The organism is Sinorhizobium medicae (assembly GCF_007827695.1).
GTDB classification, from domain to species: domain Bacteria; phylum Pseudomonadota; class Alphaproteobacteria; order Rhizobiales; family Rhizobiaceae; genus Sinorhizobium; species Sinorhizobium medicae.
In genome coordinates this window covers 57672-462017 of sequence record NZ_VITA01000002.1, presented here as the reverse complement: position 1 = coordinate 462017, position 404346 = coordinate 57672, and the positions used below count along the sequence as shown (strand labels likewise).

At 61.7% G+C, this 404346-nt stretch carries 376 protein-coding genes, 3 tRNA genes, 1 pseudogene and 1 riboswitch (1 of these 381 cut by a window edge); of the genes and pseudogenes, 173 read left to right on the top strand and 207 right to left on the bottom strand.

The window, feature by feature from the left end; all coding sequences use genetic code 11:
• Positions 1 to 256 precede the first annotated feature (256 nt).
• Positions 257 to 2044, bottom strand: coding sequence for an aspartate--tRNA ligase (gene aspS, locus FB009_RS05510; protein WP_011975000.1), 1788 nt, complete (start codon positions 2042 to 2044; stop codon positions 257 to 259).
• 306 nt (positions 2045 to 2350) lie between these two features.
• Here aspS and FB009_RS05505 point away from each other — a divergent pair, with 306 nt between their 5' ends.
• The 5 genes from FB009_RS05505 (at position 2351) to FB009_RS05485 (ending at position 8936) form a co-directional block, all read left to right on the top strand.
• On the top strand, positions 2351 to 3586 hold the full coding sequence (locus FB009_RS05505) for an MFS transporter (protein WP_011974999.1): 1236 nt from the start codon (positions 2351 to 2353) through the stop codon (positions 3584 to 3586).
• A 133-nt stretch (positions 3587 to 3719) separates the two neighbouring features.
• Positions 3720 to 5120, top strand: coding sequence for a multicopper oxidase family protein (locus FB009_RS05500; protein ID WP_011974998.1), 1401 nt, complete (start codon positions 3720 to 3722; stop codon positions 5118 to 5120).
• Between the two features lie 103 nt (positions 5121 to 5223).
• Complete coding sequence (gene rnd / locus FB009_RS05495; protein WP_145161486.1) at positions 5224 to 6375, top strand: ribonuclease D; 1152 nt, start codon at positions 5224 to 5226, stop codon at positions 6373 to 6375.
• Positions 6376 to 6425: 50 nt separating this feature from the next.
• Positions 6426 to 7508: an adenylate cyclase Cya2 gene (gene cya2, locus FB009_RS05490; RefSeq protein WP_011974996.1), complete on the top strand. Its 1083-nt coding sequence runs from the start codon at positions 6426 to 6428 to the stop codon at positions 7506 to 7508.
• A gap of 69 nt (positions 7509 to 7577) precedes the next feature.
• On the top strand, positions 7578 to 8936 hold the full coding sequence (locus FB009_RS05485) for an esterase-like activity of phytase family protein (RefSeq protein WP_011974995.1): 1359 nt from the start codon (positions 7578 to 7580) through the stop codon (positions 8934 to 8936).
• A 130-nt stretch (positions 8937 to 9066) separates the two neighbouring features.
• Here the strand turns inward: FB009_RS05485 and ppx are convergent, their stop codons facing one another.
• The 4 genes from ppx to FB009_RS05465 all read right to left on the bottom strand — a co-directional run bounded on the left by ppx (position 9067) and on the right by FB009_RS05465 (position 14939).
• Complete coding sequence (ppx, locus tag FB009_RS05480; RefSeq protein ID WP_011974994.1) at positions 9067 to 10590, bottom strand: exopolyphosphatase; 1524 nt, start codon at positions 10588 to 10590, stop codon at positions 9067 to 9069.
• 10 nt (positions 10591 to 10600) lie between these two features.
• Positions 10601 to 12811, bottom strand: coding sequence for an RNA degradosome polyphosphate kinase (locus tag FB009_RS05475; protein ID WP_011974993.1), 2211 nt, complete (start codon positions 12809 to 12811; stop codon positions 10601 to 10603).
• Positions 12812 to 12875: 64 nt separating this feature from the next.
• Positions 12876 to 13565: a DnaA regulatory inactivator HdaA gene (gene hdaA / locus FB009_RS05470; protein WP_011974992.1), complete on the bottom strand. Its 690-nt coding sequence runs from the start codon at positions 13563 to 13565 to the stop codon at positions 12876 to 12878.
• Between the two features lie 234 nt (positions 13566 to 13799).
• Complete coding sequence (locus FB009_RS05465) at positions 13800 to 14939, bottom strand: AI-2E family transporter (protein WP_011974991.1); 1140 nt, start codon at positions 14937 to 14939, stop codon at positions 13800 to 13802.
• Positions 14940 to 15159: 220 nt separating this feature from the next.
• On the opposite strand from FB009_RS05465, the gene purM reads away from it, so the two are divergent.
• Positions 15160 to 16230, top strand: coding sequence for a phosphoribosylformylglycinamidine cyclo-ligase (gene purM / locus FB009_RS05460; protein WP_145161483.1), 1071 nt, complete (start codon positions 15160 to 15162; stop codon positions 16228 to 16230).
• A 30-nt stretch (positions 16231 to 16260) separates the two neighbouring features.
• On the top strand, positions 16261 to 16923 hold the full coding sequence (purN, locus tag FB009_RS05455) for a phosphoribosylglycinamide formyltransferase (protein ID WP_011974989.1): 663 nt from the start codon (positions 16261 to 16263) through the stop codon (positions 16921 to 16923).
• Between the two features lie 60 nt (positions 16924 to 16983).
• Here purN and FB009_RS05450 read toward each other — a convergent pair whose 3' ends face one another.
• Complete coding sequence (locus tag FB009_RS05450) at positions 16984 to 17580, bottom strand: NUDIX domain-containing protein (RefSeq protein WP_011974988.1); 597 nt, start codon at positions 17578 to 17580, stop codon at positions 16984 to 16986.
• Between the two features lie 27 nt (positions 17581 to 17607).
• Positions 17608 to 19740 (bottom strand): molybdopterin-containing oxidoreductase family protein, encoded by a 2133-nt coding sequence (locus FB009_RS05445; protein WP_102045081.1) that lies wholly within the window; start codon positions 19738 to 19740, stop codon positions 17608 to 17610.
• Between the two features lie 68 nt (positions 19741 to 19808).
• On the opposite strand from FB009_RS05445, the gene FB009_RS05440 reads away from it, so the two are divergent.
• From FB009_RS05440 to FB009_RS05425, 4 genes are read left to right on the top strand one after another with little or no spacing between them, the layout of a single operon-like run.
• Positions 19809 to 20678 (top strand): 23S rRNA (adenine(2030)-N(6))-methyltransferase RlmJ, encoded by an 870-nt coding sequence (locus tag FB009_RS05440; RefSeq protein WP_011974986.1) that lies wholly within the window; start codon positions 19809 to 19811, stop codon positions 20676 to 20678.
• Between the two features lie 51 nt (positions 20679 to 20729).
• Complete coding sequence (locus tag FB009_RS05435; protein WP_011974985.1) at positions 20730 to 21173, top strand: hypothetical protein; 444 nt, start codon at positions 20730 to 20732, stop codon at positions 21171 to 21173.
• Positions 21174 to 21226: 53 nt separating this feature from the next.
• On the top strand, positions 21227 to 21985 hold the full coding sequence (locus tag FB009_RS05430) for a ribonuclease T2 family protein (RefSeq protein WP_011974984.1): 759 nt from the start codon (positions 21227 to 21229) through the stop codon (positions 21983 to 21985).
• Positions 21986 to 21999: 14 nt separating this feature from the next.
• On the top strand, positions 22000 to 22590 hold the full coding sequence (locus tag FB009_RS05425) for a glutathione S-transferase (protein WP_024311224.1): 591 nt from the start codon (positions 22000 to 22002) through the stop codon (positions 22588 to 22590).
• Between the two features lie 88 nt (positions 22591 to 22678).
• Here the strand turns inward: FB009_RS05425 and FB009_RS05420 are convergent, their stop codons facing one another.
• Complete coding sequence (locus tag FB009_RS05420) at positions 22679 to 23317, bottom strand: outer membrane protein (RefSeq protein ID WP_011974982.1); 639 nt, start codon at positions 23315 to 23317, stop codon at positions 22679 to 22681.
• Between the two features lie 362 nt (positions 23318 to 23679).
• On the opposite strand from FB009_RS05420, the gene FB009_RS05415 reads away from it, so the two are divergent.
• From FB009_RS05415 to FB009_RS05395, 5 genes are all read left to right on the top strand, one after another.
• Complete coding sequence (locus FB009_RS05415) at positions 23680 to 24444, top strand: SDR family oxidoreductase (RefSeq protein ID WP_011974981.1); 765 nt, start codon at positions 23680 to 23682, stop codon at positions 24442 to 24444.
• Positions 24441 to 26465: an excinuclease ABC subunit UvrC gene (gene uvrC / locus FB009_RS05410; protein WP_011974980.1), complete on the top strand. Its 2025-nt coding sequence runs from the start codon at positions 24441 to 24443 to the stop codon at positions 26463 to 26465. The genes FB009_RS05415 and uvrC overlap by 4 nt, the downstream gene beginning before the upstream one ends.
• A gap of 252 nt (positions 26466 to 26717) precedes the next feature.
• Positions 26718 to 27305, top strand: a complete 588-nt coding sequence (gene pgsA / locus FB009_RS05405) for a CDP-diacylglycerol--glycerol-3-phosphate 3-phosphatidyltransferase (RefSeq protein WP_011974979.1) — start codon at positions 26718 to 26720, stop codon at positions 27303 to 27305.
• Positions 27302 to 27562 carry a molybdopterin converting factor subunit 1 gene (moaD, locus tag FB009_RS05400; RefSeq protein WP_011974978.1) on the top strand — a complete coding sequence of 87 codons (261 nt, stop codon included), beginning with the start codon at positions 27302 to 27304 and terminating at the stop codon, positions 27560 to 27562. Before pgsA ends, moaD begins: the two co-directional genes overlap by 4 nt.
• Positions 27563 to 27566: 4 nt before the next feature.
• Positions 27567 to 28037: a molybdenum cofactor biosynthesis protein MoaE gene (locus FB009_RS05395; protein WP_011974977.1), complete on the top strand. Its 471-nt coding sequence runs from the start codon at positions 27567 to 27569 to the stop codon at positions 28035 to 28037.
• A gap of 37 nt (positions 28038 to 28074) precedes the next feature.
• On the opposite strand, the gene FB009_RS05390 is transcribed toward FB009_RS05395, so the two are convergent.
• Positions 28075 to 28971 (bottom strand): branched-chain amino acid ABC transporter permease, encoded by an 897-nt coding sequence (locus FB009_RS05390; protein WP_011974976.1) that lies wholly within the window; start codon positions 28969 to 28971, stop codon positions 28075 to 28077.
• A 189-nt stretch (positions 28972 to 29160) separates the two neighbouring features.
• Here FB009_RS05390 and FB009_RS05385 point away from each other — a divergent pair, with 189 nt between their 5' ends.
• The gene (locus FB009_RS05385; RefSeq protein WP_011974975.1) at positions 29161 to 29721 is read left to right on the top strand and encodes a CGNR zinc finger domain-containing protein; all 561 of its coding nucleotides are present in this window, start codon (positions 29161 to 29163) and stop codon (positions 29719 to 29721) included.
• Positions 29718 to 30221: a hypothetical protein gene (locus FB009_RS05380; protein WP_011974974.1), complete on the top strand. Its 504-nt coding sequence runs from the start codon at positions 29718 to 29720 to the stop codon at positions 30219 to 30221. Before FB009_RS05385 ends, FB009_RS05380 begins: the two co-directional genes overlap by 4 nt.
• A gap of 48 nt (positions 30222 to 30269) precedes the next feature.
• Here FB009_RS05380 and ndk read toward each other — a convergent pair whose 3' ends face one another.
• Positions 30270 to 30692, bottom strand: coding sequence for a nucleoside-diphosphate kinase (ndk, locus tag FB009_RS05375; RefSeq protein WP_011974973.1), 423 nt, complete (start codon positions 30690 to 30692; stop codon positions 30270 to 30272).
• Between the two features lie 100 nt (positions 30693 to 30792).
• Positions 30793 to 31482 (bottom strand): glutathione S-transferase family protein, encoded by a 690-nt coding sequence (locus FB009_RS05370; protein ID WP_011974972.1) that lies wholly within the window; start codon positions 31480 to 31482, stop codon positions 30793 to 30795.
• Between the two features lie 321 nt (positions 31483 to 31803).
• On the opposite strand from FB009_RS05370, the gene FB009_RS05365 reads away from it, so the two are divergent.
• Positions 31804 to 32316 carry a DinB family protein gene (locus tag FB009_RS05365; RefSeq protein WP_011974971.1) on the top strand — a complete coding sequence of 171 codons (513 nt, stop codon included), beginning with the start codon at positions 31804 to 31806 and terminating at the stop codon, positions 32314 to 32316.
• Here FB009_RS05365 and FB009_RS05360 read toward each other — a convergent pair.
• Positions 32257 to 34920 carry an AMP-binding protein gene (locus tag FB009_RS05360; RefSeq protein ID WP_102032895.1) on the bottom strand — a complete coding sequence of 888 codons (2664 nt, stop codon included), beginning with the start codon at positions 34918 to 34920 and terminating at the stop codon, positions 32257 to 32259. The two genes, FB009_RS05365 and FB009_RS05360, sit on opposite strands and share 60 nt — an antisense overlap.
• 268 nt (positions 34921 to 35188) lie before the next feature.
• On the bottom strand, positions 35189 to 35470 hold the full coding sequence (locus tag FB009_RS05355; RefSeq protein ID WP_162142234.1) for a hypothetical protein: 282 nt from the start codon (positions 35468 to 35470) through the stop codon (positions 35189 to 35191).
• A gap of 305 nt (positions 35471 to 35775) precedes the next feature.
• Between FB009_RS05355 and FB009_RS05350 the strand changes: the two genes are divergently transcribed.
• Complete coding sequence (locus tag FB009_RS05350; protein ID WP_024311227.1) at positions 35776 to 37665, top strand: ABC-F family ATP-binding cassette domain-containing protein; 1890 nt, start codon at positions 35776 to 35778, stop codon at positions 37663 to 37665.
• A gap of 54 nt (positions 37666 to 37719) precedes the next feature.
• On the opposite strand, the gene FB009_RS05345 is transcribed toward FB009_RS05350, so the two are convergent.
• Positions 37720 to 38559: a GNAT family N-acetyltransferase gene (locus FB009_RS05345; RefSeq protein ID WP_024311228.1), complete on the bottom strand. Its 840-nt coding sequence runs from the start codon at positions 38557 to 38559 to the stop codon at positions 37720 to 37722.
• A gap of 199 nt (positions 38560 to 38758) precedes the next feature.
• Here FB009_RS05345 and FB009_RS05340 point away from each other — a divergent pair, with 199 nt between their 5' ends.
• On the top strand, positions 38759 to 39685 hold the full coding sequence (locus tag FB009_RS05340; protein WP_011974966.1) for a Gfo/Idh/MocA family protein: 927 nt from the start codon (positions 38759 to 38761) through the stop codon (positions 39683 to 39685).
• Between the two features lie 99 nt (positions 39686 to 39784).
• Here the strand turns inward: FB009_RS05340 and FB009_RS05335 are convergent, their stop codons facing one another.
• Entirely contained in the window at positions 39785 to 40234 is a 450-nt protein-coding gene (locus tag FB009_RS05335) for a DNA polymerase III subunit chi (protein WP_011974965.1), read from the bottom strand.
• A gap of 19 nt (positions 40235 to 40253) precedes the next feature.
• Positions 40254 to 41747 carry a leucyl aminopeptidase gene (locus FB009_RS05330; protein WP_011974964.1) on the bottom strand — a complete coding sequence of 498 codons (1494 nt, stop codon included), beginning with the start codon at positions 41745 to 41747 and terminating at the stop codon, positions 40254 to 40256.
• A 314-nt stretch (positions 41748 to 42061) separates the two neighbouring features.
• Here FB009_RS05330 and lptF point away from each other — a divergent pair, with 314 nt between their 5' ends.
• The 6 genes from lptF (at position 42062) to rsmA (ending at position 49651) form a co-directional block, all read left to right on the top strand.
• Positions 42062 to 43234 carry an LPS export ABC transporter permease LptF gene (lptF, locus tag FB009_RS05325; RefSeq protein WP_127580675.1) on the top strand — a complete coding sequence of 391 codons (1173 nt, stop codon included), beginning with the start codon at positions 42062 to 42064 and terminating at the stop codon, positions 43232 to 43234.
• Positions 43231 to 44313 carry an LPS export ABC transporter permease LptG gene (lptG, locus tag FB009_RS05320; protein ID WP_011974962.1) on the top strand — a complete coding sequence of 361 codons (1083 nt, stop codon included), beginning with the start codon at positions 43231 to 43233 and terminating at the stop codon, positions 44311 to 44313. Before lptF ends, lptG begins: the two co-directional genes overlap by 4 nt.
• Positions 44313 to 46658 (top strand): LPS-assembly protein LptD, encoded by a 2346-nt coding sequence (locus tag FB009_RS05315; RefSeq protein WP_011974961.1) that lies wholly within the window; start codon positions 44313 to 44315, stop codon positions 46656 to 46658. Before lptG ends, FB009_RS05315 begins: the two co-directional genes overlap by 1 nt.
• 177 nt (positions 46659 to 46835) lie before the next feature.
• On the top strand, positions 46836 to 47789 hold the full coding sequence (locus FB009_RS05310; protein ID WP_018012793.1) for a SurA N-terminal domain-containing protein: 954 nt from the start codon (positions 46836 to 46838) through the stop codon (positions 47787 to 47789).
• A 9-nt stretch (positions 47790 to 47798) separates the two neighbouring features.
• Positions 47799 to 48827, top strand: coding sequence for a 4-hydroxythreonine-4-phosphate dehydrogenase PdxA (gene pdxA, locus FB009_RS05305; RefSeq protein WP_011974959.1), 1029 nt, complete (start codon positions 47799 to 47801; stop codon positions 48825 to 48827).
• Positions 48827 to 49651, top strand: a complete 825-nt coding sequence (rsmA, locus tag FB009_RS05300; RefSeq protein WP_145161480.1) for a 16S rRNA (adenine(1518)-N(6)/adenine(1519)-N(6))-dimethyltransferase RsmA — start codon at positions 48827 to 48829, stop codon at positions 49649 to 49651. The genes pdxA and rsmA overlap by 1 nt, the downstream gene beginning before the upstream one ends.
• A 19-nt stretch (positions 49652 to 49670) precedes the next feature.
• Here rsmA and gmk read toward each other — a convergent pair whose 3' ends face one another.
• From gmk to FB009_RS05265, 7 genes are all read right to left on the bottom strand, one after another.
• A complete protein-coding gene (gmk, locus tag FB009_RS05295) occupies positions 49671 to 50330 on the bottom strand; it encodes a guanylate kinase (RefSeq protein ID WP_011974957.1) in 660 nt (219 codons plus the stop codon).
• 3 nt (positions 50331 to 50333) lie between these two features.
• The gene (locus FB009_RS05290) at positions 50334 to 51221 is read right to left on the bottom strand and encodes a YicC/YloC family endoribonuclease (protein WP_011974956.1); all 888 of its coding nucleotides are present in this window, start codon (positions 51219 to 51221) and stop codon (positions 50334 to 50336) included.
• A 166-nt stretch (positions 51222 to 51387) separates the two neighbouring features.
• The gene (locus tag FB009_RS05285) at positions 51388 to 52185 is read right to left on the bottom strand and encodes an ABC transporter permease (protein WP_011974955.1); all 798 of its coding nucleotides are present in this window, start codon (positions 52183 to 52185) and stop codon (positions 51388 to 51390) included.
• A 2-nt stretch (positions 52186 to 52187) separates the two neighbouring features.
• Positions 52188 to 53021, bottom strand: a complete 834-nt coding sequence (locus FB009_RS05280) for an ABC transporter permease (protein WP_011974954.1) — start codon at positions 53019 to 53021, stop codon at positions 52188 to 52190.
• Between the two features lie 7 nt (positions 53022 to 53028).
• A complete protein-coding gene (locus tag FB009_RS05275; protein WP_145161477.1) occupies positions 53029 to 54114 on the bottom strand; it encodes an ABC transporter substrate-binding protein in 1086 nt (361 codons plus the stop codon).
• A gap of 54 nt (positions 54115 to 54168) precedes the next feature.
• Positions 54169 to 55260 carry an ABC transporter ATP-binding protein gene (locus tag FB009_RS05270; RefSeq protein ID WP_018208727.1) on the bottom strand — a complete coding sequence of 364 codons (1092 nt, stop codon included), beginning with the start codon at positions 55258 to 55260 and terminating at the stop codon, positions 54169 to 54171.
• Between the two features lie 101 nt (positions 55261 to 55361).
• Positions 55362 to 56270, bottom strand: a complete 909-nt coding sequence (locus FB009_RS05265; protein ID WP_011974951.1) for a LysR substrate-binding domain-containing protein — start codon at positions 56268 to 56270, stop codon at positions 55362 to 55364.
• A gap of 119 nt (positions 56271 to 56389) precedes the next feature.
• Between FB009_RS05265 and FB009_RS05260 the strand changes: the two genes are divergently transcribed.
• From FB009_RS05260 to FB009_RS05245, 4 genes are read left to right on the top strand one after another with little or no spacing between them, the layout of a single operon-like run.
• Positions 56390 to 57973 (top strand): zinc-binding metallopeptidase family protein, encoded by a 1584-nt coding sequence (locus FB009_RS05260; RefSeq protein WP_011974950.1) that lies wholly within the window; start codon positions 56390 to 56392, stop codon positions 57971 to 57973.
• Between the two features lie 34 nt (positions 57974 to 58007).
• On the top strand, positions 58008 to 59735 hold the full coding sequence (locus FB009_RS05255) for an amidohydrolase (RefSeq protein ID WP_011974949.1): 1728 nt from the start codon (positions 58008 to 58010) through the stop codon (positions 59733 to 59735).
• Entirely contained in the window at positions 59729 to 60691 is a 963-nt protein-coding gene (locus tag FB009_RS05250; RefSeq protein WP_011974948.1) for a CobW family GTP-binding protein, read from the top strand. The genes FB009_RS05255 and FB009_RS05250 overlap by 7 nt, the downstream gene beginning before the upstream one ends.
• A 1-nt stretch (position 60692) precedes the next feature.
• Positions 60693 to 62333, top strand: coding sequence for a 5-guanidino-2-oxopentanoate decarboxylase (locus FB009_RS05245; RefSeq protein WP_011974947.1), 1641 nt, complete (start codon positions 60693 to 60695; stop codon positions 62331 to 62333).
• Positions 62334 to 62374: 41 nt separating this feature from the next.
• Here the strand turns inward: FB009_RS05245 and mltG are convergent, their stop codons facing one another.
• The 5 genes from mltG to fabD all read right to left on the bottom strand — a co-directional run bounded on the left by mltG (position 62375) and on the right by fabD (position 67698).
• The gene (gene mltG, locus FB009_RS05240) at positions 62375 to 63574 is read right to left on the bottom strand and encodes an endolytic transglycosylase MltG (RefSeq protein WP_011974946.1); all 1200 of its coding nucleotides are present in this window, start codon (positions 63572 to 63574) and stop codon (positions 62375 to 62377) included.
• Between the two features lie 287 nt (positions 63575 to 63861).
• Positions 63862 to 65127 (bottom strand): beta-ketoacyl-ACP synthase II, encoded by a 1266-nt coding sequence (gene fabF, locus FB009_RS05235; protein WP_018208731.1) that lies wholly within the window; start codon positions 65125 to 65127, stop codon positions 63862 to 63864.
• Between the two features lie 308 nt (positions 65128 to 65435).
• Positions 65436 to 65672, bottom strand: coding sequence for an acyl carrier protein (locus FB009_RS05230; RefSeq protein WP_003531676.1), 237 nt, complete (start codon positions 65670 to 65672; stop codon positions 65436 to 65438).
• A 319-nt stretch (positions 65673 to 65991) separates the two neighbouring features.
• Positions 65992 to 66729: a 3-oxoacyl-[acyl-carrier-protein] reductase gene (gene fabG / locus FB009_RS05225; protein WP_011974944.1), complete on the bottom strand. Its 738-nt coding sequence runs from the start codon at positions 66727 to 66729 to the stop codon at positions 65992 to 65994.
• 24 nt (positions 66730 to 66753) lie between these two features.
• Positions 66754 to 67698, bottom strand: coding sequence for an ACP S-malonyltransferase (gene fabD, locus FB009_RS05220; protein WP_011974943.1), 945 nt, complete (start codon positions 67696 to 67698; stop codon positions 66754 to 66756).
• Between the two features lie 351 nt (positions 67699 to 68049).
• On the opposite strand from fabD, the gene FB009_RS05215 reads away from it, so the two are divergent.
• Positions 68050 to 69093, top strand: coding sequence for an aldo/keto reductase (locus FB009_RS05215; RefSeq protein ID WP_011974942.1), 1044 nt, complete (start codon positions 68050 to 68052; stop codon positions 69091 to 69093).
• A 26-nt stretch (positions 69094 to 69119) separates the two neighbouring features.
• Here the strand turns inward: FB009_RS05215 and FB009_RS05210 are convergent, their stop codons facing one another.
• Positions 69120 to 69452, bottom strand: a complete 333-nt coding sequence (locus tag FB009_RS05210; protein WP_011974941.1) for a four-helix bundle copper-binding protein — start codon at positions 69450 to 69452, stop codon at positions 69120 to 69122.
• A 345-nt stretch (positions 69453 to 69797) separates the two neighbouring features.
• Here FB009_RS05210 and rpsF point away from each other — a divergent pair, with 345 nt between their 5' ends.
• The 4 genes from rpsF to rplI all read left to right on the top strand — a co-directional run bounded on the left by rpsF (position 69798) and on the right by rplI (position 72262).
• Positions 69798 to 70235, top strand: a complete 438-nt coding sequence (gene rpsF, locus FB009_RS05200; protein ID WP_011974940.1) for a 30S ribosomal protein S6 — start codon at positions 69798 to 69800, stop codon at positions 70233 to 70235.
• Positions 70236 to 70260: 25 nt separating this feature from the next.
• The gene (gene rpsR / locus FB009_RS05195; protein ID WP_003531693.1) at positions 70261 to 70509 is read left to right on the top strand and encodes a 30S ribosomal protein S18; all 249 of its coding nucleotides are present in this window, start codon (positions 70261 to 70263) and stop codon (positions 70507 to 70509) included.
• Positions 70510 to 70698: 189 nt separating this feature from the next.
• A complete protein-coding gene (locus tag FB009_RS05190; RefSeq protein WP_127580683.1) occupies positions 70699 to 71652 on the top strand; it encodes a YybS family protein in 954 nt (317 codons plus the stop codon).
• Between the two features lie 34 nt (positions 71653 to 71686).
• Positions 71687 to 72262, top strand: a complete 576-nt coding sequence (gene rplI / locus FB009_RS05185; RefSeq protein WP_011974938.1) for a 50S ribosomal protein L9 — start codon at positions 71687 to 71689, stop codon at positions 72260 to 72262.
• A 123-nt stretch (positions 72263 to 72385) separates the two neighbouring features.
• Here rplI and FB009_RS05180 read toward each other — a convergent pair whose 3' ends face one another.
• The 3 genes from FB009_RS05180 to FB009_RS05170 are packed head-to-tail and all read right to left on the bottom strand — an operon-like array spanning position 72386 to position 75529.
• Positions 72386 to 73453, bottom strand: a complete 1068-nt coding sequence (locus FB009_RS05180; RefSeq protein ID WP_011974937.1) for an HlyD family secretion protein — start codon at positions 73451 to 73453, stop codon at positions 72386 to 72388.
• 16 nt (positions 73454 to 73469) lie between these two features.
• Complete coding sequence (locus tag FB009_RS05175) at positions 73470 to 75080, bottom strand: MFS transporter (RefSeq protein WP_011974936.1); 1611 nt, start codon at positions 75078 to 75080, stop codon at positions 73470 to 73472.
• Positions 75077 to 75529, bottom strand: coding sequence for a MarR family winged helix-turn-helix transcriptional regulator (locus tag FB009_RS05170; protein ID WP_011974935.1), 453 nt, complete (start codon positions 75527 to 75529; stop codon positions 75077 to 75079). The genes FB009_RS05175 and FB009_RS05170 overlap by 4 nt, the downstream gene beginning before the upstream one ends.
• 321 nt (positions 75530 to 75850) lie before the next feature.
• Here FB009_RS05170 and FB009_RS05165 point away from each other — a divergent pair, with 321 nt between their 5' ends.
• Complete coding sequence (locus tag FB009_RS05165) at positions 75851 to 77350, top strand: replicative DNA helicase (protein WP_011974934.1); 1500 nt, start codon at positions 75851 to 75853, stop codon at positions 77348 to 77350.
• 24 nt (positions 77351 to 77374) lie between these two features.
• On the opposite strand, the gene FB009_RS05160 is transcribed toward FB009_RS05165, so the two are convergent.
• From FB009_RS05160 to FB009_RS05150, 3 genes are all read right to left on the bottom strand, one after another.
• On the bottom strand, positions 77375 to 77677 hold the full coding sequence (locus FB009_RS05160) for an AzlD family protein (RefSeq protein WP_011974933.1): 303 nt from the start codon (positions 77675 to 77677) through the stop codon (positions 77375 to 77377).
• On the bottom strand, positions 77674 to 78327 hold the full coding sequence (locus tag FB009_RS05155; protein WP_011974932.1) for an AzlC family ABC transporter permease: 654 nt from the start codon (positions 78325 to 78327) through the stop codon (positions 77674 to 77676). Before FB009_RS05155 ends, FB009_RS05160 begins: the two co-directional genes overlap by 4 nt.
• A gap of 119 nt (positions 78328 to 78446) precedes the next feature.
• On the bottom strand, positions 78447 to 79304 hold the full coding sequence (locus tag FB009_RS05150; protein ID WP_011974931.1) for an AraC family transcriptional regulator: 858 nt from the start codon (positions 79302 to 79304) through the stop codon (positions 78447 to 78449).
• A gap of 130 nt (positions 79305 to 79434) precedes the next feature.
• On the opposite strand from FB009_RS05150, the gene alr reads away from it, so the two are divergent.
• The 5 genes from alr to FB009_RS05125 all read left to right on the top strand — a co-directional run bounded on the left by alr (position 79435) and on the right by FB009_RS05125 (position 85163).
• On the top strand, positions 79435 to 80574 hold the full coding sequence (gene alr, locus FB009_RS05145; protein WP_024311241.1) for an alanine racemase: 1140 nt from the start codon (positions 79435 to 79437) through the stop codon (positions 80572 to 80574).
• Positions 80575 to 80694: 120 nt separating this feature from the next.
• Positions 80695 to 82098: a DNA repair protein RadA gene (radA, locus tag FB009_RS05140; RefSeq protein ID WP_011974929.1), complete on the top strand. Its 1404-nt coding sequence runs from the start codon at positions 80695 to 80697 to the stop codon at positions 82096 to 82098.
• A 77-nt stretch (positions 82099 to 82175) separates the two neighbouring features.
• A complete protein-coding gene (locus FB009_RS05135) occupies positions 82176 to 82775 on the top strand; it encodes a CvpA family protein (protein ID WP_024311242.1) in 600 nt (199 codons plus the stop codon).
• A 145-nt stretch (positions 82776 to 82920) separates the two neighbouring features.
• Entirely contained in the window at positions 82921 to 84411 is a 1491-nt protein-coding gene (gene purF, locus FB009_RS05130) for an amidophosphoribosyltransferase (protein ID WP_011974927.1), read from the top strand.
• Between the two features lie 11 nt (positions 84412 to 84422).
• Complete coding sequence (locus FB009_RS05125; RefSeq protein ID WP_024311243.1) at positions 84423 to 85163, top strand: SDR family NAD(P)-dependent oxidoreductase; 741 nt, start codon at positions 84423 to 84425, stop codon at positions 85161 to 85163.
• A gap of 118 nt (positions 85164 to 85281) precedes the next feature.
• On the opposite strand, the gene pssA is transcribed toward FB009_RS05125, so the two are convergent.
• From pssA to FB009_RS05105, 4 genes are all read right to left on the bottom strand, one after another.
• Complete coding sequence (gene pssA, locus FB009_RS05120; RefSeq protein ID WP_011974925.1) at positions 85282 to 86169, bottom strand: CDP-diacylglycerol--serine O-phosphatidyltransferase; 888 nt, start codon at positions 86167 to 86169, stop codon at positions 85282 to 85284.
• Between the two features lie 9 nt (positions 86170 to 86178).
• Positions 86179 to 86877 (bottom strand): phosphatidylserine decarboxylase, encoded by a 699-nt coding sequence (locus FB009_RS05115; RefSeq protein ID WP_011974924.1) that lies wholly within the window; start codon positions 86875 to 86877, stop codon positions 86179 to 86181.
• Between the two features lie 106 nt (positions 86878 to 86983).
• Complete coding sequence (locus FB009_RS05110) at positions 86984 to 88867, bottom strand: ABCB family ABC transporter ATP-binding protein/permease (protein WP_024311244.1); 1884 nt, start codon at positions 88865 to 88867, stop codon at positions 86984 to 86986.
• Between the two features lie 293 nt (positions 88868 to 89160).
• On the bottom strand, positions 89161 to 90879 hold the full coding sequence (locus tag FB009_RS05105; protein ID WP_011974922.1) for a LysM peptidoglycan-binding domain-containing protein: 1719 nt from the start codon (positions 90877 to 90879) through the stop codon (positions 89161 to 89163).
• Positions 90880 to 91121: 242 nt separating this feature from the next.
• Between FB009_RS05105 and FB009_RS05100 the strand changes: the two genes are divergently transcribed.
• Positions 91122 to 91739 (top strand): LOG family protein, encoded by a 618-nt coding sequence (locus FB009_RS05100; RefSeq protein ID WP_011974921.1) that lies wholly within the window; start codon positions 91122 to 91124, stop codon positions 91737 to 91739.
• Positions 91740 to 91770: 31 nt separating this feature from the next.
• On the opposite strand, the gene rarD is transcribed toward FB009_RS05100, so the two are convergent.
• From rarD to cysS, 7 genes are all read right to left on the bottom strand, one after another.
• Positions 91771 to 92712: an EamA family transporter RarD gene (rarD, locus tag FB009_RS05095; protein WP_011974920.1), complete on the bottom strand. Its 942-nt coding sequence runs from the start codon at positions 92710 to 92712 to the stop codon at positions 91771 to 91773.
• A 258-nt stretch (positions 92713 to 92970) separates the two neighbouring features.
• Positions 92971 to 94587 (bottom strand): citramalate synthase, encoded by a 1617-nt coding sequence (gene cimA, locus FB009_RS05090; RefSeq protein ID WP_011974919.1) that lies wholly within the window; start codon positions 94585 to 94587, stop codon positions 92971 to 92973.
• A gap of 56 nt (positions 94588 to 94643) precedes the next feature.
• Positions 94644 to 95606 carry a prolyl aminopeptidase gene (gene pip / locus FB009_RS05085; protein ID WP_011974918.1) on the bottom strand — a complete coding sequence of 321 codons (963 nt, stop codon included), beginning with the start codon at positions 95604 to 95606 and terminating at the stop codon, positions 94644 to 94646.
• A complete protein-coding gene (locus FB009_RS05080; protein WP_011974917.1) occupies positions 95603 to 96103 on the bottom strand; it encodes a GFA family protein in 501 nt (166 codons plus the stop codon). Before FB009_RS05080 ends, pip begins: the two co-directional genes overlap by 4 nt.
• On the bottom strand, positions 96100 to 96579 hold the full coding sequence (locus FB009_RS05075) for a GFA family protein (protein WP_018012821.1): 480 nt from the start codon (positions 96577 to 96579) through the stop codon (positions 96100 to 96102). The genes FB009_RS05080 and FB009_RS05075 overlap by 4 nt, the downstream gene beginning before the upstream one ends.
• Positions 96576 to 97058, bottom strand: a complete 483-nt coding sequence (locus FB009_RS05070; RefSeq protein WP_011974915.1) for a GFA family protein — start codon at positions 97056 to 97058, stop codon at positions 96576 to 96578. Before FB009_RS05070 ends, FB009_RS05075 begins: the two co-directional genes overlap by 4 nt.
• 36 nt (positions 97059 to 97094) lie before the next feature.
• Entirely contained in the window at positions 97095 to 98495 is a 1401-nt protein-coding gene (cysS, locus tag FB009_RS05065; RefSeq protein WP_011974914.1) for a cysteine--tRNA ligase, read from the bottom strand.
• Positions 98496 to 98899: 404 nt separating this feature from the next.
• Between cysS and FB009_RS05055 the strand changes: the two genes are divergently transcribed.
• Positions 98900 to 99049 (top strand): hypothetical protein, encoded by a 150-nt coding sequence (locus FB009_RS05055; RefSeq protein ID WP_011974913.1) that lies wholly within the window; start codon positions 98900 to 98902, stop codon positions 99047 to 99049.
• Positions 99050 to 99087: 38 nt separating this feature from the next.
• Here the strand turns inward: FB009_RS05055 and FB009_RS05050 are convergent, their stop codons facing one another.
• Positions 99088 to 99918 (bottom strand): SOS response-associated peptidase, encoded by an 831-nt coding sequence (locus FB009_RS05050; protein ID WP_018012823.1) that lies wholly within the window; start codon positions 99916 to 99918, stop codon positions 99088 to 99090.
• Here FB009_RS05050 and FB009_RS05045 point away from each other — a divergent pair.
• The 8 genes from FB009_RS05045 (at position 99917) to FB009_RS05010 (ending at position 105070) form a co-directional block, all read left to right on the top strand.
• Positions 99917 to 100381, top strand: a complete 465-nt coding sequence (locus FB009_RS05045; RefSeq protein WP_011974911.1) for an NUDIX hydrolase — start codon at positions 99917 to 99919, stop codon at positions 100379 to 100381. The two genes, FB009_RS05050 and FB009_RS05045, sit on opposite strands and share 2 nt — an antisense overlap.
• Entirely contained in the window at positions 100378 to 100821 is a 444-nt protein-coding gene (locus tag FB009_RS05040) for a TIGR02301 family protein (RefSeq protein ID WP_011974910.1), read from the top strand. Before FB009_RS05045 ends, FB009_RS05040 begins: the two co-directional genes overlap by 4 nt.
• A 157-nt stretch (positions 100822 to 100978) precedes the next feature.
• Positions 100979 to 101248, top strand: coding sequence for a hypothetical protein (locus FB009_RS05035; RefSeq protein ID WP_010969047.1), 270 nt, complete (start codon positions 100979 to 100981; stop codon positions 101246 to 101248).
• A gap of 15 nt (positions 101249 to 101263) precedes the next feature.
• Complete coding sequence (locus tag FB009_RS05030) at positions 101264 to 102010, top strand: hypothetical protein (RefSeq protein ID WP_011974909.1); 747 nt, start codon at positions 101264 to 101266, stop codon at positions 102008 to 102010.
• Positions 102011 to 102119: 109 nt separating this feature from the next.
• Positions 102120 to 102968: a CAF17-like 4Fe-4S cluster assembly/insertion protein YgfZ gene (ygfZ, locus tag FB009_RS05025; RefSeq protein ID WP_011974908.1), complete on the top strand. Its 849-nt coding sequence runs from the start codon at positions 102120 to 102122 to the stop codon at positions 102966 to 102968.
• On the top strand, positions 102965 to 103573 hold the full coding sequence (locus tag FB009_RS05020) for an HD domain-containing protein (RefSeq protein ID WP_024311247.1): 609 nt from the start codon (positions 102965 to 102967) through the stop codon (positions 103571 to 103573). The genes ygfZ and FB009_RS05020 overlap by 4 nt, the downstream gene beginning before the upstream one ends.
• Positions 103574 to 103575: 2 nt before the next feature.
• Positions 103576 to 104112, top strand: a complete 537-nt coding sequence (locus FB009_RS05015; RefSeq protein WP_145161474.1) for a tyrosine phosphatase family protein — start codon at positions 103576 to 103578, stop codon at positions 104110 to 104112.
• Positions 104063 to 105070 (top strand): NUDIX hydrolase, encoded by a 1008-nt coding sequence (locus FB009_RS05010; protein ID WP_026161104.1) that lies wholly within the window; start codon positions 104063 to 104065, stop codon positions 105068 to 105070. The genes FB009_RS05015 and FB009_RS05010 overlap by 50 nt, the downstream gene beginning before the upstream one ends.
• Before the next feature lie 73 nt (positions 105071 to 105143).
• Here the strand turns inward: FB009_RS05010 and FB009_RS05005 are convergent, their stop codons facing one another.
• The 8 genes from FB009_RS05005 to FB009_RS04970 all read right to left on the bottom strand — a co-directional run bounded on the left by FB009_RS05005 (position 105144) and on the right by FB009_RS04970 (position 115421).
• On the bottom strand, positions 105144 to 105662 hold the full coding sequence (locus tag FB009_RS05005) for a superoxide dismutase family protein (protein ID WP_011974904.1): 519 nt from the start codon (positions 105660 to 105662) through the stop codon (positions 105144 to 105146).
• A 103-nt stretch (positions 105663 to 105765) separates the two neighbouring features.
• Positions 105766 to 106665 (bottom strand): carboxylating nicotinate-nucleotide diphosphorylase, encoded by a 900-nt coding sequence (nadC, locus tag FB009_RS05000; protein ID WP_011974903.1) that lies wholly within the window; start codon positions 106663 to 106665, stop codon positions 105766 to 105768.
• A 49-nt stretch (positions 106666 to 106714) separates the two neighbouring features.
• On the bottom strand, positions 106715 to 108313 hold the full coding sequence (locus tag FB009_RS04995) for an L-aspartate oxidase (protein ID WP_011974902.1): 1599 nt from the start codon (positions 108311 to 108313) through the stop codon (positions 106715 to 106717).
• Positions 108314 to 108430: 117 nt separating this feature from the next.
• Positions 108431 to 109510: a quinolinate synthase NadA gene (gene nadA / locus FB009_RS04990; RefSeq protein ID WP_011974901.1), complete on the bottom strand. Its 1080-nt coding sequence runs from the start codon at positions 109508 to 109510 to the stop codon at positions 108431 to 108433.
• Positions 109511 to 109691: 181 nt separating this feature from the next.
• Positions 109692 to 110930 (bottom strand): MFS transporter, encoded by a 1239-nt coding sequence (locus FB009_RS04985; protein ID WP_011974900.1) that lies wholly within the window; start codon positions 110928 to 110930, stop codon positions 109692 to 109694.
• A gap of 127 nt (positions 110931 to 111057) precedes the next feature.
• A complete protein-coding gene (locus tag FB009_RS04980; RefSeq protein WP_011974899.1) occupies positions 111058 to 111909 on the bottom strand; it encodes an MOSC domain-containing protein in 852 nt (283 codons plus the stop codon).
• 78 nt (positions 111910 to 111987) lie between these two features.
• Positions 111988 to 112644: an HD domain-containing protein gene (locus FB009_RS04975; RefSeq protein ID WP_011974898.1), complete on the bottom strand. Its 657-nt coding sequence runs from the start codon at positions 112642 to 112644 to the stop codon at positions 111988 to 111990.
• Positions 112641 to 115421, bottom strand: coding sequence for a DUF2339 domain-containing protein (locus FB009_RS04970; protein ID WP_011974897.1), 2781 nt, complete (start codon positions 115419 to 115421; stop codon positions 112641 to 112643). Before FB009_RS04970 ends, FB009_RS04975 begins: the two co-directional genes overlap by 4 nt.
• 238 nt (positions 115422 to 115659) lie before the next feature.
• Here FB009_RS04970 and FB009_RS04965 point away from each other — a divergent pair, with 238 nt between their 5' ends.
• Entirely contained in the window at positions 115660 to 117663 is a 2004-nt protein-coding gene (locus FB009_RS04965) for a PhoX family protein (RefSeq protein WP_011974896.1), read from the top strand.
• Positions 117664 to 117693: 30 nt separating this feature from the next.
• Here the strand turns inward: FB009_RS04965 and recO are convergent, their stop codons facing one another.
• The 3 genes from recO to FB009_RS04950 form a co-directional block, all read right to left on the bottom strand.
• A complete protein-coding gene (gene recO / locus FB009_RS04960; protein ID WP_011974895.1) occupies positions 117694 to 118443 on the bottom strand; it encodes a DNA repair protein RecO in 750 nt (249 codons plus the stop codon).
• 226 nt (positions 118444 to 118669) lie between these two features.
• Complete coding sequence (locus FB009_RS04955; protein WP_011974894.1) at positions 118670 to 119032, bottom strand: glyoxalase/bleomycin resistance/dioxygenase family protein; 363 nt, start codon at positions 119030 to 119032, stop codon at positions 118670 to 118672.
• An 11-nt stretch (positions 119033 to 119043) separates the two neighbouring features.
• Positions 119044 to 119526, bottom strand: coding sequence for an SRPBCC domain-containing protein (locus FB009_RS04950; RefSeq protein WP_011974893.1), 483 nt, complete (start codon positions 119524 to 119526; stop codon positions 119044 to 119046).
• Positions 119527 to 119577: 51 nt separating this feature from the next.
• On the opposite strand from FB009_RS04950, the gene FB009_RS04945 reads away from it, so the two are divergent.
• The 3 genes from FB009_RS04945 (at position 119578) to rkpK (ending at position 122450) form a co-directional block, all read left to right on the top strand.
• A complete protein-coding gene (locus FB009_RS04945; protein ID WP_011974892.1) occupies positions 119578 to 119910 on the top strand; it encodes an ArsR/SmtB family transcription factor in 333 nt (110 codons plus the stop codon).
• A gap of 70 nt (positions 119911 to 119980) precedes the next feature.
• A complete protein-coding gene (locus FB009_RS04940; protein WP_011974891.1) occupies positions 119981 to 121006 on the top strand; it encodes an NAD-dependent epimerase in 1026 nt (341 codons plus the stop codon).
• A gap of 130 nt (positions 121007 to 121136) precedes the next feature.
• Complete coding sequence (gene rkpK / locus FB009_RS04935) at positions 121137 to 122450, top strand: UDP-glucose 6-dehydrogenase (protein WP_011974890.1); 1314 nt, start codon at positions 121137 to 121139, stop codon at positions 122448 to 122450.
• 177 nt (positions 122451 to 122627) lie between these two features.
• Here the strand turns inward: rkpK and FB009_RS04930 are convergent, their stop codons facing one another.
• The 3 genes from FB009_RS04930 to cfa2 all read right to left on the bottom strand — a co-directional run bounded on the left by FB009_RS04930 (position 122628) and on the right by cfa2 (position 127030).
• On the bottom strand, positions 122628 to 122942 hold the full coding sequence (locus FB009_RS04930; protein ID WP_028054075.1) for a hypothetical protein: 315 nt from the start codon (positions 122940 to 122942) through the stop codon (positions 122628 to 122630).
• A gap of 239 nt (positions 122943 to 123181) precedes the next feature.
• A complete protein-coding gene (locus FB009_RS04925; RefSeq protein WP_011974888.1) occupies positions 123182 to 125488 on the bottom strand; it encodes a Tex family protein in 2307 nt (768 codons plus the stop codon).
• Between the two features lie 285 nt (positions 125489 to 125773).
• On the bottom strand, positions 125774 to 127030 hold the full coding sequence (cfa2, locus tag FB009_RS04920; RefSeq protein ID WP_011974887.1) for a cyclopropane-fatty-acyl-phospholipid synthase: 1257 nt from the start codon (positions 127028 to 127030) through the stop codon (positions 125774 to 125776).
• A 495-nt stretch (positions 127031 to 127525) separates the two neighbouring features.
• On the opposite strand from cfa2, the gene FB009_RS04915 reads away from it, so the two are divergent.
• Complete coding sequence (locus FB009_RS04915) at positions 127526 to 128524, top strand: glycerophosphodiester phosphodiesterase family protein (RefSeq protein WP_011974886.1); 999 nt, start codon at positions 127526 to 127528, stop codon at positions 128522 to 128524.
• 206 nt (positions 128525 to 128730) lie between these two features.
• Here FB009_RS04915 and era read toward each other — a convergent pair whose 3' ends face one another.
• The 8 genes from era to rpoZ form a co-directional block, all read right to left on the bottom strand.
• Positions 128731 to 129663: a GTPase Era gene (gene era, locus FB009_RS04910; RefSeq protein ID WP_011974885.1), complete on the bottom strand. Its 933-nt coding sequence runs from the start codon at positions 129661 to 129663 to the stop codon at positions 128731 to 128733.
• Between the two features lie 8 nt (positions 129664 to 129671).
• On the bottom strand, positions 129672 to 130388 hold the full coding sequence (gene rnc, locus FB009_RS04905; protein WP_011974884.1) for a ribonuclease III: 717 nt from the start codon (positions 130386 to 130388) through the stop codon (positions 129672 to 129674).
• Positions 130388 to 131131, bottom strand: a complete 744-nt coding sequence (gene lepB, locus FB009_RS04900) for a signal peptidase I (RefSeq protein ID WP_011974883.1) — start codon at positions 131129 to 131131, stop codon at positions 130388 to 130390. Before lepB ends, rnc begins: the two co-directional genes overlap by 1 nt.
• 160 nt (positions 131132 to 131291) lie before the next feature.
• On the bottom strand, positions 131292 to 131711 hold the full coding sequence (gene acpS, locus FB009_RS04895) for a holo-ACP synthase (protein ID WP_011974882.1): 420 nt from the start codon (positions 131709 to 131711) through the stop codon (positions 131292 to 131294).
• Complete coding sequence (locus tag FB009_RS04890; protein ID WP_024311251.1) at positions 131708 to 132265, bottom strand: DUF2062 domain-containing protein; 558 nt, start codon at positions 132263 to 132265, stop codon at positions 131708 to 131710. The genes acpS and FB009_RS04890 overlap by 4 nt, the downstream gene beginning before the upstream one ends.
• Before the next feature lie 200 nt (positions 132266 to 132465).
• Positions 132466 to 132618 (bottom strand): DUF3563 family protein, encoded by a 153-nt coding sequence (locus FB009_RS04885; protein ID WP_011974880.1) that lies wholly within the window; start codon positions 132616 to 132618, stop codon positions 132466 to 132468.
• 214 nt (positions 132619 to 132832) lie between these two features.
• A complete protein-coding gene (locus tag FB009_RS04880) occupies positions 132833 to 135058 on the bottom strand; it encodes a RelA/SpoT family protein (RefSeq protein ID WP_011974879.1) in 2226 nt (741 codons plus the stop codon).
• A 101-nt stretch (positions 135059 to 135159) separates the two neighbouring features.
• Positions 135160 to 135567: a DNA-directed RNA polymerase subunit omega gene (gene rpoZ, locus FB009_RS04875; protein WP_011974878.1), complete on the bottom strand. Its 408-nt coding sequence runs from the start codon at positions 135565 to 135567 to the stop codon at positions 135160 to 135162.
• A gap of 471 nt (positions 135568 to 136038) precedes the next feature.
• Between rpoZ and FB009_RS04870 the strand changes: the two genes are divergently transcribed.
• Positions 136039 to 136617, top strand: a complete 579-nt coding sequence (locus FB009_RS04870) for a LabA-like NYN domain-containing protein (protein WP_024311253.1) — start codon at positions 136039 to 136041, stop codon at positions 136615 to 136617.
• A gap of 196 nt (positions 136618 to 136813) precedes the next feature.
• Here FB009_RS04870 and smpB read toward each other — a convergent pair whose 3' ends face one another.
• Both smpB and dapA read right to left on the bottom strand, forming a co-directional pair.
• Positions 136814 to 137293, bottom strand: a complete 480-nt coding sequence (gene smpB / locus FB009_RS04865; protein ID WP_011974876.1) for an SsrA-binding protein SmpB — start codon at positions 137291 to 137293, stop codon at positions 136814 to 136816.
• Positions 137293 to 138177, bottom strand: a complete 885-nt coding sequence (gene dapA / locus FB009_RS04860; protein ID WP_011974875.1) for a 4-hydroxy-tetrahydrodipicolinate synthase — start codon at positions 138175 to 138177, stop codon at positions 137293 to 137295. Before dapA ends, smpB begins: the two co-directional genes overlap by 1 nt.
• A gap of 294 nt (positions 138178 to 138471) precedes the next feature.
• On the opposite strand from dapA, the gene FB009_RS04855 reads away from it, so the two are divergent.
• The 4 genes from FB009_RS04855 (at position 138472) to FB009_RS04840 (ending at position 143546) form a co-directional block, all read left to right on the top strand.
• Positions 138472 to 140526, top strand: a complete 2055-nt coding sequence (locus tag FB009_RS04855) for a lytic transglycosylase domain-containing protein (RefSeq protein WP_024311254.1) — start codon at positions 138472 to 138474, stop codon at positions 140524 to 140526.
• 158 nt (positions 140527 to 140684) lie between these two features.
• Complete coding sequence (locus FB009_RS04850) at positions 140685 to 141170, top strand: BA14K family protein (protein ID WP_029721979.1); 486 nt, start codon at positions 140685 to 140687, stop codon at positions 141168 to 141170.
• 210 nt (positions 141171 to 141380) lie between these two features.
• Positions 141381 to 142439: a porin gene (locus FB009_RS04845; protein WP_011974872.1), complete on the top strand. Its 1059-nt coding sequence runs from the start codon at positions 141381 to 141383 to the stop codon at positions 142437 to 142439.
• Positions 142440 to 142616: 177 nt separating this feature from the next.
• Positions 142617 to 143546 carry a tyrosine-type recombinase/integrase gene (locus FB009_RS04840; RefSeq protein ID WP_375714200.1) on the top strand — a complete coding sequence of 310 codons (930 nt, stop codon included), beginning with the start codon at positions 142617 to 142619 and terminating at the stop codon, positions 143544 to 143546.
• A gap of 282 nt (positions 143547 to 143828) precedes the next feature.
• Here FB009_RS04840 and FB009_RS04835 read toward each other — a convergent pair whose 3' ends face one another.
• Together FB009_RS04835 and FB009_RS04830 are read right to left on the bottom strand one after the other, a co-directional pair.
• Positions 143829 to 144866, bottom strand: coding sequence for a porin (locus FB009_RS04835; RefSeq protein ID WP_011974870.1), 1038 nt, complete (start codon positions 144864 to 144866; stop codon positions 143829 to 143831).
• Between the two features lie 525 nt (positions 144867 to 145391).
• The gene (locus FB009_RS04830) at positions 145392 to 146060 is read right to left on the bottom strand and encodes a hypothetical protein (protein ID WP_011974869.1); all 669 of its coding nucleotides are present in this window, start codon (positions 146058 to 146060) and stop codon (positions 145392 to 145394) included.
• A 537-nt stretch (positions 146061 to 146597) separates the two neighbouring features.
• On the opposite strand from FB009_RS04830, the gene FB009_RS04820 reads away from it, so the two are divergent.
• Positions 146598 to 146687 (top strand) — tRNA-Ser (locus FB009_RS04820).
• Positions 146688 to 146949: 262 nt separating this feature from the next.
• Positions 146950 to 148071 carry a pyridoxal phosphate-dependent aminotransferase gene (locus FB009_RS04815; RefSeq protein ID WP_011974867.1) on the top strand — a complete coding sequence of 374 codons (1122 nt, stop codon included), beginning with the start codon at positions 146950 to 146952 and terminating at the stop codon, positions 148069 to 148071.
• 81 nt (positions 148072 to 148152) lie between these two features.
• On the opposite strand, the gene FB009_RS04810 is transcribed toward FB009_RS04815, so the two are convergent.
• Positions 148153 to 148419: an SEL1-like repeat protein gene (locus FB009_RS04810; RefSeq protein ID WP_011974866.1), complete on the bottom strand. Its 267-nt coding sequence runs from the start codon at positions 148417 to 148419 to the stop codon at positions 148153 to 148155.
• Positions 148420 to 149015: 596 nt separating this feature from the next.
• Here FB009_RS04810 and FB009_RS04805 point away from each other — a divergent pair.
• Positions 149016 to 149357, top strand: coding sequence for a DUF2147 domain-containing protein (locus FB009_RS04805; RefSeq protein WP_011974865.1), 342 nt, complete (start codon positions 149016 to 149018; stop codon positions 149355 to 149357).
• A gap of 90 nt (positions 149358 to 149447) precedes the next feature.
• Here FB009_RS04805 and FB009_RS04800 read toward each other — a convergent pair whose 3' ends face one another.
• Positions 149448 to 150149 carry a glutathione S-transferase family protein gene (locus tag FB009_RS04800; protein ID WP_145161471.1) on the bottom strand — a complete coding sequence of 234 codons (702 nt, stop codon included), beginning with the start codon at positions 150147 to 150149 and terminating at the stop codon, positions 149448 to 149450.
• A 240-nt stretch (positions 150150 to 150389) separates the two neighbouring features.
• On the opposite strand from FB009_RS04800, the gene FB009_RS04795 reads away from it, so the two are divergent.
• The 4 genes from FB009_RS04795 (at position 150390) to FB009_RS04780 (ending at position 152775) form a co-directional block, all read left to right on the top strand.
• Entirely contained in the window at positions 150390 to 150563 is a 174-nt protein-coding gene (locus FB009_RS04795) for a hypothetical protein (protein ID WP_011974863.1), read from the top strand.
• Positions 150564 to 150576: 13 nt separating this feature from the next.
• Positions 150577 to 150750, top strand: a complete 174-nt coding sequence (locus FB009_RS04790; protein ID WP_011974862.1) for a hypothetical protein — start codon at positions 150577 to 150579, stop codon at positions 150748 to 150750.
• A 74-nt stretch (positions 150751 to 150824) separates the two neighbouring features.
• The gene (locus FB009_RS04785; protein WP_102045713.1) at positions 150825 to 151145 is read left to right on the top strand and encodes a YnfA family protein; all 321 of its coding nucleotides are present in this window, start codon (positions 150825 to 150827) and stop codon (positions 151143 to 151145) included.
• A 127-nt stretch (positions 151146 to 151272) separates the two neighbouring features.
• Positions 151273 to 152775 carry an AMP nucleosidase gene (locus tag FB009_RS04780; protein WP_011974860.1) on the top strand — a complete coding sequence of 501 codons (1503 nt, stop codon included), beginning with the start codon at positions 151273 to 151275 and terminating at the stop codon, positions 152773 to 152775.
• Positions 152776 to 152880: 105 nt separating this feature from the next.
• Here the strand turns inward: FB009_RS04780 and FB009_RS04775 are convergent, their stop codons facing one another.
• A complete protein-coding gene (locus FB009_RS04775) occupies positions 152881 to 153831 on the bottom strand; it encodes a lysylphosphatidylglycerol synthase domain-containing protein (RefSeq protein ID WP_011974859.1) in 951 nt (316 codons plus the stop codon).
• Positions 153832 to 153925: 94 nt separating this feature from the next.
• On the opposite strand from FB009_RS04775, the gene FB009_RS04770 reads away from it, so the two are divergent.
• The gene (locus tag FB009_RS04770) at positions 153926 to 154945 is read left to right on the top strand and encodes a glycosyltransferase family 2 protein (protein WP_018010190.1); all 1020 of its coding nucleotides are present in this window, start codon (positions 153926 to 153928) and stop codon (positions 154943 to 154945) included.
• Positions 154938 to 156419: an ArnT family glycosyltransferase gene (locus tag FB009_RS04765; protein WP_011974857.1), complete on the top strand. Its 1482-nt coding sequence runs from the start codon at positions 154938 to 154940 to the stop codon at positions 156417 to 156419. The genes FB009_RS04770 and FB009_RS04765 overlap by 8 nt, the downstream gene beginning before the upstream one ends.
• A 15-nt stretch (positions 156420 to 156434) precedes the next feature.
• Here FB009_RS04765 and FB009_RS04760 read toward each other — a convergent pair whose 3' ends face one another.
• Both FB009_RS04760 and FB009_RS04755 read right to left on the bottom strand, forming a co-directional pair.
• Positions 156435 to 157361 carry a diacylglycerol/lipid kinase family protein gene (locus tag FB009_RS04760; RefSeq protein ID WP_011974856.1) on the bottom strand — a complete coding sequence of 309 codons (927 nt, stop codon included), beginning with the start codon at positions 157359 to 157361 and terminating at the stop codon, positions 156435 to 156437.
• 115 nt (positions 157362 to 157476) lie between these two features.
• The gene (locus FB009_RS04755; protein WP_011974855.1) at positions 157477 to 157878 is read right to left on the bottom strand and encodes a winged helix-turn-helix transcriptional regulator; all 402 of its coding nucleotides are present in this window, start codon (positions 157876 to 157878) and stop codon (positions 157477 to 157479) included.
• Positions 157879 to 157978: 100 nt separating this feature from the next.
• Between FB009_RS04755 and FB009_RS04750 the strand changes: the two genes are divergently transcribed.
• Positions 157979 to 158992: a zinc-binding alcohol dehydrogenase family protein gene (locus tag FB009_RS04750; RefSeq protein WP_018010192.1), complete on the top strand. Its 1014-nt coding sequence runs from the start codon at positions 157979 to 157981 to the stop codon at positions 158990 to 158992.
• Between the two features lie 93 nt (positions 158993 to 159085).
• Here the strand turns inward: FB009_RS04750 and FB009_RS04745 are convergent, their stop codons facing one another.
• The 3 genes from FB009_RS04745 to FB009_RS04735 all read right to left on the bottom strand — a co-directional run bounded on the left by FB009_RS04745 (position 159086) and on the right by FB009_RS04735 (position 163223).
• On the bottom strand, positions 159086 to 159973 hold the full coding sequence (locus FB009_RS04745; RefSeq protein WP_011974853.1) for an ABC transporter permease: 888 nt from the start codon (positions 159971 to 159973) through the stop codon (positions 159086 to 159088).
• Between the two features lie 199 nt (positions 159974 to 160172).
• Positions 160173 to 161171, bottom strand: coding sequence for an ABC transporter substrate-binding protein (locus FB009_RS04740; RefSeq protein ID WP_011974852.1), 999 nt, complete (start codon positions 161169 to 161171; stop codon positions 160173 to 160175).
• Between the two features lie 387 nt (positions 161172 to 161558).
• Positions 161559 to 163223 (bottom strand): electron transfer flavoprotein-ubiquinone oxidoreductase, encoded by a 1665-nt coding sequence (locus tag FB009_RS04735; RefSeq protein WP_011974851.1) that lies wholly within the window; start codon positions 163221 to 163223, stop codon positions 161559 to 161561.
• A 267-nt stretch (positions 163224 to 163490) separates the two neighbouring features.
• Between FB009_RS04735 and FB009_RS04725 the strand changes: the two genes are divergently transcribed.
• From FB009_RS04725 to FB009_RS04705, 5 genes are all read left to right on the top strand, one after another.
• Positions 163491 to 164780: an Hsp70 family protein gene (locus FB009_RS04725; protein ID WP_011974850.1), complete on the top strand. Its 1290-nt coding sequence runs from the start codon at positions 163491 to 163493 to the stop codon at positions 164778 to 164780.
• A gap of 88 nt (positions 164781 to 164868) precedes the next feature.
• On the top strand, positions 164869 to 165738 hold the full coding sequence (locus tag FB009_RS04720; protein WP_011974849.1) for a uracil-DNA glycosylase: 870 nt from the start codon (positions 164869 to 164871) through the stop codon (positions 165736 to 165738).
• A 118-nt stretch (positions 165739 to 165856) separates the two neighbouring features.
• On the top strand, positions 165857 to 166024 hold the full coding sequence (locus tag FB009_RS04715) for a hypothetical protein (protein WP_011974848.1): 168 nt from the start codon (positions 165857 to 165859) through the stop codon (positions 166022 to 166024).
• A 37-nt stretch (positions 166025 to 166061) separates the two neighbouring features.
• Positions 166062 to 166217, top strand: coding sequence for a hypothetical protein (locus FB009_RS04710; RefSeq protein ID WP_011974847.1), 156 nt, complete (start codon positions 166062 to 166064; stop codon positions 166215 to 166217).
• A gap of 266 nt (positions 166218 to 166483) precedes the next feature.
• The gene (locus tag FB009_RS04705) at positions 166484 to 167773 is read left to right on the top strand and encodes an MFS transporter (protein ID WP_018208764.1); all 1290 of its coding nucleotides are present in this window, start codon (positions 166484 to 166486) and stop codon (positions 167771 to 167773) included.
• 20 nt (positions 167774 to 167793) lie between these two features.
• On the opposite strand, the gene FB009_RS04700 is transcribed toward FB009_RS04705, so the two are convergent.
• Positions 167794 to 168732, bottom strand: a complete 939-nt coding sequence (locus tag FB009_RS04700) for a DMT family transporter (RefSeq protein WP_011974845.1) — start codon at positions 168730 to 168732, stop codon at positions 167794 to 167796.
• 465 nt (positions 168733 to 169197) lie between these two features.
• Between FB009_RS04700 and pepN the strand changes: the two genes are divergently transcribed.
• Together pepN and FB009_RS04690 are read left to right on the top strand one after the other, a co-directional pair.
• The gene (gene pepN / locus FB009_RS04695; protein WP_028054071.1) at positions 169198 to 171852 is read left to right on the top strand and encodes an aminopeptidase N; all 2655 of its coding nucleotides are present in this window, start codon (positions 169198 to 169200) and stop codon (positions 171850 to 171852) included.
• A 287-nt stretch (positions 171853 to 172139) separates the two neighbouring features.
• Complete coding sequence (locus tag FB009_RS04690; protein ID WP_024311257.1) at positions 172140 to 174467, top strand: PAS domain-containing sensor histidine kinase; 2328 nt, start codon at positions 172140 to 172142, stop codon at positions 174465 to 174467.
• A 9-nt stretch (positions 174468 to 174476) separates the two neighbouring features.
• On the opposite strand, the gene FB009_RS04685 is transcribed toward FB009_RS04690, so the two are convergent.
• From FB009_RS04685 to feuN, 12 genes are all read right to left on the bottom strand, one after another.
• Entirely contained in the window at positions 174477 to 177434 is a 2958-nt protein-coding gene (locus FB009_RS04685) for a bifunctional [glutamine synthetase] adenylyltransferase/[glutamine synthetase]-adenylyl-L-tyrosine phosphorylase (RefSeq protein WP_011974842.1), read from the bottom strand.
• Between the two features lie 99 nt (positions 177435 to 177533).
• Positions 177534 to 178931 carry a sensor histidine kinase gene (locus FB009_RS04680; protein WP_011974841.1) on the bottom strand — a complete coding sequence of 466 codons (1398 nt, stop codon included), beginning with the start codon at positions 178929 to 178931 and terminating at the stop codon, positions 177534 to 177536.
• A complete protein-coding gene (locus tag FB009_RS04675) occupies positions 178928 to 179629 on the bottom strand; it encodes a response regulator transcription factor (RefSeq protein ID WP_011974840.1) in 702 nt (233 codons plus the stop codon). The genes FB009_RS04680 and FB009_RS04675 overlap by 4 nt, the downstream gene beginning before the upstream one ends.
• Before the next feature lie 143 nt (positions 179630 to 179772).
• Positions 179773 to 181326, bottom strand: a complete 1554-nt coding sequence (locus FB009_RS04670; protein ID WP_011974839.1) for a Do family serine endopeptidase — start codon at positions 181324 to 181326, stop codon at positions 179773 to 179775.
• A 220-nt stretch (positions 181327 to 181546) separates the two neighbouring features.
• A complete protein-coding gene (locus FB009_RS04665) occupies positions 181547 to 182002 on the bottom strand; it encodes a cytochrome c-type biogenesis protein (protein WP_011974838.1) in 456 nt (151 codons plus the stop codon).
• A complete protein-coding gene (locus tag FB009_RS04660; protein WP_011974837.1) occupies positions 181999 to 183981 on the bottom strand; it encodes a heme lyase CcmF/NrfE family subunit in 1983 nt (660 codons plus the stop codon). The genes FB009_RS04665 and FB009_RS04660 overlap by 4 nt, the downstream gene beginning before the upstream one ends.
• Positions 183978 to 184430 (bottom strand): cytochrome c maturation protein CcmE, encoded by a 453-nt coding sequence (gene ccmE, locus FB009_RS04655; RefSeq protein WP_011974836.1) that lies wholly within the window; start codon positions 184428 to 184430, stop codon positions 183978 to 183980. The genes FB009_RS04660 and ccmE overlap by 4 nt, the downstream gene beginning before the upstream one ends.
• On the bottom strand, positions 184427 to 185596 hold the full coding sequence (ccmI, locus tag FB009_RS04650; protein WP_011974835.1) for a c-type cytochrome biogenesis protein CcmI: 1170 nt from the start codon (positions 185594 to 185596) through the stop codon (positions 184427 to 184429). The genes ccmE and ccmI overlap by 4 nt, the downstream gene beginning before the upstream one ends.
• 107 nt (positions 185597 to 185703) lie before the next feature.
• The gene (locus FB009_RS04645) at positions 185704 to 186150 is read right to left on the bottom strand and encodes a hypothetical protein (RefSeq protein ID WP_011974834.1); all 447 of its coding nucleotides are present in this window, start codon (positions 186148 to 186150) and stop codon (positions 185704 to 185706) included.
• A 256-nt stretch (positions 186151 to 186406) separates the two neighbouring features.
• Positions 186407 to 187792, bottom strand: a complete 1386-nt coding sequence (gene feuQ, locus FB009_RS04640; protein WP_011974833.1) for a two-component system sensor histidine kinase FeuQ — start codon at positions 187790 to 187792, stop codon at positions 186407 to 186409.
• Complete coding sequence (gene feuP, locus FB009_RS04635) at positions 187782 to 188453, bottom strand: two-component system response regulator FeuP (protein WP_011974832.1); 672 nt, start codon at positions 188451 to 188453, stop codon at positions 187782 to 187784. The genes feuQ and feuP overlap by 11 nt, the downstream gene beginning before the upstream one ends.
• Positions 188454 to 188495: 42 nt before the next feature.
• Positions 188496 to 188747, bottom strand: a complete 252-nt coding sequence (gene feuN / locus FB009_RS04630) for a two-component system FeuPQ modulator FeuN (RefSeq protein ID WP_011974831.1) — start codon at positions 188745 to 188747, stop codon at positions 188496 to 188498.
• A gap of 378 nt (positions 188748 to 189125) precedes the next feature.
• Between feuN and FB009_RS32630 the strand changes: the two genes are divergently transcribed.
• Together FB009_RS32630 and FB009_RS04625 are read left to right on the top strand one after the other, a co-directional pair.
• Positions 189126 to 189266: a hypothetical protein gene (locus tag FB009_RS32630; protein WP_018011867.1), complete on the top strand. Its 141-nt coding sequence runs from the start codon at positions 189126 to 189128 to the stop codon at positions 189264 to 189266.
• Positions 189267 to 189330: 64 nt separating this feature from the next.
• Positions 189331 to 189666, top strand: coding sequence for an MmcQ/YjbR family DNA-binding protein (locus tag FB009_RS04625; protein ID WP_011974830.1), 336 nt, complete (start codon positions 189331 to 189333; stop codon positions 189664 to 189666).
• A gap of 32 nt (positions 189667 to 189698) precedes the next feature.
• On the opposite strand, the gene FB009_RS04620 is transcribed toward FB009_RS04625, so the two are convergent.
• Positions 189699 to 190166, bottom strand: a complete 468-nt coding sequence (locus FB009_RS04620) for a YcgN family cysteine cluster protein (RefSeq protein WP_011974829.1) — start codon at positions 190164 to 190166, stop codon at positions 189699 to 189701.
• Between the two features lie 121 nt (positions 190167 to 190287).
• On the opposite strand from FB009_RS04620, the gene FB009_RS04615 reads away from it, so the two are divergent.
• From FB009_RS04615 to FB009_RS04605, 3 genes are all read left to right on the top strand, one after another.
• On the top strand, positions 190288 to 192519 hold the full coding sequence (locus tag FB009_RS04615) for a transglycosylase domain-containing protein (protein WP_145161468.1): 2232 nt from the start codon (positions 190288 to 190290) through the stop codon (positions 192517 to 192519).
• 96 nt (positions 192520 to 192615) lie between these two features.
• A complete protein-coding gene (locus FB009_RS04610) occupies positions 192616 to 193203 on the top strand; it encodes a DUF1214 domain-containing protein (protein WP_011974827.1) in 588 nt (195 codons plus the stop codon).
• A complete protein-coding gene (locus FB009_RS04605) occupies positions 193196 to 193741 on the top strand; it encodes a DUF1254 domain-containing protein (protein WP_011974826.1) in 546 nt (181 codons plus the stop codon). The genes FB009_RS04610 and FB009_RS04605 overlap by 8 nt, the downstream gene beginning before the upstream one ends.
• Positions 193742 to 193827: 86 nt before the next feature.
• On the opposite strand, the gene FB009_RS04600 is transcribed toward FB009_RS04605, so the two are convergent.
• From FB009_RS04600 to FB009_RS04590, 3 genes are all read right to left on the bottom strand, one after another.
• Positions 193828 to 194073, bottom strand: coding sequence for a hypothetical protein (locus FB009_RS04600; RefSeq protein ID WP_024311259.1), 246 nt, complete (start codon positions 194071 to 194073; stop codon positions 193828 to 193830).
• Between the two features lie 212 nt (positions 194074 to 194285).
• Positions 194286 to 194570 (bottom strand): hypothetical protein, encoded by a 285-nt coding sequence (locus FB009_RS04595; RefSeq protein WP_024311260.1) that lies wholly within the window; start codon positions 194568 to 194570, stop codon positions 194286 to 194288.
• A 151-nt stretch (positions 194571 to 194721) separates the two neighbouring features.
• Positions 194722 to 195384, bottom strand: a complete 663-nt coding sequence (locus FB009_RS04590) for an SH3 domain-containing protein (RefSeq protein WP_011974823.1) — start codon at positions 195382 to 195384, stop codon at positions 194722 to 194724.
• A gap of 246 nt (positions 195385 to 195630) precedes the next feature.
• Between FB009_RS04590 and FB009_RS04585 the strand changes: the two genes are divergently transcribed.
• Entirely contained in the window at positions 195631 to 196689 is a 1059-nt protein-coding gene (locus tag FB009_RS04585; RefSeq protein ID WP_011974822.1) for a DUF2336 domain-containing protein, read from the top strand.
• 153 nt (positions 196690 to 196842) lie between these two features.
• Here the strand turns inward: FB009_RS04585 and FB009_RS04580 are convergent, their stop codons facing one another.
• From FB009_RS04580 to FB009_RS04570, 3 genes are all read right to left on the bottom strand, one after another.
• Positions 196843 to 197190, bottom strand: a complete 348-nt coding sequence (locus FB009_RS04580; protein WP_011974821.1) for a DUF1491 family protein — start codon at positions 197188 to 197190, stop codon at positions 196843 to 196845.
• Between the two features lie 70 nt (positions 197191 to 197260).
• Positions 197261 to 198199, bottom strand: a complete 939-nt coding sequence (locus FB009_RS04575) for a peptidoglycan-binding domain-containing protein (protein ID WP_011974820.1) — start codon at positions 198197 to 198199, stop codon at positions 197261 to 197263.
• Entirely contained in the window at positions 198171 to 199748 is a 1578-nt protein-coding gene (locus FB009_RS04570) for a sensor histidine kinase (RefSeq protein ID WP_011974819.1), read from the bottom strand. Before FB009_RS04570 ends, FB009_RS04575 begins: the two co-directional genes overlap by 29 nt.
• Before the next feature lie 513 nt (positions 199749 to 200261).
• Between FB009_RS04570 and FB009_RS04565 the strand changes: the two genes are divergently transcribed.
• Together FB009_RS04565 and FB009_RS04560 are read left to right on the top strand one after the other, a co-directional pair.
• Positions 200262 to 200681: a DUF5330 domain-containing protein gene (locus FB009_RS04565; protein WP_011974818.1), complete on the top strand. Its 420-nt coding sequence runs from the start codon at positions 200262 to 200264 to the stop codon at positions 200679 to 200681.
• A gap of 142 nt (positions 200682 to 200823) precedes the next feature.
• The gene (locus FB009_RS04560) at positions 200824 to 201246 is read left to right on the top strand and encodes a SufE family protein (RefSeq protein ID WP_011974817.1); all 423 of its coding nucleotides are present in this window, start codon (positions 200824 to 200826) and stop codon (positions 201244 to 201246) included.
• A gap of 97 nt (positions 201247 to 201343) precedes the next feature.
• Here FB009_RS04560 and mucR read toward each other — a convergent pair whose 3' ends face one another.
• The 8 genes from mucR to FB009_RS04520 all read right to left on the bottom strand — a co-directional run bounded on the left by mucR (position 201344) and on the right by FB009_RS04520 (position 208124).
• Positions 201344 to 201775, bottom strand: coding sequence for an exopolysaccharide biosynthesis transcriptional regulator MucR (mucR, locus tag FB009_RS04555; RefSeq protein ID WP_011974816.1), 432 nt, complete (start codon positions 201773 to 201775; stop codon positions 201344 to 201346).
• 405 nt (positions 201776 to 202180) lie between these two features.
• Positions 202181 to 202531, bottom strand: coding sequence for a monovalent cation/H(+) antiporter subunit G (gene mnhG, locus FB009_RS04550; RefSeq protein ID WP_011974815.1), 351 nt, complete (start codon positions 202529 to 202531; stop codon positions 202181 to 202183).
• Complete coding sequence (locus FB009_RS04545) at positions 202531 to 202917, bottom strand: cation:proton antiporter (protein ID WP_011974814.1); 387 nt, start codon at positions 202915 to 202917, stop codon at positions 202531 to 202533. Before FB009_RS04545 ends, mnhG begins: the two co-directional genes overlap by 1 nt.
• Positions 202914 to 203390 (bottom strand): Na+/H+ antiporter subunit E, encoded by a 477-nt coding sequence (locus tag FB009_RS04540; RefSeq protein WP_011974813.1) that lies wholly within the window; start codon positions 203388 to 203390, stop codon positions 202914 to 202916. Before FB009_RS04540 ends, FB009_RS04545 begins: the two co-directional genes overlap by 4 nt.
• Positions 203387 to 204949, bottom strand: coding sequence for a Na+/H+ antiporter subunit D (locus FB009_RS04535; RefSeq protein WP_011974812.1), 1563 nt, complete (start codon positions 204947 to 204949; stop codon positions 203387 to 203389). Before FB009_RS04535 ends, FB009_RS04540 begins: the two co-directional genes overlap by 4 nt.
• A 6-nt stretch (positions 204950 to 204955) precedes the next feature.
• Positions 204956 to 205333, bottom strand: coding sequence for a Na+/H+ antiporter subunit C (locus FB009_RS04530; RefSeq protein ID WP_011974811.1), 378 nt, complete (start codon positions 205331 to 205333; stop codon positions 204956 to 204958).
• Positions 205333 to 205752, bottom strand: coding sequence for a Na(+)/H(+) antiporter subunit B (locus tag FB009_RS04525; protein WP_011974810.1), 420 nt, complete (start codon positions 205750 to 205752; stop codon positions 205333 to 205335). The genes FB009_RS04530 and FB009_RS04525 overlap by 1 nt, the downstream gene beginning before the upstream one ends.
• Positions 205749 to 208124, bottom strand: coding sequence for a putative monovalent cation/H+ antiporter subunit A (locus FB009_RS04520; RefSeq protein ID WP_011974809.1), 2376 nt, complete (start codon positions 208122 to 208124; stop codon positions 205749 to 205751). The genes FB009_RS04525 and FB009_RS04520 overlap by 4 nt, the downstream gene beginning before the upstream one ends.
• A gap of 325 nt (positions 208125 to 208449) precedes the next feature.
• Here FB009_RS04520 and FB009_RS04515 point away from each other — a divergent pair, with 325 nt between their 5' ends.
• Positions 208450 to 208947, top strand: coding sequence for a hypothetical protein (locus FB009_RS04515; RefSeq protein WP_011974808.1), 498 nt, complete (start codon positions 208450 to 208452; stop codon positions 208945 to 208947).
• Between the two features lie 76 nt (positions 208948 to 209023).
• Here the strand turns inward: FB009_RS04515 and trhA are convergent, their stop codons facing one another.
• The 3 genes from trhA to FB009_RS04500 form a co-directional block, all read right to left on the bottom strand.
• Positions 209024 to 209686: a PAQR family membrane homeostasis protein TrhA gene (gene trhA, locus FB009_RS04510; protein WP_011974807.1), complete on the bottom strand. Its 663-nt coding sequence runs from the start codon at positions 209684 to 209686 to the stop codon at positions 209024 to 209026.
• Positions 209687 to 209985: 299 nt separating this feature from the next.
• Positions 209986 to 210330: a TraR/DksA family transcriptional regulator gene (locus tag FB009_RS04505; RefSeq protein ID WP_011974806.1), complete on the bottom strand. Its 345-nt coding sequence runs from the start codon at positions 210328 to 210330 to the stop codon at positions 209986 to 209988.
• Positions 210331 to 210385: 55 nt separating this feature from the next.
• A complete protein-coding gene (locus FB009_RS04500) occupies positions 210386 to 210808 on the bottom strand; it encodes a universal stress protein (protein WP_024311262.1) in 423 nt (140 codons plus the stop codon).
• Positions 210809 to 211172: 364 nt separating this feature from the next.
• On the opposite strand from FB009_RS04500, the gene FB009_RS04495 reads away from it, so the two are divergent.
• The gene (locus FB009_RS04495; RefSeq protein WP_024311263.1) at positions 211173 to 212060 is read left to right on the top strand and encodes a VOC family protein; all 888 of its coding nucleotides are present in this window, start codon (positions 211173 to 211175) and stop codon (positions 212058 to 212060) included.
• A gap of 38 nt (positions 212061 to 212098) precedes the next feature.
• Here FB009_RS04495 and FB009_RS04490 read toward each other — a convergent pair whose 3' ends face one another.
• Positions 212099 to 212374, bottom strand: a complete 276-nt coding sequence (locus tag FB009_RS04490) for a DUF2798 domain-containing protein (protein WP_011974803.1) — start codon at positions 212372 to 212374, stop codon at positions 212099 to 212101.
• Positions 212375 to 212515: 141 nt separating this feature from the next.
• Here FB009_RS04490 and FB009_RS04485 point away from each other — a divergent pair, with 141 nt between their 5' ends.
• From FB009_RS04485 to FB009_RS04460, 6 genes are all read left to right on the top strand, one after another.
• Entirely contained in the window at positions 212516 to 213436 is a 921-nt protein-coding gene (locus FB009_RS04485) for a LysR family transcriptional regulator (RefSeq protein ID WP_018208788.1), read from the top strand.
• Between the two features lie 171 nt (positions 213437 to 213607).
• Entirely contained in the window at positions 213608 to 215716 is a 2109-nt protein-coding gene (locus tag FB009_RS04480) for a S9 family peptidase (RefSeq protein ID WP_011974801.1), read from the top strand.
• A 12-nt stretch (positions 215717 to 215728) separates the two neighbouring features.
• A complete protein-coding gene (locus FB009_RS04475) occupies positions 215729 to 216259 on the top strand; it encodes a DUF1697 domain-containing protein (protein ID WP_145161465.1) in 531 nt (176 codons plus the stop codon).
• A 158-nt stretch (positions 216260 to 216417) separates the two neighbouring features.
• Positions 216418 to 217374, top strand: a complete 957-nt coding sequence (locus tag FB009_RS04470) for a homocysteine S-methyltransferase family protein (protein WP_026183508.1) — start codon at positions 216418 to 216420, stop codon at positions 217372 to 217374.
• A gap of 126 nt (positions 217375 to 217500) precedes the next feature.
• The gene (locus FB009_RS04465; RefSeq protein ID WP_050564314.1) at positions 217501 to 219006 is read left to right on the top strand and encodes a protein adenylyltransferase SelO; all 1506 of its coding nucleotides are present in this window, start codon (positions 217501 to 217503) and stop codon (positions 219004 to 219006) included.
• Between the two features lie 279 nt (positions 219007 to 219285).
• Entirely contained in the window at positions 219286 to 221616 is a 2331-nt protein-coding gene (locus FB009_RS04460) for a glucose/quinate/shikimate family membrane-bound PQQ-dependent dehydrogenase (RefSeq protein WP_011974797.1), read from the top strand.
• A gap of 60 nt (positions 221617 to 221676) precedes the next feature.
• On the opposite strand, the gene bla is transcribed toward FB009_RS04460, so the two are convergent.
• Complete coding sequence (gene bla / locus FB009_RS04455) at positions 221677 to 222567, bottom strand: class A beta-lactamase (protein WP_011974796.1); 891 nt, start codon at positions 222565 to 222567, stop codon at positions 221677 to 221679.
• A gap of 284 nt (positions 222568 to 222851) precedes the next feature.
• Here bla and FB009_RS04450 point away from each other — a divergent pair, with 284 nt between their 5' ends.
• Positions 222852 to 223265, top strand: coding sequence for a MerR family transcriptional regulator (locus FB009_RS04450; protein WP_011974795.1), 414 nt, complete (start codon positions 222852 to 222854; stop codon positions 223263 to 223265).
• A gap of 191 nt (positions 223266 to 223456) precedes the next feature.
• Positions 223457 to 223960 (top strand): GNAT family N-acetyltransferase, encoded by a 504-nt coding sequence (locus FB009_RS04445; RefSeq protein WP_011974794.1) that lies wholly within the window; start codon positions 223457 to 223459, stop codon positions 223958 to 223960.
• A gap of 19 nt (positions 223961 to 223979) precedes the next feature.
• Here FB009_RS04445 and FB009_RS04440 read toward each other — a convergent pair whose 3' ends face one another.
• The 3 genes from FB009_RS04440 to FB009_RS04430 form a co-directional block, all read right to left on the bottom strand.
• Positions 223980 to 224924 (bottom strand): c-type cytochrome, encoded by a 945-nt coding sequence (locus FB009_RS04440; RefSeq protein WP_011974793.1) that lies wholly within the window; start codon positions 224922 to 224924, stop codon positions 223980 to 223982.
• Between the two features lie 127 nt (positions 224925 to 225051).
• Complete coding sequence (locus tag FB009_RS04435) at positions 225052 to 225498, bottom strand: c-type cytochrome (protein WP_011974792.1); 447 nt, start codon at positions 225496 to 225498, stop codon at positions 225052 to 225054.
• Between the two features lie 197 nt (positions 225499 to 225695).
• Positions 225696 to 226334, bottom strand: coding sequence for a LysE family translocator (locus FB009_RS04430; RefSeq protein ID WP_011974791.1), 639 nt, complete (start codon positions 226332 to 226334; stop codon positions 225696 to 225698).
• A gap of 128 nt (positions 226335 to 226462) precedes the next feature.
• On the opposite strand from FB009_RS04430, the gene FB009_RS04425 reads away from it, so the two are divergent.
• A complete protein-coding gene (locus tag FB009_RS04425) occupies positions 226463 to 227176 on the top strand; it encodes a helix-turn-helix transcriptional regulator (protein ID WP_011974790.1) in 714 nt (237 codons plus the stop codon).
• 225 nt (positions 227177 to 227401) lie between these two features.
• Here FB009_RS04425 and FB009_RS04420 read toward each other — a convergent pair whose 3' ends face one another.
• Entirely contained in the window at positions 227402 to 228004 is a 603-nt protein-coding gene (locus FB009_RS04420) for a superoxide dismutase (protein ID WP_011974789.1), read from the bottom strand.
• A 236-nt stretch (positions 228005 to 228240) separates the two neighbouring features.
• Here FB009_RS04420 and FB009_RS04415 point away from each other — a divergent pair, with 236 nt between their 5' ends.
• The gene (locus FB009_RS04415; protein ID WP_011974788.1) at positions 228241 to 228651 is read left to right on the top strand and encodes a VOC family protein; all 411 of its coding nucleotides are present in this window, start codon (positions 228241 to 228243) and stop codon (positions 228649 to 228651) included.
• 19 nt (positions 228652 to 228670) lie between these two features.
• Here FB009_RS04415 and FB009_RS04410 read toward each other — a convergent pair whose 3' ends face one another.
• Positions 228671 to 229552: a branched-chain amino acid aminotransferase gene (locus FB009_RS04410; RefSeq protein ID WP_011974787.1), complete on the bottom strand. Its 882-nt coding sequence runs from the start codon at positions 229550 to 229552 to the stop codon at positions 228671 to 228673.
• A 152-nt stretch (positions 229553 to 229704) separates the two neighbouring features.
• On the opposite strand from FB009_RS04410, the gene FB009_RS04405 reads away from it, so the two are divergent.
• The 5 genes from FB009_RS04405 to FB009_RS04385 all read left to right on the top strand — a co-directional run bounded on the left by FB009_RS04405 (position 229705) and on the right by FB009_RS04385 (position 234056).
• On the top strand, positions 229705 to 230745 hold the full coding sequence (locus tag FB009_RS04405) for a zinc-dependent alcohol dehydrogenase family protein (protein ID WP_011974786.1): 1041 nt from the start codon (positions 229705 to 229707) through the stop codon (positions 230743 to 230745).
• Positions 230746 to 230839: 94 nt separating this feature from the next.
• On the top strand, positions 230840 to 231391 hold the full coding sequence (locus FB009_RS04400; RefSeq protein WP_011974785.1) for a tyrosine phosphatase family protein: 552 nt from the start codon (positions 230840 to 230842) through the stop codon (positions 231389 to 231391).
• 284 nt (positions 231392 to 231675) lie between these two features.
• The gene (locus tag FB009_RS04395) at positions 231676 to 232338 is read left to right on the top strand and encodes a haloacid dehalogenase type II (protein WP_011974784.1); all 663 of its coding nucleotides are present in this window, start codon (positions 231676 to 231678) and stop codon (positions 232336 to 232338) included.
• A 13-nt stretch (positions 232339 to 232351) separates the two neighbouring features.
• The gene (gene tam / locus FB009_RS04390) at positions 232352 to 233125 is read left to right on the top strand and encodes a trans-aconitate 2-methyltransferase (RefSeq protein ID WP_011974783.1); all 774 of its coding nucleotides are present in this window, start codon (positions 232352 to 232354) and stop codon (positions 233123 to 233125) included.
• Between the two features lie 103 nt (positions 233126 to 233228).
• On the top strand, positions 233229 to 234056 hold the full coding sequence (locus FB009_RS04385; protein WP_011974782.1) for an aldo/keto reductase: 828 nt from the start codon (positions 233229 to 233231) through the stop codon (positions 234054 to 234056).
• 91 nt (positions 234057 to 234147) lie between these two features.
• On the opposite strand, the gene FB009_RS04380 is transcribed toward FB009_RS04385, so the two are convergent.
• Complete coding sequence (locus FB009_RS04380) at positions 234148 to 234540, bottom strand: hypothetical protein (protein WP_011974781.1); 393 nt, start codon at positions 234538 to 234540, stop codon at positions 234148 to 234150.
• A gap of 290 nt (positions 234541 to 234830) precedes the next feature.
• Between FB009_RS04380 and FB009_RS04375 the strand changes: the two genes are divergently transcribed.
• Complete coding sequence (locus FB009_RS04375) at positions 234831 to 236393, top strand: helicase HerA-like C-terminal domain-containing protein (protein WP_018011893.1); 1563 nt, start codon at positions 234831 to 234833, stop codon at positions 236391 to 236393.
• 159 nt (positions 236394 to 236552) lie between these two features.
• On the opposite strand, the gene FB009_RS04370 is transcribed toward FB009_RS04375, so the two are convergent.
• On the bottom strand, positions 236553 to 236975 hold the full coding sequence (locus FB009_RS04370; RefSeq protein WP_011974779.1) for an organic hydroperoxide resistance protein: 423 nt from the start codon (positions 236973 to 236975) through the stop codon (positions 236553 to 236555).
• Positions 236976 to 237082: 107 nt separating this feature from the next.
• On the opposite strand from FB009_RS04370, the gene FB009_RS04365 reads away from it, so the two are divergent.
• Positions 237083 to 237559 (top strand): MarR family winged helix-turn-helix transcriptional regulator, encoded by a 477-nt coding sequence (locus tag FB009_RS04365; protein ID WP_011974778.1) that lies wholly within the window; start codon positions 237083 to 237085, stop codon positions 237557 to 237559.
• 27 nt (positions 237560 to 237586) lie between these two features.
• On the opposite strand, the gene FB009_RS04360 is transcribed toward FB009_RS04365, so the two are convergent.
• Together FB009_RS04360 and FB009_RS04355 are read right to left on the bottom strand one after the other, a co-directional pair.
• Positions 237587 to 238363, bottom strand: coding sequence for a L,D-transpeptidase family protein (locus FB009_RS04360; protein ID WP_033043067.1), 777 nt, complete (start codon positions 238361 to 238363; stop codon positions 237587 to 237589).
• Positions 238364 to 238632: 269 nt separating this feature from the next.
• A complete protein-coding gene (locus FB009_RS04355; RefSeq protein ID WP_011974776.1) occupies positions 238633 to 240951 on the bottom strand; it encodes an EAL domain-containing protein in 2319 nt (772 codons plus the stop codon).
• Between the two features lie 226 nt (positions 240952 to 241177).
• Between FB009_RS04355 and FB009_RS04350 the strand changes: the two genes are divergently transcribed.
• Complete coding sequence (locus tag FB009_RS04350) at positions 241178 to 241837, top strand: glutathione S-transferase family protein (RefSeq protein WP_011974775.1); 660 nt, start codon at positions 241178 to 241180, stop codon at positions 241835 to 241837.
• Here FB009_RS04350 and FB009_RS04345 read toward each other — a convergent pair.
• The 3 genes from FB009_RS04345 to FB009_RS04330 all read right to left on the bottom strand — a co-directional run bounded on the left by FB009_RS04345 (position 241797) and on the right by FB009_RS04330 (position 244832).
• Complete coding sequence (locus FB009_RS04345) at positions 241797 to 242732, bottom strand: LysR substrate-binding domain-containing protein (protein ID WP_011974774.1); 936 nt, start codon at positions 242730 to 242732, stop codon at positions 241797 to 241799. The genes FB009_RS04350 and FB009_RS04345 overlap by 41 nt on opposite strands.
• A 383-nt stretch (positions 242733 to 243115) precedes the next feature.
• Complete coding sequence (locus FB009_RS04335) at positions 243116 to 243736, bottom strand: glutathione S-transferase family protein (RefSeq protein ID WP_018208798.1); 621 nt, start codon at positions 243734 to 243736, stop codon at positions 243116 to 243118.
• A gap of 85 nt (positions 243737 to 243821) precedes the next feature.
• Positions 243822 to 244832 carry an asparaginase gene (locus FB009_RS04330; RefSeq protein ID WP_011974772.1) on the bottom strand — a complete coding sequence of 337 codons (1011 nt, stop codon included), beginning with the start codon at positions 244830 to 244832 and terminating at the stop codon, positions 243822 to 243824.
• A 71-nt stretch (positions 244833 to 244903) separates the two neighbouring features.
• On the opposite strand from FB009_RS04330, the gene FB009_RS04325 reads away from it, so the two are divergent.
• Positions 244904 to 245641 carry a DUF3750 domain-containing protein gene (locus FB009_RS04325; RefSeq protein ID WP_024311931.1) on the top strand — a complete coding sequence of 246 codons (738 nt, stop codon included), beginning with the start codon at positions 244904 to 244906 and terminating at the stop codon, positions 245639 to 245641.
• 269 nt (positions 245642 to 245910) lie between these two features.
• On the opposite strand, the gene FB009_RS04320 is transcribed toward FB009_RS04325, so the two are convergent.
• The 3 genes from FB009_RS04320 to FB009_RS04310 all read right to left on the bottom strand — a co-directional run bounded on the left by FB009_RS04320 (position 245911) and on the right by FB009_RS04310 (position 249449).
• The gene (locus FB009_RS04320; protein ID WP_011974770.1) at positions 245911 to 246912 is read right to left on the bottom strand and encodes an NAD(P)H-quinone oxidoreductase; all 1002 of its coding nucleotides are present in this window, start codon (positions 246910 to 246912) and stop codon (positions 245911 to 245913) included.
• 80 nt (positions 246913 to 246992) lie between these two features.
• The gene (locus tag FB009_RS04315) at positions 246993 to 248792 is read right to left on the bottom strand and encodes a GGDEF domain-containing protein (RefSeq protein WP_011974769.1); all 1800 of its coding nucleotides are present in this window, start codon (positions 248790 to 248792) and stop codon (positions 246993 to 246995) included.
• 108 nt (positions 248793 to 248900) lie between these two features.
• Positions 248901 to 249449 (bottom strand): HdeD family acid-resistance protein, encoded by a 549-nt coding sequence (locus FB009_RS04310; protein ID WP_011974768.1) that lies wholly within the window; start codon positions 249447 to 249449, stop codon positions 248901 to 248903.
• 143 nt (positions 249450 to 249592) lie between these two features.
• On the opposite strand from FB009_RS04310, the gene betI reads away from it, so the two are divergent.
• The 4 genes from betI (at position 249593) to betA (ending at position 255125) form a co-directional block, all read left to right on the top strand.
• Positions 249593 to 250201, top strand: a complete 609-nt coding sequence (gene betI, locus FB009_RS04305) for a transcriptional regulator BetI (protein ID WP_011974767.1) — start codon at positions 249593 to 249595, stop codon at positions 250199 to 250201.
• A 73-nt stretch (positions 250202 to 250274) separates the two neighbouring features.
• On the top strand, positions 250275 to 251813 hold the full coding sequence (gene betC / locus FB009_RS04300; protein ID WP_011974766.1) for a choline-sulfatase: 1539 nt from the start codon (positions 250275 to 250277) through the stop codon (positions 251811 to 251813).
• Between the two features lies 1 nt (position 251814).
• Positions 251815 to 253278 carry a betaine-aldehyde dehydrogenase gene (betB, locus tag FB009_RS04295; RefSeq protein ID WP_011974765.1) on the top strand — a complete coding sequence of 488 codons (1464 nt, stop codon included), beginning with the start codon at positions 251815 to 251817 and terminating at the stop codon, positions 253276 to 253278.
• A gap of 197 nt (positions 253279 to 253475) precedes the next feature.
• Entirely contained in the window at positions 253476 to 255125 is a 1650-nt protein-coding gene (gene betA / locus FB009_RS04290) for a choline dehydrogenase (RefSeq protein ID WP_011974764.1), read from the top strand.
• Positions 255126 to 255127: 2 nt separating this feature from the next.
• Here betA and FB009_RS04285 read toward each other — a convergent pair whose 3' ends face one another.
• Together FB009_RS04285 and FB009_RS04280 are read right to left on the bottom strand one after the other, a co-directional pair.
• Complete coding sequence (locus FB009_RS04285; protein ID WP_011974763.1) at positions 255128 to 255607, bottom strand: DUF6644 family protein; 480 nt, start codon at positions 255605 to 255607, stop codon at positions 255128 to 255130.
• Positions 255607 to 255993 (bottom strand): DUF6152 family protein, encoded by a 387-nt coding sequence (locus tag FB009_RS04280; protein ID WP_011974762.1) that lies wholly within the window; start codon positions 255991 to 255993, stop codon positions 255607 to 255609. Before FB009_RS04280 ends, FB009_RS04285 begins: the two co-directional genes overlap by 1 nt.
• A 277-nt stretch (positions 255994 to 256270) precedes the next feature.
• Between FB009_RS04280 and FB009_RS04275 the strand changes: the two genes are divergently transcribed.
• From FB009_RS04275 to FB009_RS33740, 4 genes are all read left to right on the top strand, one after another.
• Positions 256271 to 257047: a phosphoadenylyl-sulfate reductase gene (locus FB009_RS04275; protein WP_011974761.1), complete on the top strand. Its 777-nt coding sequence runs from the start codon at positions 256271 to 256273 to the stop codon at positions 257045 to 257047.
• Positions 257048 to 257094: 47 nt separating this feature from the next.
• Positions 257095 to 258048 (top strand): sulfate adenylyltransferase subunit CysD, encoded by a 954-nt coding sequence (gene cysD / locus FB009_RS04270; protein WP_011974760.1) that lies wholly within the window; start codon positions 257095 to 257097, stop codon positions 258046 to 258048.
• Complete coding sequence (gene cysN / locus FB009_RS04265) at positions 258048 to 259544, top strand: sulfate adenylyltransferase subunit CysN (RefSeq protein ID WP_018208802.1); 1497 nt, start codon at positions 258048 to 258050, stop codon at positions 259542 to 259544. The genes cysD and cysN overlap by 1 nt, the downstream gene beginning before the upstream one ends.
• A gap of 243 nt (positions 259545 to 259787) precedes the next feature.
• Positions 259788 to 259976 (top strand): helix-turn-helix domain-containing protein, encoded by a 189-nt coding sequence (locus FB009_RS33740; protein ID WP_011974758.1) that lies wholly within the window; start codon positions 259788 to 259790, stop codon positions 259974 to 259976.
• Positions 259977 to 259983: 7 nt separating this feature from the next.
• Here FB009_RS33740 and FB009_RS04255 read toward each other — a convergent pair whose 3' ends face one another.
• Together FB009_RS04255 and FB009_RS04250 are read right to left on the bottom strand one after the other, a co-directional pair.
• A complete protein-coding gene (locus FB009_RS04255; RefSeq protein WP_011974757.1) occupies positions 259984 to 260127 on the bottom strand; it encodes a hypothetical protein in 144 nt (47 codons plus the stop codon).
• A gap of 233 nt (positions 260128 to 260360) precedes the next feature.
• Positions 260361 to 260437 (bottom strand) — tRNA-Pro (locus FB009_RS04250).
• 276 nt (positions 260438 to 260713) lie between these two features.
• On the opposite strand from FB009_RS04250, the gene FB009_RS04245 reads away from it, so the two are divergent.
• A complete protein-coding gene (locus FB009_RS04245) occupies positions 260714 to 261127 on the top strand; it encodes a hypothetical protein (RefSeq protein WP_011974756.1) in 414 nt (137 codons plus the stop codon).
• A 198-nt stretch (positions 261128 to 261325) separates the two neighbouring features.
• Here the strand turns inward: FB009_RS04245 and FB009_RS04240 are convergent, their stop codons facing one another.
• Entirely contained in the window at positions 261326 to 263950 is a 2625-nt protein-coding gene (locus FB009_RS04240; RefSeq protein ID WP_127580382.1) for a mechanosensitive ion channel family protein, read from the bottom strand.
• A 236-nt stretch (positions 263951 to 264186) separates the two neighbouring features.
• Positions 264187 to 264261: transfer RNA gene (locus FB009_RS04235), tRNA-Gln, on the bottom strand.
• 238 nt (positions 264262 to 264499) lie between these two features.
• Between FB009_RS04235 and FB009_RS04230 the strand changes: the two genes are divergently transcribed.
• Complete coding sequence (locus FB009_RS04230) at positions 264500 to 265408, top strand: MBL fold metallo-hydrolase (RefSeq protein WP_011974754.1); 909 nt, start codon at positions 264500 to 264502, stop codon at positions 265406 to 265408.
• Between the two features lie 76 nt (positions 265409 to 265484).
• Here FB009_RS04230 and FB009_RS04225 read toward each other — a convergent pair whose 3' ends face one another.
• On the bottom strand, positions 265485 to 266393 hold the full coding sequence (locus FB009_RS04225; protein WP_011974753.1) for a DUF1499 domain-containing protein: 909 nt from the start codon (positions 266391 to 266393) through the stop codon (positions 265485 to 265487).
• Between the two features lie 313 nt (positions 266394 to 266706).
• Here FB009_RS04225 and FB009_RS04220 point away from each other — a divergent pair, with 313 nt between their 5' ends.
• Together FB009_RS04220 and FB009_RS04215 are read left to right on the top strand one after the other, a co-directional pair.
• Complete coding sequence (locus tag FB009_RS04220) at positions 266707 to 267096, top strand: hypothetical protein (RefSeq protein ID WP_011974752.1); 390 nt, start codon at positions 266707 to 266709, stop codon at positions 267094 to 267096.
• A gap of 172 nt (positions 267097 to 267268) precedes the next feature.
• A complete protein-coding gene (locus tag FB009_RS04215; RefSeq protein WP_011974751.1) occupies positions 267269 to 267517 on the top strand; it encodes a hypothetical protein in 249 nt (82 codons plus the stop codon).
• A gap of 68 nt (positions 267518 to 267585) precedes the next feature.
• On the opposite strand, the gene ppdK is transcribed toward FB009_RS04215, so the two are convergent.
• The 5 genes from ppdK to FB009_RS04185 form a co-directional block, all read right to left on the bottom strand.
• A complete protein-coding gene (gene ppdK, locus FB009_RS04210) occupies positions 267586 to 270282 on the bottom strand; it encodes a pyruvate, phosphate dikinase (RefSeq protein ID WP_011974750.1) in 2697 nt (898 codons plus the stop codon).
• Positions 270283 to 270626: 344 nt separating this feature from the next.
• The gene (locus tag FB009_RS04205; protein ID WP_145161463.1) at positions 270627 to 274088 is read right to left on the bottom strand and encodes a chromosome segregation SMC family protein; all 3462 of its coding nucleotides are present in this window, start codon (positions 274086 to 274088) and stop codon (positions 270627 to 270629) included.
• Between the two features lie 268 nt (positions 274089 to 274356).
• Positions 274357 to 274728: an endonuclease domain-containing protein gene (locus FB009_RS04195; protein ID WP_011974748.1), complete on the bottom strand. Its 372-nt coding sequence runs from the start codon at positions 274726 to 274728 to the stop codon at positions 274357 to 274359.
• Positions 274729 to 274807: 79 nt separating this feature from the next.
• The gene (locus FB009_RS04190) at positions 274808 to 275617 is read right to left on the bottom strand and encodes a DsbA family protein (RefSeq protein WP_011974747.1); all 810 of its coding nucleotides are present in this window, start codon (positions 275615 to 275617) and stop codon (positions 274808 to 274810) included.
• A gap of 110 nt (positions 275618 to 275727) precedes the next feature.
• A complete protein-coding gene (locus tag FB009_RS04185; RefSeq protein WP_011974746.1) occupies positions 275728 to 276234 on the bottom strand; it encodes a DUF721 domain-containing protein in 507 nt (168 codons plus the stop codon).
• 118 nt (positions 276235 to 276352) lie between these two features.
• Between FB009_RS04185 and mutY the strand changes: the two genes are divergently transcribed.
• The gene (gene mutY / locus FB009_RS04180) at positions 276353 to 277465 is read left to right on the top strand and encodes an A/G-specific adenine glycosylase (protein WP_011974745.1); all 1113 of its coding nucleotides are present in this window, start codon (positions 276353 to 276355) and stop codon (positions 277463 to 277465) included.
• A 61-nt stretch (positions 277466 to 277526) separates the two neighbouring features.
• Positions 277527 to 278186 carry an HAD family hydrolase gene (locus FB009_RS04175; protein WP_011974744.1) on the top strand — a complete coding sequence of 220 codons (660 nt, stop codon included), beginning with the start codon at positions 277527 to 277529 and terminating at the stop codon, positions 278184 to 278186.
• Positions 278187 to 278321: 135 nt separating this feature from the next.
• On the opposite strand, the gene FB009_RS04170 is transcribed toward FB009_RS04175, so the two are convergent.
• On the bottom strand, positions 278322 to 279452 hold the full coding sequence (locus FB009_RS04170) for a site-specific DNA-methyltransferase (protein WP_024311935.1): 1131 nt from the start codon (positions 279450 to 279452) through the stop codon (positions 278322 to 278324).
• Positions 279453 to 279613: 161 nt separating this feature from the next.
• Here FB009_RS04170 and FB009_RS04165 point away from each other — a divergent pair, with 161 nt between their 5' ends.
• The 3 genes from FB009_RS04165 to FB009_RS04155 all read left to right on the top strand — a co-directional run bounded on the left by FB009_RS04165 (position 279614) and on the right by FB009_RS04155 (position 282434).
• Positions 279614 to 280297: an ArsR/SmtB family transcription factor gene (locus tag FB009_RS04165; RefSeq protein WP_011974742.1), complete on the top strand. Its 684-nt coding sequence runs from the start codon at positions 279614 to 279616 to the stop codon at positions 280295 to 280297.
• Between the two features lie 192 nt (positions 280298 to 280489).
• On the top strand, positions 280490 to 281185 hold the full coding sequence (locus FB009_RS04160) for an HAD family hydrolase (RefSeq protein ID WP_011974741.1): 696 nt from the start codon (positions 280490 to 280492) through the stop codon (positions 281183 to 281185).
• A 142-nt stretch (positions 281186 to 281327) separates the two neighbouring features.
• Positions 281328 to 282434, top strand: coding sequence for a branched-chain amino acid ABC transporter substrate-binding protein (locus FB009_RS04155; protein WP_011974740.1), 1107 nt, complete (start codon positions 281328 to 281330; stop codon positions 282432 to 282434).
• Between the two features lie 166 nt (positions 282435 to 282600).
• Here the strand turns inward: FB009_RS04155 and FB009_RS04150 are convergent, their stop codons facing one another.
• The gene (locus tag FB009_RS04150) at positions 282601 to 283140 is read right to left on the bottom strand and encodes a hypothetical protein (RefSeq protein ID WP_011974739.1); all 540 of its coding nucleotides are present in this window, start codon (positions 283138 to 283140) and stop codon (positions 282601 to 282603) included.
• 349 nt (positions 283141 to 283489) lie between these two features.
• Between FB009_RS04150 and thrC the strand changes: the two genes are divergently transcribed.
• The 4 genes from thrC to FB009_RS04130 all read left to right on the top strand — a co-directional run bounded on the left by thrC (position 283490) and on the right by FB009_RS04130 (position 290004).
• On the top strand, positions 283490 to 284887 hold the full coding sequence (thrC, locus tag FB009_RS04145) for a threonine synthase (RefSeq protein WP_011974738.1): 1398 nt from the start codon (positions 283490 to 283492) through the stop codon (positions 284885 to 284887).
• Positions 284888 to 284901: 14 nt separating this feature from the next.
• Complete coding sequence (locus FB009_RS04140; RefSeq protein ID WP_145161460.1) at positions 284902 to 286206, top strand: M16 family metallopeptidase; 1305 nt, start codon at positions 284902 to 284904, stop codon at positions 286204 to 286206.
• A 274-nt stretch (positions 286207 to 286480) separates the two neighbouring features.
• Complete coding sequence (locus tag FB009_RS04135) at positions 286481 to 287092, top strand: GNAT family N-acetyltransferase (RefSeq protein WP_011974736.1); 612 nt, start codon at positions 286481 to 286483, stop codon at positions 287090 to 287092.
• Positions 287092 to 290004: a sensor domain-containing phosphodiesterase gene (locus tag FB009_RS04130; protein ID WP_011974735.1), complete on the top strand. Its 2913-nt coding sequence runs from the start codon at positions 287092 to 287094 to the stop codon at positions 290002 to 290004. Before FB009_RS04135 ends, FB009_RS04130 begins: the two co-directional genes overlap by 1 nt.
• 99 nt (positions 290005 to 290103) lie before the next feature.
• Here the strand turns inward: FB009_RS04130 and FB009_RS04125 are convergent, their stop codons facing one another.
• On the bottom strand, positions 290104 to 290709 hold the full coding sequence (locus FB009_RS04125) for a YqgE/AlgH family protein (RefSeq protein ID WP_011974734.1): 606 nt from the start codon (positions 290707 to 290709) through the stop codon (positions 290104 to 290106).
• Positions 290710 to 290936: 227 nt separating this feature from the next.
• On the opposite strand from FB009_RS04125, the gene FB009_RS04115 reads away from it, so the two are divergent.
• Positions 290937 to 291785, top strand: coding sequence for a protein-disulfide reductase DsbD domain-containing protein (locus FB009_RS04115; protein ID WP_011974733.1), 849 nt, complete (start codon positions 290937 to 290939; stop codon positions 291783 to 291785).
• 51 nt (positions 291786 to 291836) lie between these two features.
• Positions 291837 to 292322, top strand: coding sequence for a peroxiredoxin (locus FB009_RS04110; RefSeq protein WP_011974732.1), 486 nt, complete (start codon positions 291837 to 291839; stop codon positions 292320 to 292322).
• A 121-nt stretch (positions 292323 to 292443) separates the two neighbouring features.
• Here FB009_RS04110 and rnhA read toward each other — a convergent pair whose 3' ends face one another.
• The 12 genes from rnhA to coxB form a co-directional block, all read right to left on the bottom strand.
• Positions 292444 to 292905 (bottom strand): ribonuclease HI, encoded by a 462-nt coding sequence (gene rnhA / locus FB009_RS04105; protein ID WP_011974731.1) that lies wholly within the window; start codon positions 292903 to 292905, stop codon positions 292444 to 292446.
• The gene (locus FB009_RS04100; RefSeq protein ID WP_011974730.1) at positions 292902 to 293882 is read right to left on the bottom strand and encodes a homoserine kinase; all 981 of its coding nucleotides are present in this window, start codon (positions 293880 to 293882) and stop codon (positions 292902 to 292904) included. Before FB009_RS04100 ends, rnhA begins: the two co-directional genes overlap by 4 nt.
• 103 nt (positions 293883 to 293985) lie before the next feature.
• Positions 293986 to 294996 (bottom strand): 4-hydroxy-3-methylbut-2-enyl diphosphate reductase, encoded by a 1011-nt coding sequence (gene ispH / locus FB009_RS04095; protein ID WP_011974729.1) that lies wholly within the window; start codon positions 294994 to 294996, stop codon positions 293986 to 293988.
• 90 nt (positions 294997 to 295086) lie between these two features.
• A complete protein-coding gene (locus tag FB009_RS04090) occupies positions 295087 to 295854 on the bottom strand; it encodes an SURF1 family protein (protein ID WP_018012188.1) in 768 nt (255 codons plus the stop codon).
• On the bottom strand, positions 295823 to 296206 hold the full coding sequence (locus tag FB009_RS04085; protein ID WP_011974727.1) for a DUF983 domain-containing protein: 384 nt from the start codon (positions 296204 to 296206) through the stop codon (positions 295823 to 295825). The genes FB009_RS04090 and FB009_RS04085 overlap by 32 nt, the downstream gene beginning before the upstream one ends.
• A gap of 16 nt (positions 296207 to 296222) precedes the next feature.
• Positions 296223 to 296765, bottom strand: a complete 543-nt coding sequence (locus FB009_RS04080) for a L,D-transpeptidase family protein (RefSeq protein ID WP_011974726.1) — start codon at positions 296763 to 296765, stop codon at positions 296223 to 296225.
• Positions 296766 to 296803: 38 nt separating this feature from the next.
• The gene (locus tag FB009_RS04075; RefSeq protein ID WP_011974725.1) at positions 296804 to 297682 is read right to left on the bottom strand and encodes a cytochrome c oxidase subunit 3; all 879 of its coding nucleotides are present in this window, start codon (positions 297680 to 297682) and stop codon (positions 296804 to 296806) included.
• Between the two features lie 61 nt (positions 297683 to 297743).
• Positions 297744 to 298340 (bottom strand): cytochrome c oxidase assembly protein, encoded by a 597-nt coding sequence (locus FB009_RS04070; protein ID WP_011974724.1) that lies wholly within the window; start codon positions 298338 to 298340, stop codon positions 297744 to 297746.
• 11 nt (positions 298341 to 298351) lie between these two features.
• Positions 298352 to 298492, bottom strand: a complete 141-nt coding sequence (locus tag FB009_RS04065; protein WP_011974723.1) for a hypothetical protein — start codon at positions 298490 to 298492, stop codon at positions 298352 to 298354.
• Positions 298492 to 299442 carry a heme o synthase gene (locus FB009_RS04060; RefSeq protein WP_011974722.1) on the bottom strand — a complete coding sequence of 317 codons (951 nt, stop codon included), beginning with the start codon at positions 299440 to 299442 and terminating at the stop codon, positions 298492 to 298494. The genes FB009_RS04065 and FB009_RS04060 overlap by 1 nt, the downstream gene beginning before the upstream one ends.
• Positions 299443 to 299540: 98 nt before the next feature.
• Complete coding sequence (gene ctaD, locus FB009_RS04055) at positions 299541 to 301229, bottom strand: cytochrome c oxidase subunit I (protein WP_011974721.1); 1689 nt, start codon at positions 301227 to 301229, stop codon at positions 299541 to 299543.
• A gap of 19 nt (positions 301230 to 301248) precedes the next feature.
• Complete coding sequence (gene coxB, locus FB009_RS04050; protein WP_011974720.1) at positions 301249 to 302133, bottom strand: cytochrome c oxidase subunit II; 885 nt, start codon at positions 302131 to 302133, stop codon at positions 301249 to 301251.
• Between the two features lie 431 nt (positions 302134 to 302564).
• On the opposite strand from coxB, the gene FB009_RS04040 reads away from it, so the two are divergent.
• Positions 302565 to 303095: an invasion associated locus B family protein gene (locus FB009_RS04040; protein WP_011974719.1), complete on the top strand. Its 531-nt coding sequence runs from the start codon at positions 302565 to 302567 to the stop codon at positions 303093 to 303095.
• Between the two features lie 65 nt (positions 303096 to 303160).
• On the opposite strand, the gene ribB is transcribed toward FB009_RS04040, so the two are convergent.
• Both ribB and aroC read right to left on the bottom strand, forming a co-directional pair.
• Complete coding sequence (gene ribB, locus FB009_RS04035) at positions 303161 to 304261, bottom strand: 3,4-dihydroxy-2-butanone-4-phosphate synthase (RefSeq protein ID WP_011974718.1); 1101 nt, start codon at positions 304259 to 304261, stop codon at positions 303161 to 303163.
• A gap of 45 nt (positions 304262 to 304306) precedes the next feature.
• Positions 304307 to 305404: a chorismate synthase gene (aroC, locus tag FB009_RS04030; protein WP_011974717.1), complete on the bottom strand. Its 1098-nt coding sequence runs from the start codon at positions 305402 to 305404 to the stop codon at positions 304307 to 304309.
• A gap of 423 nt (positions 305405 to 305827) precedes the next feature.
• Here aroC and FB009_RS04025 point away from each other — a divergent pair, with 423 nt between their 5' ends.
• Positions 305828 to 306088: a DUF1344 domain-containing protein gene (locus FB009_RS04025; protein ID WP_024311941.1), complete on the top strand. Its 261-nt coding sequence runs from the start codon at positions 305828 to 305830 to the stop codon at positions 306086 to 306088.
• 61 nt (positions 306089 to 306149) lie between these two features.
• On the opposite strand, the gene FB009_RS04020 is transcribed toward FB009_RS04025, so the two are convergent.
• The 4 genes from FB009_RS04020 to FB009_RS04005 all read right to left on the bottom strand — a co-directional run bounded on the left by FB009_RS04020 (position 306150) and on the right by FB009_RS04005 (position 309684).
• A complete protein-coding gene (locus FB009_RS04020; RefSeq protein WP_011974715.1) occupies positions 306150 to 306734 on the bottom strand; it encodes a histidine phosphatase family protein in 585 nt (194 codons plus the stop codon).
• 216 nt (positions 306735 to 306950) lie between these two features.
• Positions 306951 to 307769, bottom strand: a complete 819-nt coding sequence (fabI, locus tag FB009_RS04015; RefSeq protein WP_011974714.1) for an enoyl-ACP reductase FabI — start codon at positions 307767 to 307769, stop codon at positions 306951 to 306953.
• Positions 307770 to 307968: 199 nt separating this feature from the next.
• The gene (locus FB009_RS04010; protein ID WP_011974713.1) at positions 307969 to 309027 is read right to left on the bottom strand and encodes a DnaJ C-terminal domain-containing protein; all 1059 of its coding nucleotides are present in this window, start codon (positions 309025 to 309027) and stop codon (positions 307969 to 307971) included.
• Between the two features lie 201 nt (positions 309028 to 309228).
• Positions 309229 to 309684 carry an RT0821/Lpp0805 family surface protein gene (locus tag FB009_RS04005; protein WP_024311942.1) on the bottom strand — a complete coding sequence of 152 codons (456 nt, stop codon included), beginning with the start codon at positions 309682 to 309684 and terminating at the stop codon, positions 309229 to 309231.
• 140 nt (positions 309685 to 309824) lie between these two features.
• On the opposite strand from FB009_RS04005, the gene pdxH reads away from it, so the two are divergent.
• A complete protein-coding gene (pdxH, locus tag FB009_RS04000; RefSeq protein ID WP_011974711.1) occupies positions 309825 to 310445 on the top strand; it encodes a pyridoxamine 5'-phosphate oxidase in 621 nt (206 codons plus the stop codon).
• Positions 310446 to 310483: 38 nt separating this feature from the next.
• Here the strand turns inward: pdxH and FB009_RS03995 are convergent, their stop codons facing one another.
• Both FB009_RS03995 and FB009_RS03990 read right to left on the bottom strand, forming a co-directional pair.
• Entirely contained in the window at positions 310484 to 311770 is a 1287-nt protein-coding gene (locus FB009_RS03995; protein ID WP_018208816.1) for a DUF2254 domain-containing protein, read from the bottom strand.
• Between the two features lie 202 nt (positions 311771 to 311972).
• Positions 311973 to 313031: a polysaccharide deacetylase family protein gene (locus tag FB009_RS03990; RefSeq protein WP_018012198.1), complete on the bottom strand. Its 1059-nt coding sequence runs from the start codon at positions 313029 to 313031 to the stop codon at positions 311973 to 311975.
• A 197-nt stretch (positions 313032 to 313228) separates the two neighbouring features.
• Between FB009_RS03990 and FB009_RS03985 the strand changes: the two genes are divergently transcribed.
• Positions 313229 to 314446 carry a D-alanyl-D-alanine carboxypeptidase family protein gene (locus FB009_RS03985; protein ID WP_011974708.1) on the top strand — a complete coding sequence of 406 codons (1218 nt, stop codon included), beginning with the start codon at positions 313229 to 313231 and terminating at the stop codon, positions 314444 to 314446.
• A gap of 37 nt (positions 314447 to 314483) precedes the next feature.
• Here FB009_RS03985 and tldD read toward each other — a convergent pair whose 3' ends face one another.
• On the bottom strand, positions 314484 to 315899 hold the full coding sequence (gene tldD / locus FB009_RS03980) for a metalloprotease TldD (RefSeq protein WP_011974707.1): 1416 nt from the start codon (positions 315897 to 315899) through the stop codon (positions 314484 to 314486).
• 102 nt (positions 315900 to 316001) lie between these two features.
• Positions 316002 to 317201: a winged helix-turn-helix domain-containing protein gene (locus FB009_RS03975; RefSeq protein WP_011974706.1), complete on the bottom strand. Its 1200-nt coding sequence runs from the start codon at positions 317199 to 317201 to the stop codon at positions 316002 to 316004.
• A gap of 122 nt (positions 317202 to 317323) precedes the next feature.
• Between FB009_RS03975 and FB009_RS03970 the strand changes: the two genes are divergently transcribed.
• Genes FB009_RS03970 through FB009_RS03950 form a run of 5 tightly spaced genes read left to right on the top strand, consistent with a single transcriptional unit; the run spans position 317324 to position 321876 of the window.
• A complete protein-coding gene (locus tag FB009_RS03970) occupies positions 317324 to 318004 on the top strand; it encodes an energy-coupling factor ABC transporter ATP-binding protein (protein WP_011974705.1) in 681 nt (226 codons plus the stop codon).
• A complete protein-coding gene (locus FB009_RS03965) occupies positions 317998 to 318603 on the top strand; it encodes an energy-coupling factor transporter transmembrane component T family protein (protein ID WP_011974704.1) in 606 nt (201 codons plus the stop codon). The genes FB009_RS03970 and FB009_RS03965 overlap by 7 nt, the downstream gene beginning before the upstream one ends.
• Positions 318604 to 318634: 31 nt before the next feature.
• Positions 318635 to 319198 carry a biotin transporter BioY gene (locus tag FB009_RS03960; RefSeq protein ID WP_011974703.1) on the top strand — a complete coding sequence of 188 codons (564 nt, stop codon included), beginning with the start codon at positions 318635 to 318637 and terminating at the stop codon, positions 319196 to 319198.
• A 4-nt stretch (positions 319199 to 319202) separates the two neighbouring features.
• Entirely contained in the window at positions 319203 to 320699 is a 1497-nt protein-coding gene (locus FB009_RS03955) for a class I adenylate-forming enzyme family protein (protein ID WP_011974702.1), read from the top strand.
• Positions 320683 to 321876: a thiolase family protein gene (locus FB009_RS03950; protein ID WP_011974701.1), complete on the top strand. Its 1194-nt coding sequence runs from the start codon at positions 320683 to 320685 to the stop codon at positions 321874 to 321876. Before FB009_RS03955 ends, FB009_RS03950 begins: the two co-directional genes overlap by 17 nt.
• Here the strand turns inward: FB009_RS03950 and FB009_RS03945 are convergent.
• Positions 321864 to 322265 (bottom strand): acyl-CoA thioesterase, encoded by a 402-nt coding sequence (locus FB009_RS03945; RefSeq protein ID WP_011974700.1) that lies wholly within the window; start codon positions 322263 to 322265, stop codon positions 321864 to 321866. The two genes, FB009_RS03950 and FB009_RS03945, sit on opposite strands and share 13 nt — an antisense overlap.
• A 13-nt stretch (positions 322266 to 322278) precedes the next feature.
• On the opposite strand from FB009_RS03945, the gene FB009_RS03940 reads away from it, so the two are divergent.
• The 3 genes from FB009_RS03940 (at position 322279) to FB009_RS03930 (ending at position 324495) form a co-directional block, all read left to right on the top strand.
• Complete coding sequence (locus tag FB009_RS03940; protein WP_011974699.1) at positions 322279 to 323247, top strand: zinc-dependent alcohol dehydrogenase family protein; 969 nt, start codon at positions 322279 to 322281, stop codon at positions 323245 to 323247.
• A gap of 63 nt (positions 323248 to 323310) precedes the next feature.
• On the top strand, positions 323311 to 324240 hold the full coding sequence (locus FB009_RS03935; protein ID WP_127580374.1) for a histone deacetylase family protein: 930 nt from the start codon (positions 323311 to 323313) through the stop codon (positions 324238 to 324240).
• 3 nt (positions 324241 to 324243) lie between these two features.
• Entirely contained in the window at positions 324244 to 324495 is a 252-nt protein-coding gene (locus FB009_RS03930) for an exodeoxyribonuclease VII small subunit (RefSeq protein ID WP_011974697.1), read from the top strand.
• Positions 324496 to 324536: 41 nt separating this feature from the next.
• On the opposite strand, the gene FB009_RS34065 is transcribed toward FB009_RS03930, so the two are convergent.
• Complete coding sequence (locus tag FB009_RS34065; RefSeq protein WP_425275544.1) at positions 324537 to 324668, bottom strand: hypothetical protein; 132 nt, start codon at positions 324666 to 324668, stop codon at positions 324537 to 324539.
• 215 nt (positions 324669 to 324883) lie between these two features.
• On the opposite strand from FB009_RS34065, the gene FB009_RS03920 reads away from it, so the two are divergent.
• The 4 genes from FB009_RS03920 (at position 324884) to FB009_RS03905 (ending at position 330062) form a co-directional block, all read left to right on the top strand.
• A complete protein-coding gene (locus FB009_RS03920) occupies positions 324884 to 325807 on the top strand; it encodes a pirin family protein (protein WP_011974696.1) in 924 nt (307 codons plus the stop codon).
• A 150-nt stretch (positions 325808 to 325957) separates the two neighbouring features.
• Entirely contained in the window at positions 325958 to 327934 is a 1977-nt protein-coding gene (dxs, locus tag FB009_RS03915) for a 1-deoxy-D-xylulose-5-phosphate synthase (protein WP_186447660.1), read from the top strand.
• Positions 327935 to 328047: 113 nt separating this feature from the next.
• Positions 328048 to 328803 carry a TlyA family RNA methyltransferase gene (locus FB009_RS03910; protein WP_011974694.1) on the top strand — a complete coding sequence of 252 codons (756 nt, stop codon included), beginning with the start codon at positions 328048 to 328050 and terminating at the stop codon, positions 328801 to 328803.
• On the top strand, positions 328800 to 330062 hold the full coding sequence (locus FB009_RS03905; protein WP_011974693.1) for a class I SAM-dependent RNA methyltransferase: 1263 nt from the start codon (positions 328800 to 328802) through the stop codon (positions 330060 to 330062). Before FB009_RS03910 ends, FB009_RS03905 begins: the two co-directional genes overlap by 4 nt.
• Positions 330063 to 330141: 79 nt before the next feature.
• Here the strand turns inward: FB009_RS03905 and mcpU are convergent, their stop codons facing one another.
• From mcpU to FB009_RS03880, 4 genes are all read right to left on the bottom strand, one after another.
• Positions 330142 to 332238: a methyl-accepting chemotaxis protein McpU gene (mcpU, locus tag FB009_RS03900; RefSeq protein ID WP_011974692.1), complete on the bottom strand. Its 2097-nt coding sequence runs from the start codon at positions 332236 to 332238 to the stop codon at positions 330142 to 330144.
• A 508-nt stretch (positions 332239 to 332746) separates the two neighbouring features.
• Positions 332747 to 333499, bottom strand: coding sequence for a crotonase/enoyl-CoA hydratase family protein (locus FB009_RS03890; protein WP_011974691.1), 753 nt, complete (start codon positions 333497 to 333499; stop codon positions 332747 to 332749).
• Between the two features lie 10 nt (positions 333500 to 333509).
• Entirely contained in the window at positions 333510 to 335291 is a 1782-nt protein-coding gene (locus tag FB009_RS03885) for an acyl-CoA dehydrogenase (RefSeq protein ID WP_102045721.1), read from the bottom strand.
• A 349-nt stretch (positions 335292 to 335640) separates the two neighbouring features.
• Positions 335641 to 336054: a BA14K family protein gene (locus FB009_RS03880; protein ID WP_011974689.1), complete on the bottom strand. Its 414-nt coding sequence runs from the start codon at positions 336052 to 336054 to the stop codon at positions 335641 to 335643.
• 257 nt (positions 336055 to 336311) lie between these two features.
• Between FB009_RS03880 and FB009_RS03875 the strand changes: the two genes are divergently transcribed.
• Positions 336312 to 337373, top strand: coding sequence for a glycoside hydrolase family 25 protein (locus FB009_RS03875; RefSeq protein ID WP_028054066.1), 1062 nt, complete (start codon positions 336312 to 336314; stop codon positions 337371 to 337373).
• A gap of 1 nt (position 337374) precedes the next feature.
• On the opposite strand, the gene FB009_RS03870 is transcribed toward FB009_RS03875, so the two are convergent.
• Together FB009_RS03870 and FB009_RS03865 are read right to left on the bottom strand one after the other, a co-directional pair.
• Positions 337375 to 338475 (bottom strand): hybrid-cluster NAD(P)-dependent oxidoreductase, encoded by a 1101-nt coding sequence (locus tag FB009_RS03870; protein ID WP_024311949.1) that lies wholly within the window; start codon positions 338473 to 338475, stop codon positions 337375 to 337377.
• Complete coding sequence (locus FB009_RS03865; RefSeq protein WP_011974686.1) at positions 338472 to 339716, bottom strand: aromatic ring-hydroxylating oxygenase subunit alpha; 1245 nt, start codon at positions 339714 to 339716, stop codon at positions 338472 to 338474. Before FB009_RS03865 ends, FB009_RS03870 begins: the two co-directional genes overlap by 4 nt.
• 113 nt (positions 339717 to 339829) lie before the next feature.
• Positions 339830 to 340033, bottom strand: a riboswitch (cobalamin riboswitch).
• A 317-nt stretch (positions 340034 to 340350) separates the two neighbouring features.
• Here FB009_RS03865 and FB009_RS03860 point away from each other — a divergent pair.
• The 3 genes from FB009_RS03860 to FB009_RS03850 all read left to right on the top strand — a co-directional run bounded on the left by FB009_RS03860 (position 340351) and on the right by FB009_RS03850 (position 343500).
• On the top strand, positions 340351 to 340947 hold the full coding sequence (locus FB009_RS03860; RefSeq protein ID WP_011974685.1) for a DUF6656 family protein: 597 nt from the start codon (positions 340351 to 340353) through the stop codon (positions 340945 to 340947).
• Between the two features lie 97 nt (positions 340948 to 341044).
• Positions 341045 to 342019: an L-threonylcarbamoyladenylate synthase gene (locus tag FB009_RS03855; protein WP_011974684.1), complete on the top strand. Its 975-nt coding sequence runs from the start codon at positions 341045 to 341047 to the stop codon at positions 342017 to 342019.
• A gap of 47 nt (positions 342020 to 342066) precedes the next feature.
• Positions 342067 to 343500 carry an FAD-binding oxidoreductase gene (locus tag FB009_RS03850; RefSeq protein WP_011974683.1) on the top strand — a complete coding sequence of 478 codons (1434 nt, stop codon included), beginning with the start codon at positions 342067 to 342069 and terminating at the stop codon, positions 343498 to 343500.
• A gap of 37 nt (positions 343501 to 343537) precedes the next feature.
• Here FB009_RS03850 and FB009_RS03845 read toward each other — a convergent pair whose 3' ends face one another.
• Entirely contained in the window at positions 343538 to 345847 is a 2310-nt protein-coding gene (locus tag FB009_RS03845) for a DUF1217 domain-containing protein (RefSeq protein WP_024311952.1), read from the bottom strand.
• Positions 345848 to 346215: 368 nt separating this feature from the next.
• On the opposite strand from FB009_RS03845, the gene FB009_RS03840 reads away from it, so the two are divergent.
• Positions 346216 to 346782, top strand: a complete 567-nt coding sequence (locus FB009_RS03840; RefSeq protein ID WP_011974681.1) for a DUF6101 family protein — start codon at positions 346216 to 346218, stop codon at positions 346780 to 346782.
• Between the two features lie 364 nt (positions 346783 to 347146).
• Here the strand turns inward: FB009_RS03840 and ubiA are convergent, their stop codons facing one another.
• The 3 genes from ubiA to FB009_RS03825 all read right to left on the bottom strand — a co-directional run bounded on the left by ubiA (position 347147) and on the right by FB009_RS03825 (position 350181).
• Positions 347147 to 348106: a 4-hydroxybenzoate octaprenyltransferase gene (gene ubiA / locus FB009_RS03835; RefSeq protein WP_024311953.1), complete on the bottom strand. Its 960-nt coding sequence runs from the start codon at positions 348104 to 348106 to the stop codon at positions 347147 to 347149.
• 74 nt (positions 348107 to 348180) lie between these two features.
• Complete coding sequence (locus FB009_RS03830; RefSeq protein ID WP_011974679.1) at positions 348181 to 348987, bottom strand: MipA/OmpV family protein; 807 nt, start codon at positions 348985 to 348987, stop codon at positions 348181 to 348183.
• Positions 348988 to 349365: 378 nt separating this feature from the next.
• Complete coding sequence (locus FB009_RS03825; RefSeq protein WP_011974678.1) at positions 349366 to 350181, bottom strand: AraC family transcriptional regulator; 816 nt, start codon at positions 350179 to 350181, stop codon at positions 349366 to 349368.
• Positions 350182 to 350292: 111 nt separating this feature from the next.
• Here FB009_RS03825 and FB009_RS03820 point away from each other — a divergent pair, with 111 nt between their 5' ends.
• The 5 genes from FB009_RS03820 to FB009_RS03800 all read left to right on the top strand — a co-directional run bounded on the left by FB009_RS03820 (position 350293) and on the right by FB009_RS03800 (position 356986).
• Entirely contained in the window at positions 350293 to 351489 is a 1197-nt protein-coding gene (locus tag FB009_RS03820) for an MFS transporter (RefSeq protein WP_011974677.1), read from the top strand.
• Between the two features lie 100 nt (positions 351490 to 351589).
• Positions 351590 to 352627 (top strand): polyamine ABC transporter substrate-binding protein, encoded by a 1038-nt coding sequence (locus FB009_RS03815; RefSeq protein ID WP_011974676.1) that lies wholly within the window; start codon positions 351590 to 351592, stop codon positions 352625 to 352627.
• Positions 352624 to 355017 carry a putative bifunctional diguanylate cyclase/phosphodiesterase gene (locus tag FB009_RS03810; protein ID WP_050578913.1) on the top strand — a complete coding sequence of 798 codons (2394 nt, stop codon included), beginning with the start codon at positions 352624 to 352626 and terminating at the stop codon, positions 355015 to 355017. The genes FB009_RS03815 and FB009_RS03810 overlap by 4 nt, the downstream gene beginning before the upstream one ends.
• A gap of 74 nt (positions 355018 to 355091) precedes the next feature.
• Complete coding sequence (gene purD / locus FB009_RS03805) at positions 355092 to 356363, top strand: phosphoribosylamine--glycine ligase (protein WP_011974674.1); 1272 nt, start codon at positions 355092 to 355094, stop codon at positions 356361 to 356363.
• A 116-nt stretch (positions 356364 to 356479) separates the two neighbouring features.
• A complete protein-coding gene (locus FB009_RS03800) occupies positions 356480 to 356986 on the top strand; it encodes a plant virulence effector HPE1-like domain-containing protein (protein WP_011974673.1) in 507 nt (168 codons plus the stop codon).
• Positions 356987 to 357146: 160 nt separating this feature from the next.
• Here the strand turns inward: FB009_RS03800 and FB009_RS03795 are convergent, their stop codons facing one another.
• The 11 genes from FB009_RS03795 to FB009_RS03740 all read right to left on the bottom strand — a co-directional run bounded on the left by FB009_RS03795 (position 357147) and on the right by FB009_RS03740 (position 367279).
• Entirely contained in the window at positions 357147 to 357572 is a 426-nt protein-coding gene (locus FB009_RS03795) for a type II toxin-antitoxin system VapC family toxin (protein WP_011974672.1), read from the bottom strand.
• Positions 357569 to 357826 carry a FitA-like ribbon-helix-helix domain-containing protein gene (locus FB009_RS03790; RefSeq protein WP_102045724.1) on the bottom strand — a complete coding sequence of 86 codons (258 nt, stop codon included), beginning with the start codon at positions 357824 to 357826 and terminating at the stop codon, positions 357569 to 357571. Before FB009_RS03790 ends, FB009_RS03795 begins: the two co-directional genes overlap by 4 nt.
• A gap of 131 nt (positions 357827 to 357957) precedes the next feature.
• A complete protein-coding gene (locus tag FB009_RS03785) occupies positions 357958 to 358443 on the bottom strand; it encodes a DUF523 domain-containing protein (RefSeq protein WP_011974670.1) in 486 nt (161 codons plus the stop codon).
• A gap of 63 nt (positions 358444 to 358506) precedes the next feature.
• The gene (glyS, locus tag FB009_RS03780; protein WP_011974669.1) at positions 358507 to 360672 is read right to left on the bottom strand and encodes a glycine--tRNA ligase subunit beta; all 2166 of its coding nucleotides are present in this window, start codon (positions 360670 to 360672) and stop codon (positions 358507 to 358509) included.
• 190 nt (positions 360673 to 360862) lie between these two features.
• Positions 360863 to 362797, bottom strand: coding sequence for a DUF2207 domain-containing protein (locus tag FB009_RS03775; RefSeq protein ID WP_018208838.1), 1935 nt, complete (start codon positions 362795 to 362797; stop codon positions 360863 to 360865).
• Positions 362798 to 362907: 110 nt separating this feature from the next.
• A complete protein-coding gene (locus FB009_RS03770) occupies positions 362908 to 363456 on the bottom strand; it encodes a LemA family protein (protein WP_011974667.1) in 549 nt (182 codons plus the stop codon).
• Between the two features lie 463 nt (positions 363457 to 363919).
• On the bottom strand, positions 363920 to 364882 hold the full coding sequence (locus FB009_RS03760; RefSeq protein ID WP_011974666.1) for a glycine--tRNA ligase subunit alpha: 963 nt from the start codon (positions 364880 to 364882) through the stop codon (positions 363920 to 363922).
• Between the two features lie 86 nt (positions 364883 to 364968).
• On the bottom strand, positions 364969 to 365160 hold the full coding sequence (locus FB009_RS03755; RefSeq protein WP_011974665.1) for a hypothetical protein: 192 nt from the start codon (positions 365158 to 365160) through the stop codon (positions 364969 to 364971).
• Between the two features lie 146 nt (positions 365161 to 365306).
• Entirely contained in the window at positions 365307 to 366173 is an 867-nt protein-coding gene (locus FB009_RS03750) for a S49 family peptidase (protein WP_145161454.1), read from the bottom strand.
• Positions 366174 to 366252: 79 nt separating this feature from the next.
• Positions 366253 to 367023 carry a tRNA1(Val) (adenine(37)-N6)-methyltransferase gene (locus FB009_RS03745; protein ID WP_011974663.1) on the bottom strand — a complete coding sequence of 257 codons (771 nt, stop codon included), beginning with the start codon at positions 367021 to 367023 and terminating at the stop codon, positions 366253 to 366255.
• A 34-nt stretch (positions 367024 to 367057) separates the two neighbouring features.
• The gene (locus FB009_RS03740) at positions 367058 to 367279 is read right to left on the bottom strand and encodes a putative signal transducing protein (protein WP_011974662.1); all 222 of its coding nucleotides are present in this window, start codon (positions 367277 to 367279) and stop codon (positions 367058 to 367060) included.
• A gap of 108 nt (positions 367280 to 367387) precedes the next feature.
• On the opposite strand from FB009_RS03740, the gene FB009_RS03735 reads away from it, so the two are divergent.
• The 5 genes and pseudogenes from FB009_RS03735 to FB009_RS03715 all read left to right on the top strand — a co-directional run bounded on the left by FB009_RS03735 (position 367388) and on the right by FB009_RS03715 (position 373422).
• Complete coding sequence (locus FB009_RS03735; protein ID WP_011974661.1) at positions 367388 to 368404, top strand: polyprenyl synthetase family protein; 1017 nt, start codon at positions 367388 to 367390, stop codon at positions 368402 to 368404.
• A 197-nt stretch (positions 368405 to 368601) separates the two neighbouring features.
• On the top strand, positions 368602 to 370425 hold the full coding sequence (locus FB009_RS03730) for a tetratricopeptide repeat protein (RefSeq protein ID WP_011974660.1): 1824 nt from the start codon (positions 368602 to 368604) through the stop codon (positions 370423 to 370425).
• Between the two features lie 6 nt (positions 370426 to 370431).
• Positions 370432 to 371343: a 4-(cytidine 5'-diphospho)-2-C-methyl-D-erythritol kinase gene (locus tag FB009_RS03725; RefSeq protein WP_011974659.1), complete on the top strand. Its 912-nt coding sequence runs from the start codon at positions 370432 to 370434 to the stop codon at positions 371341 to 371343.
• Between the two features lie 8 nt (positions 371344 to 371351).
• Positions 371352 to 371894 carry a molybdenum cofactor biosynthesis protein B gene (gene moaB, locus FB009_RS03720; RefSeq protein WP_011974658.1) on the top strand — a complete coding sequence of 181 codons (543 nt, stop codon included), beginning with the start codon at positions 371352 to 371354 and terminating at the stop codon, positions 371892 to 371894.
• Positions 371895 to 372343: 449 nt separating this feature from the next.
• Positions 372344 to 373422: pseudogene (locus FB009_RS03715) on the top strand (hypothetical protein).
• Positions 373423 to 373469: 47 nt separating this feature from the next.
• Here the strand turns inward: FB009_RS03715 and FB009_RS03710 are convergent.
• A complete protein-coding gene (locus FB009_RS03710) occupies positions 373470 to 374018 on the bottom strand; it encodes a glycosyltransferase family protein (protein WP_011974656.1) in 549 nt (182 codons plus the stop codon).
• A gap of 280 nt (positions 374019 to 374298) precedes the next feature.
• On the opposite strand from FB009_RS03710, the gene FB009_RS03700 reads away from it, so the two are divergent.
• Positions 374299 to 375456 carry a PA0069 family radical SAM protein gene (locus FB009_RS03700; RefSeq protein WP_011974655.1) on the top strand — a complete coding sequence of 386 codons (1158 nt, stop codon included), beginning with the start codon at positions 374299 to 374301 and terminating at the stop codon, positions 375454 to 375456.
• 139 nt (positions 375457 to 375595) lie between these two features.
• Positions 375596 to 376246 carry a ribonuclease HII gene (locus FB009_RS03695; RefSeq protein ID WP_011974654.1) on the top strand — a complete coding sequence of 217 codons (651 nt, stop codon included), beginning with the start codon at positions 375596 to 375598 and terminating at the stop codon, positions 376244 to 376246.
• Between the two features lie 257 nt (positions 376247 to 376503).
• On the opposite strand, the gene FB009_RS03690 is transcribed toward FB009_RS03695, so the two are convergent.
• From FB009_RS03690 to FB009_RS03635, 12 genes are all read right to left on the bottom strand, one after another.
• Complete coding sequence (locus FB009_RS03690; protein WP_011974653.1) at positions 376504 to 376989, bottom strand: F0F1 ATP synthase subunit B; 486 nt, start codon at positions 376987 to 376989, stop codon at positions 376504 to 376506.
• Positions 376990 to 377002: 13 nt separating this feature from the next.
• On the bottom strand, positions 377003 to 377617 hold the full coding sequence (locus FB009_RS03685; RefSeq protein WP_011974652.1) for a F0F1 ATP synthase subunit B: 615 nt from the start codon (positions 377615 to 377617) through the stop codon (positions 377003 to 377005).
• A 74-nt stretch (positions 377618 to 377691) separates the two neighbouring features.
• Positions 377692 to 377919, bottom strand: coding sequence for a F0F1 ATP synthase subunit C (locus FB009_RS03680; protein WP_003533642.1), 228 nt, complete (start codon positions 377917 to 377919; stop codon positions 377692 to 377694).
• Between the two features lie 81 nt (positions 377920 to 378000).
• A complete protein-coding gene (locus FB009_RS03675; RefSeq protein WP_011974651.1) occupies positions 378001 to 378753 on the bottom strand; it encodes a F0F1 ATP synthase subunit A in 753 nt (250 codons plus the stop codon).
• A gap of 60 nt (positions 378754 to 378813) precedes the next feature.
• Positions 378814 to 379173: an AtpZ/AtpI family protein gene (locus FB009_RS03670; RefSeq protein ID WP_011974650.1), complete on the bottom strand. Its 360-nt coding sequence runs from the start codon at positions 379171 to 379173 to the stop codon at positions 378814 to 378816.
• A gap of 286 nt (positions 379174 to 379459) precedes the next feature.
• Complete coding sequence (locus FB009_RS03665; RefSeq protein WP_011974649.1) at positions 379460 to 380635, bottom strand: cell wall hydrolase; 1176 nt, start codon at positions 380633 to 380635, stop codon at positions 379460 to 379462.
• Between the two features lie 218 nt (positions 380636 to 380853).
• Complete coding sequence (locus tag FB009_RS03660) at positions 380854 to 382746, bottom strand: potassium transporter Kup (RefSeq protein WP_011974648.1); 1893 nt, start codon at positions 382744 to 382746, stop codon at positions 380854 to 380856.
• Positions 382747 to 382761: 15 nt separating this feature from the next.
• Positions 382762 to 383739, bottom strand: coding sequence for a magnesium transporter CorA family protein (locus FB009_RS03655; RefSeq protein WP_011974647.1), 978 nt, complete (start codon positions 383737 to 383739; stop codon positions 382762 to 382764).
• Between the two features lie 268 nt (positions 383740 to 384007).
• A complete protein-coding gene (locus tag FB009_RS03650) occupies positions 384008 to 385162 on the bottom strand; it encodes an Mrp/NBP35 family ATP-binding protein (RefSeq protein ID WP_011974646.1) in 1155 nt (384 codons plus the stop codon).
• 404 nt (positions 385163 to 385566) lie between these two features.
• Entirely contained in the window at positions 385567 to 386400 is an 834-nt protein-coding gene (locus FB009_RS03645) for a LuxR family transcriptional regulator (protein ID WP_024312317.1), read from the bottom strand.
• A gap of 167 nt (positions 386401 to 386567) precedes the next feature.
• On the bottom strand, positions 386568 to 387308 hold the full coding sequence (locus FB009_RS03640) for a helix-turn-helix transcriptional regulator (protein WP_011974644.1): 741 nt from the start codon (positions 387306 to 387308) through the stop codon (positions 386568 to 386570).
• Between the two features lie 259 nt (positions 387309 to 387567).
• Positions 387568 to 388428 (bottom strand): IclR family transcriptional regulator, encoded by an 861-nt coding sequence (locus FB009_RS03635; RefSeq protein WP_011974643.1) that lies wholly within the window; start codon positions 388426 to 388428, stop codon positions 387568 to 387570.
• Between the two features lie 120 nt (positions 388429 to 388548).
• Here FB009_RS03635 and FB009_RS03630 point away from each other — a divergent pair, with 120 nt between their 5' ends.
• The 6 genes from FB009_RS03630 to FB009_RS03600 all read left to right on the top strand — a co-directional run bounded on the left by FB009_RS03630 (position 388549) and on the right by FB009_RS03600 (position 394643).
• Positions 388549 to 389319, top strand: a complete 771-nt coding sequence (locus FB009_RS03630; protein ID WP_011974642.1) for an SDR family NAD(P)-dependent oxidoreductase — start codon at positions 388549 to 388551, stop codon at positions 389317 to 389319.
• The gene (locus FB009_RS03625; protein WP_011974641.1) at positions 389316 to 390236 is read left to right on the top strand and encodes a 2-dehydro-3-deoxygalactonokinase; all 921 of its coding nucleotides are present in this window, start codon (positions 389316 to 389318) and stop codon (positions 390234 to 390236) included. The genes FB009_RS03630 and FB009_RS03625 overlap by 4 nt, the downstream gene beginning before the upstream one ends.
• Positions 390237 to 390250: 14 nt before the next feature.
• Entirely contained in the window at positions 390251 to 390889 is a 639-nt protein-coding gene (locus FB009_RS03620) for a 2-dehydro-3-deoxy-6-phosphogalactonate aldolase (RefSeq protein ID WP_145161451.1), read from the top strand.
• A complete protein-coding gene (locus FB009_RS03615; RefSeq protein ID WP_011974639.1) occupies positions 390886 to 391770 on the top strand; it encodes an SMP-30/gluconolactonase/LRE family protein in 885 nt (294 codons plus the stop codon). The genes FB009_RS03620 and FB009_RS03615 overlap by 4 nt, the downstream gene beginning before the upstream one ends.
• A gap of 156 nt (positions 391771 to 391926) precedes the next feature.
• Positions 391927 to 393651, top strand: coding sequence for an IlvD/Edd family dehydratase (locus FB009_RS03610; protein ID WP_018011426.1), 1725 nt, complete (start codon positions 391927 to 391929; stop codon positions 393649 to 393651).
• Between the two features lie 353 nt (positions 393652 to 394004).
• Positions 394005 to 394643, top strand: coding sequence for a PRC-barrel domain-containing protein (locus FB009_RS03600; RefSeq protein WP_011974637.1), 639 nt, complete (start codon positions 394005 to 394007; stop codon positions 394641 to 394643).
• 109 nt (positions 394644 to 394752) lie between these two features.
• Here FB009_RS03600 and FB009_RS03595 read toward each other — a convergent pair whose 3' ends face one another.
• Complete coding sequence (locus FB009_RS03595; protein WP_018208850.1) at positions 394753 to 396297, bottom strand: trimethylamine methyltransferase family protein; 1545 nt, start codon at positions 396295 to 396297, stop codon at positions 394753 to 394755.
• 91 nt (positions 396298 to 396388) lie between these two features.
• On the opposite strand from FB009_RS03595, the gene FB009_RS03590 reads away from it, so the two are divergent.
• Complete coding sequence (locus tag FB009_RS03590) at positions 396389 to 397363, top strand: LysR substrate-binding domain-containing protein (RefSeq protein ID WP_024312314.1); 975 nt, start codon at positions 396389 to 396391, stop codon at positions 397361 to 397363.
• Here FB009_RS03590 and FB009_RS03585 read toward each other — a convergent pair.
• Positions 397336 to 398685: a putative bifunctional diguanylate cyclase/phosphodiesterase gene (locus FB009_RS03585; protein ID WP_011974634.1), complete on the bottom strand. Its 1350-nt coding sequence runs from the start codon at positions 398683 to 398685 to the stop codon at positions 397336 to 397338. The genes FB009_RS03590 and FB009_RS03585 overlap by 28 nt on opposite strands.
• On the bottom strand, positions 398682 to 400421 hold the full coding sequence (locus FB009_RS03580) for a response regulator (RefSeq protein WP_011974633.1): 1740 nt from the start codon (positions 400419 to 400421) through the stop codon (positions 398682 to 398684). Before FB009_RS03580 ends, FB009_RS03585 begins: the two co-directional genes overlap by 4 nt.
• Before the next feature lie 437 nt (positions 400422 to 400858).
• On the opposite strand from FB009_RS03580, the gene mutL reads away from it, so the two are divergent.
• Together mutL and FB009_RS03570 are read left to right on the top strand one after the other, a co-directional pair.
• Positions 400859 to 402676: a DNA mismatch repair endonuclease MutL gene (mutL, locus tag FB009_RS03575; RefSeq protein ID WP_011974632.1), complete on the top strand. Its 1818-nt coding sequence runs from the start codon at positions 400859 to 400861 to the stop codon at positions 402674 to 402676.
• A gap of 90 nt (positions 402677 to 402766) precedes the next feature.
• Entirely contained in the window at positions 402767 to 403000 is a 234-nt protein-coding gene (locus FB009_RS03570; RefSeq protein WP_011974631.1) for a DUF2093 domain-containing protein, read from the top strand.
• A gap of 103 nt (positions 403001 to 403103) precedes the next feature.
• Here the strand turns inward: FB009_RS03570 and lpxK are convergent, their stop codons facing one another.
• Together lpxK and FB009_RS03560 are read right to left on the bottom strand one after the other, a co-directional pair.
• A complete protein-coding gene (lpxK, locus tag FB009_RS03565; RefSeq protein ID WP_011974630.1) occupies positions 403104 to 404144 on the bottom strand; it encodes a tetraacyldisaccharide 4'-kinase in 1041 nt (346 codons plus the stop codon).
• A gap of 140 nt (positions 404145 to 404284) precedes the next feature.
• Positions 404285 to 404346, bottom strand: partial view of an HAD family hydrolase gene (locus FB009_RS03560; protein WP_018208854.1) — the end only. It continues 649 nt past the right edge of the window; the window shows 62 of its 711 coding nt (coding positions 650–711); its start codon lies beyond the right edge, outside the window; its stop codon occupies positions 404285 to 404287.

Here is a 404346-nt window from a genome sequence, read left to right as displayed (position 1 = left end):
ATCATGGGACTGCCTTATCCTGTGATGCGAGGTCCGCTGTGACGGCCTCCGTCAACTGTTCAGGTTAGGGATTCGAAGCGGGCGGAGGACCAGAGCCAGCACACGGTCTTTAAAGACCAGGATTCCGACGGCCTTCCGCCCGCACCCATATAAGCACAGTTTCGACACACAGGATTCCTGTGACAAGCATAGAGGTGAGGCTAGAAGCGAGCGAAAATCCGGCGCGTTCATCGCCGGGTTTTCCCTGCAAGGATGATCAATCCTTCTTCTGCGGTACCGGTCGGATCGCCAGTTCCCTGAGCTGCGCCGGCTCCGCCGGCGAAGGGGCCCCCATCAGCAGGTCCTGAGCCTGCTGGTTCATCGGAAACAGAGAGATTTCGCGCAAATTCTTGGCGCCGACCAGCAGCATGACGATGCGATCGATGCCGAAAGCCATGCCGCCATGCGGCGGGGCACCATATTGGAACGCGCGGTAGAGACCACCGAACCGCTCTTCCACGTCAGCCTGGCTGAGCCCGACATTCTCGAAAGCCTTCACCATGAGTTCCGGCGACTGGTTACGGATCGAACCCGAGGCGATCTCGAAGCCGTTGCACACCATGTCGTACTGGAAAGCCTTGATCGACAGGAGATCGTCGCTCGAAAGAGCAGTGAGGCCACCCTGCGGCATCGAGAACGGGTTGTGGGCGAAATCGACGCGCTTTTCCTCCTCGTTCCATTCATAGAACGGGAAGTCCACGATCCAGCACAGCTCGTAACGCTCACGGTCGACGAGGTTCAATTCCTCGCCTGCCCTTGTGCGGGCTTCGCCGGCGAACTTGTAGAATTTCGCCGGTTCCCCGGCAACGAAGAAGCAGGCGTCGCCGTCCCCGAGACCGAGTTGCGTGCGGATGGCGTCGGTCCGCTCCTCGCCGATATTCTTGGCGAGCGGACCGGCACCTTCGAGCTTCTCGCCTTCCTTGCGCCAGAATATATATCCGAGGCCCGGCTGACCCTGGCTTTGAGCCCAGGCGTTCATACGGTCGCAGAAAGCGCGAGAGCCGCCGGTCTTGGCGGGAATGGCCCAGATCTCCACCTTCGGGTTGGAGGCTATCATATTGGCGAAGACCTTGAAGCCGGAACCGGCGAAATGCTCCGTAACCTCCTGCATCTCGATCGGGTTGCGCAGATCCGGCTTATCGGAACCATATTTGCGGATCGCCGCGTCATAGGGAATGCGCGGGAACTTGTCCGTCACCGGCTTGCCTCCGGCGAAATCCGCGAAGATCGCCCGGATCATCGGCTCCATGGCGTCCCAAACGTCCTCCTGTTCGACGAAGCTCATTTCGAGATCGAGCTGATAGAACTCGCCGGGCAGACGGTCGGCGCGCGGATCCTCGTCGCGGAAACACGGAGCAATCTGGAAGTACCGGTCAAAGCCCGCAACCATCAGGAGCTGCTTGTACTGCTGAGGGGCCTGCGGCAGCGCATAGAAATTTCCGGGGTGGATGCGGCTGGGCACCAGGAAGTCGCGCGCGCCTTCCGGCGACGAGGCCGTCAGGATCGGGGTCGTATATTCGGTGAAGCCTATGTCGCTCATCCGGCGCCGCATGGCGGCGATGATTTCGGTGCGCCTGACGATGTTCTTGTGCAGCGTCTCGCGGCGCAGATCGAGGAAGCGGTATTTCAGGCGCACGTCTTCGGGATAGTCCGGCTCGCCGAAAACCGGCAGCGGCAGTTCCTTGGCGGCCGAGAGCACCTCGATCTCGCGGGCATAAAGCTCGACCTCACCCGTAGGCATGTTCCGGTTGACCGTCTCGTCGGTGCGCGCCTTGACGGCACCGTCGACGCGAATGACCCATTCGCCGCGCACCGTCTCGGCCGCTTTGAAGGCCGGCGAATCCGGATCGGCGACGACCTGGGTCATGCCATAATGGTCGCGCAAATCGATGAAGAGCACGCCGCCGTGATCGCGGACGCGGTGAACCCAGCCGGAAAGGCGAACGGTGGAGCCGACATCCGACTTGCGGAGGGCGGCACAGGTGTGGCTGCGGTAACGGTGCATCGTATATATAGTCCCGGAATTGCTTAAGACCGCGCGTGTCGCAAACGGCGCAGGGCGGCATGATCAAAGTCGGGCGGAAAAGCGCATGATGCGCCGGTTTTGTCAAGGCCGCGGCGCGCCGCCGGAAGGAGCGCCGGTCCGGTCGGCACAGCTGACCGCCTTCGAAGATGACTGCAGGCGTGGCAACGCAAATTTGAACACGTGAGGTCACAAATTGCTACTGTTCCCGTTTGCCGCCCACGGATAAACAGGAGACAGGGTCGCGTATAGCGCGAGTCGCGACCGCAATCGGATGCCTCCTTCCTCATGTCCCAGATCCGCCCGCTCATCCCGCTGCTCGTCACCGCAGGCATACTGATCGGCGGCAACGGGCTGCAGGGCACCTTCATTTCATTGAGAGCGCTGGACGAGGGGTTCTCGACCTCGCTCATCGGCGTGGTCGGCGCCGGCTACAATATCGGGTTCGCGATCGGCTGCATCTACGTCACCCGCATCCTCCGCGCGATCGGTCACATCCGCACCTTTTCGGCAATGGCGGCCATAGCGTCGGCTGCCGCGATCTCCATGGTTCTCATTATCGATCCCTGGTTCTGGTTCCTGATGCGACTCGTCGCCGGGATCTGCTTCGCAAGCCTCTTCGCCACGGTGGAGAGCTGGTTGAATGCCAGCGTCACCAACGCCAACAGGGGACGCACATTGTCGGTCTACCGTCTGGTCGATCTCGGTTCGGTCACAGCGGCGCAATACGCCATACCCGGCATCGGCATCGGCGGGTTTGAGCTCTTTGCGATCATTTCCATGGCGCTGACGCTCTCGCTCGTGCCGATTTCCTTCGCCGACAGATCGAGCCCGGTCACTCCGGAAGCGATCCGATTCGACGTCAAGACGCTCTGGAACATCTCGCCGCTGGCCACCATTGGCTGCATCGTCGTGGGCCTGACCAATGCCGCATTCCGCTCGCTCGGCCCGATCTATGCGCAGGAGATCGGGCTTTCGGTAACGGCAATCGCGACCTTCATGAGCGCGGGCATCATCGGCGGCGTCGTGTTGCAATATCCCCTAGGCTACTACTCCGACCGGATCGACCGCAGGCTGATCATCCTGCTCGCAACCTTCGGCTCCCTGCTTGCGGGCCTCTTCCTCGCCTTCGGCGCCGGCAGCGACGAGTGGCTGAACTTCGCCGGTATCTTTGCCTTCGGCGCCTTCGCTATGCCGCTATTTTCGCTATGCTCGGCACAAGCCAACGACCATGCGGCTGAAGGCCAGCATGCGCTGGTTTCGGCAGGCATGCTCTTCTTCTGGTCGCTCGGAGCTATTATCGGGCCGCTCTTCGCATCCTTCCTGCTCGAGATATTCGCCCCGCAGGTGCTTTTCATCTACACGGCCGCGATCCTGGGGGCTTTCATGCTCTACACACTCTTGCGCATGACTGCGCGTAAGCCGGTTCCAACCGAGGAACGGTCGATGCGCTTTCGCAATCTCCTTCGCACATCGTCCTTCTTCAACAAGCTTGCCGGCGGCCACGCGCGAAAAGAGCCGTGATCCTTCTGCTCAAGGCATGGCGCAACCTCGAATTGCTGAAACTGAAAATCAGGTTTAATAACGGGCCGATGCTTTTTGAAAGGCGAAGTGCTTAGCCGCGCGCCCTCCCCTTCTACGGGACAAACCAGCAAAGATGCCGATGCTCGACCGCAGAATGTTTCTCCAGGCTTCAGCCGCATTTGGCGGCGCTTTCGCGCTCGGCGCGGGTCTTGCCGCGAAGGCCGGTGGGGCGCCCGATCCGCAGATCCTGACGGCGCGCTTTACCGAGGCGCGGATCGCAACCGGCGGCACCACGCCCCGTCTCATGACTTATGATCTTAGCGGAACGGCAGGCTCCGGCGTGCCGCCGGTCCTCAGGATGCGCAAGGGCGAGCCTTATGCGGCGCGACTGATCAATCGTCTCGATGAGCCGACGACGGTCCACTGGCATGGTTTGAGGATCGTCAATGCGATGGACGGCGTACCGGAAATGACGCAGCCCTATGTCTATCCCGGCGAGGGCTTCGACTACCTCTTCACGCCGCCCGATGCCGGCACCTTCTGGTATCACCCGCATTGCAACACGCTGATGCAGATGGGGAGCGGCCTGACCGGCGTGATCGTCGTCGAGAACCCGAAGGATCCGGCCTTCGATGCCGAGATCGTCCTCAATCTCAGGGACTGGCGGCTAAACGCAAGCGGCGCATTCATCGCCCCTTTCAAACCGCGCGATGCGGCGCGCGGCGGCACCTATGGCACGGTAAGAACCGCGAACTGGCAGCGGGAACCGGTTTACGACGCTCCGGCCGGCGGGCTCGTCCGGGTGAGAATCGCCGCCACCGACGTCACGCGCATCTATAGCATCGGCCTCGAAGGCGCGGCGGCCAAGGTGATCGCGCTCGACGGCAATCCGGTCGAAATGCCCTTCGCGCTGGACCGGCTGGATATCGGCCCCGGGCAGCGTGTCGACCTTGCGCTTCGCATGCCGGAAAATGAGGAGAGCCGGGCGACTCTCGACAATTTCCGCGGCTCCAGCCCCTGGACCATTGCGACTTTCCGAGCAGTCGGCGCCTCGCTGAAGCGTGATCTCAGGGACATCAACCCCCTGCCCCCTAACCCAGTCGCCGAGGCCGACCTTTCCACGGCCAGGCGTATCCCGATCGATCTGACCGCAACGGCGGAGCAGGGTGTGTCGACTTCAATCTGCGGCACGCTCGGCTATACGTTCTGGGCGATCAACAAGGTCCCGTGGCCGGGCGACACGCCCGATCCGGTCGCGCCGATCGAGGAACTCAAACTTGGGAAAAGCTATGTGCTCGAGATCGCGAACCGCACTCCGCACGCCCATCCCATCCATCTGCACGGCCTGAGCTTCCGCGTCCTCGCCGCGAACAAGCGCACCGTGCTGCCGCCGCCGACCGACACCATCCTGCTCCTGCCGGACGAACAGGCGCAGCTGGCACTGGTCGCGGACAATCCCGGCGACTGGCTTTTCCATTGCCATATCATCGAACATCAAAAGACCGGCATGGCGGCTTATTTCCGGGTCGCCTGACGATTTCGCCCGGATCGTCAAACAATTTCGATTGTGACGGATGCCGTGAAACGGTACACGGAAAGTTCTAAGCAGCATTTTTGCCACAGTGATTTAAAGCCCGATGATTCAAACGACAGCAGATCTTGAGGCCGCCTGCAGAGAGCTGGCCAGTTCAAGCTATATTACGATCGATACGGAGTTCCTGCGCGAAACGACGTTCTGGCCGGAGCTGTGCCTCATTCAGATGGCGAGCCCGGACATGGCCGTCATCGTTGACCCGATGGCGCCGGGAATCGACCTTGCCTCTTTCTTCGCGCTCATGGGCAATGCCGATGTCGTGAAGGTGTTTCATGCCGCCAGACAGGACATCGAGATCATTCACCATCTCGGAAATCTCATTCCGCATCCGCTCTTCGACACGCAGGTAGCCGCCATGGTGTGCGGCTTCGGCGACAGCGTCTCCTATGACCAGCTCGTCAGCCGAATCAAGAACGAGCAGATCGACAAGTCGTCGCGCTTCACGGATTGGAGCCGCAGACCACTCACCGACAAGCAGCTCGACTACGCGCTGGCCGACGTGACCCATCTGCGGGACATCCACCACTACCTCGTTCAGGAGTTGGAACGCGAAGGCCGCTCCTCCTGGCTCGCAGAGGAAATGGCGATCCTCGAAAACCGCGAAACCTACGACCTCCATCCGGACAATGCCTGGCAGCGGCTGAAGATGCGGGTGAAAAAGCCGATCGAACTCGCGGTCCTACAGAAAGTAGCGGCCTGGCGCGAACGCGAGGCGCGCGCCCGCAACGTGCCGCGCGGGCGAATTATCAAGGACGACGCGATCTACGAGATCGCGCAGCAGCAGCCGAAGGATTCGGAGGCGCTCGGCCGCCTCAGGACCATTCCCAGGGGATGGGAACGGTCAAGCGCGGGCACGGCCCTCGTCGAGGCGGTCGGGGAGGCTCTGGCGATCCCAAAAACCGAACTGCCGCGCCTGCCGCGCCAAAACCACGCGCCGGAGGGCGTGGCGGCAGCGAGCGAGCTGCTGAAAGTGCTTCTGAAACTCACCTCCGAGAAGGAGGGAGTCGCGGCCAAGATTATCGCCAACAGCGACGATCTCGAAAAGATCGCAGCAGAGGGGGACAGCGCCGACGTCGCCGCACTCAAGGGCTGGCGGCGCGAACTCTTCGGCGAGACGGCGCTGAAGCTCATCAATGGCGAGGTGGCATTGCGCTTCGTCGACAAAAAAGTCGAGGCGATGGAAATCGGCGGTTGAAGCCGGCGCCTCGACGCCTGATGTCATCCTGACGTTTCGAGGCTATCGGCATGCGCTGGAGATTTTCCACGCTCGAGATCATTCTTTTGCTGCTCGTCGTTGCCGGCAGTGGCATGGCCTATGCGTGGGTGGTCTACGGCGGCGGCGGATTGATTGGCGCCACCTATGCGCTCTTCATGTGTATGCCTATCGTCGCCTTCGAAAGGCACATCATCTTCCGGCGCCTTTACCGGCGGATTCACGGCTCGCCGACACCGGCGTTTCTCCTCTCGTCGCTGGCCGTTTACTTCGTATTCTGCAACGTCGGATACGCAGCGGCCGGTTTGCTTCTGCATGTCGCCGGCGCCATGCGCGAAAGCGCGAGCGACGCGATGCTGCCATCACTGAACGTGCTGGTGTACGCGCTGGCGACATCCGGTCCGATCATTTTCGTGCTCCGGGTGCGCGAATTGCTCGGCCGCGACGTTTTCATGAGCCTGCTGACCGGCCGATACCGCAAGCCGGTGCAGGAGGAGCGCGTATTTCTTTTCATCGACCTCGCCGGATCGACATCGCTCGCCGAGCGCTTCGGCGACCTGCGCATGCAGGAATATCTGGGCAAGCTGTTCGCTGCCATGGCTGATCCCGTCCTTCGCCATGGCGGGTCGATCGACGACTATGTCGGCGACGCTGCCGTGATCACCTGGCCTTACGATCGCGCCATTGCCCACGCGGCCTGCATCCGCTGCGTGTTCGACATCCTGGAACAGATCGAAGCCGACGCACACCGCTGGCAAAAAACCTATGGCGAGGTGCCGCGCCTGCGTGCCGCCCTGCATGGCGGCACGATCGTTGCCGCGGAGATCGGCGTCGACCGGCACAAGATCACCTATTTCGGCGATACGGTGAATACGACGGCGCGCCTCGAGGGCCTGTGCCGAACCCTCGACCGCCAGGTTCTGATCTCGGCCGATCTGCTTCGCCGCTTGCGCACGCCCGTTTTCGTGCGCTGCGAGGATCTCGGCGAACACGAGGTCAAGGGCCGCGGCCAGAGGCTCGCGGTCCTCTCGCTTGCGACCGATAGGCCGGCCAGCAACGGACGCGAAGACCAGCCCGTTGTCAGTGCAGGCACCGAGGCTTTCACCTCGCTGTAAAACAAACATCAAACAGCTGTCATCGAAGCCGCCTATCGGGTGATCTGAACTCCAACCCGAGGTGAACCAATGACGAAATCCATCCTTGCCGCTATGGCGCTGATACTGCTGGCGTCGAGCGCCGCGCTTGCCGAGGAAAAGGTCTTTCCTGCAACGCTCAAGGCGCATGCGATCCTTCCCGCCAATACGATCATCGCCGCGCCGGCCAACGCTGCGGACTACCTCAAGACCTCGGGCAAGTTCGCGACCGCCGACCGCAAGCGCGCCGTGGAGCTCGGCAGCGTCGGGGGCAAGGATGGCGTTCGCCCAACCGGTCTGTCGCTCCCCTTAAACGGGCAGCCGATGCAGGGCTTCTCTGGAATCAAGGCAATGGAGGACGGCACGTTCTGGAGCCTGTCGGACAACGGCTTCGGGAACAAGCTCAACTCGACCGACGCAATGCTGATGTTGCACCATCTCAGGATCGACTGGGAAGCCGGCAAGGTGCAGGCGCTGAAGACCCTGTTCATGTCCGATCCGGACCACAAAGCCCCCTTCCCCATCGTCATGGAAGGATCGGCCACCCGCTATCTGACCGGCGGCGACTTCGACGTCGAATCCATCCAACCGGTCGCAGACGGTTTCTGGGTCGGAGAAGAATTCGGCCCCTATATTCTGAAGTTCGACACGGCCGGCAAGCTCACCGATGTCATCGCAACGATGGTCGATGGCGAGCCCGTGGTTTCGCCCGACAATCCGGCGCTGACACTGCAGGGGGATCCCTCCAAAAAGGCGCCCGCGTTCAATCTGAAGCGTTCCGGTGGTTACGAAGGGCTTGCACTTTCGAAGGACGGTACGAGACTCTATGGTTTGCTGGAGGGCCCGATCTGGGCGGACAGCGAATCCGTAGAACAGGCGGACGGCCGGCCTGCACTGCGGATCATCGAACTCGATGCCGCAAGCAAGGCCTGGACCGGACGCAGCTGGCTTTATCCCCTCGCCGAGGGCGGTGAAGCGATCGGCGATTTCAACATGCTCGACGAGAAAACCGCGCTGGTCATCGAGCGCGACAACGGCGCCGGCACGGTCGACAAGGCCTGCGCAGATCCGAAGAACCCGCAGCCGGATTGCTTCGCAGTCGGATCGAAGGTGAAGCGGATCTACAAAATCGCAATGGATGACGAGAATGTCGGCGGGGCCGTGCGCAAGATCGGTTACATCGATCTCCTGAAAATCGCCGATCCGGACAATCGCAAGCGCCAGGGTGGAGGCGAAGGCTTTTACGACATGCCCTTCGTCACGATCGAGAATGTCGACCGGGTGGACGCGACGCATATCATCGTCGGCAACGACAACAACCTGCCATTCTCCGCCGGCCGTTCGCTCGACAGGGCGGATGACAACGAGTTCGTGCTGCTCGAAGCCGGCGATTTCCTGAAGGCGGAGTGAGCGGTCGGTTGCCGCGCGTGTTGCCTGGCGCGCCACCCTCTCCCCGCATGCAACCGCGTGCGGGGAGAACGTGTCGGCAGGCGGATGAGGCAGATTCCCGCGCGAAAGATGCTAGCGTTTTTCGCGATTTCTAGCGCTCGAAGCAGAAAGCGAGTTTCTTGCCCGTCAGCTTACCGAGCTGCTGGAGCCGGCCGTCGAGGCGTTCGCCTTCGAAATCGGCATAGGCTGCCGGGACGACGAATTCGAGATCGATATCGGGCTTCGTGGACCGTCTAAGCGTGAGATGGCGCGCTACCCCCGGCATGGAAGCCGAAAAGAGATAGGCGACGCGCAACAACCCACCCAGGAGCTTTGCGAGTTCGAGGAGGCGCGGCGTCGTGATGGCCGTGAGCGGGCTGGTGGCGCCATCGTCGTTTGGCCCTTCGAAGCGGTAATAGTTCGCAAGCGCGATATAGGCGCGCCCCGCATGCGTGATTCCCGTGAAGGCCGAGTGGGAAATGATATTCAACGCCTGCAGGCCGCGATAGTCCGGATGCGCCCGCCAGCTGATATCGGCCAACAGGCAGGCGGCCTGACGGTAGCGCCTTTCCTCCTCCGTTTCCTCCACACCGAAGAACGGTACGAGACGGCCCGTCCACTCGGCGAGCTCGCGCGCATGCTCGGGCGAGCGGGCGCGAAGAATGGCGATTTCATTGGCAGCCGTCAGCAGCGGGTCCTGCTGGCGCGCCTTTTCGGGAAGCAGCGAAAAAAGATATCCCTCGCGGACACCGAGCGCGGAGAAAGAGATGCGCTCGGGTTTCATGATGGAGATCGCCTCCTGCATCGTCACCGCGCCGAAGGGCAAGAGTGCCCTGCGGCTCTTGGAGATCGTTGCATAGGCGGATGGCTTGACGTTCTTCGGCTCGATCACTTCGGCAAGAACCGCCATTGCCTCGTCATAGGGGATCTCGTAGCCCTGCATCATATGCAGCGGATAGTTGCGCATCTCCATATGCAGCTTGGCGATCGCTCGCCACGTTCCGCCCACGGCATAGAACGTGCGTGCGGTCCCCTTCTTCAGGACCTCGGCATCCTTCATGAACTTGCGAACCCAGGTTCGCGCCCTGCTGAGCGAGCCGCTCGAGTGTTCGAACAGACGAATGCCGCCCAGCGGCAGGGTTATGCCTTTGCCGATACGTTTGCCGCTTACATCGACAAGCTCGAGCGAACCGCCGCCGAGGTCCCCGACCACACCGTCCGGCTCGTGATAACCGCTGACGATCCCCATGGCCGAATAATAGGCCTCTTCCTCACCGCTCAGGATCTTCACCTTTTCGCCGAGGATGGCTTCCGCTCTTTCTATGAAGGCCGCGCCGTTGGTGGCCTCCCGTGCCGCCGCGGTTGCCAGCACATACATTTTGGTCGCTCGCGCCTGGTTCGAGAGCGCACGAAAGCGATGCAGCGCCCTTAGCGCCCTTGCCACGCTTTCCTCCTCCATGCGGCCGGTGGCATCGATCCCCTTGCCGAGGCCGCACATTACTTTCTCGTTGAACAGCATCGCCGGCGAACGGCTCAACCCTTCATAGACGACAAGACGAATGGAGTTGGAACCGATATCCACAACGGAGACCGGGCGGATACCGGGCAGACGCCCCTGCGCTTCAGATTCGACCATGCAATTCCGTTTACTCGCGCCAGCCGCCCTTCCAGCCGGCGATCAGCTTCGGTGCACTGGATTTCAAAGCCTCACCCCGACCCGAAAGGCTCGGATTGGTCATGAAATAATGCTGCGCGTTGAACGGCTCGGCGTCCTTGCCGACTTCCATCCGACGAGAGGTGCCGTCCGGAAGAATTTCGTAGCTCTGCTGGTTGTCGATGAGATTGCCCAGCATGATCTGCGAAAGAACCTGTTCGTGCACAGTGCGGTTGATAAGGGGAACGAGCGTCTCCACCCGCCTATCCAGATTGCGCGGCATCATATCCGCCGAGCCGATATAGACAAGCGCATTCTCCGATGGAAGCCCATGTCCGTTGCCGAAACAGAAAATTCTCGAATGTTCGAGGAAGCGGCCGACGATGGATTTGACGCGGATGTTGTCGGAGAGCCCCGGCACCTGCGGTCTGAGGCAGCAGATGCCGCGCACGACGAGATCGATCTCGACGCCTGCACCGCTTGCCTTGTAGAGCGCATCGATAATCTCCGGATCCACGAGGGAGTTCATCTTCATCCAGATCGACGCCGGACGACCGGATTGAGCATGGCCGATCTCCTCTTCGATGTGCTTGAGGATGCGCGGACGCAGCGTATGCGGGGAGACGGCAAGCTTCATGCCTCCCTCCGGCTCGCCATAGCCGGTGATGAAGTTGAAGATGTTCGCCATGTCGTGGGCAATCACCGGGTTGCAGGTGAAGAACGACAGATCGGTGTAGATTTTCGCCGTGACGGGATGGTAATTGCCGGTACCGAGATGGCAGTAGGTCCTGAGCTTGCCTTCCTCGCGGCGCACGACCATCGACATCTTGGCGTGGGTCTTCAATTCGATGAAGCCGAAAACGACCTGGACGCCGGCGCGTTCGAGGTCTCGCGCCCAGCGGATATTTGCCTCCTCGTCGAACCGCGCCTTGAGCTCGACAAGCGCGGTCACCGACTTGCCGGCATCGGCGGCGTCGATCAGCGCGCGCACGATCGGGCTGTCGTTCGAGGTTCGGTAAAGCGTCTGCTTGATCGCAAGCACGTCCGGATCGCGCGCCGCCTGCAACAGAAACTGAACGACGACATCGAAGGATTCGTAGGGGTGGTGAACCACCATGTCCTTTTCGCGGATGGCGGCAAGACAGTCGCCCGCATGTTCGCGCACCCGTTCGGGGAAGCGCGGGTTGTAAGCCTCGAAGCGCAGATCCTCGCGCGGCGCCTTGGTGATCTCCGAAAGCGTGTTGAGCGCAAGCAGGCCGGGCAGCACCGCGACGCGGTTATCCGGAACACCGAGTTCCTGCACGACGAACTGGCGCAAGGAAGCCGGCATTTCGGAATCGGTCTCGATGCGGATAACCGAACCGCGACGGCGACGCTTGAGCGCCGTCTCGAAAAGACGCACGAGGTCTTCGGCTTCTTCCTCGACTTCGATATCGCTGTCCCTGATGATGCGGAACGTGCCCGAACCCTTCACCTCGTATCCTGGGAAGAGCCGGTCGATGAACTGGCTGACGACATCTTCGAGGGTGATGTAGCGGATGACGTTCTTGACGTCCGGCAGGCGAACGAAACGATCGAGCGCCACCGGCAGACGCAGGAGCGCAGTCATCGGGTCGCGCCCCGTCTTGCTGACGAGTTGAAGGCCGATAGAGAAGCCGAGATTGGGAATGAACGGGAACGGGTGTGCCGGATCGATTGAAAGCGGCGTCAGAACCGGAAAGATCGCCTGGTCGAATTCGTTCGCGAGCCAGTTGCGATCCTGTGAGGAAAGCGAAGCCGGACGGACGATGAGGATGTCTTCCTTGGCGAGATATTGCTGCAGGACGGCAAGCGAGGCCTGCTGCTCCATCTGCAGATTGTCGACTTCCGTCAGAATGCTTTCCAGCGTTTCCGCCGGCGTCCTTCCGTCCGGGCTTCGCAGCGAAAGCCCAGATCGCACCTGGCCTTCAAGGCCCGCGACACGGACCATGAAAAACTCATCGAGATTGGCGGCGGAGATCGACAGGAAGCGGACGCGTTCCAGGAGCGGATGCGCGGTGTTCAACGTCTCTTCGAGGACCCGGCGATTGAACTGAAGCCAGGAGAATTCCCGGTTGACGAAGCGCTCGGGGCTCGTGAGAAGGTCCGGTTGCTCGACAGGCGCCTCACGCTTCGGCTCGGCCGGCGGCTCGCTTTCCGTGATTGCAGACGTCGCGTTGTCCATGCCTATAAGACCCTGTTACTCCAAACGAACCAGCTATCCCACTTTGACGACGGAACTGTGACAGTCAATCGGGGAGGCTCGTATCCGCAAGCGCCTCCAGCACTTCCGCGGCCAGAGCACGGGTCGGCCGCGTTGCGCGCGCAAGCGCCAGATGATCGATCCGTTCGACAATGGTCTGCGCCGCCTCCAGCGAGCGCTCCATGCGCGCCACGATGTAGCCGATCAGGCGCTCGTCGACGAAAAGCTGGCGGTCGGCAAAGAGTTTGGTGAGCACCTGCATCAGCAGCTCGTCGTCCGGCTCGCCGATTTCGACGACGGTGGCAGCCTTCAGGCGCGACTTCAGGTCAGGCAACTCCACCGGCCATGACATCGGCCACAGCCGCGACGTCATCAACAGCGCCGTGCCGTTCTGGCGCACGCTGTTGATGACATGGAAGAGAGCGGCCTCATCGAAACCTTGCCGGTCGGCATCCTCGAAAAGTACCGGTTTCTCTGCGGCGATATCCGCGGCGTCCGAACCGGCAACGGGATGTATCGGCTCCGCCCCGGCCTTTTCGCGCCAGATGCCGGCCAGGTGCGATTTGCCGGAACCCACCGGACCGCAGATGATCACCACGGGCGACGGCCATGCGGGCCAGTGATCGACGATGGAAATGGCCGCGCTCAGCCGATCGGACACGAGCAGGTCGTCGCGACCGGTAGCGGGCGCATGGCCAAAGGCTAAAGGCAATTGTTCCGACAGAGGTCTCTTCATGCTTTACCCGTGCGCAACCACATGACCTCAGGCGCGGCCCAAGATCATCAAACGTGATTCATTCCAAAGATCAGAGCGGGATGCGGGCGGAAAACCGCACACACTTTTCCTCATCCCGCTCTCGCTCACGCCCATCATTTTAGGCCGGTCCGACCTAAGATGATGGCGTGCTCGATTCATTGAGTTGGAGCGGGATGCGGGCGGAAAACCGCACACACTTTTCCTCATCCCGCTCTAGCCGTGGCTCTCCGGCTCCTTGCGAACGGCTGCTCTATGCCCGTGATAGAGGTCGCTAGCAAGGTACCGCTGGATGCCGAAGCGGACAAGCACGCCGATGGCCGCCGCCGCAGGAACCGCCACGAGAAGACCGACAAAGCCGAAAAGCGCACCGAATGCAAGAAGGGCGAACATCAGCCAGACCGGGTGAAGGCCGACGCTTCTGCCGACCAGCTTCGGCTGAAGAATATTGCCTTCGAGAAACTGGCCGCTGAAGAAGACGGCGAGAACCAGGAGAATCCAGATGTAATCGGGCCAGAACTGAACGAGCGCGACGCCGAGTGCGAGCACGAGGCCGACCAGCGATCCCACATAGGGAATGAAACTGATCATACCGGCGAAAAGGCCGATCAGGAGACCGAAATTGAGGCCGACCAATGTCAGCCCAATTGCATAATAAAGGCCGAGGATCACGCAGAGCGAGCCCTGCCCACGAACGAATCCGGCAATGCTCGCATTCATGTCGCGGGCGATCTGCCGCACCACCTCGACGTAATCGCGTGGTATCCAGCTATCGACCCTATCGACCATACGATCCCAGTCGAGCAACAGGTAGAAAGCGACGACGGGAGTGATGACGAAAAGGGAAAGGATATTGAGCAGCGCCATCCCGGAGTTCCATATCTGCTGGAACAGCGAGCCGAGGAAACTTGCGCCCTGCTCCAGAAGCTTGGCCGAGTTTTGCTTGATGGTCGCCATCTGGCCAGCGAGCCAATCCGGCAAAAGCGTGGTCTGGCTGTCGGTCAGGAACGCCTGAAGCTTGGTGATATATCCCGGCATCTTCTCGATGAATTCGGCGGCCTGCGTGAAGACCAACGGAACGATGATCATCAGCGATAGCGCCAGCACGACGACGAAGGCGACGAGGATCGCGATCGTTGCCATCAGCCGGTTCAGGCCCAGCCGTTCAAGGCGATCGGCGACCGGGTCGAGGAAATAAGCGAGCGCCATACCGGCCAGGAACGGCAGGAGAATGGAACTGAAAACCAGCAAAAACGCAATGAAGCCGACAAGCACCAGCAGCCAGAAAAAGAGCTGGCGCTGAAGTCCCCTGCTGCTGACCCGATCGCCCATGACCGCCCCCGTTGCGCGCGGCATACCGCACCCTTTCGCCTCGTTCGTTCCGACGAGATAGGGCTTGCGACGCGCCGAGGTCAAGTCCGGCAGCGCTCGCAAGTTGAACGGTCTGTGGCCGGAGGTAAGCGCTGACCCAGGCAAAATCGCGAAAAATCGGGATTGGGCGCGCCTCCGCGCTTGCACTCCTTGCTTCCCCGTGCCAATCGCATCCGCAATAAGCGACGAGCCCTGGAGAACGAGCATGAGCCAGTCGGGAAAGAACGGCCTCACCTACAGCGATGCGGGGGTGGATATCGATGCCGGCAATCTGATGGTCGAAAAGATCAAGCCGCATGTTCGTTCGACACGGCGCCCCGGCGCAGACGGCGAGATCGGTGGTTTCGGTGGTCTCTTCGACCTGAAAGCCGCCGGCTTCAGCGATCCGGTCCTTGTCGCCGCAAATGACGGCGTCGGCACAAAGCTCAAAATCGCCATCGACGCCGGCAAGCACGTTACGGTTGGTATCGACCTCGTCGCCATGTGCGTGAACGATCTCGTCGTGCAGGGAGCCGAACCGCTGTTCTTCCTGGATTATTTTGCGACCGGCAAGCTGGATCCCGACCAGGGAGCAGCAATTGTCGCAGGGATTGCCGCCGGCTGCCGCGAGGCCGGCTGCGCGCTGATCGGCGGCGAGACGGCCGAGATGCCGGGCATGTATTCCGGTGGCGACTACGATCTTGCCGGGTTCGCGGTCGGCGCTGCGGAGCGAGGTCAGCTTCTGCCGGCCGGCAACATCGCTGAGGGCGACGTCATTCTTGGGCTCTCCTCCTCCGGCGTCCACTCGAACGGTTACTCGCTGGTGCGCAAGATCGTCTCCCTTTCCGGACTTGCCTGGGATGCGCCGGCGCCTTTCGGCGACGGCACGGTCGCCGACCTCCTAATGACGCCTACGCGCATCTATGTGAAACCGCTTCTGAAAGCGATTCGCGAGACGGGCGCAATCAAGGCGCTGGCCCACATCACCGGCGGCGGCTTCCCCGAGAACATTCCGCGCGTGCTGCCGAAGCCTCTCGCCGCCGAAATCGACCTCGATGCCATCAAGCCGCCGGCCGTTTTCTCCTGGCTCGCAAAGACCGGCGGCGTTGCAGCCAACGAGATGCTGCGTACCTTCAACTGCGGCGTCGGCATGATCGCGGTCGTTTCAGCGGGTGAGGCTGAAAAGGTCGCCGCGGTGCTTGCCCGCGAAGGCGAAACGGTCTTCACCCTCGGCCGCATGGTGTCACGCTCCGAGGATGCGCCAGGTACGATTTACAAAGGCAATCTCGCCATATGAGCATGGTAACCCGATGAGCATGGTGACCCTATGAACATGGCGACCGGCAGGAAGAAGGTCGTGGTCTTCATTTCGGGCGGCGGCTCCAACATGATCGCGCTGGCAAAGGCTGCCGCGGCAGCGGATTTTCCGGCGGACATCATTGCAGTCGTCGCCGACAAGGTGGATGCGGGTGGTCTCGACAAGGCGGCCGGACTGGGCATTCCGACCTTCTCCTTTGCTCGCAGGGATTTTGCGAGCAAGGAAGCGCACGAGGCGGCGATCGTCGACGAACTCGACCGGCTTCAACCTGATATCATCTGCCTCGCTGGCTACATGCGCCTTCTTTCTGCGGCCTTCATCCAGCGCTACGAGGGCAGGATCCTCAATATCCACCCGTCTCTGCTACCGCTCTTCCCTGGGCTTCACACACACCAGCGAGCGATCGATGCCGGAATGAGGATCGCAGGCTGTACCGTGCATTTTGTGACTGAGGGCATGGACGATGGGCCAATCGTCGCACAGGCGGCCGTGCCGGTCATGTCCGGCGACACGGCAGATTCGCTTGCCGCACGCGTCCTGACCGTCGAGCACGCGACCTACCCGATGGCGCTTCGCCTCGTGGCCGAAGGCAAGGTGCGGATGGAAGCCGGCCGGGCGGTAAGCCATGCCATTCGAGAGGCAACGGGTATGCTGATTTCACCCGTGATGTAGGAAAGCTCGTCGCTTCCCCACGCTCGCCACCGTGGACCTCAACGCGAATTGCCCGGAGCGCTACTTCGAAAGAGAGTCCCTGTTGAGCATGGCCCATTGCAGCAGCATGATGGTCTTGGCGTCGCAGATCTCGCCGGTGCCGATCTTCGCGACTGCTTCCTCGAAGGCTATTTCCAGCACTTCGATGTCCTCGCCCTCTTGCGCAAGTCCGCCGCCGGCCGCGACCTTCCTGGAAATATCGACGAGACCGACGAAGAAGCTCGTGCGCTCCGTAATCGAACCGGGGCTCATATAGGCATCGAAGAGGTGCATCGCGCTCTCGATTCGGTAGCCGGTTTCCTCCATCGCCTCGCGGCAGATCGCAACTTCCGGGGCTTCGCCGTCAAGGAGACCGGCCGGTGCCTCGAGAAGGTATCCCGTCTCCCCCTGCAGGAAGACGGGAAGGCGAAGCTGGCGAACGAGAACCACCACCTGCCGCTCCGGGTCAAAGAGCAGGATCGTTGCGGCACGGCCGTGGTCGTGCACTTCACGCACCAGGCGGGCGGTGCTGCCGTCGGACATTTCCTGTTCGAGCGTGATCTGCTCGAGATTGATGAAACCATCCCAGAGCGTTTTGCGGTCGATGATCCGGAAGCGCGGGTCTGTATTCTTGACCATGGAGAATCCTTCAGAAGAGTGGACCGGTCAGGCCCGGCGCATCCAGACCCGGTTGTCATGGAATGCAGCGCCGCCATAGGGTGCGACGGCATCGGCACCGGTCAAAACGTTGATCCCCTCCCCGTCCAAGTGGGCGCTGTTCGGCCAAAGGCCTTCGGCGACGACCACGCCGCGACGGGCGCCGCCACCGATCTTCGCGTGCAGGCGAATTTCACCACGCCCGTTGCCCAGCCTGACCACGTCGCCTTCGGCGACACCGAGTTCGGCCGCATCCTCCGCATGAATCATGACTTCCGGCCGGCCTTCCTTCTGGATCGAGGACGGAGTTTCGGCGAAGGTCGAATTGAGGAAGGATCGCGCCGGCGACGTTGCAAGCCGGAATGGATGCCGCTCGTCGGCCACTTCGATGAGGTCGACGTGATCGGGAAACTCCGGAAGCTTACCATGCGGCCCCTGTGGACCCATTGCCTTCGGTGGCCGGTTCGGCGCGGGCGTGCCTGTCCAATCCGCCTTGAACCGGAATCTGCCGTCCGGATGCCCGAAACCATCGAGGAAGTGCGCCTCGTCGAAATTCGGCTGGCAATCGAGCCATTTCCGCTCCTTCATCCCGTCATAGCCGATGCCGTAATTGGCGAGCAACCGGTCGATATGCTGCCGTTCCGTCAGGCCGAAGCCGGGACAGTCTGCGACGCCGAGACGCTTTGCCAGCTCTTCGATGACGAAAAGATTGGTGCGCACGGTCGGCGGCGGCTCGACGACCTTCGGCCCCAGCAGGATATGCTGGTGGCCGCCACCCCGATAGAGATCGTCATGCTCGAGAAACATGGTAGCCGGCAGGACGATGTCCGCGAGTTGCGCCGTGTCGGTCATGAAATGCTCGTGCACGGCAATGAAGAGGTCGTCGCGCAGGAAGCCGCGCTTCACCAGCCGCTGCTCGGGCGCGACATTGACCGGATTGGTGTTCTGGATGAGCAGCGCCGTCACGGGACCGCGATGGCGAAGCGCCTCGGCGTCTCCGGTCAGCACGCGGCCGATCTGCGACTGGTCGAGCATGCGCACTTCCGGATCGTGCAGCGCAGTGCCGACGAGTTCGCGCTTGTCGAGCCTGAAGATGTCGTTGTTGGAATGGAAGGCGCCGCCGCCCTCGTGTTTCCAGGAGCCGAGCACCGTGGCGATCGAAGCTGCGGCATGGATCGCAACCGCCCCGTTTCTCTGGCGCGTGAAGCCGTAACCCAGACGGAAATAGGTCCGGGGCGTGGTCCCGACGAGCCTGGCGAAAGCCTCGATCTCCTCTATTGGAAGCCCGGTAATCGCCGAGGCCCATTCCGGCCCCCGTGTTTTGAGATGCGCCTCGAGCCCCGCGGGATCGTCAGCGAATTTTGCCATGTAAGCACGGTCGGCATAGCCGTCGCGAAAGGCGATGTGCATGACGGCGCAAGCGAGCGCCGCGTCGGTGCCGGGTTTCAGCACCAGCCCCATATCGGCCTGCTTGATCGTCGGATTGTCGTAGACGTCGATAACGACGATCTTGGCGCCCCGATCCTTGCGCGCTTTGACTGCGTGGGTCATCACGTTGACCTGTGTCGCCACCGCATTGGTACCCCATATCACCACGCAATCGGACTTCGCCATTTCCCTCGGGTCAGGGCCGCGCAAGGCTCCGGTCGCCATCGAGACGCCGGTCCACGCCATATTGGTGCAGATCGACCCGAAGAAACCGGAATAGCGTTTGGCGTGGCGCAATCTTTCTATGGAGTCGCGCTGTACCTGCCCCATGGTTCCGGCATAGAAATAGGGCCAGACCGACTCCGAGCCGTATTTCTGCTCGGCCTTCACGAAATGGGCGGCGATCTCGTCGAGTGCCGCTTCCCAGGTGATCTCCTGCCAGCGGCCCTCCCCCTTCGCACTCGTCCGGCGTTGTGGCACCATGAGTCGGTCGGGATGGTAGATGCGCTCGGAATAGCGCGCGACCTTGGCGCAGATGACCCCGGCCGTATAGGTGTTTTCCGCCGCGCCGCGCACACGCCCGATCCGACCCTCGGCCGTGAGGTCGATGTCGAGCGCGCACGCGGAGGGACAGTCATGTGGACAGACCGAATGGCCGATGGTCTTTTCTTGTCTGACGGGGCTCGCAACGATCATGGCTTTTCTATATGGCATGGCCAGGGACGCTCAAAGCCCCATTCGCCATCCATCGCAACAATTGGTCGCGGCCATCGGCAACGCTTATGAATTACCGGCACATCTATCACGCGGGCAACTTTGCCGATGTCCTGAAGCACGCCGTTGTGGCGCGACTCGTCACCTATCTGGAGCAGAAGGACAAAGCCTTCCGCGTGCTCGACACCCATGCCGGGATCGGACTCTATGATCTTTCGAGTGAAGAGGCGCAGAAGACCGGAGAATGGCGGGAGGGTATCGGCCGGCTGATCGAAGCCGAGCTTCCAGCGCCAGTCGCCGCAATGCTCAAGCCATATCTTTCCGCCGTTCGCGAGCTCAACCCCAAGGGCGGGCTTGCGTTTTATCCCGGTTCGCCGAAGCTTGTCCGCATGCTGTTTCGCCCACAGGATCGTCTGTCGGCCATGGAATTGCATCCGGAGGACTACGAGGCGCTGCACCGACTCTTCGAGGGTGACTTCCAGAGCCGAATCACCCTGCTCGACGGCTGGCTGGCGCTGGGCGCCCATCTGCCGCCCAAGGAGAAGCGCGGGCTCGTTCTCGTCGATCCTCCTTTTGAGGCCGAAGGTGAGTATGACCGGCTGGTGGACGGGCTCGCCAAGGCATATCGCCGCTTTTCCGGCGGCATCTTCTGCCTCTGGTATCCCCTCAAAAAGGCTGCGCCGGTCAAGGCGTTTCACGAATCTCTGAAGGCACTTGAAATCCCGAAGATGCTCTGCGCGGAATTATCGGTGCGCAGCGATCGCGAGACGACGGGGCTTTCCGGATCCGGTCTCGTGATCGTCAATCCGCCCTTTACGTTGAAAGGCGAACTGGACATCCTCCTGCCCTACCTGAAGTCGCAACTCGCCCAGGACCGTTTCGCATCCGGACGCTGCTTCTGGTTGCGCGGCGAGGAGCCGCTCAAACGGGGGCCTTGACGGAGAAGGCCCTGTGGCTTCAATCTCCTGAGACGATTCAGGGAGATAGCCATGACTTGCAAGCTTGCCGCAATGCTTCTCACCTCCTTTTCCCTTGTTGCCGGCGTGGTCAGCAGCACCGCCGCCGCGGACTTTGCAGAAGTCCCCGTCGTCCGACAGACCTATGATGTCGGCGTTTGCGGCAACCCCGGGGTCCTGGGCTTCATCACCCGGCGCTTCGACTACAAAGCAGCAAACTACCTACGCGCCAATATCGCCATCGCCGAGATTCGCGAAATGGGTCAAAGCCGTTTCGAACCGCGGGACTACACCCATCTGGTAGAGCGCGAATATTGCTACGCGACGGCCGTGACGACAGACGGCGTACGGCGCCCGCTATGGTACCTGATCGAACGCCCGTGGGGCTTTGCCGGCGTCGGGTCCAATATCGAGTTCTGCGTCGGCGGCCTGGATCCGTGGTATGTCTACGGCGCCAACTGCGCTTCGCTTCGCTGATTGCGGCAGCCAATGCATGTCCGTCCAAAGTACTCAGTGGTGTTGATGACGGAATGCGCGAGTACAGAGACCTGACGCGCGGCGTACGATCCCGATCGAACGCGATGCGCTTCGGCCTGTTGCCGGCGATCGTTGCCCTTGCCACCATTTGCGGCTGTAGCAATGAAGAAGGCAGCCAGGCACCGCCGAAGGCGCCAAACGATGCCGGCAGCATTGCGGCAACCGCGAATATGCCCGTCGGCAAGGGTTTCGACTTCTATGTCCTTTCCCTTTCCTGGTCGCCGACTTGGTGCGGCGCCAACGACCCAAAAGGCAAGTCCGGCCAATGCGAAGACGGCAGCGGACATGGTCTGATCGTGCATGGTCTCTGGCCTCAGGAGGAAAGCGGATATCCGGAATATTGCCGGACCCGGCAGTCCGACCGCGTGCCGGAATCGCTCGGCCGGCAATATTTCGATCTCATTCCCTCGATGGGCCTGATCGGCCACCAGTGGCGCAAACACGGTACCTGCTCCGGCCTCAGCCAGAGCGATTATTTCGCTGTCACCCGGGCCGCCCGTGAGAGACTCGTCATTCCTCCGGAGTTGATGGGTGCGGCCGGCTCGACGACCCTCTCCGTTCCGGCGATCGAAGCCGCCTTCAGGGAAAGCAATTCCGGGATGACGAGCGACGCGATCGCTGTTACCTGCGAAGGCAGGCTGCTCGAAGAAATTAGGGTCTGCTTCGATAAGGAGCTGAAATTCAGGCCCTGCCCTCAAGTAGACCGACAGGCCTGCAGACGAGACTCGGTCTTGCTGCCTCCAGCACCATGATGGAAAGACATCGAATGAAGATTCTCTACTCGCCCGCCTCGCCCTATTCGAACAAGGTCCGTATGGCCGCTCATCATGCGGGGTTTTCTGTCGACAGCGTTCTGACGGAAACCAACGCCAATCCACCGGAACTGATCGACAGCAATCCGCTGGGGAAAATCCCGACGCTGGTCACCGAAGACGGTCGCGCGATCTATGACAGCCGGGCGATCATGCATTTCATCGATCGTGAGACGAAGGGTAAACTTTATCCGAAAAATTCCGAGAAGCGCACGGCAATCGAGATCTTGGAGGCGCTCTGCGACGGGATTTGCGACTGCCTCCTGGCAGTCGTCTACGAAAAACGCTTCCACCCGCCTGAGAAGGTGCATCAGCCCTGGATCGACCGGCAATGGGAAAAGGTCGAACGGGGTCTCGACTATCTCGAGACCAACCTGCCCAAGACTGGAAGCAAGCTCAATGCCGGACATTTCGCGCTCGCAGCCACACTGCGCTACCTTGACCTGCGCTTCGCGGGCGAATGGCAGAAGGGACGGCCCAAGCTCAAGAACTGGCCTGCCAAATTCGAGAAGCACTTCCCGGATCATGCCAAGTTCAAGGCCTGAAAGCCTAAAAACTTCATCGCTTATCAGCCCCACCGCAAAAAGAAAGGCCGGGTCGCCCCGGCCTTTTTTTAGGATCCTTTGATACGGATCAGAACTTGACGCCCATACCGAGCTTGACGGCGTGCTCGTCATAGCCGGACGAGATCGTCGTGCCGCCGGTGCGGAAGTCCTTCGAACCGTAATCCGTGTAACGGTATTCGGCGCGCGCCGTGATGTTGTCGGTGACGAAGGTCTCGGCGCCGACGCCGGCCGTCCAGCCGACCAGCGTCTTGTCGTCGGAGCCCGCAGGCGTCTTGAGCTCGGCGTTGCCGAGGGCGACGCCGGCCGTGCCGTAGACGAGGACCGGATTCACATCGACACCGACGCGGGCGCGAACCGAGCCGTTGAGCCCCTGCTGGACTCGACGGCCGCTCGAATGCGAGTCGTTGCCGGTGTAGTTGATGTCGGCCTCACCGCCATAAACCATTTGGCCATCCTGAACGTTGTAGCCGCCATAGAGGCCGCCGCCAGTTCCGACCGATTTGTTGTTGCCGGTCGCATCGGCCTCGCCATGGTGCCAGTCGATGGTGCCCCCGACATAGGCGCCCGACCAGTTCCGAACTGCCGGTTCGGTATATTCGGCAGCCGGAGCAGCCGGAATTTCGTCGACCACGTCAGCGGCGTGGGCGGCCTGGAAGGCAACGAGGGCCATGGCCGAGGCCATGAGAGTGGTGGTGAGCATACGCATACTATTCTCCTTTCGAACCGGCGTTCCGTTATAGTTGTTCTCAGCGGAACACCGGACATCTGCAATTTAACCCGCCCGGTTGACCCGAAATTGATCAGGAAATGAGGAATCTCAAGAGCCAAAATGTGAAATTTTAGTGGCAGCAGCGCGTCCGAATTGGGATGTTGCATCGCAGACACAGGAGATTTATTAACCACATTTCAAGATTAACCAAAGATATACTATAGAGTCAAAAACTAATGCAAATTACGCGCTTCTCATTAATTTTTCAGAAATGAATCGTCCGACGAGAGTTTCAGCCAACGTTTCGAGCCTATATCTTCTCCGGCACGGAAGCAGGATTCGAAGAACGGGACGGAACGTTGAAAAGGACACTCAAGGCGGCGCTCGTTACCGGCGGTGCGCGACGCATCGGCAGGGCAATAGTCGAGGATCTGGCGACGCATGGTTTCGCGGTCGCCATTCACGCCAACGGGTCTTTCGCCGAGGCGGAGGCGCTTGCGGCGAGTCTTAGAGGGAGCGGCGCCAAGGCCATCGCTCTCAGGGCTGATCTTACCGAAATCGGTGCCGTCTCCAGGCTCGTTGCCGAGGCAACCGGCTCGATCGGTCCGCTGGATCTTCTGGTCAATAATGCCTCGGTGTTCAACAAGGACAGCATCGCCGAGTTCGACGAAGCGGTGTGGGAACGGCACTTCGCCCTTCATGTCAAAGCCCCCTCCCTGCTTGCGCGCGATTTTGCCCAGCAACGGCAGGCCGACGTCTCCGGTCTCATCGTCAATGTCATCGATCAGCGCGTATGGTCTCCAAATCCGCGCTTTTATTCCTATATGCTGTCCAAGTCGGCGCTGTGGACGGCAACCCAGACCATGGCCCAGGCGCTCGCACCCGAAATTCGCGTCAATGGCATCGGGCCTGGCCCGACGCTGCCGAACGATCGGCAGGACCCTCGCGATTTCCAGGCGCAGGTCGAGGCGCTGATCCTCAGGCGCGGTCCGGCGCTCGATGAGTTCGGACGTGCGATCCGCTTCCTTTTCGACACGCCGTCGATCACCGGACAGATGATCGCGCTGGACGGGGGCCAGCACCTCGCATGGGAGACGCCTGATATCAGGGAGATAGTGGAATGAACGGGCAGACGCCCACGGATGGCGGCATCCTCTACGACGGCAACGAAACCGAGGACGAAGACGATCTCATCGAAGTGAATGAGGCCGAAGCGCCGGCACCAGCAATCGGGTGGGCCGAAGGCCGGCCGGAAGTGGCGGGCCTCAAGGGCGCCGAACTCATACAGGCCTTCGTCAAGGTTCTGCCAAACGGCCCCGGCGTTTACCGCATGCTCAACGAGGCCGGCGACGTGCTCTATGTCGGCAAGGCCCGCAGCCTGAAGAAGCGGGTGAGCAGCTACGCCCAGGGGCGCGGCCACTCCAACCGCATCGCCCGCATGGTTCGCGAGACCGCGAACATGGAATTCGTGACGACGCGGACCGAGATCGAGGCGCTGCTTCTGGAAGCAAACCTCATCAAGCGCCTGCGCCCGCGCTTCAACGTGCTTTTGCGGGACGACAAATCGTTTCCCTACATTGTCTTGACAGGCGATACGCGTGCGCCGGCCCTCTACAAGCATCGCGGTGCGCGCAGCCGCAAGGGCGATTATTTCGGCCCCTTCGCATCCGCCGGAGCAGTCGGGCGAACGATCAACTCGCTGCAACGTGCTTTTTTGCTCAGAACCTGCACAGACAGCGTATTCGAGACACGCACGCGCCCCTGTCTGCTCCACCAGATCAAACGCTGTTCGGCGCCTTGCACCAACGAGATCAGCGATGACGACTATGCGGAGCTGGTCAGCGAGGCCAAGGACTTTCTCTCCGGCAAGAGCCAGGCAGTGAAGGCGACCATCGCCACCGCCATGTCCGAAGCGTCTGAGAACCTCGATTTCGAGCGTGCGGCACTTTACCGCGACCGACTGGCAGCGCTCAGCCACGTCCAGAGCCACCAGGGCATCAACCCGGCCGGCGTCGAGGAAGCGGATGTGTTCGCCATCCACCACGAAGGCGGCATCTCCTGCATTCAGGTGTTTTTCTTCCGGACGGGGCAGAACTGGGGCAACCGCGCCTATTTTCCAAAGGCGGACCCATCGCTTACGCCCGCCGAGGTGCTCAGCGCCTTTCTCGCCCAGTTTTACGACGACAAGCCCTGTCCGCGGCAGATCCTGCTCTGCGCAACTGTCGACGAACAGGATCTGCTTGCCCAGGCGCTGAGCGAGAAATCCGGCTACAAGGTCTCAATCCTGGTGCCGCAGCGCGGAGAGAAGAAGGACCTCGTCGAGCATGCACTCGGCAATGCCCGCGAGGCGCATGGTCGCAAGCTCGCGGAGACTGCTTCGCAGGAGCGCCTGCTCGAAGGCTTCGCCGCCACGTTCCAGCTCCCTTACGTGCCGCGCCGCATCGAAATCTACGACAACTCGCATATCATGGGCACCAACGCGGTGGGCGGCATGGTCGTTGCCGGCCCGGAGGGTTTCGTCAAAGGCCAGTACCGCAAGTTCAACATTCGATCGACCGACATTACGCCGGGTGACGATTTCGGAATGATGCGTGAGGTCATGACGCGGCGCTTCTCTCGCCTCCTGAAAGAAGAGGGCAAGCCGGATCGGGCCGCGGAGCCGGGTGAGGATGCCGGCTTCCCGGCGTGGCCCGACGTCATCCTGATCGACGGCGGCCAGGGCCAGATGACCGCCGTTCGCACCATTCTCGGGGAACTCGGAATCGAGGATTGCGTGACGGCGATCGGCGTCGCCAAAGGGGTCGACCGAGACGCCGGCCGGGAGCGCTTCTTCGCTTCGGGCCGGGAAGGCTTCACGCTGCCGCCGCGCGACCCCGTCCTCTACTTCATCCAGAGGCTGCGCGACGAGGCGCACCGTTTCGCCATCGGTTCGCACCGGGCGCGCCGAAAGAAGGAAATGGTCCGGAACCCGCTCGACGAGATCGCCGGAATCGGGCCGACGCGCAAACGCGCGCTCCTCACCCATTTTGGAACTGCGAAGGCTGTTTCCCGCGCCGGTATCAACGACCTGATGTCGGTAAGCGGCATCTCAGAAACGGTAGCGCGTATCGTCTATGAACATTTCCACGAGGACGCCGCCAAATGACGACCGTACCGCAAAAGAAAGCGGTGCGGTTCAGACTGCGTTCAGGCGAAATCCGCCAAATATGACAGGCGTGACGCAATGATCTGTTGACCTTATGGTCGCAAAGTCATTCTGTACTGCTGAACCCGGAGGGGATGAGGAAACGCGTTCGGCATTTCCGCCCGCATCCCGCTTCGACCACTAAATTCGATCGCGCCGATGACCCCAGATCGCGGGAAATGAGGGACTGTCGTGTCCAGAGAAACCGAATCCATGCCAACGCCAATCGCCTATAGCATCCCGAATCTGCTGACTTATTTCCGTATCCTGATCGTGCCGCTGATCGTCTTCTGCTTCTTCGTCGAGGGTCGGCTTCACAGTTCCGACTTTGCGCGCTGGGTCGCCCTCGTCCTGTTCGTCACGGCCTCGATCACGGACTTCTTCGACGGCTATCTTGCCCGTATATGGAAGCAGACCTCCAATATCGGCCGTATGCTCGACCCGATCGCCGACAAGCTGCTGGTCGCGTCGATCCTGCTGCTCGTGGCCGCCGACGGGACAATCGCCGGTTGGTCGATCTGGGCCGCCATCATCATTCTGTGCCGCGAGATCCTGGTTTCGGGGCTTCGCGAATATCTCGCGGCCCTCAAGGTCAGCGTCCCGGTGACGCGGATCGCCAAATGGAAGACGACGATTCAGATGGTCGCAATTGCTTTCCTCCTCGCGGGACCCGCGGGCGATAAGATCGTGCCCTACGTAACGGAAGCGGGTATTCTGCTCCTGTGGCTTGCAGCGGCCATCACGCTCTACACCGGCTATGATTATTTCCGCGCCGGCCTCAAACATGTGGTCAACGAATGAGCACAGTAAACCTCGTCTACTTCTCCTGGGTTCGCGAGCGCATCGGCCGGCCCGAAGAAACACTGGAACTGCCGGCGGATGTCGTCACCGTCGCCGACCTGCTCGACCATCTGAAAAGCCGCGGCGGCGAGTATGCCGCGGCATTCGAGCACCAGAACGTCATCCGAGCGGCGATCAACCAGGAACATGTGGAGCACGGCGAGCCGATCGCCGGCGCCCGCGAAATCGCCCTTTTCCCGCCGATGACGGGCGGCTGATGTCATGGCCCCCGCGCCCGTAAACATCCGCGTACAGCGCGACGATTTCGACATTGCCGTCGAGATCGCTGCGCTTTGCCGTGACCGGACGGACATCGGTGCGGTGGTCACGTTTTCGGGACTTTGCCGTGACGAGGCCGGAGCGCTCAGCGCGCTCGAACTCGAGCATTATCCCGGCATGGCGGAGGCTGAGATCGAGCGGATATGCCAGGACGCGGTAGAGCGTTTCGGCCTGCAGGCGGCAACCGCCATCCATCGCTTCGGCGGAATGGAGCCAGGCGCGAATATCGTGCTGGTGATCGCGGCCGCGCCCCACCGGCAGGCGGCATTCGACGGCGCAAACTTCATCATGGACTTCCTGAAGACATCGGCTCCCTTCTGGAAGAAGGAACATCGGACCGACGGTTCCGCAGGCGATTGGATCAGCGCGAAGGATGCGGACGACGACGCCCGCGATCGCTGGGCGCGTGGGTGATCTTTCCGTCCGCAAGCACGCTCGAAGTTTGCAGCCTTCAGGGAATGAACTTTTCACGGCGCGTTATCACAAGCACGACGACGAGGAAGCCGAATATGGCGAAATCCCGCCAGAGAATCGGTCCATAGGCACTCCACAGCGTTTCGATGAGGCCGATGCCGGCCGCGCCAAGGGCCGCGAATAGCGGCGCGGTCTGCCCGCCGATGGCGGCAATGAACAGGACCTTGACGCCGAAGGTCAGGCCGGTGCCGAAATCCATGTTGCCGTAATAGGATGCCGCGAGAATCCCGCAGAAAGCGGCGATCAGCGATGCCACGCCATAGGCGGCGATGTAAACCGATCCCGGATCGACACCGCAAAGTGCGGCAGCCTCGCGGTCTTCCGAGACAGCGCGCCAATAGCGGCCGGCATAGGAATGGGTCAGCAGCCAGTGCCCCCCGGCAACAAGGGTGACCATGAGTGCAGTGTTGACGAGCTGGACGACCGTCAGCGCGACCGGAAAGGCGGGGTTCGGCCAGAACACGACCACGCCGTTCAGAAAAGGCGGCAGCCACAAACTCCTGGTTTCGGAGGCAAGCCGGGCCGTTTCCATCAGCACCAGCAGGCATCCTAGAGAGGCGACGACCACCGCATTGGCTGAGGAGAATGCCAACGGCCGCATTATGTAGCGTCCGGCAATGAGACCGGCACCGATGCCGAATGTCAGCGCCGCCGCCGCCCCGAGCCCCAGTGCCGCCGGCAACACCAGCCAAAGCCGGTTCCAGCCGACATCTGCAAACAGCACGAACATCTGCCCGGCGAAGGCAAATAGTGCGCCATAGGTCAGGTCTGCCCGCCGGGTAACCGCAAAGGCTATCGCGTAGCCGAAGGCGAGCGCCGCATAGAGCGCGGCCACGGGCACGGCATTGGCGATCTGCTGAAGAAAGTAAGCCATGGCTCATCCGCGTAGTGACAAGCTCACTATAACTGGTAAACTGGGTTTTACCAGTTAGTAATTCGGCCTGGAGCGATGTGGAAAAATGCGTGCGGCTTTCCACCCGCAACCCGCTCCAACAGTATCGATCACGTTCACGCTTTCAGGGCGATCCAACCTGAAAGCGTGAACGTGATCTGGGGTTTATGCATGGGTTTTGCCTGGACTGCACATCGATTTTCAGGAGGCGCTCTGGCGCTCGACGTCGCCAATTCGGTGGTTCTGCGCTTCGATGCGGAGCGCCGGATCGATCGCTTCGACGATCCGGCGGCGATCGACGCCTTTGCCGGAGCGGCCAATCTCTACGGCGCGGAACGGAAACGATTCGGTCCGCTCATTCCCGCGCGGCTGGAGCGGCGAAACGCGTTCATCGGATTGCGTGAAGCGACGGACCGCCATTTCCGTGCGCTGGTGCGTACGGAAGACCGGCCCGATCTCCTCGCCGACCTGCTCGAGGCGATCGCCGCCGTCCTGCGCCAGCCGGCCCCCGCCGGCAAAGGCACGCCACTCGATGTGGCTACCGCCCATTCCGCGCTCGGCCTCATTTCCGGGCCGGAGCCAGGACGCCTGAAGATATGCCCCAATTGCGCCTGGCTGTTTCTAGACCGCAGCCGCAACCGGAGCAGGACGTGGTGCGACATGGCGGTTTGCGGCAACCGGAGCAAGGCGAGGCGCCACTACCGCCGCAGCAGGGAGGAACCGAAGCCATGAGGAAAACCATGATATTCGCCCTGCTCGCCGCGGCAGCCATCGCCGGCTGCCAGCGTGACAGCGGGCCGGACCCGCTGAAGCTCACGGGCAAGATGTTCGTTTTCAATTACCGCCTCGCCTATGCGACCTATATGATCACGCTGAACAGGACGGAACCGGTTCCCGACGGCAGCACCGTCGTCGCGACTTTCGAAAATCCTGCCGGCGGCAATCCCCTGAGACTGGAGCGCAAGCTCTTCCCGAAGCTCGACAAGGTGGTTCTGGAAAGTCCCGACATCACGTGTGTAAAGAAACAGAGGCCCTATGCCGTGACCATCGAAGTCAAAGGACCTGACGGCGCCTCGCTTCAGAAACTAGAGACGACGGTGACTTCGGACATCGATCAGGACGTGATGCCGGCAAAGGCCCTCGTCGAGGGACCGGCTTACGACAAGAATCCGGAAGTCTTCAAGAATGGCAAGGCACCGGTGCGCTTCGAAACCGCCGCCTGCCCGACGTAAAAAGCCGGGGTGTCACCACCCCAGCCTGAAAATCACTCGCTTATTTGATCAGCCGACGATCTCGGTGCCCGAGAACCAATAGGCGATTTCTTCGGCAGCGGTTTCCGGCGCATCGGAACCGTGAACGGAGTTTTCGCCGATCGAAAGCGCATGGACCTTGCGGATCGTGCCTTCGGCGGCGTTTGCCGGATTGGTGGCACCCATCACTTCACGGTTCTTGGCAATGGCATTCTCGCCTTCGAGGACCTGAACGACGGTCGGGCCGGAGGACATGAATTCGACCAGTTCGCCGAAGAACGGGCGATCCTTGTGGACAGCGTAAAAGCCTTCGGCTTCGCGGCGGCTCATCCAGACGCGCTTCGAAGCGACGACGCGCAGGCCGGCGTCTTCCAGCATCTTGGTGATGGCGCCGGTCAGGTTACGCTTCGTCGCATCCGGCTTGATCATCGAAAAGGTACGTTCAATCGCCATGGGCTCAATTCCTTGCTCTTGAGAAGTGGCGGTTCATTAGCCGCCAATTCCGTGCAAAACAAGGGGGCGTGGCCACGATTCGGCCGCTTGCGCCTCAGTTTCACGCCGCCGTCACGCTGCGGCCAAGACCGCCGTGAAGCTCGAGGCACCGCTCGAACCAGTCGGTAACGACATCGCCTTCGGAAAGCAGGCGCTGCGGCGAAACGATGCGTGCCCATTGGAGCGCGCCGAAAACGATATAATCTGCAAAGAGCGGGCTGTTCCCACCAAGGAAGGGCTGGGACTTCAACATGTGGCGAAGCGGTTCGAGCTTCGCCGAGAAGATTTCGAGATCTTCCCGCCCGGCTCCGGCAACCGTCTCCAGTGATTTGCCGAACCGTTGCTCGCGGCTTGCCCGGAAATAGGCTTGGTCGACGGGATCGAGGCTGTCATGGATGTCCATGATAGCGATGCGCCCGATCGCCGTATGCAGGGCAGTTTGCGACCAGCTCTCGACGAAGCGTGCCATGGCCTTACCGCCTTCACCGGCAAACAGGGACGGACGATCGGGATAGGTCTCTTCAAGATAGAGCGCGATATCGAAGCTGTCGTTGACCAGCTTTTCTCCATCGCGCAGCAGGGGAACGATCTTTGTAGCCCCCTCCTCTAGACTCGGAATCGCGGTAAAGCCGACGGGTGCAACGTCGAAGGTCAACCCCTTATGCGCTAGCGAAAGCTTCGCCTTCCACACATGCGGCGAAAACGGGCGGCTCTTGTCGGTTCCACAGAGTGCGTAGAGTTTGCGGGTCATGCAGGCTCCTGAATTTCGCTTCCGAGCAGCACAAGGGAAAACGCCGCTCGCGGGTTACATCTACAGCGCCTTGCGCCTTATCAGGCGCACAAAGGTCGCTGTATCACTTTGATCTTCTGCATGTTTTTATCCTTCAATCGGATCCGATTGAAGGAAACATGCAGTAGGGCGGAAGGAGGAAAGTGTGTGCGGTTCTTCCGCCCGCACGATGCTCTACCTCTTTTGAGACCGATTCTAATAGGTTAGAGCGGGACGCGGACGGAAAACCGCGCACGTTTTTCCGCATCCCGCTCCAAAATCATCGTGATCAGGGGATTGCCGATGCTCGACCATTACCGGATGTTTGCCGACTACAATCGCTGGGCGAACCAGCGGGTCTACGCTGCCGCCGCGGAGCTCTCGGATGCGCAATATCGGCAGGACAAAGGTGCCTTCTTCGGGTCCCTGCATGGAACGCTGAACCATCTTCTCGCCGCCGACAGGATCTGGATGAAGCGTTTCACTGGGCAGGGCGAGGCGCCGTCGCAGCTCGACGACATCCTTTACAAGGACCTTGCCGGGCTGACGGCGGCACGGGCTGCAGAGGACGAGCGGATCATTGCCTGGGTCAAGAGCCTCGACGCGACGCGGCTTGCAGGCCACTTCACCTATTCCCCGCTAACAAACCCGGTCGAGGTAACCGAAAGACTCGGGCGAACGCTCGCGCATTTCTTCAACCATCAGACCCATCACCGGGGCCAGTCCCACGCGATCTTGACGGCGCTCGAGCGGCCGTCATTGACGCTGGATCTGGTATTCTTCCTGCGGACCGACGGCAAAAAGTGGGCTGCCTGACGCGAGACCGCTGCCGGGCCCGTCTCGCGGGGCGAGCAAGATACGGCTCTCCCGTGCAGCCAGCCAGGCCACCAGCTGTCGCTGCACCAGCCAGGCCGCTGCCCCGAGGGCTATGCCGCCAAGAATAGAGGCAACGGCGAAGACGACGGGCGACGTCAAGGATTGCATCGGTTGCAGCAGCAGTTCCGGCACGAAACGGTGCAGTATGTAGATATGGAAACTTGCGGCAGAAAGCGGCAGGATCAGGCGCGCTGACCATTGCGGCAGGCGGACGCGCGGCAGGAAGAGCAGTGCTGCCAGAACAATGATCTGCAGCAGATATTTGATCTTCGTACCAATCCACACGCCCTCGTAAAGTCCTAGAAACAGGAAAACACCCGTTCCCGCGAGCATCACAGCCGATTTCTCTTTCCACGTTGCGGCTATGGCCGCACACCAGCCCAGGACTGCCATGTAGAAGATCCATGGAAGGGTGAATACCTGGCGATTGCCGATCTCGACGAGGAGTGGAAAGGCCATTCGCGCCGCGAATGCCGCCACGAACAGGATCATGCCCGCGGCGAAAGGCCTCTTTGCCGCCGCCCGTCGAATGGAGGGGACGGCGAACAGAGCGCCGAACACCAGCAGCATCTGGCTATAGGCTTCGATGAACCAATAGAGATAGGGCACCATGCTGTGCCGCTCAGGATCGGCAAAAGCGAAATTGCCGACGAGAAAGATCGAGGCCCAGGGCACTTCGCCCCAGGCGAGCGCGTAAGCCGCTACGATGAGGTAATATGGAATGAGGACCTGTGCCAGGGGCCACAGGAGCTTGTCTATCGCGCCGGAGAACAATGCCCCGCTTTGAAACCGCGCAAGACTGAATCCGGCAAGAATGACCATTGCAGCCGAACCACCCGGAATCGGCCAAAGCGTCTCATGATGGAGCACGACAAGGATGATCGCCAGGGCCCGGATCAGGAGGTCGGTTGCGATCTGCCCGATCTTGCCCTTTCGGCTGCTGCGCGCCGCCAGCTCTCCGATCGGCAATTTCTCCCATGATTCAGGGAGTTCTCCGAGGATTTTTTCAAGTCCGATTGAAAGCTGGACGAAACGGAGCGAGTCGCCGCCGAGCGACAGAAAACTATCCTCCGACCGTATCTTCTTCGGATAGAATATCCGGGCGAAAACAGTCTCCACGCTCTGCCGCTCGAAACGGCGACACTGCGTTGCGGCCGGAGGAACGGCAAGGCTCTGATAGTCGATTTTTCCCGATACCAGCCTCGGAAGGCAATTCAAGCGTGAAGCCCCGACCTGCATGGCCGTCAAGCCGCTCGCCTGCAAGAGCAGCCGGCAAACTTCTTCCGGATCGCGATCCCCAGCATAATAAGCATGGACCTCGGTATCGTTGCCGACGACGGCAGCAGAGATGCCATGCCGTTCGAGGGCGGCTTCCAGGCTGTCATGACCTATGCGTAGACCGGCAATTTTCGAAAGCCGCTTCGTTCGTCCGACGATCCGGAAATAGCCTTCGGCATCCCTGGAGGCGAGATCGCCGGTCCGCAGTTCCGACAACTCGGCACCCCTTGCGAGATCGGCGCGCGACGAGGCATAGCCCATCATCACGTTCGGCCCGCGATAGACGAGTTCGCCCGCCTGATCGGCGGCCTGGATGGTCCTGCCTTCTTCGTCGACGATCGTCAGGCTGCCGCCCGGTATGGCGATGCCGATGCGATCCTCTCTGCCTCGCAGACTTTCCGGCGGCATGTAGGCCATCCGGGCGGTTGCCTCGGTTTGACCATACATCACGAAAAAAGACGCGCCGCGCGCCGAAAGATGTTCATCGTAACGGCGGACGAGTTCCGGCGACATTCGTCCTCCGGCGACCGTCATGAAGCGAAGCTTAGGGAAATCGCGTTCGCGGAAACCCACCTTTTCCAAGAGGTCATAGGAATAGGGTACGCCGGCGAAACTGGAACTGCCGCTCTCCGCAAGATCGTCGAGGAAGCCGTCGTCTGAAATTGAACTGCCGGGCAGATAGACGCTCGCGCCCACAGACAGGTGAGTGTTCAGAATCGAAAGTCCGTAGGAATAATGAAGCGGCAGGGTCAAACAGCCTCGGTCCGATGCGCTCAAGCCGAGATATCCGGCGATAGACAGTGCGTTGGACTGAATGTTCGCATAAGACAGCCGCACGCATTTGCCATAGCCGGTACTCCCGGAAGTCGAGAGCAGGACGGCGAGTTGCGGGTGTGGATCGACCGGATCTGTGTCCAGGCGTTCCATACGCCAGCGGCCGTCGCAACGGCGATAGCAGTATTCCGGATTGAAAACTTCACGAGCCGTGACCATCGATGCGCCGGCGCACAGGGCAACCGCGTGCCCCGCTTCGAGCGCGGCGAGATAGCCGACGATAGAGTGATCGGAAAGCTCGGCCTCGAGCATAACGAGACCGCGGCCGCCGCGCCATTGCGATGCAAGGCGGCCGACGCGCTGCGCCAGTTCGCGATAGGTGATGATGCTCCCGCCGCGCAGCAGCAGCGCCGGCCTCTCGCCCCGCGCGGCCAGACTTGCGACACTCATCGGCGACATCGAAGAATCTACGTCCACAGCCACCACCTCCATTTTAGCGAGGCGGAATATTATTGCTGAGTTTGGGCGTCAAGTATCAAAACGCAGCCCGAAACGGCAACTGCGACAGCGAGCGCGGCCTGACGGTGGTCAGCCGATCGGGCTTTGCGCTGTCGGATGACGGGACCGTCCATCCCGACATTCCTTCAGGGGACATGAAAAACCCCGGCGCCGACGAGCGGAACCGGGGTATTCGGTCGAACCCGTACCCTGGCCGGAGCGCGTGGGAGGCGCGCGCCCCGGTCAGGATGACCGGTCAGCTTTAGCGGCTGAGGCCCTGATAATATTCGCCTTCACCGCCGGAGACCACTTTCGGCTGGGAGGCATAGCCGACGGAGCCGGTGGAGGTCCGGTCGAGGGAACCGTCGGCGCGGCGAACAACCGCCTCACGGTCTGCCAGGGAAGCGCGTTCGGTGTAGAGCGGCTTATCGCTGACACCCTGATAGTAGCTGCCGCCGGCAAAGGCTGCGGATGCGCCGCCGAGAACCGCCGCGGCCACAAGGGTAGCGGCGAGAGCAGTATGGATTGCGTTCCTCATGATCATCACTCCTGATCGGTCGTTCGCTTGAACGAAGGTTTCATTGTGACCATCTGTGATCGGCTCCGTTCGGACGCGGTGGCCTGGCCGATAGCGTCCGATCCGATCCAGCGGGTCAGAAAGCATCTTGTGCTCTCCCCCAAAATATGGTGCCTCATCATGAGGTTGAGAAGTATTTATTATCGGAACACCTTGTCCAGGAATCCATAACAATCCACCCTTGAAAACTCGTCCGGCATCCTTATTCCGCGATGGTGCCGACATCGTGCGGACCTCTTGCCTTCCCGAACAAGTCCGGGCAAAAGGCCGGTATGATCCAGATATCCGGTCTTTCCGCCCGCATCGCGGGCCGCCTGCTCATCGATAATGCTTCCGTGACGCTTCCGGCGGGCACGAAAGCCGGTCTCGTCGGCCGCAACGGCGCCGGCAAGTCGACGCTCTTCCGGATCATCACCGGCGAGCTCGCGGCCGAAGCAGGAAGCGTTTCCTTGCCGAAGAACGCACGGATCGGACAGGTTGCGCAGGAAGCGCCGGGGACGGAAGAGCCTCTGATCGAGATCGTACTCAAGGCCGATAAGGAACGCACGGCGCTCATCTCCGAATCGGAGACGGCGACCGATCCGCACCGGATCGCCGAAATCCAGACGCGGCTCGCCGACATTGGCGCGCATTCGGCGGAAGCGCGTGCGGCGAGCATCCTCGCCGGCCTGGGCTTCGACCACGAGGCGCAGAAGCGCCCTGCTTCCTCCTTTTCCGGTGGCTGGCGAATGCGCGTCGCGCTCGCCGCGGTCCTCTTCTCCGAGCCCGACCTGCTACTCCTCGACGAGCCGACCAACTATCTCGACCTCGAAGGTACGCTGTGGCTGGAGGACTATATCCGCCGCTATCCGCACACCGTCATCATCATCAGCCATGATCGGGACCTGCTGAACACAGCGGTGAACGCGATCGTTCACCTCGACCAGAAGAAGCTCACCTTCTACCGTGGCTCCTACGACCAGTTCGAGCGGCAGAAGGGGGAAGCGGACGAACTTCAGATGAAGGCGAAGGCCAAGAACGAAGCGGCTCGCAAGCATCTGCAGAGCTTCATAGATCGCTTTAAGGCGAAGGCGTCCAAGGCGCGGCAGGCGCAGAGCCGCATCAAGGCGCTCGAGCGGATGGGCACCGTTGCCGCCGTCATCGAGGATCATGTGCAGGGCTTCACCTTTCCGGATCCAGAAAAACAGGTGGCCTCGCCGATTATCGCCATTCAGGGCGGCGCAGTCGGGTACGAACCCGGCAATCCCATCCTGAAGAGGCTCAATCTGCGCATCGATGCGGACGACCGGATCGCTTTGCTCGGTTCGAACGGCAACGGCAAATCGACCTTTGCGAAGTTCATCGCCGGACGCCTCAATGCGGAAGCCGGCGAGGTGCGGATCGCTCCGGGGCTGAAGGTGGGATTCTTCGCCCAGCATCAGCTCGACGATCTCGTGCCGACGCAGAGCGCCGTTGAGCACGTTCGCCGCCGCATGCCTGAAGCGCCGGAAGCGAAGGTGCGCTCCCGGGTGGCGCAGATGGGACTTGCGACCGAGAAGATGGACACCGCGGCAAAGGACCTCTCCGGGGGAGAAAAGGCGCGACTGCTCATGGGCCTTGCCGCCTTCGAGGCGCCAAACCTCCTCATCCTGGATGAGCCCACCAACCATCTGGACATCGACAGCCGTAACGCATTGATCGCGGCACTCAACGATTTTTCGGGTGCGGTCATTCTCATATCGCATGACCGTCACCTCATCGAGGCGACAGCCGACCGGCTATGGCTGGTGCGGGACGGAACCGTCGCGAATTATGACGGCGATCTGGAGGACTATCGCGGCCTGATCGTGGGCGGTCCGAAGCTCAAGGATGAGAAGCCGAGAATGAACGGATCGGACGAGGCACTCTCCAAGGCGGACCAGCGCAAGGTCAATGCCGACAAGCGAGCTTCGCTGGCACCGCTCAGGAAAAAGATCAACGACATCGAGTCCTTGACGGCTAAGCTGGAGAAACTGATTCAGGTACTTGATGCCGAGCTTGCAGATCCAGTCCTCTACGAGAAGGCTCCCTCAAAGGCCGCGCAACGCGCCAAGGAACGGGCAGACGCCGCCGAACGGCTTGCGGCCGCGGAAGAACAGTGGCTGGAGCTGTCGGCGGAATACGAGCAGGCGATGGCGGGATAGACGTCCGGCAGGGCTTCCCGGCCGGAACCGTCACGGATTTTTCCAGGAAGGGCTCTAACCCAGCTCGAAGGTCGTGATCCCGTAAATACGAGCAAGCGGCAGATCGGGTGCCGGCCCGCGATACATGCGGGCGGTCTCGAAAACGGGCTTCATGTTGTAGCGCGTGCACAGTGCCCGTGCCGACGCGTTCGGTTCCGGGACGTCCAGATAGACACGTTCTTCCCCAATGCCGGCCGCGAGCTTGCGGAATAAGAGATCCGCACCGGTCTCGTTATCGGCCAGCAGGGGACCGACCTTGTAGCCTTCGCGGCACTTTCGGATCGTTCCGTAACCGGCGATTGCCCCGTCCCGCAAAAGGACGACGCTTCTGCGGGTCTGCAGTTGCTTGGTCCATTCGCGCAGGAAAGCCTCGCGCCGGGTGGGATTGAACCTCATGTCATAATCGATCAGGGCCGCCGCATGCACGGGCGCCACATCGACAAGCTCGGTTCCGGGCGGCTCGGTGACGTTCACCACGCCGCCGTAGCGAATATTCGCATGCGACCAGTCGAAACCCGACCTGCGATAATTCTCCTGCTGGGACGCGACCCCGTCGAGTCCTACGGTCCGTCCTTCGGCCCTCGCGATTGCCCACTTCCAGAGTTCGAGGCCGATGCCCCGGCCCCGATATTCCTCATCGGCGATAAAAAAGCCGAGAAAGGCGTATCCGCTCCCATAGCGGACGAGAGAAATGGCGGCGGCAAGCCGGTCTTCTTCAACGGCCACCCAATAGCCTTCGGGATCGGCGGCCCAGAACGCGTTGCCGTCCTCCAGGCCGGGATTCCATCCCTCCTTGGCGGCCCAGTCGATAACCGTCTCGAGCTCAGCCCGCGTCGCAAGACGAATATGTGGCATCTGAAATCCTGACTTCGCTGGGCCGAAAAAACCGCTGCAAGGCAGAACGCCTCGACAGGAGACGGACAAAATAGATTTGTGTTCCATCTTGTCCACCCAGGGCGCTAGGCTAATTCTTGTAACCGGATGCCGACTTGTCCGCCGTTTCCAATCTGCTACAAGGGTCCGGAATAAATCATACTAATCAGGGCGAAACACCATGTCCCCCATCCAAATTGCCATTGTCGGCGTCGGCAAGATTGTGCGCGACCAACATCTGCCGGCCCTCGCGAAGAACGCGGACTACCGGCTGATCGCAGCCGCGAGCCGCCACGGAACTGTGGACGGAATCGAGAATTTCAAATCGATCGAGGCGATGCTCGATGCGGTGCCGGCGATCGAGGCGGTTTCGCTCTGCATGCCGCCCCAATACCGCTATGAGGCGGCCCGTTCCGCGCTTTCGGCCCGCAAGCACGTCTTCCTGGAAAAGCCACCGGGCGCGACCTTGAGCGAGGTGGCGGACCTCGAGGCACTGGCGCAGGAAAAGGGCGTCTCGCTCTTTGCAAGCTGGCACTCGCGCTATGCGCCGGCAGTCGAAGCGGCAAAGACGTTTCTGGCGTCGACGGCGGTTGATAAAGTCCGCATCATCTGGAAGGAAGATGTTCGCCATTGGCATCCCAACCAGGAATGGATCTGGGCAGCCGGCGGGCTCGGCGTCTTCGATCCTGGCATAAATGCACTCTCGATCATGACCCATATCCTGCCCCGCCCGGTCTTCATCACTTCGGCGACGCTTGAATTCCCCGAAAACCGCGACGCTCCGATCGCTGCCATGATCGCCTTCAGCGATGCCGAAAAGCTTGACGTGGCTGCCGAGTTCGATTGGCGCCAGACCGGCAAGCAGAGCTGGGACATCGTCGCATCAACCGGCGCGGGCGAGATGGTGCTTTCCGAGGGCGGCGCCAAACTCGCCATTGACGGCAAGATCGTCCATGAGGAGCCCGAGCAGGAGTATCCGATGCTGTATCGGCGTTTTGCCGAGATCATCAAGGCCGGTAGGTCCGATGTCGATCTGGCTCCCCTCCGGCATGTGGCCGACGCCTTCATGCTCGGTCGCCGCAAATTCGTGGAAGCATTCCACGATTGATGAGAGGCGCTGCATCGGGCGCTCCTGGAACATTTGTCCGGACTGCGGGAGAAATTGCCGGCGGGGATGGGGGCATGAGGCGCCCTCAAACCCTCGAAATCATGCCTTCTTCTCCCATCTTCCGTCACGGTTCTGCTGCCAATAGGTGAGGTTGTGGCCCTCGCCTTTGAGCCGCTTCCACTGATCGCGAGCGGCATCGAGCTGCTGCTGGTCGTAGCCGTCGAACATGAAGACCACCCGCTCGTAGTCGGAAACCGGAGGCGGCTCCGCTCCGTCGACGAGAAAGCGCACGGTCGCGGCATTCTGATTGCCGTGATCGGCAACGACAAGAATAGGCTGCTCGGTGGCGAAATCGCCCGCATCCGTGCCGTGCGGCAGGAAGCTATCGTCTCGATAGACCCATAGATGCGTATCCAGAGCGTCGCGCCGTTCCGCATCGACAGTCTGCACGACCACCCGCCAGCCGCGCTCAATGCTCTTGTCGAGCAGCGGCGGCAAAGCGTCCTCGAGCTTGGATTCCGTCAGGTGGTAGAAAAGAACTTCGGTCATTCCGATCTCGGGCGAACTCTCACGATTCGTAGTTCGCACGCACCAGCTGGTCGAGAAGGCGAACGCCGAAACCAGAGCCCCAGGACTGGTTGAGCTCGTCGGTGGGAGATCCCATTGCGGTGCCGGCGATATCGAGATGCGCCCAGGGCGTATCCTTGACGAACCGCTTCAGGAACTGCGCCGCGGTGACCGAGCCGCCGTGCCTGCCGCCGGTGTTCTTCATATCGGCGAACTTGCTATCGATCATCTTGTCATATTCCTTGCCGAGCGGCATCCGCCACAGCCGCTCCTGCGTGACGAGACCGGCCGCAAGCAACTGCTCGGCCAGGCGGTCGTCGTTCGAAAACAATCCGGCGTAATGATTGCTGAGCGCCACCATGATTGCGCCCGTCAGCGTTGCAAGATCGATCATCAGCTGCGGCTTGAACCGGTCATTGCAGTACCAGAGAGCATCGCCCAGAACGAGTCTGCCTTCGGCATCGGTGTTGATCACCTCGATCGTCTGCCCGGACATCGACGTCACGATGTCTCCCGGTCTCTGTGCGCTTCCGTCGGGCATATTCTCGACCAGGCCGATGATGCCGATCGCGTTGACGGCCGCCTTGCGTGCGGCAAGGACATGCATGAGGCCGGTCACTGCCGCCGCTCCGCCCATGTCGCCCTTCATGTCCTCCATGCCGGAAGCGGGCTTGATGGAGATGCCGCCCGTGTCGAAGACAACGCCCTTGCCGATGAAGGCGACGGACTTGTCCTTGGCCTTACCGCCTTTCCATTGCATGACGACAAGCCGCGGCGGGCGGGACGAACCCTGTGCCACGCCGAGAAGTGCGCCCATGCCGAGCTTCTTCATCTCCCGCTCGGTCAGGATCTCGACCTCGACGCCAAGTTTTTCCAGTTCCTTGGCACGCGCGGCGAACTCCACGGGGCCGAGGACGTTGGCGGGCTCGTTGACGAGGTCGCGCGCCAGAAACACACCCTCACCAACCGCCTGGGCGGTCCCGAATGCCTTTTTCGCGGCGATCACAGTGGCGGTGACGATGGTGACCTTGACCGGTTTCTGTGTCGTCTTCGGCTCATCATCCGATTTCCGGGTCTTGTAGCTCTCGAAGCTGTAGGCGTTCATCTCCATCCCAAGGGCGAAGTCCGCGGCTGCCTTGCCGGTGACCTCAATGCCGGGAGCGTCGAGAAAGACCGTGATCTTTTCGGCGGACCGCAATTTCGCGGCCGCGGCGCCACCGGCCTTCAACCAGTCGTGATCGCCCATTCCGGCCGCGTGGCCAACGCCGAGAAGCACGATGCGATCTGCCGGCGAACCGTGCGGGGCAATGACGTCGAGGGTCGAGAGTGCTTTGCCTGTGAACTTGCCGATCTTCGCTGCCTTGGCAAGAACGCTCTCCGGATCGGCAACGGCGGCACCGGCTGCTTCTTTGGCACCTGCAGCCTGCAGGAGAACCGCGACGCCGCCCGCCGGGCGGTGGGATTTACTGAAAGAGAACTCAAATTTCGTCGGCATGCAGGACTCCAGGCACTTTCTTACGGCGGCGTCCGGCCTGTTACCGGACGGCTACAGTGACCGACATTCGTGACGTCGGCGGCGATCGAAGCTGTGGGCCGCACCCTTCTCGCTTTTCAGGCGCTTGGCAAGATGCTCGCACATGTTTACATGCGGTTAACCGAAGTTCTTCGGCTTATATTTTCTCTGTTGCCGCAAATTCCGATTCGCGGTGCGGGGATGACGACGGGCCAGACCGGCTGGCAAAATATTGCAGGCTCGTCCGCAAAACGAACGGCATAAGAATTGAGCAGGACCTTGGACCGGATACGGCTATGAAGCTGATCGAACGCTACATATTCCGGCGCGCCACGATCATGTTCCTGGCGACGCTCCTGCCGCTGATGGGCATCGTGTGGACCACGCAGGCCCTCGCCAATGTCAATCTCGTCACCGACAGCGGACAGTCGATCATCGCCTTCCTGAAGCTCGCGACGCTGATCCTGCCGTCGGTCGTGCCCATTATTCTGCCGTTTGCACTGGTGATCGGTGTGACGCAGACACTGAGCTCGATGAACACCGATTCGGAACTTACGGTGCTCAGCGCGGCCGGCAGTTCGCGCATGTCCATCATTCGGCCCGTGATGTTTCTCGCAGCCGGACTGAGCGTCCTCTCCTTCACCATCGACAATTTCGTCGAGCCCTATTCGCGTGTATCGGTACGCAAGATGATTGCGACCGCCCACGCGGATCTGCTCGCCTCGGTGGTCCAGGAAAACGCCTTTCGCAAGATCACGGACGGGCTTTACGTGCAGGTGGGTGCCCGCCGAAGCGGCGGCGTGCTGCACGGCATCTTCGTCGCCGATGCGCGTGATCCGAATTTCGAACTCGTCTATTATGCACGCGAAGGAGCCGTGGACGAGGGACGCTCGGCGCTCGTGATGAAGGACGGGGAGGTCCACCGCAAACTGCCGGATGGCGACGTTTCCATCATCAAGTTCGACTCCTATGCCTTCGACCTCACGGACCTCACGAGGATGACGGGAGAGGCAAATATCCGCGCCAAGGACCGCGATCTCTTCTATCTGCTCGATCCCGATCCGGACGACGAAGCCTATAAGAGAGCTCCGCGCGCCTTTGCTGCGGAGCTGCATCGACGCTTCACCGAATGGACCTTTCCGTTGCTCTTCGGTCTTATCGCGCTTGTGGCCAGCAGTGATGCCCGCTCACATCGAGAGGCACGGGTGCATCCGATGGTCAGCGCCCTGGGAGCGGCTCTGGTCATACGCTGGATGACTTTCTACGCCGCCAACAGTGCCGAAGATTCGGTGTGGTTCGTACCGCTCATGTATCTGATCCCGCTGGCTACGGGAGCGCTCGCCATCCAGCAGCTTGCCAGCAACCGCCGCCTCGACATACCCATGACCTGGCAGGAAAAGCTCTCGGACCTCATGGTCCGGCTCCGTCTCGTACGGCCGGCGGGCGCCGACGGGGAGCAGCCCTCATGATTTTCAACACGCTCGGCCGTTACTTCTTCAAGCGGTACGCACGCACGACCTTCTGGTTCCTCATCGGAATTTTTGCGCTGATCTTCATCATCGATTTCAGTGAATTGACCAGCCGCATGTCGAACCTGCCGCATTACACGGTATCGGGTGCGTTGCTGATGACCACGTTTCGGATTCCGACGATTCTGCAGCAAACGGTTCCCTTCGTGGCACTTTTCGCAGCCATGGCGGCATTGATCTCTCTCAACCGGCGATACGAGCTGGTGGTAACCCGCGCGGCCGGCATTTCCGTCTGGCAATTCCTGCGCCCGTTCGTGGTCGGAGCCCTCATCTTCGGCGCGCTTGCGGTCGTCGTGATCAACCCGCTTGCCGCCTGGGGAACCAAGAAAGCGGAAGCGCTGGAGGCGGAGTGGGGTTCCACCCGGTCGGCTGCCGCAAATTCGATTCCCTGGCTCCGGCAGATCTATGACGGCACCGACACGATCATCGGTGCACGCTCTGTTCAGAATGGCGGCACGGAGCTTATCAACGTGACCGTTATCCACTTCGATCCACAGGGCGCGATCACGCTCCGGCAGGATGCGAAGTCGGCGAAACTGGAAGATGGTTACTGGCTTCTTAACGGTGTCGTCGAGACGGAAGTCGGCCGCCTGCCCCGTCGTATGGAAACGGCACAGCTTCGCACCAATCTGAGGCCGGATTTCGTTCAGGAGCGCCTTGCAAAGGCTGATTCTATTCAGTTTTTTGACCTTCCGCGGAAGATCGAGGTGGCGCGCTCCTTCGGTTTTTCCACCAACGGCCTGGAAACGCAATTTCACTCTCTGATGTCACTGCCGCTGCTCCTCGTGGCGATGACGCTGATCGCCGCCTGCGTCTCGTTGAAATTTAGCCGGTTCAATCAATCGCGGTCGGTGATTCTCGGTGGAATCCTGTCAGGCTTCGTGCTTTATGTCGTCACCGTGCTTATCAAAGCATTCGGGAGCAGCGGCATCGTGCCTCCTTTTGTTGCAGCCTGGCTGCCGGTTGTTGTAGCGATGGCGCTGGGTTCTACGATTCTACTGCACCAGGAGGATGGCTAGTGGCGGCAGGCAACCGCAAACGCATGAAGCTTACCAACGCTGCCCTGCTCGCGGGCGTGGCGCTGCACACGCTTGCCACCGGAATGTATGCGCCAGCCAGGGCGCAGGATGCAGGAACGCGAATCGACGACCTGCAGCCGAATATTCCGGCCGATGCGAAGCTGCTGCTGACCGCCAATGAGCTTGTCTACAATCGCGACACGGAAAAGGTGACCGTTCGCGGCAACGTCCAGATCGAATATGGCGGCTACAAGATGGTTGCCCGGCAGGTCGACTACGATCAGAAGTCGGGCCGTATCCTCGCGACCGGCGACATCCAGCTGATCGAGCCGGGTGGTAACATCGTCTACGCCGACAGGATGGACGTCACCGACGATTTCGGCAACGGCTTCGTCCAGGCCCTCAGGATCGAGACGACGGATCTGACGCGCCTGGCCGCAGAAACTGGCGAACGCCGCAACGGCGAGGAGTTCATCCTCAACAAGGCCGTCTACACCGCCTGCACCCCCTGCAACACCAAGCCGGAACATCGCTCTCTGTGGCACATCAAGGCCCAGCGCATCATTCAGAACGGCCGCACTCGTACCATTCGGCTCGAGCATGCCTATTTCGAACTCTTCGGCAAGCCGATCGCCTACATTCCGGTGATGGAAATCCCGGACCATACGGTCAAGCGCAAGAGCGGATTCCTGTTTCCGCTGTTCCGCTACACGCAAAAGCTCGGCGCGGGCGTGGGCGTGCCCTATTACTGGGCGATCTCGCCCCATATGGACGCAACGATCACGGGCACCGGGCTGACCCGCCAGGGTTTCCTCCTCGAGGGTGAGTTCCGACAGCAGTTCCACAACGGACTGCACACGCTCAACGTCGCCGGTATCAGCCAGTTGGACAGGGAGCAGTTCACGCCGGGAACAGTCGATGCGATGGAAACCAATCGCGGCATGATCGCATCCAGGGGTAAGTTCGAGATAAACCCCCGGTGGAGCTTCGGCTGGAACGTCCTGGTCCAATCCGACAACAATTTCGCCAAGACTTACGATCTGTCGACTTTCGACGGCACGACCTATGTGAACCAGGCCTACCTGACGGGCCTCGGGAAGCGCAATTATTTCGACCTGCGGGCTTTCTACTTCGACATCCAGGATGCAGATCCGGACAGCATCGACGAGAACAAGCAGCCGGTTGCCCAGGTCCTCGACTATTCCTACACCGCACCGGGACCAGTCCTCGGCGGCGAACTCAACGCCGACTTCAACCTCACCAACATCAAGCGCAACCGTCTCGATCGTGTGACAGTGCTGGGGGTTGAGCGCTTCCGTGGGCTTGAGGGCACCTCGCACAGGCTGACCGGCGAACTCGAATGGAAGCGGACGTTCATTGCGCCCGGCGGACTAGTGCTGACGCCGCTGCTCGCCGCACGCGGCGATGCACTGGGCATGAATGTGGATGACCCGGTCGGCTATACCGGCAGCTTCACCAGCAGCGATGCCGAGACGCGGCGGATGTTGACGGCCGGACTCGAGGCCCGCTATCCTATCCTCTTCGCCGGAGAGACGAGCAGCCACGTTCTTGAACCTATGGCGCAGCTCTATGCGCGTCCGGACGAGCAGTATGCTGGCGCACTGCCGAACGAAGACGCGCAGAGTTTCGTCTTCGATGCGACCAATCTCTTCGATCGCGATAAGTTCTCCGGCTATGATCGCATCGAAGGCGGTACACGCGCCAATATCGGCTTCCGCTATACGGGGAGCTTCGACAGCGGCTACGGTCTGCGCGCCATTGCAGGTCAGTCGTTTCATCTTGGTGGTCTCAATTCCTTCTCGACCGACGATCTCGTCAAGGCGGGTGCGGATTCGGGGCTTGAGACCGATAGCTCCGACTATGTCGCCATGCTGGGTATCGATGCCCCGTCCGGTCTGATGGCGAGCCTCTCCGGGCGCCTGGACGAAAGCGACTTTTCGCTGCGCCGGGCCGATGCAACGGTCGGCTATCTCGGGCTGAACTGGCAGGCGGCGCTCACCTATACGCGGATCGAAGCGCAGCCGACCTACGGCTCGCCGTCCGATCAGGATGAAATCCAGACGGCTGCCGCCTATCGTTTCCATGACTATTGGTCGGTATTCGGCGCGGTGACCTATGATATCGATGCGGGCGTCGTGTCCCGCAACGGCGTCGGCATCACCTATGACGACCAGGACACATTGTTCTCGATCGTCTATAAGCAGGAGCGGGACACCGACAGTTCGCTTGCGAACGACTGGTCAATCGGCGCCCGAATCAGCTTCCGCACGCTCGGGGACGTCTATGTCGGCGACACCAAGTTTGACGAGCTGGACTACTTCTAAAGCGGCCGTGACCCGCCCTTAGCTGAATCGATCCTGCGGTCTTGTCATTGTTTGGCCGCATGTATTATGCATTTGCCTCCATTGACAGCTACGGCGCCGGCAATGCACAGAGCCAGTCGTAGCAGGTCGGCAGTGTGGCAACTGGCCGCCGGCAACGGGAGGCAGAACGAGCAGGGGATGATTATGGGCGGGAAAAACTCGATCGTGAGGGTGCTTTCGGCGATAGCACTGGCTGGTGCATTGAGCCTTGCAACCGGAACGGCCACCACGGCGACGGCGGCGGCAAGTTCGGTCGAGGTGGTCGTCAACGGCACCGTTATCACCTCCGGCGACGTCGCCAAGCGCGTCGCCTTTCTCCGCCTTCAACGGCAAAGCGGCGGCGCAGCCGAAGCGAAACAGCAGCTCGTAGACGAGGTCCTGAAACGCGCCGAGATCGCGCGCGTTCAGCAGTCCGTCAGCACGGACGAGGTCGACGCCGCCTTTGCGCGTTTCGCCTCCGGAAACAAGCTTTCGCCGGAGCAGCTCGGCAAGATCCTCGAGCAGGCCGGCGTCGGCATCGACCATTTCAAGCAGTATATCGCAGTCCAGATGAGCTGGCCGCGAGTCGTCAACTTCCGCTACGGCAATGCCAGCCGCCTTTCCGGCGGTGACCTGGTCAAGCGTATGATGCAAGGCGGCGGCAACAAGCCGGTGACGACCGAATATTTCCTGCAGCAGGTGATTTTCGTCATTCCCGAATCGAAACGCGGCGCCATCACGGCGAAGCGGCAGGCTGAAGCCAACGCCTCGCGCTCGAAGTTCCCCGGCTGTGATACCTCGAAGGCTTTTGCGGCGAACTACCGCGACGTGTCGATTCGCAGCCTCGGTCGTATCCTCGCCCAGCAATTGCCCGAGGATTGGAAGCCGCTTGTCGAGAAAGCCGGCGACAGCATGACGACAGGTACGCGGGTCACCGAAAAGGGTGTCGAATACCTGGCCATCTGCAAGAAGCGTCAGGTCAACGATGATGCTGCTGCCGAGATCGTCTTCCGGGCCGAGGACCTCGGCAAGAAGAAGTCCGGCGGTGAAGATCCGAACAGCGCCAAATATCTCGAAGAGCTGCGTTCGAAAGCGCAGATCGTCAACAAATAACGAGCCAATATGAACGAGACGAGCATCGGGCCGGTCGCCCTGACCATGGGCGACCCGGCCGGGATCGGTCCGGATATCAGCCTTTCCGTCTGGTTGAAGCGGGCCGATCGGCTGACGCCGCCGTTTCTTTATGTGGGTGATCCTGCAGTGCTTGCCGCCCGCGCCAAGCTCCTGGGCGAGACGGTGCCGATATGCGAGACCGATTGTTTCGGGGCCGTTGCCGCTTTCCAGCAGACCTTTCCCGTTTTGCCCGTCCGCTCCCCTGCCCCCGTTGTTCCCGGTCGACCTGATCCGGCGAACGCCTCGGCCGTGACGGGTGCGATCGACACGGCCGTTCGGCTCGCGATGGCCGGCGAAGCCTCGGCCGTTGCCACCAACCCGATTGCCAAGGCAGTGCTCTACGAAGCGGGTTTCCTCTTTCCGGGCCATACCGAGTATCTGGCGGACCTCGCCCAGCGAGCAACCGGCCTCGCCGCCCTGCCGGTGATGATGCTGGCGGGCCCGAAACTGCGTGCCGTTCCGGTGACGATCCATATCCCGCTCAAGGACGTGCCCGCCGCGCTGACGCCGGAACTGATCTATCGAACCTGCACGATCGCCGCAGCCGATCTGAGAAGCCGCTTCGGTCTGCCGGCGCCACGCCTCGCAGTTGCCGGCCTCAACCCGCATGCCGGCGAAGGCGGCGCGCTCGGCCGCGAGGATGACGCCCTCATTCGGCCCGTGATCGACCGCATGCGCGCCGAGGGGCTCGACGTCGTCGGGCCTTTGCCGGCGGACACCATGTTCCACGACCGCGCGAGAGAGACTTACGACGTCGCCATCTGCATGTATCACGATCAGGCGTTGATACCGGCCAAGGCGCTCGGCTTCGACGACAGCGTCAACGTCACCCTCGGCCTGCCCTTCATCAGAACCTCGCCGGATCACGGGACGGCTTTCAGCCTTGCCGGAAAGGGGATCGCGCGCGAGGACAGCCTTCTGGCGTCTCTGCGGCTCGCTGCGGAACTTGCCCGCAACGCCAAAGGGATGAAGCACTGATGGCGGCTCTCGACGGCCTGCCACCGCTACGCGACGTCATCCAGCGCCACGGTCTCGACGCGAAGAAAGCGCTCGGGCAGAACTTCCTTCTCGATCTCAACCTCACCCAGAAGATCGCACGCACAGCCGGTCCGCTGGAGGGTGCCACGGTTATCGAGGTCGGCCCGGGACCCGGCGGCCTTACCCGCGCGATCCTCGCTCTCGGGGCAAAGAAGGTCGTTGCAATCGAGCGCGATTCGCGCTGCCTGCCGGCGCTCGCAGAGATCGGCGCTCACTATCCGGAGCGGCTCGACGTCGTCGAAGGCGATGCGCTGAAGGTGGACTTCGAGGCGCTTGCCGACGGTCCGGTGCGCATCATAGCCAATCTCCCCTACAATGTCGGAACGCAGCTTCTCGTCAATTGGCTGCTGCCCGGGCGCTGGCCGCCCTTCTGGCAATCCATGACGCTGATGTTCCAGCGTGAGGTGGGCCTACGGATCGTCGCCAGCCCGGATGACGACCACTATGGCAGGCTCGGAGTCCTCTGCGGCTGGCGAACGAAGGCCAGTCTTGCATTCGACGTACCTCCTCAGGCCTTCACGCCGCCGCCGAAAGTGACCTCGACCGTGGTCCATCTCGAACCCATCGAGGTCCCCATCCCCTGTTCGCCCGCGGTCCTCGAGAAGGTCACCCAGGCGGCTTTCGGGCAACGCCGAAAGATGCTCCGCCAGAGTCTCAAACCCTTGGGCGGCGAGGCGCTGCTTGCAAAGGCGGGCATCGATCCGAAGCGGCGCGCGGAAACGCTCTCCGTCGAAGAATTCTGCCGTTTGGCCAACTGCCTGTAGAGAAGCACAAGCGGCGCGCTCAAAGCGGATTTTCGGTCAGCAGCCCGTTGACGAATTCGAAGAGGCCAGGTCGCCTGTCGCGGCGAAGGCGCTCGGCTTCGACTATTGCCCGGACGGAGGAGAAGGCCCGGTCGAGATCGTCGTTGACCACGATGTAATCATATTCACGCCAGTGCTCTATTTCGGCCCGGGAGTTGGCGAGCCGGGTCGCGATGACCTCTTCGCTGTCCTCGGCGCGCCGGTGGAGCCTCGACTGCAATTCGGCCATCGAGGGCGGCAGGATGAAGATCGATACCACGTCGCCCGCCATCTTCTCCTGCAGCTGCTGCGCACCCTGCCAGTCGATGTCGAACAGCATGTCACGGCCTTCGCCCATCGCCTTTTCCACTGCATCGCGTGGCGTGCCGTAGAAGTTCCCGTGCACTTCCGCCCATTCAAGCAGCGAATCCGTTGCTTTCAGCGCCTCGAACTCACGGATGGTCTTGAAAAAATAATGTCGTCCCTCGATCTCGCTCGGGCGCCGCGAACGCGTGGTCACGCTCACCGAAATGCTAAGGTCCGGATCGGCTTCGAGCAGGTTACGGGCGATCGTCGACTTCCCCGCACCTGACGGCGATGAGATCACGAGCATCAGCCCGCGGCGAGCGATCTTTGTGGGCGAAACGGTCGCCGGTTTCATATCCTACTCCAGATTCTGAACCTGTTCGCGGAAATGGTCGATTACGACCTTCAACTCGATACCGGCGGCCGAGACGGCGGCGGCATTCGACTTCGAACAGATGGTATTCGATTCGCGGTTAAATTCCTGTGCAAGGAAATCGAGCTTGCGCCCGACGGGCCCACCCTTTGTCAGGAGGTCGCGAGCGGCAGCGATATGCGAGCTCAGCCGGTCGAGTTCCTCGCGAAGGTCCGCCTTCGTCGCCAGCAGCGCTACCTCCGCATGCAACCTTTCCCGATCGATCGAGGATGCATTGTCGATGACCATCGAGACCTGCTGCGCCAACCTGTCGGCGATCGCCTTCGGGCTTCGGGACGGATCGTTTTCGACGATTGCCGCCAGCTTTTCCATCCGATCCACCTGGGCGAGCAAAACCTGGCCGAGCGCTTTGCCCTCTTCTTCCCGCATCGCCCGCAGATCTGCGAGCGCGCCTTCGAGGCCCGCGAGTACCTCCGCGTCACGCTCGGCGCGCTCGCTTTCGCTCTCCTCCGGTTCCCGGAAATCGACGATGCCGCGTATGGAAAGCAGCGTGTCGAGTTTGAGCGGCGCCGGATCGATTGCATCGCCCAGCCGTTCGCGAAGCTTCAGGACGGCGGCAAGCGCGTCCTCGTTGACGACGGCTTCGACCGAGGTTTCAGTTCTGCTGAGCGAAAGGCCGACCTGCACGTTGCCTCGTGCGAAATGCTGCGAAGCAAGGCGTCGACAGTCGGGCTCGAAGCGCTCCAGCCCGGGCGGCAGCCGCAGGCGCATGTCGAGCCCTTTGCCATTGACGGAGCGGAGTTCCCAGGCCCAGCGATAGCGCCCGCTGCTCCCCTCACTCCTGGCAAAGCCGGTCATCGATTGGAGCGGCATCCTGTCCTCCGGTGATCCAAAAATCACAACGGTCCAGGTACCCCGAGGGGAGGCCCGCCGTTGTTGCGGGAAGCACTATGGCCACAGCGGGGAACTCCGCAAGCAATATCCGCACCGTGCCGAACTCGTCCACATGAGCGTAGGACGCATCATCGGCGCCCGCATGTCACCTGGATCGCGCGAAGAAGATGCGAATCGTCATCGCCGTAACGGTGATCAGGATCAGGATGACCGAGATTGCTGCGATGGCGGGATCGATGTTGTCACGCAAACCCATCCACATCAGCCGTGGAAGGGTAATGGCATTGACGCTGGTGATGAAGAGCGTAACGCCGATCTCCTCCCAGGAAAGCACGAAAGACAGGAGCCATGCCGCAGCAATCCCGAATTTGATGTTGGGGATGATGACCTTTGTCGCCCTTTCCCATGTGGACGCGCCGAGCCCGCGCGCAGCGAGATCGATCCGCCGGTCAACCTGGCCGAGCGAGACGAGAATGAGCACCACGGCGAAGGGCACCGTAACCACGACATGGGCAAGCACCACCCCCAGCCAGGTGTCGTACCCGATCATGCTTCCGATGTTCGACATCGAAGTGAGCAGAAAGTAGAGGGTGATTGCGGAGACAACCGGCGGGACGATCATCGGCAGAAGAACGAAGCCCACCAGAACGGCGGTGAAGCGTGGCCGGAACATCCAGATGCCGAGGCTGAATGTAAGGGCGAAGAGCGTCGCGAGCACGCTGGAGACAAGGCCGACGCGCAGGCTGAGAAGGATGCTGTCGAGCCAGCGTGGATCTTCAAACAGCGCCCGATAATGCCTGATCGACAGCTCTCCTGCCGGCATAGAGAGCATGCGCGATGGGGTAAACGACACCGGTACGACAGCCAGCAGCGGCATCAGCAGGAAGATTATCACCACGAAGGCGAAGAACAGGGCAAGAGGGCCAGGACGATATGCACTCATCTTCAACCTGCCATCTGGGAAAACCGCAAAAACCGGAACAGGGCTGCCGTCAGCAGGCCGACGATCAGGACGAGGGTCACGCTGATGGCAGCACCAAGACCCCAGTCCGGACTCTGGAATATGCGAAGGTAGACCAGCTCTGCCACCATGACGCTGCGGCCGCCGCCGAGAATTGCCGGTGTGACGAAGAAGCCGAGCGCGAAGACGAAAACGATCAATGCGGCGCCGATAATTCCCGACATGGTCAAAGGCACGAATACCGACCAGAAGGTGCGGGTGCGGCTTGCGCCCAGACCGCGCGCGGCAAGCAGCACGCGTTCGTCGACGGCGCGCATCGCCGATGCGATCGGAAACACCGCGAACGGTATAAGGAAATGCGTCATCCCGACGACGACGCCGAACTCGTTGCGGACGAGAGCGAGAGGCTCGCCGAGGATGCCGAGCGACTGCAGCCAGCTATTGATGAGCCCACGGTTCGAAAGAAGTGCCACCCAGCCAAAGGCGCGGGTCAGCACCGAGATCCAGAACGGCACGAGGATGCAGTATTCCGCAATGAGCCGCTGACCCGGCGTGCCGCGCACCCAAACATAGGCAATGGCATAGGCAGCAGCGACGGCCGTCACCGTGACGAGCGCACAGATGCGCGCAGTCCGCACGAAAACCGATTGCACCAACGGGTCGGTGAAAACCGTAAGATATTGCGCGAGCCCTGGCTCGGGCAGAGTAAAGCTCCATCTCATCACGCCAAGAAACGGGATGCCGTATGCCACGGCAAGGAGCAGGAGAAGCGGCGCCAGAAGGAGCGCCGCGCCAAGATTGTGGGAGCGCGCGAGCATCGGCGGCTCAGGCGGAAACGATTTTGGTGAATTCGTTGAGCGCCGGCCCGTAATGCTCTGCGTACCATTCCATGTTAAGCGGTATCTGCTTGCGCTTCTGCTCCTCGGGGATAAGCGCGTCGGCAGCAGGATTTGCCGGTCCCTGCCGAAGCAGGTCGAACATGACAAGCTGCTTCTGCGGGTCCTGAGCGCTTGCGATGAATTTCATCGCCGCGTCGCGGCCGCCGGGGTTGCCCTTTATGACGGCCATGGCCCCCGGAGACAGCAGGCCCTGATCCCAGATGAATTTGATGCGGCCACCCGAGTCCTGCTCGATCAGCGAGGCACGGGTCGACCAGATGAGGGCCATTGAGGCCTCGCCGTCGAGAAGGAGCGACTGGCTTTCAGAGCCGCCGCCCCAATAGGCGACGACGTTTTCCTTGAATGCGGCGATCTTGTCATGGGCGCGTTTGAGGTCGAGCGGGTAGAGCTTTTCGGGAGCGACGCCGTCACCGAGAAGGGCCGCTTCCCACATAGCGCTGCCCCACTTGTAGAGGGAGCGCTTGCCGGGGAAGGCATTCACATCGAAGAAGTCGGCCATGCCTTTGGGAGGATTGTCGCCGTATTTTTCGGAATCGTAGGCGATGACGTAGGAGAAGAAATAGCTCGACGCGGCATAGTCCCAGCCAAAACCCGGACGCATTTTATTCTTGTCGACAACAGAGTAGTCGATTTCCTCGATCATCCCCTGCTTGCCCAGCGTTATCGCCGAGAAGGGATCCGCATCGACGATATCCCAGCTCGGAGCCCCACTCTTGAACTGGGCGGTGATGGCACCTTCGGTCGGCCCCGAACCGTCTTGCCTGACCGTGATTCCGGCTTCCTCCAGAAACGGCTGGCCGTAAGCCTTGTCATAGGCGGTGATGGCATCTCCGCCCCAGTTTACGAAAACAAGCTGCTTGGCCTGCGCCGCGGCACCGCCTGCCCGGAGCGCCAGCGGCGCCCCGGCGACGAGCATCGCGGCGAGCTGGGCAAAGCGCCGGCGGGTCATCTCGCCGCGCTTGACCTTGTCTGCGAGAATTTCAATACAGTCTCTCTGAAAAGCTTCATTCATCGTCGTTCCCCTTTTTTATCACTGCACAATAGGCGTCTGCCGGTCTGTGGTGTTTCAGCCGGAGGCCGGCAACAGAAAGCCTTTTCCGGCGGGCCATGTCAGCCAAACGGTATCGCTCCCTTCCAGAGCGTGGCGCGCCGACTCCATCGGCACGCAAACGCTCGCGCTGGATCCGCCACGCGTCACCAGTTCGAGACGCACCGCGGAGCCAAGATAGGTAGAGGAGACCGCGGAGACCGCGATGCTGTTTTCCTGCGCATGCGGCTCGCGTGCGATCGACATATGCTCAGGCCGCACGGCAAGGACCGCTTCACCGCGAACATCGCCAGAGGCGAATCCTAAGGCCACCTCGCGGTCCTCCACCAGTCCGCGGGCTCCGCCATTTGCGGGCCGGACGTCACGCAACGGCAACATGTTGATCTCGCCCAGAAACTCGGCAACGAAACGGCTGCTGGGCCGCTCGTACACCTCTTGCGGCGTGCCGACCTGGAGGACTTCGCCATGATTGAAGATGGAAACGCGCGAAGACAGCGCCAGCGCTTCGCTTTGATCGTGCGTGACAAAGACGAACGTCGTGCCGGTCTCCTCGTGCAGTCGCTTCATCTCTGCCTGCATCTGGCCGCGAAGGCTTTTGTCGAGTGCGGAGAAAGGCTCATCGAGCAGGAGAACCCCCGGCTCGAAAACAAGAGCACGCGCCAATGCCACGCGCTGTTGCTGGCCGCCTGAGAGTTTTGCGGGCAGCTTATGCTCGTGGCCCAGCAAGCCGACACGCTCGACCATTTCGCCTACCCGGCGCTTGATCTCGTCCTCGGGCTTACGGCGCACGCGTAAGGGAAAGGCGATGTTGGCCGCCACGCTCATATGCGGAAAGAGGGCATAGCCCTGAAAGACCATGCCGGCCGAGCGCCGTTCCGGTGGCTGGTCGGTGATATCGACACCATCCCTGAACAGTTTGCCCTGGCTGGGCCGTTCAAATCCGGCCAGGACCATGAGGAATGTCGACTTGCCGGACCCTGAAGGTCCAAGCAATGTCAGGAACTCCCCCCGGCCGATATCAAGCGAAACATCCTTTAGCGCGCAGAAGGCGCCATAGCTCTTCCCGATGCCGGCCACCTTGATCTCAGATGCGCGCCGTGAATGTGGCATAGGCTCTCCCTCACCTGCTGGGAAAGCCTATGCGCGCAATCGGCTCACGGCAACCGAATAATTTTCGCCTTATTGGCAAATTTGATTCACCTTTCGACCGGCTATCCTCGAGCGGCTTGCATATCGGCCGCTGCATCCGCGAGGCTCGACCGAAGCCAATCCCGGAAAGCAAAGAGGACCGCATGGTCGGACTTGGCCAGGTCCACAACGAGGTAATAGGAGCGGGCTGCGGGAACCGCGATGTCGAACGGGCGTACGAGTCTGCCCTCGCTCAATGCCGTCTGCCCGGTGAGCGAATCGCCCATGGCTATTCCCTGCCCGGCAATGGCTGCGGAGAAAACCAGGTTCATGTCCGAAAAGAAGATGCCGCCGGATGGGTCCGCCGTTTCCACCTTAGTGAGCGAAAGCCAGCGCGACCAGTCGTCGACATCGTTGAGGTGAAGCAGATTTGCGCGCAACACATCGGCCGGCTTGGAAAACCCTCCCAGCCTATTGAGAAGGCTCGGACTGCAGAGGGGAGTGAAGAGGACGTCGCACAACAGCTCGACGCCGCAATTGGGCCAGTTTCCGTCACCAAAGGCGATGAACGCATCGACGTCCGGATTGCTCACGTCGTCGAGACGTCGCGGCGTCACGATGGACAAGGAGACGTCCTGATACATCTCCTGGAACTCCGCGATATGGGTGCACAGCCAGAGAGAGGCAAAGCCGGGCGTGCAGCTTACGCGGAACGAGCCGCCGATACCACCGCCGCGGTTCTGCGCCCCGGCGTCACCGATCATCGTCAGCGCCTTGTGCACATCATGGGCATAACGCCGGCCGCGCGCGGTCAATGCTACGCCTTTGCCGACCCGCTCGAGGAGGTCAAAACCCAGCTCACGCTCGAGAAGCCGCAATTGGTGGCTCACCGCGCTTCGGGTCAGGTGCAGTTCTTCCGCTGCGCGCCAGACGGTGCCGTGTCGCGCAAAGCTCTCGAGTGCACGAAGTGCCTGTGTCGAGGGTATCCGCACGATCGAACCTCCTGTGGTGAACGAAATTTGCACGAAACGATAAAACATATCGCTTTTTGTGCAAGCATTTCACTGCTTTCTTTGCGAGCAGGTGCAACCCTCCGGTTGGAAAGAGCAAGATGGTCAAGAACAATGCCGAGGTAACCGCAACGCACTGGATCGACCAGCACGCTGCTGCACTGTCGGAATGGACAAGCGAAATCTGGCATCGCGGCGAGACGGCCTGGCGCGAGTACGAATCCGCCGCCTGGTATGTGCAGCGCCTGCGTGCCGAAGGTTTCGAGGTGGAGGAAGGCTCGGGCGGAATGCCAACCGCCTTCGCCGCATGCTGGACGCACGGCAGGGGCGGTCCTGTCATCGCGACCTATGCCGAGTATGATGCCGTGCCGGGCAATTGTCAGGCCGCCGGTACCGAAAAACAGCCTAGATCCGGTCTCAACGAGCACGCCGGCGGCCATACCGATCCGCATTCAGCTCTCGGCACAAGCGCACTCGGCGGCCTGTTGGCCACAAAGGCAGCAATGCAGGCGCACGATATTCCCGGCACGCTGAAATTCTTCGGCGAGCCGGCTGAGAAGGTTCGCGGCTCCAAGCCGATCCATGCGGCCAAGGGTTTCTATGACGGCCTCGACGCCATGATTAGTTTCCATCCCTGCTATATGCTGCCGCTTTGCAATACCGTGAACTGGGACACCCATTGCGGCGCGGCCTATGCAATGGTTTACCGGTTTGTCTGCGACGCGCCCGAGACCTGGCTGAAGCGGGCCGATGGAACTCCGATCCCGCAGGCGCACAGTGCGGTGCGCGCGCCGGGCGCCAACGACGCCCTGTTCTACATGTACAACGCCTCCAAGGCGCTGCGCGATTCGATGCTGCCGCATATGGGCGGCTGGTCGATAAGCGAAGCGATCCTGACGGCCGGGCAAGCCACCGCCGATAATCTGCCCGCCAGGATCGCCGAGATCCAGTACATCATCCGCGTACCGACCGTTGAACTTGCCGAGCAGGCGACGTTGATCCTCGACCGAAATGCCGATGCCGCTTCGCGGCTTGCGCATTGCCGCGTCGAAAGGATCTGGGTTTCGAAATCGCGTCCGGGCCTCGCCAACCATGTGATGGCCGATCTCGTATATGACAAGCTTGCTGCCGTCGGGGCCCCTAAATGGGGTGAGAAAGCCAAGGCGATTGCTCGGGAAATACAATCCAACCTAGGCCTGCAGCCCATGGCGGAGCCGTTCCTGCTCGATTGCGAGACGCTGATCGCCCCGCAGGAAGCCGAGCGCATTCTCAGACGGGACCTGCCGCCGTCGCAGGTCAACTACACGTCGGACGACTACACCGACATGTGCTGGCATACGCCGACAGCGCGCCTCTACATCGCCCGGCCGATGCTGAACGGCCCTGCCGGATTCGCTTATCCCGACTGGGTGTTGAATGCTCTGGGCGGCATACCCGAGACGATCGATCCGATGGTCATCTGCGCATCGAAGACGATCGCTCATTCCATGCTGGAACTCCTGCAGAACGCCGAGGCACGCGCAGCAGCGATGAAGGAATTCGAGGAGCGAACCGGTGGCGGTGTGGGCGGCACGAAATGGATCCCGCCCCTCGCCGACTACGAGGCTCCTATCGGCCTGCGCTGGCCGGAATATGTCACCACCGTGCGCGGCCGCGAATGGTGGATCCCGACCGCCGGCTATTGAAGCCGGCCCCCTTCTTTCAGGCAGGTAACCGGCCATGCGCTCTCTTTACGATCATCGTCCAAGCCACGCGGCCCGCAGCGCTCAGGCCGACCTCGTACTCACCAACGGCCAAATCTATACAGGGGATCCCGGCCTGCCCTGGTGTCGGGCTCTGGCGGTCGCGGGTGGGCGTATCGTAGCGCGCGGCGAGCGCGCGGACATGGAGCATCTGATCGGTGCTCAGACCGAAGTCACGGACCTGGGCGGGCGTTTTGCCATGCCGGGCCTCTACGATATGCACACACATCCCGACCTCGCGCTCGCGCCCCGCTATGCCGAGGATCTCGACATCGGTCTCGTCGATCCGACGCCCGATCAGGTGCGCAACGCGGTTTTGGCCTACGCCGCCCGATATCCCGACCGCGAATGGATCTACGGGCAGTATTTCGTGCGTTATACTTTCCGGCAAGCAGGCCTCGTTCCCGGGCGGGACTGGCTGGATGCCGTGATGCCCGATCGGCCGGTCGCGCTTCTCGACCGCATGTGGGGCACCATGATGGTCAACAGCGAGGCCCTTCTTCGCGCTGGCATCAACGCCGACACGCCGGATCCCCTCAACGGATATTTCGAACGCGACCCGGTAAGCGGCGAGCCGACGGGTCTGCTCATCGATGGTGCCTACGCCCTGATCCATGCGGCCATGCCCGCCACACCGGTCGCGGTACTGCGCGCGGCCTACCGAGACGGCATTCGCTATCAGTCCGCACGCGGGGTGGTCGCGACCAAATATGTCCATGTCTGCGAAAACCGGCTGAACGCGCTGCAATCCCTCGATCAATCCGGCGAATTGACGCTCCGGGTCGAGGCTGCGATCAGTTGGCAGGACGACATCTTTCCCGTGCGCCGCCGCTGGGAGCTGCTCGCGGGGGAGCGCCACTATTACCGTTCCGCCCGGCTCGACGCCAGTGCCGTGAAATTCCACTTCGACGGCACGGTCGAACCGCGCTCGTCCTATCTCATGACGCCATGGGACGGCGCAAACAGTGCCTGGCGCGGCAAGCTCAACCTGACGCCGGAGCATCTCGCCGATATGATCTGGGACATGGACCGCCAGGGCATCCGGGTGATCGCCCATTGCACGGGCGACGCGGCTTCCGACACGTTTCTGGACGCGGTAGAGGCAGCGCGCCGGCGACCGGGTGGACTCGGCGTGCGACATCAATGCGCGCATTCCACTATCCTGCACGGCAGCAACCTCAAGCGGTTTCGCGATCTCAACGTCACCGCGGAGTTTTCGCCGGTCGCATGGTATCCATCGAAGTTCGTTTCCGGTGCTCGCTCCGGTTACGGCCCCGAGCGCCTGTCGCGGGCTTATAACATCAAGGGCGTTCTTGAAGCGGGCGGTGTCGCGGTTGTCGGCACCGACTGGCCGGTGAGCCCCCTCGACCCGTGGATCGCGCTCGAAACCATGGTCACCCGCGCGAATCCGTGGGACGAGGCAGAGGGCCGGTTCGGCGAGCCCATCTCCCTTACTCAGGCTATTGACGTCATGACCAAGAACGGCGCCTGGTCGATGGGCATCGAGCACGAGGCGGGCACGCTCGAAATCGGCAAGTCCGCCGACATCATCGTGCTCGACCGCAACCTGTTCGAGGTAGAGCCCCAGGGCAATATTCACTCCACCCGCGTGGACCTGACATTCGTGCAGGGCCAACTCGTGCACGACCGGCTGAACGGCGCATCCAATGCCGTCTGGCACGGCGAGGCCCCGAAACTATGGTGACGAGCGCCGGCCCACTCCCGGTCACCGTCATCGGCGGCTTCCTCGGCGCAGGCAAGACGACGCTCGTCAACCACATCCTCGGCGGCGACCACGGCCTGAAGATCGCCGTGCTGGTCAACGATTTCGGTGCGATCAACATCGATACCGCGCTCATCACCTCCATGGAGGGCGGCCTCTACAACCTATCCAACGGCTGCGTCTGCTGCGGGCTGAACCAGGGGCTCGTCGAGCAGCTCGAAGCGCTTTTGACCGAGCGCCCGGATGTCGACCACATCCTCATCGAGGCGAGTGGCGTCGCCGATCCGGGGCGCATCATGGACACGGTTCTCTATGCCCGCTTTTCCGGGCGCCTCCGGGGAGATGCGGTCCTCGTGCTTGCCGATGCGGCCGGCTTCGACGATGCCATCGCGATTGCCCCCGGTCTTGCGGAGGCACAGGTCGGGTCGGCCGATCTGTTGATCCTCAACAAGACCGATCTGGCAACGCGCGACGCCCTCGACGCCTGGCGCAAGCGCTGGAGCTTTGCCGACAGCCGGATCGTCGAAACGGAGAATGCGCGTGTGCCGTTCAGCATTCTTTTCGCAGGTGAAACCCTCGCGCGAGACCCGGCTTCGGCTTTCGCTGCGACGTCGGTTCACGAACAAGCCGAAAGCGTGACGTGGCGCCACCATGAGCCAATCGACGCGAAACGCCTGCATGCGGTGCTCGCCACACTGCCAACCGGGATCTATCGAGCCAAGGGTTTCGTGACCGCAAGCGATGGCCGATGCTTCACCGTGCACGTCGTCGGCACGCGGGTCACTTTTCAGCCCCTGGCGCGCCTCCCCGAGGGCCTGGGCGTGGAGAACCTCCTGGTGCTCATCGGCTTCGGACAAGGACTGGAATTTGAAAGAATACTTGCACAACTGGACGGCTGCGCGGGGCGCCCCCGCTCCATCGAAAACGGAGAAGCTTGAGATGAAGACGGTCGGGCTCTATCTGGTCGAGCTGCTTGCCGCATATGGGGTGGACACAGTGTTCGGAATCCCCGGCGTGCATACCGTCGAGATGTATCGCGGCTTGCCTCGCAGCGGCATCCGCCATTTCACCCCGCGCCACGAACAGGGTGCCGGCTTCATGGCCGATGGTTATGCCCGAGCGACCGGGAAGCCCGGAGTGTGCTTCATTATCTCCGGCCCCGGCCTGACCAACATCGCCACGGCCATGGCCCAGGCCTACGGGGATTCTGTCCCGATGCTGGTCATCACGAGCGTCAATCCTCCCGGCCGCATGGGTTCGGGCGAAGGACATCTGCACGAACTTCCGGACCAACGCCAGCTTGGCCGCCAGTTCACGGCTTTCAGCCACACCATATTGCGGGCGGACGAGCTGGCGCAGGTCGTCGCCCGCGCCTTTGCCGTCTTCGCTTCGGCCCGGCCGCGGCCGGTGCATATCGAACTGCCGGTCGATCTGCTGACGGCCGATGCTTCGGCCCTGCCGCCGGCACGGAAGCGTCCTGTCCCCAGCCGCCCCGCTGCCGAGCCGCAGGCGGTCGCGGCCGCCGCCGCCCTGTGCACGGCGGCACTGCGGCCGATCATCCTGGCCGGCGGCGGCGCCGCCGATGCGGCGGTACCTATGCGCCGTCTGGCCGAAGCACTGGACGCCCCCGTGATCATGACCGTCAACGGACGCGGCGTCCTGCCGGCGGGACATCCGCTCGGCGTTCCCTGCAGCCCTGCTATGGAGGCGACCAGAGCCCTCATCGAGACGGCCGATCTGGTGATCGCGGCAGGCACGGAATTCGGCCCGACGGATTACGATTTTTATGAGACCGGCGGCGCGCGCATCGGCGGCAAACTGATCCGCATCGACATCGATGCCGAACAGGCCATGCGCGGGCGACCGGCCGATCAGGCACTGATATCGGATGCTGCTCTCGCGCTCGAAGCTCTGGCTGCGGCCGTTTCGCCACGCCCGCCGGGTGATGGCGCCGCCCGGGCGAAATTAGCACGCAGCGGCGTCCGAAAGGCGCTCAATCCCATTCTGCGTGCAGGTGCTCACCTGATGGAAGTGGTGCGCGACACCTTGCCCGGTGTCGTTATCGTCGGCGACTCCGCACAGCCCGTCTATGCCGGCTGTATCGACTATGCGGCGACCCGGCCACGATCCTGGTTCTGCTCGGCCACCGGCTACGGCACACTCGGCTATGCGCTGCCCGCCGCCACCGGAGCACTGATCGGCACCCGCCGGCCAACGGTATGCCTCATCGGCGATGGCGGCATTCAATTCACACTGCCGGAACTTGGTTCCGCCCGCGAGGCAGAGCTGCCACTCATAGTCCTGTTGTGGAACAACAACGGCTATGGCGAGATCAAGAGCTACATGGAAACACGCGGGATCGAACCGATCGGCGTCGACATCTTCACACCCGATTTTCTGACCATTTCGCGCGGCTTCGGTTGCGAGGCTCATCGCATGAAAGATCACCGCGAGCTGCCGGCCCTCCTGGAGGCCGCGCTGCTGCGCAGATGCCCCACGGTGATAGAGATCGTCGAGGCAGACTATATTGCGGCTATCAACGGCCAGGAAGAACCGGCCTTACCCGCCGTCGCCGAGTGAAAACTTCGCGATAGCGGCCCGAGCAGTACTGGACGCCAGCATTACTGCTGCGTTCCAGTCTGCGTTACGGCGTCTTCAGCCGCTTCGGTGGCCTTGGCCGCTTCCGCTGCCCTCTCCGCCTCGAGCTTGCGCCAGCGCCGGACATTGGCGTTGTGTTCGTCGAGCGTCTCGGCAAAGACATGTCCGCCAGTGCCATCGGCGACAAAATAGAGTTCGGGCGTGCGCGACGGGTTGGCGACGGCTTCAAGCGCGGCGCGACCCGGATTTGCGATCGGCGTCGGCGGAAGACCCTTGATGAGGTAGGTGTTGTATGGGGTCTGCTTGTCGAGGTCGGACCTCAGGATAGCCCGGTCGGCGGGTTTACCTTCTCCACCGAAGATGCCGTAGATGATCGTCGGATCCGACTGCAGCCTCATGCCCTTTTCCAGGCGATTGATGAATACGGAGGCCACTCGCGGCCGCTCGTCCGCGCGACCGGTCTCCTTCTCCACAATAGAGGCAAGAGTGACGAATTCCTCGATGGTTGACACGGGCAGGTCCGGATCCCGCTTCTCCCAGATCTGCTGCACCAGGGCCTTTTGCGCAGCGATCATCTGCTTGACGATCTCGTTACGGTCGGTTCCTCGGGTGAACTTGTAAGTGTCCGGTTTCAGAGAACCTTCCGGCGGCAGTTCCGCCGGCAGGTCGCCGACCAGAACCGGGTCGTCGGAAAGCTTGCGAAACATCTGCTTCACAGTCAGACCTTCCGGCAACGAGACGGAATAGAGGATCGACTTTCCGGATTTCAGGAGCTGCATGATCTCCTGCATCGATGCATGCGCCTTGATCTCATACTCGCCGGCCTTGAGCGTGTCATTGCTCAGATAAGCTTCCGAAACGAAGCGGAAAACACGGCTGTCGGTGATGATCTCGTTGCGCTCCAGATTGCTGGCGATTTCGCTGATGCCGGCGCCGCTGCGAACGATGAAATTCTTGTTCGCCTGCAGGGGCCCCGCCTTCTCATATTCATGCATCGCATAATAGACGGCGCCGGCCGCCGCCAGCGCCACGAACACAACCGCGGTCATGACGAAGTTGAGAAAGATGACGACCTGGCTGCGCGCCTTGCGTGAACGCTTCGGCGGGTGTGGAACCCTCTCGGGACGCAACGCTTCATTGGCCGACTTCGGAATGATCGGCCCGTTGCTCCCGGTTTCATTGCGGCCGAATTGTACCGCGCTGTTATCGTTTGAGTCGCTCACGATTATCCCGATTCCGAAACTCGCAACGTTATTCAATCCGCCGCCGGTGCGAATTTCGGCTTAGACCGGCGACCAGTGAATGTTACGGCAGCCTCTGCTGCTCCAGAGAAGCAACGGCCCGCCATGCGATGAATATTCTACAATTACCAGAGGTGGCTTGCGCGAACATAGTCCTTCGGCGGCGGTGCCGAGTCGTCGCCACCCCGGCGACAGCTTTTAGTGAGCATTGCGGCAAAAAGCGGGACCGCGGATCGATACCGATGAAGATGTGCTTAAATCGTCGTGATCTAATGGCCGGCGTAACGGCGCAGGATCAACGACGCGTTGGTGCCACCGAATCCGAACGAGTTCGACAGGGCCACATTGATCTCGCGCTTACGTGCGGAATGCGGCACGAGGTCGATCTTCGTCTCGACGGAAGGGTTGTCGAGGTTAAGCGTCGGAGGGGCGATATTGTCCCTGATGGCGAGCGCCGAGAAGATCGCCTCGACCGCGCCGGCCGCACCGAGCAAATGGCCGATTGCCGATTTGGTCGAGGACATGGAAATTTTGGAACCGCTGTCTCCGACCAATCGCTCGACAGCGCCGAGTTCAATCGTGTCGGCCATTGTCGAGGTGCCGTGTGCGTTGATATAGTCGATGTCCGCAGCCGAGATGCCGGCGCGCTTCAGCGCCATCTGCATGCATCGGTAAGCGCCTTCGCCGTTCTCGGACGGAGCAGTGATGTGGAAGGCATCGCCGGACAGACCGTAGCCGATCACCTCGGCGTAGATCTTGGCGCCGCGTGCCTTCGCGTGCTCCAGCTCTTCCAGAATGACGATACCCGCGCCCTCGCCCATGACGAAGCCGTCGCGATCGGCGTCATAGGGCCGCGATGCCTTTTGCGGATTGTCGTTGTGCTGGGTCGAGAGCGCCTTGCAGGCGGCGAAGCCTGCGAGCGAGATGCGGCAGATCGGCGATTCCGTGCCACCCGCCACCATCACGTCCGCGTCTCCGAGCGCGATCAACCGGCTGGCGTCACCGATCGCATGCGCGCCGGTCGAACAGGCCGTCACGACGGAATGGTTAGGACCGCGCAGCTTGTGGCGGATGGAAACCTGCCCTGCTGCGAGATTGATCAGCCGGCCGGGAATGAAGAATGGTGAAATCCGGCGCGGGCCCTTGTCGCGCAACGTATAGCCCGCATCGACAATACCTTCCAGGCCGCCAATGCCGGAGCCGATCAGGACGCCGGTCGAAATCTGGTCTTCGTCTGTTTCAGGGTTCCAGCCCGCATCCGCAAGCGCCATGTCGGCAGCGGCCATCGCGTAGACGATGAAAGGGTCGACCTTGCGCTGTTCCTTGGGCTCCATCCAGTCGTCGGCATTGAACGTACCGTCGCTACCATCGCCGAAAGGAATTCGGCAGGCTATCTTGGCGGGAAGGTCCTCGACCTCGAATTCGGTGACCCTGCGGGCTGCATTGTCGCCGGCCAGAAGGCGCGACCAGCTGACTTCGGTTCCGCAACCCAGAGGAGATACCATGCCGGTACCGGTGATAACGACACGTCTCATACCCGTGACCCACCCTGATTGTTCAATTCAACCGCCGGACCGGACCACGTGACGATCGCGACCCGTGCAATACATTGCAAATCTCGCTACAGCGCCGCGCAAGGCTGGCAAAACTCGCTGCAACGTTGTCTTTGATCGCATGTTTTGTCCCTGGACGGGTTACGTTCCACAGAAACATGCAGGAATAACGATCAGAGGGAAAGGCAGGACGCTTTGCTGATCGCAACCCGCGGCCAATGCGGGCCAGCCCACTGCCCTGGGGCTGAACGGGCCGCGCCTGCGGCCCGCCAATGGACTCAAGCCAAAAGTCAGGCCTGCGCCTTCTCGATGAACTTCACGGCGTCGCCGACGGTGAGGATCGAATCTGCAGCGTCGTCCGGAATTTCGACACCGAATTCTTCTTCGAATGCCATTACCAGTTCGACGGTGTCGAGCGAGTCCGCGCCGAGGTCATCGATGAAGCTTGCGCCTTCGCTGACCTTTTCGGCGTCGACGCCAAGATGATCAATAACAATTTTCTTCACGCGTTCTGCGATATCGCTCATGTCGGAGTTCCTCGACCTTATGTTTCTCTACGGCGCTGTTACCGGCACCGGCACTCTATCACGCCTGATAGACCAAGATGGTCCAACGGGCAATCCATCCAACCGAAACCGCGGAAACCCAGGGCAGCAAGAGCTGCCGGACACCTGGCCGGAACGGTCGACTGCGCGCAGTCATGGCCCGATTAACACGGTTTATGCCTGCCGCAAAGTGCCAAAATGCCCGACTTTCCCTTGGTCAACATTGAATTTCAGGCATTTGGCACAACAAGTTGAAAGGCTGGTCGGAGGTCGGCGACAGGGCCGCGCACTCCGCACCTCATCAGATCATCGCCATACCGCCGTTGACGTGGATCGTCTGGCCGGTGACGTATCCGGCTTCGTTCGAGGCTAGATAGGCGACCGCCGAAGCAACTTCCGCTCCGTTTCCCATCCGCCGCATCGGGATCGCAGACATGATCCCTTCCTTTTGCTTGTCGTTCAGCTTCCCGGTCATCGCGCTTTCGATGAAACCCGGTGCGACGCAATTGACCGTGACGTTTCGGGTTGCGATTTCCTGGGCGAGCGACTTGGAGAAGCCGATCATGCCGGCCTTTGAGGCGCAATAATTTGCCTGCCCCGGGTTGCCCGTCACGCCGACGATGGACGTTATGTTGACGATGCGGCCGAAGCGTCGCCGCATCATCGGATGCGTAAGTTCGCGTGTCAGGCGAAAGACGGCCGTGAGATTGACTTCGATGACGTTGTCCCAGTCTTCGTCGCTCATACGGACGAAGAGCCCGTCCTTGGTAATGCCGGCATTGTTGACGAGGATATCGACGCCGCCGAGATCGGCCTCCGCCTTTTCACCGAGCGCCTTGACTTCTGCACGGTCGGAGAGATTTGCCGGAAAGATATGAACCCGTTCGCCGAGGGTATCGGCAAGGGCTTCGAGCTTTTCGACGCGGGTGCCATGCAGCCCCACAACGGCGCCCTGAGCATGCAGCAGGCGGGCGATTTCTTCGCCAATGCCACCCGAAGCGCCGGTTACGAGAGCCTTGCGGCCTGAAAGATCGAACATGGATTTCTCCTTATAATAGGGTACTCAGGCCAAGAGAACGGCAAGGACTGCGTCGATATCGGCGGGCGAATTGACGGCGATGCCGGTGACGGACTTGTCGATCCGCCGGGCAAGACCGGTCAGGACCTTGCCTGAGCCGATTTCGTAAAGCGTCGTCACGTCGTTTGCCGCAAACCACTCGACCGTCTCGCGCCAGCGGACCGGGCCGGTGACCTGTTCTACAAGCAGGCGCGCGATCTCGACCGCATCGCGGACCGGGGCGGCAAGCACGTTCGCGACGACAGGCACCACGGGATCGTGCTTCCCGACCGTCGCAAGCGCTTCGCGCATGGCTTCGGCCGCAGGTGTCATCAGTGCCGAATGGAAGGGGGCGGAAACGGGCAACATAAGCGCACGCTTGGCACCCTTCTCCGTAGCAAGCGCTGCTGCCTTCTCGACCGCCGGCTTCTCGCCCGAGATCACCAATTGACCGCCGCCGTTGTCATTGGCGATCTGACACGAACCGAGCGATGACGACTCGCGGCAAATCGCTTCGACGTCGGCATGCTCCAGACCGATGATCGCAGCCATCGCGCCTTTGCCGACGGGTACGGCCGCCTGCATCGCATTGCCGCGAATGCGCAGAAGGCGCGCCGTGTCGGCGAGCGAGAACGTACCGGCAGCACAGAGAGCCGAATACTCCCCGAGCGAATGGCCGGCGACGAAAGAAACCTTGCTGCCGATATCGAGTCCTCTGGACTCGAGCACGCGGATCACCGCCATCGACACCGCCATCAGCGCCGGCTGTGCATTCGCCGTCAGCGTCAGCGTCTCCTCCGGTCCATCCCACATAATGTGCGAAAGCTTTTCGCCGAGCGCTTCGTCGACCTCGGCGAAGACGGCAGCCGCCTCCGGAAAGGCTTCAGCAAGATCCTTGCCCATGCCGACTGCCTGGCTGCCCTGGCCGGGGAACGTGAATGCGATGCTCATCAAGAGTGCCCCTTCCTTGGTCACGGCTGGTTCGGAGCAACCCAGTAGCCGCGATCATTTCTATCGTGCGTGCGCGTACAGATGAACCGCCCGGGGCATTGGTTTCCCGCGCTCGCGCGCCGCGTTTTTCTCTCCATTCACATTCCTGAACCGCAAGTCAAGCACGGAAGCCGCACTTGGCGGATTGCTTGGGGCTTTTGCCCTTGATCTTCGCCGATCAAAGCTTAGATTTGCGCCAATTTGCCGTCGCGCCCGCCGAGACCCCATGGGCTGCGGCCTCAGCCTTCATTTTTCAAGGCGGAGCGCCTCCCTTCCCGTTGGGGCGCATCCGCCCATAAGGAACGTTACGTCATGCGCTACAACACGCTCGGCCGCACCGGCATCAAGGTTTCATCCATCTGCCTCGGGACGATGACATGGGGCTCGCAGAACACGCCGGTCGAGGCCCACGAACAGCTCGACTATGCCTTCGACCGGGGCGTCAACTTCATCGATACGGCCGAACTCTACCCGACCACGCCGCTTTCGGCCGAGACCTACGGCAACACCGAGCGCATTATCGGCGATTGGCTGACGTCGCGCGGCCGGCGCGACGATGTGGTCGTTGCCACCAAGGTCGCCGGCTCCGGCCGTTCTTACATCCGCAACGGCGAACCGATCACGCCGGAAGGAATCGGCGAGGCGGTGGACGCCAGCCTCAAGCGGCTCAGGACCGATTACATCGATCTTTATCAGCTCCACTGGCCCAACCGCGGTCATTACCACTTCAGAAACGCCTGGTCCTACGATCCTTCTCGCCAGGAGAAGGAAGAGGTTGCGGCCGATCTGAAGGCCATTCTGGACAAGCTCGGCGACGTGGTGAAGGCGGGAAAAATCCGTGCGGTCGGTCTTTCGAACGATACGGCCTGGGGCGCGATGAAAATGCTCGACCTGTCCAACAGGTATGGCTTCCCCCGGGTTGCGACGATACAGAACGAATACAATCTGCTCTACCGCAGCTACGATCTCGATCTGGCGGAAGTCTCGCACCACGAAGATATCGGCCTGCTCGCCTATTCGCCGCTGGCGGCCGGGCTCCTCACCGGCAAATATCTGGGCGGCGCCAGGCCCGCAGGGTCGCGCCTGTCGATCAATGGCGACCTCGGCGGCCGTTTCACTCCGCATCAGGAGCCCGCCGTCGCCGCCTACACCGCGCTCGCGCGCGAAAACGGTCTCGATCCTGCCCAGATGGCCATTGCCTTCTGTATCACGCGCCCCTTCATGGCCTCGGCCATCATCGGCGCGACGTCGATGGAGCAGTTGAAGAACGACATCGGAGCAGCCGACGTCGAGCTCTCCCAAGACGTGATGAACGGCATCCGGCGCCTGCATCGGCTTTATCCCGCGCCGATCTGAAATATGCTCCCACCGGGACTGCAGTCTCATGCCGCCATCTGGCGGCAGCTTTCGGCACAGCGCCTGCAAGCATCGACGCAGTCGGCCATGTCGCCGATGCGCTCGCAGTCCTGTGCGCATTCAGCACAGATCTCGGCGCATTCGCCGCATAGATGCTTATGGTGAGGTGTGCCTAGCAGCATGAAGTGCGCCGCGTCCCTGCAGATTTCCGCACAAGCCATCATCAGGCGGAAGTGCGGCGGCTTCGTATGCTCGCCGCCGGCTTCGAGGCAATGGCTCATCGCCGTCGAGAGGCAGACGCGGTAGCAGGCGAGGCAATTCTCGATGCATTCCTGCATCTTCGGATCGAAGTGGGCCATAGTCTTCTCCCGAATGGATGGAAGCTCACTCAACAGCGCAGAGTCGGTTTTGTTCCGGCGGAACACAGCCGAAGCGTTAATCTGGCGCGAGCTGCTTGCATTTCAGCCGAAAACCCGTATAAGCGCGCTGTTCGAAACGCCCGGTCTTCTGGCTGGTGGCTGAACGGAGGGCCGGTTTCCAATTCGGAAGCCGCCAGGAATGTAAAGTCATTCCGGCCTCCCGTGTCTCCGCTCTCGACCGTCTCGATACAACACTTTCTTGCCGGCTCTTCGCAGCCCTTAAGAACAGTCGTTGAGGCTTAGCCGCCGAGGTCCGGGCTGATAACGCAAGAAAGGCAAGCCACAATGGCTCTTTATGAACACGTATTCCTCGCTCGGCAGGATATCACGCCGCAGCAGGTCGACGGTCTCGTCGAGCAGTACAAGGGTGTGATCGAAGCGAACGGCGGCAAAGTTGGCCGCGTCGAGAACTGGGGCCTGAAGTCCCTCACCTATCGCATTAAGAAGAACCGCAAGGCCCACTACGTTCTCATGGACATCGATGCGCCGGCACCGGCCGTCCACGAAGTCGAGCGTCAGATGCGCATCAACGAAGACATCCTGCGCTACATGACGATCGCCGTCGACAAGCACGAGGAAGGCCCGTCCGCGATGATGCAGAAGCGCGACCGCGACGACCGTCCTCGCGGCGAAGGCCGTGGCCCGCGTGACGATCGTGGTCCGCGTCCGGACCGTGGCGACCGCGACGACCGTCCGCGCCGCCCGCGCGAAGACCGCGCGTAACAGAAGCTTTAGGAGATAATCGAAAATGGCTGAAGTTTCTTCCGCTCCGGTACGCCGCCCCTTCCATCGCCGCCGCAAGACCTGCCCCTTCTCAGGCGCCAATGCTCCGCGGATCGATTACAAGGATGTTCGTCTGCTGCAGCGCTACATTTCCGAGCGCGGCAAGATCGTGCCGTCCCGTATCACGGCCGTTTCCCAGAAGAAGCAGCGCGAACTCGCCCAGGCGATCAAGCGCGCCCGCTTCCTCGGCCTGCTGCCCTACATCGTCTCGTAAGGCTGCTGACTCTCAGTTGAGCGACTGACTCAACGAGACCAACTCCGATCGAAGCGTCTCGAAGAGGCGCCTCGATCCTCCCTTTCGCGGTGGGCGCGGATCGGAACCGGCGCCGGTATGGCGCAAAAAATCCCATGTTGGGGCTACGCGGATCGCCGCCCCTAACTGCCTCTGAAGCAGGACAGCGAAATGCAGAACTGGAACAGGACATCGCTGCTGACCGGCGCGCTCGCCGGTATTACCGCCGCCCTTTTGTCGATGGGCGCGAATACGCAGCCGTCTCTTGCGATCGTTCTCTATGCCGCTTCCGCGCTTCCGATCCTGATTGCGGGCCTCGGCTGGGGAAACGCCGCCGCCTTCGGCGGGATCGTCGTAGCCGGCGGGGCAGCAGTGGCGCTCGTGTCGCCCTATTTCGCACTGCTTATCGTCGTCGTGACGCTCGTCCCGGCCGGCTGGCTCAGCCACCTCTCCAATCTTGCACGTCCGGCCGACGAACTCGGCGGTCCCGAAGGTTCGCTCGCCTGGTATCCGCTTTCCGACATCCTTGTGCATCTCGCCGGGCTGGTGACGGCGGGCATGATCATCGTCGGCTATATCGTCGGTTACGACTCCAGCGTCTCCGGCATCATGGTCGATATGGTGATCGATGCAGTGAAGGCGCAGGAACCGCTTTACAATCCGGACGCTGCGGCGATCGCTCAGCTGAAGTCGATCTTCACGCTGGCGCTGCCGCTGGTGCAGGGTGCGATATGGGTGCTGATGCTGTTCTCCGCCTATTATCTCGCGACCCGTATCGTACAGCTGTCCGGTAAGGCGCTTCGGCCGCGGGAGGATATTCCCTCTTCGCTCCGGATGAACCGCAATGCCATCTTCGTGTTTCTCGCCGGCCTGACCCTGACCTTCTTCGGCGGCGCGCCGGCGGTGGTCGGTGCGCTCGTCTGCGGCACCTTCGGCGCAGGCTTCCTGCTCTCGGGCTTTGCCTCTTTCCATTTTCGCACGCGTGGCAAGTCCTGGCGGCTTCCCGTGCTGTGGATTGCATACCTGTCGGTCTTCATCTTCACGATTCCGGCTTTCTTCTTCCTCCTCACCGGCCTGACCGATACGCGCCGCGCCATCGCGCTCACGCCTACGGGAAAAAATTGACTACCGAAACAAATCGAACTGAAAGGAAATCAAAATGGAAGTCATCCTACTCGAACGCATCGCCAAGCTCGGCCAGATGGGCGAAACCGTAAAGGTTCGCGACGGCTTCGCGCGCAACTACCTGTTGCCGCTCGGCAAGGCGCTACGCGCCAATGCCTCCAACAAGGCACGTTTCGAAGCCGAGCGTTCCACGCTCGAAGCCCGTAACCTCGAGCGCAAGTCGGAAGCACAGAAGGTTGCCGAGTCGCTTGACGGCAAGTCCTTCATCATCGTCCGCTCCGCTGGCGAAACCGGCCAGCTTTACGGCTCGGTCGCTGCCCGCGACATCGTCGAGACGCTGGCTGCCGAAGGTTTCAACATCAACCGGAACCAGGTTGATCTCAACCAGCCGATCAAGGCAATCGGCCTCCACACGGTCACGCTGCACCTGCACGGGGAAGTCGACGTGGCGATCGAAATCAACGTTGCCCGTTCCGCCGAAGAAGCCGAGCGCCAGGCCAAGGGCGAAAGCCTGACCTCCGCTGACGCCATCTACGGCGTCGACGAAGACGCCCTGAAGCCCGAAGACTTCTTCAACCCGGAAGCCGAGATCGAATCCGAAGAAGAATAATTCCTGAACGGATTCCAATGAAGAAAGCCCGGATCTCGCGGTCCGGGCTTTCTTCATTTCCGGGACACCAGGCCAGCCAGGCCTGATATACTCGTCGTCTGGGCAAAGCATCTCAGAACTCGTCTATCCTGCGGATGCGATTGATGCCTGCGGTTCGGCCGCCTTGTCGACCTTGACCACGACCGAAAGCCCGGGAGCAAGGCGCTCGGCCAACGGCTGTTCGGGATCGACGGCGATCCGCACGCCGAGACGTTGCGCCACCTTCGTGAAATTGCCGGTGGCGTTGTCGGGACGTATTATGCTGAATTCCGACCCCGCGGCTGGAGAGAAGCGCTCGATGTGACCTTTCAACTCCTGGCGTTTCAGGGCGTCCACCCAGATGGTGACGGGCTGACCGACCCTCATCCCGTCAAGCTGCGTCTCCTTGAAGTTGGCGACGATCCAGACGTCATGCGGCACGACCGAAACCAATTGCGTGCCGGCAGTGACATATTGTCCGACACGGGCGCCAATCTCGCCAAGTCTACCGGCACGCGGCGCAACGATCCTGGTGTTGTCGAGGTCGATCTGGGCGAGTTCAACGGCCGCCTCGGCACCGGAAACCGAACCCTGAAGGCCGGCGCGCGCGCCGAGTGTGGTGGCGAGTGATTGCCGCGAGACTTCGAGATTGGCGATCGCCTGTTTGACGCCCGCTTCCGCCTGCTGGAAGGCGGCCCGTGCCTGGTCGGCGTCGCTCCGTGTTGCAACGCCCTTGTCGGCGAGCGGACGAATACGATCCCAAGTGGCCCTCGCGGTTGCCAATGCTGCTTTAGCCCCGTCGAGCTGGGCCTCGCTCGCGGTAATTCCAGCCTTTGCCGAGAGCTCCTGTTCGAAGGAGTTCGCGAGGGCCGCCCGCTGTGTCGCGAGCATGGCTTTCGCCTGCGCAAGCTTCTGGACGAAGATCCGGTCGTCGATCCTGGCGAGGAGCTGGCCCGCCTTAACCTCCTCGTAGTCTCGCACCGGCACCTCGGCGACGTAGCCGGCAAGCTGCGGGCTGATAGTCGTCACATAGCCGCGGACATAGGCGTTCTCCGTGGTTTCGACGGAGCTGGCAAAGGGCGGCAGACGCCAGGCGTAAAGGACGAGCGAAAGACCGGCAAGGCCGGCTACAAGCACGACCAGCGTGCTGGGGGAGCGAAAATGTTTCAACATGACTTTACTTCATCGATCAGTGTAGGGCCGCCGACGCGGCGTTGAGACCGGGCCGGGCAAGCCGTTTGACTCCAACCTGTACGAGCAGCACCGCGAGTGCGAAAACCGCGATGATAGCAATCAGCAGGAAGGCATCGTTGTAGGCGAGGATGTTGGACTCGCGGGTAATCGACCGTCCAAGCAGGGCCACACCTTCCCCGTGCAGCAACGCCTTGTCGCCAATTGCGCTGGCGTAACCGCCCGACAGCTGGCCGATGCGCTGGGCGACGAAGGGATTGGTGAGAACGATCTGCTCGGCCAGAACATTGGCGTGGAATTTTTCGCGTAATGTCACGAAAGTCCCAAAGGCGGCCGAGCCCATCAGGCCGCCAATGCTTTGCGTGAACAGAAAAACCACGATGAAGCTCAAGATGTAGTTCGGGCCTTTTGCGAGCGCCGACCTGAAACCTCGCGCCATCGCCGGCGGCAGGAAAAGAGCCGAGCCAGCGCTGACCAAAGCCTGGCTCACATACATCTGCTCGGGTCGCGTGAGGCTCGTCGCATGACTGTCCATGTAAGCTCCGACCGTGATCATGCTTAAGGCAAGTACATGGACGACGTCCGCGCGCGCCGGGTCCATCAGCGCCGCGCAGAGCAGCCCTCCGCCGACCGACGCGGCCAGAATAATCCAGTAAAGCGTGGCGAGCTGATCATATTGCAGGCCGAGCAATTGGTAGAAACTGGTGGCGATCGCCGACTGCTCCGAGGCGACGAGGCGGAAGATCAACAGGACCACAGCGAAATGCACGATCTCGCGCGAGGCCAGCCAGCGCACGTCGATTAGGGGCTGCTCACGGTTGAGCTCGATCAGTATCACCGTCGTGAGAGTCACGACCGAGAGCGCGAGCAGGACGCCGAGCCAGGGAGCCTCGAACCACCAATAGAGCCTCCCCATGGCGAGGACGACGGCAAGGCAGCCAAAGCCGACGGCGAGCAGCAGATAGCTGGAAATATCGGTACGCTGAATGACCTTGCCATGGGGCACCGGCGTCAGCGGCAGCAAATAGATGATCGGCAATGCGAGCAGCGAGAGCGCCATTTCGAGGGTGTACAGTCCGTGCCATTGTCCGATTTCGATAAGCTGCGGCGAGATCAGACGCGTGACCGGAGCGGCCAGGGTCGTGCATGTCAGGGCAAGTGCGAGGCCTATCGTCAGCTTTCTCTCCGGCGAGAAGGCTTCCAGCATATAGAGGAAGCCGAGCGACGACAAAGGCGCGGCCGCAATTCCGCTGATGAAGCGGACGACGATTGCCGAGTGAAGATCCGAGACGAAGACGTTCATCAACGAAGCGATGACGAAGCCGGCGATGCCCAGTTCAGCAAAGCGGCGCAGGCCGTACTGGGCGCGGATCTTCACGAGAGCGGCTGAAAGGCTGACATTCGGAGCCATATAGGCAGCCGCAAGCCATGCAGCCTCGACTGATGTGGCCGAAAGGGAGCCCTGGACCTGCGCAAGGTTGGCCGACGCCAGATTCAGGCCGAGTCCCTGCGTCAGGAAAAGGAACGCGGAGCCGGCAATGTAAAGGGCCGATTTACCGGGCGCCATCTGAGCAGGAAGGCTCGGCTGCGGGGCCGCATTGGATGTCATCGGCCGCCACTCCGCCCGATCGACTGGATGTTCGTTGCGATCGTGTTGACGACCTTCAGCGCACCGGCGATCTCCTCCGGCCGCAGCCCGCCCAGAACCTCCTCGCGGATATCGCTTGCAAGCTTCTGGATCTCCTCCGCCAGCGCGCGGCCGGAGACCGTCATGTAGATCTGCTTCGCACGCCGGTCGGAAAGTTCGACGCGGCGCTCGATGAACCCCTGGTTCTCCATGCCGTCGAGAAGCCGGACTATGGTCGGCGTTTCGATATCGAGTTCTTCGGCCAATTCGCGTTGATTGAGACCTTCTTTCCTGGCGAGAGCGAACAGCATCCGCGCACGGGGCAGCGTTAGACCGCGCTCCTTGACCCGCGCGTCGAACACCGACCTCAGCTTGCGATTAACCGTCGCAAGCGCGTCGAACAGTTCGCGACTGACCTTCGTCTCAGACATTTAATATCGTTTCCATATTACTAGCATGCTAACCATCTTGGCACTATTTAATCCGGCGGCGGGCCTGTTTCAAGATGCGCGCACGGGGACGCGGACGTGCGAATCAGATATTTTTACCCATAGCCGCGGCGTCAACCAGCACCGCGCGAGAATGTATTTTTTTGCAACTTTGCCCTTGCCTTCCCTGTGGATCAGTCGAACAACGGGCAAAGGCATCAGGTGGAGTTGTATGCCACGCGACTGTTGCCTGCCTGCACTAGACGTGGCCCGCAACAGTCAGCAAACCGGGTGCCTCAGGGATCATAAGCGGAAACGGATACGATGAACGACGCAGCGCGAAAGCTCGCCCCTTTGGCCAAGGATCAGGCGGAACAGCATTATCGCGAGGCGCCGAACAATCTGGAAGCGGAGCAGGCGCTGCTCGGCGCTATTCTCGTCAATAACGACGCCTATTACCGCGTCTCGGACTTCCTGAAGCCCGTCCACCTCTATGAGCCGCTGCATCGCAGGATTTTCGAGATCGCGGGCGAAATCATCCGCATGGGGAAGACGGCCAACCCCGTAACCGTCAAGACCTTCCTCAAGGCCGACGACAAGGTCGGCGACCTGACGGTCGCGCAATATCTCGCGCGTCTCGCCGCCGAAGCAGTGTCCATCATCAATGCCGAGGATTATGGCCGCGCGATCTACGACCTGGCGCTCCGCCGGTCGCTGATCACCATCGGCGAAGACATGGTGAATATCGCCTATGACGCGCCCCTCGACATGCCCCCGCAAAACCAGATCGAAGACGCCGAACGAAGGTTGTTCGAACTGGCCGAGACCGGTCGCTACGACGGCGGCTTTCAGTCCTTCAACGACGCGGTGGCGCTTGCCATCGACATGGCCGGGCAGGCATTCGAGCGCGATGGTCATCTTTCCGGCATTTCCACAGGTATCCACTCGCTCGACTCGAAGATGGGCGGCCTGCAGCGCTCGGACCTGATCATTCTTGCCGGCCGTCCCGGCATGGGCAAGACCTCGCTTGCGACCAATATCGCCTACAACATCGCTGCGTCCTACGACCCTGAGGTTCAACCCGATGGTTCCTTCAAGGCGAAGAACGGGGGGGTTGTCGGCTTCTATTCGCTCGAAATGTCCTCCGAGCAGCTAGCCACCCGTATCATCTCGGAGCAGACCGAAGTCTCGTCGTCGAAGATCCGCCGCGGCGAGATTTCGGAAGCCGATTTCGAGAAGCTCGTAGCCTGCTCGCAGATGATGCAGAAGGTGCCTCTCTATATCGACCAGACCGGCGGCATCTCAATCGCCCAGCTTGCGGCGCGCGCACGCCGCCTGAAGCGGCAGCGCGGCCTGGACGTGCTCGTGGTCGACTACATCCAGCTGATGACCGGTTCGAAGAAATCGGGCGAAAACCGTGTGCAGGAGATCACCGAAATCACCACCGGCCTGAAGGCGCTCGGCAAGGAACTGAACGTGCCGATCATCGCGCTTTCGCAGCTCTCCCGTGCCGTCGAGAGCCGCGAGGACAAGCGCCCGCAGCTCTCCGACCTGCGTGAATCGGGCTCGATCGAACAGGATGCAGACGTCGTGCTCTTCGTGTTCCGCGAGGAATATTACGTGAAGAATGTGGAACCGCGCGACGAGTTCGATCCGAAATATGAAGAGTGGAAGATGCAGATGGAGAAGGTGAAGGGCACAGCCGACGTGATCATCGCCAAGCAGCGCCACGGACCGACCGGCACCGTCAAGCTCGCCTTCCAGTCCGAGTTCACGCGCTTCTCCGACCTCGCCGATCCTTCGTTCACGCAATACGAGCATTGAGGCGATTGTCGTAGGGGTCCGCCCTCACGCCCCGAACATCCTCGCAAGCGCGACCACCATCACCCCGGTCGCCACCGCCGCAAGCAGCGGCAGCCGCATAGCGACGAGCGCTGTCGCGAGCGCCGCGAGCGTTTCGGCCGGCCCGGTGACCAGCGCTGTCGGAGCGATGACGGCCATCAGCACCGCCGGCGGGATCGCCTCGAGGGCCCGTTTCTGTTTCGGGCCGATCGTCACGAATCGGATGAGGACAAGACCGCCGAGCCGGGTCAGTATCGTGGCAGCGGCCATGGTGACAATCGCAAGAAGCGTATGCGGATCGAGCGTCACGCGCAGGCCTCCTGGCGTTCCCCGGTGAAAAGCGCCGCAATGACGCCCGCGGCCGCGCCGGCGGCGATGTACCAGACTCCGGGGAGGAACTGGTGCGCGAGCACCGCCGCCGCTGCGCTCGCGGCGAGAACCGCACCCGTTCCGCGTCCCTTCCAGAAGCCAATGAGCAGGACGATGAAGACCGCCGGAAAGGCGAAATCGAGGCCGAGCGCCTTCGGGCCCCCGAGGAACGCACCGGCAAGCGAGCCGGCAAGTCCGGCCATGACCCAGACCAGATAGAAGGGTAGCGCAAGACCTGCATACCAGGCCGGCGTGAGCCGCGTCTCGCCCGCCCGGACTTCGGCCATGGCCCAGATCTCGTCTGCAAGCAGAAGCATTGCGGCATATTTCGCCGGGCCGGAAAAGGCCGGCATCTTCGTGCCGATGGACGCGCTCATCAGAAGATGGCGGATGTTGACGAGCAGCGCCGAAAATCCGAGAGCCGCCCATGAGGCGGGGTGAGCCCAGATGTCGAGCGCGACGAATTGCGAGCCGCCGGCGAAGACGAGCGCGCTCATCAAAAAGGTTTCGAGGCTCGACAGGCCCTTGGTTGCGGCGATCGCTCCGAAGACGAGCCCGATCGGCATCACCGCCACGATAAGCGGCGCCATCGCCCTGAAACCTCCACAGAATTCCTCGACTGCCCGCGTCTTTTTCACGCCCGCGATCTCCCGTGCTTGCGACGAGGGCTGGTATCAGACAGAAGACGTCCCGTCTTGAACGAAAGTGATCAGGCTGAGCGGTAGGCCCGCGGCGTGACGCCGGTTCGAGCCTTGAAATGCCGGCTGAAATGCGCCTGATCCGCGAAACCGCAATAGTATGCGGTGTCCGCTGCAGACCAGCCCTTGCGAAGAAGCGCTTTTGCCTCGCGCACGCGCTTGTCGGTGAGAAAAGCATGCGGAGTGATGTGGAATTCCTTTCGGAAGGCACGGATCAAATGGGCGCGGCTGAGGCCCGCCACCTTCGCAAGTTCCTCCAGTCCGACGTCGAACCTGTAGTTTCCAACGAGATAATCTCGCGCCCGGTGCACGGCTGAACTCTCGCGCGTCTGCAGGGGGACGATGATGGCGCTGCCATGCCGTTCGAAGAGCCTGGCCAGGAAACCAAACATGCTCTCGTCCGCCTCCAGCGTTCCGACCTTGCCTTCCAACGCGCGATGGGCGCGATGAAATCCGACCGCGAGCTCCCTATCGGTGAGAAGCAGCCGCGAGAAGGACGGCGTCCCTTTGAAGGAACGGCCGGTGACATCCTCGATTGTCTCTACGAGCAGTTCCGACGACGGATAGATCATCCGGTATCGATAGCCGTCATGGCCCGGATGCCCGTCGTGGATCTCATCGGGGTTGATGAGATAGAGATCTCCCGGCCCCGTCTGCGACCGCTCACCCTTGATCGTGCTTATCTGAGAGCCCGCTTCGATCGCGCCGATGCTGAACGTGTCGTGCGCATGCGGCGCGAATTCATGCGTGATGAACGTCGCGCTCAGGCACTCCATCCCCTTGAAGCGCGCATCGCGCCAGAATCGCGTTCGCTCGACCCCCTCGAGCGGCATGGCCTCGATGGCCTTTTCCTGTGAGATCGTTTCCATCGGTTAATCCTACCGGGCGCGAAAACGCTCGTCTTGTATAAAAATGCTTCGGGCCGATCCTTGCCGCCGCCGTTTGCGGCTGACGGCGCTTGGATGTATTGCTGCAATATCGCTCACGCAGAGTTCCGCTATGCAAAACTCCGATTTCTCCTCCGCTTCCAGCAGGCTGACCGTCGATCTCGCGGCACTCGCCGACAATTGGCGCATGATGAACGAGCGGTCCGGGAGAGCTCGCGCCGCCGCAGTTCTGAAGGGGAATGCTTACGGCCTCGGCGTCATGCAAGCAGCTCCCGCCCTCTACGCCGCCGGCGCGCGCGATTTTTTCGTTGCCAGCGTCGAGGAAGGGGCCGAGTTGCGCCCGCTGGTGCCGGAGGGCCGCGTCTATGTTCTCGCAGGAATGTGGCCGGGCAACGAGGCGCTCTTCTTCGAGAACGATCTCGTGCCGATCATCAATTCGCAGGAACAACTCGCCTATTTCATGGCGGCGCTTTCCGAACGGGGCGACCACCCCTGCGTTCTCCACGTCGATACGGGCATGAACCGGCTTGGCCTGTCGCCGGAGGAGGCCCTCCGGCTCGTTCACGACCCGGTGCGGCCCGCCAGTTTTTCGCCGGTCCTCGTGATGAGCCACCTCGCCTGCGCGGACGATCCAGGGCACCCGATGAACCGCCATCAGCTCCAGCGCTTCCGTGAGGTGACGGCCTTCTTCGAGGGCGTGCCGGCAAGCCTTGCAAACTCCGGCGGCGTTTTCCTCGGCGAGGATTATCACTTCGATCTCACCCGGCCCGGCATCGCTGTCTATGGCGGCGAAGCGGTGGATGGCGACGTCAATCCGATGAAGCCGGTCGTCATCGCCGAGGCGCGCATCGTGCAGATCAGAACAGTTCCCTCGGGCGAAAGCGCAAGCTACGGCGCCTCGGTCCGTTTCGGCCGCGACAGCCGAATTGCAACGGTCGCGATCGGCTATGCCGACGGCTACCACCGTTCGGTTTCGGGCGGCGGCGTCACCCTCAGACAGGCAATGCCCTCCGGCGCCTTCGGTTTTCTGCACGGCAGGAAGGTGCCGCATGTCGGGCGCGTGACGATGGATCTGAGCCTCTTCGATGTTACGGACCTGCCGGAATCGACCGTGCGTGCCGGCGACTATATCGAGCTCTTCGGGCGCAATATCCCCATCGACGACGTCGCGCGTGCCGGCGGCACCATCGGCTACGAGCTCCTGACGAGCCTCGGACGGCGCTATCACAGGACCTATGTCGGAGGCGCTTGAACAAGGCCCGACGGAATATCGTCCTTCAAACGAGATTTCGCGGCATTATGTGACCGCCGAGAGTGATTCTCGGGCGGCGGCAATCCCGTTACCTCCCGCAACATCCGAAAGCTGACATAAATGGCGAAAGCCCGCACCCAGTTCATCTGCCAGAATTGCGGCACCATCCACTCCCGCTGGGTGGGCAAGTGCGACGGTTGCGGCGAATGGAACACCATCATTGAAGACAATCCGACAGCGGGAATTGGCGGTGGTCCGATGCGTACCCCGAAAAAGGGGCGCCCGGTCGCGCTTACGACGCTGTCCGGGGAGATCGAAGACGCGCCGCGCATCCAGACCGGTATTTCCGAGCTCGACCGCGTGACCGGCGGCGGCTTCGTTCGCGGATCCGCGCTTCTCGTCGGTGGCGATCCCGGCATCGGCAAGTCGACCGTGCTGATGCAGGCGGCCGCGGCACTTGCCCGCCGGAAGCATCGGGTAATCTATGTCTCGGGCGAAGAGGCGATTGCTCAGGTTCGCTTGCGCGCTCAGCGGCTGGGCGCAGCCGACAGCGACGTCCTCCTTGCCGCCGAGACGAACGTTGAAGATATCCTCGCCACGCTTTCCGAGGACAAGCGCCCGGACCTGGTGATCATCGATTCCATCCAGACGCTCTGGAGCGACATCGTAGACTCGGCGCCGGGAACGGTGACGCAGGTGCGCACCGGCGTGCAGGCCATGATCCGCTTTGCCAAGCAGACGGGTACGGCCGTCGTGTTGGTCGGACACGTGACGAAAGAGGGCCAGATCGCCGGACCCCGCGTGGTCGAGCACATGGTCGATGCCGTCCTTTATTTCGAGGGCGACCGGGGTCATCACTATCGGATTCTCAGGACGGTGAAGAACCGATTCGGGCCGACCGACGAGATCGGCGTCTTCGAAATGTCCGACAAGGGCCTGCGCGAGGTCGTCAATCCATCGGAGCTTTTTCTTGGCGAGCGTAACGAGAAGTCGCCGGGAGCGGCGGTCTTTGCCGGCATGGAAGGCACGCGGCCGGTGCTTGTCGAGGTGCAGGCACTGGTCGCGCCGACCTCGCTCGGAACGCCGCGCCGCGCCGTGGTCGGCTGGGATGCGGCGCGTCTTTCCATGATCCTCGCGGTTCTGGAAGCCCATTGCGGCATTCGCCTCGGCCAGCACGACGTCTACCTCAACGTCGCGGGCGGCTATCGCATATCCGAACCGGCGGCCGATCTCGCGGTGGCTTCCGCACTGGTTTCGTCGCTTGCCGGGCTTGCCCTCCCGGCCGATTGCGTCTATTTCGGCGAAGTCAGCTTGTCGGGGGCTATCCGGCCGGTTGCGCATACCGCCCAACGTCTCAAGGAAGCCGAAAAACTCGGTTTCTCCCAGGCCGTCTTGCCATCTGCATCGACCGAGCTGCCGAAGAACGGCAATGGCCGCTGGAGCGAGATGGAAAGCCTGCCGGATCTGGTGGCGCGTATCGCGGGATCGCGGCGTGCCCTGCAGCAGACGAATGACGAGGAATGACGGAGTAGCCGCGCCCTGGGAGCATCAAAAGGATGTGCCGCCTGGCGATTGGCGGTGGAGTTCGGAGTAAGGACAACATGCCCATCACAATTCTCGACGGTATCGTTCTCGGCGTCGCGCTGTTTTCAGCCATCCTCGCGATGGTCCGCGGCTTCTCGCGCGAGGTTCTGTCGGTGGCGAGCTGGGTCGGTGCGGCCGCCGCCGCCTACTTCCTCTACCCGCACCTGCTGCCCTATGCCAGCCAATACACGACCAGCGGCACGGTCGCGATGATCGGCTCAGCGGCCGTGATCTTCCTGATCGCGTTGATCGTCATCTCCTTCATCACGATGCGGGTAGCCGACTTCATCATCGACAGCCGCATCGGCGCGCTCGATCGCACGCTCGGTTTCCTGTTCGGAGCCGCACGCGGCATCCTTCTCGTCGTCGTCGCAATGCTGTTCTTCAACTGGCTGGTCGCGCCGCAGCAGCAACCCGTCTGGGTCACGCAGGCGAAGTCGAAACCGCTGCTCGACAACCTCGGCAACCAGTTGGTCGCGCTCCTGCCGGAAGAGGCCGACGCCACAATTCTCGACCGCTTGCGCGGCAAGGACACGACCGGCGAAGGCGAAGGCGAGTCACCGCCGGCCCAGACGGAACAGGCGCCCGGCGAGGAAGCACCGGCGACGAACGGCTGAGACTGACGACAAGTTTGCGACAAAGCCCGCTGTGCGGGCTTTGTCTATTTGGAATGACGCCTGCCAGTGTTTTCGGCTAAGATCGCTTGAAGACTGGCGGCCTGATCACGATATGCGCACCGGCACGTAGCAAAGGCGAAATGCGATGACCGATCTCAGATCCAGCGAAATCCATGACGAACTCGAGGGCGACACCCTCCACGAAGAATGCGGCGTTTTCGGCATTCTCGGACATCCGGACGCAGCAACCCTGACGGCGCTTGGCCTGCACGCGCTCCAGCATCGCGGCCAGGAGGCAGCCGGTATCGTTACGACCGACGGCAAGCAGTTCTATACGGAAAAGCGCATGGGTCTCGTCGGAGATCATTACACGGACCCCGCGACACTCGCCAAGCTGCCGGGCTATATCTCCATCGGGCATACGCGCTATTCGACGACCGGCGAGGTGGCGCTGCGCAACGTCCAGCCGCTCTTTGCCGAACTCGAAGTCGGCGGCATCGCGGTCGCCCATAACGGCAACTTCACGAATGGCCTGACGCTTCGCCGCCAGTTGATTGCCGACGGTGCGATCTGTCAGTCGACCTCGGACACCGAAGTCGTCCTTCACCTCATCGCCCGTTCCAAGCAGGCCTCTTCCTCCGATCGCTTCATCGACGCCATCCGCCAGATGGAAGGCGGCTATTCGATGCTGGCGATGACTCGAACCAAGCTGATCGCCGCACGCGACCCGATCGGCATCCGCCCGCTGGTCATGGGCGAGCTCGACGGCAAGCCCATCTTCTGCTCGGAAACCTGCGCACTCGACATCATCGGTGCCAAGTACATCCGCGATATCGAGAACGGCGAAGTCGTCATCTGCGAGATCCAGCCGGACGGCTCGATTTCGGTCGATGCGCGCAAACCGCAATCAGCGCAGCCTGAGCGGCCCTGCCTCTTCGAATATGTCTACTTCGCGCGTCCGGACTCCGTCGTCGCAGGGCGCAGCGTCTATGTGGCCCGCAAGAACATGGGCGTCCATCTCGCCGAAGAATCACCGATCGATGCGGACGTCGTCGTTCCTGTACCCGATGGTGGCACGCCGGCTGCGCTCGGCTACGCACAGCGCAGCGGCATCCCCTTCGAATACGGGATCATCCGCAATCACTATGTCGGTCGAACCTTCATCGAGCCGACTCAGCAGATCCGCGCCTTCGGCGTCAAGCTCAAGCATTCCGCGAACCGGGCGATGATCGCCGGCAAGCGCGTCGTGCTCGTCGACGATTCGATCGTTCGCGGCACCACCTCGGTCAAGATCGTGCAGATGATCCGCGATGCCGGGGCGCGCGAAGTGCATTTGCGCGTCGCCAGCCCGATGATCTTCCATCCGGATTTCTACGGCATCGATACTCCCGACCGTGACAAGCTGCTCGCCAACCAGCATGCGGATCTAGCGTCGATGTGCCGCTTCATCGGCGCCGATTCGCTTGCGTTCCTGTCGATCGACGGGCTTTATCGCGCTGTCGGCGGCGAGCCGCGCAACCGGCAGGCACCACAGTTCACCGATCACTATTTCACCGGGGACTACCCGACCCGCCTTCTCGACCAGGGGGCGTCCAACAACGTCCGCAAGCTTTCGGTCCTCGCCAGCAACGGATAATGAACAACAATATGATGCCCAATCTGAAAGACCGGATCGCCGTCGTTACCGGCGCATCACGCGGGATCGGCTATTTCACGGCTCTGGAACTTGCCAAAGCGGGCGCCCATGTCGTTGCCTGTGCACGCACCGTCGGTGGGCTCGAAGAACTGGACGATGCGATCAAGGCCCTCGGTGGCTCGGCGACGCTCGTACCCTTCGATCTTGCGGACATGACCGCCATCGACAAGCTTGGCGGCGCGATCAACGAACGCTGGGGCAAGCTCGACATTTTGGTCGCAAATGCAGGCGTTCTCGGCACGATCTCCCCGATTGGCCATGTCGAAGCCAAGGTCTTCGAAAAGGTGATGGCGATCAACGTCACCGCAACCTGGCGCCTGATCCGTTCGCTCGAGCCGCTGCTCACCCGCTCCGACACCGGCCGCGCCCTCATCCTCTCGTCCAGTGCGGCGCATAAGTGCAAACCTTTCTGGGGGCCCTACTCCGCCTCCAAGGCTGCGGTCGAGGCACTGGCCCGCACCTGGGCCTACGAGACGCAGCGCCTGCCGCTGCGCATCCTCAGCGTCGATCCGGGTGCCACACGCACCGCCATGCGGGCTCAGGCCATGCCCGGCGAAGATCCGGAAACCGTGCCCCATCCATCCGAAATCGCCCAGTCGCTGATGCCGCTTCTCGGACCCGAGCAGACCGAGACCGGCAAACTTTTCATCGTTCGGGAAAAGAAGATCGTCGATTACCGCATGCCGGAATAGACCCGCGGCGCTCCACTCCCCCGGATGTTCGAGGGGGAACGCGGGTCAGCGGCTTGTCCCTTCTCCCCGCCAAGACGCGGCGGCGGGATACGGGCATTCGCAATGGATATCCTTGCAACTACTCGCTGTCCCCCGGCAGGCCATCGTTCCCGTGGGCGGAAGGCCAGTCGCCGTATTTGCGCTGCCAGGAACGGGCGCCAAAGGGCAAGGTCACCAGATAGGCGACCGCCGTCACTGCCATCGTCTCCCATGTATAGGTCATCAGCGTCGCTACATAGAGGACGACGACCAGGATGACGGGCAGCACCAGGTCGCGTCGCACGCGGTTTTCCGACTTGCCCGACCAGACGGGCAGACGGCTGACCATCAGGAAGGCGATCAGGACGGTATAGACCGATGCGATCAGCGCAAAGGTCCGGTCCGGCGCAAGGCCCAGCAGGCCAAGATAGACCGGCAGCAGCACCAGCATCGCGCCGGCCGGCGCAGGAACGCCGACGAAATATTCCGACTGCCACCTCGCCTTGACCTGGCGCTCCGCCATCACATTGAAACGCGCGAGTCTGAGGCCCGCGGCAATGGCATAGATCAACGCCGCGATCCACCCGACGGAACGGGCTTGGTCCAGCAGAAAGACGTAGAGGACGAGCGCGGGCGCAACACCGAAATTGATGATGTCGGCAAGCGAGTCCATCTGCACCCCGAAGCTCGACGTCGCCTTCAGGAGACGCGCGATGCGTCCGTCTATGCCGTCGAGGAAGGCGGCCAGCAGGACCATCGCAACCGCGAGCTCGAAACGATTCTCGAAAGCCAGGCGGATGCCCGAAAGACCCGCACAGATCGCCAGAACGGTGATCATGTTGGGGACCATCAGCCGTAGAGGGATCTCGCGCAATCGCGGCCCTCGCGCCTTGTCGTGCGAACCGGTATCCTGCGATCCAGCCGCCTGGGCATGCTCAGCGGCGACTTCCTGGTTCCCTGCGGATTTTTCGTGGCGGGGTTCTTCCATGACCTGTCCTCACGCGCGGCGGCTGATGACCGGCCCCTTCGCCGATCCGAATTCTGCGATCACTGTCTCGCCGGCGGTGGCTGTCTGGCCCACCGTCACACGCGGCTCTGCACCGGCGGGAAGGAACACATCGAGACGCGACCCGAAGCGGATGAGTCCGAAGCGCTCCCCGGCCTCGAGCGATGCGCTCTCCCTTGTCCAGCAGAGGATGCGGCGGGCGACGAGTCCGGCGATCTGAACGACGCCGATCTGACCATGTTTCGTCTCGAGAACGAGGCCGTTTCGCTCGTTTTCCTGGCTCGCCTTGTCCAGCTCGGCGTTCACGAACTTGCCGGCACGGTAGGCGATGCGGCGAACCGTGCCGCTCATCGGCGCACGGTTCACATGGCCGTTGAAGACATTCATGAAAACCGAGATGCGCAGCATCGGCTCCGATCCGAGACCCAGTTCCTCCGGCGGCGTCACGGTGGCGACCGAGGATACGGTGCCATCCGCTGGGCTGATGACGAGATCGTCGTCGATCGGGGTCATCCGCTCCGGATCGCGGAAGAAATATGCGCACCAAGCGGTCAGAAGGAAGCCGATCCACATCAGCGGCTCCCAGAGAAAGCCGAGGGCAAGCGAAACGACAAAGAAAATCGCGATGAAGCGGTAGCCTTCCCTGTGGACCGGTACAAGCGTGTTGCGCACTGTGTCGATCAAACTCATGAACTCTACTCTCCATATTTGCTTTGCGACGTGAACTAGCGCGAATTGGACAGGTCGGCAATGTCGAACGGCCCGGATGGATGGACGCGCAGCGAAATCCTTGGGCTCAGAGCGCCGGAACACCGCGGTCGACAATGCCGAGATCGTCGCTCTCACGCACGCGCTTCAGCTGCTCCTCGGCCTGCGTTGCCTCGCGCTGGCGGCTCCACATGGAGGCATAGAGGCCGTTGCGGTCAATCAGTTCGCCATGCGTGCCGCGTTCGGCGATGACGCCATCCTTCAGGACGATGATCTCGTCGGCATTGATAACTGTCGACAGGCGATGGGCGATGACGAGCGTGGTTCGGTTGCGCGACACGATATCGAGCGCAGCCTGGATTTCCTGCTCCGTCTTCGTGTCCAGTGCGGAAGTGGCCTCGTCGAGAATCAGGATTGGCGGCGCCTTCAGGATGGTGCGCGCTATCGCGACGCGCTGTTTCTCGCCACCGGACAGCTTCAGCCCGCGCTCGCCGACCATGGATCGGTAACCATCCGGCAGGTCGCGGATAAAGTCGGCAATCTGCGCTGCCTCCGCCGCCGCCTCGACCTCGGCGTCGCTCGCCGTCACCCGGCCGTAACGGATATTGTAGGCAATCGTGTCGTTGAAGAGCACCGTATCCTGCGGCACCATCCCGATTACGGCGCGGAGGCTCTTCTGAGTGATGTCGCGCACGTCCTGACCGTCGATGGTAATCGATCCTTCCTGCACGTCGTAAAAGCGATAGAGCAGCCGCGACAGGGTCGACTTGCCGGCTCCGGAGGGGCCGACGACGGCCACTGTCTTTCCAGCGGGCACCTCGAAGCTGATCCCCTTCAGAATCGGCCGTGCCGGGTCATAGGCGAACTGTACATCCTTGAAGGCGATCGCGCCTCGCTGGATCTCGAGCTCCTTCGCATCGGGCCGGTCGACGACCTCCGCCCGAACGTCGAGGAGATCGAACATATGCTCGATATCCGTCAGCCCCTGGCGGATTTCGCGGTAGACGAAACCGATGAAGTTCAGCGGAATCGCGAGCTGGATCAGCATCGCATTGATGAAGACGAAATCGCCGATGGTCTGTTCGCCGCGCTGCACGGCGAGCGCCGAAATCGTCATCATCACCGCGGTCCCGGCTCCGAAGATTAGTGCCTGCCCGAAGTTCAGCCAGCCGAGCGACGTCCAGACCTGCGTTGCTGCCCGCTCGTAACGCTCCATGGATTTGTCGAAGCGGTTCGCCTCCATCTCCTCGTTGCCGAAATATTTGACGGTTTCGAAGTTGAGCAACGAATCGATCGCCTTTGTGTTCGCATCGGTGTCGCTGTCGTTCATCGACCGGCGAATGGCGATGCGCCAGTCGCTCGCTCTTACCGTGAACCAGATGTAGAGAGAGACAGTGACCGCGGTTACCAGAAGGTATTTGAAGCCGTAGCCCCACCAGAAGATCACCGCAGTCAGCAGGAACTCGATGAGAGTCGGCACGCTGTTGAGGATTGTGAAGCGGACGATCGTCTCGATGCCTTTGGTGCCGCGCTCGATGATGCGCGAGAGCCCGCCGGTACGCCGCTCGAGATGGAAGCGCAGCGAAAGCTGATGCATGTGAACGAAGGTCTTGTAGGCAAGTTGCCGGACGGCGTGTTGGCCAACACTGGCGAACAGCGCATCGCGCAACTGGTTGAGACCGGCCTGCAGCAGACGGGCAAAATTATAGGCGAGCACCAGCATGACGGCGCCCGTCAGGAATACCGGCAGAAAACCCAGCGCCTCCGGCTTGTTGTTGAGCGCATCCGTCGCCCACTTGAAGAAATAGGGGACGAGGATGAGCACGGCCTTGGCGATCACCAGGATAACCGTCGCCCAGACGACCCTCAGTTTCAGATCAAGCCGATCAGCCGGCCACATATATGGCCAAAGATTAGCTATGGTTTCGATCGGATTGGCGCTGTCGGCGGAAACCGTCTTCTTCTGGGGCACGTCTCAGTCCGCTTCATTAGTTGATTGACGAAGACGTGTGGACGAGCCGCGGCACCAGATCACATTCGCGACTGCAGGTCAGAACACCTAAAATCATGATCGTGAACGAGCCTATAATTTAGGGGAGAGCGGGATACAGACGGGAAACCGCACGCCCTTTTTCTCGCTCCAGCGCGTCTCATCCAGCACCGGCTTCAAGGAAAAGCGGCGCCTTTTTGGATGACACCGCCTCTTTTTTTGCATGTAGGTTTAGCTTCCCATCGGCGCAATGGAACTGTCGGGAAAAGATAATCTTAGTGCCGCATATGCTTGCGGTGAATTTCCCGCGATTCTTCCTCGGTAAGCATCTCGTCCGGAACCCCAAAAACCTGACCGGGCCGGATCAGGTCCGGGTTTTCGATCTGCTCGCGGTTTGCAAGATAGATCGTGGTGTAGCGCAGACCGGCACCGTAGACACGGCGCGAGATCTGCCAGAGCGTGTCGCCGCGGCGGATGATCACCGACGTCTTGCTTTCCTTGAGTGGCGCCTGCTCGATCGTTTCGGGCTGTTCCGTTGCAGCATTCAAACCGGTCGCCGCTGCTGGCTCGGCCGCAGGTGCGGCCGCATCACCGGCTGCCGGAGGGGCGGCTGTCCGGGAGAGTTCGCTCGTCGGCATGGCCAGCGGCTCGGCGGAAGCCACCGACGTGCTGACATTCTGGCGCGTCAATGCGGACCCGAGAGCGCCATCCACCTTCTCCACCGCCGCCGCAACGCTTGCAGCGTCCTGCGGCGAGGCCTTTAGCGCCGCCAGCGCCGTCGAGGCCGCGTCCGAAGCCTCGGCGGCCGCCGCAGCCAGCGCGGGATCGGAGGTGTCGGCCGGCTTGAATTCGGCCAGCGACTGAAGGGCGAATTCGGTTGCCGAGCGGGCTGCGGCAAGTTGCTCCGTGGAGGGTTGCTTCCCGCCGGAGAAGAGCCCTTTCAGCAGTGTCAGCGCCTTGCCCGCTTCCGCCTTCAGCCTGTCGAGACCCGCAGTGGGCGCTCCGAGCGTCGTACCGGCAATGGCGGCGACCTGGGCTCCTTCCGGCCTGTCGAAGGGGACGGAAGCACGCATCGCCACCTTGCTCGCGTCTTCATTCATCATGTCGGCACGAATGATGTGGCTGCCGATCGAGAGTTCAATCGGGCCATCGACGACGAAATGCCCTTTGTCGTCGGCTTCCACCTCACCCAACAGTTGGTCGTTCGCATAAATGCGGACAAGCGCCCCGGGCTTGGCGTTGCCTGCGACATACATCATGCTGCCTTCGATCTCGACCGCGGTGACCTGCAGTCCGGGAACGGTGGCCGGAGCGGCGGACGTGTCGGAAGCTCCACCGGTTTCACCGGATGGCGCCATACCCGTGGCGACGGCCTCCTGCACCGGCTTTGGCTCAGCGTCCGGCGTCGTTATCAGCCGGCTCGCCTTGCCCTGCCTCGAGACCATCGCCAGCAACTGGCCACTCGCATCCTTCGGCACTGAAACGGTGGCAACCTCTTCCGACGACTTGCTCTGACCGGCCGAGCCGACGCTTCTGAGCGTCAGCTGGTGGTCGCCCGCCGGGAGCGGCTTGTCGAAGACGGCGGCGAAATCGCCACCAGCGCCCACGTCCGCGGTACCGACGACCGCGTCGCCGCTCAGAATTTCGAGCTTCGTATTCGGCTGGGCCCTGCCCGCGACGACCGTCGAGCCGTCCGGTTCGACGCGCAGCACGTCGAACCCCGGAACCACCCAGGCCGTCGCCGGATCAGACGCAGACGATGCGACTTGATTCGGGGAGCCAGCTGCCGCCTGTTTCGCAGCTGTGCCTAGCGGGACGGCGGACGAGCTTCCGGCGTCTGTTGCCGCCGGTCGGGCAGGCTGGCCGCCTGTCCCGGATTGAGCCACCGCCTCCTTGTCGCTTTCGCGCAGGTTTGGCTGAACCACAAAAACCATCAATGCGGTTGCGATTGCCAGGACGCCAAGGGCCACCCAGCTGGCCTTATTCTTAATCATGCCACTCTCCACAGGGCGGAGCGCCTTGATGCTCCCCGCATGCCCCATCGGCCGGCGCTACGACGCTAGCTGCGCATTATAGCGCACCCGCAGCACACTGTCCGAATTCTTCAATGTATTACCGAAATTGCTAACGTTTCTTATAGTTCTATACAAGCGCCACAATGATTCCGAGGCTCGACAGAAGGATATTTCTCGTCCATTTTCCTTGACCGGTGCTGCAGTGCAATGTCTTTTGGGCCATGAACAAGGAAACGACACCGATTCTATCCGTCTGCGTTTATTGCGGTTCTCAGCCCGGGCGCGACGAGGCCCACATCGAGGCCGGCCGCATCCTCGGCAGATCGATCGCCGAACATGGTCTTCGCCTCGTCTATGGCGGCGGCACGCGCGGGATCATGGGCGCCGTGGCAAGCGGCGTACTTTCGGCCGGAGGACACGTGACCGGCATCATTCCCGAGTTCCTGATGGACAAGGAAGCGACCCGCCACTCGCTCGGCCAACTGAACGAACTGATCGTCACCGCCGACATGCATGAGCGCAAGCACGAGATGTTCGAGCGCGCGGATGCTTTCGTCGCCCTTCCAGGCGGGATCGGTACGCTCGAGGAAATTGTCGAAATCATGACATGGGCACAACTCGGCCGTCACAGGAAACCCATGGTCTTCGGCAATGTCAACGGCTTCTGGGACCCGATGCTGGAGCTGATCGACCACATGCGCGACCAGGGTTTCGTTCATACGGCGCATCTGGTGCAGCCGCTCGTTATCGGCCGGCCGGAAGACATCGTCCCTGCAATAGTTGCGTCGACCTCCGCGAACGGACGCGACGGCGAAGCCGGTATCATCGCGAAACTCTGAGCCCCCGCTCGCAGCGCTTTTGCTGAAGATTCTATTCGGCCGGTGTCGGTTGCGCCGCGCGCCGTGCCCTGCTCTCCTGCAGCATCGCTCCCGAATAGATGAAGAGCGCAGCCCAGATCAGTGCGAAAGCAACGAGCTTCGCCGTTCCGAAAGGTTCGTGAAAGACGAAGACGGCGATCAGGAAGATCATCGTCGGAGCGATATATTGCATGATCCCGATCGTCGAGAGCCGGAGCAGCTTTGCCCCATTGGCATAGATCATCAAAGGCACGGCGGTGACGACGCCGCAGGCGAGGAGCAGCAGAACATCGGTCATGCTGGTGTAACCGAAGAAGTGTCCCTGCCCGGCAGCCTCGAGCCAGATGATGTAGCCGGCGGCGGGGATGCTGAGCAGCAAGACTTCGAGGAAAAAGCCCTGGTTTGGACCGACAGGCAGCGTTTTGCGGAAAAACGCGTAGAAGCCCCAGGAAAAACACAGTCCGAGCGAGACCCAGGGGAGACCACCCGCGTCGAAGGCAAGCACACCGACGGCGACCGCGGCGAGACCGATTGCCACCATCTGCGCCGGATTAGGTCTCTCCTTGAGCAACAGCGCGCCCAGAAAGATGGAGAACAAAGGATTGATATAGTAGCCCAGGGCCGTCTCTATAGCCCGTCCCGCCCCGATCGCCCAGACATAGATACCCCAGTTGACGGTGATGAGCCCTGCGGTGAGCGTAGCCATCATCAGCACGCGAGGAGACCGCAGCGCAACTTTAACATCCTGCGTCCGGCCGATCCACAGCAGCACGAGACCGGCAAGCGGGACCGACCAGACGATACGATGCGCAACGACTTCAGCCGCGGGAATATGCGCCACCGCCTTCATGAAGAAAGGCAGGAAGCCCCATAGAAGATATGCGGCGAGCGCGAAGGCGAAACCTCTCGCGGAATCGGTATTCTCTGCGTTCAATTTCGCATTCGGCTCGGCCATGATTCTGATCCTGAAAATAAACCGGAGCCAAGCGCGAAACCGCTCCGGATTCAATCGACGGCGAAACCTCTCGGGCGCATTGCCGCCTTTACTGCTGCGCCCTCCTCCAACGGAGCGTCCTACTCCAACGGGAGGTGATGCACCAATTCATTTCCGTGAACCGACGGATGAACGGCGTTGATGTGCCTGGGGCACTTCCAGGAAACGGGAGTGCGGTTTTCCGCCATCCTGTCCGCCCAGATTTACTCGGATCCAAGACTACTCGGCGGCGATCAATCCGACCTGATCGCGATTTTTGAGCAGCTTGTAGACGATACTGTCCATCAATGCCTGAAATGAGGCATCGATGATGTTGTCGGACACGCCGACCGTCCACCAGCGTGCGCCGGTGCGATCGGTCGATTCGATCAGCACGCGGGTGACCGCCTCGGTGCCTCCGTTGAGGATGCGCACCTTGTAATCGGCAAGCTCCAGATCGGCGATTTCGGACTGGTACTTCCCCAAGTCCTTCCGGAGTGCGAGGTCGAGTGCGTTGACGGGGCCATGCCCCTCGGCAACGGACATCATCGTTTCGCCATCGACGATGACCCTGACCACCGCCTCCGACACCGTCTTCAGCTTGCCGTTGGCGTCGAAGCGGCGCTCGACCATGACCCGGAAGCTCTCAACATGGAAGAAGTCGGGCACTGTGCCGAGTATTCGGCTGGCGAGAAGCGCAAAGCTCGCATCCGCGCCTTCATAGGCATAGCCTGTTGCCTCCCGCTCCTTGACGATCGAAATCAACTTGTCCAGCCGCGGATCGTCCTTGGAGACGGTGATGCCACGCCGCTTCAGCGCATTGATGAAATTGGCCTTGCCGCCCTGATCGGAGACCATGACCTTGCGCAGATTGCCGACGCTTTCCGGCGCGACATGCTCGTAGGTCCTCGGATCCTTCAGCAGCGCCGAGGCGTGAATTCCGGCTTTGGTGGCGAAGGCCGAAGCGCCGACATAGGGCGCCTGAGGATCGGGCGAACGGTTGAGCAACTCGTCGAAAGCATGCGCGAGCTTGGTCAGTTCCTGGAGCCTTTCGGCGTCGATTGCCGTTTCGAAGCGGCTCGAATAGGCATCCTTCAACGAAAGCGTCGCAACCAGCGTTACGAGGTTGGCGTTGCCGCAGCGCTCGCCGATGCCGTTCAGCGTGCCCTGGATCTGACGAACGCCGGCTTCGACCGCCGCCAGAGAATTGGCCACCGCCTGCCCCGTATCGTTATGCGCGTGGATACCGAGACTTGCACCGGGAACGCCGGCCGCTATCACGGCCGAGACGATCTCTCGGATTTCCGGCGGCTGCGTCCCGCCATTCGTGTCGCAAAGCACCACCCAGCGTGCGCCGGCTTCAAAAGCCGTTGTCGCGCATGCGAGCGCATAGGCGGGGTTCGCCTTGAAGCCGTCGAAGAAATGCTCGCAATCGACCATCGCCTCGCGCCCGGATGCAACCACCGCCTCCACCGACGCACGGATATTTTCGAGATTCTCCTCATTGGAGCAACCGAGCGCCACGTCGACATGATAGTCCCAGCTCTTGGCAACAAGACAGATCGCATCGCTTTGCGCGCCCAGCAACGCATTCAGGCCAGGATCGTTGGAGGCGGATACGCCAGCGCGCTTGGTCATTCCGAACGCCACGAATGAGGCATTCTCGGTGCGTTTGCGCTTGAAGAACTCGGTATCGGTCGGATTGGCGCCCGGATATCCGCCTTCGACGTAATCCATGCCGAATTGATCGAGCATGGACGCGATCGCAATCTTGTCCTCGACGGAAAAATCGATACCAGGCGTCTGCTGCCCATCTCGAAGAGTCGTGTCGAAGAGGTAGATGCGTTGCCTGGTCATATCTCGGTCCCAACGTATGGATCAGTACATCGATGGTGGGCTTTTCGGCCCGCTCCTTATTCGGCCTTGCCGGCGAATTTGTCGGTCGATCGGATCAGCCGATCGAGAATGCCGGGCTCCGAATAGGCGTGCCCGGCCCCCTCGATCAGATGGAATTCCGCTTCCGGCCAAGCCTTGTGCAATTGCCATGCATATTTCGCCGGGCACGGCATATCGTAGCGGCCGTGCACGATCACACCCGGAATGCCGCGGAGCTTATGCGCATCGCGCAGCAATTGGCCCTCTTCCAGCCATCCGGCATTGACGAAGAAATGGTTCTCGATGCGGGCAAAGGCGAGCGCGTATTCGTCTTCCTCGAAGGGCGTGCTGGTGGCCGGCTCCGGCAGAAGCGTTATCGTCTCGCCCTCCCATATGCTCCAGGCGCGTGCCGCTGCAAGCCGTATCGCACGGTCATCGCTCGTGAGGCGGCGATGGTAGGCGCGCATCATCTCATGGCGCTCTTCCGGCGGGATCGGGGCGATGAAGCGTTCCCACTTGTCGGGGAAGAGTTCCGAAACGCCGAACTGATAGTACCAGTCGAGCTCGGCCCTGGTCAGCGTGTAAATGCCCCTGACGACGAGTTCGGAGACCCGCCCGGGATGGGTTTCGGTATAGGCAAGCGCCAGCGTCGAACCCCAGGAACCGCCGAAAACCAGCCATTTGTCCGCGCCGGCCGCTTCCCTCAGCCGCTCGATATCGGCGACGAGATGCCAGGTCGTGTTCGCCTCGATCCCGGCATGCGGCTCCGACTTGCCGCAGCCGCGCTGGTCGAACAGCGTCACGTCGTAGAGCGCCGGATCGAAGAGCCGCCGGTGGTTCGGCGAAATCGTACCGCCCGGGCCACCGTGCAGGAAGACCGCCGGCTTCGCTCCGGGCGTGCCCACCCGCTCCCAGTAGATCGAATGGCCGTCGCCCACATCGAGTCGACCCGAGGCGTAGGGCTCGATTTCCGGATAGAGAGTACGCAATGGAGAACTCACGATAGATCTTCCTCGGGCGGCCAGTGCACCGTGTCGTAGTCGGGATGCTGGCGATTGGTTTCAAGAACAAGCAGGTGTCGCTCGGCAGCCGCATCACTGCCATCGTCCGTCTCCCTTTCCGGGAGAGCCGGCAGATGCGAAAACCAGAACATCCGCGACTCCACGCCGGACTGGTAGACAGGATGAACGTCATCCGGATCGTCGAGCGAACCGAGGGCGATATTCAGAAAGCTCGCCTCCGGCATGTCGTAGAAGAGCGGCGTCCCGCAATCGCGGCAGAAGCCGCGGCGCACGAGAACGGACGAGCGGTACCAGGAAGGCTGTCCGCGCGTGATGCGGACGTTTTCGCGCGCGATATTGGCGAGCGGCAGGAAGTAGTTGCCCGCTGCCTTCTGACACATTCGGCAATGACAGATATGCGGATCGTCCAACGTGCCCTCGGCGCGGTAACGGACCGCGCCGCACTGGCAGCCTCCGGTAAAGATGCGTCCGATCATCTTGCCCAGACCCCGCCGGGCGGCCATTGCTCCGTCTCATGGTCCGGATGCTGAAACGAGATGATCTGCTCCTGCCGCCCATAATAATCGGGATCTTCGTGAACCGGCTGCTCGAAGATCGTCTCGACCCACGGAAGCCGGGACTGGTAGTTGACCTGGATTTTCGGCGCGAGATCGGAGCGGTCGTCAAAGGCGCCAATCGCGATTTCAAGACCGCCGGGATGCCGGTAGGTCAGCGGCGTTCCGCATTTCGGGCAGAAGCCGCGGTCGATATTGACGGAGGACTGGAAATAGCTCGGTTCGTCCCGGATCCATTCGACGCCGCCCGCCGGCGCCGTCACCAGAGCGGAGAAGAACGAGCCGAACTGTTTCTGGCACATGCGGCAATGGCAGATCGAAGGACGTCCGAGCTCTCCGCGAATCCGGAAGCGGACCCCGCCGCACTGGCAGCCTCCTGTTCTGACGGCATCACTCATCGTCTTTCCTCCGGTGGCCAGGTTTCGGTGTCGTGGTCGGGGTGCTGGTAGGAAACGAGATAGGCAAGAAACGAGGCCGCTTCACCGTCGGCCATGGTCTCTTCCCCGGGCAGGGCGGATACGTGATCGACATAGGGCAATTTCGCCTCGATGCCCCATTGGATGACCGGCACGATGCCGTCGGGCTCGTCGAAGGCCGCAATCGCCAGGGCCATGCCGTCCGGCGCCTCGTAGGTCAGCGGCGTTCCGCAATCGCCGCAGAAGCCGCGCCATACGGCATTCGAGGACTGAAAGCGCTTGCGCTCGCCGCGTGTCCAGACCAGTTTTGCGGCGCGCACCGAAACGAGCGGCAGATAGAAATTGCCGCTCGCCTTCTGGCACATGCGGCAATGACAGACCGAGGCGTCGGCGAGTTTGCCCTCGACACGGAAGCGGACCGCGCCACACTGGCACCCGCCCGCATGAATTTCGTCAGCCATATCGCTTCCTCTCCCTTGCCGCTCTACCCGACGTGCCTAGACCTGAGACCGTTTCACCTCCCAGGTCGTTACCCGTTCGCCAGTCTCAGGATCCTTGCCGTCCTTGAGCTGAATTCCCCTTGCGAGGAGATCGGCGCGAATGCCGTCGGCCTCCGCGTAATTCTTGCTCTTCAGGAGTTCCAGGCGTTCACGGACGCGGCCGTCGATCTCCTGCACGACCGCCTCGTCGAGCTCGATCTCCTTCGGCTCCACGCCGAGAAGGGCCGCGCTGGCGGCGAAGGCGCCCAGATGGCGGGCATCGGCAGTGGCCTTTTGCGCCAGAGCATGCAGAGCCTGTATTGCGGCCACGGTATTGAGATCATCGGTGAGCGCGGCCACGACAGCCGGGTCCGCCTCGCCCGAGGCGGACCCGTGAACCGGCCATTTCGACAGCAGATGCTCGGCCTCCTCCAGCCGCTTGATCGAGAAGTCGATCGGCTCCCTATAATGGGTCATCAGCATCGCCAACCGGAGCACCTCGCCCGGCCATTTGCGGCCGCCGAACTTTTCGGTGTGAAGAAGGTCGTAGATGGTGATGAAGTTGCCTTCGGACTTCGACATCTTGCGGCCCTCGACCTGCAGGAAGCCATTGTGCATCCAGACATTCGCCATCACCGCGGTTCCGTGGGCGCACCGCGACTGGGCGATCTCGTTTTCGTGATGCGGGAAGATCAGGTCGATGCCGCCGCCGTGAATGTCGAAGACTTCGCCGAGATAGCGCCCGCTCATAGCGGAGCATTCGATGTGCCAACCGGGCCGCCCGCGACCCCAGGGGCTCTCCCATCCCGGCTCGTGCCCGGCGGATAGTTTCCAGAGCACGAAATCGCCCGGGTTTCTCTTGTGCGCCTCGACGGCAACACGGGCACCCGCCTGCTGCTCGTCGAGATTGCGTTTGGAAAGCTGCCCGTATTCCGCCATCGACCGCGTGTCGAAGAGTACCTCGCCCTCAGCCTCATAAGCATGGCCCTTGGCGATGAGCGTTTCGATAATCTCGATCATCCCCGGGATGTTCTCGGTGGCGCGAGGCTGCACTGTGGGATCGAGGCAGCCGAGCAATGCGGCATCCTCGAGGAATCGCGTCTCGGTCCTCTCAGTCACATGCCGGATAGCCTCGTTCAGCGGCAGGCCGGGATAGTCGCGCAGTGCCCGCGCATTTATCTTGTCATCCACGTCGGTGATGTTGCGCGCATAGGTGACATGATCCGTGCCGTAGACGTGCCGCAGCAGCCGGAAGAGGACGTCGAAGACGATGATCGGCCGGGCATTGCCGATATGGGCAAAGTCGTAGACCGTCGGGCCGCAGACATACATGCGGACGTTTTTCGGATCGATCGGCCTGAAATCGGTCTTTTCCCGCGTCAGCGTGTTGTACAGCTTCAAAACCGTCATTCCGCCCATCCCAAATTCTCCAAGTCTGCATGCAATCAGAATAGCCCTGCCCGGGTGGCCCCGCGCGTTGTCATCTTGGATTTCTGGAGACGAAAACGGCCAGGCCAGCGGATCGCTAGCGAATAATCTTCCGGCAGATAATGCAGATAACCGTTTTCATGGCGACCCTTATCGCGCGTCGCTCGGCGGCGGTCAAGAGGTGAGCCATGCGCAAGCGAAACTCGTCATTCTGCAAGCAGGCGGTCATGGATTTGTGCGATTTGGCTTATCTGAGGCTGTCAGGGGAAGGAGATTCGCGTATGCAGCCCGACACTGCATCAGATCCAGTTTCCGAGGAACAACAGGGGCATGGTTTTCGTTGAAAATTAACGAGAACTAATGTTCCCAATGGGAGACACCAAGGAAGGCATGCAATGAAGGCCGTCAAGATTGCCGAACGCAACCCGCCCCCATCCGATCTGCTGACGAAATATCGCCCGCTGGGTTTGAAAGCGGTCCTAGCTGCCGCCCTGCAAATCAGGGCGAAGCCGGTTGACAAGAAGATCGCGAAGCGTTCCGCTTGAATACCTAGAACCGAGGCGGATGAGGAGCAGCGGTTGGCTTAGAACAGCGACATCTGTCCGCCATCATCCCGGTCGTCGGCGCGCCTTTTCTTCGGGATTGGCGCAGCGGGCGTGACTTCATCCTGGAGGTCCGGCCCGGTATTGGTGACCTTGTTCACCTTCTCCGAAATCGGGATTGCCTCGAAGTAATCTTCCGCCGCAGGCACCATGAGATCGGCGACGTCGCGCGGCTCCTGGCTCTTGCAATCGAGCCAACGGGAAAAGTCCTCCGGCTGGATCACGACCGGCATTCGGTCATGGATGTGGCTGACGGCCCTGTTCGCGCCCGTCGTCAGGATCGCTGCGGTGTCGACTTCGGAACCGTCAGCGGAAGACCATGTCTCCATAAGTCCGGCGAGGGCAACGATCCCGCCCTTTCTGGGCCGCACCCAAAACGCTTGCGCGGCATCCCGGCTGCCTTTGGCGGGGCGCTGCCACTCGTAGAAGCCGGAAGCCGGCACCAAAACGCGGCGGTGGCGCATCGCCGCGCGAAATGCCGCCTTCTCGATCGCTGTCTCGGCCCGCGCATTGATCAGCAGTGGAAACTTGCGCGGGTCCTTCACCCAGCCGGGCGTAAAACCCCAGCGGACGAGCAGAGCCTTGCGCTCCGGCAGATTACTGCCGGGCTCTGCCCGTTCGGATGCGACGACTACGATGATCGGCTGCGTCGGCGCGATATTGAAGCGCGCGGGAAAGCCCTCGGCCTCCAGGAGGCCGAACAGCTCCAGCAATTCCTCCGGTGTCGCCGTAAGCGCAAAACGTCCGCACATGACATCGGTGTGGCACTTCGCGTAGTATGGGTCAACGACCGAGGTGAATTTCGATTCCATGATGACAGAACAACCCCAGCGCGCCTCCTCCGCCATTCTCGAGCGGAACGGCCGCTACCTTCTTGTCCGGCGCGCCAATCCGCCCTCGGCGGACATGTACGCTTTCCCCGGAGGCCGGGCGGAGCCCGGGGAGACGCCTGCGGAGACGGCATTGCGAGAGCTCGCCGAGGAGACCGGCATCGAGGCCCGAAATCCCGTGCTCTTCGAAGCCTACGACCTGCCGGGAAAAGGGCCCGAGGAGCGTCACTTCCTGCTCTCGGTCTTCACCGTCGAAGCTGATCCCGATTCGGTCGCGGTTGCCTGCGACGACGCCGCCGGCCTTGGCTGGTTTACGCGCGAGGAGATCTTCGACTTGCCCATCCCGGAAAGCGTGCGCGATTGCGTGGAAAAGCTGGCAACCGGCGGACACAGGGGTAATCCCGGGTTCGTAACGGCTACCGCCTCGGATTTGAGGGGCTCATGATCGATACGCCGCGGCCGTCCGCATTGTTTCTGACAGGTTTCCTTCTCATGGCCACCACGGTTGCGGCGGCCCAGGAAAAGCAGTCTGCCCCGCCGGCAACCGCTCCCCCTGCAGATGCGGCAGAGGAGGGAAAGCCGGCCCCTTATGACCAGCGTTTGATCCGCCTCGCGGAAATTCTCGGCTCCGTGCATTATCTGCGCAATCTCTGTCTGGACCAGCTCGAGGACGGCTGGCGCCGCTCCACGCAGGAGCTGATCGAGAAGGAAGCGGCAGGAGAGCCGAAGCGGCGCGAGCGCATAACCGCCGCTTTCAACCGGGGCTACCGAACCTTTGCCTCGGTCTATACCAAGTGTACGGAGCCCGCCACGATGGCGGAAGAACGGTACCGTGCCGAAGGCGCAACACTCGCCTCGGAAATCGTCGCACGCTTTGGAAATTAGGAGGATATTAACCTCTTTTTCCGTGACCCCGTGTCGTTTCGGGAAAAGGCTGCTAAGTTTGTTAAGAGAGTGGTAAGAAGTAGCCGGCCTTTCTGCCCGTTCAGTTGCGGTTCAGCGGATAGGCGTTAGGTTAGCCAGTGCATGTAATGGAAGCCGCATGGAACGAATGATGGAACCAAGCCTGACAGACATCGACGACATGATCGTCCACGAGAAGATGCAGGCGGCACTCGAGCACCAGAACGAGGCCTGGGCGGATGGCATGGCCGACGGCATCGAGCCCGAAATCATCGCCGATGCGGCGATTGCGCTGGCCATGCGCGAAACCGTCCGGCTGCATGGCGAAGAAGGTGCCGAGGCAATGCTGAATTCGCTTCGTGAGCGCATGCTCGCCGGAGAATTCTCCCCCGAGCGGACAATTCAGTAACATCAGGACTGCCCGATGAACCGGAACCCTGCAAGCCGGGCCCTCCCGGTTGGTCTTGTCGTGCTGCTGCTGGCGAGCGCGATTGCGACCGGCACGCCTGCGCTGGCCCTCAGCGAGTTTCAAGGCGCTCCTCCCCCCATCGGCAGCGAACGGAACGCAGCACCGGCCGAGGAAACCGAAGAGGCAGCCCCGGAAGAACGGACCCCTTTCGAAATTCCGATGCCCGACCCTCTCGTCGACAGAACGGCGGTCCAGCTGAAGGACGATGAGATCCCCGCTCCGGAGGTGCTGGAGCCTGTCGAGGTGCTGACGGATGTCTCGAAGATACCGGAGCCGGTCGCTCGCATGCGCGAGTTGATCGTCGAGGCCGCAGCTTCGGGTGACATCGAGCGGCTGCGGCCGCTGCTCGGCAAGGGGCCGACCCAGACTCAGGTTACCGGGACCGCTGGGGAAGAGGACCCGATCGCGGCGCTCAAAAGTCTTTCGGGCGATCAGGACGGCATCGAAGTCCTGGCGATCCTCCTTGATCTCATGTCCACGGGCTTCGTACTTGCGGACAAGGGCACCCCTGAGGAGGCCTATGTCTGGCCCTATTTTGCCGAAAAACCGCTCTCGTCGTTGACCGCGCCGGAAAAGGTCGACCTTTTCCGGCTCGTGACTGCCGGCGACTTCGCGGGAATGGAGGAGTTCGGCAGCTACAATTTCTATCGGGTCGGCATCACGCCCGACGGCCGGTGGAAATTCTTCGTCGCAGGCGATTGAGCAAGCTTCACAACGAGAGTAGCGGGAATGCCGGCGGATACCGTTCGGCATGCTTGCCCTTCCGCCACAGACATCCTACCTCTTCGAGACAGAGAATAGGACTCGACATATGCCAAAGGTTTGCCTCGACGGCCGCGCTATCATCCATGTCTCCGGAAAAGACGCGGATACGCTTCTCCAGACTCTGATCACGACGGATATCGCCCAACTGGGTGCGGACGAGATCAGGCCCGGGGCACTCCTGACCCCGCAGGGAAAGATTCTTTTCGATTTCCTGCTTTCCCGCGACGGGGAAGCCTTGCGGCTGGAAACGACCGGGGACCAGGGCGAGGCCCTCGTCAAACGCCTGACGATGTACAAGTTGCGTTCGGCGGTGGAAATCTCCCTGCAGTCCCCTGCGCCGGTCACGGTCGTATTCGGAGAGGATGCGCCTGCCGGGAGCTATCGCGATCATCGTTTCGAGAAGGCGGGCGTGTCCGTTTTCCGCCTCTATCGCGACCTGCCTTCGGCCGAAGCGGGCATCGCCGATTTCGACGCGCTCAGGATCGCCGCCGGTATTGCCGTTGCCGGCCGTGACTATGCCCTCCAGGATGCTTTTCCGCATGACGTGCTGATGGACCTGAACGGCGGTCTTTCTTTCCGCAAGGGCTGCTATGTCGGCCAGGAAGTCGTTTCGCGAATGCAGCACCGCGGCACCGCGAGACGCCGCCTCGTCATCATCGCCGGCGAGGCGGCGTTGCCGCCGACGGGAACGAGCATCTCCGTCAACGGGCGGACGATCGGTTCTCTCGGTACCGCGCGCGACCGGAATGGCCTGGCTATCGTGCGTATAGACAAGGCAGGCGAAGCGATCGCCAAGGGAGACACCATCCTTGCCGGCGACGTGCCCGTTAGCCTGACGTTGCCCGCCTGGAGCGGGCTCGCCTTTCCGAGCGAGGCAGACGAGGCGAGCGCGTGATGAATGCGCGTGCGTGGCAGCGTATGCTTTCCGGGCGGCGGCTCGACCTTCTCGATCCCTCTCCGCTTGACGTGGAGCTTTCCGATATCGCCCACGGGCTTGCGCGCGTGGCGCGGTGGAACGGGCAGACGTCCGGCGACCACGCCTTTTCCGTTGCCCAGCACAGCCTCGTCGTCGAGGAGATCTTCCGCCTTACCAACCGCTGCGATGCCCAGGATTGCCTGATGGCGCTGCTTCATGACGCTCCGGAATATGTCATTGGCGACATGATTTCGCCGTTCAAGGCCGTTGTCGGCGGCGGCTACAAGACGGTGGAGAAGCGCCTGGAAGGTGCCGTTCACATCCGTTTCGGTCTGCCGGCCCACACGCCCAGGGAGCTCAAGGAGCGGATCAAGAAGGCCGACCGGGTCGCCGCCTATTTCGAAGCGACGGAGCTTGCCGGCTTTTCTGCTGAGGAGGCCCGCAAGTTCTTCGGCCAACCACGCGGCGTCACCCGCGAGATGTTGCTGATCGAACCCTTGCCGGCTGTCGAGGCGCAGCGGCTTTTCGCAGCGCGCTTCGTTGCGTTGGAGACCGAGCGCGCCAAAGCGCGGCAGGAGGCGTGAGCATGACGGGTATCGTGGTCTCGCCGCTTCGGCGCATCGCGGAAATGGCCGTGCGGCACGGCTGCCGCGAAATGTTGAGCCTGCTTGCGAAGGGGCAGGATTTTCATCGCCCTGCCGTCATCGATCAGGCGAAGCATCTGAAGATCGGCGTCAACGACATTACCTTTGCGGGAATGGGCGGTCTGATCGCCCCCCAGGAAGAACATGTTCGCGGGATCATCGGCTTCGCCCGTAACTGGGACCGGACAAGGCCAATGCTCATCCACTGCTGGATGGGGGTCTCCCGTTCGCCTGCGGCCGCGCTGATCGCAGCGCTTGCAGTCGAGCCGGACCAGGACGACCACGCGCTCGCACGGCGCCTCCGGCTTGCTTCGCCCTTCGCGACGCCGAATGCGCGGCTCGTCGAATTCGGCGACGAGGCCTTGTCGCGCAAGGGCCGGCTCGTCGATGCGGTGCGGTCCATCGGACGCGGCGCCGATGCCGACGGCAATGCACCCTTCATCCTGCCTCTTGTGGAAGACTTGCAACATGTCGGGTGAAGGGCCGCCGGGCACGGTGGAGATCGGGCTCAATGCGGTGATCGTTGCGGTTGTCAGCCGCAGCCCTCGCATCCTCGCCGTCAGCGAGCCGGACGGCGACGCGCGCGACAGCCTGCCTTTCGGACCCTTCGACCCGGCCCGCCACCGCACCTTCGAGGCAAGCCTGCGCGCACGCGTCGAGAAGCGGACCGCCCTCAAGCTCGGCTATATCGAACAGCTCTATACTTTCGGTGACCGTGGGCGCCAGCGGCTGCCCGGCGAGGAAGGCAAGCACATGGTTTCCGTCGGCTATCTGGCGCTGACGCGCACCGACGCCGAAAATACCGAGCGGCTGGCCGGCGCTGGTGCCCACTGGCGGGACTGGTACGGCTATCTTCCCTGGGAGGACTGGAGGCTCGGGCGTCCAGCGATACTCGACCGGACTATCCTGCCGGCGCTTGCCCGCTGGGAGTCGGGCGACGAAAAGCCGGCGGCGGCGCAGCGCCGTTCGAGAATACGCCTCGCCTTCGGCCTTGACGATTTTCCCTGGGACGAAGAGCGGGTGCTGGAGCGCTACGAACTGCTCTACGAGGCCGGGCTGGTGCGCGAAGCAGTGATCGACGGCCATTGCCGCGACCTGGAGCCTCCGGCGGCAGGGCTGGCGATGCGGCACGACCATCGGCGAATCGTCGCGACCGCGGTCGCGAGGCTTCGCGGCAAGCTCAAATATCGGCCGGTGGTTTTCGAATTGATGCCGCCGGCGTTCACGCTTACGGACCTGCAGGCAACCGTGGAAGCGATCTCCGGGCGCCATCTCCACAAGCAGAATTTTCGCCGCCTTGTCGAGGGAGCGGAACTCGTCGAGCCAACCGGAGAAACCCTGGCGTCCACCGGCGGACGCCCGGCTGCACTCTTCCGCTTTCGCCGCCAGATCCTGGACGAGCGACCCGCGCCGGGTCTCAAGGTCGGCGGGCGCTGAACGGCCCTGCCTGGCGCCCAATCCAGCCGGACAAAGTCCTCGAGCTGAAAGACCCTTCACGGGGCGGCATGCATTATTTCACCACCGCGCAGGCCAGCCGGTCGCCTGCATCGCCAGACGGTTGGCTGCGATTGTCGTCCGAATGCATGTGGATTACCAAAGCGCGGCCGCGAAGACCGTTGCCGGCGTCGTCGAGGGAAACGAAGCTGTTGAACACATGCGCGCGCAGGGTTCCGTCGGCGCCGACATACTGGTTCGGCATATCGCCTGCATGCGGGCCGTTCGCGGCCAGAAAACCATGCTCGGTATTCTCGTCCTTGCCGGCGAAATGCTTGCCCGCGGACTCGAAACCCTCCTTGGGGTCACACCGCCCCATTTCGTGAGCGTGAAAGGCGACCCAGCTATCTTTCGGCAGGCCGCTTATCTCCATTTCGATCAGCACGCCCTTGCCGCCTGCCGTCAAAGTGGCCCGTCCAATATCCGTGCCGTCCTTGCCCATGAACTCGGCCGTCGCCGTCTGCGAGGATTGTTGCGCCGAGGCGGCGCTTGCCATTCCGGCCGCAACGGCGATCGCGATCATCGTTCTCATCATCGGAGTTCTCCCTCTCACGCGCGGGTTGATCGGGAACAACGCGCGGCTGCCGCGGTCGTTCCGTTAGAACGCGGTGGAGTTGTGGTAAGCCCCGAGAAGCGGGCTAAATCGACACGTCCAGACCGATGTCGAGCGTCGGCGCGGCCATCGTGATCTTCGATGTCGAGATGTAGTCCACGCCCGTTTCGGCAATTGCCCGAATGGTTTCGATCCTCACATTTCCGGATGCTTCGAGCCTGGTGCGGCGCAGGTCGCCGGCGTAGGAAGCGGAGGTAAGCCCCCAATGCGCCGCATTGATTGCGACGGCTTCGCCGAGCAGTTCCGGTCCCATATTGTCGAGCAGGATCACATCCGGAGCGGCGGTCAAGGCTTCGCGCAGCTGCGCAAGCCCATCCACTTCGGCTTCGACCTTAACGAGATGGCCGCAGTAAGCCCGGGCGGCCCGTATGGCGCCGGCAACCCCGCCGGAAACGGCAATATGGTTATCCTTGATCAGCACCGCGTCGTCGAGACCGTAACGATGATTGGAGCCGCCACCGAGGCGGACGGCGTATTTTTCGAGCGCGCGAAGCCCGGGGATCGTCTTGCGCGTGCAGCAGACCCTGGCCCCGGTATGGGCGATCTCATCGGCGAAAGAGGCCGTGTAGGTCGCGACTCCCGAAAGATGCATGAGAAAGTTGAGTGCCACCCGCTCGGCGGACAGAATCCCCCGGGCACGGCCGGAAATTCGCGCAATCGTCGCACCTGACGCCACGCGATCGCCATCCGCGGCGACCGCTTCGAAGCGGATAGACGGATCGATCAGGCGGAAGGCGGTCCGGGCCAGGTCCAGCCCGGCCACGACGCCCGCTTCGCGCACGCTCATTTCGGCGCTCGCCTTCCGGTCCGGTCCGATCGTCGAGAGCGTGGTGATGTCACCAGCCCGGCCGAGATCTTCGAGAAGGGCGGCTTTCACCTGCTCCTCGAGCATGAGGACGGGCAGTTCGGGGCGAAGGGCGGTCATGATGTCGTTCCTGCGGTTGGAAGGGTGTCAGTTTGCGCCTTTGCCGCCGTCATGCCGGCTCGCTCTCGGCCACTTCGACGGCCAGGCGCTCCGCCTGGGCAAGCGTCAGGTAGGTCCGGCGCTGCCAATCCGGCCGCTCACCCGGGCAATCGGCGCGGAAATGACCGCCGCGGCTTTCCGTCCGCTGCAGCGCCGCGACCGCTATGAGCTTGGCCGTGGTGGCTATATTGGCGAAGCGAAGTCGCTTGTTGGCCCGCTCGAGCCGCGTGATCCCCTGGATCGCGCGGGTCAGGCTTTCGCGCGTCCGCACGACTCCGACGCAGTCGCTCATCAGCTGCCGAAGCAGCTTGAAAGGCGGACTGTCTTCGACCGTCACGGGATCGTCATTCTCGCCGGCATTGTCGCCCCAGGAGGTGAGCTTCGGCGCCGGCAAGCTGCCCTTGATGTTTTCCGCGATGCGCGCCGCGAATACGACCGCCTCGAGCAGCGAATTGGAGGCAAGGCGGTTGGCGCCGTGAACGCCCGTCGAAGTCACTTCGCCAGCCGCCCAGAGTCCGTCGATGGACGTCCGCCCCTCCCCGTCCGTCAACACGCCGCCCATGTGGTAATGCACGGCCGGGACGACGGGGATCGGCTGTGACACCGGGTCGATACCCGCTGCCATGCACGATGCGTAAACGGTCGGGAACATGTCGGGAAAATGCCTGCCGACGGCCTTCGTGCAATCGAGGAAGGCTCCGCGTCCGGCCTGAACTTCCGCGAAGACGCCGCGGGAGACGATGTCGCGCGGCGCAAGCTCACCATCCGGGTGGATGTCGAGCATGAAGCGCCGGCCTTCCGCATTGATGAGGATGGCGCCGTCGCCGCGCAAGGCTTCGGTGGCGAGCGGCGCTGGATCCTTGCCGATATCAATTGCGGTCGGATGAAACTGAACGAATTCGGGGTCGGCGATGATGGCACCCGCCCGCGCCGCCATGCCGACGCCCTGACCGCAGGCTTCCCAGGGATTGGTCGTGACGGCATAGAGATGGCCGACGCCGCCGGAGCACAGAACGACGGCGCGCGCCGGGAAGGAAACGCGGCTCTTCGACTGGCCGGCATCCGGCCGTGCAACGACACCGGAGATGAACCGCCCCTCGCGCACGAGTTCCTCGACAACATAGCCCTCGATCACCCGGATGGACGGAGTATTGCGCACCGCGGCAATCAACGCCTCCATGATCGATTTACCGGCCATATCGCCCTTGACACGGACGATGCGTCGCTCGGAATGCGCGGCTTCCCGCGAGAGCATGAGCTTTCCCTCGAGATCGCGGTCGAAGGGCACTCCGAATTCGAGCAGGTCGTGGATGCGGGCCGGGCCCTCGGCGACCATCATGCGCGTCATCTTCTCGTCGACGATACCGGCACCGGCCGCGACCGTGTCGGCGACATGCTTGTCGAATGTATCGCCCTTGCTCATCGCCGCGGCGATCCCGCCTTGCGCCCATGCCGAGGAGGCGCCGTAGCCGATCGGTGCGGCGGCAAGGATCGTGACCGGACGCGGCGCCAGCTTCAGCGCGCAGAAAAGCCCTGCAAGGCCGCCGCCGACGATGACGATGTCATCGATCCCGTTGAAGGATTGCGGACGAAAATGGTCGGTCAACATGGCTCAGCACTCCTCCAGACCTGCGGCGCCGCGCGTCCTCTCTGACACGCAAATCTGCCGCAGTATTTGAACCCTGCATGCCTCGGCATGCCTGCCGGAACGACTCCGGCCGAACGATCACTGCTTGAGGTTCACCATGCGCTCGACTGCGAGCCGCGCGCGGTCGGCGATCGCGGGGTCGACCAGAACCTCTTCCGTCATGGTGAGCAGGCTGTCGAAGATCTTCGGCAGCGTGATGCGCTTCATGTGCGGACACAGATTGCAGGGCTTTACGAAATCCACGCCTTTGACCTCCGCCTGAATATTCGATGCCATCGAGCATTCGGTCACGAGCAGCACGCGTTGAGGCCGTTTGTCCTTGACGTAATTGATCATGCCCGAGGTGGATCCGGAGAAGTCGCAGACGGCGATGACGTCGGGGTGGCATTCCGGATGGCCGACGATCTCGATGCCGGGATTGGCTTCCTTGTAAGCCAGGAGTTCGGCTGCCGTGAAACGCTCGTGAACCTCGCAGTGACCTTTCCAGGTCAGGATCTTCTTGTTCGTCTCTCGCGCCACGTTCATCGCCAGATATTCGTCGGGGATGCAGAGCACGGTATCGGATTCCAGACTTTCAACCACTGCCAGCACGTTGGACGAGGTGCAGCAGATGTCGGTCTCCGCCTTCACATCGGCCGATGTGTTGACATAGGTAACGACCGGCACACCCGGATAGCGCTCCTTGAGGAGCCGCACATCCGCGCCGGTGATCGACTCCGACAGCGAGCACCCTGCTCTGGCATCCGGAATGAGGACCGTTTTTTCCGGGTTGAGCAGCTTCGACGTCTCGGCCATGAAGTGCACGCCGCACTGAATGATGATCTCGGCGTCCACTTTAGTGGCGTCGCGCGCGAGTTGGAGCGAATCGCCGACGATGTCCGCCACGCAGTGAAAAATATCCGGCGTCTGGTAATTGTGAGCGAGGATGACCGCGTTGCGTTCCTTCTTCAGCCGGTTGATCGCATGGACATAGGGCGCATAGGCCGCCCACTCGAATGCGGGGATGAAGTCCTTGACCTTCTCGTAGAGATGCTCGGTCTCGCGTGCGACAGCCGGGGTGAAGGCGAGATCGGGTTTTTCGATGACGCCGAAGCGTGCCGCAGCGCTCACGAAGGCCGGAGCGGGCGCCGCATCCTTGCGAAGGTTAAGAGTGGTCATCGGGATCTCCTCTCTCACCGTGCCGGTGATACAATTATGCTCACATTGAGCATAATTGGTGCAAAACAAAAGCGGCTAAGCCGCCGTGACTGATTTAGAAAGTTTTGTGACAGATTTCAAGCGCGCCGGATGGGAAACGATGCGTCCGCCTCTCAACGGACGCATCGCGGGATTTTGCCGATCAAGCTGTTGCCGGGCGTGCGACGGCGCGCTCCTCGATCGGCCAGTGAACGATGGCCGCGAAGATGCCGAGCGCGACACCCACCCACCAGACAGGATCGTAGGAGCCGAATCGGTCGTAAAGATATCCGCCCATCCACACGCCCAGGAATGAACCGATCTGGTGCGACAGGAAGACGATGCCGCCAAGCAGGCCCAGATGCCGCGTTCCGAACATGATCGCCACCAGTCCATTGGTCGGCGGCACCGTCGACAGCCACAACAGGCCCATAACGACCGCGAAGACGATGACCGAGGTCGGCGTCTGCGGCAGCAGCAGGAAGGCCGAAACCGCGACCGAGCGGGCAAGATAGATCAGCGTCAGAAAATAGGGCTTCGAATAGCGCTGACCGATCAGGCCGGCCGAGAACGAGCCGATAATGTTGAAGAAGCCGATCAATGCCAGCGCGATCACAGCATAACGGGCATCGATGCCTAGATCGCCGATATAGGCCGGAAAATGCGCGGTGATGAAAGCGACCTGATAGCCGCAGACGAAGAAGCCCGAGACGAGCAGAAGATAGCTCTTGTGACCGAGTGCTTCCCTAAGCGCTTCGCGGACCGTCTGCTTGTACATCGTCGCCGACTGGCTGCCGGAAGCGGCATTGCCGCGCAACGGAATCGCGAAGAGAGGGACGAGCAGCATCAAGAGCCCGAGGTAGACGAGACTGTCTGACCAGCCATAGGCGGAGATGAGGCCCTGGCTCAGCGGCGCGAAGAGGAACATGCCGGCCGAGCCGGCGGCGGTGCCTATGCCGAAGGCGAGCGAACGCTGCTCGGGCACGACATTGCGCGCGAATGCGGAAAGCACGATGCCGAAGGAGCCGGACGCAACCCCGAGACCGACCAGAACGCCGCCTCCAATATGCAGCCAGATCGGCGCATCCGCGAAGGCCATCAGGATCAGGCCTGCCGCGTAGACGATGCCGGAAAGCGCGAGCACGCGCCAGGTGCCGAACTTGTCGGCGATCGCGCCGAAGACCGGTTGGCCAAGGCCCCAACAGAGATTTTGAAACGCCATTGCGAGGCCGAAGGTCGTCCGGTCCCAGCCCTTTTCGGCAAGCATCGGCAGTTGGAAGAAGCCCATGGCGGAGCGCGGACCGAAGGTCAGCATCGCGATGATGGAGCCGGCGACGATGATGAGCCAGGGCAAGCCGCTGCGATCGAGTGGCCGGGTGACTGCGGGAGAAACGGCAGACATGGACAAGCTCCTGATGATGAGGGGCCATCCTATGGTGGTGCCCGCCTCGGGGGAAGCCAATTAAATTGACGATGCGATCACAGGAATTGATGCCCCGCCCGCAAGCGCAGCTTCCTGCGGACGGGTCTCAGCCGGCGGAACGCATCTTCATCGGCCAACGCTCATGGCGACGGCGCACGACCTTGACCGCATCGCCGAGCCTGAGGATCCCCTCGCCTCGGGGCACGGCGTTCCAGCCGAAGAGCACGCCGGGAACGCGCCGGTCCGCAGACATGCGCTTTTCCGCAAGACCTTGGATCGGGTTGCCCCCCATACGTTCGCCGGTCGTTTGATCCTGCGTCGTCATGATGCACCGCGAACAGGGCTTGACGAGATCGAAGGTGATGCCGGCAATCTCGATACTTTCCCAAAGATCTTCGGCCCAGGCTTCGTCGCAATCGATGAGGATGTTGGTGCGGAAGCGCTCCATGCCGACCGGCTCCTGCCCCTTCTCGACCAGAGTTCGGTTGAGGTCGGCGAGCGAGCCCGTCGTCGTGACCAGAATCGGGAAGCCGTCGGCGAATCCGACGGGCGCGGCCGCTCCTGCCCATTCGGCACCGACGAAACGCTCGGCCTCAGCATCCATGTGGACGAGCTTGACTGCGCGTCCGAACCAGCCGGACAGCACGTCGTTGGACACGTCGTCAGCGACGGCGGCATTGACATCGCTCGACCAGACGCGGACGTCGAGGCGGTCGTCCGGATCGAAGCGAATGGAGAGCTCCTGGCCGTTCATCCTGAGGCGAACGCCGCCGTCCACCTGCTCCGCCTGGACCTGCGCCAGCACCTGCAATTCGCGTTGGGTGATGAAATGTCCGTCGGGCTCAACCAGCATGAAGCGCCGGTCACCCGCCAGCCCGTCGAGATCGACCGTCACGGCCGTCTGCGGTACCGCACGACCGCTCTTTAAAGGGTGGATGCTGAGGCCGGTCACTTTCATCACACTGTTCCATGTTGCGAAATTGATTCAGAGCGCTCGCAAAATGAATCATGCGGCCGCGGTAATCCTTTGAAGGATTTAGATTTCGTCGAGCATCATGGCAAGCACGCTGCGCAGCCGGGCTTCACGTTCCAAAGCCAGACGCCGGCCGGCTCCGGTCTGGAAGCCGCCGGAGAGACGGAAGAGCTTCGTTTCGAAGTGATCGATCGCAAAGGCCTTGTCGTCGGGCGGTCTCTCCTCGGCCAAGGGGTCGAGCGGATCGTAGAGACCGCTGCCCATGCGCCCTGCTATGTAGAAGCAACGCGCGGCGCCGACCATGCCGATGGCATCGAGGCGATCCGCGTCCTGAAGAATTCCGGCCTCGAGCGTCTCCGGTGCAAGATTGGCCGAAAAGCTGTGGGTCAGAATCGCATGGGCGACGGATGAAATATCGGCCGGGCTCCAGCCGAGGTCGCCAAGGACCGCGGACGCTTTTTCGGCCGCCAGCCGCGACGCCTCGGCCCGCAACGGCGAGTTCTTTTCGACGGAAACGCAGTCATGCAGCAGCACGGCGGCGGCGAGCTGGCGTATGTCGCCACCCTCCTCCGCCTGAATCCGGAGCGCGTTCTTCCAGACGCGAATGAGGTGCGAAGCATCGTGCGAGCCGTCTTCGGCGGCAAAGGCATGCGGAAGGAGTTCGCCGGCAAGTTCGGCGTGAGGAGCGAAGGCAGCCGCCAATGCGGGAATCCGGCTCATGCGCGGCGAGCCCCTTCACCGGCGTCGCCGGAGCTGCTCGACAATATTTTCTGGTAGAAGAGCCCGATGCCGATCAGTACGGCCCCGAGGCCGATAAAGGACAACGCCCGCAGGAAACCTTCCAGATTGGACATATCAACCAAAAAGACCTTGAGTACAGCAACGAAGACGAGAACGGCCGAAGCAATCCGGACACTCTTTGCATCGAAACGCGAGCCGGCCACGAGCAGCAGCACGCCGAGCACGAGCCAGACGACCGAATAGGTGTAGGTTTCGCCTTGCAGGAAACTCTTCCAGTCGGCAACGTTCTGACCCTGCCAGAAGCGGCGAACGCTCAAGGTAGCCCAGGCGAAGGCGAGCACGGCGCCGCTGACGGCGAGCGCCGCGACATAGGGCAGCGGCCTCCTGCGGCGTGCATACCAGGCAAGACCCGAGTAGCCGATAGCGGGCAGCAGATAGCCGATGAGAAGCAGATCGAAGAAGGGGACGCTGCCGAGCAGTTCTCCGCTGAAATAGGGGTTCAGGCCGACAAGGTGCGCCGCAAGCACGGAGAGCATGGACAGGACGCCGAGCGCCATGCCTCCATAGCGGAACACCGGACTTGGGGACCTTCCATCCAGCGTCATGAATATCCCCGAAGCGCCGATGGCGAGAAGCGTATAGATCGCCTGTTCGCCGAGTGTCGGGACGGAGCTGTCGAGCGCGCCGTGGTTCATTGCATGACGCACGAGTATCGCTAGCGTCAGCAGGACGAAGAGGCTAGCGAGCGCCTGCAGCAGGTTGCGTACGCGCAGGTCCGGCCACACCCGCAGGAAATAGGCTGAGGCGACGAGCAGCAGTGCCGGAATGCCGTAGCCCGGGAGCAGCGCGTTGAAGACCGGAGTCGTTGCGAGAGTGCCCGGCCCGACGATCGTCGGTTCCCAGGCAATGCGCGCAAGAATGACAACCGCGCCGGCCACCGTCACCCAGGGGAGAATCGGCCAGGAGCGCAGACGTGTGGCGAAGCTGTATCCGGCCCCGAGAAGCGCGATCGCCAGGGTGGTCACCAGGCCGTCGGTCCAGGCGTGAAGCCCAATGACGAAGAGACCGAAGGAACCGAGTGCCAGCAGCCCCTGATCGACATCGGCAGCCACTTCGCCGGCGTCCCGCCGATTGAGCCATTCGATGAGACCGAGAAGGAACAGGCCGCCCGCAAACGCGGCAAGGCCATGGGGCAGGTCGAAGGCGAAATTGCCAGTCATCACGAACGACATGGCCAGAAGCGCATTCGGCACCACGGCGGCGATGCCCGCCCACAGCGCCGCAAATTGCCGGTTGTCTGCCGGGCGGCGCTGAAGGACGAAGACCGCGAAGAGGACGAAGGCGCCGGAAAGGGTCATGGCCGTCAGCATGGCTGTGCGGCCGGGGACGACAATCGCAGGGGATGAATCGGCGAATGAGGGATCAAAATATCCAAGAACACCGCTGAGCGCGGTCAAACTCCAGGTGCCGACGACGGCGCCGATGGCGGCAAGCAGTGCCGCATAGGCCGCCGAGGGCCTCAATGAGCCTGCCGCCGCGAGGGCGACGACGATCACCATGAACTCGCTTACCGGGAAATGCGCGGCATCGACCGCCGGGCTGATGAACAAAAGGGACAGAACCGTCGCGACGATCGCCGCCGATATGCTTACGGCAAGATGAGGCGGCGTGAAGAGCCTTTCCCACGCGCCGGGCTCAGTGGCGGCACCGATTGGCGGTGCCCGGCTCGCCTCCGCGCTCGGCTCCGCCCGGCCGGGCCAGATCAGCGCGACACCCGCGACCATCACCAGTAGCGCGAAGGTGACCGGAGGCGCCTCGAATGGCGTGGCGAGCGCTACATAGGCAAGTCCCCAAAGCCCCAGGCCGGCATTGGCAAGCGTCGGCACGGCTCTCCATCTACGCAGGCGCGACGCGGCAAGCGTGGCAAGCCAGGCCACCGCGAGGAACCCGAACAACACCCAGGGGCGCGGCTCTCCGCTCGATACGAAGAGCGGTGTCAGGAGCGAGGCCAGGAGGCCGAGACCGGCGAGCGCCTGCCCGTGCAGCAGTGAAAGCCCCACGGTCGCAAGCGAAATCAGCGCCAGCAGGACGAAGGCGATGCCAGTTCCGATGAAGCCGTAAACGCCATGGGCCGCGTAGACGACACCGAAGAGCGTCACGGCTCCGGCGGCGGTCAGCACACCGGGAATCATCGCGTTGCGAAACCGGTCTTCGATCGCAGGCTCGGCCCCGCGCCGGATCACCTCGCCGGCAATTCCGAGAGCAAGCCCGAAAACTGCGGCAAGCACCAGGCGGACCGCCGGACTCAAGAGCCCGGCTTCGATCGAATACTGCACGAGGAAATAGCCACCCAGCGCCAGGGCCAGCCCGCCAACCCAGACCGGCCACCGGCCGCCAATCCGACTCTCGAGGCTTTCGGCCCACGCGGCCGCTTCGGGGGGCGCTACCGGCGCGGCGGTGGCTTCGCTTTCGACCTCCGCCGCCGATTCGCCGGCAGCAATCCGCGCGTCTTCCCGCGCCCCGGACCAGGGACCATGGGCCGCCGCGTCCGTCTCAGCGGCGGTGGGAAAGCCAGTCTCTGTAGGCTTGGCGGCTGCGAGGTCCGGGGTCGTCCCTCCCGCCCCTTCTTTCGCCAATTGCGCGATCTCCGCCTTGAGGCTCGCGATTTCCCGATCGAGCCGCTCGGCCGTCTTGCGGCCGCCAAGGAAGGCGGCGAGCGCCATCACAAAGGCTAGAAGAGCTATGGACTCGAGCATCAGTTCCCCCGGGATGGTCATAGTCAGGATCGATTCGGACAACGTTAGCGCGAAACGGCCGCTGAAAATATCCTGAGCCTGAGAACTGCAGATTCACAGAACTTTTGAGCGATACGAATTCTCGCGCCGGCGCAGCAATCTCTTCACCCAACTGTCGCAGAGCTGTCATGAACTCGCTGGTAAAGCGGAACGGGCGCCGGGAAGTCGACGGCGCATTATCAGCTCAATGGGGAGAATCATGGACAAATTTCTCGTGCCTGACGACGAAGCCGAATTCAGGACGCTGACGGAGCGCAGGGAAGAACTGGAAGACATCGGCAAGAACTGTTCCACCAACCCGACCATGGGCGACATCATCAACCGCCGGTTCTCGCGCCGGTCCTTCATCGGCGGCTCTCTGGCTGTCGCGGCCATCTCCACCACGGTCAGCCCGCTTGCTTTGCTGACGGCTGAGGAGGCCCGGGCTGAGGGCGGAGCGCCGACCTTCGACTTCAAGGAGATCGAAGCCGGCGTAGACGAGACCCACCATGTTGCCGAGGGATACGACGCCGACATCCTGCTGCGCTGGGGCGACAAGATCTTTGCCGACAGTCCGGAATTCGATCCGCTGAGGCAGACCGCCGACGCCCAGAGCCGGCAGTTCGGCTACAACAACGACTATGTCGGCTTCATTCCGCTCGAGGGCAATCCGGACCACGGCCTGCTGGTCGTCAATCACGAATATACCAATGCCGAGATCATGTTTCCGAACTTCGCCCGCATCGAGAAGGTGACGGAAGACGGGAAGGAAGAGGATAAGGTCGTTCTCGGCGAATATACCAAGGAGCTGGTCGATATCGAAATGGCCGCCCATGGCGGCACGGTCATCGAAATCCGCAAAGTCGACGGAAAGTGGCAGCCGGTCCTCGACGGCAAGTACAACCGCCGCATCACTGCCAATACCGAGATGCAGCTTTCCGGCCCGGTGGCCGGTCATGAGCGAGTCAAGACTCCATCCGACGCGACCGGCAGGAAGGTCTTCGGCACCCTCAACAATTGCGCAGGCGGCATCACCGCCTGGGGCACCTACATGATGGCCGAGGAAAACTTCAACGGCTATTTCGGCGGCGAGATCGCCGAGGATCACCCCGAATACAAGCAGATGAAGCGCCTCGGCGCTCCGGGTGGCCAGTATGAATGGTCGAAATTCTACGACCGCTTCGACGTGTCGAAGGAGCCGAACGAAGCAAACCGCTTCGGCTGGGTGGTCGAGGTCGACCCCATGGAGCCGACCTCCGTACCGAAGAAGCGCACCGCGATCGGACGCTTCAAGCATGAGGGCTGCGAATCGATCGTCAACACGGATGGCCGCGTGGTCCTCTACAGCGGTGACGACGAGCGCTACGACTATGTCTACAAATTCGTGACGAAGGGCACATACAACCCGGACGACCGGGCCGCGAACATGGATCTGTTCGACGAAGGCACGCTCTACGTAGCGAAGTTCGACGAGGACGGCACCGTGACCTGGATGCCTCTCGTCCATGGCGAAGGCCCATTGACGGCCGAGAACGGCTTTGCCTCCCAGGCCGACGTGCTGATCGACACCCGCTTTGCCGCCGATGCGCTCGGTGCGACCAAGATGGACCGGCCGGAAGACGTCCAGCCCAACCCCAAGACCGGCAAGGTCTACGTCATGCTGACCAACAACACGAAACGCAAGGAGGGCGAAATCGACGCCGCCAATCCGCGCGCCAAGAACGCTTTCGGCCACATCGTGGAAATCTCGGAAACGGACGGCGATTTCGCGTCGACGAAATCCCGATGGGACGTCCTGCTGAAGTGCGGCGATCCTGCTGTCGCCGAAGTCGGCGCCTCCTTCTCCACCGCGACGACGAAGAACGGCTGGTTCGGCATGCCGGACAACTGCGCCATCGACACCGATGGCCGTCTCTGGGTCTCGACCGACGGCAACAACGAAAAGGACACGGGGCGCACGGACGGCGTCTGGGCTGTCGAAACGGAAGGCGAAGGCCGCGGCACTTCGAAACTGTTCTTCCGGGTGCCGGTCGGCGCGGAAATGTGCGGGCCAAGCTTCAATCCCACGAGCGACACCTTCTTCCTCGCGGTTCAGCACCCGGGCGACGCCGGCCTTGCCACTTACGAGAAGCCGGCAACGCGCTGGCCCGACTTCCGTGACGATATGCCGGTGCGTCCCGCCGTCGTTGCGGTAACCAGGCAGGGCGGCGGCAAGATCGGTTGACGGAAGACCCGATCTTTCGGAGGCGTCGCGTTACTGCGGCGCCTCCGACGAAGCTGTCCTCAACGCCTTCAGGGTCGCATGGACGAAACCGTCCCGCGCCGACGCGGCATCGACGCCCCGCGGCTCATAAACATGTCGATTGAGGAAATAGGCGGTGAGACGGAAGGCCGCCGCGAGGCTTTCGTGATCAGCCGCCCTGTTTTGTCCGGACAGGAAATCCGGAAGGGCAAGCATACGCTCGGCATAGGGGGCGCCGGCTTCGCGACAGATCGCGCGGCCGGATTTCGGCGATACATAGACGAGTTCGCTGCGTGCGCCCGTCGCTCCACATCGCGAAAGGTCGAGGCCGAAGCCGAGATCGTTCAGCACGGCGAGTTCGAAGCGTACGAACAATTCGCCGGCGTCTGCCGGATCCTGCAGGTGATCGACAATGACGGCGAGCGCTTCGTAGAGATGGGGGTGCGGATCGCGTTCCGGCAGAAGCCTCAGGAGTGATCCAAGCGCCTGGATGCCGTAAACGGAGGTTGCCGTCTCGATCAGCCGCGCGGCGCGCAATTGCAGCGGCTCGACGCGGAATTCCCCGAGGTGCTCGTCGAGCCTCGCCCTCCAAACCACCTCCACGGAATTACCCGGCTGCAGCACGGGCTGCATGGCACGCGACCGGCCCGAGCGAACGAGCCCGAGATGCCGCCCGTGGCCGGGCGTCATCACCTCCGCGATGACAGAGCTTTCGCCATGCCTCCGGATGCCGAGAATTATGGCTTGATCGCTCCATTGCATGGAAGAGGAATACACCCGCGGCGGAAACGTGATCAAGCGAAGAAAGGCCTGCCGTTCCGAACCCGGACGGATGCGGCAGATGCAATCCGGCAGCGCCGCGTCGGCGGTGCGGAAGGAGCTCTTTCAGCCCAAGGACCTTGTCTCGCTGGCTCCCTGTGACGAGCCCGGGATGAGGAGATCAAACAAGTCGCGGCGGGATCCCGAATCCCAACAGACCTTAGTCCGCTTACCAGGCATCCGGCTCTCGGACGAGGTGCACGATATTGGCGGGGTTCATGATCCATCCGCCACGGAAGCCCTCGCCCAGTTCCTCAACCTGATCGCAGCGCACCACGTCGTGCGCTGCAAGGCGATCGAGGGCTGCCTCGTGATCATCTGTGAAAAGCTCAAGCCAGATCTCTGCCTGGCTGTAATGCGGCGCTTCGTCGATCCACAAGCGGTTCGGGCCGAGGAGGAAGCCTTTCGCCGGTGCCTTCTCGTCGTATGGCGGCAGCCCGACAATATCGCGGTAGAACGCGATCACCGCTTCATACTGATGGCTCGGAACCTTCATGGCGATATTGATACCGCCCTTGATCTCGGTCGTCATCTTTCTATCCCCTATAGTTGCGGCTCAAGCGCCGGCTTGCCGGACAGTTCGCTCGCATAGTAGCCTTCGCGCAGATTGATGCCGTATTCGAGCCACGCCTTCATGCAGGCGAGCATCTGCGACCAGCCCTCGCAGTTTTGATAGGAACTCTTCTGTCCCTGTTCGTTTTCCCGCCAGCCGCTCTCTGCGATCGTCACCATGGTGGCGCCGTCGTCGAGCGGCTGGAAACGCATCTCGACCCGGGTCCGGTAGGGGGACTCGTCCTTTGCAACCATGGCATCCCAACAAAAGACGATCCTCTCGTTAGGTTCGACGGCCTCGACTTTGACCGGAACCTCGCCCCACCACGTAACGGTGGCGCCGGCGACCAGCGGCCCGCTGATACCGCCGAGGGTCACGAAATAGCGGCTGAGCTGGTCCGGATTCACGACCGCGTCGAAGACCTGTTCCACGGGACGGGCAATTCTTCCATTCACACGAAATTCGAAACCCATGACGTCCTCCTGACGTTTGCGCCAGATGATAATATGTTATAAAAATATAACATGTCAAACGATTCGGAAGACGATGTTGTTTTCAAAGCGCTGGCCAACGGCCTGCGCCGGCAGATGCTCGATGCGCTGAAGGAAAAGCCGCAAACGACGGGCATGCTCTGCGAGCGATTCACGAAGCTCGATCGCTGCACGGTGATGCAGCACTTGAAGGTCCTTGAGGAGGCCGGGCTCGTTCTCGCCAGGCGCGAGGGCCGCGAGCGGTGGAACCATCTGAACGCCGTGCCGATCCAGGCCATTCACGACCGCTGGATCAGCCAGTATGCCGGCCACGCAATGTCCGTTCTGACGGCCCTCCAGCGCGAGCTCGAAGAACCGCGCGGGTGACGGATTTGACTTTTCATCGACCGGCTTTCTGGTATGAACTGTCATGTGGGGCAAACTGGGGGAAATCGTCATGCGTTACCTCATCACCGGCACTGCGGGTTTCATCGGTTTTCATGTTGCGAAGCGGCTGATCGACGAGGGGCACTTCGTCGTCGGATTTGACGGCATGACGCCCTACTACGATGTGACGCTGAAGGAACGTCGCCACGCGATCCTGCAGCGCTCCAACGGCTTCAAGGCCGTGAGGGCCATGCTGGAGGACCGGGCCGCACTCGACCGGGCAGCCGAGCTCGCCGAACCGGAAGTCATCATCCACCTCGCCGCCCAGGCGGGCGTCCGCTACAGCCTCGAAAATCCCAAGGCCTATGTCGATTCGAACCTCGTCGGGTCGTGGAATATGCTCGAGCTCGCAAAAGCAATCGCGCCCAAGCACCTGATGCTCGCCTCCACTTCGTCGATCTACGGCGCCAATGAGAAGATTCCGTTTGCCGAGGCCGATCGGGCCGACGAGCCAATGACGCTTTATGCCGCCACGAAGAAATCAATGGAGCTCATGGCACACAGCTATGCGCATCTCTACGAGGTTCCGACCACCGCCTTCCGTTTTTTCACCGTTTACGGACCCTGGGGACGACCGGACATGGCGCTCTTCAAGTTCGTCGATGCCATCCACAACGGCCGGCCGATCGACATTTATGGCGAAGGACGGATGAGCCGGGACTTCACCTATATAGATGACCTCGTCGAGAGCATCGTCCGGCTGTCGCATATTGCGCCCGCGGAGGAGAACCGGGTGGCACCGGAAAAAGCCACCGACACGCTTTCCCGTCATGCGCCATTCCGCGTCGTCAACACCGGCGGCGGACAGCCGGTGGAGCTCATGACCTTCGTGGAAACGGTCGAGAAGGCGGTGGGGCGTCCGGCGATTCACAACATGCTGCCGATGCAACAGGGCGATGTACCGCGCACTTTTGCCTCCCCGGACCTGCTTGAAGCCTTGACCGGGTTCAAGCCGTCCGTTTCGGTCGAGGAAGGCGTCGCGCGCTTCGTCGAATGGTATGAACAGAATTATCGTCGTGCACAGACGATTGTCTGATGGTAAAACAAGCGATATTTTATGTGAAGCGCGTGCTTCTGCGCTCAGTTTCGAATTCAATTCTGTTTAATTTTTCATTAGATGACATTTATTTAATCGATATCCTCGAGACCAATTCAAGGAAAAACGGATGAAAATCACGATGATCGGCGCCGGCTATGTCGGCCTTGTTTCCGGTGTTTGCTTTGCGGATTTCGGCCATGACGTTGTTTGCGTCGACAAGGACGAAGGCAAGATCTCGGCTCTCAGGAAAGGGCAGATCCCGATCTTCGAACCGGGTCTGGACCATCTTGTCGCGAGCAATGTCGCGTCCGGACGCCTGAACTTCACCGACGACCTCAAGACAGCGGTTGCCGCGAGCGACGTGGTTTTCATCGCCGTCGGAACGCCGTCGCGGCGCGGCGATGGCCACGCCGATCTGTCCTATGTGTACGCGGCCGCACGCGAAATCGCCGCCAACCTCCGGGGCTTCACTGTCGTCGTGACCAAGTCCACCGTTCCGGTCGGTACCGGAGACGAGGTCGAGCGCATCATCCGCGAAACCAATCCCGAGGCCGATGTCGCCGTAGTGTCGAACCCGGAATTCCTGCGGGAAGGCGCCGCGATCGAGGATTTCAAACGGCCCGACCGGATCGTCATCGGGGTGGACGGCAGCGACGGTCGTGCCAGAGAGGTGATGACCGAGGTCTATCGGCCGCTCTATCTCAACCAGTCGCCGCTTGTATTTACGACACGCCGCACTTCGGAACTGATCAAATATGCCGGCAACGCTTTCCTCGCGATGAAAATCACCTTCATCAACGAGATCGCCGATCTCTGCGAGAAGGTCGGTGCCAATGTGCAGGACGTCGCCCGCGGCATAGGGCTGGACGGCCGCATCGGGTCCAAGTTCCTGCATGCCGGTCCCGGATATGGCGGCTCCTGCTTCCCGAAGGACACATTGGCGCTCGTTAAAACCGCGCAGGATCACGACAGCCCTGTGCGGCTCGTAGAAGCCACCGTGGCCGTCAACGACAATCGGAAGCGGGCAATGGGGCGCAAGGTGATTGCGGCCGCCGGCGGCGAAGTGCGCGGCTCGAAGATCGCCGTTCTCGGACTGACCTTCAAACCCAATACGGACGATATGCGCGACAGTCCGGCGATCGCCGTCGTGCAGGCGTTGCAGGACGCAGGCGCCCAGGTCATCGGCTATGATCCGGAAGGCATGGAAAACGCGCGCAAGCTGATAGAGGGAATGGTTTGTGCAAGCGACCCTTACGAAGCGGCGGCCGGCGCGGATGCTCTGGTGATCATCACCGAATGGAACGAATTCCGTGCGCTGGATTTCGACCGGTTGAGGTCCGCCATGAAGACGCCCCTGCTCGTCGATCTGCGCAACATTTATCGCAAGGACGAGGTCGCAAAGCACGGCTTCCGCTATGCGAGTGTCGGCAGACCCGACTAGATCACGATGTTTTCAGTTCGGGTCGACCTGAAAACATGAACGTCATCGATACCAGGGAAATACAGCGGGGTGCGGGCGGAAAACCGCACACACTTTTCCCGCTCCAAATTGATTAAGTGCTTCGCGGCAGAGGGAAGCTGAACGGGCTTCCCTCTGCGCGCGCCACTCAGGTGGCCGTCAGGCCTTCGGACCGACCTGGACGACCTGCTCCCAGCTTTTTCCAGCAAGAACGACGCAGCTTCGGCCGGAAACGTCCGTCACGATCAAGGTCCAGCTGCCACCATCGGCGGCATAGAGTTCCATCACCGCCTGCGGATTGATCTGCCCGACGGCGGCCTGCTTTTCTTCATATTGTCGAGTAAGCAACTCGATGACTTGCGATCGCTCAGCGCAATTCACAACGCCCTGCGAGTCTGCCGCATGGGGATAGGTCGTCACCGCCGCCGTCAGAAGGACGGCAAGAGAAAGGCCGCGGACCACATTGCGTACCATTACGCACCTCCTTTCGCCGGGGTGTCCCGGCGGAAGAGGATTTCCGCTGCCTGTTCCGCCGTATACCGGCATTGCTATGGTCGACACCTTCGAGCGACGAAGCGATGTCGCCATCTGTAAAGCATGACGGAGGCAGGCTATATCTCGGTTGCCTATTTACAGAGCGTAACCTGAGCCATCACACCAGCATCGATGCTCCGGTAACGATCCTCCCAGGCGGGCCGTTCCATCGGACCCTTTCATTTTTTCTTCATCGCCGCGATCAGCGCTTCACCGAAGGCGCCTTGCGCCGGCTGCTGCGGCGGCTGCGGTCGAGCGGGCGCACCCCGATTGCCGCCGTTCGGCGCCGTCCCCCTCGCCTCTCGGGGCGTTTCGGCGCCACCTTCCTTGCGCATCGACAGTCCAATGCGCTTTCGCGCCACATCGACCTCCGTGACACGGACGTGCACGACGTCCCCGGCTTTGACGACCTCATGCGGATCCTTGACGAAGCGGTCGGCCAATTGCGACACATGGACGAGACCGTCCTGATGCACGCCGATATCGACGAAAGCGCCGAAGGCGGCGACATTGGTCACCGTGCCCTCAAGGCGCATGCCGACCTTCAGATCCTTGATGTCGTCGATCCCTTCCGCGAAGGTGGCCGTTTTGAAGCTCGGGCGTGGATCGCGACCCGGTTTCTCCAGTTCAGCGAGAATGTCCTTGACAGTTGGCAGGCCGAAGCGTTCATCGACGAAAATGCGGGGATCGAGCTTCTTCAGTTCGGCGCTGTCGCCCATCAGAGAACGCACATCACGACCGCAGGCGGCGACGATCTTCTTTGCGACTCCATAAGCCTCCGGATGCACCGCAGACGCATCGAGCGGCTCGGAGCCGTTCGTGATCCTGAGGAAGCCGGCGCATTGTTCGAAAGTGCGGGCACCGAGGCGAGGCACTTTCAAAAGGTCCTTGCGGCTGGCGAAGGCGCCCAGCGCATCGCGATGCGCAACGATCGCCTCCGCCGAGGACTTACCCAACCCCGAAACGCGCGCCAGCAGCGGCGCCGAGGCGGTGTTGAGATCGACCCCGACCGCGTTCACGGCATCCTCGACGACGGCATCCAGCGAACGGCTGAGCTTCGACTGATCAACGTCGTGCTGATATTGACCGACCCCGATCGACTTCGGTTCGATTTTCACGAGCTCGGCCAAGGGATCCTGGAGCCGGCGCGCGATGGAAACGGCACCCCGCAAGGACACGTCGAGGCCGGGGAACTCGGCAGCCGCCGTCTCCGAAGCGGAATAGACCGATGCTCCCGCCTCGGAGACGATCACCTTTGTCGGCTTCGGCGCCGGCATGGCAGCGAGCATATCCGCGACGAGCTTTTCGGTTTCACGGCTCCCGGTGCCGTTGCCGATCGCGATAAGTTCCACCTTGTGTTTGCGCACAAGCGCCGCAAGCTCTGCCTGAGTCCCGCGAATGTCGTTCTTCGGCGGAAATGGATAGACCGTGCTCGTGTCGAGGAGCTTGCCGGTACCGTCGACGATCGCGACCTTGACGCCCGTCCGGATGCCAGGGTCGAGGCCCATGGTCGGACGCGAGCCCGCAGGCGCTGCAAGCAGCAGGTCCTTGAGATTGCGCGCGAAGACGCGGATGGCCTCCTCCTCGGCGCGCTCTCGAAGCTCGCGCATCAGGTCCAGTGATAGCGAAAGCGAAAGCTTCACGCGCCAGGTCCAGCCGATGACCTCCAGCAGCCATTTGTCACCGGGCAGCCGGTCGCCAACGCTGTAGGCAGCCGCGATCATACGCTCGATCGGTCTATGCGAAGGCGCCGCATCCTCGTCGACAACGATGTCCACGGACAGGACCTCCTCGTTCCAGCCGCGAAGCATCGCAAGCGCGCGGTGGCCGGGCACCGTCGCCCATCGCTCGGAGTGATCGAAATAGTCGGAGAACTTTGCGCCGGACTCCTGTTTGCCACCCACGACGCGGGCGCGCAGGAAGGCTGCACCCCGCATGTAGCTCCGCAGCTGCCCAAGAAGCTCGGCATTCTCGGTCATGCCCTCGGCGATGATGTCGCGGGCACCATCGAGTGCGGCCTTGGCGTCCGGCACATCGGCGGTGAGAAAGGCGGCAGCACGTTCGGCAGGCGCTGTCGAACGGTCGGAAAGGATGGCGTCCGCCAGCGCGCCAAGGCCCCGCTCGCGCGCGATCTCCGCTTTGGTGCGGCGCTTCGGCTTAAAGGGCAGGTAGATGTCTTCGAGCTCCGCTTTGGTAACCGCGCCCTCGATCTTGCGTTCGAGTTCATCGGTCATCTTGTCCTGGCTGCGGATCGAATCGAGGATCGATGCACGCCGCGCCTCGAGCTCGCGCAGATAGGTGAGGCGCTCCGACAGGACGCGCAGCTGCGTGTCGTCGAGCCCGCCCGTGGCTTCCTTGCGGTAGCGGGCGATGAAAGGCACGGTCGCACCACCGTCCAACAATTCGACGGCGGCTGCAACCTGTGCGGCGCTCGCCTTGATTTCGCTGGCAATGATGGCGGCGATGGGTCTCGCGGTCGTGACCATTCTCTCGTTCCACTTCCTGTTTCGGCCGTGACCATACCGGCGCAGACCATCAAGGCCAAGTGAAGGCCGATGACCGCCTTGGCGAACTCCACAGAAGATCATGGGAAATGCTTGCCTCAGGCGGGCGGCCCCCTGAGCGTGGAACCGTTCACGAGGACCCGCCGCGCCGAAGCGGTGAACCGGAGCTCTCTATCTGTCGCGCCTCACCCCGCTGCGGCGGCCTTCTCCCCGCAAGGGAGCGAAGGTCGCCGGCAGGCCGGTTCAGGGTTTTTCGCCGGCCCCTCTTTAGACCGCGACGAGCTCCAGCCGTTGGCGTGTCTTTTCGAACTCCAGCAATTCCCTCTCCTTGATGGCGATATAATCGCGTGATACCGGCACGGTGGCGAGTGAAGGCGAGAGCTGGAGCTGAAAGATGAAGTGCTTGTCGTAAAGGAAGGCCGTTTCGGAGGCGGCGAGATAGAACTCCCACATGCGGAAAAAGCGCTCATCATAAAGCCTGATCGCCTCCTCCCGCTGCGCGACGAAACGCTCACGCCACGCCCTGAGCGTCCAGGCGTAATGCATCGGCAGTATTTCGATGTCCTTGACCAGCAGACGGTTGCTCTCGGCGGGAGGCAACACCTCGGACAGGGCGGGAATGTAGCCGCCGGGAAAAATGTACTTTTCGATCCACGGATTGGTTGCCCAGGGTTTGTAGATCTGCCCGATGGAGTGCAGCAGCATCACTCCATCGGGATTCAGCAGTTCTTTCATCTTACGGAAAAAATTGCCGTAATTGCCGATGCCGACATGTTCGAACATGCCCACGGAGACGACGCGGTCGAATTGCCTTCCCTGCATGGTGCGATAGTCCTGCAGCTCGAAGCGCACGCGGTCCGAAAGCCCGCGCCTTTGCGCTCGCTCGCGCGAAACTTTCAACTGCTCTTCGCTGAGCGTGATGCCCGTGACTTCGACCCCGGAAGACTCGGCGAGATACATCGCCATCCCGCCCCAGCCGGATCCCACTTCCAATACCTTCTGGCCGGGCTCGAGCAGCAGCTTGGCCGCTATGTGCCTCTTCTTGGCACGTTGCGCCTCGTCGAGAGAAATTCCCGGTGGATGAAAGTAAGCGCAGGAATATTGCCAGTCCTCGTCAAGGAAAAGATTGAAGAGCTTGCCGTCCAGATCGTAATGATGGGCAACGTTATAGCGGTTGCGGTTGATCGGCAGGCGGCTCTTCATCTGCTGACGCATTATGTGCCACAATCCGACGATGGAATTAGTAAAGGTCGCCGCCTTGTCGAGATCGTTGCTCTTGACAATGGCCAGCACATCGAAAATGTCGCCTTCCTCCACGAGAACGCGACCGTCCATGTACATCTCGCCGAATTTCAATCCCGGATCGAGCAGGACGGCTTTCTCCGCTCCGGCATCAACGAAGCGGATGGCCGCGGGCTTGCCCGTACCATCGCCCAGGACCACTTTTTCACCCGACGAGAAAACGACCGTCAGCTTGCCTTTCTCGACAAGCCGGCGAAGTAGATTCAACAATCCCGCATTCATATCCTACCTCAGCTCAGACCTAACGGACCCTCGATTCGTTCACAGGGGAGCGGGTGAGCGGCTGGTCGGCTTCATGGCGGAGATGCGACGGCTATACTTTAAATGCAGCGCCAGCCACATCCGGAAGCGGCGAGAAACCGGCTCGAGCGCGACCTTACGGGTTTTCCGGCCGGCCCTCGCGAAGCGAGTTGAGGACCAGCTGCGGGAAATTCGTCAGGCCAGCCCATCGGGCTCCTATCCATCAGAACTTCCATTAGCTTAGCGGTGTTCGGCGGTTATTCAATGGGGCTTTTTTGTGGCCCCTCAAAGATTTGTTTGCTTAGTAAATTCGAAAGCACTGACGCAAACCTCTTCGAGCGATTTCATGGTTCAATTCGGTCTCGGGCTCCCGAGGGTGATTCAGCGGTGGAAAACCTTGCAGCGCCTGTGCTCCGTGGGGCAACATCGTCACGCCACATTGTCGCGGCAAGCCCCTTTTCGAGAGGAGGATACACGATGAAAAAGATCGCCGCGGTTGCGCTCGTCGTCGTCGCCATCCTATGGCTTCTCAACACGTCGCTTCTGGCGACGCCGCCCTCCGGCGGCGCAAAGATCCTCGCTCATCGCGGCGTTCATCAGGTCTTCAATTCGGAAGGTCTCGACAATGAAACCTGCACCGCCGAGCGCATCGAGGCGCCGCGCCACAGCTATCTCGAAAACACCATTGCTTCCATGCGCGCCGCAATGGAGAGCGGCGCCGACGTCGTCGAGCTGGATGTCCACCTGACACCGGATCGCCAGTTCGCCGTGTTTCACGATTGGACACTCGATTGCCGGACGAATGGGAGAGGCGTGACCCAGGATACGCCGATGTCCGAACTGAAGACGCTGGACATCGGCTACGGTTATACGGCCGATGGCGGCAAGTCCTTCCCCTTCCGCGGCCAGGGAGCTGGCCAGATGCCGACGCTGACAGAGGTCTTCAAGGCCCTGCCCGAGGGCCGCTTTCTGATCAATTTCAAGAGCGAGCGGCGGGAGGAAGGCGCGACCCTCGCCGTTCTTTTGCGTTTCCACCCGGAGTGGCGCAAACAGGTGTTCGGCGTCTATGGCGGCACTGCCCCCACACAGGAAACCCTGAGGCTGGTCCCAGGCATCAGGGGATACGACCGACAATCCACACTCGCCTGCCTTGGCCGCTATGCCGCCTATGGCTGGACGGGTATCGTACCGGAAGCCTGCCGCGACACGCTGATCATAGTGCCCGGCAATTATGCGCCATTCCTGTGGGGGTGGCCGGACCGGTTCGCGGCCCGTATGCAAGCCGCCGGCAGCGAAATCATCCTGCTGGGGCCCTATAAAGGCGGCGACTTCACCACGGGCATCGACAGCGCGGATGATCTCGCTTTCGTTCCCGAAGGTTTTTCCGGCTATGTCTGGACCAACAGGGCGGAAACGATCGCACCTCTCTTCGGCAGGCGATCCGGAGCCGGGAGCGACCAGGCCAACCGCCAGTGAGTGCGAGGCCGGTCGCCGGCAGTCGGACGTGTGTGCGGTTGTCCGCCCGCATCCCGCTTTCTCTGTTTGGAATCGGTCGCGTTTGATCTCGACCAGGTCTACAGCGCCGCGCGTCTCATCAGACGCACAAAGGTCGCTGTAGCACTTTGATCTGCTGCATGTTGTTGTCCTTTAATCGGATCCGATTAAAGGAAATATGCAGTAGGCTACTTCGGAAAATCGAGCCCCATCTCGCGGAAGCGCTCGGGATCGTCGCCCCAGTTCTCGCGCACCTTCACGAACAGGAAGAGGTGCACGGGCTGCTCGAGGATCTCGGAGATCTCCTTGCGCGCGGCGGTCGAGATCGCCTTGATCGCCTCGCCGCCCTTGCCGAGTGCGATCTTCTTCTGGCTATCGCGCTCCACATAGATCACCTGCTCGATGCGCACGGAACCGTCCTTGCGCTCTTCCCACTTCTCCGTCTCGACGTGAGATGCATAGGGAAGCTCCTGGTGCAGCCGAAGGAAGAGCTTCTCGCGCGTGATCTCGGCAGCAAGCTGCCGCATCGGCAGATCGGAAATCTGGTCCTCCGGGTAATACCAGGGGCCCTCCGGAAGCCTCTCGGCGAGATAATCCATCACGTCTTCGCAGCCGGAACCGGTCAGGGCGGAGATCATGAAGGTGCGCTCGAATGCCACCACCTCGTTCGCAGCGGCTGCGAGCTTCAGCAAATCCTCTCGGCGAACCTGATCGACCTTGTTGAGGACGAGCACCTTTGGCTGGTGCACATCCTTGAGGCCCTCCAGGATCGTGTCGGCATCACCCTTGATCCCGCGCTCGCTGTCGATCAGCAACATGATCAGATCGGCATCCTTGGCTCCGCCCCAAGCCGTCGTGACCATGGCGCGGTCGAGCCGGCGCCGTGGCTTGAAGATGCCGGGCGTGTCCATGAATACGATCTGCGCATTGTCGTGGATCGCGATGCCGCGAACGATCGCCCGCGTCGTCTGTACCTTGTGGCTGACGATCGACACTTTTGCGCCGACAAGGCGATTGATCAATGTCGACTTTCCGGCATTCGTCGCCCCGATCAGCGCCACGAAGCCAGAGCGCGTCGGCACCGCAGCAGCGGCCGTATCCTGTTGATTGTCCGTCGTCATCACATCCGTCAATTTCCGGCAGAGCGTTTCTGCCAAACACCTTCGCGTTCTAACAATTTCATGGCCGCGACCTGCTCGGCCCCGCGCTTGGAACGATCAACCCCGGTCTCCGGGTCGATTCCGTCGACCTCTACCGTGACGGTAAAGCGCGGATCGTGATCCGGGCCGGAGCGATCTTCAGTTCGGTACTTCGGCGCCACACCGAACCTGGCATGCGCCCATTCCTGCAGTTCCGTCTTGGCGTCGCGCCTGGCGCCGTCCGCACTTGCAGCGCGATGCGTCCAATGCTCGAGCACGAAGCGCCGCGCCGCCTCCAGGCCGCCATCGAGATAGATCGCGGCAATCAGCGACTCTACCACATCGGCACGCACATTCATCATGTGCTTGCCCGTGATCTTCTTCACATCCGAACCAGTGCGGATGAATTCATGCAATGAGAGCTCATCGGCCACTTTCGCGCAACTCTCCGCGCTGACGAGCTGATTCAGGCGAACCGAGAGCTCGCCTTCGTTTGCATCGCTGAATGTCTGGAACAGGAGCTCCGCGACGCAGAGCCCAAGAATCCTGTCCCCAAGGAATTCGAGCCGCTGGTAGTTGATTGCACGGCCGCTTCTCGCGCTCGAATGTGTCAGGGCCCGGTCGAGACGTTCCTTCTCGGCGAACTGGTAACCGATCGCAGCCTCAAGCCGCGCCCGGTCCTCCGCGTTCAACGAGCGACCCTTCATCAGTTGACGACCTTGAACAGACGGTCGTAACGCAGGTTCGCAGGCCATTTCCAGATCTGCCGGAACGAGGTGTCGTTACCGAGCGAGAAGAAAATCAGGCTGGCGCGGCCAACCAGGTTTTCAGCCGGCACGAAGCCAACGTCGAAACGGCTGTCGGCCGAGTTGTCCCTGTTATCGCCCATCATGAAATAATGGCCTTCGGGAACGATGAACTCACGGGTGTTATCGCCGCGTGAATCCGGGAACTGGTCGAGTGTTTCGTAAGTCATGCCGTTGTCCATCGTCTCGCGATAGACGGGCACATCGCCACCTGTGTCGTACTGATCATCGGCCCGGAAGGGGCCGGCCGGTACCCGTTCGACCGCCTTGTCATTGACGTAGAGAATGCTGTTCCTGACCTGGAGGCGATCGCCCGGCAGGCCGACGAGACGCTTGATGTAGTCGATGTCCGGGTTGGGCGGGAACCGGAAGACGACGATGTCGCCCCGCTCCGGTTCGCTTGCGAAAATTCGGCCGCTGAAAAGATTCGGCGAGAATGGCAGCGAGTATTTCGAATAGCCATAGGCGAACTTGTTGACGAAGATGTAATCGCCGACGAGGAGCGTCGGCATCATCGAGCCGGAAGGGATCGTGAAGGGCTGAAAGAAGACTGTGCGGATGACCACGGCCAGGAGCAGCGCCTGGACGATGACCTTGACGTTCTCCCAGAGACCGCTCTGCTTCGCTTCTGTCTTTTCTGCCACGCTCAGTCTTCCTTGTCATCCTGCCCGGGGCACCCGAGCCTAACGCTTCAACTTTCGTTTGCGCCCGAACTCATGCCGCACGTCTCCCCGCAACTCGATGCTATATGTCGCGGGAAATCCGAGCTTCAAGCGACCGCGGGCCGGTCTTTCGGCAAGTGCTCTAAACCGTTCCCTCGGCGGGGGCAACCGGCAGCGCCTCGATAATCACGAAAGCTTGCGCAAGCGGGAAGTCGTCGGTGATCGTCAGATGGATCGCGGCGCGGTGTCCGACCGGCAACATTTCCCGAAGGCGCGCTGCCGCGCCGCCGGTCAGTTGCATCGTCGGCTTCCCGCCGGGCAGGTTGACGACCCCCATTTCTTTCCAGAATACGCCCTGCGCTAAGCCGGTGCCGAGTGCCTTGGAGCAGGCCTCCTTGGCGGCGAAGCGCTTGGCATAGGACGCCGCGCGGTTCTTGCGGCCGTCGGATTTGGCGATCTCGATGTCGGTGAAACACCGGTTTACGAAACGCTCGCCGAAGCGCTGGAGCGAATTTTCGATGCGTCTGATATCGATGAGATCGCTGCCTATGCCGATGATCATGTTGGATGTCCAAGTCTGTGCGCGCGGGCCCGCCGGCGGCGCTCCTGAAAGAGACGCGCCGTCTGAAAGGCAAGCGGGTAGAATATCAGGCCACCCGCCGCGGCAAGAGGAAGCGAGCCTATGAGCATCGGCTTGAAGACCGGGCCCCACAAGCTGGCAAGATCCAGATGCTCGAGCATGCGCATGATCTCCTGACCGCCGACCGCCTGAGCGGCTTGCGGCTGCGTAAGCATCGTACCGACCTCGTAGGAGGCCGTCAGGATGACAGGAATGGTAACGGGGTTGGCAAGCACGGTCGTGATCGCTGCCGCGACCAGATTTCCGGAAAAGGCAGATGCGAGAAGGACGGCGAGAACGATATGCAGACCGAAGAACGGCGTTAATGAGGAGGCCGCGCCTGCCGCTACGCCGACAGCGATCGCGTGCGGCGACGAATTCAGACGGAGAACGCGAAGGGCAATATAGCGCGGAGCGCGCGTGAACCCTTTGCGCGGCCAAAAGAACGCGCCAAGTCTCTCGGATATCGTGACCGGTTTTCTGCGCCTGAATAACATTATGCCGTCATGATCGCATTCAAAGCCGCCCGCCGGCGCAAGACGGACCCGCCCGCCTCTCGATGGGCGAAACATAGGCGCGACGCGCGCGATGTGCAAGCGAAGGCGTCAGACCGCAAGATCCAGCAGACGAGCCATTCGAAAACCGCATAGCTCTGCGCAGCATCAATGGCGCGCCTTCCGGCGCGCCGCATTCGCGATCAGAAACCCTTGCGGAAAAGACCGCGGTCGATCTGACGCTGACGGTATTCCAGGTCGATTCTGTCGACGGAGCCGTTCAGATATGCGACTTCCCGCTCTTCAATGGAGGGAATGTGCAGGGCACGCGTGATTTTCTTCAACTGCTTGAACATGGCAAACCTCTTTCGTTCACCTCCCGACACGAAAGATAGTGCAGCGGCCTCCCCGTCACCAGCCACAGGATGCGGCGGCAGCCATGCATCTTGCGCATGACTCGGTCGCCGAACGCCCCTAACTGCTTATTTTGAAGGCAGTCTGCACGGAAATGGAACGCATCCTTGCGCGCCTGCAGGAGCAGCATCTCTGCGTGGCCGCCCGGCAGACGCCCTACTCGAAGAGGCGCTTGACCATGGAAATGCTTGGCAATTCCTTGAGTTGCGCCATCAGGTGATTGAGCTGACGCAGATCCCAGACTTCGAGGTCGAACTGCAATTCGCTGAAATCAGCCGCGACGCGCCCCATCGATAGGGAGCGGATGTTGACATCGGTGGTCGCGATCGCCTGTGCGACCTCCGCCAGCGTACCCGGCTCGTTCAAGGCGCTGACCGCAATTCTGGCAATGAAACGGCTGTTGTTCGCCTCGTCGAGATCCCAACGAACGTCGATCCAGCGCTCGGGCTGCTCGTCGAACTGCTGCAGGATCGGCGACTGGATCGGATAGATGGTGATGCCTTTGTCCTTGTCCATAATACCGACGATGCGATCTCCGGGAACGGCGCCGGCAGGACTGAAGTGGACCTCGGCATTGCCGGACAGGCCGCGGATCGGGAGAGCTTCGGGGCCTTCCGCCTGCTCTGCGGCGGCCATTTCCTTCGACCGCTCCGGCAGCTTGAAGATCATGCCTGCGGCGCTGCGCATGTTGAACCAGCCGTCATCGGCGCTAGGCTTCACGGTCACGCGCTCGTCCTGATGATCCGGGAAGACGGCGCGCAGAACGTCGAGCGAGGAGAGTTCGCCGCGTCCTACCGCAGCGATGGCGTCTTCCACGTCCTTTTGCCCGAGCCGATGCAGCACCGGCTTCAACGCCTCGCGCGAGAACGTCTTCCCTGCCCGTTCGAAAGTGCGCTCCAGGATGCGATAGCCGAGGCCGGCATATTGCTTGCGGATCGCGGCGCGAGTAGCGCGGCGGATGGCCGCCCGAGCCTTGCCCGTGACGACGATCTCTTCCCAGGCCGGCGGCGGCACCTGAATGCCCGAACGGATGATCTCCACTTCATCGCCATTGTTGAGCCGCGTCACCAGGGGCATGATGCGACCGTTGATCTTGGCCCCGACGCAGGTGTCGCCGATATTCGTATGCACGGCATAGGCGAAGTCGATCGGGGTGGCACCGCGCGGCAATGCTATCAGCTGCCCCTTCGGAGTGAAGCAGAAGACCTGATCCTGGAAGAGTTCGAGCTTGGTGTGCTCGAGGAACTCCTCCGGATTATCACCCTCGGCGAGAGATTCGATCGTGCGGCGCAGCCAGGAATAGGCGTTCGATGTCGGTGTGCGCGTCAGGTCGCCGGAAACAGTGTCGCGATCCTTGTAGAGTGCGTGGGCCGCGATACCGTATTCGGCGATCTCATGCATGCGCTTCGTGCGGATTTGCAGTTCGATGCGCTGGCGCGACGGACCGATGATCGTCGTATGAATGGATTGATAGTCGTTCTGCTTCGGCGTCGAGATATAGTCCTTGAAGCGTCCGGGCACGACGCGCCAGCGGGTGTGCACGATACCCAGCGCGCGATAGCAGGCCGGAATGTCGCTGACGATGATACGGAAGCCCCAGACGTCCGAGAGCTGCTCGAAGGAAAGCGATTTCGACTGCATTTTGCGGAAAACCGAGTAAGGCTTCTTCTGGCGCCCCTTGACCTGGGCATCGGCAAGCCCCTCCGCCTGAAGCAATTCGCTCAGTTCCTCCTCGATCTTCTTGATCAGCCCTTCGTTACGTTCGGAGAGCTCCTGAAGGCGTCTGGTGACGGTTTCGTAGGCTTCCGGGTTGATGTGCCGAAAGGAGAGGTTTTCAAGCTCCTCGCGCATATCCTGCATGCCCATGCGCCCCGCCAGGGGCGCATAGATGTCCATCGTCTCCTCCGAAATGCGCGCGCGCTTTTCCGCCGACATGTGATCGAGCGTACGCATATTGTGGAGGCGATCGGCGAGCTTGACCAGGAGGACGCGGACGTCGTCCGAAATAGCGAGCAGCAGCTTGCGCAGATTTTCCGCCTGCTTGGCCTTCTTGGTGACGAGGTCGAGTTTCTTGATCTTGGTGAGACCTTCGACCAAGGCACCGATATCTTCGCCGAAGAGGCCGTCGATTTCCTGTCGCGTCGCGGTCGTATCCTCGATCGTGTCGTGCAGCAGCGCGACGGCTATCGTGGATTCGTCGAGATGCATTTCGGTCAGGATCGCCGCGACCTCCAGGGGATGGGAGATGTAGGGATCGCCGCTTGCCCGCTTCTGCTGCCCATGCTTCTGCATGGCGTAAACATAGGCCTTGTTCAGCAGGGCCTCGTTGACGTCGGGCTTGTATTTCTGCACGCGCTCGACGAGCTCGTATTGGCGCATCATCCGCTGACGGCTCCTGAAATCAGGCAAATAAAAAAGTGCGCCAATCACACGAGTGGCGCACTGCTTCGATAACGCGTCGGAACTATGGTTCCGGAACTATCTCAGTAGTCGTCGCTCTTTTCCGGAGGAACGAGGCCTTCGATACCGGCCAACAGTTCTTCTTCGGACATGCGGTCGAAGGTCAGCGCTTCCGGCTGGTCCTCCTCTTCGGCGGCTTCGGCGAAGGCAGGTGTCGCTTCCGTCTGAACCAGCGACGCCGGATCGGGTTCCGGCTCGTCCACCTCGACGTGCTTCTGCAACGAATGGATAAGGTCTTCCTTCAGATCGCCGGGCGACAGGGTCTCGTCGGCGATCTCGCGCAGCGCAACGACCGGGTTCTTGTCGTTGTCGCGGTCAACCGTGATCGGTGCGCCCTGGGACACCAGGCGCGCGCGGTGGCTGGCAAGAAGGACGAGTTCAAAACGGTTTTCGACCTTGTCGATGCAGTCTTCGACGGTGACGCGGGCCATGGCCTTGTCCTTTACGACTAAGAGATGCGGCGGCGATCGCCGCGGCAGGTTAAACAACGCGAAACCGGAACGTCCGCTGAAATGCGGTTCCATCAGCTCCGATTTCTGGAATTAGGCGTCCGATACAATTAAAACAACATAAGTTCAAGTTTTTCCTGCATGCGGCTCACATGATCGGGGTTAGCATGGTAAAATGCCGCATCTGCGGACGCTGCTGCCACCCACAGACATTGCCTGTATCTGGTGATATTTTTGAGCACTTAGTCAGCAACAATCACGGCTTGAAAATGTGGACGAACTGCAGCAACTGCTAAAACTAGCTATAGGCGCCGCGCCCCGGTTGGAATAATGCGTTGGCATGACCACATTATTTGCAGATAAGTGAGCTTTAATGTAATTCGCCGTTTTTATGCGTGCCGCTCCGCGAGGTTGGTCCGGTCACTGTGCAGGGTACGGAAAAAGGAAGTAATGATGTTCGATCCTCGCGAGAAAATCGCTCTTTTCATCGATGGGGCCAATCTCTACGCCGCGTCGAAGAGCCTGGGCTTCGACATCGACTATCGCAAGCTGCTCAAGGCATTCCAGAAACGCGGCTACCTGCTGCGCGCCTACTACTACACCGCGTTGATCGAGGATCAGGAATATTCGTCGATCCGCCCGCTGATCGACTGGCTGGACTATAACGGCTACAAGGTCGTGACCAAGCCCGCCAAGGAATTCACCGACTCGCTCGGTCGCCGCAAGATCAAGGGCAATATGGACATCGAACTGGCGATCGATGCCATGGAGCAATCCGAATCGGTCGATCACCTGGTGATCTTTTCCGGCGATGGCGATTTCACCACGCTCGTGGAAGCGCTCCAGCGTAAGGGCCGCAAGGTTTCCGTGGTTTCCACGATGGCGACCCAGCCCCCCATGATCGCCGACGACCTGCGCCGCCAGGCCGACCACTTCATCGATCTCGCCTCTCTCAGAGCCGAAATCGGCCGCGAACCGTCAGAACGCGTTCAGCGTCCCGTCGAGCCGGTCTCCGACGACGTCGAGCTTTAGAGCACCTCGAAACGGGCCGGCCTCTGCCCCCTCGTCCCGCTGCTGCGACCTTCTCCCCGCAGCGGGGAGAAGGAATGAGACCCAACCACTCTTGACCGCTGATCAGAGAGATCCGGCATGCCGCTTTTCCCTTCGCCCGCCCGCGGCGGAGTAAGGGCCGGCAGGCGGATGAGAGCCAATCTGATCTCGACGAAACTCAGCCGCGTTCCTTGAGCAGCCGGTTCTTCTGTCGGTTCCAGTCGCGTTCCTTGGAAGTCTCGCGCTTGTCGTGGAGCTTCTTGCCCTTGCCGAGCGCCAATTCCAGCTTGGCCCGCCCCCGCTCGTTGAAATAGATGCGAAGCGGTATCAGCGACATGCCTTCGCGGTTCACGGCGCCCTGCAGACGGTTCACTTCCCTCCTCGAAAGGAGCAACTTGCGACGCCTGCGCGTCTCGTGGTTGAAGCGGTTCGCCTGCAGATATTCCGGGAGATAGGAGTTGATGAGCCAGATCTCGCCGCCTTCGTCGGTCGCGTATGATTCGGCAATATTGGCTTTTCCCTCGCGCAACGACTTGACCTCCGTGCCGGTCAGCACCAGCCCGGCCTCGTAGGTATCCACGATCTCGTAGTTGAAGCGGGCCTTCCGGTTTTCCGCGACGACCTTTTTGACCGTCCGTTCGCTGCCTTTCGGTGCCATCAGTTCATCAGTCCTGCATGCCTGAGCGCCGCGTCGATTGCCGATTCCGTCGCGGGTTCAAGCGCCGACAACAGCGGCGAACGAACATCACGGTTCATCCTTCCGAGGCGGTTCAGCGCATATTTTGCGCCGCAGACGCCCGGCTCCAGAAAGATCGCCTTGTGAAGGGGCATCAATTTGTCCTGGTACTCCAATGCCTTGCCAAAGTCGGCGGCAAGGGTTGCCTCCTGAAACTCGGCGCACAGTCGCGGCGCGACATTGGCGGTAACGGAGATGCAACCGACGCCGCCATGCGCATTGAAGCCGAGCGCAGTTGCGTCCTCTCCCGAAAGCTGGACGAAAGCCTTGCCGCATGCCATCCGCTGCTCGGAGACCCTCTCGATTTTACCGGTCGCATCCTTGACCCCGATAATCGTCGGATGTGCCTTTGCGAGCGCCGCCATGGTCTCGACGCTCATGTCGACGACCGAACGGCCCGGAATATTATAAATGACGATCGGCAGCTTCACACTTTCTGCGATCGCGGCGAAGTGGGCGAAGAGCCCCTTCTGTGTCGGCTTGTTGTAATAGGGCGTGACGACGAGGATGGCATCCGCGCCGGCCTTTTCCGCGTGCTGCGCAAAGTCGACCGCCTCGATCGTATTGTTGGAGCCTGCACCGGCGATGACCGGCACGCGCCGCGCCGATGCCTCGACACAAAGTTCGACTACTTTCTTGTGCTCGTCATGGGAGAGTGTCGGCGATTCACCCGTCGTGCCCACGGGCACAAGTCCGTGGCTCCCCTCTTTTATCTGCCACTCCACATGCGCGACGAAACTATCCGCATCGACCGAGCCTGCAGCGGTGAACGGCGTTACGAGTGCGGGAATGGAACCCTTGAACATGCACAACTCCTGACGACCAGCAGCGCAAAATGCGCTCACGCTTTGGCCGCAATCGACGGTTAAAAAACTGCCGCACCATAATCATGTGCCGTGGCTGCGGCAAGCGCCGTGAGAGTGCATTTCGCTCTCGGTTCGGCGCATCGCCGCCCGGCCAGCACCGTAGCGATCGGCCGCTTCTCTGGAGCAATCGCCCGGGCGCTCGCGACCAGACGGTGCGGCAAACGCGACCGGTTATCGCCCCCGATGGGCTTTAAAGGATCGGCGAAACGGGGACAGGGGATCAGAGGGCTCTTGATACGCGGAACGGTCATTCTGCCGGTCGCTGCCATGCTCGCAGCGGGTATGCTCGGTCTTTCGGCCAACGCTGCCGAGGGGCCCATCCCCCTACCGGCCGGCAGACCTGAGCCAGCCGGCGCGTCTGCTCGCCCGATTGCAGGCGAAAACACAATCGCCGCAGTGCCCCGCGTCGCAGATCTAAAAAGCGGTCTTGATGCCCTCTCGGACCGTCAGCCCGCAAGGGCGATCGCCATTCGCGACCGCATGCCCGCGGGGACTCTCGACCGCCATATCCTCGCCTGGGCCATCGCCGTTTCCGGACAGAAAGGCATCCCGTCCTACGACATTGCCGCTGCACAAGGAGAACTCGGGGGCTGGCCGGGGTTGAAATCGCTCCGCGCCCATTCGGAACGTGCCCTTTACCGCGAGAGCCCGCCGCCGGCCGACGTGGTCGCAGCCTTCGGCGCGACCCGCCCGGAGACAACGGAAGGGGCGATTGCTCTTGCGCGAGCGCTCGTGGCGCAGGGGCGGACCTCGTCTGCAGCCACGCAACTGCGCGCGTTCTGGCTGAACGAAATTCTGGACAAGGAAACCGAAACGAAAATTCTCTCCGAATTTTCACATTTGCTGACGGCGGAGGACCACAGGCGGAGGATGGAGATGCTTCTCTACCGCGCTCGCGTGGACCAAGCCGAACGGTTCGGCACGCTCGGCAGGGCGCAATCCCTGTTCCGCGCCTGGGCTGCAGTCATTCGCGACGGCAGCAACGCAGCCTCCCTCATAGACGCCGTTGATCCCTCCTGGCGCAGCCAGCCGGCCTACCTCTTCATTCGCATCGAACATTTGCGCAAGCGGCAGAAATATGCCGAAGCGGCTGAGCTTCTTGATCAGATGCCGAAGGACGACACCGCGCTCGTCAATCCGGGAGAATGGTGGGTCGAGCAGCGTATCGTCAGCCGCGGTCTGCTCGACAGTGGCGACTTTCGCGGAGCTTACCGCATTGCTGCCAACCACGCAGCAAGGCGCGCTACGGACCTCGTGGACGCGGAATTCCATGCAGGCTGGTATGCGCTTCGCGGCCTCGAGGAGGCCGAAACGGCCGCACGGCACTTTCGCAAGATTCTTGATGCATCGAGCCGTCCGATCTCCGCCTCGCGCGCCTGGTACTGGTTGGGGCGAGCGGCCGAGGCGGGCGGGCCCGGCGACGCGCGGGAATATTTCAACAATGCGGCGCGCTATTCGGCGACCTTTTACGGCCAACTCGCCGCTGCGCGACTCGGCCACTCGAAGCTCGACATGAGCTACCCTTCGCCGACGCAAGAAGACCACATCCGCCTGGAAGGCCGCGAGGCGGTAAAGGCGATCGGCCGGCTCGAAGCGGCCGGCCATGGCTGGCGTGCCGAGAGCCTGTATCGCGCCCTTGCCGAAGAATTGACCAGTCCCGGCGAGCTTGCGATCCTTGCGGCACGAGCCGAAAAGGCGGGCAATCACCAGCTCTCGCTGCAGATCGGCAAGATTGCCTTCGGCCGCGGCATAGAGGTGGCGGCACTCGCCTTTCCGATCGGAGTCATCCCACCGAGTGCGGACATCGACGGTGCCGGCAAGGCGCTCGCCTATGCCATCGCCCGCCAGGAAAGCGCTTTCAACCCGGCGGCGATTTCGGTGGCGAATGCCCGCGGTCTTCTGCAGCTGCTTCCCGGCACGGCCAAGGGGGTCGCTAATCGTTATGGTCTTGCCTATTCGAAGGACCGCCTGACGAGCGATGCCGGCTACAATGCGACGCTTGGGGCCCATTATCTCGGCGAGCAGATCGACAGCTTCGGCGGGTCCTACATTCTCACCTTCATCGCGTACAATGCCGGCCCGCGCCGCGTCCCTGATTGGCTCGCCCGCTATGGCGATCCGCGCGGCAAGCCCATCGACGAGGTCGTCGACTGGATCGAGCGCATCCCCTTCGAGGAAACGCGCAACTATGTCCAGCGCGTCATGGAAAACTATCAGGTCTACAAGTCGCGTCTCGGACAGGAGACGGATATCGTCTCGGATTTGAGGATAGGGCGAGAGGCGCCCTAGATTACGACATGGCGGCCAGTGCCAGCCCTGCCCATCGTGCAGATGGGGCAAGCCGCCGGGAGACTGCGATCAAATCGTCGTGATCACTCCGCGCACCCGGCACAAATGCCGCTTTCAACCATTTCCATTATCGAAGGGATTTCGTCTCCTAAGCGGAAATGGTGAAGCCGATGAAGACTTTAGCAATTGTTGCCCTCTCGCTGGCTACTGCGGTCAGCAGCGTTCCGCCCGCAGAGGCATTTCCACTCGCCCCCGCACCCAAACCGCAGGCTGCGGACGTGCAGCTTGCACAGTTTCCCGACAGAGCGCGCTGCCCGGGTGTCGGCTGCCCGCGCATGGGGCGCTGGCGCGGTGACAGGGATAGCTATCGCGGACACCGCAACTATCGCAACCGTTACCACCACCGCCGCTATTATCACGATGACGACGACGATGATATCGGCGCGTTCTTCGGTGGCCTGGCCACCGGCGCTATTGTCGGCGGTGTTCTCAGTCAGCCAAGATACGTCACGCCGCAATATCAGGGCGGCGGCAACGCGCATGTAGAATGGTGCTATTCTCGCTACCGTTCGTATCGCGCCTGGGACAACACGTTTCAGCCCTATAACGGCCCGCGGCGCCAGTGCTATTCGCCGTATAGCTGAAGCACCTCCCGAACCGCGTAACGGCTTTCCCTAACCCGATGAAGCGTTTCAGTGTTCGTGGCACTGAAACGCTCCCCGAACCTGTGGCGTTCCGCCCGATCCTTTCCGGTCTCCTCCCAACCCTGCCCAACGCTGCGTAACCTCGATAGCCGACCTCCTTCGATCGACGATCAATGGGAATTGTTTCCCACGACTGACTGGAGGTCAGAAATGAACATCAAGAGCCTTCTTCTCGGCTCGGCTGCCGCTCTCGCGGCAGTATCCGGCGCTCAGGCTGCCGACGCCATTATCGCTGCCGAGCCGGAGCCCATGGAATACGTTCGCGTTTGCGACGCTTTCGGCACCGGTTATTTCTACATCCCCGGCACTGAAACCTGCCTCAAGATCGGCGGTTTCGTCCGCGTTCAGGGTTCGTTCGGTCGTGACGAAGCCGACAGCCGCTGGAATGCCGAAGATGACCGCGACGGCGACGGCAGACCCGATGCGCAATCCACATCGGACTGGGACATGTTCTCCCGTGCCTACCTGTCGTTCGACGCCAAGAGCGATACCGAATACGGCACGCTCACCGGCTTTTTCGCTGCCGAGTTCAATGCTGACAACGATTCCGACGACGGCGACAGCATGATCGACGTCGACGAAGCCTATGTCCAGCTCGGCGGCCTGAAGGCCGGCTTCTTCTACAGCTGGTGGGATAAGGGTCTGAACGGTGAAACCGACTCGATCGGCGAAAACACCGAATTCAACTCGCTCGCCTACATCTATGACGGTGGCACGTTCCAGGCCGGTCTTGCAGTCGACGAACTCGAAGCTACGACCACCAAGGCCAACGGCATCGGTGTAGAAGGTATCGTTTCCGCATCGCTCGGCGGCGTAAGCTTCGATCTGCTCGGCGGTTTCGACACCGAAGTTGAAGAAGGTGCAATCCGCGCCCTGCTCTCCGCAGATGCCGGTCCGGGCACCTTCCAGCTTGCCGGTATCTGGGCGTCCGATCCGAACGCTTACTGGGCTGACTCCGAGTGGACCGTTGCTGCTTCGTATCGCTTCAACGTCAACGAGAAGTTCGCTATCACGCCCGGCGCCCAGTATTGGGATGCTCTCAACAGGGGTGGCCGCTTCGACGCGAGCGAAGAACAGTGGCGCGTTGGTCTCACGACCGACTACGACATCACGGAAGGCCTCGCTACGCGCTTTGCGATCAACTACACCGATGCAAGCGATGAGCCTGACTATGTCAGCGGCTTCCTCCGCCTGCAGCGGGATTTCTAATCTGACCTAGTCAGGTTCAAGAACGCCCGCAGCTCGAGAAATTGAGCTGCGGGCTGTTGCTGTTCCGCAACGCATATGCGCCGCCAAGGCGTTGAGTTGTTTGACTATAAGCACTGGTTTGATTGCCAGTGGTTTCTTGGCTCGTTCACGGAGAATGGGAAGGAAACGGCAAACGTTATGTCGGAAGCTGAAAAACAGGTGAACGACCTCGAATATCCGGGCATGGGCTTGGGATATGAGGTCAATTATTCCTTCGGCCGGCAAGGCCCTCTGGGGGTGGTGAAGGAGACCACGCTCGCCGAACTGCTTCAGCGCTATGCCGACATCCTGTGGGACGAGGGCAAGCACAAATACAATGTGAAGGCCTTCATCGGGGAACTTGACGAGATCTTGCTCGGCAAGCGCTTCTCCACCTTCTCGCAGGAAATGCTCGACGGCATCGTCGGTGCGCTACGCAAGCGCGGCAACAGCAACGCGACCATCAACCGGAAGATGGCGGCGCTGGGGAAGTTGCTGCGGAAAGCGTACAAGATGGGGGACATCCATAATCTGCCGGAATTCAAGCGCCAGAAAGAGAAAGCAGGACGCCTGCGCTTTCTGGAGGCCGACGAGGAAGAAGTACTGTTCCGGGAAATAGCGAGCCGCTCGGAGCTCTACCTGTATCTTTCCATATTTCTGGTGGATACCGGTGCGCGCCTGGGCGAGGCCATCGACCTCAAATGGAACGATATTCACGAGGGACGGGCGACGTTCTGGGTTACGAAATCAGGGCGTAGCCGCACGGTCCCCCTGACCTTGAGAGCGAAGGACGCGCTGAAGAAGGTCGCGGACAGGTCTCCGGGGCCGTTTTCGAGAATCGATCAGCAGAAGTTTCGCGCAATCTGGAATGCAGCAAAGGTCGATGCGGGGCTCGGCGACGAAGAGGACATTGTTCCCCATATTCTGCGGCATACCTGCGCCTCCCGCCTGGTGAGGGGCGGCATCGATCTCAGGCGCGTTCAGATGTGGCTTGGCCATCAGACGCTCGAGATGACGATGCGCTACGCTCATCTGGCCTCGCACGATCTGGACATGTGCGTGCCTGTTCTGGAACGTCACCTTAAGTAATCGGACAGCGCCGTCCGAATCCGCCCGTCTTTTGCATGGGCCTGAACTTCCGCCCGGCCATTCACCTGCGGCAAGCCGCTGCGAGCAAATCATTGGGATTCCAGAGCCATCCATGAAAACGGATGATGCTCCCGGCTCGAAGCGCGGTCCAAAAGGTAGGTTCAACGGTTTCGCAATGCCACAAACCGACTGCATCGGGCGGGGTCGTCAAGCAATACCTTAAAAAAGAGAAAGCCCGGCATTGAGCCGGGCTTTCCTTCCACTGACCGAGGTCAGGTCAGATTAGAAGTCACGCTGCAGGCGAAGGAAGCCGCTGACGTACTCGTCACCAGCATCCGGATCGGTGTAGTTGATCGTGAAGCGGGTAGCGAGACCTTCCGTGATGTCGTAGTCGGTCGTGATACCAACGCGCCACTGATCGTCGTTACCGAAGCTGGTGTTCGAATCTTGCAGGCTGCCCCAGTACTGAGCGGCCGGGGTGATTGCGAACTTGTCGGTAGCGTTGAAGCGGTACGAAGCAGCAACGGTCCACTCGGAGTCAGCCCAGTAGGCGTTCGGGTCGGATGCCCAGATGCCAGCGATCTGGAATGTGCCCGGGCCGAGGTCTGCGGAGAGCAATGCGCGGATCGCGCCTTCTTCCCATTCGGTGTCGTAGCTGCCGAGCAAGTCGAAAGCAACGCCGCCGAGCGAAGCGGAAACGATACCGGTAACGCCAACGCCGTTGGCCTTGGTGCTGGTGCCTTCGAGTTCGTCGACCGAGATACCGGCCTGGAACGTGCCACCGTCATAGATGTAGGCAATCGAGTTGAACTCGGTGACGTTGCCGAGCGAGTCGGTTTCGCCGTTCAGACCCTTATCCCACCAGCTGTAGAAGAAGCCGGCCTTGAAGCCGCCGAGCTGGATGTAGGCTTCATCGACGTCGATCAGGCTGTCGCCTTCGTCGGTGTCGTTGTCAGCGTTGAACTCAGCAGCGAAGAAGCCGGTGAGCGTGCCGTATTCGGTGTCGCTCTTCGCGTCAAACGCGATGTAAGCGCGGGAGAACATGTCCCAGTCCGACGTGGACTGACCACCGAAGTCTTCCTGGTTCCAGCGGTCGTCAGCTTCGTCACGGCCGAATTCGCCCTGAACGCGGATGAAGCCGCTGATCTTGAGGCAGGTTTCCGTGCCGGGGATGTAGAAGTAGCCAGTGCCGAAAGCGTCGCAAACGCGAACGTATTCCATGGGCTCCGGCTCGGCAGCGACGATCGCGTCGGCAGCCTGAGCGCCGGATACTGCTGCGAGAGCAGCAGCGGAGCCGAGAAGAAGGCTCTTGATGTTCATTTCTGACCTCCAGTCAAAAGTTTCAAACGGGTCTGGGTTTTTTTGCTGAAGGACAGCGTTCCCTGCCCCATCCCCAAAGTTCAAGAAGTCGGACGATCAACCGCCCTTGCTTCCGGAGTTGAAAATACAAAACCGGGTGGGGTGCGCAACGACCAACTTACCAGATCGACTCCTTTGCCCTGCCCTTCCCTGATCCCTGTTGCTGAAACGACACAAAATCGCCTCAGACGGCCCGAGAGAATTAACAAAGCATTAAGAAAATCCTTTAGCGACGAGGGGTTAGCATGGGGCATTCCGCCACTATTTGTTTCGGAACGGGGCAGAAAATGGCCCGAAACCGGGTCAAAACCAGGCAAGCACCTTTCCCGAGTCGGGTGCGACGGGGAGACATCGAGCGGGCATTACTGGGTGGGCGCGTGATCGCCGAGGCGCTTCCCGGCCAATTCTTGGAGAATCAGCGCGCGCGGATTCGCAGCCTGCGAAGCTTATCCAGTCACGCGGCCGGGACGCGCTCAACTCTCCGAATCACCCGTCGATCAGTCCGCGGCGGATCAGGTCAGACAGGTTTTCAAGCTTCGGCCGTTTGCCGCCAGCCTTCGATATACGAGGTCGGACGTGAATCAGTGCAGCGCCTTCGAGATCATCCCGCCAACTCGGGCGGGACCACTTGTCGCCGCCAGGTAAAACACCGCCTGTAAAACGGCAGTGCCGCGCGAGCTGGTGCATCACGCCTTCATCCTCAAGACGGCCGTTATTATACCGTTCCAGATTCACCAGCGGCAGTTTTGACCGGAATGCTTGTCTTTGCGGCCGGTCCAGTTTCCAGAGCGAGCCGCACCAGTATGGATAGCGCCAATGCACCAAGCCTTTCATCTTCCGGACGAAGGCCCACTTAAGTCGCCGTTGCGAGGGACCGGAAACACCGATACCCAATTGTTCAAAGAGGCTTTCCTGCATTCCGCTGCGGATGAATACGTCCATGTCGAGCATTGCGACCACATCGTAGTCGTCAAAACACGGATCAAGCAGCGCCAACTTCTGCATAGGCGGCGTCAACTTCTCCGAAAAAACATTGCCGCTGAGAAACTGGTAGTCGGCACCCTCGCGTCGGGCAAGTTCTCGAATGCTCAACATTGAACGCTGTTCAACTTCACCGAGAGCGCCTGTATAATGCTGGAGTACAAGTCTCTTCATCTAGTTGATCGGGGTCCGTATAATGTTGATTCTTATTCTTTTCGAATTTTTGTCTAAATCTAAAATCTCTTATGTATAATTTCGATCAGTCCCAAGACGTATGAAGACGTTGGTCGTATCATATTGTTCTGACCTAGCGCGCCACCGAGCGCTACGGCGATAGATCAGCCCTGTGTGTTGATTGTTGCTTTCAGGGTCCAGATCAAGGACTCAAAAGAAGCTCTCTTGATCTCGATCTTGGTTCTTCTGCAAACTGCGGTCCGGTCGGCAGTCGCGATTTCCAGTCGGCAGTCGCGTTCCTCCCCGGGAGGAGCCGTGATTTGTTCTGGGGTGGGTGGCCGGCTGGATTTACGGCTTCTTGGCACCATCGCGCTTTCGATGGTGCCGCGCTGAATTGTGCCGTTTTTTGGCGGACGGATCCTGAGCCGCTGCTGTTTTCAGATGAAAGAACCTCTGCTGCAGATAAAGAGAGGATTTTCAGAATTTCGCCAAAAAGGCCTTGCATTCCAACATTTGTCGCCATAGTGAGACGGCAACGGAGAGGTGGCCGAGTGGTCGAAGGCGCTCCCCTGCTAAGGGAGTATACCGGGAACGGTATCGAGGGTTCGAATCCCTTCTTCTCCGCCATCAGCTCATTCGACGAATAGTGATCGACACCCACGCGGCCCTGAATTGTCGCGTCTTTTTGTAATTTTCGTTATCGAGCGGTTCTTACCGGCAGCGGCGAGAACCGTATTGAGCGCCAGCCGACTGCCTGCGGCGTCTCGGATCCCGGTCACCGGCAGCGCTGAGTGGATCCGGGCGAGAATTCTTTTTTCGTGCCGATTCCGATTCCCGTTCCAATGGGATAAATTCCGCCCGTTTTCCGAACGGAGTAAAATTTGCCAACATGTCCGAATTCTCGCGCCTCACGCCTCTCATCCAGTCTTTGCCGGCCACCGTCCCCTTCGTCGGCCCGGAAGCCCTCGAGCGTCAGCGTGGCCGCAAGATAACGGCGCGAATCGGTGCCAATGAGAGCGGATTCGGCCCGGCTCAATCCGTGTTGCACGCCATTCGGCAAGCGGCTGATGAGACCTGGAAATATTCCGATCCCGAGAATCACGACCTGAAGCAGGCGCTCGCCGACCATCTCGGCATCCCTTCCGAGAATATCGCCGTGGGCGAAGGCATAGACGGCCTTCTAGGCCAGATCGTACGACTCGTCGTGGAAGCGGGCATGCCGGTCATAACCTCTCTTGGGGGCTATCCGACGTTCAATTATCATGTCGCAGGCCACGGCGGGCGGCTCGTGTCGGTGCCCTATGCCGACGATCAGGAAGATCTCGAAGGACTGCTCGCTGCGGCGGAGCGCGAGAATGCTCCGCTTGTGTATCTGGCCAATCCCGACAATCCGATGGGAAGCTGGTGGCCGGCCGAGCGCGTGATCGCCTTTGCGAACGCCCTTCCGGAAACGACGCTCCTGGTGCTGGACGAAGCCTATTGCGAGACGGCCCCGCCGGACGCTCTCCCCTCGATCGAGAGCCTTATCGATAAGCCGAACGTCATTCGGACGCGTACCTTCTCCAAAGCTTACGGCCTGGCCGGAGCTCGTATCGGTTACACGCTGTCGACGCCCGGCACCGCCCAGGCTTTCGACAAGATACGCAACCATTTCGGGATGAGCCGTATCGGGGTGGCGGCAGCGATCGCCGCTTTGGCCGACCAGAATTACTTAAAGGAAGTCAAGCTCAGAATCGCGAATTCACGCGACCGGATCGGCCGGATCGCCGGCGAAAACGGGCTCCTCGCACTTCCCTCGGCCACGAATTTCGTAACTGTCGATTGTGGAAAAGATGCAGCCTATGCGCGGGGAATTGTCGATCGGCTGATGAGCGATCACGGGATCTTCATCCGGATGCCGGGGGTCGCGCCGCTTAACCGCTGCATTCGCATCAGCACCGCGCCCGATGCTGAAATGGATTGTCTGGCGGTCGCGCTTCCGCAGGTGATCAGGAAACTGGCTTCCGGTTGAGCCGGCGCCAGCCGCGCATCGGCTTTAGCTGCTGCATGTTTCCCTTCAAACGGACCCGCCCAAAGGAAAAGCCAGTGCAAATCAGTGCATTGTCATCCATTCGCGCGCTGCGCGCAGCGCAGCGGCCAGATCGGACTTGCTCATCGTCGCCGCAAGATCGGCACGCAAATCGGCAGCCCGGTCCGAGCCCCTGATGGCAGCGATGTTCAACCACTTGTGCGCTGCCACCAGATCGACGGGCCTGCCGCGGCCTGTCGCGTACGCGAGGCCCATCTCGCAAAGAACGTCGGGCCGGTTGCCGCCCCCGATCGCATCATCCGAAACGATCTCAATGTCAAAGCGTGCCATTTGCTTGTCCCTGTCTCTTCTTCGTTGGTCCACCGAAGCGGCCCGCCCAAGAGGGCGAGTCCGGCTTCAGCTGGTATTCTTGGCCCCTGTTTCTTCGAGCCTCTTGGCGGGCTTCCCGAGAAATCGCACCATCTTCTGCGGTGTCGCTTTCCGATTGGTCGGCGGCTTGTTTCGCGCCGCTCGTCTTATGGATCTGAATATGGCCGACGGCCTTGAACGGCCGCTTAAAATCCATGCTTAATTTGACGCAAACAAAGTGCAAACACTTGGTAAACTTGGGTTTTCGTTAAGCATCGAGATGCCTGTATCCGCGCGTATTCGCCTCAAAATTTACGAAAATTTCACGCGCGAATTTCAACCAATCGGTAACCACGGGAACAGCTGCCTTCTTCAAGGACGGCGCCTCCATACGTTGACCACACTCCATTGGCGGCAACTTCCTCTCCGATATTTACCTTTACGTACGCGTAATATACGCTTTGCCTCGAAGTGGTCCTTGCCCGCCGGATAGACATGGCGGCGCTGCAGGAGATCGGCTCAACACGGAACCAGCACAAGGCGGGACAGAAGGGCCTGCCGTTTACGGAGGAGATTGCATGATTCGTACATTGCTCGTCGCAGCCGCTTTTGGCCTTTCCGCAGCCGCCTCGGTCCAAGCCGCCGAACCGATTCTCGGCAGGTGGAAGACGGCGAGCGGCTCCACCGCGGAAATCGCGCCCTGCGGCGGAGCTTTCTGCGTCACCTTGAAAACGGGCAAGCACGCGGGCAAGCGTGTCGGCTCGCTCTCGGGGACCGGCGGCAGCTATAGCGGCGTGGTCACCGATCCCGAAAGTGATAAGACCTATAGCGGCACGGGCTCGGTCGACGGCAATCTGCTGAAGATGCGGGGTTGCGTACTCAAGGTGCTTTGCAAGTCGCAGACCTGGACACGCCTTTAGACCGCAATGATTTCAGGTCGCATCGACCTGAAATCGTGAAAGTGACTGAGTCGAGCCGATGGGAGCGCGATGCAGGCGGCGGCGCACGCCTCAGCGGGCGCATTGTCCGAACAGGACCTTTTGTGCCTCTTGATCCTCGGCAAGGCTTTTCTGGCGAGCCCGTTCCTCCTTGCCGACTTCGATTGCCTTCTTCACCGCTGGACGCCCAAGCATGGCGTCGTACCAGCGCTTCAGATTAGGAAACTCGTTCAGGTCCTGTCCCTGGTTTTCATGCGGGATCGCCCAGCCGACTGCGGCCATGTCGGCGATCGAGTAATCGCCTGCGAGGAACGGCCGGTCGGCAAGTCTCTTGTTCATCACGCCGTAGAGGCGGTTCACTTCATTGGTATAGCGGTCTATGCCGTAGGCGATCCTTTCCGGGGCATATTGGCGGAAATGATGCGCTTGTCCGGCCATCGGGCCGAGCCCTCCCACCTGCCAGAACAGCCATTGCTCCACGTCGACACGGGCGCGCTCGTCAGTCGGATAGAACTTGCCGTATTTGCGGCCCAGATACTGCAGGATTGCACCTGATTCGAATACGGAGATGGGCTCGCCCCCCGGGCCGTCCGGGTCGACGATCGCCGGCATCCGGTTGTTGGGCGAGATCTTCAGGAAGTCTGGTTGGAACTGATCTCCCCGGCCGATATTGATGTATTTGACGACGTAGGGAACGCCGAGCTCCTCCAGCATTATGGTGATCTTCCAGCCGTTCGGCGTGGGCCAATAATAGAGCTCGATCGGAGCGGTCATCGCGTTCTCTCCTGGTTGTCGGAAAGCCTGACTTAGGAACACGGCCGCTCCACGGCAAGTCCGCCAACCCCATGGACATGTTTATGTGCATGCCTTTACTCAAAATCGCTAAGCAGTTCAGGCGACAGGCGTGGCGAAGATGAACGCCAGATGAATGAACGTCTCAGCAAGAGTTCAGTTTGGTTGTGCGAAAAAGCCAATCAATCGATTTGAACGTGTCTTGATTCAACGGACGGACCCATGGACATTCTTGCTCGCCGCCTCACAATCATCAGCCTTCTCATGGTCGTATTCGCGATGACGCTTGCCGCTGCAGTCGGCGCCGACACCCAACGACGCCGCCAGAACACCTATATCGGTTCGCTCACGGATTGCACCGCTCACACGGCGCAATACTGCCAAGCCAAACTCTGAAGGAAACCGTGGAATGGCCGCTCTCGTCTCCTCAGCCATTCTTTCCCTCAGGCTCCTCATTCTCGCGGGCCTGCTGATCGCACCAATCGGAGTCGTCGCCTACAGCAAGTCCGTAGGCTATGGGATCGGCAAGAACGGTGCCGGTTTCGTTCTCTTCGTCACCCTCCAGCGCCAGGCGATGAGCTGAAGCCTACACCCGCTTTCGGCTCTTGCATAACCAGTGAAAGTCCGGTCCTCTCGAATGAGAGAGGATCCTGCAACATGCCCGCATTCGCCATCTATTTTCTCGCAGCACTTGCCGAGATCGCCGGTTGCTTCACCTTCTGGGCCTGGTTGAGACTCGGCAAATCCGGCCTGTGGCTTCTTCCGGGGATGGCTTCGCTGGCAATTTTCGCCTGGCTGCTGACGATGGTGGATACGCCGGCGGCGGGCCGCGCCTATGCCGCCTATGGCAGCATCTACATCATCGCATCGCTCTGCTGGCTGTGGGTTGCCGAAGGCGCCCGGCCGGATCGCTGGGACATGACGGGCGCGGCCGTGGCACTTGCCGGGAGTGCAATCATCCTTGCCGGACCTCGCTGAAGCACCACCGTTCCAGAGAATTGCGCGGATGCGGGCGGAAAACCGCGTATACTTTCCTCATCCCGCTCCAGAACAAAAACACAGTTCTTGTCGTTTGCTTGTCGAAAGGTGCAGCATATAATGCGACATGAACAAACGAATCTCTTCGAACGCCGTCCTCTCCGTCGCCACCCCCGATGCCTTCGAGCCGCAGCTCTTCGATGATCCGGCGGGGGCCGTCGATTGTCTGGAAGCACTTTACGAACGCAATACCCGCTTCCTTTGCCAAGCCTTCGAGGGTCTCGGAAAAGCCGGCAGGCCACTCACCCGTTTCCGCGCCTGCTATCCGCAGGTCAGCATTGAAACCAGCAGCTTCGGACATGTCGATTCGCGGCTTTCCTTCGGCTATGTGAGCGCGCCCGGCGTCTACACGACAACCATTACGCGGCCCAAGCTGTTCCGGCACTATCTGAAGGAACAGCTCGGTCATCTGATGCGTAACCACGGCGTTGGCGTGACGGTGTCGGAATCCTCGACACCGATCCCGCTCCATTTCGCATTCGGCGAAGGAGCGCATGTCGAACCGTCGGCGGCCGAAGGCATCGACATTCCGCTGCGCGACCTTTTCGACGCACCGGATCTTACGACAACGGACGACGAGATCGCCAACGGCTCCTACGAGCCGGGACCGGGAGAACCGTCGCCGCTCGCGCCGTTCACGGCGCAACGCATCGACTACTCGCTCGCGCGCCTCAGCCACTATACCGCGACCAGCGCCAGGCACTTCCAGAACTTCGTGCTCTTCACGAATTATCAGTTCTATGTCGACGAGTTCTGCGCCTGGGCACGCCAGCAGATGGCCGAAGGCGGCAACGGCTATACCGCCTTCATCGAACCGGGCAATATCACCACTTCGGCCGGCGCTGATCGGCCGGATGCCGACTATTCTCTCGCCCGTCTGCCGCAGATGCCTGCCTACCATTTGAAGAAGAAGGGACATGGCGGCATCACTCTGGTCAATATCGGCGTCGGGCCCTCCAATGCCAAGACGATCACAGACCACATAGCCGTGTTGAGACCGCATGTCTGGCTGATGCTCGGCCATTGCGCGGGGCTTCGCAACAGCCAGCGACTCGGCGATTACGTGCTGGCGCATGCCTATATGCGCGAGGACCATGTGCTCGACGACGACCTGCCGGTGTGGATCCCCCTGCCCGCACTGGCCGAGGTGCAGGTTGCGCTTCAGGATGCCGTCGCCGAGGTGACGGGTTACAAGGGGTACGACCTGAAGCAGATCATGCGCACGGGCACGGTCGCTACGATCGACAACCGCAACTGGGAATTGCGCGACCAGCGTGGCCCGGTCAAGCGCCTCTCGCAGGCACGAGCCATTGCCCTCGATATGGAATCGGCCACGATAGCGGCCAACGGGTTCCGCTTCCGCGTCCCCTACGGGACATTGCTCTGCGTGTCCGACAAGCCGTTGCACGGCGAATTGAAGCTGCCCGGAATGGCAAGTGCCTTCTATCGAACCCAGGTAAGCCAGCATCTGAAGATCGGCATTCTGGCGCTGCAGAAACTGGCGGCAATGCCATCCGAGAAGCTGCATTCACGTAAGCTCAGAAGCTTTTACGAAACCTCGTTCCAGTAGAGCAATTCCAGGAAGTGGCGGCGATTCTCCGTCCTGGATTTCGGAGAAATCCGCGAATCCGAGAAACGCGGATTTGCTCTGTAGCCGGCATTTCGTGTCACCCTGTCACGCCTTCGGCCGCAGGAGGAGCGACAGCAGCGTGCCCGCCACCGCCGACACGATGACCAGCAGGTGGGCATTGATGCTGGCACGGCCGAGCATCTCCAGCGTCGCCTGGTTCGTCGCCGCTCCGAAGGAAACGGCGCCGGCGACGATCGCCGCCGCGTAGGTTCCTACGCCCGCAGGCGCGTGCACGGGAAGAACCGAAGACAATTCGCCGCCGAGCGCGCCGCCGAACGAGGCGGCGAGCGGCGCCACACCCATGATGGCAAGGACCCAGGCAAGAACGACCACCTTCACCGCCCAGTTCAGCATCGTCATCGCCCAGGCACGCAAGAACGCGTGAATGTCGGTCGGCAGTCCCGTCTCCACCTCGTCCAGGAGCGGACCGGCCCTTTCCGGCGCAAAACGGCGCATCACCTTGAGCGCTTGTTCCTTCAGAACAAAGAAGGCAAGGGGCGAGAGAACCACGAACAGCCATAAGAGCCAGCCGGCAGCGCCATGGCCGGTCACCAGGCCTACCGACGCAACGGTAAGCAAAGCGTGCAGGTCCAGAAGCCGCATGACGAGCAGCGCCGAGGTGCCGCGTACCAACGCCACGCCGAATTCGCTGCGCATGAGCAAGGGAAAGCTCGTTTCGCCGGCCCTGAACGGCAGCATTATATTGAGGAGATTGTGAACCTGAGTCACACGGAAGAGCGTTAGAAACCGTCCCCTCGTCTCGCCCGGGAAGTAGTCGTGGATGCGATAGCAGCGGATGAAATAGGTTGCGACGAGAAGCGCCAGCGCCGAGATTACCGGCCCAATTCCGATTTCGGCCCATTGCAGTAACAGAAACGGCCAGCCCCAGACCCATCCGACGAATATGCCATAAGTTGCGATTGCCGCCGCAGAGAACAGCGCCAGACGGTTGCGCGCAAGCCACGACTGCCGGCGGCGCTCCCCATTTGTATTCATCACTACTTTTTCCTGTATCCAGCAATGCGATTCGACATTGCTTATAATTTCATAAGTATGCAAGAAAGCCTCCGAGCACACCGGAATCTGGCCCTTGAATCACATCGAAGAACCCGCGAAGCCAATGACCGAGGTCCTGGAGGGCGTCGAGCTATCCATAGTGGTACCGGTGTTCAACGAGGAAGAGAGCGTCGGGCCGCTGGTCACGCGTATCAGGACCGCGATGGCCGGATTTCTCGAGCCGTGGGAGCTCATCCTCGTTGATGACGGCAGCACGGACCGAACCCTCCCGAATGCGCGCAAGGAGCTCTCGCACCAGGAGCTGCGGCTCAAGATCATCGAACTCCAGAAGAATTTCGGCCAGACCGCCGCTATGCAGGCGGGCATCGACGCTGCCGCCGGCCGCCTGATCGTTACGCTTGACGGCGATCTTCAGAACGATCCGGCGGACATTCCCCATATGGTCGCCGCGATCGAGGAGCGTGGGCTCGACCTCCTTGTCGGCTGGCGGCAAAACCGGCGCGACGCTCTGATCCTGCGCAAGATTCCCTCCTGGTGCGCCAATCTCCTGATCGGCAAGATCACCGGCGTGAAGTTGCACGATTACGGCTGCAGCCTCAAGATCTACCGGGGTTCCGTCATCAAGCAGGTGAAGCTGATGGGGGAAATGCACCGATTCATTCCGGCCTGGGTGGCGGGCGTCGTGCCGAGCAGCCGGATCGGCGAGATGCCGGTGACCCATCATGCGCGCCATTACGGCACCTCCAAATACGGGATCTCGCGCACATTCCGGGTCGTCCTCGATCTCCTCGCTGTCTTGTTCTTCATGCGCTACAAGGCGCGGCCCGGGCACTTTTTCGGCTCCATCGGGCTCGCCGCCGGCGGCCTAAGTGCGCTGATCCTGTTCTATCTTGCAATAGACAAGTTCATCCTCGGCAACGACATCGGAACCCGGCCGATGCTGATCGTCGGAGTGATGCTGTTTCTCTCCTCGATCCAGCTCATTACCACCGGCATTCTCTCGGAAATGATGGCGCGCGCCTATTTCCGTGACAATGAACCGACGAGCTACATCGTGCGCCAGACTTTCGTGCGGGAGCCCCCGCATGCTTGATGCGGTCGATCGACGGCCGGGGGCGGTCGTTCTGGCGGTGGCTGGTTATTTCCTGCTGTGCATCACCCTTCGGATATCCGTCTCGAGCTCTCTCGAGATCGACGAGGCGGAACAGGCCTTTCTGTCGCAATTCCTCGAACTCGGATACGGACCGCAGCCGCCCTTCTACAATTGGCTGCAATACGGCCTGGCGGAGCTTTTCGGAGCGTCCGTGGCGACGATGACCATTCTCAAGAATGGGCTCCTGTTGCTCTGTTGCCTGTTCTACGGCCTTGCGGCACGGCAGGTTCTGGCCGATCGGCGCCTGGCGGCCATTGCGATGCTCGGCGTCCTTGCGCTGCCTCCGGTTTTTCTGCTGGCGCAGCGCGACCTCTCGCACACGGTTGCCGCACTTTTCGCGGTATCGTTGTTTCTCTACGGCTTTCTGAGAACGATGAAACGGCCCAGCCTTTTCTGGTATCTCCTCACAGGCCTTGCGGTGGGCATCGGCCTAATGGCGAAGTATAACTTCGCTTTGGTGCCGGTCGCGGCAATCGTCGCTGTACTGCCGGAACGGGAGATGCGGCCGCGGATTCTCGACTGGCGCATTCTGCCGGCAATTGCGGTCGCAGCTCTCATCGTTTTACCCCATGCTTACTGGATGCTGCAGAACCTTGGTTTCGCCTCGGGTGGCACCTTGAACGAGATGAGGGAGCGGGAGGCGGAAGGACGCCTGCTTCAGGCCTTCTACGGTGCCTACTCGCTCGCCTCTGCGATCATCGGCGGCAGCCTGGTCCCGCTGCTCGTCTTTGGCCTCGCCTTCCGCGGCAAGCTCCGTGCCATCTGGAAGGCGGAAAGCCAATGGAGCCGAATCGTGGGGCGTATGCTTGCCCTTTGCTTGATTGCGGTCCTGCTCGTGGTGCTCGGCGTCGCCGCAACACATGTGCGCGAAAAATGGCTGGTTCTCTTCCTCGTTCTCATTCCGCTTTACCTCTGCCTGAAGATCGAAGCGGCGAATATCGACCTTAGTGACAGCCTCCGGCGCTTTTTCCTGCTGGTCTGCGTCATTGCGCTGGGCGCGCTCGTGCTGGTGTCGGCGCGCGCCGTCGTGCGACCGTGGTTCGGCGACTACTCGCGGCTGAATATACCCTACTCCGCGTTCGCCCAAGCGGTGGCGCAGGCGAAAGGCGGGCAGCCCGCACTTATCCTCGCCAATGACAAGCAGATTGCGGGAAATCTCCGAACGCAGTTCGGCGGGGCGCAGGTCACGATGCCAAGGCCCTCGAATGCGCTTCCGGTCGATATGTCGCGAAGGCCCCTTCTCGTGGTCTGGCATGATGACGTCCGACCGGAAGCACCCGTTCCCGAGCTGCTCCGGAACACTCTATCCGCCCTTGGCGCCCCGGCAGCGGCGCCAAGCCACCTTGACCTGCCCTATCTCTACGGCACCGGCCCGGATCGCTACAGTTTCAGCTATATCTGGATTGCGGAATAGCCGCGTGGGAAGCCGCTACACGGTATTCCCGGCGTCGCCATCCTGCCGGCCGACGAGCAGCTTCAATTCTCCAGGATGAACGCGCAACGCCACCTTACCGCTTTTGATCGGAACGAGTTCGCCGTCGATGACGCAATTGATCTTCCTATCCATTTTCGGGAAGTGCAGATCTACTGTCAGGGCACTCATCTCGCTGATCAGCGTGCTGCTTCTGAATTTTCCCCGAAGAATATCGAAGGAGAGCTTCGTCACGCCCGCGGGGCTTAGAGGCGGCGCCGTGTAGAAGCCGAGATGGCCGCTCGTCAGATCGTCCGCATACATCAGCGTGTCATGGCCGAAATGGTTGTTCGAGACGGAAATCGCCGAAACATGCCGGCGCTCCCGGTGCCCGTCCGCGTCGAACTCAATCTCGAAATCCGGTGGATTGAAAATCACACCGATAGCGGCGCGTGTGCTGGCGCTGATCTTTCCAAGTCGCGACGCGAATTGATAGGATTCGCGATAGCGCACCATGCGGGCGTGAAGACCCATGGAGAACTGATGCACGAACGCGCGACCGTCAGCGCTGCCGATGTCGGCGTCGATGACTCTTCCAGCCGCAAGCACTTCCGGAGCCTTCCAGATGTCGAGCGGAAGCTTCAGGGAACGCGCAACGAGATTCATAGTTCCCGCGGGGACGATGCCGAGCGGCATGCCTGTTTTCCAGGCGACTCCCGCCGCCGCCGAAATCGTGCCGTCACCGCCGCCGGCGACGATCGCGTCGAGATCATCCCTTCGGCAGGCAGTCTCCAGTGCATCTCGCATCTCGTCCGATCCGACGACTGCGATCTCAATCCGATGACCGGCAGCCTGAAAGTCCTCCTCGACCTTCCTGCTGAAGGCGTCCATGTCCGTCGTTCGAAAAGTCCCCCCATCTCGATTGAAGATGGCCTTGACTTTCAATGGCTGCTGCCTCCGTCATGCGAGTGCGTTCAGCTTCTCAGATAAGAGCGGCAGCGGGGGTTTCCAGAGCCGGGCGACGAAAAGTACCAGTAACTTTGCCATTCGCTCCGCTTCGTCAGGCCCGTTTGCGTTCCGGCCGTGATCGGGATTCGGCCGGCTTCAGCGTCATCCGGTCTCCGTCGCAGAGAACATTCTCGTCGCCCCAGGCTTTCAGGGCCATAATCACCGGTTTCAGGCTTTCTCCCCTTGCCGTCAAAGCGTAGTCGACACGCGGCGGAACGACCGGAAAGACCGTGCGCGACAGCAGCGCCGCCTCCTCCAGTTCACGCAACTGCCTGGTCAGCATACGTGGCGTCACGCTCGGCAGCCTTCTGCGCAGCTCGTTGAAGCGCAGGATGCCTTCGCTCATCAGGTGATAGAGAATGACGCCCTTCCATTTGCCGTCGATGAAGCTCAAGGCCGACTCCACTGGACAGCCCGGAAATGTGTTCGTCAGTTTCGCGCGGGGACGGGACATACGATATCCTTTTCGACACTATGGGCCAAATTTGTGCATTCTTGTGCTGTTTCAGCATATGCCCCATGTAGCTCCTGTTCAATTTCGAAGGGAGAATTCCATGCGTGCCGTCGCCTACAAGACACCGCAACCCATCGCCAACGAGGCCGCGCTGATCGACGTGGACCTATCCGTGCCGACGCCGGGCGAGCACGATCTCCTCGTGGAAGTCAAGGCGGTTTCGGTCAACCCGGTCGACACCAAAGTGCGCGCCAGCGTTCAGCCGGAACCGGGGCAACTCAAGGTTCTCGGCTGGGACGCTGCCGGCGTCGTCACGGCAGTCGGTCCGAAGGTTACGCTCTTCAAGCCTGGAGACGAAGTGTTCTACGCCGGCGCCATCGACCGGCCCGGGACAAATGCGGAGTTTCACCTCGTCGACGAACGTATCGTCGGATGGAAGCCGCAGTCGCTTGATTTCGCTGCCGCGAGCGCGTTGCCGCTTACCGCGATCACGGCATGGGAGACGCTTTTCGATCGTCTCAGGGTCGGTGATCCCGTGCCGGGTGCAGCGAAGACAGTGCTGATCATCGGCGGTGCCGGCGGGGTTGGCTCGATCGCGATCCAGTTACTGCGCGCCCTCACAAATCTCACGGTTATCGCCACCGCTTCACGCACCGAAACGCGCGACTGGGCTTTGAAGCTGGGGGCTCATCATGTGCTCGACCACAGCCGACCACTTGCAGCGGAAATGGACCAGCTCGCCCTCGGCGCACCGGCCTTCGTGTTTTCGACGACCAACACCGACAAACATGTCGACGAAATCGTCAAGCTGATCGCACCGCAGGGGCGCTTTGCACTCATCGACGACCTGCCGATCCTCGATGTCATGCCGTTCAAGCGCAAATCGGTCTCGATACACTGGGAAATGATGTTTGCGCGTCCGCTGTTCAAAACGCCCGACATGATCGAGCAGCACAATCTCTTGAACCGGGTCGCGGAACTGGTGGATAGCGGCAGGATCCGCACGACCTTGACGGAGACGCTCGGCCCCATCAATGCAGCAACGGTCAGCAAGGCACATCGGATGATCGAAACCGGCCGAACGCGCGGCAAACTGGTGCTCGCCGGGTTCTGAGGTCAGCTCGCGGAGTCGGGGGTACCTGCTCCCGATTCCGTAAGACCACTCCCCAGCTTGTGGGGAGTGGCAACTCAAAAGCAGCGTTTGCTTCTACCCGTGGATGATTTCGCGGTGTCGCTGGAGTCGGCGCCCATAGGCCTGGCTAACCCGGTCGAAGATGATGGCGATTCCCACGATGGCGAGACCGTTGAAAATTCCGAGCGTGAAATACTGGTTGGCGATCGCCTTCAACACCGGCTGCCCCAGGCCCTGAACGCCGATCATCGAGGCGATGACGACCATGGCGAGTGCCATCATGATGGTCTGATTGATCCCGGCCATGATTGTCGGCAGCGCCAGCGGCATCTGCACATTCTTCAGCTTCTGCCAATTCGACGAGCCGAAAGCGTCAGCTGCCTCCAGCACATCCTTGTCGACGAGGCGGATTCCAAGGTTGGTGAGGCGGATCATCGGCGGGATTGCATAGATGACTACGGCGATGAGCCCTGGAACCTTGCCGATACCGAGAAGCATGACGACGGGAATGAGGTAGACGAAGCTCGGCATGGTCTGCATCACGTCGAGCACCGGATTGACGACATTCTGGAAACGGTCGGAGCGCGACATGATGATGCCCATCGGTATGCCCACCGCTATCGACAGAACCGTACAGACAAAGATCATCGAGATCGTTTTCATCGTATCGTCCCACATATCGAGATAGCCGATGAGGAGCAGGGTCCCGATCGCGCCCGCGACTATCTTCCAGTTGCGGCTGGCAAACCAGGCGATCAGCGCGATCAGGATGAGAATGATCGGCCAGGGCGTTCGCGTCATGAAACGTTCGGCATGGATCAGGAAGAATTGCAGTGGATCGAAGAAGGCTTCGATCGCGTCGCCATAGGCGCGTGTGAAGCTACGGAACCCTTCATCGATTATCTTCTTCAGCTGTCGAAGCCGATCGTCGTCCATGTGCGGAAATTTGGTCAGCCATTCCATGTGTCGATTCCCCTTCGCACTCTTTTGGGCGGCTCATGGTTTTTATTGCTTTGCCGCCTGCCTTCAAACGCTAACGCGCGGTGTAAACGATCAAGCTGCGCAATCTTATTCTCAAACCGACATGCGGTGAACGAAATTATGCGTCTTCTAAAAAAGGAACGGCGCGCTTTTACGCGCGCCGTTCTCGGAAAGGAGTCGACTAAAGGGCCGACTTGATCTTCTCGGCGACTTCGGGAGAGACCCACTTGGTCCAGAGGTCCGGGTTCTCCTCGAGGAAGTGCTTCGCACCTTCCTCGCCGCTCGCCTGATTGTCGGTCATCCAGGCCATCAGCTTGTTCACCGTGTCGTTCGTCCAGGCGCGCGTATTGAGGTACTCCATGGCCGGACCAGCACGATCGGCAAATTCCTTGGTCACCAGCGTCTGGACCTTGTCCTTCGGCCAATCGTTCTTCTTCGGGTCCGGGCAGTCCGCAACCGTATTGCAACGCTTCCATTCCGCCATGTCGTTCGGAACGCCATGGCCGAGCTTGACCATCTCGTACTTGCCTAGCAGCGCCGTCGGAGCCCAGTAGTAGCCGACCCAGCCCTGCTTGCGCTCATACGCCTTGGCAATCGATCCGTCGAGGCCGGCTGCCGAGCCGGTATCGACTAACGTGAAGCCCGCCTGCTCGGCGCCGTAAGCCTTATAGAGCTGCGTCGTAACGACCGTGCCGCCCCAGCCCTGCGGGCCGTTGAAAATCGCGCCCTTGCTTGGATCTTCGGGATCCGGGAAGAGGTCCTTGTGCTTCAGGACGTCGTCGATCGTCTTGATGTCCGGATTGGCGTCGACGATATATTTCGGCACCCACCAACCCTGGACGGCGCCGTCTGAAAGCGCCACTGCGGCGCCTACAAGCTTGCCTTCCTCGAGACCACGGTTCACGACGTCGGGCAGCAGATCGACCCAGCCTTCCGGCGCAATGTCCGGCTCGCCCTTTTCGATCATCGAGGTGATGGTCGGCACCGTATCGCCCACGACGAGATCGGCATTGCAGCCGTAACCCTCGGTCAGAATGAACTTGTCCACACTCGCCAGGACTTCAGCGCTCTGCCAGTTCATGTTGGCAATGGTCACATCGCCGCATTCCGCCGCCGATGCCGTACTGCCCAGTCCAAGAAGACCAGCGGCCAGGCATGTCGTTGCAAGAAGTTTTTTCATTTCGGCTCCCTCTGTTTTGGCGGTGTCTCTATGGCAGGCTGTCAGCCGCACCGCAGCTGCTGACAGGGAACAGAAACCGGCCCCGGTCCGTTGCCGGGGGGCGATAGCTCGCGGGACCAACCGATACTTGCTCGGACCGGCGCCGCCCTCATTGCTATCGAGTCTCTCCGGCAAACACTTTCCCATTTGCGTCAGCGGCCCACATTCCTGCCGTTTCTCAAACTACACAAATAATTGATGGGTTTAACCCCCCTTTTTAAATTCATCTGGCGACACTGCCCGTCATGCGCGTCGGAGCCTGGACGGCAAAAAAGAGAGCTCGGAATCGCTTCCGGGCTCTTCGCATGTCCAAACGCCATCTTTCCGGTGCGGCCCGCCCCCCGAACATTACATGTTCGGATAGACCGGGCCTTCGCCCCCTTGTGGCGGCACCCAGTTGATGTTCTGGTTCGGGTCCTTGATGTCGCAGGTCTTGCAGTGGACGCAGTTCTGGGCGTTGATGACGAAGGTCGGCTGGCCGTCCTTTTCCACCCATTCGTAAACGCCGGCCGGACAGTAACGCGACGATGGGCCGGCATAGACCTCGTATTCCGAGCGCTTCTGCAGGTCCCAGTCCTTCACCTGAAGATGCACCGGCTGGTCCTCCTCGTGATTGGTGTTCGACAGGAACACCGAGGAGAGCCGGTCGAAGGTCAGCACCCCGTCCGGCTTCGGGTAATCGATCTTCTGGTGCTTCGAGGCCGGCTCCAGCGATTGGGCGTCGGTCTTGCCGTGCTTCAGCGTCCCGAAAAAGGAAAAGCCGAAGAGCTGGTTCGTCCACATGTCGAGACCGCCCAGGGCCACGCCGACGGCGGTGCCGAAGCGCGACCACAGCGGCTTGACGTTCCTCACCCTTTTCAGGTCCTGGCCGATTGCACTCTCGCGCCAGCCGCGCTCGATCTCGATCGGCTCATCATTTGCGCGGCCTTCGGCGATCGCCGCAGCCAGCTTTTCCGCCGCGAGAATCCCCGACAACACGGCATTGTGGCTGCCCTTGATGCGCGGCACGTTGACGAAACCCGCCGAGCAGCCGATCAGCGCCCCACCGGGGAAGGAGAGTTTGGGCACCGCCTGGTAGCCGCCCTCGGTGATGGCGCGGGCGCCATAGGAGAGCCTTTTTCCACCCTCGAAAGTGCCGCGGATCGCCGGATGGGTCTTGAAGCGCTGAAACTCCTCGAATGGAAAAAGATAGGGATTCTTGTAGTTCAGATGCACCACGAAGCCGACAGCGACGAGGTTGTCCTCCAGGTGATAGAGGAAGGAACCGCCACCGGTCTTCATTCCGAGCGGCCAGCCGAAGGAATGCTGCACGAGGCCGGGCTTGTGGTTTTCTGGCTTGACCTCCCAGAGCTCCTTCAGCCCGATGCCGAACTTCGGCACGTCACGGCCCTCGTCGAGCTTGTATCTGGCGATCAGCTGCTTAGCGAGCGAGCCGCGCACGCCCTCGCCGATGAGGGTGTACTTGCCGAGCAGTTCCATGCCGCGGGCGAAATTCGGCCCCGGCTCGCCGTTTTGCTCGATCCCCATGTCGCCGGTGGCGACGCCGATGACCGCGCCCTCGTCATTGTAGAGCACTTCGGTCGCGGCAAAGCCCGGATAGATTTCGACGCCGAGGCCTTCCGCCTGGGCGGCGAGCCAGCGACAGACATTGCCGAGCGAGACGATGTAGTTGCCGTGATTGTTCATCAGCGGCGGCATCAGCATGTTCGGCAGGCGCACCGAGCCGGCAGGCCCCAGAAAGAGGAAATGGTCATCGGTCACTTCGGTTTTGAACGGATGATCCGGTTCGTCGCGCCAACCGGGCAGCAGCCGGTCGATACCGATAGGGTCGACGACGGCGCCCGAGAGGATATGCGCGCCGACTTCGGCGCCCTTTTCCAGCACCACGACCGAAAGCTCCGGATTGACCTGCTTCAGGCGAATCGCCGCGGCAAGCCCCGCCGGCCCCGCCCCGACGATCACCACGTCGAATTCCATGCTCTCGCGTTCGGGGAGTTCTTGTTGCTCGGTCATCACGCTCTCCAGTTTGCCGGTCTTGCGCCGGCTCCGTTCCCGGCCAAATCAATCCGTCATGACAAATGCAGCAAACCTTGTCGAGCCGGGATGCGACAGACTGTCTCTGCTTTTGCGAATGAGTTGATGCGTTTGATATATTACCTGAACGTAAACGTAAATAAATTGCCTCCAGACCTCGGCGCCTGGCGGCTTGCTTTTGTCGTGATCGCATGCGAGTAGGCCCGCCCCACGGAAGCCCCCACGACCAAAAAGACGGAGAAGATCATGGCATCCGCCCTAGGCCTCGACTTCGGCACGACCAATTCCGTATTGGCACAGGCCGAAGGCGCTTCGACACGCTCCGTCATCGTGGAAAGCCCGGCTGGGAGATCGGACACGACGCGCACGGCCCTGTCCTTCCTGAAGGACGCCGGTCCGTCACCGCTGAAGGTCGAAGCGGGACAGGCGGCAATCCGCGAGTTCATCGAAAATCCGGGCGAGTGCCGGTTCCTTCAATCGATCAAAACCTTTGCCGCAAGCGCACTCTTCCAGGGCACATTGATTTTCGGCAAGCGCTACGAGTACGAGGACCTGATGCAACGCTTCCTGGCGCGGCTCAGAGACTATGCCGGCAGCAACTGGGAGGCCACTTTCAAACGCGTCGTCGTCGGCCGCCCCGTCCAGTTCGCGGGCGCCAATCCGGACGAGAAGCTGGCTCTCGAGCGCTATAATCGTGCGCTCACCCGTTTGGGGTTTCCGGAAGTCCATTATGTGTACGAACCGGTGGCGGCGGCCTTCTATTTCGCGCGCAATCTCGATCGGGACGCGACGGTGCTCGTCGCCGATTTCGGCGGCGGTACCACCGATTATTCGATCATCCGTTTCGAGAGCCGGGCCGGACAACTGACGGCAACGCCGATCGGTCACTCCGGCATCGGTATTGCCGGGGATCATTTCGACTTCCGGATCATCGACAACATCGTCTCGCCGCTCATCGGAAAGGGGAGTCTGTTCAAGAGCTTCGACAAGCTGCTCGAAGTTCCTTCGAGCTACTACGCCAATTTCGGCCGCTGGAATCAGCTTTCGATCTTCAAGACATTGAGAGATTTCGCCGAATTGAAAAAGCTCGTTAGGGCAAGCCTGGAGCCGGAAAAGCTGGAGTCCTTCGTGGAATTGATCGAGCATGACGAGGGCTATCCGCTCTATCAGGCGATTTCGGCAACCAAGATGCGGCTCTCACAGGCGGAGGAGACCGAATTCACCTTCGCACCGCTAGGAGAGCGCGCCCGCCGGACCGTTCGTCGTGATGAATTCGAAGCCTGGATTACGCCCGACCTTGCCCGAATAGAAGGGGCACTCGACGAAATCCTGTCCAAAACCGCGACGACGCCGGACGGGATCGACAAGGTGTTCCTGACCGGCGGGACGTCCTTTGTACCGGCCGTCCGCCGACTCTTCGAGAACCGCTTCGGCGTGGAGCGCATCGAGAGCGGCGGCGAGCTCCTGTCGATTGCCCACGGCCTCGCCCTCATTGGCGAGCGCGACGACATCGCGGCGTGGACGGCGGCAGCCTGAAAGTCGCAGTAGCATCTTGAAAGATTGCTGGTCGCGATCGAAGGAAACATGCAGTGCACCAGCCCCACCGATCTGTTACATTCGCCCCATGATCTCGGCCAACGACCTCTCCCCCTCCGAACTCGCAGCCCTTCTCGCCTTCCATGCGGAAGCGGGTGTCGAATGGTTGATCGAGGAAGAACCCCTCGACCGGCTGGCGGAATTCGAAGCTATGAGGATGAGGCGCACGGAGAGCCGTGCCGCGCCACAAGCCAACGAGATGGCAGCCGAACGGCGGCAACCCGTACCTGAGACCACCGCGCGCGAGCGCGCTCAGGCCGCGCCGACCGCGCGCCCTCCTGTCGTCGCAATACCGGACGAACAGGCCATCAAAGAGGCACAGTTCGTCGCCGGTGCCGCACGATCGCTCGGAGAGTTGCGCACCGCCATGGAGGCGTTTTCCGGGTGCAATCTCAGAAATAGCGCCCGCAACCTCGTCTTTGCCGAAGGCAGTGCTGCCTCCGGAGTCATGATCATCGGTCCGATGCCCTACGCGGACGACGACCGCGACGGTCACCCCTTTGCGGGCAGGCACGGCCAGATGCTCGAACGCATGCTGTTCGGCATCGGCCTGTCGCGTGACGACGTCCTTCTCACAAATACAGTGCCCTGGCGTCCGCCGGGGAACCGCGTGCCGAGCGCTCGCGAGGCGGATATCTGCCGCCCTTTCATCGAGCGCCAGATCGAACTGGCCGAACCCAAACAGCTGCTGCTTCTCGGCAATTTCACCGCTCGCTTCTTCTTCGGCGGCGCTGAAATGATCCATCAGTTGCGCGGCGAATGGCGCGAGCTCACATTTGCTGGGACCAGCATACCGGCGCTCGCCACCCTGCATCCCCAGGACCTCATCGCAGCCCCGATAAACAAGCGCTTCGCCTGGCTGGACCTGCTGGCGTTCAAATCCCGTCCCGAATTGTGAACGAAGCGTGAAAAAAGCCATGCGATTTGCGCATGTCTGAGCGGCGTTTTAATGCGTTGCAAAAAGCATGTTGCACCGCAATATAAGGCAACGGGAGGAATGGATAAGGAACTGAACCATGACTGCCCGCTATCGCCCGATCCACAGCAGCTTTGAGACGCTCCGCTACGCCGGCCCTGCCTCGCGCGCGCCCTTCGGCACCGCCGCGAACGAGCAGATGACTGCAATGGCTCTGGCGCGGACCACCCGCCCGGCGCAGATTTTCGCAGAACTCATCCAGCGCTGAACGTCGCCGGCGCGAGAAGCTCGCAGGGAGAACGACGATGTCCAAACCGCTTGGAAGCCTGCGCGGTCTCATCGACACGATCTACGACATCAGCACAGCCGTGCGAGCATCGCGTGAGTACAGCCGGCTGAGCATGAGAAGCGACGGGCGTGGAGCCCATGCCGGCGCGGCGAGCGAGTTTCTGCCGAGCTAGACCGGGATCAGGAAAGTGTGTGCGGTTTTCCGCCCGCGTCGCCCTCTACCTCTTTGGAATCGATCACGTCCATGTTTTCAGGTCGACCCACCTGAAAACGTCGTAATCCGGCGCTTTCCCGGTTGCGCCAATCCGCCATTGTCTGTCGCAATCGACAGCGCCCCGGAACTTCGTTACAGCCACTCTCGATTCCATTTTCAGGAGTGACGAAGTTCATCGGCTGTAGCCGAACGACGCCGCTCCTCTCACCCTCTCCAGGAGCGCCGATGCTGGCGAACTTCGCTTCCGTTTTCAGCCTGATGCTGTCCACCTTTCTGATGATGGTGGCCTTCGGGCTGCAGAGCTACGTCATCCCGGTACGCTCCGTGGCGGAAAGCTGGTCGACCCTCACGATCTCGATTTTCGCGACGGGTTATACGCTGGGTTTCACCCTTTCCTGCATTGTGACACCTAAGTTCGTCCTGCGTGTCGGCCACGTTCGCGTCTTCACCGCTCTGATAACGCTGCTTTCGATCGCGATCCTGATGTGCGGGCTCGTCGTCGATTGGCGTGCGTGGATCGGGTTTCGCGCCATATCCGGGTTCGCGATCGCAGGAAGTTACCTCGTCATCGAAAGTTGGCTGAACGAACGGGTGACGAACGAGAATCGCGGCCTGCTCTTCTCGCTCTACCTCATTACCACCATGGTCGGCACCATCGGCGGTCAATACCTGGTACCGCTCGGCGATCCCAGCAACACCTCGCTGTTCATCCTCTGCGGCGTCCTGTTCTCGCTCGCCTTGCTGCCGACGGCCCTCTCGTCCTCACCAATGCCGGCACCGCCGGCACGGGCGAACTTCGACATCCCCGCGCTCTATCGACGCTCGCCGGTGGCCGTCGTCGGCGGTTTTCTCGCCGGCGCGCTCTCCGGTGCCTGGCTCAACCTCGGCGGCGTCTTCACCCAGAAGATCGGTCTTTCCACCGGCGAAGGAGCGACGCTGCTGGCGTCGCTCCTCGCCGGCAGCGCGATCTCCCAGGTACCGATCGGCCGCGCCTCCGACCGGATGGACCGGCGCATCGTCATGGTCGCCTGCGGCATCGCCGGCGTCGTGTCCTGCCTTGCCATGTCCGTCATGATCGACAGCAGTCCGCCCGTCCTGTATGCGCTCGCGGCCTGCATCGGCACGGTCCTCTTTCCGATCTACGCGTTGAACGTCGCCCACGCCAACGACCTCGCACGCCCCGACGAGTATGTGGAAATTTCATCCGGCCTGATGATTACCTACGGCCTGGGCACGATTTCAGGACCGCTGATGGTCGGCCCGGTGATGGATCGTTTCGGCCCCGTCGCACTGTTCGTCGCGCTCGCCGTGTATTTTGCTCTCTACAGCGGCTATGCCGCCTGGCGCATTCTCCGGCGAGAGCAGCATGACGGCCTCGTATCGAAGACCGATTTTCAGGCGACCACTGTCATGCCTACACCCGGTCCGGACGTCACCGGTCCGGTCTCACAGCAGGACGCGGGCGATCTCATCGAGGACGATACCGTTCCTGCCTGGGAGGAAGGTGCCCGGTAGAGCCCCTGCCTGGAAGTGTTTCAACCCTGCGGGGTAACGTGCTTCCTGGCACCCCTGCGCTCCAGTCCCAGCTGGTGCTCCCGGTAGATGATGAAGATGCCCGCGCCGACGACGATCGCCGTTCCCGCGAGCATGGTTGCCGTCGGCACATCTCCGAAAAGAAAATAACCGATGACGATGCCCAGCACGATGGATGTGTATTCGAAGGGGGCGATCGTCGACATATCGGCGTGGCGATAACTCTCCGTCAGCAGGATCTGCCCGATGCCGCCGCAAAACCCGGCGATCATCAGGAGGAAGAATGCCTCCCATGAGAGTTCAGACCAGCCGAAGGGCAGCGTCGCAAGCGAGAACATTGCAGCGGAAAGCGAGAAATAGAGGACGATCGTATGGGTGCGTTCCTTCTGTACGAGCTTGCGCACGAGCACCATCGCCGTTGCTCCGAGCGCCGCCGAAAAAAGCACCGCGACGGCACCCATAGCCTCCGCCGACCCGAAGCCGCCCTGGTTGAAAAGCGTAAGCCGTGGCCAGATGATGATAAACACCCCGATGAGCCCGATAAGCACGGCCGACCAGCGATAGAGCCGCACGATCTCTCCAAGAAAGATCGCCGCGAAAGCCACCGCGAGAAGCGGCATAGCGTAGCCGATCGCGATCGCCTCCGGCAGGGGCAGATGGACGAGACCGTAAAAGCCGCAACTCATGGCGAGGATGCCGACGAAGCCACGCGCCACATGTCCCGTGACGTTGCTGGTCCGGAAAGCGTCGCGCAGCGCGCCTCGGCAGGCCAGGAAGCCGAGGATCGGCACCATCGCGAATGCCGAGCGATAGAAGGTGATCTGACCCGTGGCGATATCGTTGCCGGCAGCCTTGATAGAGGTTGACATGCACACGAAGACGACAACGGAGAGCACCTTGAGCACCATCCCCTTCATCGGGCTCGGAGCGTCCGCATCCATGGAAAGTACTTTTCAATCTTACATCGGCGAACCGGCTGGAAGGCCGACAGACGTTGGGGGAAAATGCGACAGGAGAGCCGCGAAAGGACGACGCCACCTTACCCGCGCTTGCGCAGGAGTGAGATCAAATTTCGTGATATAGCCGGTTTTTTCGTGATGATTTGCTGGGCGATACTGAGCGAACGTGCGCCGCAGCTATTTACTGAATCGCGCATCTTTTGAAACGCGCAAAGAACGCTGTAACATCGAATGAAACACGCGTTGGCGCGCATCGAAAAACTGCGGCGGGTTTAGGTCTTGTTAGTGCCGCTCCGATAAATCTCCGGTCAATAGGAGGCGGGAGAAGCGGCGTTTTTCGCTGCCGTCGCCGGCATCATATTCGTACGAAATCTCGGATCTTGGCTTTTCACCATCAAGAGCGCCCTCTACAAATCGGAAACGATAAAGGCGCGAGCAGGACGGACCATGCGGACAAACACTGGCCAGATCGTTCATCTGGAAAACTACCGGCCGACCGATTTCGTTCTCGAAAGGGTGGACCTGACGTTCGAACTCGACCCGCAGGAAACGAAGGTCGAGGCGCGCATGATCTTCCACCGCCGCGAAGGCGTCAGTCCCTCGGCACCGCTCGTCCTCGATGGCGACGAGCTCGTCATGACCGGCCTGCTGCTCGACCAGGAAGCGATACCGGGCACGCTCTATGAAGCGACCGACGACACGCTCATCATCCGCGAACTGCCCGAAAGGGCTCCTTTCGAGATCACCGTCACGACGGTATTGTCGCCGGAGACCAACACCAAGCTGATGGGCCTTTACCGCACGAGCAACGTCTATTGCACCCAGTGCGAAGCCGAAGGCTTCCGTCGCATTACCTATTTCCCGGATCGTCCAGACGTGCTGGCGGTCTATACCGTCAACATCATCGCGGACAAGGCTGCGGCGCCGCTTCTGCTTTCGAACGGCAACTATCTCGGTGGCGCCGACATGGGCGACGGACGCCATTTCGCCTCCTGGTTCGATCCGCATCCGAAACCGAGCTATCTCTTTGCACTCGTTGCCGGCGATCTCGGCGTCGTAGAGGACACCTTCACCACCGTTTCCGGCCGCAACGTCGCCCTCAAGATCTATGTCGAGCACGGCAAGGAGCCGCGGGCGACCTATGCCATGGACGCGCTGAAACGGTCGATGAAATGGGACGAGGACGTCTTCGGCCGTGAATACGACCTCGACATATTCATGATCGTTGCGGTCTCCGATTTCAACATGGGCGCCATGGAGAACAAGGGCCTCAACGTTTTCAACGACAAATATGTGCTCGCCGATCCCGAAACGGCGACCGATGCGGACTATGCCAACATCGAGGCGATCATCGCGCACGAATATTTCCACAACTGGACCGGCAACCGCATTACCTGCCGCGACTGGTTCCAGCTCTGCCTGAAGGAAGGCCTGACCGTCTACCGCGACCACGAGTTTTCCGCCGATATGCGCTCGCGCGCCGTGAAGCGCATCGCCGAAGTGCGGCATTTGAAATCCGAGCAGTTCCCGGAAGATGCCGGTCCCCTCGCCCACCCTGTACGGCCGACGCAATACCGCGAGATCAACAATTTCTACACGACGACGGTCTACGAAAAGGGATCCGAGGTGACGCGGATGATCGCGACCATCCTCGGGCGCGATCTCTTCAAGAAGGGCATGGACCTCTATTTCGAGCGTCACGACGGCCAGGCGGTGACGATCGAGGATTTCGTCGCCTGCTTCGAAGCTGCCAGCGGCCGCGACCTCAAGCAATTCTCACTATGGTACCATCAGGCGGGAACCCCGCTCGTTACCGCTTCGGGCGTCTATAACACCGCCGGGCAGACATACACTCTCTCGCTCGAGCAGACCGTGCCGCCGACACCCGGACAAAGCAGCAAGGCACCGATGCATATCCCTCTTCGCTTCGGGCTGCTGCTTCCGGACGGAAGCGAGGCGACGCCCACGGCCGTCTCCGGCGCCGAGATCAGCGGGGACGTACTGCACCTGACCGAGCGAAAACAGAGCGTCACCTTCTCGGGTGTTCCGGCGCAGCCTGTCCCTTCCTTCAACCGAGACTTTTCGGCGCCGATCAATTTGCACGTTGTGCAAAGCGCCGGGGACCGTGCCTTGATCGCGCGTTTCGAAACCGACCTCTTCGCACGTTGGCAGGCGCTGAATACGATGGCACTCGACAATCTCGTCAAGGCGGCGGCGCAAACGCGTGCCGGACGGCCGGTCGCCTGCGACGACGCGCTCGTCGACGCGCTTCTCGCCGCGGCCGCAGACAACCGGCTGGAGCCCGCATTCCGCGCGCAGGTGTTGTCCTTGCCGAGCGAAACCGACATCGGCCGCGAAATCGGCGGCAGCAACGACCCGGATGCGATCCATACCGGCCGTCAGGCTGTTCTCACCGCCATCGCCACGGCGGGCAAGGACAGTTTCGCGCGGCTGGTTCACGAGATGTCCCAGTCCGGCCCGTTCCGTCCGGACGCCGAAAGCGCCGGGCGTCGAGCCCTGCGCTATTCCGGTCTCTTCTATCTCGTCTATGCCGACGGGCAGCCGGGCAAAGCCGCTGATGCGTTTCGCTCCGCCAACAATATGACCGATCTCAGCCAGGCGCTGACGCTCCTTGCGCATCGTTTTCCGGATGCCGAGGAGACGGCGGAGGCCTTGGCCGCGTTCAAGGAACGCTTTGCCAATAATGCGCTGGTCATCGACAAGTGGTTCGCCATTCAGGCGACGATCCCCGGAGCTGCGACGCTCGACCGGGTTCGGGGGCTGATGTCGGATCCGCTCTTCAATGCCAACAACCCCAACCGGGTACGCTCGCTAGTCGGCACCTTCGCATTCGCGAACGCCACAGGCTTCAATCGCGTCGATGGCGAAGGCTATCGTTTCCTCGCCCGACAGATCCTCGACATCGACGCGCGCAATCCTCAACTTGCCGCGCGCATTCTGACGTCGATGCGCTCGTGGGGTTCGCTGGAAGAGGTTCGGGCCAGCCACGCCCGAAGTGCGCTCGAGGAGATTGCGCGTGCCTCCAGCCTTTCCGCGGATGTCAGCGACATCGTCGACCGCATGCTCGAAGACAAGCACTGACCGGGCAGCGCAAACCTTCAGGGGTGACGGCGGTGGTCGCCGGATTGCTGCGGCAGCCCGGCTACGACTTCCCAACGATGAGAATTGGTTAACAAATCTTTACCCTTGCCTCTGGACAAGGCGAATCGCCCTGTGATTCATTGAGGCAGATTCGGGCGAGCGGCGCGCCGAATCACTGAAATGCCCTCTTGCGAGAAAACGCTGAAGACGGGATCGACATTTCAGACTGAGAAGAACTAAGCGCTCCTTGGGCATTATCGTACGGAGCGCTTCTCGAGGACAAGAAATTGGAAAAGATGGCGGACGCGCGACGGGGAAGCGCAGCCGAAGGGCGGTTGCGACTTAAATTCCCGGGCCTTTCGGGCCTCGAACGAGAGTTCATCGAGCAGGCAAAGATCTTTGCCGAACCGGCATCGCAGAAGCTCGCTATGGCCGAGCCCATGCTCAAGCGATCCATTCCGGTCCTCATCATCGCTTTTCTTCTCATCGTGGCGATTTCACGAATGTCGGGAATGATGGACGAGCATGCTCGCATGGAGGCCTCCTCCCGCCGCACCGTCAGTCTTACGGCCGCAGCAGCAGCCGGCGCTTTGCAACCGGACGGGCCGGAGATCTTCACGGACGTCCGCCGCTGGGAGATCGAACAGCGGCTCACGGAATTTCTGCCCGCCGACATGCTGGATGCCGGGATCATCCTGCTGACGGTCCGCAGGGACGGTCGCGTCTTTGCGAGCACGCAGGATGGCGCCCACCTCGTTGGGCGCACGCTCTCCGCAGTGGCCCCCGAGGTTGCCACGCTGCAATATTACGGCGAGGGGGCCGGGATCGTGAGAGCGTCGGTTGATGGTGTCGATCACTTCATTGCGCTGCGGCAGCTGCCCCACTCCGGCGGCGCGGTTCTGGCGGCAACGTCGATTGCCTCGTTCGAGGCAGCTTGGCGTGATGAAATTTCTCTCAATGTCACGCTGTTTGCCGGCGTTTCTGCGATCCTGATGGTCGTCCTTTACGCCTACTACATCCAGGCGAAACGCGCCCGCGACGCCGATGCGATCTTTGCCGAATCGAACCTGCGCGTCGAAACGGCGCTCTCCCGCGGGCGATGCGGTCTCTGGGACTTCGACCTCGACAACAGGCGCCTCTTCTGGTCACGTTCAATGTACGAAATGCTCGGCATGCCGGGCGATGCGAGCGTGCTGTCGTTCGGCGACGCCGCCCGGCTCATGCATGTAGACGACCGGGGCATATACCGCGTCGCGCGGGCGATCGCGAGGGGCAGCGAGCGCCAGATCGATCAGGTATTCCGCATGCGCCATGCGGACGGCCATTATGTATGGCTTCGGGCCCGCGCGCAGGTGATCCGTACCGTCTCAGGCCGGACGCACCTCATCGGCATCGCGATGGACGTGACCGAACAGCATAGGCTCGCCCAGCGCTACGCCGAAGCCGATCAGCGCCTTGCGGACGCCATCGAGTGCACGTCGGAGGCCTTCGTACTCTGGGACAAGCACGATCGCCTGGTCATGTGCAACACTCACTTCCAGCAGGCCTGGCAGTTGCCCGACCACGTGCTCGTGCCCGGCACCGAACGCACGATCGTCCAAGCGGCGGCGGCGCGGCCGGTCGTCGAACGGCGCATCGCCGATCCGGACCGGAGCAACCACTCCCAGACGAGCGAGGTGCAGCTTGCCGACGAACGCTGGCTGCAGATCAATGAGCGGCGCACGCGCGACGGCGGCCTCGTCTCGGTGGGCACGGACATCACGCTCCTCAAGCGGCACCAAGTGCGGCTACGCGAATCGGAGCGGCGGCTGATGGCCACCATCGGCGATCTCTCCGCCTCGCGCATAACGCTCGAGCAGCAAAAGGCCGAACTCTCCGTCGCCAACGCGAATTACCAGGCGGAGAAAGAGCGCGCCGAGGCCGCGAACCGGGCGAAGTCCGAGTTCCTGGCCAACATGTCGCACGAGCTGAGAACGCCTCTGAACGCTATCCTCGGCTTCTCCGAAATCCTGCAGGACCAGATGTTCGGACCGCTCGGCTCGGAGAAGTACCACGAATATTCCCGCGACATTTTCGAAAGCGGCAAGCACCTGCTCAACGTCATCAACGACATTCTCGACATGTCGAAGATCGAGGCAGGCCACATGCGCATCACGCGCGAGAGGATAGATCTCGCGCCGCTTATCGAGGAGACGCTCCGTTTCACCACAATTCCGGCGGAACAGAAGAACATCCGCGTCGTCCAGCAGGTATCTTCCGGTCTGACGATGTTCGCAGACCGCCGGGCGATGAAGCAGGTCCTGCTCAACCTGCTGTCCAATGCCGTCAAGTTCACCAATGAGGGGGGGCGCATTTCGCTCCGGGCCCGAAAGGTCAGAGGCGCGGTCACCCTCACCATCGCCGATTCCGGGATCGGTATTCCCAGGGATGCCTTGCAAAAGATCGGCCAGCCATTCGAACAGGTGCAGAGCCAATATGCCAAGAGCAAGGGCGGTTCGGGGCTCGGGCTTGCCATCTCCCGCTCGCTTACCCGCCTTCACGGCGGCAGCATAAAGATCCACTCGACAGAGAATGTCGGCACCATCATTTCGGTCAGAATCCCCGACCGCGCCTGATCGCCCCGCTCACGCCGCAATGACTGAATGGAAGATCCGGCGTACGGCCTTCGAAAGGCGGCGAATGTCGGCTTCGAGATGTGAGAGGTCGGGGTAATCCCCGGCGCGGCAGACGAGATCGACGAGACCGGCCGGCGCTTCCTTCGGATCGAAGTCGCCATCGATGCAAAGTCGCACGAGTTGCGAAAGCTCCGTGAAAAGCACGAGCGCTTCGGCGGCCGTATCGAGATCGTTCGCATCCATCATCCCGGCACCAAGCGCCTTCAGCGCCTCGAGCGTATGCGTCCCGGCAGGAGGAGGGGTCAAGCCCCTCGCCGGAGCGATCAGGGTGAGGTACTGGGCGATAAATTCGATATCGACCAATCCGCCGGGTATCAGCTTGAAGTCCCAGATGTCCTTCGGCGGCTTCTCCTTGTCGATCAGTCCGCGCATCTCCTCCACATCCTTGCGGATCTTCGCGATGTCCCGTTTGCAAGCGAGAACCTCAGCGAAGATCGCCTCCGCTTCGCCGACGAGGCTTTCATCGCCGCAGATGCAGCGCGCCCGCGTCAGTGCCAGATGCTCCCAGGTCCAGGCCTCCGTCCGCTGGTATTTGGCAAAGGCCGCGATGCGTGTCGCAACGGGCCCTTTGTTGCCGGAGGGCCGCAGCCGCATGTCGACTTCATAGAGGATGCCCTCGGCCGTCGGCGCCGACAGCGCGGCGATCAGCCGCTGCGTCACCCGTGTGAAATAGCGCACCGGATCGAGCGGCTTGGCGCCGTCGGATTCGAGCACTTCGTCGTCATAATCATAGAGCAGGATGAGGTCGATATCTGAGCCGGCCGTCAACTCGTGGCTGCCCAGCTTGCCCATTCCAACGATTGCGACCCTCCCGCCGGGGAAGCGGCCATGCACCGACCGGATCTCCTCCAGCACCGCATCGAGCGCCGAGGCAATGATCAGATCGGCGAGGTCGGTGAGTGCCCGTCCCGCCTGCAGACCGGTGATCGCACCCGTGAGGAGCCGGATGCCGATCAGAAAGCGCTGCTCGGCGGCGATGATCCGCAGCCGGTCCAGCACCTCTTCGTAATGCCTGCCTCCGGCAACGAAATTCGCGATGCGCGGTGCCAGGTAATCCCTGGTTGGTAGCTCCGAAAGCAAGCCCGGTTCCAGCATGCCATCGAAGACATGCGGTTTGGCCGCAATGATATCGGCCAGGCGGGGCGCCGAGGACATGATGTTGACGATCAGCGACAGGAGCCCGGGGTTGTTGCCGAGCAGGGAGAAAAGCTGGATCCCCGCCGGCAGCCCCGAGAGGAAATGGTCGAACCGCAGAAACGCTTCGTCGGCTCGCCGGCTTTCGCCGAAGAAGCGCAGGAGCTCCGGCGTCAGTTCCGTCAGCCGCTCGCGCGCCTCGACGGACTGCGTCGCGCGGTAGCGTCCGTAATGCCAGGTGCGGATGATGCGCGCTATGTCGGACGGTCGCTGGAAACCGAGCTTCTTCAGCGTTTCGAGCGTGTCAGGATCGTCCTGCTCTCCGGTGAAAACCAGATTACCGGTTTCGGCGGATAGCTTCACCTCCTGTTCGAAGAGCTGCGCATAGCGCCGCTCGACCGTTCGTAACACACCGGAAAGTGCCTTCGAGAAGGACGAGGTGTCCTCAAAGCCGAGCATGTAGGCGATCCTCTTGAGCTCCGCTTCGGTCTCCGGGAGGAGATGGGTCTGCTCGTCGTGGACCATCTGGATGCGGTGCTCGACGTCGCGCAGGAACCAATAGGCTTCGGTGAGCTCCTCAGCCGTCGTTCCGTCGATCCAGCCGCTTTCGGCGAGCATTCGCAGCATCGCTTCGGTTTCGCGCAGCCTCAATGCGGGCGTGCGGCCACCGGCAATCAGCTGCTGCGTCTGGACGAAGAACTCTATCTCCCGGATGCCGCCTCGCCCGAGCTTGATGTTGTGACCCTTCACGGCAATTTCGCCATGTCCCTTATGGGCATGGATCTGCCGCTTGATCGAATGAATGTCGGCGATCGCGGCATAGTCGAGATATTTGCGAAAGACGAAGGGCGTCAGCTCCCTGACGAACCGTTCGCCCGCCTCCAGATCGCCCGCTATCGGCCGCGCTTTGATGAAGGCGGCGCGTTCCCAATTCTGGCCCCTGCTCTCGTAATAGAGCATTGCCGCCTCGACGGGAATGGCAAGCGGCGTGGAACCCGGGTCGGGCCGCAGCCGCAGGTCCGTTCGGAAGACATATCCGTCGCCGGTCCTCTCCTGCAGAATTCGGACCAGGCGCCGCAACAGCCGGGCGAAGGTCTCGGGAGCATCATCGCGACTGGTGATGATGCTCGACTGCGGATCATAGAAGACAACGAGGTCGATATCGGACGAATAGTTGAGCTCACCGGCGCCGAGCTTGCCCATGCCAAGCACGACAACACCGCAGCCGGCTGACGGAGCGGAGCTGTCCTTCAGTTCCAGCTTCCCGCTTTCATGCGCACCCAGCAGCAAATGATCGATCGCAGCCGAGACGGCCGCCTCTGCAAAATCGCTGAGCCACCGCGTCGTCTCGCGGGCGCTGAAAAGACGCGAAAGGTCCGCGAGAGCGACGGCGAAGGCCACCTCCCGCTTCGCCCGCCTCAAGCGCATCATGATCTCGGTGTCCGCGAGCGCCGCACCGGTCGCCTCGCCCCGCCAGGCTGTCCGCGCAGCCTCGATCCTGCGCTTCAAAAACGCCGGCAGCGTTTCGGATAGCAGCGCCTCGAGAACCGCCGGATGCCCACCGGCGGTATCCCGCAAGAACGGCGAAAGCGCGAAGGCGGCAACGAGAAAATCCTTGAGCGGCGCGCCGGAGGCAATGCGCTCTGCAATCCTATCACTGCATTTCGCCGCATCCTTGAGAACGGATAGGGCCGCCTTGGCATCTGCCTGGCTTGCAGGACGAATCGGCACTACATCGATATCGGACAAAGACCGCTCGACCGTTTCCGCCATGAACACTCCCCCCTTCACCTCCGCGATCGGTCCGGTGCCTCTAAGGCGACGCACCTCCGAAACAGGAAACCACGAAACGCTTTTCCTGAAAGTGCTCTATCAGGTCGCAGCGGCCGGGAAAACCATGCGAACCGTCAGGCCTCGGCCACCCACCTCCGTCGCCGACAAGTCCAGCGAACCGCGGTGCAGCTCCATAATCGCCTCGACGAGCGACAGACCGAGCCCCGTCCCGGGCTTCGATCGGCTTTCGTCCAGGCGAACGAAGCGTTTGACAACCTCTCCCCGCATATTCTCCGGAATGCCCGGCCCGTGATCGGCGACAGTCAAGACGACCTGACGGTCGCTCCGCTTCATTTCAACCCGTATCAGCGGATTTTCGGCACCTTCCGCATATTTGATCGCATTGTCGACGAGGTTGCCTAACGCCTGGCTGATGAGTTCACGATTGCCGCTAATCGCAACCCCGGGCGCAGCCTCCGCTTCGATGCGCATGTCCTTGTCTTCCGCCAGCGGCTCATAGAGTTCGACGCAATCCTCCACGATCCGGGACAGGTCGACCTCGCTCATCTCGGCAACGGCGGAGCCCGCTTCGACGCGGGAAATCATCAGAAGCGCGTTGAACGTACGTATCAGCTGATCCGACTCGGCGATGATCTGCTCGAGTGCGCCGCTCCGGCTATCCTCGCCGCCATCTGCAAGTGCCGCTTCTGCCTTGTTGCGCAGGCGCGTGAGCGGTGTCTTGAGGTCATGCGCGATGTTGTCGGAAACCTGTTTCAGTCCTTCATTCAGCTTCTCTATGCGTTCCAGCATCGCGTTGAGCGATTCCGAAAGGCGGTCGAACTCGTCACCGGAACCGCTCGCCGGCAAGCGTTGCGAGAGGTCCCCGGCCATGATCTTCGTGCTCGCTTCCGACATACGGTCGATGCGGCGCAGAGCATTGCGACCGATACCGAACCAGATGACCAGCGCACCGAGCCCCATGATGCCGAGCGCTACCATCAGCGCCTGACGGACCAGCGCGCGGAACTTCTCCGGCTCCTGCAGATCGCGGCCGACGAGTAGTCTCAGGCCGTTATCGAGCACAAGGACCTGGGCGAGAGCGACGTGCCTGTCTGCCTGACTCTCGTCGGTAAAGCGCCGATAGCGGAACGGCTGCGACTTCCATCCCTCGTCGTCGAGTAGCCCCGGCTCCAGAGCGGCGACATTGCCGGCGAGGATTTCTCCGTTCGGCCCGGCAATGACATAGAGGTTCGCTCCCGGCTGACGCGCCCGACGCTCAAGCGAACGAAGCAGCCCGTTGATACCGGCGCGGTCGTAGACAACCGAGATCTGGTTCACCTCGGCGGCGATCGCCTCCCGGGTCTGCTGCTGCAGGAGGCGCTCCGACATACCGGTCACATAAATGACGAGGAAAGCCGCGCAGAGGGAGAAGAGGACCAGATAAAGCGCAGAGAGCCGGACGGCGGTGGTCCTGAACAGCACGCGGATCCTGCTCATGCGTCAGCGGCCCGCTCATCCTTGATCATGTATCCGGCACCACGGATCGTCCTCAGCAAGGGTGGATCGAAATCCTTCTCGATCTTCGAACGCAGGCGCGAAACATGCACGTCGATCACATTGGTCTGGGGGTCGAAATGATAGTCCCAGACGTTTTCGAGCAACATGGTTCTCGTCACCACCTGCCCGGCATTCTTCATGAGATATTCCAGCAGCCTGAATTCGCGCGGCTGCAAGGGTATCTCCTTGCCCTGCCGCCGGACCGAGTGCGACAGGCGGTCGAGTTCGAGGTCGCCGACACGATAGACCATGTCCTGCTCGGGTGCGCCTTTTCGCCGGCCAAGCACCTCGACGCGCGCCAGAAGCTCGCTGAAGGCGTAAGGTTTCGGCAGGTAGTCGTCGCCGCCGGCGCGAAGACCGGTAACGCGGTCATCCACCTGGCCGAGCGCAGAGAGGATGAGCACGGGTGTGTGAATGTCCTTGCGCCTCAATTCCGTAATCAGCGAAAGGCCGTCCCGGCGGGGGAGCATGCGATCGACGACGAGAACGTCATAGGCATTCTCGCTCGCCATGAACAAACCGGCCTCACCGTCACTCGCGTGATCGCAGACAATGCCTGCCTCGCGGAATGCCTTGGCAAGATAGGCGGCGGCCTCAAGGTCGTCTTCAACAATCAGAATCTTCATGCGGGTGACCATAGTCCCGGACCTCCGTTCGTCTCAACCGGATTCGCTTCGCTGTACTTGCCGGATACGGCGTCCGACCAGAAACAAAGGAGCGCCACGACATGGTTTGATGTCGCGGCGCCCCTCATGGACGGCAATTATTCTATCGTGCCGTCTCAGCCCTGAGCGATCGGGAGTGCGACGAAGCGGCTGCCTTCCTGGGCTTCGATCTGGAACAGCGCCTTGGTCCGATTGTCCTTTCTGGCGTTGTTGATCACCTTGAGAATGTCGTCCGCCGATTTCACTTCCTGATTGTTGACGGAGACGATCTTCTCGCCTTGCTTCAGACCGCGATCGCTAGCGTCGGAGTCCGGGTCGACGGATGTGATCGTGACGCCCCTGTCGTCTTCCGACGGGGTCACCGTCAGGCCGAGCCCGGCCAGTGCCTCGTCGCTTGCCTGACCTTCGTCCGGCTGTGCTTCGCCGGTTGTCGGTGCAGTCTCCTTGGCATCGCTCGGCAGCGTGCCGATCTCGAGCTTGACCGTTTCGGACTTGCCGGAGCGCCAAAGAGTGACCTCGGCAGTGGAGCCGGGGCGCAGTGCCGCCACTCGCCGGGCAAGATCACGCGGATCCTTGACCGGCTCGCCATTAAGGGCCGTCACGACGTCGCCGTTCTTGATGCCGGCCTTTTCGCCCGGCGAGCCCGTTTGAGGCTCTACGACGAGAGCACCTTTCGCCTCGGCAAGGCCGAGCGACTCGGCAATATCCTTCGTCACCGGCTGGATCTGGACACCCAGCCAGCCACGCGAAACGGTGCCGTCCTTGATCAAGGAGTCAACGACGTCCTTCGCGACGGAGGCGGGAATTGCGAAGGCGATGCCGACATTGCCGCCGGAAGGCGAGAATATGGCCGTGTTGATTCCGACCACCTCTCCGGAGAGGTTGAAGGTCGGGCCTCCGGAATTCCCACGGTTCACCGCTGCGTCGACCTGCAGGTAATCGTCGTAAGGACCGGAGCCGATATCGCGGCCCCGAGCGGAGATGATCCCCGCTGTCACGGTGCCGCCAAGGCCGAAGGGATTACCGACAGCGACCACCCAGTCGCCGACACGCACCTTTTCGTCATCGGCGAAGCTCACATGTGTGAACTTTCGCTTGGCGTCCACCTTGAGCACTGCAAGATCTGTCCGGCTGTCTTTGCCGACGAGCTTGGCTTCGAGCTCGGTACCGTCATCCATAATGACGGTGAAGGCCGATCCGTCAGAAATGACGTGGTTGTTGGTGACGAGGTAGCCGTCTTCGGTGATGAAGAAGCCGGAGCCTTGCGCCCGCGGACGCAGACGGCCCTCACCGCGCGGGCCGCGGCGGTCGCGCCACCGGTCGGCACGGTCGTTGTCACGCGGGTCGAATTCGCGGAAGAAGCGCCGAAGCGGATGGTCTTCCGGCAGATCGTCGAAGCCGCGACCGCCGAAATCAAAGGTGAAGTTGCTTTCGTCGTCACTGGCTTGTTCACGTGCCTGCACGCGAACGGAAACGACCGCCGGCGAAACCGCCTCGACGACGTTGGCAAAGCTCGGAACGGCGGGAGCCGGCACGCTGACCGCTTCGGCAAAGGACTGAGTGATCTGTGCCGGAAGCCCGGTGGTCAGCAGTACGGCGGCAACGCCGGCAACAGTCGTGGTCTTCAGAACTGTCTTCAAGGAGGGACGGGACGTTTTGATCATAGACATTGGCTCTGCCTTCTCTCTTTCATCAAGCTCGCCTGCGGGGGCAGGCTGCTTCGAAACTTTTTCCCGAGCAGGACAGCGAGCACCGCCGAAACCCGCTCGTCTGGCTGTTGGAGAACAGCCTGTACCGTTACAAGTAACGAACGGGACCTTACTGCGTTCTGTCCGGCAGATGAATTTTTGTTAATGTTCCGGCGGAAGCAGGCAATCGGCTGCGGTTGGATCAGGGGCGCAGAAGCCTGTCCAGCCTTTCCTGTTCTTCGTCGGAAAGCGGTGCGGCCGGGACCCTTGCGCCGCGGCGGCGCGCGGCCAGGACGAGGGTGATGACGCCGATCACAAGCAGAATAGCAGGCATGCCCCAGAGGACGAGCGTCCTGGCTTCGAAGCGGGGATTGAGGAGAACAAATTCGCCGTAGCGTGAGACGACGTAGGAGATCACGGCTTCGTCGGTATCGCCGCTCTTCAGGCGCTCTCGCACGAGCACCCGCAGATCCTTTGCGAGTTCGGCGTTGGAGTCGTCGATCGACTGGTTCTGGCAAACCATGCAGCGAAGCTGCGCAGAGATTGCTCGCGCGCGGGTTTCAAGCGCCGGATCTGCGAGCACCTCGTCAGGATTCACGGCGAGACCCGGCATCGCGGATGCCAGCAAGAGGAGAAGTGCGAGGAGCAGCCGGATCATTCCGCAGCACCCACCGCAAGCGGCCTTCTGGCACGCGCCGGTGCGCCCACGCGAAGACGCCTGTCGGTGAGCGAGACTATTCCGCCGGCCATCATCACGAGCGCACCGCCCCAGATGCACAGGATCAGCGGTTTCCACCAGATGCGCACGACGATGCCTCCATCGGCCATGTCATCGCCCAGGGAAACATAGAGCTGGCTCACGCCGAAGGTCCGGATCCCGGCTTCGGTCGTCGGCATGCGGCGCGCCGAATAGAGCCGCTTCGACGACCAGACCTCACTGACGGCGACGCCGCCGCGGCTGATGGTGAAATGGCCGGCATTCTCGGTGTAGTTCGGCCCGCGCCCTTCGCGCATGCCGTCGAAACGCAGGCTGTAGCGCCCGACATCGACCACCGCCCCCGGTTTCATCTCGACGACCGTTTCCGTCTCGAAGGCTGTCACCGCGACGATCCCTATCAGGGTAATGCCGAGACCGATATGGGCCAGCGCCGTGCCGATAGATGAACGTGGCAGGCCTGAGAAACGCTTCCAGGCGACGCCGGCCTTTACCTTGCCGAGTCCGGAGCGCAGGACAAGGTCGGTGAGCGCACCGATGATGAGGTAAACGCCGAGGCCGAGGCCGAGTGGAGCCAGCACCGGGCCGCCATTTACCGCGTAATAGCAGGCTGCGGCGGCAAGCAGGCCTACGGCAGCAGCCGTAAACAGCCGCTGCGCCGCGCCGGCGAGGTCGCCGCGCTTCCAGGCAAGCAGCGGACCGAAGGGAACGACCGCGACGAGCGGCAGCATCAGCAGGCCGAAGGTCATGTTGAAAAACGGCGCGCCGACCGAGATCTTGTCGCCGGTCAGCGCTTCGAGCACCAGCGGATAGAGAGTGCCGGTCAGCACCGTCGCGGTTGCCGTCGTCAGGATCAGGTTGTTCAGGACAAGGGCGCCCTCGCGCGAGATCGGCGCGAATATCCCCCCGGCTTTGAGGTGGGAGGCACGAAATGCAAAGAGCGAAAAGGCGCCGCCGATGAAGACCACCAGAATGGCGAGAATGAAGACGCCGCGGGTCGGGTCGGTGGCGAAAGCGTGGACCGATGTCAGCACGCCGGAGCGTACCAGGAAGGTCCCGAGCAGCGACAGCGAGAAGGTCGTGATCGCCAGCAGCACGGTCCAGATCTTCAGCGCTTCGCGCTTTTCCATGACCAGCGCCGAGTGCAGAAGGGCCGTTCCGGCAAGCCAGGGCATGAAGGAGGCATTCTCGACCGGGTCCCAGAACCACCAACCGCCCCAGCCAAGCTCGTAATAGGCCCAGTACGAGCCCATTGCGATGCCGGCCGTGAGAAAGGTCCAGGCGGCGAGCGTCCAAGGCCGCACCCAACGGGCCCAGGCCGCGTCGATCCGCCCCTCGATGAGAGCTGCCACCGCGAAAGAAAAGCAGACTGAAAAGCCGACATAGCCGAGATAGAGCAAGGGCGGGTGGATCGCCAGCCCGATATCCTGAAGCACCGGATTCAAGTCCCTGCCCTCTCCAGGCGCCGGCACCAGCCGCGCAAAGGGATTGGAGGTCAGCAGGACGAAGAGTGTGAATGCCGTCGCGATCCAGGCCTGCACCGCAAGCACATTCGCCTTCAACGTCTCCGGCAGGTTTCGGCCGAAGAGAGCGACCATCGCGGAAAAGAAGACGAGGATCAGCAGCCACAGGAGCATGGAGCCTTCGTGATTTCCCCAGACCCCGGTGACCTTGTAGATCAGCGGCTTAAGGGAATGCGAGTTCTCCCATACGTTCTTGACCGAGAAATCCGACGTCACATAAGCGAATGTCAGCACGGCGAAGGAGAATGCGACCAGCAGAAAGCAGACGAGCGCCGCGTTTGCAGCAAGCGCCATCAAGGCGGGATCGCCGCGCCGTACCCCGACGACGGGCAGGAGGCCCTGGATGATCGCGGTCGCGAGCGCCAGGACCAGCGCGTAATGCCCGAGTTCGATGATCATCGGATGTTTTCCTCCCCGCCAAGCGTGACCCCCTGGGCCTTGAGGCGATCTGCGACATCCTTCGGCATGTAGGTCTCATCATGCTTGGCGAGCACGGTGTCCGCAACGAAAACCGGGCTGCCGCCGACGAAGGCACCCTCGGCCACGACGCCCTGCCCCTCGCGGAAGAGGTCGGGCAAGATACCCGTATAGGTCACCGGAACGGTCGCAAGCGTATCCGTCACCTTGAAGGTAATGGTCCTGCCCTCGCCGCGTTTGACGGAGCCTGCCTCGACAAGCCCGCCGAGGCGGATACGCGTCCCCGGCGCGACGTCGGCTTTCGTAAGATCTCCCGGGACGTAGAAATAGGCGACCGCCTGGCTAAAAGCGAACATGACGAGCAGGACCGCCGCCGTCAGAAATCCGACGCCACCTCCGATGATTGCCAATCGTTTCTGCTTGCGTGTCATTCAGTGTCTCCGCCGGCGTCGAGCCCCAGTTCCTGAGCCAAAGCCAGCAGTTGCTTCCCCTGTACGCCCGTTGCCGGGAATGCGATCAGTCCTTCGTGCAGCGCTTCCTCCGCCCTGTCCCTTTGATCTAGCACGACATAGGAGCGGATCAGACGCATCCAGCCTTCCAGATTGGCCGGGTCCTCCTTCAATCGGCTTGCCAGGCTGTCGACCATACCGCGGATCATGGACTGACGATCGCCGTCATTCATTTCTTTCGCCGCCGCGATATCGCCCGGCGTCGGATTTCCCGGCGCGGCTGGGCCAGTAGCGGCCGGGCCTGTTGGACCAACGGCCGCCGGGCTGTCGGCGAGCTCCGCTATGTGCTGGTTCACCAGGGGCAGCCAGGGCGCATCGGCCGGCGAGCTGCCTGCCAGCTTGCGGAATGCCGAGAGTGCCTCCGCATTTTTACCCTCCTGCTTCAATCCAAGCGCCAGGTAGAATGCGGAACGCGGGTCGTTCGGATCGAGAGCAAGCGCCTTTCGCAGAGCGTTCTGCGCCTCGGAGGTGACCAGGCCGCCGCCCTGCGCCACCAATGCCTCGGCATAGCCGCCCATTCTTGCCGGGGTGGGCCCCAGCAAGCGGATCGCCCGGTCGTAGGCGGCAACAGCGTCTTCGAGGCGACCATGGCGCATGTAGATCGGCGCCAGCAAGTCCCAGCCGGCGCCGTCCTCCGGATTGAGAGCCAGGTGGTTTTCGGCCTTGGCGATCAGAATATTGACATCGCCGTTGGGGTCGGCGAGCCGGGCCGCGAGTGGCTGTGCGGGCACGCCGGGGCTCCCTGTCGTCAAATAGAGACAGAGTCCGATTGCCGGAAGACAGAGGAAAATGAACGCCTGCGACAGGCGATTGGAAAGAAGTCGCTTCGGGGTGCGTTCGGCGGCTGCCTGATCTGCAGCACTGGCCGCGAGCATGCGGCGGGCGATCTCGGCCCTGGCAAGCTCGGCCTCCTCGCTGCCGATCAGTCCGGCATCGCGGTCCCGCGCCAGCTCGCCGAGCTGATCGCGATAGACTTCGATATCGTGACTATGGCGAGACGGCAGGGGCGCTGCCGCTCGCATGAGCGGCAGAAGAAGCACGGCTGCGACAGCCGCCGTCAGAATGGCCACGAGGATCCAGAACAACATGTTTGGGGAATACTATGCCGTTCATGTCATTCCAACTCGAAAACCGGCGATGACGGAGATTTGAGGCGTTTCGCCGCAAGCCGTGTCGACATGCGACGTGCGTCGGCTCAGGTGAGCGGTGTCCAGCTTCCATCACTGTTGCGGCAGGCAGCACCCCGTGCCGTGCTTTGCTGACCCTTGACCGTGACCGTATGGCTGTATTGGCGGCAATTTTGCGACCCGACCTGATAGGGTGCGGCCGCGACGACTGAGCCGCTGACGCCGCGCCCCTGCCAGGCGACGGGCTGTCCGCCCGGCGCCGCCTCGAGCGCACGATACTCAGCCTCAAGCGCCCGCTGCCGATCGGACTTGCCGAGGTCGACGCCGGCGAGGCGCGAAACGACACCGCCCTGCAGGGCCTCGATATACGTCGCGGATGACACAACGCGGGTAGAGGCTGCGCCAAGGCCCGCAACCGCCCCGCCTTGGCCGGACGAGGTCGTGCCACAGCCGCTCAGGGCTACGCTCGATGCCACGACTGCGATCCTGCCGCTCGACGCGAAGGCCCGCGTCATCTCTGCGTAATTCCTCATGATACGCACTACTCATTCCTGTTGTCAGTCACCAGTCACGCCTCGGGAATATCCGTCGAAACAGCGGCGTCAGTCGAATTCTTTTTGCACCACCAGCGGGCCGAGGCAACCGCCCCATGCGGGCACCCGCATTTTTTCCCGTCCGGGTGTGACCGCCGGATCACGATCACGCCGCATCGGCCTTCCCGCCTTGCCTGGAAAGGTTAAGAGGAGGCCCCGTTTTTGATGGCGCCGCGCCTCAGATCGCAGCCGGGAGAAAGAGCGTGGCCCGCAATCCTCCCTCATCGCGTCGGCTGAGCGCGACACTGCCCTGATATTCTCCGACGATCTCGCTCACGATGGAAAGGCCGAGCCCGGTTCCGGGCTTGCTCTCGTCGAGCCGCTTGCCGCGCTTCATCGCCACTGCAATCTGATCCGGGTCGAGCCCCGGCCCGTCATCGTCGATCTGCAGGACGATCCACTGGCGGCCAGGCTCCTTCCCGCGTGCGTCTTCGGGGGCGGGCTCGACAGTCATCCAGATACTGTCCTGCGCGTATCGGGCGGCATTTTCCAGCAGGTTGCCGACTGTTTCCTCGACGTCCTGCTGCTCCATCGCCAGAACCAGTCCAGGCGGATTGATCGAAAGACTGAATTGCTTGTCGGGGTTGAGCCGCCGCATCACCCGCATGATCCTCTCGAGCGCCGGTTGGGCTTCGGTCCTCGCAAGCACCGACCCGCGCTGGGCCGCGATCCTGGCACGGCTTAGATAGGATTGTACCTGGGTCTGCATGGCATCGGCCTGCGCCCTGACCAGTTCTCCGTGCGGCACCTCCAGCACCCTCGCCTCGTTGAGCAGAACCGCAATGGGTGTCTTGAGCGAGTGGGCCAGATTGCCGACCTGCATACGCGCCCGCTCGACGATGCGCCGATTGCTGTCTATCAGCGCGTTCACTTCGTTGGCAAGGGGCTGGATCTCCCGCGGGAAAGCCCCATCCAGCCGCTCGCTTTCGCCCGTGCGGATCTTTTCGAGCGAGCGGCGTACCTGGTCGAGCGGCTTCAGGCCGAAGAGGATGGTCAGCGCGTTCATGCCGAGGCCGCCAAGGCCGAAAATCGACAAGGCGATCGTGAGATTACGCGTGAAGCGGTCGATGTCCGCCTCCAGCACCTCGCGATTTCCGGCGATCCGAAAACGGGCGGCGTGACCCTGGATATCGAGGACGACCTCGGTTTCGGCGACTTCGACCTCGTTCCCGAACGGATCCGTCGTGGTGTAGAACCGCTCGTAGCGGATGTCGAAGGGGACCTCGTCAACGCTGACGATTGGGAGTTTCGCAGTTCCGAGCGAAGTCGAAATCAGCGGCGGCGTATCGAACTCGCCGATCGGCTCGACGATCCAGTACCACCCGGTCTGCGGCTGGGAAAAGCGCAGGTCGCCGAGCTGCGGGCTCCCTGAGAGCGCTGCCTTGTCGTCGACAGAGATCGAATTGATGACATTATAGAGCTGCGCTCGCAGCAGGTCCTGGAAGCCGCGTTCGGATCCCTGCCGGTAAAGGGCGGAAATGACGATGCCGATCACCACCAGGGCAACGACTGCCCAAACGGTCGAAACCGCCAGAACACGGGCAGTAAGGGATCTAATGGCCATCGCCGGGTGCTTGCATGCGATATCCGAGACCGCGCACCGTTTCGATGAGGTCGTTGCCGATCTTCTTGCGGAGCCTGCCGATGAAGACCTCGATCGTGTTGGAATCGCGATCGAAATCCTGATCATACATATGCTCGACGAGCTCTGTGCGGGAAACCACCTGCCCCATATGGTGCATGAGATAGGATAGCAGGCGGAACTCGTGCGATGTGAGCTTCAACGCCACACCTGCGACAGTCGCCTTGGAGCCCTTGGTATCGAGGCGGACCGGGCCACATACGATCTCGGAGCTTGCATGCCCGGCGGCACGGCGGATCAATGCACGGATGCGGGCGAGCACCTCCTCCACATGGAAGGGTTTTGCCACATAATCGTCGGCGCCGGCATCGATTCCCGCGACTTTATCGCTCCATCGGTCGCGGGCAGTCAGGATCAGCACCGGCATGGTTTTGCCGTCTGCGCGCCATTTCTCGAGCACGGTGATGCCGTCCATCTCGGGAAGGCCGATATCGAGAATGACCGCATCATACGGTTCCGCATCGCCGAGATAATGGCCTTCCTCACCGTCATAGGCCTGATCGACGACGTAGCCTGCCTCCTTCAGCGCTTCAGCCAATTGCCTGTTCAGATTGGTATCGTCCTCGACGATCAGAATGCGCATTCTCGTCCACTTCCCTTGCTTTCGGACACCCCGAAAGAGCTCTTACATAGGCACCTTCACCGTGACTTTCTTGGGGCGCCCTCCATTGCCGGGGATGAGCACCGTCACCACGCATTGCCCGTCGCCGGTCGGCTGGGCGGAGAGCAGCTCGCCACCCGTCTGCGCGACGACCTGCGCGGCAGCCGCGCTGCAGTCGCCTGCCACGCGGACGACAACCGCAGGCATGTCGACGGCAGGCGGAGAAAAACCTGCGAGGCCTGCGGCGAGCGCGGCTATGGTCAATGCTGAAGACATGAACGCACTTTCGACTTGGGAAGCTCTACGTCAAAATCATTAACCGATACAGGCTGAATGGCAAATGAATGTCAGCCCGGAGATCGGCAGGGTCGGTGTCCGACGGTTGCTTGGCATTCAACTGTGGAAAGCGACCGTAGATTGTATTCACCATTTCGCCGCATCGCACGGAACGTGCTTATGCGCCAGAGCGGAACGAGCAAAGGTGGTGCGACTTTCCGCCCGCAGCCGCTCTATCGCTGAGCGCCGTGGATCCGTCCGAAAATTAATCGATTTAATTTTTTTTCAATCGTTTAAATTATTTAAACCGCTGATTTACAAAGCCTTTATCTTGTGGAATCGTCCGCCTATTCCATGTCTCGCCCAAAGGAGGACCGGATGAAGACGCTCGCGAACAAACCGTCGGCATCGCCGCAATCCAGAATTCCGCAATCGCTGCTCGACCGGTTCGAGAACGAGTGGCGCGAAATACGCACGGCAGGCGAAGCTGCCCAGAAGACGGTTCCTCCCGCCGAGTGACATTGCGCTGCGGCGTGACTATGCGGGTTTTTGCCAATCGGCAATTCCGTGCTACTCTCCTCGCATGCTGACCGCAGAAATCGAAAAGCTGGCCCTGAGCCTCCCGGGAACCCAGGAAAATGCACATTTCGGTGCACGGGATTTCCGCGTCGGCAATCGTATTTTCATGACGCTGCCGGAAGCCGGGCGCGCGGTTTTCAAGTTCACGCCCGATCAGCAGCGCATGCTTCTGGAGACGGAGCCCGGCGTTTGCGCCGCCGTTCCAGGCGGCTGGGGCGCGCGCGGCTGGACATCGCTTTATTTCGTCGGCGCCGACAATGAACTCATTCGCCAGTCCATGGAAACCGCATGGCGCAACGTCGCGCCGAGAAGGCTCGCCATCAAGAGCGGCGATCACTGACGCTTAGTGTCTAAAAGGCGGCGCGGCGCGGCTTATTCGGCCGGCTCTCTGCCAACCTCAAGTGGCCAGGTCACCAGATAATCTTCATAATCTTCGATATCGATATCGTCCTCCGGCACGGTACGTCCGCGCACCGATATGCCGGCCGCATGCACAGTTTCCGGATCGCCCGAAACGAGCGGATGCCACCAATAGAGATCCCTGCCCTCGGAGACCAGCCGATAACCGCAGGTCGGCGGCAGCCAACTGATCTCGCGCACCGCTTCGGGGGTCAACTGAATGCAGTCCGGCACCGTCGCCTGACGATTGTCGTAATCCCTGCAACGACAGCTTTCTCCGTCCAGAAGCGTGCAACGGATCGAGGTCCAGGCGATCTCGGAGCTGTCCCAGTCCTCAAGCTTGTTGAGGCAACAGAGCCCGCAACCGTCGCAGAGGCTCTCCCACTCCGCGCCGCTCATCTCCTCCAGACTCTTCATCTTCCAGAAAGGCATTTCGCCCATCAAAGTCACACTTTCATAAAATTCGCACGAACACGGAAACTTCGCAGAAAATTGCCGGTTTTTTAAGGCGGGTTGCGCCATATGCAAGTAGATTGGATTGCCGCGCCGTGCAAATATCGGGATGAGGCAGAACCTTCGGGACATGAAGACCGTGCAGGAACCGAGGAAAGAGGACAACCGGCCGAAACGGCGACATATCTTTCTTCGGATCGATTCCTGGATCGATTCGACCGTGTGGAGTGCGGGATTCCGCCTCGCGGAATGGTGGGAAGATACCACCATCTTCTTCCGACGGTTTCGCGTACGCGGCTGGAAGAAAGCCCTCTTCGAATTGCTTGGCGAAGGCATGACATTGGGTGCGGCAGGCTCCGTACTGATGCTGGCGCTCGCCCTCCCCGCCTTCGAGGAGACCACCGGCAACTGGCGCGCGCAAAGCGATTTCGCGGTCACCTTTCTGGACCGTTACGGCAACGAGATCGGCCACCGGGGTATTATCCATGAGGATTCCGTCCCGATCGACGAGCTTCCGGATCACCTTATAAAGGCGGTGCTCGCCACCGAAGACAGGCGCTTCTTCGACCATTGGGGGATAGACTTTCTAGGGCTCGCACGCGCGATGACCGAGAACGCTCGCGCGGGTGGCGTTGTTCAAGGCGGTTCGACACTTACGCAGCAGTTGGCAAAGAACCTGTTCCTCTCGAACGAACGGACGATCGAGCGCAAGATCAAAGAGGCTTTCCTGGCCGTCTGGCTCGAATCCAACCTTTCGAAGAAGGAAATCCTCCGCCTCTATCTGGACCGTGCCTATATGGGCGGCGGCACCTTCGGCGCCGCGGCGGCAGCCCAATTCTATTTCGGCAAGGCAATTACCGACGTCAATCTTGCCGAGTCCGCGATGCTCGCAGGGCTCTTCAAGGCGCCGGCACGCTATGCTCCGCATGTGAACCTGCCGGCGGCGCGTGCCCGCGCCAACGAAGTTCTGAGCAATCTCGTCCAAGGCGGCCTGATGACGGAGGGACAGGTGATCGCCGCTCGCCTGACTCCGGCGTCCGTCGTTGATCGTGCGCAGGTCAAGGCACCGGATTTCTTCCTCGATTGGGCTTTCGAAGAGGTCCAGCGCATCGCCGCCCCCTTCGCGCAACATTCCCTGATCGTGCGCACGACGATCGACATGGGGCTGCAGCAAGCAGCCGAGGAAGCGGTCGAGTCGGGCCTCAGGCAATATGGCGAGACCTACAAGGTCAAGCAGGGTGCGCTGGTAATGGTCGAACATGGCGGCGCGGTAAGGGCGATGGTCGGCGGCCGTGACTACGGCGAAAGCCAGTTCAACCGTGCGACGCGCGCGCTTCGCCAGCCGGGCTCGTCTTTCAAGGTCTATACCTATGCTGCCGCGATGGAAAAGGGCATGAAGCCCGAAACCGTCGTCGTCGACGCGCCGATCACCTGGCGTGGCTGGTCGCCTCAGAACTATGCCCGCAAATATGCCGGCCGGGTGACGCTGATGAACGCGCTCGCCAGATCGATCAACACTGTTCCGGTCCGCCTCGCAAAGGACAAGCTTGGGACCGAGATCATTGCCGAGACCGCCAAGCGAATGGGCATAGAAACCCCCATCCGTACCGACAAGACCATGCCGCTCGGCACTTCCGAAGTCACCGTGCTCGACCAGGCGACGGCCTATGCGGTCTTTCCGGCCGGCGGGTTCCAATCGCGGCGCCACGGCATCAGCCAGATTCTCAACTATGACGGCGACATTCTCTACGATTTCGGGCGCGACGCGACGCCGGCACGCAGGGTGCTGAGCGAAGAGGCGGCCTCATCGATGAACCGCATGCTGACGCAGATTCCGGTTATCGGCACGGCGCGACGCGCAGCCCTCGACAACGGCATCGTCACGGGCGGCAAGACAGGCACGACACAGGCTTATCGCGATGCGTGGTTCGTCGGTTTCACGGGCGACTACACGACTGCCGTCTGGTTCGGCAATGACGACTATACCTCCACCGACGAAATGACAGGCGGCTCTCTCCCCGCGATGACCTTCAAGCGACTGATGGATTATGCCGAGCACGGGATCGAGCATCGTGCGATACCCGGAATCGAAGCGCCATCCGAGCCGGCGAAACAACAGCCGGCCGAAACCGCCAAAAAGGACGACAACGCCCTGCCGCCGCTCGTGCGCCCGCGATCGCTTTCCGCCGACGTAACCCGGCTTCTGAAGAAAATCGGCGGCACTTTCGAAAAGGCGCAGCCGTTGAAGGCACGCGAACGGCCCGGCGGCAAGGTGGCCGTACTCGAAACGCCGAGTCAAGGGTCTCACATCCGGCCCTTGCGCAACACGACAAACAATTGACTTCGCAGCGAGAAATCCGTTCTCTGGCAATGAAGCCGAGCGGCGCTAAAACGAGCGCCGGAAGGTAAACGATACAACAATCGATAGAGTTGCCTCTTGTTTCGAGTTCCCCTCCTTGTCGCTCTTGCCCTCATCGTCGCGTTCGGCGGCGGAATCGGCTCGGCCGTATGGGCGCTGAAGGCGACGGTTGGTTTCGGCTCGATTGCGATCGGACCATGGGTGGCATTTCCGGAGGCGCAGATCGTCGCTGCCGACCCCTATGCAAAGGCACATCGCGCCCGCGCCGGCCAACTGCTCTACGGCGGGGCCGAGGGGCTGGCGTTCACAGCCCTCACCGACGACACCGGTGCGCGCCTGTCGGCCGGCTGCTCATACGATGTTTCCGGCATCACACCGCCGGCCCGCTTCTGGACCCTTTACGCGGCGGCTCCCGACGGGACCGCACTGCGTCCGGGGCCGGATCTACCCTCGGCAATTAATTCCTGGACGGTCTTGCGCGCCGAGGACAGCCGCTTCGCCATCCACGTCTCGTCCGTCGCCCAGCCCGACAACTGGCTCGCGATCCGCCGGACGGGCAGCTTCGCCCTCGTGCTGACGCTCCTCGATACGCCCACGGCGGGTTCCTCCGGCCTGATCGACCTTACGATGCCTAAGATCGTCAAGACCGGGTGTGGGCATGCGTAGCATTTTCTTCGCCATTCTCGTGGGCCTCGTCGGCGCCGCGCTCCTTCACATCGTCATCATACTCACCCTGCCTCAGTTCACCGGCCGCGATGCCTACACGCGCGTGCTCGGCCTTCTCGAGATGGACAGTTTCTTTCCCCTGACGGCCGAACCCGGGCCGACCGGTCTGAACAACGCGGATCCGTTTCTGCGTACGGCCGTTTGCAGCTTTTCGGTGGCGGATGCTCCGGCTCGCTTCGTCGGGAGGGGCGCCGTGCCATTCTGGTCGCTTGCGATTTTCGATAGCGGGTCGAACGAGGTTTTCAGCATGAACGATCAGACAGCCGTCAACGGCGATCTGGATCTCGTGGTCGCCACACCGATTCAACTCGTGGAACTGCGCAAGTCGCCGCCCGAAGCTCTTGCGCAATCGATCATGATCGAGATGAAGGACGAAGAAGGCTACGCGGTACTCCGGGCTCTGGCGCCGGTCGACAGCTTCGAGGAACTGGTGCGTACTTTCCTCGCCGAATCAAGATGCGAGCCCTTCCAGCGCTAGTCAGCCCAAAATGATTCTGGCCGATGTGGGAACATGTGGGCGACAAGCAACTGCCGTCGCACGAAGGGTTGATGGCCGCCCGCCACTTACCGCTTCTTGGCCTGCCGGTCGACCGGAGCAGTCGGCTGTGGTCCGCGACCGTCCAGCCTCTCATAACGGATACCCGTGAAGAACAAGACCTTGGCACCGCCCTTTGCGACGGGACGCCGTTCGGGCCGTTTGACGATGCGGTCCTGCATTCTGATTACGTCTGCCATGCTCGTCTCCATAATCTCCCGAGACGGATGAACTACCGTACAGATTTCACCCTGCCCGCTTGCGGGCTGACGCATTGTCGGGGCTCCCCGGACAGACGCGCCCTTCTCATTCACTCCTTCTTCCGGTCACCCGGATGTCGTCCGCTTCGGCATCAGAGGCAAATCAATGATACCCGTCCTGGACCGATTGAGCCACAGCCTGGTTAACCATTTGTTAAGCCAAAGCATGGCGCAGTGACTTCACGCAATCCTCAATCTTGGGGATATTCGGAGGCGGCAATCGCACTTCAGCGTCTCGCGATCAGTCCAAACAGGAAAGCTACTCCGGCAACCGTCAGCAACGTCGAAATCGGCTCTTCGCGAACGCGTTCCCGGACACGCTGAGTCATCAGTTCCGCTTCCCCCTGCACGACGGCCTTCGCTCCGCTTCCTATTGCCGACACGGTCTCCGTCAACCGCGCGATCTCTGCCTTCAATTCCTGCACCTGGGATTCCAGTTCGGCCTGCGCGCCCACCGTCCGCGTTTCGGTACCTGTCTCGGCGCCGACTGCCGCCAAATTCTTTTCCGCCATCTCTCCGCTCCTTGCCATTCCGGTGTCACCCTTTGCGCGATTTCAACGCATTGAGGCGGGATTGGTTCCCACGCGGGACGATGCAAAAGCCAATCGCGGCAGGAACGGCCGACGGCACAGGCCGCCGGCCCAGGAGCGGTTCGCCCGTCTACTATTCGCAGCGAACGTCGCCGGAATTGCAGTCCACGATGGTCCTGTGCCCCTCGTAACGGCGCTCACGACGCGGCTGTTCCGCACCGTCCGGCCGATACCCTTCGCTCTCCACCCTGCGTCGCCAGCGATCGTCGTCGCGACCGTATTCCGGTTCCCATTCGCGCCGCTCCCTGTCGCGGTCGCGCTCCCAGTCTCGGCGCTCCCTCACCTGGCGGCGCTCCCATTTGCGCCCGTCGCGCTCACGCTCGCGATCCCAATCGCGATCATGCCTCCAGCGGTCACGATCCCGGTAGAAGTCACGGCCGCGGTAATTCCGGTCCCAATAGCTGTCGAACTCGAAGACGACCGTCGGGATCCCGAGAGGGCGGTAATATTCCGGCTCCACATAGACCCTGCGGCTTTGAAAGGCGGCCTGCACATATCGGCCCGCCACCCATCCGCGTCCGCCGTAAAAGGACACGTCGCACCAGGGGCGGTCCGAGAGACAGCCATGGATTTCCACCGAATCGCCGGCCGGGATGACTGTCACTGCCGGATAATAGGTGCTCGGTCCCGAGCGCATGTTGACATTAGCGGTCGCAAAGCCCTCGGCCGCGGATGCAACTGCGGGCATCAGCAGCAGCGCACAGACAGCCACGGTCCGCAAAAACACTTTCTTCACAAATCAATCTCCCACATGTGAGGCCGCGGCCGAATCGCCTATCCGGCCGTTTGCCGTCGGGCGGATCAAATAGGATCCCTTGTGGACTTTTTATGGCTAAGGACGGCAACCTTCCCACGAGCCGGCGACCGGTCACGAGAATGACGCAAGCCTGAATAAAGCCCCAACGTCCATAGTTAATGGTGCGCTAACGATTTCAATCTACGTTTGGACACGTGTGTCGTTCCGAGCCATCGGAATGCCGTCATGCTTTGCGTTTTAGGATATGTCGTGACAAACCGGTTTCGTGAGTTGGAACGGCCGCAGACGGGGCGGCTGAAGGATGTCGTGCTGATGGCGACAGTCACCGGCTTCGAGAGCCTTCGCATTCCCAGCAGGTCCGACATGAAGCAGTTTGCCGAATTGTTCGAGCCGCTCTTCCTCGGCTCCAGCAATGAGGCACGCCGCCAGGCGGCTGCAGCCCTCTCCCAGTGCCCGCACGTGCCGGAATCCGTGGTCCTGCTGATCGGCAGCATGCCGATTTCAATTGCCGCCGCCTTCCTCACCCGCGCCAGGGCAATTCCCGATCGCGTGCTCGTTTCCATCATCCGTGAGCAAGGCCCGGCCCATGCCAGGGCCATTGCCCGCCGGGAAAACCTGTCGCCTTCAGCAATCGATGCGCTCGTCGAACATCACCAGCCCGCGCATTCTGAAGAGCGGCTCGATGGCGGTAGCGATCATCGCGCTCCAGGCGCGCGCCAGACGCAAGCGCCTACCGCCGTCGCCGACCGCGAAGAAAAACTGCGGGCGGAAATCAAGGCGCTGGCGCGGGTCGGATCACAGGAGAAGAGCGACAGATCGCTTATCCAGCCCATCGGTGAACTGCATTGCGCGCTTCTCGTTCGTTTCGCACGCAATGGCGAAACGGCGCTCTTTTCCACCGCGCTCGCAGACGCACTCGGAACAAGCCGCGCCCTCGCCGACCGTATTTTGCTGGATGTTTCCGGCCAGCAACTCGCTGCAGCGCTTGCAGCTCTGTCCTTTCCGGCGGGCGAGGAAACCCGTGTGCTCGAATTGCTTTATCCACATCTTTCCGAAAGGATCGGTGGCGGAAATCGCGCCGAGGCGCTGATCAGAAATCTCGACCGGCAGGCGAGCATCGAAAGGGTTGCCTCCTGGCTCCGCGCCGATGCGGGACCGCGGCCACCCCGTCATGAACGCCTTCTCGCTGACAACCGGGCCGCGGATCCGCGTCGGCAAGAGTCCCAATCCATTGCAAGTCAAAGCAAGACCGCCGATGCGAAGCGAAGCTTCGGCCGACAGTAAATTGCAACACGGCAACAAAAAAGAAGCAGCAGATGACCTCTACAGCGCCGTGCGTCTTATCAGACGGACAAAGGTCGCTGAGAGCACTTTGATCTGCTGCATGTTTTTGTCCTTCGATCGGATCCGATTAAAGGAAACATGCAGTGGGCAGGCTCACCCGCGGTCGTCCACCACATCGAAGAGATTGCCGCAGTCGTCGAGCTCCAGTTCGACGATCCAGCAGTCCGGATCAAATCGGATTTCTGAGGAAAGTGCCCGTTCGACGTCTTCGGCCCCGGCGCCACGCAACCGCACCTCGAATCTCCGCGACGTATCTCCTTCGTCGTCGAAGAAATTCTGCGGCGCCGGCGCATAGAGCGTCTCATAGCCCGACCGCCCGCGCTGGCGGATGAAGATCGCACCCGCCTCCTCCGCTCCCTTGCGCAGCACTGCCGCGTACCCGCCGCGTACAAAGACGCTCCGTATGAGCGAGGCGACGAAAATGTGGGATTTCAGGCGCATGCAAGGCTGATACACGCGCGGACGGCGCGATGCAAATCGAGAGCCTGAACATGCGCAGGACGGGATCGCGTCAGAGCGCGCCGATTTCCTTGAGCTTCTTGAGAACCTTGGCGTTGGGCTCTCCGGTCTGAGGAAGGCGGTAATGTTTTTCGAAATGGCGGATGGCGGCGCGTGTCTGATCGCCGGCAACCCCGTCGACCACGACATCCGCATAGGCGAGATTGCTCAGGCCCTTCTGGATGTTCATCACCATCTCGCTCGACACCGGAACCCCACGACGCGGTTCGAGCCCGTCGTCTTTCTCGGCGCTACGGATGGCGGCGGCAACCGGATCAGCATCGGCGGGAACGGTCTTCGGATCGGAATAGGGCCGGTTTGCGGGCGTGGCGACAAGCGCCGGAGTGCCGCCAGCGCTGCGCAGAGCCTGAAGCAGACCGGCACTTGGCGTACCGGTCTCCATACGGCCGGCCTGTTTTTCGAAGCGGAGGATCGCCGCTGAAGTTTTCGGGCCGCTTTGACCGTCCGGCGTTCCTTCGTAAAGACCCAGCCTTGCCAGTTCCTTCTGTATGTCGGCAATCAGCGTCGAGGCCTGCGCATCGGGTGCGCCCGAAAGCGGGGCGCCGCGTTCATTGGACCCGTCCGGAGCCGCATCGCGGACGGGCGTCTCACCTTCCCTCTCTATGACAAAGGTGGTCACGTTGCGCTGCTGGACCGGCTCCCCCTTGGCGGCGGCAAGGCGCTCGGCCACTTCCGGACTGACAAGGGGCACGCGCGTGCGAAGAAGCGGAGAAGGATGCCTTCCGTGCTGATACCACATGGCGTTTGCTGCCACGAAACTGAAAACGACCGCAAAAATCGCCGTCCCGCCGGCGCTCAACGGATGACGGGAGACCAGGCGGCCGGCGAGCACCAGCCCACGGCCGACCAAAGCGAGTCCGCGCAAGGCAAGACCCGCACCCCGCCGCGCCGCCCGGTTACGCTCAGGCTGTTTTCGCTTGCGCGGTGCCATGTCCCCCTTCCCGACCCATTTCTCCTTTGCGGAGAGCCTCGACCACGGCCGGCTCACCAACATCGCTTTTTCCGTCGCCGCGCAGCGTCAACCGCGGCGGAAACTCCACCGTGACAGGCACGCGCGCGCATTCCGCTCCGGCAATGCTCGAAACATCGCAGGGAATGGAGACCACGACCTCGGTGCCCTCACCCTCGGCGCTACGGATCGAAACGTCGCCGCCATGCAGTTCGGCAAGTCCCTTCACCAGAGACAGCCCAAGTCCCGTTCCCTCGTAGCGGCGGGTATAATCATTCTGAATCTGGACAAAAGGTTGGCCAAGCATCTTCAGCTTGTCCGCGGCGATGCCGATTCCGGTATCACTGACCGTAAGCTTCAGCAAGGCGCCTTCCCGGGCGGCATCGACGGTGACAAGCCCACCCCGGTCGGTAAACTTGATCGCGTTACCAACGAGATTGATGAGAATTTGCTGGACGGCGCGCTGGTCTGCATTGATTTCGCCAACCGAACGGGTAACCCGGCTCGCCAGTCGCACACCCTTCTCGCGCGCCTGGTGCGACAGCATCGCCTCGCATGCGGCGATGGCCTCGGCGACGCGGAAAGGTTCGCGGAGAAGCTCGTAGCGGCCCGCTTCGATCTTGCTCATGTCGAGCATCGTGTTGACGACCGAGAGAAGATGCGTGCCGGACTGGTGGATCAGCGACACATATTCGCGCTGGCGATCGTTTTCGAGTTTCCCGAAATATTCACCGGCAAGAACGTCGGAAAAACCGAGAATGGCATTGAGCGGCGTGCGCAATTCGTGGCTGACCGCGGCAAGGAACCGGGTCTTGGCATCGTTTGCGGACTCGGCGTGCGCGGCCCTGGCTGCCGCCTCCGCCTGCAAACGCGCGCCTTCGGAGACATCGCGCGACTGGGCGACAATCGCGAGGAGATTTCCTTCAGCGTCCCGAAGGGGCGTCATCTCGCAATAGAAATGAGCGAATTGGGGACCATCCGCCGACGTCCGTTCGAGACGAATGTCCACAGCCGTGCGCTCGCTGTCGAGGCGCAGTGAATCGATCGCTCGCAGGAAAGCGATACGATCCGAAACGTGAATCTGCTCGATGAAGCCGCGCCCCTGCGGATCGCGCATCAGTTTCAGATATTCGCGGGCGTCGCGGCCGTGTACTGACCGGACGTGGCCCCTGATATCGTGGACAGTCACCAACCCCGCAAACAGATCATAGGCTGTATCGAGGTCTGGCAGGCCCGGCGCAGGCGCCACTTCCACCTCAGCGACGATCGGCTCGGCACGGCCGCCGGAAATAGCCGCCGCTGCGGCCAACAGGGAGGCCGACGCCCAAAGCGCCGCTCCCGCCGGCAGCGCGGCGGATACGGGCAGTGCCAGCGTCAGCGCGAGGGGGATGATCGGCAGCGCGGTCAAGGACACGGCAGCGACGGTGCGCAGGCGTCTGAAGTCATGACGTACGATTGCCGGGGCGAGAACGCTGCGTGGCAGCCAAGGTGCGGCCGCGTCATCCACGAGGGATAACCATTTGCCAGCCATGTCACGCAATAGACCCACGCCTTGCCCTGCCGCATTTGTTGTTCTTGGGAGGCGTTTATCGGACTTGTCCGCGTCGTCGCGGACGACCGCCTCGTGTGACCCGAATCTCGCATCCCCGACTTAATGAAAGAATAAACGGCAGCGCTCGGATGATGCCCGGAACGGCCGAAAATTCCCGATTCGAGGCAATCGGGGCAGACTTCGCCAGTTGTGGTTAACGGCACGTAAGCAGCGGATTTTTGTGCATTTTTCGGTTTGCGTTAACGATTTGGGCAGGCACGGCCACTGCCCGATGCCGCAGACGCAGGGCTTGGTATGGGGAGCCATGCCATGGGTGTTAACGATAATCGATAAAATGCAAGGTAAAGAGGCTGCACGAGCAATGAAATCCTGCATTTCATTAGAATTTGAGGCAAATATCGCGGTTTCTGGAAAAGCGGCCTTGTGATTCCCGCACTAGGTTCGAAGAGCAAACACAACGGCCGGAGCGGCAGGTAGAGAGGAGGGCGCAAGATGTGGTTTCTCGTAAAGGCGACGTTCTGGTTCTCGCTCGTTCTGGTGCTGCTGCCCTTTCTCGATCCCTCAAGCAGCGAGAAGCTCGAGCACGGCCCGAAAATGGAGATCAGCGGCACGTTTTCGGCCGCGAACGAGGCTTTCCAGTACATAAGCGCGATCTGCGTAGAAAAGCCCGATGTCTGCGAGAAGGGTACGGAGACTTTCGTCGCCCTCGGTCATCGTGCCCGCGAGGGCGCTCGGATCGCCTATGAGTTCCTCAACAGCCAGTTCGCGGAAGGCGACGCCGGCGCTCCCGACGTCAAGGTGATGACGGGCACCGTCACACCGGCGGAAGATCACCCTTCCGAGGAGGCGGCCGAGAAGACAGAGCCCGCCTTCAAGCGCATGCCAGTTCCCGAACGACGCCTCGCTCACTGACCTGCTCCAGGCAGCGCCTCCTGAGCTACGGAGTCGGAGCCGATCGTCCGCAGCGGCAGCAGGGACAAACGCGATTGCCTGTTCTCTTTGCCGTCCGCGTCTCCTATATGAAGTGAGATTGGCACCGAAAGCCGGGCATAGCATGACTTCAATTGACCAGATCATCGACGACTTTGCATTCCTCGACGAATGGGAGGACCGTTATCGCTATGTGATCGAGCTTGGCAAAAGCCTGCCCGAGATGCCGGAATCTTCGAGGACGAGCGAGAACAAGGTTCAAGGTTGCGCAAGCCAGGTCTGGCTCGTGACCCATACGGCGGGCGCTGCGGAAGACCCGCTTCTCACCTTCGAGGGAGAATCGGACGCACATATCGTGCGCGGCCTTGTGGCGATTGTCCTTGCCATCTTCTCCGGCAAGCCCGCCTCGGAGATTACCAGGATCGATGCTCTGGAGATCTTCGGCAAAATCGGCCTCATCGAACATCTATCCTCGCAACGCGCGAACGGCCTCAGATCGATGATCCGGCGCATAAAGAGCGAGGCCGAAGGTCGCCTGCACGCTTGATGGACGAACCCGCCGTCTTCCCGTCCTCATGAAAAAGGCCGGCCTTCCGGCCAGCCTTTGCAGCAACAGTTCAGTTGGTCGCCCCTCGCGAATCGGATTATTTACCGCGGCGCTTACGACGCTGTCCGAGACCCATTTCCTTGGCGAGCCGCGAGCGGGCTTCCGCATAGGCCGGCGCGACCATCGGATAGTCGGCAGGCAAATCCCACTTGTCGCGGTAGTCTTCCGGCGAAAGATTATGGTGGGTCATCAGATGCCGCTTCAACGACTTGAAGGTCCCGCCACATTCGAGACAAGTGATCTGGTCGTCCTGCACCGACTTTCGCACCGAAACCGCGGGCTTCGGCTTCTCCACCGGAACGACCACCGGCGCTGGAGCGGTCGTGTTGTTGAGTGCCGAATGCACGTCGGCTATGAGCGTCGGCAGCTCGGCAACCGGAACCACATGGTTGCTTACATAGGCGGCAACGATCTCCGCCGTAAGCTCAACCAGGAGTTCATTGCTCGTACCGAGCGAAGTCTCTGTCATGTCTTTCTCCTATCGGAATCAAGCGACGAAACCTGAAACACCGTTTCAGGGGGAGGATGTACAAAATGCCGTCAAATTGCGCTTACCGCCTTGGAACCGACCGCTATCTCGCCACAGAGACTGTGGTTCTGCCGCAACACCAAGGCTCGAATTGCGAGAGGAAAGATCCACCACCAAGGCGCCAAATCGGCCGACACCTCAAAGCAACGGACAAGCATCACAACTCAGGCTGGAATTTCAGTCCAAAGTATTTTCCACGACGACACTTTGTATTTACTGCATTAACATTGATCGGGCAAAAGTCAAAACATAAATTTATCGGATTGCAGCAACTTTATTCCGAATTGCTAAAATTGTAACGCCCGGCAAAATTGTCGCCAAATACAAAAACAGAAATGCCGCCTATCAATGCCGACGCGGCTCTTCCTTATGAGGAAGCTGATCTATCACCGATCGTTTTGTCATCCTGTAGCCCGCCTGATGCGCGGCTTTTGCCAGCAGATGGGCCGAGATGGGTGCCGTCAACACGAAGAAGACAAATCCCGCAAGCGCGCGCACGAAGATAGCGGCATCGAGCGAGTGCAAACCGGCCGCAAAGAGCAGCAGGCCCGAACCGATGGTTCCAGCTTTCGAAGCCGCGTGCATGCGGGTGTAAAGGTCGGGAAACCGGAGGAGGCCGAGGGCCGCGAGCAGCGAAAAGGATGCACCGACGACCATCACGAGCGCAACGATGTAGGCAGTGATCTGCAGGGCCATCAGCGTGCCCCCTTGCGTTTACGGCGCCCGGCCTGTCCCGGGCGCGGGCGCGCCGGGGACGGGTTCGGGCGGGAAACGTCCGTTGCACCCGGCGACATGCGTTCCGGTGCGAGACCCCGCGTCAGGATGAAGCGGGCGAAAGCGACGGTCGCGAGGAAACCGACAAGCCCGAGGGCGATTGCTATGTCGATGTAGAGATAGAATCCGGTCCTGACGGCGATTACCGCGATCAAGCCGATGGCGATCGCAACCAGCATATCGAGCCCGAGCACCCGGTCCGGAAGTGTTGGCCCGCGAACAATGCGCAGCACCGTCATCAGCAGCGCCAGAGAGAGGAGCACGAGCGCCAGGCCCGAAGCCGTGCTCAGAACTGCAGCGGGCGTCATCGTTCGAAGGCCTCCCGGATTCGACGCTCGAAGCCGCCGGCAATGTCTCGCCGCAAGGCTGCCGGATCGGCGCAATCGAGCGCATGTACATAGAGGGTCTTGCGATCTTCGGAGACATCCACCGACAGAGTTCCCGGCGTCAGTGTGATCAGGTTGGCGAGCAGCGTTATCTCGAAATCACTGTTAACCGCGAGCGGATAGGCAAAAATCCCGGGCTTCAGTTCCATATTCGGACGCAGAACCCGGATCGCGACCTTGGTTGCGGAGATCGCCAACTCCCTGAAAAACAGCAATGCGAGCAGCAGAAGCCGCAAGGGCCTCAACGGATAAGTCACCGGGCGCAGCTCCCGTCGGATCAGCCAGAGCGACAGGGCGCCGGCTGCGAAGCCCAGCAATAGGTTCGCGGGCGTGAAGCTGGCGCTGATTGCTCCCCAGATCAGCGTGAAAATTACGTTGGTCAGCAGGAACTTCATTGCGGACCTCCGGCGGGAAAGACTGAATTCAGGTAAGCGGAGGGCTCGGCCAGACCAGCCGCCGCGTTCTGGATCATCGCAAGCAGCGGCTCGGGGTAGACGCCAAGCGCCAGCGCCAGCAGCGTAAGCGCGGCAAGCGGACCGAAAGTCTTGGCCGGCAAGCGCGTCGTACCGCCGGCGTCAGGTCTCGTACTCTCGCGCCAATAGGCCAGGAGGAAAAGCCGGCCCGTGGCTATCATGGTGAAGAAGCCGACAAGAAGGAGCGCGGCGGCAAGCCACCAGGCGCCGATGTCGAGCGCTGCCTTCACCAGCATGACCTTCGGCCAGAAGCCGGAAAAGGGCGGGAGGCCCGAAACGGCGAAGCACAGCATCAAGGTGAGCGCAGCAAATCCGACATGCTTGCGGTAAAGACCGGCAAGCGTCGAGATCGAGCTATCCGCGCCAAGGCGCATGGCAATCCCTGAAGCAAAATACAGGCCCGTCATCACCAGCATCGAATGGAGTGCATAGAAAATTGCGCCGCCGATGCCGCCTGGTCCGCCGATGGCGATGCCTGCAACCATCGAGCCGATGCCCGACACGACGAGGTAGCCGAGGATGCGGCGGAAATCCGTTTGCGCGAGCGCACCGAGAACGCCGACCATCATCGTCAGCGCGCCGATAAGCGCCAGTACAAAGCTCAGCTCCTCCCTTTCGACCGGGAAGAGCATGACAGTCACCCGGATCAGGGCATAAATACCGACCTTGGTAAGCAGGCCTGCAAAGAGCGCCGACACGACCACGCGAGGCGTATGATAGGAAGCCGGCAGCCAGAAATTCACTGGAAACGCGGCCGCCTTCATGCCGAAGGCAAGAACATAGAGCCCGACCAATGTCATCAGCGGCGCACCGGCGCGCAGTTCGTCAGCCTTGCGCGCGATGTCGGCCATGTTGAGCGTGCCGAACACGGCGTAGAGGAAGCCGGTGGCGACGAGAAACAAGGTCGTCGCGACCAGATTCAGAAATCCGTATTTCACCGTCCCGTCGATCTGCTCCCTCTCGGAGCCGAGGACCAGAAGACCGAAGGACGAAATCAGCAGGACCTCGAACCAGACATAGAGATTGAAGATATCTCCCGTAAGGAAGGCTCCCGAAACGCCGGCCATCAGCAGCATCAGCAGCGGATAGAAACCGTAGCGCCGGCCGCTCTCGTTGATATCGGCCAGCGAAAAGATGCCGGCGGCAAACGCAACGGCAGCGGCCATAAGAGCAAAGAGCGCTCCGGTCAGGTCGACGGTGAAGGCGATACCGAACGGCGGCAGCCAGCGTCCCATCACCATCGTCGTCGGACCGTTTCGCGCGACATGATCGAGCAGCGCCACGTCGATCAGCACGAGCACGGCCAGAGCCGCCAGGGCTATCACAGGCTGGAGAATGGCCCATCGGCGAAGCATCATGAGGAGCGCGCCGACAGCCAGGCACCACGCGACCGGCAGAACGACAAGCCATTCGGCAGCCGATGTGGGGGTCAGCACCAGTGCTGCGGAAAGGTCGACGGGAGCGGAGGTAGAAACAGCCATGGCGCGTCAGTATCCCAGCGGCGGCGCCGGCTCGCTCACCGGTTCCGCAACTCGCATCTCGTCCGTATTGTCCGTCGCCAGGTCTTCATACGCCCGCCAGGCAAGAACAAGGAGGAAGGCGAAGAATGAGAAGGAGATGACGATGGCGGTCAGGATCAGCGCCTGCGGCAAGGCATTGGCCGCGGGACCGCCAAGCGTGTCGGCCCCTTCAGCTATGACGGGCGGCACGTCGCGCGTCAGGCGCCCCCCGGTGAAAATCAAAAGGTTCACCGCATTTCCCAAAATCGCGACGCCCAGCAGAATGCGGATGACTGACTTCGACAGAAGCAGGTAAATGGCCACGGTGAAGAAGAGGGTGACCAGCAGGGAAAACCAGGTTTCCATCAGGCGCCTCCCCCTTCCTCAAGCGAGAGTGCGATCGAGCTGATGGCACCGACGACGACCAGGTAAACGCCCGTGTCGAACAGCATGACGGTGGAGAGCGGAACTTCCACGCCGAGCACGGACGGGTATATCCACAGCCCGGTCATGAACGGCACCCGCGCGAAAAGGGACACCAGACCGGCCACGGTCGCGGCGAAGAGGCCGGCGCCCGCAATCGCCATAGGGTGAAAATATATTGCCCGCCGCACCGTGACCACACCATGGGCGATGCCGTAGATCGCTAGCGCCGAGACGGCGATCAATCCGCCAATGAACCCGCCCCCGGGTTCATTGTGGCCGCGCAGCAGAACGAAGATCGAAAAGAGCATCATCAATCCGGTGAGGAAGGGGGCGACGGTCCGAAATATAATCGACTTCATACCAGCTCCTTCGAACTCGCATCGGCGGCCGCAATCTCGGTCAGCTCACCACGTTTCAACGATCCCGCCCGCAGCCGCACGAGCGAAAGGATTGACAGGCCGGCAACCAGCACCACCGCAATTTCGCCGAGCGTATCCGTGCCGCGGAAGTCGACTATGATGACGTTGACTACATTTGCACCGTGCGCGATCGACTTCGAATAGAGATTGAAAAAGTCCGTCAGCGTCGAATCGAACGGCACGCCGGTGACCCTCAGGAGGAAAAGACCGAACCCGGCTCCGCAGGCGAGCGCGATTGTAAAGTCGGGCAGCTTCTGTCTGAGCGGCCTGTGGTCCGAGGGAGACAGCCGCAACCGCGTCATCACCAGCGCCAGAACGACGACCGACAGTGTCTCTATCATGAATTGGGTGAAGGCAAGATCGGGGGCGCCGTAAAGCAGAAAGAGCATCGCCACGGCAAAGCCCTGAATGCCGAGGGAGACGATCGCCGTCAGCCGATCCGCGGCCATCACCACGGCGAAGAGGCCAAGGGCTGCGATCGCCATGATCGCGAATTCGTGGAGCGGAACGTCCGCCGGAAAGAACGGCGCGCGCGGGAATTCGCCATAGCGCAGCGGCAACGCCAGCATGACGGCGGCGACCAGCACGAAGGTCATGGTCATATAGGTGTCGAGCCGGCCCCCCTGCAGTCGACGGGTGGCGGTGACCGCAAAGCGCACGAGGCCACGCATGAACTGGTCGAAGCCCCGATCGGGTCCCCAGCCGATATCCGCAAGAACCGCCACCATGGCCGCGCGCAGCCGAGCCAGATTGAGGAACAGAACGACGCCGACCGCCAGCGTCGCGACGGAAAGCAACAGCGCCACGCCGAAATGCGGCACCAGCGATATCGTGGCGCTTCTCGGCTCGCCGGCGACGGCCGACGCCATGGGCGAGGTCACGTAGCGATGAACGAAGCCCGACATCAGGGCCATTGAAAGACCTTTTGCGGCCAGAATGGCCGGACCTAGCCAGAGGAGCACCGGAGCCTCGTGGGGAGGCTTGGGCGTGTCGACCTTCGGGCCGAGAAACGGCTTCAGGGCGATCGCAAATCCGACGGCGAACATCAGCCCATTGCCGAGAATGGTCAATGCCGCGAAAACCATGGAACGGCGGTCGAAACCGGAGAGTGCGGTGTAGATTTCCTCTTTTGCAAGGAACCCGAAAAAGGGCGGCAGCCCCCCCATCGACAAGGCCGCCGTAAGAGCTATGACAAAGGTCAACGGCATCGCCGTGCGCAGGCCGCCGAGCTTCGTCAGGTCGCGCGTACCGGTTTCATGGTCGATGATGCCGGCCACCATGAACAGGGCCCCCTTGAAAAGGGCATGCGCCACCAGATAGAGCACGGCGGCTTCGATCGCATAGGGCAAGCCGAGCCCGGTCAACATGACCAGCAGGCCGAGCGACGACATCGTCGTATAGGCCAGCATCATTTTGAGATCCGTTTGGCGCACGGCCAGCGCAGCTCCGGCAATAAGGGTCGTCACACCGAAAAGCGGCAGCAGGACCTGCCACTCGGTCGTGCCGCCGAGCACCGGGTTGAGCCGCATGAGAAGATAGACGCCCGCCTTCACCATCGTCGCCGAATGCAGGTAAGCCGAGACCGGAGTCGGCGCCTCCATGGCATTCGGCAGCCAGAAGTGAAACGGAAACTGTGCCGACTTGGTGAAGGCGCCGCCGAGGACAAGGAGCAGTGCTGCGAGATAGAACGGGCTCTCCTTCAGTTCGTCGCCGAACGTCAGGAGCAGCGAGAATTGGGTGACGCCGCTGACGTTCCAGATGATGATAAGCCCGGCCAGCAAGGCGAGCCCGCCTCCGCCCGTGACCACCAGGGCCTGCAAAGCCGCGCGGCGCGCCGCCTCGCGCCGGTGATCGAAGCCGATCAGCAGGAACGAAGTGATGGACGTCAGTTCCCAAAAGACGAAGAGCATCAGGAAGCTGTCCGACACGACCAGCCCCTGCATCGATCCCATGAACATCAGGATGAACGAGAAGAAGCGGCCCTGATCGGGATGTCCCTTCAGATAGCCGCCCGAATAAAGGACGATCAGGGTCCCGATGCCCGAAATCAGAAGAGCGAAGGTAAGCGACAAGCCATCGATCAGCCAGGAGAAGCTGACGTTGAACGACGGTATCCAGGCATAGCCGCCGGTGACGATTTCGCCAGCGGCGACTTCCGGAACGAAGCCGGCGAAATGAACGAAGATCGCGAATGGCGCAAGCGCCAGGAGCCAGGCAGCATTCCCGCCGAGGAACCGAGTGAGGGCCGGTGCGATGAGGGCCGCGGCAAAGGGAAGACCGAGGGCCAGAAATGTCAGGGCCGCGGCATCCATCGTGTCGACACGCTCCTTCTCATTGATCGTTCAGTCAATCTTCCACCGGACATAGAAGAAGGGCGGGCCCGCCTCAAGGGAAATCGGCCTCGTTGCGAAGTTATGCCACGCTTATACTATCGTTAACGGGCTGTGTGCTCGCCTCGATCCGCGTCAAGCTGCTTTCCACCACATGGAGCTGTGCCGCCATTTATCCATCAGCGGGCACCATCCTGTAAAAGCGCGGCAATCAATAGGAGCGCAGTGACGTCGGGAGGATTGAAAACGCGGCTGGGAATCATAACGTGAGAGCGGCAGCTCAAACCAAAACCAGAGGAAGCTCCGCATGCGCAGTGCCCTTATCGCATCCCTGCTCACCGCTGCGCTTGCCTCGCCGAGTGCCGCCTATGACGATTGGCATCCCTATGCCAACCCCCGCTTCGGTTACACGGTCGACATCCCGCCCGGTTTCGAAATGGGGCCACAGGCTGCCAACGGAGAAGGAGCCGAATTCCGTTCGGGCGACGTTGGCGCTACACTCATGGTGTTCGGCACTCATCCGTTGGACGGCGATTTTGAAACCGACGTCGCCGAAAGGATCGGTTACGAGAAGCAGGGCGGCTGGCGAATTATTTTCTCTCGTGTCACCCCCGCCTGGGCAAGCTTTTCCGGAGCACACGAGAGCGACGTTTTCTATGCACGGGCGATCGCGCTATGCGACGGCAGCGCCGCCTATTTCCGGCTTCAGTACCGCAAGAGCAAGCTGACCAGTTTCGATGGAGTCATCTCGCGCATGGCCGCAGCGCTCAGGCCGTCGGAAGGATGCCAGCCGGCTTCAGATTGAGCCGCTTAGATGGCGATGCGCACCGCGCGATGAGAGGCAGAAAACCGCATACGGTTTTCCGCAAGCCCGGCCCGATCTAAGATGCTGCGCCTCCGCTGATGCAGGTCAAAACTGCGGAATAGTGCACCGCGGCCCCCGCCACCACGAAGCCGTGCCAGATGGCGTTCTGGTAGCGCAGACGCTCCCAGACATGGAAGATGACGCCGACCGAATAGATGATGCCACCGGCAACGATGAGAGTAAGCGTCGTTGCGCTCAAGGCCGTAAAGAGGGATTCCGCGGCGAGCAGCCCGCTCCAGCCCATTGCGAGGTAGAGCAGAATCGCCAGCCGATCGAAACGCCCCGGCAGAAGGCACTTCAGGGCAATACCGGCAGCCGCGATAAGCCAGATGGCGACGAGCATCGAGAAGAGAAACGGATCGTCCCAGCCGCGCTGCAGAAACGGCGTGTAAGTTGCAGCGATCAGCACGAAAATCCCGGAGTGGTCAAGCCGGCGCAGGAGCCATTTCGCCCGGCCGGCTGGAAAAAGATTATAGATAAACGACACCGAAAGGGCCGCGATGAGTCCGCCGCCATAGATCGAAGCCGCGGCCAACTGACCGGACGTACTCCACACGGTGGCGTAAAAGATCAAGGCGGTAACACCGACGAGCGCCGCCGAGAGCCCGATGCCGTGGACAATTCCATCGGCGATCACCTCCGAGCGGTCGTAGTCCCATTTGACGCCAGGTCCCTTCACGGCCCCTCCGCTCTCTGCAGCGACACGCAACGCACGGGCTCGATCAAATGCGACGAGCTTCCGACGAACTTCGGCGAAAGCGGACGCGCATCACCCCCCGATGCTTGCTTTTTGGCCATCGTGCCACAGACAAGCCACACGGAAAAGTATCGGGGTCGGGCCAAAGGATAAACTTTTGCAACGCATTACGACAGATGCGGCGCCCTCGTTGCGACCCGGTAGAGCCCGCCGGTAGTGGAGATCGGCGCGTTAGGTTGGGGCTCAGAAGCGAGGCGATGCATGCGATTCGATTTGCTGGTCTACCGGCTGCTTGCCGCAAGCTCGGCGGCGCAGGTCTGGCAGAGCGGCGCATGCGGCACGGCGCGCAGTCGTTCCGGGGAAATTGCGTCTCCACAACGCGCGCAGATGCCGAAGGTTCCTGCTTCGATGCGGTTGAGCGCGGCGTCAATGGCGCGGATCTCACCCTGACCGGCGAGACCGAGACCTTCCAGAACTTCGTCGCTCTCCCGTTCCGTTACGCGATCCGGTACGTCTGCATTCATCGGCTGCTCGAGGTCCTCCTCGATCTTCACGAGCCGCCCATACAGTTCGCGTTTGCGGCGCAAGAGCTGTTCGCGAAAGTCATCCAACGCGTACTTGTCCATTGCGTGACTCCTTGGAGGCGGCGCAGGTTCCCGCACCGCTCCGTTTATCGTGGTGTTACCGATCGATGAGAACCGCGCAGGGGCAATGGCTGACGACGCGGCTGGCGGTGGATCCGATGAAGTAATCGATCAAGCCCGGTCGGTGCGACGCGATGATCACCAGGTCGGCATTCTCTTCCTTTGCAAGGGCGTTGATGCTGCCTGCCGCACCGCCTGTGCGGATTTCCACGCGTCCGTTGATGCCGTGCTTGGTCCTCAGTGCTTCCAGGGTCTTGACCGCGTGCTTGCGCGATTCTTCGATCATCTCCAGCGGAAAATCGACGATCATATAGCCTTGTGCATAGGCGTTGAGATCCTCGACGACATTGAGCAGAATGATCTCTCCCCCTTCATCGATCAGCTTCACCGCAATGCCGAGAACGGACTCGCCATGCTCCAGCTGATCCATGGCGATCGGCACGATGATCTTTTTGTACATGCTATTACGTCCCTTCCTATGTTGCCACGCCGCACCCCAATGCGGCGCCTCCCTCAGCTTACCGTCAGTCATCTCGCTCCGGCTGCCCTTGACCGAAGGGAGAAATGTAGCGCGGCCCGCGCCAACCGTATCTGAACGGTGACGGCAGTTCGGGCCTTGACTTGGATTGAAGTGACCGCCCCTCTCCTATCCCATCGCTCCCACAGTTAAAGGTAGCGCGCCTGCCCGGACTGTCAACGTTCATCGAACACAACATCAAGTAATATAAGAGCTTTCGTTAATCTCTTCACGCGCTCATATTGGATGAGCGACAGCAGATCACAGTCCGGGCACAGCCCGCCCGCTGTCCGAAAGGACGATTATGATGATGGACACGTCTCACCTGAAGCCGGTGAGTTTTCCCGCCGATCACGCGACCGCGATGCCCGCCTATGTCGATCAATCGCATCTCGTCGTCAGCGACCTCGACGCGGTCTCGTCCTGGTATCAGCGAATACTGGGCCTCTCGCCGATCGACACGAGCACGAACGGCGTAACGCTCGGTGTCGCCGGAACGCCGCTCCTGACGCTGACGGGCGGCGGCAGTGCCAAAAAGGCTCCGGTAAGCGCACCCGGTCTCTTCCATCATGCGTTTCTGGTTCCCGACCGCGCCGGACTCGGACGCTGGCTCGTGCATGCCTCCGAGAACGGGGTGCAGTTGCAGGGAGCATCCGATCATCTCGTTAGCGAGGCGATCTATCTGGCCGACCCGGAGGGCAACGGCATCGAAATCTACCGCGATCGCCCGCGCGAGGAATGGAACTATAGCGCGGACGGCATGGTGGCCGTGAATACTCTGCCGCTTGATTTGCAGGCGCTATACGACGAGACGCCGAAGAGCGGGTGGAACGGTCTGCCGCCGGGCACCGCGCTCGGCCATATTCATCTCCAGGTCTCGGATATTCCGCAGGCGGAGGCTTTTTTCCGCGACGCGCTGGGACTCGACCTAATGGCGCGCTATCCGGGAGCGAGCTTCTTCGCGACCGGCAAGTACCATCACCATGTGGCGGCCAACATCTGGAATTCGCGTGGCGCGCCGAAACGCCAGGGCAATATCACAGGCCTCGCCGACTATACGATCCGCTTCCGGGATCCGGCGGTGCTCGCCGCGACGATAGAGAAGCTCGATGCGCTGGAACTGGTGGTGAACCGGAGCGGCAGCGCCTACAGCCTCATCGATCCGTGGGGCATCGGGCTCAATCTGGAAGGCTAGTCCCGCAAGGGGCCGAAGGAACCTCGCCAGCGTCCGGCTCAACCCGGCATTCGGCATACCATCGAGACGAGCCGCATCACGAGCGGACGGACGATCAGGACGCAGACGAAGGCGACCGGCATGGCGAAGGCGTATGCCCCGACCACGCGTGCCGGATAGCCCTGATCGACACCGCTGTTTGCGGCAACGATCACGCTGCACATCAGCAAAGCCATGATCGCCGACATGAAAAACGCGAAGACGTATGGCACCGCGGTGGGCGGCAACTTGCGGCTGCGCACGGCGTAGAGCGGACTCATCATATCTTCAGACATCGAAATCTCCTGGTGACCGCGGCGGAGTTCCACCGGATCGCCTCACCTATACGGACGGGAGATGTTCCGGTAGCCCCTTGCATGCTCGTTCAGAACTAAGCAAAACTATCGAATGTCGCTCGCCATTCGATGGAATTGCTAATGGATAGCCTGCGGGGCATAGAAAGCTTCGTGCGGAGCGTGGAGGAAGGCAGCATCGCTGCAGCCGCCCGCAGGCTCGGGATCACGCCGGCTGCTGCAAGCCAGAACATCGCCCGGCTCGAGCGCGCGCTCGGAATTCGCCTTCTCGTCCGCACCACCCGACAATCGGGGCTGACCGAAGCCGGACGGCTTTATTACGACCGCGTGCGCGAAGTGATAAGCGAGCTCGAGCAGGCGGCGGCCGCCGTGTCGGTTCTCAACGAGGAACCCCGCGGTCGACTGAAGATCGCCTCTTCCGTGGCTTTCGGCCGCCATGTCATTGCGCCCCTGGTGCCATCCTTTGCAGCACGATATCCGGATGTCTCGATCGAACTGGTGGTGACAGACCGCAGCATCGACCACATAGGCGAAGGAATCGATATCAGCGTTCGCTTTGCCCAGCAGCTCGAGCCGGGGCTCATTACGCGAAAGCTCGGCTCGGTTCCGCTGGTGATATGCGCGGCGCCGTCCTACATCGCCCGGCGCGGCCGGCCCGAGACCCCGGAGGATCTGCGGCACCACGACTGCCTGATCTATCGCTTCGCCGGCCACGGCCGGCTTTTCCGCTGGGCCTTCGTTCGTGATGGCCTTCGCTTCGAGCCCGAATTGCGCCCGACGATCGTCAGCAATGACATCGACACTTTGGCCCAGATGGCAATCGCCGGCGCGGGCATTACCCGGCTCGGCACGTTCATCGCCAACCAGTTTTTCGAGCAAGGCCTGCTCGTGCCGCTTTTCGGAGAAGCCGCCGCCGAAGATGGCACGCGCGTGGATCACGAACCGCTCGATTTCTACGCCTGTTTCCTCGATCGTCAGGCCGAAACACCGAAGGTGCGCTCTTTCATCGACCACGCAGTGCAGTCGCTACAGGGGAGGTGGTGATCCCTGTTTACGCTTGATCGCGCGCACGACCCCCTCTATCTCCTTGTTTCCCTTTTATGGCGTCGTGCATCTCATCGAATGCGCGCAAATTTTTAGCACCCTGAATGCCGCAAGTTCCAATATCGGGTCGGATACTCGGAAATTCGCGGCAGCCCATTCCGGAGACATGCCTTGTCCGTATTCAAGAACCTGCCCGCCGCACCTGCCGCCCCGAAGAAACCGGTTGCCGATACTCGCCACGGCGTGACCCGCACTGACGATTACGCGTGGCTGCGGGCCGACAACTGGCAGGCCATGTTCAGAGATCCGTCGATCCTGGACCCGGCGATCCGCCAGCATCTGGAGGCGGAGAACACCTATATGAACGCCGCGATGGCCGACACGAAGGACTTGCAGAAGACCTTGTTCGCCGAGATGCGCGGGCGAATAAAGGAAGACGATTCATCGGTTCCGATGAAGGACGGCGCCTTCGCCTACGGCACGTCTTACGTCACCGGCGGCGAGCACCCGCGCTACTTCCGGATCCCGCGCGAAGGAGCACCTGGCGACGAGTCGATCCGCCAATTGCTCCTCGACGGTGACAAGGAGGCCGAGGGCAAGGCCTATTTCCGTATCGCCGGGCTCGACCATTCGAGCGATCATTCCCGCGGGATCTGGGGCTACGACGACAAGGGCTCGGAATATTTCACGCTCAGGGTGCGCGACCTTTCAACCGGCGAGGAACTCGGCGATCGGATCGAAAACACGGGTGGCGGCGGTGCCTGGGCACCTGACGGCACGAGCTTCTTCTACACCGTGCTCGACGAGAACCACCGGCCATCGAAGATATTTCACCACATTGTCGGAACGCCGCAGTCGGAAGACCGGCTGGTTTACGAAGAGCCCGATGCCGGATTCTTCATGTCCGTTGGCGGCTCGCTCCTGGATGATTTCATCTATATCGACATCCATGACCACGAGACGAGCGAGTATAGGCTGATCCCGACCACTGACTTGGCCGCAGAGCCGAAGATCGTGGCGGAGCGCGTGACGGGTCTTGAATATTCCATGACCGAGGGCGGCGACGTCTTCTACGTTCTGACCAATGCCGACGGCGCCAAGGATTTCAAGATCATGGAGGCGCCGGTGGCAGCGCCGCAGAAAGAAAACTGGCGCGAGGTCGTAGCGCACAAGCCGGGAACGCTGATCCTCAGCCACATGGCCTATGCCCGCCATCTTGTCTGGCTGCAGCGGCGTAACGGCCTGCCGGAAATCGTCATCCGCGACCGCCGGACCGGCGAGGAGCACGCGATCACCTTCGCCGAGGAGGCCTATTCTCTGGGACTGTCCGGTGCGGCAGAATACGATACCGACGTCATCCGATTCTCCTATTCCTCGATGACGACGCCTTCACAGCTTTTCGACTACAACATGCAGACGCGCGAGCGTACCTTGCTCAAGACGCAGGAGGTCCCCTCCGGGCACGAGCCGGACGACTATGTGACCCGCCGCGTGTTCGCTCCGGCACCCGATGGCGAGCAAGTGCCGGTCACCCTGCTCTATCGCAAGGATACGCCGCTCGACGGATCCGCCCCTTGCCTGCTCTACGGTTACGGTGCCTACGGCATCACCATTCCGGCGAGCTTCAACACCAATTGCCTGTCGCTCGTCGACCGCGGCTTCATCTATGCCATCGCCCATATCCGAGGCGGAAAGGACAAGGGCTTTCATTGGTACGAAGATGGCAAGATGGCGAAGAAAACCAACACGTTCAATGACTTCATCGCCGCTGCCGACTATTTGAATCAGGAGAGGTTCACCTCCTACGCGAACATCGTCGCCGAGGGAGGCTCGGCTGGGGGCATGCTGATGGGCGCCATTGCCAACATGGCGCCGGAGAAATTCCGCGGCATCATCGCCGCCGTTCCCTTCGTCGACGTGCTCAACACCATGCTGGACGATAGTTTGCCGCTGACGCCGCCGGAATGGCCCGAATGGGGCAATCCGATCGAAAGCCGGGAGTTTTACGGCATCATTGCCGCCTACTCGCCCTATGACAATGTCGACACAAAATCCTACCCGGCTATGCTGGCGCTCGGCGGCCTCACCGATCCGCGCGTCACCTATTGGGAGCCGGCGAAATGGGTGGCGAAATTGCGTGAGAAGACGACGGGCAGCGAACCGATACTCCTCAAGACCAATATGGATGCGGGCCATGGCGGCGCCTCCGGGCGCTTCCAGCGCCTGGAAGAGATCGCCTTCGAATACGCCTTCGCCATCAAGGTCGCCGGCAGGATGTAGGAGGCTGGCCCGGTGCCGGTCTATGTAGCACTGCTCAGGGCCGTCATTGTGGGCGGCACCGGCAAGCTGGCCATGGCCGACCTCATGGCGGCATGCGACGAACTCGGCTTCGCCGCCGCCAGGACCTATATGCAAAGCGGCAATGTCGTCTTTCGCTCGGACCTGCCTGAGGCCGCCGTGCAAGCGAAGCTCGAACAGGCACTTGCGGCCAGGATGGGCAAGGCCCCGGACGTCCTGCTCCGCAGCCGGCGACAACTGGAGGATGCTGCCGTAAAGGCAGGGCGGCTTTTCGATGCCAAGCCGAACTTCCTGCTGATCACCTTTCTGCCCGAACCGCCTGCGGCCGATGCTTTCGAGAGGCTGGTCGCGCCCGACGGCGAAGAGGTGCGGATCGACGGTCGGGAGGTCTATATTCATTATCCGAACGGATCCGGACGATCAAAGCTGAAGGTGCCCGCGCTGAGACCAGGTACGGCGCGCAACCTCAATACGGTTCGTAAACTCGCCGAAATGGCGGCCGCAATGGAGGACGGGTCCGCCTGAACCGCGGCGGGCGCACCCTATTGCAGTCGAGGATCGATGCCCGAGCGGGAAGTTCCTCACGGTACAGCGCGACCACGACAGCTATGCGTATTCTCCGCGCCTGCTTCATTAGCAGGCGTGAAAATTCCAATATAGGAGAGCTGACCGTGGAGGAGAACTTGGCCAGATACAGGCATGATCTGCCGCTCGTGCGGGGCGGCATGTTTTTGAGCGACGGCGGCATGGAGACGGCGCTGATCTTCCACGAGGGAGTTGATCTGCCGCATTTCGCGTCTTTCGTGCTGCTCTCATCGGCCGAGGGCAGACGGCAGCTTCTGCGCTATTACACGCGCTATCTCGAAATCGCCAGGCGTCACGCCACCGGCTTCGTGCTCGATACGGCCACATGGCGCGCCAATGCCGATTGGGGTGAAAAACTCGGCTTCGATGCGGAGGCGCTGAAGAAAGTCAACCGGGACGCCGTTTATCTCCTCACGGGGTTACGCAGCGAATACGAGCGGCCAGAGGCCCCGGTTGTTCTCAATGGCGTGATCGGTCCCCGTGGCGACGGTTATCGGGCAGGCCGGATGACGGCCATCGAAGCGGAGGATTATCACTCGGCCCAGATCGCCGCCCTTTCCGGCAGTGAAGCAGACATGATTACGGCCGTCACCATGACGAATACCGAGGAGGCAATCGGCATCGTCCGGTCCGCCCGGAATCATGATATGCCATGTGCCATCTCCTTCACCGTCGAGACGGACGGACGGCTGATTACCGGTCGCCCGCTGGAGCACGCGATCGAGACGGTGGACGCGGAGACCGACGGCTATCCGCTCTATTACATGATCAACTGCGCCCATCCGAGCCATTTCGAGAACATGCTTGATCGGCAGAGCGCCTGGGTCCGTCGGATCGGCGGTATTCGCGCCAACGCCTCGACGAAAAGCCATGCCGAGCTCGATGAGAGCGAGACACTGGATGCGGGCGACGTTTGCGATCTCGCGGAGCGTTACCGGTCGCTTACCCGTCATCTGCCGCATTTACGGGTCCTCGGCGGTTGCTGCGGTACCGACCACCGGCACATAACGGCGATATGCGAAGCCTGCCTGCCACATGCCGCGCTCAGCGCCTGACCTGCAAGGCCCCCGAAGATACGGCTGACACCGGCAAGGGGGCCGAAACCTCGCGAAAACGGCGGGGCTCGTGTAAACTTGCCGCGAAAGGGCGGCCGCCGACTCCCACCGTGCCGCTGTATCGTCATGAGTTCCGTTCCGACGCAGCCAGCTTCCGAGACGCCCCCCTTCCGCTTCGAAAACAGCTATGCCCGCTTGCCGGCGAACTTCTACGGGCGCGTTCAGCCCACGCCGGTGACGGAACCGTGGCTGATCAAATTCAATCGCCCGCTCGCGGAAGAGCTCGGACTGGACGTCCGGGCCATCGAGTGCGATGGCGCGGCGATCTTTTCGGGCAATCTGATTCCCGAGGGTGCGGAGCCGCTCGCCATGGCCTATGCGGGCCACCAGTTCGGCACCTTCGTGCCGCAGCTTGGCGACGGACGTGCCATACTGCTCGGAGAGGTGACCGACACCAGCGGACGGCGGCGCGACATCCAGCTCAAGGGGGCCGGCCAGACGCCCTATTCCCGCCGCGGCGATGGACGGGCGGCGCTCGGACCAGTCTTACGCGAATATGTCGTCAGCGAGGCGATGCATGCGCTCGGCGTGCCGACGACGCGCGCGCTGGCCGCAACAGTGACGGGGCAACCCGTCTACCGCGAACAGATCCTACCCGGCGCGATCTTCACCCGGGTCGCGGCAAGTCATATCCGTGTCGGCACTTTCCAGTTGTTCGCTGCGCGCGGCGACATGGATTCGGTCAGGATGCTCGCCGACTATACGATCGACCGCCATTATCCGGAGCTGAAGGACGATGAGAGAGCATACCTTGCGCTCTTCAAGGCGATCGCCGCCCGCCAGGCCTCATTGATTGCGCGATGGCTGCATGTCGGCTTTATCCACGGGGTCATGAACACCGACAACATGACGATTTCCGGGGAGACCATCGATTACGGCCCCTGTGCTTTCATGGACGGTTACGATTCGAAAACCGTATTCAGCTCGATCGATCAGTTCGGCCGATACGCCTATGCGAACCAGCCTGCAATCGGCCAGTGGAATCTCGCCCGCCTCGCAGAAACGATGGTAACGTTGTTCGATCCCGTTGCGGATACGGCAGTGAATCTCGCCAACGACGCTCTTGGCGAATACGGAACAATCTTCCAGAAACATTGGCTCGACGGCATGCGGCGCAAGATCGGCCTTATCACGGATGAAGACGAGGATCTCGACCTCGTGCAGTCGCTGCTGACTCTCATGCAGAAGGGCAAAGCAGATTTTACCCTGACCTTTCGTCGGCTTGCGGCATCCGCGGAGAACGTCGGAGCCGATATGGAGCTTGCAAGCCTGTTCGAGGAACCGGAGGCGACCTCACCCTGGCTCGAGCGTTGGCGTCGGCGGCTGACGCGGGAACCGCAGATGGAAATCGAGCGCGCTGCCTCGATGCGCGCCGTCAACCCCGCGTTCATTCCACGTAACCACCGAGTGGAACAGGCGATCAATGCCGCGACCGAAGACGCGGATTTTTCCCTCTTCGAAGCGCTTGTCGACGTGACCTCCCGGCCTTACGAGGACCAGCCGGGCCGATCTGCCTATGCCGCTCCCCCCAAGCCGGGCGAAGAAGTTCTGCAGACCTTTTGCGGCACGTGATTGAGGCCATTTTCTCAGGCGTGCAACGGCGAGGACTGCCGCTGATCCGCCTGCGGCACCCTCCGACCGATCGATCATTACGGCAAGATTTTCATCTCGACCTGATTGTGGCCATTGAAAGGCACGCGCTTTGCGTTAATTTCGAGACAGCGCTGCCGCACCACCCGTTGGCCGGGATCACATCCGCCGGTCAAAGCGCTTTCTCGTCGGGCCCCCGCCGGGCCTGCGCGCGGACTCAGCCGTGCTGACCGCACGTTCTCAACTCGGGAGTTCCAATTGATGCTCATTGTCCTGACCGCTATCGTCTTCGCCGTGATCGGCCTTGTGCTCGGTGCGGGTGGCACGCGGCTCCTGCTGCTCGGCGGCAGCCCGTATTATCTCATCGCTGGTTTGGGCTTCCTGCTCACCGCGTTTCTGCTCTTTCGCCGCCGCGCCTGGGCGCTCTGGATCTATGCGCTTATTGTCCTCGGATCGCTTGCCTGGGCAATTTGGGAGGTGGGCTTCGACTGGTGGCAACTCGGACCTCGGGGCGGCTTAATCATTCTGCTCGGGCTGTGGCTCCTCACGCCATGGATCCGGCGACCGCTCGGTTTCGTCAGCCCCACCGGCGAACAATATGGCGCACGAGCCTGGCCCCTTGCGCTCGCCAGCCTCATTTCGATCGGCGTCGCATTGTTTTCGATGACCCAGGACCCCCACGATATCAGAGGTGATCTGCCCGGCGAGGTCGCGGCAAACGCCAACCTCGGCGGCAACGTGCCGCCCGGCGAATGGCACCAATATGGGCGCACCCCCTTTGGCCAGCGTTACTCCCCGCTCGACCAGATCCGGCCGGAGAACGTCTCGAACCTGAAGGTGGCCTGGCAGTATCAGACCGGAGACGTGAAACTTCCGGAGGACGTCAGCGAAACCACCTATCAGGTAACGCCGCTCAAGGTGAAGGACACGCTTTATGTGTGCACGCCGCACAATTGGGCAATCGCGCTTGACGCCGCCACCGGCAAGGAGAAGTGGAAATACGATTCCAACTCCGGAATGAACCCCGATCGGCAGCACCAGACCTGCCGGGGCGTGACCTATTGGGCCGATACGGCAGCTGCAGCCGGCAGCCCCTGCGCCGAACGGGTCTACCTGCCGACCTCCGACGCCCGCCTGATTGCACTTGACGCGACGAATGGTGAGATTTGCACCGGCTTCGCCGACAACGGGGTTCTGCATCTCGAACAGGGCATGAAGCACAACCCTGCGGGTTACTATTATTCGACCTCGCCGCCGGTGGCCGTCGGCGACAAGCTCATCATCGGCGGGGCGGTCAATGACAACTATTCGACCATGGAGCAGTCCGGCGTCATACGTGCCTTCAACATCAACACGGGCGCGCTTGTCTGGAATTGGGACAGCGGCAATCCGGATGTGACGACGCCGCTTCCTGCGGGGCAGACCTACACGACCAATTCGCCCAACAGCTGGTCCGTCTTCAGCTATGATGAGGGCCTCGGCCTTGTCTACATCCCCATGGGCAACCAGGTGCCCGACCAGCTCGGCATGGGCCGCAGCGAGCATGTTGAGAAATACTCGTCTTCCATCGTCGCCCTGGACATCAATACCGGCGCGGTTCGCTGGGTACGGCAGACCGTGCATCACGACCTGTGGGACATGGACGTGCCCGCGCAGCCTGCCCTGCTCGACATCACAAAGGAGGATGGGACCGTCCCGGCGCTCGTCGGGCCGACAAAGCAGGGCGACATCTATGTGCTCGACAGGCGAAATGGCGAGCCGATAATCCCGATCGAGGAAGTGCCCGCTCCCGGCGGCGCGATCCCTGAGGATTTCGCGGCGCCGACCCAGCCCGTTTCAGGCCTCACCTTCATGCCTCCGCCGCTCATGGAACGCGACATGTGGGGGATCAGCATGTTCGATCAGATGGCATGCCGCATCGAGTTCAGATCGCTGAAATCCGAAGGGCGCTACACGCCGCCGTCGCTCGAGGGCACGATCGTCTATCCCGGCAATTTCGGGACTTTCAACTGGGGGTCGGTGGCCGTCGATCCCGAGCGCCAGGTGATGTTCGGGATGCCGACCTATCTCGCTTTCACCTCGCGGCTCGTGCCGCGTGACCAGATTGGGCCCAAAGGCGAAGGCGAGAAGGGTAGTGAACAGGGCCTCAACCGCAATGAAGGCGCGCCTTACGGCGTCTATATGGGCCCGTTCCTCGGCCCGCTCGGTATCCCATGCCAGGCCCCGCCATGGGGTTACGTCGCGGGTGCCGATCTCAGAACCGGCAAGATCGCCTACAAGCACAAGAACGGCACGGTTTACGACATGACGCCGCTGCCGCTTCCCTTGAAGGTTGGGGTTCCGGGTATCGGCGGACCTATGATCACAAAGGGGGGTCTCGCTTTCCTGGGTGCGGCGGTGGACAACTATTTCCGGGCCTATGACCTGACCACGGGCGAACAGCTCTGGGAGGCACGGCTGCCGGCCGGCGGCCAATCGACGCCGATGACCTATACGGTCGGCGACAAGCAATATGTCCTGATCGTCGCAGGGGGGCACGGTTCGGTCGGCACCAAGCCGGGCGATTACGTCATCGCCTATACGCTGCCCTGACGCACAGGTTCGAATCGACGGGCGCGCTCGCCAGAGCGCGCTCCGTTCGCGAGAGCATGGTCAAACGATCTCGGCGGCGATCTTGCCTATTTCCGCAAAGACCGGATTCAGGTCGCTGACCGGCGCTTTCGCTTCACCGGTATAGACGGCAACCAGGAGTGGGCCGCGGCCGGGCGGCCAGGCGAGCGCTATGTCGGAGACTGCGCCGGTGGAGCTGGTCCCTGTCTTGTCGCCGATGCGCCAATCCTTGGGCAGCCCCGCGCGAAGGCGCGCGTCACCGGTTTCGTTGGCAACCAACCAGTCGACGAGCTGTCCGCGCCCGTTTTCGGACAGGACCGAGCCGAGAGCCAGTTTTCCAAGCGTGTCCAGCATGGCGGCCGGTGTGGTGGTGTCGCGCGGATCGCCCTTGCGGGCTTCGTTCAGGTCGGGCTCCGTTCGGTCGAGGCGCGTGGTATTGTCGCCAATCGAGCGTAGCCACGACGTCAGCCCCTGTGGACCTCCGAAACTTTCGAGCAGCAGGTTGCCAGCGGCATTGTCGCTGATGGTGATCGCCGCTTCGCAAAGTTCCGCGATGGTCATGCCGTTTCCGCCGACGTGCTTTTCGGTTACCGGCGAATGAGGCAGCAAGACCTCCTTGCCGAACGTGATCCGCCGGTCGAGTTTTTCCTCCCCCCGATCCACGCGGGCGAGCGCACAAGCCGCCGCGAGCGCCTTGAAGGTAGAACACATTGCGAAACGCTCGGTCTCCCGGTATCCGAACGAGATATTCGTTTCCATATCGAGCACAGCGACGCCCAAACGTCCGCCGGTACGCTCTTCAAGCTGACGAAGCCGTTCCGTAACGTCATCGTCCGCCGCAGTGGCCGCATGTGCCGGCGTTCCCAGGGCGAGCGCCGGATAGAGCATGGCCGAGGCGGCCAGCATTTCTCGGCGGGTTATGTGCAAAGGCATGTGTTCCTCCGTCTGTGCGGCTCAAGCGCCAAGACATAGCTAAATTATTGATATTGAATGTTATTCCTGTCGACTCCGACGGTCGAATCGCTAGACGGCGATTGCGGCGGGCTTATGCCCGAAGGTGCACCCCACGACGCGGACGAGACCGGGCGCTTTCCAGGACTTGATCGACGACAGACGTCGCCCATATAAAGCTCTAGAGACTAGAGAGCTTCCCGAGAAGCGTGAACCGGCTTTTCATCCGGAGTGCGTCGTTTCAAAGCAGAGCAATGGGGTATCGCATGTATACGATCGGCGATCTTTCCCGTCGGACGGGCGTAAAAATCCCGACCATTCGCTACTACGAGCAGATGGGTCTGCTCGCCGCGCCGGAGCGCACGGAGGGCAATCAGCGGCGCTATGAAAAGCGCGCACTCGAACGACTCGCCTTCGTCCGCCACGCACGCGATCTCGGACTTTCGATCGAGGCGATCCGGGACCTTCTGGCACTGAGCGAGCATCCGGAACGCCCCTGCGGCGAAGCGGACCGGATCGCGACCGAGCACCTTGCCTCTGTCCGGGAAAAGATCGCCCAACTTAGAAAGCTTGAGCATGAGCTCAAGCGCATCGTCGCCTGTCATGGCGATCACACGATCGGCGACTGCTATGTGATCCGGGCGCTCGCCGACCACTCGCTGTGCGGAAACGAGCATTGAAAATCCTCGTTGACAAATTCGGGGATTTGGACAATCTACGCCCATGATCAAGAACGCGCCCATTTCCTGCGTCTATTTTTGGCTGTTCCGATAGGAGCGGCCTGCTGATCATATTCAACAAGGCCGCCATCAGGGCGGCTTTTGTTTTTCACGGCACCTGATGGCGATAGAGGACCATGAGGAGCCCGAAAATGCTGCAGACCGCCACCCCTAGCCTTCAACCCGTTCCATCGGCGCGCGCGCCCATGGTGACGATCCGTTGCGCCAAGCCGCGCGATCTCGCCGAATTGCGCGAGATGGTCGCGGAGCTTGCCGCCCATCACGGCGATGCCGCAACGATCACGCCCGAACAACTCGAGCGGGACCTTTTCGCACGTACGCCTTGGATCACGGCGCTTGTCGCCGAAGCCGGCGGCGCGTTGATCGGCTATGCCATTCTCGTCCCGCAATACCGGGCGGCCGAAGGCGCGCGCGGCATGGAATTGCACCACCTCTTCGTCCGCCCGGTTCATCGCGGCACCGGTATCGGGCGCCACCTCGTGGCCAAAGCTCGCGAACAGGCGAAAATGGCGGGCTGCGACTACCTTTCGGTTAGTGCCGCCACGGGAAACTTCCAGGCGCACCGCTTCTACGAATCCGAGCGCTTCGTTCCGCGCCCGGTAACCGGCATGCGTTACCTGCAAAAACTCGGGTGAGCGAGGCGATCGTTGCGGTTTAGAGCGCCGGCAGCGCCTTGAGGTATGCCGCGATAGCGTCTCTGTCGGACGCCGGCAGCTTCGCCATATTCTTCTGCACCTCGACCATCGAGCCGCCAACGGTATCGAAATCGGGGGTGAAACCCGTTTCGAGATAGGAGGCGATGTCGGACGCACTCCAGCCGCCGACGCTTTTCGAAGCCGGCGTGATGTCGGGGATCCGTCCCTCACCTTCGGGATTGGGCGCCCCGGTGAGCCATCTCGCCTCCTCGAAGCCGCCAAGCGCATCGCGTGGCGTGTGGCATTCGCCGCAATGGCCGGGCCCCTCCACGAGGTACTGGCCGCGGGCGAGCTTGGTGTCGGCGGTATTTATCCGGGCACGCGGCTCGTCGGTAAGATAGAAGAACTTCCACACGCCGATCGCCGGGCGAATATTGTAGGGGAACGCCAGATCGTGCTGCGGCGTCGTATTGCCGCTCTTCGGCAGCGTCTGCATGAAGCCCCAAAGATCATTGACGTCCTTCGCCGTCATGCGGATGTAGGAGCCGTAGGGAAAGGACGGATAGAGATGCCCGCCATCCCTTCCGACGCCGCGCGTCATGGCGTCGCCGAACTCCGCGAGCGTCCAGGTGCCGATGCCGGCCGTTTCATCGGGCGAGATATTGGGCGGATAAAACGTGCCGAAGGGGCTCTTCAGGCTGCGGCCTCCGGCTAGCAGGAGCCTTTTTTCGTCTGCCGCGCTATCGTCCGAAGCGCCATTGTCCGTGGTGTCCGGCGCAGCATGGCAGCTGGCACAACCACCGGCCCAGAAGACCCGTTCGCCATTGGAAAGATCGGGGTCCCCGAGACCTTCCCACTGCGACGCATCCGATCGATCCGGCTTGGTCAACCACCAGGCAAGCCCGCCTCCCGCTATCGCCAGCAGAGCCAGACCAGAAAGCAGATACCTTGCACGTCGGCCCATAGGCTCCTCTTGAAATTTCACGAATGCCAATGGCAGCGGCCGGAGGGCCTTTCGACCTGCGTTGCAAAGAGGTCCGCGCCGGCTGGGCGGCGCGGTTCCAAAACGGAGTTACACAACTGCCTGATCATCAATCCTTCTTGATCCGATAGCTCTCGTGACAGCTGCTGCAGTCTTTTCCGATGATGCCGAGTGCAGCACCGACGCCGGCCTGATCCGCGGGCAATTCAGCAAGGATTTTTTCTGCGTCCCCCCCGAGCTTGGCGGCCTTCGCCTTGAAGTCCGCCATATTCTCCCAGATCTTCGGGCTCGCTTCGGTTTCCATCCCTGTCTCGGAACCAGCCGGGAAGTGATCCGGGAAGACTTTCACCGTTTCGCTGATCGTCGCCAGCGAAGCTTTTACGATCTCGGCGTCATAGGGCTTTTCACCCTTGGCGATGCCGCTGAGCGCACCTGTGGCCTGCCCGACTTTTTTCATCAATTGCTGGCGCACCGCCTGCGGCTCGTCGGCCGCCGTGACGGCGGTCACGCCCAGGCCCGCCAGGGCCGCGGCAAGCATAAGAGCTCGTATCTTCATCATGATCTCCGGTCTGACCGCTTCTGCGGCGTACTGTTGAAGCGCCGGCATGATGGCATTTTGGCTTCTCTACGGAAGTAACATTTTCTTGATGTGCTTGTCGTTGCAGCATAATTCGCAGCGCCGAACCGTATTTCTCTGCGCCATATTTAAATACATGAATAAGATACTCACCTTTGATACTTGACGGCGGCGACTCAAACCTCCCCGCTCCAGCCATGCCAGACCGTAAAGACCGCGATTACGAGGAGCAGGAGACCGGCGAAGCGACCGATCGCAACGGTGGCACCGGGGCTGCCGACCAGGAAGTCACGTCCACGTCCGGCCGCAAGCGCAAGACCGCCATAGACCGCGAGCTGCGTCAGCGCGATCATCAGGGCCATGACGGCTGCCTGGGACCAGACCGGGCCGAATTGCGGCTTCAGGAACTGCGGGTAGACGGCAAGCATGAAGAGATAGGCCTTGGGATTCATCAGGCTCGTCAGCGCTCCCTGCCGAAAGCTTGCCCAGCGCGTCAACCGAGCGCCGGCCGCTACGCCGCTGATCTTGATGGAACTGCGTAGAAGCGAAAACCCGATCCAGGCGATGTAGGCCGCTCCGGCCACAAGCAGCAGATTATAGAGCTGAGGCACCAGATGCAGGATGACGCTGACACCCAGGGCCGCATAGAGCGTGTGCAGCACGCCTCCCGCCATGATGCCAACCGTTGCCGAAAGCCCGGAGGCGCGCCCGCCGGTCAGCGCATTTGCGAGGACAAACACCATATCCATGCCGGGAACGATGATGATGCCGAAGAGAAGGCTGAAAAAAAGCCAGAGGTTTTCCGCGTAGGTCATGTCAGTTGCTCGTCCCGTTTCGGTGCTATCTCGGCGGCGGATTGTTTGGTTTCAATCCGTTGGCGCGTGATATACCTCCCTCCAACTGACAAGGTCGTGTCAGGAGTGAGCAGATAGAGACCGCTTCCATGCGCAAGGCGTCACGTCTTTTCGAAATCATCCAGATGCTGCGGCTCGCCCGAAAACCAGTGACGGCGGCGGAGATCGCCGACGCGCTGGAGGTCACGCCACGATCGATCTACCGGGACATCGCCGCCCTGCAGGCGATGCGCGTTCCGATCGAGGGAGAGCGTGGGATCGGCTATATACTCAGGCCCGGCTTTGACCTTCCGCCGCTGATGTTCTCGATCGAGGAGACGGAGGCAATCGTGCTGGCGCTTGCGCTTCTGGCGCGCACCGGCGACGAGGAGTTGAAAGCGGCGGCACGACGCGTCAGTCAGAAGATCACCGGCGCCGTTCCGGAACCCCTGCGCAAGGCCTTCCAGTCGCAGGCGCTGCACGCCTGGGGCACCATCGCCTCGCCCCCGCCCGCGATCGACCTTGCAATGATTCGTCGGGCTATTCGCGACGAACAGAAGCTGGCGCTGGACTATCGCGACGAGCTCGGACGCGCCAGCGAGCGCACGGTGCTACCGCTTGCGCTGATCTACTATTCCGAACATGCTATGATGGTCGCCTGGTGCGAAATGCGGCAGGATATCCGCAACTTCCGCGCTGACCGCGTGGAGCATTGCGAGCCGCTCGACATATACTTCCAAGGCCAGGGCGAGAGGCTGAGGCAGTTATGGGTGGCCGGATGGCGGGCAGATGTCGGGCGGCCGCTCGCGACGGCAGACGGGTAGAAATTCACGCCTCATCCGTCTGCGGCACCTTCGCAAGCGGGCGAAGGAACAAGCTGCGCGCGCCCCCAGTGGAGTGAACGAGGCAGGAGCCGCGAATCACGTTCTCCCCGTCCAAAACGGGGAGAAGATGCCGACAGGCGGATGAGGGTCGGTTCGGGGCTCTTTGCAAAAGGCACAACCGACAGCATTCCCCCCGCCAGCAACTCGCAATCAAAGACTCGGTGCTTACTTTGCAGCCGCTTCGTACAGTTCGAGGACGTAATCCCAGTTGATGAGATTGTCGACGAAGGCTTCGAGGTATTTCGGGCGCGCGTTGCGATAGTCGATGTAATAGGAATGTTCCCACACATCGACGCCCAGGATCGGGGTTGCGCCGTGTACCAGCGGATTTTCGCCGTTCGGGGTCTTGGAGATTTCCAGCTTGCCGTTCTTTACCGAAAGCCAGGCCCAGCCGGAGCCGAACTGGCCCGTACCGGCAGCAACAAAATCGGCGCGGAACTTGTCGTAGCCGCCAAGGTCCGACTTGATCGCGGCGTCAAGCTTGCCGGGAAGACTGGTGCCGCCGCCACCCTTTTTCATCCACTTCCAGAAGTGGACATGGTTGTAGTGCTGGCCGGCATTGTTGAACAACGGCTGGTTGGTGCCGTAGGATTTCTTGACGATATCTTCCAGCGAAAGATCGGAAAGACCGGCTTCCTCGGCGAGCTTGTTGCCGTTCGTCACGTAAGCGAGGTGGTGCTTGTCGTGATGGTATTCGAGCGTTTCGCGCGACATATAGGGTGCGAGCGCATCGTAGTCATAGGGAAGGTTCGGCAATTCGAAAGCCATTGTGGCATCTCCTCTTGGCATGGATTTCATCGGGGAAATCTGTCAGCGGAACATAGGCACCCCCTTGCGGGGAGGCAACCGATGCAACGCCAAAATTTCGCTAACCAACGCAAAATACTTTCTTTGCTTTCGTGACTTCCGCCTTCGCGAGGCGAAGGCTCGACGCGCGGCCTCGCGGCCCTATATTACGGCATCGGAAAGGTCCATGAAGCCAGAGCGTGCCACGGGAGAAAGCCATGGAATTCCACCAGGGACGGCTCATCGATCACGTGCATCTTCGCGTTGGGGACCTCGCCGCGAGCAAGCGGTTCTATCGGGCGGTCCTCGGCGCGCTTGGCCACCATCCCACCTACGAGACTGACGCGTTCTTTGCATTCGACGAATTCTTCGTCGACGCGGCGGAGGACTACCGAACCCGCGTCCACCTGGCCTTCCAAGCGGCCGGTCCAGACGCGGTGCAGCGGTTTTACGATACGGGTCTGGCGAACGGCGGCACGGACAACGGTCCGCCCGGAGAGCGAAGCTATCATCCCGGTTACTTTGCCGCCTTTCTCCTTGACCCGGACGGGAACAATGTCGAAGCGGTCTATCATGGTCCGAACACGCGCTCGTCGCCCGACGTCGTCGTGCGTCCCTTCGAGCCGTAACGATAGAGAACAAGCGAGACTATCGGCGTCCGGTTGTGTGCGCCCAGTCCATATAAAGATCTCGCGCCTTGCCCGTCACCGGGCCGGCCTGCAGCTCGCGCTGCTCGATACGGGTGACGGGCAGCACTTTGGAATAGTTGCCCGAGGTGAAGATCTCGTCGGCCGCCTCGAAATCGGCCATGGTCAAGTCGGTCTCGATCACTTGGAGACCTGCCTCGCGCAGAAGGTCCATCACGCGCGAGCGGGTGATACCGGCGAGAAAGGTCTTGTTGGCGGCCGGCGTGAAGACGACGCCGTCCCTCACCATGAAGATATTGGAGGAGCCGGTCTCGGCGATGTTGCCGAGCATATCGCGCACCAGAGCATTGTCGAAACCGCGCGAGCGAGCCTCATTGAGGATACGGGCATTGTTCGGATAAAGGCAGCCGGCCTTGGCGTCCGTCGGCATGCATTCGACCGTTGGTCGCCGGAAAGGCGACAGCGTCAGTGACGAGCCGGCATGGCCGTTGCCCATTGGCGCCTCGAACAGGCAAAGCGCGAAGCGTGTGGATTCAGGGTCCACCGCAACGACGCTCCAGGAGCCGTGCTCGCCCCAATACATCGGCTTCACGTAGATGGCCGTCTGCCCGTCGAACTTCTTCACGCCTTCCCAGGCGAGTGCCTCGATCGCCTGGGCGGTCATCGTCGGCCTTAGACCCAAGGCTTCGGCGGATCGGTTGACGCGCCGGCAATGGAGATCCAGATCCGGCGCGATGCCATCGAACCAGCGCGCGCCATCGAATACCGTCGAACCGAGCCACATCGCATGGGATGTCGGGCCGATCAGCGGCGGGTTGCCGGCAAGCCATTCGCCGTCGACATAGGTCCAGGTGGTGGATCGGGGGGATGTATCGACGGCCATCGGCGTCTCCTTCTCATTGAACACTTCCGCTCTAGCCGGAAAGAACAGCATGAGGGTGAATGCGTACATCAAAAAATGTCATGGCGTCCAATCTGGAGCCCCCCGAAGCGACATGTCAGAATGGGAAGTGAGCCCGAGGAGAGAGATCGCCCATGAAAGCGATGTATTACGATGCGTTCGAGAAGATGCCGGAAATCCGGATACTGCCCGATCCGGTACCGACCGAGAACGGCGTCGTCATCAAGGTCGAGGCGACCGGCCTTTGCCGCAGCGATTGGCACGGCTGGATGGGGCATGACCCCGACATTCGTCTTCCGCATGTGCCGGGTCATGAACTGGCGGGCACGATCGCGGCGGTCGGGCGCGGGGTCCTCCGCTACAAGACCGGCGACAGGGTGACGGTGCCTTTCGTCTCCGGTTGCGGCCGCTGTTTCGAATGCCGCTCCGGCAACAACCAGGTTTGCGAGGCGCAGTTTCAACCGGGGTTCACCCACTGGGGTTCGTTCGCGGAGTATGTGGCGATCGACTTCGCCGACCAGAATCTCGTTCATCTCCCCGAGGACATGGATTTCGCCACGGCGGCAAGCCTCGGCTGCCGCTTCGCCACCTCTTTCCGCGCTCTCTTGGATCAGGCCCGCGTGAAGGGCGGCGAGTGGGTGGCAGTGCACGGCTGTGGCGGCGTCGGACTCTCGGCGGTCATGATCGCAGCCGCACTGGGCGCCAACCCGATCGCCATAGACATCTCGGAGGAGAAGCTCGCCTTCGCCCGGAAGCTCGGGGCGGTCGCCACCATCAACGGCCGCGCGACCGAGGATGTCGCGGGAGCCGTCAGGGACATCACCCGGGGTGGCGCCCATGTCTCGCTTGACGCGCTCGGCTCACCCGTCACCTGTTTCAACTCGATCAAAAATCTGCGCCGCCGCGGCCGGCACGTCCAGGTCGGGCTTATGCTGGCGGAGCATGCGACACCGCAGATCCCGATGGCGCAGGTAATTGGACACGAGCTCGAGATCTATGGCAGCCACGGAATGCAGGCCTGGCGTTACGAGGCGATGCTGGCAATGATCACGGCCGGGCAGTTGAAGCCGCAAGAGCTGATCGGGCGCCAGATATCGCTTGAAGAGGCGGCGCCGGCGCTTGCGGCAATGGACGGTGCAACGGAGCTCGGCATCAGCGTCATCACGCGGTTCTGACATCAGCGTCATCACGCGGTTCCGATCCGGATTCCGGTTGTGACGCGGCGCTGCTATCCTGCGGGTGTCCCAAGACGAATCAGGAAGGCACGTCATGGCTCTTGCGGTTCAGGCTCTAGAGAGTACGCATTTTCAGCCCGTCCTCAGCACGAATCCGGTGCATCCGAACGGCTGGCCGGTGCGCCTCGTCGTCAGCTCGCAGACCGAAGCGCGTCACAATCGCGCACTTTGGGCGCCGACGCACCTCATCTCGATCCGAGCACCCGGCACGCGCCTGCTTTCGATGATCGACCTGCCGCCGGAGCGGCATCTGGAACTTCATTTCGGCGACACCACCGACCCGGACGCCCCGGACGCAGCGCCTCTGCAGGCGATCGAGGCGACCTTCGCCTTCATCGACAGCCTGCCCGAAGATGCCAATCTGCTGATCCATTGCCTCAGAGGTATCGGGCGCTCGACGGCCCTGTCCCTCGGCGTTCTGGCGCGCTACGTAGCGCCGGAAAAAGCTGCGTCTTCGCTTCACGCGCTGCGCCCGGAAGCAAAGCCAAACCGGCACGTGCTCGGCCTTTGCGACGCGGCGCTCGGGCTCAAGGGCAAACTTGTGAAACAGGCGCTGCGTTTTCCGGCAAAGGTTTGGAAAGATTGAATGAAGGCGGGAAACGAAGGCATTGTGCGGCGCACAAAGTTTTGACATGATGCACGCAGGAGAATGCTGGAGCGGGTTGAGGAATACGCTGTGCGGTTTCCGCCCCTCCTGTTCTGACGTAGTGGAATACACCACGTTCATGTTCAGGTCGATCCGACCCGAAAACATCGTGGTCCAAGGCACAGCGTCTGCGACGTAACGCCAAAAGCCTCTGTCCGGCCATGCGCGCGAAAAGGTGGAAACCTCCGACGCACCGCCTGGACGGTGGATGACGGGAGAACTCGATGTCTTACGCGGCTTATGTTTTCGACGCCTATGGCACGCTTTTCGACGTGCATGCGGCCGTACGCCGGCATGCCGAAGCGATCGGGCCGGACGGTCAGGCCTTTTCGGAACTCTGGCGCGCCAAGCAACTCGAATATTCCTGGGTACGCTCGCTGATGGGCGTCTATGTCGACTTTTGGGAATTGACCGAGCAATCGCTGGACCACGCCTTTCAGCGCTTCCCCTCGGCCGATCCCAAACTCAAGAAGCCGCTTCTCGATGCCTATTGGGCGCTCGACTGTTATCCGGAAGTTCCCGCGGTCCTGAAGGGTTTGAAGGAGCGGGGCGCCCGCATCGCCATTCTTTCCAACGGTTCGCCGGCCATGCTGGCATCGGCTGTCAAGAACGCGGCCCTCGATATCATCATAGACGACGTCTTTTCGGTCGACGCAGTCAAGGCATTCAAGACGGCACCGGCCGTCTACGATCTGGTGACGACGAGCTATCGGCTCTACCCCCAGGCGGTCTCGTTCCAGTCCTCGAACCGATGGGACGTCGCCGGTGCAACCAAGTTCGGTTTCCGTACGGTCTGGATCAACCGCGCCGATAGCCCGGATGAATACAAGGACTACGGCCCTTCGCTCATCCTTCCCTCGCTCGAAAGCTTGCAGTTCGGCATATGAAGGAGCCACGCTCATGGCTTGGTCGGCAGCGCAGTATACCAAATTTGAAGACGAGCGGACGCGTCCGGCGCGCGACCTGCTGGCGCAGGTAACCGAGCTGCCTGACGGCCCCGCCTTCGACCTTGGTTGCGGACCCGGCAATTCGACCGAGTTGATTCTCAATCGTTTCAGAGACAACCCGCTTACCGGAATAGACAGCGACGAGGACATGCTTTCGGCCGCGCGAACGCGCTTGCCGGAGCTGCGCTTCGAAAAGGCCGATCTTGCGAGTTGGGTACCGCCGGCGGAAAGCGCCCTCTTCTTTGCCAACGCGGTTTTCCAGTGGCTGCCGGAGCACATCGTGCTGTTCGAGCGGCTCATCCTTGCATTGGCGCCCGGCGGGACGCTCGCGGTGCAAATGCCCGACAACCTGGATGAGCCGACGCACGTCCTGATGGAGGAAACGGCAGAGGAGTCTGCTTTTGCTTCAGCCTTTGCCGGCCGCGCCGCACGACGCAAGTCCCTGCCCTCACCCGCGAACTACGTCGAGAGGCTGACAGCCAAGGACGTCCGGATCGATGTCTGGCACACCGTGTATTATCACCAACTCGCAAATGCGAACGCCATCGTCGAATGGGTAAAGGGCACGGGATTGCGCCCCTATCTCGACGCGCTGCCCGCCGCCCGTCGGGCCGGTTACCTCGCCGCCTATGCCGATAAAATCAGGAAGGCTTATCCGACGATGAAAGACGGGCGTGTGCTCTTGCGTTTCCCGCGGCTTTTCATCGTGGCAACGAGAAACCGCTAGAGCGGGACGAGGAGAACTGTGCGGTTTTCCGCCCGCATCCAAAGTGCAAGTATAGGAGATCGCGTCTCGGGCCGCCCGGGCGCCAGCAGCGGAGGAGTTCTCAATGCATGCAGTCAGCTCCAATGGCGCCAATATCCCCGGCCTCGGCTTCGGCACATTCCGTATGTCGGGAGCGGAGGTGCTTCGCATCCTGCCGCAGGCCCTGAAGCTTGGATTCCGCCACGTGGACACCGCACAGATCTACGGCAACGAGGCGGAAGTCGGCGAGGCCATGCACAAGTCCGGCATTCCACGGGCTGACATCTTCCTGACCACCAAGGTGTGGGTCGACAACTATAGCCAGGACCGTTTCGTCGCCTCGGTCGACGAGAGCCTGAGAAAGCTGAAGACCGACCACGTCGATTTGCTGCTTCTGCATTGGCCAGGGAGCGACGTGCCGATGGCCGAGCGAATCGGCGCCCTGAACGAGGTGCGGAATGCCGGCAAGGTCCGCCACATCGGCATCAGCAATTTCAATATCGCGCAAATGGAAGAGGCGGTCCGGCTCAGCGACGCGCCAATCGCCACGAACCAGGTCGAATATCACCCTTATCTGGATCAGACGAAGCTCCTTCAGAGGGCGCGGCGGCTCGGAATGTCGCTCACTGCCTATTACGCCATAGCCAACGGCAAGGTGCCTGCCGAGCCCCTGCTGAAGGAGATCGGCGCGCGCCACGGCAAGACGGCGGCGCAGGTGGCTTTGCGATGGCTCGTGCAGCAGCAGGACGTGGTCGTGCTGTCGAAGACCGCGACGGAGGCAAGGCTCAAGGAGAATTTCGCGATATTTGACTTCGCACTGACGCGGGAGGAGATAGCGGCAGTCCGCGAACTTGCCCGTCCGGATGGGCGGATCGTCAATCCGCAGGGCCTTGCTCCCGAATGGGATGCGTGAGGTGAAGCATTGCGGGCGCTCATGGCGCCCGCGCCGTTACCCCCCTGGCCCGCCGGTCAGAAGGGTAATGGCCTACCTCCTCACCGGGTAATCACACGAACTGGCTGAGACCTGGAACGGATGCGACGACTTCGTCCACGACGTCCTCACCCGCCTTCTCCTTGGCAAAGGCGATGGTTTCCTTGGCGAGTGCCGTGATCTCTCCCATGCCAAGCCCCTGGCTCATCAATTGCTGTCCGAGCGCCATGACGCCGCCGCCGCCGATTGCCGACATCAGGCCGCCAAGGAGACCGCCACCGTCGCTGCCCTCGCCATTGTACCGGGCGACCAGCTCGGGTGCGCCGGGGATCGCCTCGATCATTTGGGCGACCGGGCCTTCGGCGGCCTCACGCTGCAGGAAACCAAGGATCATGCCGACCGCCTTTTCAGCCGTTGCAGCCTCGATGCCGACATTTTCCGCCACGCGCGTGACCAGTTCACTCATGGAAATCTCCTTGCTGGAATTTTGACGTGAACGTCAAGGTAAACGAACGGTGCCGAGATGACAAGCGCATCGGGCGGGTTCGCGCACCCGCAATCGGCACCTCTTCGGTATCGTTTCACGGAGCCGTTCATATGGCAATCCGGCCCTCTAGGCGCCTGCAATCATATTGCCGGGGGCAGGCGCACCGCCTATAACGGATGCACCCCACGTTTCGATGACTGATTTTATGCGACATGCGGGAAATGCCCGCTTTTATTAAGAAAAATCGACAAGACGGAGATGAAGCCCCCATGCTGCAGGAAGGCAAGATCTACATCGGAACCAGCCGCAAGCCGGACGATTCGATCAATAAAGGCGAATATCTGGAGCTCAAATTCGGCAATCGCCACGGTCTGATCACAGGCGCGACCGGGACCGGCAAGACCGTGACGCTGCAAATCCTGGCCGAGGGTTTCTCGAATGCCGGCGTACCGGTATTCTGCGCCGACGTGAAGGGCGACCTATCCGGCATCGGCGCGATGGGCGAGTCGAAGGACTTCCTGCTCAAGCGCGCGGAGCAGATCGGCCTCGAGCCTTATGATTTTCAGGAATTTCCGGTGATCTTCTGGGATCTCTACGGCGAGAAGGGGCACAGGGTCCGGACCACCATATCGGAGATGGGGCCCCTCCTTCTGTCGCGGCTGATGAACGCGTCCGACGCCCAGGAAGGTGTGTTGAACATCGCCTTCAAGATCGCCGATGAGGGCGGATTGCCGCTACTCGACCTCAAGGACCTGCGGGCGCTGCTCAATTACATGGGCGAGAATGCAGGCGAGCTATCCAATCAGTTCGGCTTCATCTCCAAAGCCTCCGTCGGCTCGATCCAGCGTGAACTCCTGATCCTGGAACAGCAGGGGGCGGAGCATTTCTTTGGTGAGCCGGCACTGAAGATCACCGACATCATGCGGACCACCAATGACGGGCGCGGCGCGATTTCGGTTCTTGCCGCCGACAAGCTGATGATGAACCCGCGGCTCTACGCAACCTTCCTGTTATGGCTCCTGTCAGAGCTTTTCGAGGAACTTCCCGAAGTGGGTGACCCGGATAAGCCGAAGCTGGTGTTCTTCTTCGACGAAGCGCATTTGCTCTTCAATGATGCGCCCAAGGTCCTCGTCGAACGCGTCGAGCAGGTTGTCCGCCTGATCCGCTCGAAGGGCGTTGGCGTCTATTTCGTCACCCAGAACCCGCTCGACGTCCCGGAGGCGGTCCTCGCCCAGCTTGGAAACCGTGTCCAGCATGCGTTGCGCGCCTATTCCCCCCGCGAACAGAAGGCAGTCAAGACGGCTGCCGATACGTTCCGCCCCAACCCCGACTTCAATTGCGCCGACGTGATCACCAATCTCGGTACCGGCGAGGCTCTGGTTTCGACGCTGGAGGGCAAAGGCTCGCCGTCGATTGTCGAGCGGACCCTGGTGCGTCCGCCGGCGTCCCGGCTCGGTCCGCTTACCGAGGCCGAGCGGCAGCATGTCATCAGCCTCAGCCCCGTGCGCGGCCTCTACGATGAGGACTTCGACCGGGAGTCGGCCTATGAAATGCTTGCCAAGCGTGCGGCCAAGGCTGCGGAACAGGCGGAAACAGCTCAGCGAGCAGAAGAACGGGCCTCTGAGGAGACTTCCGGCGGCGGCCGTTGGACACTGCCCGGCTTCGGCGACGACGCGGCGGAAGCGCCGTCGGGCAAGCGGGCTAGGACGCGCTCTTCCGGCTACCAACGGGAAACCATCGTGGAGGCGGCGATGAAGTCCGTCGCGCGGACGGTCGCGACCCAGGTGGGACGGGCTCTTGTCCGCGGCATTCTCGGCAGTCTGAAGCGTTAGGAGACAGTACCGAAGGACCGCAATCTCTCCGCTACCCTCACATGAAGAAGCCGGGCCCGCGAAGGCGTTACGCAATTGCGGAGCACGCCGAGCCACGGGCATCTAGTAGAATGAAGCCCGCAGTCGCACTCGGGCTTCAGCCTTCCGCAAGCGCTTCTGTCAGGCCACCGTCAACTTTACGTCGACATTGCCCCTGGTCGCATGGCTGTAAGGGCACACGATATGCGCCTTTTGAACAAGGTCCTCGAGCACCGCTTTTTCGACGCCGGGTGACGAAATCTCGAGTGCCGCGTCGATGAAGAAACCCGTGCCATCGTCGCGGGGTCCGATTCCGACCGTCCCCGTCACCGTCGTGTCTTCCGAGAGCTTTATCTTCTCTTTGCCGGCAACGAATTTCAGTGCGCCGAGGAAGCAGGCGGAATATCCGGCGGCAAAGAGCTGCTCGGGATTGGTGCCACGCGCACCGTCGCCTCCGAGCTCCTTCGGAACGGTGAGCGTAACGTCGAGTACACCGTCCTGGCTTTTGGCCTGGCCGGCACGGCCACCGGTCGCGGACGCGGTAGTGCGATAGAGAATGGGCATGACAGTCTCCTTCCTATGGTTGCGGATTTTATATATTGCAAAATTAAATAGCGCGCAAATTAATTTTGCAAATTGCTTTTTCTGACTGAATTTGCAACAATGATATCATGACGACGAAAGCGGCAAAATTCGACTCAGGTTCCGATGAGGCGCTGGCGCTTGGTCAGCAGCTCTGCTTTGCGGTCTATTCGGCGGCGCATGCCTTCAATCGCGCCTACAAGCCCTTGCTCGACCGTTTTGGGCTGACCTATCCCCAATATCTCGTGCTTTTGGCGCTCTGGCAGCAGGACCGCATGACGGTGAAGCGAATTGGCGAAGAGCTGGGTCTCGATTCAGGCACGCTTTCACCGCTGCTCAAGCGGCTGGAGGCGGCCGGCTATGTCCGCCGTGCGCGCGATGCGGCAGACGAGCGGCAGGTCATCGTCAGCCTGACGCAAGGCGGACGCGATCTGAAGGCCGAAGCATTCGGTATTCTACGCGATATCGGCAATGCCTCAGGCTGCAGCCTTGAGGAAGTCCGGGAGATGCGCGACGCACTGCATCGGCTGACGCAGCGGCTCGCCGGCCGCCATCAAGAAAGCTGAGGCCGCGGGGCAAATGAGCACCAGACGTCAGACGACGAGGATCGGCGACTTGTTGCGCACACGATCATAAAGATCAATCACGTCCTGGTTGATCAAGCGCACGCAACCCGATGACACCGCTTTGCCGATCGACTGCCATTCAGGCGAGCCATGGACACGATAGAGCGTATCCTGACCGTTCTGGAAGATATAAAGCGCGCGTGCCCCAAGCGGGTTGTCCAGGCCCGGGGGCATGCCCCCATTATCCGCGGAATATTTCGCCAGTACCGGCTGACGGGCCACCATCTCGTTCGGGGGCGTCCACTTGGGCCATTTCTGCTTCCATTGAATCACGCCGCGGCCCGACCATGCAAACCCTTCCCGGCCCAAGCCGACGCCGTAGCGCATCGCACGCCCGCGCGGCTGGATCAGGTAGAGATAGCGGTCGGCCGTGTCGACGACGATCGTGCCGGGAGCCTCGCCAAAAGGATCGCTGACCTCCTGACGATAGAACCGCGGATCGATCTGCCTGAATGGCACGGCCGGAACGAGGAATCCCCCGTCCTCCTGCGCTGCATAGATCTCTGCGTAATAGGCGTCCTGGGGCGGCAAGCCGATCGGTCCCTCGCCCACCGGCCCCTCATAAATGCCGCCCGGCGGGCCCCAACGGCTTTCCAGCGCAGGGTTGCGGTAGACCGGCATTGTCTGCTGGCGGAAGCGGTCGGTGTTCATCGAAGAAGTGCAACCCGCAAGCCCGGCGGAGGCGATTGCCAACCCGGATGTGCGAAGAAACTGACGTCGGGAAAAAACTGGCAGTGATGACATCGAACTCTAACGGGTTGTGCCGCACGGAAGAGAGGGTGGCGACACGGTCCACGTGCTCCATTCCGAGGGCCAGATCAAAGTGCTTCGAAGTGAATCATTGCGAAGCCGTCTCGAATGGTTATCGACAAGTCGGAACGGGACGCAAGCGGAAACCGCTCTCTGGTGGCTCCAGTTTGCATTTACGGCCGGAGCGGCACCTGTGTCAGCAAACTTCAGATCACAATACTGACACCACATTCCGCAACTGCCGGTTTCAGCCGGCGACCGGATTACGGCCGCGCGGAGGAAAGCAGGCTTTCGAAAGCCTCGGCCGACAAAGGACGGCTGAAGAAATAGCCTTGGATTTCGTCGCAGCCGGCCTTCTGGAGAAACTCGACCTGCGCCTCGCTCTCGACACCCTCGGCGATCACACGCAGGCCGAGCTTCTGTGCAAGCGAGATAATGGCGGACGTGATCGCCATGTCGTCGGCATCGAGCGGAATGTCCGTAACGAAGGACCGGTCGATTTTCAGACGGCGTACCGGAAAGCGCTTAAGCGCACTGAGGCTGGAATAGCCCGTCCCGAAATCATCGATCGCAAGGTGAACGCCGATCGCTTCCAGCGCGTGCATTGTGGCGATTGCCCCCGGCACGTCCTGCATGATGAGACTCTCGGTGAGCTCGAGCTCGAGGTAACGGGCCTCGAGCCCGGTCTCCTTCAGAATTTCCGCCACCCGCGATGCCCAGTTGCGTTCGCGGAACTGCCGAGCGGAAACATTGACGCTGATGATCAGCGGTGGCAGGCCGGCATCCTGCCAGGCCTTCAGCTGGCGACAGGCGGCACGCAGCGCCCAGTCTCCGATCGGCACGATAAGCCCGGTCTCCTCGGCGAGCGGGATGAACACCGAAGGCGAGATGATGCCGCGCACCGGGTGGTTCCAACGCAACAGTGCCTCCGCCGCGAAGATGCGCCCGGTGCCGAGATTCATCTGCGGCTGGAAATGCAGCAGGAACTCCTCCCCCGCAAGTGCCTCACGAAGCTCCTCCTGCCATTGGAGTCTTTCATGAGCTCTTGCCGCCATCTCCTCGGTAAAGACCTGTATGTTGTCGCGGCCGAGTTCCTTGGCGCGGTACATGGCCATGTCGGCGTTGGCGAGCAGTTCACCCGCCGTTCTTCCCTGGTTGGGGAAGCAAGCCACTCCCATGCTGCAGCTGACCTGCAGGGAGCGGCCCTGCAACTGCAGCGGCATGGCGATTGCAGAGCGGATGTCCTCAAGCCGCGACAGCACGATATCCCGCTCCTTCGGCAACCCGTTCAGGAGAATGATGAACTCGTCGCCGCCGACGCGCACGACAAAATCGGCTTTCCGCACGGAGGCCCGCATGCGCCCTGCGACGGCTTTCAGGAGCTCATCACCTGCCGCGTGGCCAAGGCTGTCGTTGATCAGTTTGAAATTGTCGAGGTCGAGAAAGGCGAGCACGGCGCATTGGTCCCGCTCGCGGATCTCCTCGAGCATGCCGTCGACCTGCTCTTCAAAAAGGACGCGGTTCGGCAGGCCCGTCAAGGCGTCATGGTGGGCCAAGAAACTGATACGGTCCTCCGCCCGCTTGCGCTCGATGGCGATTCCGGCGAGGTGAGCGGCCATGGCAATCAGTTCCTGCTCCTGCTCGCAAGGGGTTGCGACCTCATGTGCGTAGAGCGCGAATGTGCCGAGCACCTTGCGCTCGCGCGACAGGATGGGCGTGGACCAGCAGGAACGGAGACCGGAAGATTTCAGGAGAAGAGCGTAGTCCGCCCAGAGCGGGTCGGCGTAGACATCGGAGACGATGACCTGTTCGCCGCGCCAGGCGGCCGTTCCGCAAGAGCCCGCATTCGGGCCTATTTCCAACGCATGAACAGCAGCGCTATACGCCCGGTCGAGGCTGGGAGCAGCGCCGTGCAGGAGATGCCGGCCGTCTTCGGACAAAAGCAGGATAGAGCCTTTGATACCGGGAAGAAGTGCCTCGATCAGCAGCACCAGCTCGTTGAAGAATTCGGTCAGCGGCTTGCCCTTGGCTATCATTTCCAATAACCGGGCCTGCCCTTCGAGCAGGCGCTCCGCCGACTTCCGATCGGTGATGTCACGCGAGATGCCGACGATGCCGATGATCTTTCCGCTCTTGCTCCGCAAGGGCACTTTCGAGGTCATGAGCCAACGGTCGCGGCCCTTCGTGACGATCGCACGTTCCTCGATACCAAAAATCGGTTCGCCGGTCTCCAGCACACGCCGCTCCGTACCAGCGACCGCCTGGGCAAATTCATGCGGATGCAGATCGAAATCGGTCTTGCCGACGAGATCCTGCAGGCTTTCGAGGCCATTGTCGGCGACCGTCACCTCATTGGCGATCAGGAAACGGCCCTCCGTGTCCTTGGCATAGATGTAGTCCGGGACGTGGTTGATCATCGCCTCGAGCCAATAGTGGCGGTCGGCAATATCCGGCTGAGACGGAAACAGGCGTGCGACTTCGTCGGCGAGGCGATTGCCGGCATCGATCAGCCGGCGCGTTTCCGCATTGTCGCCCGCGTTCAGGTCGGCATAACGGATGCTGCGGGACGTCTTGTCTGCCAAGCTAAACCTCCGAGGAGCGGCGCTCGCGCAGGTTTAGCGGAAAGAGGTTATGCTTCCCTAAACTCGACTGCGAAAAATCGTCTGAAGGTTGCGGAAGAACTCTTGCGACAGCGAGTGCGGCTCTGCGATGCGCATCAAAACATTTCATGCAACCTATCACCGAGATCGCCTTTTGCCGCGGACGGCAATCGCCTAAGAGCTTGCCAGGCAAACGGAGGAGAGATCAATGCTGACGATCTATGGAGTCTACCGCTCGCGCGCGTCGCGCAACTACTGGATGGCACGCGAACTCGGCATTCCCTTCAGATCGGTGCCGGTGATCCAGGCGCGCCGCGTCGCCGACCCTCTGGCCGCAGACGCCCCCCTCAATACGAAATCGCCTGGCTTTCTCGCCGTAAACCCGATGGGCCTCATACCCGCGATCGATGATGACGGCCTGGTGCTGACCGAATCGCTTGCCAACAACCTCTACCTCGCCCGGAAACATGGCGGACCACTGGCACCCGCCGATGTCCCGGAGGAAGGGCAGATCGGCAATTGGACGATGTGGGCGGCGACGGAGGTCGAGCCGTATGCGGTCGAGATCGTTCTTGCTTACGACAAGGGGATTGAGAACACGCCGGAAGGACAGACCGAAATCGCTGCCTGTGCGCGCGCGCTCGAAAGGGCCTTTGCCGTGCTCGAAGCACACCTTGCAGGACGCGACCACGTGGTGGGGGGTCGCTTTACTGTTGCGGACCTCAATCTCGCTGAAGTTTTCCGTTACGCGATGAGCCAGACGACCCTTTTCGACAGCCATCCTCAGGTGAAATCGTGGCTGGCGCGCTGCCAGTCCCGTCCCGCTTTCAAGGCGATGATGGAGGAGCGGCTGAAGGAGCCGGAATAGAAGCGAGCTGGCGCATTCCTTCCTCGACCTCCTCGCGCACCCAGCGCTTGAAAGCCAGCGCGCCCTTGCTTTCTCGGCGTGAGGCGGACGTGACGAAGTAGTGCCCGAAGCCGGTTTTGGCGCGAATGCCGAAAGGTGCCACCAGAGACCCCCTCAGCAGCGCGTAGCCGGCAAGCGTCTGCCAGGCGAGCATCACCCCCTGCCCGGCAATGGCTGCATCGAGAGCGAGGGAAGCATCGTTGAAGGTGTGGCGCACCGTCATGGCCGCACCGGAGACGCCGGCCGCGTCCAGCCACAGCTCCCAGGAAAACATTGCGTGCGCATCGATCACTGCCGGCAGTTTCAATATATCGGCGGGCTTGTGCAGCCCGGCAGCGAGCGCCGGCGAGCAGACCGGAAAAACCTCCTGCTCAAGCAGCAGCTCCGACCGCACGCCCGGCCAGCGGCCTGCTCCGACGCGGATACCGAGGTCGACATCGGAGGTTTCGAGATTGGCGAGCGTCGTGGTCGCGTCGATCCGCAGCCGGACGTCCGGATTGTGCTCGGCGAAGCGGTCCAGCCGGTAGACGAGCCAGCGAGCTGCAAAGACCGGAGCCACCGACACGGTCAAAACCGATTCATCGCGGCGGCGTGCCTGTGCGACCGCTTCTGCGAGTTCCCCGAAGGCGCTCGACAATCGCGTCAGAAGCGCCCGCCCGCTATCCGAAACCACAAGGCCGCGCGGCGTACGTTCGAAGAGCGTGCGCCCGAGTTGCGCCTCCGTCTTGGCGATCTGCTGGCTGACAGCACCCGGCGTGACGCCAAGCTCCTCCGCCGCAGCGGCGAGCGAGCCGAGGCGGCCGACCGCTTCGGTCGCACGCAACCCGTTCAGATGAACCGCGCTCAACTCCTTCATATAGCTTTTCTAAACCGCCGCAGTGGCAATCTCAATTGTAAACTACGGCGAAGGGGAGGATGCTCCTGGCTGGCGAGGCCCGGAGTTAGACGCTGCCGGGCAGCAAACCCTCCGCCTGCGCGACAGGCATCGAAAGGCTGACCCATGCTGAAGGTTTTCTCAATGCTCAAGCGCCCTGAGGCCCACGCCGACGGTTCTCGGGGACCCTCCTTCTGTTGGCTGCGCGACCCTCTCCAGCATCCGGACCTCGCCCGCATGGATGAACGGGAGCTCGCGGATCTGCCGTTCCCCGGATGGCCATGGCCGCGTCCTGCGGTGGAGGTTTACTGCGAGCGGAGGTGAACAAGGGCCTCCGCCTTCGGCTCCTCCTAACCCTTACGCCGCTACGCCTGCACTGCGGCGAGAACCTTTGCCACGGCCTGACGTTCGCCCATCCGGTTGCGATGGTCGAGGATACGCGGAAAGCGCGCCGGGTCGACGCCGTCAGACTCGAGCCAGCTTGCGATGGTGAAGAGATAAGGGTCTGCGATCGAATAGGAATCGCCCAGGACGAAGGGGCCGGCAAACATCGTTCGTTCGATCAGCGCGAAGCAGTCGCCCATATTCTGCGGCACCTTGGCCTTCATTGCCTCCTGTGCTGCCGGATCATCCGCCCACCGCCCGGCGCGACGCGCATGGGCATGGGCAACGTGGACAGTCGAGCAGAGATAGCTGACAAACGACTGAAGCCGCGCGAACTCGAAAGGATCGTCAAGCGGCGCAAGCCGCGCCTTCGGGAAGCTCTGGGCGATATATGCGAGAATGGCAGGGGTTTCGGTCAGAATACCGCGGTCGGTTACCAACGCGGGTACCCTGCCCTTCGGATTGATGGAGAGATAGTCCGGCTTGGTCTGCTCGGCCTTTGAAAAATCGACGCGATGCACTTCATAAGCCGCACCGGCCTCCTCGAGTGCGATATGCGAGGCAAGCGAGCAGGTTCCGGGCGTGTAAAACAGTTTCAGCATCGTTCTTCCTCCCAAATTGTGCGGCTGAAGCGTGTCTCTCAGAGAAAAGGATATCGCTACGACTGACAAGGCCAGCCATTGCGGATCAGGCGGCAAAGGCCTCCGTCACCACCCGTACGTCCCCGACGTGCATTCCGTTCCAGTTGCGCATCGCGTGATTGGCCTGCGCCATCAGCGCCGCATGGATCTCCCGATCTTCCGTAAAGAACCGAGCGAGCGTTGCCGCGACCATCGCCTCGGCGGCACGGGTCGTGCCGTCCTCGCATTTCAGCGCGATGCCGACGCCCTTTTCGGGTATCGCCGCACAGAAGACGCCTTCGGCGCCGGTCTTCGCAAAGATTCGGCCGGGAGCCGTCTTCATAAGGCGTGTGCAGGCACGCCTGGAACCGGCAACATAAAAGGGTTCGGCCATGCAGGCGTCGATCAGACGCTTCGAGGCCCGGGCCCGCTCCGTCCCGAGGCCGACTCCGCTCGCCATCTTTGCAAAGCCGCGGGCAAGACCCCTCATCGAGAGCGCGTAGGCCGGAATCGAGCAACCATCGATGCCGCAGTCGTCGCGACCGAGGACAGCTCCCGTCAGCTCCGTCATGACCCCGCGGATCTCCTTCTGAAGCGGGTGGTCGTAGCCGATATAATCTTTGACCTCGGTGCCGGAATGGCAGCAGGCACAGACAAAGCCCGCATGCTTGCCGGAGCAATTGTTGTGGAGTGCGCTTGGGGCTTCGAGGGAGCGCGCCTGCGCGATCAGCGTCTTCTGGTCGGAGGACCAATGGGCGCCGCATTCAAGCGCGTGGACGTCCCGCCCCGCTGCCGCGAGCATCGAGGCGGCGAGCGCCACATGTTCCGACTCCCCGGAATGCGAGGAGCAGGCAAGTGCCAGTTCCCGGTCCCCGAACCCGTAGGCGTCGGCGGCACCGCTTTCGATCAGCGGCAGGGCCTGCATTGCCTTGCAGGCCGAGCGCGGAAAGATGCGAGCATCCGCTTCACCGAGCGAAAACAGTGTCTTCCCCTCGGCATCGACGGCGACGATCATGCCTCGATGGCGGCTTTCGACCAGATTTCCGCGCGTTACTTCGACCAGAACGGGATTCGACATCGCCTGCCCTCAATTTTCCAAGATTCGGATATGCATCTATCAGGAATCACATGGCAGAAAAGTCACCGTCGATGAAATTCATCCGCAAGCTCCTTCTCGCTTTCGCCGTCGTCTACCTGCTTCCGGCACTCGCGTCGGCGGGCCTGTGGTACCTGAAGGAGCGGCCGCAGAGTTGGCACGACGCGGATTGGTCTTCATCAGGTATCTTAACGGAAGCAGCTCACGGCCCGGAGGCGGCGATATATGTCTTCTCGGCGACCACCGGAGGCATGAAGGGGGCAGTGGCGAGCCACGCCTGGATCGTCACCAAGACTGAAGGGGCGCTCGCCTATGACCGATATGAAAAGGTCGGCTGGGGCAGGCCGATCCGCAAGAACGCCTATCCGGCCGACGGACGCTGGTACTCGAACGAGCCCCGCATCGTTGTTGCTGTCAGGGGTGAAGAGGCCGAGCGCCTGATCCCGAGGATCGAAAAGGCGATAGGGGCATACCCTTACTCGTCCCCGGGCGCCTATCGTCTTTGGCCCGGCCCCAACTCCAACACCTTCATTGCCCATGTCCTGCGGTCCGTGCCGGAGCTCGACGCGGTCCTGCCCCCCGATGCGGTCGGACGCGATTATCTGCCCGAGGGAAAACTGTTCCATGTCGACGCCGACGGGCTCGACCTGCATGCCACGCTTTACGGGCTTGCCGGCATTTCCGCAGGCTGGCGCAGCGGCCTGGAACTGCATTTCATGGGATTGGTGGCCGGCTTCGATATCGCGCGACCCGGAATCAAGATACCGGCACTTGGCCGCTTCGGCATCTGATGCCGGGCAGCTCCGGCGGAACTGGAAAAGGGCCGCCTTTCGGCGGCCCTTCCATGAGCTTTGGCCTCAAAATGGCCGGGCGCTACGGCCCCAGGAAGGCGGCTATCAAGCCAAGGGCTGCCTCGACTCCTTCACCTCTCCCATGCCCTTTACGAGGTCCGAAATCTCATTAGACATTGGATCACCTTCCTTTCTGTTCGTTGACGTTGAACATAACGTAATCGATCCTTGCACCGATACAAGGGCGACCATCGTCTTATTGTGTTTTGCTACCCGATCCGCATCACGATCTTGCCGATATGATCGCCCTGCTCCATGAGCCGATGTGCGTCGGAAATCTCCTCGAACGGCAGGACGGCCTGCACGACAGGAGCAACTTCGCCCCCCTCGAGCAACGGCCAGACCCTTGCCGCGAGCCCATCACGGATGGCCTGCTTCTCGGCGGCGGTGCGGGGCCGGAGCAACGAGCCCATTATACGCAGCCGCTTCATGAGGATCGGCGCGATATTGCCGCCCTCCACCCGCGCCCCGCCGAGGAAAGCAATGATGGACAGACGCCCATCCTTGGCGAGGCTGCCGATGTTGCGCTCGAAATAGGGTCCACCGACCATGTCAAGAATGACGTCGGCACCGCGGCCGCCGGTCTCTTCCAGCACGACAGCCCTGAAATCCTCCTCACGATAGTTGATCGCGCGTTTCGCCCCGAGCGCCTCACATGCCTTGCACTTGGCCGCGCTGCCGGCGGTTGCGAAAACCTCCGCACCGAGAGCTTTCGCAAGCTGAATAGCCGTCGTGCCGATGCCGCTCGATCCGCCATGGACGAGAAATGTTTCACCTGACTTCAGGCCTGCCATGTCGAAGACGTTGGCCCAGACGGTAAAGAAGGTCTCGGGCAAGGCTGCAGCCTTCACGGCATCGTATCCCTTGGGCCAGAGAAGTGCCTGCGTGGCGGGGACGGCGCAATATTCCGCATAGGCGCCGCCATTGGCGAGAGCGCAGACTCTGTCGCCGATAGAGAAACCGCTCGCGCCGTGGCCGAGCGCAACCACCTCGCCTGCAACTTCGAGCCCGAGGATGGGGCTCGCCCCAGCGGGCAGCGGGTAGTCTCCCTTGCGCTGCAGGACGTCGGGCCGATTGATGCCGAAGGCTTCGACGCGGACCAGAATGTCGCCGGTCCGGACCTCGGGCATCGCCCCTCGCGCCAGCACCATATTCTCCGGCCCTCCGGGGCCAGGCAGATCGACATAGGTCATTTCTGTCGGAAGGGTCATGACGGCATCCTCGCAAAACGGTTCCGCCTATACCTATAGCCCTCTCGCCGTTCGGGAAAGATCGCCTCGCATCCATCCGCTCAGGTACGGTCGAGCGGCTCCAGCACGACGCCATTGTCGCTTTCCTTGGCGCGCGTCTTTATCTCCGCGATCCGCTTGCTGACAGCCTGGCCATCCGAGAGCACAAGGCCTTCCGGCAGCACGAGGACGGCGATGGAACAGCGCATCAGGGGAAAATCCTTTGTCACTCCATCGCGACCATATCCGCTGATCCGTCCCGCCGACACATGCTCGGGCGAATAGAGTTGGCGGACGTCCGAACGGAAATCGTCGATCAGACGTCTAAGGACGGCCCGGATCTCTTCCTCGGTACAACCGTCGATACCGATGAAGAAATCGTCGCCTCCAACGTGACCCAGGAACTTTTCCTCGCCGATGAAATGACGCCGCAGAAGCGCCGCAAAGAGGGTGATCGCGAGATCTCCCTTCTGAAAGCCGTAGGTGTCGTTGAAGGGCTTGAAGTCGTCAAAATCGCAATAGCAGAAATAGCGGGCCCGGTCGCCGTCCAGGACTGCATGCTGGACGTAATCGCGGATCGCCCGATTGCCGGGAAGGCCAGTCAACGGATTCTGCTCCTGTGCCATCTTCAGCTGCTTCTCGTTGATGATCTTCAGGAGCGACGAAGCCGAGAGAATCCCGGCATAGCGCATGTTCTCCGTCAGGATGACACAATCGCTACCATCCATGCCTGCGAAAATCTTGAGCATTTCGTCCGCGGGCGTATCGAGGTCGGCGATCGGCGCGGGCGTTACGAAATGCGAGATGCGGCGCTGATAGATGCGGTTTTTCAGGAGGTCGCGACCGAAGGGATGATAGATCATCTCCTTGACGTGGTATTCGTGCAGGATGCCGCGGGGTTCTCCATTGGCATTCAGCACCGGAAAGAAAGCCTGTCGCGGATTGAGCCGGAAAAGGTCGAACACGGAATCGAGGTCGTCGCTCTCCCTCGCCGCCGGAAGCTGCTCGATTTCCTTCCGGATCAGGATGCTGTCGAGCGTCGAGGAGGCCCGCCGGATGCTGCCCACCGGCTCGAGATGGGAATAGACGGCCTGCAGTTCCGTGAGGTGCGTCGTCGGCCGGGCGATGAAATAGCCCTGCATGAGATCGCAACCCAAATCGCGGCAAACGAGAAACTCCGACTCCGTTTCCACACCCTCGGCGATCACCCGGGTCCCGAGTACGTGGGCCATGTTGACCGTGTGGCGAACGAGGTGACGTTTGCGTGGGTCCTTGTCGATGCCAGAGACGAAATGCCGGTCGATCTTGACATAATCTACCGGCTGATCGCAGAGCAGCTTCAGGCCGTTGAACCCGGCGCCGAAGTCGTCGATCGCGAGCTTGAAGCCGGCAAGCCGCAGTTGCCGCACGAGCACCGAAAAGTCCGGCATATTGCTGCTGTCGAATCGTTCCGAGAGTTCGAAGCAAAGGGAGGATGGCGGGATATTCGCACGCTTCAAGTGGTTGACGAGGCGATCGACGATGTCCCCCTCGTCGCCGACGAGCCGTGCATCGAAATTGAGGAAGAGCGTACGCGCCGAGAAATCGGGAAGGTTCGCGAAGGCGGCGACGGCGCGGCTGTTGATCAGGTGCTCGAGCGCCAGCAACTGCCCCGCGCTCTCCGCCCTGTCGAGCAGTTCGACCGGTGAGGCAAACCCCAGCCGTTCGAAGCCGCGCATCAGGGATTCATAGCCGAACACCGCCCCGGTCGTCGCTTCTACGATCGGCTGCAGGGCATTTTCGATGACGAGTTTGGCAAGCGTCACGATTTGGTCGTCGCCGAAGCGGCGGAGCGACAGGACTTCTGCGGGGGCGGCCGACATACCGGGCTCCAGGGAAAGGACACACAAACGCGCGCCAGCATCGGAGCCAATAGTCAATGAAATCTTTCGCGAAGATGAAAGTTTCATGAAGGTTCGGAAGAGGTCCGGTCAGCCCCTTGCGAGAACGCCGAATGCGATCGAGGCGAGCCCCTGCATGACAAGATCGACCGCCAGGAAAAGGCCCAGAATCCAGAGGCTGTCGACTGGCCAACCGGCGGCGATGATCAGCCCGGCGAGCAGCGTGACGAGGCCGCCGATGACCATCCAGCCCCAACCCCCGAGTGGCCGGAGCCTGAAGCCGACCCACATGCGGAAGCAACCGGCGGCAATCAGCGCCACGGCCAGAAGGAAGGTCAATATCGATGAGGCGAGCACCGGATTGATGAAGGCGAAGAGGCCCGCGCCCGCATAGAAGGCGCCGCTCATGATCCAGTAGAGGACGCTTCCCCAGTTCTTGACCTGAAAGGCATGGGCGAGATTGAGCAGGCCGCCAATGAGCATGATGAGGCCGACGTAATAGACCGAGGCGACCGTTGCCATCAGCAGGTTTCCGAAGGCGATGCCGCCGCACATGATCAGAAGGACGCCAAGGGCGACGAACCATACCCATTTGCGGGCCACCGCCTCCCTGCCTGCGGGATCGAATGCCTGAGCCATTTCAACCTCCAGTCTGCTCATGAGCGTGGACGCTTCCCGATGAGTGAGCCGGATTTCCGAGAAAAAAGAAAGGCAAAACGAAAGAATTGTTATTGATTGACGGATCAATCAAAAATAAACTGTCGGGCAGAGGGGTTTCGAACATGCCGAAGATCGGAATGGAGCCGGTACGCCGAAAGGCGCTTGTGGACGCGGCGCTGCGCGTGATTGGCGATCAGGGTACGCTTGCCGTCACCATGTCCGAGATCGCGCGGACCGCCGGGGTCTCGCCCGCCCTTGCGCATCATTATTTCGGCAGCAAGGACCAGTTGCTGATCGCCACCATCCGCAGCCTTCTCGGCAAATTGCGCGACGATGCGATAAGCGCGATGAAGGCTGCGACGACGCCGCGCGAGCAGGTGAGTGCACTGATCCGGGTGAGCTTCCGCGCCGATCAATTCGCGCCGGAGACGGTCGCAGCCTGGCTCGCCTTCTATTCGGAAGCGCAACGTTCGGAGGAAGTGCGGCGCCTGCTCGTCATCTATGCACGCCGGCTGCGCTCCAACCTGCTAGCAGGCCTGAGAACGCTCTGCGCCGCAGATGACGCAGAGCGCATTGCCGAGGGCACCGCTGCGATGATCGACGGGCTCTACATCCGGCAAAGTTTGAAATCGGCGCCGATCAGCATCGAAGCCTCGATCGCGCTCACGGAAGACTATGTGAATGCGCATTTGAAGGCGGGTGGTGGGGACTACCCCTCTCCTCGGGTTTAACTCGAGGAGAGGGGTAGTTTCCACTCGAAACAAGCGAAACTTGCAAGAATTCGAACCATTGAGGAACCGACAAGTGACCACCGGGAAGCCAAACATTCTGATCATCATGGTGGACCAGTTGAACGGAAAGCTCTTTCCGGACGGGCCTGCCGACTTCCTGCATGCGCCCAACCTGAAGGCGCTGGCCAAGCGATCGGCACGCTTTCGCAACAACTACACCTCGTCGCCCCTGTGTGCCCCCGCCCGCGCGTCCTTCATGGCGGGCCAGTTGCCGAGCCGCACGCGGGTTTACGACAATGCGGCCGAGTACCAGTCCTCGATCCCGACCTACGCGCATCACCTGCGCCGGGCCGGGTACTACACGGCGCTTTCCGGCAAGATGCACTTCGTCGGCCCGGACCAGTTGCATGGTTTCGAGGAGCGGCTGACGACCGATATCTATCCGGCCGATTTCGGCTGGACACCGGACTACCGGAAGCCCGGCGAGCGAATCGACTGGTGGTATCACAATCTTGGCTCCGTAACCGGAGCGGGTGTCGCCGAAATCACCAACCAGATGGAATATGACGACGAGGTCGCGTTCCTCGCAAACCAGAAGCTCTACCAGCTTTCGCGAGAAAACGACGACGAAAGCCGGCGCCCCTGGTGCCTCACCGTCTCCTTCACACACCCGCACGACCCCTATGTCGCGCGAAGGAAATTCTGGGACCTCTACGAGGATTGCGAGCACCTCACGCCCGAGGTCGAAGCCATCCCGCTCGACAAGCAGGACTCGCATTCGCAACGCATCATGCTCTCCTGCGACTACCGGAATTTCGACGTGACCGAAGAAAATGTCCGCCGCTCGCGCCGCGCCTATTTCGCCAACATCTCCTATCTCGACGAGAAGGTCGGCGAATTGATCGATACGCTCACACGGACGCGGATGCTGGACGACACGCTCATCCTCTTCTGTTCGGACCACGGCGACATGCTCGGCGAGCGCGGCCTCTGGTTCAAGATGAACTTTTTCGAAGGCTCAGCGCGCGTGCCGCTGATGATTGCCGGACCCGGCATCGCGCCGGGCCTCCATCTGACACCGACCTCCAACCTCGACGTGACGCCGACGCTTGCGGATCTCGCCGGCATCTCGCTCGAGGAAGTGGGACCCTGGACCGACGGCGTCAGCCTCGTGCCGATGGTCAACGGCGTCGAGCGCACGCAGCCGGTGCTGATGGAATATGCCGCCGAAGCCTCCCATGCGCCGCTGGTCGCCATCCGCGAGGGCAAGTGGAAATATGTTTACTGCACGCTCGATCCGGAGCAGTTGTTCGACCTGGAGGCAGACCCGCTGGAACTCAGCAACCTCGCTGAAAAGCCGCGCGGCCCGGTCGACCAGGCGACGCTCACGGCCTTCCGAGACATGCGCGCTGCGCATTGGGACATGGAGGCCTTCGATGCCTCCGTGCGCGAAAGCCAGGCCCGGCGTTGGGTGGTCTACGAAGCGCTTCGAAACGGCGCCTACTATCCCTGGGACCACCAGCCGCTGCAGAAAGCTTCGGAGCGCTACATGCGCAATCACATGAACCTCGACAATCTCGAGGAATCCAAACGCTATCCGCGAGGAGAATGAGATGAGAGCCCAACCGAAAGCCTCGCACTTCATCGACGGCGAATATGTCGAGGACGCCGCCGGCACGGTGATCGAAAGCATCTATCCGGCGACCGGCGAAGTGATCGCCCGCCTCTATGCTGCAACGCCCGCAATCGTCGAGAAGGCGATCGCCGCGGCCAAGCGGGCGCAGCCGGAATGGGCGGCGATGAGCCCGACGGCTCGCGGCCGCATCCTGAAGCGGGCCGCCGAGATCATGCGCGAGCGCAACCGGGAGCTCTCCGAACTAGAGACGCTCGACACGGGCAAGCCCATCCAGGAAACCATCGTCGCCGACCCGACCTCGGGCGCCGACAGCTTCGAGTTCTTCGGGGGTATCGCCCCGGCCGCCCTCAATGGCGATTATATCCCGCTCGGCGGCGATTTCGCCTATACGAAGCGGGTACCTCTCGGCGTCTGTGTCGGCATCGGCGCCTGGAACTATCCGCAGCAGATCGCCTGTTGGAAGGGTGCGCCTGCCCTCGTCGCCGGCAATTCGATGGTGTTCAAGCCGTCGGAGAACACGCCTCTCGGCGCGCTGAAGATCGCCGAAATCCTGATCGAAGCGGGTCTGCCGAAGGGCCTGTACAACGTCGTTCAGGGCGACCGATCGACTGGACCCCTCCTCGTCAATCATCCTGACGTCGCCAAGGTATCGCTGACCGGCTCGGTGCCGACCGGCCGCAAGGTCTATGAGGCGGCCGCGGCCGGACTTCGCCACGTCACGATGGAGCTCGGGGGCAAGTCGCCGCTGATCGTCTTCGACGATGCCGATCTCGAAAGCGCGATCGGCGGCGCCATGCTCGGCAATTTCTATTCGACCGGTCAGGTCTGCTCCAACGGCACGCGCGTCTTCGTTCAGAAGAAGATAAAGCAATCCTTCCTGGCGCGGCTGAAGGAGCGTACCGATGCGATCGTCATCGGGGACCCGATGGACGAGGCGACGCAGCTCGGGCCGATGGTATCCACGGCGCAGCGTGACAAGGTCTTCTCTTATATCGAGAAAGGCAAATCGGAGGGCGCGCGGCTCGTGACCGGCGGCGGCATCCCCAACAATGTGAGCGCCGAAGGCACCTATATCCAGCCGACGGTCTTTGCCGATGTCACCGACGAGATGACCATCGCGCGCGAAGAAATCTTCGGCCCGGTCATGTGCGTGCTTGATTTCGATGACGAGGCGGAGGTCGTCGCACGCGCCAACGCCACCGAATTCGGCCTCTCCGCCGGCGTCTTCACCGCCGACCTCACCCGCGCCCATCGCGTCGTCGACCGGCTGGAGGCCGGAACGCTCTGGATCAACACCTATAATCTCTGCCCGGTCGAGATTCCGTTCGGCGGATCCAAGCAGTCCGGCTTCGGGCGCGAGAATTCAGCCGAAGCGCTCAAACACTATACCGAGCTCAAGACCGTCTATGTCGGCATGGGACCGGTCGAGGCGCCGTATTGAAGATCAGTTCTCTTGATCCCTCATCCTCGGGCGAGGGAAGCGAGTTCCGGGGATCCAGCAACGTCACGTGGGTGGCGCGAAAGAGTATTTCCAAGCGACAGACGCCGCTTGGCTGGATTCCTGTGACGAGCACAGGAATGACGGAGAAGAAATAAGCCGCGGTCACGGATAAAGACATAGAAGAAAGACCCACACTCATGCAGGCAGATTTCGTCATCATCGGTTCCGGCTCGGCGGGCTCGGCCCTCGCCTATCGCCTGTCGGAAGACGGCGCGAATTCGGTCGTCGTGCTCGAATTCGGCGGCTCGGACGTCGGCCCGTTCATTCAGATGCCGGCGGCGCTGGCCTGGCCGATGAGCATGAACCGTTATAATTGGGGCTACCTCTCCGAACCCGAGCCGAACCTCAACAACCGGCGCATCACCGCGCCGCGCGGCAAGGTGATCGGCGGCTCCTCTTCGATCAACGGCATGGTCTATGTCCGCGGGCACTCGGAAGACTTCGACCGGTGGGAAGAACTCGGCGCAAAAGGCTGGGCCTATGCGGACGTGCTGCCCTATTACAAGCGGATGGAGCATTCGCACGGGGGCGAGGAGGGTTGGCGCGGCACCGACGGACCGCTGCACGTGCAGCGCGGCCCGGTCAAGAATCCCCTTTTCCACGCCTTCATCGAGGCCGGAAAGCAGGCCGGCTTCGAGGTCACGGAGGACTACAACGGCTCGAAGCAGGAAGGGTTCGGGTTGATGGAGCAGACGACATGGCGGGGCCGCCGCTGGTCGGCCGCATCCGCCTATTTGAGGCCAGCGCTCAAGCGCCCGAATGTCGAGCTCGTCCGGTGCTTCGCCCGCAAGATCGTTATCGAGAACGGCCGGGCGACCGGCGTGGAGATCGAGCGCGGCGGCCGCACCGAGGTCGTCAGGGCCAATCGCGAGGTGATCGTCTCCGCCTCCTCCTTCAACTCGCCGAAGCTCCTGATGCTCTCCGGCATCGGCCCCGCCGCGCATTTGCAGGAGATGGGCATCGACGTGAAGGCCGACCGGCCCGGCGTCGGCCAGAACCTGCAGGACCACATGGAATTCTATTTCCAGCAGGTGAGCACCAAGCCGGTTTCGCTATATTCTTGGCTGCCATGGTTCTGGCAGGGCGTTGCCGGGGCACAATGGCTCTTCTTCAAAAGAGGCCTCGGCATTTCCAACCAGTTCGAGTCCTGCGCCTTCCTGCGCTCGGCGCCCGGCGTCAAACAGCCGGACATCCAGTATCATTTCCTTCCCGTCGCCATCAGTTATGACGGCAAGGCGGCAGCGAAGTCGCACGGCTTCCAGGTGCATGTCGGCTACAATCTCTCCAAGTCGCGCGGCGACGTCACGCTTCGCTCGTCCGATCCGAAAGCCGACCCGGTGATCCGCTTCAACTATATGAGCCATCCCGAGGACTGGGAGAAGTTTCGCCATTGCGTGCGGCTGACCCGCGAGATTTTCGGCCAGAAGGCGTTCGACCTCTATCGTGGCCCGGAAATCCAGCCGGGCGAGAAGGTCCGGACCGACGAGGAGATCGACGCCTTTCTGCGCGAGCATCTCGAAAGCGCCTATCACCCCTGCGGCACCTGCAAGATGGGCGCGAAGGACGACCCGATGGCCGTGGTCGACCCGGAAACCCGCGTCATCGGTGTCGATGGCCTTCGCGTTGCCGATTCCTCGATTTTCCCGCATATCACCTATGGCAATCTGAACGCTCCCTCGATCATGACCGGCGAAAAGGCCGCCGACCACATCCTCGGGAAGCAGCCTCTCGCCCGTTCCAACCAGGAACCCTGGATCAATCCGCGCTGGGCGGTGAGCGATCGGTAGGATCACTCGGACAGGAAGCCTATCCAGCGGCCGGAAAGGACCGCGCCGGTCCAGATCGACATGGAAAGCAGTGCCGAAACTCGGACGCTCAGGGAGAGCGGCCCGCCTTTGACGGCATCGCGCCATTGCGGCGTCATGTGCAATAGGACGGCGTTGAGGACGCCAATCGCCAGCAGCGTCATCTTCGTCAGGAATGCAGGGTTGCCGGCATATTCAACCGGACGAACGCTGAAGAGGCAGAGGCCCGTGGCCATGGCGGACGCGATGCCGATTGCCGCCGCGCGCGAAAGATAGGGTCCGATCACTCCGACCGGCACGTCGGGAAAGAAGCCGAGCAGCCGCAGGTCGAGCGGCAGGATCGAACCGACGATGATCCCGATCGAGAGTATGTGGGCGGCATTCACGAAAATATAGAGCACTGCGGAGCGCCGTATCGCCCCGGCGACGGGCAGCGCCCCGATCCATGTCAGCGCCTCCTCCATCAGTTCGTCCGAATGCGCTCCGAATAGATATCGTAGACCTTTCCGGCAACGGTGATCCGAACGGCCTTCATCCTCTTTTCGTTTCGGTCGAGCGAGCGGTTGCCGAGAACCACGATCGGATCGCCGGCCTTGGCAACCCCTTCCACAAAGCCGGACCGCTCGGTGAGCCGCGGGTTGCCGAGTTCGACCCGCCAGGTGCCGTCATTCTGCGTCTCGACCCGAAGAGTCGGATGCGGCGGCGCCATCGCGATCTCGAGGATCGTTCCTGAAAGCTCTACCTGATCGGCCTCCGCCCAGGACCAACCGTGATGCGCGGCGGCGCCCGTCACGAGAAGAAGGCCGAGAGCCACTCCAGCCAAAATGCGGGACGGCAAGGATTTTGTCATATCGTGTCTCCTTTCGTGGGCTCACTGGGTCAGTCTGAAAGTGGAGCACGCGCAGCAAACGGACAGAGCATTCAACGATTGTTGAACGGCAACACCACGGGCGCAGACAGGCGGTCCCGTTAATCGCAGAAAGTAATCTACTGAATTACTAGGTTTTCTTAGAACTTTATGGATCAGAGAGATATTTGCTCTGATCCTTGAGCAATAGAAATCCGTTTTTCTGTCCATTGACACGAACGGCTGCCATATTCCGTGCAAATTGCAACAGGATGCAGCCATGACGACGCAATCCCTCAAAGCAGAAGTGGCGGCCTTCGAAGCCGAAGCAAAGGTCCTGAACGACAGGCTCGCGGATCTGGATCTTGCCGGACGGCTGGCGCTCGTGGCCGGGCTCGCAGGCCGTGCGGTCTTCACCACCTCGCTCGGCATAGAGGACCAGGTCATTACCGCCGCGATCGGCGGCGATCATCTCGACATCCAAGTTGCGACGTTGAAGACGGGCCGCCTCTTCAACGAGACAGTGGCCCTGATCGACAAGACCGAGGAAACCTATGGTATCCTCATCAAGCGCTATTATCCCGAAAAAGCCGACATCGACGCCTATGTGGCGCAACACGGCATGAACGGTTTTTACGAAAGCGTCGAAGCCCGGCATGCCTGTTGCGGCGTGCGCAAGCTGAAGCCGCTTGCGCGCGCGCTCGACGGGGCAAGCTACTGGATCACGGGCCTGCGCCGCGGGCAGTCGGGCAACCGTGCCACGACCCCTTTCGCCGAAGCCGATGCTGAGCGCGGGCTCATCAAGATCAATCCGCTCGCCGACTGGGACATCGAGACGATCCAGGCCCATGTCGCGGCGGAGGGCATTCCCGTCAATCCGCTGCACAGTCGCGGTTATCCGTCGATCGGTTGCGAGCCCTGCACCCGTGCCATCAAGCCCGGCGAGCCGGAGCGCGCCGGACGCTGGTGGTGGGAGAACGACGAGAAGCGCGAATGCGGCCTGCACGTTCCGGAAGCGGCTTCCTCGATCATTCCGAATGCCAGCAACGCGGCCTGAGCGCCAGACGACACACCCGAAGACCAAAATCTTCCCCGGAGTCAGCAATGCCCCACACTCTTCCGGAAACGGAACTGCATAATCCCCAGAGCACCAAGCCGCCGCTCGACCCGCATCTGAAGGCGCTGGAGAACGAAGCGATTCACATCTTTCGCGAGGTCGCGGCCGAGTTCGAGCGACCGGTGATGCTCTATTCGATCGGCAAGGATTCGTCCGTCCTGCTGCATCTTGCGCGCAAGGCCTTCTATCCGGGCCGCGTCCCCTTTCCGCTCCTGCATGTCGACACCGGCTGGAAGTTCCGCGAGATGATCGCGTTTCGCGATGAGATTGTCCGGAAATACGATCTGGACCTCATCGCCCATACCAATCCGCGCGGCGCAGCCGAAAACATCACACCGTTCACCCATGGGTCGGCGCTCTATACGGACATCATGAAGACGGAAGCGTTGCGCCAGGCGCTCGACGCGGGCCAGTACGACGCCGCATTCGGCGGCGCCCGCCGCGATGAGGAGGCAAGCCGTGCCAAGGAGCGCATCTACTCCTTCCGCACGCCCGATCATCGCTGGGATCCGCGCAATCAGCGCCCGGAACTCTGGAACGTCTATAACGGCATGATCCGCAAGGGCGAGAGCGTGCGCGCCTTCCCTCTGTCCAACTGGACCGAAGTCGACATCTGGCGCTACATCCAGGCGGAAGAGATCCCGATCGTGCCGCTCTATTTTGCTAAGAAGCGCCCCGTGGTGGAGCGCGACGGCATGATGATACTCGCCGAGGATCGGCGCCTCGAACTGCTTCCGGGCGAGGTCAAGCGCGAGGAGGTCATCCGCTTCCGCACGCTCGGCTGTTTCCCGCTGACGGGCGCGATCCGCTCCAATGCGACGACGCTCGACGACATCATTGCCGAACTTGAAACCGCGACCGTCTCCGAACGTCAGGGCCGCGCGATCGACCGCGACCAGGCCGGTTCGATGGAAAAGAAGAAACGCGAAGGATATTTCTGATGACCGCACCGGCAGCAGCAGGCGCAGCCCTGGACCAAACCATCGTTTCCCTCCCGGTGCAGGAAACCGCTCGGGTCGTGCGCGACACGCGCCCCCTTCGCCTCATCACCTGCGGCAGCGTCGATGACGGTAAATCGACTCTGATCGGGCGGCTACTCTGGGATACCAAGGCGGTCAAGGAAGACCAGGCGGCAAGTCTTCAGCGCGATTCCAGCGGCAAGCAGAACGATCTCGGCCTCCCGGATTTCGCCCTTCTTCTCGACGGCTTGCAGGCCGAACGCGAACAGGGCATCACCATCGACGTCGCCTATCGCTATTTCGCGACCGACAAGCGCTCCTTCATCGTCGCCGACACACCCGGCCACGAGCAGTATACGCGCAACATGGCGACCGGCGCCTCGACAGCGGACCTTGCCGTGCTGCTCGTCGACGCCCGCGTCGGCCTTTTGGAGCAGACCCGGCGCCATGCGACGATCGCGACGCTGATGGGCATCCGCCAATTCGTGCTCGCCGTCAACAAGATCGATCTGACGAACTACGACCGCGCCCGCTTCGACCAGATCTCGCACGAGTTCCGGGAATTGGCTCTCTCGCTGGGAGTGCGCCAGGTCACCGCAATTCCGGTCTCGGCGCTCAGGGGTGAGAACGTCGTCTATGACGGACGCGCATCCATGCCCTGGTATGACGGCCCAACGCTGATCGAGGTTCTGGAACTTGCCACCACCCGCTCAGCCCAGACCGTGGGCTTCCGCCTGCCGGTGCAGCGCGTGTCGCGCCCGGGAGAGAGCTTCCGCGGCTATCAGGGTACTGTTGCCGGTGGCGCGGTGAAGCCCGGGGACTCCGTCGTCATCCTCCCGTCCGGCATGGTCGCCAATGTCACCAAGATCGTCACCTTCGATCTCGTGCGCAATGCGGCAGTTGCCGGCGACGCGATCACACTCGTGCTCGACAGGCAGGTAGACGTTTCCCGCGGCGACGTGATCGCGTCGATCGACAGCCAGCCGATGACGGGTCTTGCATTCGACGCGCAGCTGGTGGCGCTGCAGCCGGAGGGCATCCAGCCGGGCAAGCGCTATTGGCTGAAATCCGGCAGCCGGCGCCAGCGCGTGCAGGTGCAGCCGGTGAGCCAGCTCGAGCTGAAGAGCGGCAAGTGGAATCACGCCGACGAGCTGCCCATGAACGCGATCGGCAAGGTGCACCTGGCCTTCGACGAACAGGCGATCTTCGACACCTACGAGCAGAACCGTACCACGGGTGCCTTCATCCTGATCGATCCGGACACCAACAACACGGTGGCCGGCGGCATGATCACCGCCAAGCGCGCGGCACTGGGCGGCATCCACACCGAAGAGCGCCGCGTAATCCTGTCGCTGCCGGCCGACCTCGCCGATCAGCTCATGGCGACGGAGCTTTTCGCCAGCCGCCGCGAAGATGTCGAGGTGCGCCGCGTTTCTGCCGGCAAGGCAGTGGGCATCATCGACTCGATCGATGGTTGACCGAGAGGTTCGTCGATGGTGAGAGGGGCCGCGAGGCCCCTTTTTGCTACCCGCTTTTTGCGAAAGGCCGGTCCGAAAACGCGTGCCCCGCGCGATTGGCGGGTTATCGCGGACGATCAACGTGTTGTCCTCGACATCGTCGAGATCGGCTCTCGCGACAGCGTCTACGAATAGTGGAGTCTATTACGCAGAGCATCACCACCCCGGGCGGCGAAACCCTCGTCGTCCTTCCCAACGCTGAGTATGGCTGGCGAGAACGCGGTCAAGGTCTGGCGCTCCCATCGCGGCATGGCCGCTCGGGAACTGGCAAAAAAGGCCGGGATCAGCGCTCCGTATCTCTCCGAAAGCAAGAGCGGGAAGAAGGATGGAAGTCCTTTCGCCGTGAGGAAGATTGCAGATGCTCCTTCCGTTGATCTCGACGATTTGGGGTAATTGGCGTTCAGGCGCGCCGCTCGATCGTAGCGAGATCGAGCGTCAGTGGCTGCGGATCGGCATGGCTCCACAGCTGATAGCCGACCACGCTGCCAAGGATCGTTATCCAGATGAGAATTTCACGGGGTGTGAAGATCGGTTCCTTCGACATCGCTGCCTCACGGGTTGCATTTCAAGCATATTCGCTCCGATTGTTCACTCCGATAAGACGGAATTCCGAGAACAGCCTGTTTCCCTGTGAACGATAGAATGCGTGGTAACCCCTTGGCGAGACGTTGCCTGTTGTGGCGAGGCGGTTGCGCTATTGGACAGGAAGATCTGAATCCGCGCGAGCAATCCGGCTAAAAAGCCGGGATTAAACAACAAGTGAGGGATTTTTTCAGCTGGTCGGAGTGGAGTGATTCGAACACTCGACCCCCACGTCCCGAACGTGGTGCGCTACCAGACTGCGCTACACTCCGTGACCAGCGGCGCCTCTATAGAACAGCATTTTTGATTTCACAAGCGCCTAACTCAAAAAAGACCCTTGGACGCTCAAAAAATTCGGGTCGTCAGCAAGCGCCCACATGACCGGAATAGGGCGTTTCTGCAACGCTGTCCAATTTCCTCGGCCGCGCTGTCACGAGCCGATTTTCTTTCGCGGCTTTTGGGGTTAGAGCCTCGGCGGACTGCAAGGAAAACCGGGGGATGCCGGCCTTCCGTGCCGCAGGTTCACGTTACATCTAAGGGACAGACACATGAATTTCCGCATGATGACGGCGGGCGCCTTCGGGCTGCTCCTTGCCGGATGCACGACAACGACGGGGATCACGAGAAACGCGGTCGAGGCACGCTGGCTCGGCCAGCCGGCCGGCCCTTTCTTCGCTCAGTTCGGCCCGCCTCTCTCCGACGTCGAATCCGGCAGCAACACCGTCTATGGCTGGAAGGGCGGCTATAAGACGCGAAGGATCCCGGCCGAATACGAAAAAACCGCCGACGGCAAACGCGGCAAGCGGATCTCCGCCCCCCGCACGGAGTATCTGAGCTGCTCGGTTCAGCTCACCGTCTCCTCGGACTACGTTATCCGCGCGATCCGCATCGTCGGCGACCGAAAGCGTCAGAGCGGCCCCAGCTGGTGCGAAGAGTTCCTCGGCGGAGCGAAAGCGGAGTAGGCCTTCTCGCGAGCCCCTACTGCATGTTTTCCTATAACCGGATCCGGTTGAAGAACGAAAACATGCAGCAGATCAAAGTGCTACAGCGACCTTTGTGCGTCCGATAAGACGCACGGCGCAATATGTGTTTCGGCCCGCTTTCGATGGTCAGCGGGCCGCTTGCACAATCAGGAGATCTCAGCTCTCCATGCCGCAATGTCATTCGTCTGCGGCATCCGCCGGGCTTTTCTTACGCTTCGCACCGGCTTTTGCCGCGGGAGAAGGAGCGGTCGCCGGGGCGGCAGCGCGGGCGCCGACCAGGTCGCGGACCAATCCTTCTATGCTCGCCAGGTCGCGAAGATGGATGTCGCGCTGGCCGAAGGGCATCTCGATTTTTTCCTCCCGAAAGCGTTTCGCTATCTCGAAACGCATATCGCTCGCCGCGCCCGCATCGGCGTTGATGTTGCCGACGTGGCAGAACAAGGTGAACTGCAGGGCGTCGGCTCCGAAATCGGTGAAGGAAACGAACGGCTCCGGAATTTGCAGGACGCGTGGATTGTCCTTTGCGATCTCCAGCAACACCCGTTTTACCTGCTCCGGGTCCGAATCATAGGAGACCCCCACGGGAATCTTCAGGCGCGCTGAGAAGTCGCCATGCATCCAGTTGACCACCTGGCCGCTGATAAGATCGGCATTGGGTACGATCACCGTCACATTGTCGAAGGTCTGGATCTGGGTCGCCCTGACGCTGACGCGCTGGACGATCCCCATGTTCTGGCCGACCTCGATGCGATCGCCGACTTTGAAGGGCCGTTCGGCGAGGAGAATGATACCCGAAACGAAATTGTTGACGATGGACTGAAGGCCGAAACCGATACCCACGGACAGTGCGCTTGCAACGATGGCGACGTTCTGAAGGTTCAAGCCCGCATAGGAGAAAGCCACTAGCCCGGCGATCGCCGCCCCGATATAGCCGACCCCGGTGTGGATCGACGTCCTCAGTCCTGTGTCGAGGCTCGTTTGCGGCAGGAGCCGGCCGTCGAGCCATCTCTGGAAGCCGCGCGTGGCGACGATTACGATGATGAAGACGACGATAGCGCCGAGAATGGCGGATGGCGAGAAGGAAAAGCCGGCGATCTCGAAACCGAAAAAGGCGGAAGTGAAGGTGCCGACCAGGTCCTCCGACTGGATGCCCCACGGCGCGAGAAGAGCCATTACGGCAATCATCAACACGACCAGCCGCGCGAAACCTGCGAGAATCACGCCGATCTGGCTTATCGTGTTGATCTTGAGGCCGATCGCCTGCCGCATGAAGCCGCCGATCCGCGTCTGGACGGAAAACCCGTATGAAATCGCCTCATCCGCCAGGCGCAGCATAAGCACCACGCTCATCAGCACCGCCGTCGTGAAGACGATCTGCAGCGCGGCAAAGCGGCCAAAGGCTACAAAGCCGGCGAGTGGCGCAACGACGGTCAGCGCCGCGACCGCCCAGGTCACCGGAATGAGCAGGCGCCAGGCCGAACTCGTTCTCTGCGTATCCTCGTCGTTTTCCTCGCGGGCCACGAATCTGAGCGCCACCATGGCGAGAATGCCGAGCGTGATGGCGCCGAGGCCTTGTGCCGCAACGGCAAAGGACAAGGGCGCATAGGTAGCTTTCAGGAAGGCATCGAGGGCAAGGCCGCCGGCATTGACCACTGCCATCGCGACGATGACGGGGAGCAGCCGCTCGGCTGCCGCATCGGTAATATCGACGAGCCGCCAGCTCGGCCGTTCGGGCGCGAGCACAGCAATTGAAAGGCCGTAAAAAAAGGATGCGAAGGTCAAGCCGAAAAAAACCGGTCTGAGGACCGTCGCCAGATCGACAGGAAGGACCCTCAGAATGGACATCGCCTGATAAAGCATGAAGAAGGCGATTGCCGGGATCAGGAGGTTGGCAAGTGTGATGGCTGCTGCCGCGGTCGCCTTGGCGAGCCTGGACGGGTAGAGCACCGAAGGATCGCGGCTCGTGCGCCTGGACAGCCAGCGTCGGCCCGGTGAAAGGAGAAAGGCGGCGAAGCCGACGACAACGACGAGAATGCCGGCGGCCGAACGGCCGGTGCGCTCCACCAGGACGCCGAACCAATGCCCGACGACGCGGGACTGATTTGCGAGCGTCTCCGGGGTCGCGGCGGCCAGTTCGAGCCAAAAGGATGGATCGGCAAGGCTTTGCGATCGCTGCAGGATGGAGCTTGTAAAGAGGGCGCGCCGCCGTTCACCGATAGCATCGATATCCTGCTGCGCGCGAAGAGCGATGAGATCCGCCTGCTGCACGACCCCCTGCAGCCCGGCCGCCTCTGATTGCAGCTGCGCCTGCTCGAGCTTGATCGCTTCGGTCTGATTTCGGGCAGCCTGCTCATCGGCCGGCTTCAACTGATCGATGCGTTGGTTGACCACCTGCAGCCGTGGCTGAAGGCTCACCTTGAGCCCGGCAGCCTGCACGGGGATCTTGGCGAGCTGGCTGCGCAGTTCGGACAGGGTGGCCTCGTCAATGCTCTCGGCCTGAAGGGCGCGCTCCACGCGCTCCAGTGTCGCCTGCCACGCATCGATACGCGCCTGCTGCTCCGGAAAAGCTTGCGGTGGCACTTCGGGCACCGCATCCGCCCGGGTCTTTTCCTGGGCTTCGGTTGGCGCGCCGGCTTCCGGTTTTGTTGCGTCCTGGGCAAAAGTTACTGATGAAAATGCCAGAAAGAACGCGAGGAATAACCATCGAAGCCATGTGCTGGGGCAACGGACCTGGTCCAAAGCTCTTTCGAAGGCCGGGCCCGCCGCAATCGTGCGACGATGGGGGATCCGCATGCTCGTCATTATCAGTCCTATTCCACTTGCTTCATCGTATGTTGGCCGGGCGTGGCAAAGCCGAGCCTGTGATTTTGCAGGGGAACAATAGTTTTGCCGGCCGAAATATCCAACCCGCCTCGCCAATAAATTGGCGATGACGCGTCGACACAACCTGGATTGGTAGCGGCGCACCCCGAAAGCCCGCATAAACGGCGGACGCGACGCAGCGCCGTTCGACTCACCGGTCACTGTGCAGAGAGACTTGGCTGGGGCGCCTGGATTCGAACCAGGGAATGGCGGTACCAAAAACCGCTGCCTTACCGCTTGGCTACGCCCCAACTAAACTGGCCAACGAAACTGGCCAATGAAACCGGCAGGAAATCACTTCGCCAAATCGAGCGCCTGATTAGCAAAGCTCGTGCGCGCTCACAATGCTTAACTTTGTTTCCTGCGCAGATTTATCTCTTTACGGTTCTGGCCGCAATCTTGGGCTCACAGGACGTAGTTTCCTCCGTTTACCCTTTGGCCTATGGTCGGACTGCCCGCCAGGCCAAATGCAGAAGAAGGCCCAGATACATGAAAGCTCCGGAATTCGAACTCGATTTCAGGCCCGCCCACGGCGAGGCGGTGCGCGTGGCCAAGGGTGTGCAGCGCATAACGGTCAACAATCCCGGTCCCTTCACCTTCCACGGCACAAATACCTACATCGTCGGCCACAAGTCGGTCGCCGTGATTGATCCGGGCCCGGACGACGACGCGCATTTCCATGCGCTGATGAATGCCCTTCAGGGGCGCGAAGTGACGCATATCGCCGTCAGCCACACACACAGCGACCACTCACCACTCGTCCGCAGGCTTGCCGGGGAGACAGGTGCGACGGTCGTCGGCGAAGGCCCGCACCGGGCGGCCCGGCCATTGCATGCCGGCGAGGTCAATCCCTTCGCCGAAAGTTCGGACATGGACTTCGTGCCCGATCTCGCGCTTCCAAACGGCGCACGCGTCGAAGGCGACGGCTGGAGTCTGACGGCGGTGGCGACGCCGGGGCACACGGCCAACCACCTGGCCTTTGCGCTCGATACAACAGACATCCTTTTTTCAGCCGATCATGTGATGGCCTGGGCGACGAGCATCGTCGCACCGCCGGATGGGTCCATGGCCGAATACATGGCCTCGCTCGACAAGCTGCTCGAGCGCGACGACCGGCTCTATTTGCCCGGGCACGGCGGCCCGGTCAACGAGCCTGCCTCCTTCGTGCGGGCACTCAAGGCGCATCGCAAGATGCGCGAGCGTGCAGTGCTCGAACGCCTGCGCGCGGGCGACCGCCACATCGCAGACATGGTGAAGGTGATCTATGCCTCGACCGACCCGCGACTGCATGGTGCAGCCGCACTCTCTATGCTCGCGCATATCGAGGACCTCATCGAACAGGGCCGCGTCGAAACCGAGGGGCCGCCTGCGCTAAACAGCGTTTACCGGCTGGCATGAGGGCTGCCGGTACCCGGCGCCTCAATTCATCGTAACCCTCGACGTTCATGGTATTAAATCGACCCGGCCGCGTGACCTAGTCTCCTGCAATCCCCAGGAGCTCGGCGTCGAGATCGCGCAGGAACTCCTCCGCGAACATCGCTCCCATGCCAAGGTCATGACGGCCGTAGCGTGAGGCCACGCGCAAATCTACGAAGGTGGTTTCTGCTTCTTCGCGCAACCTGATGAGTACGTCGAAGCGGAACCCGACGATCAGGCTCCGCCACTCGCCTTGCAGCACGACGTCGCTGGATCGCCTTCCCGGCATGCCGCCGTCGAGCAGTTGTGCGGGGCGTGCGGTCGGAACGGGTATGACGTTCGGGCCCGCATTCGCATCCGCGCCTGCCTCAGGCCGAACGGCCAAGTCTTCCAGATCGGCCTGCGCATTGTCGACGCCGAACTCTGCGGTAGTGGCAACTCGCGTATGCTCGACAACCTTGCGCACCCCCTGGAATACGCGGTCGAGCGCCCCTTCATAGCGCCGGCCGGTAAGCCCCGGATAGGCTTCGACCTGCGCCTGGCGGTCTTCCGGCGCCACGGCACGCTTGCGCCCGAGCCAGGTTTCCGCCGTTGCCGGGGTCCTGATCCAGGGTGGCGGCGTGACCGTGTCTGTACTGACCTCATAAAGTGCCGGCCGAGTCAGGTATTGCACCGCCCCGTAGCCGAGGAAGCAAAGCGGAAGTGCCGCATAGATGAGTGCCGAGACGGAAGCGGTGCCGCCGATCGCCGCCACCTGCCAAAGGCGCGCAAGTCCGATCGTTGCCAGCACGACGGCAAAGAGAGCGAGGGCTCCGGCGGCCAGCGCCATCGCCAGAAAGTGTGGCGTCGTCAGAGGGCCGAAACGATGCGACAGCAGCGACAGCAGAAAAATGATGAAGGCGATGCGGGCGATGCGGCGCGCCCAATGGGCCGCGTAGGAATAGGGACGCTCGTATCGGACAATCATCTAACGGAATCAATCTCCGAGGCGGAAAAGGACCTCGCCTTTCTTAGACCATGCCTCCGGCGGTGCAAACCTGTATCTTTCGGTCCAGAGCGGATCGAGATCGGCGCCGGAGACGAATAAGACGACGCGGGTGGAAATCAAGGCGGCACCACTCACGCGCGTGCCGCAAAATTGCCATCCTCGTTAACCACCTATTCATGTTAACTATTTCGGCAGCGACCTTTGCGCGTCTGAGACGCCGGCCGCCGCAGGCATCTGGAGTCACAGGCTGTCGTCGCCGGCAAAAGGCCCGGCGAAACAACGGAGAGACATCATGGCCGCACCTCAGTCCAGCATGGACATTGCCCTCCCCGCCCCGCCACCTCCGGCCGGCGAAACAGCGATCCCCATGGCGCTTCTCGAGTTGGAGCTTTCACTCGACCGTTTTTCCGGGAAGAAGGAGGATTTCGTCGGCTTCACTCACAAGGTGGCTGACGACATAGGCGCCGAGTTGCTCTTCATCCTTCCGGCATCGGGCCTTGTCGATGATTGTGCGACGATCGCGGCGGTCCGTCACGGCCAGGCGGAGGACAAGACACCAATCATCCTGTTCATCTGTCTTGCTCAGGACGGTACCACACTGCGCGTGGAGCAGCCGAGCGAACGCACGGCCGGCCTCAGAAGCTTCGCCGAATCCTTCGTCGGCGTCCTCGAGCGGATGTAACCACCACACGCGCGGGCGGCCAATTGACCAGTCATGGGCACCGGCGCATGATAGCGGTCCGATTGAATCGCTCTCACGGACTTCATCTCATGCGTTGCGTCATCATGCCTGCCATGCACCGGAATGCCGCCGATCTCTGTCCCCGCAAATGGGTGCCGATCAGGAGGTAAATATGAGGACGATGACGACAAGACTGCTCGGCCTCGCAGCCGCGGGACTTCTGCTGGCCGCGTGCCAGACGATGTCGCCGCAGGAAAGGCGGGCGCGAGATGAAAATACCTGCGCCTCCTACGGTTTCAGGAGAGGCACGGACGCTTTCGCAACCTGCCTGCAACGCATTGACCTCGACCGCCGCGCTGAATCGCGCGCTTTCCGATATGACAACGACGTCTTCCTGCACGGTCCGTATTATTGGCGTTGACCGGCTCTGCCGGTCGCAAACTCAGACTGGAGCAGGCCAAATGAGGGGGATCGCCGTCACGTGTGGGATCAGCTCGCTGCCAGAGCTTGAACCTTGGCGGCGTCGCGGCCGTTGATCGTCGCTTGCGCGGCCGCAAGTCTCGCGATCGGTACCCGAAAAGGGGAGCAGGACACGTAATCCAAGCCCGCCTCTTCGCAGAAGCGTATCGAGGCGGGATCGCCGCCGTGTTCGCCGCAGATACCGAGTTTCAAGCCGTTCTTCGTCCGCCGCCCCCGCTCCGCCGCGATCTGGATCAATTCGCCCACGCCTTCGAAGTCGAGCGAAACGAAGGGATCCTGCTCGATGATGCCCTTCTGCTGGTAAGTGGCCAGGAACAGGGCGGCGTCGTCACGCGAAATGCCGAAGGTCGTCTGCGTCAGATCGTTGGTGCCGAAAGAAAAGAAGTCGGCTGACTCGGCGATCGCGCCCGCCCGCAGCGCTGCCCGCGGCAGCTCGATCATCGTGCCGATCAGGTAATCGATGTTCACGCCGGCCTCGTCGATGACCTCATTGGCGACAGCCTCGATGCGAGCCTTTACATAGTCGAGCTCGGCGCGCAGCCCGACAAGCGGCACCATGATTTCGGGAACGACGGCGGCGCCGGTATCCTCAGCAGCCTTGACCGCCGCCTCGAATATTGCCCGGGCCTGCATCTCGGCAATCTCCGGATAGGAAATCGCAAGGCGGCAGCCGCGATGCCCGAGCATCGGATTGAACTCATGCAAGGCATCGACCCGCTGGCGCAAATCCGCCGGGTCGAGCGCCAACCCGCGCGCAACCTCTGCGATCTCTTCGTCGGTCTTCGGCAGGAACTCATGGAGCGGCGGGTCGAGAAGACGGATCGTAACCGGCAGTCCGTGCATGATGGAAAAGAGCTCGACGAAGTCTGAACGCTGCATCGGCAGAAGTTTGGCAAGTGCGGCACGCCGGCCCGCCTCGTCTTCCGCCAGGATCATTTCACGCATCACATTGATGCGGTCGTCCTCGAAAAACATGTGCTCGGTACGGCAGAGGCCGATGCCCTCGGCACCGAAGGAGCGGGCGGCGCGGGCATCGGCAGGGGTCTCTGCATTTGTTCGCACGGTCATGCGGCGGCTTGCATCGGCCCATTGCATGATCTTACCGAAATCGCCTGAAAGCTCCGGCTGCAGCATCGGGATTTCACCCTTCAGCACCTGGCCCGAGGAGCCGTCTATGGTGATCACGTCTCCTTTCTTGAGCGTTACGCTCGCGGCGATCAGGAGCTCGTTTCGCTGATCGACGCGGATGCTGCCCGCGCCCGACACGCAAGGGATCCCCATGCCGCGGGCGACGACGGCCGCATGGCTCGTCATACCGCCCCGCGTCGTCAGGATGCCTTCGGCAGCATGCATGCCATGAATGTCTTCCGGGCTCGTCTCCACCCGGACAAGGATGACCTTGCGGCCCTCCTTGACGGCCTGTACCGCCTCGTCAGAGGTAAAGACGATCTCGCCCGTCGCCGCGCCCGGCGAGGCCGGCAGGCCGGAGCCGATGATGTCGCGGCGGGCGTGGGGGTCGATAGTCGGATGCAGAAGCTGGTCGAGCGAAGCAGGATCGATGCGCGCAACGGCCTCCTCCTTGGAAATCAGCCCCTCCTCTGCCATGTCGACGGCAATCTTCAGCGCTGACTTGGCCGTCCGCTTGCCGGAACGCGTCTGCAGCATCCACAGCTTGCCGCGCTCGATCGTGAATTCGATGTCCTGCATGTCGCGATAGTGTCGCTCGAGTGCGTTGCAGATCCTTTCGAACTCGGCAAAGGCCTCCGGCATCAGCTTTTGCAGGGACGGCTTGTCCGAACCGGATGCGATACGGGCTTCCTCGGTTATGTTCTGCGGCGTGCGGATGCCGGCGACGACGTCCTCGCCCTGAGCATTGACGAGAAACTCGCCATAAAGCTCTTTTACGCCGGTCGAGGGGTTGCGCGTGAAGGCGACCCCGGTCGCGGAGGAATTGCCGAGATTGCCGAAGACCATGGCCTGCACATTGACGGCGGTGCCCCAGCCGGCCGGTATGCCGTGAAGATGGCGGTAGGTAATGGCGCGCGGGTTCATCCAGCTGGAAAAGACGGCACCGATCGCACCCCAGAGCTGGATTTCAGGTTCCTGCGGAAAAGGCATGCCGAGCACTTCCTCGATAGCCTCCTTGTAGCGCGCGATCACGTGCTGCCATTCGACGGCGGAGAGTTCCGTATCCTGCTCGTGGCCGAGGCGCGCCTTCTCATCTTCCAGGATTTCCTCGAAGACTTCGTGATCTACCCCCAGCACCACATCGCCATACATCTGGATGAAGCGGCGGTAGCTGTCCCAGGCAAAGCGCGCGTCGCCGGCATCGTGCCCGAGCGCATGCACGGACTGATCGTTGAGGCCGAGGTTCAGGACCGTGTCCATCATCCCCGGCATGGACGCACGCGCGCCTGAACGGACCGACAGAAGCAGCGGACGATTGGTATCGCCGAAGACGCGTCCAGTGATTTTCTCCATCCGGGCGATGCCCTCACGGACCTGCTCGCGCAATCCCTCCGGCATGCTGCAACCGTTCTCGAGATAGCTGTTGCAGGCGGCCGTGACGATCGTCAGACCAGGCGGCACCGGCAGCCCGAGATTGCACATTTCAGCGAGATTGGCACCCTTGCCGCCCAGCCGGTCGCGATCTTCCGCACTCCCTTCGGCCTCTCCCGCGCCAAAGGTATATACCCATTTCGCCATGCCTGTTCTCCACCCGAAACAGTCGTCTAGAGCGGGATGAGGAAAGGTGTGCACGGTTTTCCGCCCGCATCCCGCTCTAACGTATTAATTCGATCACGATGCCTTTGGTCGAGTCGACCCGAAAGCAATCGTGATCCAGAGCAATTCCAGGAAAAGTGCGTAGCGGTTTTCCGTTCGGAATTGCGGAAAAACAAAAGATCACAGCAATCCCGCAATTCGGAGAAAAGCGGAAATGCTCCATCACGATCTACAGTATATGTTCGAGGCTGAAAATGCACTCGGCGAAGATTTTTGTTGCAGTGCATCAAATTCGCGATCCGCGACGGCGCGGCGGAAGAACCGCCTCAAACGGCTTCACGCATGCGCTCCGCCGTCTGCAGATCGACCGAGACGAGCTGCGAAACGCCCTGCTCCGCCATTGTGACTCCGAACAGGCGGTTCATCCGGGCCATTGTAATCGGATTGTGGGTGATGATGACGAAACGGGTCTCAGTCGAGAGAGCCATTTCGTCCATCAGGTTGCAATAGCGCTCGACATTGTGGTCGTCGAGCGGCGCGTCCACCTCATCGAGCACGCAGATCGGCGCCGGATTGGTGAGAAACACCGCAAAAATCAGCGCCATGGCGGTCAGCGCCTGTTCGCCGCCCGAAAGCAGCGTCATCGTCTGAGGCTTCTTGCCAGGCGGACGGGCAAGAATTTCGAGCCCGGCTTCCAGAGGATCGTCGCTTTCGATGAGTTGCAGTTCCGCGGTGCCGCCGCCGAAGAGATGCGTGAAAAGCCGCTGGAACTGCACGTTGACCACATCGAAAGCGGCGATCAGCCGCTCGCGTCCCTCGCGATTGAGGTTCTGAATGGCGCTTCTCAACCTGCGGATTGCCTCGATGACGTCGTCACGTTCCTTGAGCAGCGCCGCGAGCCGCTCCGAAAGCTCCTTCTGCTCCTCGTCGGCGCGCAGGTTGACTGCGCCAAGCCGTTCCCGCTCGATCTTCAGCCGCTCGACTTCCCGTTCCACACTGCGCATGTCGGGTAGGGCCTCGTTGGCGGCAAGGCCGGTCAGCCGCATCACTTCATGGGGGGCGCAGGAAAGTGCTTCGAGAATGCGCGCCTCTATCTCGAGCCGCCGCTCGCGCGCCGAAACAAGCCTCTCTTCGGCACGGCCGCGCTTCTCACGTGCCTCGGCCAGCTCCGAAAGCGCAGTGGCGGCCTGGCGGTCCGATTCGCGCTGGCGGCTCTCCGCTTCGGCAAGGTTGTCGGCCGCCTCGCGACGCGATGCTTCCGCCTTCTGCAACTCGATCATCAGGGCGCGGCGCTTCTCGTCGAACGCGTCAGGGGCTTCGAGCAGTTCTTCGACCTCTTCTTGCGCTTCCGCCTCCCGTTCGCGAAGCGTCGCAATGTGATTCTCGGCGCTCGCCGCCCTGGCGCCCCAGGTCTCCCGCTCCCCGGCAATGGCCATAAGCCGCCTGTGCCGCTCGTTGTTTTCGCGCGCAAGACCGTCATGGGCGGCGCGAGCCTCGGCCGCCGCCGCACGGTCGGTGGCGACTTCGGCTGTCCGATCGCTCAGATGACGGTCGAGCTCTGCTGGGTCCGGCTGATCTGCGAAGGCCTCGTTGGCGACCTCGATCTGCTCGGCGATCTCCTCCGCCTGGCCCTCGATCTGAAGCTTGGTCTCGGCGAGAACCGCGCGTCGGCGCGCAAGATCGCCGGAGGCTCGCTCGGCGATGGCCAATGCGTCGCGCGCTTCGGCGAGCTGCCGGGCGCGCATGCGCTGCGCCTCGCGCGAAAGCCTCAGGCGCTCGTCCTCGCCGCGAATGCGGGCACCGGCAGCCGCGAGGTCCGCCTCTGCCTTCGACAAAGCCCCGCTCGCCGCCTCCGCTTCACCCTCGAGCTCAAAGAGCCGGTTCTTCTGGGCCAGCCTCAGGGCTGCGGCGCTGGGCGCCTCCGAGCCGGCAACATGGCCGTCCCAACGCCAGACTGCGCCTTGCCTCGTCACCAGCCGTTGCCCGGCCCTCAGGAAGGGCAGCAGTTGCTCCGCCTCATCTTCACTCTGGACGAGTCCGATCTGCCGTAGCGTTCGCCTCAGCGCCTCCGGTCCCTGGACGAAATCGATCAAAGGCAGGACACCGGATGGCAATGCCGGGTCGTCCGCATCATCGCCCGGCATGCGCCAGTGTGCCGGCGCCGCCTGTTCCAGGGACGAGTCCAGATCGTCGCCAAGCGCCGCACCAAGCGCCGCCTCGAAGCCGCGCTCGACTTTCAGGCTCTCCACGACGGCCGGAAAGGTGCTGGCGCCAGCCGCCTCGAGCATGCGGCGGATCGTTCGTGCCTCCGTCTCGATGCCGTTCAGCCGCGCCCGGGCCTGATCGACCGGCGGGCGTGTGGCGGTTTCGGCGGCGCGGGCTTCGGCAAGGCTCTCCTCGACGGCGGAAACCGCTGCCTCAGCCTCCTCCATCGACGCCTCCGCATGCTCCACTTGCTCTCTCTTCTCGTCCGGGTCGGGAAGGCTCGCCATCCGACCGTCGAGATCGTCGAGTTCGCGCGCCTGATCCGCGAGCTGCCGCGCAAGTCGCGCCTGGCGCTCGGAAAGATCGCGCAGCGCTCTCTCGATCTGGTTGCGCGCCGCCTGCGCCTCGGCCCGTTCGGCCGTAACGCGAGCAAGTGCGCCTTCGCTTGCGGCAAGCTTTTCGTTGGCCTCCTCGAGCCTTTCCCGCGCCTCCAGGCTACGATCGTCCGCCTCGGCCAGCGCGTCTCGCAGTTCCTCCTCCTCCTGATCGAGGCGGGCGAGAATGCCGGCATTGTCGGCGACCAGCCGCTCCTCGCGGGCGATGTCCTCCGACAGTTGCGCCAGCCGCCGCTGCAGCTCCTCCCGGCGCCGCAGGATCCGGCCGGCATCCTCCTCAAGCTGCGCACGCGCAATTTGCAGGCGCTGCAGCGCCGCTGCGAGCTTCGCTTCATTCTGGCGCAGTTCCGGCAGCTTGAGGCTCGTAATTGCCTGCGCTTTGGCCGCTTCCATCTGCGACTGCGCCGTCTCGGCAACAAGTGCAGTGACCTGGTTCAGCTGACTGGTCGCCTCGGCTTCCGCCTCCTTGGCCTGAATCCAGCGGATATGGAACAGGATGGCCTCGTGCCGGCGGATTTCGGCCGACAGCATCTTGAAGCGGTTGGCCTGGCGCGACTGGCGCTTGAGGCTTTCGATCTGGCTTTCAAGCTGCGAGGTGACGTCATCGAGTCGCTCGAGATTCGTCTCGGCAGCCTTCAGGCGCAGCTCCGCTTCGTGACGGCGCGAATGCAGGCCGGAAATACCGGCCGCCTCTTCGAGCAGTTGACGGCGCGCCTGGGGCTTGGCGGCGATCAGCTCGCCGATGCGCCCCTGGCCCACCATTGAGGGCGAGCGGGCACCGGTGGACGCGTCGGCAAACAGCAACTGCACATCCTTGGCGCGCGCCTCCTTGCCGTTGATGCGGTAGACCGAACCCTGCTCGCGCTCGATGCGGCGCGTCACCTGAATCTCGTCGCTATCGTTAAAGGCTGCCGGGGCGGTCCGGTCGCTATTGTCTAGATAGAGACCGACCTCGGCCGTATTGCGCGCCGGACGATTGCCGGATCCGGAAAAGATCACGTCATCCATGCCGGAGGCACGCATGTTCTTGTAGGAGTTCTCGCCCATTACCCAGCGGAGCGCCTCGACGAGATTGGACTTGCCGCAGCCGTTCGGGCCGACGACTCCGGTAAGCCCACGTTCGATGATGAACTCCGTCGGTTCGACGAAGGACTTGAAGCCGAGCAGGCGCAGCTTGGTGAACTTCATGCGGGGTACTCTGGGGTGGACGGCGTATGTCCATACCCCCCTCTGCGAGGCCTATACCCCCCTCTGCCCTGCCGGGCATCTCCCCCGCAAGGGGGGAGATCGGCAAGTGGCAGCGTCTCGCTCCACCAACGCCCTTTTATCTGGAGGGCGGAGAGGGCCTGTATCGCAATCTTCGATGCTGACTTTGTGTGAAGCCTTGCTTCCGGCCGACCTCCCCCCTTGAGGGGAAGATGCCCGGCAGGGCAGAGGGGGGTGAGCCACAAGCGCTTCACTCAGTCGCCCCCTTCCCGATCACACGGACAATATGCTCGCACACGTCGTTCACATCTCGCAGCACGTCATCGTTCCAAAAGCGCAGAACCGTCCAGCCCCGCGCTTCGAGACGCTGCGTACGCCGCCGATCGCAATCGGCTTCCTCCGCTCCGGCATGCTGCGACCCATCGATCCCGACGATCAATCGATGCTCGGCGCAGGCGAAATCCACTATGTAACCAGCGATCGGAACTTGCCGGCGAAAATCAAGCCCCATCAGCCGATGCGCGCGCAGTTCGTTCCAGAGCTTTACCTCCGCCTCCGTCATCGCACTGCGCATGCGGCGCGCATTGTCGCGAGCTTCCGGCGATACGTCAGCATGAGGCATGGCGAAGCCCCGCGAATGCGCGATACGAAAAACGGGCGCACGGCTACCGCCGTCGCCCGTCGGATTAAAAAGCGAAGGATCAGAGCTTGCTGTCGATGAGGGCCGACATAACGTCAACCGACATGTCCCCCGAATAGTGCTCACCATTGACGAAGAAGGTCGGTGTCGACTTGACGCCGAATTCCTTGGCGCCCCTCTGCATCACGGCATTCACATCATCCAGAAGTTTTTGGTTCGTCAAGCAGGCCTCGAAGCTCTCCTGTGTAAAACCGGCAAGTTTCGACAATTGCAGCAGTGCATCGCGGCCGTTCTGCGCGGCCGCCCACTGTTCCTGCTGTTTGAACAGCATGGAAATCATCGGGAAATATTGCCCTTCCGGTGCGCAACGGGCCAGCATGAAGGCGGCGGCGGCGCGCGGGTCGAACGGGAATTCGCGGACGATGAAGCGCACCTTGCCGCTGTCGACATATTTCGTCTTGATCGCATCGAAGGTGTCGTTGTGGAAATTGGCGCAATGCGGGCAGGTCATCGACATATATTCGACGATCGTGACCGGCGCGCTGGCCTCTCCCAACGCCATCTCCGGCAGCGCGCCGGGCTCGAGAAGCTTCGCCGCGTCGACCGTTCCCTCCGGCGTCGGCAATTCCACCTTTGCGGCAGGGGTCGATGCCTGCGCCACTTCCGCCGCTGGCTTCGCCTCGCTCAAGGCGGCTGGTTTCGCAGCCGTCGAGGCGGTGGTCGTCGTATCCGGGGTAGCCGTCGTCTCCGTGGGGGCCGTCGAGGCAGCCTCCTGCTTTTCATCGCTGCAGGCCGCAAGCGCCAGAGCGAGCATTGCAACGGCGACGCCGCTCAGCAGGCGTTTCGGAAGGCTTATTTGGGAAGCGGACATGGAGGGGACCCGTGTTCTACTCGAGGAAAATTAAAGCGTGGTTTCGATAACTTGCCGCGTGCAGGGCGACAAGAGGGGGCGTTTCAACAGAGTTCAAACAATTGTGACCGTCAGCGTCGTTTTGGCGACAGAACGGCCGTCCCGAGCCGCTTCAACGCCGCCTTCAAAGCCTCGCTCTCGACGCCCTCCATCATGGTTTCCAGCCGCCGGGCAGCTTCCCCGACCAGCGGTTTCGGTCGACTGTAGCGCTTGGGAGGCGGCGCGACCGGCTTCTGCACGATGCGCAGCTGACCGATCGCATGGAAGCCGAAGAACCCGTTGATCCGCTGGATAAGTTCGCCTTGAGCATGCGTCAGGAAAAGCGCCCGGGCGCCCTCGCAGGCCACCGTCAGCACACCCGGTTGATGGCCGCCTTCGCCGGTCATTTCGGAAGCGCGACGCGGCCAGGCAATCTTCTCCGGCCGGGTGCAATCGGCAAATTCCGATCCCGCGATCTCGTCCCACGAACCGAGCAGCATCGTATTGATGCCGGCACGCTTCGCCAGCACCGGATCAATCAGGCCATTGGCGACTTCGCTGATCTGAACGACGCCCCGGCGGGACTTTCCTTCACTCACGGAACGACTTTCTGTTTGCAATTGCGATCGGTGCCTTGCAGCTCTGCCTGCCGCATGTTTCCCTGCGCGGAGCGATCAAGCTTTTCAAAGTATAAGCCCGAATAGGACTCCCCTGCAAATGACGCCCGAACCGGCGACGGACGCCGCTGCCCTTCTCCTCGGCTGGTACGACCGGCACCACCGCGACCTGCCGTGGCGGATCTCGCCACCGATGGCGCGAAAAGGCGCAGTTGCCGATCCCTACCATGTGTGGCTGTCGGAGGTGATGCTTCAACAGACCACGGTGAAGGCGGTCAAGGCCTATTTTCAGAAATTCCTCGCCCTGTGGCCAACGGTCGGCGACCTCGCCGCAGCGGATACCGAGGATGTGATGAAGGCCTGGGCCGGCCTCGGATATTACGCCCGCGCGCGCAATCTGAAAAAATGTGCCGAAGCGGTCGTCCGCGATCATGGCGGCCGTTTCCCGGATCGAGAAGAGGAACTGAAGGCGCTGCCGGGGATCGGCGACTACACCGCCGCAGCCATCGCCGCCATCGCCTTCAACCGAAGAAGTGCCGTTCTCGACGGCAATGTCGAGCGCGTGATCTCGCGCCTCCATGCCGTCGAAACGCCGCTGCCGGCGGCGAAGCCCGAAATGCGGGCTCTCGTCCACACCCTGACGCCCCTCGGCCGGCCGGGGGACTTCGCCCAGGCGATGATGGATCTCGGCGCGACGATCTGCACGCCGAAACGGCCCGCCTGTTCGCTCTGTCCGTTCCGCGCCGATTGCCGGGCGCTGAAAATCGCCGACCCGGAGACGTTCCCGCGCAAGGCCCCAAGGAAGGAGAAGCCGCTGCGGCTTGGTGCCGCCTTCGTCGCGATCGACGACTGCGAGGCGGTCTATCTCCGCAAGCGGCCGGAAACGGGTCTCCTTGGCGGCATGACCGAGATCCCGGGTACGGAGTGGACCTCACGCCGCGACGGCGACACTTCGGTCGACGCTCACCCCTTCCCCGCGCCCTGGGAGCCGTGCGGGACCGTCAGTCACGTCTTCACGCATTTCGAGTTGCGCCTCTCGGTGTTTCGAGCCAGTGTCGTGCGAGTCAGTGAAGGGGGAGCCGGCGCGGGAGCGGCACCGGCTGGGACGAGCGGATGGTGGGAGCCGCTCGACTCCCTGAAGGCGCAGGCCCTTCCGACCGTCATGAAAAAGGCGATCGCCAAGGCTATACCGCACGCGTTCGCAGCGGGATAAATGACGAGGCACCTTGCTGCTCCATTTCGTATCCCAAGCAAGAGGATCCACAGGAACAACAATGAACAGCGTCGACATCCGCCACATCGTTTTCGACATCGGCAAGGTGCTGATCCATTACGATCCGAACCTCCCTTTCTCCCGCCTCATCCCGGACGAGTCGGAACGCAACTGGTTCTTCGCCAATGTCTGCACCTCGGACTGGAACATAGAGCAGGACCGCGGCCGTTCCTGGCAGGAGGCGGAAGCCCTCCTCATCCGCGACTATCCGGACCGGGCAGATCACATCCGCGCGTTTCGCCGGCACTGGCATGAAATGGTGCCGCACGCCTATGCGGAGACGGTCGGAATCATGGAAGGCCTGATCGCCGATGGCTGGGACGTGACGATGCTGACCAATTTCGCCTCGGATACCTTCCGTGAGGCGCAGAAGCTTTATCCCTTCCTGACCCTGCCGCGCGGTGTCACAGTCTCCGGCGATGTGAGGCTCATCAAACCGGATCGCGCCATCTATCAGACTCATGCCCGGACGTTCGGCCTCGACCCGGGCGCGACGCTCTTCATCGACGACAGCCCGGCCAATGTCGAAGGCGCGCGGGCGGCCGGCTGGCACGCGGTTCAGTTCACCGATCCTGACAAGCTGAAACGTGACCTTGCTGCCTATGGCGTCCAGCCCTCGGACCACGCAGCACCTTCCCTGATTGCGGCTGACGCGCCATAACCGCCCTATGGGCTGCCATTCATACAAACGCCCGGAATCCTCTTCGGATTCCGGGCGTTTAAAGCGCGCTTTCCGGGACTGAAGGTACGAAAACCGGAGGCGGCGCCTATCGAAGACCGCGGCGGAACTGGTTGATCAGTTCAGTTTTGCCAGGTCGTTTCGAATGACGGATCTGAGCTCGTCGATCGGCTTCAACACGCTTCCGTCTTCGAAGTGCCAGAAGGTCCAGCCATTGCAGGCGTCGAGGCCTTGCACTTTCGCGCCAAGGCGGTGAATGGAGCCAGCCTCGCCACCGGACGCCAGCGTGCCGTCGGCGCGAACGATCGCGCTGTAGCGGCGCTTCGCGTCCGTCAGAACCGTGCCGGGCTTGATGAGCCCGCTTTCGATGAGCGTGTTGAAGGCGACACGCGGCTCGGCTTTCTTGCCGGTCATGACGGAAAGCGTCGCTTTGCCGAGAGGCTCGACAGCCGCGATGCGTTCGGCGGCTGCATCGATATAGTCCTGTTCGCGCTCGATGCCGACAAAGTGCCGGCCGAGGCGCTTTGCGACTGCCCCGGTGGTGCCGGAGCCGAAGAAAGGATCGAGCACAACGTCGCCGGGTTTGGTCGAGGCCATCAGAATGCGGGCAAGCAGCGCTTCCGGCTTTTGCGTCGGGTGCACCTTCTTGCCGTCGTCTCCCTTCAGCCGCTCCGAACCGGAGCAGATCGGGAACAGCCAGTCGGAACGCATCTGAACGTCGTCATTCGCCGCCTTCATCGCCTCATAATTGAAGGTGTACCCCTTTGCCTTGGCGTTCGGCGTCGCCCAGATCAGCGTTTCATGAGCGTTCTGGAAGCGGCGCCCCTTGAAGTTCGGCATCGGGTTGGTCTTGCGCCAGATGATATCGTTCAGAACCCAGAAATGCAGGTCCTGAAGGATTGCGCCGACCCGGAAGATATTGTGGTAGGAACCGATGACCCAGAGCGTGCCGGTGGGCTTCAGCACGCGGCGGCAGGCGAGCAGCCAGGCGCGGGTAAAGGCGTCATAGGCTTCGAAGGACGCAAACTGGTCCCAGTCATCGTCCACCGCATCGACCAGCGACTGATCAGGCCGGTGCAGCGTGCCGCCGAGTTGGAGATTATAGGGCGGGTCGGCGAAGACGACATCGACCGAATTGTCGGGAAGAGCATTCAGCGCGGCCACGCAATCCCCCTTGATGATGCTGTCGAGCCAGTTCAAAGGACGGGCGGCACGGGAGATTTCGGCAAGCGAAACAACTGAGGACATTGGCAACTCGCAAATACGCTTACTCGGACTGTCTATGGGCGTATGGTTACCGAAGTTGGTTACCAAAGCCTGAAGGAGGATGGAAAAAATTGCGCCGCCGCAGCGGCGCTCTGCCGTTCGTGCCGCTTGCCCTGCAGTCATACTTCGCCTAACATCGAAGTATGAAGGAAGGTCCGGACATAGCTTTGATCGGTTCGTTGATCGGCGATCCTGCGCGCGCGAATATGCTGACCGCCCTGATGGGCGGCCAGGCGCTGACAGCGACCGAGCTTGCGGCACAAGCCGGCGTCACGCTGCAGACGGCCAGCTCGCACCTGGCCAAGCTGGAGGCGGGCGGCCTGCTGACTCAGCGAAAACAGGGCCGGCACCGCTATTATGCCCTGAGCGAGGACGAGGTCGGCCTGATGCTCGAGAGCCTTATGGGTTTCGCCGCCGGAAAAGGTCTGACGCGGTCGCGGCCCGGACCGAAGGACCCGGCGCTGCGTAAAGCGCGTGTCTGCTACAACCATCTCGCTGGCGATTATGGCGTGCGGATGCTGGACAGCCTGATCGCCGCCAGGCAAATCGAAATGACAGATGACGACGATCTGGCGCTGACCGATGCGGGGCGGATCCGCGTCGAGTCGCTCGGGGTCGACTACGCCGCGCTCAGGAAATCCCGTCGGCCTATCTGCCGCACCTGTCTCGACTGGAGTGAACGGCGGTCGCATCTGGCCGGTTCGCTCGGAGAGGCACTGCTGACGCTCTTCATTGAAAACGGCTGGGCGAAACGGGAGCAGAACAGCCGGGCGATCCTCTTCACGGCGGCGGGCGAAAAGGCGTTTCTTGAACTCTTTCCCCGATGATTCATGATTATCCCGGACGGGAATCGCCGAACGGAGCGATACGGCCGGAATGCGCCGCAATCTTCAGTTACAGGCCCCTCCATCAGGTTGAGCTTTGATCCGCCATCGTATAAAGCTGCGGCGACCCCATTTTCCGCGCCGCTTTTCAGCCCCTCCCCTGCCGGCGGCGCCTTTCTCCCAAGGAAGCGACTTATGACCGGTATCGACCTCATCATCTTCGATTGCGACGGCGTGCTCGTCGACTCGGAAATCATCGCCTCGGAAGTCGAGGCCGCATTGCTGACGGAGGCGGGCTATCCGATCAGCATCGAGGAAATGTCAGAACGCTTTTCCGGCATGACCTGGCGCGACACATTGCTAGCGGTCGAAAAGGAAGCGAGCATTCCTCTTTCCGCGTCGCTGATCGACAAGGTGGACGCCATTCTCGACATGCGCCTCGCCCGCGACGTCAAGATCATCGAAGGCGTGCGGCCGGCGCTCATGCAATTGACGCTTCCGCATTGCGTCTGCTCGAACTCCACCTCCGAACGGCTTGCGATGATGCTCGGCAAGGTCGGCATCAAGGATCATTTCGGCAAGCATATCTACTCCGCGCGCGACCTTGGCCCGGATCGCGTCAAGCCAAAGCCGGACATTTTCCTGCACGGGGCAGCCCAGTTCGGCATCGATCCGGAACGCGTTCTGGTCATAGAAGATTCGGTTCACGGTGTTCATGGCGCCCGGGCCGCGGGAATGCGCGTCGTCGGCTTCACCGGCGGTTCGCATACGTTTGCAGCCCATGCGGACAATCTGACGGAAGCCGGCGCCGAGACGGTCATCTCGCGAATGGCGGCGCTTACCGGCGTGATTGCCGCACTTGGGGAATGGTCGGAATCGATGACGGCCTGAAGCGGCGGTAAGACAGCGTGAGGAATCCGTACTCCATCAGACGCGCATGGACTTCCTGCGAGAATTGGCGGATTTTCAGAAAGCGCGTGAGAGCCTATCAAGCAACCCCCGAAGAGGGGAATTTTCCAGGAGGAAACAGACTATGCGTCTATCATTATTGAGGGGAATGACCTTGGCCGCCGGCGTCGCTTTCGCGCCGCTCGCCCACGCCGACATCACCATCGGCGTCATCACGCCGCTCACCGGTCCCGTTGCGGCCTTTGGCGAGCAGGTCAAGAACGGCGCCGAGGCGGCAGTCGAAGCGATCAACAGCGCCGGCGGCGTCAATGGGGAGAAGCTCGTCCTCAAGATCGTCGACGACGCGGGTGAACCCAAGCAGGCCGTTTCCGTCGCCAACCAGCTGGCGGGCGAAGGCGTACGATACGTCGTCGGTCCGGTGCTCTCCGGTACGTCGATGCCGGCATCCGACGTACTGGCGGAAAACGGAATCCTCATGGTCACGCCGACGGCGACCACGCCCGACCTTACCACCCGTGGTCTGTGGAACGTGCTGCGCACTTGCGGACGCGACGATCAGCAGGCGGTCGTCGCCGCCGATTACGTCGTCAAGAACTTCAAGGACAAGCGCGTCGCGGTGCTGCACGACAAGGGCGCCTATGGCAAGGGCCTTGCCGACGGCTTCAAAGCTGCGATCAACGCAGGCGGCATTACCGAGGCGGTCTATGAAGGCCTGACGCCGGGCGAGAAGGATTTCGGGGCGATCGTCACCCGCCTGAAGGCCGAGAAAGTCGACGTCGTCTATTTCGGCGGCTACCATGCAGAAGGCGGGCTGCTCGCTCGTCAGATGCATGACCAGGGTGTCAAGGCACAACTCCTCGGCGGTGACGGCCTGTCCAACACCGAGTACTGGGCAATCGGCGGCGAAGCCGCAACCGGCACCATCTACACCAATGCAAGCGATGCCACGCGCAACCCGGCCGCCGCACCGGTAATCGAGGCTCTCAAGGCCAAGAACATTCCGGCGGAAGCTTTCACGCTCAACGCCTATGCCGCCGTTCAGGTCCTCAAGGCAGGCATCGAGAAGGCCGGTTCGACCGAAGATGCGACCGCGGTGGCCACCGCCATAAAGTCCGGCGAGGCCATCGACACCGTCATCGGAAAGCTGACCTATGGCGAAAGCGGCGATCTCACCTCGCCGAGCTTCTCGCTCTACAAGTGGGAAGGCGGACAGAGCGTCGCGGTCGAATAAGCCGTCGCTGACGGAGAATTGCAAACGCCGGGGCAGTATATACTGCCCCGGCGTTTTGCTCTCTATATGAGATGATCCCGGCGAACTTTCCGCTCCTCCGGCCTGGCGGCCACCTTCTCCCCGCTCGAGAAGAGTGAGAGGAGCAAGCCTCGCGCCAGCTTCTTCATTACTTCGTCCGATACGGACCTTCATCGAAACCGACGAAGACCTTCGCCTCGGCGCCGGCACCGGCCGGTAGCGTTACATCGGCCTTCGTAAAGACGAATTGGGTGGTGCCTGCCGGCACTTCGACCGGGAATTGGGTCAGTTCCGAATAAAGCGTCGTGTCGCCATCCGTGGCGGCGACTCGGATCGGCAGGGTCACCTTACCCGGCCCACCGGCGGGACCGGCGACGACACGCCCCTGAACGACGACCGTCATCGTCAGCTTGTCCGCGCTCTGCACGCACTGGCGCGTCGAATTGGCAAGCGAGGCCTGGTAGACGATCTTGCTCGGATCGTCTTTGGCACCCTTCGCATAGGTACGGTAGGACGAGGTACCATCCCGGAGGCTGATCGGCGGGCAGGCCGCCTGTATCACCGCAGGCGTGGGCGCCGCCGCGCTTCCGCCGGCGTCGATGGCGCCACCCGTCTGCGTCTTGTTACAGCCTGCAGCGGCCAAAAGGAGGGAAACTGCGAGAACACGGCGAGTTACTTTGCCAGACACGTTGCACAACCTCTACTGAACGGATGAATTTCCGGACCGCGATGGCTTCGGCTTGGAGCAAGCCACATCCGCCGCGGTCGGCTTCAACAGGCGAGAGCCTGAGACCCCCTCGGGCCAAGTTAAGCTTTGCGCCGAAAACGGCCGGAGACCTTTCTTGACCTTCGGGCATCGTCTATAGCAGCGGCGAAATGAAAAATCGACCGGTCCACGCTCCCCAGGCGAAATTTCGGAAAACGATGTGAAATTGCCATGGTGACAAGAACGGCCGCGCGATTTGCCGGGGATTGAAGCAAAAGCGCCTGTAGCGCCGCGCGCCTCATCGGACGCGCAAAAGACGAAGGATGACGACGTGAAGTATATTTCGACACGGGGAGAAGCGGCCTCTCTCGGTTTCTGCGATGCTCTTCTGGCGGGACTTGCCCGCGACGGCGGCCTCTATTTGCCCGAAACATGGCCGATGCTCACGAAGAAGGAGATCCGAGCCCTACGCGGCAAATCCTATCAGGAGATCGCCTTTACCGTTCTCGAGCCCTTCACCAATGGCGAAATCCCGGCAGCCAAGTTCCGCGAAATGATCGACGAGGCCTACGCCACCTTTCGTCATCCGGCCGTCGCGCCCCTGGTCCAAACCGGCCCGAACGCCTTCGTGATGGAACTCTTCCACGGTTCGACGCTGGCCTTCAAGGACGTGGCCATGCAATTGCTCGCCCGGCTGATGGACCATGTGCTCGCCGAACGGGGCGCGCGGGCGACGATCGTGGGAGCGACGTCCGGCGATACCGGCGGTGCCGCAATCGACGCTTTCGCCGGTCGCGAGCGTACCGACATCTTCATCCTCTTTCCGGAGGGCAAGGTATCGCCGGTGCAGCAAAGACAGATGACCACGTCGGCGGCATCGAACGTGCACGCAGTCGCCGTCAAAGGCAATTTCGACGACTGCCAGAACCTGGTCAAAGCCATGTTCAACGATCAGGCCTTCCGCGACCGGGTGCAGCTTTCCGGCGTCAATTCGATCAACTGGGCGCGCATCATGGCCCAGATCGTCTATTATTTTACGACAGCAGTCTCTCTCGGCGCTCCGGACCGGAAGATTTCCTTCACGGTGCCGACCGGAAATTTCGGAGACATTTTTGCCGGCTACGTTGCCAAGCGCATGGGTTTGCCCATCGACAAGCTGGTCATCGCCACCAACGAAAACGACATCCTGGCGCGCACCCTGAAGACCGGCCGCTACGAGATGCGCGGGGTCAAGGCGACGACCTCGCCGTCGATGGACATCCAGATCTCATCGAACTTCGAAAGGCTCATCTTCGAAGCCAACGAACGAAATCCGGCGGCGGTCCGGGCGGCCATGGCGGGCCTTGGACAATCCGGTTCGTTCACGATAGGCGATGCTGCACTGAAAAAAATCCGCAAGGAATTTCGCGCCGGGCGCGCCTCAGAGAAAGAGGTGACGAAAACAATCCGACAGACTTTCGATGAGACCGGCTATCTTCTTGATCCGCATACGGCAATCGGCGTTTTCGTCGCGGCCAAGCACGCGAAGACCTCCACTCCGATGGTCACCCTTGCGACCGCCCATCCGGCGAAATTTCCCGCCGCAGTAAAATCGGCAAGTGGTATTGACCCCACGCTTCCGACGTGGCTTGCTGATCTCATGACTAGGGCGGAGCGTTTCGACATCCTGGATCCGGAGCTCAAGACCGTCGAAACCTTCATCGATGAGCGTACCCGCGTTCGGGATTAGAGCGAAAGATACGGATGATAAAAGTTGAGTGCACCCGGCTTTCTTCCGGGCTGACCGTGGTTACCGAGCGGATGCCGCATCTGGAAAGCGTTGCGCTTGGGGTCTGGATCAAGTCCGGTTCGCGCAACGAAACCGTGAATGAACACGGAATTGCGCATCTTCTGGAGCACATGGCTTTCAAGGGCACGAAGCGGCGCAGCGCTCGCCAGATCGCCGAGGAAATCGAGAATGTGGGAGGTGAGGTCAACGCCGCCACCTCAACGGAAACGACTTCCTACTATGCCCGCGTGCTCAAGGACCATGTGCCGCTGGCCATCAATATTCTCGCCGACATTCTGACGGAATCGCATTTCGAGGCGGACGAGCTGCGTCGCGAGAAGCAGGTCATCCTCCAGGAGATCGGCGCGGCGGACGACACGCCTGACGACGTCGTGTTCGATCGATTCGCCGAAACCGCCTATCGCGGCCAGACCATCGGCAGACCGATCCTCGGCACGCCGGAAACAGTGATGTCCTTCAGCGCAGATCAGATCCGGCAATATCTCGGCCGCAACTATACGACCGATCGCACCTTCATCGTTGCCGCCGGCGCCGTCGATCACGACACCATCCTGCGCCAGGTCGAGGAGCGCTTCGCCTCCCTGCCAGCCGAGCCTGCCAGCGCTCCGGTCATCGAGACCGCGCGCTACACCGGTGGAGACAGCCGGGAGAGCCGCGACCTGATGGACGCGCAGGTGCTGCTCGGCTTCGAGGGCAGAGCCTACCACGCCCGCGATTTCTACTGTTCTCAGATCCTCGCCAACATCCTAGGGGGTGGCATGTCCTCCCGCCTGTTCCAGGAAGTGCGTGAACATCGGGGCCTCTGTTATTCGGTCTACGCCTTCCACTGGGGCTTCTCCGATACGGGCATCTTCGGCGTGCATGCGGCAACGGGCGGAGAAAACCTGCCGGAGCTGATGCCGGTGATCGTCGAGGAGTTGCGCAAGTCGTCCTTGAGCATCGAGCAGCAGGAAATCGAGCGAGCGCGCGCGCAGATTCGCGCGCAATTGCTGATGGGTCAGGAAAGCCCGGCGGCGCGTGCGGGACAAATCGCACGTCAGATGATGCTCTACGGCCGGCCCATTCCCAATGAGGAACTGATGGAACGCCTTTCGGGCATCACCATCGAGCGCCTGACCGACCTCGCCGGCCGCCTGTTCTTCGATACAGTCCCGACGCTGTCGGCCATCGGGCCGCTCGAGCATCTCGCCCCGCTGAACGACATATTGTCCTCGCTGACCACGACGAAGGCCGACGCCATACGCGCTGCGGCGAGCTGACCGGCTGCTGCCGGTCGCATGCCCTTCCCTTCAAGTTCTTCGTTTTCCTTCTGCAATTGTTAAAATCGGAATCGATTCAAGCGTAAACTTGTGCAACGTTTTATAGTGAGACAGCGCCTATGGCGCGTCGCATCCGAGCGGATTCTTGCGGCGTGCCACAGGTCATCGTTCTCGTGCATTCGTCATCCCAAAACCGCCACTCTTTTTGGGCGACGTGCACTCGGCTCGTCTCAATTGCGACGGCGTTGACCGCGGTATCGGCCTGGAGGCGTATATGACACGATCGGTTTTTCGGTTCCTGTCGCGGCAGCCGGAGACGGTCGAGATCGCCAGCCAGCATTATCTGCTCCGTCTCCCCCGCTACGCCGACTATCGGCAGTGGTATCGGTTGCGCAGCGAAAGTCGCGCCTTCCTGGAGCCCTGGGAACCCACCTGGCGCGCCGACGAAATGACCGAAGGCGCCTTTCGCAGCCGCGTCAATCGTAATGAGCAGGAATTTGCTTCCGGCCAGGCCGTGCCGCTTTTTCTCTTCCACAGGCCGGACGAAGAACTGCTGGGGGGACTCACCATCGGCCATATCCGCCGCGGTGCCGCGCAGAACTGCATGATCGGCTACTGGATGGGTCAGAAACATGCCGGCCAAGGCCATATGTACGAGGCCTTGAAGCTGACCATTCCCTACATCTTCTCGGGCCTCGAGTTGCACCGTATCGAAGCAGCCTGTATTCCGGATAACGCACGGAGCATCCGGCTCCTTGAAAAGGCCGGCTTTGAGCGTGAAGGCTATTTGAGACAATATTTGAAGATAAACGGGCAGTGGCGGGACCATTTGATGTTCTCGCTTCTCTCCGTCGATGCTGCACCCAACAGGAATTTGCCCCTTTGATGCCCCTGCCACGTAAGCCGCACGCTTGGCCAGCCACATGGTTGACGGCGATTCTGGTCGCACTCGTCGTTTTCGCCCTTGGCTTTGGCGGCGGCGTTGCGCATGCGCTCGAGCCGGTGAAGATCTCGCGCGAAGACACGGCGCTCGACCTTACCGCAACGACGGAGATCTATAGCGGCCGGGGCGACGCATTCCAGGTTTCGACCGCCCCGGGCACTGACGGCATCGTCCGGCGCATCGAAGTGCGTTCCAGCACCGAGAGCCATCAGGGAGACTGGGCCGTATTCGCGCTCGCCAACGTTTCGGAAGAGCAGCTCGAACGCGTGATCGTGGCGCCGCATTTCCGCCTCGTGAATTCGAAGCTCTTCTGGCCCGACCTCGGGTCGCAGCGCATTCTTTCGATCACGCCGAGCGAGGGTTTCGCGCTTGACCGGCAACCGAGCGAAGAGGCGGACGTCTTCCGCATCACGCTCAATCCGGGCGCGGTGATCACCTTCGTTGCCGAACTCACGACGCCGGAGCTGCCGCAGATCTATCTTTGGCAACCGGACGCCTACAAGGACACCGTCAACGCTTTCACGCTTTATCGCGGTATCGTGCTCGGGATCGCCGGCCTGCTGGCGGTTTTCCTGACAATCCTGTTCGTCGTCAAGGGCACGTCGATGCTGCCGGCGACGGCAGCTCTCGCCTGGGCAGTGCTCGCCTATATCTGTGTCGATTTCGGCTTCCTTTCGAAGCTCATCACCGTGACTGCGGATGACGAGCGCATATGGCGTGCAGGAACGGAAGTGTTTCTTGCGGCCGGGCTCGTCGTCTTTCTTTTCACCTATCTCAATCTCAATCGCTGGCATCAGCATCTCGGTTATGCGACGCTTGCCTGGATTCTCGGCCTCGGGCTGCTCTTTGGCGTTGCCGTCTACGATCCGGCAATCGCCTCCGGCATCGCCCGCCTGTCCTTCGCGCTGACGGCCACCGTCGGGATCCTGCTGATCGCCTATCTCGGCTTCAACCGCTACGACCGTGCGATTCTCCTTGTTCCCGCCTGGCTGCTGATCCTCGTCTGGCTGTTCGGCGCCTGGCTTGCCGTAACCGGCCAGCTTGCCAACGACATCGTGCAACCGGCGCTCGGCGGCGGGCTCGTTCTGATCGTCCTATTGATCGGCTTCACGGTCATGCAGCACGCCTTTGCCGGCGGAGCCTATCAGCAGGGTCTGTTCTCCGATCTTGAACGTCAGGCGCTGGCGCTCACCGGCTCGGGGGACACGGTCTGGGATTGGGACGTGGCACGCGACCGTGTGGTCACCATTCCCGATATCTCGCACCAGCTCGGGCTTTCGCTGGGGACGATGAACGGGCCGGTACGCAACTGGTTGCCACGGTTGCACCCGGATGACCGCGATCGTTTCCGGGCAACGCTTGACGTGCTGCTCGAACATCGCCGCGGCCGGCTCAACCATGAGTTCCGCGTTCGCGCCGAGGACGGCCATTATCATTGGCTCTCCATCCGGGCGCGCCCGGTGCTCGGGGCCAACGGCGAAATCATCCGTTGCGTCGGCACCATCATCGACATTACCGAACAGCGCAATTCCGTCGAGCGGCTCTTGCACAACGCGCTTCTGGACAATCTGACGGGTCTGCCTAACAGGCAGGTCTTCCTCGACCGGCTGCAGGCTATCCTTCTTATGGGCGACGGCAGCAGCCCGATACGGCCGACCGTGCTTGCCATCGACATCGACCGTTACAAACAGGTCAACGACATGTTGGGAATTGCGGCCGGCGACAATATCCTCATCGCGCTCACGCGTCGGCTGCGTCGCCTTCTACGTCCGCAGGACACGCTCGCGCGTCTCGGCGGCGACCAGTTCGGACTGATCCTCATGTCCGAGCGCGATCCGGCCAAAATCGCCGACTTCGCCGATGCGATCAGCAAGGCAATCATGGTTCCGCTCAATTACGGCAATCGTGAGATCAACCTGACCGCTTCGATCGGCCTGGTCGCCTGGCTCGATCAGGAACAGAGCGCTGCCGGACTGCTCGACGATGCCGAGCTTGCGATGTTCCGCGCCAAGAAGGCAGGCGGCAACCGCGTCGAGCCGTTCAGGCCGGCTTTCCGGACCTCCGGCTCCGACCGTCTGCAGCTCGAAACAGACTTGAAGCGCGCCATGGAGCGCAAGGAGCTTTCCCTCGTTTACCAACCGATCGTCCGACTCAGCGACGCCGAGATCGCCGGCTTCGAGGCACTCATGCGTTGGGAACATCCCAAGCGCGGCAATATTTCGCCGACCGAATTCATCCCAATTGCCGAAAATTCCGAGCTGATAAGCCACCTCGGCCTGTTCGCCTTCGACAAGGCAACAAGCGATCTCGCCGAATGGCAGACTCAGACCGGTGACCTGCCGATCTTCGTCTCCATCAATCTGTCGAGCGCACAGCTTCTGAACAACGAGCTCTATGACGACATGCGTGCGATTCTCAGCAAGAGCCGCTGCGACCCGTCCCAGATCAAGATGGAGCTGACGGAATCGCTTGTCATGGAAAACCCCGAACAGGCCAGGCTTGTGCTCGAAAAGCTTCGGGAAGCCGGGCTGCGGCTGGCCCTCGACGACTTCGGCACCGGCCACTCGTCGCTCTCCTATCTCACCCGCTTCCCATTCGACACGATCAAGATCGACAAGGCGCTGGTCCGCGATCCAAGCGACAAGCGCGCCGTCATCCTGCGTTCGGTGATCACGATGGCGCGCGAGCTCGACATGCGGGTGGTCGCGGAGGGGATCGAATCCGAAGAGGATGCGATCCAGCTCGCGCAGATGGGTTGCGATTACGGTCAGAGTTTCCTGTTTGGTCCGCCGGTCGGATCGGAATCTATTCTCAGGCTCTTGAAGGAGCGGTTTCCTCTGATGAAGCGGGCTTAAGGCGTCTGCAACTTGTCCCTTCGCCCCGCCTGTGGGGAGAAGGTGGCGGCAGGAGGATAAGGGGTACCGCAAACTCATTACCGATGGAGTGCCAAGGCTTCAGGCGTGGCCCGAGTCGGTCGAGAGCATGGCCGGGCTGACGCCCATCAGGGCCAAGGCCCTGTCGTACTTCTCGTCGAGGTTTCGGCTGAAGATCAGCTCCTCTTGCGCAGGGCAAGTCAGCCAACCATTCTGCGTGATCTCGGCTTCCAGTTGACCCGGCCCCCATCCGGCATAGCCGAGCAGCATGGTGGCTTTGACAGGACCCTCGCCGCGCGAAATTGCCCTGACGATATCGAGCGTCGCCGTAAGGCAGATGTCGTCACTGACGGGAATGCTGGAGTCGCTGAGATAATCATCCGAATGCAGTACGAAGCCGCGTCCGGTCTCGACGGGGCCTCCGGCCTGGATCTGGAACTCGCGCGTGGTCGACGGCAGCCGTATCACCTCATCCGGATCGAGGAGCTGCAGGTGCAGCAGCACATCCGGGAAGGTCAGGCGCTGCGGGCGGTTCAGGATAAATCCCATCGCCCCGTCTTCCGAATGGGCGCAGACGAAGATGACCGTCCGGGCGAAATTGGCGTCGAACATGCCGGGCATGGCGATCAGGAATTGACCGTCAAGGAAGCCACGTTCGCGTATCGAATTCAGCACGTTTGTCGCCATGATGATGATAGCCTATCAATTCGCGACGAAATGAAAAGCGCTTCTACGTGGCGTTCGTCGAAATTCGCGCTCACGACACTCGGTTGCGACGTTTTGCCGGATCTTCAGTCCGACATCGTATTTGCAGGCGAGACCGCCCACATTCTCGCCGTCAGATCAAGCAATTATGATCGCGGCGTTCTATCGGCCGCTGGAGACCAGGGGCGAAACGCGATACAGCTTTGACCATGATCCGACGCACGACCCCAGTGAAGATGGCTCAGCGCATCGCCACGGCAAGCCTTCTCCTCGCTTTTTTTCTGCCCGGCCGATCCTATGGAGCCGCCAGTGAATGGGTGGCCTCGCCCGGTGGCGATTTCCGCATTGTCGCCTCCCAGCCGAAACCGGATGGTTTCATTCCCGCCATTCTCGAAGTTCGGCTCAAGCCCGGCTGGAAAACCTACTGGCGGGATCCCGGCGCAAGCGGCATACCGCCACAGATGACCCTTGACCCCGCGGGCGGCGTCTCTCTCCAATCGATCCGCTTTCCGGCGCCGAAGACGTTCGGCGAGGGGCCCGGACGTTACGTCGGATATGACGCGCCGGTAGCTTTCCCGCTGACGCTGAAGAGAACCGGGAACGGCGGCAACGTCACGATCAGAGCTTCGGTTTTCCTCGGCATCTGCGAAGATATCTGCATTCCCGTGCAGGGCGATGTGACCCTTACACTCAAGAGCGGCGAATTCGACAATCCGCTCGATGGCGCTCGTATAGAAAAGGCTGTTGCCGCACTGCCGGAGCGACCTTCCGGCGAATTCAGGATAACGAATGCGGACTTCGATGCGGCCGCCGGCATGATCCGCCTCAAGTTCGTCCTGCCGCCGGATGCTGATGCCGCGTCAGCCGACCTGTTTCTGGCCGGCCCCGAGGGTGTCTTCTTCGGCGAGCCGATTTTTCACGATGTGCAGCGCGCCGAGGGTCGGGCGGACGTTCCGGTGAAGCTCTCGCGCAAGGACCGGAGCATTGCTGGAAAGCCGATCGCGCTCACCCTGCGTGCGGGTAGCCGAAGCATGGAAACGACGCTTGCCTTTGATTGAGGCGACCCTATAGTCCGTCGCAACGCTATGGACTGAAGTGAGGAGAGACCCGTGAACATTGCCGTCGGAGACAAGCTGCCCAACGTCACATTCAAGGAAAAGACCGCGGAGGGCCCGGTCGAAGTAACCACCGAACAGCTGTTCAAGGGCAAGCGCGTTGTTCTTTTCGCGGTGCCCGGCGCCTTTACCCCCACCTGCTCACTCAATCATCTTCCCGGCTATCTGGAAAATCGGGACGCCATTCTGGCGCGCGGGGTCGACGACATCGCAGTCGTGGCGGTCAACGACCTGCATGTGATGGGCGCCTGGGCCACTCATTCCGGCGGCATGGGCAAGATACACTTCCTTTCCGACTGGAACGCCGCCTTTACCAGGGCGATCGGGATGGAAATCGATCTCTCTGCCGGCACACTCGGCATTCGCTCCAAGCGATACTCGATGCTGGTCGAGGACGGTGTCGTCAAGGCGTTGAACGTCGAGGAAAGCCCGGGACAGGCGACGGCTTCCGGCGCGGCAGCGATGCTGGAACAGCTTTGATCGTTTAGGGCGGAGGTGGGTGAACCTGCCCCCTCATCCGGCCTGCCGGCTATCTTCTCCCCGCAGGCGGGGCGATGGTCGCGGCAGCGGGATGACGGCGCGGCGGCAAATGGAGAGCTTTCTATTTCACCGCATCGGCGCGATGCGCTCTCTTGAACGGTTCCATGCCCTTGCGGGCCAATTCGTCCGCCCGTTCATTTTCCGGATGTCCCGCGTGACCCTTGACCCAGTGCCAGGTCACGTTGTGGCGGTCTCTCGCCGCGTCGAGCGCCTGCCATAATTCGCCGTTCTTCACGGGTTTTCTGTCGCCGGTTTTCCAGCCGTTGCGCTTCCAGCCGTGTATCCATTTGGAGATGCCGTCCATGACATATTTGCTGTCGGTATGGAGATCGACCTCGCAGGGCTGCCTGAGCGCGTTCAGTGCCGAGATCGCGGCAAGAAGTTCCATACGGTTGTTCGTCGTCTCCGCTTCTCCGCCGGACATCTCCTTTTCCACGTCGCCATAGCGCAGGACCGCGCCCCACCCGCCCGGCCCGGGATTTCCCGAGCAGGCACCGTCCGTGTAGATGTCGACGTGTTTCATGCCGATGCCTCTTCGCGTCGCAGGCCGTACTCGGCGCTGGAGACGATGGCGCGATGGAAGCGGATCTTCGTCAGATATTCGAGCGGATCCTTCTTGACCACAAGCGCGCCCGGCGGCGTGGTCAGCCAGTCATAGAGGCGTGTCAGGAAGAAGCGGAGCGCGGATCCGCGCGCGAGCAGCGGCAGCGCCTCGACCTCTTCCGCGGTCAAATTCCGAACGCTCTCGTAGCCGGAAAGAAGCGCCATGCCTTTGGTGATGTTGTAGGAGCCATCCTTCTCGAAGCACCAGGAATTCAGGCAGATGGCGATGTCGTAGGCGAGGAAATCGTTGCAGGCAAAGTAGAAATCGATAAGGCCGGAGAGGCGATCGCCGAGGAAGAAGACGTTGTCCGGGAAGAGATCCGCGTGGATCACGCCCTCCGGCAGAGCTCTCGGCCAGTGTTCCTCGAGAAAGGCGAGCTCCGTCGCGATCTCGTCCTTTAGGCCGGCTTGCACCTCATCGGCGCGCGCTTCGGAGTTCCGCCAGAGGGGTCGCCAGCCCTCGACGGAGAGCGCGTTGGGGCGCTTCAGGCGAAAGCCCTCGCTCGCCTGGTGCATGAGTGCGAGAGCCCGGCCGACTTCGCGGCAGTGCTGCGCCTCCGGCTTCCTCAGCCACATGCCTTCCAGAAAGGAGATCACCGCCGCCGGCCTTCCGGAGAGTGTGCCGAGCAGCTTGCCGTCGGCGCGAGGAAGGGGCAGCGGGCAGGAGAGACCCCTCTGGGCGAGGTGATGCATGAGGCCCAGGAAAAACGGCAGGTCGTCGGCATTGACCCGCTTCTCGTAGAGCGTGAGAATATACGCTCCCCTGGTCGTGTGGAGAAGGAAGTTGGAATTCTCCACGCCTTCGGCGATGCCCTTGTAGGAGGTCAGCGATCCCACCTCATAGGCGGCGAGGAAGCGGATCAACTCGTCTTCCGTGATGTCGGTATAAACTGCCAAGGCGCGCTACTTTCCAGAGATGCAAATTGGAGGAATTTGGAGCGGCGTGCGAGGGGAAGTACGCCGGCTCGCTCTATTCACCCCCGCTCTGTTCACCCCAGCTCTATTCACCATTGACGAAAGCCATGTCGGCGCCGGTCAGTTCGACATGCCTGAGCTCGCGGTTGACGAGGAAGTGCTCGTTCTCCTCCACCGTGTCGGCAAGCTCGACCGCGGCGTCGTAGCGCTCGCGGAAGGCTTCGATGATCTCATTGACGATCACCTCCGGCGCCGAGGCACCGGCGGACAACCCGACGGTCGAGATTTCCCCGATCGTCGCCCAGTCAATTTCAGAAGCCCGCTGAACCAGAACGGCTTTCTTTGCCCCGGCCCTCAGCGCTACTTCCACCAGGCGCTTCGAGTTCGAAGAATTGGGGGCGCCGACGACGAGGAAAAGATCGCAGCCGGGTGCAGCCTGCTTCACCGCTTCCTGCCGGTTCGTGGTGGCGTAGCAGATCGAGTCGGCGGCAGGCGCAGTCAGGTTCGGAAAGCGCTCATGGAGCCGCTTGATGACGCCGGCGGTATCATCCACCGAGAGCGTCGTCTGCGTAACAAAGCCGAGATTGTCCGGATCCGGGGGCGTATAAACGTCGACATCCTCGACAGTCTCGATGAGGGAGACCGTCCCCTCCGGCAGTTGCCCCATGGTGCCGATAACCTCGGGATGGCCGGCATGGCCGATCAGCACCACATGGCGCCCCATACGGTGATGGCGCATAGCCTGTTTGTGCACCTTCGAGACGAGCGGGCATGTGGCATCGAGATAGAAGAGATTGCGCGCATCCGCATCCGCGGGGACGGATTTCGGCACGCCGTGGGCGGAGAAGACGACGGGCTGCTTGCGATGCTCGGGTGGAATCTCGTCGAGCTCCTCGACGAAAATCGCACCCTTGGCTTCAAGACCTTCCACGACATAGCGATTGTGCACGATCTCATGACGGACATAGACCGGCGCGCCGAACTCCTTGAGCGCAAGCACCACGATCTGGATCGCCCGGTCGACGCCCGCGCAGAAGCCACGCGGCCCGCAGAGGCGGATGGTGATCGGGGTTTTTGCTACGGATGAGGCCATCATGAAAACGCCAAGGGAACGAACAAAGCCGGATTTCGGTATGCGCCATATATAGCGGCAACGACCGGGCACACAAGGAAGAACCGCCGCATCCTACCGCCTGCGCCGGTAGACAAATACGCCGCTGACAGCAACGAGCGCCGCGGCAAGGCCGTACCAGGTCAGCGCATATTGCAGGTGATTGTTCGGCAGATCGAACTGCGTCACGCCGCCGACGGGCAGGCCGCCTGGATTCGGCGCGGCGTCGGCATCGATGAAGAAGGGAACGACGCGATCGCTGGAAATCCCGGTGGAGTTCGCCATCGCACCTAGATCCTTCCAGTAGAAGATATTCTTGGCAGGGTCATTGTCCGGCACCAGCGACGATGGCTTCCCGGAAAGCTTCGGCCGCGCCAAACCGTTGACGGTAACTTTTCCGGCGACCAGCCCTTCGCTGCGCTTGGACGAGTCCTTCTTCTCGAACGGGACGAAACCGCGGTTCACGAAGAGAGCGCGCGCGTCGGCCAGCATCAGAGGCGTGAAGACATAGAAACCGGTGCGGCCTTCATGGGTTGCGAAGAAATGGCGCTCTCTGCCGTGGTCATATATGCCGGACGCGTGCACCGTCCGATAGTCGATATCCCCTCCTGCAGCGGCCATGGCCTCGATCTGCTCGAGTGGAACGGCCGGCGCTGATCGGCGCTCGGCAATTGCGCCGATCAGCGCTTCTTTCCACTGCAGCCTTTGCATCTGCCACGTACCGAGCGCCACGAGCACGGCGAGAGCGGCGAGCACCAGGACAACGCCCGCGACGCGACCAAAGAGCCTGCGAAAGGCCGGCATGTGACCGTCAGCCACGGTCGATTTCACCGGGGCGCGCATTGTTGCGGTATTGCAGATTGATGAGAACGCCCTTCAGCATACGCGTCAGGGCCAGGCTTAAAACCGTCGCAAGCGGGATCCACAGGAGGAAGTGCAGCCAGAGCGGCGGGTTGACATTGACCTCCATCCAGAGCGCTGCGCCGACGACGATGAAGCCCACGATCAGGATAACGAACACGACCGGACCATCGCCGGAATCGGCGAAACCATAATCGAGTTCGCAATTGCTGCAGGCCGGACGAACCTTCAGCAAGCCGTCGAAGAGCTTCCCCTGGCCGCAGCGCGGGCAGAGTCCCTTGACGCCCGTCATGACCGGATCAACGGGTGGGTAGAGCGCCCTGTCTTCATTCATGGATTGATGTCTTCGTTCATGGATTGATCACGATCGGGGTATTGTTGGGAACCATGTCCCAGATTTCGTCCATTTCCGCATTGGTAACGGCAATGCAGCCATTCGTCCAATCGAACATCTGCGTCAAAAACGCCAGCCAGCCGAGATAATTGGGCTGGCCATGGATCATGATCATTCCGCCGGGTTCGACATACCTGGCGGCCGCTTCCTCCAGGTCCTTCGGTGCGGGATAGGAAATGTGAATGGATTTATAGAAGCTGCTGCCAGGATTGCGCCAATCGAGGACGTAGGAGCCCTCCGGCGTCTTCTGATCGCCCTCCCTCCTCTTGGGTCCGACCGGATTGCCGCCGAGCACGACCGGGTATTCCCGCAGCAGCTTCTCACCCTGGAACAATTGCAGCACGCGCCGCTCCTTGAAGACGATAACCTTGTCTGCGGTTTCGGCGGCCAAGGCCGATAATGGAAAGGCGACAGTCGCCGCAAACAGCGTCATCATCCAGGCGATTTTCACTATCCTCATCCAGAACCAGCAGCCCCAAAGAAAACGGGGCGGCCGCATCCCTGCAGCCGCCCCGCCATCATCAGTCCGAAATCGCGTCAGCCATGCGCAATCGGCGCACCCCAGCCACCCCAGATGTAGATGGAGAAGAACAGGAAGAGCCAGACGACGTCGACGAAATGCCAGTACCAGGCCGCAGCCTCGAAGCCGAAGTGATGCTTCGGCGTGAAGTCGCCACGCAGCGCGCGCAGCAGGCAGACGAGCAGGAAGATCGTGCCGACCAGTACGTGGAAACCGTGGAAGCCGGTCGCCATGAAGAAGGTAGCGCCGTAGATCGAATCCTTGAAGGCGAAGGGCGCGTGGGCATATTCGTAGCCCTGCACATAGGAGAAGAGAACCCCGAGGACGACAGTAAGCGTCAAACCATAGACCAGGCCCTTGCGGTCGTTGTGCAGCAGCGCGTGGTGCGCCCAGGTCACCGTGGTGCCGGAGAGCAGCAGGATGACGGTGTTGTAGAGCGGCAGGTGCCAAGGATCGAGAACCTCGATGCCCTTCGGCGGCCAGACGCCGCCGGTGAACTCGGCGCGCGCGGCCTGGATCGCTTCGCCCGGAAACAGGCTCGCGTCGAAGAAGGCCCAGAACCAGGCGGCGAAGAACATCACCTCCGAAGCGATGAACATGATCATGCCGTAGCGCAGGTGCAGCGACACGACCCGGGTATGATGGCCCTCATGCGCTTCCTTGATCGTGTCCGACCACCAGCCGAACATGGTATAAAGGATCAGTGCCAGGCCAATGAAGAAGACCCAGGGATTGGCGAGCTCCAGCCCGAACATCTTGAAGGAGCCGCCGGAGAGATAGCGCATGTAGCCGACGCCGCCGAGAGCCATGACGAAGGCGCCGATGGACGCGAGCAGCGGCCATGGGCTCGGGTCGATAATGTGATAGTCGTGTTGCTTCTGGTGCGCTCCGGCCATGTCGATAATCCCCGATAGTCCTCTCTAGTCGCCATCCGGCATAGCCGAAACGGCGCTCAAATCAAAGTTTGTTTTCGGTCCTGGACTTCACTTGCGCAACCGGTTTGGACGGCTCGCGCGGGTAGAAGGTGTAGGACAGTGTCAACGTCTTGATGCCCTTCGTCTCGACCGTCTTGACGATCTCCGGATCGACGAAGAAAACGACAGGCATCTCCATTTCCTCGCCCGGCTGCAGTGTCGTCTCCGTGAAGCAGAAACACTGCACCTTGTTGAAATAGGCGCCCGCCGCCATCGGCGTCACATTGAAGGTCGCCTGGCCCGTCGTCGGCGTCGAAGCGAGGTTCCTGGCGCGATACGTGATCTGCACCGTCTCGCCGATCCTGACGTCGATATCACGTTGCACCGGTGCGAATTCCCAGGGCAGTCCGGCAGCCACATTGGCGTCGAACGTAACCTTGACCTTCTCGTCCAGGATAAGATCGGATTCCTGCTCGACCCTCTGCGTCGTGCCGTTATACCCGGTGACACGGCAGAACATGTCGTAGAGCGGCACCGCCGCATAGGCCATGCCCACCATGCCGACCACGAAGGCGAGGCAGGTCCCGACGATCACGCCGTTCGAGCGTTCCTTCCGATCTGATTGCCCGGTGTCCGCCATGCGCAACGCCTTCAATTCACCATGCCGCCGCCGACCTTGACCAGCGTGACGGCGTAGAAAATGACGACAAGGCACGCCAGCACGATACCGAGTGCGATGTTGCGGCCGCGGCGGGACTTCTTCTGAGCCTCGCTCAGTTGAACGGTTTCCATCAGATGACGCCTCCGAACCAGATCCGGGCGATTGCGTAATCAACCAGGAGCGCCGAGAAAATCGCGAAAAGATACACGATGGAGAAGGCGAAAAGCTTCTTCGCCGGCACCATTCGCTTGTCGCCTTCAGGCATGCGCAGCACGCCCAGCGAATACCCGACGAACCCAAGCCCCAAGGCCGTCGCAAGGGCTCCATAACCAAGGCTCGCGAAGCCGAGCAAGGTGGGACAGATACCGCTGATCGCAGTGAGCACGGCATAGATGACGATTTGCCGCTTGGTCGTCGCCTCGCCGCAGACATTCGGCATCATAGGCACTCCGACGGCGCCGTATTCGCCCATCTTGAAAAGGGCCAGGGCCCAGAAATGCGCCGGCGTCCAGAGGAAGATGATGAGGAAGAGCACGATGCTCTCGACCGATATGCCGCCGGTCACGCAGGCCCAGCCTATCATCGGAGGAAAGGCCCCGGCAGCTCCGCCGATAACGATGTTCTGCGGCGTCGAGCGCTTCAGCCACATCGTGTATACAGCCACGTAGAAGAAAATCGTAAAGGCGAGCAGCCCGGCTGCGAGCCAGTGCACGGCGAGCCCGAGGATGATCACCGAGAAGGCCGAGAGCGTCAGGCCGAAGGCAAGCGCTTCCTGGGGCAAAATCTTTCCGGCCGGAATTGGGCGCTTGGCCGTGCGGCTCATGACCGCGTCGATATCCGCATCGTACCACATGTTCAGCGCACCCGAGGCGCCGGCTCCTATGGCGATACAGAGAATCGCTGTGAATCCGATGAACGGATTGATATGCCCGGGAGCAAGGATGAGCCCCGCGAAGGCGGTGAAGACGACGAGAGACATGACGCGCGGCTTCAGGAGTTCGAAATAATCGCGCGCAGAGGCCTCGGACAGGCGTGGTGCGCCTTCCATGCCGACTGCCTCGTGATTGTCGATGACCGTCATGTCCTTACCCTGAACTTGATGCGGCAGGAAAAGCCGCTTCGCGCCGGCTTGCCGGCGGGGAGAAGCCGCCGTAACCGGCGGCTTCTGCTCGTTTCCCGTCACTTGATCCGCGGGAGCTGCTCCCACTGGTGGAACGGCGGCGGCGAGGACAGCTGCCATTCCAGCGTGTTGGCGCCTTCACCCCAGGGGTTATCCCCTGCAACGCGCTTCTTCGCGAAAGCTTCGGCGACACAGTAGAGAAAGATCAGCACGCCGACGGCCGCGATGTAGGAGCCGTAGGACGATACCATATTCCAGCCTGCAAAGGCGTCCGGATAATCAATGTATCGGCGCGGCATGCCCGCGAGGCCGAGGAAGTGCTGCGGGAAGAAGATGAGGTTCACGCCGACGAACATCACCCAGAAGTGCAGCTTGCCGAGAAACTCCGAATACATGTAGCCGGTCATCTTGGGGAACCAGTAGTACCAGGCCGCAAAGATCGCGAAAACGGCGCCGAGCGAGAGCACGTAATGGAAGTGCGCCACCACGTAATAGGTGTCGTGCAGTGCGCGGTCGAGGCCGGCATTGGCGAGCTGAACACCGGTGACGCCGCCGACCGTGAACAGGAAGATGAAGCCGATCGCCCAGACCATCGGCGTGGAGAAGCGGATCGAGCCGCCCCACATCGTCGCAATCCAGGAGAAGATCTTCACACCAGTCGGAACCGCGATGACCATCGTCGCGAAGACGAAGTAGCGCTGCGTCTGGAGCGACATGCCGACCGTGTACATGTGGTGCGCCCACACGATGAAGCCGACCGCGCCGATAGCGACCATGGCGTAGGCCATCCCGAGATAGCCGAAGATCGGCTTGCGCGAGAAGGTCGAGATGATGTGGCTGACGATGCCGAAGCCCGGCAGGATCAAGATGTACACTTCCGGGTGACCGAAGAACCAGAACAGGTGCTGGAACAGGATCGGGTCGCCGCCGCCTTCCGGCGAGAAGAAGGTTGTGCCGAAGTTGCGGTCCGTCAGCAGCATCGTGATCGCACCTGCGAGAACCGGCAGCGAGAGCAGGAGCAGGAAGGCGGTGATCAGAACCGACCAGGCGAAGAGCGGCATCTTGTGCAGCGTCATGCCCGGAGCGCGCATGTTGAGGATGGTGGTGATGAAGTTGATCGCACCGAGGATCGACGAGGCACCGGCAATATGCAGGCCGAGAATTGCAAGATCCATTGCCGGCCCGGGCATGCCGGATGTCGAGAATGGCGGATAGATCGTCCAGCCGCCGCCCGCACCATAGGCGCCTGCAGGACCTTCGACGAACATCGAAAGCAGCACGAGCAGGAATGCCGGCACGATGAGCCAGAAGGAAATGTTGTTCATGCGCGGGAACGCCATGTCCGGTGCGCCGATCATGATCGGCACCATCCAGTTGGCGAAACCACCGATCAAGGCCGGCATGACCATGAAGAAGATCATGATCAGGGCGTGCGCTGTCGTGAAGACGTTGAACATGTGCTTGCCGCCGTCGATGGCAGCATCACCCTCGAAACCATAGACCATCTGCGCCAGACCGTGGAAGATCTGGATGCCCGGCTCCTGCAGTTCGGCGCGCATGAAGACCGACAGCGTTCCGCCGATGATACCGGCGATGATCGCGAAGATCAGGTAGAGCGTTCCGATGTCCTTGTGGTTGGTCGACAGGAACCAGCGCTGAAAAAATGTCAGCGGCTTGTGCGCGTGTTCCGCGTGGCCATGATCGGAATGATCATGGCGTTGATCGTGATGAACGGCTGTTCCAGCCATGGTCAAGCTCCACTTCCGATTACTGTGCGGCGTTTTCGGCGACGTCAACGGCCTTGGCCGCGCCGTCGACGGACGCCATGAGCGCCTTGTTCGCTTCGCCGATATTGGTTGCGGCGGCGGCGAGCCAGGCGTCGTATTTATCCTGCGCAACAACGCGGACGGCGATCGGCATATAGGCGTGATCCTTGCCGCAGAGCTCGGAACACTGGCCGTAATAGAGGCCTTCGCGATCGGCCTTGAACCAGGTCTCGTTGAGGCGGCCTGGAACCGCGTCGATCTTGACACCGAAAGCAGGCATGGCGAAGGCATGGATCACGTCAGCCGCGGTGACGAGCAGGCGAACCGTCTTGCCGACCGGCACGACCACCTCGTTGTCGACCGCGAGAAGACGCGGATATTGCCCCTTGTCCTCCTTGCCGAGCCCGGCCCTGTCCTCGTCCTTCAGAAGCAGGCTGTCGAAGGACAGCGGGTTTTCGCCGACTTCGTATTCATAGGACCAGTACCATTGGTTGCCGGTCGCCTTGACCGTCAGGTCCGGATTTTCCGGAGGCGTGAGTTGCGCGGTCAGGAGCTGGAAGGAAGGAACCGCCAGGAAAAGAAGCACGATGACCGGACCCACGGTCCAGACGACTTCGATCAGCGTATTGTGGCTGGTCCTCGACGGAACCGGATTGGCACTCTCGCGAAACTTGACGACCACGACGACCAGCAGAAGAAGAACGAAAAGTGTGATCGGAATGATGAACCACAGGGTATAATGCTCAAACCACGTGATTTCTTCCATTATGCCAGTAGCAGCCGGCTGAAAATTCGTCTGCCAGTCGACAGGCTTGTCAGCAAAGGCGCTCGAAGCAAAAAGCAGACAGGCAAGCGCTGCCAGAACTGCATAGGCCTTGTTTTTCACAATTACGTCTCCCCAATGCGCTTGATCAGGATCAAACCCGGAACGCAGAATCCCTGCGATGCTGAAGCGCTTCAAACCACAGTTTGACCAGCGCCGCAACATCTGTCCAATCAACCTCGTGCGGCATTTTTGCACAAATCGGGCGTTTTCGCACAGAGACCTCGCAACCCGCCGCAAGCTGCGCTACGCAGCGCGCGACGCGAGTTCCTGGCTCCATGGGCGCCGTTCGCCTCTGGAGGACCAGGAACACGCGCGATCCCGATCCTGTTCGCATTAAGAAAAGGCTGGCTGAAACCGATTTTCCAGGACCGATTCGGGGCCGGCGGGCCCAATTTCGGCCATATGACGCTGGAATGTAGCGACCGGGGCTTTTCATTTATCGTCGCGCGCTTCAAGAATAGCCCTAATGATTCGAGGTTATTGAGGTTTACATGGGCCTGTCCCTCTTCTCCCGGCTGCCCGGTCTGACCGCGCTCGCGTTTGCCGCCTTCGCCTTCCCCGCAGTCAGCTTGGCCCAGCAATCCAATGCGACGCCGGGAACGGTGAAATCAAATCACGGTGCGTGGTCGATCGTCTGCGATCAGCCAGCCGGCGCCTCGGCCGAACAGTGCGCGCTGATGCAGAACGTCATTGCCGAAGACAGGCCGGAAGTCGGCCTCTCGGTCGTCGTATTGAAGACGGCGGACCGCAAGGCGAAGATCCTTCGCGTCCTCGCGCCGCTTGGCGTGCTCCTCCCGAACGGCCTCGGTCTAAACGTCGACGGCAAGGACATCGGGCGCGCCTATTTCGTGCGCTGCTTCTCCGACGGCTGCTACGCCGAGGTGGTACTCGAGGACGAACTGCTGAAAACTTTCCGCGCCGGCGCGACGGCCACCTTCATCGTCTTCCAGTCTCCGGAGGAAGGCATTGGCATACCCGTCGACCTCAAGGGCTTCGACGAGGGCTACGACGCGCTTCCCTGACAGCGGCATTCCCGGAGAAGCGACCAAGCCGCGCCTTTGACGCGGCTTTTTTCATGAGGGGCTGATCACAAAATCTCGGTGGCGGCGATCTTGATGCCGAAACCCTCCAGGCCGACATAGTGCCGTTCGCGCGTCGAAAGAAGGCGAATGGAGGTAATGCCCAGATCTTTCAGGATCTGCGCTCCGAGGCCGATCTCCAGCCACTCGCTTTCGCGCGTCTGCGCCTCCGAATGCGCTTCCCGTTCGTGTTTGCCCTTACGCGCGGTCTGTGAAACGCCGACGCCTACCGAACCCTCGCGCAGGTAGACGATGACGCCCCTGCCCTCTGCCGCGATGCGTTTCATGATCTCGTCGATCTGGCGGCCGTTTCCGAAGACGTCTGCTCCGACATTTTCGAGATGGAGGCGAACCGGAATGTCGACACCGTCCCTGACGTCGCCGAAGACCACCGCCAGGTGCTGCATCGGATCCCATGGAAGCGAATAGGTGTGGCCCACGGCCTTGCCGCAGGGCGTATTCATCTCGAAGGAATGCCCCTTCTCGATCAAGGTCTCCTTGCGCTGACGGTAGGCGATGAGATCGGCCACGGAGACCTGCTTGAGGCCGTGTGCTTCGGCGAAGGTTTCGACCTGTGGACCGCGCATGACCGTGCCGTCATCGTTGACGAGCTCGCAGATGACCCCGATAGGCGGCAGGCTTGCAAGCCGGCAGAGATCGACCGCGGCCTCGGTATGACCGGAGCGCATCAGCACTCCACCCTCGCGGGCGACCAGAGGGAATATATGGCCCGGCCGGACGAAATCCGTCGGCCCGACATTCGGATTTGCAAGGTTTCTGGCCGTCAGCGTACGATCGTCCGCGGAAATGCCGGTCGTGGTCCCGTGCTTGAAATCAACCGACACGGTGAAGGCCGTGGTGTGAGCGGAGTCGTTCTCGGCAACCATCGCATTCAGATTCAGGCGCTTCGCCTCCTCGCGCGGCATCGGCGTGCAGACGATGCCGGACGTATGGCGCACGATAAACGCCATCTTCTCAGGCGTGCAGTGTACCGCCGCGACGATCAGGTCGCCCTCGTTCTCGCGACCTCCGTCGTCGGTGACGACGACGATCTCTCCCGCTTCAAATGCGCGAATGGCTTCGACGACGCGCTTTTGGTCGTAGGACATTTTTATCTCCGCGACGTGTTGTTTCACCGCAATTGCACTGCCTTGTTACTTCAGCCGGCCTGTCTGGCCGCGATCACGCAGGTAATGGTCGGCGATTGCGCAGGCAAGCATCGCCTCCCCGATCGGTACGGCCCGGATGCCGACGCAGGGGTCGTGGCGACCCTTGGTGCGCACGTCGACCTCCTTGCCGTCGCTATCGATCGAACGGCGCTCGCTCAGAATGGAAGAGGTCGGCTTGATGGCGAAGCGCGCAACCACCGGCTGCCCGGTCGAGATGCCGCCCAGAATGCCGCCGGCATTGTTGGAAAGGAAAACCGCGTCGCCCCCTGCCCCGACACGCATCTCGTCGGCATTGTCTTCGCCGCTGATCTCGGCGGCCGCGAAGCCATTACCGATCTCCACGCCCTTTACGGCATTGATCGACATCAGGTTGGCGGCGATGTCCTGATCGAGCTTGCCGTAGATCGGTGCGCCTATACCGGCCGGAACGCCTTCGGCAATCACCTCGACGATTGCGCCGATCGACGAGCCGGCTTTGCGGATGCCGTCGAGATATTCCTCCCAGACAGGAACGACGGCCGGGTCGGGAGAAAAGAACGGGTTTTTGCCGACTTCCGCCCAGTCCCAGTTGGCGCGGTCGATTCTGTGCTTGCCGATCTGGACGAGCGCGCCGCGCACGACGAGACCGGGGACGACCTGGCGTGCGATCGCACCGGCAGCCACGCGTGCAGCCGTCTCACGGGCCGAGGAGCGGCCGCCGCCGCGATAGTCGCGGATGCCGTATTTCACGTCATATGTATAATCCGCATGGCCCGGGCGATAGCGCTTGGCGATCTCCGAGTAATCCTTGGACCGTTGGTCGGTGTTTTCGATCAACATCGAAATCGGCGTCCCGGTGGAAATCATCGTCTCACCGTCGTCGTCGAGCATCACCCCGGAAAGGACCTTTACAAGATCGTCCTCGCGACGCTGAGTGACGAAGCGGGACTGCCCCGGCTTGCGCTTGTCAAGCCAGGTTTGAATGTCCGCGAGCGTGAAGCGAAGTCCGGGCGGGCACCCGTCAACGACACAGCCAAGTGCAGGACCGTGGCTTTCCCCCCAGGTCGTTACGCGGAAAAGATGACCGAATGTATTGTGCGACATGGCGGCTACCGAACTCCGGATCGCGAAGATGGCGGACCGGCCCGAACCTTCGCGTCAATTCCAATTCCCGGAGCCGCAGCTGGTCCGCTCCGTGGCAACGCGCAGGACGCGCGGTGCCCATCTCTTAGTGGAAAGCGCGCACGCGGGAAAGACCTTCTGCAGCGCCCCTGCACGGCGGCTGCGGCACCAGGAAGCGGTTGTCTCGGAAAAAGCTGAGGATAGCGGCTGCAGTCAAACGGTGCCTTCGGTTTCAAGGCGCGGGACGGGTTGCAATCCGCCATACCGGCCATCACTGTGAGCTTGTCGGTCACGTTGTCGGCAACTGCGTCCGAAAATCCACAATGCAAGGCTACTTTTGCCACAATCGGAGATCAAAGCGTGATGACAACAAAATTCGCTAAACTATTGAAGAGGGCAAGAAGGATGCGATTTGTCATTGCCACGCTCATGGCCACCGCAAGCCTGTTTTCGCCACTCTCCGCGCTTGCCGAGAGTGCCGATGTGGAAGCCGTGATCACCAACGTCGACACCGACCGGTTGAGCCTTTCTCTCGACGACGGCAAAAGCTATCAGGCACCGGAGGAATTCAACTTCGAGGGGCTGGAGGCCGGCGTAAAGGTGCTTGTTTTCTACACTGAGGTTGACGGCAAACGCGTCATCAACGACCTGGAGGTCCTTCAGTAAACGAAGTAGCTGGAATAAGCTGAAAGCCTGCGAAAATCCGGCGCCGTGTTGTGGCCGCGCATTAAAGCCACCCGATAGACCCGCCGGCGATTTTCAGCAGGCGGTCCTGCGGTATCGCCGCAGCTGCCGCTTCATCGGCATTCATCTCCCCAAGCAGCTTGAACAGTGCCCTGATAACGCCGCCATGGCTGACGCAGACGGTGGGTCGCGTCACGCTTTTGAGCCAGGCGCCGACACGCCAGGACAGGATCTCGTAGCTTTCCGCATCGGTACCGGGTGGGATGAAATCCCATTTCGCAATGCGCCTTTCCGCGATGCGCCCGGGAACGAGCTGTTTCAGTTCGGGAAGCGTATAGCCTTCCCAGTCGCCGAAGGAGACTTCCTTCAGCCGCTCGTCGGTGCGGTAGGTCGAGGGATCGAGGCCCATCGCCTGCCGGAGGCGCTCCATTGTTTCGCGCGTACGTCCAAGCGGGCTGCTGACGAAATCGAAGTCGGCGGCGCCGTTCCCGAGGATTTTGCTCAAAGCGACGCCGTTCCCGGTCGCCTGCCGCCGCCCCGTCTTGTTGAGGGGGATGTCTTTCTGACCCTGAAGGCGGCTCTCCGCGTTCCAGTCCGTTTGTCCATGGCGAACCATGTATATGAGCACTACGGTCACTCCGGGCCAGCCGCTAGATCACGAAGATTTCAGGTTGGACCGACCTAAAATCATGAACGTGATCGATTCCAAAGAGTTGAGACGCGGGATGCGGGCGGAAACCGCGTACTTTCCTCATCCCGCTCTAGAATCATAACTGCCGCAACTTCCTTACACCGGAGCGGATCCGAGGACCATGCGGCAGTTCGTAGCTTTTGATCGACGCTGTCAGTCCTTGAGTACGCTGATGTCCGGCGCGTCGACGGCCTTCATTCCAACGGTGTGATAGCCCGAATCGACATGATGGACTTCGCCGGTCACACCGCTCGACAGATCGGAAAGCAGGTAGAGTGCGGAATTGCCGACCTCCTCGATCGAGACCGTCCGCTTCAGCGGTGCGTTGTATTCGTTCCACTTCAGGATATAGCGGAAATCACCGATGCCGGAGGCCGCAAGCGTCTTGATGGGGCCGGCGGAGATCGCGTTGACACGGATACCGCGATTGCCGAGATCGACCGCCAGATAACGAACGCTTGCCTCCAGGGCGGCCTTGGCGACACCCATGACATTATAGTGCGGCATCACCTTCTCGGCACCGTAATAGGTCAGCGTCAGGATCGAACCGCCATCATTCATGATGCGATCCGCCCGCGCCGCGACCGCCGTGAAGGAGTAAACGGAGATATCCATCGTTCGCGCGAAGTTATCGCGGCTCGTATCCAGGTAGCGTCCCGTCAACTCGTCCTTGTCCGAGAAAGCAATCGCATGCACGACGAAGTCGATCTTGCCCCATTTCTCTTCGAGGGCCGAGAATACGGCATCGATCGTGGTGAGGTCGGTCACGTCGCAATGGCCGGCCATGAAGGCACCAAGCTCCTGTGCAAGCGGCTCGACGCGCTTTTTCAGAGCGTCCCCCTGCCACGTCAATGCGATCTCGGCCCCGGCCTCGGACAAGGCCTTGGCGATGCCCCACGCGATCGAGCGATTGTTTGCGACGCCCATAATGACGCCACGCTTGCCATTCATCAGACCCGATGCCTGAGCCATGGAATGTCCCCAATACTGTCTGCCTCCACCGGCTATCGCCGGTGGCAATGTTCACCGAATGTCATGATGCCGCGCCTGCGCAGGTGCGTGCGGCAATTGTCGAGCATTGCCTATGGCATAGGCGTCACAGCGGTTCAAGCAGCAGGCAGATCAGGAACTGTTAGTCCCCGTAATATTGGTTCAGTTCGTCAGAAAAGCTTCACAAATAGAGGCCGTTGCGCTGGGATCGCATGAGATCCATCACTTTGTCGTCCGGCTTTTCATGAAGCACCAGCCGTAATTCGACAACGAGGTCGCCGCTTTGCCCGCTTGCATCGGGCAAACCTTTCCCGGCAATACGGATGGACTTGTCGGAGCCTGACCACGCCGGTATGGCCACCGTGACCGGTCCATTGGGCGCCTCGATCGTCGTTTCGCAGCCAAGGACCGCGTTCTGGAGATCGAGCGGCAATGCCGTGACGATGTCGAGACCCCGCGTTCGGAACGGCCCGTCCTGGCCTATGCGAAGGGTTGCCACCACATCGCCGCGCGCCATCCCGGCAACGCGATAGCCTTGCTCCTTGAGGCGGATCGTCTGGCCGTCCATCGCTCCGACCGGAATCGACACCTTTATCAGCTCTCCGTCGGGAAGCTCCACCGGCACCCGCGCGCGCTCGATCACATCTTCAATGCTCACATGGATGTCGATGGCGAGATCCGGCACCTTATCGGCCGTTTTCGTAATGCGGCCACGAATGCGCTGGACGATCGCCGCGACAAGCTCTGCCGCCGGCGCGATGGAACGCCGCACCATCGCATCGGCTTTCGGCTGCTCTTGTTTCATTTCTGCAGCAGGCTCGGCCTTGAACGGACCCACTGAAGGCGCGTTCTTTTCCACGGGTCGGGCAGCGGCGCTCGGTCTCGCAGCCGCGGCCTGCGGATCGACGCCGAAGATGCGTGAGATCGCCTCCTCGGCCGTTTCTGCGCCGACCGGCTCATCGTCCGGCTCCTGTCCGCGCATTTTCTGCTTCATCGCCTCCATGCGACGAAGCTCCGCTTCGCGCCGCACCCAGTCGTAACGGCTTCTGCGTACCGGATCGCGCAATAGCTCATAGGCTCTGCCCGCTTCGGCGAAGCGCTCGGTAGCGGAGGGATCATCCTGATTGTGGTCGGGATGAACCGCTCTGGCGACGGAGCGCCAGGCCGCCTTGATTTCCTCTTGCCCGGCATTGCGACGCACACCAAGAATTGCATAGGGATCGCGCATGGCTGCTATCATTTTCTTTTTAGGCGGGCCTTCTCCGGATGCCCGCCTGACACCTCACCAATCGAAGAGAGCCCGGATCGGACTTTCTCCGTTCACGAACGATGATCGGGCGAACTTGCTAACTATCGGTTAGTGGCAGGCGGACGACCTTCTCGAAAAATCGTCCGGCGCGTTTCGCGGGCTGCTTTGCGGCAACATGGTTAACCTGCGATTTCAGCTTCGTGGGCCGAAGCTCGTCAGGTACCATTCTCCGTTGCCGAGCTGGCAGGTATTGCCATCGAATTTTGCGATGCCTTCGAAAGAATGCCGGGTCGTCGTGAAGCGGCGGCAACGCATGCCCGACGCATTGTCTTCCTGGATGCTGCTGATGACACCGGCGCTGCCGGAATTTGCGTTGGCCCAGGGAATGCTGCTGTCGCTGCCTTGGCTGATGTCGGCGGCGGTGACGAGGTCACGCACGGCAATGGCATCGGAGAGGCCGTCCGATGTTTTGGCCACCGGCACAGTCCCGGTGGAAACCGTGCGATCGACGCCCGAGCCTCCGAAGACGTCCAGGCCGGCGCCCATGCATCCGGCAAGGGAGAGAATTGGCAGGCAAATTGCCGCTCCGCGCAGCAATGCGAAGGAAAGACCCTTCTTGCCATCGTTCCGCTTTGCTATGTCTTGCACGTCAATCCTGTCAGACTCGCCAGAGCGCACCATATCGCGAGGAAGTTCGCAGGCAGGCTCTGATACTTTACGGTGCGGAAACACGAATCGGGCTCATCCCGGAGCGTTCCCGCGCCAGACACACGGCATTGGAAAAGAATATGACCGCGAATGAGTTAACAACCGGTGACTTCACGGAAGCAAGCGAGCCCTTTTCCCTTTTTGGTACATGGCTTAAGGAAGCCGAAAAGAGCGAGGTGAATGATCCTAACGCCGTCGCTCTTGCGACCGTCGATCCCGATGGCATGCCCAATGCACGCATGGTCCTGCTCAAGGGATTCGACGAACGCGGCTTCGTCTTCTACACGAATTTCGAAAGTCAGAAAGGGCAGGAAATCCTCGCGACCCGCAAGGCGGCCATGTGTTTCCACTGGAAATCGCTGCGCCGGCAGGTGCGTTTGCGCGGACCCGTTGAAGTTGTCCCCGACGTAGAAGCCGACGAATATTTCGTGAGCCGCCCGCGCGGCAGCCGCATCGGCGCCTGGGCTTCGAAGCAGTCGCGGCCGCTCGAGAGCCGCTTTGCGCTGGAGAAGGCCGTCGCCGAGTATACGGCGCGGCATGCGATCGGGGAAATCCCACGGCCGGATTACTGGTCCGGCTTCCGAATTCGTCCACTCTCGATCGAATTCTGGCACGACCGCCCCTTCCGCCTTCACGACCGCCTCGAATTTCGCCGCAAAGCCCCGGACGGCGACTGGACGAAAGTGCGGATGTATCCCTGATCGACGCACCATGCGTCCAGATGCGCCTCTTTTAGAAGCTACGCGTCAGGCGTTGAGGCATTCTGCTCTCCGAGCATTGGTTTCGGTTTTCTGAACGACGCGCGCGCCTCGCGTCGAAGCCGTTCCCTGTCCGGCTCGAAGGTCAGCGACTCAAGGCTCCGCTGCAGGGCCACGGCGGCAAATCGTCTTGCTGCTCCGGCAAGCGGCGGCTCGCATCCGGCCCAGATTGCCGCCAGCGCCTTCTGAAGCCGGATTGCCACCTCGAGGATTGCCGCGCCGTCGCGAGAGATAGGCATGAAGGCGGCTTCGATGATGTCGTCCTCCTCAAGGGCCGCCACGTGAACCCGCGCATATTCCGGCTTTGCGACAGGGCTTGGATCTTCGCCCTGCGGGGGCGACAAGACACGCACCAGGGTCGCCAGTACGTCGATGGCGGTTCCGGAATCGTTGATACCGGGAGAAAGCGCTTTGGACGCGATCTCCGAAAGAGCGATAAGACCGAAGCGCGGGTCCTGATCGTACGAACGGCGATTGCCGAGCGTAAAAGCTTCGCTGATACGGCGAGACTGGTCGATTTCGAACTTGGCGCATCTGTCGCGGAGGGCGATCCAGGCGATGGGCCTTGCCGGATCGCAGTAATGGCCCGGGCGCCGGGTCACGTAGATGTCGCCATCCGCTTCATCTGCGACCGTCGAAAGAGCGCCCATGTCGAGATGCTGCACATAGCCGATGCGTTTGTGGCGAATGGCTATAGCGCCCTCGGGGACCGTTTCCGCGGGCGTTCCGCCGAGGAAAGGGGCGTGCGTGTGAGCTCTATAGGCCTCGGTGGCCGCTTTCTCCACACGGCCGATCGTCTCTCCCATATGCCCGAGCCCGGCGAGATGGTCTATCCACCGCAGCAATGTTACGACGATGATGGCGACCAGGCCAAGAGTAGCGACGAACAGCACGAAACGGCCGCCGTCGTCGTAGAGTTCGGTGTTGAGCGCGATGAGGCCGACCAGCGAGAAGAGGAAGGCACCGAGAAATGTGGAGAGCGCCCGTTGCGATGTCGCGTCTTCGAGAAGCAGGCTCGTGGCACGCGGCGTTGCGCTGCTTGCCGCTGCCGACGTGGCCGCTACCAGTGTGCTGAGTGAAAAGGTCGTTACCGCCAGCATGCTCGATGCTATAATCGAGAGGATCGCGTCGACTGCCTTGGCACCGACCTTGCTCGGAAACGCTGCCGGCAGGATGGGGCCGATCCAGATGGCGGCCAAAGCGGTTGCGATGGCGACGAGGCAATAGAGCGATGCCCGGACCCAAAGCCGGCGAAGGATGCGAGTCATGGTCCACACTAGCCGCGACAAGCTCATCGCCCAACCTCCACTCTCATTGCATGACCTCCTGCGGCGCTGCCAGGCTGAACCTCGCGTCTGCCCCGCCGCCCCGGTCCGGCGCTACCGCTAAAGTAGTACCGCCTTGTTTGCAATCGCTGAGATGTTGTGCCGGGAACGGGCGCTGTTCCAAGAGCGGCAATGCATGGCTCGCTCAGCCTGCGCCCCGGGCGAAGAGCCGGAACGGAATACCGGATCCGAGCGCGGTGACATAGCGCGCGTTCTGGAAATGGCCATTGAGCGAAATCCGCGGCAGCGCATGGAGATTCGTGGTCTCGGCAAGCATGGCCGGCTGCGTCGTCACCGCGACGGAAATACCAAGCTCCGCCACCAGCCGGTGATCGCGTGGCGACACCGAAAGCCGGTCACCATAGGGATACGCGAAGGTGGACGGGCGGCGACCCGTGATCGCCTCTACGCACCCGGCGGAACCGGCGATTTCGCGGCGGGCTTCGCCGTCGCCTAGCCGCGCGATTGCGCGATGGCTGATCGTGTGCCCGCCGAGGCTTGCAAGCGGGCACCTGATCAGCCTGCGAAGTCCCGCCTCGTCCAGCGTCAATCGCTCGGTGATGGCAAGAGGATCGATGCCGTGTTCGCAAGCGGCCCGATTCAGTGCAGCGATGGCGTCCGCCTCGCCACTTTCATGGATATAGGTGGCGAGCCGGTCGAAGGCGGCTTGCTTCTGTGGAAGGCTCCCGCTCGCCACTATTTCCTCGCCCGTGCCGAAATCGAAGTGGAACCTTCGGCTGACGGACAGGAGCTCGGCGAGTGTCTCCCACCAGAGCGTGTGGGTGCGCTCGGCGTAGCCGGCCGTGACGAAGACGGTGAAAGGCACGCCGTGCCGCTCGAAGACGGGCAGCGCGTGGTCGAGATTATTGCGGTAACCGTCGTCGAGGGTGAAACAGGCAAGGGGTCGGGTGCCGGCGAAAGTCAGGCTGGAAGGCAGCTCGTCCAAAGGGATGAAGCGATAGCCGTCCCGCTTCAATGTCAGGATCGCATCCTCGAGGAATTCCGGTGTGATTTCCAGATGGGCATTGGGATCGAAGCTCCGCGGAACCTTCGGGCGGACGTGGTGCAGTGTAAAGACTGCCCCGCGACCACGGGCCGCCCCCATCAGACGCGCACGCGCAAGCAGATGCGCAGCCTCAAGACCACCGGTGATCGCAGTGCGTTTGACATGGGTGCGGACGAGGCCCGCGAAGCCGTCTTTCATCTTATCTTCTCAAATCTCTGCATCGGCCTTGCCGGGGCCAGACGGTAACCTTTGTCGGGTTAAGCCTTGCTAAATCGGCTTTGAGCGGCGTAAGAGCGGGTCGGATTTCAGCGTCACGGTTGCAACAAAGCGTTGAGCCTGTCACAACAGCGAGCCGCATCAATTTCGGCCGCACATCTCTATAAAGGGGGAGTTCGATGACGAGATTCCGATTGGCTCTGGCGACAATCGCCGTGCTCTTCTTCGGTACCGCTCAGGCTGTAGCCGGCAGCGCCTCTCTCGTCGTCGATGCCCGGACGGGCCGCGTCCTCTCCGCCGAAAACCCCGACACGCTCAACCATCCCGCGTCCCTCACCAAGATGATGACGCTCTATATGACCTTCGAGGCGCTGCATCGCGGCCAGCTCGCCTGGAAGACGCCGGTGCCCATGTCGGCGACCGCTGCACGCAAGCCGCCGACGAAGCTCGGCGTCAGGCCAGGTGAGACGATCACCGTCCAGGAGGCCGTCTACGGCATGATCGTCCGCTCGGCCAACGACGCGGCGGCGGCGATGGCCGAACGGCTTGGCGGCACGGAGGAAGGCTTTGCGAGAATGATGAACGCGAAGGCGCGCCAGCTCGGCATGAACCGCACGTTCTTCGTCAACGCTTCGGGCCTGCCTGCAAGCGAGCAGGTGACCACGGCGCGGGACATGGCGCGGCTCGCCGTTGCGCTCATGCGGCATTACCCACGCGAGTATCGTCTGTTCTCGGTCCAGAGCTTCGCCTTCCGCGGCCGCGTGATCCGCGGGCACAACAATCTGATGTATCGTTATCAGGGAATGGACGGAATCAAGACCGGCTACACGCGCGCCTCCGGTTACAATCTCGTAAGCGCCGTGGCCGAAGGCAATCGCCGCCTTATCGGCGTCGTGCTCGGCGGGCGAAGCGCACGAAGCCGTGATGAAAAGATGGCGGCGCTCCTCGACCAGCACCTGGGCAGGGTCTCATCGCCCGGCCGCCCAATGATCGAGTCGGCAAACGCGCCTCGCCTTGCGGACGTGGCGAGCCTGCCTGGCGTTTCCCTGTCCTATGCGGGCACCAAGCCCGCCGTCGAAGCTCTGGCCGCGCCCGCTGCGGCAGCGCCGACCACCGTGCCCGCCGCGGTGGCAGCGGCTTCGGCTCCGAGCTTCTCCAACGGCTGGCGTATTCAGCTTTCCACCGCACCAACGGCCGAAGGTGCGCGCAAGATGCTCGTCGAAGCGCAATCGGCCGGTGGCGCCGCCCTGCTCGGCGGCACGCCGCACTCCGAGGCCGCCGGCAAAGCCTATCGCGTAGGGTTCGTAGGCTTTGTCAGTCGCGAAGCCGCGGCTATCGCCTGCGACGTCCTGAAGAAGCGGTCCTATGACTGCGTCCTGCTTCCCGACGAGGGCTAACGCCTCACTCTGTGGCGAAGCACAGAGGTAAGCCTTATCACGCCTGCGTGCCGCCGACGGTGATCTGATCCATCCGCAGGTGCGGCTGGCCGACGCCAACCGGGACCCACTGGCCGGCCTTTCCGCAATTGCCGATGCCGGTGTCGAGCTTCGTGTCGTTCCCGACCATCGTCACGCGCTTCATCGCATCCGGTCCGTTGCCGATCAGCATCGCACCCTTGACCGGCGCTCCGACCTTGCCGTTCTCGATCAGGTAGGCCTCGGTGCAGCCGAAGACGAATTTGCCGGAGGTGATGTCGACCTGCCCGCCGCCAAATGAGACGGCATAGATGCCCTTCTTCACCGATGAGATGATTTCATCGGGCGTGCGGTCCCCGGCAAGCATATAGGTGTTGGTCATGCGCGGCATCGGCACATGGGCGTAGCCCTGGCGGCGGCCGTTGCCGGTCGGCTCCATGCCCATGAGGCGGGCATTCTGCCGGTCCTGCATATAGCCGACGAGCTTGCCGTCCTCGATCAGGACGTTGTAGCCGGAGGGTGTGCCCTCGTCGTCGATCGAGATGGAGCCGCGGCGCGCTTCGATTGTACCGTCGTCGACGACGGTAACGCCTTTGGCAGCAACCTGTTCTCCCAGGAGCCCCGCAAAGGCCGAGGTTTTCTTGCGGTTGAAATCGCCCTCCAGCCCATGTCCGACCGCTTCATGAAGCATGACGCCGGGCCAGCCGGAGGCAAGTACGATGTCCATGGTGCCCGCCGGCGCGTCGATCGCCTCCAGATTGACAAGCGCCTGCCGCAGTGCCTCGTCGGCTCCGCTTTTCCAGCTGTCCTCGGTGATGAACTCACCGAAGCCGCGCCGCCCGCCGATGCCGAAGGATCCGCTTTCCTGCCGGTCGCCCTCGCCGACCACGACGGAGATGTTGATCCGCGTCATCGGCCGCACGTCGTGGACGCGGTGTCCATCGGCTCTCAGAATATCCACGACCTGCCAGCTCGCAGCGACCGTCGCGGTTACCTGCCTGACCTTGGCCTCCTTGGCGCGCAGATAGGCATCGATCTCCTGGAGCAGCTTCACCTTGGTCTCGAAACTTGGCTCGCCGATCGGATTTCCGTCTCCGTAAAGCTTCTTGTTGGTGCGCTGCGGCGCTGCCGAATAGGAGCCGGAATAGCCACGCGTCACCTGCTCCACCGCGTCCGCAGCCCTCTTCAAGGCAGCGAGCGACAACTCGCCGGCATGCGCGTAGCCGACAGCCTCGCCGGCGACGGCGCGCAGGCCGAAGCCCTGGTCGGTGTTGAAACTGCCGCCCTTCAGGCGGCCATTGTCGAAGGAGAGCACCTCCGCCTGCGCATGTTCGAGGAAGAGTTCGCCGTCATCGGCGCCGGCAAGCGTGTCGGAGAGAACCTTGCGGACCGTCGCCTCGTCCGCATCGAAGAGGCTGATCAGATTGGTATCCATGGTTCTGCTCCCTGCCGTGAAGGATTGGGTCGTGAAACGTATTGGCTCCATTTAGGGAGAGCCGGCCGACAAGCCAAGAAAAAACACACCACCGGAAATCGGTCAGGAAAGGGCAGCGTTCCAGCTTTCGAGCAGTTTGACCTTCTCGACGCCGGCAAAACGGGCAACCCGATCGAGTTCGGCCATCAGCTTTTCCATTCGGCCCGATGATGCCCTGACGCCCCGCTCCAGCCAAAGGCGCCGCACGTCGAGGCTTCCACCCCTGCGATCGGCCTTCATGTCGATGCGGCCGATGAGCCGGTCGCCTTCGAGTAAAGGGAAGACATAATAGCCATATTCCCGCTTCGGCTCCGGCACGAAAACCTCGATGCGATAAAAGAAATCGAAAAGCCGCTCGGCCCGGTTCCGGTCGCGCAGCAGCGGATCAAAGGGGCTCAGCACCCGGATGCGGCCGGGTGGCTCGGGAATGTCGCCAAGACCATCCGGGAAGTGCGCGAAAGCATAGGACGGGCGCGGCTTGCCGCCATTGGCCGACTCGATGACGATGTCGCATAACTCGTCGCGATGGGCGGCGACCCAGCCCTTCGCCTCGTCCGGCGATACGAGGTCCCAGAAGGCCGCGATCTCTCCGTGGGTCGCAAAGCCCAACCGCTCGAGCGCGCTGCGGCAGGCCCAGTCGATAAATTCCTCATGCGCAACCTCGCCTTCGTAATGGCGGACTGGAATGACGCGTTCCGTCAGATCATACACCTTCTGGAAGTTTTCGCGGCGCGCGATCGCAAGCTTCCCCTGCCGCCAGAGCACCTCCAGCGCCGTCTTCGACGGATGCCAGTTCCACCAGCCGCCGGACTGGTGACCCTCTTCCTTCAGATCGCGCGACATGACGGCACCGTTGGCGGCGATCCGCTCATACGTTTCGTCGCAGCTTGCATCGAAACCGTCTCCGCGCCATTTGCGCCACCGCTCGCGGAGCGTTTCGCTCTCCCATTTGAAACGATGCTTCCAATAGACGAAGAAGGTGCTCGGGATGATCGAAGCGTCGTGGGTCCAGTGCTCGAAGAGCTCGCCGTCCTTTTCCAGGAGCTCCGCCAGATGCTCGCGGCGATAGGTCTGATTACGGGAAAAGAGAATCTGATGATGGGCCCTTTCGACGGTCGCTATGCTGTCGACCTGCACGAAGCCGATCTCGTGAATCAACTGCAGCAGGCCATCCTTGCCGAGCGCGCGATGCGGCGCGGCCGAAAGCCCCTGCTTGGCGAGAAAGATGCGGCGGGCATCGCGATTGGAAAGGCGAATCGTCATGAGCAAAGAGTAGGCTTTTATTCCCAGGTTTCAAACGGGAACCGACAGAATGTGCCACATTGCTCTATCCGACCGACTTGTCCTATAGAGCGGTCACCCAAATTTCGCGAAGGGTCGAAGGATTGGAAATTCGCTTTACCAATTGTTCCGTCAGCTTCGGCGACCGGGTCGCGCTTCACAGCCTGACCCTTGCCCTCGACGAGCGCCGGGTCGGCATCATCGGTCTTAACGGTTCCGGCAAGACCACGTTCGCACGGCTGATGAACGGACTCGTCAAGCCGACAACCGGCAAAGTGAAGGTCAACGGTCTCGACACGGTCGAGGACGACAGGGCGGTTCTCACCGAAGCCGGCTTTATCTTTCAGAATCCTCAACACCAGCTGATCATGCCGATCGTATCCGACGACATCGCCTTCGGGCTCAAGAACCGCGGGCTGCCGGCGCATGAAATCTCGTCGCGGACCGAGGCAGCCCTTGCACGCTTCGGTGTCGGCCATCTCGCTCGCAGGCGGGTGCACGAACTGTCCGGCGGCGAAACGCAGCTCGTCGCAATGGCAAGCGTCGTCGTCACCGGACCGAAAATCCTGATCCTTGATGAGCCGACCAATCAGCTCGACCTCAGAAATCGCCGGATGGTGGCCGAAACCATCGAAGCGCTCGACGAAGACACGATCGTCATCACACACGACCTGGCCCTCGTCGAAGGCGCCGAGCGGGTTCTGCTGTTCCACGAGGGCCGGCTCATCGCCGACGGAGCGCCGGACGAAACCATCCGTCGCTATCACGAGGTCGCCGGATGCTGACAAGTCTCTATGTCGAGGGGGAAAGCTGGTTTCACCGCATACCGGTGCGCGTCAAGCTCGTGGCACTCGTCGCCTTAAGCGTCGCGCTCTTTGCGACGGACTCGCCCTTTCTGCTGCTTCCGGCCTTTCTCCTCAGCGGCTGGCTCTATCTCACTCTGGGGCTGCCGCTGCGCGAAGCGCTGTCGCGCGTCGGCTTCGTCTTCTTCACCATTCTGTTTCTTGCCGCAGTCAATCTGTTCCTCGTTCCCGTCCCGCAGGTTGCCGCGCTTGTCTTGCGGCTGATGGCGCTCGTGCTATTTGCCGCCGCGGTTACGGCGACCACGACGATCGGCGCTTTCATGGACGAGGTAACAGTCCTTTTGAGGCCTTTGGAGCGGTTAGGCCTGCTAAGGGCGGCAGATGTCGGCCTGGCGCTTGGGCTCGTGTTGCGCTTCGTCCCCGACATCTTCGCCCGATATCAGGCACTCGCCGAAGCGCACCGCGCGCGTGGGCTTCCGCTGCGGCCATTGACCATCATCGGTCCGCTGATCATCCTGACGCTCAGAGATGCGGACACGATCGCGGCCGCCATTGACGCGCGGGGATTTCGCCGTCAATGAATTCGTACTTCCTAATAAAAGGTAGGACTATATGAACACCAGAGATCTCGTCCTCATTGCGCTCTTCACCGCCATTATCGTCGTGCTCGGCCTTGTACCGCCGATCACGCTCGGCTTCATTCCCGTTCCGATCACGGCGCAGTCGATGGGCGTGATGCTCGCGGGCTGCATTATCGGCGCGAAGCGCGGGGGGCTCGCCTTCCTCCTCCTCGTCCTGCTCGTCGCCATCGGACTGCCTGTGCTTTCTGGCGGGCGCGGCGGGCTCGCGGTTCTCGCCGGTCCTTCGGGCGGGTTCATCATCGGCTGGGCCGTTGCCGCCTTCGTTACGGGTCTTGTCGCCGAGCACTTCGTCAAGCCTCAGACCTCCGAGGCAAGCCAGTTTGCCGGCTTCTTCTTCGCCTCCATCCTGGGCGGCATCGTGGTGCTCTATGGTATCGGCGTTCCGTGGCTTTCGGCTATCACCGGCACGCCTCTCCTCGCCGCCGCGACCGGATCGCTCGTCTTCATTCCGGGCGACCTGCTGAAGGCCGCGATCGCGACACTCGCGGCTCGCGCCGTCTACGCAGGCTATCCGTTGCTGCCGGCGCGCGCCTGAAGCGATGCCGCTCGCCGAGGCTGTCGCGCTCCATGCGAGAGAACGCCCGCACGCCCCGGCCTTCCGCATGGAGGGCCGGGTTTTCACGTTCGGTGAGCTTGCCGCGGAGGCCGGCGGGATCTTCGCTGCCGTTCAGCGATCGGCCGCAGAAGTGTCCGAGAGGAGCATCCTTTCCGGGCGTGCGCGGCTGGTTTCGCTCGAAACCGGTAATCATCCGCTCTTTCCCGCCGCTTTCATCGCCGCGACCGCTGCCGGTCACTGCGCCGCCCTGATCGACCCGCATCTGCCGGAAATCGCACGCCAGCGGATGAAAGAGCGCCTGCGGCCGGAGGTCGTCATCCGCGCCGAAGGCGATCTCTTGCGAATCGATGTGCCATCGGCGGGACACAGCCGTCTCTTGCAAGGCGCTGCCGGTCCTTCGCCCGCGGTCCGCGCCGGCAACGGCGGCGAACCCTTTCTCGTGGTATTCACGTCGGGTACGACCGGCGAACCGAAGGCGATCATCCGCAACCGCCGATCCTGGCGGGTGAGCCTGGAGACCGGGAAGGGCTTTTTCCGGCTCGGGTCGGAAACCACGACCTATGCACCGGGACCGCTGGCGCACGGTCTGACGCTTTACGCGCTTGCCGAAACCATGACGGCCGGAGCCGAATTCGTCGGCGCCCGGCACTTCGAGGCGGATCAGTCCCTGGCAACGATTGCGGCGTTCCGGGCGAAGCGGCTGGTACTGGTGCCGACGATGCTGCGGCGGCTATGCGAGCGCGCGGCCCGTTCGCCACTGACATCAATTAGACAGATCACCATTGCCGGAGCCAAGCTCACGCCGGCGGATCGGGAGGCGGCGCGAGTTGCGTTCCCGAATGCTCAAGTCACGGAATATTACGGCGCTTCCGAACTCGGTTTCATCAGCGTTTCCCAGGCGATGGACAGGCACACCCCGACCGCAGTCGGAAAGGCCTTTCCGGGCGTTCACCTGGCAATCCTGGGCGAAAACGGAGACCGGGTTCCTGCGGGAGAAGCGGGTATGATCTTCGTCGAAAGCGAGCTGGTTTCCGAGGGATATATCGCAGGCGGCGACGGAGCCGGTTTCCGCCGCCATGGAAAGCGCGCGACGGTCGGTGACCTTGGTTTCCTTGACGAAGACGGTACTCTGCATCTCATCGGCCGGGCGGGAGGGATGGTGGTGTCGGGCGGCAACAACATCTATCCGTCCGAGGTGGAGAGCGTGATCCTTGGAGCCGGCGGCGTCAACGCCGTCTTTGTCTTCGATCTGGACCATCCGGACCTCGGCAGCGAACTTGCGGCCGTGGTCGAGCCCGGCGGCGGATTCGACCGCGCGGCACTCGAAGCTCATCTTGCCGCCGCCCTGCCGCGCTACAAGCACCCGCGCAAGATATGGCTCTGCCGGAATATGCCGATGACCGCCTCCGGCAAGCTCGCCGCGGGCGAACTGCGCCGCTGGATTGCGGAGGAGAACACCGCTCTTGAACGCCTTGCCTGATCCCACTCGCACCCCGGTTCTCATCGCCGCGCTGCGCACGCCGGTCTGCCGCGTCAACGGCAGCCTTGCCGCGATCGAACCGGCGAGCCTTGCCGCCCTGCTGATCGAAAAGATCGTTGCAAATACAGGCATCGACCGTGGGGAGATCGACGACGTCCTCGTCGGCAATGCCGCAAACAGTGCCGGCAATCTCGCGCGCCTCGCGGCGCTCGAAGCGGGATTGCCCATTTCCATTCCCGGTGTCACCGTCGACCGCCAATGTGGCTCGGGACTGGAGGCAATCGTGCTTGCGGCTCGCCAGATCCAGGCCGGCGCCGGACGTTTTTATATTGCCGGCGGCACAGAGAGCGCCAGCCGCGCCCATATTCGGCTGCGGCCCCCGCTCACACGCGGCGAAGAGCTTCAGCCCGTCAAACGCGCGCGAATGGCACCCGACTCGATCGGCGATCCGGACATGGGGGTTGCTGCCGAGTACGTCGCCACCGCCTGCGGCATCTCGCGTGACCGGCAGGACAGGTTCGCGCTCGAAAGTCACCGACGCGCCGTGGCGGCCGAAAACGCCGGCCGGTTTGCCCGGGAGATCGTACCCGTATCGACAGCAGCCGGTACGATTGCCAGGGACGAGTGCCCGCGCGCCAACGCCTCGGCCGAGACACTGTCCCGGCTGAAGCCTGCGTTCGTCGAGGGCGGCACGGTCACGGCCGGCAATGCCTGCCCCGTAAACGACGGTGCGGCGATGGTACTGGTGACGAACCTTGCGGAGGCGCAGAGGCTCGGTGCACGCTTCGGCCTCGTGTTCGCCGACGCAGCGACGGCGGGGATCGACCCGAACCTTCTCGGACTCGGCCCAGTTCCCGCCATGGCCAAGCTTCGCGCGCGCAATCCCGCGCTCGACCCGGCGGGGGTCGACTTCATCGAATTCAACGAGGCCTTTGCCTCGCAAGTCTTGGGCAGCCTCGACCGGCTCGACATCGCACCCGAACGCATCAATCGCGAGGGCGGCGCGATCGCGCTTGGGCATCCCTATGGCGCGTCCGGCGCCATTCTGGTGGTCCGGCTCTTTTCGCAGATGCTGACGACGTCATCCCGCACGGAGGGGCTTGCGGTGATGGGTATCGGTGGCGGCATGGGGATCGTCGCGCACTTCCGCAGCTACAGGCCGGATCAGACGCTGTAGCCGGCGAGCCATTCCCGAGTTGGCGCCGGCAGTTGTACCGGTTGATGGCGGGCACGATCGACCGCCACCCAAACGATCTCGACCTCCGCCGAAAGCTTGTCGCCGGTCTCGACGCGCACAGCGAAACCTACCGAGCTGCCGCCGATTTTCGCGACGGTAACGGTGAAGCGTGCAGGCTCATCGAAACGCAGGCCGCGGTGAAAGATGCAGGCGGAGCGGCGGACGAGATAGGCCGGTTCCTCAGCGACTGCCGGCCGGTGCCGCCAGAGATTGGCGAGCGCCGCTTCGGCATGCGCATAATAGGCTGCATTGTGCATGTGACCATGCATGTCTATATCGCGGAACGGAATGCGGATCTCCGTGACATTTTCCCGCTCTATGCCATCCATGCGAGGCTCCCTGATGCGCTCCACTCTCGTTAGACAGTTTGGCGAACCCGAACAAGTCATCGAACTCGTGGAAGCACCTCGCGCTGCTCCGCGTGCGGGCGAGGTCGAGGTCGAGATATCGCTCGCGGCAATCAACCCTTCGGATCTGATCCCCGTCACGGGCGCCTACAGCGCGCGAACCACGCTGCCCTTTGTCCCGGGCTTCGAGGGCGTCGGCATCGTCAGACGGGTCGGGGCCGATGTGCGGGATTTCAAGCCCGGCGACCGGGTCGTTCCTATCGGTGCGAGCGGGCTATGGCAGCAGTTTGTCCTTCGACCGGGTGAGTGGTGCTTTCGCGTGCCGGACGATATCGCGGATGCGCAGGCGGCAATGAGCTACGTCAACCCCTTGACGGCACTCAGGCTCGTGGAGGCGCTCCGCACGCATTTCGGCTCGCTGCAAGGCATCGAGGTCGGCGTCACCGCGGCGGGATCGGCCATAGGCGGCATGCTGGTAAAGTTGCTTGCGCTCCAAGGTGCGGTGCCAACCGCCATGCTTCGCAGCGAAAAGACCCGCGTCCGTCTTGGTCAGGCACACCGGGTCGTGGTGGCCGAGGTCGGCGATCTCCCCTCAGGCAGCCAATTCGACGCGGTGCTGGATGCCGTCGGCGGCACGCCGGCGGGCGAACTGATCAGGCACTCCATTCGTCCCGGCGGGACCTTCATCCAATATGGTGCGCTCAGCGGCATTCCGGTGCCGCCGGCGGCGATCGGCGACAGGCCGGACGTCCGCTTTGATTTTCTCTGGCTCAGAACCTGGGTGCATTCCGCTGGCCGCGATGCGCTTGAGGCCGCCTTCCTCCGCAGTTTTGCGGGACTGCAGAGCGGCCTCTTCGCAAGCCTCGTCGCCGCAACCTACCCCCTCAGCCGGCTTGCCGATGCCCTGGCACATCAGGCCGACCCAGGCCGCGACGGCAAGATCCTGCTCGATCCGCGCTGTTGAAAAATCGGCGGTTTCGCGTCACGCGGCATGGATTTTGACAAGCATGCGCACTAGTTTCGGCGAATGACGACGAAACTCTATGAAAACACGGTCTTCCTGGAGCACGGCGTTCCCGGAGGGCACCCCGAACGTCCCGATCGGCTCAAGGCGCTGAACCTCGCGCTGGAGCACCCGAATTTCGCCGATCTCGAGCGGGTCGAGGCACCGATAGGCGATGAGGACCTGGTGCTGCTCGCCCATGCGGAAGAGCATCTGCGGGGGGTCAAACGGGGGATTCCGGACGAGGACATCAACCAGCTCGAAGCCGATACCTATGCCACCCCCCAAAGCCTCGTGGCCGCATTGACCGGTATCGGCGGTGCTGTCGCGGCCGTGGATGCCGTCTTCAAGGGCGAAGCGGACAACGCCTTCATCGCCGCCCGCCCGCCCGGCCACCACGCCGAGAAGAACAAGGTGATGGGCTTCTGTTTCTTCAACAACGTGGCGATTGCAGCACGCTATGCGCAGAGGGCGCACGGGGCGGAGCGCGTCGCCATCGTCGACTGGGACGTCCACCATGGCAACGGTACGCAGGACATTTTCTGGGATGACCCTTCGGTGCTCTTTTGCTCCACCCACCAGATCCCGCTTTATCCCGGCACCGGAGCGAAGGACGAAACGGGTGTCAGGAACAATATCGTCAATGCGCCCCTTTCACCCAACAGCGGCAGCGAGCATTTCCGCGACGCCTTCCGGACACGCGTGCTGCCGGCGCTCGAGAATTTCCGTCCCGATCTCCTTCTGATCTCCGCCGGTTTCGATGCCCACCACCGCGATCCCCTGGCCCAGATCAATCTGGTAGGAGAGGATTTCGACTGGGCGACGGGTCGCCTCATCGACATCGCCGGCAGGAGTGCCGGCAACCGCATCGTCAGCCTGCTCGAGGGCGGATATGACTTGCAGGGACTCGCCGAATCGGCCGGCCTGCATATACTGAGATTGATGAGAGGGTAATTTATGAACAACACCGCGCAACAGGACGTTTCCGCTCTCTCTTTCGAACAGGCAGTCGAGGAGTTGGAGCGCATCGTTTCGGCGCTTGAGCGCGGCGACGTCGCGCTCGACAAATCGATCGAGATCTACGAGCGCGGCGAAGCCCTCAAGAAACATTGCGAGGCCTTGCTGAAGGCAGCGGAAGACCGTATCGAGAAAATTCGGCTGGACCGCGCGGGCCGACCGCAGGGCGTCGAGCCGCTCGACGCGGAGTAGCCTCGCTTCGGCCGGAGCTGCCCACATTCCGCTCTAAGTGTTCAGTGCGGCCAATCCCGCGACGTGTGGATGACACGTACGATCACGATGCTTTCCCGGCCCGCCACCTCCCGCAATTCATAAGAGACGATGTAGGGACGACGGTCGAGGGATTTTTCGTAGGTTCCGCTCACCCGCCCCGGTCGCCCACTCGGAAAGTCGCCAGTTTGTTACCGGCGTCCTCGATCGCGTCCAGGGTCCGTTCGGCGGCAAGCGGTCGTCCTCTGCGATATAGCACAAGATTTCGAGATGTCTGGAATCAAGAAACGCTCCGTCTCCCGATTGCCGCTACCGTGCCGGAGACACTGACTGTAGTCTTCGGTGAATGCCACCAACCGGAGCCCCTGCCATGTCCTTCTTTCCTGGTCCCGATCCGCTTGCGGGGGACAAGCCCGCCTGCGACGCTATCGAGCATCTGATCATTCCGCGTACCAGCGATATCGGCGGGCTGCAGGTCAGACGCGCGCTGCCCACGGCGAGACGCCGCCTCGTCGGCCCATTCATTTTCTTCGACCGGATGGGACCGGCGCTGTTGCGTGCGGGCGAGGCGATCGACGTCCGCCCGCATCCACATATCGGTCTTTCGACCGTTACCTATCTCTTCGACGGCGAGATCAAGCACCGCGACAGCCTCGGCACCGAAATGGTCATCCGCCCGGGTGATGTGAACCTGATGACGGCCGGGCGCGGTATCGTGCATTCGGAGCGCTCGCCGGAGAACCAGCGCGGTCACGAGCGCTCGCTTTCAGGACTGCAGACCTGGCTGGCGCTTCCCGATTCCATGGAGGAGATCAATCCGGTTTTCGCGCATACGGAGGAACGCATGCTGCCGCATCTTACCGATGGCGGCGTGCGCGCACGCGTCGTCATCGGGCAGTTCGAAGGCGCGGCCTCACCGGTCTCCACCTTCACAGACACGATCTATGTCGATCTGAAGATCGAGCCAGGGAAGAGCGCGCCTTTCGCGGCCAGTTGGGAAGAGCGGGCGCTCTACATTCTCTCCGGCGAAGCGATCATCGCCGGAGATCATTTCGCCGATAATCAGCTCCTCGTCTTTCGTCCCGGCGACCAAATCACCATCACTGCAGGGCCCGCAGGCTGTCACGTCATGCTGTTCGGTGGCACGGCGCTCGGCTCGGCGCGTCATATCTGGTGGAACTTCGTTTCTTCCTCCAAGGAGAGGATCGACAAGGCGAAGGAAGAATGGCGCACCGGGCGCTTCGATATCGTGCCGGGGGATGAGGAGGAATTCATACCTCTGCCGGCAAGCTGAGTTCACGCCGTTTCATGCGTCAGATCGGGATGCGGCGGAAGATCGCACAGTTTTCTTCATCGAGGACTTGGTCGGGGCCGCAGGAAAGCCTAATTTTGCATTCAACGGCGATTACCTCTAATAAAGAGCCGTTCCGACGAACCATCAACAATGCGCGCGCCGTCCTCCGGCGCGCATGAGGCATGCAGCGTGACACAACTGCCAACCAATCCGATGCCGGCGACGCCCTTGCTCGATAAAGTCAGATATCCCGACGATCTGAAGAAGATCGACGATAGGGACCTGCCGCAGCTGGCGGCCGAACTGCGTGCAGAGATGGTAGACGCGGTGTCGCGCACCGGTGGACATCTCGGAGCGGGCCTCGGCGTCGTCGAACTGACGATCGCCATCCACAAGATCTTCGATACGCCGCATGACCGATTGATCTTCGACGTCGGACATCAGTGCTATCCTCACAAGATCCTGACCGGCCGGCGGGACCGCATCCGGACATTGCGCCAGGAAGACGGGCTATCGGGCTTTACCCGGCGGGCGGAAAGCGAATATGACCCCTTCGGCGCTGCGCATTCCTCCACCTCCATCTCGGCAGGTCTCGGCATGGCCGTCGCCGCCGAACTCGATGGGAAAAGCCGAAATGTGATCGCGGTGATCGGCGATGGCGCCATGTCGGCCGGCATGGCCTTCGAAGCGCTCAACAATGCAGGCGCACTCGATGCCCGCCTTATCGTCATTCTCAACGACAACGACATGTCGATCGCGCCGCCGACGGGCGCGATGAGCGCATATCTGGCGCGGCTCGCCTCCGGGCGGACCTATATGGGCATTCGCGAGGTCGGCAAGAAGCTCACCGCCTATCTCGGCAAGACGGTCGACCGGGCGATCACCCGTGCCGTGGAGCATGCCCGAGGCTACGTTACCGGGGGGACGCTTTTCGAGGAAATGGGTTTCTACCATATTGGTCCGATCGACGGTCATTCCTTCGATCACCTGCTTCCCGTCCTGCGCAACGTGCGCGACAACGCAAAGGGGCCGGTCCTGATCCATGTGGTCACACAGAAGGGCAAAGGCTATCCGCCGGCCGAAGCAGCGGCCGACAAGTATCATGGCGTCAACAAGTTCGACGTGATCACCGGGGCTCAGGCCAAGGCGAAACCCAACGCCCCGGCCTATACTTCCGTCTTCGCGGACGCGCTCACGCTCGAGGCGAGCCTCGACGACAAGATCGTAGCGATCACCGCCGCCATGCCATCGGGGACAGGGCTGGACAGGTTCGCCTCGGTGCACCCGTCGCGCTGCTTCGATGTCGGCATCGCCGAACAGCATGCCGTGACCTTCGCTGCCGGCCTTGCGGCCGAAGGGTACAAGCCTTTTGCGGCGCTCTACTCCACCTTCCTGCAGCGCGCCTACGACCAGGTGGTCCATGACGTGGCCATCCAGGGCTTGCCGGTCCGCTTCCCGATCGACCGGGCCGGCTTCGTCGGAGCCGATGGCCCGACCCATGCGGGCTCCTTCGACACGACCTACCTTGCCACATTGCCGGGATTCGTCGTGATGGCGGCGGCCGATGAGGCGGAGCTGAAACACATGGTGCGCACGGCCGCGGCGTACGGCGATGGTCCGATTTCGTTCCGTTATCCGCGTGGCGAAGGCGTCGGTGTCGAGTTGCCCGAACGCGGAGAGATTCTCGAGATCGGCAAGGGCCGGGTCATCAAGCAGGGAAGCAAGGTCGCGCTGCTTTCGTTCGGAACACGGCTTGCCGACTGTCTGTTGGCTGCCGAATACCTGGATGCCGCCGGCCTTTCGACAACTGTGGCCGACGCCCGCTTCGCCAAGCCGCTCGATCATGACCTGATCCGGCAGCTTGCCCGCCATCACGAGGTTCTGATCACCATCGAGGAAGGGGCGGTCGGCGGCTTCGCAAGCCACGTTCTGCAGTTTTTGGCCGAAGAAGGCCTGATCGACGGGGGCCTCAAAGTGCGCCCCATGATTATGCCCGACGTCTGGATGGAGCAGGCAAAACCGGAAGCGATGTATACCCGTGCAGGGCTCGATCGTGCCGGCATCGTTTCCACTGTGTTCAAGGCACTCGGCCAGAAACGCGGCGTAGGCCTCGGCGCCGCCGGCTAAGCCGTCCGAGCGTTCGCCTGCCGAGCGTTCGCCTGCCGGGCGTTCGCTTGCCCAAGAGTCCACTTGCCCAAGAGTCCACTTGCATTGCGGCGCTCGACGCGCGATGACGGCCAATGTCCCAAGATACACAGATGACCATCCGCCTCGACCAACTGCTCCTGAACCGGGGGCTGGTCGCCAGCCGCGCTCGCGCCCGCGATGCAATCCAGAGGGGAACCGTCAAGGTAGACGGCCGTACCGTCACCAAGCCGTCCTCCACCTTTGCGGAAGGCGTTACTCTGGCCATTGACGATCCGGCGCAGGACTATGTTTCGCGTGCGGCATTGAAGCTCCTGACGGCGCTCGATCACTTTGGCCTGGATCCATCGGAGCAGACCTGTCTCGACGTCGGAGCCTCGACCGGCGGCTTTACCGAGGTGTTGCTGAAACGCGGTGCCGCGCATGTGGTCGCCGTCGATGTCGGGCATGGGCAGATACATCCGCGCGTCGCCGAAGACCCGCGCGTGACGAATATCGAAGGGCTGAACGCCCGATCGATGACACGCGACGACATCGGTGAGCGCGCCGTCACCTTCATCGTTTCGGACGTCTCCTTCATCTCGCTGAAGCTGGCACTGCCGCCGGCACTCGGGCTGGCAGAGCCCGGAGCCTGTTGCGTCCTGCTCGTCAAGCCGCAGTTCGAGGCCGGCCGCGATGCGATCAGCAAGGCCGGGCTGCTGAAGGATCCGGAGAGCGCTCCCGCCGTGGCAGCCGAACTCGAGCGCTGGCTCGTCGACGATATGGGGTGGCGGAGCCTCGGCCTGATCCCCTCACCCATTGCCGGCGGCGACGGCAACAGCGAGTTTCTTCTGGCCGGACGCAAGCCATGAACGATGGGACCACGAGCAATGGGATCGTGACGATCGATCGCCTCGGCGCTCAGGGCGACGGGATCGCGCGGACCGAAGCCGGTCCCGTCTATGCACCGTTCACGCTGCCGGGCGAAACCGTGGCGCTGGCGATCAACAAGACGGACGGTACGCTGATCTCGCTGAAAGAGGCTTCCCCCGAGCGCGTGGATCCTCCCTGCCGTCACTTCGGTCCGGAAGGGGTCAACGGCACCTGCGGCGGCTGCACGCTGCAGCACGCCTCCGACGCGCTCTACCACGCCTTCAAGCGCAATCTCGTCATCGACGCCCTGAGGTCAAAGGGGCTGATGCCGGAGGTCGGTGCGCTGGTCATCGCAGGGCCCGGCGATCGCCGCCGCGCGGTTTTCACCGCCCGGCGGACGGAAAAGGAACTGCTGCTCGGCTACAACCAGATGCAGAGCCATCATATCGTCTCGATCGGGGAATGTCCCATCACCAGCCCCGGCATCGTCTCGCGGCTGGCTGCCATCCGCAAGATCGCCGCGGCCATGGCGTCGAGCGCAGAACCATTCCGTATCACAGTGACCGAAACCGATACCGGGCTCGACCTTGCCTTCGACGGGCTTAAGGTCGGCGACAAGTACAGACGCGCGACCGTGGATGCGGTTCTTGGCGAGAGGGGCATCGCCCGCGTCAGCTTGAACGGTGAGATCGTCGTCGAGCCGGTAAAGCCTGCGATCGATCTCGGCGGCGTGGTGGTCTCCCCGCCACCCGGCGCCTTTACGCAGGCGACGCGGCCTGCGGAGGAAGCCATGGCGAGGCTGGTACTCGGTCATGTCGGCAAGGCGAAGCGGGTTGCCGATCTCTTCGCCGGAATTGGCACCTTTGCACTAAGGATTGCGCGGACGGCACGCGTCCATGCCGTCGAAGGCGACGACAGGGCCCTGAAGGCGCTGGATTTCGCCGCTCGCAACACCCAGGGGCTGAAGCCCGTCACGGTCGAGAAGCGGGATCTCTTCCGCCGGCCGATGATGGCGCAGGAGCTGAAGGTCTTCGATGCCGTGGTCTTCGACCCGCCCCGCGCCGGGGCCGAAACGCAATGTCACGAGCTCGCCCGCTCCGGCGTGAAGAAGATTGCCGCTGTTTCCTGCAATCCGGTGACGCTGGCGAGAGACCTCTCGATCCTGACTGCTGCCGGTTATCGCATTACTGACGTGACGCCGATCGACCAGTTCCTGTGGTCGGCGCATGTGGAAACAGTAGCGACGCTCGAAAAATGAGAAGGCCCGGCGATGAGCCGGGCCTCTCCAGAGCGACTCCGATTGCTGCTCACTTTATGTGCATGCTTCGGAAAAATCGTCAGGCTGCGCGCCGGCGATTCGTGGCCGGGTAAGAGGCCGTTTGCGCCTCACCCAGTCTGAACTGCGCAAGAAGCGAATTGAGCGCCGCGGCTTCCGAAGCAAGGCCGTGGCTTGCGGCCGTCTGCTGTTCGACCATGGCGGCATTTTGCTGCGTGCCCTGGTCCATGGTGTTGACGGCCGTGTTGATCTCCTGGAGACCGGTCGACTGTTCGCGAGTCGCCGTGACAATCGCACTCACATGCTTGTTGATCTCCTGCACTTCGGCGACGATCGCCTGCAGCGCCCTCCCGGTATCGCCGACCAGCGTCACGCCGGATTGCACCTGCTCTCCGGAGGTGGTGATCAGCGCCTTGATTTCCTTGGCGGCATTGGCCGAGCGTTGGGCCAGTTCGCGGACTTCCTGGGCAACGACGGCGAAACCCTTGCCGGCCTCGCCGGCTCGTGCCGCTTCGACGCCGGCATTCAGCGCCAGGAGATTCGTCTGGAAGGCGATGTCATCGATGACGCCGATGATGTTCGAGATTTCGCCGGATGACTTCTCGATGGCGTGCATGGCCATGACGGCATTCTGCACCACTTCGCCGGACTTCTCCGCGCCGGCACGGGTGCGGGCGACCAGCGCACCGACTTCCTCGGCCCGGTGGGCGGAATCGCGGACCGTGGTGGTGATCTCTTCGAGGGCAGCCGCTGTTTCTTCAACGGATGCCGCCTGTTGTTCAGTGCGGCGGGCAAGATCGTCGGCGGCCGAGCGAATTTCGCTTGCACCTGCATCGATCGCGCGCGCGTTCGTGCCGACGGCACAAAGCGTGTCATGCAACTTGGCAACAGAATTGTTGAAATCTTCCCGGAGGCGATCCAGGCGATCGGCAAAGGGATTGCCGATCCGATAGGCGAGATCGCCATCCGCCAACCTTCCGAGACCCGTCGCCAACGCATCGACCGCGTGCTGAACCTCGGCGGCGTCGCGCGTCTTCTGCGCCTCGTGCTCGAGACGTTCGCGTTCCGACATCGAACGGTTGGCATCCGCCTCGTCTTCGAGGCGCCTGCGCTCGACCGCATTGGCACGGAAAACCGCGACGGCGGCTGCCATTGAACCGATCTGGTCGCGCCGCTCCTCGCCCGGGATTGCTATCTCGAGATTGCCGGCGGCAAGCTTCTCCATGGCGCCGGTCATGTCGGTTACCGGCCGTATCACCAGACGGCTCAGCAGCGTAGCCAAAAAGGCTATCATGGCGCCGACCGCCAGGATGGTGGCTATGGTCGCGGCCACGCGGAACTGGCTGATCGCCGAATAGGCGACATCCGCGTCAAGCGCGAAACCGACATACCATTCAACCGACGGAAGACCCTTCACCGGCACAAAACTCACAAGCATCGGCTTGCCGTCCAGCTCCGTTTGCATGATGCCGCTGCCGATCGCCGGCGTGTCGACCGGAAAGGCGTCCGTAAGCGTCTTCGTCACCAGCTTCGAATTCGGATGAACCAGGATCTGCCCGTCCCTGTTTGCGAGAAAGGCAAAGCCTTCGCCGCCAACATCGATGCCGTTGACCATGGTGACGAGTGCTTTCAGCGAGAAATCGCTGCCGGTGACGCCATAAAGCCTGCCCTCGTGCCTGACCGGCACCGCGGCACTGATGATCAGGTCGCCGCTGGAAGCGTCGACATAGGGCTCGGTGAGTACGCGGGCATCGGCCTTAACCGCCTGCTGGTACCAGGGGCGCTGGCGCGGGTCGTATCCTTCGGGCATCTCCGATTCCGGCCACGTTATGAATTTGCCGCTCTCATTGCCGACATAGGTCGAAATAAACTCGCCGATCAGGACGTCGTTCTTCAGCACTCCCTGGATGGCGGCTTCATCTGCGACGCGTCCTGCGGCGTCTGCCGCCATGGCGGTCAGCGTCACGCGGCCGTTCAACCAGTTGGCGACGCTCTGCGCTGCCTGGTGACCGGACGAAGCGATGTCCTCCTCGACGGCTTTCGTGGTCGTGGCGCGCTGGAGACTATCGATATAGACGGAGAAGCCGGCAAAGGCGCCGACGACGACGCAGGACGCGGCAACGAGAATGCGCGTCATGAGATTCGATCGTTTGGACAAGGTGGGAACTCTCCTGGGGAGTGGCCGGCGTCATGCACCGGACATGCTCGTGACGGTTTTCCCGCGCGTGAGGAATCAGTCGCAAAAGCGACGCGAAAGGCACGGGGAAACGATGGGACATGCCGCAAAGGCGGAGCCGGCAATGCTTCATGCGGCCGGGAGCCTTGCTCCGAAACGGCCGCACATGCCCATCAACGGACATCGGCGGTTCGGCAGGCTTACTGCGGTGCACGCTACCGGGAGCTATTTAAGAAGCGATTAAAATTGGCTCCTGCAAAGCCGCGGTGCGACGTGGAACCGGCAGAGGTCTGTTGCGATGGAGGCAGGACACCATACTGGATGTGCCGAATCATCGACGTGTATGGGGCCCGGAAATGCCTTGCGCATGGATCCTCGGGTCAAGGCCGAGGATGACGAGGGGAAAGCCGCGGACGACGAAGGGTGCTGCGTCGCACTTACTCGAATTCGCTCGACACACCACCGTAGGAGAGTTCGACGTTATCCCGTCCTACCGACGCATGAAGGCTTCGAACGCGGCCCGTGCTTCCGCACTCTTCAACTGCGCGGCAAAATGCTTCGCCTCCTCCTCGATGCGGGCAAGCACATCGCTGCGGTCGCCGCGAACGAGATCGCGGGCGATGCGCAGCGCTTCCGGCGGCTTCCTTGCCAGGCGCCCGGCAAGGGAAAGCGTTTCCTCCTCCACGGCAGGCTCATCCACGATCTTCCAGATCAGCCCCGCCTCGCGCGCACCGGCGGCGTCGAGCGGTTCGCCGGCTGCAAGCAGGGCAAAGGCGCGCTGATGACCCATGATGCGTGGAGCGATGAGGCTCGAGGCAGCTTCCGGAACGAGCGCCAGGTCGACGAAGGGAGTCTTGAAGACCGAACGGGCGGAGGAGACCGTCAGGTCGCAGTGGAGGTGGATCGTCGTTCCGATGCCGATGGCCAATCCGTCGACGCCCGAGACGACCGGCTTCGTCGCACCCGCAAGAGCCCGGAGAAAATCAAGAACCTCCCCTCCCATACTTCCCCCCATGGCGAATGCGAGGAAGTCCGACATGTCGTTGCCGGCCGAGAAGCAGCCCTGCGTTCCGAGAAATGCCGTCGCGCGAATGGCGGGGTCCGCCCCGGCAGCGGTCAGCGCTTCCGTCATTTTGGCGTACATTTCGCGCGTGATGGCGTTCTTCTTCTCCGGCCGGTTGAAGCGGATGAGCTGGACTCCGGGATAGGCTTCCGGCCGTTCAACGAGCACATGGTCGGTCATGGATCTTCCCTCAATCGAGTATGGAACGGGCAGCGGCGAGACTTTCCGCGCCGTTGGTTACGCGGTCCTCGAGTGCACTCGTCTCCGAAACCAGGTTTTCCGCCGCGAAGCGGCAAAGCGCAATGCGCTGTTCCTGCTTTCCGTCACCGGCTTCGGCAAGCCCGCCCTTGGCGAGATAGATCGCGGTCAGCACGAGACCGAACAGGCGCTGATAAGCGGTCGCACCGGCGAGCGCCTCGGCAAGCTTTCCGTCTCGAATTGCCGAAAGCAGCCACGCGGTCGCCCCTTCGAGATCCGCAATCGCCGCATCCAGGCGCGCCGCCGTTTCGCCGAACCCTTTTCTGTTCGACGCGGCAACGGCAGCTGTAACCTCCCGGAGTTCGGCAATGAAGCCGCGCACATGCGCGCCATCGGAAAGCGGCAGCTTGCGGGTGACCAGGTCGATTGCCTGGATCCCGTTGGTCCCTTCATAGATTGGCGCGATGCGGGCGTCGCGGAGATAGCGCGCGGCCCCGGTCTCCTCGATGAAGCCCATACCGCCATGAACCTGAACCCCCAAGGAGGCGACGTCAACGCCGGCATCGGTGGCAAAGGACTTGGCGATCGGCGTCAGCAAACTCGAACGCTCCTGCCAGTGGCGCGCTTCCTCGCCTTTTGCAAAATGGGCCATGTCGACAGCGTGGGCGCAGGCATAGGCGATGGCGCGCGAACCTTGAGTCAGCGCCTTCATCGTCAGCAGCATGCGGGCGACGTCCGGATGTTCGATGATCGGGCTCATGCCCTCGCCGCTCCATCCCGGCGCACGGCCCTGCCTGCGCTCCTTGGCGTAGGCGATGGCCTTCTGGGTCGCAGCCTCCGCGATCGCCACGCCCTGCATGCCGACTGCAAGCCGTGCATTGTTCATCATCGTGAACATACAGGCGAGGCCCCGGTTTTCTTCCCCCACGAGGTAACCGACAGCACCTTTTTCGGCGCCAAACCGGCCGTCGCCGTAGATCATGGTGCAGGTCGGCGATCCGTGGATGCCGAGCTTGTGCTCAAGCGAATGGCAGAAGAGATCGTTGCGGGCGCCGAGCGAGCCGTCGCCATTGACGAGGAATTTCGGCACGAGAAACAGTGAAATGCCCTTGGTTCCCGGCGGCGCATCCGGCAGCCGCGCAAGCACCAGATGGACGATATTGTCGGTGAAGTCGTGCTCGCCCCAGGTAATGAAGATCTTCTGCCCGAAAATGCGGTAGGTGCCGTCGTCGCAGCGCTCGGCGCGGGTCTTGAGCACCCCGAGATCGGAGCCGGCATGTGGCTCTGTCAGGTTCATCGTGCCCATCCACTCCCCCGAAACCATTTTCGGCAGGAAGACCGACTTTAGAACCTCGGTGCCGTGCTTCTCGAGCGCTTCGATGGCACCCATTGTCAGTGTTGGCGCAAGCGCGAAAGCCATCGAGCCGCTGTTCCACATTTCCATGGCGGCAACGTGCAGCATATGCGGCAGGTTCTGCCCGCCATAGGCTTCCGGCGCCGTCAGGCCGTTCCAGCCGCCGGCAATCCAGTTGTGGTAGAGGTCCCGCCAGCCCTCCGGCGTCTCGACTGTGCCGCCGACGAGCCGCGCCCCTCGCCGGTCACCTGCGTCGCCAAGCGGCGCCACCTCTTCCGAGGCGAAGCGCCCGGCCTCGCCAAGGATCGCATCCACCAGGTCCTCGCCCAGCTCGCCGAATGCGCCGCGATCGATTGCCTCGGCCAAGCCGGCCACATGCTTCAGGGTGAATGCGATCTCGTCGACCGGTGCCTTGTACATGACGATCCTCCTTGGATCACGGTGGTGCAGTCCGCGTGGCCGACAAACGTGATCGCCTCAAAAGTCTGAACGGCATGCGGCACGGAACCGCACCCTTTCCTCATCCCGCTCATGCGCCCGCGGCTCGGCCGTCGCCGATGCGTGGAGACTATTTATTTTTACGTATACGTCAACGTCAATTCTTGGTGGACGATGGCCATCAGAACGAAGATAGAGCTTTCACGAACGACGAATAGAAGCGCCTCGACCGATCGGCCGAGGCGCTCAACGACCTGAACTCGATGGAGATGGAGTGAGATGCAGGCGGAAACCGCGCACACTTTTCCGCATCGCGCTCCAGCCGGTCTGCTCAACTATAGGGCGAATAGCACTGCCGACGCGGGCCGTTAAAGGGCTGATAGCTGTTGTCGTATGCCCTGTAGGAGCGATAGCGATTATAGCACCAATCGACATGCCGGCTACCATAGCGGACCGGTGGGCGATAGGCGGGGCGACGCTCGATCACGATGCCGAAAGCGGCCCTCGGATACCACCAGCCACGATGATATCGATAGCCGGGGCGTTGATAGCGGTAGCCGCGATAACCATTGTAATAATAGTAATCGCCGTACCGGTAGTAGCCGCGCCGCGGCGCGTACTGAGCGTTCGTGACGCCGCTCTCGATGACGATTTGCGGGGGCAAAGGCGTGAAAGCCTGCGACGGCATCGCCGACGCTGCCAGCGCGATCGCAGCAAGCACGCCCGAAAGCCATTTGCCTGACATCATTTCCTCCTGGCCTCGTTATCCATGTACGGTCGGCCACTGATTGGCCATCACACCAAATTAGAGCATTATTTTACAGAGGCAACCGGTGCGAGCGCATGCACCGAAAGAAGCGCCGCACAGTGCTGCAATCCAGAGCGGAATCGCGATCTCGACTTTGCCCCTTCAGGTCGGTGTACAGAAGCGCCCGCCTCGCGCAGATTGGGGCCGGGGCTGAGATTCACGACCTGTTAACGGTAAGTCGGCAATCTCAGAGAATGGAAAAGCGGGGAATCTCAATCATAGGGATGATCTTGCGCCTGGCGGTCCTCTTGGGCCTGACCTTCGCGGCGGCGAACGCACGCGCTGGCGAGGTGGAGCCGTGGAAAGAGCGGCGGAACGCAATTATCGTCGATGCCTACGAGCTGAACAGCATCGACTGGGAAGCCATGTTGAAGGACAAGCGGATCGCGGGTTTCATCGCGAAAGCTTCCGACGGGCTGCCGGAGAGCTTCACCTGTACCGGCGACCACGGCGGCGACACGGTCGCTCATTGCAGGACCATGTGGCGCAAATACGCGGTCAGCCGCGAGCTCTATCAGACGCGTCGTCTGATCGCGCGCTCGCATGGACTACTCTGGGGCGCGTACCATCTCGCGAGGCCCGGAAATCCGGTCGATCAGGCAAATCACTTCATCGACTATGCCGATCCGCGCGACGACGAGCTGATGGTGCTCGATATTGAAGGGATCGACCCAGAAAAATACATGTCGCTCGAAGATGCGGCGATTTTTGCCGGCCACGTCAAGGCACGGACCGGTCGTTATCCGGTCCTCTATACGAACCACGCCACCGCCAAACACATTGCCGCCAACCGCTTCGAGCATCGGCTGCTTTCGCGCCTTCCCCTCTGGTACGCGCGCTACAAGCCCGATATTCGAAACGTATTTCCGATGGGGAACTGGGAGGGTTATGCGCTCTGGCAATTCTCTTCGGCGCATAATTGCGGCAAAAAGCGCTGCCCGTACCGGGTCCCCGGCACCCTCAATGATATCGATGTGAACGTCGCAGCGATGAGCGCGTCGGCATTGAAAAGCGTTTGGCCCCACGGCGCGCTCCTGGCGGAGAAAGCACCGGTGGTAACCTTTATCGCTTCGGCCACCGCCGGCATGGCCCCGGCACTCGACGCCAAGGCCGTGGCCGTACTCAAGCAGCCTTTGCTTATAAGCCGCGCCGAAGCGGAGAGCGGGTCCGGAGCGAGGGCCGACACGACCGTCACGGGTTCCATTGCCGTCAGGGCTGCCGAGGCACGTCTTCCCTACCAGTCCGAGCGCCGGTAACTCAGGCCTCGATCTGGACGTCGCCTATCGGCCGCGAGCAGCAGGCGAGAATGTAACCCTCCTCGATCTCGTCGTCGAGAATGCCGCCATTATGGTTCATTTCCACGTCGCCCGCGATCTTCATCACCCGGCAGGTTCCGCATATGCCGCCCTCGCAGGCGGCCCCGATCCTGACTCCGTTCGCGCGCGCTGTTTGCAGAACTGTATGGCCGGGAAGAGCTGGCGCCTCCTTGCCGCTCATGGTGAAAGTCACCCGCGACGCGCCGGCCTCGGTGTCCGCAGCCGGTCCTTCCCGAATGGCGAGGTCCTCGGCCGAAGGCGCAGTTGCGGGCTGAAAGCTTTCCTGATGGTAGCGTTCCATTTGGAAGCCGGCCATCTCCAGCATGTCCCGTACGCCGGCCATGAACGGCTCCGGCCCGCAGCAGAAGACGGTTCTCTCCATGAAATCCGGAGCGAGCAACGGCAGCTTCGTCGCGTCGAGACGGCCGCGCAGTCCATGCCAGCCATGCCGCGCCTCGTGTCCTTCCACGAGGAAGCCGAGATTGAGCTGCGGCATCTGCCGCGCGAGAACTTCCAGCTCGTATTTGAAGAGGAGATCGTCCGGGCGCCGGGCGCAGGAGATGAAGGTGACATTCGATTCCGGCGCGCAGTCGGCCATCCAGCGTGTCATCGATATCATCGGCGTGATGCCCGACCCCGCCGAAATGAAGAGATACCGTTCACCGGGATGACGGACGAAGCTGAAATCCCCCAACGGCCCGAACGCCTTCAGCACCATGCCGGGTTTCAGATTGTCGAACATCCAGCGGGTACCGACGCTCCCCGGCTGGGCCTTTACCGTCACCGCGATCGAAAGCGGACGCGAGGGCGTGGACGACAGCGTATAGGTGCGCATCACCGGCTCCTCTTCGACGGGCAATTCGAGCGTCACGAATTGCCCGGGCAGGTAGCGGAACCAGGCCGGTTTGTCGGAACGGAAGGTGAAGGTCATGACGTCCGCCGTCTCCGTGGCCACCGAAACGCACTGCAGCATGTGCTGCCGGTCTCTCCAGGGGTCGAGCTCGTCGAAATGGTGAAAGGCGCGAGGCATCTCCATGGTCATGCGACCCGCGAAAGATGCGTGGCTCCGCCCTGAAGGCGGTCCAGCATGAAACTCGAATACCACTCGACGAACTGCATGACGCCGCCCTCGTGCTCGGCCGAATAGGGGCCTGGTTCATAGGCCGGAGAACGGATGCCGAAGGCGTTTTCCTCGACGATCTGCCGGTCCTGGTCGTTGGTTTCCGTCCAGACATGCGTCAGATCCTCGATGGTATAGTCGACGCCCTCGACCGCCTCCTTGTTGACGAGCCACTTGGTCGTAACCTCAGTCAATTCCGGACCGAGCGGCAGCACGCGAAAGGTGATCGCGTGATCACCGAGGATATGGTTCCAGGTGGTGGGATAATGGAAGAGAAGCAGCGTGCCGATGCCGCTGGCATTCACCTGCGGGGAAAGTGGCTTGAGCACGGCGCTTTGCCCCGACATCGTATAACTCTCGGCTCCGTTGATCAGCGGCATTCTGGTCATGCGAAACTGGCCGGTTGGCGCGATCCTGAAGGCACTGGGAAGGCCCGCATTCTCGCATTTGCGCCAATGGGCACCGATTTCGGGGTCATCCATCGCTCCCTGAACGCCGGTCACTGTCGGCGCCTCCGGATAGGTGCGGCAGAGCTCCGGGTGATTGGCGGCACAGTGATAGCACTCCCGATTGTTCTCCCAGACGAGCTTCCAGTTGCCTTTCTCGACAATGGTGCTCTCGAAGGCGACCTTGGTCTCCCCAAGGCGATGGGGCGCGAGATAGGCCGCGACCGTTTCGCGGAACTGCCGGAAGTCCACCGGTTCATCGGCAAGACTGATGAAGATGTAGCCGCCGACCGTCTCGCAGTGGATGGCCTTCAGACTGTGTTCGGCCGGATCGAATCCCTCGGGCATCTGTCGCGCAAAGAGCAGCCGGCCGTCGAGCTCGTAGGTCCATTGGTGGTAGGGACAAACGAGTTTGGCGGATGAACCTCTGTGCTGCGTGCAGACGCGGGAGCCGCGGTGACGGCACGAATTGTGCAAAGCACGAATAGCGCCCTGGCGGTCGCGCACGAGCACTACGGGGTACTCCCCCACCTGCACGGTGAAATAGTTCCCCGGGCGCGGAATTTCGCAATCATGCCCGATGAACAACCAGTCCCTGTACCAGATTTGCTCCAGATCCTGACGGTAATAGCCGGGATCGACGTAGAAGGCGCGGTCGAGGCTGTAGCCTTCGCGACGGGTCTTCAGCTTGCGTAGCATTTCGGTCTGAATTTCCATGCCCTTATCCTCGTTTTCCGCCGTTTCGGACAGGCAGGACTGGAACCCGCGCCGGTCCTGTGGACCCGCAACGCAATTGGCTCCGATCCGGCTGCCCGCCGCAACCAGCTTCGATTCGTTTCTGCTTCAAGGCTGGTTTCCGGGCTCTGGAGCTGTCCCGCAGGGGGACCTACCCGGCGCCTTCCCGGACGCGCTGTCCAGTGGCCTTCTGCCGTGGCTGTTCGCTCCACCACCGTTGCGGGGGCAGCGCCGGGATCTGACCGGCTTCCCAATTCTCCGCCCTCCCTTCAGGCGGCACCTTGAGTGTGTCCATCTAAGCCTGAGGACCGGCCGGGCAACTGCCAATAGACGACATCCGATTCCAGAAAGACGACAGGAGGACGGAATGAAAACGGCACATAGGCGGGCAATATTATGCATAACAAACAAGGAAATAGGTGAAACTTCGCGCGGGCGTCGGGTTTTTCGGCAGCGCCGTTCATGGCGCGAAGGTCATTGGCCATTCTGCGACACTGCTCATCAGCGCAAGGGGCGATCGACGCCTCGGACATGACCGGAACGAAATCGTTAACCGTAAGGATCTAACATCCGCTGCGATCAACCCGTTTGCGGACAGGATGGCGCGACGACGCCCATGGCAAAACTCCGATATTACGACGCCGCCGACAAGGCGCCGGCCGCAACGCCGAAAGCCACGGCTCACACCGAGTTCCTGCGGACCGGCCGGATCGATAGACGCCGGTGGTTGCCGGACGAGCGTCAGTATCTGAGTTATGCCGAGGTCGCCCAGCAGACGGCGCGAAAGCTGACGACAGCCGGCGAGACGACCCACAGGCGAATCAACGGTTTTCATGCCTCGATCCGGTTCCCGAAGATGGTCTTCCACCGCACGCTCGCCAGCAGCCCGCATCTCGGATATTGCCACGTGACCGCCGCGAAAACGCGCCTCGCAGAACACCATGAGATCACCTGGTCCTTTTACTTCGCGAACTTCTTCTGCGACCTCGGGGACGAGACGCATTTCTTCGACCGGATCCAGCCGGGCTATTCGCGCATGTTTTTCGCGGTCGCAATCGAGCCCGATGCCGGCGAGGAGCGGATCGTCGTCAATCGCAATGTGCGCGGCAACGGGCTGATTTTCCGGACGCAGGATCCTAAAGTGGCACTGAAGAACGTGCTGATGCTCGGCGCACGCGACGAGGCCTTGCGCCGGATCATTCGCGGACTTTGACCAAGAAAATCGTTCTGTTTTCGCAATCTCTCCGTTAGAGCCTTTCCTGTTTGAATGGAAAGGCTCTAAGGAAAGCGGCGGAAAGGATCAGAACGCCATGGCCGAAATCATCGACACGCGCATCGAACCGGAGCGGGCAATCGAGACGGCCTGCGCTGTTCTTTCGGACGCGGAGCCCGTCGCGATCCCGACGGAGACGGTGTATGGCCTCGCCGCCGATGCCACGACGTCAGATGCGATCAGCCGCATCTATGAAATGAAGGGGCGGCCGCGGTTCAATCCGCTGATCTGCCACGTCTCCGATCTGGCGATGGCAGAGGCCCATGTGACCTTCGATCCGCTCTCGAGACGTCTGGCCGAGGCTTTCTGGCCCGGGCCACTTACGCTGATCCTGCCGCAGCGGCACGAAAGCACCGTGCACACGCTCGCATCTGCTGGTCTCGACACGCTCGGGATTCGGATGCCCGACGGCTTCTCGCGTCGGGTGATCGCCCGGTTCGGGCGGCCTCTGGCAGCGCCGAGCGCCAACACGTCGGGCAAGATCAGCCCCACCAGTGCGGCCCATGTGCAGGGGGATCTGGGCCCCAGGCTGAAGCTTATCCTCGATGCAGGGCCGGCCGCGATCGGGCTGGAATCCACCATCGTCAAGGTCGACAACGGAGCCCTTCGGCTGCTGAGGCCCGGGGGACTTGACGCCGCGGAGATTGAAGCGCTCACAGGGCTCGCTATCGAGCGGCCGGAGACGGCCGGCGCCACGATCGAGGCGCCGGGCATGCTAGCCTCCCACTATGCGCCCCGCGCGGCTGTACGCATCAATGCCGACGACGTGCGGAGAGGCGAAGCCCTGATCCGCTTCGGAGGAAAAGCGCTGCCCGGTGAAGGCGATGCCGCAATCGTCATGGATCTAAGCCCCACGGGCAGCCTGCGGGAAGCCGCGGCCAATCTTTTTGATTATATGAAGAAAGCGGATGTCAGCGGCGCCGCGACCATTGCTTTCGGCCCGATCCCGAGCGAAGGGCTCGGAGAAGCGATCATCGACCGGTTGCAGCGCGCGGCCGCGCCGCGAAGCTGATAGCCGTCGGTAAGCCTGAAGCAACCAACCTGATCCAAGGCAGGCCCATGACCATCTCACTTCCGTCTCCCGAGCTCATCGCCTCCTTCGCCGAGATCGTCGGCCCCGCCAACGCACTGACCGCGCCGGCAGACGCGGCACCTTATCTCGTCGAGTCCCGCGGGCTCTATCGCGGTACGACGCCGCTCGTCCTGAGGCCCGGCACCGTCGAGGAAGTTTCGCTGATCATGCGGCTTGCAAGCCAGACTCGTACCGCCGTCGTCCCGCAAGGCGGCAATACCGGGCATGTGGCCGGCCAGATCCCGCGCGAAGGCAAGGCGGATGTGGTCCTCTCCCTCGAACGGCTCAACCGCATCCGCGACATCGATCCGGTTGGCAACGTGATCGTCGCCGATGCCGGCTGTATCCTGGAGGACATCCAGAAGGCGGCCGACGACGTCGACCGGCTTTTCCCCCTGTCGCTCGGTTCCGAAGGCTCGGCCCGTATCGGCGGCAATCTTTCGACCAATGCCGGCGGCACAGCCGTGCTTGCCTATGGCAACATGCGCCAGCTCTGCCTGGGTCTGGAGGTGGTGCTTCCGACCGGGGAAATCTGGGACGGGCTCCGTCGCCTGAAGAAGGACAATACAGGCTACGATCTGCGCGATCTCTTCATCGGCGCCGAGGGAACCCTAGGCGTGATAACCGGCGCCGTGCTGAAGCTCTACCCGAAACCCCGCGGGCACCAGGTGGCCTTTGCCGGCCTCAGGAGCGTCGAGGACGCGCTCATGCTTTTCGATCGCGCATCGAGCCTTTGCGGCCCGGCACTGACCGGCTTCGAACTGATGCCGAGGCTCGGCATCGAATTCACCACCCGGCATATCGCCGGCGTACGCGACCCGATGGAAACGACGCATCCTTGGTATGCGCTGATCGATATCTCCACCTCGGATTCGGCCGATGGCGCCGAGCGCATGGTCCAAGACCTCCTCGAGGCCGGGATCGCGGACGGCCTCGTCGAAAACGCCGTCATCGCCCAGAACGAGGCGCAGCGCAAAGCCCTCTGGCATATGCGCGAGAGCATGTCGCCAGCACAAAAGCCGGAAGGCGGCTCCATCAAGCACGACATCTCGGTCCCGGTATCGAGCGTTCCGGTCTTCATGGCGGAGGCCGATGCGCTGGTCTCGAAGGCCATCCCCGGCGCGCGCATCTGCGCCTTCGGCCATATGGGCGACGGCAATATTCACTACAACATCTCCCAGCCGGTCGGCGCGGACAAGCAGAGCTTTCTCGACCGATGGCGCGAGATCAATGCGATCGTCCACGCGGTCGTGCTCAAACATGATGGCTCGATCTCTGCCGAGCATGGCATCGGCCAGCTGAAGCGCGACGAACTCGCGGCGATACGCTCAACGATCGAGATCGACCTCATGCGGCGGATCAAGCATGCCTTCGATCCGGCGGGAATCATGAACCCCGATAAGGTGCTGCGCGAGGATTGAGGCGAGTGACGCGGAAGCACGTGCTTCCGGTCACGTCCTACCCGCCCCGCCTGAGCTGCGACAGCTGGAACAGTGTATCGGCGCTGATGCCGATATTGCCGCCGCCGCCCGAAAGCACAACCACCGCGGGATCTACTTCCGTATTGTTCTCCAGATCGTAGAGAACGGTGAAGCGCGCGAGGAGTTTCTTCAGTTCGGCCGGTTCGCTCAACTTCTCAAGATCGAGGTTCTTCTCGACGATTTTTGCCTGCTGATCGATATCCATGGAACTGAATTCGTCGGGCAGGCTGAAGATGGTGCGGAACACTTCGGCGAGCGCATCATCTGCCAGGAGATCATAGGCGTCGACGAGAGAACCTGCCTGGCGCTCGAAATAGAGTGCCAGGCGCACACCTGCATTGTCCTCGCCTGCCTGTTCTTCCAGCGTCTGGTGCAGATACCGGTCGAAGGTCTCGTAAAGCCCCTGCCGCGTGATGATGACGCTCTTGTCCTCGCGAAGAATATTACCGCTGCGGTCGAAATTGTACGAGGTGACCAGGGCGATATAGGATCCGGAGTTCTGCTGTTGATTGATGAAGCTCTTCGGGTCGTCCAGATCGGAGGTAAAGATTTCGCGGAGAAAATCGATGGTGACGTTCTCGGGATCGATGCCGTTTGCCTCGAGAGCGAAAGCCACCAGGCGGGAATCGGCCAGAAACGCGTCGAGAGAGGCGAGCTTGGCGACCTCGGCTGTATAATATTCGGCTTCCGCTTCAGCCTCGGCCTTGTCCTCTTCTGAACCAAAACGAGACTTGTTGACGATATAGGTCTTGGCGGTCTCCTGGATCAGTGTCTCCGGCTGAGCCAATGCCGGAACGCCGATATCGCCCGATGTCGTAAAGTTGAACAGCTGGGCGAGCTTCAGGTAACGCTCATCCTTCAGCGTGTAGACGAAGCTTCCCGGATCGGTGAGATCGCTCATCAGCACACGCTTGATCGTCCGTGTGCTTTCGGCATCCGGATCGAGACCGACGGCTTTCAGCGCGAAATCGTAAATCGAAGCCGTTTCGATGAAGTCACCGACGGACACCATCTTCTCGACGGCAAGCTTATAGGCGCCTATCGCCTTCTCGTCGGCTGCGTCGTCCTTGTCGTTATAGCGCGTCATGTAGCGGCTGGAGGTAAGCGTCGTCTGCTCCGCAGTCTGTGCAGCATCGCCCGCGGCCAGCGTACCGTCAGCCTGGAAATTGAAAGCCCTGGCGAGCGCCTTGTAGTTCTCGTTGCCCTTGCCGATCGTGTTGATGTAGCTGTCGGGATCGTCCGGATCGCTGGTCAGGATATTTTTGATCGTCGCCGGCACGATGGTGACCTCGTTGAGATCGAATGCCGTGCGGATGTAGTTGTAAATGCGCGTATCGGCGACGAGCTCGCTGACGTTCGTGATGCTCGCGATCTTCTCCTCGAAATAGGCCTTGTTCAGCAACGCTGCCTGGGGCGTGATCCGCGGATTACTGGAAACGTAGAGTTCATTCATGGTCTTCTTGTGCGCGGCAGTCTGAGCCGATCCGGCGGCCACCGTGCCGTCAGCGCTGAACTGGAAAGCCGCCGCCATCGCCAGGTAATTGCTGACGGTGGAAATCGACTTATTGTAGGTGGCTATCTTCGCCTGGAGTTCCAGCTTCTCCGCCTGCGTCGTGCCGCTCTGCTGGAGCTTCGCCTGAGCGTCGGCTCTGGCCGTCTGGAGCTCCGTTAGTCTGGGTTCGAGCACGGTGTTCTCGTAGCTGTCCGGATCGTCGGCATTGCTGGAAAGGACGTTGCGGAGCGTTTCACGGGAGTACGTGCTCTCGTCGATACCGAAAACGGTAAAGATGTAGGCCCGCAGACGGTCATTGTTCAGGAGCTGATCGACGCTCGTGACCTTGTCGACCATGAGGTTGTAGTAGCGCGTCTCTTCCTTCTGGGTCTCCCCGATGCTGGCGATACTCGTGTTGTAGAGGCCAATCATCTCGTCCAGTTGCGCTTCGGTCTGGGAAACCGCCGTCCCGCCGCTGAAGCTGAACGCCATCGCGAATTCGCGGTAGCGTTCGTCCGTCAGCTTGTTGGCGAAGCTGTTGTCGTCGGCGAGATCGCTCTCGAGCACCTTCCGCATGAAGGCGACCGAATCGATCATATCGCCCAGGCCATAGGCCTTCATCGCGTAAGAATAGAGGCGGTAATCGGCGAGAAACGCGTCGACGGAGGCCACACTGGCGATGTTCTCCCTGTAATACTGCGTATCCCGGGCGACGATCGTCTGCTCCGACACGCGCCGCAGGCTGAGCTTCATGTCCCGTGCGATCAGATTGTAGTCGAGATAAGTCGAAACCATACGTCGCCCGCCAGCAAGAAACGGGACCGCCGGCGCTTCGACGTCCCCTGAAACCACTCCGATGATGGTGAAGATCGCCCAGCATGCTTGTGTGTGGCTTTTCCCGCTGGAGCGGGATCGGGAAAACTGTGTATGGTTTCCGCCCGCACCCGCTGGCAAAGCGCACCGAAAAATGCCAGCGATTTCGTTGACGAAAGAGAAACCTTGCCGCGTCGGCTTTTGCTAACCATTGGACACAGCAAAGTTTTTTTAACCGCGAATTTTAAGTCGCCCGGAAGGGAGCCGCCCTATCCTCCACGCTCAGAGGACGAAAAGTCCCGACGGAAAGGCCGGAAACGGCTCTCAAGGAAAAACAAGGGCGATTCGAAATGCGCAATTCACTCTCTCAACCGGCATGGGTCGAAAACACGCTCAGACTTGACCCGAAGCGATTTCCGCAGCAAGCAAGCTACGTGTTGCGCGGCCACACGGGGAATGTCAGCATCAGCCTTGACGAGCGTGGCGCTGTTCTGCGCAAGGTGCTACCATCCAGCGGCCTGCCGCTTTCGATCGCTCTACCGGCGCGAGCTTTCAAGGGCGTGGCGGCGCGGGCGATAGACCATGGCGACGGGGAGGTTACAGTGACGCTCGAACTCCATCACGATGATCCGGATCTCTGCATTCCGCTGCTCGTGGCTCATGATCTCTCCGACATCGCGGCCGACTGGCGTGCCTGGGCCGATGCCTATCGCGTCCCGATGCTCATGGTGGAAGCAGACGGGGTCGCACGGCCGCTCGAGGAGCATATAGGCGATGTCCGCGCCGCTCAGGCGAAGCCGCGCCGTCGTCACTCATTTTTTGCCGAGCGCCGGCCGCGATTCCTCGTGCGCCGCTCCACCGGCAGTCTCGGTATCCAGATGAAGATCGACGGACGCGAAATCATCGCACGGGCCTGAACAAAGCCTACCCTCTCGACTGATCAACCGGCCGCGCCCGCGGCCGGTTTTTGCTTGTTGCGGCAACGCTTCATGCAACCACGATATCTTTCCGCATTGCGGGGAGTGTTACCGCCGAAACAAACCCATCGCCTCCTTCATGCCATAAGCGGCTCGTATCCAAGGACACGTATGAAGGAGACAACATGATCCGCAAACGCCTTCTCGCGACCCTCTCAACCGTCCGAGTCCTGCTCGGCAGGCACATAGCAGCCCGGCGCCGCAAGGTGGCGACCGAATCGAGTTGGGCATAAAACCGGCGTTTCCGCTGGGATTTCGTATCGATTTGGCTCTACCGACAATCCTCCGGATTCCGGAGGATTTTTCATATCAGGCGAACGAGAAGCGAGAGCACCAGTCCGGCAAAGATGATGAGGCCGACGACGCCGTTGAACTTGAACAGCGCGAGGCATTGCAGCGGATCGTGGATGTTCAACACCAGTATCTGATAGGCGAGCATCACCGCCGCCACCACAAGCCCTAGATAGGCGAAGAAGCCGGCGCCGGCCGCGAGGAACGCGAAAAGCATCAGGAGAACGGCGATCCCATAGAGCCCGATCAGCCACGGCCGCGGATTGTCGCCGAAGCGGCGGGCTGTCGAGCGAACGCCGATCAGTTCGTCGTCCTCCCTGTCCTGATAGGCATAGATCGTGTCATAGCCGATCGTCCAGGTGATGGCCGCCGCGTAGAGCATGACCGGCGCGAAGGACAGGCTGCCGAATTCCGCCGCCCAGCCCATGATCGCGCCCCAGGAGAAGGCGAGGCCGAGGAAGAATTGCGGCCAATCCGTAAAGCGCTTGGCGAACGGATAGATCGCCACCAACGCGAGCGACAGCACGCCGAGAAAAATCGTGAACCCGTTGAACTGTAGCAGGACGGCAAGACCCACAACCGACTGCAGCAACATGAATGCCTTCGCCTGGAAGCGCGTTACGCGACCGGAAGGTAGCGGGCGCGAGCGTGTACGAGCGACTTCCATGTCGATATCGTGATCGACGATGTCGTTGTAGGTGCAGCCGGCGCCACGCATGGCGATCGCCCCGACGATGAAGAGAAAGATATGGAAGAGGAAACGCCCGGCCGAGAAGCTGCCGAGCGATGCGGCCGCTCCGGCTGCCATCGCGGCGGACCAGAGGCATGGCCACATCAACAATTGCCAGCCGATCGGACGGTCCCAGCGGGCGAGCTGCGCATAGGGCCATAGCGCTCGCGGCAAGACCCGGTAGACCCAATTGTTGGACGGCGCATCGTGGACGCGGCCGGAATCGATGGAAGAGCTGTTCATAGCCACTGTTTGGCCCTGCAAACACGGCCGGTCAAGCGCCCCGTTTCAATCCCGTCCGATCCTTCAGGCACCAGTCAGGGTAGCGTAAAATCGAAGCGGTAGGTCGCGGATACGCCGACGAGGAACTGGTCGCGGCTGCCGCGCTCGTTGACGAGGCTTGAATCGGCGGCCGCACCCAGCAGTCGACGATATTCGGCATAGGCGCCCGTCTCCAGCTTCTCCGTCGCCTGCCAGTTGATCGCCGCGCCCAGACCCACGGAATGAATGCCGCCATCGGGGTCATAGGTACCGAGGCCCGAAGCTGCTGACTCTGCAGCGTTGACGCCGTAGTAGGCGTCGAAATAATCGCTTGTTGCCGCGGTCAGTCGCGGTCCGGCCGAAATGCGGATCGTTTCGCTGACATCCGTGAAGGCGTCGGCCGTAATATCGGCGACCACCCCGTGATGGCTGCGGATACCCTGACGGACTTCAGCGCGGAAACGCATCCAGTCCGTGGGGTAGAACTCGGCGAAACCGCCGAGTTCGCCGCCGAATTTCACCGGGTCGAGGCCTTTGAGATCGTCAGAGGCATCTTCATCGCGCTCGAAGATCAGTTTGCCGACAGCACCGGCACGAAAGTGGACGTGATCGACCAAGGCATAGGATATGTTGTCGTTGCGGGACGAAAAGCGCACGCTGCTTCCCACCTTGCCCATCGAAACGAGCGGCGCCGCCTGAAGCATCGTCTTTGAGCTGCCTTCATATTCCGGACCGAGAAAGCCGGTGGCGCCGACCTTCAGGTACCAGTCCCCCGACCATGGATACTGACGGTCTTCGGCCGAAGCGACACCAGCCGAAAGGAGGAAAGCCTGAGACGCGAGCAAAACAACAGGGATGCGCAATCTACACTCCGGAGAATAGTTTGTCGGCGGGGGGAACCTGAAACGTGACGGTGCACGTAAAAGGGGCGAAAGTTCAAGTCATTCAATGCCAGCCTATCGGCAATAAGGCCTACGATTTCGTTAACCCGTCGCTTCGGCTTCCATTTCACATATCAGGCGAAAGGAAGATTGCAAATTGGACTACAGCGCCGCAGGTCTTATAGACGTGCTTAAGCCTCTGCACTTCGATTTCCTTTTTGCACTACAGCGCCGTGCGTCTTATCAGACGCACAAAGGTCGCTGTAGCACTTGATATGCTGCATGTTTTTGTCCTCCAGTCGGATCCGATTAAATGAAACATGCAGTAGTCCGCGGCGCCAGTGACGGGACGATGGTCGGTCAGGTCCGCTGGTCGCGTAGATAGACGCTGGGCGGCGCGCCGAGCATGCGGCGGAACATGGTCGTGAAGGCAGCGACGTTCTCGTAACCGGCATCCAACGCAACCGTGGTTATCGGTTCACCGTCGGCAATGCGAGGCAGCGAAGCGAAGATGCAGGCCTGCTGCCGCCATGTGCCGAAGCTGACGCCCGTCTCCTGCCGGAAGAGCCGCGTAAAAGAACGTCGGCTGATGCCCATGCTCGCCGCCCACGCATCGATGCTCGCGGATGCCGACGGCGCCTCGACAAATTGCCGACAGATAACCGCAAGCTTGCGGTCCCGCGGGAAAGGCAGACCCAGAGGCCTCTGAGAGAGCCGAGGGATTTCCGTGAGCAGCAATTCCATGATCAGGCTCTCGCGCTTCTCGGTAGATGCTTCGTTCCCTGCAACGATAAGTTCGTCGATGAGACTGCCGACGAGCGGGCTCATCTCCAACACGAGAGGCCGGCGCGCTTCGCTTGCCTCTGGCGGTATGTAAGTCGAATGCATGCGGACGTCGCTGACCATCTCGGCCGAGTGCTCAATTCCCGCGGGGATCAGCAGGGCATGACCGGGAGGGATCATCCAGCGCCCGCCCGAGGTGTAGACGAGCACAACGCCTGAACGCGCCCACCAGAGTTGGGTCCGGCTATGGCTGTGGGGAGGCACGACGAGGCCGCATGCGTAATCCTTCCCAATCGCCAGAACGGGTGCGTTCGCCTTCTCGATCCATTCCAGGCTTCTGAAATGGTCAGCGTCGGGCAACTTCGGCAGGTAGCTTCCATCGGATATCGGCATCTGGCCCACTCGCGAAAGAAATCGACCAAATCACAAAAGCAGGCCAGCGGCAAGCCGTTTAGAGATGAGCCGAAACGGCTCCCCTGGCGAGCCGCCCCGAAGGAACATTCCATGGCAACGGTCACGTCCGCGGGCAGCATCAGCCCCGAAAAGACAGCATTCTCGGTCATTTTGGCAGTCAGCTTCTGCCACATGCTGAACGACATCATGCAATCGCTGCTGACGGCGCTCTATCCTTTGCTCAAAGAAAACTACGCTCTCGATTTCGTCCAGATCGGCCTTTTGACATTCACGTTCCAGGTGACGGCTTCGATGCTGCAGCCGCTCGTCGGCATCGTGACGGATCGTTGGGCCCTGCCCTATTCGCTGCCCTTCGCCATGCTCTCGACCTGCATGGGCCTGCTGCTCCTCGCCAATGCCGACCACTTCTGGATGCTGCTTGTCGCAGCGAGCCTGATCGGCATCGGATCGGCGATCTTCCATCCGGAATCCTCCCGCGTGGCCCGCCTCGCCTCGGGCGGTCGCCACGGCTTGGCGCAGTCGCTGTTCCAGGTCGGCGGCAATGCCGGAAGCGCGCTGGGGCCGCTGCTGGCCGCTTTCATTGTTCTCCCTTTCGGACAGGGCAGCCTCGGCTGGTTTTCCGTCGTCGCGATCACGGGGTTCTTCGTGCTCTCCTGGGTGAGCACGTGGTACGTGCGCCACCGTCGCTCGACCATGAGCCGCCCTGTCCCGAGCCGGGTGCTGCCGCTGCCGAAGACGCGCGTCATGTGGACGATTGCGATCCTCGTCCTGCTGACGGCGACGAAGAACGTCTACCTCACCAGCATCTCGAGCTACTTCACCTTCTTCGCCATTGAAAAATTCGGCACGAGCGTACAGCAGGCGCAGTTGATGCTTTTCCTGTTCCTCGGCTCGGCAGCCGCAGGCACGTTCCTCGGAGGCCCGATCGGCGACCGGTTCGGCGCGCGCTTCGTCATCTGGTTCTCGATCCTCGGCGTCGTGCCGTTCACCCTTCTGCTGCCCTATGCAAACCTTTTCTGGACGGGCGTGCTGAGCGTCATCATCGGCCTTATCTTTTCGTCGGCCTTCTCGGCGATCGTCGTCTTCGCGCAGGAACTCGTTCCGGGCAGGGTGGGGCTCATCGCCGGTGTCTTCTTCGGCTTTGCCTTCGGCGCCGGCGGCATGGGCGCCGCGGTTCTCGGGGTCGTCGCCGACCGGCAGGGAATCGAGTTCGTCTACCTGATCTGCTCGTATCTCCCGCTCCTCGGACTGCTCACCATATTTTTGCCGAAGCTGCCTGCGCGATAGAGTTGCGTTCGCTCGCGTCGTCCGATCTTTGCTCCTGACGTAAGCATTCCTCAATCATTGCCGGGTAGCGTCCGGCGATGGGGGTGAGCAGGGGCGAAGAATGAGGGCATGTGGGGTAATTGTCGTTCTGACGGCACTGCTTTGCGCTTCCGCAAGCCGTGCCGAGACGCTCAACCTGCTTATCTGGGAAGATTATGTCGACCAGGATCTCATCGATCGCTGGACCGAGAAGACGGGCGTCTCCATCCGCCAGATAAATTTCGACAGCGACGACGCCCGCGACGAGATCCTCGCAGATCCCGGCCGCAACATCGATCTTGTCATCGTCGATGAGGGCGGCGCGAAGCTTTTCGGCCGCAAGGGCATCATCGAGAAGCTCTCCGACGTCAACGTTCCCGCGCTCCAGGACTATGCGCCGGAATGGCGGAAAGCCTGCGCCGACTACGGGCTTCCCTATTTCTGGGGAACAGTAGGCATCCTTTACCGCTCCGACGTGGTTACACAGCCGCCGGCGTCCTGGCAGGACATGATGCGTCCTGCGCCGGCTCTTCGCAAGCACATCGCCATGTTCGATGACCAAAGCGAGATCTTCGTACCCCCGTTGATGCTGCTCGGCGCCTCGGTCAATGCCGATGATACCGAAACCCTCAAGGCCGCTTTCGGGCTCCTGAAGGCACAGGCGCCTTTCGTACTGACCTATGATTACGTCATCACCTCGATTCAGGATCCGGCTTTGGCCGGGGACATATATCTGGCGCTGGGCTACAGCGGCGATCAGCACGTACTCAACAAAAAAGCTGGAAAGGCGGGGCTCTGGCGCTATTCGGTCCCGAAAGAGGGCACGTTGTCGTGGCTCGACTGCTTCTCGGTCACGGCCGGGTCGCCCCGCAAGCAACAGGCCCTCGCGTTCCTGAATTTCATCGGATCGCCTGAGGCGGCCGCCGCCAACGCGCTCGCGCTCAACATGCCGACCGCAAGCGGCCCGGCGCTCAGGCTCCTTCCAGACACCATGCGCGCCGATCCGGAAATCTACCCGCCGACCGAAACAATGGAGAAGAACCAGCATCCCCGGGAACTGTCCGTCCGCTCGATCGAGGCGCGCCGGCGCATTATCAACACTTTGGCGAATTTCCAGTGACCCTCGGCAAGCGCGCGCTCATCCTGATCTTTCCAGTCGTTCTGGCGGGCTACCTTCTGGCAGCCTTTTCAGTTCACGTGGCGCAGAGCCGCTCCATCCGCGCACTCGAGCACGCCAAACTTTCGCAACGGCTGGAGCATGCCGCAGCCGTCTTTCAGAACGAGGTTCGACGCAGTCGCGGTGCCCTCAATGCACTGCTGAGCGGCAATGCGTTACGCCAATATGTCGCCGAAACAGACAGGAAATACCGCGCCACCGCATTCGGCGTCCGGCTGCAGGAGAGCCTGAAATCGCTGCTGGACGATCCCGCAGGCTACCTGTCCTTTGCGGTTCTCAACGCCCGGCTGGAAACCGAGTACTACTTCGAAAACAGCTGGGATCCTTTTGCGGAGATCGATCAGGCACAGCTCGATCTCGCCCGCCAGCTGGCCAACGGTTCGAAACTCGGCGACTGGACCTATGTCGACGCCACCGGTGAAAGGCCGCGGATCGTCTATTCCTTGTTCGTCGATCCGATAACCTTCGGCCGGCCTTCCCCCAGCAACAGGAAAAATGCTCTCTTGATGCAGGTTGCGGTGCAACCCGATCGTTTTCTGAAGCTGCAGGCAGCCCTTGAAAAGGAATATGGAGCGGATATCGTCCTCCAGCCCTGGCCCCTCGCGGTTACCGACGACCTCTCGGCGAGCGTCCCTCTCGGACCTTCCCTGCATGCGACCTTGACGGTTTCGGATACGCATTTCAACGCACAGATGCTGCGGCAGAAAGTGCTTCTGGCGCTTGGCGCATTGGCCATGAGTCTGTTCTCGATCTGGCTCATCGTCGTGCTCATTCGCCGCTTCATAACTGGGCCGATCGCAACGCTCGATGCCAATGTCATGGCCGTGATGGCCGCAGAACGCGAAGAGATCGCAAAGGTGGGCGGGGCGGGAGAAATCGGCCGTCTTACCGGCAACATCCGCGAGCTGCATCGGCAATCCGTGCAGTCCCTTCAACTCGTACAGCGGAGTTCATGGACCGACGCGTTGACAGGCATCAACAATCGGGCGCGCTTCAACATCCTTGCAGCGCAGGCCGTGCGGGAAACCGTCGCGTCCGGCGACAAATGCAGCCTTCTTTTCATCGACATCGACAATTTCAAATTTGTCAACGACAAGCACGGCCATGACGTCGGAGACGAACTCCTGAAGACGCTCGCGGCCCGGATCGCCCATGATGTCGGGGCAATCACGGGCGGGCGCGGTCAGGAGCCGGCCATTCTCGCCCGGCTGTCCGGCGACGAGTTTGCGGTTCTCCTACGCTCGCAGCCCGGCGACGGCGTGGTGAGGGAGACCTGCGCTGCAATCCTCGCGCTATTTTCGGACGGGTTCGAGCTGTCCGGCAAGCGTTATCCGGTCACGGCAAGCATCGGCGTGGCGGTATGTCCTGATGATGCGAGCTCGGTCGCGGAACTGATCTCGAATTCGGACGCCGCAATGTATCAGGCCAAAAGCGCCGGCAAGAACCGCTCCGCCCGCTTTTCCCGCGCGCTCAACGACAAGCGAACCCGCCAGCGACAGATCCAGGACGAGCTGCGCTCACTCGACCCTGACCAACAGTTTCATCTGGTCTACATGCCCATCGTGGACGCGGGCGGAAAAGTTAACGGCTGCGAGGCGCTGCTGCGCTGGTACTCGCCGGTCCTTGGGAACGTGACGCCCGATGAATTCGTGCCGATCGCCGAGAGCTCCGGTCTGTTCACGAAGATCGACTGGTGGGTCGTAGACAAGGCGATGTCGGACTGCCGTCAGCTGAAGGCGCTGTTCGGGCCAGATACGGTGCTGGCGATCAACATATCGTCGGCCGAGCTGCACTCGAAGGCGATCAGTGAACATCTTTCGGACTGCCTCGCGCGCCACAATCTCGAGGCTCAATCGATCGACATCGAGCTTACAGAGACTTTCGCGGTCCAGATCAGCGACCAATTGCGCCTGCGTATGGATGAGTTGCGAAGCAAGGGCTTCCGGCTGTCCATAGACGATTTCGGCGCTGGCTACACTTCGGTCCAGCAGATCATCGGCTACGCCGCCGACACCATCAAGCTCGACCGGGAGCTCGTCTCGAACCTGAACGCTTCGGAGTCCCTGGCGGTGCTCAGGGCAGTGATCGCGCTATGCCACGCGAAAGGGATGGCCGTGGTCGGGGAAGGTGTCGATACGCCGGAAAAGCTCGCTATGTTGAAGGCTGCAGGCTGCGACCGCTTTCAGGGCTATCTGATCAGTAAGCCGCTCCCGCTCGCCGAACTGGCAATCTGGGCGTTGTCTCGCGTCGCGCACGCCGTTGAAAAACCGGCTGACAGCAGCTTCCGGCCCGAGAGCAAGACGCCGGAAGACGCAAGGAAAATTGCAGGCTGAACCGCTTTTCCCTTGACCTCGTCCCGCCTGCCGTCCTAACCGCAGCGCTATAATTCCTGACGGCGAGGATGGCGATGAAGGTTCTTCTGATCGGATCGGGCGGCCGCGAACATGCGCTTGCATGGAAGATCGCGCAATCGCCGAGGCTGACCACTCTTTATGCCGCGCCCGGCAATCCCGGCATCGCCGAAGAGGCCGCAATCGTTGCGCTCGACGTGGGAAACCACGTGGCCGTGGTCGATTTCTGTCGCAGCCATGCAATCGACCTCGTGGTCGTCGGTCCCGAGGCGCCGCTGGTCGCCGGTCTTGCCGACGTCCTTATCGGGGCGGGCATTCCGGTTTTCGGCCCTTCCGCCGCAGCGGCTCAGCTAGAAGGTTCCAAGGGTTTTACCAAAGACCTCTGCGCGCGATATGGAATCCCGACCGGCGCCTATAAGCGTTTCTCCGACGCCGAGTCCGCCCGGGCCTATGTTCGCGAACAGGGCGCGCCGATCGTCATCAAGGCGGACGGGCTTGCCGCCGGCAAGGGTGTGACCGTCGCGATGAACCTCGAAGAGGCCCTTGCCGCAGTCGACGAATGCTTCGCCGGCGCCTTTGGCGCGGCCGGCGCCGAGGTGGTGGTCGAGGCCTATCTCGATGGCGAGGAAGCGAGCTTCTTCTGCCTTTGCGACGGCAAGAACGTGCTGCCGCTCGGTTCTGCGCAGGACCACAAGCGTGTCGGAGACGGCGACACCGGACCGAACACCGGCGGCATGGGGGCCTATTCGCCTGCGCCGGTCATGAGCCCCGAGGTGGTCGAAAGGACGATGAGAGAGATAATCCAGCCTACCGTTCGCGGCATGTCCGAAAACGGTTATCCCTTCACCGGCGTGTTCTTTGCCGGCCTGATGATTACGGAGAAGGGGCCGGAACTCATCGAATACAATGTGCGCTTCGGCGATCCCGAATGCCAGGTGCTTATGATGCGCCTCCAAAGCGACCTCCTTCCACTGCTCTATGCGGCGGCCACCGGGACGCTCGAAGGCATGAAGGCCGAATGGCGGGACGACGTTGCTCTGACCGTGGTGATGGCCGCGCGCGGCTATCCAGGCTCCTACGAAAAAGATACGCCGATCGACGCCCTCCCCGAGGCATCCGCCACAACGAAAGTGTTCCATGCCGGCACCACAATGAAGGACGGCAGACTGGTTGCTACCGGCGGCCGCGTGCTGAACGTCACCGCCACGGGAAAGTCGGTCTCGGTGGCGAAGGACGCGGCTTATGCGGCCGTTCGCAACGTTACCTGGGAAAACGGCTTCCATCGCAACGACATCGGCTGGCGGGCGGTCGCGCGCGAGACGGCCTGACGGCTCCAGCGAGTGGCGCTGCAGGAAGGGCCGTATCGTTCAACTTTTATCATTTCTCCTGACAGGGCGGTAACGGGAGGCCGTTATTCTCACCTCGACCAATCGAGGATAGATCAATGCGATCCCTGCTGATCACCGCCGCTCTCGTCTCTGCCGCCGGTCCGACGGCGGCCTCTTCGATCGAGGACGTCACCTCCGGCGAGGCCGTCAATTCGAGCGTAGCAACGGTTTCCTGCGCCGATTGTCCGCCTTTGCAGCCGAAGAAGAAACATTCCTACGTCGTCCCCGAGCTTGCGCCGGGCACGGATCGCGTTGAGATCAAGGAAATCCACGGAGCGGTGAAGTCGGTCCGCACAGAGGCGTGGCTGGGCGGATCGCCGGTGATTTTCGTCAACGATGCATCCAACGAGGCAATCCGGGCCGCGGCAATGAAGACCGGTGAGCAGGCCGTAGCAGATCGTTCGGCAACGGCCTTCCCCCCGGCTATTTCGGAAATCTCTATCGACGGCACCGCAAAAACCGCTTCGGTTGCGACGATCTCTCAGGCGATGCCGGTTACCGCGTCCGAAGCTGGCGGTTCACGGAAAATTGATCCGGCAGCTTTCGATCTTCGCCTAAATTGATACCATATCATTAAGGTTCCCTGCCCCGGTCAGTCGATGTTCAAGGCTGGCGGGCAAATTCGCTGCAATAGCGAGAGATTGCGCCCCTGAGAGAAGCAGGGGCGTAATCTTTAGAGCGACACTCCGATTTCGCGACCCGGTGTCGGCACACCTGCCGCCATCATCGCGCGGCGCGCCAGGGGTTAAGGACGGTCAGTCCTGCCGCCTCGAATGGACTGACATCTCGAGTGGCAACCATCAGGCCGCGTGATGCCGCCGTCGCGGCGATGTAGCCGTCCGCCTTTCCGATGCCCCTGCCAGCCATTTTCACCCGCGCCATCAGGTTAGCATAGGCCTGTGAGGCGCCCAGATCGAAGGGCAGGACACGCCCGGAAAAGGCCGGCAAGACCTCTCGCTCCAACCGATCCAAATAGATCGTTCGACGCGTGCCTGCGGGCATGGCCGCTAAACCGAAGCGCAGTTCGGCTACCGTGATCGTGGACAGGTAGAGGGTTTCCACCATCTGCGCGTCGATCCAGGTCAGCACGTTGGAATCCGGCTCGATCCTCCACAGTTCGGAGATCACGTTGGTATCGAGAACGATCACTCAAAGCCCATCGGCTCGGCCGGGGTCTTGTCGCGAAGCTGATTGAAGCCCTCGGCTTCGGAGTCGGTCAGCCCCCCCGCTTCGCGCGCAATTGACGTCAGCAGTGAACTAAGCTTCAAGCGACCCTCGGGCTTGGCGGCCTGTTCGAGGATGCTGCGAATTTCGGCCTCGGTGCTACAGCCGTGCATGGCCGCCCGAACACGGATAGCACGATGCACCTCGCTCGGAACGTTGCGGATTGTGATTGATGGCATTGCTTCGCATTCCAGATACTAGCTGCATTGATATCATCATAACATAATGCAAGCATACCGGCAAATCGAACGCAAGGTCGCCGCCAACCATGGAGTTGAGACGCGAGATGCGGTCGGAAAGCCGCACACACTCATCCCGCTCTAGCGACCAGCGCTTCTATGTCGCGGTCCGAATAGACCTCGATGCCGTTGGCGCGCAGCAGCGCGGCCGTCACGCCCTCACCCGCGACACGTTCACCGCTGAACCGGCCGTCATAGATGAAGCCGGAGCCGCAGGACGGGCTGCCGTCGATCAACAGGGCGAAGCGACAATTCGTCTCGCTTGCAAGCGCAAGAGCGTTCTGCGCGGCGCGGCGAAACTCAGCCGTCACATCGCCGCCAGTCCTCTCGAGGACACGGGCCCTCCCGGCGAGCACCTCGGCACCCGTCCTGCCGCCTTCGATCTCGGCCGGTGGACGCGGCACGGGCATGCCGGCAGTCATTTCCGGACAAATGGTGACGAGCCGGCCTTCCCTTCTCCAGCGATCGATCGCCGGGTGGACAAGCGGCTTCGATGCGCCGTCGTAACGCACCGCCTGCCCCATAAGGCAGGCACTGACGAGGATCCTCGTGATCATCGCCGAGTCATAACCGGCAGCCGGTAACGCGACAAGCTCGGCGATGCGAGAGCCACTCCGGCGTTACCCGGAGATCTTCGAGAAATCCGCGACCTCCCCGGTCGCCGAGCGGATGAGCCCCAGAAGTGCGAGGCGGTTTGCACGGATCGCCTTGTCCTCGTCATTGACGAGCACATCGTTGAAAAAGGCGTCGACCGGCTCGCGCAACTTCGAGAGAGCCTCCATCGCCGAGCGGAAATCTTCCTTGGCGATCGCCGCGCGCGCACCGTCCGACGCGACCTTGATAGAGGCATACAGCAACCGCTCGGCATCGAGCCGGAACAATTCTTCGTCAACCGAGGCTGCGACTTCCGTGCCCTTCTTCTCTTCGGCAGCGAGAATTTGCGTCGCGCGCTTCGTGCCGGCCAGAAGGTTTCTGCCCTCCTCGGCCGTGATGAAGGCCGTCAGCGCCTCAACGCGCCGAGCAATCATCAACAGGTCGTCCGCATCCGGCGCAAGAACCGCGTCGATCAGGTCGTGCCGAGCGCCAAGATCGCGGAGATAAACCTTGAGGCGATCATGGAAGAAAGCCAGCAGGTCACCGGAAACATCCGCCGCCATGGCCGGTCGCTGCAGTTTGAGTGAGGCCAGAGCGACGTCGAAACAGGGCAGGAGCGGCAGCCGAGCCCTTCCTTCGAGAATGAGGCGGATCACGCCAAGGGCCGCCCGACGCAATGCATAGGGGTCCTTCGAACCGGTCGGCCTTTCGTCGATCGCCCAGAAACCGACGAGGGTATCGAGCTTGTCGGCAAGTGCGACCGAAACCGAGACGGGGTCGGTCGGCACGTGGTCCGACGGGCCCTGAGGCTTGTAGTGGTCTTCGATCGCATTGGCGACGGCCGCGCTTTCACCCTGCAATACTGCATATTTATGGCCCATGATGCCCTGCAGTTCCGGAAACTCGCCGACGGCCTCGGTGCGCAGGTCAGCCTTGGCGAGCACGGCCGCGCGCGCGACGGATGCCGGGTCGGCACCGGTGATCTTGGCGAGCGCTGCAGCGAGCGAACGGATACGGGCCACGCGCTCGCCTTGCGTGCCGAGCTTGGCATGAAAGGTCACGTTCAAGGCGTCCAGCTTGGCCATCCGCTGGTCGAGAGGTTTTTTCAGATCGAGCCCGAACTTCCCGGCAGATGCGGCCAGCGTTTCGAGATCCGGCAAATCGCCCTGGTCGCGCTTCCAGAAGTGGGCTGCGTCGGAGAGCCGCGCCCGTACGACCTTTCCGTTGCCATGGACGATTTCCTTGCCGCCATCCTTCGCCTCGATATTCGAAACGAGGATGAACCTGTTGGACAGCGTTTCTGCGCCGGGCTTGCGCGTAACGAAGCATTTCTGGTTGGTCTTGATCGTCAGCCGGATGATTTCCGACGGAATTGCGAGATAGCTTTCCTCGAAACTGCCCATCAGCACCTTCGGCCATTCGACCAGTCCGGCGACCTCTTCCAAAAGGCCCTCATCCTCGACGAGTTCAAGGCCATTGGCGAAAGCGATGTTGTGGGCGTCGGCGGAGATGATTTCCTTGCGGCGCTCCGCGTCGATCACCACCTTCGCCTTTCCGAGCTTCTCGGCGTAATCGGCGAAGCGGCGGACGGCGATCGCCTCCGGTGCGTGGAAGCGATGGCCGTAGGTGATGTTGGACGCGACGATGCCGTCGACCTCGAAGGGGATCACCTTCGTCTCGTCATGTTCCGCGCCGAAGGTGCAGACGATCGACTGCAGCGGACGGACCCAGCGAAGGCTGCCCGGTATCGCCGAAGCGGCACCCGAGCGCATGGATTTCGGCCAGGGAAAGTCGCGAATGATCGCCGGCATCACGTCGGCGACGATCTCTTCCGCCTCCCGGCCGCGCCTGACGATGTGCGCGACATAGAAGTCGCCCTTCTTCGGATCATTATGGACATGAGCTTCACTGATGGACGAGAGTCCTGCCGCGCGCAGAAAGCCTTCGATCGCCTTATCGTTCGCATCGATGCGCGGCCCCTTGCGCTCCTCGCGCATATCGGCGGAGCGCGCATTCAGGCCGCGAATGTCGAGCGTCAGCCGCCGCGGCGTCCAGTATTCCCGCGCGCCTTCGTAGGTCAGTCCCGCCTCGACCAGAGCGTCGGTCACGAGCTTCTTCAAATCTCCGGCCGCTTTGCGCTGCATGCGGGCGGGGATTTCTTCGGAGCGCAGTTCAATGAGAAGATCGGGCATGAGACTTTGTTCTGTTCCGGAAGGGTGTCGCGGGAGCTTGAAGCGAGTCGCGTTCCAGCGAAATCACGCGCTGCGCTTTAAGCCATTGTTTTTGGCATGTCATTGTCCCGAAACCGCTGCGCTGTTTTGGGCGCCATGCCTTAGCAAGCTCTGGCCGAAATGTCATTAAGCCGAGCGAGGAAATCGACTGTCACCAGCCGCCGCCGCCGCCACCTCCTCCGCCGCCGCCGGAAAACCCGCCGCCGGAGGAAAAGCCGGAGGACGAACTCCTGGCCGGCGGCGGCAAGGAAGACGTGATCTTATCCGTCATCGAACCGGCCAAACCGCCGATCGTGTCGGTGAAGGATCCGGGGCCGAAGGAATCGCCATGATACCAGCTCGGCTGGTAGGCGGCCGCAGCCGCGCCGGCGGAAGCTGCAAGCAGCCAGCGCTCGAAGGTCTCGCTCCAGGGCTTCTCCACTCCGAGAGCCACTGCATAAGGAAGCAGGGTTTCGAAATGCCGGGGCGACATTTCCGGCGCGCTTTGCATGTTCAGCCGGTCCTTTTCGGCGAGCGTCAGGTATTGCCTGAGACCGTCGATACCATCCATCATGCGCGTACCCAGCGGTGTGGGCGCGCCCATGAGAAAATAGAACAGCCCGTTCACGAGGACGATGCCGCCGATTGCGAAGAACAACGGCAGGTCGGCTGGGTCGCTGGCTGAAAAGACGAGCGCGGCGAGAATGCTCGAAAATTCGGTGAAGAGCACGAAGCCCATGAAAGCCAGGACCACGATCGAAAGGATTCGGCGTCTGAGGCTCGAGCTGCGCCGGAACGATTTGCCGACCGACACGGCGAAGGCGGCAATAAAGACGGCGAGAAAAACCGGGACGATCACGAAAGGAATGCTGTCCTCGCTCAAGCCGCCGAAGATGAGCAGCGCCGCGAGGGTGGCGGCCGAAAGAACGATGCCGACGACGACGTAGCTCTTATTGGCGCGGTAATACTTTCCACGATGCTCGCGCTCCATCGCGCTGCGAAAGCCGGAACCGGCGGCCTGAATCCTCTTCCCATTCTCGCGGTCGATGGTGAGCTTGCCGTCAGCGGCTTCGACCGCCCTCATCAAGGCCGCTTCGCCGGTCGGCAGCTTTTCACCGGTCTTGCCCGTGGCGGTGATGATGATCGCATTCTTCAGGTCTTCCAGGACAACATGTCCCCGCACCGCAAGGTTGAGCGCCGCAGCTGAGAGAGCCGTCCATCCCCCGCCGGAAAAACCCTTGTTGTCGATGTAGTTGACCAGCGCGGGCGAGACACCCTCCGGAGGATCCCAGCGCGGGACCATGACCCCGCGCGTCGGGTCGCGGCCGACACGAATCCAGGCGCGCCCGTAATAAAGCGTCACGAAGAGGAGGCCGGCTCCGGCGATGACCAGGGCCGCGTGGTCGCGCAGCCACCAGATATTTTCCTGCGAAGGAGTGGGGCGCTCGATGCTGCCCTTGGGCAGCTTGATCGCGACGGTCAATCCTTCCTGCGGGCGCAGCCGGCGCGTCGTCGCGAAGAAGATTTCGTCACCCTCCTCCACCGCCCGCGCATCTTTTTCCGTCGCCCCGTAGCCGCCGGTAAAGACGTCGAGCGCCTTCGCCTTCACTCCATCAGGCAGTGTCACGGTGGCCGTGGCCTCCTCGATCGGAAATGCCCATTCGGTTCCCGTCACATTCCAGTAGAGTTCGTCGTGATCATCGAAGAAGCGTATCTGCCGGCTCGTCTCATAGGTGATCTGGAAGGTGTGCTCGCCATGCGGCAGCAGAACGTCGGCGTTCCCGGTGTAGATGCGGATGCCGCCGTTGATCGATTCGGTCCGGTAATCCTCATCATCGCCATCCCGCTCGACGGAGAGGAGTTTGAAGTCGACCTTGCTGCGGCGGTCGCGCTCATCGACGAAGGTCAACGGAAAGTCGCGGTAGATGCCGCGCCTTATCTGGTTTCCCTCCACATTGGCCGTAATCGTCTCGGTTACCGTCAGCGTGCCGTCCTTTGCGACGCCGATCACCGAATGGTAGGCGGAGATAAACTCTTCCGCCGCCGCGGCTAGCGGCATTGCAAGAACGAAAAAGACGAGCGCAAGCGCCGCTAAAAGCCGCCTCATCGGGAGTTCCCTTTTCAGGCCCGCTGGAGCATTCCAGGAAAGCATACGGATTACCGCCCGGAAGTGCGTGGTTCAAAGAGATAGATCGTTTTATCGATCCAGCGAAAGACTTAGAACTTGACCGAAGGGACCGCACGGTCCGCTTCGTTGGTGATCTCGAAATAGTTGGCTTTGGCGAAACGAAAAACGTTGGCGATCAGATTCGAGGGAAAGCTCTCGACCTTGACGTTGAGATCGCGCGCCGCGCCGTTGTAATAGCGCCGGGACATCTGGATCTCGCCTTCGATCGTCTCCAACGAACGCTGGAGTTCCACGAAATTCTCGTTGGCCTTCAGGTCCGGATAGGCTTCGGCAAGCGCAAAGAGCCGGCCAAGCGCCTGCGACAGCGCGCCCTCGGCGGCAGCCCGTGCCGCAACGTCGCCTTCCGGGACCGCCCGGGCACGGTTGCGAAGGGCGACGACCTCTTCGATCGTCGATTTTTCATGGGCGGCGTAGCCCCTCACCGTCTCGACGAGGTTCGGGATGAGGTCAGCGCGGCGCTTCAGCTGCACGTCGATGCCGGACCAGGCTTCCTCGGCCATCTGGCGCGCCTTGACGAGGCCGTTATAGGCGAAAACGAGATAAAGAATAACGGCGACGCCAATTGCCAGCCCGATCATTTAGCCCTCCTCTGGATCACGGCGCTCTCACCACATTAAAGTCCCCCGGCGGCACTCAACCGCAAGGTATTTCTGCATCAATCCGGCTGAACTAGAAGACTGCCTTCGGTCCATCCGGCCGGCAGTACTTCTAAACCCCTGCTTGAACGGGTCATGCCAATCCATGCAGCTTCAGGCTGTTACACCGGTAACGGCATGACGACGAAGGATGCTCGATAGTCAAGCCATCGAACAACCACAACGCTTAAGTGCCCGCCATGAACTCGCTCGCAACCCACATCAACGTGATCGCCTTTGCAGCCCTTTTCGCGACTCATGCAAGCGCCGGTCCGGTCGATAGGCCGAGCGGTGTACGCCGTGCGCTGCAGATCTACGCCGGCGAGCTGTCCAGGTCGCTGCCGTCAGCGCCGAAGTGGCGGCTCGAGGAAAGCGCGCATTCCTGCCCGCAGGCGCGGTCTGGTGATCAGGCCGCTTCCCTTTCCCAGTTTGCGCCTCCAGCATCCGTCAGCAGAAAGGCTTCGCCGCAGGCTTTCGCGAGCGTGCGCACGCGCAGGATATAGCTCTGCCGCTCCGTTACCGAAATCACGCCGCGCGCATCGAGAAGATTGAACACATGGCTCGCCTTGATGCACTGGTCATAGGCCGGAAAGACGCATCTATGCAGGCGGTTGTTGCTGGCGTCGCCGGGCGCACCGGCGGCAAGCAATGCCAGGCACTCCTTCTCCGCATCGATGAAATGCTGGTGCAGCATCGCTGTGTTGGCATATTCGAAATTGTGCCTTGAATATTCCTGCTCAGCCTGAAGGAAGACGTCACCATAGGAAATCTTCTCGGCACCGTCGCGGCCATTGAAGTTGAGATCGTAGACGTTGTCGACGCCCTGAACATACATCGCCAGGCGTTCGAGACCGTAGGTAAGCTCGCCTGAAACCGGGGAGCATTCGATACCGCAGACCTGCTGGAAATAGGTGAACTGCGACACCTCCATGCCGTCGCACCAGCATTCCCAGCCGAGCCCCCAGGCGCCGAGCGTCGGGCTTTCCCAGTCGTCCTCGACGAACCGGATATCATGCAGCAGCGGATCGAGGCCGATCGCCTCGAGCGAGCCTAGATAGAGCTCCTGCAGGTTGGAGGGATTAGGCTTCAAGATCACCTGATACTGGTAATAGTGCTGCAGCCGATTGGGATTCTCGCCGTAGCGGCCGTCGGTCGGACGCCTCGACGGCTGTACATAGGCCGCGCGCCAGGGCTTCGGTCCGAGCGCCCTCAGCGTCGTTGCCGGGTGGAACGTACCGGCACCGACCTCCATGTCGTAGGGCTGGAGGACTGCGCAACCCTTGTCGGCCCAATAATTATGCAGCGTCAGAATCAAAGCCTGAAACGAGCGCTTCGGGTTCATATGGTCCGGCAGGGGTGAGGTGGTCATGGGATCCAGGTCCGAATTCGTCGAGATGTGCCGGACAGGTGCCACGCCGCAGGACGAGGGTCAAGCCGCGTTTCGGTCAGACAGCCTTACTCATCCTCCCGCTTCAGACGGTACTCGCCCGTCTTCGGGTCCTTGATAAGCGTGCCGTTTGCGCCGGTTTCGCGCTGCCGGCGCAGCTGCTCGCGCTGCCGTGTCAGCTTCTCGGCGTCCGAGATGAACTTGCGGTAGCCGATCCAGGCGATGAAGGCGATAATCAGAAGCAGGATGATCTGCGGCATGGTTCCTCCCCTGCATCCCCTCGGTTGGAACGATGGCGCGCGGAGATGCAGCACTTCGAAGTGTTAGCGCGCCCAAGCCCCGCTGGCCAGATGCAGCGACATCGTTCTTTGCGAAACGCTGTTCCCGCCGGCGCGCATACGTCGTCTCAAAGTCCGAAACGGGCCCAGAGCGCCCTCTCCTCTAAGGTATCGACGAGACCTGCGGCCGCCGAGGCGACGAGAGGTGCGGCAATGGCTCCGGCCACGGCCGCTCCAGGCTGGCGCCGCCCGAAAAGGCTCCGCGCCGGCTGGATCAGCTCGAGCCGCGCCTTTTCCCCATAGCGCTTCCTGACCTCGCTCCGCATATCGCCGAGGGAATCGACGAGGCCAAGTTCCTGGCCGCGCTGTCCCGTCCAGAACAACCCCGAGAAGAGGTCCGGATGATCGGCCAGGAGCGAGCCGCGCCTGCTCTTTACCATCTGGATGAAGATGTCGTGGATTTCGAGCTGGAGGCCTTTGAGAAACTCGATGTCGCGCTCCTTCTCCGGCTGGAAAGGATCGAGAAGCACTTTGTTTTCCCCGGCCGTATAGACGCGTCTTTCCACGCCGATCTTTTTGAGAAGATCGGGAAAACCGAAGCCGCCCGAAACGACGCCGATCGAACCGACGATCGAGGTCGGATCGGCGATGATCTCGTCGCCCGCCAGTGCGATCATGTAGCCGCCGGATGCTGCCACGTCCTCGACGAAGATCAGCACGCGCTTCCTCTTTTCCTGTGCGAGATCCCGGATGCGCTGATAAATCAGCCGGGACTGCACCGGCGAACCGCCAGGAGAGTTGATGGAGATGGCGACGGCAGGAGCGTCTTTGACGGAGAATGCCTTTTCGAGCAGCGGCGCAACGGTTGCGAGATTGAGAACCGGACGGAGAGGACTGCCGCCTGCCATTATTGCGCCATGCAGCCTGATCGCCGGGATCGTCACTCCATCCCTGCGGAAGCGCCCCGGCATTAGCTTTCTCAAGAACCCGGCCATTTCAACTCCTGCCCGATACGAATTTTAGCACTGCATGTATGCACTGCCGCCGCAAACGCAATGGTGTGCTTACGGTTAATCACCTGCGATGATAGGCCGCGCGGCCATTGTTGAGATCGTCGACGTCAGCCGAAAAGCGGTGTCCCTCGCCATGCATGACAAGCGGCGCGCGCAGCGTCAGCCGTTTCCGGCTCTGCTTGATTGCGGAAACGAGAATGCGCACGGCATCGTCGCCCGCCCGCGGCAGAAGCGGGGTGATCTCGATCCCCCCGAAACGGCGGCCGCAGGCCACGACGATTTCGGCAATCGATTCCGGTCGGGCGATCAGAGAAAGTTGTCCTCCTGGCTTCATGATCGCCCCGGCCGTCTTGATCCACGTCTCGAACAGATCGGCGCTCCTGGCGTGGGCTTCGGCCTTGAGCCTGTCGGGCGTCCTGCGGTCGGCGGCATCGTTGAAGGGCGGGTTCATGATCACGTGATCGAAGGTGTCGTCGGGAAGACCGGCGGCCACGCGCGCCTTTCCGCTCAGAGTGACGTCGGCTTCCAGCACCGAAACGCGGCCGGCAAAATGCGCATTTTCGGACAAAGCAAGGCTCCGCCGCGCGAAATCCGCCATCACCTCCGAGCGCTCGACCAGCAGCACCTGCGCCGCTTCTATCCGCGAAGCCACGGCCATGCCGGCGGCCCCGGCGCCGGCGCCGAGATCCGCGACGTGACATCGGCTGCGGCAGGAGACGAGCGATGCCAACAGCATCGCATCCATGCCCGAACGGTGCCCCTGACCAAGCGGCTGGATCAGGTGGAACCTGCCGCGGTGGAAAGCATCCACCGTCTCCGGAATTCCTGTCATCCCAAATGACGCCTCGCGCAAGTACCAGGGCCGGTCATTGCCGCAGTTCCATTTCGAGGCCTGCATCGACCAGAATGCGTCGTGCCCGAACGGCGTCGTCCTCTGCCACCAGGAAACGCCGCGGCAGAAGGCCGAGCGATCCTTCCAGTATGCTCATGTCCTGATCGGCGATGAAGCAGCCGATTCCGGCGTCCTTCATCAGGCTTTCCGCAAAGGAAAGAAGAACGGCATCATTGGTGCGGATCAGTTCTTTCATCCGGGTCCATTTTCCTGTCTTAAAGCTGAGGGGCGGGGCAATTCGCCTCTTGCCGCACGATGCCCCACTTTCTATTGTCGAACCCGCAACGAAACAGGAGTCCGGGCGTTGGGCGTAGTGATACCGCTGGAAGACAATAAAAACAAACAGGCATCTGTGAAGCCGCTTGTCGACCTGACGCAGTCGGATATGGAGCGGGTCAACCAGCTTATTCTTTCCAAGGCCGGTTCCGACGTCCAGATGATCCCCGAAGTCGCCAACCACCTGATCTCCTCGGGCGGCAAACGGCTCCGGCCGATGCTGACGCTCGCCGCCGCTTCGATGTTCGGCTACGAGGGTGACGGCCACGTCAAACTCGCCACCAGCGTCGAGTTCATGCACACCGCGACCCTGTTGCATGACGATGTGGTCGACGAGAGCGACCTGAGGCGCGGCAAATCGACGGCGCGGACGATCTGGGGCAACCAGGCGAGCGTACTCGTCGGCGATTTCCTGCTTGGACAGGCTTTTCGAATGATGGTCGATGTCGGCTCGCTGGACGCGCTCGACGTGCTTTCAACCGCCGCTTCGGTCATCGCGGAAGGCGAGGTCCTGCAGCTTTCGGTTGCCAAGAACATGGAGACGACCGAGGACGACTACCTGCAAGTCATTCGCGCCAAGACTGCGGCGCTCTTCGCTGCCGCATCCGAGGTCGGGCCGATCGTCGCGAGCGCAAGCAAGGCGGACCGCAATGCGCTGAAGTCCTACGGCACGAATCTCGGCCTCGCGTTCCAGCTGGTCGACGACGTTCTCGACTATGGGGGTTCGTCGAGCGATCTCGGGAAGAATGTCGGAGACGATTTCCGCGAAGGCAAGATCACGCTGCCGGTCATTCTCTCCTATCGGCGCGGTACGCCGCAAGACCGGGCGTTCTGGCGCGAGGCTATCGAGGGCGGCGCCAGCGACGAGGCAAACCTCGAAAAAGCCCTGAGCCTCATCCATCGCTACGGGGGGCTGACAGATACGATCGCCCGCGCCAAGCACTACGGCACAATCGCTCGTGACGCGCTGGCGCCGTTGCCGGTCTCGCCGTGCAAATCGGCGCTCGTCGAAGTGATCGATTTCTGCATCGACCGGGTAAGTTGAGCGACCGCTCGTTTCCTTGCATCCCAGCCGATCCAAGGGAAAAACATGCGGCAGCGGCGAACGGAGACCGCGCGGGAGGATTTTCTTGCCGCGCTGCGCCAAAAAAGCCATTCTATTCTTTAAGACTTGCGCCCGATTTCCAATAGGCTCCGGGCCAACAGCGGTGGCTTCGTACCACCGGCAACGAAAGGTTTGATATGCGGCAGAATACATTCCTTCGCCTCCTCAGCGGCGCGGCAATGCTGGTTCTTGCGACGGTGGCCGGCAACCTGCAGGCCTTTGCCGAGGAGAAGGCGCCGGTCGAAGACGCCGAACCTTTCGACATCAAGAGCGTCAACACCTTTGCCGGTGCCTTCCTTGCGGCGCGCACGGCCGACGTGGACCGCGACTTCGCGGCGGCAACCGACCTATATCGCACTGCACTGAGGTTCGAGCCGGGCAACACCGAGGTGAAGCAGCGGCTGATGATCACGCTGTTGATGAGCGGCAGGTTCGATGAAGGCGCCAAGATCGCCGAAGAGCTGAAATCGGATCCTGCCGTTGAAAGGATCACCACGGTGGTCCGAGCGATCGAAGCGATCCGTAAGCGCGAATACCGCAATGCGCAAAAGCTCTTGAAGTACGAGGGGCCGAACGACCTCGATCGGCTGATGAGCTCGCTGCTTTCCGCTTGGGCGAAGTTCGGTCAGGGCCGACCGAAAGAGGCCCTGGCGCAGATCAAAAATCTCCAGGGTCCGGAATGGTTCCGGATCTTCAAGAACTATCATGCCGGAGCGATCGCGCTTGCGGCCGGCGACAAGGCAACCGCGCGGACCCGGCTGAACGACGCCGTTCTCGACCGCGAAGGCGGCGGCGCGGCACCGGATACCTTCATGCGGGCGGTGGAGGCGCTGGCGCGGTTCGAGGCACGCGAAGGCAACAAGCAGAAGGCGTTGGATACGATCGCCGTCGGCGAAAATCTCGTAAACAACTACACCCCGCTCGAGGCTCTCAGAAAGAGTGTCGAAGAAGGAAAGACGCAGGAACAGCAGGTTCGCAACGCCGTGCAGGGTGCCGCCGCCGTGCTCTTTTCCATCGGTGGTGCGCTCAACCGGGAGGGGGCGGAAGACATCGTTTCGCTTTACCTCCAAACGGCGCGGCGGCTTGACCCGGAAAGCGCCGATATTCTGGTGATGCTCGGCGGCATCGCCGAAAATCTGAAGAAGCCGGACGAGGCGATCGAGCTTTACAAGAGCGTGCCGGAAAACTCGCCGATGCGTCGCCTTTCCGAGCTGCAGCTTGGCCTGAGTCTCGCGGGCATCGGAAAGGTCGAAGAGGCGAAGAAGCACCTGAAAGGGCTGATCGACGTCGATCCCAAGAATATCCGCAATTATCTCGCCTATGGCAGCGTGCTTTCCGACGCCAAGGACTACAAGGCCATGGGCGAGCTTTACGATCGGGCGGTCGAGGCGATCGGTCCCGTTCCAAAGCGCAGCGACTGGACCATCTTCTTCCAGCGCGGCATCGCCTATGAGCGGCAGAAGCTTTGGGAGAAGGCCGAGCCGAGCTTCCTCAAGGCGCTGGAGCTCAACCCGGATCAGCCCCAGGTGCTCAACTATCTCGGCTACTCCTGGGTCGATATGAACGTAAAGCTCGAAGAGGGCCTCGACATGATCCGCAAGGCGGTCGAACTCAAGCCCGACGACGGCTATATCGTCGACTCGCTCGGCTGGGCGTATTTCCGCATGGGCCGTTTCGATGAGGCCGTGGCCGAACTCGAGCGCGCGGCCGAGCTGATGGCCGGCGACGCGACGATCAACGATCACCTTGGCGACGCCTACTGGCGCGTCGGCCGGAAACTCGAAGCGGTGTTCCAGTGGAATCAGGCGCTGGAGCTGAAGCCTGAGGAGGCTGAAATTCCCAAGATAAAGGCGAAGATCGAAAATGGTCTGCCGCCGTTGAAAGAGTCGGTTCCGGCCGCGGCGGATGCCAAGGAAAAGCTTCCGAAAAAAACGGAGCCGGCGCCGGACAAGAAGTCCTGACCTCGCATGCGGCCAGACGGGATTGCGGGCTTCGCGCTGACGATTGCGGCGCCCGCCAAGATCAATTTGGCGCTGCATGTCGTCGGCCAGCGGGCCGACGGCCATCATCTGCTTGAAAGCCTGGTTACCTTTGCAGAGTGCGGTGACGGGATCGGACTGGCAGCGGCGGAGGCGGACCATTTCACCGTGTCGGGCCGATTCGCGCCCGACCTGTCGCCTTCGGCCGAAAACACCAGCGGCAATCTCGTGCTTCGCGCCCGCGATGTTTTGCGGCGTGAGCTTGCGTCACAAGGTAGAGCTGCCGGCCCGGTTCATCTGCATCTTGAGAAGAACCTGCCTGTTGCTTCGGGAATCGGCGGCGGTTCGGCCGATGCAGCCGCGACGCTGCGCGGGCTGCTGTCCCTCTGGGGTGCGTCCCTCGAGCCTGCCCGGCTCGGCAGCCTGGCGCTGGAGCTCGGCGCAGACGTGCCGATGTGCCTTGACGGCCGACCCCTGATTGCAAGAGGGATCGGCGAGGAAATCACGTCTATTCCCGACCTGCCGTCCTTCGCGATCGTCCTCGTCAATCCTCTTGTCGAGGTCTCGACGCCGGTTGTGTTCCGCTTGCTCATCAGAAAATCCAACCCCCCTCTCGTCTTGCCTGAAAATCTCCGCTCGACAGCCGCGTGGTTAGCGGCCCTGGCTTCCATGCGGAACGATCTGGAGCCCCCGGCACGGGCACTCGAGCCGATGATCGAAGCGGTCTCGACCGCACTGGAGGACGCAGGCGCTACGCTGGTGCGGATGTCCGGCTCGGGCGCCACCTGCTTCGGACTGTTCGCCGACGAGAAAAGTGCGTCGCTTGCCGCCGAGACCATTTCCGCCAGCCAACCGCGATGGTACGTTCGAGCGACGCGAACCGCGGGAAAATCAGGATAGCACCAGACATGCCCGGCCTCGACGAGAACCGCCCCTTCATCCCCGTCGGCATCGCCGTACTCACGGTCTCGGATACGCGTACACGCGCGGAGGACAAGTCCGGCGATGTGCTAGAAGCGAGAATAGGCGAGGCCGGCCACAGGCTCGAGGCGCGGACAATCGTTCCCGATGACCGGGCGAGGATTTACGAACAGGTAAAGGCCTGGACGCTCGATGCCGCCATCGACGTCGTCATCACCACCGGCGGCACAGGGTTCACGGGCCGCGATGTGACGCCGGAAGCACTGGAGCCGCTTTTCGAAAAACGCATGGACGGCTTTTCCGCTGTGTTCCACCGGATTTCCTACGATAAGATCGGCACGTCGACGATTCAGTCGCGGGCGACTGCCGGCGTCGCCAATGCCACATTCATATTCGTCCTACCCGGCTCGCCCGGCGCCTGCAAGGACGCCTGGGACGGCATCCTGAAGCAGCAACTCGACTTCCGGCAGATGCCGTGCAATTTCGTCGAGATCATGCCGCGGCTCGACGAGCACCTGAAGCGCGGCTGACAATCCCCATGTTCCGTTTGGAACAGCCTCTGGCCCGGAATCCCGCTAGTTTCCTTTCGTCGGCTTGGTTCGAAGCGGTCAAGGCAAGCACCATCTAATTGCTTCGAGCAAATGTCCGGCCTCTTTCCGGGGCAATTTTGGGAAAGAGCATAGACCTACGACGTGCTGCCCGTTCTGAAGGGTGGGCGTGCATGGCAAGACATTTTCACAGGCAGATATTTTCACAGCAAGGTCATTTGAGAGCCACTTTGGGGGTACCGAAAGGTACGCCCCATTCTTGCTTAGGAAACGGGGCTCAACTCGGGGCTACGGCCACCATTTGGCGGCTTCGCATGGGCGGAGGAAGCCCACTACATTTGCCGCCTCGGGCCCCCTTTTCCGGTTTTCATTCTCGATTGGCGCGATGGCCGATACGCCCGCGCCGCAACCCGCAAGGGTAAGGAGGAGCCATGGGAACGGCAGAGCATGTTTACTCGAAAACGGATCAGTCTCAACTCGAAATTCCGCCTGGGCTGCAGGCCTTCTACGAGCGCCGGCAGACGGACGAATGGCGGGCCATGGTGAACAGACTGGACGCATTGCGCAAATCTTTCGCAGACCAGAGGCGGCAGATTGTTTCACCTGAACTGCGCGACAGGATCGCCAATATCGCAAGCGCGGGCATGCAAGATGATCCGCGCGGCCCCGGTCTTCGATACAGGTCGCTCGTTGAGGCCAAAAATGCCGAGGTTGACCTGAACGCTCTGAAACGGCTTCATAGGCATGCATACAGCGAGGTCGGCGAGTTGGTGAAGGGGCAAGAGGCCTTCCATACTATGAAACAGTGGTCGGCAGCGTCGTCGACGTCTTCAAACGACCGCCGATCGTATATGTCGCGCCGGACCCCGATAAGGAAAAGCTGTTCTTCCCCCCATTTGGCGGCTGCTGGGACCGGCTCGAGCAGAACCAGGCGACCGGCGACGGATTGATCGTCGAGAATAGGTCCTATCTGGATTGTGCCGGCCGGATGGGATCGAAACTGGTCGCCCGCAACAATGATGCCTCCGACGTGGACCTTCTTTGCGCCTATCGGGAGAACGGCTACCTCGTGCCGTTCAAAACGCTTCGTACGGGAATTTTGCAAGTCAGCGCCGACTTGTCGGCTCTCCTGTGCCGCCATCACGTCTCGACCTACGACGAATTCGGTTGGTCCGATTTCCGCGCAACGACGCGCGGGCGCCTCGTGCTTGCCGTGTTCTGGACCTGGGAAGACGTCGAGCCAGCGAATGAGGTGAGCGACCAATGGTTCGCGTCGGGTCTGGACTGCAGCGGCGATGGCGAGAGCTTCCCCGGCACCTCCATCCAGGCCGTCCCCGGGGAACGAAGGGTCATCAACCTCTTCACCGACATGGCCTTTCCCGCCGGTCGCGAACTCTGGATCTATGTCGGCGTGGCCGATCGCATCTGGGCACTTCTCAATGACGTCAGCATCGACATTTCGATCGACTCGGCCTGGCAGTTGAATTCGCTTGCGGTCCGTTCGCTCTGAAAGGATGCCATTCCGCCATCGGGTTTCCGGCTCGGAGCTTTTCCTGTTTAACCGGATGCCCGGTGCCGTTCGCAGGCCGAACGGCTTTCCAATGCGACCCAGGCCGGGACGAGCTCGATCGCCAGCTTACGGGCCGTTCGCCGTTCCGCAATATCGCTCAGCGGTCTCTTGTCGCCGACCGCTTCGACCGCGTCCCTTTTTCGCACCAGAAACCCGGACTCGAGCGGCCGCGCCCTGTGCGCCAAACGTTTGAAAAGCGGTCGCTTATGCATTCGCGAGGGGGAAAATCGCGCGGGACTCTTGTTGAGCGATACGTATTGCGCCACCTCCTCTACCCAACGGCCGACCGGGCGGGCGCCAGGTTCAAGGAGCATCAACCATTCGCCACGCGCCGAACGGAGGATTTCGCCCAGGTCCCAGTCGGGGCAAAAGCGGCAACCAGCCGCATCCGCGACGATGTGAGACTCGTCGGTCGATCCATGATCCAGAATGATGACATCGCTGATGAGCCCCTCGACAGCGCCGGCAATGAGCGCCGAGAGCGTCTGTGCCAGCTCGGATTCGTTATCCTTCGTTTCCATGATAACCGTCAGCATAGCCGTTCCTACCGCATTGCAACGCAAAATGCCACAAGCGCGAGCCGCGCAGTCTTCCGGGCGACCTACAGCGCCGTGCGCCTTATCAGACGCACAAAGGTCACTGTAGCACTTTGATCTGCTGCATGTTTTTGTCCTTCAATCGGATCCGATTACAGGAAACATGCAGTAGTATTCTCTTCAGGCATCTCGAATATTGTTCTTGCTTTGTTCTCCTGGGTGGGTTAGGAAAATAATCAGCACGAAGCGGAACCGAGCAGATGCCTCCGGGGAGATTTCGATGAATGATCTGTCTCAACTCAAGCAGGGCATCTATGCCCCCGGCAACAGTGTGGATGTCGCGGAAGCCCTTGTTGCCGGAACCGGCATCAGGATCGACGTAGACCGTCGGCGCGGCCGTGGTGCGGCCCTCAACACATCGGGACGCTTCGAGCCGAAAACGCACGAAGTCTTCGATGACGGCTGGCAAACGATCGAGGCGCTTCCACCGTTCAAGACAGAAGTCCAGATCGAAAAGCCGAAGACAGCGATCACGCGCAACGATTCTCCCGATATATCCTTCGACCGATCGATCAATCCTTACCGCGGCTGCGAACATGGCTGCATCTATTGCTTCGCGCGGCCTACGCACGCCTATATGGGGCTTTCGGCGGGGCTCGATTTCGAAGCCAAGCTCTTCGCCAAGCCGGACGCACCACGCCTCCTGGAACGCGAACTGGCGCGGCCGGACTACAAGCTCCGTCCGATCGCAATCGGCACCAATACCGATCCCTATCAGCCGATCGAGAAGGAATGGCGGATCATGCGACAGATCCTGGAAGTACTGAAGGAGGCCAATCATCCGGTGATGATCGTCACGAAATCGGCGATGGTGACGCGCGACATCGATCTGCTGGCGCCGATGGCAGAAAAAGGTCTCGCACGGGTCGGACTCTCCGTGACCACGCTCGACGGGAAGCTGGCGCGCAACATGGAGCCGAGGGCATCGACGCCGGCCAAGCGGCTGGAGGCGATACGCGCAATTTCCGAAGCCGGCATTCCCGCTGGTGTTCTGGTCGCGCCGATCATTCCGGCGCTGAACGACCACGAGATAGAGCGGGTGCTCGATTCGGCGAAAGTAGCGGGTGCTTCGGATGCGAGCTATGTGCTCCTTCGGCTTCCATTGGAAGTAAGCCCCCTCTTCCGCGACTGGCTTCTCAGGAACTATCCGGACCGGTACCGGCACGTCATGTCCCTCGTCCGTTCCATGCGCGGCGGCAAGGATTACGACGCCGAGTTCGGCAAGCGGATGAAGGGAAGCGGACCTTACGCCTGGCAGATCGGCCGCCGCTTCGAGCTTGCCGCCAAGCGGCTCGGCCTCAATCTGACGCGCCGGCAATTGCGCAGCGACCTCTTCGTGCCGCCGCTCGGGATGGGCGTTCAGCTGTCGTTGCTCTGACGCAGGTCCATCGAAATGCCTTTAACAGTTCCGGCACCCGTCCTTTGCCTCACGGACGGTGCTGGTTTTCCCCGGCAACCGCCGCAAACCGAGCCGGGGGTCTTGAAGGGAATCGGGCGAGTATGCGAATGTCCCCCGCATGTCACGTCGCAAACAGCCCGATTCCCCTCTTTTTCCTTTCCAGCCGCCTGTTCCGGATTTCGCGTTCGAACGAGCAGCGCAACGCGATGGCCTCTGGCCAGTGGCGGGCGCCGATGAGGCAGGACGTGGCCCGCTCGCGGGCCCGGTCGTGGCCGCCGCAGTCATCCTCAATCCGGATGCAATTCCGACGGGTCTCAACGACAGCAAGCTCCTGACTGCAGAGCAGCGCGAAACGCTATTCGAGGAGATTCTGGCGACGGCAACGGTTTCGATCGCCTCATCCTCTTCGGCACGCATCGACACGACCGACATATTGAAGGCCAGCCTCGATGCCATGCGCCGCGCCGTCCACGGCCTTGAGGTGGCGGCCCGCATCGTTCTCGTCGATGGCCGCGACGTACCACCCGGCCTCTCCTGCCACGCAAAAGCCATTGTCAAAGGAGATAGCCGCTCCGTCTCGATCGCCGCCGCATCGATCGTCGCCAAGGTCACCCGCGACCGCATGATGGCCCGCGCCGATGCGACCTTCCCCCTCTACGGCTTTGCCCACCATGCGGGTTATGCGACCGTGAAGCACCGCACCGCGATCGAAAGCCATGGCCCCTGCTCTCTGCACCGGATGAGTTTTCGCCCGTTCCGGCAGCTTTAGTTCACGAGGGTTTTACGAGAGGAAGGCGTGGTGCCTCGAACGGGCCGCCTATCAACCAAGACGCCTTCCTTCCTGTGCTCGTCACAGGATGAAAGGACTCTTCCGCGCCGCAGATGCGGCACTGCTGAATTTCAGGGACGAGCACAGAGCTGTGGAAATAGGAAGGCGCGTCCACAGCCGCGCCGGACGATTCCGACGAAAAAGCCCCGCTAAGCGAGTCGCCAAGCGGGGCTTCCAATTTCCACGGGGACAACCCCTCAGTTCAGGCGGGACTTTACCTCGCCGAGAGCCTTCTGGAAGAGCGTTTCCTGGGCACTGGCATCCGCCTTGCTCGCAATCACCTTTTCGGCTGCGCTGATTGCCAGGTCTACGGCAGCAGCGCGAACGGCATTGATCGCATCGCTTTCGGCCTGCTTGATCTTCTGTTCGGAAAGTGCCGTACGACGTGCGACAAATTCCTCCGTCTTCTGCTTGGCCTCTGCCGTCAGCATTTCCGCTTCGCGCTGGGCCGCGGCGACAATGCTCGCGGCTTCGGCTTCGGCATCCTTGCGCTTGCGCTGGTACTCGGCCACGAGGCTCTGTGCCTCTTCACGCAGGCGCTTGGCTTCCGCCAGCTCATTGCTGATCTTGTCGGCGCGCGCGTCAAGCGCCTTGCCGACCATCCCAGGAACCTTGAGGTAGGCGATCAGGACAAAGAAGAGAATCAGACCTACGAGGGCATAGAAAGTCGCATCAAGTGCCATGGTTCTCGTTTCCTCAGTTGCCGGCCGAGGCCTTGAACGCCGCAGCGATCTCGGACTTGGTGACGGTACCGCCGATCAATTGCTTGACTATGGCCGTTGCGGTTTCTTCGGCGATCGCGCCAACATCGGCAAGCGCCTTCGACTTGATGTCGCCGATGCGCGCCTCTGCAGCGGCAATCTTCTTCGCGAGGTCGGCTTCGACACCGTCGCGATCGGCCTTGGCCTTCGACTTGGCGGCTTCGCGTGCGGTATCGGCAATCGAATGGCCCTTGGCTCTGGCGCCTGCCAGTTCCTGCTCGTAGGCGGCGATGGCCGCGTCGGCTTCGCCCTTCAGACGAGATGCCTCGTCGAGATCCTGCGCGATGCGGTCATGGCGCGTCTCGAGAATAGAGCCTATGCGGGGAATGATGACTTTCGACATCAGGAGATAGAAAAGCCCAAACGTAATCGCGAGCCAAAGAAGCTGCGAAGCGAAATGGGTCGAATCGAAGGGCGGGAACACGCCAGAGCCATGCTCGCCTTCGTGGGCCACACCCGTTTCGGTGTGCACCTCACCGGCCGCAGCGGCATCGTGTGCTTCGGCCCCTTCGGTGGTGGTCGACTGGGCATAGGCCGCGGTCACAAACATGCTCACCTCCAGGTGCACTCAAGAATATGCGTGGCCGCGACCCCCGGGGGCCGCGGCCAGAACTTCTGCCGATATCAGACGGCGAAGAGGAGGAGGAGTGCAATGAGCAGCGAGAAGATGCCCAGAGCTTCCGTAACGGCAAAGCCGAATACGAGGCGACCGAACTGGCCGTCCGCAGCCGACGGGTTGCGCAGAGCGCCGGACAGATAGCTGCCGAAGATGTTGCCGAGGCCGAGAGCCGTGCCGGCCATACCAAGGCATGCAAGACCTGCACCGATGTACTTTGCTGCTTCCGCTTCCATGATTGACTCCTTCGAAATGGTGTTGCGGCTTAGGATTGCGCTTCCGGCGGCAAGCCGACCGGAAACCAGCGACTGTATTCCTTAGTGGCTTCCCGGATGGACAGCGTCATTGAGGTACATGCAGGTCAGCACCGCAAAGACATAGGCCTGGAGGAAGGCGACGAGGAACTCAAGACCGGTAAGGGCGACGGTCATGATGAGCGGCAGGATCGCGCCGCCGATGCCGAGCGCACCGAATGCGCTGAGCGAGGCGACGAAGCCTGCGAATACCTTCAGCGTGATATGGCCAGCCAGCATGTTGGCGAATAGACGGACCGAGAGGCTGATGGGACGGGAAAGGAACGAGATGATTTCGATCGCCACGACCAGCGGCAGGAGCGCGCCCGGCACGCCATGCGGCACGAAAAGCTTGAGGAAGCCGAAACCGTGCTTATAGAAGCCGTAGAGAATGACCGTGCCGATCACGAAGACCGCAAGCGCGAAGGTCACGATGATCTGGCTGGTGACGGTGAAGAAATAGGGCACCATGCCGAGCAGGTTCGCCGTCAGGATGAACATGAACAGCGAAAAGACCATGGGGAAGAATTTCATTCCCTGACTGCCGGCCCCCTCGCGAAGCATGGAGGCAATGAACTCGTAGGACATCTCCGACACCGACTGCATGCGCGTCGGGATCAGACCGCGCTGCGATGTCGTCAGATAGAGGAATCCAGCGGCCGCACCGACCGTGGCCACCATGAACAGCGACGCATTGGTGAAGGAAAAGTCGATTCCGCCAATGTCGATCGAGACAATCTTGTTGACCAGGAACTGATGGGTCGGATCGTTTGACACCGCGCTTCTCTTTCCTTCTGCCCGCCCGCAAGCGGAAATACTATTCTTCCGGACGACGCCTCAGGCGCCGTCGCCGTCCTTCTTATCCGTGCCGGGCCCGCCTTTCCGCTGGTCGGTGGTCGCCACCACACCGGCGGAACGCAGCACGTTCAACACACCGGCACAGAAGCCGAGAAGCAGGAGCACGATCATGCCCCACGGCCCTGTACCCGCAAAGTGGTCCAAAAGATAGCCCAGAAACGCCCCGACCACGATGCCGGCGATGAATTCGCTCGAGAGCTTCATCGCCGCCGCGTAGCCCTTGCGGCTCTCCTCGGCGCGACGCTCCACCCCATCCGAGACATCGGGCCGCTTGGACTTGATGTCTTCGCCGAGGCGCTTGAGCCGCGCTTCCAGACTTTCTTCCGGCTCTTCCGTCACATGGCTCCCCTTTGCAGCCCCACGCGGTCGACGCGATCTCGGTCATACAAACGGCCGCTGTTCAAGCCACGCTTCGGCCCCATTTGAAGTCGCGCGCAACATAGTTTTAGGCACCCGCATAGTCAAGGCATGCGGGCACCTTCCGAGTGGACAATATTTTCGTTCCATTTCAATCGGTTAGCGTTAAATCCGATAACCTGCGACAAAGGTGCACCGGGAATCGCCGCTGCTTGCGGGCTTGCGTCGCCCCTTCAGCAGCCGGCAGGCGCGAGCGGCGCCTTGGCCGTCAGCTCCAGCCGCCGCCATATGTCCGGTAGAAGATGTGCAGGCCTATCTTGCCGACCCGTTTCATCGTCTTCGCCCAGGCGGGCTTTACATAGGTGGCGTGATAATGCGTGGCCGAACCGACTTCGCTCAGCCAGACTTTGCCGGAGGTGACCGCGAGCGCAATCTCTTTGGCAGTCTTCCAATGCCCGCGCGAATAGATCAGGTCGCGGATCATGTCGCAGGCGAAAGAGAACTGGCAACGGTTACGCCAGGCCTTGTTCTGATAAACGACTCCGCAGATCGTCTTCGGGTAGGTCGGGTTGCGGACGCGATTGAGAATGACTTGCGCCACTGCAGCCTGACCCTTTACAGATTCGCCGCGCGCCTCGAAGTAGATCCCCTCGGCAAGGCAGGTCTGCTCTTCCTTGCTGAAGACCGTTGGAGGCAATGCCGTTGCCGCCCATGCGTGATCGTCGGGCGCTATTTCCGGAATGAACCGCCCCGCATTCTCATCGTCTCGCAGGATCGAATCGAAGGGCGATTCACGCGCATAGTCCGGTTCGGGCCGGACATATGCAGTCGCAAGAATGTCAGGCTTGTCGTTGGTGACGAGCTTGGCGAGCATCGGCGAGATGCCGGGCTCCGGCTTCGGTGGGGCCTTGCGGTAGAAGGCCGTCGCGATCACGATCTCCTTGCCCTTGATCTTCGGTTTGGCAAAGATCATCTTTTCGGACCCGTCGAGGCTGGGCACCATGAGTGAGCTGGTGCGCTCGAGGATGGAGCCGGCGCTGAAATCCTTCGGCGGAGTCGCCGGCGTTACCGCAACGATGCGCTTCTTCTTCAGCTTGCGCGTGACACGGTCCTCGTCCGGCGTTCCGTGATGTTTCGATTCGGCGGTCAGCGCCACTCGGCCGCCATCGGGCAGCGTCATGCCGGCGCCGCCGTCGAGTGCACCTGTCGTGACCGGGTCCGTGAAGACCATCTCGACCTCGTGCAGAGAGCCCGCCGGCGACTGAGTGAGATAGGTGCGCCAACGCTCGCCGCCGCGGTTGATGCCGGACAGAAATGTGGCGATGTCCGAATAGGCGGCCGCCGAGGGAAAGCCGAGGAAAATTGCAAGGCCGATCATCGCCGGCGCGCGCCACCGCGAGAAAGTCAGGCGAAACTTGCCAGGAAACTTAATACCCTTACGCACCGATCGGCTCCACGCAACTCTACCAAGCACGCGTTCTCGCAGGCCGGCCGGGGACCAGCGGCAAGAATCCATGCAGAAAGCTAATGTTGGAAGCGATCGGACGGCGGACCGGGAACGCTTCGTTCGGCTTTGAAAATGCGGGATTAACCTTGATGTTTGGTTAATGCCGGACGCCGGAACAAGCCGAAACGCCGGTGGGGGCCACTTTTCGAGGATCGTCAGATGATGACGTGAGAGCCCAGTTCAACCACCCGGTTCGTCGGCAGGCGGAAATAGTCCGAGGGGTCGATTGCGGCGTTTGCAAGGGCGATGAACAGGCGGTCCTGCCAATGCGGCATGCCGGACTGGGCGTCCGGCACGAGTTTGCGGCGGCCCAGATAGAAAGAGGTCGACATGATATCGAACTTCAGGCCGGATTTTCGGAAAAGGCCAAGAGCCTGTGAGACGTTCTGCGTCTCCATGAAGCCGAACCTCACTTCCATCAGGGTGAAACGCTCCGATAGCCGCCGGGCGCTTACCCGCTCTTCCCTGGGTACCTTCGGCGTGTTTGCGGTCCGGATCGTCAGGATGAAATTCTGCTGATGCAGAACGTGATTGTGCTTGATGTTGTGCAGAAGCGCGGCGGGCGTCGATTCCGGATCGCTGGTGAGGAAGATCGCCGTGCCGGGGACCGATACCGGTGCATGCTCGCTCTGGCGCTCGATGGATTTGATGAAGCGTTCGAGTGGAATGTCGATGTGGCGGGTCTTTGTGTGCAGAATTGCGGTGCCGCGCTTCCAGGTCCACATGATGACGATGAAGGTCGCCGCGATCAGGATCGGAACGTAGCCGCCATCGTGGATCTTCAGCATGTTCGCGCCCAGGAAGACGAGTTCCAGCGCGAACAGCGGCAGCAGCACGCCGGCCGCCCACCAGGCAGGCCAGTTCCAACGCATGCGCAGGAATTCGAAGGCCAGGACGGTGGTAACCACCATCGCGCCAGTCACCGAAATGCCGTATGCGGTCGCGAGGGACTCGGACGATCCGAAAATGAAGACGAGCGCCATGACGCCGAACATCAGCAGCGTGTTGACGTTGGGCAGGTAGATCTGGCCGGTATGCGTCTCGGATGTATGGAAAATCGCCATTCGCGGCAGGAAGCCGAGGTGGATCGCCTGACGCGTGAGCGAAAAGGCACCGGTGATCACGGCTTGGCTGGCGATAATCGTCGCTGCCGTCGCAAGAATGACGGCCGGCAGCAGCGCCCATTTGGGAAACATCAGAAAGAAAGGATCTGACATCGCTTCGGGGTTCTTGAGGACGAACGCGCCCTGCCCCAGGTAGTTCAGCGTGAGCGCGGGGAAGACGACGGTGAACCAGGCCCACTGGATCGGCCTGCGGCCGAAATGGCCGAGATCGGCGTAGAGCGCCTCTGCCCCCGTAACCGTCAGAAAGACGGCGCCGAGTACGACGATGCCGACATATCCTTCATTGAAAAGGAAAGCGACGGCATAGTAAGGGTTGAAGGCTCTGAAAATCGACAGATCATCGGCAATGTGCATGAAGCCGACAGCACCCATCACCAGAAACCACACGAGGGTGATCGGCCCGAAGAACTTCGAGACCGCGGCGGTCCCCTTCGACTGAACGGCAAAAAGAAACAGGAGAATTACGACCGCGATTGGAACGACGTAGTCCGAAAGGGCGGGCGTCACCAGTTTCAGCCCCTCGACGGCCGAGAGCACCGACAGCGCCGGCGTGATCATCGCGTCACCGATGAAGAGCGCCGCGCCGGCAATGCCCATGAAGAACAGGATCGCCGTGTGGCCATTGGCCGTCTTCATGAGCAGCGCCAACAGGGAAAGCGTCCCTCCCTCGCCCTGGTTGTCCGCCCGCAGCAGGAAAAGCACGTATTTTATGGTGACGATGATCGTGAGCGCCCAGATCATCAGCGAGATCAAGCCAACGATCTCGACGTCCGTCACACCGTCATGCGAGACGGGTCGCAAGGCTTCGCGAAAAGCGTAGAGCGGGCTGGTGCCGATATCGCCATAGACGACGCCTACGGATCCGAGAGCCATGGCAAGCAGGCGGCGGGTGTTCTCCGCCCCGGGAGCAGACAATTGAGACATGGGCCCAACAAGCTCCTAGAGCCAGCCTTTCCAGCGGAAGAAGAAAAACGGAATCACGGCCGAAAGGACCATGACCGCAAGCGCCCACGGATAGCCGAACTGCCATTCGAGTTCGGGCATCATGCGGAAGTTCATCCCGTAAACCGACGCCACCAGCGTCGGCGGCAGCAGAACGACGGACGCGATCGAGAAGATCTTGATGATGGCGTTCTGCTCGACATTGATAAGGCCGAGCGAAGCATCAAGCAGGAAGGTGATGTTTCCCGAGATGAAGGCCGTATGCTCCGAAAGCGACTGTATGTCGCGCGAAACAGTGCGGCAGAGTTCGCGGCTTTCCTTGTCCGCCTGCACGTCGGAGACCGTATAGACGAAGCTCAACAGCCTCGAAAGCGAAGCGAGGCTGTCGCGCGTCTTGGCAACAAGCCGGTGATGTCCAGCGACATCGCGTAGCCGTGCTTCGAGGAAGTGCGGCGGCCTGCGCCTGGTCGAGGCCTTGTCGCCAAAAACCTGCAGCGCCAGATCGTCGATCTTGTCCACTGCCTGTTCAAGGATTTCCGCCGTACGGTCGACGATCGTCTCGAGCAGGCGCGTCAGAATCACCGCGCCGTTGCGGCAGCCGCCGGAAATGCGATGAACGCTGGCCTTGAAAAGCCCGAAAGCCCTTGGCTCGGCATAGCGTACGGTGACAAGACGTTTGCCTGCCAGGATAAAGCCAACATCCGTGAGGCCCGGCATTTCCGTGTCGCTTCTATAGACGAGCGACGCCGTCATGAAGACGGCACCATCATCTGTATAAAGCCTGCTCGATGGCTCGATGTCCCTCAACTCGTCCCGCGTCGGAATGGGTATGCCGAGCAGGCTTTCGATCATCAGGTCTTCCGCCTTGGTCGGCTCGACAAGGTCGATCCAGACGAGATCGGGACGCAGGGCCGACGGCGGCTCCGCCGTCGAGAGCGCAACAGCTTCGCCGTTGACGCAATAGCCTGTGATCATGTGGCCGCCTTTTTCATGCAACCGGCGCTAATAAACCGGGGAGAACCCGCAGGATCAGCCGCCGCACCATTTCCACAATGGACATTCATCCGATGAGAAGCTTCCGACCGTTTTCGACGCTGCTGCCGCAATCGGAGGACCAATGCCTCGCGCGATGGCAGTGGCTCGCTATGCTTGCCATGCGAGCCAAGGGATATGGCGCAATGCTCGCATAAAAGCAATGGGCCTCATGGCATGCGGGGTTTCCACTCCCGGCTGCAAAGAAGCGCTATTCGAAAACGATTCTCGGCATCGCCCGGCTCTTGTCCTGTCGGGCAGCGATTACCTCGTCCCAGACACGCGCCGCGATTTCGCGGTAGAGGCGTGCGACCTCGCCATCGGGTTCGGACGCAACGAGAGGGGTCCCGGCGTCGGACGTCTCGCGGATGGCCATGGTCAAGGGCACCTCACCGAGAAACGGCACGCCTATGCGCTCCGCCTCCTTGCGCGCGCCGCCATGACCGAAGATGTCGTAGCGCCTGCCCGTATCCGGCGCCACGAAATAGCTCATGTTTTCGACGATGCCGAGAACCGGGACCTCTACCTTGCGGAACATGGCGAGACCTTTGCGGGCATCAACAAGCGCGAGATCTTGTGGCGTCGACACGATGACGGCGCCCGCGAGCGGCACCTGCTGAGCCATCGTCAGCTGTGCGTCACCGGTGCCCGGCGGCATGTCGACGACGAGCACGTCGAGATCGCCCCAGGCCACTTCGCGCAGCATCTGCAGGAGCGCCGACTGGATCATCGGGCCGCGCCAGATCATCGCGACCTCTTCGTCGACAAGGAAGCCCATAGACATGACTTTCAGGCCGTAGTTCTCCATCGGACGGATCAACCGACCCTCGATCTGTTGCGGGCGGCCGGAAATCTTCAAAAGCCTCGGCATGGATGGCCCATAGATGTCGGCATCGAGGAGGCCGACTTTCAGCCCGTTTGCCTGAAGCGCCAGCGCCAGATTGACTGAGGTGGTGGACTTGCCGACGCCGCCTTTGCCGGAGGCGACGGCGATAATGGCGCCGACACCGGGGATGTCCGCCTTTGGAGCTGCGCCACCACCCGCCCGCTGCGCCGGCGCGTGACCGGTGGGGGCCTCCGGGTGCCGTTCCGCCGGCGTTTTCTGAGGCGCGGCCTTTCGGTCGGCAGTCAATGCCACCATGGCTGCTTTCACGCCGGGAATCTCGCGCACGACCCGTTCGGCGGCCGCTCGCATGGGTTCGAGCTCCTTCGCCCGGGCCGCCGGTACCGTGATTGAGAAATAGGCCTTGCCGTCAGAAATGAACACGTCGGACACCAGGCCGAGATCGACGATATTGCCTTCCATGTCCGGGCCGCGGACATTCCGCAGCTTGTTCAAAACCATTTCCCGGGTGACGTCCGGCATGTCGGCCTCTCGCTCTCTTGGCGGCGCGGAAGTTTTTTTGACCGCTGTAGTCGCGCCTCATCCCGCTCTAGATAGTTTAGCTCGCGCGCTTCGCCAATGCGGCAGATGATAAAATGAAGGCCGCCAGCCGTTCGCCGTGTCCGTACATCCGGGATCACAGGCAAACGGCGGCGGCCCTTTCGCGACCTTCTTGGGCGCTGTCTTATTTTGGTCCCCTCTGGACACGAGACCAGACATGCAGAATACATGCCAGTTGCGGAGGCCGCCAATTTCTGCATCTTTACAAGGGGTTGGCCTTACCGGCGAAAAAGCCGCCAAGATCCGCACTGCTCATTTTCTGAGCACGCCGCTATTTTCTTTGAGCCCATCCGTCAGAAGTGGCAGCAGTCAGCGGTTTGCCGGAACTAGCTTATGTAGCCCTTTTTCATCGCCTTCACGACCGCCTGTGTGCGGTTCACCGCGTCGAGCTTCTTGGTGACATGGTTGAGGTAATGATTGACCGTGTGCTCGGACAGGCCAAGGATACCGGCGATTTCGGAGCTGGTCTTTCCGGCGGCCGTCCAGTTCAGGCACTGGATTTCCCGCTCGGAAAGAACGGTGTTGGTGTTCTTCCAGACCGAGCCTATCTCTGCGAGGCGGTTATAGACGTGGATGGCGATCATCTGCAGTTCCATAGCCGCCGTCATCGGCAATCCCGCCTCCGGGCCCATGAGGATGACCGCGCCCCGACCGCCTTCGGCATCGTGGACCGGGAAGTAGTTGGCCTGGAGCAGGCCATTTTCGCGCAGCATGGCAAAATAATCGGCGGCAGCGTCCGGCTTGCCTCCCTCCTTCTCCCAGTCCTCGAGCAGGATCTGAAACGGCGTCGTGGTCTCGCGCAAGCGGCGCACCCCGGTGCTGAAGCGCAGCATAGAAAGACTGTCATATTTGTTGAGAAGCTCCGCGGGCATGTTCGATATGACCGTGGTGGCTGAGAGGCGCTCCACCTCGACTGCCGGAATTGAACAGATGAGAAAAGTCTTGAAGCCGAAGATCTGCGTAATCCGCCGCATGTAGCGGATGATGTCGAACTGCGTTTCGAGCCTTGCTATCTCAGACGCGAAATCGCCGCCCCGGGGCAGATCGATATCAGTCATCGCCATCGTGATCATATCTGGCATTCGCGCGGTTCCATCGCAGTCGTCGGCTATCAAATAGCCCGAGCGGTCGAGCAATGCCAACAGATGATTGACGTTCATCAAGTCTGGAGCACAAAACCTGTGCATTTCGCGCGGTTGTCGATGAAGCCGGCCCCGCTTTTAACCGACCGCCCCGGAAATGGCCGCATTTGGTTTCGCGTGCCCTACTTCCTGTGCGTGCCTTAGCGCCAAGGGCAAAAAGCCTATTCAGCCACGGTTGGCACCGATCAATTGATCAATCCCGCGCGTATTGCCTTAGCGACCGTTTGGACCCGATTGACCGAATCCAGCTTGCGCGTCGCGCGGTTGAGATAGTGATTCACCGTGTATTCCGACAGCGCCATGATGCGCGCCATCTCCACGGTCGTTTTGCCCGCCGCGGCCCAACGCAAACACTCGATCTCGCGCCTGGAAAGGCTGCCCGGACCTCGCCGGTCGCGCGTTCTGACTTCGCTCAGCCGACTGTACAAGAGGCCTGCCCAAAGGTTCAATTCCTGCAACTCATCGCCGGAAACGGCGGACCTGTCACCGCCGAAGGCAACCGCGGCGCGGTGACCGGCGGCATCATGGACGGGCAGATAGACCCCACGTGGCATGTTCGCCTGTTCGAAAACGCATATGGCAGCTTCGCCTTTTCCGTCCACACGCCCGCGCGCCAGTTGATGCGCATCGTATGTAAAGGGAATGGTGCTGCGCCGCAGCCGCTGGATTACCGGACTGCCGTCGATCAGGCGGGCACTGTCATAGCGCCTGAGAAAATCCATGGGCCAAGTCGTCATCAGCGCCTGCGCTGTAAGACTGTGGGACCCGGAATCGGGGATTGCGAGTACCATGAAGCCGCGAAACCCGAAGCCTTCAGAAACCCGGCCGAGAGCGCCCCTGACATCATCCTCATTCTCGATCGACCCGCTGATAACGTGACCATCGGGGAGGACCAATGAGGATACATCCACGCTGAAATCGATCATCTTACGCCCGCCTCCCACATCCGTGCTCCGGCTGGAGCATGACCGCTCACGCTTTCACACCCTCGCCACGGCTTCCACCAGAATCAAGCCCAGCACAACCAGCCGTGGCAGCAGACCCGGTAAGAAGCTACTTATCTTGAGCCTTTTCGTCCAGTCGAAACTTCTAATTTACCGTAAAGCGATTCTGCTCCACGTCTTTAGGCCTCTGCTGTCTACATGGTGTTCACGCGGAATCAAACACGCGGCCATTCTTGAAGCGTCAACGCGGCCTTTGCGCGTCTGACCTGACGCGTGGCGTTTCACCGCCGGTCTCCCGCCCAGGCCCTGATCTTATCCGCAGCTCCTCCTCGATATCCGCCGCAGCCTTTCGCACATCCTGCGCCCAGGCGGTCAGCTGCGCCAAGCTGACGCGATAGGAAGGGCCGGTCACCGAGATCCCCCCGATCAGATCGTGGTCGGGAACGCTTATCGGGGCGGCCACGCAGCAGATTTCCGCCTCGTGCTCCTCTCGGTCGAATGCATGGCCGTCATGCCGAATTTCCGCGATCTCGGCATAGAGCGTTTCGGCCGAGCGATGCGTCTTCGGCGTGAACGGACGGAACTCCATTCGCGCCGAAATCCGCTGCAATTCACTTGAAGGCAGCACGGACAGAGCGGCCTTGCCTATACCGGTACAATAGGCCGGCGACGCCTTGCCGATCTGCGAGCTCATGCGCACGGTCTGCTGGCTCTCCACCTTGTCGACATAGATGATCTCCGTTTCCCGCAGCACGCCCAGATGCACGGTCTCGCCGGTCAGTTGGTGCAGCTTGAGGAGGTAAGGGGCGGCAATCTCGCGGAAACGATTGCCGGACCACGAGCGATAAGCGAATTTCAACAGGCGAAGCCCCGGCTCGTAGGACAAATCGGGACGCTGCACCAGCAAGCCCTCTTCGACGAGATGGCCCAGTAGCCTGTGCAGGGTGCCCCGGGGCTGGCGGAGCGCCATTAATATATCCGTGAAACGCTGAGGGCGTTCGGCCATGGCCACGACCTCCAGCACGGCCATTGCCTTGCCAAGCGTGCCGGTGCCTTCGGTATCCCGGCCCATGCTGCCTTCTTTGGTCCGCTTCATTCTCATCCGCTCTCGGCTGCGCTACCTTGACAGGATAGAAGCATCGGCGCGATAATTCCAGATAGTAAAACATAGTTCCATATACTGGAACAAGCCTGCCTGACGGCAGCAGTAACGGGAGAAGCCATGACCTTGCCGAGCAGCCAGTTTCCTGACCTGCGCAATCGCGGGGTTTTGATCACCGGCGGCGGTTCCGGCATAGGGTCCGCTCTGGTGGAGGCGTTCGCCCGGCAAGGCTGCCGTGTCGCCATCGTCGACATCGCAGCGGAGCCCAGCCGAGCGCTCTGCGAAAAAGTCGCGGCGCAAACCGGGCAGGCTCCACACTTCATCCAGGCAGACCTTCGTCAGGTCGATGCGGTACGCGCCGCGGCCGACGAGGCTCTCGCCGGACTCGGCTCTGTCGATATTCTCGTCAACAACGCCGCGCGGGATGACCGGCAGGCGCTCGAAGCCGTGACGGAGGAAAGCTGGGACGAAAGTCTTTCCGTGAACCTGCGACATCTCTTTTTCATGTGCCAGGCGATCGCGCCCCACATGCGGCGACAGGGCGGAGGATCAATCATCAATTTCTCGTCGATCGCCTTCATGCTCAACATGCCTGATATTCCCGCCTATTCTACCGCCAAAGCCGGGATCGTCGGCCTCACCAAATCGCTCGCGGGGAAGCTCGGACCGGATAATATCCGCGTCAACGCGGTCCTGCCCGGCATGATCGTCACGGAGAGGCAGCGGCGCCTGTGGCTCACGGAAGAATCAATCGCACGGATGCAGGAGAGACAGTGCCTCAAGCGCATGCTGGTCGCCGAGGATCTCGTCGGACCCTGCCTGTTCCTGGCTTCGGACTGTTCGGCGGCGATGACCGCACAGACCATGATCATCGATGGAGGCGTATTTTGACGACGGCAGGCTATTATGCCGCAGTGGATTGGGGGACATCGAGCTTCCGCCTGTGGATCATCGGAGAGGACGGCGCCGTGCTCGCCGAGCGCCGCAGCTCCGAGGGCATGACGACGGCTGCAAAGACGGGATTTCATACCGTTCTCGACAGCCACCTTGCCGCCGTTTCCGCGCTCCCACATCTGCCCGTCATCATCTGCGGCATGGCGGGCGCCCGGCAGGGCTGGAAGGAGGCCGGGTATATTGAAACCCCGGCAGCACTCTCGGCCATTGCCGGCCGGGCCATGACCGTTCCCGATGTCGATCGCGACATCCGGATCCTCCCGGGCCTGGCCCAACGCGGCAAACAGCGTCCGGACGTGATGCGCGGCGAGGAGACCCAGCTTCTCGGCGCCGCTGCGCTCATCGGCGGCGGCCGGCAGCTCGTCTGCATGCCCGGCACCCACAGCAAATGGGTTCGCCTCGCCGGCGATAAGGTGGAAGGCTTCTCCACCTTCATGACAGGCGAACTCTTCGATGCTCTCTCGCGCCACACGATCCTCAGCCACGCGGTTGCGGAAGCGGAGACATTCGCGGCCGGGAGTGCCGCTTTCGCGGATGCCGTGAGCCGCGCGACGGAAAGCCCGGCGACCGCCACGAATCTGCTTTTCTCCGTTCGTGCCGGCCAGCTGCTGCACGGCACCGGCGCCGCCGATGCGAGGGCGCAGCTCTCCGGCACGCTGATCGGCCTCGAGATCGCTGGCGCACTCGCGGGGTCTCCTCAATCGGAAGACGTCTGCCTCGTTGGCGCCGGCAAGCTCGGCACGCTTTATCGTACTGCCCTCGAAAGCCAGGGCCTCAATGTTCAGGTCGTCGACGCCGATGAGGCGGTGCGGGGCGGTCTATCCGCTGCCGCCCGGGCGATTTGGCCTCTATGACAGAAGGAAGAAACATGGAACGAATCCCCCTGCCTCCGATGAAACGACCGCTCATCGCGATCCTGCGCGGCCTTAAGCCTGAAGAGGCGGAAGGCGTCGTCGGCGCCCTGATCGAAACAGGCTTCGAGGCTATCGAGATCCCGTTGAATTCGCCCGACCCCTTTCGCTCCATCGAGACGGCAGTAAAAATGGCCCCGGCCGGCTGCCTGATCGGGGCCGGCACCGTTCTGACGACGGCGCAGGTGGACCTTCTCGCAGATGCGGGCGGGCGCCTGATGGTAAGCCCCAATGTCGAGCCGGCGGTCATCAGGCTTGCCGCAGCGAAGGGTATGGTAACGATGCCGGGTGTCTTCACGCCAACGGAGGCGCTGGCAGCGGCAGCGGCCGGAGCCAGCGGCCTGAAGTTTTTTCCGGCGAGCGTGCTCGGCCCTTCCGGCATCGCGGCGATCCGGGCCGTGCTGCCGGGCGATGTCGAGATTGCTGCTGTCGGCGGCGTTTCCGAGGTCAACTTCGCCGATTACGCAGCGATCGGGATCCGCAGCTTCGGGCTGGGCTCCAGCCTCTACAGGCCCGGGATGAGCGCCGCGGATGTGCGGCAGCGGGCAATTGCGACCCTGGCAGCCTATGATGCCGTTTATGGAGGCCAGCAGTGACCGACCTCGTTCCCTTTTCCGGCCACACACTCTGCAATTCCAAATCCGAGCTCGGCGAGGGCCCCACATTCGACCCCGGTACCGGAACGGCCTGGTGGTTCAATATAACCGGCCAGCAGCTGCACGAGCTGCATCTCGACAGCGGGCGGAAGACGAGCCACTCTCTTCCCTTCCTCGGCAGCGTGCTTGCCGTGATCGACCCCCTGCGGCAGCTGATCGCGTCGGATCAGGGCCTTTTCATCCGCGATACCAAGGACTTCAAGCTCAGCCATTTCGCAAGGCTTGAAGACAAGCCCGGCAACCGCTCCAATGATGGGCGCGTTCATCCCTGCGGCGCGCTGTGGATCGGCACCATGGGGCGCAAGGCCGAGAAACACGCGGGGGCGATCTACCACGTCGCCCGCAATCGCGTCACGAAACTCTACAGCAATATCACGATCCCGAACGGGATCTGCTTCTCACCGGACGGAGCCGCCGCCTATTTCACCGACACCGACGTCAACCACCTGATGCGTGTCGAACTGGATCCGTTGACGGCGCTTCCAACCGGCGACCCGGTGCTGCTTTCCGACGAGTCCGCCAATCCGGGCGGTATCGATGGCGCCGTCTGCGATGCCGATGGGCTGATCTGGAACGCGCGCTGGGGCGCCGGCGCTGTCGAGGTCTATAAGCCCGACGGCCAGAAGGTTGCCCGCTACGCCCTGCCGGCAAGCCAGCCGAGTTGCCCGGCGTTCGTCGGTGCGAAAGCTGAAAGACTACTGGTGACTTCGGCGCGGCAAGGCTTGAACGATGCCGAGCACGCAGCGGACCCGCATGCCGGGAAGACATTCGAACTCGGAATCGAGGTCAAAGGACGCTTCGAGCCCGCATTCCGGCTTTGAAGCGCTTCCAGGAAAAGTGTCGAGAGACTTTTCCGTCCGGAAGTGCGGAGCTTCAAAAACTTGAGAACCTTCCCGCCACAAAGGCTGGCGTCGCTTCAGCAAAAAATCATACAATTGCTCCCAATGTGCAGAATCGCGGTGGGAAGGAGTGCTCGGATGAGCGACAAGAAAAAAGAACTGAGAAGCCGTCATTGGTATGGTGGCACGCACAAAGACGGCTTCATTCATCGTTCCTGGATGAAGAACCAGGGCTTTCCCGATCATGTTTTCGACGGACGGCCGATCATCGGCATCTGCAACACCTGGTCGGAGCTCACGCCCTGCAACAGCCATCTGCGCATTCTTGCCGAAGGTGTGAAGCGTGGCGTTTGGGAAGCGGGAGGCTTTCCGGTGGAGTTTCCGGTGTCGTCGCTCGGGGAGACGCAGATGCGCCCGACAGCGATGCTCTTCCGCAATCTGCTCGCAATGGACGTCGAAGAGGCGATCCGCGCCTATGGCATCGACGGGGTCGTGCTGCTCGGCGGCTGCGACAAGACCACCCCGGGCCAACTGATGGGCGCGGCCTCGGTCGATCTCCCGACGATCGTCGTGTCCTCCGGCCCTATGCTGAACGGCAAGTGGAAGGGAAAGGACATCGGCTCGGGCACGGATGTCTGGAAATTCTCCGAAGCCGTGCGCGCCGGTGAAATGAGCCTGCAGGAATTCATGGCCGCCGAAAGCGGCATGTCGCGTTCGCCGGGTGTCTGCATGACCATGGGCACCGCGACCACTATGGCTTCAGTCGTGGAAGCCATGGGCTTATCGCTGCCGACAAACGCCGCCCTGCCCGCAGTCGACGCTCGCCGCATGGCGCTCGCGCATATGACCGGCAAGCGCATCGTCGAAATGGTGCATGAGGATCTGAGGCTGTCGAAGATCCTGACGAAGGAGAACTTCGAGAACGGCATTATCGCCAATGCCGCCGTGGGCGGCTCGACCAACGCGGTAGTACACATGCTGGCGATCGCCGGGCGTGCGGGTATCGATCTCTGTCTTGAGGATTTCGATAGGGTGGGCGGCCAGGTGCCTTGCATCGTCAACTGCATGCCATCGGGAAAGTATCTGATCGAAGATCTCGCTTATGCGGGCGGCCTGCCCGCCGTGATGAGTCGTATCCAGCACCTGCTTCATGCCGACGCGCCAACCGTTTTCGGCGTTCCGATCAGTAAATACTGGGAGGGTGCAGAGGTCTATAACGACGACGTCATCCGCCCGCTGGACAACCCGCTGCGCGCCGCGGCCGGCATTCGCGTCCTGAAGGGCAATCTCGCGCCCAACGGCGCGGTGATCAAGCCGTCGGCAGCGAGCGAACACCTTCTGACCCACGAAGGACCCGCCTTTGTCTTCGAGACAATCGAAGACCTTAGGGCCAGGATCGACGATCCTGACCTGCCGGTGACCGAAAACACGATCCTCGTTCTCAAGGGTTGCGGCCCGAAGGGATATCCAGGCATGGCCGAGGTCGGCAACATGCCGATTCCGCGAAGGCTCGTCGAAAGGGGCGTGCGCGACATGGTACGCATCTCGGATGCACGCATGTCCGGCACCGCTTTCGGCACGGTGGTTCTCCATGTAAGCCCGGAAGCCGATGCGGGCGGCCCGCTGGCGATCGTCCGGACCGGAGACCTGATCCGTCTCGACGCAATGAAGGGCGAATTGAACCTGCTCATCGGCGAGGAAGAGCTGGCGGCCCGCATGGCGGCCTGGCGGCCGCCGGAAAAGAAATGGCAGCGAGGCTATTACAAACTCTATCACGACACCGTGCTGCAGGCCGACAAGGGTGCCGACCTCGATTTCCTCGTCGGCAAGAGCGGCAGCGAGGTGCTCCGTGAAAGTCACTGACGCGGCGAATCGGTCCTGAAGACATGAAAGGTAACCGATTCGAAAAACAACCCTAGTGCGGTGTCCCTGTGCTGCCTGTTCATCTGGACAGGCAGCACAGCCCTTTCGGCGCGGCACGCATGAAAGCCTTGCACCAGCCGGTTTCTAGCATGCACTTTTTGCGGAACAGTTTGCGTTGCCGGACGTTGCTTGAGTGTCATCGGCGCAGCACCTTTGCCCAACTTGAGGCTGCGCCTGGATCACGGTCTCACCACCGTGACCCGACACCAGAGAGCTAGAGCGGGTCAAGGAATACCGCAGGTATTTTCCTTCGCCCCGTTCTGTTCGACAACGTCAACGAAAGGCAGTCTGACATGAAAGAGAGACTTATATCTTCCGTTGCGGCTGGCGCGCTTCTCGTGGGCGTTGCCGTTGCACCGATGAGCTTCGCACAGGAAACCACGACGCCGCCGGCTACGGCACCTGAAACGCAGACCATGGAACCGGCGGCCCCGGCTCCTGCTACGCCGCCGGCCGCTGATGAGCAGGCGCAGACGCCGGATACGGCAGACAAGACAACCGATATGGCAGCGGGCGACGCCAGCTACCTGACGGAGCAGGCGGAGAACCAAGTATCCGCAAACACCTATATCGGCCAGTCTGTCTATAATGCCAGCGATGAAAGCATCGGCGAAATCAACGACCTGATCATGGAGAAGGAAGGCGGCATCGCTGCTGCCGTGGTCGGAGTCGGTGGCTTCCTCGGGATCGGGGAAAAGAACGTCGCTGTACCGTTCGAGAAGATCACGGTCGCCGACCAGCCCGACTCGGATGAGATCAAGCTGACGACCACGGAAACGGCCGAATCGCTCAAGGCCGCACCCGAGTTCAAGACGAAATCGCAGGTGATGGCCGAGCGTAATGCCGACCAGCCAGTGGATACGTCGACAACTTCGGCAACGGGCACGACGCCGGCTCCGGCGCAACCCGCCGAACCGGCACCGCAGCAGTAAGGCTTAGGCCACTGTAACGGGTCAACAGGAGCGGCGCTTATTGCGCCGCTCTTTTTTTGAGCCTTCAAGACACGCGATGCGGACAGAAACCCCCACGTAGTTTTCCGCTCTAGTACCACGCATCGGGCATTTCGCCCTTCCGTCTTTCAACATAGTCAATCAACGCATCGTCGATCGCCATATCCAGAGGCGGCGCTTCATATTCCGCCAGTGCCTTCTTCCAGCTTCTGTTGGCGCGAAGCGCCATGTCCGTCTCGCCCTGCTCGACCCATTTCTCGAAGGGCTCGTTGTCGGAAAGGGAACTGTCCCAGAACGCAGTCTGGTAATTGCGCATCGTGTGCTCGCAGCCAAGGAAGTGGCTGCCGGGGCCGACCTCCAGGAAAGCGTCCATGGCGAGCGTATTGTCGTCGATCACCACCCCAGCAAGGTAGGAATGCAGCGCCCCGCAGAAATCCATATCCATCATGAATTTCTCATAGGACATCGCCAGCAGGCCGTCGGCGAAGCCGGCCGAATGCAGGACGAAATTGGCGCCGCAATGGACCGCCGACAGCATCGACATGACCCCTTCCTGCATGGCCTGAGCATCGGGCCGTTTCGAGTTGGAGAAATTGCCGGCGCAGCGCAACGGCAGACCGAGCCGGCGCGCGAGCTGTCCGACGACCATGCTGCCGATCGCCGGCTCCGGCGTACCGAAGGTTGGCGAGCCGGAGCGGAGCGACATGGAGGATAGAAAATTCCCGAATATGACGGGCGCACCCTTGCGTTCGAGCTGCGTCAGCGCGCAGCCGGCAAGCGTTTCGGCATAGGATTGTGCAATCGCCCCCGCATTGGTTACCGGGCCCATCGCTCCGCCGAGGATGAACGGTACGATCACCGCAGCCTGGTTCGCACGAGCATAGGCACGCAGCGACTTCGTCATGGTGCCGTCCCAGACGAGCGGCGAGTTGACGTTGACGTTACCGAGTATGACGCAGTTCCTGTCCACGAAATCGGCACCGAAAAGGATGCGCGCCATTTCGATCGAATCTTCGGCTCGTTCTTCCGAGGTGATCGAGCCCATGAAGGCACGGTCCGAATATCTGACGTGGCTGTAGACCATATCGAGATGGCGCTTGTTTACCGGCACGTCGACCGGTTCGCAGATGGTGCCGCCGGAGTGGTGCAGCCATGGGCTCGACTGGGCGAGCTTCACCAGATTGCGGAAATCCTCGATGGTGCCGTAGCGCCTGCCTTTATCCAGATCCATGACGAAGGGTGAGCCGTAAGCCGGTGAGAATACGACGTTTCGGCCGCCGATCTCGACGCTGCGCGCCGGATTGCGGGCGTGCTGCGTGAATTGGGACGGCGCCGAGCGGACGATCTCCTTCAGCATGCCGGGTTCGAAGGTGACGCGCAGACCGTCTATTTTCGCACCGGCACCCCGCCAGTGCTCGAGTGCTACCGGATCGTCGCGAAACTCGATGCCGACTTCGGCAAGAATTCGGTCGGCGACCCGCTCGATCCGCTCCAGATTTTCTTCGCCGAGGATGTCATAGGCCGGTATATTGCGGACGATGTAGGGGACACCGAGTTTCTTGCTGCCTTCGCGCCGCTGCGGTCGCCCGCTCCGGGTTCGTCTCGGCGCCTCACCGGTTGCTTCAGCCAGTTCCATGATCAACTCTCCCATCATTTGCGATGATGGTATTGACGAGAGAGGCTGTTGTAACGCAGGAAAAATTCGACGCATGATATAAATGGTACTTATGGAAAACCTGCGACGTCTTCTTCCTTCGGCCGCAAGCCTCATCGTCTTCGAGGCAGCCGGCAGGCACCAGAACTTCACACGCGCCGCCGGGGAGCTCGGCATGACGCAGGCTGCGGTGTCCTACGCCATACGAGGGCTCGAGGATCAGTTGGGCGTGCCGTTGTTCCACCGGGTGCACCGGGCGGTCGAACTGACGGAGGCAGGGGAGAGATTTCACGCGGATGTCTCGGTTGGCCTGGGGCGTATCCGGAAGTCGGCCGAGGACATTCGCGCCAAGGGACGTGAGACCAATGTGACCCTGGCGGCTTCGACGGCGTTCGCCTCGATGTGGATGTTGCCGCGGCTTGCACGCCTGCGCGAAGACTTGCCGGAGATCGATCTCCGCATCCAGACCAGCGTGCGTGATCTCGACCTGGATGAGGAGCCGATCCCGCTCGGTATTCGCGGCGGCGATCCGAATCAGTGGCCGCGCTACCATGCGGCTGTGCTTGCCGATGAAGTCATCCAGGCCGTCGCGACACACGTCTATATCGAGACACATGGCCTGCCCCGATCGCCCGCGGACCTTATCAGGCACAATCTCATTCATCTCGAGGAGCCGGTACGGCGCGCCTGTGACTGGACCGAATGGTTTGCGAGCGCCGGTCTCACCTATCCGGCTCAAGGCAAGCGGCTCGCCATCAACGATTATGTCCTTGTGATCCAGGCCGTGCTGGCGGGAGAGGGTATCGCGCTCGGCTGGGAGCATCTGACTGCCCGGCAAGTACGCTCCGGCGCGCTGGTGCGGGTCGGCGAGCACGTGCTGAAAACCGGCCAGGCTTTCTACGTCGTCTGGCCGCGGTCACGGGACCTCAACAGCCAGGCGCGCCGCGTTCGCGATTGGCTCTTGGAAGAAGGGCTGCGCGATCGTTCTGGGAGCGACGCCGCAAGCGGACACGAGGCACTTCAGCGCACCCCCGCAATATCCCGATAGAACTCAGACAAGTAACGCATGGTGGCATCCGCATCGGCGGGTTTGCCGAAGAAATAGCCTTGTCCCATGCCGCAGCCGAGGGATTTGAGCTTCAACGCCTCGGATGCGTGCTCGATGCCCTCGGCGACGACGGCGAGTTCCAGCCCCTCGCACATTGAAACGATTGCTTTGACGATATGTTCTGAAGCCCGGTCGGACGAAATCCCGGAAACGAACGCACGGTCGATCTTCACCTTGTCGAGCGAAAAGTCCCTGAGCCGCCCGAGGCTCGACTGCCCCGTTCCGAAATCGTCGAGCGACACGCGCACGCCAGCCGCCCGGAATTCGGTGATGATTCTCTGGGCGATCTCGGCATCCGCCATCGCGGCCGTCTCGGTGATTTCGAGTTCGAGGCGACGTGGATCGAGGCCCACCTGGGCTATGATCGCCAGGAGGCGAGCACTCGTCGTCGGATCCATCAGTTGGACCGAGGAGAGGTTGAAAGACAGAAAGAGTTCTTCGGGCCAGGACAGGGCCGCCCGGGCCGCCTTGCGCAGAAGTGTTTCCGCAAGTCGGTCGATGAAACCCCGCTCTTCCGCGAACGGCACGAATACCGCGGGCGAGACATAGCCGAGGTCCGCGTCGCACCACCGCGCCAAGGCCTCGAAGCCCAAGGGCCGATCGCTGCGCAGGTCAACGATCGGCTGGAAATGGACATCGATCCCGCCGGCGATGATCGCGTTCCGCAGCGCCTGCTCGAGCTGTGTCGCGTGCTTCATCTCCTGGGCGATCTCTTGCGAATAGACAGTGATCTGGCCGCGGCCGCGCCGTTTCGAGCGGTAGAGCGCCGTGTCGGCGCTCTTCACCAAGTCGTCGAATGTGTCTCCGGCAAAAGGATAGACAGCAAAGCCGAAAGAGGCCGACAGGCGGACGTTCCGGTCGCCAAGCGCGAAGGGCGAGGAGAGCGCTTCCTTGAGCATCTGGCCGCGCTTCTCCGCACTCCTTCGCTCAAAGACAAGCGGCAAAACGATTGCGAATTCGTCATCCTTGGTACGGGTCACCGTCGCTCCCTCCGGAACGCAGACCTTCAGCCGGTGCGCCACCTGGCGCAGAATCTGGTCGCCCGCCTCGGGTCCGAAGAGATCGTTGATCGGCTTGAAGCCATCCAGATTGGCAAGGGCGATGGTAAAAGGGGCAGGATCGTTTGCGCGTTCCGCCGCGAGGGTAAAGACCGTTTGCTCAAGGTGGACTGCGTTGCCGAGCCCCGTCAACGGATCGACGAATGACGCGCTGCGCGGCTTTTCCCGATTCGGCCGATCGAGTCCGAGCTCCCGCAATGTCATCGCGACCCGCTCCGGACAGAACCCGAAGCGTATGTATCGACTGCCGGCAGGTATTTCCGGAGCAGCATCTCGATCATGTCCGGGCTGATCGGCTTCATGATGTGGTCGTCCATTCCCGATGTCCTGCAGTGCTCAAGGTCGATATCGAGAGCCTGCGCAGTCACAGCCACGATGGTCGTGCGACGACCCGCGGGCCTCTCAGCCTCGCGTATGGCCACAGCAGCCTCGAAGCCGTTCATGACAGGCATGGACACGTCCATCAGAACGAGGGCGGGCTGGAGCTCATGCCAAAGGTCCACTGCTTCTCTTCCGTCTGCCGCGATCCGATGGCTGATGCCGAGGCCCTCCAGAATCTGCGCGAATACGAACTGGTTGACCTGGTTGTCCTCCGCGACGAGCACGTCCACCATGGCGACTTGCGCCGCGGGCACGGGATCGCTGTCGAACGCCATCCCCCATTCGGATTTCGGAAGCGCAGAACGCGTGCTATTGGCACAGACGCCGAAAATCTCCGCAAGCAGCACCGTCGCATCCATATCGCTCGACACCTCGACCCAGGTACAGGCGCGCCAGGAGGTCAGAACGCGGTGCCTCCCCGGAAGCGCGACGTCGAGCAATAGAAGGTCGAGCTCCAATCCGCGGCCTTCCGCGGCGACCGCAAAGGCGTCGAGCTCCTCGATATTGCGGACTGCACAGGCGTCGAGCCCGGAGCCACGCAGCCGCGTCACGAAGCGCTCCTCCATTTCCACGTCGGCGGTCGCCAGAAGCACGCGCAACGCCCCAAGCGCCGGGGGCACGTCGTCGTTCGGCTCGGGATCGACGCGTTGCGACACGGCGGGCGAACGGAAGGGATCGTAGAAATTCTGAGCTGGCGTGAAGATGCTGTAGTCACGGATCTGCAGGCCGGTATCTCCGCCCTTTTCCGAGCCGTCGTACCAGACGGCGATATCGGTGACGTCATTCATGCAGGTGACCAGGAAATGGCGGCCTGGCAATCCGACGCGGTATTTGCGCGTCACCACCCAAAGGTCGCTGCCGTCAGCCCGAACGATGTGCTCAGCTTCAGAGTGCGACGTGCCTGTCTCGAGGACGTGACGATCCGAGCGATCGAAGTGCTCCGCAACCTCAGGTCCCAGGAGGTCCGCTGCCGAGCGTCCAAGCATGGCGTCGGGGGATAGGTCGTGAATGGCGCAGAAGGCTCTGTTTACGGCGATGTAGTTGAGGCTGCGGTCTTTGACGCATATGGGATTGGGCTGAGCATGGAGTATCTCTTGTGTCAGTGTGATCCGCTCGAGATCGGCGCGGAAATGTTCGTCGCGCTTTTTCTGTTCCGAGACGTCGCTGACGGCGAGAATGCCGATGCCGCTCGACAGGCGCCGCTGACGCAGAAAGAGCCAGCGTGTGCGGCCGGCCCGCTCGACGTTTTCGTAACGCTCCCGCCAGTGAAGCGCCATCTGCTCGGCGATCCACTCCTCGCGATTCGGCCGGTGCCGGCTGGACTCCGGCAAGGTTCCGGGACGCACGCCCGTATCGTAGACCGCGCCAAGGAAGCTTCGCAGCTGCGTTCCAGGCAGCAGCATGGCGGCGGGCACGGGGAAGAATTGCACTATTGCGGCGCTCGCAAAGATGATGGTGTCGTCCCGGTCGAAAACGAGCAAGGCGGCGCCAAGCGCTTCGCCGCTTGCCTCCAGAATGTTCCTGCTGATGTCTGCGCCGTCCGACGCCACATCACCCATCGCGCTGCCCTCGTTACCGCTACAGCCAGCCGTCCTTGGACGTACGGGTACTGCAGCAATCTGACTGCTGAACGGTTTCATAGCTCGCTCAGCAGCGGTTTCATTCGGGACATGCTGGTCGGCCTTTGAGGCATCTCTTCGGAAGGATGCGGGCGGCGTCCAGCAACGCCGTGGTGCTCCAAAGGCAGAACCTGTCGTTCATTCAGGTTGGTGCGGAAAATTGCATCAGAACATTAAATCCGAATTAAGTTGCGACCCTGCTTTTCAGGGGTCCACTGGCATGGGCGGCCGTCAGCTGCATTTAATTCCAAGACTTGGCGCATCATCAGGGGAAATCCGCGCTTATTTTCCACATTCCGGTTCAGCTGAGCCAACAACTTCGAAGAAGAATAAACGAGGGGCCTTTCCCTCCCTCTGCGAATCCTGGAAAATAGGGCATGGCCATAAAGCAGCTTTCCGAAACGCTCATCAATCAGATTGCCGCCGGCGAAGTCATCGAACGGCCGGCAAGCGCCGCGAAGGAACTGATCGAGAATGCGCTTGACGCCGGCGCGACGAGGATCGAGATCGCGACGGCGGGGGGCGGCAAGACTCTGCTCAGGGTCACCGATAACGGTCTTGGAATGTCGCCGGCCGATCTCGAACTGGCGATCCGCCGCCATTGCACCTCCAAGCTCGACGGCAGCCTCGCCGACATCCGCACGCTTGGTTTTCGCGGCGAGGCGCTGCCCTCGATCGGCTCGGTAGCGCGACTTTCGATCACCACGAGGACGGCAGAGGCGCGAGAAGGGGCAACGATCACGATCACCGGCGGCAGAAGCGACCCTGTCCGCCCCTCGGCGGCCGTTGTCGGTACCGTGGTCGAGGTGCGCGAGCTCTTCTTCGCGACACCTGCACGGCTGAAGTTCATGAAGTCTGAAAGGGCCGAGACGGCCGCGATCTCGGAAGTCGTCCGGCGCATGGCCATCGCCTTTCCGAAAGTGCGCTTCGTGCTTTCGGGCTCCGATCGCTCGGCACTCGAGTTCCCGGCAACCGGAGACGATCGGCTGGCGCGGATGGCGCAGGTGCTCGGCAGGGACTTTCGCGACAATGCCATCGAGATCGATGCCGAGCGCGAGGGTGCGCGGCTTACCGGGTTCGCCGGCGTGCCGACTTTCAATCGCGGCAACTCGCTTCAGCAATATGCCTTCGTCAACGGACGCCCGGTGCAGGACAAGCTGATCATGTCCGCCATACGCGCCGCCTATGCCGAAACCGTACCGCAGGGGCGCTATCCTGTCGCGGTGCTGTCGCTTACGATCGATCCGGCCCTTGTCGACGTCAACGTTCATCCGGCGAAATCGGATGTGCGCTTCCGCGACCCCGGCCTGATCCGCGGCCTCATCATAGGCGCAATCCGCGAGGCACTGATGCGTGAGGGAGACCGGGCCGCGACGACCGGGGCGCAAGGTTTGATGCGCGCCTTCCGCCCTGAATTCCACAGGGGCGACCAGCAACGGCCGCAGGAACCCTGGACGGCCGCGACCTCCCCCTATCGACCGTTCAGCCCTGGCGGGGCGGCCCGCGGTTTTGCCGAGACGCCTCAGGCGGCGTTCTCGGATTTCGCACAGCCGTCTGCGCGCAACGCTGCCGTCCCGGTCGATAGCATACAGGCCGCCGATGGACAGGCGGCCTCCTTCCCGCTTGGTGCTGCCCGCGCTCAGCTTCACGAAAACTATATCGTCGCACAGACCGACGACGGGCTCGTGATCGTCGACCAGCACGCCGCGCATGAGCGTCTCGTCTTCGAAACGATGCGAACGGCGCTCCACGCCCGCCCCGTACCGGCGCAGGCGCTGCTGATCCCCGAGATCGTCGACCTGCCGGAGGAGGATTGCGACAGGCTGGTTGCGCATGCCGGCGAATTCACGCGGCTGGGTCTCGCCATCGAACGCTTCGGCCCCGCAGCGATCGCGGTCCGCGAAACACCGGCGATGCTCGGCGAGATGGATGCCGCCGGACTGGTGCGGCAGCTTGCCGACGAGCTTGCGGAATGGGACACAGCCGACGGCCTTGCCGGGCGGCTCGAATATCTGGCCGCCACCATGGCCTGTCACGGTTCCGTGCGCTCGGGCCGCCGCTTGCGCACCGAGGAAATGAACGCTCTGCTTCGTCGGATGGAGGCCACGCCCGGCTCCGGGCAATGCAACCACGGCCGGCCGACCTATATCGAACTCAAGCTCGCCGACATCGAACGGCTCTTCGGGCGGAGCTGAAGCTCCGCGGAACCGACCGAATCCACTGGTTTTTTACCGAGCGTCGCTATAGATCAGGACGTTAACGAAAAGACGAGGCCCGTTTCAGGCATGATGAACCGTTTCGAAGGAAGCTCCTCGCGGGAGGCGAAGATCCGGTATCTCGATGGAGACTTCCAGGTGGTCCTCGCCGGGTCCCACGTGGTCTGTGCCATTACCGGCGAAACCGTTCCGGTCGACGAACTGCGTTACTGGAGCGTCGCGCGCCAGGAAGCCTACGTGGATGCAGCCGCCTCGCTCGAGGCGGAGCGACGCACCGGCGACTTGCCAAACCAGCGACCGTAGAGCGTACGCGCCCGAAAAGGCCCCTTATCCGCCCGTCCGCACCGTCTCGCCGCAGGCGGCGCGAAGGGACGCGGTGCGACACCAGCATGAAAAAGGCCTCGACTTAACCCGACTTGTGCTCGCGCAGCCGGCGTGCGCGTGCGGAAGCAAGCGCCGCGTCGATGATCTTCCCCGGCGCTGCCGGATCGTCGAAGCGCACCTCGATCTCGATGACGCGGCTCTTTGCCGCCAGTTCCCCTGCCCGTCCGTGGCCAGGCTCCAGACGAACAATGTCCTTGGCCGTGGTCACGAGCGTGTAGCCCCGGCTTGTTGCACGATCGATGAGGTCGGCAATCTCGTCCTCGGAGAAATGATGGTGATCCGGAAAGCTTCGGGTTTCCTCGATGATCGCGCCGGTTTCGCGCACCGTTTTGAAGAACTTCTCCGTATCCGCAATCCCGGCCCAGGCGAGAACCTTGACGCCGACGAGAGATCCCTCGTCGATGCGCACGGTTTCAGCCACATAGACGGGCTTGCCTGCCCGGGACGCTCGGCGAACCACGGGATCGGCAGCGGAACCGTGGCCGAGCTTCAGAAGGGCCGTGGCGTGGCGCAGCTGATTGCCGATCGGCGCCCGGACCGGTCCGGAAGGGACAAGATGGCCATTGCCGATGCCGCGGCCGGAATCGACCACGATAAGAGCAAAATCGAACACGAGCCGGGCACTCTGGAACCCATCGTCCATGATGATGATATCCGCACCTTCCGCGGCAAGCTTCCGTGCTCCGTCCACCCTGCGACGGCAGATCACCGTGAGCGCCTCGCGGGCAAGCAGCAGCGGCTCGTCGCCTACGTCGCGGGCGCGATGGTGTTCGGGGTCGACCAAGGTCGTGACATCAAGCGATCCTCCATAGCCGCGGCTCAGGAAAGCCGGCTTCAAGCCCCTTGCCTTGGCGGCCCGCGCAATCGCAATGGCCGTCGGTGTCTTTCCGGCTCCACCGACTGTGAAGTTGCCGATGCAGATCAGCGGCACGGCCGAGGTGGCCCGGCGCGCGCGGTCCATCCGCATTCCGGCGATACGGCCATAGAGCCAGGAGAAGGGCCAAAGAGCATAGGCGCGCCAGTCGGCCTTGGTCCACCAGAATGGGGGCGCTTCTGAAACCATCTTTTACCCAAAAATATCCGCAGGGCCGCTCCTGTCCCCATGGGCAGAAGAAGCAATATCCAGAACTTCCGCCGCGAGCATCGGCCGTTAGCGGTATACCGGCGACAAAGAACGTCAGAATGGAGAAAAACGCAAGCCGATCACACGGTAAGCACCGTCTCCAACTCGGTGATGTCGGCCAGGCAATGGTCGGAAGCCGCGG

Bases quoted from the DNA above. Each gene is read 5' to 3' on its own strand.
- aspS (WP_011975000.1), bottom strand. From the start codon at position 2,044: ATGCACCGTTACCGCAGCCACACCTGTGCCGCCCTCCGCAAGTCGGAT.
- FB009_RS05505 (WP_011974999.1), top strand. From the start codon at position 2,351: ATGTCCCAGATCCGCCCGCTCATCCCGCTGCTCGTCACCGCAGGCATA.
- FB009_RS05500 (WP_011974998.1), top strand. From the start codon at position 3,720: ATGCCGATGCTCGACCGCAGAATGTTTCTCCAGGCTTCAGCCGCATTT.
- rnd (WP_145161486.1), top strand. From the start codon at position 5,224: ATGATTCAAACGACAGCAGATCTTGAGGCCGCCTGCAGAGAGCTGGCC.
- cya2 (WP_011974996.1), top strand. From the start codon at position 6,426: ATGCGCTGGAGATTTTCCACGCTCGAGATCATTCTTTTGCTGCTCGTC.
- FB009_RS05485 (WP_011974995.1), top strand. From the start codon at position 7,578: ATGACGAAATCCATCCTTGCCGCTATGGCGCTGATACTGCTGGCGTCG.
- ppx (WP_011974994.1), bottom strand. From the start codon at position 10,590: ATGGTCGAATCTGAAGCGCAGGGGCGTCTGCCCGGTATCCGCCCGGTC.
- FB009_RS05475 (WP_011974993.1), bottom strand. From the start codon at position 12,811: ATGGACAACGCGACGTCTGCAATCACGGAAAGCGAGCCGCCGGCCGAG.
- hdaA (WP_011974992.1), bottom strand. From the start codon at position 13,565: ATGAAGAGACCTCTGTCGGAACAATTGCCTTTAGCCTTTGGCCATGCG.
- FB009_RS05465 (WP_011974991.1), bottom strand. From the start codon at position 14,939: ATGCCGCGCGCAACGGGGGCGGTCATGGGCGATCGGGTCAGCAGCAGG.
- purM (WP_145161483.1), top strand. From the start codon at position 15,160: ATGAGCCAGTCGGGAAAGAACGGCCTCACCTACAGCGATGCGGGGGTG.
- purN (WP_011974989.1), top strand. From the start codon at position 16,261: ATGAACATGGCGACCGGCAGGAAGAAGGTCGTGGTCTTCATTTCGGGC.
- FB009_RS05450 (WP_011974988.1), bottom strand. From the start codon at position 17,580: ATGGTCAAGAATACAGACCCGCGCTTCCGGATCATCGACCGCAAAACG.
- FB009_RS05445 (WP_102045081.1), bottom strand. From the start codon at position 19,740: ATGCCATATAGAAAAGCCATGATCGTTGCGAGCCCCGTCAGACAAGAA.
- FB009_RS05440 (WP_011974986.1), top strand. From the start codon at position 19,809: ATGAATTACCGGCACATCTATCACGCGGGCAACTTTGCCGATGTCCTG.
- FB009_RS05435 (WP_011974985.1), top strand. From the start codon at position 20,730: ATGACTTGCAAGCTTGCCGCAATGCTTCTCACCTCCTTTTCCCTTGTT.
- FB009_RS05430 (WP_011974984.1), top strand. From the start codon at position 21,227: ATGCGCGAGTACAGAGACCTGACGCGCGGCGTACGATCCCGATCGAAC.
- FB009_RS05425 (WP_024311224.1), top strand. From the start codon at position 22,000: ATGAAGATTCTCTACTCGCCCGCCTCGCCCTATTCGAACAAGGTCCGT.
- FB009_RS05420 (WP_011974982.1), bottom strand. From the start codon at position 23,317: ATGCGTATGCTCACCACCACTCTCATGGCCTCGGCCATGGCCCTCGTT.
- uvrC (WP_011974980.1), top strand. From the start codon at position 24,441: ATGAACGGGCAGACGCCCACGGATGGCGGCATCCTCTACGACGGCAAC.
- pgsA (WP_011974979.1), top strand. From the start codon at position 26,718: ATGCCAACGCCAATCGCCTATAGCATCCCGAATCTGCTGACTTATTTC.
- moaD (WP_011974978.1), top strand. From the start codon at position 27,302: ATGAGCACAGTAAACCTCGTCTACTTCTCCTGGGTTCGCGAGCGCATC.
- FB009_RS05395 (WP_011974977.1), top strand. From the start codon at position 27,567: ATGGCCCCCGCGCCCGTAAACATCCGCGTACAGCGCGACGATTTCGAC.
- FB009_RS05390 (WP_011974976.1), bottom strand. From the start codon at position 28,971: ATGGCTTACTTTCTTCAGCAGATCGCCAATGCCGTGCCCGTGGCCGCG.
- FB009_RS05385 (WP_011974975.1), top strand. From the start codon at position 29,161: ATGGGTTTTGCCTGGACTGCACATCGATTTTCAGGAGGCGCTCTGGCG.
- FB009_RS05380 (WP_011974974.1), top strand. From the start codon at position 29,718: ATGAGGAAAACCATGATATTCGCCCTGCTCGCCGCGGCAGCCATCGCC.
- ndk (WP_011974973.1), bottom strand. From the start codon at position 30,692: ATGGCGATTGAACGTACCTTTTCGATGATCAAGCCGGATGCGACGAAG.
- FB009_RS05370 (WP_011974972.1), bottom strand. From the start codon at position 31,482: ATGACCCGCAAACTCTACGCACTCTGTGGAACCGACAAGAGCCGCCCG.
- FB009_RS05365 (WP_011974971.1), top strand. From the start codon at position 31,804: ATGCTCGACCATTACCGGATGTTTGCCGACTACAATCGCTGGGCGAAC.
- FB009_RS05360 (WP_102032895.1), bottom strand. From the start codon at position 34,920: ATGGAGGTGGTGGCTGTGGACGTAGATTCTTCGATGTCGCCGATGAGT.
- FB009_RS05355 (WP_162142234.1), bottom strand. From the start codon at position 35,470: ATGATCATGAGGAACGCAATCCATACTGCTCTCGCCGCTACCCTTGTG.
- FB009_RS05350 (WP_024311227.1), top strand. From the start codon at position 35,776: ATGATCCAGATATCCGGTCTTTCCGCCCGCATCGCGGGCCGCCTGCTC.
- FB009_RS05345 (WP_024311228.1), bottom strand. From the start codon at position 38,559: ATGCCACATATTCGTCTTGCGACGCGGGCTGAGCTCGAGACGGTTATC.
- FB009_RS05340 (WP_011974966.1), top strand. From the start codon at position 38,759: ATGTCCCCCATCCAAATTGCCATTGTCGGCGTCGGCAAGATTGTGCGC.
- FB009_RS05335 (WP_011974965.1), bottom strand. From the start codon at position 40,234: ATGACCGAAGTTCTTTTCTACCACCTGACGGAATCCAAGCTCGAGGAC.
- FB009_RS05330 (WP_011974964.1), bottom strand. From the start codon at position 41,747: ATGCCGACGAAATTTGAGTTCTCTTTCAGTAAATCCCACCGCCCGGCG.
- lptF (WP_127580675.1), top strand. From the start codon at position 42,062: ATGAAGCTGATCGAACGCTACATATTCCGGCGCGCCACGATCATGTTC.
- lptG (WP_011974962.1), top strand. From the start codon at position 43,231: ATGATTTTCAACACGCTCGGCCGTTACTTCTTCAAGCGGTACGCACGC.
- FB009_RS05310 (WP_018012793.1), top strand. From the start codon at position 46,836: ATGATTATGGGCGGGAAAAACTCGATCGTGAGGGTGCTTTCGGCGATA.
- pdxA (WP_011974959.1), top strand. From the start codon at position 47,799: ATGAACGAGACGAGCATCGGGCCGGTCGCCCTGACCATGGGCGACCCG.
- rsmA (WP_145161480.1), top strand. From the start codon at position 48,827: ATGGCGGCTCTCGACGGCCTGCCACCGCTACGCGACGTCATCCAGCGC.
- gmk (WP_011974957.1), bottom strand. From the start codon at position 50,330: ATGAAACCGGCGACCGTTTCGCCCACAAAGATCGCTCGCCGCGGGCTG.
- FB009_RS05290 (WP_011974956.1), bottom strand. From the start codon at position 51,221: ATGCCGCTCCAATCGATGACCGGCTTTGCCAGGAGTGAGGGGAGCAGC.
- FB009_RS05285 (WP_011974955.1), bottom strand. From the start codon at position 52,185: ATGAGTGCATATCGTCCTGGCCCTCTTGCCCTGTTCTTCGCCTTCGTG.
- FB009_RS05280 (WP_011974954.1), bottom strand. From the start codon at position 53,021: ATGCTCGCGCGCTCCCACAATCTTGGCGCGGCGCTCCTTCTGGCGCCG.
- FB009_RS05275 (WP_145161477.1), bottom strand. From the start codon at position 54,114: ATGAATGAAGCTTTTCAGAGAGACTGTATTGAAATTCTCGCAGACAAG.
- FB009_RS05270 (WP_018208727.1), bottom strand. From the start codon at position 55,260: ATGCCACATTCACGGCGCGCATCTGAGATCAAGGTGGCCGGCATCGGG.
- FB009_RS05260 (WP_011974950.1), top strand. From the start codon at position 56,390: ATGGTCAAGAACAATGCCGAGGTAACCGCAACGCACTGGATCGACCAG.
- FB009_RS05255 (WP_011974949.1), top strand. From the start codon at position 58,008: ATGCGCTCTCTTTACGATCATCGTCCAAGCCACGCGGCCCGCAGCGCT.
- FB009_RS05250 (WP_011974948.1), top strand. From the start codon at position 59,729: ATGGTGACGAGCGCCGGCCCACTCCCGGTCACCGTCATCGGCGGCTTC.
- FB009_RS05245 (WP_011974947.1), top strand. From the start codon at position 60,693: ATGAAGACGGTCGGGCTCTATCTGGTCGAGCTGCTTGCCGCATATGGG.
- fabF (WP_018208731.1), bottom strand. From the start codon at position 65,127: ATGAGACGTGTCGTTATCACCGGTACCGGCATGGTATCTCCTCTGGGT.
- FB009_RS05230 (WP_003531676.1), bottom strand. From the start codon at position 65,672: ATGAGCGATATCGCAGAACGCGTGAAGAAAATTGTTATTGATCATCTT.
- fabG (WP_011974944.1), bottom strand. From the start codon at position 66,729: ATGTTCGATCTTTCAGGCCGCAAGGCTCTCGTAACCGGCGCTTCGGGT.
- fabD (WP_011974943.1), bottom strand. From the start codon at position 67,698: ATGAGCATCGCATTCACGTTCCCCGGCCAGGGCAGCCAGGCAGTCGGC.
- FB009_RS05215 (WP_011974942.1), top strand. From the start codon at position 68,050: ATGCGCTACAACACGCTCGGCCGCACCGGCATCAAGGTTTCATCCATC.
- FB009_RS05210 (WP_011974941.1), bottom strand. From the start codon at position 69,452: ATGGCCCACTTCGATCCGAAGATGCAGGAATGCATCGAGAATTGCCTC.
- rpsF (WP_011974940.1), top strand. From the start codon at position 69,798: ATGGCTCTTTATGAACACGTATTCCTCGCTCGGCAGGATATCACGCCG.
- rpsR (WP_003531693.1), top strand. From the start codon at position 70,261: ATGGCTGAAGTTTCTTCCGCTCCGGTACGCCGCCCCTTCCATCGCCGC.
- FB009_RS05190 (WP_127580683.1), top strand. From the start codon at position 70,699: ATGCAGAACTGGAACAGGACATCGCTGCTGACCGGCGCGCTCGCCGGT.
- rplI (WP_011974938.1), top strand. From the start codon at position 71,687: ATGGAAGTCATCCTACTCGAACGCATCGCCAAGCTCGGCCAGATGGGC.
- FB009_RS05180 (WP_011974937.1), bottom strand. From the start codon at position 73,453: ATGTTGAAACATTTTCGCTCCCCCAGCACGCTGGTCGTGCTTGTAGCC.
- FB009_RS05175 (WP_011974936.1), bottom strand. From the start codon at position 75,080: ATGACATCCAATGCGGCCCCGCAGCCGAGCCTTCCTGCTCAGATGGCG.
- FB009_RS05170 (WP_011974935.1), bottom strand. From the start codon at position 75,529: ATGTCTGAGACGAAGGTCAGTCGCGAACTGTTCGACGCGCTTGCGACG.
- FB009_RS05165 (WP_011974934.1), top strand. From the start codon at position 75,851: ATGAACGACGCAGCGCGAAAGCTCGCCCCTTTGGCCAAGGATCAGGCG.
- FB009_RS05155 (WP_011974932.1), bottom strand. From the start codon at position 78,327: ATGGCGCCGCTTATCGTGGCGGTGATGCCGATCGGGCTCGTCTTCGGA.
- FB009_RS05150 (WP_011974931.1), bottom strand. From the start codon at position 79,304: ATGGAAACGATCTCACAGGAAAAGGCCATCGAGGCCATGCCGCTCGAG.
- alr (WP_024311241.1), top strand. From the start codon at position 79,435: ATGCAAAACTCCGATTTCTCCTCCGCTTCCAGCAGGCTGACCGTCGAT.
- radA (WP_011974929.1), top strand. From the start codon at position 80,695: ATGGCGAAAGCCCGCACCCAGTTCATCTGCCAGAATTGCGGCACCATC.
- FB009_RS05135 (WP_024311242.1), top strand. From the start codon at position 82,176: ATGCCCATCACAATTCTCGACGGTATCGTTCTCGGCGTCGCGCTGTTT.
- purF (WP_011974927.1), top strand. From the start codon at position 82,921: ATGACCGATCTCAGATCCAGCGAAATCCATGACGAACTCGAGGGCGAC.
- FB009_RS05125 (WP_024311243.1), top strand. From the start codon at position 84,423: ATGATGCCCAATCTGAAAGACCGGATCGCCGTCGTTACCGGCGCATCA.
- pssA (WP_011974925.1), bottom strand. From the start codon at position 86,169: ATGGAAGAACCCCGCCACGAAAAATCCGCAGGGAACCAGGAAGTCGCC.
- FB009_RS05115 (WP_011974924.1), bottom strand. From the start codon at position 86,877: ATGAGTTTGATCGACACAGTGCGCAACACGCTTGTACCGGTCCACAGG.
- FB009_RS05105 (WP_011974922.1), bottom strand. From the start codon at position 90,879: ATGATTAAGAATAAGGCCAGCTGGGTGGCCCTTGGCGTCCTGGCAATC.
- FB009_RS05100 (WP_011974921.1), top strand. From the start codon at position 91,122: ATGAACAAGGAAACGACACCGATTCTATCCGTCTGCGTTTATTGCGGT.
- rarD (WP_011974920.1), bottom strand. From the start codon at position 92,712: ATGGCCGAGCCGAATGCGAAATTGAACGCAGAGAATACCGATTCCGCG.
- cimA (WP_011974919.1), bottom strand. From the start codon at position 94,587: ATGACCAGGCAACGCATCTACCTCTTCGACACGACTCTTCGAGATGGG.
- FB009_RS05080 (WP_011974917.1), bottom strand. From the start codon at position 96,103: ATGATCGGACGCATCTTTACCGGAGGCTGCCAGTGCGGCGCGGTCCGT.
- FB009_RS05075 (WP_018012821.1), bottom strand. From the start codon at position 96,579: ATGAGTGATGCCGTCAGAACAGGAGGCTGCCAGTGCGGCGGGGTCCGC.
- FB009_RS05070 (WP_011974915.1), bottom strand. From the start codon at position 97,058: ATGGCTGACGAAATTCATGCGGGCGGGTGCCAGTGTGGCGCGGTCCGC.
- cysS (WP_011974914.1), bottom strand. From the start codon at position 98,495: ATGGGCGGAATGACGGTTTTGAAGCTGTACAACACGCTGACGCGGGAA.
- FB009_RS05055 (WP_011974913.1), top strand. From the start codon at position 98,900: ATGAAGGCCGTCAAGATTGCCGAACGCAACCCGCCCCCATCCGATCTG.
- FB009_RS05045 (WP_011974911.1), top strand. From the start codon at position 99,917: ATGATGACAGAACAACCCCAGCGCGCCTCCTCCGCCATTCTCGAGCGG.
- FB009_RS05050 (WP_018012823.1), bottom strand. From the start codon at position 99,918: ATGGAATCGAAATTCACCTCGGTCGTTGACCCATACTACGCGAAGTGC.
- FB009_RS05040 (WP_011974910.1), top strand. From the start codon at position 100,378: ATGATCGATACGCCGCGGCCGTCCGCATTGTTTCTGACAGGTTTCCTT.
- FB009_RS05035 (WP_010969047.1), top strand. From the start codon at position 100,979: ATGGAACGAATGATGGAACCAAGCCTGACAGACATCGACGACATGATC.
- FB009_RS05030 (WP_011974909.1), top strand. From the start codon at position 101,264: ATGAACCGGAACCCTGCAAGCCGGGCCCTCCCGGTTGGTCTTGTCGTG.
- ygfZ (WP_011974908.1), top strand. From the start codon at position 102,120: ATGCCAAAGGTTTGCCTCGACGGCCGCGCTATCATCCATGTCTCCGGA.
- FB009_RS05015 (WP_145161474.1), top strand. From the start codon at position 103,576: ATGACGGGTATCGTGGTCTCGCCGCTTCGGCGCATCGCGGAAATGGCC.
- FB009_RS05010 (WP_026161104.1), top strand. From the start codon at position 104,063: ATGCACCCTTCATCCTGCCTCTTGTGGAAGACTTGCAACATGTCGGGT.
- FB009_RS05005 (WP_011974904.1), bottom strand. From the start codon at position 105,662: ATGATGAGAACGATGATCGCGATCGCCGTTGCGGCCGGAATGGCAAGC.
- nadC (WP_011974903.1), bottom strand. From the start codon at position 106,665: ATGACCGCCCTTCGCCCCGAACTGCCCGTCCTCATGCTCGAGGAGCAG.
- FB009_RS04995 (WP_011974902.1), bottom strand. From the start codon at position 108,313: ATGTTGACCGACCATTTTCGTCCGCAATCCTTCAACGGGATCGATGAC.
- nadA (WP_011974901.1), bottom strand. From the start codon at position 109,510: ATGACCACTCTTAACCTTCGCAAGGATGCGGCGCCCGCTCCGGCCTTC.
- FB009_RS04985 (WP_011974900.1), bottom strand. From the start codon at position 110,930: ATGTCTGCCGTTTCTCCCGCAGTCACCCGGCCACTCGATCGCAGCGGC.
- FB009_RS04980 (WP_011974899.1), bottom strand. From the start codon at position 111,909: ATGAAAGTGACCGGCCTCAGCATCCACCCTTTAAAGAGCGGTCGTGCG.
- FB009_RS04975 (WP_011974898.1), bottom strand. From the start codon at position 112,644: ATGAGCCGGATTCCCGCATTGGCGGCTGCCTTCGCTCCTCACGCCGAA.
- FB009_RS04970 (WP_011974897.1), bottom strand. From the start codon at position 115,421: ATGCTCGAGTCCATAGCTCTTCTAGCCTTTGTGATGGCGCTCGCCGCC.
- FB009_RS04965 (WP_011974896.1), top strand. From the start codon at position 115,660: ATGGACAAATTTCTCGTGCCTGACGACGAAGCCGAATTCAGGACGCTG.
- recO (WP_011974895.1), bottom strand. From the start codon at position 118,443: ATGCAATGGAGCGATCAAGCCATAATTCTCGGCATCCGGAGGCATGGC.
- FB009_RS04955 (WP_011974894.1), bottom strand. From the start codon at position 119,032: ATGACGACCGAGATCAAGGGCGGTATCAATATCGCCATGAAGGTTCCG.
- FB009_RS04950 (WP_011974893.1), bottom strand. From the start codon at position 119,526: ATGGGTTTCGAATTTCGTGTGAATGGAAGAATTGCCCGTCCCGTGGAA.
- FB009_RS04945 (WP_011974892.1), top strand. From the start codon at position 119,578: ATGTCAAACGATTCGGAAGACGATGTTGTTTTCAAAGCGCTGGCCAAC.
- FB009_RS04940 (WP_011974891.1), top strand. From the start codon at position 119,981: ATGCGTTACCTCATCACCGGCACTGCGGGTTTCATCGGTTTTCATGTT.
- rkpK (WP_011974890.1), top strand. From the start codon at position 121,137: ATGAAAATCACGATGATCGGCGCCGGCTATGTCGGCCTTGTTTCCGGT.
- FB009_RS04930 (WP_028054075.1), bottom strand. From the start codon at position 122,942: ATGGTACGCAATGTGGTCCGCGGCCTTTCTCTTGCCGTCCTTCTGACG.
- FB009_RS04925 (WP_011974888.1), bottom strand. From the start codon at position 125,488: ATGGTCACGACCGCGAGACCCATCGCCGCCATCATTGCCAGCGAAATC.
- cfa2 (WP_011974887.1), bottom strand. From the start codon at position 127,030: ATGAATGCGGGATTGTTGAATCTACTTCGCCGGCTTGTCGAGAAAGGC.
- FB009_RS04915 (WP_011974886.1), top strand. From the start codon at position 127,526: ATGAAAAAGATCGCCGCGGTTGCGCTCGTCGTCGTCGCCATCCTATGG.
- era (WP_011974885.1), bottom strand. From the start codon at position 129,663: ATGACGACGGACAATCAACAGGATACGGCCGCTGCTGCGGTGCCGACG.
- rnc (WP_011974884.1), bottom strand. From the start codon at position 130,388: ATGAAGGGTCGCTCGTTGAACGCGGAGGACCGGGCGCGGCTTGAGGCT.
- acpS (WP_011974882.1), bottom strand. From the start codon at position 131,711: ATGATCATCGGCATAGGCAGCGATCTCATCGATATCAGACGCATCGAA.
- FB009_RS04890 (WP_024311251.1), bottom strand. From the start codon at position 132,265: ATGTTATTCAGGCGCAGAAAACCGGTCACGATATCCGAGAGACTTGGC.
- FB009_RS04885 (WP_011974880.1), bottom strand. From the start codon at position 132,618: ATGTTCAAGCAGTTGAAGAAAATCACGCGTGCCCTGCACATTCCCTCC.
- FB009_RS04880 (WP_011974879.1), bottom strand. From the start codon at position 135,058: ATGATGCGCCAATACGAGCTCGTCGAGCGCGTGCAGAAATACAAGCCC.
- rpoZ (WP_011974878.1), bottom strand. From the start codon at position 135,567: ATGGCCCGCGTCACCGTCGAAGACTGCATCGACAAGGTCGAAAACCGT.
- FB009_RS04870 (WP_024311253.1), top strand. From the start codon at position 136,039: ATGTTCGATCCTCGCGAGAAAATCGCTCTTTTCATCGATGGGGCCAAT.
- smpB (WP_011974876.1), bottom strand. From the start codon at position 137,293: ATGGCACCGAAAGGCAGCGAACGGACGGTCAAAAAGGTCGTCGCGGAA.
- dapA (WP_011974875.1), bottom strand. From the start codon at position 138,177: ATGTTCAAGGGTTCCATTCCCGCACTCGTAACGCCGTTCACCGCTGCA.
- FB009_RS04850 (WP_029721979.1), top strand. From the start codon at position 140,685: ATGGTGAAGCCGATGAAGACTTTAGCAATTGTTGCCCTCTCGCTGGCT.
- FB009_RS04845 (WP_011974872.1), top strand. From the start codon at position 141,381: ATGAACATCAAGAGCCTTCTTCTCGGCTCGGCTGCCGCTCTCGCGGCA.
- FB009_RS04840 (WP_375714200.1), top strand. From the start codon at position 142,617: ATGTCGGAAGCTGAAAAACAGGTGAACGACCTCGAATATCCGGGCATG.
- FB009_RS04835 (WP_011974870.1), bottom strand. From the start codon at position 144,866: ATGAACATCAAGAGCCTTCTTCTCGGCTCCGCTGCTGCTCTCGCAGCA.
- FB009_RS04830 (WP_011974869.1), bottom strand. From the start codon at position 146,060: ATGAAGAGACTTGTACTCCAGCATTATACAGGCGCTCTCGGTGAAGTT.
- FB009_RS04815 (WP_011974867.1), top strand. From the start codon at position 146,950: ATGTCCGAATTCTCGCGCCTCACGCCTCTCATCCAGTCTTTGCCGGCC.
- FB009_RS04810 (WP_011974866.1), bottom strand. From the start codon at position 148,419: ATGGCACGCTTTGACATTGAGATCGTTTCGGATGATGCGATCGGGGGC.
- FB009_RS04805 (WP_011974865.1), top strand. From the start codon at position 149,016: ATGATTCGTACATTGCTCGTCGCAGCCGCTTTTGGCCTTTCCGCAGCC.
- FB009_RS04800 (WP_145161471.1), bottom strand. From the start codon at position 150,149: ATGACCGCTCCGATCGAGCTCTATTATTGGCCCACGCCGAACGGCTGG.
- FB009_RS04795 (WP_011974863.1), top strand. From the start codon at position 150,390: ATGGACATTCTTGCTCGCCGCCTCACAATCATCAGCCTTCTCATGGTC.
- FB009_RS04790 (WP_011974862.1), top strand. From the start codon at position 150,577: ATGGCCGCTCTCGTCTCCTCAGCCATTCTTTCCCTCAGGCTCCTCATT.
- FB009_RS04785 (WP_102045713.1), top strand. From the start codon at position 150,825: ATGCCCGCATTCGCCATCTATTTTCTCGCAGCACTTGCCGAGATCGCC.
- FB009_RS04780 (WP_011974860.1), top strand. From the start codon at position 151,273: ATGAACAAACGAATCTCTTCGAACGCCGTCCTCTCCGTCGCCACCCCC.
- FB009_RS04775 (WP_011974859.1), bottom strand. From the start codon at position 153,831: ATGAATACAAATGGGGAGCGCCGCCGGCAGTCGTGGCTTGCGCGCAAC.
- FB009_RS04765 (WP_011974857.1), top strand. From the start codon at position 154,938: ATGCTTGATGCGGTCGATCGACGGCCGGGGGCGGTCGTTCTGGCGGTG.
- FB009_RS04755 (WP_011974855.1), bottom strand. From the start codon at position 157,878: ATGTCCCGTCCCCGCGCGAAACTGACGAACACATTTCCGGGCTGTCCA.
- FB009_RS04750 (WP_018010192.1), top strand. From the start codon at position 157,979: ATGCGTGCCGTCGCCTACAAGACACCGCAACCCATCGCCAACGAGGCC.
- FB009_RS04745 (WP_011974853.1), bottom strand. From the start codon at position 159,973: ATGGAATGGCTGACCAAATTTCCGCACATGGACGACGATCGGCTTCGA.
- FB009_RS04740 (WP_011974852.1), bottom strand. From the start codon at position 161,171: ATGAAAAAACTTCTTGCAACGACATGCCTGGCCGCTGGTCTTCTTGGA.
- FB009_RS04735 (WP_011974851.1), bottom strand. From the start codon at position 163,223: ATGACCGAGCAACAAGAACTCCCCGAACGCGAGAGCATGGAATTCGAC.
- FB009_RS04725 (WP_011974850.1), top strand. From the start codon at position 163,491: ATGGCATCCGCCCTAGGCCTCGACTTCGGCACGACCAATTCCGTATTG.
- FB009_RS04720 (WP_011974849.1), top strand. From the start codon at position 164,869: ATGATCTCGGCCAACGACCTCTCCCCCTCCGAACTCGCAGCCCTTCTC.
- FB009_RS04715 (WP_011974848.1), top strand. From the start codon at position 165,857: ATGACTGCCCGCTATCGCCCGATCCACAGCAGCTTTGAGACGCTCCGC.
- FB009_RS04710 (WP_011974847.1), top strand. From the start codon at position 166,062: ATGTCCAAACCGCTTGGAAGCCTGCGCGGTCTCATCGACACGATCTAC.
- FB009_RS04705 (WP_018208764.1), top strand. From the start codon at position 166,484: ATGCTGGCGAACTTCGCTTCCGTTTTCAGCCTGATGCTGTCCACCTTT.
- FB009_RS04700 (WP_011974845.1), bottom strand. From the start codon at position 168,732: ATGGATGCGGACGCTCCGAGCCCGATGAAGGGGATGGTGCTCAAGGTG.
- pepN (WP_028054071.1), top strand. From the start codon at position 169,198: ATGCGGACAAACACTGGCCAGATCGTTCATCTGGAAAACTACCGGCCG.
- FB009_RS04685 (WP_011974842.1), bottom strand. From the start codon at position 177,434: ATGGCGGAAACGGTCGAGCGGTCTTTGTCCGATATCGATGTAGTGCCG.
- FB009_RS04680 (WP_011974841.1), bottom strand. From the start codon at position 178,931: ATGAGCAGGATCCGCGTGCTGTTCAGGACCACCGCCGTCCGGCTCTCT.
- FB009_RS04675 (WP_011974840.1), bottom strand. From the start codon at position 179,629: ATGGTCACCCGCATGAAGATTCTGATTGTTGAAGACGACCTTGAGGCC.
- FB009_RS04670 (WP_011974839.1), bottom strand. From the start codon at position 181,326: ATGTCTATGATCAAAACGTCCCGTCCCTCCTTGAAGACAGTTCTGAAG.
- FB009_RS04665 (WP_011974838.1), bottom strand. From the start codon at position 182,002: ATGATCCGGCTGCTCCTCGCACTTCTCCTCTTGCTGGCATCCGCGATG.
- FB009_RS04660 (WP_011974837.1), bottom strand. From the start codon at position 183,981: ATGATCATCGAACTCGGGCATTACGCGCTGGTCCTGGCGCTCGCGACC.
- ccmE (WP_011974836.1), bottom strand. From the start codon at position 184,430: ATGACACGCAAGCAGAAACGATTGGCAATCATCGGAGGTGGCGTCGGA.
- ccmI (WP_011974835.1), bottom strand. From the start codon at position 185,596: ATGTTGTTCTGGATCCTCGTGGCCATTCTGACGGCGGCTGTCGCAGCC.
- FB009_RS04645 (WP_011974834.1), bottom strand. From the start codon at position 186,150: ATGACGCGGGCCTTCGCGTCGAGCGGCAGGATCGCAGTCGTGGCATCG.
- feuQ (WP_011974833.1), bottom strand. From the start codon at position 187,792: ATGGCCATTAGATCCCTTACTGCCCGTGTTCTGGCGGTTTCGACCGTT.
- feuP (WP_011974832.1), bottom strand. From the start codon at position 188,453: ATGCGCATTCTGATCGTCGAGGACGATACCAATCTGAACAGGCAATTG.
- feuN (WP_011974831.1), bottom strand. From the start codon at position 188,747: ATGTCTTCAGCATTGACCATAGCCGCGCTCGCCGCAGGCCTCGCAGGT.
- FB009_RS32630 (WP_018011867.1), top strand. From the start codon at position 189,126: ATGAAGACGCTCGCGAACAAACCGTCGGCATCGCCGCAATCCAGAATT.
- FB009_RS04625 (WP_011974830.1), top strand. From the start codon at position 189,331: ATGCTGACCGCAGAAATCGAAAAGCTGGCCCTGAGCCTCCCGGGAACC.
- FB009_RS04620 (WP_011974829.1), bottom strand. From the start codon at position 190,166: ATGGGCGAAATGCCTTTCTGGAAGATGAAGAGTCTGGAGGAGATGAGC.
- FB009_RS04615 (WP_145161468.1), top strand. From the start codon at position 190,288: ATGAGGCAGAACCTTCGGGACATGAAGACCGTGCAGGAACCGAGGAAA.
- FB009_RS04605 (WP_011974826.1), top strand. From the start codon at position 193,196: ATGCGTAGCATTTTCTTCGCCATTCTCGTGGGCCTCGTCGGCGCCGCG.
- FB009_RS04600 (WP_024311259.1), bottom strand. From the start codon at position 194,073: ATGCGTCAGCCCGCAAGCGGGCAGGGTGAAATCTGTACGGTAGTTCAT.
- FB009_RS04595 (WP_024311260.1), bottom strand. From the start codon at position 194,570: ATGGCGGAAAAGAATTTGGCGGCAGTCGGCGCCGAGACAGGTACCGAA.
- FB009_RS04585 (WP_011974822.1), top strand. From the start codon at position 195,631: ATGCTTTGCGTTTTAGGATATGTCGTGACAAACCGGTTTCGTGAGTTG.
- FB009_RS04580 (WP_011974821.1), bottom strand. From the start codon at position 197,190: ATGCGCCTGAAATCCCACATTTTCGTCGCCTCGCTCATACGGAGCGTC.
- FB009_RS04575 (WP_011974820.1), bottom strand. From the start codon at position 198,199: ATGGCACCGCGCAAGCGAAAACAGCCTGAGCGTAACCGGGCGGCGCGG.
- FB009_RS04570 (WP_011974819.1), bottom strand. From the start codon at position 199,748: ATGGCTGGCAAATGGTTATCCCTCGTGGATGACGCGGCCGCACCTTGG.
- FB009_RS04565 (WP_011974818.1), top strand. From the start codon at position 200,262: ATGTGGTTTCTCGTAAAGGCGACGTTCTGGTTCTCGCTCGTTCTGGTG.
- FB009_RS04560 (WP_011974817.1), top strand. From the start codon at position 200,824: ATGACTTCAATTGACCAGATCATCGACGACTTTGCATTCCTCGACGAA.
- mucR (WP_011974816.1), bottom strand. From the start codon at position 201,775: ATGACAGAGACTTCGCTCGGTACGAGCAATGAACTCCTGGTTGAGCTT.
- mnhG (WP_011974815.1), bottom strand. From the start codon at position 202,531: ATGGCCCTGCAGATCACTGCCTACATCGTTGCGCTCGTGATGGTCGTC.
- FB009_RS04545 (WP_011974814.1), bottom strand. From the start codon at position 202,917: ATGACGCCCGCTGCAGTTCTGAGCACGGCTTCGGGCCTGGCGCTCGTG.
- FB009_RS04540 (WP_011974813.1), bottom strand. From the start codon at position 203,390: ATGAAGTTCCTGCTGACCAACGTAATTTTCACGCTGATCTGGGGAGCA.
- FB009_RS04535 (WP_011974812.1), bottom strand. From the start codon at position 204,949: ATGGCTGTTTCTACCTCCGCTCCCGTCGACCTTTCCGCAGCACTGGTG.
- FB009_RS04530 (WP_011974811.1), bottom strand. From the start codon at position 205,333: ATGGAAACCTGGTTTTCCCTGCTGGTCACCCTCTTCTTCACCGTGGCC.
- FB009_RS04525 (WP_011974810.1), bottom strand. From the start codon at position 205,752: ATGAAGTCGATTATATTTCGGACCGTCGCCCCCTTCCTCACCGGATTG.
- FB009_RS04520 (WP_011974809.1), bottom strand. From the start codon at position 208,124: ATGGATGCCGCGGCCCTGACATTTCTGGCCCTCGGTCTTCCCTTTGCC.
- FB009_RS04515 (WP_011974808.1), top strand. From the start codon at position 208,450: ATGCGCAGTGCCCTTATCGCATCCCTGCTCACCGCTGCGCTTGCCTCG.
- FB009_RS04505 (WP_011974806.1), bottom strand. From the start codon at position 210,330: ATGGACAAGTACGCGTTGGATGACTTTCGCGAACAGCTCTTGCGCCGC.
- FB009_RS04500 (WP_024311262.1), bottom strand. From the start codon at position 210,808: ATGTACAAAAAGATCATCGTGCCGATCGCCATGGATCAGCTGGAGCAT.
- FB009_RS04495 (WP_024311263.1), top strand. From the start codon at position 211,173: ATGATGGACACGTCTCACCTGAAGCCGGTGAGTTTTCCCGCCGATCAC.
- FB009_RS04490 (WP_011974803.1), bottom strand. From the start codon at position 212,374: ATGTCTGAAGATATGATGAGTCCGCTCTACGCCGTGCGCAGCCGCAAG.
- FB009_RS04485 (WP_018208788.1), top strand. From the start codon at position 212,516: ATGGATAGCCTGCGGGGCATAGAAAGCTTCGTGCGGAGCGTGGAGGAA.
- FB009_RS04465 (WP_050564314.1), top strand. From the start codon at position 217,501: ATGAGTTCCGTTCCGACGCAGCCAGCTTCCGAGACGCCCCCCTTCCGC.
- FB009_RS04460 (WP_011974797.1), top strand. From the start codon at position 219,286: ATGCTCATTGTCCTGACCGCTATCGTCTTCGCCGTGATCGGCCTTGTG.
- bla (WP_011974796.1), bottom strand. From the start codon at position 222,567: ATGCCTTTGCACATAACCCGCCGAGAAATGCTGGCCGCCTCGGCCATG.
- FB009_RS04450 (WP_011974795.1), top strand. From the start codon at position 222,852: ATGTATACGATCGGCGATCTTTCCCGTCGGACGGGCGTAAAAATCCCG.
- FB009_RS04445 (WP_011974794.1), top strand. From the start codon at position 223,457: ATGCTGCAGACCGCCACCCCTAGCCTTCAACCCGTTCCATCGGCGCGC.
- FB009_RS04440 (WP_011974793.1), bottom strand. From the start codon at position 224,924: ATGGGCCGACGTGCAAGGTATCTGCTTTCTGGTCTGGCTCTGCTGGCG.
- FB009_RS04435 (WP_011974792.1), bottom strand. From the start codon at position 225,498: ATGAAGATACGAGCTCTTATGCTTGCCGCGGCCCTGGCGGGCCTGGGC.
- FB009_RS04430 (WP_011974791.1), bottom strand. From the start codon at position 226,334: ATGACCTACGCGGAAAACCTCTGGCTTTTTTTCAGCCTTCTCTTCGGC.
- FB009_RS04425 (WP_011974790.1), top strand. From the start codon at position 226,463: ATGCGCAAGGCGTCACGTCTTTTCGAAATCATCCAGATGCTGCGGCTC.
- FB009_RS04420 (WP_011974789.1), bottom strand. From the start codon at position 228,004: ATGGCTTTCGAATTGCCGAACCTTCCCTATGACTACGATGCGCTCGCA.
- FB009_RS04415 (WP_011974788.1), top strand. From the start codon at position 228,241: ATGGAATTCCACCAGGGACGGCTCATCGATCACGTGCATCTTCGCGTT.
- FB009_RS04410 (WP_011974787.1), bottom strand. From the start codon at position 229,552: ATGGCCGTCGATACATCCCCCCGATCCACCACCTGGACCTATGTCGAC.
- FB009_RS04405 (WP_011974786.1), top strand. From the start codon at position 229,705: ATGAAAGCGATGTATTACGATGCGTTCGAGAAGATGCCGGAAATCCGG.
- FB009_RS04400 (WP_011974785.1), top strand. From the start codon at position 230,840: ATGGCTCTTGCGGTTCAGGCTCTAGAGAGTACGCATTTTCAGCCCGTC.
- FB009_RS04395 (WP_011974784.1), top strand. From the start codon at position 231,676: ATGTCTTACGCGGCTTATGTTTTCGACGCCTATGGCACGCTTTTCGAC.
- tam (WP_011974783.1), top strand. From the start codon at position 232,352: ATGGCTTGGTCGGCAGCGCAGTATACCAAATTTGAAGACGAGCGGACG.
- FB009_RS04385 (WP_011974782.1), top strand. From the start codon at position 233,229: ATGCATGCAGTCAGCTCCAATGGCGCCAATATCCCCGGCCTCGGCTTC.
- FB009_RS04380 (WP_011974781.1), bottom strand. From the start codon at position 234,540: ATGAGTGAACTGGTCACGCGCGTGGCGGAAAATGTCGGCATCGAGGCT.
- FB009_RS04375 (WP_018011893.1), top strand. From the start codon at position 234,831: ATGCTGCAGGAAGGCAAGATCTACATCGGAACCAGCCGCAAGCCGGAC.
- FB009_RS04370 (WP_011974779.1), bottom strand. From the start codon at position 236,975: ATGCCCATTCTCTATCGCACTACCGCGTCCGCGACCGGTGGCCGTGCC.
- FB009_RS04365 (WP_011974778.1), top strand. From the start codon at position 237,083: ATGACGACGAAAGCGGCAAAATTCGACTCAGGTTCCGATGAGGCGCTG.
- FB009_RS04360 (WP_033043067.1), bottom strand. From the start codon at position 238,363: ATGTCATCACTGCCAGTTTTTTCCCGACGTCAGTTTCTTCGCACATCC.
- FB009_RS04350 (WP_011974775.1), top strand. From the start codon at position 241,178: ATGCTGACGATCTATGGAGTCTACCGCTCGCGCGCGTCGCGCAACTAC.
- FB009_RS04345 (WP_011974774.1), bottom strand. From the start codon at position 242,732: ATGAAGGAGTTGAGCGCGGTTCATCTGAACGGGTTGCGTGCGACCGAA.
- FB009_RS04335 (WP_018208798.1), bottom strand. From the start codon at position 243,736: ATGCTGAAACTGTTTTACACGCCCGGAACCTGCTCGCTTGCCTCGCAT.
- FB009_RS04330 (WP_011974772.1), bottom strand. From the start codon at position 244,832: ATGTCGAATCCCGTTCTGGTCGAAGTAACGCGCGGAAATCTGGTCGAA.
- FB009_RS04325 (WP_024311931.1), top strand. From the start codon at position 244,904: ATGAAATTCATCCGCAAGCTCCTTCTCGCTTTCGCCGTCGTCTACCTG.
- FB009_RS04320 (WP_011974770.1), bottom strand. From the start codon at position 246,912: ATGACCCTTCCGACAGAAATGACCTATGTCGATCTGCCTGGCCCCGGA.
- FB009_RS04315 (WP_011974769.1), bottom strand. From the start codon at position 248,792: ATGTCGGCCGCCCCCGCAGAAGTCCTGTCGCTCCGCCGCTTCGGCGAC.
- FB009_RS04310 (WP_011974768.1), bottom strand. From the start codon at position 249,449: ATGGCTCAGGCATTCGATCCCGCAGGCAGGGAGGCGGTGGCCCGCAAA.
- betI (WP_011974767.1), top strand. From the start codon at position 249,593: ATGCCGAAGATCGGAATGGAGCCGGTACGCCGAAAGGCGCTTGTGGAC.
- betB (WP_011974765.1), top strand. From the start codon at position 251,815: ATGAGAGCCCAACCGAAAGCCTCGCACTTCATCGACGGCGAATATGTC.
- betA (WP_011974764.1), top strand. From the start codon at position 253,476: ATGCAGGCAGATTTCGTCATCATCGGTTCCGGCTCGGCGGGCTCGGCC.
- FB009_RS04285 (WP_011974763.1), bottom strand. From the start codon at position 255,607: ATGGAGGAGGCGCTGACATGGATCGGGGCGCTGCCCGTCGCCGGGGCG.
- FB009_RS04280 (WP_011974762.1), bottom strand. From the start codon at position 255,993: ATGACAAAATCCTTGCCGTCCCGCATTTTGGCTGGAGTGGCTCTCGGC.
- FB009_RS04275 (WP_011974761.1), top strand. From the start codon at position 256,271: ATGACGACGCAATCCCTCAAAGCAGAAGTGGCGGCCTTCGAAGCCGAA.
- cysD (WP_011974760.1), top strand. From the start codon at position 257,095: ATGCCCCACACTCTTCCGGAAACGGAACTGCATAATCCCCAGAGCACC.
- cysN (WP_018208802.1), top strand. From the start codon at position 258,048: ATGACCGCACCGGCAGCAGCAGGCGCAGCCCTGGACCAAACCATCGTT.
- FB009_RS33740 (WP_011974758.1), top strand. From the start codon at position 259,788: ATGGCTGGCGAGAACGCGGTCAAGGTCTGGCGCTCCCATCGCGGCATG.
- FB009_RS04255 (WP_011974757.1), bottom strand. From the start codon at position 260,127: ATGTCGAAGGAACCGATCTTCACACCCCGTGAAATTCTCATCTGGATA.
- FB009_RS04245 (WP_011974756.1), top strand. From the start codon at position 260,714: ATGAATTTCCGCATGATGACGGCGGGCGCCTTCGGGCTGCTCCTTGCC.
- FB009_RS04240 (WP_127580382.1), bottom strand. From the start codon at position 263,950: ATGACGAGCATGCGGATCCCCCATCGTCGCACGATTGCGGCGGGCCCG.
- FB009_RS04230 (WP_011974754.1), top strand. From the start codon at position 264,500: ATGAAAGCTCCGGAATTCGAACTCGATTTCAGGCCCGCCCACGGCGAG.
- FB009_RS04225 (WP_011974753.1), bottom strand. From the start codon at position 266,393: ATGATTGTCCGATACGAGCGTCCCTATTCCTACGCGGCCCATTGGGCG.
- FB009_RS04220 (WP_011974752.1), top strand. From the start codon at position 266,707: ATGGCCGCACCTCAGTCCAGCATGGACATTGCCCTCCCCGCCCCGCCA.
- FB009_RS04215 (WP_011974751.1), top strand. From the start codon at position 267,269: ATGAGGACGATGACGACAAGACTGCTCGGCCTCGCAGCCGCGGGACTT.
- ppdK (WP_011974750.1), bottom strand. From the start codon at position 270,282: ATGGCGAAATGGGTATATACCTTTGGCGCGGGAGAGGCCGAAGGGAGT.
- FB009_RS04205 (WP_145161463.1), bottom strand. From the start codon at position 274,088: ATGAAGTTCACCAAGCTGCGCCTGCTCGGCTTCAAGTCCTTCGTCGAA.
- FB009_RS04195 (WP_011974748.1), bottom strand. From the start codon at position 274,728: ATGCCTCATGCTGACGTATCGCCGGAAGCTCGCGACAATGCGCGCCGC.
- FB009_RS04190 (WP_011974747.1), bottom strand. From the start codon at position 275,617: ATGTCCGCTTCCCAAATAAGCCTTCCGAAACGCCTGCTGAGCGGCGTC.
- mutY (WP_011974745.1), top strand. From the start codon at position 276,353: ATGACGCCCGAACCGGCGACGGACGCCGCTGCCCTTCTCCTCGGCTGG.
- FB009_RS04175 (WP_011974744.1), top strand. From the start codon at position 277,527: ATGAACAGCGTCGACATCCGCCACATCGTTTTCGACATCGGCAAGGTG.
- FB009_RS04170 (WP_024311935.1), bottom strand. From the start codon at position 279,452: ATGTCCTCAGTTGTTTCGCTTGCCGAAATCTCCCGTGCCGCCCGTCCT.
- FB009_RS04165 (WP_011974742.1), top strand. From the start codon at position 279,614: ATGAAGGAAGGTCCGGACATAGCTTTGATCGGTTCGTTGATCGGCGAT.
- FB009_RS04160 (WP_011974741.1), top strand. From the start codon at position 280,490: ATGACCGGTATCGACCTCATCATCTTCGATTGCGACGGCGTGCTCGTC.
- FB009_RS04155 (WP_011974740.1), top strand. From the start codon at position 281,328: ATGCGTCTATCATTATTGAGGGGAATGACCTTGGCCGCCGGCGTCGCT.
- FB009_RS04140 (WP_145161460.1), top strand. From the start codon at position 284,902: ATGATAAAAGTTGAGTGCACCCGGCTTTCTTCCGGGCTGACCGTGGTT.
- FB009_RS04135 (WP_011974736.1), top strand. From the start codon at position 286,481: ATGACACGATCGGTTTTTCGGTTCCTGTCGCGGCAGCCGGAGACGGTC.
- FB009_RS04130 (WP_011974735.1), top strand. From the start codon at position 287,092: ATGCCCCTGCCACGTAAGCCGCACGCTTGGCCAGCCACATGGTTGACG.
- FB009_RS04125 (WP_011974734.1), bottom strand. From the start codon at position 290,709: ATGGCGACAAACGTGCTGAATTCGATACGCGAACGTGGCTTCCTTGAC.
- FB009_RS04115 (WP_011974733.1), top strand. From the start codon at position 290,937: ATGATCCGACGCACGACCCCAGTGAAGATGGCTCAGCGCATCGCCACG.
- rnhA (WP_011974731.1), bottom strand. From the start codon at position 292,905: ATGAAACACGTCGACATCTACACGGACGGTGCCTGCTCGGGAAATCCC.
- ispH (WP_011974729.1), bottom strand. From the start codon at position 294,996: ATGATGGCCTCATCCGTAGCAAAAACCCCGATCACCATCCGCCTCTGC.
- FB009_RS04090 (WP_018012188.1), bottom strand. From the start codon at position 295,854: ATGCGCGCCCCGGTGAAATCGACCGTGGCTGACGGTCACATGCCGGCC.
- FB009_RS04085 (WP_011974727.1), bottom strand. From the start codon at position 296,206: ATGAATGAAGACAGGGCGCTCTACCCACCCGTTGATCCGGTCATGACG.
- FB009_RS04080 (WP_011974726.1), bottom strand. From the start codon at position 296,765: ATGCGGCCGCCCCGTTTTCTTTGGGGCTGCTGGTTCTGGATGAGGATA.
- FB009_RS04075 (WP_011974725.1), bottom strand. From the start codon at position 297,682: ATGGCCGGAGCGCACCAGAAGCAACACGACTATCACATTATCGACCCG.
- FB009_RS04070 (WP_011974724.1), bottom strand. From the start codon at position 298,340: ATGGCGGACACCGGGCAATCAGATCGGAAGGAACGCTCGAACGGCGTG.
- FB009_RS04065 (WP_011974723.1), bottom strand. From the start codon at position 298,492: ATGGAAACCGTTCAACTGAGCGAGGCTCAGAAGAAGTCCCGCCGCGGC.
- FB009_RS04060 (WP_011974722.1), bottom strand. From the start codon at position 299,442: ATGACGGTCATCGACAATCACGAGGCAGTCGGCATGGAAGGCGCACCA.
- ctaD (WP_011974721.1), bottom strand. From the start codon at position 301,229: ATGGCTGGAACAGCCGTTCATCACGATCAACGCCATGATCATTCCGAT.
- FB009_RS04040 (WP_011974719.1), top strand. From the start codon at position 302,565: ATGGGCCTGTCCCTCTTCTCCCGGCTGCCCGGTCTGACCGCGCTCGCG.
- ribB (WP_011974718.1), bottom strand. From the start codon at position 304,261: ATGTCCTACGACCAAAAGCGCGTCGTCGAAGCCATTCGCGCATTTGAA.
- aroC (WP_011974717.1), bottom strand. From the start codon at position 305,404: ATGTCGCACAATACATTCGGTCATCTTTTCCGCGTAACGACCTGGGGG.
- FB009_RS04025 (WP_024311941.1), top strand. From the start codon at position 305,828: ATGCGATTTGTCATTGCCACGCTCATGGCCACCGCAAGCCTGTTTTCG.
- fabI (WP_011974714.1), bottom strand. From the start codon at position 307,769: ATGGCTCAGGCATCGGGTCTGATGAATGGCAAGCGTGGCGTCATTATG.
- FB009_RS04010 (WP_011974713.1), bottom strand. From the start codon at position 309,027: ATGATAGCAGCCATGCGCGATCCCTATGCAATTCTTGGTGTGCGTCGC.
- pdxH (WP_011974711.1), top strand. From the start codon at position 309,825: ATGACCGCGAATGAGTTAACAACCGGTGACTTCACGGAAGCAAGCGAG.
- FB009_RS03995 (WP_018208816.1), bottom strand. From the start codon at position 311,770: ATGACTCGCATCCTTCGCCGGCTTTGGGTCCGGGCATCGCTCTATTGC.
- FB009_RS03990 (WP_018012198.1), bottom strand. From the start codon at position 313,031: ATGAAAGACGGCTTCGCGGGCCTCGTCCGCACCCATGTCAAACGCACT.
- FB009_RS03985 (WP_011974708.1), top strand. From the start codon at position 313,229: ATGACGAGATTCCGATTGGCTCTGGCGACAATCGCCGTGCTCTTCTTC.
- tldD (WP_011974707.1), bottom strand. From the start codon at position 315,899: ATGGATACCAATCTGATCAGCCTCTTCGATGCGGACGAGGCGACGGTC.
- FB009_RS03975 (WP_011974706.1), bottom strand. From the start codon at position 317,201: ATGACGATTCGCCTTTCCAATCGCGATGCCCGCCGCATCTTTCTCGCC.
- FB009_RS03965 (WP_011974704.1), top strand. From the start codon at position 317,998: ATGCTGACAAGTCTCTATGTCGAGGGGGAAAGCTGGTTTCACCGCATA.
- FB009_RS03960 (WP_011974703.1), top strand. From the start codon at position 318,635: ATGAACACCAGAGATCTCGTCCTCATTGCGCTCTTCACCGCCATTATC.
- FB009_RS03955 (WP_011974702.1), top strand. From the start codon at position 319,203: ATGCCGCTCGCCGAGGCTGTCGCGCTCCATGCGAGAGAACGCCCGCAC.
- FB009_RS03945 (WP_011974700.1), bottom strand. From the start codon at position 322,265: ATGGATGGCATAGAGCGGGAAAATGTCACGGAGATCCGCATTCCGTTC.
- FB009_RS03940 (WP_011974699.1), top strand. From the start codon at position 322,279: ATGCGCTCCACTCTCGTTAGACAGTTTGGCGAACCCGAACAAGTCATC.
- FB009_RS03935 (WP_127580374.1), top strand. From the start codon at position 323,311: ATGACGACGAAACTCTATGAAAACACGGTCTTCCTGGAGCACGGCGTT.
- FB009_RS03930 (WP_011974697.1), top strand. From the start codon at position 324,244: ATGAACAACACCGCGCAACAGGACGTTTCCGCTCTCTCTTTCGAACAG.
- FB009_RS03920 (WP_011974696.1), top strand. From the start codon at position 324,884: ATGTCCTTCTTTCCTGGTCCCGATCCGCTTGCGGGGGACAAGCCCGCC.
- dxs (WP_186447660.1), top strand. From the start codon at position 325,958: ATGCGCGCGCCGTCCTCCGGCGCGCATGAGGCATGCAGCGTGACACAA.
- FB009_RS03910 (WP_011974694.1), top strand. From the start codon at position 328,048: ATGTCCCAAGATACACAGATGACCATCCGCCTCGACCAACTGCTCCTG.
- FB009_RS03905 (WP_011974693.1), top strand. From the start codon at position 328,800: ATGAACGATGGGACCACGAGCAATGGGATCGTGACGATCGATCGCCTC.
- FB009_RS03890 (WP_011974691.1), bottom strand. From the start codon at position 333,499: ATGACCGACCATGTGCTCGTTGAACGGCCGGAAGCCTATCCCGGAGTC.
- FB009_RS03885 (WP_102045721.1), bottom strand. From the start codon at position 335,291: ATGTACAAGGCACCGGTCGACGAGATCGCATTCACCCTGAAGCATGTG.
- FB009_RS03880 (WP_011974689.1), bottom strand. From the start codon at position 336,054: ATGTCAGGCAAATGGCTTTCGGGCGTGCTTGCTGCGATCGCGCTGGCA.
- FB009_RS03875 (WP_028054066.1), top strand. From the start codon at position 336,312: ATGGAAAAGCGGGGAATCTCAATCATAGGGATGATCTTGCGCCTGGCG.
- FB009_RS03870 (WP_024311949.1), bottom strand. From the start codon at position 338,475: ATGACCATGGAGATGCCTCGCGCCTTTCACCATTTCGACGAGCTCGAC.
- FB009_RS03865 (WP_011974686.1), bottom strand. From the start codon at position 339,716: ATGGAAATTCAGACCGAAATGCTACGCAAGCTGAAGACCCGTCGCGAA.
- FB009_RS03860 (WP_011974685.1), top strand. From the start codon at position 340,351: ATGGCAAAACTCCGATATTACGACGCCGCCGACAAGGCGCCGGCCGCA.
- FB009_RS03855 (WP_011974684.1), top strand. From the start codon at position 341,045: ATGGCCGAAATCATCGACACGCGCATCGAACCGGAGCGGGCAATCGAG.
- FB009_RS03850 (WP_011974683.1), top strand. From the start codon at position 342,067: ATGACCATCTCACTTCCGTCTCCCGAGCTCATCGCCTCCTTCGCCGAG.
- FB009_RS03845 (WP_024311952.1), bottom strand. From the start codon at position 345,847: ATGGTTTCGACTTATCTCGACTACAATCTGATCGCACGGGACATGAAG.
- FB009_RS03840 (WP_011974681.1), top strand. From the start codon at position 346,216: ATGCGCAATTCACTCTCTCAACCGGCATGGGTCGAAAACACGCTCAGA.
- ubiA (WP_024311953.1), bottom strand. From the start codon at position 348,106: ATGAACAGCTCTTCCATCGATTCCGGCCGCGTCCACGATGCGCCGTCC.
- FB009_RS03825 (WP_011974678.1), bottom strand. From the start codon at position 350,181: ATGCCGATATCCGATGGAAGCTACCTGCCGAAGTTGCCCGACGCTGAC.
- FB009_RS03820 (WP_011974677.1), top strand. From the start codon at position 350,293: ATGGCAACGGTCACGTCCGCGGGCAGCATCAGCCCCGAAAAGACAGCA.
- FB009_RS03815 (WP_011974676.1), top strand. From the start codon at position 351,590: ATGAGGGCATGTGGGGTAATTGTCGTTCTGACGGCACTGCTTTGCGCT.
- purD (WP_011974674.1), top strand. From the start codon at position 355,092: ATGAAGGTTCTTCTGATCGGATCGGGCGGCCGCGAACATGCGCTTGCA.
- FB009_RS03800 (WP_011974673.1), top strand. From the start codon at position 356,480: ATGCGATCCCTGCTGATCACCGCCGCTCTCGTCTCTGCCGCCGGTCCG.
- FB009_RS03790 (WP_102045724.1), bottom strand. From the start codon at position 357,826: ATGCCATCAATCACAATCCGCAACGTTCCGAGCGAGGTGCATCGTGCT.
- FB009_RS03785 (WP_011974670.1), bottom strand. From the start codon at position 358,443: ATGATCACGAGGATCCTCGTCAGTGCCTGCCTTATGGGGCAGGCGGTG.
- glyS (WP_011974669.1), bottom strand. From the start codon at position 360,672: ATGCCCGATCTTCTCATTGAACTGCGCTCCGAAGAAATCCCCGCCCGC.
- FB009_RS03775 (WP_018208838.1), bottom strand. From the start codon at position 362,797: ATGAGGCGGCTTTTAGCGGCGCTTGCGCTCGTCTTTTTCGTTCTTGCA.
- FB009_RS03770 (WP_011974667.1), bottom strand. From the start codon at position 363,456: ATGATCGGGCTGGCAATTGGCGTCGCCGTTATTCTTTATCTCGTTTTC.
- FB009_RS03760 (WP_011974666.1), bottom strand. From the start codon at position 364,882: ATGACCACCTCACCCCTGCCGGACCATATGAACCCGAAGCGCTCGTTT.
- FB009_RS03755 (WP_011974665.1), bottom strand. From the start codon at position 365,160: ATGCCGCAGATCATCCTGCTTCTGATTATCGCCTTCATCGCCTGGATC.
- FB009_RS03750 (WP_145161454.1), bottom strand. From the start codon at position 366,173: ATGGCCGGGTTCTTGAGAAAGCTAATGCCGGGGCGCTTCCGCAGGGAT.
- FB009_RS03745 (WP_011974663.1), bottom strand. From the start codon at position 367,023: ATGACAGGAATTCCGGAGACGGTGGATGCTTTCCACCGCGGCAGGTTC.
- FB009_RS03740 (WP_011974662.1), bottom strand. From the start codon at position 367,279: ATGAAAGAACTGATCCGCACCAATGATGCCGTTCTTCTTTCCTTTGCG.
- FB009_RS03730 (WP_011974660.1), top strand. From the start codon at position 368,602: ATGCGGCAGAATACATTCCTTCGCCTCCTCAGCGGCGCGGCAATGCTG.
- FB009_RS03725 (WP_011974659.1), top strand. From the start codon at position 370,432: ATGCGGCCAGACGGGATTGCGGGCTTCGCGCTGACGATTGCGGCGCCC.
- moaB (WP_011974658.1), top strand. From the start codon at position 371,352: ATGCCCGGCCTCGACGAGAACCGCCCCTTCATCCCCGTCGGCATCGCC.
- FB009_RS03710 (WP_011974656.1), bottom strand. From the start codon at position 374,018: ATGCTGACGGTTATCATGGAAACGAAGGATAACGAATCCGAGCTGGCA.
- FB009_RS03700 (WP_011974655.1), top strand. From the start codon at position 374,299: ATGAATGATCTGTCTCAACTCAAGCAGGGCATCTATGCCCCCGGCAAC.
- FB009_RS03695 (WP_011974654.1), top strand. From the start codon at position 375,596: ATGTCACGTCGCAAACAGCCCGATTCCCCTCTTTTTCCTTTCCAGCCG.
- FB009_RS03690 (WP_011974653.1), bottom strand. From the start codon at position 376,989: ATGGCACTTGATGCGACTTTCTATGCCCTCGTAGGTCTGATTCTCTTC.
- FB009_RS03685 (WP_011974652.1), bottom strand. From the start codon at position 377,617: ATGTTTGTGACCGCGGCCTATGCCCAGTCGACCACCACCGAAGGGGCC.
- FB009_RS03680 (WP_003533642.1), bottom strand. From the start codon at position 377,919: ATGGAAGCGGAAGCAGCAAAGTACATCGGTGCAGGTCTTGCATGCCTT.
- FB009_RS03660 (WP_011974648.1), bottom strand. From the start codon at position 382,746: ATGTCTCAATTGTCTGCTCCCGGGGCGGAGAACACCCGCCGCCTGCTT.
- FB009_RS03655 (WP_011974647.1), bottom strand. From the start codon at position 383,739: ATGATCACAGGCTATTGCGTCAACGGCGAAGCTGTTGCGCTCTCGACG.
- FB009_RS03650 (WP_011974646.1), bottom strand. From the start codon at position 385,162: ATGCCGGACGTCACCCGGGAAATGGTTTTGAACAAGCTGCGGAATGTC.
- FB009_RS03645 (WP_024312317.1), bottom strand. From the start codon at position 386,400: ATGAACGTCAATCATCTGTTGGCATTGCTCGACCGCTCGGGCTATTTG.
- FB009_RS03640 (WP_011974644.1), bottom strand. From the start codon at position 387,308: ATGATCGATTTCAGCGTGGATGTATCCTCATTGGTCCTCCCCGATGGT.
- FB009_RS03635 (WP_011974643.1), bottom strand. From the start codon at position 388,428: ATGAGAATGAAGCGGACCAAAGAAGGCAGCATGGGCCGGGATACCGAA.
- FB009_RS03630 (WP_011974642.1), top strand. From the start codon at position 388,549: ATGACCTTGCCGAGCAGCCAGTTTCCTGACCTGCGCAATCGCGGGGTT.
- FB009_RS03620 (WP_145161451.1), top strand. From the start codon at position 390,251: ATGGAACGAATCCCCCTGCCTCCGATGAAACGACCGCTCATCGCGATC.
- FB009_RS03610 (WP_018011426.1), top strand. From the start codon at position 391,927: ATGAGCGACAAGAAAAAAGAACTGAGAAGCCGTCATTGGTATGGTGGC.
- FB009_RS03600 (WP_011974637.1), top strand. From the start codon at position 394,005: ATGAAAGAGAGACTTATATCTTCCGTTGCGGCTGGCGCGCTTCTCGTG.
- FB009_RS03595 (WP_018208850.1), bottom strand. From the start codon at position 396,297: ATGGAACTGGCTGAAGCAACCGGTGAGGCGCCGAGACGAACCCGGAGC.
- FB009_RS03590 (WP_024312314.1), top strand. From the start codon at position 396,389: ATGGAAAACCTGCGACGTCTTCTTCCTTCGGCCGCAAGCCTCATCGTC.
- FB009_RS03585 (WP_011974634.1), bottom strand. From the start codon at position 398,685: ATGACATTGCGGGAGCTCGGACTCGATCGGCCGAATCGGGAAAAGCCG.
- FB009_RS03580 (WP_011974633.1), bottom strand. From the start codon at position 400,421: ATGGGTGATGTGGCGTCGGACGGCGCAGACATCAGCAGGAACATTCTG.
- mutL (WP_011974632.1), top strand. From the start codon at position 400,859: ATGGCCATAAAGCAGCTTTCCGAAACGCTCATCAATCAGATTGCCGCC.
- FB009_RS03570 (WP_011974631.1), top strand. From the start codon at position 402,767: ATGATGAACCGTTTCGAAGGAAGCTCCTCGCGGGAGGCGAAGATCCGG.
- lpxK (WP_011974630.1), bottom strand. From the start codon at position 404,144: ATGGTTTCAGAAGCGCCCCCATTCTGGTGGACCAAGGCCGACTGGCGC.